Below are 461,373 nucleotides of genomic sequence, written 5' to 3' on the forward strand. Positions count from 1 at the left end.
CTTTACACCGCGGGCTTCGATGCATCGTGGGAAATCGACCTGTTCGGCGGCACGCGACGCGCGGTGGAGGCGGCGTCGGCGGAAGCGGATGCCGTGGACGCCGATCTCGCCGATACCCAGGTTTCGCTCGCCGCCGAAGTGGCCCAGGCGTACATCGATTTACGCGATGAACAGCATCGCCTGCAATTGGCGCAGCAAAGCGCCGATCTCGAACAGCAGATGCTCACGTTGACGCAACAACGCCGCGCAGGCGGAACGGCGGCCGACGTGGACGTGGAACGCCTGACCACGCAAGTCGAGAACACGCGCGCAACGCTCACGCCGCTCGATCAGCAGGTGACCGAGTCGCTCGATCAGCTCGCGGTGCTGACGGGCCAGGCGCCCGGCGCACTGGATAGCGCATTGTCAGCCTTGCGCGAGATGCCGGCGCTGCCCGCATCGGTTCAGGTCGGCGATCCGGGATCGATGCTGCAACAGCGGCCCGATGTACGCGCTGCCGAACGCAGGCTGGCGTCGAACAATGCGCAGATCGGCGAGCAGACCGCCAACTTTTTCCCGAAGGTAACCTTGCTCGGAGACATAGGTTTCAGCGCCGCCGATCCAGGACATCTGGTGCGCAAGAGCAACTTTAGCTGGCTCGGCGTACCGTATCTGCAATGGAACATTCTCGACTTCGGACGCACGCTGTCGAGCGTTCACAGCGCGCAGGCATCGCGCGATGAAGCCGATGCCAAATACACCAAAGCCGTGCTCGGCGCCCTGCAGGACGCGAATACATCGTTGTCACGTTACGGGCACCAGCGCGAGCATCTTGTCACGTTGCAGAAGGTGCAGGCTTCGGCGGACCGGTCAGCCACGCTGACGCGGCAGCGGTATCGTGCGGGGGCATCGAGCCTTATCGATCTGCTCGATACACAGCGCACCCAGTTCAGCGCCCAGCAGAATGTCGTCGCGGGGCAGGCGGAGTTGCTGAAGGATTTTGTATCGCTGCAGAAGAGCCTTGGGCTTGGCTGGCAGCTCAACGGCTGATCAACGGGGCTGCGATTTTTCCGTTGGTCGCGCATCTGCCGCCGACGCGCCGCCGGGCAACTGACGGCGCATGAAGATATCGATACGATCGTCGTCCTGTGACACAGGCGCGGTGAACGCCCGTATCAACACGATGCCAACAAACACCAGGACAACGATTACCGACGGAATCTCATACCAGATCGGGTTCATGACATCACCTCTTCCGAAGAGTGTGAATACGGCCTCAGGTCTTATCGCGCAACGTGATGACGTCCGCAGATTTCGCAATCGATGCGCGAGCAAAGGGCAGCTTCTTCACCACGCCCGTGGCCAACGCCGTGCCGATCAGGATGATCACGCACGCGCCCACCATTCCCGCCGAGACCTGCTCGCCAAGAAACATCGTGCCCCAGAGGATGCCAAAGACCGGGATCACGAAGGTCACGGTGATCGCGCGCGCCGGACCGACGACCGCGATCAGGTGGAAAAACAGCATATAAGCGACGCCCGTGCACGCAACGCCGAGCGCAATCACCGATCCCCACGCAACCGTTGAAACCGGCGCAACGGGCCACCAGAAGATCGCGAACGGAAGCAACACGATAGTCGCGCCCGTCATGGTCCCGGCCGCGACCGTCAGCGAATCGACGCCAGTAAGGCGCCGTTTCGTGTAGCTCGCCGCAATCCCATAAAGCAGCGTCGCTCCCAACGCAGCCAACGCGGCAAGCGCGGTCGTTGCCGGCGACATACCCGCTTCTTGCGGCGCCGCGATCTGATTCCAGACGAGCACGAGGACGCCGGCAAAACCTATCGCGAGGCCGGCGACGCGCAGCGTGCTCAGGCGGTCCTTCAACCACAGGAATGCAACGATGGCGCCCCACAGCGGCGTGGTCGCATTGATCACTGACGTCACTCCCGCCGACAGCGTGAGTTCCGCGAACGCAAACAGGCAGAACGGCGCGGCGGAGTTGAGGATGCCCACCACGAGCAACGATCCGGCGTGCTTGCGCATGGTGTTCACAGCTTCGCGCGCCGGCCGGCGCGCGAAGAGCAGCACCAGCAGGAACAGCGCGCCGATACCCACACGCAACGCCATCAGCGGCGCAACGCCGAAGTCGGTCACACCCACGCGAATGAACAGGAACGATCCACCCCAGAGGGCGGCGAGAACAAGCAATTGAACGATGTTGGTCGGGTTCATCAGATTTTGGCGAGGGGCGTCGCGTAGTTGGGCCGGAAGGCGAAGCCATCATATCGATGCTCGAACTCGTGACGTTTCACCCTGAAGCGAAATGTCACTGCTCGCCGGACCTGCGATTCATGCTGCCATCGTAGACGCGGGATTCAAGGGCTTCAAACGAGCAATTCTCACCGGTATGTGAGAAAAATTGCTATCGCTTCTTGCGGTGTCATTCACGCTGTTTTCATTCTCTTGCGTGATCGCTGCGCTGGGCATCACCGGTTATCGGCACGGACGTGCCAAATCTGAAGGCGCACATTTCCCGATGTCGCCAATACGCACATTCCGCAAGAATCGCGCTACGGGGCGCATTACGTGTGCAGTCAGCGCTTTCCGTTTATTTAATAAAACTAAACGATACCTGAGGAACCACGCGCGCGGCGCGTTCATCGCCATGTTCAATAACTTCACGATTCGCCGCGGTCTAACGATCACTATCGCCGGGTACACGCTCGCAATTGTCGCGGTGCTGCTCGCGGCTGCCGCGTGCCTGCGCCAGAGCAATCAGGCGCTCGAACAGATGGTCGCAACCGATACCGCCGCCATCACGCACCTGAAGACGAGTTCGCAACGGCTCCTGCAAGTGCGTCTCGCGCTCGGCAACTACGAGACGCTGTTCATGCTCGGCAAGGCGAGCGACGACATGCTGCCGAACGCGCGCAAGACGCTGAAGATCAGCGACGCCGAGTTCGACGCGTACCTCGCGAAGCCGCGCGATACGCAGGAAGAGCAACTCGCGCAAGCCGCCAAAACCGCACGCACGGCGTTGATTGCGAAGGCGCTGAATCTTGAATTCGATGCCCTCGCGCAAAACGATTTCAACACCTTCCGCACACTGCAGGTCCAGACCGCGGACGGTTTATACGCCACCTACGATCACGCGATGTCCGCGCTCGAAGCGTTGCAGATCGCGCGACAGCAAGCGCGTTATGAGCAAGCGCAGCAACAATTCCACGCGATGGCAACGGGCGCCGTGGTGATCGCCGCGCTTGCGCTGGTGCTTGGGTTCATCGCACGGGGTGCATTGAGCGCGGCCGTGATGAAGCCGATCGAATCAGCGATTCATCACTTCGAGCAAATTGCTGCGGGGGATCTGACGGCAACTATCGATGCATCCCGTGATAACGAAATGGGCCGCTTGTTCGCCGCGCTCAGGCGCATGCAGCAGGGGCTGGTCGGGACGGTTACGCAGGTGCGCGGCGGGACCGGCGCGATCTCACATGGCGCGCGGGAGATCGCGGCGGGCAACATCGACTTGTCGCAGCGCACGGAGGAACAGGCCGCTTCGTTGCAGCAGACGGCATCGAGCATGGAGCAGCTGACGGCGACCGTGCGGCAGAACGCCGACAACGCCCGGCAGGCGAGCGAGTTGGCCGTGGATGCATCGACCACGGCAGTGCGCGGCGGCGACGTGGTAGGCAAGTTCGTTCACACGATGGACGATATCGCCACGAGTTCCACGCGCATTGCGGACATCATCGGGGTGATCGAAGGGATTGCGTTCCAGACCAATATCCTGGCGCTGAATGCGGCGGTCGAAGCGGCGCGGGCGGGTGAAGAAGGACGCGGATTTGCCGTGGTCGCGGGCGAAGTGCGCAGCCTCGCGCAACGCAGCGCAGCTGCGGCGAAGGAGATCAAGGAACTGATCAGCGCATCGGCGGACAAGGTTCAGACGGGGAACGCGCTCGCCGGACAAGCCGGGCAGACGATGGGCGAGGTCGTCGCGGCGGTGAAGCGTGTTTCGGACATCATCGGCGAGATCAGCGCGGCTTCGTCGGAGCAGACAGGTGGCATCGAGTTGATCAATCGCGCCGTTGCACAGATGGATGAAGTCACGCAACAGAACGCCGCGCTGGTGGAGGAAGCGGCGGCAGCGGCGGCTTCGCTGGAGCAGCAGGCTGAGCGGCTGGATGTGGCGGTGGCGGTGTTTCGGGTTTGAGGAACGGGATTCCGGAAGCGCGGCCTTGCTTTCACGCTACATGCTGCTGCGCTTCGCATGCAGCGGCTCGACATCTTGTGCGGCGTTTCTTAGCGAAGCGCAGCCGCCACCGCCTCGTCGATCTGCAGCGCAAAGCGCGCCTCGACATTGGGCACCGCGTAGCCAATTGACAGTTCCAGATACGCGTCGCCGAGCACCAACTGAACGAATGTCGCTGCCCGCAATGCAGCAGTCGAATCGTCGAATCGCTTTCGCAGGATTTGTGCGGCGAAGGCTCGCACGACCTTTGCACCGTTCTCGTAAAACACCTGGCCGAGCTCCGGAAGACGCTCGGCCTCGGCAACGATGGCCCGGTACAGCCGGAGATAGTCCGGCGTGATAAGACTTCGCGCCAGCATCCATCCCAACTTGCGTAACTCCACCTCGGATGCGCCATCGGTTTGCTCGCCCTGAGCGCCGGCAAGCAGCACGCCCACCTGGGCGCACATCTCGCTGACCAGACCAACAAAGAGTGCCTCCTTCGACTTGAAATGGCGGTAGACGGTCTGTTTGCCGACGCAAGCAGCAGCGGCGACATCGTCCATCGTTGCCAAGCCGAACCCTTGGCTTAAAAAAACGGTTTTCGCGCCGTCGAGAATGGCGGACCGCTTACGGAGTTGCAACGGGCTCAAGTCGGGGAGAGAGGATGTGTTCATGCCAGATAAATAACAGATCATCGAATGGTTGACAAGACTGGTCAGTCTCGTTTAGATTTGTCGCAACGAGACTGACCAGTCTCGTTTGCATGTTTTGTCCCTTTACGGGCAATTATCGAGGAGAACGCTGTGGAACTATTCATTACAGGTGGTACGGGCTACATCGGGCAAGCGGTCGCACGCAAGGCGATCAGCTTCGGCCATCAGGTGACGGCGCTGGTGCGCGACGACAGGTCGGCGGCGGCGAGCGCGCTGGTAAGGCTCGGCGTGAAACTGCACGGCGGTGACTTGCGTGAGCCACAGTCATTCGCGGCGGCTGCCGGTGCCGCTGATGGTGTGATTCACACGGCGTCGACCAACGATGCTTCCGCCGCCGCAGCCGATGAGGCTGCCGTTGTAGCGATGCTTTCGCATTTGCACCCGGGCGCGGCATTTGTCTACACGTCGGGCACTTGGGTCTACGGCGATAAGGCAGGAGAGCCCGCGGCTGAAGCATCGGTGCTGAACCCGACGCCACTTGTCGCCTGGCGGCCCGCAGTGGAGCAGCAGGTGCTGGCGCTGGCAGCAAGCCGCTCGATTGCCGCAGTGATCCTCAGGCCGGCGATGGTGCACGGCCACGGCGGCGGCGTCTTCGGCATGATTGCCGGCATGGTCCGTCAGACCGGCACTGTGAGAATCGTCGGAGATGGCCGCAACCACTGGCCCGCGGTGCACGTCGATGATCTCGCCACTGCCTATCTGAGCGCGGTGGAGCGGGCGGCAAGCGGGGACAATCGAGTGACGGGACAGATCTTCAACGTGGTCGCGGAAAATGCCGTTGCCGTTGCCGGTATGGGCGAAGCGATTCGGGCCTCGGTCGGCGCCGAGCGTGTCGAATTATGGCCGCTCGACGATGCTCGCAAATCGCTTGGCCCGTTTGCTGACGCACTGGCGCTCGACCAGACGATAAGCGGCCAGCATGCCCGGCGCGTTCTTGCGTGGGAACCCCACGGCCCAAGCCTGATTGCGGACCTTTCCGCACAGACGCATTTTCAGCAAAGCACCGGAGCATGACGATGGCGTTGAATTTCCAGTCGATTCTCGCGACGATCGCAGCGGTTCTGTTCGCGGTTGCCGGGGTGGTCAATCTCGCGGGGCTCGGCGCGGTGAAGCGCGACTTCGCACGATGGGGTTACCCGGCATGGTTTCCGTTGCTGTGTGGCGCTCTCGAACTGCTCAGTGCAACACTTCTTCCTGGACGGCAAACCAGGGTTTTAGGCCTGACGCTGGCCGGTGCGATCATGATCGGTGCGCTCTTCACGTTGCTACGAAACCGGGAGCCGTTCCGGCATCTCGCCCCGGCGCTGGTCTTTTCGGCTCTCATTGTGGTCACTGCGGCGGTCCACGGTTGAGGCTCTCTCGCCACGAGGCGAACGTCCGGTTTCGGACATTCCACACCGCCCCACAGATCGTCGACAATCGAGATGGAAGTCACGTGACTTTTGACTACTTGAGATTCTGACAATCGCCTCATGCTAGAGATACATTCCCAGACTTTGGATGATGCAAAGGGATCAATGCGCGGGAACGACTACTACAATCCAAGCTCGGTCACGCTCGCCATCGAAACCGCTCAGCGCGACGCTTGCGCAAACAAGGCATATCAATTTCTGGTGAAATACCGCGGCGTAATCGTCGGTCGAGCTAACCTCTCCAGCGTCGCGCGGTCCTACTACAACAAAGCGTCGTTGGGGTATCGGATCGGCCAAGGGTTCGGTGGCAATGGACACGCGACAAAAGCAGCGGAGCTAGTATTGGCGAAAGCTCGCACCGAGTTAGATTTCTGGAGGATTGAGGCAACTGTACGGCTCGATAATCACGGATCCGCTCACGTGCTGCTAAACAATGACTTTTTGGCGTATGGCACGACGCAACGCAGCATGAAACTACATGGGGTGTGGTACGACTTGAGGCACTTCGAACGAAACTTAGCCAGTTGCGCGAGCGCTCGACGGTGCAGCCTTCACACCTGACAATCGATTGCTGCTGTATGGACGATTGGCACGTACACCGAGGACGCGAATGGGTATTCTCGCGATTATAGCGATGGCTGCTTCTATTCAATCAGGAATCCCATCGCAATTGGTGGGGACAAACATTGACGCGCCGGGTCCCACAGGGCCCTTGCAAGGCACGCTGCTATCGCCTGGAAAACAAGAGGTCCCAGTGGTCCTGATCGTCCCGGGATCGGGGCCGACCGACCGGGACGGTAACGGCCCGAACGGTCTTCGGGCGTCGACGTACCGGCTGCTCGCGGACGGACTTTTGAGTCGTGGCATTGCGTCCGTTCGAATTGACAAGAGGGGCATGTTCGGTAGTGCGTCGGCGATACCGGACGCAGATGACGTCACACTCGAGGACTACGCGGCAGATGTGCACTCGTGGGTGACGGCTATTCGAAAGCACACAGGTGTTTCCTGCGTATGGGTGTTGGGCCATAGCGAAGGCGGATTGGTCGCGCTGGTAGCGGCTCAAGGCACTGCCGACATTTGTGGTTTGATTCTGCTATCCACAGCAGGACGCCCGCTGGGAAGGGTGTTGAGAGATCAACTGAGATCTACCTCTGCGAACGCCCCTATCCTGAACAATGCGATGGCGGTTCTTGATGCTCTTGAAGCGGGCCAGACGGTGGATGCGACAAAGATCGATCGCCGCCTCATGCCGTTGTTCAGGCCGCAGGTGCAGCGCTTTCTCATGAGTGAATTGGCACTTGATCCAGCCACCCTTCTGGCCAATTACACAAATCCAGTGCTCATCATTCAGGGCTACGCGATCTTCAAGTTAGCACCCAGGACGCGCAACGGCTCAAGCAGGCATACCCCCAAGCCGAACTCGTGCTGGTCGCCAACGCAAATCACGTCCTCAAGCTCGTCCACTCGGCAGACCGAAAAAAAAACCTCGCCGCGTACTCGGATCCAGACCTGCCTCTGGCGGACTATGTCGCCGAGGCGATTTCAACGTTCGTGCACAGCCGAGCGGTGAGCCAACCATAGGCGAATCTATCGAATCACTCGTCGGTGCCAGGTCGACCGTGATACGGCCATCCAGCACCGATAAGCGTCCGCTCTCGAGTTAATTTTTAGACCGCTCCGGGTCGGGTACGGCCGATCGTCCGTAGGGCAGCGCTCGGCAAATAGCAGACGATAGCGCTTACGCCACGATCGTCGACAAATCGCCTTGATTGCAGGTACGTACGGCTACTTGCAAGCTTGCTGGCAAAGTGAGATCTATGACCCATATGGCTGCCCGCGAAGCGAATTTCAATTGCTGCTTTAACTCGGTTTGGGCCCGTGTCCCACCGCTGGCATTCCTGAGAGGCAACACTTATGGTCAGCTAATCGGCCTGCGTCCGTCCGACTGAAGTCATTAAAGAGGCACTGTCATCGGCAATTGCGTCGACAGCGTGAAAGCCGCCTGCTTCTACAACCGTGATAAAAACGGTCCATGCAGGAATCAATCCGTCGTCGATGTTTTGCTGTCGGGAACGGCGCAACGAGGTTCTCGTTACGCCAAGCGCAAGCGAAATTCAACGCGGTTCGCCGCGCGTTGCGTGCTACAGGTCTAAGTACGCTTAGCTTTACGCAACAAATCTGACGATGCCGCCGTCTACACGTAGCGCGGCACCGGTAGTGGCCGAAGCCTGCTCCGAACAGACGTACACAACCATATTTGCAACCTCTTCTGTTGTTGCGAATCGGTTGATGAGCGATGTGGGACGCGTTGTTTTCAGGAATTGCTGCTCAGCGGCTTCTTGGGTGATGCCTTGGCTCTCAGCCCCGGATTTCATCCAGTTCGACATGATTTCGGAGCGCGTCGGGCCTGGAAGAACTGAATTTACCGTTACACCTGTTCCGCCGACCGTTTCCGCAACCCCTCTGGAAATTGCAAGTTGCGCCGTCTTTGTCATACCGTAGTCGATCATTTCCTTCGGTATGGCCAGTGCGGACTCGCTGCTGATGAATACAACTCGCCCCCATCCCCGCTTCACCATTTTCGGCAGATAATGGCGAGTCATCCGTACACCGCTCAAGACGTTGATTTGGAACAGGTCGAGCCAATCATCATCGGTGAGCTCTTCAAAGGGCTTGGGCTTTGCCGTGCCCAGGTTGTTGATCAAAATGTCGGCCCCTTCCACTTGCTTGAAAAAAGATGCTGCGCCTTTCGCTGTGGCCAAGTCGGCGACGACGCCATCAATATCGGACTCGGGAAATAGCTGACGTATTTCCTGAACAGCTTTGCTAACCCGTTCTTCGCCTCGGCCGTTGACCACGACAGACGCTCCTGCGCGCGCCAGCCCCTCGACAATCGCTCGCCCGATACCGGCGGTAGAACCCGTTACGATTGCCTTCCGGCCTTTTAGATTGATGTTCATAGAATTTTCCTTAAGCAGATTAGTTGGCGTTGGAGACGCAAGTTGGCCTTTAGCGAAGCGCCTCGGCGAAGCGGATAAGACGGCAGTGCCTTATTGACCACTTCAAGATGACTCTAAGTACTGTTAATCGTTTTAGAAAGCTTTGAACCCAACACGCTTACTCGGAGGATGAAACGTAGAAGACGTTTTCTCTGTTCTTGACTAGAGGCCAATCGTATAAGCTATCTGCGCCAAAGATAATCCCCAACTCGTTCATAAGTTTCATTCCAATAAAGAATAGATCGGATACCTAAACTTTGGAATTGGTGCGGCAACCATGTCTGCCGGTTCATGCCGGTTAATTTTTAGCTTTCGACAGGTCACTTCGGGAAGCACAACAAGGAAAACACAGTACTCCACGCGATTTAGCGTCGGATCGTGTACGCGCGAATCATAGGTCCCACGAAGCATGTGGCATAAAAGCCCTGCAAGATGGCGAAAAGGGTTGAGGTTATCAACATGTCGTGGTGACGCGACCTGTTGATCTCCAGATGCGGCAACTTATGCGTTTCCGGTCGGCTCCGCGAGTCGTCGGCAGCAGTTACCCGATGCACCGCCCGCGCTGATCGCAATGCCTCCGCCCGTGCTGTCCTGCTTCGCCGCGCTCGTGCTCGTATCCTGAGTCGGTGCGATATTTAAATTCCCGCCCACATCCATTGATACCGACTTGCCATTCACATTCGCGCCGATCAGGTTGGTATCTCCGCCGCTAATAATGGTCGCGTTGTTCGCAGCGTTGATATGCGTGTTGTTGCTTGCAGTTGAATCCGAGTTTGCATTCCCATGCGCCTTGGACATCGACGCATCGACACCGATTCCACCCGTTCCCACCGATACCCCCACGCCCGTGCTCTTCGATTCATTCGTGCTGCGCGTGCTGTCGGTATCCGTGCTGTTCGTGAGATTCACCTGATTCGCCGCGCTCAGGATCACATTGCTGGCGTTCACATCGGAACCGGCGATATCGACGTTCCCGCCCGTGGCAACAAACGCCGCGGTGCCGCCAGCCTTCACCGTCGAACCGGTGGTGTTCGAGCTGTCCTGCGTGAACGTCGACTTACTGCTCGATGAACCCCAGCTCAGTTCGAGCTTCGCGTCAGGCATCTTGCCCGCAGCCAGATCTTGCGCCGCACCGTTCGCTGCGCCTGCTGCATCGTAAGCACCGCTTGCCGCCGCCATTACGTGCAAGGCACTCGCGCGATCATCTTGACTTCGTGCGCCTGAACTGGCTTGTCGAAGTGTGTTCTGCGCGGCATCGATCACCGGCGCACTGGCCGTGATCGAGAACCCGGTCGTCCTCGACTCGTGCGTTTCATCGTGATGACGGTTCGTCTGCGAGCCATCGATGACGACATTCGCCGCCACGCCCGTCACATCTTGCGCCGCAACGATATCCGACCCCGTCACGTGCAGCGTGCTCCCGGCCTGCATGTGCACGCTGCCATCGGTACTGCCGATCAGACTGCCTTGCTCACCCGCCACCGTATCGTGGCTCGTGTCTTTCTGGCTGCTCGTGCCAAACGATAAACCCCCGCCCGAACCGAAGCCCGATTTCTTCGTCTCCTTCGAGTGCGCATCGAGCGAAGAGGTGGCCGCTGTGGTGATCGTCAAGTTATTGCCGGCTGACAGATTCACGTCACCCGTGCCCGCAATCGTCGCCGCTTTCGCCGTCAGGTCGTGACCGGCTGCAACGCTTGGGCGTCGATACCTGGTGCATTGATCTGCGCGACTTGAGCCGCGCTATATCCCGTTGCACTCAGAAAAGCCAGTCCTGTAGCGATGGCAAACAACGTGCGGCGAGTCGCGCGAACTGGAATCATGGATTCAATGGTCGGAATTATTCCCGGCACAAGGCAACGTCCCTGAGCCCGTTGGGTACGAATGGAAACACTCTCAAATGGGGCGCAATATTAAGGTGTGGACTCCAGAATAACGGCTCAGTAATTTCCTAAAGTTCGTAGATTGATTGCTCCGGTTGATTTAGACGTCAAATTAGAGTAGGTGACTCCGCCCGTTCGTACCAAGCAAGTCGCCTACGCCAACGCGCTTCCCAAGCCCGAAAGCGGATCGACCTTTCTTTCATCGCCGATAACCAGGGGCTCTCGGGCTGTAACGATCTTCGTTGAGCTTTAAGGATGCAGGTCGCAATGCTGCGGAGCTCGACTTCACAGCGATTGCCACGCTATTTGATTTTTCGTGCCGATGGAATAAACGTGCGATCTCAGCGTTCTATGAGTACCGGCAGTACCGGCAATAACTCGCCGATATTGAAAACGGATCGACGATTCGCTGCTGACGTGCGCAGCGCATCCCGCCGCCGTCGAAGCGTTATGCCGATTTTCACAACCAAAAACCATAGGAAAGAAATCGCCATGCCGAGCGAAGAAGACCTTAATTCACATCACTGGCTGACGTTCGGCGCCGCGCCGCTCAGCCTTCTTGCGCAACGATCACTGATCTTCCGGCAATTGGGTGCATCGAACCTCGGAGGCCCTTGTATCGTGGCAGGCGGTCGCCATCTTGATGCTGTTGGGACGAACGGTGCCACCAACCTCGACGTGGCGCTTGAATACGAGTCTGGCACCGCGGTCTCCGCTCTGACGACGACACCCGGTGGCGACGGCACGACGTACTGGTATCCCTACGTTGAGACGGGTGTCGGCGAATGTGACGTCAGCTATGACGTGCCGTTGAATACCACGGCGCTGACGGCCGGCATGAATGGATGTTCCCTGCGAATCTACGTCAATCCGGCTAGAGGGCTCATCAAGTTCTGTCACGACAACAACGGACTATATGCCGACGATGCGGCCTACGCGGCCAAAGGTTTTCAGCACCTGCAAAGCATCAATGCCGATGCCCGCATGCGCGGCCTCCCGGCTCAAAACGTCAACGACTACTGGGAAGCTGCGATTCGCGGACCCGCATCGGGCATCTATTTTATTTGCATGAAGACCGCGGCCATGCAGTGGACGATCTATCAATCCGTAGCGATCGGTGGTCGTCGCGAAGAAAGAATCCCGGGTGTGTTTCGCGCATCGACACGGGTCGTTCATCCATTCACGGGCAGGCAGAGTTACAACAAGGTCGTCGTGGTAGTGGATATCCCGCCGCTGACAGGCGCCAGGCGGTCGAGTGCCGCCGGGACCGACGATCTGCCGGTCTAGCGCTTCCCAGAGATTTTACTTTGCATCCCTTACCGATCGCGATTCAATCGATCACTGCGCGAACATCGTTCTGTAATACTCGCGCCCTTGCTCCAGATGCACGCCAAACCCAAACCCGCGCATCAGCATATCGTTCATATCAGCGCGGGTGATCTTCATCACGTAGCTGGGTTCCGTCGTCACCAGCTTGCAGCTTCCGTGCGTCTCCGATGAATCGAACCACTTCCCCGGATCGGCATGTCCTGCCGGGTATGTGTGGCCATCGCGTTCGACTTGCCATCGGCCATCGAGCAAGATCCAGTACGCATCATCGCTTACCGCCGGCCCACACTCCGCCACGACCGTCCCTGCATACGCTTCCCATTCCTTCGAATGGTCGATGGTCCAGCGCAACTGCTCATGGGTCAGCGCCGTGAAAAACGGCGTCTTCCTGAGCAAATACAAATACGTCGTCGATGCCTTCATGGCCGTGTTACCTCCCTCATTCGCGTGGCCCTGCTGACCGCATGCAGCGGCGGTCAGCAAAAGAAGGCCAAGCCATGCGCCACGGGTAAAACGTCCGGTCTTAGTCACGTGTTCGGGTCCTCACGTTCGCTTCGCGGAGATCGCAAATGGCGACGCACGCTTCAATTGGGCCATTCAAACGCTCAGGCAAGACCACCATTGCCGCGCAGCACCTGTCCGTTGACCCAGCCCGAATCCGTCCCCGCAAGGAACGAGACAATCGATGCAATATCTTCCGGTTGCCCCAGGCGTTGCAGCGGCGGCATCTTGGCGAAGGTCTGGATCTGCTCTTCGGTTTTTCCATCGAGGAAAAGCGAGGTCGCAATCGGACCCGGCGCGACCGCGTTCACGCGGATATCGCGGCCGCGCAATTCCTTCGCGAACACATGCGTAAAGGCTTCGACAGCGGCTTTCGTCGCGTTGTAAATGGCGTAGCCGGGCATGTTCAGCGCAAGCGTGGTGCTCGAGAAGTTCACGATCCGGCCACCGTCGTTCATCCGCTTCGCCGCTTCCCGCAGGGTGTTGAACGTGCCGCGCACATTGATGCCGAAGGTCTGGTCGTAGAGCGCATCGGAGGTTTCGGCAAGCGGCAAGGTCTTCAGTACACCGGCGTTGTTCACCAGCACATCGATCTTGCCGAGCTGCTGTTCGGCGGCATCGAACATGGCGCGGACATCGTCTGCCTTCGATACATCCGCCTTGATCGCGATGGCCTTCGTACCCTTCGCCGTCAGTTCCGCTGCAAGCGCATCGGCTTCTTTCGAACTCGATGCGTAGTTGATGGCGACGGCAAACCCGTCATCGGCGAGACGCCGCGCCACTTCAGCACCGATACCCCGCGATGCGCCCGTGACAATGGCTACCTGGCTGTTCTTGATTGCATTCATGATTCGCTCCTTTCGTTGAGTTGCAAATGGGCAGTGCGTGATTGAAGTATCGATCATCGATGCAGATTGATAATCACCTCATATTTGGTAATATCGTTCCATTTACTTTAACAATAGAGTGTGTGAGCCATGGACCGGTTCCAGGAAATGCAGGTGTTCATTCGCATCGCGGAGCGCAGCAGCTTTACCCAGGCCGCCGATGACCTGCAGATACCGCGCGCCACGGTGACGAACCTCCTCAAGCGCATGGAAGAACGGCTCGGCACGCGCCTGCTGGAGCGCACCACGCGTACGGTGCGCCTCACGCACGACGGCGAGGCGTTCTACCGGCGCTGCGTACGCCTGATCGCCGATATGGAGGAAGCCGAGGGCTCGTTTCGCAACGTCGCGCCGAAGGGTCTGCTGCGTGTGAACGTGCAGGGAACCCTCGCGAAGAATTTTGTGGTGCCCGCGCTGCCGGGGTTTATCGCGATGTACCCGGATATCGAATTGCAGATCGGCGAGGACGACCGGCTGGTCGATCTGGTGCGCGAGGGAATCGATTGCGTGCTGCGGGCAGGCACGCTGCAGGATTCATCGATGGTCGGGCGCCGCGTCGCGCTGATGGAACAAGTGACGGTGGCAAGTCCCGCGTATCTCGCCCAATTCGGCGAGCCGCTGACGCTCGAAAGTCTGAGCGCACATCGGGCGGTGAATTATGTATCAAGCGGATCGGGACGCGTGTTCCCGCTGGAATTTACCGTCGATGACCGCGTGGTCGAAATGCAGTTGCCGGCGGTTTTATCGGTGACCGGGGCGGATTTGTATACGGGCGCCGCAGTGGCTGGACTCGGGATGGTCCAGGTGCCGCGGTATCGGGTAAAGGAGGAACTGTCGGAAGGAAAGCTCAAGATCGTGCTCGATGCGTTTGCGCCGCCGCCCATGCCGGTGAGTGTGCTTTATCCGCAAAACCGGCAGTTGTCGTCGAGGGTGAGGGTTTTTGCGCAATGGCTGAGGGATATCTTTGAAGCGGCTTTTTAAGCCGTTTTTTTACGCCAATCCGTGCCCTCAAACGGGGTATATTTGATCCGCGAGTTGCGGGTAAAACGAACGGCGTGGCGATTCCCTGGAGACATACCATGGCAAACTGGACACCGGATCCGAGCTTCTATCCTTCCCCACGCATGGCAATGAAGGCGCCGCCCGAGACGTTTGCTTACGTCGCCAGCTTCGACCCGACACGGCAGGTGCCGGATGCCATCGCGATCATCGATCTGGACCCCGCATCCCCGACATATTCGCAATTGCTCAACAACGTCAGCATGCCCAACACGGGCGACGAGTTGCATCATTTCGGCTGGAACGCGTGCAGTTCGTGCCTGTGTCCCAATGCGCCGCATCCGCATGCAGAACGCCGCTATCTTGTCGTGCCGGGTCTGCGGTCATCAAGAATCCATATCCTCGATACCAAGGCGGACCCGCGCAATCCGAAGATCGTGCGCGTGCTCGAGCCCGCGGAAGTCGCTGAGAAAGCCGGTTATACGAGGCCGCACACCATCCATTGCGGACCTGAAGGCATCTACGTGGCGGCGTTGGGCAACGCGCAAGGCGAAGCGCCTGGCGGCATCTTCCTGATGGATCACGAAACCTTCGACGTACGCGGTCAGTGGGAAATCGACCGCGGCCCACAACAACTCGCATACGACGCATGGTGGCATCTGGGACACGACACCATGGTCACGAGCGAATGGGGTCTGCCCGCCACGTTCGAGAACGGCCTGGTTCCAGAAATCCTGCTCGGTGGAAAGTACGGCCACAAGCTGCACTTCTGGGACCTGCATACACGCAAGCACAAGCAGGAAATCGATTTCGGCGAAGAGAACCAGCTCGTGTTCGAACTGCGTCCGGCACACGATCCGACCAAGGCTTATGGCTTCGTGAATTCGGTGATCAGCCTGAAGGATCTGTCGTCATCGATCTGGACGTGGTATCGCGATGGCGACAAGTGGGCGGTCAAAAAGATCATCAAGATTCCGGCCGAGCCGGCCGATCCCGATCTGCTGCCGCCCATGCTCAAGGGCTTTGGTGCGGTGCCGCCGCTCGTGACGGATATCGACTTGTCGATGGACGATCGTTTTCTCTACGTCGCATGTTGGGGTACGGGCGATCTGCGTCAGTACGATGTCTCCGATCCGTTCGCGCCCAAGCTCACGGGAACAGTACGCATTGGCGGGATCGTGTCGCGCGAATCGCATCCGAAAGCGGATGGGCGCAAGCTGAACGGTGGTCCGCAAATGGTTGAAGTCAGCCGCGATGGACGCCGCGTGTATTTCACCAATTCGCTGTATGGCGTGATCGATGACCAGTTTTATCCCGATGGCCTGAAGGGCTGGATGGTGAAGCTCGATGCCGCGCCCGATGGCGGTATTGAATTCGATCCGCGTTTTCTGGTGGAGTGGCCCTCGACGCACCGGCCGCATCAGGTGAGGCTGGAAGGCGGCGATTGTTCGTCGGACTCGTACTGTTATCCATGAGCGCCTGAACGTGGCATGGGAGTGGTTTGCGATCGCCGGGCTCGGGTTGTTTCATGGCATCAATCCGGCCATGGGATGGCTCTTTGCGGTGGCACTCGGGTTGCACAGGCGCAGCCGGCGCGCGGTGCTGTGGGCCCTTCCGCCCATGGCGCTCGGGCATGCGTTATCGATCGGCGTGGTGGCCGGTCTCGTGCTCGCCACGGGCTTTGTCTTTGACGGCCACGCAATCCGCATCGCCACCGGTGCCTTGCTGATTGCGTGGGCCGCCTATCACGTCAAGTACGGCCACCGGCACCGCGTGCGGGTTGGCATGACCACAGGGTTCGTCGGGCTCGTGGGCACGGGCGTATTGTTGATCGCGACCGCCTGACGCGGCAGTGCTCAGCCAGTGGGTTATATTGGCTCTCGCTTTTGAAGAACCAAAGTTCACGGAGTACCAATAAATGATCATCGAAGAAAACAATCAGCTCATGCTAAGGCCGCTCGAGCGCACCGACCTGCACTTCGTACACGGCCTGAATAACAACGCGAAGATCATGCGTTACTGGTTCGAAGAACCGTACGAAACTTTCTCCGAACTCTCGCAGCTTTACGACCGTCACGTGCACGACCTGCGCGAACGCCGCTTTGTTGCCGTCGATAAATCCGGCGAACCCATCGGCCTTGCGGAACTTATCGAACTCGACTATATCCACCGCCGTGGCGAGTTTCAGATCATCATCGCGCCAAGTGCGCAAGGGCGCGGATATGCAACGAGCGCAACGCTTCTTGCAACGGACTATGCGTTCTCCGTGCTCAACATGCGCAAGCTTTATCTGATCGTGGATGTATCGAATACGGCCGCCATTCACGTCTACGAGAAATGCGGATTCAAGCGGGAAGCAGAGCTGATTGAAGAGTTCTTTGGCAACGGCAGATATCACAACGCCTACCGCATGTGCATTTTCCAGCACGAATTTCTCAAGCATGCACAGGCCGGAACACGCGCCGCGAGATAGCCATTCGCGGTGGTTTGACGCACCACCGCGAAGAATCCGTGCACCGCAGATGTGAATATTAAGCATCCGCTCAAGTAACGGATCATCGAGGCCGATAAACCGCGTACAGGCGTGGCATTATTCGCGCGAGTTGCATCGCCCTTGATCCGATACGGCTGCACACCATGAAGCGGAACCTGTTCTTCCGGATGCTGGACCGCCTGCGAGTCGGCCGAAAACTCCTGCTCATCTACCTGCTCGACCTGAGCGCGGTGGTGTTCATCAGCGGCATCCTGATTCACGAGAAGTACATCGCCATCGATTTCTCCGACAAGGAAATCGTCGGCAACGCCTATCTTCAAACCGTGCGCGATGCGCTGACCGACGTCACGCTGATCGGCGCCCGCAAACACATGACGTCGGCCCGGCTCCGACAGGACGCCGAACGCCTTGCGATTGCCGAGCAGCTTTACGGCGCGAACATGGAAAGCGCCGCACTTAACGACCATGTGCGCGACACGCTGAAGCTGCTGGCGCAGGAAACGCAACCCGATGCCGCCTCGGTCACGGATGCACTCACCGCCTGCCGCGAACTCATCACGCGCGTGGGTAACCAGTCGAACCTGATCCTCGATCCGGACCTCGACAGCTATTACGCAATGTCCCTGTCCGTGCTGCGCTACCCCGCGCTGCTCGAATCCATCAACGGCATTGGCGCGCAATTGCGTGACACGCCTGTCACGCCGTCGAAAGCCGAGCAGATGCGCACGCATTACCTCGTGCTCGAAGGGCAGCTCGACGCCGTACTGCAAGGGTTCAGATCCGATTTCGCCGAAGCCACCGCCGCCAATCACAGCCTGACTGTGTCGCTCACGCCTTCGGTCAGCAAGATGCTGGAAGCGATCGAAACCTATCGAGAAGTCGCGCGGGCCACTGTCGATCTGGGCGCGGCGGCCGACCCGGCGCTCCTCAAGTCCGCCGATGAGGCACAACAGGCCGTGGTGGGGCTCGCGCGGGATTCGTGGCGCGACACAGCTAGCGAGCTCACCGGCCTGCTGCGAGCCCGCGTGAGCGGCCTGTTCTCGCGCATGTGGCTGCATCTCGGCACGGCGCTTTTCCTGCTGTGCGGCATCCTCGTGATGGTATTTTTCGTGGCGCAACAAATCTCGCGGCCGTTGCGCCAACTTGCACGCGTCATGGATACCGTCAGACGCACCGGCGATCATTCGTTGCGCGCGAGCTGGCCCAGCCAGGATGAAATCGGGCAGCTCGTGATCGGCTTCAACGAAATGCTCGAACAGCTCGATCACGAGCGCGATGTTCAAAAGGAACTTGCCGCGACCGCGCGTGCTTCGGAAGCGCAGCACGCGCTGGTGGAAGCCACACCGGTGCCCATGGTCGTCACGGCGATTCCCGGCCATGAGATCCTCCACGCCAACAAGCCCGCTCTCTTCTGGCTGAACCACAGCGTTGCCGACCCATGGGCGCGCGGCCTGGACTCCGCAGTACGGGCACGCTTTTTCCAGCAGTTATCGGATCGTGGCGCTGTCGATCAGTTCGAAGTCCGCTGGCGTGCAACTGATGAACCCACGTGGGCCATGCTGTCCGCGCGGCGTCTCGTCTTCCAGGGGCAGGACGCGGTGCTCACGGCGTTCACGCCCATCGACCAGATCAAGCTCATGGAGCAGCGCCTGGAACTGTGGGCGAAGGTATTCGAGGCATCGTCGGAGGCCATTCTCATACTCGACAGCGAATACTGTCTGCTTACCGCAAACCCCTCGTTTTATCGCGCGACGGGTTATGGCGCCGACGATGTATTGCGTAAGCAACCCGAGTTCATTTCGATTGGACTGCCCGGCAGCAACGAAGGAGCGAGCGTCGCCGCCGCGGTGGGACGCGCGAGCAACTGGCATGGCGAAGCGCAGGTCCGGCGCCCGCATGGCGGCGAATATCCGGCGTGGCTGATCGTGAGCGCGGTGCGCGACAAACGCGGCAACGTCTCGCATTACATCTGCACGCTGATCGATGTCACCGAGCGCAAACGCAGCGAAGCACGCATCCAGTTTCTCGCCGAGCATGACGTGCTCACCGAGCTTCCAAACCGCGCACTTTTCTCCAAGCGGCTCGACAACGAATTGCACAAGTCAGAACGCAGCGGCGGTTGCGCGGCGGTGCTGTTCATCGATTTGGACCGCTTCAAGAACATCAATGATTCGTTGGGCCATCATGTTGGCGACGGTTTGCTGCGCTCCGTATCGCGCCGCCTGCTGGCCGCAGTTCGCTCGGGCGATACGGTCAGCCGTCTTGGCGGGGACGAATTTACCGTTGCGCTCAGCGGGGTGTGCAACGCTGCGGAAGCGGCGCAGATCATCGATGAAAGGCTCATTCCGCTGTTGCGCGAACCGCATCAGATCGGCGGACTTACGCTGCAGGTATCGAGCAGCATAGGCGTGGCGATGTACCCCGCCGATGGCCAGGACATCAGCACGCTGATGCAGAACGCCGATGCCGCCATGTACCAGGCCAAGGCAGATGGTCGCAACCTCGTGCGGTTCTTTTCGCCCGACATGGCGGAGCGCACGCGGATGCGTTTATCGCTCGAAACGTGCCTGCGCTCGGCGATCGAGCGCAACGAATTACGGCTCGCGTACCAGCCGTGCCTGGATGCGCAAACCGGCGCACTCGCGGGCGTCGAAGGTCTGCTCCGGTGGACCAATCCCGAGCTTGGACCGGTCGGACCCGCGCAGTTCATTCACATCGCCGAAGAGACAGGCCTGATCATTTCCATTGGCGCGTGGGTGATCGACGAAGCATGCCGCCAGATTGCGCAATGGCGCGACGAAGACTCCATGACCGTGAAGGTATCGATCAACCTCTCCGCCATCCAGCTACGCGATACAAATATTGTCGAGACCTTGCGCAACGCACTCGCGGCCCATGAGGTAGACCCTGCCTTGCTCGAACTCGAAATCACGGAAACGGTGCTGATGGATAGCGCGGAGAACTACCTCGATGCCATTACCGGACTTCGTGCGCTCGGCGTGAAACTCTCGCTCGATGACTTCGGCACGGGCTATTCGAGCCTGAGTTACCTCAATCGTTTCCCGCTCGACCGCATCAAGATCGATCGCGCGTTCGTGCATGACATGCTCGATGCACCCGGCGACCTCGCCGTGATCAAATCGATCATCGGACTCGGACATGAGCTTGGATTGAAGGTCGTGGCCGAAGGTGTGGAGACCGAGCGCGAGGCGCGGATTCTGCGCGGTATCGGTTGCGACGAACTGCAAGGGTTTCTGTTTGCGCGCCCCATGGAACCCTCGCTGCTTTGGACATGGGCCGACGAACAAGCACTTGTTTGAACGTCGTCACACACGCTTGAAAGCGTTATGAAGCGCTTGCGAAATCGAATCCTACCCGTTGCAGGAGGCGTTGATTTCGCGGCGACACATTAATGAACGCGATCTGCTTGCCGACCTTCTCGTAGCGCCGGTTCAACGCTTCAAGCGCGGCTATTGCCGAGTGATCGGCAAGATGCAAATGACCGCAATCGATGACGATACGGCTTGGATCTTTCAGCGGATCGAACAGTTCGTGAAAGCGCGTTGTCGAAGCAAAGAACAACGTGCCGCGCGGGATGTAGATCTTGTCGCCGGACGTGCTGGCGGTGACATCGGCATGAATGTCACGTGCGTGCTGCCACGCGAAGTCCACCGCGGCGATTACGATCCCGCACAACACCGCAATGGCCAGGTCCGTGAATACCGTAATGACCGTGACCGCAATGATCACGACCGCGTCGCTGCGCGGCACCTTTCCCAGGACACGCAACGATCCCCATGCGAAGGTCTGCTGCGCCACGACGAGCATCACTCCTGCCAGAGCCGCGAGCGGAATGCGCTCGATCAACGGCGACAGGAACAGGATGAACAGCAGGATCATGACGCCGCTGACCACGCCCGAAAGACGTGTACGGCCGCCTGAACTGAAGTTGATCATGGTCTGGCCGATCATTGCGCATCCACCCATTCCGCCGAAGAGACCCGACACCACGTTCGCCGCGCCAAGCGCGAGACATTCGCGGTTGGGCTGACCTTGCGTACTGGTGATTTCATCGGTGAGATTCAGCGTAAGCAGGGTTTCCAGCAAGCCGACAATCGCCATCAGCACCGCATACGGCAACACGATGCCCAACGTTTCGAGCGTCATGGGCACGGCGGGAATCTGGAACACGGGCAAGCTGCCTGCAACATGGGCCATGTCGCCTAGCGTACGCGTGGGAATGTGCAAAAGCTGGCAAAGCACGCCGATACCGACAATCGCAGCCAGTGCCGGCGGTATCGCTTTCGTCAGCCGCGGCAGCAGATAGACAATTCCAATCGTCAACGCGACGAGGCCGCACATCACATACAGCTCGGTCCCTTGCAGCCATTGCACCCCTTCGGTCGTCACATGCTTGAAGTGCTCGAGCTGCGCCATGGCAATGATGATCGCCAGCCCATTCACAAACCCCAGCATGACCGGATGTGGAACCATGCGGATCAGCTTGCCGAGTTTGAGCAAGCCGAACGTTGCCATGATCAGGCCGCTCAGCACGACCGTGGCTAACAGATACTGCGCGCCGTGCTGAACAACCAGCGCAACGATGACCACGGCCATGGAGCCCGCCGCACCGGAGATCATGCCGGGCCGTCCGCCGAACAGCGCTGTGATCGTGCAGATCATGAAAGCACCGTACAGACCCAACAATGGGTTCACTTGTGCCACGAGCGCAAAGGCGATGCATTCAGGAACGAGCGCGAATGACGACGTAAGGCCTGCGAGGACGTTGCTTTTTATATCGTGGGCGAAGCGGCTTTGCCGCTGCAGAGAAGAGCCGGTTTTCATGTGGTGCGTGGATTGTGCTTGAAGCAATACAGGATCAGCGCCGGCAGATGGTGTGTGCGTTTTGACTACCGGGAGCCGTGATGACGTGTGGACAATGCCTGCGCAACTACATGGGTCTGATCAAGGGTGACGATGTGAAGAAGATGAGGACACAACAAGCAAGGCCAAATTTTACAACACTTGAGGCAAACGCTTAAAAACGGCCTTGAGCATTGCCTTTCAAAAAACATGCGCCCTGGATCGTTTTACGCGGTATGCGAAAACGAACACGGAGACGCCATGCCCAATCGCTATCCCATCATCTACATTCGCGGCTATGCAATGACGGTATCGGAGCGAAACGATACAGCTGCGGACCCGTTCTGCGGTTTCAACGTAGGGTCCACGCTGTATAGGGCTACCGGTGCTTCGGACAGGCAGCCCGCGAAGTTCGTGTTCGAGTCGCCGCTTGTCCGGCTTGCATCGGAATATCAGTACCAGCATGTGTATCAGGATGGATACGACATCGTGGACCCGGACTGGTCGCCACCACGAGATGACAATGGCAACTCGATTCCCGGAATACCCGCTTCATCGATCATCATCTACCGGTACTACGACGACGGCTCGGCACTTCTCGGCGACGGTAAATCCAGAAAGGTCGAAGTCTATGCGCAAGGCCTGAACGACCTGTTGAAGCGCGTCAAGGAATTCGTTTTGCAGCATCGGCCAGCCGACGGCAGCCCGCCGATGACCGACAAGGACTTCAAGTATTACCTCGTGGCGCATTCCATGGGAGGTCTTGTAGCGCGTGCGTTTCTTCACAACACGAGCGAAGACTTCAGACCGATGCGCGAAGCTGCCGACAAGTTCTTTACCTTCGCCACGCCCCACAATGGAATCGATGTGCTCGGCATCAACGTGCCGTCATGGCTCACCGCGGAACAGACCAACACGTTCAACCGTAGCGAGATGACCACGTACCTGAACCTCCTGCAGATCTCGCCGCAATTCAATGGCCGTGTCGATCTGATTCCACAAAGCGCGATGCCGTCAGACCGGATCTTTTGCATGGTCGGAACGAATCGCGGCGATTACGAAGTGCTGCAAGGTGTTGTTCGCGCGTTCGTAGGCAACGGCAGCGACGGACTGGTGCGCGTGGACAACGCGTCGCTCTGGGGCGTCGATGACAACATGGCAACCCGGCAAGTCGCCACCAACTACGCGTTCCGGTCGCATTCGGGCTACTTCGGCATCGTCAATTCGGAAGAGGCGTACCAAAACCTCGTGAGGTTTTTGTTCGGCGATGTACGCGTGGATATCTGGGCCGACATAGACAGCGTCACCTTGCCCGATGAACTGGTGCCACAGGCATCGAGGGTCACGGCGCTTTACCAGTTCGAGATGTGCGCCGCACCGAAAGGGAAACGCTGGTTCCTCACGCGGCGAAAGTCGGTGGAGGATTCACCCGCTGTTCGATCCCACCAGCAATTGACCGGCGCCGACGCCAACGCAAGAAAGATCTATCTGGGCAGCGTGTTTCTTTCCAAGAAGTCGCGCGTCGACCGAAGTTCGTCCACGCTTTCGTACGCAATGATTTTCGCGGCCAAGGTTCCTGACTATGAAATCGAAAAGCGCTTCTGGCCTGACGGACACTTTGAAGGCGCCGACCTGTTCCAGGGCAATGCGATCGTGCGAGTCACACCGCCGCCGGACAACGCGGCAGCAAGTCCATGGACAGTGGAATACGGATGGGCGAACGGCACGACGCAGATAACTGCCATCGACTTCACGAAGGGCGTCCCACCGGATGTGATCATTCCCTTCGACAGCGCAAGTACGCCAGGGATTAAGGGCGCGCTGCGCATGGTGGTGCGGCCGTGGTAATGACGTAAAAAAGGGCAGCGTTCGCTGCCCTTCTTCTTTCACAAATAGCGCTTGTCAATAAGCGTTCGAGTGTCGAAACCCCTTGAACACCGTTGCAGCAATGATCTTCATGTCGAGCCCGAATGACCAGTTGCCGAGGTAATACAGGTCATGCGCAACGCGCCCTTCCATCTTCTCGATCCGATCGGTCTCGCCGCGAAAGCCGTTGACCTGCGCCCAGCCGGTGATGCCCGGCTTGATCCGGTATCGATGGATATAGCCCGACACGACCTTCTGGTACAGGTCGTCATGTTCCAGCGCATGTGGGCGTGGGCCGACCACCGACATTTCGCCGCGCAGCACATTGATGAACTGCGGCAACTCGTCGAGGCTCGTGCGTCGAAGGAACGCACCTACCCGCGTGATGCGCGGATCGCCACGCGTGGCCTGCTCCACAACACCTGCTTTCTGCACATGCTGACGCATGGAGCGGAACTTGTAGATGTTGAAGACCTGACCATCGGCGCCCTTGCGGCGTTGCTTGAAGAACACAGGGCCTCGCGAACTGAGCTTCACGGCAATCGCGCACGCAATCATGATCGGCGACACAGCGAGCAAGGCACCGGCTGCGAAGATGCGGTCGAACACCTCTTTCTGCATCAGCGCATTCGGCGGCAGCGGCGATGCAGCAAGGTTGATCGTCGGCACGCCCAGCAGGCTCGTCACGCTGCCTTCGAATAGCGAAAGCGTGCGTACGTCCGGCATGAAACGGATGTTGATGAGGTCGTCGCGGAACTCATCGACCAGTTTCAGGATCGTGCGTTCTTCCGTCAGCGGCAACGCGAGCCAGACTTCAGCCACGTTCTGCGTGCGTACATAACTGGCGAACGCCGCATGGTCGTCGAACACCGGCACGCGGGTGTTCATTTTCGTGCCGGCCTGCACGTTGAATGCAGCCGTTGCACGAAAGCCCGCGGCAGGTGCTGTATCGATCTTGCGAACGATTGCATCGCAGTGATCGCCAATGCCTGCAATAGCGACCTGCGACAAGTTCAGCCCTGCATTGCGTACGCGCCCGAGCACCGTATGCGTCACCATGCGTCCCGCGATCATCGCGGCGCCCGAAATGCCGGTCCAGTACACGAACCAGAGGCGCGACACGAAGTCGATGCGATGCAGCGAAAACATCAACGCCATGGCGCAAGCCTGCACGATGAGCCAGCTCAGCGCGACTTGTCCGGCAAGCGCGCCTTTCGAGCGCCCCCGCCATGATTCGTACACGCCGAATGCCGGAAACACGGCAAGCGAAAACGCCGCGGCAAAGGCCACGAATGCCAGATAGAAACTCCGTTGCGATACATCGTCGAAACGAATCTGTGAAGCGATGAGCGCGCCGCCCACGATCATCGAAACGTCGAACAGCCTCGCTAGTAGCTTGCTTATTCCGCGCATGTTCTTCTCCCCGAACGATTGGCTACCTGCTTAGCTGCGGCCGTACTTGTCGTCGAACCTGACGATGTCGTCTTCGCCGAGGTACGTGCCCGACTGCACCTCGATGATCTCGAGCGGCACGCGGCCCGGATTTTCCAGCCGATGCTTCACGCCGAGCGGGATATAGACCGATTCGTTTTCGCTGAGAAGAATTTCTTCTTCGCCGCGCGTGACGAGCGCCGTTCCGGTGACCACGACCCAATGTTCCGCGCGATGGTGATGCATCTGCAGCGACAGGCGAGCGCCCGGATTCACCACGATGCGTTTGACCTGGAAACGCGGACCGTTGTCGATGGAATCGTAGAAGCCCCACGGACGGCGCACTTTTCTGTGCATGTCCGCTTCGGGCGACTTCGACAGCTTGATACGCGACACGAGGCCCTTGATGTCCTGCACGCGTGACCGGTCGGCCACGAGTACGGCGTCATCCGTCTCGACCACGATGATGTTGTTCGTGCCCACGCATGCAACCAGCCTGCCGCCTTCCGAACGCGCATAGCTCGCGGTCGCGCCTTCGAACAGCACACGGCCGCTTCCCACGTTGCCGTCTTCGTCCTTCTCCAGTGCATCGCATACGGCGTCCCACGAGCCGAGATCGGACCAGCCTGCTTCGAGCGGCACGACCACGCCCTTGAATGGCGAGCCGGGCTTGCCGAGGTGTTCCATCACCGCATAGTCGATGGAGTCGGACGGCGACGTTGCGAACGCCGCTGCGTTCGGGCGGAAGTATTCATCGGTGCGCGTGGCCTCCTTGAACGACGCCACGCATGCTGCGTGCATGTCCGGCTGAAGCTGTTCGAGCGCTGCAAGCCATACCGATGCGCGCACGATAAAGATGCCGCTGTTCCACCAGTAGTTGCCCGACGCAACATATTGGCCCGCGAGTTCGGCAGCGGGCTTTTCGACAAAGCGTTCGATCATGTGCGCGCCGTGATCGAGCGAATCGCCAAGACGGATGTAGCCGAAGCCGGTGTCGGGACGTGTCGGCGGAATCCCGAGCGTGGCGATCTCGCCGGCTTGCGCATGACGTGCTGCGATATCGATCGCGCCGTGAAGCGCAGCAAGGTCGGCAATGGCGTGATCCGCCGGCATTGCAACGAGGATTGCATCGTTGCCGTCGGCGCAAGCGGTCAATGCTGCAAGCGTGAGTGCCGGAGCGGTATCGCGGCGTGCAGGCTCAACGACAATACGCGCCGTCACGCCGCTCGCACGCACTTGCTCGCCGGTTGCAAAGCGATGATCCTCACCGCAGACAATGACCGGGTCGGCAGCCACGTCCCAGCCCGCCGGAAAACCTTTCATGCGCATCACGGTAGCCTGCAGCAAGGATTCGTTGCCGATCACGCCGATCAGTTGCTTGGGAAAATGTTCACGCGAGACGGGCCACAAACGCGTGCCGGAACCGCCCGCAAGGATCACTTGTACGAGGCGGCTGCAATCTGCTGCTGCGCCTTCCACAACTGTTGCACCTGCGGCATCTTCCGTACCCAACTTAAGCTTGTCCATTTTCAAATTCCTTGTACTTGAGCCCGTTGCCGGGCGTTTCTCTGCGCGCTCAATATTTCTGCGCGATGAAAACGCGTAAATAATTTGCCCTGCAATGTGTCGTAGATTCCATCGCGCGGACAATTCCCGTCCCGCATTGGAAAATGCGAATCAGCAGGTCATGCGTCTCCTGGCTTGATCGGCTTGGATCGTGCCGTTGTTGTCGGCTGAGCGCGCTCGCTTGATTACGTCAACGAGTGCCGTACGTGCGCGGGTCGGCGTGCTGGCAATCGCAACTGCGCCGGATGCGCCTGAAACTTTTTTTGGCAGCGCGGCTTGATCATCCAATGCCACGCTTAAGGTCTAAAGAATGAACCGGAGGTTCCTTCAAACATCCTGAGTCGACTTAGGTCCTGCATCTGAGATACGGATACACAGCAGCAAGCAACTGGCCTGAACAGCCCAAAGATGTTGTGCGACAAAGCTCTGCAGCGAAGAAGAAAACCCGGAACAACTGAAATTGCGAAGTAAGTTAGCGTTGAACGCGAAGCTTGCGAGGACCAGAAAGCAGTGACCCTCTCGCATCGGCTAGCCTAAAATAACGCGTGACGTTCCTGAGCCAACCAGGTTTCGAAAACGCGTGATCGATGACCGAATCATATGCAGAGTAAATTGCATTAGGGTTTTCCTGGCGTAAAGGGTTGAGGTTTTGGCGCGGGCCTGCGTGTCATCCTCGCGACCTTGGCCAGGGGAATTACTCGAGCACTGCCGCTATACGTCAGCATTGCTGATAATGTGACAGTGTGTAAATAAAATACGCTCTGATTTACCTGCATGAACCGCTATTAAGAAAACTGTATTTAAAGGCCTTACAGGTGAATACGCTTTCAAATCAACAACGTGATTACTGCAAGCATTTGCAAGATAAGCAAGAGCACTCGCGCACACATTGCTAGAGTGACCTTTCTTCAATCATCAGGTCGTTGTTCTACGCCAAAACATCTGTCTTAGACGCCGCGCTCTGCAGAAGAGTTGAACGTTCCTGCATTGTGGGTCTCGAACAGGTTCCGCTAAGACCCCACATTTAAATTGGCCGGTCCCACGGGTCACCCGGGACCGGTAAAATCCCGCGTGACTGCACGACGCATGCGTTGTGCGCTCCTCATATTAGTGGACCACCTTGACCTGACCTGCAGTACCGTACTGGCCGCATTGTGCCGGTCGTCAAAAGAACGGCCGTGCGCCGTCTCAACATAAGGACCCGCAATGGCTTACATAACGCTGCTGGCGTTATTTCTTACCGTCACCAATCTTGTGCCTCTCAGCGCGGTTGGCTTGCTGCCAATCTTCTTGTGCGGCTGGCGCTTCTTCGGCAGAAATTATCCGCGGTTCATCACTCCGCTTGTCGCGTTCGCTGCGCTCGCTGTGATCTCGACCTTGCTGTACGACCCGATCTCTCTCGTGACCTTCGAGTTTTACAGGCGCGATGGCAACTTCTTCATCTCCTATGCACCGATCCTTGCAGGCTGCCTCTACATTCATCGATGGGATCTGAACAAGGTCTTGCGCACGTTCTACACGTTTGCCATTGTGCTGAACGTTCCTTTGTATCTGTACTACATCACGCAAAGCGGCTTGCTGGGCATCTTCACCAATCCGGACCTGAGCTTCGGCAGCTACTTCATTGCCCGTAACGCAGCGGGCGGCTTCCTCGCCATGCTGTTCTGCCTCGGTCTCGCCTGTTATCTGCAGCAACGCAGCAAGCTGCTTCTTGGGATGCTCGGATTCAACTTGCTGATGCTCTTCTCAACCTATAGCCGGGGTTCGTTGCTGGGCGCAATGGCAGTCCTGCCTTACCTGTACCTTGGCCGCAAGCGCTGGTGCCTGGCTACGCTCATCGTCGTACTTCTCGCCGGTTCGATTGCGATGGCAATCCACAACACCGATCCCACAGTCAACTACATGGGCTACACCTTCACCATCGCGAACTCCGATGCGAAGGTCGCCAACCTCAATATCCGCTATGAATGGCTGTGGCCGCGCGCTCTCGCTTACTTCGAGCAGAGCCCGATCATCGGATTGGGTTTTGGTTCGTTCGATGACCAGATCCATACTGTCACCTCGTACTTCGGACTGGTCGGCATTCCCTCAGGGATCACCGTCGAACATAGCGATTCACATGCTCACAACTCGTATCTGAACTTCCTCGCGGAAACTGGCATAGTCGGACTGACGCTCATGCTCGCGTTCTACTGGAGGCTTATCCAGTGGGCCAAGGACGGCGCAGCGATTTCGGCCATCGCCGAGAAAGGTGTGAATTTCACTGCCTACAGATTCGTCGAGTTGTCGGCGATCTGCCTGCTCGTGATGGCGGCGACGGAGCACCGGCTGGTGTCGCCGTCGAACGTGCTGATTCTTTCGCTCGTGGTGTCGTTGTTACTGGCATGGCGTCCGCCGGCCCGCTATTCAATGTAAGCGACGGGCCGTCCCGGAAAGAGGCGGCCCATCAATACAAGGACATTTCATTCATATGTGGCCAGTGTTCACCAAGATTGGCGATGCAGCCATGACGTTGCCCGCAGCGTTCATCTGCACCGTCTGGATCGCGAGATCGGATGTGCGGCTGGCATTTCGCTGGGTGCTGGCGCTCGCGCTTGGCATGGCGCTCGTTGGCGTGACGAAGATCCTTTACGCCGGCTGGGACATCTCGTTTCCCGCATTTGATTTCCGCGTGATCAGCGGACACGCCATGTTGTCGACTTCCGTGTGGACCGTGGCGTTCACGCTGCTACTAAGGAGCTGGCGCCAGCCGCCTTACATTGGCGTAGTTGCCGGACTTTTGCTGGGTGCATTGACGGGACTCGCACGCGTGCATGACCATTCGCATTCGTTATCGGAAGTGGCGATTGGATGGGCTCTGGGTGTGCTGGTTGCGGCAGCAGTCTTGCGAAGCGCCTGGCGCGTGGCAACCGAGCGTTTTAGTCCCGTCGGCGTCACCGCAGCTCTGTTGTTTGTTTCGGTGCTGACCTACGGACACACCGCGCCGTTCGAACGGCTGATCGATGCCCATTCCGCCGGGCTTCACAATCGCTTTGCGGCGAATATCGCGCGATTCTTCTAGTCGGGTGACGCCTTTGTCTGGCGTCACCCGCAGCGTCATCTGCACATCTCAGCCGTAATCCACCAGCGAATGTTCTTCGGCCGGCTTGACGTCCTTTACCGGATAGAGGAACGGCACATCCGGGCGTGCGCGCGGCAGCTTTGCATCAATGAAGTCCACCAGCTTTGCCTTGAAGTTTTCCGCCGAAAAACGTTCGGCGTTTCTTCTGCATTGCCGCGGATCGAACAGGCTTGCGTTCGCTTCGAATTGAGTGACGGCGTCCAGTAGCGACTCCGTCGTCTGCTCACGGAAGAACACGCCGGTTGGCCGTTCACGCGGAAGTCCGATCACCGATTCAAGCGCTCCGCCCTTGCCATACGCAATGACAGGCGTCCCGCAAGCCTGCGCTTCCACAATCGAAATGCCGAAATCTTCTTCCGCGGCAAAGACAAACGCACGTGCGCGGCGCAAATGGTCGAGCAGAACTTCGAACGACTGATAGCCCAGGATGGTGACATTGTCCCCGGCAACCGCGCGGATACGTTTCATCTCGGGACCATCGCCAATCACAACGAGCTTGCGCTCGGGCGTCTGCGAGAACGCTTTTACGATCAGGTCAATGCGCTTGTACGGAACCATGCGCGACGCCGTCACATAGAAGTCGTCCTTCTCGGTGCACAAGGTCATGCCCTTGAAATCGACCGGCGGATAAAGCACCGTTGCATCGCGCTGATACGCCTTCTTGATGCGCCTTGCGATGAATTGCGAGTTCGCCAGGAGGTGGTCCACGCCGTTGGCCGAGCGCGCATCCCAACCGCGAATGTAGTGCAACAGAAGTCGCGCCATCACCGACTTCAAACCATTTGCCAAGCCTGATTCGCGTAGATATTGATGCTGCAGATCCCACGCGTAGCGAATCGGCGAATGCACATAGCTGACATGCATCTGATCAGGGCCTGTCAGAACCCCTTTGGCAACCGCGTGCGAACTCGAGATGACGAGATCGTAGCCGGACAAATCGAGTTGTTCGATGGCAAGCGGCATGAGCGGCAAATATCCGCGATACCGCTTCTTCGCAAACGGCAGCTTCTGGATAAACGATGTGTTGACCGACTTCCCTCTAAGGCATGCGCGATCTTCTAGGAAGTCGACGAGCGCGAACACATCGGCTTGCGGATAGCATTCTATGATCTGCTGGAGCACTTTTTCAGCGCCACCCGACACCACCAGCCAGTCGTGAACAATAGCAACTTTCACTTCTACCTCCTGTACGTTTAAGGCCGAAAGCGCCCTTGGATGCGCCGCTGTTTCTGGGTCATGCGAAGCGTGACGAAGACCGGCGCCTGGCGGAGCCTCACGCCGGGCTGAAATGCAAGACGCCCGGCGCTGGATTCGAAAATGTGGTTCATTCCTTGCCGCTGACTGGCGTGCGCGGACCGAAGGCAGTACGGAACATCGCAAGGGCCCGAGCCGAGCCGGGCAACAACCCCGTCATGTCGGAACGAACCATCAGGCCCATCAGCATGACGGAAAGCGTGGCTTCACCAATCACGCGCGCAAACGCCATACCGATCGCGCCATAACGCGGTGCGAGGTAAAGCGCGGCCGCAAGATTGGCGACGCCGGATGCGAGTCCTGCGATTGCAAGCAAGCGATCCTTCTTGCGCGGCACGAATACATAGAACGCGACGAACTGATTGAAGGCAGCGAAAGGGAACATGACGGCAAGGCATTGCAGCACATGGGCGCTTGGCGCGAATGCGGCGCCGAGAATCAGCGGCAGGATGAAAGGCGACAGCGTCAGCGCGCCACACATTGCAAGCAAGCCGTACCCCATCAGCAAGGTCGCACCGCGACGGCTGGTGATACGCGCACCCTCGTTATCGTTTTGTGCGAGCTGGCGCGAAATGGTCGGGATGAAAACTTGCGCTGCGGGACCCATCAGGCTCAGGCCGATCGTCGCAAAGCGTTCAGCCGCGCCAAAATATCCGACCTGAGGCGGCGTGGACAACAGCGTGAGCAGATATGTCGATGACGCCGTCAGCACCGCCGAACCCGTCGAATAGCAGAACAACATGGTCGAGCCGCGGATGAGCGGGACGATACCGTCAAGCTTGAACCGCGGGAATCCAATATGCGCAAACGTCAGGCCATATGAAATCGCGGCAGAGATCGCGCCGGCAATCAGCAAGCTTGCGACAACCCAGACTGAGTCGGCGGGACCTCGTACTATCGACAAGATCAGGACCAGGCTGAGCGCAAAGCCGACGACCTCAAGAATGATCGGCGTGCGAAAGCGCTGGCGTCCTTGAAACAACCAGCCAAGGTTCAATGCAGACACAATGCCAAGCGCGGTTGCGAGCAGGCCCATCGCGGGGCGTGCAGCCAGCGACGGCGAACAAAGCGTGGCGACGACGCCAACGGCAATGCCTATCGCGCAAGTAAAAACCCGCGCACTGGAATGCAGCGAGAAGACCGCGTTGTGATGACTTGCCTCGTGTGACTTGGCGACGTCGCGCATGCCAACAAACGTGAACCCGTAGCTCGACAGCATCCAGATCACATTCATGAGCGACATCGCGGCAAGCACGCGGCCGTATTCCGTTACGCCAAGCACACGTCCATAGAACGGAATGACGACGATGAGGTACAAATACCTCATCACGTATCCGCCATAAACGAACACCAGGATCTTGGCGTTTTCTTTCTTGTCCATTCCGCTTCCTCTTAAGCTACGTGGTGCACAGGTTGAATCAGCGTGCAGCCACGCGACGGCGGGCCAACGGGTTCGCGATGTAGCGAACCGCATAGTCCGACAACGGCGCATACGGCAATAGGCACAAGCTCGACAGCACGAGCGTGCCTACTTTCTTCTTAACGCCCCAAAAGGGGTTCGCCACAATCGAATGCAGGTAGCCATGCGATTCGCGCGTCATCCAGTGCCAGCGTGCAGCCAGCGGCGCGTTATAAACACCCGAACAAAAATGCGCTTTCTCGTGCGAGAAGTCGTGGAATGAAGCCGGCAATTCCACGTTCAGACGCGAGCGCGCAATTTGTTTGAGCGTCGCCCAACGCATGTTCAGCGCCTTGGGCGCCTTGGTCAGGCTTTCCGAATTCGCGAACGACACGCTGGGAGCGCTCGCGTTATGTACGCGGTAAGCGCCCAACGATTTGGAAATGGTCGCAACAGGGCCGAGCAGCGCCACGCCATAGATCGCATAGAAGTCGGCGCCGTAGCGGTTGACGCTGGATTGCGGCACGGGAAAAATTTCGCGCAGCGCACTGACGCGATATGCGTTGCCCGACGCCGGCGGTGACGGATACAGCCAGCCGCGTCTAAGCAAGCTGCCGCAGTCCGCCGGCGGCTCCGAATGCGGTACGTGCGTACCCGTCAACTCGCCTTCCGAACCGATCACGTCCAGCCGGAATTGCACCTTCGTGTAGTCGCCTGCGTTAAAGGCGCGCATGACTTCCGACACGGCCGTGGGGTAAAGCAGGTCATCGGAATCGAGCAGGATGGCGTAGTCGGTTTCGATGATCTCGACCGCAGTGTTGTAAGCGGAGACCTGTCCACCGTTCTCCTTGAACACCGACTTGATGCGCGATCCATAACTCGCGATGATCGAGCGCGACCCATCGGTCGAGCCGTCGTCGATGACCACCACGCGCGTTGCCGGATAGTCCTGGCCCAGCGCCGAATCGATCGCTTGTGTAATGAAGCGCTCATAGTTGTAATTGCAGATGACGATGGTCACGTCTTTCATAATGCCTCTGTACGGGCTATTGATTCTGATCGGCACAGTCACGCGACCTGCCGCGAACTGACGACGATATACGCCAGATGTACTGGCACTTCCGGCGCTTTCTTAGGCGCTCCATTTACGTTTTGCGGGACCTTGAAGCGGATGTTCAGGGCGTTCTGGTCCCAGGTCAGCGCAACGTCGCTCGCGGGTGCCGCCTGCCCTGTAAGCGCATCGATAAACCTCACCTCTGCACGGCTCGACACCGGCGCCTTGATGCCCGGCACCGAGATCGTCCGCCAGCCGCTTGGCGCTGCGACCTGGAACACGAGGTCTTTGTCCGAATACACCGCGCCGGCGGCAACATCTGGTCCTGGCTTCAATTGCGCCGGCACGCGTTGAAGCGCGCCCGGCACTGTCCTGTTCAACACGATCAACGCACGGCCCGAAACCGTGTACGTCCGCGGGTTTCCGCGTTGTGTGAGACGGAAGGGTTCGACTCCGTCCCAGTGGAAAACCATCGATACATACTTGTCCGGGTCATCCCAGTTCCGGTCGAGCGCCCACACCGCAAAGTCGAAGAAGTACCGCGAGATGTAGTGCGGATCTTCCATGTAGCGATCGCCAATCTCCGTCTGCCAGAGGCCGCGAGCGGGACCGTTGCGCACATAGCGCTGATACAGCGGGTCGAGCTCGGCGACCTTCATGTAGTGAATGTCGATGTAGTCGACCCAGTCGAGCATGCGTGCGTTGACAACCGGACTCCTGTATTCGAGCCACTTGATGTACGTCTCGACGCCGCCCTGGTCCGGCCAGCCGCCATACACGATGAAGCAACGGTACTTGCGTATGATCCGCGCCGCCGGTATATGGATGCGTTCCACGTAGTCCTGCATGGCGCGGTCATACACGCCGTCCTTGTCGCCGTCCGCGCTCGGACCGTGCCAGAACGTCGCCTGTTTCAGGCCTCCGGACAGACGCCCCGCCGCCTCGTTCCAGATCTGGAAGTAGCGCACGTTGTAAGGTGGCGCCGAATACTTGCGAACGACTGCATCAACGTACTGCGTCCACGCATCGACATCGACGGGCGCGGATTTCGAATCGTCGGCGATCGTGGCGTTCCAGCCCGGCGTGTAGGCCAGCAGCAAGAGCGAGCGAAAGCCATTGCGGTTGTTGCTGAGAAGCACCGGCGGCAGGTTGCTGTCGTACTGCGGACCCGTCCGGTCAACACGCATTGCGTCGTGCGCTGAATCAGGCTGTCCCGGACCCGCTACGTCGCGTCCCCAGGAAATGCCCATCTGCCGCCACATTGCGACGTCTTGCGGTGCACCTGCCCATCCATTGCTTCCGATCAACTGCGTCAGCCGGCGCGTGCCGGTGTTGCCTGGACCCGGCACCGCGACGGCCGTCGCAGCCATCGCGTGAAACGGCACCGTCGCCACCGCCGCGATCGTTTGCAGCGCCCGCCGCCGTCCGCGTTTGTACCGCTGCTCAAACATTGGGCCACCCCGAATACGGATTCATCGGGCTTAGCCTGCGGACGTGCGCGGCGTGAGGTTGTACGGGCGCTGACTGGGGTCGTCTTGCAGGATTCGAAGCAAGTCTCGCGCCGCACGGTCCCAGCGGAACTGCTGCGCGTGTTCCAGGCCGATCTCGCGATAATGGTCTCGCAACTCGCTGTCGCTCATCATCAACGCGATCTTCTCCGCAATGTCTTCGGCGGACGTCGCATCGCAATACATGGCGGCTTGCCCGCATGCTTCGGGTATCGAAGCATGCGTCGACGCGATGACTGGACAACCGCAATACATGGCTTCGAGCGGCGGCAGTCCGAACCCTTCATACAGCGAAGGGAAGATCAGGCACGCCGCGCTTTCATAGAGCGACTTCAGTTCGCCATCGGACACGAAGCCCGCCCAGATGACCCGCTTGTCTTCGGTCGCGGCATCCAGCGCGGCGCTGCTCGCTGCCTTGAACACGCGCGAGTTCTTGCCGCCGGCGATGACAAACTTCAGATCCGGCATATGCTCCAGCAGCTTGATGGCTTCGAGCGCACGCTGCAGGTTCTTGCGCGGATCGAGACTGCCTACGATCACGCAATACGAATCCTTGGAAAGCTTCAGACGATCGATGATCGCCGGCTCCGGAGCAATGCGGTCGAGGTGGTCCGCGCCGGGAGGGAGGACCACCACCCGCGACTTGTCGAGCTTCAGGTGATGACAGATACGCTCTTGCGAGAACGTCGAGATGGTCAGGATCAGCGGCTGAAGGCGCGGCAGTATCGAAAATCGCAGCTTGTACCAGAGCAGGAATTTCTTCGAGAACGCCTCGGGTACGTCGAACACGGCCATGTCGTGAACCATCACGATCTGCCTGCGTTTGAAGAGCGGATTCGTGTTGCACAGGTTGACGAGCGTTGTCCTTCTCGACGCGATCGGCAACGTAATCTGTTCCCACAGGTTCCCGCGAAACCACGGGAAGCGCCGCTGGCGCTTGAGCAACGTGCCGGGCGCCACGGCGTCCTGCGGCACGAAGACTTCGAGCTCCTTGCCCGGCATCGCGCGCATCTGCATTGCGCGCGTCAATTCGAATGCAACTCGCTGTACGCCGGTGATTCTCTGCGACGTGAACTTCCCGTTAATTGCTATGGCCATTGCACTTTCCCTTGAACGATGTAGCGCGCTCCCGGCGTGGGCGCGCTGTTGAGGCAGCGAATTCAGTGAACCGTCTCTACGTCACCGTGGTCGCTTGCATAGTTCGTGGCGTAGCCATAGCCGCGGTTGCTTCGTTTAAGCGGTATTCCGTTGAAAACCGCGCCCGCAATGCGGCCTTCTGCACGCGCGAGCTTCCTGACCGTATCGGAGATTTCTTCTTCGCTTTGCATGCCCGAGCGCAGCACGAGCAACGAAGAACCTGCTTCGCTCGCGATGATCGACGCATCGGTTACGGCGAGGAACGGAGGCGTATCGACAATGACGAGGTCGAACTGCTTGCTGAGCCGGTCGAGCAATTCCTTGAACCCGGCTTGCATGAGCAAGGCAGCCGGATTGGTCGGACGTACACCGCACGAAAGGAACGACACGCCTTCCACACCAACCTGGCGAATTGCGTTGCGCACCGGCAAACGGCCGGACAGCACTTCGGCCAGACCGCCGCGATTACGTTGTTTGAAGAATGACGCAAGATGGCCGCGACGCATGTCGGCGTCGATCAGGAGAACCCGCGATCCCGTCTCTGCGTGCAGCACGGCCAGGTTTGCCGCCACGAAACTCTTGCCCGCGGACGGCGTGGGGCCGGTAACCATCACGATATTGTTCGGTGCGTGAGCGAGGTCGCGTGTCAGCGCGGTGCGAACAGCGCGCAACGCTTCGACAGACGGATCATGCGGGAAGCGTGCGGCAAGCACCCTGCTGCCCAGGCCGTCCAGCGTTCCTGCGTCGCTGAAATCGCCTACGGGCTCTGCACGCGGGAACGGCAATCCTGCCTTCATTGCAGGCGGCAATGCCTTTTTCGGCACCCCGGCGCTGCTCGGATCGAGACGCATTTGTTGATGACTGAACAGGACTTCACCGAGGACCGGCACGCTAAGGCGACGCTCCACGTAGCGCGGATCGGTCACGCCGATCATCACGTGACGGCGCATGAATACGAGGAACACGCCCGTGAGCAGACCCAGCACGACACCGCCGCCAAGCACGGCCGGACGATTCGGCTTGACCGGACGATGCGGACGCACCGCGGAATCGACCACATGCGCGCCGCCTGACGTGCTCGCACGACGCACGGTCAGTTGTTCGGCCTTCTGGACCATGCCGAGGTAAATCGTTTCGGCAACCTTCTGCGCGCGGATCAGATCGACGCTCTGACGCTCGGACGAAGGCATGCTGCGAAAGCGTCCGTCGAATTCACCCTTCGCCTTGTTCAACTGGGCGAGTTGCGTATCGACGTTTTGCACCCAGCGGCTGTTCGGCGTAAAGCGCTCGAGCAGTTGCGTGCGTTGCAATTGCAGCGTGGCAATCTGCCGATCGAAGTCGATACCACCCTGAAGGAACGACTGCGCTTCAGCGGTCGGCTGCATCGAGTTCGAGGTCGACCGGTAGCTCTTCAACGCTTCTTCCGACTTGCGCAAGTCGGACAGCAAACGCGGCAATTCACCGTTGATGAACGCGAGCGTTTTCGTGTCGTTGGATTGACGGCTTGCGACAGCCGCTGCAAGGTACTGCGCAGCCAGCGCGTTGGTCACTTCAGTCGCTTTCGCGGGGCTCTTGTCAGCGTATTCGATTTCGATCAGGCCCGAGTCCTTGACCTTGTCGCTCACTTTTACGGTGTCGGCGAAACGCTTGACCGCATCGAGGTCATTCCAGCGGATCACTTCGAACGACGTACCCGGACGTGCAACGAGTTGCTTCATCGTGATGGACACACCGTTGGCGCTGGCGGGAACACCGACCATGCCGCTCACCAGCAATTCGTTCGATGGACCACGCAGTTCGTAGCGACCGCCATCGAGCGCAATGAGCTTCAGCTTTTCTTCTTCCAGGCTTTGCGGAACATCGAGGCTTCCGACCTGCACACGCTCGCCGCCCCAGGCAAACGACTTGAGGCCGAGCCAGGGCGCCGACGGTTCACCCGGCGTCGCGAATTTCTCCGCTATATCGCCCAGTAACGGGAACGTGCGCGGCGAGACCGAGACATCGAAGCGATACTTTTCGATCACTGGCTCGAGCACGGAACGGCTGCGCATCACGGCCATTTCAGCGCTGGGTGCGGGTGCAGGCGGCGGCAGCGTTTCCTGATTCTGCAGCGCGATCCCCAACTGGTTCTGCTCCGGCGGATCTACGCGGATGAGTACATCGGCGGAATAGATCGGGGGTGCAATGAAGATATAGGCCACCGCCAGCGCGACGACGACTACAGTCGCGACCAGGATCTCCCAGATGTGATCCCGCATCAGGTTGAGCATGTCCTTGGCGCTGAGTTGCCCGCGCTCATGGCCTGCAGAGGGATTTAGCGAATTTGAAGGGTAGTAATCCACCGGCGTATTCCTTCGATGTTCAAAGTATGTCGCGACCGTGCGGCGAAGGCGCCGCTGTCGGGTAAAGCCGCACAACCCGCGGCCCGCTAAAAGTGATGAAAAGGACGGCTCGCCGCGTTCAAGCGATCTGCCAGTCCATGACGAAGTAATCGCCTATGGAAATGCGGAGCGTGTTCTCCGCTGACTTACCTGAAAATTTTCGAGACATTTCATAGAGCTTTCCACGATCTGTACTCCAAAATGTTTAAGCATCTGACCTTTTTTGATGAATGTTTTGCAGTCGGTCCACGCAGTTCGGCCAAGTACCGAGCCCCCGTCACGCGACTTCCTCTCTTGCCGGCACGCGCGGCAACAGTCTGCTGAATTCCCGCGCCACGACCCCATAACACGCACACGCATGAGCTCGCAGCCCTTCGCGATCGCTTACGGCGATCGAACGCCGGCCGGTGTGAATCACGCCGGCGTCCTGCAACTTGCCCGCCGCCGCGCTGATGCCTTCGCGCCGGACACCCAGCATCTCGGCGATCAACTGGTGACTCACATGTAGTTCATGACCCGGCGCACGATCTGTTTCCAGCAACAGCCACCTGCACAACTGCTCGCTGACCGAGTGGTACCTGTTGCAGATTGCGGTCTGCGCAACCTGTACTAACAAAGCCTGCATGTAGAGCAGCAACAACCTCCTGAGTCCGTCCGAATTCGTGAACTGCTGCTGCAAGGCTGTAGCCTTCATCCGGTATGCGGTTCCTTCGAACTGCACCTGGACGCTCATCGGCATCGTCTTGCCGCCTGTGAGAACCGGTACGCCGATCATTCCTTCGGCACCGACCGCTGCAACCTGGTTGGACGATCCATCCGCCATCCTATAGATCAGTGACACGACCGCTGTTATCGGAAAGTAAACGTGATCAATGGCCTGTCCGCTCTCACACAGTACTTGTCCTTCCCGAAGCGAAACAGTTTCAAGGAACGGATGCAACGCTTGCCACTCACGAACGGGTAACGCGTCAAGCAGATGATTCGTGTGTCCTTCATCGTCGGCCATAAGCATTTAGAGTGCCCTGTTGGTATCCGTTAGAAACGCGTGGTTCGCAGTTGCCCCGACCATTGGCCTATCTGTTCGCGAGTTCCTGAAAGGTGCACATGCAAGCGTGACGTGCATAACAACTCACGCCTGGTGCAACCGCAGTTTCTGCGCCAACGCAACACGCCTGGCTCATTAAGGCATCGGGATCAATACGTCATACGCTGCGAGCGGTTGAACACCCGGATCGCGGACAACAGTTCCGATTTGATAAAAACGCAGACCCCGAACCCGCCAAAATTGCCGCAGATCAATCTGCAGTCTTCGACGTGTATCAGGTTGGATTCATGGATTCGCCGCGACGCACTTCATGCTGGAGGCTGATCCAGGCGCCGAAAGCGCTTTCAGAAAGAGCCGTGATCGAACACTCAAATCATCAGAGGAATGCGAACACAACTTCCCTTTCATGTTGCGTTGAAGCATAGACCGGGGAAATGGAATGAAATCGGTCAAGGCTTAAAATCTAGAACTATTGGCCGATTATGTTGAACCCTTTACGGGTTTCTTAGGGAAAGAAAGAATTGTTGCGATCTGCAATATGTGTAACAGAAATTGTATATCTAGAATCTTTTCGGTTTTTCTGGTCTTCTGCTACATGCGGCAGAGAGTTGTACAGATCATGTCCAGTAGGAACGAATCTGGCTAAAGCCTTGTTCTGTATAGAGTTCAACATAAGCTCGAACAACCTTCTTCGTGCCTTTTATCTTTATTATATTAATAATACGGATCGGAAATTCTTTCCGTGGCTCGTTAATATACAAGCAGCTCTTTCGATCAAGAGTAATTATTTCTTAATTAAGCCGCCGCATTCGCCATTCATTAGGACGGCTCCGCCAAACTGTCAGTCGGTTATTGCGCGGAGCTACGCTGTGTTGCACAAAGTCATGCTTGCAGCTTTGGAGGATTAAATAGTGGACACGTTGACGGACTTTTATCGGCCTAGCGACATACATCACCGGGATGAATCTAAAGTTAATAAACGGCACATCGGGCTGCTGGTCTCAAATGAATGCTCGGTAACGAACGCTGGAGCGATCGGCGAGGCATTCCGCCTGGCAAATGAATTTGAGCAGGCGGGTGGCGGCGAGCCCCCGTACCGGCTTTCAGTGCTGTCGGAATCGGGTGGCTTCATCACGAGTTCTTCGAGCATCTCGATCTGGACCCAGAAGCTTGAGACTTATGCGTTGATGGACTTTCATGCGTTCTTCGTCGCCTGCCGCGATACGGACGCAGCAGGCGGCCCTGACGATCGCCTCCTGTCATGGATGTCGCATCCGACCCGCGACGCGTCCCTGCGCAGTCAGCCGGGCGCGAATTCCGTCTTTGATCCAAAGAACCTGGCGCGGTCTCCTGTGCCGATCTTTTGGTTCAAGGACGCACCGGTCGCAGACTGGTCAACCACGACGACGCCCGCCGACATGGCCCTCGCGCAAATCGAACGAGACCTGAGCGCCGACACCGCGAGAAGAATCGCCCGCGTTCTGCAACCCCACGCTGTTCAGCGCACGAAGCCAGACCTCGACGATCTGAACGCACGCACGACAACCGAGAAGATTCACGAATCTGCCCGGTGGATCAAGGAAAACTACAGCAAGCCGATATCCGTTGCGCAAGCGGCAGAATCTGCAGCCATGAGCAAGCGCAACTATCTCCGGCGCTTCAAGTCCGAGTTCGGCGTGACCCCACTGGAATATCTGATCCGGACGCGCTTCGAAATCGTGTGCACCTTGTTGATGGATACCGACCTGCCTATCGACAAGATCGCACGGCGCTGTGGCATGGGCGACGGAAATCGATTGGGACGATTGTTCAGACAACGGTTTGGCGTGTCGCCCATGCACTTCCGGTCGCGCGGGCAGATTCGTGCGGGCGCGCAATCACTTAACGCGGCCGACGCAAAAGATGCAATGAGCAAGTCCTCTCAACAGGACGCCGCCTTGCTCGAACGAAGTCTGGCCGCGCTTACCACCACGGATGGAAAGCATGCGTAAAACCAAGACAGGGCAGTTCGGCGAGTGGAATACCGCGCCGAACGCGGGTAACTCTTCAGCGATTCCGCTGAAGGAGATCGTGGTCTCGAACCAGACGGCTTCGGCGACTGCGCCCGATGCGCCGCTGAAGAAGCCCGCCACGATGCAACCGACCGCTTCCTTGAGCAGAAAGATCAAGGAAGGCGCGAAGTCGATGCTGCCCGATGCACTGTTTCTCGCGCTGATGCATCGCAAGTTCATTGGCCGTTTCCCGAGGTTGCTGCATCCGGTTACGTTCAACGAGAAAATCTTGCAACGTAGCATCAAACCCGATTCTCGCTATGCCGACTTGACTGACAAGTTGACGGTTCGTGACTACGTGAGAACCAAGCTTGGCGAAGAGCATCTGGTCCCACTGATAGCAGCACCTGACAGCTTTACCCAGTCGGTCTTCGACGCCCTGCCGAACTCGTTCGTAATGAAGGCGAATCACGGCAGCAGTTTCGTGGAAGTGGTGAAGGACAAGACGCAAACCTCCTTTGAGAAGCTTCAGGTGCTCGCCGAGAGGTGGCTGGCGACCGATTTTTATCGGGTTGGACGGGAACGTCACTACACCAAGATCAAAAGACGGATCTTCTTCGAGAAACTTCTGCTCGATAAAAGCGGCCAGATCCCGGCTGACTACAAGCTGCACTGTTTCGGCGGGAACGCTGGACGGCCTACCATGTACATACTGGTGATCTCGGACCGGTTTGGGAACAACACGCATGGCGACGTCTACGACATCCATTGGAATCACCTGGATATCGCGATCGGCTATTACAAACGCAGCGATACGCCCGCTGCCGCGCCCCACAATCTCAAGGCGATATTGGATACCGCGGCCATTCTGGCGGAAGATTTCGACTACGTCCGGGTGGATTTGTACGCGCCTGATAGCGAAATTTATTTTGGCGAACTCACATTTACACCGGGCGCCGGCGTCCTCCCGTTCACACCGGATGGCATCGACTATGAGTGGGGACGACTTTTGATGTGAGACCGGTGTGATGGATATGCGACCCCTGTAAAAAATGAGGCAGAGTTGAAATTAATACAGGAAACCTAAATAAACCAACTGTTGTTCTTCACCGAGTTTCCCCCGCGTTATTTGTCGCCAAAAATCTTTCTGAAGCACTCCCTGCCTTTTCGCGTAAAAATCCCGCCCAGACTGAGCCACACTGCCGTTACGACGAGCAAAAAAATCATGACGATCATGCCGAAGAACGACTTGGCATCGACAAATTTGATCGGCTTCATCTGCGCGCTCATTGCGTGTGGAGTAGTGTCGGGTGGTGATGCGAGTGACGGTAGGGTGCACCGGAGTGGCGATCAGACTTAACTGAATCAGTTAGCAGTCTACAGCGCCGATACATGCGTTGCCAGTCTGGACGGAGCAAGAAACGGGCACGACTGTCTGATGGGGCACCGTCAAAATAGTTCGCTTCGCTCTCCATGCAAAGAGCCGGGATAGCGCGATGCCATTCCGGCTTTCATGGACCACAGAACAGAATCAACAACAACGTACGTCAGTGTCAAACGTCTGCGTGCGCTGCTGTAAATCCGGTGAACGCTGCGTAGGGAGCGCTCAGCGGCGCGCCGTTGATCATGATCCCGCACGTGCTGTTACCACTGTCGAGCACGTAATACATGACAGCCTGGATGTTGTGGCTCCTTCTTGCCGCATAGAATTCGCCCAGTTGAGTCGTGATGTAGTTCGCAATCGGTATCCTGATCATTATCCATACACACGTACGTAGATTGGCACGCGAGGCTCTGCAACGCACCACGCCCATTCACTCACTCCTCGGCCTTGATCCCCAGTTCCCCAGCCATCCTCTCGACTAGCACGCGCAAGCGCGCGACTTCCTCGGCCAAGCGCTTCTGCTCCGCTTTCAACAGGTCGAAGTCGTTATAGGAAATCGAGTCATCGACCATTGCACCCGTCGATACCTCGCTGATCGCGACCTCGCCGCACAACAAATGCGCCCAGCGGCTTTCGCGCTCGCCCGGTGTACGCGGCAACTTGACCACGCGGGGCGGCTCGTTTTCAGCGAGTTCGTCGAGGAACGCTTCTACCGACGAAATATCCGCAAAACTGTGCAGGCGCGCAGCATTCAGCCGCAACTCGGCAGGCGTCTGCGGGCCGCGCAAGATCAGCGTGGTCAACAACGCGGCAGCCTGGCTCGGCACGCCCAGCGAACGGGTGATGTTGTGTTCGAAGCGCGGCACGCGACTGCTGCTGCCCTCGAATACCAGGCTCAGGCGCTTGAGTTCATCAATAGCTGTCAGCACATCGGCCTCGGTAACGTTCATTACCGGTGAGCGCGCAGTCTTCTGATTGCAACCGAGCGTCAGTGCGTTCACCGACAGCGGATAAGCATCGGGCACCGTGTGCTGTTTCTCGACGAGCACGCCCAGTACGCGCGCCTCCAGAAGTGTCAGGGAACGCATTGCGGGACGTGCGGGGGCATCGGGAGTGGAGTTCATGCGTGACAGAGCCAGTGCTGCTACTTGAATTCTGGTCCGGTTCGAGCCGGGCGGAGAGTCGTCTTGTAAGAACGACGGCCCCTATGATATCCGCCCTGCCGCATCCCGAGAATACGGCGGCACTCTTCCGCGTTTTTCTCAGCCGTCGAGGCGCGCTTCAATGCGCGTAATCAAGCGGTCAATCCATGCGCGCAGCATTCGATCCGATGGCTCGAGCAATGTCGAAGCTGCAACGATCCTGTACACCTTGTTGCGACCGATCTTCGATATTTTCGCGGGATCGAGCCATTCGTCGTTATTGACGAGAAGTACCAGCGTTTCCAGGCCGATCAACACCGGCCACAGACACGAAAGCCTCAGGCGGACCGAGCGTGCTGGAATGGCGAACGTGTAGTCGACTGCCGCGCGGTAATGGTCCAGCGTCAGGCGCAACAGTTCGAACAACAGCGGTTGTGCACGGCGCGACGCGCCTGGTGTGAGCAGATCCTCCGGCGACAGACCGTATCGGTTAAGCATGGGCGACGGCAGATAACAACGCCCGATGCGCAAGTCCTTGCTGCAATCACGCAGCACGTTGGTCATTTGCAGCGCCTTTCCGAAACGAACGCCGTTCGACAACGTGATGCCGGGCTCGCCCTTCAACGTGCCCGGCATGTGCGCGTACGTCATCCGCGTCCAGAATTCGCCCACGCAACCGGCGACCAGATAGGTGTAGGTGTCGAGTTCTTCGAGCGTATTGAGCGCAGCAATGCGGCCCGACGATTCATCGGGGAACGTATGCAGGTCGAATTCCATGCCCTGCGTCAGGGTAGACACGATCCCGCGCACGGCTGTCCGGTCGGCGTCGCTCAATTGCGACAGCACCGTCAATGCGCCGCCGAGCGATTCGAGCAGCACCTTTTCATCGGAGAGACTTTGCTGGCCTGCAACCTCCTGCGCGAGGCGTTCAGTCAACGTACCGTCATCGGGCGCGCCGTTCACCAGGTTGCGCAGCGATAACAAGAGCTCCAGCCGCTGCGTCGGCGAAATCAGCGAAGTATCCGCGATCGTGTCCGCGGCGCGCGCCAGAAGGTAAGCCAGCCCGATCGGATCGCGCATCCCGACAGGCAGCACACGCAGGGTGAGGTAGAAGGACCGCGAGACGCCCTTCAGGAGCGGGCCAAGGAGTACGGCCCGGGATGGATTACGCATTGGATGGAATCTGGTCGGTGTTGGACGAATCAGGCGCTGCCGAATTGTATCTGCGTTCCGGCGGAGGTTCCTTTATTGCCCGCTTACCGCACCATCCACCCTGCAAACATCATTCGCCCAGCGCAGTCACCGTGATTTCAACCAGCAAGTCAGGCGCGGCGAGCTTCGATTCGACCGTTGCGCGTGTCGGTGCGCAACCCGGCGCGACCCATGCGTCCCACACTTCGTTCATGCCCGCGAAGTCGCGGGCAATATCGGCCAGCCAGATTTGCGCAGAGATCAGCCGCGTCTTGTCGATGCCAGCTTGCGCGAGGAATCCGTCGATCTTCGCAAGCACTTGCTGCGTTTGCAGTTTTACATCGGGCGTGCGGTCATTCGATGTCTGACCGCCGATGAACACCAGCCCCGCCGCTTTCACAACCCGGCTCATGCGTTGATTGGTTTCGATCCTGACGATATCGCTCATGGTCTTCCTTTGAAATGAAAGTGGCCGCACATTGCTTCAAGCGCGGTTCAAGTTGTTGCTGCAGGGGCGCTATTAAACCCGTTGAACCGGTCGATGGCAAACGCATCGAGCGGCAACGACGCCGCGCCGTCCAGAACCAGCTCGGACACCAGCTTGCCGCAGCCCGGTCCAAGCTGGAAACCGCTGCCGCAATATCCGAACGAGTACGTCAGGTTCGACGCACGTTTGCTGCGCGAGATCACCGGCAGTGAGTCGTCCGTGAACGCTTCCACGCCGGCCCACGCGCGGTTGATACCGAGATGGCGCAGATGCGGAAACAGATCGACCACGGTATTCGCGCTCTTGACCAGCCGCAGGAAATCGACTTCACCGTGACGTCCTGGCAGATCCGCAATGCCGATCAGCTTTCCGCCGATCACGACCGTGCCGTTATCGAATTGCTTGAACGACAACGGCCTGCCGGTTGCGCCCAGCGTCGCGCGACAGAATGGCGCCACGCGATGCGTGACCATCAGCATGAGCCCTTCCGGATGAACGGGAACCGGTTCGCCGACTTGCGCCGCGAGTTCGCCGGCCCATGCGCCGGCGGTCACAACGAGTTGCCCGGCAGAAAAATTCCCTTGCGGCGTATGCGCAATCCAGCGTTCGCCAATCTGTTCGATTCGCGTCACTGGCGTCCCTTCGTGGAACACCGCACCGTTGCGCTCCGCTGCCTTGCGAAACGCAGTCGTCGCGCGAAACGGCAACGCGTAGCCATCGCGTTCGACCCAGATACCGCCGGTGACTTGCGGCGTGATCGCCGGTTCAAGTTCGAGCAGGGTCTCGCGATCGATGATCTTTTCATGCGTGAAGCCGTGCGACTCGAGCAGCGCGACGCGTTCGCGGCATTCATCGAGTTCGGCGTCGGTTTCCGCGATCTTCAACTGCCCCGACGCGACGAAACCGGCGTCATCGCCGACTGTTTCCACGATGTTGTGCCAGATCTCGCGCGACATCAGCGACAACGGAATCTCGGGCACGGGTCGGCCGAGCGTGCGCACGCCGCCCGCATTCACGCCCGATGCATGCCGCCCGATGTAATCCGCCTCAAGCACGGTCACGCTCGCGCCACGCTGCGCAAGATGAAACGCGCTGCTCGACCCGTGCAAGCCGCCGCCGATCACCAGCACGTCCGACTCGTTGGCTGCGGGCTTAGTCACCGGCGAGTTCTCCGAGCGTGAGCGGCTTGATCGGTGGGCGAATGCGGTAATAGCCGACGGTTTCAGGCGTGACGCTGCGAGCATCGGCGATCACTTCGGTCACCGTGAGACCGCACATGCGTCCCTGGCACGGTCCCATGCCGCACCGGCCGAAAGACTTCGCCTGGTTCGGCCCGAGACAACCGAGTGCCACGAACTGGCGTAGTTGCCCCGCCGTCACTTCTTCACAGCGGCACACAATGACCTCGTCCTTCGGCACCCGGTTTTCATCGCGCGGACGATACAGGCTGTCGAGGAACGGCCGGATGCGCATCACCTCGGCCAGCCTGCGCATACGTGGCGCAGCGCTTTGATCGCGGGTTTTTTCATCGATGGCGCCAAGTTGCTGCGCGATCGCCAACGCCGTCACTTCGCCCTGCATCTCCGCCGCCTGCGCGCCGCCGATACCCCCGCCATCGCCCGCAACAAAGATGCCGGGGACATCGAGCTCACCCCATTTGTCGGTGGTGGGCGTGAAGCAGAGTTGTGCGTCGTCCCACTTATGCGACGCCCGCAACGATAAGGAAAACTGCGTATTCGGCACAACGCCCTGATGCAGCAGGATCACGTTTGCCTCGATCCGGTGCGACACGCCCCGCACCGAGAACGTCAGCGCATTCGCGCGCTCAGCGCCGTCTTCACCGATCACGCCTTCCACGCGCAGGTCGTCGGCGGCTTCGTGCATTGGCACGCCGGCGTCGCGCAACGTGCGCATCAGCTGCAGGCCTTTGCTCAAGTATGGCCACGCGCGCAACGCGGACACCATGTAGCGTTTCGCGCGCCAGCGGTCCTCGTGGCGGGTTGTATCGACGAGTGCGCGAATCGGAACGCCTGCCCGCACGTATTGCCAGCCGAGCAGGTACAAGAGCGGACCGCAACCGACGAGCACCGGCGGTTCGCTCGGCACTTCGCCCGCGCTCTTCAGCAGGATCTGCGCGGCGCCCGCGGTCAACACGCCGGGCAAGGTCCAGCCCGGGATCGGGAACGGCCGTTCCAGCGCGCCGGTCGCAAGCACCACACGCTTCGCCTCGAAGCTGCCGACCTTTCCGTCTTTCAAGTAATGCACCGTTTTCTCACGCGTGACTTGCCAGACGGACGCGTTCGGCACGTAACGCGCGCCGGAACGGGCGAAGGCCGTCGCGATCGCGCTGCCCGCCTGATAGTCGGGACCGAGAATCTCGCGGCGCTGCGCATCGCTGCGTTCTATCGCACGATAAATCTGTCCGCCAACCGACTCCTGTTCATCGAGCACGACAACGGACAGACCCGCACGCGCCGCTTGCGTGGCTGCCGCGAGCCCTGCGGGACCGGCGCCGATCACGGCGACGTCGATAGATTCAGCGGCCATGAATGCTCTCCTTGGTCGTGTACGACATTGGCGGAAGATCACTCGCGCCTTCTTGCGAGTGAATGCGCATGCCGTCGCGCACGGTGACAAGACAGCTTTGCCGGCTTGGAATGCCATCGATTTCGACCAGGCATTCGAAGCACGCGCCCATCATGCAATACGGTGCGCGCGGCGCGCCCGATACCGGCGTCGCGCGAAAACGCTGCACACCCGCCGCGAGCAATGCGGCGGCGACAGACCGGCCGCCCGGCACGTTGAGCGGCTGGCCGTTGAACCAGATCTGGACGATGTCGTCGGCCACGGCGGGCGCGACCGGTGCGAGCACCCTGAATAGCGGTTTGGAAGTCATATCGATGCAAAGTGTCGGTGAACGGGATTGGCTGTCATCACGCGGCTAATGCGCATTGGCCGCAACGTGGCCTGGTTCGAGAAACCGTCCGCCGCGAAACGCGGGAAGCTCCTCTGGGATCTCGCCGCCCGCGACCCACGGCGCGACGCGTTTCGCGTGCGCGGCGGCCAGCGTGACGCCGCTGTGGCAGGTCACGACAAACGCGCCGGGATACTGCAACGATTGCTCGTAGATTGGAAAACCATCGGGACTGTAGACACGCAACGCAGCCCATGTGCGTACCAGCCGCACGTTCTTGAGCATGGGAAAACTGCGCACGCCGCGACGCGCGATGGTCGACAGTACATCGGTGGTGGTGAAGTCGTTGTATCCGACCTCTTCCATGGAGTCCCCGAATTGCACCGAACCTTCGTCGGTCTGGCGCACGTTGATGGTCGGATAATGCAGAAACGGTGCGACGCGTTCGCTCACCAGAACCTGGCCGCGATTCGGCGCGACCGGTGCGTGCAAACCAACCTGCGTACTCAGCGCACGGTTACCAAGACCCGCCGACAACACCACACGCGGCGCGCGCCACACGGCGCTCTTGCCATGCACGGCGAACCCGCCTTTATCCGGAACGATCCGTCCGATTTCCTCGCCGCTCACGAGCTTCACGCCTCGCCGCTGCATCGCTTCGTGAAGCGCGCGCAGGAGCTTGAGCGGATTCACGTGGCCGTCCATGGGCGTGTAGCTCGCGCCGATCACTTCAGGACCGACCGCCGGCAGGCGTTCGCGCAACTCCTTTGCATCGAGCAACTGGAACGGATAATCGCCGCCCAGCTCGGCTTGCAACGTGGACAAGCGTTTCTCGCGCTCAGCGAGTTCATCGTCGGAAAAACAGAGGTGAAAACCGCCCGGCTGTTTCAGCGATACGTCGATCCCCGTCTCTTCGAGCAGCGACTTCGCAAGCCCCGGCCATAGTTGCGATGAACTGCGCGACCACCGTGCGTAAGGCGACAGGCCGTAGCCTTTGCCCTGCACCCAGACGAGCCCGAAATTGCCGCGGGATGCACGAAAGCCGCCATCGCCCTGATCCAGGACCGTCACTTTCATCCCCTCGCACGCGAGCCCGTAGGCCACCGCGGTCCCCACCAGCCCGCCGCCGACCACCAGCACGTCGGGACTGTCGACTGCATTGCCTTTCATCGTGTTTCTCCTATCAGGACGCGGTCCAGACCGACCATGCGGTCCAGCACGAGCATCAGGATGACCGTTCCAACGATCATCACGGTCGATACCGATGCGACCAGCGGATCGATCGTCTGCGCAATCTGGTTGTACATTGCAACCGGTAGCGTAGTCGTGCCGGGCGTTGCAACGAAGATGGTCATGGTGAGCTCATCGAAACTCTGGATGAACGACAGCACCCATCCGCCTGCAACGCCGGTGCGGATCATCGGCAGGACGACGCGGCGAAATGCGGTAAAGCGGCTTGCCCCGCACGACAACGCTGCGCGCTCGGCATCGCGGTCGAGCCCGATAGCCGACGACAACGCGAGCCGCAACGCATACGGCAACACGATGATCACGTGCGTCGCGCACAGCGCCCAGAACGAGCCGCCGAGCCCGAGCAGGCTCAGGAACCGCAGGAATGCGATACCGAGCACGACGGCCGGGATCATCATCGGCGAGAGAAAAAAGCCGGTGAGCGCGCCGCGTCCGGGAAAGCGATAACGCGCGATCGCGAGCGCCGCCGGGACGGCGAGCGCCACGCCAATGGTCGATGCAACCAGCGCCAGTTTCAACGAAAGCAGGAATGCATCGAGGATCTGATCGTTCTCGAGGATCGCCTTGAACCAGCGCAGCGACGCGCCATCGAAGGGCAGCGAGATGAAGCCTTTGTCGGTGAACGCAACCGCGATCACCACGACCAGCGGCGCCGCGATAAACGTCAGGAACAGCGCGTTGAACAGCAGACCGAGGAATCCGTTTTGTTTCATGACGTCTCCCGGTTCAATCGAAGATGTGTTTGAAGCGGCGCTCGGCGAGCCGGCTGCAGCCCATCACGATCGCCACGTTCGCAATCAGCAACAACACCGCGATGGTCGCGCCCAGCGGCCAGTTCAGCGTGCCGAGGAATTCGTCGTAGGCGGCGGTTGCGACCACTTTCAGCCGCCGTCCGCCGATCAGCGCAGGCGTTGCGAACGCGGACGCTGACAACGCGAACACGATGATCGAGCCCGACAAGATGCCGGGCAGGATCTGCGGCAACAGCACGCGGCGGAAGACGCGAAACGGCGACGCCCCCATGGAACGGCCGGCCCACTCCACTTGCGGGTCGAGTTTCTGCAGCGTGGCCCACACGGACATCACCATGAACGGCACGAGTACATGGGTGAGCGCGATGATGACGCCCGTCATGGTGAAGACGAGCCGGATCGGTTCGGACGTGATGTGCAGCGCCTGAAGCACGTTGTTCAATACGCCGTTGTTGCCGAGCAGGATTTGCCAGCCCAGGGTTCGAACGACCACCGATATCAGCAACGGTCCGAGCACGATCAAGAGGCAGATGGATTGCCACGGCCGTTTCATGCGCGCGAGCACGATGGTCTCCGGCACGCCCAGCACGATGCAGAAGAACGTCACCGCGAACGCGAGCGCCGCGGTGCGACCGAAGATCGCGGCGTAATACGGATCGGTGACTACCTCGAAGTAGTTTCGCCACGTGTACGTTGCGAGCGTGCCCGCTGTGTCGCTGAAGACGTGGAAGGACAACACGAACGTCAATAGCAGCGGCACCAGCAGCAGGCCGCAGAACAGAAGCAGTGCAGGTGCCGACAGCAACCACGGCGCGGCGCCGGCGCGATCGTCGTCAAGCGTGGCCATCGAGTGTCTCCTTTTGCAGCACGCGCAAGTCGTCGTCCGACCACATGAGGCCCACTTGCTCGCCTTCATTCGGCGGTGGCGCCCCGTTGTTCGGCTGCGCTACGCTGACCTGTCCAAGACCTGTATCGATGAGCAAGAGCCATTGGTTGCCGGTAAACACGCGCGTGGTGATGCGGCCCGTGGCGCGCATCTCTGCACCACCGACTGCCAGGTGCACCTTCTCCGGCCTTATGTACACATTCACCTTGCCCTGCACGTGGCGGCCTTCGTGCGGCACCTTGAGCGTGGTGCCGGCGACATCGACTTCCGCGCATCGGCCATTGCGGCGCAGGACTTCGCCTGGCAGCAAGTTGGTCTTGCCGAGGAACGCCGATGCAAACGGCGTCTCCGGGCGCTCGTACGCCTCGAACGGCGTGCTCAACTGGGCGATCGTCCCGCGATGCATCACCGCAATCCGGTCGCTCATGGTCATGGCTTCGACCTGATCGTGGGTGACGAGGATTGTCGTGATGCCGAGACGCTTCTGGATTCCCCTCAATTCGATATGCATTTCCTCGCGCAGCTTGGCGTCGAGGTTGGACATGGGTTCATCGAGGAGCAGTAGTTCAGGCCGCATGGCAAGGGCGCGCGCAATTGCCACGCGCTGCCGTTGTCCGCCTGAAAGCTCTTTCGGATAACGGCCGCCCAATCCGGTAAGACGCACGAGTTCCAGCGCTTCGGCCACGCGTTCGGCGCGCGCCGCGCGCTTCATGTTGCGCATCTCGAGACCGAAACCCACGTTGCCGTTCACCGTCATATGCGGGAACAACGCGTAGCTCTGGAAGACCACACCCATGCCGCGTTTTTCGGGGCGTTCGTGCGTGATGTCGCGGCCATCGAGCATGATGGTGCCGGTGGTCGGTGTGACGAAACCTGCGACCATCTGCAGAGTCGTGGTCTTGCCGCAACCGGAAGGACCGAGCAACGACAAGAACTCACCGCGTTCAACTTCGAGGTCGATCTGCTCGATTGCCGTGAAGTCGCCGTAGCGCTTCGAGATGCCTTTGAGTGTCAGAAAGCTCATGGGGGTTCTTGTCTGCTTATGGTTGATTTCAGCGTTCGACAGTGCGATTCCAGCGATCCGTCCATTCCGTTCGATGCTGGTTGATCGTCGTCCAGTCGACCGCGATCAGTCTGGCGATCTGTTCGGGTCCATAAGGCACGCGCGCCGCGACTTCAGGCGTCAACTGCACCGTCTTGTTGACCGGGCCGAGACCAATCGCCTGGGCCTGAATCGTCTGCACTTCCGGGCTCAGCAAATACTGGATGAATTGCTGCGACAAAGCAGGTTGCGCATTTTCCGCGACCGCGCATGCAGCGACTTGCAGCGCTACACCGCCTTCTTTCGGATAGAAGAACTTCAGCGGAAAGCCCGTGTTCTGCAACGCGACAGCACGACCGCTTCCATACGGCGCGAGGATCACATCGCCGCTTTGCATCAAGCCGTCCATCTCGCCGGGCGTGGGGGCCCACGAAAGCACATCGGGCGCGACCTGTTTTGTGATCGTGTTGAAACCCGGATCAATGTTCTTCTCGCCGCCGCCATTCATGCGCGCCAGCATCACGAGCGTGTGCAGCCCATAGGTATTCGTGATCGGAGGAACACCGAGCTTGCCCTTCAGGCGTTTATCGGTAAGGACGTTCCATGAGTCCGGTGCCGGCAGGCCCATCTTCTTGAAGGCGTCCGCGTTGTAACCGATGCCTGTTGCCACCATGCCCACGCCCACGGACGTCGGGCCAAGACGCGAAAGCGGGTACAGGTCCTTCATGACCGGCGCTTCATCGATCTTTCCGCACAGACCCGCCTGCATGGCCTGATACATCGGGCCGTCGTCCATCACGGCGACGTTGATCTGCTGATGACCCTTTTGCGCCTGCAGTTTGGCGAGCGTATCGCTGGAGTTGCCCGCCACGTAGACGATCTTCACGTCATGCGCTTTCTCGAACGGCGGAATGATTTTCTGCCGATACATGGTCTCGTTCGAGCCCCCGACGTTCGCGACATACAGGGTCGTCTCGGCCTGCGCGAGGAGCGGCGCGCCGAATGCGCCGATTGCGCCTGCAACGCCCAGTGCAAGTGCGCACTGTCGCAGAGAGGAACGGGAAGACGACGAGCGACGGACGTGCTGCAGTTCTTTCATGGTTTCTCCAGACGGTGCAGGGTCGGATGTTCAACGAATGTAGGGTGGACGAATTTATTTTGTTCGCCGCGGGGCATATCGTCCAATACGAATAAAATAGCTACCCATACAACAATGATATGGGTTGCCTGACATGAATCTGAAGCATATCGAGGCGTTCCGTGCCGTCATGCTCGCCGGTTCCATGACCGCCGCAGCCAAGGAGCTGTTCACTTCGCAGCCCAATATCAGCCGCCTGATCACGCAACTCGAACGTGAAACCGGGCTGCAGTTGTTCCTGCGCAGCGGTGTGCGTTTGATTCCGACGAGCGAAGGGAATTCGTTCTTCCGCGAAGTGGAGCGTGCGTACGTAGGCCTGCAAGGGCTGACAAATGCTGCAGCGCAAATCAAGAATCTCGGCACCGGCCGATTGCGCATTGCAGCAATGCCATCGGCGGGCATGACGCTCGTGCCGCATGCGATCCAGCGCTTCCAGGCGAAGTATCCGGAGGTGACCGTGTCGCTGCATGTGAATACGTCGGGGACGGTCAATCACTGGACCAGTTCGCAGTTCTGCGATCTTGGCGTTGCGATCTATTCGAGCGAGGCGTCGAATTGCGAGGTCGAGCTGTTGTCGAAGGTCGCGGCGGTGTGCGTGCTTCCGGCCGGACATCGGCTGGCCAAGAAGACGTCGCTCAAGCCGAAGGATTTCGAAGGCGAACCGTTCGTTTCGCTATGTCACGGCGACGGCACCCGTGCGCAGATGGACGAGGCGTTCACGCGTGCAGGCGTCGAACGCGTGCTTGCGATCGAGGCGCAATACGCCGCCATTTGCTGCGAGATGGTCCGGTGCGGAATGGGTGTAACGCTCGCGCATCCCCTCGTGGCGCAGGACTTCGCAGGGCCGGATATTGCGATCCGGCCATTCACGCCGTCCGTGATGTTCCCGATGTATCTGCTATTCCCGCCGCATCAGCCCAGGGCGCGCCTGACCATGGATTTCGTCGATATGCTCAGGGAAACGCATGATGAGCAGCTTGCGTCAATGGACAAGCCGCAGCGTTTGAAGCGGGCGTGATCGCCGTACGTTCGCCGTCCAACCATCCTTTAACGTAATAACTTATGCCACCTGTTCTCGAAACCAGCCGTCTCACTCTTCGTCCTCCGCAACACAGCGACTTCCACGATATCCACGCCATGTGGTCCGATATCGATGTCGTTCGCCATGTCACGGGCGTTCCATTTACCAAAGAAGAAGCATGGGCGCGGCTGCTCAGAAGCGCGGGGCATTGGTCACTGATGGGCTTCGGGTATTGGGTCGTCAGCGAAAAGCACAGCGGCGCGTTCCTGGGCGAAGTCGGCTTCGGGCAGTACAAGCGCGGTATCGATTCATCGTTCGACGCAAATCCCGAGGCAGGCTGGATGCTGACTGCAGCGGCCCAGGGAAAGGGCTATGGAACCGAAGCCGTGCAAGCCGCGTTGCAATGGTCGGATGCGCGCTGGCCGCAAGGAGAGACGGTGTGCATTATCTCGCCCGCGAATGAAGCGTCACTAGCACTTGCCGCCAAATGCGCTTTCAAGGAAGTTCGCAGCGATACCTATAAGGGCAAACCTACGCTCGTATTGCATCGGAAGGCGAATGCGATCGTAATCAGCGCGCAGTAACATCGATCAAAACAATGTCGGGGATAAAGATGCACGCTCGCTTCAGCAGGTTGGTACGTGGCCTGATCGTGATCGGTCTGGCAAGCAATCTAGTTGCGGCCGTGGCGCAAGAGGAAGCCGCAAGCGCCGTGCAGGGTGAAGAGCCTGCACAAGCGGCGACTCCCCGGCCTGCGTCGGGATCGACGGCAACCACGCTTCGTCCCGAACGCACACGCGCCGCCAAAGCGATACCGTCGAGCGACGTCAAACCCGACAACGCCATTCCCGTCCCGCCCGAAGCACAATCCGTCACGCAGCACTCCATCAAGCTCGACGGCAAGAAGATCGACTACACCGCCACGGCCGGCAATCTGCTCTTGCGCAACAACGCGGGTCAGGCCGAAGCCAGCATCTTTTATGTGGCGTACACGTCGGACCCAAAGCACGCCGCCACGCGCCCCATCACCTTTCTGTTCAACGGCGGACCCGGCGCCGGCACCATGTTCCTGCTGATGGGATCGTTCGGACCGAAACGCGCGCATACATCGAGTCCGGACATCACGCCGCCCGCGCCCTACGTGCTCGCGGATAACCCGGACAGTCTGATCGATACCACCGATCTGGTTTTCATCGATGCCCCCGGCGCGGGCTTTTCACGCATCGTGGGCCATGCAACCGGCAAGCAGTTCTGGGGCGTCGACGAAGACCTCGGCGCGTTCGAGCGTTTCATCGAGCGATACCTGAGCGTCAACCAGCGCTGGAACTCGCCGAAGTATTTGCTGGGCGAATCGTATGGCACGGCGCGCGCCGCGATGCTTGCGTACAAGTTGAGCCAGAGCAACATTGCGTTGAACGGCGTGGTGCTGATGTCGTCGGTGCTCAACTCGGCCACGCGCGCACCTGGCACCGACCTGGAAGCCGTGAGCTATTTGCCCACATACGCCGCCATCGCGTGGTATCACGACAAGCTCATGCCGAAGCCGCCCAACTTGCAGACGTATCTCGATGAAGTCCGCGCGTTCGCCGCCGGCCCCTATGCGCAAGCTTTAGCTCAAGGCGACGCCTTGCCCGATGCCGAGCGCGATGCAATCGCGGCGCGCGTCGCCGGCTATACGGGCCTCACCGTCGAATATGTGAAAGAGACGCGGCTCGAAATCTGGCCATCGCGGTTTCGCAAGCAACTGCTGCGCGGGGAATCACGCAGTCTCGGACGATACGACGCGCGCTTTGAAGGGATCGACTATGACGACGCCGCCGAGCGTCCCGACTACGACGCTTCGGTCACCAGCGTGTCGAGCGCGTTCGATGCCGCGATGCATCAGCATCTCGTGCAGGACCTGCATTTCGAGGCGCCGGATGCGTATCGCGTATTCAACGACAACGCGTTGTCGCAGTGGAACTGGAAGCATCGTGCGTCATGGGGCGAGCAGTTGTCGCAGCCTTACGCGGCAGGCGACCTTGCCGCAGCGATGCGGCAGAACCCGCGCCTTCGCGTGCTGTCGCTCAATGGCTATTTCGATCTCGCGACGCCGTTTTTCCAGACCGAATACGACCTGTCGCACATGGGACTGGACAAGTCCTTGCGGCCGAACATCCAGCGCGCGTATTACCCGACAGGCCACATGATCTATCTCGACGATGCATCGCTGCATGCGCTCAAGGGCGACCTGACGCGTTTTTATAAAGCGGACGGCGCGCCGAACCCCTAAAGCAACGGCAAGCCGGCATAACGCTTCACCTCGCGCAATGAAAGCATGGATTCAACCGCCGATACCCCCGGCAACACGCGCAGTACGTCGCGCATGAAGGTGCCGTAATCGTCGAGATCACGGGCCACGACTTGCAGCAGATAATCTGCAGTGCCTGAAACGTTGTGACACGCGACAATCCGCGGGATCGCCTGAATCTCGCGCTCGAACCGGTCCGACAACTTGCGGTCGTGCACGCTAAAACGCACTTGCACGAAGGCGACCAGCCCGAGTCCCAACGCCGAGCGCGACAGGACCGCGCGATACCCTTCTATGTACCCATCCGCTTCGAGCCGCTTGAGCCGCCGCGCGCAGGGCGTTTCGCTCAAGCCGACGCGCTCGGCGAGACTTGCGTTCGTCGCCCGGCCGTCGGCCTGCAACGCGATCAGAATCGCGCGGTCTATCTTGTCGAGATCCATCTGCCACCTATCCGCCAGAGAGGATTCGAATGGTAGTGCATTCCGGCAAAAATCGGGGTTATCTGAGCGGAATGCGGCCAACAAACGTCAGGCGGGGAAATCCGTGGACCGTGCGAGACTTTCCCAGGCCTGCAGTTCGCGTTCAACGAAGGCGTTCTTTTCCCGGATGCGCGCCACGGCGTCCGTGCCCATTTGCAACCTGAGCGGCGGCGTTTGTGCCTGGACGAGCGTCAGCATTGCAAGCGCGAGGCGCTTTGGATCGCCAGGCTGCTTGCCGTTGTAGGCCTTCGCGGTTGCGCGGACCTTCCCGGCGGTATCGGCGTAATCATCGATCACGTTCTTCGACTCCACCGCCGACGATGAATCCAGGAACTCCGTGCGGAAATACCCCGGCTCGACGACTGTGACGTGAATCCCCAGCGGCATGAGTTCTGCATGCAACGACTCGGACAAACCTTCTACGGCGAATTTCGTCGACCCGTATACGCCGAAGCCCGCGCCGACCTGGTAGCCGCCCAGCGACGAAATATTGATCACGTGGCCGTTGCGTTGGCCGCGCATGATCGGCAAGACGGCGCGTGTCACATTGAGCAAACCCATGACGTTGGTCTCGTAGATGCTGCGGACTTCCGCCGCGCTCGCTTCCTCCACCGCGCCGGCCAGGCCGTAGCCTGCGTTGTTCACGAGCACATCGATCCGCCCGAACCGCTCCGTCGCGAGCTTGACCGCTTCGTGCGCGGCGGCCTCGTTGGTGACGTCGAGATCGACCGGCAAGAGGGCCGCCTGTTCGCCCAACGTCTCGGAAATCGCCTTTGACTTGCGCGCAGTCGCCACAACGGCGTCGCCATTGGCGAGCGCCGCGGCGGCGATCTCCGCGCCAATTCCACGCGACGCACCCGTGATGAACCAAACGCGTTTATAGCTGGCTTGATCGGTCATCTCCCTGCCCCTCATTGAATTGGATGCCGTAGACCGGTTTCCATTAGCCAAATCGTACGCGCCGGATTGCCCGCGAAAAACGGGATCGCGGTACATTCGCCTTGAACCGCAAGTTCATAATGGAGGCAACGTGGACAAGGATCTTCTGGACGGCGTCACGATGTTTCTCGCCGTCGCCGAGCACAAGAGCTTCACGGTCGCGGGCGCGCGCCTGAAGGTGTCGGCGACCGCAGTCAGCAAATCGATCCGCGTGCTCGAACAGCGTCACGGCGTTTCGTTGTTCCAGCGCACGACCCGCCACGTGGCCCTTACCGAGGCGGGCGATGCGCTCTACAAGCGTCTGCGTCCGGCGGTGGAAGATATAGATGGCGCCTTCGAAGCGCTCAATGGCTTTCGCGACAATGCGTCCGGCACGTTGCGCGTGACCATGACGCGCTCGGCATGCACGCTGCTGATAGGACCGATGATCGAAAGGTTCCGGCTGACGCATCCCGACGTCCACCTCGATCTCACGCTCGATGAAGCCGCCGTCGATCTGGTGGAAAGCGGTTTCGACGCGGGCGTCCGTCTGGGCGAAGCGCTCGCCAGAGACATGGTCGCGCTCCGGCTGACGCCGGACATCACATGGTCGATAGTCGGCAGCCCCGCCTATTTCGCCAGGGCGGGACGGCCGCAAACGCCGCACGATCTCGTGGGCCACGAGGGGCTCCTATATCGCTTCGGCGGATCAGGCGCGCTACACAGATGGGATTTCCAGGTCGACGACCGAAAGGTCATCGTGGACATACCCAGCAAGCTGACCGTCAACGACCGCAGTACCCTGGGCGACTTCGCGCGCAAGGGTCTCGGGCTGGCTTACATGGGCGACTTCGAGGTGAGCCGCGAACTGGCGAGCGGCGAACTGGAACAAGTGCTTTTGCCCTTCACGCCGCCAAGCGACGGCCTCTACCTCTATTTTCCTGTTCGCACGCAGTCGCAGGCGAAACTCAGGGCGTTTATCGATGCATTGAGGCCAGCGGTTTGATCAATTGGCAGCTTCATACCCATCGGTGAGCGTGTTCAAGAACGCGACCACGTCCTTGATTTCGGCTTCGTTCATCGCGGGTGCATCGCCGGGCTTGCGATCGAACGGCGCTTCCGTATTGATGTTCGACCAGTAGCGTTTGGGCAAGTCGTCGAACTTCTGCACCTTGCCGTGGGCAATCGGATAGAACTTCTCCGGATTGGTATCGCGCTGGACATAGAAGCGCACGACTTCATCGAGCGAGTGATAAATGCCGTTGTGGAAAAACGCCTTGCGCGTCGCTACGTTGCGCAACGACGGCGTCCTGAAGATGCCGCAATATTCCGACTGACCCTTCAGGTCGTGGCGCTCCGGTCCGCACGCGCCTAGATCGAAGAATTTCGGGTCGCGGTTGATTGGCAACGCGCGATTGCGCGGCACGCCAACTGCAATCAGACCGAAGTCGCTGAACTGCGGCGGCGACCCGTCTTTCGCGCGCTGGCTGATGTGACACGCGGCGCAATTGCCTTTCTTTTCGTCGTTGAAGAGCTCCAGCCCGCGCAACTCCGCTTCGTTCAGTTTCGACTTGCCCGCAAGGAACGCATCGAATTTGCTCGTGTACGGATAGAACTTCTGCGGCGTCTGCTCGAAGGCTTCGAGGGAACGCAGGATGGCATCGAATGCCTTGTCGTCCTTGTCGAATACATTTGCGCCGAACGCCTCGCGGAACTCGCCTGCATAGGGCGCGGCTTTGACCGCCGCGACGACTTGCGCCGGCGTGCTGCCCATCTCAAACGATGACGTCAGCGGTATGCGCGCCTGGTCCGCACCGTGATCCACGCGCCCGTCCCACGTCAGCCCGCCGGTCGGACCCGCATCGACGCTTTCGTCGCCTTCGTCGTCCGAGTCGTGGAAATGCTGCGTGAATTGCGGCACGGACTGCAGGTATCGAAGCGACGGCACCGCGCGAAATCCCGGCCGGTGCATATCGCTGCCGCCCAGTTGCACGGACAACCCATTCGGCGGCCCGAATGCATGGCTCGGGCTATGGCACGACGCACACGCGAGCTTGCCAGATCCCGACAGTGAAGGATCCGTGAACATCTTCTCGCCCACCGATGTCATCAGCTTCACCTGTGCGAAGACCTGTGCGCGAGATTTCGCTTCGCTTGCACTGTAAGACCCGGCTTGCGGCGCCGCGGATGCTGCATGCGAATCGCAACCGGTGAGGACGATCGCGGAGACACACAAGGCGGCAAGAGACAGCGACAACGAAACGATGGATGGCATGTGAACAAGGCTTCAGAGAGAAACCGAAGCGTATGACGATCGCATGTCATTTGCGTGACATGACAAATGCCCTTCGTTATTTCCGCTGAAACCTGACACATTCTTACTTGATGAAAGCAATATTAAATGTTCCTGTCAAATCCAGTTGGGACACTGCGGCACCGGCAAACTTACACGTGCATTTCGCCGGTTCCCCAACGACCGAGACCTATCGATGAACAAGAAACTCGTCCTCGCCGTGCCCCTCACGGCGTCGATCGCAATCGGCCTGTACGCATGCGGCGGCAATGACGACAAGAAAGCCGACCTGACATCGGTGAAGAACATTGTCGTGATCTACGCGGAAAACCGCAGCTTCGACAACCTCTATGGCAGCTTCCCGGGCGCAAATGGCCTGCAAGGGGTAACCGCCGCGAGCGCGCAGCAACTCGATCGCGACGGCAGCGTGCTCCCGGTACTGCCGCCGATCTGGAATGGCCTGACCGCAACCGGCGTCACGCCCGCGGTCACGCAAGCCATGACGGCGAACTTGCCGAACGCGCCGTTTGCCATCGATGACCCCGCGGGTTTCAACACGCCGTTGTCGCTGACCACGCGCGACCTGTATCACCGTTTCTATGAAAACCAGATGCAGATCAACGGCGGCAAGAACGACAAGTTCGCCGCGTGGGCCGACTCGGGCGGGTTTGTCATGGGTCATTACAACACCAACGCCGACAAGCTGCCGCTCTACAAGATCGCGCAGCAATACACGCTCGCCGACAACTTCTTCATGGGCGCATTCGGCGGCTCGTTCCTGAACCACCAGTGGCTCGTCTGCGCGTGCACGCCGATCTATCCGAACGCGGACAAGAGCGTGGCGGCGGGGTCGATTTCATCGGTGAATGCAGATGGTGTGTCGTTGAAGGTGACGGCGGCTTCGCCGGCATCGGCGATCGCGGGCATTCCGAAGTTCGTGAACTCGGGCAACCTGACGCCCGACTTCTTCGCCATCAACACCATGCAGCCGCCGTATCAGCCAAGCGGCAACACGCCGCCAACCGGCGGCGATGCAACGCTCGCCGACCCGACGGTCGCGACCACGCTGCCGCCGCAAACGCAGACGCATATCGGCGATCTGTTGAACACGGCGAACGTATCGTGGGCGTGGTACGGCGGTTCGTGGGGCGCGGCGCTGGCCGATCGCACGAAGATCAGCGGCTCGACGAATTCGGTGCCGAACTTCCAGACGCACCATCAGCCGTTCAACTACTTCGCCGACCTAGCGCCGGGCACGGCCAACCGTACGCAGCATCTGCTCGATGGCGGCACGGACGGCACGGAGTTCATCAAGGCAATCGATACCGGCACGCTGCCATCCGTCGCGTTCTACAAGCCGCAAGGCAACTTGAACGAACACGCGGGTTATACGGACGTGGCGTCCGGCGACGCGCACATTGCGAACGTGATCCAGCATCTGCAGGCGAGCCCGCAGTGGAAGAACATGATCGTGGTCGTGACCTACGATGAAAACGGTGGCTTCTGGGATCACGTCTCGCCGCCGAAGGGTGACCGCTGGGGACCGGGCACGCGCATTCCGGCGCTCGTGATTTCGCCGTTCGCTAAAAAGGGTTTCGTCGATCATACGCAATACGATACGACGTCGATCCTGCGTCTGATAACGGCGCGTTATTCGTTGCCGAAGTTGCCGGGCCTCACGGCGCGCGATGCCGCGATGGTCGCGGCCGGCGGCAAACCGATGGGCGACCTGACGGCGGCATTGGACTTCTGACAGGCAGGCTCTAGGGGCGGCGTCTTGCTGCCCGGCAAATAAAAGCGCGATGGGACTTTCCAGATCCATCGCGCTTTCCGCTTTGCAACGTGCGAGCCGTTTCCGCCCTCGCCTACAGATTGATCTGGCCGCCCATCTCGACCACGCGGTTGGGCGGCAAGCTGTAGTACTCGGCGGCTTGCGCCGCGTTGCGTCCGAGGAACGCGAACAGCTTGTCGCGCCACAGCGCCATCGCCTTGCTTTCTCCCGTTGCGCGGATGGTGTCTCGCGCGAGGAAGAACGAGGTATCGGCGGCCTCGTAGGTCCAGTCCGGTATCTGCTTCTGGATCAGCAGCAACAACGCCGGAACATCGGGTATCTCCATGAAACCATGGCGCACGACAACTGCATAACATCCGTCGCCCAGATCCTCGACCATCGCCTTGTCCGCGTCCCTTACGTGCGGCACGTTATCGGTGGTGCCCGCAAGAAAGATGTTGGTCTTGTGAAGCACGCGGTTGTGCTTCAGGTTATGCATGAACGCTGTCGGTGTCATGCCCGCAACGCCGCCCGGGAATACAGCGGTCCCCTCCACGCGCGCCGGCGGATGGCTGCTGCGGCAAAGTGAAGGAATGATGTCCTTGAGCGGCAGGTTCTCGGCCTTCATCCGGTCGATAAGCGTCTGGCGGCCCTTGTGCCAGGTCGTCATCACGGTGAAAAGCCCAGCGCCCGCGAGCAGCGGAAACCAGCCGCCGTCGAGCACCTTGCTCACGTTACTCGATACGAACACCGCATCGACCAGCGCAAAGGGCCCGATGACAAGCGCGGTCGCAATCGGCTTCCAGTGCCAGAGACAGTGCGTGATGAAATACATCAGCAAGGTCGTGAGCAACATGGTCGATGCCACCGCAATGCCGTACGCGGACGCGAGGTTATCGGAGGATTTGAAGAACACGACCAGGAACACGACTGCCGCGAACAACGAGAGATTGATGAACGGCACGTAGACCTGGCCGATCTCGTGCGTCGATGTATGGACGATCGGAATGCGCGGCAGGAAGCCCAGTTGCACGGCTTGCTTGGTCATGGAAAATGCGCCCGAGATAACCGCTTGTGACGCGATGATCGTTGCCGCCGTCGCTAGAATCACCAACGGCACGAGCCCCCAACCGGGCGCGGATTCGAAGAACGGCTGCTTGAGCGTCGAGGGATGCATCAGCACGAGCGCACCCTGTCCGAAGTAATTCAGCACGAGACTTGGCCACACGACAAACACCCAGGCGAGCCGGATCGGCTTCTTGCCGAAGTGCCCCATGTCCGCGTAGAGCGCCTCACCGCCGGTAAGCGCCAGGAACACCGAGCCGAGCACCACGAACGCAGTTGTCGGGTTATGCAACACGAAGCCGATTGCGAACGTGGGTGAAGCCGCCTCGAGAATGACCGGGTACTGAACGATGTGCGACAGCCCCAGCGCGGCCAGCGTCAGGAACCAGACGACCATGATCGGTCCGAACACTTTCCCGACGGCGCTCGTGCCGTGCTTCTGGATCGCGAAGAGCGCCGTGAGAATCACGAGCGAGATCGGCACGATCCATTTGGTCAGATCGGCATCGACGAGTGTCACGCCCTCCACCGCCGATATCACCGAAATGGCGGGTGTGATCATCGAATCGCCGTAGAACATGGCCGCGCCGAATACGCCAAGCGTGAGCAAGACGTTACGCAATCGATGAGGCGCGACGCCCGATGCCAGCGCCGTAAGCGCAAGAATCCCACCCTCGCCGTCATTTCCTGCGCGCATGACGAAGCTGACATATTTCAACGTGACGACGATCAGAATGGACCAGAGAATCAGCGACACGATGCCAAACACGTTGGGCTGGGACGCGCCGCCGGCGGCTTTGAGACACTCGCGAAGCGTGTAAAGCGGGCTCGTGCCGATATCGCCGAACACGACGCCGATCGCGCCGAGCATGAGGGTGGGCGCCGCTTGAACGGTTTTCGCCGATGGCTCTGCGAGAGAAGCTGACATAGGCCTTTCTTCCAGGTGAGGGCACTAGGGCGGTTGAAAACCGTGTGTCTGGATCTATAAAGGATTACGACTGTTCGGACCTTGCACATCAAGTCTCGTCGATCTTTTAACACTAATAGCGACCGTGCGTGGCATCACTGTGGTCAATTGTGTCGAGAAAAGCACCGCATGGAATGTACCTACGGCCTTTGCATGTTGAAGCGCCAACGCCCTCTGCTGCAGCCCGGGAAGAGCAAAAAAAAACCGCAACTGGCTGGCCCAAAAACCGGACCGACCAATTGCGGTGATCTACAACAGCAGCGCCCAGCCTCCGGACGCCTGCAAACCTCAATGCGCGAGGAACGACCTCAGCTTCTCCGAACGGCTCGGATGCACGAGCTTGCGCATTGCCTTGCTTTCGATCTGGCGAATCCGCTCGCGCGTCACATCGAACTGCTTGCCGACTTCTTCCAGCGTATGGTCGGAAACCGTGTCGATGCCAAAACGCATTCTCAGCACCTTCGCCTCACGCGGCGACAGTGAGTCGAGTGCGTCCTTGATCGCGAGACGCATGTCGGCATGCATGGCGGCATCAGCTGGCGACTCGGTCGCCGAATCTTCCACCATGTCACCCAGCGTAGTGTCGCCGTCTTCGCCCAAAGGCGTTTCCAGCGAAACCGGCTGACGTGCAATCTTCAGGATGCTGCGAACCTTCTCCTCCGACAAGTCGAGACGCACGGCCAGCACCGACGGATGCGCTTCCTGACCCGTCTGCTGCAGGATTTCGCGCGATACACGGTTCAGCTTGTTGATAGTCTCGATCATGTGCACCGGCACACGGATGGTCCGGCCCTGGTCGGCGAGCGAGCGCGTCACAGCCTGGCGAACCCACCACGTGGCGTACGTCGAGAACTTCCAGCCGCGCCGGTATTCGAACTTGTCCACAGCTTTCATCAAGCCGATATTGCCTTCCTGGATCAAATCCAGGAAATGCATGCCGCGGTTCACGTATTTCTTTGCAATCGAGATCACCAGACGCAGATTCGCTTCGGTCATCTCGCGCTTTGCCTGACGCATCTTGTGCTCGGCGGACGTCATCTGCTTGTTCAACGCCTTCAGTTGCGAAAGCGGCAGCATCAATTGCGCTTCGATTTCGATCAGCTTTTGCTGTTCGGCCTGGATGGCCGGCAGCGCGCGCTCGAGCGCCTTGCCGTATGAAGTCGATGCCGCAGCATGACGCATGGTCCACTCGAGATCCGTCTCGTGACCCGGGAACACTTCGACAAACTTCTCGCGCGGCATGCCGGCGAGGTCGACCGCGATCTTCAGGATACGACGCTCGATGGCGCGAACATGCTCGACCTGCTCATGAACCTCAGCGCACAACCGGTCGATGGTCCGGGCGGTAAAACGCACGGTGGCCAGTTCGTTCTGGATGTGTTCCTGCACGGTTGGCCAGTCGCCCGTACGCGAATCGTCTGCGCTGTAAGCCGCGTGGAATGCGTCGAACTGATCGCGCACATTCACGAAAATCGGCAGGCAATCGCGCAGCAAGTGCTTGAGACGCGTGGCGTTCGCGCGCGTGGCTTGTTCGTCGTCGGTTTCGCCTTCTTCGTCGTCGCTTTCCGACGCGAGTTCGGCTTCATCGATTTCCGCGTCCGAGTCGTCGACGACTGCGTCGTCGAGCGTGCTCACGTCCTTGAAACCATCGACGAGTTCGTCGATGCGCAATTCACCCGCCACGACCTTGTCCACGGTCGTGAGCAACGTGACAACCGTCGACGGGCAAGCGAACGCCGCCTTGATCATTTCGCCAAGGCCGTCTTCAATGCGCTTCGCAATCTCGATCTCGCCCGCACGGGTCAGCAACTCGGTGCTGCCCATTTCGCGCATGTACATACGCACGGGGTCGGTGGTGCGGCCGAATTCCGAGTCCACGGTCGCGAGCGTGACTTCGGCTTCTTCGTCGGATTGTTCGTCCGATACAGCGGTCGGCGTGGAGTCGTTGAGCAGCAGCGTCTCGGAGTCCGGCGCTTCTTCATAGACGGCCACGCCCATGTCGCGGAACGTACTGACGATGGTTTCGATAGCCGACGTCTGCGCAAAGTTACCGGGCAAGTGGTCGTTGATCTCCGCGTGCGTCAGGTAGCCCTGCTGCTTGCCGAGCTGGATCAGCGCGCGCATCTGCTTCTGACGCTCATCGGCCTGCTCGGGCGAAACAGCGCTTTCGTCCATGGGACGCGACATCTTGTCCGCGGACCCACGGCGGGCCTTCGTTTTTTTGGCAGGAACGCCGTTTCCGGCGTTAGATTCGGTTGGATCAAAACTTGTCATACATTTCCTCGATAGCCTTGCTCTGAGAAAAGCAAACCGGTGCACAAGGCGGTCAGACACGCGCAATACCGTGAAGACCGACAGGATCGTCACCTCGGGTTGAACTAATCAAATGCGTTGATTCGAGCAAGCTGAATCAGTTTGGAGGCGGGGAGCGCTAACAAGCGCAGTATTCGCGCGGGTCGTACAGTCTATAGCAACTTGATTGCTGCAGGTGCGTCAAGAGGCAATTAACGAACGTTTGCGGCATCCATACGCTGCGAAACAACAACATTTTCCGGGTACGAACTCATTTGCGGACGAATTGAGCCGAATCAAGGCTGTAGCAGAGACTGCGGCGGGTTCGGGAAGCCTTGATCACGCCCCGTTTGTTTATGCGTAAGGCGGCGAATAGACGTCGAACTACCGACGTTAGATTCGCCCCGGCCAAAAAATTCCCTTCTTTTTCGTGCGCATCGTGCCGCAGTGCATCGGCGTGACGCTATTTTTGTATCGGCGAATACGCTTAGGATAATCGCAATGCGATTAAAGGCATTTCAATGCGATTTTTTTCTTCATATCCTGCTCTTCAGACGCGGCTTTTAGCTGATTCGAGCGACAGCCGGTGCCCTTCCCAAGGAACTGGAACATGAATGACGTCACGAGGTTGATCGCAGCCCTGAAAACCGAGATCGGAGCCGACGCGGTCCTGACCCAGGGCGCCGACCTCGCGCCCTTCACCGAAGACTGGCGTGGCCGGTACAAAGGACCGGCCACGGCGGTCGTGCAGCCGTCGAACACGGCGCAGGTCGCGGCAGTGGTCCGGCTTTGCGCCGCGCATGGCGTGCCGGTCCTGCCGCAAGGCGGCAATACGAGCCTCTGCGCCGGCGCCATTCCCCGAAACGAAGGCGTGGCGCCTGTCATCGTCAATCTCGCGCGGATGCGGCGCATCCGTCATATCGACGCCGCCAACGGTTCGATGGAAGTGGAAGCCGGTTGCGTGCTCAAAACCGTGCAGGACGCGGCGGCGGCGGAAAACCGGCTCTACGCGGTAAGCCTTGGAGCAGAAGGCTCGTGCCAGATCGGAGGGAATTTGTCGACGAACGCCGGCGGCACGGGTGTCGTGCGCTACGGCAACACGCGCGACAACGTGCTGGGCCTGGAAGTCGTCCTCGCCGACGGCACCATCTGGAACGGCCTGCGCGCCTTGCGCAAGGACAACACGGGCCTGGATCTGAAACACTTGTTTATCGGTACGGAAGGCACGCTCGGGATCATCACGGCCGCCACGCTCAAGCTGCATCCGCTACCCACGCAACATGCGCTCGCATGGTTTGCGCCGGTCGATCCCGCCGCCGCGCTGCAGATTCTCGGCATGTTCCAGGCCGCATGCGGATCGCGCCTGAGCGCGTTCGAGATGATCAACCGGCGCCAGTTGGAACTGGTTATCGAACATGTGCCGGGGCGGCGCAATCCTCTTAGCGAACTGCACGAGTGGCATGTGCTCGTCGAACTCGCCGATACCGGCGGCGGCGACGAAATGGCCGCCCTGCTCCAGCAAACGCTCGAACATGCTGCCGAACAGGGCCTGATCCACGACGCAATCCTCGCCAGTAACGAGACGCAGCGCGCGACGCTCTGGGAGATTCGCCACAGCGTGTCCGAGGCGAACAAGAAGGGCGGCGTGGGCCTCACGACGGATTGTGCGGTGCCGGTTTCGGCGGTACCGGTGTTTATAGAACGGGCGACGGCTGCAGTGCATCAAATCGTCCCGGCGCTCGACGTTCTCGTGGTCGCCCATCTCGGCGACGGCAACGCGCATTTCATTCCCTTCTTCACCTTCGATGCCTGGCGCGAACTGCCCGATCCCACGTCGATGGCCAACGCCATGCGCCGCTGCGTGAACGATGTCGCGCACGAACTGCACGGCACCTTCAGCGCCGAGCATGGCGTCGGGCAAACCGCATTGCCCGAGATGGCGCACTACAAGTCATCGGCGGAACTGGGTCTGATGCGCGCCGTGAAGACCGCGCTCGATCCGCAGAATCTTTTCAATCCGGGACGCTTGATTCCCTGAGCGACCCAACCTGATCCGGGCCGCCAACAAAGAAGCCCGGACATCCGCACCCCTGGCGTTTCTGTTTTTATCCACACTTGGAGCCGACATGAAAAAGCAGCCCGCACGCGATGAGATTCAAGCGATTCAAAATTCCGGCCGCCGCACGGTCATCAAGACTGCCGCCGCCGGTGCGGCTGCGGTCGCGTTCCCGTTCGTCTGGACGCCGTCGCGCGCGGCGAGCAAACGGATCGTGATTCGTGACGACGGCGGCATCTACACCAAAGCGTATGGCGCCGTTTTCTACAAGCCATTTACGGAAAAGACCGGCATTGAAGTCGTCGGCGTGCAGGCCAACGCTGAACCGACCGCGCAGATCAAGAGCATGGTCGAGACCGGCAGCTACACGTGGGACATGGCGAAGATCAGCCAGCCGGCAATCCTGTTGCTTACGGGCGGCGGCAAGGAATATCTGGAGAAGCACGGTCTGGAAGCGGACCCGATGATCGCCAAGATTCCCTCGCAATACATGTCGCCGTATGGGGTCGGCACGAACGTCTATACGACCGTGCTTGCGTATCGCACGGATGCGTTCAAGGGACGCAAGGCCCCGGCGTCCTGGGCCGACATGTGGAACGTGAAGGACTTTCCGGGCCGTCGCGGCCTGCGTAAATATCCGTTCGATACCTTCGAAGAAGCGCTGATGGGCGGCGGCGTGCCGGCATCGCAGGTGTATCCGGTCAATTTCGATAAGGGCATCGCGAGTCTCGACAGGATCTCCAAGCATGTGGACGTGTGGTGGACGACAGGCTCGCAAGTCGAACAGATGCTCGGTTCGGGTGAAGTCGACATGATCAGCACATGGGTATCGCGGGCGCAATCGGCCATTGCAAATGGCGCGCCCGTGGCGATCGTGTGGAACCAGAACATCTGGGGCTGCGACAACTGGTCGATCCTCAAGGGCACGCCGAACGCCGCAGCCTGCCGCGAGTTCATCAAGTTCGCGTCCGATCCGAAGCGCCAGGCCGCGCTCGTCGAGTACTTCCCTGCCGGTGTCACGCAGCCCGAAGCGTTCAACTTCATCAAGCCGGAGATCGCGAAGAATTGCCCGACGTTCCCGGAAAACATGAAGAACGGCCTGCATATCGATGCGAAATTCTGGCAGGAAAAGCAAAGCGTCGCGCTCGAAAAGTTCAATAGCTGGATCTTGACCTGAGCCTCGTTTCAGTCACCGCGTTTCATAGCAAGGGATGCCATCACCATGTCTGCCTCGAACCTTCAAATCACGGGACTCTGCAAGCGCTACGGTGACTTCGTGGCGCTCGCTCCCATCGATCTCGACGTCGCCCAGGGCGAATTTTTGACCCTGCTCGGACCGAGCGGTTCGGGCAAGACCACGTTGCTGAGTCTTATTGCCGGTTTGTCGCAACCGGACGATGGCCAGGTGCGCATCAACGGCGTCGATGTGACATATGGCGCGCCGTATGAACGGGACATCGGCATGGTGTTTCAGAACTACGCGCTGTTCCCGCACATGACGGTCGCGGAAAACGTCGCGTTCCCGTTGCAGATGCGCAAGACCGATGCAAAGGCCACGCGCGAGAAGGTCATGCAGGCGCTGGAGATGGTGCACCTGCCGCATGTCGCAGGAAGGTATCCGCGCGAATTGTCGGGCGGCCAGCAGCAGCGGATCGCGCTTGCGCGCTGCATGGTGTACAGGCCGTCGATCATCCTGATGGACGAACCGCTCGGCGCACTCGACAAGAAATTGCGCGACCAGATGCAACTTGAGATCAAGCGGATTCATCGCGATCTGGGAACGACGATTGTGTACGTCACGCACGACCAGGAAGAAGCGATGACCATGTCCGATCGCATCTGCCTGATGAACGCGGGATCGATCGCGCAACTTGGCTCGCCGGCGGATCTGTATTTCCGGCCGAAGAGCGTGTTCGTGGCGGACTTCCTGGGTGAATCGAATCTGCTCGATGCAGTCGTGACCGGCCGCACGGGCGACGAAGTCCGGATCAGCGTGCAAGGGGGCGCGAATGTGAACGCGATGGCGTACGACGCCGTGATCCGCGACGGCAAGTCCGTGAAGCTGATGCTCCGTCCGCAAAACCTGCAGATCCACGATGGACCGCCGGCAGGGTTCATCAACGGCGGCACCTTGTCGGCGAAACTCACCGACATCATGGTGACCGGCAGCATGACCAAGCTTTATCTGCAGTCGCATGTCACCGATGCACCGCCGCTCGTCGCCGCATTTCCGACCAACCGGCTCGGCAGCCAGTACGAAATCGGGCAGACGCTCGGGCTTTCGTGGCTGACTGCGGACGCTGTCGCGATAGCGGGGTAAAAAAATGAATCGCTCCGCCCTGATTGCCGAACAGGCCCGTCCCGACGCACTGCCGCAGCGTCCCGCACGATGGCGCGCATGGCTGCGCCCCGGTGCGATGAGTGCGCCGATCGTGATCCTGCTGCTCGTGATGCTGGTCTACCCCGTCGGGCAACTGCTGCTGTTGAGCGTGCATAACGGCACCGGTTTCACGCTCGTGGAATACAAGCGGCTGTTTGCATCGTCGGTCTATGTGGATGTGTTGCTGATCACGCTGAAGGTCTCCCTTTGGACGACGTTCTTTTCCGTGCTCACCGGATATCCGATCGCGTATCTGATTTCATCGCTGACGCGGGAGCGCAAGAACCGCCTTCTCTTCTGGGTCCTGCTTTCCTTCTGGACCAGCTTTCTCGTGCGCACATTTGCGTGGGTCGTGCTGCTCGGGCGCAATGGCGTGATCAATCAGGTGCTGATGGGACTGGGGATCATCGACCGGCCGTTGAATCTGCTTTACAACTTTTCCGCTGTGATCGTCGGTATGGTTCATGCGCTGATGCCGCTCGCGGTGCTGACCATGTTGTCGGTCATGGAGAACATCGACCGGCGTTTGCCGAGCGCCGCAGCCACACTCGGCGCTCGTCCGGGAACCGTGTTCTGGAAGGTGTATTTCCCGTTGTCGCTGCCGGGCGTTGCAGCGGGCGCGTTGATGGTTTTCGTGACCGCCATCGGCTTTTTCATTACGCCTACGCTGCTCGGCGGACGGCATCAGACGATGATCACGCAATTGATCATCGACCAGGTGATGCAGGCGTTGAACTGGGGGTTCGCGGGCGCGATCTCCGTGTTGCTGCTGGCGGTCGTGCTGATCGTGTTCCTCATCTACGACCGCATGGTCGGACTCTCGACAATGGCGGGCGGCTCCTCCGCACGCGGCCCGAAACACGGCAGCGGATTCGGCCGCAAGCTCGGCGATTTCATCCTGACGACGCTCGGCAACGCGACCGACTTTGTCATCGGCCTGCTTCCGAAACGCCGCAGACGCGCAACTGTTGGCGCAAGCCTCAGTCTGCGTGTAGTCGTGATCCTGCTGCTGGTGGTCCTGAGCGCGCCCGCGTTCCTGATGATCCCGCTTTCCTTCGATTCCGCTTCCGGTCTCGCATGGCCCCCGCATGGATTCTCGTTGCAGTGGTATCGGCAGATCGCGGATTCGCCGCTATGGATGCAGGCCATCACGCGTTCAATGCTCGTGGGTATCGGCACCGGCATTCTCTCGATGCTGATCGGCACGCCCGCCGCCTTCCTGCTCGTGCGCGGCGGCATGAAAGGCAAGGCCGCAATGCTTGCGTTCGTGCTCGCGCCCATCGTCGTGCCGCGCATGATCATCGCAGTCGGCGTGTTCTATTTCTTCGCGAAGATCGGGCTGATCGGTTCGGCGTATGGGCTCGTGCTGGCGCATACGGTCGTCGCCGTGCCTTATGTGGTGATCACCATGATGGCCGTGCTGCGCAACTACGACACCCGCCTCGACCTCGCTGCACAAAGCATGGGGGCGCGTCCGTGGGCCACGTTGCGCCGCGTCACCTTCCCGATCCTCGGCGCGGGCTTGATGTCGTCGTTCCTGTTCGCGTTCGCCACGTCCTTCGATGAACTCACCATCGCGCTGTTCTCGTCGGGCGGCTTGAGCACGACCTTGCCCAAGCAGTTCTGGGACGAAATCACCATGCAGATTTCGCCGGTCATCGCGTCGGTATCGACTTGTTTGTTTGCGTTCATTGCGGTGCTGATCTGGGTCGCTGACCGCTTGCGCCGACGCAGCCTTGCTTCTTGAAAACCATCGTTTTACAGGACTTACTCATGCTTTCAGCTCAACAACTGCGTGGCGTCTTCCCGGCCATTCCAACACCCGTCAATCCCGACGACACGATCAACGCCGATGCCGCCCGCGCCCTGATGCGCTATCTGCTGAAGCAAGGCGTGGATGGCGTGGTACCGCTCGGCGGCACCGGCGAATACGGCGCGCTTTCGCGTGCGGAACGCATATGCATGGCCGAGATCACGGCGAAGGAAGCAGCGGGCAAGATCCCGGTAATCGCGGGCGTGCTCGATCCTGGTTATCACGATGCCATACAAGCCGGCAAGGACTTCGCCGCGGCCGGCGCCGACGCTCTGCTCGTGCTGACGCCGTACTACACGAACCCGACACAAGGCGGCATCCGCGATTACTTCCTGCGATACGCCGACGAATCGCCGCTGCCCATCCTCATCTATGAGATCCCGTATCGCACGCGGATCTCGATTGCGCCCGAAGTGCTGCACGAGTTGTCGAAGCACGAGCGGATCATCGGCATGAAGGCGTGCAACACGGACATGTGGCACTTCCTGCGCACGGTCGCGGGCGTGGATGAATCGTTCGCTGTTCTGAGCGGCGAAGACACGCTGTTTCCGCTGCATGTGGCGGCCGGGGCGCGCGGTGGCATCGTGGTGACAGCGACGCTGTTGCCGACCGCATGGAAAAGGATCTATGACCTGGCTTGCGAAGGGAAGACCCACGATGCGCTCGCGCTGCATCGCTCGCTGATCCCGCTGATGAACCTGGCGTTCGCCGAGACCAACCCCGGTCCGATGAAGTCGGTGATGGATCTTATCGATGTCCACGCGCCCGACATGCTCGCGCCGCTGGTTCAGGCGGACCCGGCGTTGTCGGCGAATCTGCGCGCGGAACTCGAAAAGCAGCTCGATCTGTTCGAACGCAAGCTTTGAAGTGAACGCTCAGCGCTTGTAGCCGGAAAGCCGCGCCTTCGAAATGGAAGTCGCGGCGACCTGCACGTGCTGCGCGAGCTCGGCTTCAACGCGTTCGATAGACCAGCGCGACGTCGGCACCGAGATGTTGATGGCGGCGACCGCCATGCCGCCGTGATCGGTCACCGGCGCGGCCACGGAAATATCGCCGAGCACGGTTTCGTTTTCGATCACCGCATAACCGCGCCGCGCGACTTTACGCACGCGTTCCAGCAGCTTCTCGGGGTTGGTTTCGGTGTAATGCGTGATCGGATCGAGCCGGGTTTGCGAGAGGATCTCGCGCACGCGTTCATCGGAAAGGCGCGACAGGATTGCAATGCCCGACGCCGTGAACATGGCCGGCAAACGCGCGCCGACCACGATGTCGATGTTCACCAGATGCTGCCCCGGAAAGCGCGCCACAAACACGATCTCGTGGCCGTCGAGTTCCTGGAGGTTGGTGGTTTCGCCAAGCCGGCGGCTGATGTCCAGAAGATACGGCGAGGCTTTGTCGATGAGTTCGTTCGCACGCACGTAGTTGTACGAGAACTGCAGCACCTTGGTGGTCAGGCCGTAGTTACGCGTTTCCGGCACGCGATAAAGATAGCCGAGCACTTCGAGTGTGTGCACGAGGCGTTGCGTGGCGCTGCGATCCAGACCGGAGGCGCGTGCAATATCGACGAGCGTCATGTGGCGGCTCGGACCGTCGAACGCATGCAGGACCTGGAAGGCTTTTTCGGTCGATCCGACAAACAGCGACGAGCGCTGAGTCTCTTTCTCGGCTAACTCTTCTGGCTTGCCGGCAGCGCTTTTGACCATGCTTGTTGGGCTTCTGAAAGTATCGGATTGTGATTATCACGATTGTAGTGCAATCGAATCAGGGAGCTTGAATGGTTTCATCGGTAGCGGATTACCGGCTTGCTGCACGCCGGCGCTTGTCGCGCCTGGCGTTCGATTATCTGGATGGCGGTGCAGAAGACGGCGATGCCTTGAAGCGCAATACGGACGCCTACAAGCAGTGGCTTTTCAAGCCGCGCGTGTTGAAGGACGTGTCCATTTGTTCGGCGGCAACACAGTTTTTCGGGCGTGAAGCCGCCGCGCCGATGATCGTCGGGCCGACGGGTCTGAACGGCCTGTTCTGGCCGCGCGCCGATGAACTTCTCGCTCAGGCGGCGAGCCGCGCGGGTTTGCCGTTCGCGCTATCGACGGCTTCCACGTCGCTGCTCGAAGACGTGCGCGCCGCCGCGCCGCAAGGCGACTTGTGGATGCAGCTCTACGTGCAGCAGGATCGCGGCATTGCCGAAGACATCATGCGGCGTGCAAGTGCTGCAGGTTATTCGACGCTTCTTCTGACCGTCGATGTCCCCGTGCACGGCAAGCGCGACCACGACACGCGCAACGGATTCAAACTGCCGTTGAAGCTGACGCCGAAGCTCATTGCCGATTGCGTGATGCATCCGCACTGGTCGATGCAAATGGCGCGCTCCGGTTCGCCGCAACTCAAGAACATCGCGAAGAGCGTGGGTGAGCGCGCAGATTTATCGCGTCATTCGGCCATGCTGAGCCGGCAGATGGATCTGAACCTCGGATGGACCGACCTCGATTGGGTCCGCGCGCACTGGACTGGCAAGGTGATCGTCAAGGGCGTGATGAGCGCCGACGATGCAACGCTCGCCTTGAAGCATGGGGCAGATGGCATCGTTGTATCGAATCATGGCGGCCGGCAATTGAGCAGCACGTTTGCGCCTGTTGAGGTCTTACCGGGAATCGTGGACGCGGTCGGCGGCGACATGACCGTGCTGGTGGATGGCGGCGTGCGGCGCGGCAGCGATGCGTTGAAAGCGGTCGCGTTGGGCGCAAGCGGCGTGCTGCTTGGACGCGCGCCGTTGTATGGCGTCGCGGCGAACGGCTTGGCAGGCGCAGCCGGCGTCCTCGCGCTGATGATGGACGAAATGTTGATCGCGATGCGTTTGCTCGGGTGCCAGACACTTGCCGCCCTGGGTCCGCCGTTTATCGGCAATGCGAATGATGTGGTCAGTCATGGGTCGCATTGCAGAACATGAACCGGCTGAAGCGCCCTCTATAATCCCGCCTTTCGAAGCGATCCCGTTTGCATTCCAGAACGTGTTCGCATCGCTTCGACCGTTACGATTATTTGAGGAATCATGTCTACGCTCCCGCACTGCCCGCTCTGCTCGATGGAAAACACTTACGCCGACGCGGACCGCATCATTTGCGCTGACCGCGGCCACGAATGGTCCGCAACCGATACCGCGTCCACCAATGAAGACGAAACCTCCGTCGTCAAGGACGCCAACGGCAACGTGCTCGCCAACGGCGATTCCGTTGTGCTGATCAAGGACCTCAAGGTCAAGGGCTCATCGATCACGCTGAAGGTTGGCACGAAAGTGAAGAGCATCCGGCTGGTTGGCGGCGACCATGAAGTCGATTGCAAGATGGACGCCGGCAGTTTCATGCTCAAGGCCTGCTACCTGAAGAAGGTTTAAGCCTTCACGGGGTTGCCGTTTGCGTCGGTATCGAAAGTCTGCGACTGGAACGCGAAGAAAAACGCGCGCCACGTGTTGTTTGGATACGCGATCATCAGCGCGCCGTCCTGATACGCGCCGTTGTCGCTCGCGTACTGGCCGCCGTTGCCCTGGTTCATGTGGATATCGTGAACGCCGTTGCCGGGAACGAAGTTGAAGTACTGATCCGGTTTGTTTTGCTCCGGGCCCCAGCGCGATCCGAACGCATAAACAATCGATCCTTCCATGGCCATTGCGGTCACGACCGCATCTTCCAGTTTGTCCTTCAGATCGTTGTTCACGCCGGGCGCGTCGGCCGGAACGGGTTTCATCGATTTTGTATCGACAAGACCGCCGCGCACGTAGTCGATCGCAAGGCCGCCGGGCGTCGATGGCAAATTCGTGAAACCCGGGGTGAGCGCAGCCAGCTCGCTGATGAAAGCCGCAGGCAGCGTATCGAGTTCTTCGAACAGCACGATGGAAGGCGCGTGCGGCGCCGACGATTTCACATTCGATGCAATTCGAAAAACGGTCGTGCCGCCGTGGACGAGGATCTGGTAGTGGTCATCGTCGGCGTTGCGAAGGTGGCCCGTTACCGTGCCTTTGAGCACGCCATAGTTCACTGACATGTGTTCCTCCCTGGTTTAAGTTTTACATGCAGCAAAGTTTGCGCCGCTTTGCCGGCTTGAGCCGCGGCCGAAACAAAATTTGATTCGAATGTGCGGCTGACATCAAAACGTCAAGGAAACGTGCTTGCGGCGGCTTGGCATTTCCGCATCTTTATTGTTATGTGCGCCTGAAAACATTTCGCCCGTTAAAGCGAATGTAATGTCACTAACACGACTTTTTGATCCCATAGAGTTCTCCGTTCGAACACCGTAACCGCCATTGGCATTGCGCATTCATGAACGCACACAGTCTTACCGACCACCATGTCAGCGACAGCAGCGAAAATAGCGGCGGCCAGAGGCTGGGCCGCGCATTCGCTGCAAGGCTCGACATGACCATCAAGCGCTCGCGGCTGACGTCGCAGCGCGTGGCGAAATCGCTCGGGGTCACCGAAGGCGATGTCGCGTTGTGGCGGGCGGGAATTACGTTGCCGCGTAATGCGGATTGCCGGCGTTTGTCGGAATTGCTGCACGTAGATATGTCGTGGCTGAGCGGCGGGTCGTCGCCGGAAGATAAACGCTGATTTGCGCTGATATTCGCTGAGACTTGCGCGCCGCCAGGACCAAGACAAAGGCGCTAAGTCGCCAGGCTCCAGCGCGCTTTTCCCATGGCCTTGGCGACGTTCAGGGCTTTGTCGGCGGCGTTGAGTGCGGTCAATACGTCAGCGCCGTGGTCCGGCACGAGCGCCACGCCAATGCTCGCGCCCACGTTCACCGAGACATGCGATGTCAATGCAAACGACGACGACATTTCACTGATCAGCCGGTCGGCGAACGCTGCGGCGTCGTCGTGACCCGACGCGCTGATGGTCACCACAAACTCATCACCGCCGATACGAAACACCATGTCGTCGGGACCTTTCAGCGCATTCAGACGTCCGCCGATCATCACGAGCAACAGGTCGCCGGCTTCGTGGCCGTACTGGTCGTTGACGGGTTTGAAGCCATCCAGGTCGATGTAAAGCACCGCGGTCTTGTCACGACTTCCCGACGCCGCCTTGTACCGCGTCTGCGATGCGTGAATCAATCCCGCGCGATTCGGCAAGCTGGTCAGCGCGTCATGCCGCGCACGATGGTCATTTTCCCTTTCGGCTTTCATCGTTGAAACGAGCAGTCCGTTGAGACGGAATGCGGCGATGCTCATTGCAACCAGATAAAACGGAATCTGGATCAGCGTAAGCGTCAGGATGAGTTCCTTGGACATTGCCGCAGCAATGCAGCAAGGACCCAGCGACAACAAGATCATGATCGCGACGAGCCGCGGGGCGCCAAAATTCCTGAAGCAGATCCCGCCGACCATGGCGGCAGCGGACAAACAGGACAGCGTTGCCGCAATCCAGTCCGTACTCAGGATACTGATGAACGCACCGTAACCGACACTTGCTCCCCATAGCACGCCCAGCAGCAGATACACGTCCGTGTAGGTCGGTTGACCTCGCCGTGAGGCCCGGTGCGCCGCGACCAGCAGGACCAGGCGCGTACCGCACAACAGGACCTCCAACACCACCCATGCAATGAACGCAGGCGTGGGTTCACGCATCGTGATGGCGATGGAAACGGCAATGGTATTGAGAACGCCGCCGGCAAAAATCGGCAATGTGCCAAACAGGCTTCCGATCAACGCAACGCGTATATCGTCTGGTACGTCGGGCCCGGAATAGCACAACCACGTTGTGAACCGCCAGCGAGGCAAACTAAAAGGCGCTAATTTGGTATCCATGGATCTTTGCTTTTTTTTTGCGCGACTGCTTTTGCCACGTCGGCGTCGCACTTCCTGCCTGTCATGGACTCAATCGGTATATTCGAGATCTATCTAGAAACAAATAACGCCGGCGGTCTCTCTGAATCGCCAGGCTGCGGCGTTGACGTGTGCCTGGTATTTTCCCTAAGCGGGACGCCTGCACATGGGCGTATTCTAAGCCCGCTTACTAGCCGATAACCAGCCGCCCTGGCCTGATCAATGGTGAATCGCCTCTAAAGCGGCTTGTTGATTTGGCAAAACCGGGGCTTCCAAGGCAGGCGACGTGCAAGCCTGATTGCGCCTTAACTAGCTTGACAGCGCCAATGCGATAATCTTTAGCTTAAATAAACGCAGTATCCGGGAGAGCAATGCGCGGCCCAACCAAGAAACAACTGTCATTGATCGAATTGGTCGACCAGGGCTTGAGCGTCGAAGAAATCGCGACGCGCACGGGTAAGCTCGTAACCTCGGTTCATAAACAGTTGGGCCGGGTTCGTCGCAAGGTTCGCGAAGGTCGCTACACACCAACGCCGCTTCCTATCGAATTGGCCGCATCCACGCCGCGAATCTATCTCGCGGGTTTCGATGTCTTTCGAAACGACGCGCTTGCTCATGGCGAAACGCTCAAGGCGATGTGTCAGTCGCGTGGCGCGATCGGTCTGTACCCGCTCGATAGCGAAGTCCCGGACGAACTGGATCAGCTTGGCCAGGCGCAATGGATTTGCCGCGCGAACATGGAATTGATTCGCTCGGCGGATATCGTCATGGCAAATCTCAACGACTTTCGCGGCGCAGGTGAGCCGGATAGCGGCACCGCGTTCGAAGTCGGATTTGCCGCCGCGCTAAACAAGCCGATATGGGCTTACACGGGCGATAACCGGACATTGATCGAGCGTGTATCGGTTAGGAAAGAAGGCGGCGCTTCGTATTGCGCCAGTGGTTTTGTGGTCGAGGATTTCGGTTTGAGTCTGAACCTGATGCTTGCGTGTACGGCACGCCTTGTTGTGGGCGGCCCGGAAAAATGTCTGGATAGCATGGCCGCCGAAGGACTCATTTAACATACGGCCTAAGCACGCACGATTGTCACGCCCGATTTCTCCAGCGGTTTTGTCAGCGCCGGATCGGTCGCCATCTCGACAATGATCGTCTGGGCAAGCGCGAGCCCTCCAATCACGAATTGCGAAGCGGCGTTGATCTTGTCCGAAGACGCCAGCACCACCGTCTCGGCCGCACGCGCCGCGAGCGCCCGCTTTACATACGCCTCTTCGTAATCGCCTGTGCTCAATCCCGCCGTGGGATGCACGCCGGTGACGCCCATGAAATAGATATCGGCCTGAATATGCGACATGGCTTCGATCGCCGCGGCGCCGACCGTCACGATGGAATGCTTGAAGAGCCGCCCGCCGATCACAAGCACTTCTATCAGCGGATGATCGATCAGCCCGACAGCCACGCTCGGGCTGTGCGTCACGACCGTCGCTTGCAAGTCGCGCGGGATTTGCCGGATCAGTTCGGCGGACGTCGTGCCGCCATCGACGATCACGACCTGCCCTTTGCAGATCATAGCCGCCGCTGCACCCGCAATCGCGCGTTTGGCCGATGACTCGATCTGCCGCCGCTCAGCAAACGGCGCCACCGCGCTCGATGCCGGCAACGCGCCGCCATGCACGCGCTGCAATAGTCCCTCGCCGGCCAGTTCGCGCAGGTCGCGCCGCACGGTGTCCTCGGATACATCGAAGGTCTCGCTGAGTTGCTTCGCGAGCACCTGGCCGTCGCGCGCCAGCGCATCGAGGATCGCTTTCTTTCGTTGGGACGTCAGCATGGTTGAAAACTCATTTGCACGAAATATCTTGATATTGCACGAATTTGCACGATACCATGAATGCTCCTTTTTCGCGATACCGGAGCAAGACCGATGGTTACTACAAAAGACAGAGTCCGCATCATCGAAACGACCGTCCTCTCAAATGACTGGTACGTCCTGAAGAAAACCACCTTCGACTTCCTGCGCAGCGATGGCGTCTGGCAGCGTCAAAGTCGCGAGACCTATGACCGCGGCAACGGTGCGACCATTCTTCTCTTCAACCGCGAACGGCAGACAGTCGTGCTGACGCGGCAATTCCGCCTGCCGGCGTTCGTGAACGGGCACGACGGCATGATGATCGAAGCCGCCGCCGGTCTGCTCGATAACGCCTCGCCCGAAGAACGCATTCGCGCGGAAGCGGAAGAGGAAACGGGGTACCGCGTGCAGAACGTCGAGAAGGTATTCGAGGCGTATATGAGCCCCGGATCGGTGACTGAGAAGCTGCACTTTTTCATCGCTGAGTACGATGCGTCCTCGCGCGTCGGTCACGGCGGCGGTGTGGAGGCTGAAGGGGAGGATCTCGAGGTGATCGAATGGCCGCTTCAGGATGCGCTCGATGCGGTGCGGCGTGGTGAGATCGTCGATGCAAAGACGATCATGTTGCTGCAGTTCGTGGCGTTGAATCGCGTGTTGTAAATCTAGGCTCGGCAGCGCGTGTATCCGCTAACAGCTTGATGCGCCCGGATACTTACCGCGGCGTCCGGCATCCTCTTGAATGAGTCAGTAGTGGTAGCGGCACGAGACAATATTGATCTGCGAATCCGCGACCTCGTAAACCAGGCGATTGGTTTCGTCGATGCGTCGCGACCAAAACCCTGTCAAGTTAGCCTTCAGCGGTTCCGGTTTGCCAACACCTTCGAACGGCGTTCGCTGGGTGTCTTTAATAAGCTGGTTGATCCGTTTAAGGGTCTTCTTATCTTGCCCCTGCCAATAAATATAATCGTCCCACGCCTCGGCAGTCCACATGATGTTCAACGAACTCATGCGCCTGTTTCATCCAACTCGTGTGACTTGACCTTGCCCGTGCGCAACTGCTTGATAGACCGCTCGAGATGAGCAATATTCGCTGGTGATCGCAGGAGATAAACCGTCTCCATCAAGCTGTCGTAATGCTCCTGTGACATGACTATTGCATTGGGTGCATCGCGGCGAGTGATAAGCGTAACGTCGACGTCATCAACCACGTTATCAATCACCTGCTTAAGGTTAGCGCGAGCCTCGGTGAAAGGGATTGTGCGCATATTTCCTCCTTGTCTTTTCCTTCACTGACCAGAACACCAGTCTAGCATGCTGGACCGAATATGTACAACTACCTGTACATGAAGACGTTCGATTTGCGTTCTCGGCGCATGGCAGGCCCTCCGATTCTCCGATTCTCAGATTGGAGATTTTGAGCGTTTTCCGCTAATCACGATGGCAAACCGCCTGCACTTGGCAGGAAAACACCAGGCATTCAACGGCACCATAAAGGCTTCGGACACCGAGGTTGATCATGGTTTCGCTGCAACTATTAATGATGTTTGTCGGCGCGCTTGCGGTGGTGTATGCGTTGCCCGGACCCGATATGGCGATCGTCTTGCAGATCAGCGCATCACGCGGGCTGAGACACGGTCTATCGACGCTGCCGGCCTCGCAGTTGCGCGCACGCTTCACGTCACCTTGTCGGCGCTGGGCGTGGCCGCGTTGCTGCGCAGCGCGCCCTGGCTTTACGACGGCGTGCGTATAGTCGGAGCGATGTATCTTGCGTATATCGCGATCCAGATTTTCCGCTCGCCGGCTTTTGGTCTCGATACGAACAACGCAGCATCCGGCGCGGCTTATACGCTGCGCTCCGCATTCCTGAAAGGCATGATGAGCAGCTTGCTCAACCCCAAGGCCCTGCTGTTCTGCTCAGTATTATTGCCGCAATTCATACATCCCGATGCAGGCGCGGTGTGGGCGCAAGTCGTCGAGCTCGGCGTGGTGCTGGTCGCGATGGGCGCTGCCTTCGATACCACCCTGGCGTTCGGCGCCACGCGCATTTCAGGCTGGCTGCGCAGTCATCCGCGCGCACAGGTCGTGCAGCGCTGGACGTTTTCGGCGGCATTGCTGGCGTTCGCGCTGCGCTTGTCGTTTGAATAAAAGCCGCTTGGTTTGGGGAACCCCAAGCGCCGTTCCTCATCCCGTTACATCGCCAACCAGGATTGCGCCTTCATCTTTCAGCGCGCCGATGCGTGCATCGGAGAAACCGTATTCGCGCAGCACCTCCGCCGTATGCTGCCCTAACAGCGGCGCCGGGACGGGCGATTGCGTGCGGCCATCGGAGAAATGGATCGGCAAACCCAGGCCACGCATGCGGCCCGCGACCGGATGCGTCGTCTCCACGATCATTCCACGCGCCAATGCCTGCTCGTGTGCAACCGCTTGCGGCACCTCGAGCACCGGACCCGAGGGCAAACCGATTTCATCGAACATCGTGAGCCATTCATTGGTCGTGCGCTCCACCAGCCGGCTCGTGAGGATGTCCACCAGTACGCCGCGGTGCTTCATGCGCCCGGCGTTGCTCTTGAAGCGTTCATCGTCCGCCAGACCCGGGATGTCGAGCACGCCGACCAGACGCTCGTAGTTACTCTGGTTTGCTCCGCCAATGTTGACCCAGCCATCGCGCGTGCGGAATGCCTGATACGGCGCGCTCGTCGGATTCGCCGAGCCTGCTTTCGGCAGCACTGTGCCGTCGGCGAAATAGTTGGCAAAGGCCCAGTACATTTGCTGCAAGCCGGCTTCGAACAGCGATGTATCGACCATCTGACCCACGCCGGTTTTTTGCTTGGCCGAGTACGCCGCGCAAATGCCAAGCGCAGCGAGGATGCCGGCGTTGATATCCGTGACCGGCGAGCCGGCCTTGATCGGCGCCTGGCCCGGCTCACCCGTCATGCTCATCAAGCCGCTCATGCCCTGCGCGATGAGATCGAAGCCGCCCTTGTCGGCCATCGGACCGGTGCGCCCGAAACCCGATATCGCGCAATAGATCAGGCCGGGGTTTTCCGCCTTGAGCGCGTCGTAGCCCATGCCGAGTTTTTCCATCGTGCCGCGCCGGTAGTTCTCCGTCACGACATCGGCCGTTGCGAGCATCTTGCGCAGCACTTCACGGCCACCGTCTGTCTTCAGGTTGATACCGACGCCGCGCTTGTTGCGGTTCACGATCATGAACGACGCTGATTCGCCGCCCTCGAGAATAGGCGCGAAACGGCGGCAATCGTCGCCGCCGGGAATTTTCTCGACCTTGATGACGTCCGCGCCCATGTCGGCGAGCATCATGCCGCAGATGGGTCCGGACATGATGTGCGCGAGCTCGATCACGCGCATGCCGGAGAGCGGGCCTGAACTTTTACTATTGGATGTGTCGTGTTCGAACATGTCAACGTCCCTTGAATTCCGGTTTGACCTTGTCGAGGAAGGCCTGGTAACCCGTACGAAAGTCCTCCGTGCCGAAACACGCGAAACCTTCGTCGCGTTCGGCGTCGGTGAGCGGAGCGGGGTTCATCGCGCGCTTGACGAACTGCTTGTGCCAGCGCGCGACCAGCGGAGCGCCATCGGCAATTCGGCGAGCGGTGGTCAATGTCTCGGCCGTGACCTGATCATCGGGGACCACGCGCGTGACGAGGCCTTTGGTGAATGCCTCCCTTGCATCGAAAATCCGGCCTTCCAGCAGGATCTCCAGCGCGACTGCGGGTCCGGCGAGCTTCGCGAGCGCGTCGAGTTCCGCGTGCGCCATCACGAGGCCGAGGTTTTTGATCGGTACGCCGAAACGACTCGATTCACCGCAAATGCGCAGGTCGCACATTGCGGCAATCTCCAGACCGCCGCCCACGCAAATGCCGTGGATCATCGCGACAATCGGATGCCGGCACTGATCGAGTGCGCCCAACGTGCGATGCATGATCGCGCCATACGCACGGGCCTGCTCGACGTTGGATCGATCGGTGCGGAACTCCGCTATATCGTTGCCCGGCGAGAACGCCTTCTCGCCCGCGCCGCGCAGTATGATGCAGCGCAGGGTGTCATCGGCGGAAAGGGTGTCGATGGTTTCGCCAAGCGCTTGCCACAGCGGCTTGGTCATCGCATTGAGTTTCTCCGGACGATCGATGACAACCGTCGCGATGGTTTCGTCGCGTTCAACCCGGATAGAAGCTTCAGTCACATCGACTCCTGTTCTAAACGTATTTGCGAAGCGGCTCGGCGTTCTCCGCACCCGCGGGCACATCATCCAGAACGCGATCCGGCCGCATGGTGAAGGACAGCACAATGCCGACTGCCATGAGGATCATCGACACGGTGAAGGGCAGGTTCCAGTTCCCGGTGCGGTCGATCATGAAGCCACCGGCGACCGGGCTGATGATCGCCGCCAGCGCCGATCCCGAGTTCATGATGCCGCTCGCGGTCCCGGCGTGTTTGGGCGCGATGTCCATGGGGACGGCCCACATTGGCCCGATGGTCATTTCGTTGAAGAAGAAACCGCCGCTCAGGCACAACGCAGCCAGCGTGATCGACATGTTGGAAACAAGCATGATTGGCGCAAGCGAAAGCAGCGTCAGGAACATGCACACGCCGACCATCACGTTGCGTGCGAGACGAAGATTTTTACTACGCCGCAAGATGCGATCCGTGATAGACCCACCCAGCCAGTCGCCAAGCACGCCCGCGAAGAACACGCCCGACGCGAACAGCGCGGACTTGCCCAACTGCATGTGATAGTTGTGGAGAAAGTACTGCGGAATCCAGCCGAGGAACAGCCACAGCACCCAGCCGTAGCAGAAGTACACGGCGGTGACCGGCGCCATGCGGCCAAGCAACGCGCGCCACGGAACGGGCGTTCTCTGCTTCACGCCGGAAAACGATGAAAGCGTCTCGCATTCGGCTTCGGTAATGGCGTGATGCTCGCGGGGGTTATCGCGGAAATAGAAGATCCACACGATCGCCCACAGAAAGCTCACGACGCCCGTCACGATGAAAGCGCCGCGCCAGCTCGTCGCGATCATCAGCCACACGATCAACGGCGGCGCGACCGCATTGCCAATGCGCGACGCCGCGTGCGTGATGCCCTGGGCGAAGCCGCGTTTGTCCGCGGGCATCCAGTTCGACATGGCGCGCGTGGCCGTCGGGAACGTTGCACCTTCGCCCAGTCCCAGCAACAGGCGCGCAATGATGAGCGATACGAACCCGCCGGAAAGCCCTGTCATGACGGTGGCGCCCGCCCATATGACGGCGCACACGGCAAGCGTCCGACGCGGTCCGAACCTGTCGCCCACCCATCCGCCGATGATCTGGAACACGAGATACGGATAGGCGAATGCGGAAAATACGAAACCGATTTGCGTATGCGACAAGTGCAGTTCCGCGCCGAATTGCGAAGCGGCGGTACTGACGTTGACCCGGTCAACATACGTAATGAAATACATGGCGCACAGCAATAACAAAACGCGCGTCGTAGCTCGACGGAACATCATCGTCTCCTTGATTAGTGCGTGCTTCATCACGACGCCCAAGGACGCCTGAAGCGAACTGCATCCGGAACTTCGATAAAAGCCTTAATCGATTGGCGTTGCAGCAGTGCTGCGAATCCTGGGCTTGCGCGGTCGTGTCATGCTTGTCTCCAGTGCGCGAACTTTTGCGTGCGTCCGCTGTGGGTGTGATGCTTTAGACTTCTTTTAGTGCGGCCTCGAGAACGCGCGCAACGTGCATCGCCTTCGCGTTCGTTCCATCCGCTATCTGGTGACGGCAACTGGTGCCATCTGCGACGATCAATGCGTCTCGTGCTTTTCGTATGGCCGGCAAGAGCGACAGTTCTGCCATCGCTTTCGATGCTTCGTAGTGCTCGGCTTCATAGCCAAAACTGCCTGCCATGCCGCAGCAGGACGATTCGATCACCTGTACATCCAGCGACGGAATCCAGCCAAGCACGGCTTGAACCGGTCGAAAGACATCGAATGCTTTCTGATGGCAATGGCCGTGAACGAGCGCCTTCGGATGGGCGAGCGGTTTGAGTGAAAGCCTCAGACGTCCCGCCTGTTTTTCCTTCACCAGGAATTCTTCGAACAGGAACGATGTCTGCGCAAGCTTGCGCGCTTCGTCGCCATAACCGTAGTCGAGGAATTCGTCGCGGAAGGAAAGCAGGCACGAGGGTTCCAGACCCACTACAGGCACGCCGCGTTCAATGAACGGCCGCAGCGTATCAAGCGTGCGGCGCGCTTCGGCCTTTGCTTCATCGACCTTTCCCGCCGATAAAAACGTGCGCCCGCAGCAGAGCGGACGTTCACCGTCCTTCAGATTCAGATGGACCGTATAACCCGCGGCTTCCAGCACACGCTTCGCCGCACGCGCGTTTTCCGGTTCCATGTAGTTGTTGAAGGTATCGACGAAAAGCAGCACTTCCTTGCCATCGACCGACGGAGGCAGAGGCTGTTCGGCCGTCGATAAAAACGATGCAACGAACTTGGGAAACGCGCGTTCGGGCGCCAGGCCGAGACGCGACTTGACCCAGCTCGCCACGCGCGGCAACCGCTCCACCGACCCGAACAACGACGGCACGCGACTCGCATACGGCGCGTATCGCGGCATGAATCCCACCAGTCGATCGCGCAAGCGCAAGCCGTTCTTCGCGGTCCATGCGGCGCGCGCTTCGATCTTGATCTTCGCCATATCGACGCCTGTCGGGCAGTCTCGCTTGCAGCCCTTGCACGATACGCACAGATCGAGCACGTGCTTCACATCCTGGCTCGCGAGCCCTTCTTCACCCAGTTGCCCGCTGATCGCAAGCCGCAACGTATTGGCGCGGCCGCGCGTGACGTGTTGCTCGTCCTTCGTGATTCGATAACTCGGGCACATCGTGCCCGCGTCGAACTTGCGGCAGTGGCCGTTGTTGTTGCACATCTCGACCGCTTTCGCGAGACCGCCGGTACGGTCATCGCCGCTGCCGGCCGGTGTTTCTTCGCCGGTCAGCGGATCGCGTGTCACGTCCCATTGCGACCAGTCGAGCTGCGTCTTGAGCGCACGTTCGCGGTACGAAGGCGGAAAACGAAAGTGGGTCGCATCGTCCATTTTCGGCGGATTCACGATCCGGTCCGGACTCATGCGATTCTCTGGATCGAAGAGCGTCTTGATCTCCCGAAATGCTTGATTGATGCGGGGTCCGTATTGCCACGCGACCCATTCGCCACGACACAAACCGTCGCCATGTTCGCCCGAATATGCACCCTTGTATTCACGTACCAGCGCCGAGGCTTCTTCCGCAATGGCGCGCATCTTTTGCGCGCCATCCCGACGCATGTCCAGGATAGGCCGCACGTGCAGCGTGCCGACACTTGCATGCGCGTACCACGTGCCTTCGGTATGGTGCTTGTGGAACACTTCGGTAAGACGCGTGGTGTATTGCGCGAGATGTTCGAGCGGCACGGCGCAATCTTCAATGAACGAGACCGGCTTGCCGTCGCCCTTCATGCTCATCATGATGTTGAGCCCGGCCTTGCGCACTTCCCACAAGGCCTTTTGTTCCGAAGCGCCGGGCATCTCGACAACCGAATCGGGCAAGCCGAGATCGCCCATCAGTTCCACGAGTTGTGCGAGCTTCGCGAGTTGCACGGCCTTGTCGGCGCCTGCGAATTCGACGAGAAGCACAGCTTGCGGCTGACCGACCAGCGCCTTTTCGATGACCGGACGAAACGCCGGATTCGACATCGACAGGTCGATCATCGTGCGGTCCACGAGCTCCACCGCGACCGGACCGAGTTTGACGATGTGCTGCGTCATGTCCATTGCGTCGTAGAACGTCGGGAAGTTCACGACCCCCAGCGTCTTGTGCTCAGGCAGCGGCCAGAGCTTCAATCTCAGGCGCCGGCTGAACGCAAGCGTGCCTTCGGAGCCGACCAGCAATTGCGCGAGGTTCGGTTCGCCGTCGGCGCTGAAGGGCAAGGGGCTTTGGCAATCGAAGAGATCGATGTTGTAGCCCGCCACGCGCCGCAAGACCTTCGGCACTTGCTCGCGGATTTCATCGCGTTCACGTTGCGCGATCCGTTGCACGCCTTCGACCAAAGAACGCGTGCGTGCATCCAGGGACATTGCGCCCAACGCGCCGAACGTCGCCTGATGACCATCGGCGAGAACGGCGTCGATCGACCCGACGTTGTGCACCATGATCCCGTATTCCATGGAACGGGAACCGCACGAATTGTTGCCTGCCATGCCGCCGATCGTGCATTGCGCACTCGTCGATACATCCACCGGAAACCACAAGCCGTGCGGCTTCAGCCACGCGTTCAGGTGATCCAGCACCACGCCCGGTTCCACCGTCACCGTGCGTGTTTCGGCATCGAACTCAATGATGTTGTTGAGCCACTTGCTGGTATCGATAACCAGCGCTTCACCGATCGTCTGCCCGCACTGGCTCGTCCCCGCGCCGCGTGCGAGCACGGGCGCTTTGGCATCGCGTGCTATGTCCAGCGCGAGCAGCAAGTCGGCCTGGTCGCGCGGCACGACAACGCCCAGCGGCGTGATCTGATAGATCGAGGCATCGGTCGCGTAACGTCCACGGGCCGCGCGATCGAACAGCACGTCGCCTTTCATTTCGCTGCGAAGACGCGCGGCGAGCGGCGAGAGCGTGGCCCTTGCTGATGCCGGCATCAGATGGATCGGCTGGACGAGTGCTTCAGGGGATTTGGTCAGCATCGCTTGGACGTTCTCAGGCCGCCGCTTTCAAGGCAGGTGCTGCGACGTTGTTCGTCAGATAGTCCATGGCTGCGAGCACGCCGCTTCCCGCGAGCTTCACGCCCGCCAGCTTGAGGCCCATTTCGCAGCCGGTGAGCGTCGCCATCAACGTCAGGTCGTTGCAGTCGCCGAGATGCCCGATGCGGAACATGCGGCCCTTCAGCTTTCCGAGCCCCGTGCCCAGCGACATGTCGAACTTTTCGTAGATGAGTTTGCGCACCGCATCGGCATCAACGCCTTCAGGCGTCATCACGCCCGTGAGCACCGGCGAATACACGGCCGGGTCAGCGCATTGAATCTCGAGGCCCCATGCGCTGACCGCGGCACGGCACGCCGCCGCTAGCCGCTGATGCCGCGCGAAGACGTTGTCGAGCCCTTCGTCGCCGATCATTTCGAGCGCTTCCGACAGGCCGTACAGCAAGTTGGTGTTCGGCGTGTACGGCCAGTAGCCGCTCTTGTTCATCTCGATGATCTCGTCCCACGCCCAGAACGCACGCGGCAACTTCGCAGATTTGCTCGCCTCGATCGCCTTCTTCGATACTGCGTTGAAGCTGATCCCCGGCGGCAGCATCAGGCCTTTTTGCGAACCGGACACAGTGACGTCGACGCCCCAGTCGTCATGCCGGTAATCCGCCGACGCCAGACCGGAAATCGTATCGACGAGAAACAGCGCCGGATGTCCGGCTGCATCGATAGCCCGCCGCACCGCAGCGATGTCCGACGTGACGCCCGTGGATGTCTCGTTATGCACGACGCACACCGCCTTGATCTTGTGCTGCGTGTCCTCGCGCAAACGCGCTTCGATCATGTCCGCCTGGACGCCGCGCCGCCACCCTTCCGTGCCCGGCAAACTCAGGAATTCCGGCTTCAGGCCAAGGTTCTCGGCCATCTTTTTCCAGAGCGTCGCGAAGTGGCCGGTCTCGAACATCAGGACCGTATCGCCGGGACTGAGCGTGTTGCACAGCGCCGCTTCCCATGCGCCAGTGCCCGATGCCGGGTAGATCACGACGGGCTGCGCGGTCTTGAAGATCGACTTGATGCCTTCCAGCACCTTCAGCCCGAGCGCACCGAATTCCGGCCCGCGATGGTCGATAGTCGGATAACTCATCGCCCGCAAGATGCGGTCAGGTACGGGGCTCGGCCCGGGAATCTGCAGGAAATGGCGACCAGCGGGATGAAAATCGAGCTTCAGCATGATGCGTCCTTTGAATTTTGCATGCAAAATACTGTAGCGCACCGTAGCATTGACTGAAAGCGATAAATGCCTGTTTTGCTTAGGTGAAAACCCGTCCCACGGTTTTTTGGGTGCGGCGCGGTAAAATCGCGTCAACAGAATGGCCTGAGGTATTGCATGCAAAATGATCATGTTGCTGATCGCGAATTCACGCTTCCAAAAGTCGAGCGGCAAAGGCTGCACGACACGGTGGTGGACCACCTGCGTAATTTCATCGTCGAGGGGATGTTGGCGCCGGGCATGAAACTCAACGAACGCACGCTCTGCGAGACGCTCGGGATTTCACGCACGCCGTTGCGCGAGGCCTTGAAGGTGCTTGCTTCGGAAGGTTTGATCGATATCCTGCCGAACCGGGGTGCGTCGGTCTCGCGGATGAGCGACGCAGAGATCCGCGAGACGTTCGAACTCATGGGCGGACTCGAAGCGTTTTCGGGCGAACTCGCGTGCGAACGCATGACGCCCGCCGAACTAAGCGAGATCAAGGCGCTGCATTACGCCATGCTCGCCTGCCGCGAGCAAAACGACCTGTCCGGCTACTACAGCCGCAATCAAGCCATTCACGACAAGATCAACGACGCCGCTCGCAACTCCGCCTTGCGGCAAACGTATGTATCGGTGAACCGGCGGCTGCAGGCGTTGCGGTTCCGTTCGAACTTCCAGACCACGAAGTGGGACAGCGCGATCCGCGATCATGAAGCCATGATCGCCGCCCTCGAGTCACGCGATGGCAAACGCATGGCCGAAATCATGCGCGCGCATTTGATGGCGAAGCGCGACGCAGTGCTCGCCGAACGGACCATGACAACGGTCAAGCCGATTTCCGAAGGCGGGACGCTGCCGGGGTGATTGGCTGCGGCATGTAGCGTCGCTCACTGCATGACACCGGCGGAACCGCGCCTCAAAACACACCTCTCCCACCCTTTGCATAAACTCATTTGATGGGTTTATAACAATTCATAATTATTTTTATGGTTTTCGGTTTTGTACAGTCCGATGCACTCGCCAGACGCCATGAGTCAAAAACCGGCGCGACGAACATACATCACACGCCCATCGGACGATTCCCGGACAACCATGAAACTACTCAAGCTTGCTCCCCTTGCAATGCTCGGCGCGTTCACCGCCTCATCGTATGCGCAAAGCAGTGTCACTCTTTACGGCCTGATTTCAGGGGGTGTCGGCTTCGCGACGAATCAGGGCGGGCACAACGCTTACCAGGCGCTGAGCGGCACGAACCAGAACCCGCGCTGGGGCTTGAAGGGACGGGAAGACCTGGGCGGCGGACTGAGCGCGATCTTCCAGTTGGAAAACGGCTTCAACATCATGACGGGCACGGCTGCGCAAAGCGGCCGCGAATTCGGCCGCCTGGCCGCAGTCGGTCTCTCCGATAAAAAGTACGGCACGCTGACATTCGGCCGCCAGTACGACGCCATCCACGATTACATCGGACCGGTGATCATTGCGAGCAACGGCGTGAATATCGGCGACAACGACAACGGTTATAACGACATCCGCGTCCAGAATTCAGTGAAGTACGTGAGCCCGGATTATCGTGGCCTGAAGGCGACGGCCATCTACGGTTTCAGCAATGCGACCGGCTTCAGCGACAACAGCGCATACAGCTTCGGCATTGGTTACGAGCACGGTCCGTTGCGCTGGAGCGCGGTCTACGCGCAATACAACCACCCGTTCAGCAGCACGAATTCCGATGGCGCGATCTCGAACGATTATTCGTCGCCCATCCTGATCTTCGATAAAAGCGCGACCAACCCGTCGGTGTTCGCGAAGAAACAGCGCATTGCGGGCATGGGCGGTTTCTACACCATCGGCAAGGCGCAGTTCGCAGCGCTCTTCACCGATGTCCATTACGATTACCTCGACAATTCGCATCTGCACCTGCAGAACTTCGGCGTGAACGTGGTCTACACCATGACACCGTCGCTGTTCCTGGGCGCGGCGTACGGCTACACGGACGGCAAGTACGACGTCATCAACCAGAAACCCGCGTGGCACCAGGTCAACCTGCAGGCAGACTATTTCCTCTCGAAGCGCACCGACGTGGCGTTGACGGTCATCGGCCAGCAAGCCGCCGGCGACGCCCAGCACGCACAGATCTTCGCCTTCGCGCGCTCGACGACCACGCGCCAGCTCGTCGCCACCCTCGGCATGCGCCACGTATTCTGATCATGAGCCAGACTTCCGGTTTTCCTCGACGTACGTTTTTGAAGGCATCGGCGGCGCTGACCGCTTCGGCGTTGTTCAACCCGCTTGCGCACGCGGCCAATGAGCGCCGCACGGTGATCATTGATTGCGATCCCGGTCAGGACGACGCCATCGCCATCCTGTTCGCGCTGGGCGCGCATGATCGCCTCGATGTCCGCGCGCTGACGGCGGTGGCCGGCAATGTGCCGCTGAACCTGACAGAGCGCAACGCGCGCATCGTCCGCGACTGGGCCGGCGCCACCAAAACCCTGCCCGTGTATGCAGGATGCCCGCGTCCGCTCATGCGCGAGCTGATCACCGCTGCGAACGTGCACGGCAAGACCGGGCTGGAAGGCGTCGAACTGCACGAACCGCTGGCGCCGCTCGCCGCGCAGCACGCGGTGGCGTATCTCATCGATACCTTGAAAGCCGCGCCGCCGAAGAGCGTCACGATATGCGCACTCGGGCCGCTGACCAACATCGCAACGGCCTTGACCGAAGCGCCGGAAATCCGCGATGCCCTGCGCGAAATCGTGCTGATGGGCGGGGCGTTTTTCGAGCGCGGCAACATTACGCCGGCGGCCGAGTTCAACATCTATGTCGATCCGCAAGCGGCAAGCATCGTGTTTTCGAGCGGCGTTCCGATTGTCGTGCTGCCGCGCGATGTCGCAGTGAAAGCCCCGATCACGCCAGCGCGCATTGCGCCGATCCGCGCCATCGGCAACCGCTGCGGCGCGGTCGTCGCGGACATCATGGCGGCCGAAGTGAAGTACCAGAAGGGGCGTCGAGGCGTGGAAGAGGCGCCCATGTACGACCCGACCGCCGCCGGTTATCTCGTCGATCCGAGCCTTTTCAAAGGCAAGCTGGTCAACGTGGTGGTGGAAACGACCGGACAATTCACGCTGGGTGAGACCGTCGTCGACTGGTCGGGGCATAGCGGACGTGCGCCGAACGCGACCTGGATCACGGATGTCGATGCCGATGCGTTTTACGCCGCGCTGCGAGCCAGTATCGCGACGTTGCCTTGAAGCGCCCGAGGCTCAGATGTGCGCGGCAATATAGTCCCAGCACGCCTTCACGTGCGGCCCGCGATCGGCGCCCGCGAGCGAAATCAACGCGATGGCGCGCGTGACCCGGGGTTTGTCGAGTCGCAGCGCAATCAGTTCGGGATCGTGCAAATGCATGGTGTAAAGGCTCGGCATGACCGCGATCGCGAGGCCGTTGCGCGCGAGGGCGTAGAGCGGCTCGGTGTATTCCATGGTGTAGGTCACGGAGAGGCGCAGCTTTTCGTCACCGCCGGTCCTGTGCAGGGTATCGCTTACGCTACCGCGCACGAACACGGCGAGATCGCGGCCGACGAGCTTTTTCCACGGCACGGTCTTGAGCTTTGCAAGCGGATCATCGCGCCGAACCACGACCACGATCTCGTCCTCGAAGACATCCTTGAAACGCAGGGCTTCGTGGTTCGCTTCGGGCTCATGCACGCCAATGCCGATATCGGCAACGCCGTCGCGCACGGCATCGATCAATGCGGTGTTGGGCAAGTCGGTCAGCGTAAAACGAAGCGTGGGACGCTGTTCGCGAAACGCGTTGAGGACAGGAAGCAGGCGTCCCGCCACCGATGGAATCATCGCGATGCGCACCGTCTGCAGCCGTTCCAGGAACGTGCTCGCCATGTCGTCGAAGGTGCCGCGCGCGTGATTGAGCAGGCGTTCGGCGAGCGGCAGGATGCTCGCGCCGGCATCGGTCAATGTAAGCCGGTGCGCCGAACGCAGGAACAACGGACCGCCGAGCAGAAATTCGATCTGGCGGATCGCGGCGGTCAGCGCGGGCTGCGTCAACGAAAGCGATTGCGCGGCCTGGGTGAAGCTGCGTGCGTGGGCGAGCGCGACGAAGTACTGGACTTGCCGCAAGGTCAGCGCGGGCAATGGACCTGATCGATCGGACATGAAGCGCTACCAGTTGGACGGATGCGCCGCAGTATAAAACGCGTGCACGCCGAAAGTGCCCAAGGAAAAAATAGTGAACAAGGAATCTTCGATGGCTTCTTCCGATGCAACCCTACCCCGCAAATCAGGCGGATGGCTCGACCGGCGCTTTGCCTTGAGCGAGCGTAAAACCAGCGTGCGCACGGAAACGCTCGCGGGCATCACGTCGTTCCTGGCGGCAGCGTATCTGCTCGTCGTGATTCCGTCTTTGCTTGCAACCGGCGGCATGGATCGTGGCGCGGCGACGACATCGACCATCATCGTGTTCGTGTTGAGCACCGTCTTGATGGGGCTATATACAAATCTGCCGTTTATTGTCGGACCCGGAATCGGCGGGTCGGTGATCCTCGGCGTCACGCTGGCCGCGACCGAACATGTCGCGTGGCAAACCGGGCTGGGCATCGCGTTCATCTCGGGGTTGCTGTTTCTCATTCTCACCCTGGTCGGTGCGCGCAGTCTTGTGGTGCGCCTGATTCCGCAGCAGATCAAGCTGGGACTGGGGGCATCGATTGGATTGTTTATCGCGGTGCTCGGGTTTCGCAACGCTGGCATGATGATCGCGAATGCAAAGACCAACGCGTTCGCCCTCGGTGACTTTTCGCGGCCCGGGACAATCGTCGCGCTGATTGGGCTGGCTGCGGCCGTGGTGCTGCAAGGACGAAAAATCCCGGGCGCGATCCTTTGGGCAATCCTGATTGCAGCAGCCGCCGGCGTGCCGCTCGGCGTGACGCATATGCCTTCGTCGATGATCTCGTTTCCGCACGACATCATGCCCGTCGCGTTCAAGCTCGACATCCCGAGCGCGTTGACGGTCGCGGCGATTCCCTATTTGTTCGTCTTCTTCGCCGCCGAGTTTTTCTCGACGCTGGGCACCACGCTCGCGGTCGGCGCAAAAGCCAATCTCCTCGATGAAAACGCAAACCTGCCGAACATCAACCGGCCGTTCCTGGTCGATTCGATCGCGGCGACACTCGGTCCCGTATTCGGCATTCCAGCGCTGACCGCACTGGTCGAATCGGCAGCGGGTGTGGAAGCGGGCGGGCGCAGCGGACTGTCGTCGCTGGCGGCCGCCGCCATGTTCGCTCTCATGCTGCTGTTCGTGCCGGTCGCGCTCGCAATTCCGAAAGAAGCCACGGCGCCCGCGCTGATCCTGATCGGCCTGTCCATGTTCAGCACGATCCGCCACGCGCATTTCGATGATTTCACGGACGCCTTCCCGGTCCTTTCGATGGTCCTGCTCACGCTCATGTCCAACAGTTTCGGCACGGGCATTGCAGGCGGCCTGCTGTGCTTCGTGATCGTGAAGCTGCTCGCCGGACGCTTCAAGGAAGTGCCGTGGGGCCTCGTCGTGCTGGCAATTCCGCTGGGGTATTACTTCTGGACCGTGGTCAAGCACCATTAATTTCTGCACTACCGCAAGTACCGACAACCATGAAAGAGACATACGGCAACGTGCCCGCTTCGCGCACGGGAACAGACATCACGGCTGCGCACAAGGCATTCTTCAAGGCGATTCCAAAGGCCGAGCTGCATTGCCATTTGCTGGGCGCCGTGCGCCACGAGACGTTTATCGCGCTGGCTGAAAAGAGTAACGCGCCCATTGAACGCGCCGAGATCGATGCGTTTTATACGCGTGGCGAAAAGCCTGTCGGCGTGCTGCGCGTGCTGCGCGCCCTCGATGAACACCTTCTCACCGGCCCCGACGACCTGCGTCGGATCACATATGAGTATCTCGAGGATGCTGCCGCGCATAACGTCCGCCACGCCGAGTTTTTCTGGAATCCGACGGGGACGGTGCGTGTGTCCAAAATCGAATACGGCGATGCGCAAGCCGGCATCGTGCAAGCGATCCGCGACGCGGCACGCGACTTCGGAATGTCGGCGCGGTTGATTCCGAGCGTCGACCGGGAAGCCGATCCGGATGAAGCGGTCGTGCTGGTCGAATGGATGAAAGCGCATCGCGCCGAGGAAGTCGCGGGGATCGGCATTGATTATCGTGAGAACGACCGGCCTCCCGAACTGTTCTGGAAGGCGTACCGCAACGCACGCGAGGCGGGTTTCAAGACGACCGCGCATGCGGGCGAATTCGGCATGCCGTGGCGCAACGTGGAAACGGCAGTTGAATTATTGAAGGTCGACCGTCTGGATCACGGCTATACGATCGTCGACAACCCCGCGCTCGCCGCGAAGTACGCCGCGTCCGGCATCGTGTTCACGGTGGTGCCGACCAACTCGTACTACTTGCGCACGTTGCCGCCGGAGAAATGGGCCGAGCTTCATCCGATCCGCCGGATGCCCGAGATGGGTCTGCGGATCCATCCGAACACCGACGATCCCACGCTGCACAAGGTCAATCCCAGCGAGGCATGGGAACTGATGTTCAGTCACTTTGGCTTTAGCACGGATGATCTGCGCGGTTTCATGATCAACGGCATCGACGGCGCATGGATCGATGAAACCACGCGCGCAACCTGGCGAGCGCAATGGCTCCCGGAATTCGACAGCCTGGTCGAGCAATTACCTTGAGCGGTTCAATTTTTGATCGCACCGGTGGTGTCACGAAAACGCGCTTATCATCGCGCGTTGAAATCCGACACAGAAGTCACCGCGCATGCAATCAGCAGGCAATCAATCGATGCAATCTCCCGGCGCGAAGCCCGGGGGAATAGTCGTCGCGACGATCATAGGCAACGCGTTCGTTGCCTATGACTTCACGGTGTACAGCTTTTCGGCGCTGATCATCGGCCGGCTGTTCTTTCCGTCGGATAACCCGCTCTCCTCGTTCCTGCTTTCGTTGGGAACGTTCGGGGCGGGTTTTTTCATGCGTCCGCTCGGGGCAATGTTCATCGGTCATCTGGCGAGCACGCGTGGCCGCAAAACTGCCATGACGTGGTCCATCGCGCTGATGACGCTCGGCACGTGGATGATCGCGTTCTTGCCGACGGCGGCGTCCATCGGCGTGACGGCAGCGTGGCTGATGGTCCTCGCGCGGCTGATGCAAGGGTTCGCGGCGGGCGGAGAGATCGGCCCGGCGTCGGCGGTGCTGATGGAATCGGTGCCGTTCAACCGCCGCTGTTACCTGACAAGCTGGCGCGGGGCGAGTCAGGGTGCCGCGGCGTTTGCGGCTGCGCTCGTCGGCGCGACCCTGACCGCCCTGCTTTCATCCAAAGCGATGCACGACTGGGGCTGGCGGATTCCCTTCGTGCTGGGCGGATTTATTGGACCGGTTGGATGGTATTTGCGCCGACGCATGCCGTCCGTCCCAGTCAACGCGCCCGAGCGGCCGCGTTTCACCACGCTCTTCAGGCAGCATGCGCCCACGCTCGGCTACGGCACGCTGATGATGGCCGCGCCTTCGGTCGGCATTTATATCACCGTGTTTTATATGCCGAGCTATCTGGTGCGCACGCTGCATCGGCCGCCGGCCATAAGCCTTCTGATCGCGAGTCTTTCCGGGCTCGTGATCATGATTGTCAACCCGCTGGTTGCGCGCATTGCCGACCGGCAGGCGAGCCGGAAGCCGCTCCAGTACCTGATGCTCGTGATCTGCCTGGCGCTGACGTATCCCGCGTTCCTGGCGCTCAGGGCCGGCGTCAGCAATGTCGCCGCGACCGCAATCATTCTTGCGTATGTCACGCTGGCGCTGAACAACGCCGGTGCAAGCACGGTCTTGATGATGGAAGCGTTTGCGCCGCCGCATCGCGCTGCGGCGTTGTCGATCATGTACAGCTTTGGCGTGACCATCTTCGGCGGATTCTCGCCGCTGATCGTGACCTGGCTGATCGCCGTAACCGGCAATCCGATGATGCCCGCGTGGTATCTCATCGGCGCGATCTGCATCACGCTCTTCGCGCTTCAGCGGTTTCCCGCAGCCGCCTGACTTACTTGCCGCCCGGCCCGAACGGCGACAGCACGCCGGGTTTGCCCATGCGCTGCAACTCGAAGGCGGCGGCACGCGCGTCCTGCGGACTCATGCCGTAAGCGCGGCGAAACGCACGCGTGAAATCCGACGCGCTCTTGAACCCGAGCCCATAGGCAATATCGATGACCTGGATGTTCGGAAAGCGCACCAGCTCGCCGGCCGCTTCCCGCAGCCGCCGGTTGCGGATATATGCGCCGAGGCCGCCTTCATGCTCGAACCATCGATAGATCGTAGCGCGCTTCAGTTGCAGCGCATCGACCACGCCCGAAGGCGACAGCTCCGGATGATGCAGATTCGCCTCGATATACCGGCGCACCTGGCCCAGAACCGCTACCTGAACTGCCGCACGCGCTTCGCCGGTCAGCCGCGCCTGCTTGCGGAACGCGGCGATCAACAGTTGTATGGCGGCGTCCAGTTCGCCTTTCGCCTGCGCGACGTTCATGCGCGGCAAGTGACGGCTGAGCGCCGCGGCGTGATCGAAGACGAGCTGCGTCAGCGGCGAGCTTTGCTCCACGATGCGCCCGTGGATTGAATCCGCGCCGGGGAACGCGGTATCGACCACTGCCTTCGGCGCGAACAGGGTCAGCACGTGGCAAGCGGGACGCTCTACGCGAAACGGCTGGTCCAGATCGAACGCGATGAGACCGCACGTCGAATTCCTGGCGCTGCGCTTGGTCGGCGTCCCCGAAACATTACCCACGCCGCCTTCCGCGAACAGATGGAAAACGTAGTCGCGGCGGGTATCGGCGGAGACTCGCGCGACCGAGCGTTCAAGCGTGAGCGCGTCCGTGCGGGAATCAGTGAAGACGATGTCGCCGGCCACGTATTTGTCGATCTGGCCGTGAAAACCGTCGGCGAGCTGCGCCTTGACCGGCGGCACGTCGACCACGTGGCCCACCCGTTCGCGCCACGCCAGGAGCTGGCCCTTCGCGTCCACGCCATGCGTACTGAAGGTGGTGCGCACAACGCCAGCGTGAAGCTCGTCGTCGGGGTGAAAGAGCGATGACATGTGGGTTGGGTGCCTCACGGGACGTACGGAAAATTCGAAAACGGCTCCAGCCAACAGCGCAGCCGGTTTAATTTGCAAAACTGAGACGTAGGGTAAAGCCCAAGAAAAGTGGCGCGTTATCTTCAGGTCATTGATTCGCCATCGATCTCCCTTCGCCCGCGCCGACGCTCGTGTTTACGGCCGTGCAACCGGGAATCGTAGGCTCGCCAGAATCATTGCGCAGCGGGAATACGTATTCGCTTGGACCACAGCAACGCTTCACATTCCAATAAAACAACCATTGCGGCTCGCAACCGCTATAGGTCGACGAGGTATTAGTATGAACGCCCTAAAGAAACCGCCGCCAATCAAGGCGGAAAACCTGTTGCCGTCAAGACTGGCCGATCAGCAACTCGACCATCTGGAGCGGATGATCGGGTCGATCGTGAAAAACAACCCGGCGGCTCCCGTGCTTGGCTTGGACCCCGAATATTGGGAAAGCCGCGTCCGGGCGCTCGTGGAAGAAAACAACTTGCTGGTGGTTCAGCAGCAACGCGTGCAACGTCTTTTGATCAAGCTGCAGCAACGCGTAAAAAACAAGACGATGGACCCGACGGCAGCTTGAGTCTCCTCGCGCCACCGTCCGGCGCCTGCAACCACGCGTTCGATCAGTTGCCGATTTTCAGCAGTTCCACTTCAAACGTCAGCGTGCTGTTCGGCGGAATGGCGCCCACGCCCCGATCGCCATAAGCCGTTGCCGGCGGGCACACCAGCTTTGCCTTTTCGCCCACCTTCATCTTCTGCAGACCCTGCGTCCAGCAAGGAACGACACGTCCCAACGGGAACGATGCCGGCGTGCCGCGCTTGTACGACGAGTCGAACTCGGTGCCGTCCGCGAGCGTGCCGCGATAGTTGACCGTGACGGTGTCGGCAGCGGTCGGCTGCGCGCCCGTGCCGGCCTTCAGTTCGGTCACGGTAACGCCGGAAGGCAGCGTTTCAGTTGCGGCGGCGGCATAAGCCGATGAAGCGAGCAGAACCATCGAAAGCAAAAGCGATACTTTTTTCATAAAACGTCCGGATTATTTCGTGGGTGAAATGATGTACACGATTTCTTCGATCAACAGGAAATCGAGCCGCTTACCTTAGCACGAGCGTGCCCGCGCTCAGAGATGCCGCGATTCGGCGGGCGGCTCGCCCCAGTTGTCGTGACGGCCGTCGGCGACACGCACCGGCGCCTCTATGAGCTCGGTGGGCTCGGCGTTATCGAGTGAAGCCAACTGCACCGACACGTAATGGCCGCCGATCTCCTCGACATATCCACGGGCGAATGAACGCACGCCGCAGTGGCGGCAAAACAGGTGATGACCGACCTTGTGACCGAACTGATAATCGGTCGTGTCCTGCTCGCCGGAAAGCAGGCGAAAGGCGTCAGGTTTGATGATCGCGTTCCAGTTGCGCGTCTTGGTGCAGATCGAACAGTTGCATTTGTTGGTGCCGAGGCTCAGGTCGATGTCGGCTTCGAATCGAACCGCGCCGCAATGGCAACTGCCTGTATAAGTCTTCAGCATCGCATCCTCCCGGGAAATGGCGCACCGAAAGTGTACAGGCGTGCATGCCCGGAACGGCGTTGCCGGAACTGCAGTAGGATCGTTGACAATAAAAACCTCCAACGGTGCCATTCATGAACGTCACGCCCTTCCAGATAACGATCCCCGATACCGCCCTGCACGACCTTCACGAACGGTTGTCCCGTGTACGCTGGCCGCAGTGTGTCGCGGATCTGGGATGGCGCGAGGGCACGGACGAGGCGTTCCTGAAACGTCTTGTCGATTACTGGCAGAACGGCTTCGACTGGCGCACGCAGGAATCGCGGCTCAACGCGCTGCCGCAATTCACCACCAGGATAGACGATCGAACCATCCACTTCGTGCACGCGCGTGGAAAGGGGCCGGCGCCCCTGCCACTAATCCTGACGCATGGCTGGCCGGGATCGTTTATCGAAATGGAGGCGATCATTCCCTTGCTCGCCGATCCCGCCAGCCACGGCGGCGATCCACGCGACGCGTTCGACGTCGTGGTGCCGTCGCTGCCCGGATACGGGTTTTCGTCCGCACCGTCAACGCCCGGCACGGGACCGTCCGAAGTCGCGCGTGTGTGGGCGGCGCTCATGGAAGGTCTCGGCTATGGAAGATACGGCGTGCAGGGCGGCGACTGGGGCGCGGCTGTCTCCACATGGCTGGCGTTTCAGAATCCGGAAAACGTCGCGGGGCTTCATCTGAATTACATCCCGGGGTCGTACCGGCCGCCGCTCGACGGCGGCGAAGCTCCGCCCTCGCCGGAAGAGACGCAATTTCTCGATACAGCCAAAGCATGGGCCGACGCCGAAGGCGGTTACGCACATGTTCAGGGCACCAAACCGCAGACGCTTGCGTTCGGCCTGAACGATTCGCCGGCGGGTCTGGCGGCGTGGATCGCCGAAAAGTTCTACAGCTGGAGCGACAACGGCGGCGACCTCGAAAAAGCGATTCCGCTTGATGCACTGCTCACCAATATTTCGATCTACTGGTTCACCGGCACCATCGGTTCTTCGTTTCGCATGTATCTGGAAAGCCGGCGGCGGCCCGTGCATTTCACGAGCGGGCAACGCGTGCTGCCGCCGACGGGCATTGCAGCCTATCCGCGCGAATTGCCGTTGCCGCCGCGCTCGTGGATCGAGCGTGTCTACAACGTGCAGCGGTGGACCACCATGCCGCGAGGCGGCCATTTCGCCGCAATGGAAACGCCGCACGAGTTGGCGGAAGAACTGCGGACATTCTTCAGGCCGCTGCGTTGAGCGGATCGATGAACGCCCTAAAGCAGATCCTTCGCCGGACCCGGATCGGGCAGCGTGGAAACCGCGCCGGGACGTCGCAGCATCTTGTCGACTTCGCCCGCGTGCAGCTCCTCCACGTGGATCATCTGCCGCGCGTATTCCTCGAGCGCTATGGAGCGGCCTTCGACCTCGCGCAGCAGCGTCCTGTAATGCTCCAGCGCGAGCTTTTCGCTTTCGAGCGATTCGCGCAGGATCGAGCCTATGTCGAAGGTATGGGAATCCAGCAACGGCCCTATTTCAAGCGATGGATACGCGCCGAGCGTCGTGATCCATTCGCCGGCCTGCTGCGCGTGAAGCAGCGATTCGTCGGCTTGTTCACGCAGCCACGCGACAATCGGGATGCGGCCGAAGCCGAAAACGAGGAATGAGTAGTGGGTGTAACGGACCACGCCAGCGAGTTCTGACTCGAGAATCTGGTTGAGATTCTCGACGACGCGTTGCTGATTGATTTCCGGCATCTTCGCCTCCAGGTGCGCACACGGGTAACGCTCGGGACGAGCAGCGTTTTTCATGGTGCGCCTCAAGCGGCAAGCAGATCAAGCGCGTTGCTTGGCGCGCCGCAGCATTTGGCGGCTGATCAGAACTTTTCGATTTGCCGGTGCGCGCTCAGCGCAACGCCCAGCGGCACTGCAATTCCGACGAAAACGCCGAGCAGCGCACCGAACGCGTGTGCGAGTTCGGCAGGCGTCAACAGCGATACGTGCAAGCCGCACATTGCGAACCACGTCAGCACGGTTTCAAAGGTTTGTATCAGCATGCGCTGCCCCTTGGTTTATGCAGGTTTGACCGGTTTCTTGCGTTTGTCGGACGCGGGTTGCTTGAACATCGCCTTGCACTGTGGACTCAGCTTATTGAAGTTGGCCTTCATGCATGACGTGATTTTCTGCTCGTTCGGAATCTCCGATGCGCAAAAGCGGATGGCGTCGCCTTTGCAGGCCGCAGTTTGCTCGTCGCGGGTTGCGGCGAAGGCGGCGCTGGCTGACAGCATGACGAGGATCGATACAGAAGCGTATGCAGAGCGGAGCATGTTTACTTTAAAGAGCATAAGGTGCCCTTATTACCGCAAACATCACGCCCGCTACGCACACAAGGGTCGAGTTATTCTTCTAATGATTTTCGATCCTTGTGCTGTAAGGCTTTCAACGATTATTCGCAGCGCGAGCGTGGGTCAGATCGTCACGCGTCGCGCCAGGTTTAACGCGTCAGAACGTCGTCCACGCTGCGTCTTTTGCAAGTAACGGCGCCTGTCTGGTCATCTTTGCCGATACCACCGGTTTTTTCACTGCGAGCGTTGGCGCCGGCGCGAACGCATGGGCGCTCACATCAGACGCATCGATCGTGAAAATCGATACCAGTTCGCGCAACGTATTGGATTGCGCGGCCATCGACTGAGCCGCCGCCGATGCCTCTTCAACGAGCGCAGCGTTTTGCTGCGTGACTTCGTCCATCTGCATGACGGCCTGATTGACCTGTTCGATCCCCGTATGCTGCTCGCCCGATGCCGCGCTGATCTCACCCATCAGGTCCGTCACGCGCTTGACCGACTGCACGACTTCGGACATGGTGCGACCGGCTTCATCGACGAGTTGCGTGCCTGCATTGACGCGCTGAACGGAGGCGCTGATCAGGTCCTTGATCTCTTTCGCCGCCGACGCGCTGCGTTGCGCCAACGTCCGTACCTCGCCTGCGACCACCGCGAATCCGCGGCCTTGCTCGCCCGCCCGGGCCGCTTCGACCGCGGCGTTCAGCGCGAGAATGTTCGTCTGGAACGCAATGCCTTCTATCACCGTGATGATCTCGGCGACCTGTTTGGAACTGCTGGAGATTTCGCCCATCGTCTGGACGACACGGTTTACGACTTCACCGCCTCGCACCGCGGTCTCCGATGCATTTGCGGCAAGCGAATTGCCCTGCAGCGCGTTTTCGGCGTTCTGCTTCACGGTTGCGGTGAGCTCCTCCATGCTTGCCGCCGTTTCTTCCAGCGACGCCGCCTGTTCCTCCGTGCGCTGGCTCAGGTCGGTGTTGCCCGCTGCGATCTGCGCGGAACCCGTGGCAATGCTGTCGCTGCTGTTTCGCACGCGGCCGACCACGTCCACGAGCCGCTCGTTCATGTGGCGCATCGCGGCAAGCAACTGACTTGTTTCGTCCTTGCCGCTCACATCGATCACCGCAGTCAGGTCACCCCGCGCCACTGTTTCGGCAACCTTCACGGCACGCCCGATCGGCGCCGTGATCGAGCGCGTGATCAGTAAGCCGATCGTCACGCCCGCAACCAACGCGATGACAATCAGGACGCCTGTCGTGACCATCGCCGATTGATAGGTCGATGCCGCGCCCGCCACTTCCCTCTCAGCGCCAGCACGATTCAACTCGATGTCCTGTTCTATGAGTTTCAGCGTTCCGGTGAATTCCTTGCCCGCGTCGCCGCTCGAGATGGCGCGCGCTTCGGCTATGCCTGCGTCGCCTTTATCGGCGGCTTCGAGAAGCTTGGCGTCGGCGGCGATGTAACGGCCCCAACCGCTTTTGATGTCCTCGAAGAGCTGTCTTTCTTCCGGCGAAGAAATCAGTTTTTCATAGCCGGCGAATGCCCCTTGGACCTTTGTCGCGGCGGCGTCGTGCTCGGCCCGGTTGGTTTGCCTTTCGTTCGCGTCCGCGGCGAGCAGATAGCGCAGGCTCGTACGGCGCATGGTGTTTGCGTATGACTGGATGCGTCCGGCGGCCTGAACGCTTGGCAGCCAGTCGTTAGCGAGTTCAAGGGTGCCGTCGTAGATACGGGATGTCTGCCACAACGTCAAACCGCCGACGGCGCACAAGAGGATCAGGATTGCGGCGAAACCTGCGGCAAGCCGGGTTCCGATTTTGAAATTGCTGAGGGTCATGCTGATGCTCTCCGAGAGGTGTGTCGATGCACACGATTACGGAGAACTAGGGAAAATCTGAAATGACCTTTCAGATTTGGCGTGGAGTTTGTGTTTTGTAAGTTTGTGCGGTGCGGCGGACGGTCGTTGATTTGTATACGTAAATCCGTCGAGGGGTTTCGCGGTTTGCACAAAAACTAAACAGCCATTCTTATCTCTTTCTCGTAGACAGAGCTTTTAGAGTATAAAACACTCACATAGATGACTTATTTAAAATTATTTAACTTTATCTGCAATCGCGTTCTGATTAGCGTTTCCTTACAACGAACACTAAAAACGGTATTTGTCTGACTATTACAGAAATCATGTCTCATCATCGAGAAGCGTGCGGATCATGCGCCCAGGATTCGCCATGAAAGCGCGCATGACCTGGACGTGTTCGGTATCGTCGTAGTCGACGCGTGCAACGCCGTCAGCCGTGAACTGATAAATCCACGCATCCGGATAAGCCATGAGAATCGGCGAGTGCGTCGCAATGACAAATTGCGAGTCGTCGTTCGCCAGATCGTGGATGCGCGCGAGCGCGGCGAGCTGGCGTTGCGGTGAAAGCGCGGACTCCGGCTCGTCAAGCAGATAAAGGCCTTTGCCCCCAAAGCGGTTCATCAACAACGCGAGAAACGCTTCGCCGTGCGAGCGTTCGTGCAACGACTGGCCGCCGTAAGAGCCGATGACCGGCGGTCCAAAGCCGCCTTCGGCATCGAGATTTTCGATCTCTGTCGCGACATTGAAAAAACTTTCGGCACGCAGGAAAAAACCGTCCTTCGGCTTCTTGAAGCCCTTGGCGACACGAAGGTATTCATCGAGCGTGGAATGGGAAGAGCGGGTATCGAAGCGGAAATTTTTCGTGCCGCCTTCCGCGTTGAAGCCCATGGACACCGCGATGGCTTCGAGCAGCGTCGACTTCCCCGACCCGTTTTCACCGACAAAAAACGTCACCTTCGGATGCAGTTCGAGCGTGTCGAGCGAGCGGACGGCAGGCAGCGCAAAGGGATAGACATCGAAAGATTCGACTTTTTCCCGCTGCAATGTAATACGGCTGATGTACTGGCTGGAGATCATGCGTTCGTTGTAGCGCTGACGAAGCGCCATCTTAACGCGTCGCTGCGGGCCGGTCGTTCACACCTCCACGATCACTTCAAAACCGCCGTAGATCATGCGTTTGCCGTCGAAGGGCAGCGGATTTTTGTCCGGTTGAAGTCGCGGATCCGCCATGACCGCGTTCATGCCTTCGTCGCGAGCCTGGCGTGACGGCCAGACAATCCACGAGAACACAACCGCCTCGTCGTCCTTGCGTTTGACAGCCATGGTGAACGACGTCAGCGTGCCTTCGGGAACGTCGTCGCCCCAGCACTCGACCACCTTCAACGCGCCGTGCTCCCTGAAAACGCCCGCAGCCATTTGCGCGTGCTGCCGGAACGCTTCACGGTTGGCCGTGGGCACGGCCGCGAGAAACCCATCGATGTACGTCATGACGCATCTCCTGTTCAGTCGTTCGAGAAGAAGCGCGCACAACGACGTTGTGCGCCTCCTTGCTCAACGACGAACGACGCGGCCGGAAATCGACATCGGTTCAGCTTACGGGTGCAGGTTCGGGCACCGGCGCCGGGACATGCTGCGCAATCTGTTCGCGCAGCTTGATCAACGCAAGCACCGTGTCGATAGTCGGCGTTGCCTGCCCGACCAGCCGCCCCATTTCCTGCACGACGGTCAGCAACGGATCGATTTCCATTGGACGATGCGCTTCGAGGTCCTGAAGCATGGACGTTTTGTGCGCGCCGACGGCGCCCGCGCCATCGATACGTTTTTCCACATCCACCCGGAAATGCACCCCGAACCGTTCCGCGATGGATTTCGCTTCGAGCATCATGGTTCTCGATACATCGCGCGTCGCCGTGTTGCTCGTGATCACGTCGAGCGTTGCATGGGTCAGCGCGCTGATCGGATTGAAGCAGAGGTTGCCCCAGAGCTTGAGCCAGATTTCATCGCGGATATTGTCGCGAATGGGGGCATCCAGGTCCGCTGCAACCATGATCTCGTGCAGCTTTTGAACGCGTTCCGTGCGCTCGCCGCTCGGTTCCCCAATGGGAAACTTCTTGCCATACACGTGGCGTATCACGCCCGGTTCCGTGATTTCAGCCGCCGGGTAAACCACGCAGCCAATCGCGCGCTCAGGGCCGAGTTGCTTCCACTGCTTGCCGCCGGGGTCGATGCTGTCAAGCGTCGTGTTGGCGAACTCTCCGCCGTGCTTGTAGAAATACCAGTAAGGGATGCCGTTGACGGCGGTCACGATGGCGGTCTCGGGACCGAGCAATGGCTGCATTGCAGCGACCACGCCCGGCACCGAATGCGCCTTCAACGCGATGATGACGTAGTCCTGCACGCCGAGTTCGCGTGGATCGGATGAACACCGGACCTTGACGGTGCGCTCGCCGCCATCGATCTGGAGGCGCACGCCCTTCGATTGCATGGCCGCGAGATGCGGGCCGCGCGCAACGAAGCTGACGTCCGCACCGGCTGAAGCGAGTTGCGCGCCCAGGTACGCGCCGATTGCGCCGGCGCCATATACACAGATTTTCATCGGACTCTTCCTGTTTTAAATAACGAATTCTGTCGGGCCAGATGGAACCGTCAATCCGGCTTCAGGCGATGCGAATATCTCGGCGCGTCCTGCGAAGCCGCGGGTTCTGGTTCATGCCGTGCGATCGGCGACGGTCTCCACGTCGCGTGCCGGCATTCCTGATGAAGTGCCATGTTGCTGAACTCGAATGCCTCAGGCTGAAGCCATGATGGCAACGTTCATCCATTAACGAAAGTGAAAGTTTCTTATGCCTTTGATTAGGTAAACCTTATATATTCCGGATGCCTAATAAATTTTGGATGCGCGTGGTCAACGCGCTGTTCAAAGCGCGTGAGTGGAATGCAGCGCTTAGCTAAACCCTTGCCTTAGTTGACCGTTGCAATTCGTTCCCGTCTTTCGATCAGGCGGCGGACAGTTGACGCAGCAATGCGTCGACACTCGTCTTGGCATCGCCGAAAAGCATGCGCGTGTTGTCCTTGTAGAAGAGCGGGTTGTCCACGCCCGCGTAACCGGTCGCCATGCCGCGTTTGGAGACCACGACCGTGCGCGCCTTCCACACTTCGAGCACCGGCATGCCGGCAATCGGGCTGCCCGGATCTTCGAGTGCGCCCGGATTCACAATGTCGTTCGCGCCGATCACGAGCACGACGTCCGTCGTGTGAAAGTCCTCGTTGATCTCGTCCATTTCAAGCACGATGTCATACGGCACTTTCGCTTCGGCGAGCAGCACGTTCATGTGTCCCGGCAGGCGTCCCGCAACCGGATGAATGCCGAAGCGAACCCTCACGCCGAGTGCTTCGAGCTTGCGCGTGATATCGCTGATCGTGGTCTGCGCCTGCGCCACGGCCATGCCGTAACCCGGCACGATGATGACCTCGGATGCATCGCGCAGGATGGCGCAGACTTCGTCAATACTCGTTGCGATCACTTCGCCGCCAACGTCCGCTGTGCTCGTTCCGCTTGCTGCGCCAAAGCCGCCCAGGATCACCGACAAAAAGCTGCGGTTCATCGCGCGGCACATGATGTAGCTCAGGATTGCGCCGCTCGAACCGACCAGCGCGCCGGTCGTGATCAGCAAGTCGTTGCTCAGCATGAAGCCGGTCGCAGCGGCTGCCCATCCGGAATAGCTGTTGAGCATGGACACGACCACGGGCATGTCCGCCCCGCCGATCGCCATCACGAGATGCACGCCGAGCGCTGCCGCAAGCACGATCATGATGAGCAACGCGGTGATGCCGTCGGCGACCACGTTGGCCGTCATGAACCGGTAACCCAGCGCCACGCACGCGACCAGCACAGCGAGATTCAGCATATGCCGCGCGGGCAAGACGAGCGGCTTGCCGCTGATCGTGCCTTGCAGCTTCAGGAACGCGACAATGGAGCCCGTGAACGTGATCGTGCCGATGAACACCCCAAGGTAGATCTCGCAGAGATGAATGGTCAGCTCGGCGCCGGCGATATCGCCCATCGGCATGAGGTAGTTGGTGAAGCCGATCAATACCGCCGCAAGTCCGACGAAGCTGTGCAGCACCGCAACGAGCTGCGGCATTTGCGTCATCTCGACACGCCGCGCGAGCACAGCCCCAATCGCCGCGCCGATCACAGCCGCTGCCAGCACGACCGCAAGCCCTGCGCCTTGCGCGATCAGCAATGTCGCAACGACCGCGATCAGCATGCCCACTACACCATAGATGTTGCCCCGGCGCGCGGTGCTCGGATGACTCAACCCGCGCAAGCTCAAGATGAAAAGCACGGCGGCGCCCAGATACGCAATGTTGCCAATTCCGTTCAGCATTTTTTTTCTCCTTAATTGCGCTGAAACATCTTCAACATGCGATGGGTCACGAGGAACCCGCCTGCAATGTTGATCGTGGCAACCAGCAACGCGATACCGCCAAGCACCGTCACGAGCGTGTCGGATGTACCGAGTTGCAGCAACGCGCCGATCACGATGATCCCGCTGATGGCGTTGGTCACGCTCATGAGCGGCGTATGCAATGCGGGCGTCACGTTCCAGACCACCTGGTAACCGACGAACACCGCAAGCACGAACACAGTCAGATGCGCGACGAAAGCAGGCGGCGCGACCGCACCGAGCGCGAGCAGGGCTACTGCGGCAACGACCAGGATCACGATCGACATGAAGGCGCTGCGCGGTTCTTCCTTGATATCCGTTGCAACGAGTTTGGCGGCCGCAGGTTTATGCGGCGCGATGGCCGCCGTTTTTGGCGGCGGCGGCGGCCAGCTCACGACGCCGTCATGCACGACCGTTGCGCCGCGCATCACGTCGTCGTCCATGTTGATCTTCGCGATGCCATCCTTCTGCGGCGTGAGATCGGTCAGCAAATGACGGATGTTGGTGCCGTAAAGCTGGCTTGATTGCGTGGCCATGCGGCTTGCGAGATCGGTATAACCGACTATCGATACACCGTGGATCTGCGCCACTTCACCCGGCTGCGTGAGCTCGCAATTGCCGCCTTGCTCGGCCGCCATATCCACGATCACGCTGCCCGCGCGCATCATGCCGACCATCTCCGCGGTGATCAGCTTCGGCGCGGGTTTGCCCGGAATCAGGGCGGTCGTGATGATGATGTCCACTTCCTTTGCCTGTGCCGCGAACAGCGCCATCTCGGCTGCGATGAACTCCGCGCTCATCTGTTTCGCGTAGCCGCCACCGCCGCCGCCTTCTTCCTCGATATCGATCGTGAGGAACACAGCACCCATGCTTTCCACTTGCTGCTCGACCTCGGCGCGGGTGTCGAATGCACGCACGATCGCGCCCAGACTGCGCGCGGCGCCGATCGCCGCCAGGCCCGCAACGCCTGCGCCGATCACCAGCACTTTCGCCGGCGGCATCTTGCCTGCGGCAGTGATCTGCCCGGTGAACACGCGCCCGAAATGCTGCGCCGCTTCGATAACCGCGCGGTAACCCGCCATGTTCGCCATCGAGCTGAGCGCGTCGAGCTTTTGCGCGCGCGAGATTCGCGGTACGGAGTCCATGGCCATGATGTTGGTGCCGGCCGCTGCAAGTTGCGCGAGCAACGCGGCGTTTTGTGCCGGCCAGATGAAGCTGATCAGCGTCGCGCCTTTTTTCAGCAGCGCCGCTTCCTGTGGTTCGGGCGCGCGCACCTTGATCACGACGTCGGCGCCGGACCACAACGCGGTCGTGTCGCTCACAATCCGGGCGCCGGCTGCACGGTAGGCGTCGTCATCGAATGATGCGGCGAGGCCCGCCTGCGATTCCACATTCACCGCGAAGCCGAGTTTCAACAACTGGCCGACGGTTTCGGGTGTCGCGGCAACGCGGCGCTCGCCCGCGAGGATTTCGCGCGGTACAGCAATGGTCATGGCCATGTCAGGCTCCGCCCGCTAAAACGTTCGACAACACCCCGATCCCGCCAATAGACACTTCCACCGTCGCGCCATCCTTGATCGATCCGACGCCAATGGACGTGCCGCACGCGATCACATCGCCGGGTTCGAGGGTCATGTCTTGCGAGATCAGGCTCACTTGCTGCGCGGGCGAATAGATCATGTCGGAGAGCGGATAGTTCTGGCGCTCGACGCCATCGAGACGCGTGACGACATGCGCATTGCGCCAGTCGAAATCGCGCTGGATCGCGGGGCCGATGCAACTGAAGGTATCGAAGCCCTTCGATCTGCACCATTGCGCGAAGCTGGGATCTTCGTTGAGGAGTTCGGCGGCGGTGACGTCGTTGATGCAGCTATAGCCGAAGATATGGTCATCGGCTTCTTCCGCCGACACATTGCTGCAGCGCTTGCCGATCACGATTGCCAGTTCGCCTTCGTATGCGATCTTGCCGCTGTAAGCCTTCGGTCGCCGGATGGGTTCGCCGTGGCCGATCACGGAAGTCGGCGGCTTGATGAGAAACAGCGGATGGGAAGGCGCGGCCTTCCCCAGTTTCTCCGACAATGCGTGAAAGTTGTTCCAGAGCGCGACCACTTTTGTCGGTACGCACGGGCTCAGCAGCGTGACGTCTTCAAGGCTCAGCAAATTGGCGCCGGGAGTCGAAACCCCGAACATCTCACCGTCGTATTGCGTGATGCGATGGTTTTCCAGAACGCCGAATCCCGTCTGGCCATGCGCGTTCCGAAACCGTATCCACGTTTTCATCGTTTGTCTCCTGCAAGTTTTTATGGGGTGCGCTGACGCCGGCTGCATTTCAGCCGCGTCGCATCATCTTTTATTGCAAGCCGGCGTTTTAAATGGCGCCGACCGCTCGCAAATGCGCAATCTGTTCCGGCTGATAGCCGAGTTCGGCCATCACTTCGTCGGTGTGTTCACCGAGCAAGGGCGAGCGCGTGACTTCGGTGGGGCTATCCGACAACTTGATAGGATTCCCGACGGTCAGGTATTTGCCGCGCACCGGATGATCGACTTCGACAATGGTTCCGGTTTCGCGCAACGACGGCTCTTCCGCGATTTCTTTCATCGATAAAATCGGGCCGCACGGAATGTCGTATTTGTTCAGAATGTCCATGGCCTGGAATTTGGTCTTGGTCATGGTCCAGCGTTCGATCTCGGCGAAGATGTCCTTCAGATGCGGCAGTCGCGCGGCGGCGGTGGCGTAGTTCGGATCGGTGGCCCATTCTTCCTTGCCGATCACGTTGCAGATCTTCGCCCACACGGGCGCTTGCGTAATGAAATAGATGTACGCGTTCGGGTCCGTTTCCCATCCCTTGCATTTCAGGATCCAGCCGGGCTGACCACCGCCGGATGCGTTGCCTGCACGTGGCACGGCTTCACCGAACTCGCCATTGGGATACTGCGGATATTCCTTCATCACGCCTGTGCGTTCCAGGCGTTGCTGATCGCGCAGCTTCACGCGGCACAGATTGAGCACGCTGTCCTGCATCGCGGAGAGAACGTACTGGCCGCGACCCGTTGTGTGTCGTTGAAAAAGCGCTGTCACAATGCCGAGTGCGAGATGCAGGCCCGTTCCCGAGTCGCCAATTTGCGCACCGGTCACAACGGGCGGACCATCGTCGAAACCTGTCGTCGACGCGGCCCCGCCCACGCATTGCGCCACGTTCTCGTAGACCTTGCAGTCCTCATACGGACCGGGACCAAAACCTTTCACCGACGCCACGATCATCCGCGGGTTCAGTTCCTGGACGCGTTCCCATGTAAAGCCCATCCGGTCCAGCGCGCCGGGAGCGAAATTCTCGACCATCACGTCGCAGACCTGGATCAGCTCTTCGAGAACCTGCTTGCCTTCGGGATTCTTTGTATCGATCGTGACCGATCGCTTGTTGTGGTTCAGCATCGTGAAGTACAGGCTGTCCGCCTCGGGGATATCGCGGAGCTGGTCACGCGTGACATCGCCTACACCCGCCCGCTCCACCTTGATCACGTCCGCGCCGAACCACGCCAGCAACTGCGTGCAGGTCGGCCCCGACTGCACATGCGTGAAGTCGAGGATCTTCACGCCCTCCAATGCCTTGCCCATTTTGCGTCTCCCTAAATTGATCTTGTCTGCTTGGCGTGGCGCGTGGCTGGCTGCCGGACTTTGCCGGCTCGTACCGCGGATCGCTCACGGATCAGCGAAGGTCCGCACGCCGGGTGAACTGCCTTGGCTTGCCTCTTCTGATATATCGTATTTTGAACATCGTATTTCTGCAACCGCTTTTATGACTAATTTCGTGCGGTCGAACGCTTTTGTTTTATGCGTCTGCTGAGTCGGCCAATTGATTCCGATAATCCAGTTTGGTCATTCAGGATTACCAATCATTAAACGCACGCTTTATCGGGTTGCCGCGGTGCTCAACATTGCCATTGCTGCACGACGTGCACCCGCGATTGCCGCTGCTTCGCTCTCGAACACGGCTTCGTCGACCACGTGCTGATAGGGCAGCAAGCCTGATTGCGACTGCTGGTTTTCATCGACGGTGCGAATGGCGAGGTAGGCCGCCCAGCCGCCGTTGTGGATCAATTGCATGGCGGACAGTTCCAGTCTGTATTGCCCAAGGACTTCAACGTGCATTTGGAACCTCCTGATAGCGCTTCACGATGAAAAGACGAACGGGCGCCATCGGCACATTGGCGCGCAAAACTTCCGTGAGGGTGTCGATGGCTGCGGCGGTAGACTGATTTGTAATCAGTCAGGATTCCGCCCATTCTGGAAGGGTAATGATTCAGTTCAACGCGGCGCCCGCTTTGTGGCGCCGCATCGAGCGGGGTCTCGAAGAATGAGACCCCGGTGCTTCGACCGGCTTTTACGACGAATCCAGACGATCAGACCGCCTGGATTTCCTTCAGGTTGAAGATTTCCTGCGGGCTATAACCGAGGCTCGCCAAGACTTCTTCCGTATGCTCGCCCAACAGCGGCGATGCCGTCACTTCCGGCTTCAGGTCCGAGAACTTGATCGGACTGCCGACCGTGAGATACGAGCCGCGAACGCTGTGCGGCACTTCCACGATCGTGCCGCTTGCACGCAGCGACGGATCATTGGCGAGTTCTTTCATGGTCAGGACCGGTGCGCAAGGAATGTCGAACTTGCGCAGGATATCGACGGCTTCGAACTTGGTCTTGTCGGCGAGCCAGGTTTCGATGGTCGCGAAGATGTCGAAGATGTGCGGCTGCCGTGCCGAGGCGGTGTTGTACTTCGGATCGTCGATCCATTCCGGCTTGCCGATCGCCTTGCAGATCGGCGCCCACGCGTGGCCCTGGATCGTGAAGTAGATGTACGAGTTCGGGTCCGTTTCCCAGCCCTTGCACTTGAGCACCCAGCCCGGCTGACCGCCACCGCCGGCATTGCCGCCGCGCGGCACGACATCGCTGAATTCACCATGCGGGTATTGCGGATACTCTTCCAGATAGCCCAGGCGGTCGAGGCGCTGCTGATCGCGCAGCTTCACGCGGCACAGATTCAGCACGCTGTCCTGCATCGATACCGCCACCTTCTGACCCTTGCCGGTCTTATCCCGGCCAATCAACGCCGTCAAAATGCCGATGGCCAGGTGCATGCCCGTGTTGCTGTCGCCGAGCGCGGCTGCGCTGATGGTCGGAGGACCGTCCCAGAAGCCCGTCGTCGATGCTGCACCGCCCGCGCATTGCGCGACGTTTTCGTAGACCTTCAGGTCATCGTAATGATGGCCGTCGCTGAAGCCCTTGACCGACGCCACGATCATCTTCGGGTTCAGTTCGTTCAGCCGTTCCCACGAAAACCCCATCCGGTCCAGCGCGCCCGGGCCGAAGTTCTCGACCAGAACATCGGATTCGCGGATCAGCTTCTCCAGCACTTCCTTGCCTTCGGGCTTCTTGGTGTCGAGCGTCAGCGACTTCTTGTTGCTGTTCAGCATGGTGAAGTACAGCGCGTCGGCGTCTGGAATATCACGCAACTGGTTGCGGGTTACATCGCCTGAACCGGGACGTTCGACCTTGATAACGTCCGCGCCGAACCATGCCAGTAACTGCGTGCACGCAGGGCCTGCCTGGACGTGTGTGAAGTCGATGATCTTGATGCCTTCGAGTGGTTTGCTCATGTCATGTCTCCTTTAGCTTCGCTTTACTTTTTCATCGCCGCGCTTTGCGGGTTGAGGTTCGTCAGACGGCCGCTTTCGGTGCCCGCGGCTTCATCGATCACAGCGTTGATCAGCGTCGGCTTGCCAGACGCGATGCCTTCCTGCAGCGCCTTCGTCAATTCTTCCGGCGTGGTGGCATTGAAACCCACGCCACCGAATGCCTCGATCATCTTGTCGTAGCGTGCGCCCTTCACGAACACGGTCGGCGCAACGTCCTTGCCACCGGTCGGGTTCACGTCCGTGCCGCGATACACGCCGTTGTTGTTGAACACGATGGTGACCACCGGCAGGTCGTATCGGCAGATGGTTTCGAGTTCCATGCCGCTGAAGCCGAACGCACTGTCGCCTTCGATTGCGACCACCGGCTTGCCGCTCGTCACGGCCGCACCGATCGCGAATCCCATGCCGATGCCCATGATTCCCCACGTGCCGGAGTCGAAGCGTTTGCGCGGCTCATACATGTCGATGATGCTGCGCGCATAGTCCAGCGTGTTCGCGCCTTCGTTCACCACGTTGATGTCCGGGCGCGTCTTCAGCACATCGCGGATTGCGCGCAGGGCGCTGTGGAAGTTCATCGGCGACGGGTTCTGGTCGAGCGTCGCGGCCATCTTCGCGAGGTTCTTGCTCTTGCGTTCGGTGATCGCGCCGGTCCATTCGACGCTCGGCTTCGCAAAGCCGCCCGACTCAATTTCGTTCAGCAGCGCGGACACGCACGAACCGATGTCACCAATGACGGGCGCCGCGATCGCGACGTTGCTGTCGATTTCCGTCGGCGAGATGTCGATCTGAATGAACTTCTTCGGTACCGCGCCCCACGTCTTGCCCTTGCCGTGCGACAGCAGCCAGTTCAGCCGCGCGCCGATCAGTACCACGACATCGGCTTCCTGCAGCACGAACGAACGGGCAGCAGACGCCGATTGCTCGTGGGTATCGGGCAGAAGGCCCTTTGCCATGGACATCGGCAAATACGGAATGCCGCTCTTTTCGACAAATGCGCGGATTTCCGCATCGGCCTGCGCGTACGCCGCGCCCTTGCCGAGCAGGATCAGCGGACGCTTCGCGCCCTTCAGTACATCGATTGCGCGCTTCACGGAATCCGGGGCGGGAATCTGGCTCGGGGCGGCATCGACAACCTTGATCAGCGACTGCTGCGCCTTCACAGCGTCGATGGTTTGCGCGAGCAGCTTGGCCGGCAAGTCCAGATAGACGCCGCCAGGACGGCCAGACACAGCCGCGCGAATCGCACGTGCAATGCCCACGCCGATATCTTCTGCGTGCAGCACACGATACGCGGCCTTCGCGTAAGGCTTCGCTGCGTTCAACTGATCCATTTCCTCGTAGTCGCCCTGCTGCAAGTCCACGATCTCGCGTTCGCTCGAGCCGCTGATCAGGATCATCGGGAAGCAGTTCGTGGTCGCGTTGGCGAGTGCAGTCAGGCCGTTCAGGAAACCTGGCGCGGAAACCGTCAGGCATATGCCCGGCTTCTTCGTCATATAGCCGGCGATAGCGGCCGCGTTGCCCGCATGCTGCTCGTGACGGAAGCCGATGAAGCGCATGCCTTCGGCTTGCGCGAGGCGCGCGAGGTCGGTGATGGGAATACCCACCAGACCGAAAATGGTGTGAATGTCGTTCAGCTTGAGTGCATCGATGACCAGATGGAAACCATCCGTCGTTTCCGCCTTCTTTTCTACTTGCGTGTCGCTTGCAGTGGCGCTCTGCGGGTTACTTACTACTTCGGCCATGACGTCTCCTCCTTTGGCGGGGTGTTTGTGTAGTTCGTGATATACAATATTCCACACACAGTATTAGTCAAGCGTCTTTTTGTTTCGATGCTTGATTGTTGCGGTGCGGCAAATCAGATGAGCCATGTTCGACGCGGCTTTCGGAAAATGGGTGTGTGCATCGCACCAAGTTGACCGGACATCGCGATTTTGCGAGACACTGAAAATTCACGTTCTTGAAGGCCGAATGACTCGCCATTTATGAGTGCGCTTCGAAGATCAACGCTACTTGCGCAAACGGTTGCGCAAGACCTAACGGATGACTAATCAAATGGTGCGTCTTACATTCCGACGAACTGTAGAACGCGCGATTCAATCGAGAAAATCGCAGTTCGTCTCGACGAACAGCGCAAGCTCCACCGAATGCTGGCGGACGAGGCGCTCGACGCGCTCGGTGTCGCGCTGCTCCAGCGCTTCGATGATATGCATATGATCCACGATCGATCGCGATGCCCGGTCGCTCTGCGCGATCGTCATCCGCCGGATGGCGCGAACATGGACGAAGAGGTTCTTCATGGTGTCGAGGATCACCTGCGATTGCGACAAATCCAGGATCGCCTGATGGAACGCAAGATTCGCTTCCGAATACTCTTCTATATGGTCGGCCGGCGTGGCATCGCGGAAATCGTCGAACATGCGGCGCAGTCCTGCAATGTCCGCCTCCGACGCATGCAGCGTGGCCAGACGTGCTGCCATGCTTTCAAGCGCGGCCCACATATAGATCATGTCGACGATTTCGCGCTTGGTCTTGCGCTGTATATAGATGCCGCGTCTTGGCACCGTGCGCAGAAAACCTTCCTGCTCGAGCAGCGTCATCGCTTCGCGAACTGGCGTGCGGCTTACGCCCAGCGCTTCGGTCAGTTCTTTCTCATCGAGGCGGATCTCTTCACGCGATCGATAAATATCTGCATCGGCGATAGCCTGCTTCAGTCGTGCGTACGCCTGGTCGCGCAGCGAGGCCGATGCGCTGATCGGCACGAGCGCGAGTGTCAGTGGCGTCGGGCGGAGTCCAACATACGTATCAGCCATTGAGGTGGGTGTCTCCCTGTCGGTATCCGGCGCAGCATCGTTATTTAAATATATCCAATATGGTATATCAAGAACAAGCGCAGCATAACGCTGTTTGATGTGTTCATGTGACCTCGGGTTTTCCCGGTACCTATTGGCCCGACCGACTCCGCGCCTTCATCGCGCGACCGTATAATCTGGCGCGGCATCCGGCGCTATGGCGGACCCACCCACATCTACGTAAAAGTGATCATGACCATTTCCATCTACAACGCATCCGTCCCGGTCTTCAAGCAAATGCTGACGGCTTTGTCCGAGGTGCTCCGGAAAGCTGAAGTGCACGCAACCGAAAAGAACATTGAACCGAATGCGCTGTTGCAGGCGCGCCTGTTCCCCGACATGTTCCCGCTCGTGCGCCAGGTACAGATCGCGGTGGATTTTTCGAAAGGCGTGAGCTCGCGCCTCGCCGGCGCGGAAGTACCGTCATGGCCCGACACCGAAGTGACGTTTGCCGATTTGCAGGCGCTGATCGCGAAGGCGCTGGCTCACATTGCTTCCTTCGATGCCGCGCAATTCGAAGGCAGCGAAAACAAGGAAATCGTGCTGCGTCCGGGTACACCTAAAGAAAAGAAGCTTGCCGGCAGCGCGTACTTGCAGCACTACGGCTTGCCGCAATTCTTCTTTCACGTGACGACCGCGTACGCAATCCTGCGTCATAACGGCGTCGAGATCGGCAAGCGCGACTACATGGGCGCTTATTGATTGTTGGTCCCTGCGTATCGCTGCCGATCTTCTTGATGCGCAGCGATACGTACTAGGTGTTTCACCCGAGCGAACACGTTCCATAGGGGAAAACACAGGCCCGTACCAGCAGCGTAATAACCCGCTATTACCCGCTTTTGTGTCAACGTTGCATACTGAAGCGACGCTATGACACGAGGCGCGCATGACCAAATATCTCCATCTGATGATCCGCGTTGAAGCGCTGGATCGTTCTATCGCGTTCTATCAAGACGCATTCGGCATGCGCGAGTCGCATCGCCTCGATTTCGATACTTTCACGCTCGTCTATTTGCGCGACGCGGAGAGCGGCGCCGAGATCGAACTCACATTGAACAAGGGAACGACAACGCCCTATACGCACGGCACGGGCTATGGTCACGTGGCGTTTGCGGTCGATGACATCGAGGCGTTTCGCGACCGCTTGTCAAACCAGGGCATGCAGCCGGGCGATCTCAAATCGCTCACGCACGACGGCGCGATTGCCGCGCGCTTTTTCTTCATCACCGATCCCGACGGCTACAAGATCGAAGTGCTATCGAGGGAGGGTCACTACGTATGAACTGAAGCGACTGCCGGTCAAACTATAAAAGGAGACAATCATGCCCAAGGCAATCCCCATTGCCGTCATCGCTGCCGAAAGCCTGCACGGTTTCCCAGCCGCTGCACCGTCTGCGCGTGTCAGCCGCAGGCACTTCCTCAAAGGTTCGGTGATGCTGTCCGGCGTACTGGTCGCCGGCACGCCCATCGCGTTGCTTGCGCCGAGCCGCGCGTGGGCGGTCGAGCTGACGCATATCGACCAGGCTCAGGCCGACGCCATCATGACGCTCGCGCGCACGCTCTATCCGCACAAGACGCTGCCCGACGCGGTCTACGCGCTCGCGGCAAAAGATGTCGACGCAAAAGCCACCGATCAGAAAACGATGGACGTGATCAAGAACGGCGTGGCGAAACTGAACGATGCATCGCAAGGAAAATGGGCCGGCAACACCGCGCTCTCCGATGCACAACGTACGGCTATCGTCGAAGCGAACCAGACCGATCCGTTCGTGCTGCTCGTGCGCGCGCAATGCGTCACTTCGCTCTACAACAACGACATGTCGTTTGCGCACTTCGGCTATGAAGGCGAGGCATTCAGCAAGGGCGGTTACGTCGGCCGCGGATTCAACGACCTGACATGGTTGCCTAACCCGCCTGCGGCCGCGAGTCCGCCGGTCGCCTGAATCCGAACCTGAACGCGAAAATCTGCCGAGGAGGCAAGCATGGCTAAGTTCGACTACAACGACGACTCGGTCGTCGTGATCGTCGGTTCGGGCGCGGGCGGCGGGACGCTTGCAAACGAGTTGTGTCAGAAAGGCGTGAAAGTGGTGGTGCTGGAAGCAGGCAAACGGCAGTCATCGGCCACATTCATCAACGACGAATGGAAGTCCTTCGGGCAACTCGCGTGGACCGATAAACGCACGACGTCCGGTAATTGGCGCGTCGCAAAAGATTTCCCCGAATTGCCGGCGTGGATCTGCAAGACGGTCGGCGGTACGACGACGCATTGGGCGGGTGCATCGCTGCGTTTTCACGAGCACGAGTTCAAGGCGCGCACGACCTATGGTTCCATCGATCAAGCGAATCTGCTCGACTGGCCCATTACGCTTTCCGATCTTCAACCGTACTATGCGCGCGCCGAGAACAAGATGGGCGTGACGCGCACGAACGGCATTCCGGGTCTGCCGGGCAACAACAACTTCAAGATCATGTACGACGGCGCGACCAAGGTCGGCTACAAGAACTGCAATACCGGCCACATGGCAATCAACGGCCGTCCGCGTGCGGGACGCGGGCAATGCATGCAACTGGGATTCTGTTTCCAGGGCTGCAAGTCAGGCGCGAAGTGGTCGACGCTTTACACCGAGATTCCCGCCGGTGAAGCGACCGGACGGCTTGAAGTGCGTCCCGAGTCGCATGTCATGCGCATCGAAACGAATGCGGCCGGCAAGGCAAGCAGCGTGATCTATATGGATGCGGACGGCAAACCGCAACGTCAGCGCGCACGTGTGGTGTGCGTCGCAGGCAATTCGATAGAAACACCGCGCCTCTTGTTGTTATCGGAATCATCGAAGAATCCTGACGGACTCGCGAACAGCTCGGGCCAGGTCGGGCGCAACTATATGCGTCACACCACCGGTTCCGTGTACGGCGTGTTCAAGGAGCCGGTGCATTTTTATCGGGGAACGGTGATGGCCGGCATCATCACGGATGAAGCCGAGTTCAATCCAAAGCGCGGCTTCGCGGGTGGCTACGAGATGGAAACCATCTCGCTCGGGCTTCCTTTTGCGGCGGCCTTCTTCGACCCGGGCGCGTGGGGATCGGACTTTACTTACTATATGGATAACTACGCAAATACCGCAGGCATGTGGATAGTGGGTGAAGACATGCCGCGTGAGACGAACCGCATCACGCTGAATCACGACGTGAAGGATCAAGTCGGCTTGCCGGTCGCGAACGTTCACTACGACGACCATCCAAACGATATCGCCATGCGCGATCACGCGTTCAAGCAAGGCGAGGCGATCTACGCGGCAGCGGGCGCGGTGAAGACGTTGCGTACACCGCCCTACCCGTCCACGCACAATCTCGGCACGTGCAGGATGAGCGCGAAATCAAGCGATGGCGTCTGCAACAAACACGGCCAGACCTTCGATATCCCCAACCTCTTTATCTCGGATGGCAGCCAGTTCACGACCAGCGCCGCCGAAAACCCGACGCTCACGATTGTGTCGCTGGCGATCCGGCAATCGGATTACATCGCGGACCAGATGAAACGCCGGAGTATCTAGATGCCGGAACGGAGCCGCCATCCGGCGGCTCCGCCTTCGTGGCTTTTTGCAAGGAGCTCGTTCATGTGCAGGATCTACGCGCAAACCGATCCGATTCTCTACGAATGCCGAGCCCGCTCGGTACGCATCAGCGGCGTGACAACCACCATCCGCCTTGAAAACCTGTTCTGGCAAACACTTTCCGAACTTGCCGCGGATAACGACATGACCACCAATCAACTCATCGCCAAATTGCATGAGGAGATCACGCAGCATCTTGGTGAGACGACGAACTTTGCATCATTCCTTCGCGTCACCTGTCTTCGATATCAAGGGCTGAGGGCAAACGCATCGATGGACTTTCGCAGCCACGTGTCGAACAGCGCGGCAGACAAGGTGGTGGGCTAAACGATGAAGAGAGTGCTGATCGGGGTGATGTGTTCGGCGTTCGTGTCGACGGCAATCACGGCCCACGCGGCGCCGGACGGAGCAGCGGCTTTATCGATTGTGCAAAAGAACAACTGCCTTGGCTGTCACGCAGTGAAAACGCAGGTCGTCGGACCGGCATATCAGGCGGTCGCGAAGAAGTACAAGAACGACCCTTCAGCGCCCGACAAGTTGTTCACGAAAGTCCGCAACGGCGGCGCGGGTGTATGGGGCGAAATACCGATGCCTCCCAACCCCAATATCAGCGATGCCGATCTGCATACGGTCATTGCCTGGATACTTGCGGGTGCGAAGTCATAAAACACGGCGATTAGGTAAAACCCCTTATTTCGCATGCCCTCCTCACGCACTAACCTCGCATAACTCATAAACAGAACGGCGTTCTGTTAGATAGAACGATAAAGATGAGACACCCGTAGGAGGGTTCAATGGCAAGTCTGCCAATCGATGCGAACCGTGGATCGCACAAACCAAACGCCGACGCGAAGGAAACCGTGCCCGGCATCAATGCGCGCATCGACCGCTTGCCGGCTACGCGCTCGGTGTGGATGCTTGTTTTCCTGCTGTCCATTGGCGGATGGTTCGAATTCTACGACCTGTTTTTCACCGCCTACGTAGGCCCGGGTCTCGTGAAAAGCGGCTTGTATTCGACAACGACCGCCTCGTTCTTCGGCGTGTCGGGGTTGGGCGCGTTCGTGGCGGCATCGTTCGCGGGCTTGTTTATCGGCACGTTCTTTCTTGCTGGTATGGCCGATAAGTATGGCCGCAAAAGCATCTTCACCGTCTCGTTGCTCTGGTACTCCATCGCAACTCTCGTCATGGCATTCCAGACCACTGCACCCGCAATCAACCTGTGGCGTCTGATTGCGGGCATTGGCGTGGGCGTGGAACTCGTGACCATCGATACCTACGTCAGCGAGCTCGTGCCCAAACACTTGCGCGGGCGTGCGTTCGCATTCGTTCACCTTGTGCAATACACGGCGGTGCCGTCGGTCGCATTTTTCGCGTGGTGGCTCGTGCCGCAAAAGCCATTCGGGCTGGATGGCTGGCGGTGGGTCGTGATCATCGGGGCGCTGGGTGCGCTCGTGGTGTGGGCGATCCGTCAACGCGTGCCGGAAAGTCCGCGCTGGCTCGCGCAGCAAGGCCGTGCCGCGGAAGCAGAACACGTGCTCCATGCGCTTGAAACGAAGGTCGCCGCGCAATATGGACGTCCGCTGCCGGAGCCGGTTGCGACCGTTGAACCGGCGACCACGAAAGCGGCGTTCCGCGAAATCTGGCAGCCGCCGTATCGCAAGCGCGCAATCACCATGCTCGTTTTCAACTTTTTCCAGGCCATCGGTTTCTATGGATTTGCGTCCTGGGTGCCGACGCTGCTCGTCTCGAAAGGCGTCACGATCACGCACAGCTTGCTGTATTCGTTTGTTATCGCAATCTCGAATCCGTTCGGGCCGCTGATTGGCATGGCGATCGCAGACCGTATCGAACGCAAGACGCTGATTGTATTGTCCGCATTGGGTATTGCCGTGTTCGGCAGCTTGTTTGCAACGCAGACATCGCCCGTCATGCTGATGATTCTCGGCGTGTTGATCACGTTGTGCGGCACCTTGCTTTCGGTCGGTTACCACGCGTATCAAACCGAGCTTTTTCCGACGCGGCTGCGAGCGCGCGCCGTCGGTCTGGTTTATTCCATCTCGCGTCTTTCCGCCATGTTCTCGGGTTTCATGATTGCGTTCGCGCTGCGTCACTTCGAAGTGACGGGCGTGTTCGCGTTGATCAGCGCGTCGATGATCCTGGTGATGGGTGCCATCGGCATCTTTGGACCGCGTACGAACAATCGCAATCTGGACGAGATCTCGCATTGACGCCTCGCGGTCAGGTTGTATGGATTTTCGGCTTTAAACAAGAGGGTTTGACATGACGCTTCCGTTAGCTGGAGTGCGGGTGCTGGATTTATCGAATGTGCTGGCCGGGCCGTTTTGCGCCTATCAACTCGCGCTGCTTGGCGCCGAGGTCATCAAGGTCGAACATCCCGAAGGGGGCGATCTGGCGCGCAGGCTCGGCGCCGATAAAGAAGCATCGGCGCGTGACATGGGGGCATCGTTTGTTGCTGTGAATGCAGGCAAGCAATCGATCACGCTGAATCTGAAAGACGCACGCGGCAAGGAAATTCTTCGTTCGCTCGTCAAGACCGCGGACGTGCTGGTCGAGAATTTCCGGCCAGGCGTGATGACGCGGCTTGAACTCGGCTACGAAGCGCTCAGCGAGATCAATCCGAAACTTGTCTATTGCGCTATCTCCGGATTCGGTAAGGATGGCGAACTATCGAAACGCCCCGCTTACGACCAGATCATTCAAGGCATTTCGGGCGTGATGAGCGTCACCGGCGATTCCGAGAGCGCGCCGCTGCGCGTGGGTTATCCGGTGTCCGATACGGTTGGCGGACTCACCGCCGCGTTCGGCATTTGCGCCGCGCTGGTCGATTCACGCGCCAACGGCCGCGGCCGGATGCTGGATGTATCGATGCTCGAAGCCACGCTTTCGACCATGGGCTGGGTGGTATCGAATTATCTGAACGCGGGCGTCACGCCTTCGCCCATGGGCAACGAGAACTTCACGGCCGCGCCTTCGGGCACGTTCAGGACGGGCGACGGTTTGCTCAATATCGCCGCAAACGAAACCAAGCAGTTCGTGAGTTTGTGCCGCTTGATCGGCCGCCCGGAACTGGCCGATGACCCGCGTTTTTCCGAGCGCAACGCACGCAAGATCAATCGGGCGGCGTTGAAGCTGGAGATAGAAACCGCGTTGGCGTCGGACAGCGCAGTGAACTGGGACGCGAAATTCATCGAAGCCGGCGTGCCCGCCGGGCGAGTGATGTCGGTGCCGGAAATCCTCGCGCATCCGCATATGGTCTCGCGCGAGTTCGTGCATGAATTCAATGGCGATGACGCCGCAACCCGCCAACGCGTGACTCGCGCGGGGTTTCGTTTCGCCGATGCCGACACCGCGCCGACATCGCCCGCGCCCGAGCTGTCCGCGAACACGCGTGACCATCTTTCCACGCTCGGTTTCGATGCGGCGGAAATCGATCAACTACGCGCCGAAGGAGTGATCTGAAGATGACGCAAGATTTTGATGCTGCCACGCTTGCCGCGGATTACTGGAGCACATCGATCATCGATATCCATCCGGGTTCGATCAACGTGCGCGGCTTTCCAATCCAGGAACTGATTGGATCGATCAGTTTTCCGCAGATGATCTGGCTGATGCTGCGCGGCGAATTGCCCGATGAGAATCAGGCGAGGCTGTTCGAAGCGGCGCTGGTCGCGTCTGTCGATCACGGGCCGCACGCCCCTTCGATCGCGATATCGCGCATGGCCACGAGTTGCGGTTTGCCGCTTAACGGCGCGATGGCTTCGGCCATCAATGCACTCGACGACGTCCACGGCGGCGCCGGCCAGCAAGCGGTCGAGTTGTACGACTCGATCGTCGCTTTGGAAACCGCGGGCGCCACGTTGAACGATGCCGTCGCGCAAGGCGTCGATGCGTTTATCAGCGAACGCGGCAAATATCTGCCGGGCTTCGGACACAGGTTTCATCCCGTGGATCCACGCGCGGTCAGGCTGCTCGCGCTAGTCGATGCCAGCGTCGAACAAGGCGTGATCAGCGGAAAATATGCATTGGTGGCACGGGGTATCGCAGCGTTGTTGAAGGCGCGCAAGAACAAGCCGGTGCCGATGAACATCGACGGCGCGACTGCCGTGATTTATGCCGAGCTGGGTTTTGCGCCCGAACTTGCGCGCGGCGTGTTTTGTTTATCGCGGGCGGTCGGGATCTTGTCGCACGCGTGGGAGCAGCGCGGCCGCAAGGAACGCAACAAAGGTCCGATGCCGCGGCAAATGGCGTACAAGTACACGGGCAAGCCCGAGCGTCATTTGGCGTGAACTTCGGCGGCGCGACGTTGCGCCTCGCGCAGCGCGCGGGCGTCGCCGCCTAGCGCATCGGTGGCTCGCGCGGCGCAGTCGAACAGCGCGCCGAGATTCCGGTCCACGAAAGTCCGATCGATACGCGAGCTCGGACCCGCAAGCGTGATCACGCCGCGTAAGGTCTGGCGCACGCCGAAAACGGGCATCGATACTCCTGCGGTTTCGCGGTCGCGTTCGCCCATCGATACATAATAAAAGTCTTCGCGAATCTGCTCGAAGGCTTCGCCTTCCTTGCCGCCGAACGCCAGCAACGCCATCCCGCCCGAGCCGCTTTCCAGGGGCAGGACATCGCCTTCACGCACGTGATAACGCACGGCATGCGTCGAATCCACACGATGCAGACACACGCGCACCGCATCATCCCGAACATAGAACGACACGCTTTCGCCGCTGATCTCGGCGAGTTCGCGCATGAGCGGAACGAGGATATCGGCGAGATTCAGGCTGCGTTGATACACCGCGCCGAGCATGAAGGTGGACGGGCCTAGCTGATAGCGGCCATCGTCCAGACGCAGCAGCAAGCGATGCTGGATCAGCGCGCCGGCAAGCCGCAACAACGTGCTTTTATAGAGGCCTGTTCTGGCTGCGAGTTCGGCGAGCGTCAGGGCGTCGTCGTCGGGACGGAAAGCGAACAGGATCGCACACGCACGGTCGATGACAGCAACGCCTTCGCTTTCCTTTGGGCGCGGGTTATCGGCGGGCGTTGGCATGGTGACTTGGCGTGGTGGTATGGAAGGGGAAATTTTACGCGATGCGGGTTGCGCGAGGTGCGGTCGTTTTCGGAGCGAAGGCCCATCGCTTGGTCGCTGATTCTGGATGTTCTGTCTGCGTCGGGCCGTGATTGCTTGAAGGTGCGGCGCGGTCAGACAGTTAGTTGCATTTCCTATTCGACGGCTGGCTCGATGCCGCGCGCATGGACGCCGGTCGCGGCGCGGATCTCGTCATCGCACATTTTGACGGCCTAGTCCTTCGACAACAGTCGCAGAATTCGCCTGTCGTGGCTCACCCGAATCACCTCCGCGATCTCGAGACGAGCCGCGTCGGGATGCGCCGGATTCAGCAGGAAGTTGGTCGCGGGCAAGATGGCGCTTGGCACTTTCAACAACGCAGTCGCTCCGCCGGCAAGCCACTCGGTGCCGGCCGACTGTGTCCATTGCGCATCGGCGCGCCAGTTCTCGGGGGTATCGGCTTCACGCAATTCGGCGACTGCGATGTCGGCGGGGACTTCAACACGCAATAACTGATAGGAGTCCGGCACTCGTTCCGAATGGCTCAGATTCTGGTGAACGAGGATTTCGAGCAAGGCCGAGGCCGGGTGTTCCGCGAGATACACGACCGGCTGCCCCGCGAAATGCCAGCGGCCTGGCGCACGCAGCCCACCGATGCCTCTCAGATCTGCATAGTTGCTGATACGCCATAACTCCATCAGCCGAAGTACCCTTCGTCGAGTTGCACCAGTGCTTCTTCGACCAGGCGCGCGCCGTGTTCGGTGCTAGCCATGTCGAGCGCCGTCTTTCCGCCAAAGCGGCGTTGCGGGCTTCTCAGCCATTGCATCGACTTGTCCTGATTGTCAAAAACCGTGTCGGACTGCGCGACGAGTTTAGCTAGGCGGATGGCTTTGTCGGATTCATCGGTCGAGAGACGTTCCTGATTCTGCCGGCGATGCGTGAGCGTTCGCCGCGGAATGATGAAGCTCAGCTCGTCTGCTTTCAGGCCATGAGCCGACAACCGGTCGATAACGTCAACCGCAACCCGCTCGGCCGCGAGTTCCGCGAGATCCAGTCCGGAGTGGATCGATGCATCGAGCAACTCGGTGAGCAGCGCGAACTCGGCCCGCTTTGGATTGACGGACCCGGTGGGTTTGAAAACGACGGCGGTCATGGTGAAAGTCCTGTTTGGCAATTTGCTCATTCATTATAGGCATTTTGCCGAGGTAGTGCGAGACGTGTCTATATCGACTCGCCAGCGCCTTGGGACGACGCTCGCGCGCCCATGATTCGCGCGAGGTTGATCTCGATCCAGTCAGCCAACGAACTCACTTGCCGTGCGACCTCTTTGCCGAGCGGCGTCAGCCGATAGTCAACGTGTGGCGGCACCACGTCGTACGAAGTCCGCACGACAAATCCATCCGCAGCCAGCCACTGCAACGTCTGCGCGAGCATCTTTTCGCTCACACCGTCGACTTTGCGGCGCAAATCGCTGAAACGACACATTTGTTCATCCAGCAACACCATGAGCACAAGCACGCCCCATCGGCTGGTCACATGCTTGAGCACCTCGCGCGACGGACAGTCCGCCGAAAGCAACTCGCCCCGGCGAACCAGCTCGGACAGAGGCACTGCGTCCGCTGCCATTTCAATGTTGGAATTCATTGATACTTACCTCGGCGTACGTACTTACGAAAAGTTAGTTTATCCGATACCTTGCGGATTCGGTTGTTTCCCGCGCCGCTTTCAATCTCCGCTTTCCATCATTCAAGGAGTCGTCTCATGATCGCTGTCACCGGAGCTACCGGCCAACTCGGCCGTCTCGTTATCGAAGCATTGCTAAAAACCGTGCCTCCAGCGCAGATCGTCGCTGCAGTCCGCAGTACGGAAAAGGCCGCCGATCTTGCGGCTCGCGGGGTCCAGGTCAGGCGCGCGGATTACAACGAGTCCGCCACGCTCGACGACGCTTTCACCGGCGTGAAAAAGTTGCTGCTGATTTCATCGAATGAGCTAGGCAAGCGCGGCACTCAGCATCGTGCGGCTATTGATGCAGCGCGCCGTGCCGGTGTCGAACTGATCGCGTACACCAGCTTGCTTCACGCCGATACTTCGCCGCTCGGTCTCGCCGGCGAACATCGTGAAACCGAAGCGGCGTTGCGCGAATCGACGGTGCCGTTTGCTGTGCTGCGTAACGGCTGGTACACGGAAAACTACACGGGCAGCCTGGCGCCGGCGCTCGAACACGGCGCGATTCTCGGTGATTCGGGCGATGGCCGGATTTCATCGGCGGCGCGTGTTGACTATGCCGAGGCGGCTGCCGTGGTACTGACCAGCGATGCGCAATCAAGCGGCATCTACGAATTAGCCGGCGACACGGCTTATACCCTTGCCGAATTCGCGGCAGAAGTAGCAAAGCAGTCGGGCAAGCCCTTGGCCTATCGCGACATGTCCGAGGCCGAGTACAAGGCGGCGTTGATCGGCGTCGGTTTGCCCGAGCCCGTTGCCGCGCTGATCTCCGACTCCGGGACGGGCGCCGCGAAAGGCGCCCTCTTCGATGACAGCCGCCAATTGAGCAAACTCATCGGCCGTCCGACAACACCGCTGGCTTCGGTCGTTGCGGCGGCGCTGGCGAAGTAATCAGCTTTGAATGCGCGCAGCCCAGATATATGGGCGGCGCGACTTACATCGACACTGCGTTCTCCGAGTCGGCGTAGCGAAGGATACTTATCAGATGTGGCGTTTTTTGTTGTCAAACCAGCCCTACGCTGGTAGCCTCCCTTCAAGCTATTGAAACCAAAGCATAAATAACTCATGTTGGCTGCTCCGAACCCGCCATCCACACGCAACGCCGAAAGCCGTACGTCAATAAAGCGGCTCACGCGCGAGCATTTCGCGTTGTATCGCGGGTATCTGGACGGCGTATCGGTCGAGCAATTGCACGCTACCTATGGCGATGCCACCACCGACGTTCGCGTCACGCGGCGCCTTATCGGGCTTTTGCGCGACACGCTCTCCAGCGCAGCGCGCCGGACTCGGGACGTCGAGGCGACACACCTTCTACGCCTGCGTCCCGGCAGCATCCCGGAACGCATCGCCGAAAGCGTCACGCCGACGCTCGAGGCGTATCGCGAGGCCATCGATCCACACGGATTTCACAGCGAAGCTGAATTGCTCGAGCTTTATCGGGCGGAGTATTCGCAGGAAAACTTCCCGCTTGACCGGCGGGCGTCGCGCAACGCACGGCTGCGGCGCCGGCAGGCTGACGCGCTCGCCCGGATGGAAAGCAGTCTGGTGCAAGCTCCGCAGCCCAGTCATCCTGTATCGAGCTGGCTCGAACCCGCGATCGCCGACCGGTTGCAACGCGCACATATATATACGCTGGCTGATTTGCTGGGGTTTATCGAACGCCGGGGTCATCGCTGGCATACCGGCGTCGAGCGAGTCGGCCCCAAGGCGGCGCAGCGCATTACGGACTGGCTTTCGCTTCACACGGATTCGCTACGTCATACCCTTTCAAAGCGCGCCGTCACGCCCCGTCGACGCTTGCCCGGCAATGATCCGGCGCTTGCTAGGCCTCGCGTAACCGGCATCGTCCCGCTCGAAGCGCTTGAAGTCCCGCACGAACTGGACGGCTCGGCGGGCATTAATCGCGCTGACCAGACTCCCTCGGATGCCGGATTCCTCACCGATCTGCAGGCAATCGACGCGTGGCTCACAAGCGTTCAGCGCAGTGTGCACACGGTCCGAGCGTACCGGCGCGAAGCTGAACGGCTGCTTCTCTGGGCAATTCACACGAAAGAGAAGGCGCTCTCTTCACTCGATAGCCCCGATTGCGCGGAGTATATCGAGAGCTTTTTGACCGATCCACAGCCTGCCGCCCAATGGGTCGGCGGCGGGAAAATCGAGCGGACGCACCCTGATTGGCGCCCGTTTATTGGCGGCCTTTCGGAGCGCAGCCGCGAAACAGCTCGGGCGATTCTGCACGCAATGTGCGAATGGCTCGTGAATCAACGCTATCTGGCAAGCAATCCGTTCGTGTGCTGCGCACCGGTTACGACCGGGCCGCGGATCGACGTCGCCGGACGGTCTCTAAGCCACAGCCAGTGGCGCGCCATAGTCCAGGCGAGCACGCGCGTCCTGTATTCAGGCCAGGAATTGCGGGATTTTTTGGCCTTGAGCCTGGCTTACTCAACAGGATTGCGACGCGCGGAGCTGGCCGGCGCCAGCACCGGCCAGCTCACGCAGGCCACGTCACTTGAACCGGGCGGCGACCGTTGGCATCTGGTAATCATCGGAACACGCCGTTCGGATCGCCGGATCCCAATCCCGGATTCCGTCATGGCCTTGCTGATCGCCAGCCTGCAGGCTCGTGGTCTGCCAGGAAATCCGGCGAAATGTGCATCGGACACGCCGCTGCTCGCGAACTCCCGCACTGGACGCGCTCTTACGCCTGACGGAATCGGACAGATTTTTCGCCGTCTGATTCTGGGGCCGAAGCCGGGAATGGCGCACGCTCTCCTATCTGCAGATGCGAAGTCTCGCAATCCAAGTACACACTGGATCCGGCATACTCACTCACATCATGCGCTCGAACGAGGCGCGGATTGCCGGGAGATTCAAGCCCGCCTTGGCCATGCGCACCTCTCGACCACGCGGCTTTATCTCAGGGCCGCAGCCGTTGGAGCGAATCAAAGCCGGTAAATCGCGCCCTTTTTTGCCCGCGTTCGCCCCGGAAATCACTCATTTCGCCTTGATTCTGCAGATCTAAAGCGGCTTGCGATGCCCCCTTCCGCTCAAGTCGTTTCTCATCTTTTCCCCTCAATCCCATTGCCCGCGTGCCTTTCCGGCTGTCGAGGTGCGGCAAAGTTTACTTGCGTTTACTCCGTATACCTCTTAGTCTTCGGTTACCGTCGGTTCTACCTTTTAAGGGAGAATCCACGTTTTTGGTAGAACCAGCACCACCGGGAAGAAACACATGGATATCAACCTTTCGACGCCGCCTATAGAGGTGACGCCGGATGATCTCGTCAATTTAGCGGCCCGTTCCGCGAAAATGCTCGAGCGAATTCGCACGCAGATGCTTCAACCTTTTCCGCGGAAGGTTGCCCCGGTGTTTCCGAGCGGCAAGCTTCAGGAACTGTGCGGTATAGATAAAGCCCGCTTCTCCTATCTGATCAAGAAAGGTGAGCTTCCGCAAGGGACGCAAGAAAAGCCGGGCGCTGCACGGCAGTTCACGTTGGCCGAGACCATTGAATGGGTGCGGGCTGAACGCAAGCCAAGGCAACGTCCGGAGGGCAAAAAAGGCAAGGTTATCGCCATTGGCAATTTCAAGGGCGGTGTAACCAAGACCACGACATCCATGGTGCTTGCGCAGGGCCTGTCGTTACGGCACGGCCGTCGCGTGTTGCATATAGACATGGACCCGCAGGGCAGTGCGACCACGCTGTATGGAATCAATCCACACGCTGAGATCAATGGCGACCAGACCATTCTGCCCTTGATCGAAGCTTATGTGAGCGGCGAGAGCTTCAGCATGAAGGGCCTTCCAATGCAAACGTATTGGGAAAATCTCGACCTCATTCCGTCCTCCACTGACCTGTTCAATGCTGAATTCATGCTGCCGGCGCGCGTCCATGCGTCGCCGAGCGCCAAATTTTGGAACGTATTGAATGACGGTCTGGAAGAACTCAAGGATGAATACGACTACATCATCATCGATACTGCGCCGACGCTGAGCTATCTCACCATCAATGCGCTGTTTGCCGCTGATGGCGTGATCGTTCCGGTGATGCCAGACACGCTTTCGTTTGCATCGATGGTCCAGTTCTGGTCGCTTTTCTCCGACATGGTTTCCGGCATGAAGCAGTTCGGAGAGTCGGCCGACGAAGCCAAGGTGTTCGATTTCATCGACATCCTCGTGACTCGCATGCCCAACAAGGCTAACGCCTCGATCGTGCGTGACTGGGTTATCACCACGTACGGTGAGCGCGTCCTGCCGGTAGAGATTCCGGAAACGGACCTTGCACGCACGACCACGAACGACTTCTCCACTGTCTACGACTTCCCCAATTACGACGGCAACGCGGCGACGCTACGGCGCATTCGCGTGCCCTACGACCAGGTTGTGGATTTGATCGACAGCAAGGTTTGTTACCTCTGGGACAAGGAGTAAGCATGTCTACAGCAGCGAAACAAAAGGCAAAGGCCGCAGGCATCCGTCTCGACGACGACAGCATGGATACACCTTCAGAACCTCTTGCTCCGCGCACTGCGCCGGGACAACTGATCGGGCTGCAAGGTCGCGTGCACAGCCAGCAAGCCGAAATCGAAAAACTGAAACGGGCGCTCGAGCAGCGCGCGCCGGGCAAGCTTCCGCTCGAAAAGCTTCATGAAATCCCAGGTCGTCGACGCCGCCTGACAAGCGCGGAATACGCCGAGCTCAAAGCCAACTTGACGGCGTACCCGCTCGCCCAGCCGATCACGGTTCGTGAGCGGCCGGACGGCGAATACGACATCGTGGCCGGGCATAACCGCGCTGCAGTTTATCGTGAGCTGGGCCGAACGGAAATCGACGGCATCGTGCTCGACATCGACGATTCGATGGTCGAGTACGCCGCATTCTTCTCCAACCTTCTTTCGCCCACGCTATCGGACTTCGAGAAATTCTGGGGCTTTAAATCGCTCCAGGAATCCACCGGAATCACGAAAGAGGAACTGGCGAAAGCAGCGGGCATTAGCGATTCGCACGTCGGTCGGATCATGAAGTTCGACCTCCTGCCCAGCGAAAGCAAGGATTTGCTGGCGACGTGCCCGGAGCGCCTGGGTAGCAACGCTGCGGAACAAATGGCCAAGGCGGTTGCAGAGGGTCGCGAAGACAAGGTGAAAGCGGCAATCGAGCGGTTAGTTAGCGACAACACTTTCACGCAAGCACAGGCAGTTGCCGCAACGAAAGCGGATCGTGCCCCTCGGGATCGTCATGAACCCATGGTGATTCGACGCGGTGCCAGGAAGGTTTGCCAAATTTCCGCCCGCAACGGCGTTGTTGGCGTGTCCTTTTCCGGAAGCGCCGCAGATGAAGCCGATCAATGGGCAGAAAAGATTCGAGTGTTTATTGAAGCAGAACTCGGAAAGCAGTGATCCCTACTAGGGAACTGATTGAAATCAACGAGTTAGCCACAACGAGGGCGAATCCCTAGAGAGTCTGAGCGGGAACTCAGGTTCTCCCTACTAGGGAAGCCTTATTAATCATGGATTTAGCTTAACGATCGAGAGCAATGATGATCTGATCTGAGACACAAAAGACAAAAGCCTTCGGCGGGAACCGAAGGCTTTTGATTTAACCGGGCTTCGCTGTCGCTTGCCCACTGCTGCACTTCTCCGACGGGAATCGGATAAAGGCCCAACACCTCGAAGTGTAGCGGATAGCGATCGGCAGTCAAGCGTTTCTCTTCCATTTTCCAAGAAATGGACGTGTGACATGCTTATCGCGCAACATTCCGTTGCTGGCGAGGGGGTCGTGTGCCCTCTCCCACTTCACAACGATTCCGTCAGTACCGATCAAATCGCGCTGAATGAATTTCTAGCAGGTCAATCAAACCTTCCCTGGGTGGTGTTCCGGGCAGCGCATCGTGCGGCAAATTATCCGACGCTTCCAGCACGAGCACGAGCCGTATTGGCTGCGCTCGCGCGTACCGTCGATGCCAACGACCCCTACGCATCCATATTCGCTCGCCGAGAATTACTCACGGGTCGAGCCATGCAATCAATGCGGACGTTCTACCGGAGTCTGGACGATCTAGAGACAGCGGGCTTGATTGAACGCGCTCCCCAGAAACGCTATGGCACCGCTGGCTTGTTCGGCCGAGCCTATCTTCATTTGACCGAGCGCTCGGCAATGGTCCTGGGATACATCTCCGCGTCCGTTGAAACTGAGTCTGCTGAAGAGCCCGCTGAATCGCAGGATAGCCGTCCCGCTGTACTGGATTCAACGTTTGAGACCCCGTGTGTCAGCGTGGCAGACGGAGCTATATATAAGGATCTATTCCCTAAGAATCAAAAGAGACAACCAGGACGCCTCCCTGCCGACCTCGAACGCCTGCTGAGCTTGGGTTTTCGTCAATTTTTGATTTTCAAACTGATGCGCGAAGCGAAAACGCACGCCAAGTTGCTTTCCGATGTTGTTGAAGCAACCTGGGACCATCTGAAGCAAGCCAAGCGCCCCATAAGTTACTTGCGGGCACTGCTGCGCTCGCCTGTCGACTTCAGTCATCAGATCCGCGCAAAGCATGCGGCCGATGAACGCAAAACGCGCGAAGCCAAGCACGCCGCACAGGTCGAACTCAGCGTTAGTGAATCCGCCGGGAAGACGTTCATCGATAACGAGGAAAGCAAACTCATCGTAGTTTCGAGCGATGCACAATCGATCTCGGTTCACTACCATCGGGAAGTTTCGCCGCGTGTTGCAACCGGCCAGTGGGCCGAATCGTTCGTCGCAGCGATCAGGACGAACACGCTGAAAGAAGCGACCTTCGAGCAGATTAAAGATTTCCAGCGAAATCGGCCGAATGCCGTAATCCGACCCGTGGATGCGCAAACCGAAGCAACCGCAGAAGCGCAAGCGCGCACTCGAACCGCTGATATCGGCGACCGACTCAACGAAATGAAACGTACACTCAGGGCCGCGTGCGCCGGTGTCTCTCGTGCTGCCAAGGGCGGATTTCCCGACGACGATCGATCACTGAATCGCGCCGGTAAGCCGAAAGGGTATGGTGTTCAAGCGGTCGTTAGACCGACGCCGACACCAGTTTGAAATTGTCGACTTCAAGACTGCCGCCAGCGTGGATAGATTTAGGTCATCTCGCCATGAACCCCTCTCGGGGTCGATGGCATGGCTTAAAAACGAAAGTGAATCGATTAATGACGAACAGCCAAAAACAGAAGATTAGTAACTAAGGAACTCAACAAGGTTTCTCTTCCATGGATCCGCCAAAGAGCGCGAGAAGCACCTTTAGAAAGTCAACTGCACAAGAAAAGCCTCGTCGATCAATGACAGCCCCAACCAACGCCAACTTGACTGATTGTATGACAGTCATACAATGATCATTATTAGATAATGATGTTTCGAGTACTGGCGGTCATCACGTCAAACCGCCTGACCAGCAGAGGAGCGAAGCGATGGAGACGACGTGAATCGCCCGCAACGTATCGGGTTTATAGGACTGCGCATGATGGGCAGTCCCCTTGGCGAATGTTTATCGAAGGCGGGTTACGAGCTTTTCGTGGCCGACGCTGACGTGAACCGGGTCACTGGAATATCGGGCAGAAGTGGGATGATTTTTCTTACTTCGCTCGGACGGTGTTTCAACATTGGCTTTTTACACGGTTTTAAGGGATGAAGATCGAGTATGGTGCGCGATGAACTTTGTCAGACGGAAAGACAATAATGTCGGTCGATATAGGTTTGGTGCGACCGGAAACGTTGCGTCACCAGGTGGAAAACGTGATTCGACAGGCCATCGTGTCTGGGCGTTTTGCACCGGGCGCGCGGCTGATCGAACGCGAGTTGTGCGAAACGCTGGGCGTGAGTCGAACGTCAGTCCGGGAGGCGTTGCGACGGCTCGAAGCGGAGAAGCTTGTGCTCAGCGTGCCGCACAAAGGGCCTGTTGTCGCGATCATGTCGAAGCAGGAAGCGACGGAGCTTTACGCTATTCGCGGGTTGCTGGAAGGTTTTGCCGCGCGGGAATTTGCGCGCATTGCGGACGATGCCGCGATTGTTCGGTTTGGCGAGAAAGCCAAGGCGTTGCGCGTGCAGGCGCTGGCTCAGGACCGGGCCGGCGCGCTCAAGGCGAAGACCGAACTCTACGATGTGCTGCTGGACAATTGCGGCAATGGCCTCGTGAAGGAAATCCTCACGACTCTCTATTCGCGCGTGAATCTCTTGCGCGCAACATCACTGATGCACCCCGACCGTTTGCCGACCAGCCTGCGCGAAATCGATGAATTGTTCAAAGCTTTGAAAGCGCGCGATGCAAGCGCGGCGGAAGCTGCGGCGCGTTTGCATGTGTCGAATGCGGAAAAAGCTGCAATGCGCATGCTCGATGAGGCGGACGGCGAAGCCGAATAGCGTCCTGGCTGTATCAGAGAAAGGGGCCGTTTGCTCGAGAGCAAACGGCCCCTTGTCACGCGCGGACAACTGATACGGCTCAATGACCGAAGTAGATCGTGTGATTGCTGTCCGACGGGCCCGTCTGCGCGCGGATGCCAGATGCTGACGTGCCGCTCATGGACGGACCGTAAGACGTCGCTGCTACACCACGCTCGTCCTGTACGCGCTGCTCGGCGGCTTGCGTCTTGGCAGGATATGTCGTGCGGTCCTCGGCGGGGGTGTAACCCGCCTGTTCCATTTGCTGCAGATCGCTTTTTACGGCTGAGCGTGTGACTTGTGTGTTGTCCTGAGCAAATGCCAATGCCGGCGCAGCCAGCGCGGATGCAATTACAACTGCAGGAATGAGTGACTTGAACATGATCGACCTCCTTTAAATGTTGTTGTAGAGGTATATGCAAACAGCAGGCCAGCTCAGCACTCGCTTAAATGCCTTAAATGATTTAAGCAAAAAAGGGCAACATTTGCAGCCTGGCAAAGCCCTTTGGCGGGTCTCTGTTGCGGGTCTGGCAACGCTACGATCTGTCTGACAAACCCATTAGCGTCGCGAATTACACGCTCACTGCAAACCTTGGCAGCTTCCTGAGCTTCCCACGATATATCCATGCTCGACATCTTTATTTCGATAACTTGTTTTTGAAAATGGCTGCAAGCGCCTACGATGACTTCATGAACGCATCAATCCGATACTGTGAGCAGCTCACATCCGACGGTCATGATCCTCGACAATCCCAACACTCGCGCATCCATTCCGCTCGCTACGCCTGAATCCGCCACGCCCATCGCCCGCGGTGATGACGCGTACGAACGAATCCGCCGCGACGTGCTTTCCTGCAAGCTCATGCCTGGTTCGACGGTCACCGAGAGCCAGTTGATGAGTGAGTACGAGATCGGCAAGACGAGCTGCCGTATTGCCCTGGTGCGCCTTGCACATGAAGGATTCGTGCGCTCGCTGCCGCGGCAGGGATACCGCATCGCGCCGATCACCCTGAAAGATGTGGAAGAAGTGTTTGCGCTACGTGTTCAACTCGAGCCGCTGGCTGCGCGTCTCGCATGTGGCCGAGTGGATGTGGAACTGCTGAGACGCCTGGAAGCTGCGTGTCGCGTGCCACATCCGGAGCGTGCGCTGTCCGCGCAGATCGATGTGTTCCTCGACGCCAACCGCGAGTTTCATCTGGCCATCGCAGCGGCAAGCGGCAACGAACGCCTGCATCGGACGCTGGCAAGCCTGCTTGATGAAATGTCGCGTCTCGTGGCCTTGGGTTTTGGCGTTCAGGGTACGAAGCCCGAAATCAAACACGATCACAACGCGATGATCGACGCGTTTGTCGCCGGCGATGAACGCCGCGCCGAGACGATTGCGCGCCGTCACATCGAGACGTTCCAGAGCATGACAATGGAGAAGGTGTACGCAAGCCTCTCGAGCGCGGGCGCATCTCTGCCGCTCTACACGGTCGCGGAGTTACGCCGATGAGCGCTGCGATTTCCCTTCGCGGCGTAGGCAAGCATTTTGGTTCGCTGCAAGTACTGGATGGCGTTTCCTTCGATGTCGCCCGGAGCGAGATCGTCGCGTTGCTCGGCACGTCAGGTTGCGGCAAGAGTACGCTGCTCAACATCATTGCAGGATTGATAGAGCCGGGCGCGGGCGACTTACGAATAGACGGTAAGGAAACCGAAGGAACCAGGGATCGCCACGCGCTTTCCTACATGTTCCAGGAAGACCGCTTGTTGCCGTGGCGCACGGCACGCGCAAACGCTGAGTTCGGGCTGGAGGCCGCGGTCCCGGCCATCCCCGCGCACGAACGCCACGCGCGTGCGAGCGCGGTGCTCGATCTCGTCGGCCTGCAAGGTTTTGCCGACGCCCATCCGCATCAGCTATCGGGCGGCATGCGCAGTCGTGTCGCATTGGCCCGCAGTCTGGTCACCGGTCCGCGCATCCTGTTGATGGACGAACCGTTTTCCAAGCTCGATCCGCACATGCGCACGCAGATGCATGAAGAATTGCTGCGCATTCACGCGATGCAAAACATGACCGTGCTCTTCGTCACGCACGACGTGGAGGAAGCGATCGTCCTTGCGGACCGTGTAGTGGTGCTCGCGCCGCGTCCGGGACGCGTGCGCGAGATCGTCAGCGTCGACTTGCCGCGTCCGCGCAGCGCGACTGACCCCGCCGTCGCCGAAGCGATCCGCCAATTGCGTCTCTTGATCTGACCTATGTCCACTGTCCCACGGAGTTCGTTCGCCTCGACTGTTGTGCAACGCGTTGCGCTTGTCATGCTGCTGCTAGCCGCCTGGTGGCTCGCGTCGCTGCGCATGCCGCAATTCGTGCTGCCCGGGCCGCAGAGAGTCGCTCACGCGTTTGTTGCGCTCGTGCAAAGCGGTACTTTCTTCGATGACCTCGGCATTACGCTGTACCGGGTCGTCGGGGGATTCCTGCTGGCGGCGATCGTGGGCGCACCGCTTGGCATTGCGCTCGGATCGAATCCGCGCATCGCGCATTTTCTCGAGCCGCTGCTATCGATCGTGAATACGGTTTCATCGGCGATATGGGCCGTGTTCGCAATCATCTGGTTCGGCATCTCGAATGCGACCACCATCTTCGTTGTGTTCATGACCGCCATGCCGCTGATCCTGACCAATGTATGGCAAGGCGCGCTGACCGTGGATGGCAACCTCGTCGAACTGGCCCGCAGCTTTCGCATGTCGCAGACGCAGATCATGCGCAAGATCTTTCTGCCGACCATCCTGCCGCATTTCTTCGCCGGCGCGCGTCTTGCGTTTGGTTTTGGCTGGCGCGTGTCGCTGGTCGCAGAGACCATCGGGTCATCGAACGGGATTGGATATCGCTTGCGGCAAGCAGCGGATCTCGTGCAGACGGACCAGGTTTTCGCATGGACCGTGACGCTCGTTGTCTTGATGCTCGCACTCGAAGCCGGGGTGCTGAAGCCGCTCGAGCGCCGCCTGTTTCGATGGAAAAAGACCGACTGAACCAACGGGGATCGAGAAGATGAAATGTTTTGATTTATTCAGGAGAGCGGTGCTTTCCGCAGTCATCGCTGGAGGCACGACATTGGGTGCTGTGCAGGCGGCGCACGCGGAACCCATGCGCATAGGCTACTGGACGAGCGGCGTAAGCCTCGGTTTCGGCGCGGTCCTGGAAGCGCAGAAGTTCCTGCAGCAACGTGGTCTGGACGTGACATTCGTCCATTTCTCAGATGTCAACGCGCCCAATCGCGCACTGGCCGCGAATGCGATCGACTTTGCTTTCGCCGCGCCGGCATCGGCTGTCTTCAGCACCGCTGCTGAGGGCGTGCCGCTCAAGATCGTGCTCGCGACACAACCCGCCGACGTCGAATTCGTCGCGCCCGAAGATTCGCCCATCAAGTCGCTCGCCGACTTGCGCGGCAAGAAAGTCGGCATGTCGCCGCCGGGCAGTTCGGTTGCATCGATAGCAACCGCCGTCCTTCAGGGCAACAACGGCATCAAGCCGACTGATTTTTCGATCGTGCCTGGAAACGAAGGGCGCCTCGCGCAGTTCCTCGTGCAAAAACAAGTCGATGCCGCTGCGTTGCGCTCCGTGACCATCGCGCAATTGAAGGAGCTGAAGGTGAAGCGCCTGGGCAGTTTTGGGGGCGAATGGAAGAAGCTCACGAAGTCCGACGCGACACCGTATATCGGCGTTAGCGCGATCCGTGCGGACTATCTCAAACAGCATCCGCAGGACGTGGCAAAGCTGATTGCCGGCATGCGCACTGCGTTGCAATGGGGCGCGGCGCATCAGGGCGATGTCGCCGCGATCCTGCAGAAGAGCGCGAACTTGCCGGCCGAGGACGCACAAGCGTACGCGGCGCGCTGGTCGGACATCAATCGTGTGACCTTCGAGCCTATCGATCTGGAAACGCTCAAACGCGAGCATCAGATCTTCGTGGACGGTGGCGTGATCAAAGGCGCGCTGCCCGCCGATCTCTTCGACACCGCGCCCTACGCCGCATCGAAATCAATTCAGTAACGTGGAGAAGACACTGTGACAACTGCAATTCAATCGACCATGAAAGCGCTTGTGTTGAACGAGCATGGCGATCTCGATCAACTGCATGTCATCACCGACAAACCGGTGCCGAAAGCCACGCCCGGGCATGTGGTGATCCGCGTGCGCGCATCGTCGTTCAATTATCACGATGTATTCACCGTGAAGGGCATGCCCGGAATCAAGGTGCCGTTTCCGGTCGTGATCGGCCTGGATATGGCCGGCGACATTGCGGAAGTGGGCGAGGGCGTCGATGGCTGGAAGCCGGGGGATCGCGTGCTCGTGAACCCGTTGTATCCCGAGAAAGGCCTGATGGGCGAGATGCTCGATGGCGGCATGGCGCAATACTGCCTCGTGTCGGTCGGCCAGTTGATTGCGTTGCCCGACGCCGTCAGCTACGACGCCGCGTCTGCGTTGCCGGTCGCATATGGCACGGCGCACCGCATGCTGGTTACGCACAAGACCGTGAAAGCCGGCGACCGGGTGCTGATCCTCGGCGCGAGCGGCGGCGTGGGTACGGCCTGCATCCTGATCGCGAAGCAACTGGGCGCAGAAGTGATTGCGTGCGCGGGCAGCGACGAAAAATGCGAGCAGCTAAAAGCGCTCGGCGCCGATCAAACGGTGAACTACAAGACTACGGACTTCTCGAAGTGGGCCATCGGACAGTACGGCAAACCGCAGCGGCGGACCTATGACGGTGGTGTCGACGTAGTGGTGAACTTCACCGGCGGCGACACATGGGTGCCATCGCTCAAATGCCTGAAGCGCGGCGGCACGTTGCTCGTATGCGGTGCAACGGCCGGACATGCGCCGGCAGAAGACCTGCGATACATCTGGAGCTTCGAGCTGAAGATTATCGGCTCGAACAGTTTCTACGATGAAAACCTGCGCGCGCTACTCGACCAGATCGCCACGGGCGAGCTCGTGCCGGCCATTGACCGGATCTTGCCGCTGGAAGAAGCCGCCGAGGGCTTGCGGCTCATTCGCGACCGCGAAGTGTTGGGCAAGGTCGTCGTCAATCCGTGAACTTAAAGTTGAGTCGAGAGGACATCATGAGCGAAACAACATTGCCGAGTGCGCAGGAAATCGAGGCGCGCCTTCGGCGTGGCCCGTTCCACGAATGGCTTGGGCTGAAAGTGGTATCCGTCGGTGAAGGCGAGATCGAATTGACCGCCACATGGCGCGAAGAATGGGTCGTGAACCCCGACAAGGGTTATACGCACGGCGGCATTCTCGCGGCGCTCGTGGATCTGGCGGCGGACTGGGCGCTGGTGTCGAAGACAGGGCGCGGCGTGCCGACCATCGATTTGCGCGTGGACTATCACCGTGCCGCGTTCAAGGGCGATCTGACGGTGAAGGGCAAGGTGATCAAGTTTGGATCGCAAGTGTCTGTTGCCGAGGCGCAAGTCTTCGACAAGGACGGCAAGCTGGTCGCGAGCGGACGCGGGGCATATTCAACGGTGACGGCATCGCCGGCAACGTGATGCTTGCGCTCGATCACCTGGTCATCAACACGCGCTTCGATACCGACGCCGCTCAAACTGTCTTCGAGCAACTCGGCTTCACGGTCGCGCCGCGCGGATATCACACGCTCGGATCGATCAACCATGCGATCGTATTCGGCGATCACTATCTCGAACTGATCGGGTTGCCCGCCGACGGCAAGACCGTGCGCGAGGAAATCCTCAACAGTCCACTAGGCGCAGACGGTCTCGTGTTTCGTACGGATGATCCCGCCGCGACTTTCGCGAGCTTGCAACAGGCGGGCTTCGAGGCCACTGCGCCGCAGACGTTCTCAAGGCCGGTCGAGTGTCTTGGCGATGCACGATTTACTACGGTGCGCCTGAAGCCCGGCCAACTCGATGGCGGCCGCGTCTACTTTTGTCAGCACCTGACCCCCGAGTTCGTGTTTCGCGATGAATGGCAGCATCATCCGAACGGTGCAACGAGCCTGAGTGCACTGCATCTGACCGATGCAGCGCCCGAACCCTATGTGCAGCTTGGCGAAATCGCGGCGGGCTTCGAACTGGTGTACTGGACGCGCAAGACTTTCGACGAGCATTTCGGCGCAATGGCCTCGCACATCGGGTCGCGTGGGCCACATGGCCCACGTTATGCGGGGATCACCGTGCGTACGCCGACGTGGCAATCCTTGGAACAGAAAGCGAAAACGGCCGGGCTGCCCGTTCAGGTTGACGCGGACCGCGTGCTCGTTGCATTACCCCGCTTCGATACCTTGCTGGAATTCAAGCCATGACGTTCCCCACCAATCTTGGTGCCTTGATTGCCCATGACGATGAAAACAGGGACGCCGTCGCTATCATCGGCCTTGACGAAGCATTCAACGCGGATGAATACACGTTCGCGGAACTCGATGCCATCGCAGACGCCGTCGCGCATACGCTTCGCCGCCACTACGCGCGCGGCGAGCGCATTGCGGTCCTCGGGGCGAACTCTGCCGAATTTATCGCGACCATGCTCGGCATCATGCGCGCGGGTCTTGTCGCCGTGCCGGTCAACTACAAGTTTCCGCGGGCGTTGATCGCAGAAGTCATTGCCGACAGCGGCGCACGCCTTGTATTCAGTGATCCGAAACGTTTTTCTGAGGCACCAGAGTTGTTGCCGCGCGTCGTATTCAAACACCCGGATGATGCGCACGGTTTCGATGCGTTCATCGCTGAGGCAAAGACTCATGACGGTCCGTTCGAGCCGATTGTCCCGCACGAAAACGAAGCTGCGCTGTTCCTCTACACCTCGGGTTCGACAGGCAGGCCGAAGGGCGTTGTGCTTTCGCACGCAAGCCATCTCTGGGTCGTCGAGACGCGCCTGAAAGCACAACCCCTGAAGAACGAACGCGTATTGATCGCCGCGCCGCTTTATCACATGAACGCGCTTGCGCTCGCGTTTCTTGCGCTCGCCGCCCGCGCCACGACCGTGCTGATGCCGGCCTTCAACGCGCGCAATTACATTCGTGCTATCGATACGTATCGATGCACCTGGCTCACCTCCGTCCCGCCGATGATCGCGATGATGCTGCAGGAGCGCGATCTCCTTTCGCAGACGGATTTGTCGTCGGTGCGTTACGTGCGCATGGGTTCGGCGCCCGTCAGCGGCGCGCTGCTCGATCAGATCCATGCCTTGCTGCCGAACGCGAAAGTGATCAACGCATACGGTACGACTGAAGGTGGTCCGGTTGTATTCGGCCCGCATCCAAACGGTTTACCGACACCGCCGCTGGCCATAGGCGTGTCGCATCCGCTGGTGCAGCTTCGCTTGATCGATACAAACGGGCAGCCTGCCGACGAAGGCGAACTCGAGATGCGCAGCCCCGGACTCATGAACGGATATCACAATCGTGCAGACCTTGCGCCGCCGATCACACCGGATGGCTTTTATCGCACGGGCGACGTGTTTCGCCGCGATGAAAACGGCTTCTACACGTTCATCGGACGACGCGACGACATGTTCGTTTCGGGTGGCGAAAACATATTCCCCGGTGACGTCGAGAAGATGCTGGAGCGGCATCCGCTGATCCAGCAGGCGAGCGTGATTCCTGTTGAGGACGCCATCAAGGGCACCAAACCGGTTGCGTTTATCGTGCGCAAACCAGGTGCGCAATTGAGCGCCGAGGCGGTGAAGAAGTTTGCGCTCGAGCACGCGCCGGCGTACCAGCATCCGCGGCAAGTATGGTTCGTCGACGCGTTTCCGCTGGCCTCCACGAACAAGATCGACCGGGCGGCGCTCAAGCGCGACGCGGCGAAGCGGCTGGCGAAGGAACTCTAGGAAAGGGTCTATCAAATTATATCATTGACTTTGATATATTTAAAATTTGATGATATAGTTTGAAATATGAAACCCGATCAGTGGCACTTTTCTCGTCCCGAACTCGCAGCGGGTTATCTCGGCCTGTTTGGACTCGGGTTGTCCTCCGCACGGACCTTGTTTGCCCGCCGTCGGATGGGGAAGACGGAATTCCTGATCAAGGATCTGATTCCCGCGGCGAAGCAGGCGGGTTATCTGACTGCGTATGTGAACCTTTGGGACGACGACGAGGAACCGGCTGGCGCTTTGGTCGGCGCGCTGTATGGCGCTATCGAGCCGAACTGGTGGGCAAAGCTGGCGCGCAAGGCCAATAGTCCCGTCAGGAAGCTGAAGGCGAGTGGCAAGATTCCGGTGTTTGGAGAAGCGTCGGTCGAGGCTGAAATGACGGCTGACGACAAGAAGTTCGTCGGCTCGTTGCTATCTGATGCGCTGAAGGCGTTCGACTCCCAGACAAAGCCGCTGCTTCTGATCATCGATGAAGCTCAGGTTCTCGCCGCTGCGGCGCATTCGAACTTCGCGCATGCGTTGCGTGCGGGGCTCGACGTTCGCAAGGATCGGCTCAAGGTAATCTTTGCAGGCAGTTCGGAGTCGACGCTTCGAACCATGTTCGGTCGCTCATCCGAACCGTTTTTCAACTGGGCGCCGCTCGAGCCGTTTCCGTTGCTCGGACGTGATTTCATCCAGTTCATGGTGAAGAAGGTGAATACGATCACCAAGCATCAACTATCGATGAAACACGCGGTCGCGGCCTTCGACCAGCTCAATAACACGCCTGAATTTTTCCGCCGCTTTCTCGAGCGGCATCTGACGTATCCGTTTGATGGCCCCGAAGCTGCGCTGGAGTTCACGAAGGAACATGTGTTCAACAGCGATCAGTTCAGGCGTCAATGGACCGGTTTGCTGCCGGCCGACCGGGCGTTGCTCGGCATGATGGCGGATGGCAAGGTCTCTGATTTTCATGGTCAGGCGGCGCGCGAACAACTCGCCGCCTCGCTCGGACTGCCTGAAGCGCCGCCCGTCAACATGCCTGCGCATTCGCTGCGCCGGCTGCAGGCGGACAATATCGTGACCAAGCTGGCGCACGGTGAATATCGGTTCGAAGACGAGGCGTTTGCGCAGTGGATCCGCGAGCATGGCGCGCTAAATGGCGAGGGGTCGAGCTGACCCCCGCCGCATCCCTCAAAACGAGTGGTTAATCCCCACATAAACCCCGGACTGATTGCCACCCGGCGTGGGGTTATCGGAACTCGTCTGGCTGTTCGCTTCCAGCGAAAAATTCGCGCCGTTGCTGTTGCGCACGGTTGCTGCCGTTGTATACAGGAAGGTGCGCTTCGAAAAGTTGTACGTCGTGCCGATTTCGAACATGGTCGCGCGTCCGCCGCCCTGCAATGCATCGCCGTTGGTGTTGATATGGAACACGGCGGCGGTCGTCGCGAACACCGGTGTCCATTGATACGTGACACCGCCCCATTCGTGATCGCCCGAAGTCGGGGCGCCCGCAATGGTGGCGTCCGCATGCATGTGCGTGTAGGCGGCCTGCAGTTTGAACTTGCCTACATACGCGTTGATCATCGCGATGTATTCCCGCGAATACAGGAACAGGTCGGAGAACCGGCCATTCGCGTCGCGCATTTCGTCGAAGATGCCGCGGATCTGGAAGTACTGCCGCGTGTAGGTGAGCTGAATGCCGTCGGATCGGCCGTAGTCGGCAAAGGTGCCGTCGGCGTTCTTTTGTCCCTGATTGAAACTGGTGGTGTTGCCAAGCGAGTATTGGCCGAGAACGTCAATGCCATACCAGTTCGGCGATTGATACTGGATGTTGTTGCTGGTCTTGTTCCAGTTGCGGCTGCGTACGAGTGATGCCGACGACCATGCTTGCTGCACAAACGGATCGAAGTCCCACACGCCATTCGATATGGCGAGCATGCGGCCGAGTGTGAACGTGCCGTAGGTATCGTTGGCAATCCCTACGAACGCGTAACGTTGGTATAAGCGGCCGTTGGTGTCGCCGGCGGTGCCGTCGCTGGTATCGATGCCGGATTCCAGCTTGAAGATGGCCTTGTTGCCGCCGCCGAGGTCTTCCGATCCCTTCAGGCCGAACAGGCCCGTGCCCCATTCGCCGCTTGCAAGCCGCCAGCGGCTATGACCGCCGACGTTGCTCATGTACTCCACGCCGTTATCAATACGACCGTACAGCGTGACGCTCGATTGCGCTTGTGCGCCGCTAACACTGGCGCACCCGACAGCGGCTGCGATCCACAGTTTTTTCATCGTCTCCTCCGAAGTACGGAAGCGATCGCCTGCTATGAATCACTTTGTAGTGACCGCTTCAATTCGACGGAAGGATACACGCGCTCGCCGAAGCTTGCATTTTCGACCCCGCTGAATGCGCGGGATGCTTTCCCGGCGGCGCAAAAGGCTTATCGTAAGCTTCGGGCAGCTTGCCGTGGAGGAAATTACGCGCGGCGTCGAAACCAGCCTGTAAGGGATAACCTGTCGCGCGTCGCGGGCAATACTTCGTGCAGCATGTCAGCGGACAAGAACACCGCGATCCGGCCCGCGACGGGCACGATATCGCAGGTGCCCGAACCTTCCGGATGCAGCCGCAATGCGCCGCCGTGCTCGGGCAGCCAGTCCGCATTCAGATAGACCACGACCGATATGACACGGCTGTCGTCATCGCGGAAACGGTCGCGATGCGGCTTGTACGATGCACCCGGCGGGTAGAACGCGAAGTGGCTTTCGTATTCGTCGAGCCCGAGGAAGAACTCGCGATTCAGCGCGATGCGCAGCGTCTCCATGATCGCCAGATACTGGTCGCAGGCGTCGGACTGCCCCGCCTGCAGCCATCGGATCTGGTCGCCGCGGACATCGGGTTGGAGCGACTTTGCCGTGCCATGGCCCACACCCGCACGCGTCAGGGACCCCGCCGCCGCAAGCGCGGCGCATTCCTGCGCGAGTGCGACCGTGAGGTCCGGTGGCAAAAAGAAGTCCTGCTCTGACCAGCCATGTCGATGAACGGCATCGACGATATTTCGATGCAAGTCATCAACGGGCGCGTCAGAAAGCGCCGTGAAGTGCGATCGGGTCACTGCGTGTTCCTTCAAAACGAAGGTGCGGGAGGAAAGTCGGACGTCGTGTCCGGGGCGGGATGGGACTTGAATCCGGGCGAAGGATATTAACACCGCGGCCTTGGTTCCCAACAAGCAATGCCTGACCAGCCGCATCGAGATCATTACGGCGATCAAGCCGTAGCTCTATCACCCGGTCGTATTGGCGAAATGGCGCTGCAGATCGAGGAGATCCGCGGCGGCCGTTTGCGCTCAACCTGGTGAACGCGTGGAACCGGCCGGAACGGGCCAAGGCGGGCATCGGCTTCGCTGAACATGATGAGCGCTACGCCTACGGACACGAGTGGATCAGCGTGGTGGTGCGCTTTTGCGCGCTATCCTGAAGCAGAACAGCGATCCGAAAACGGTCATGCACCCGACCTTCAGCAAATTCGCGTTTGCGTGAGCTCACGGCCGATTAATAGAGGTCCGTTTTAAGGCGAGCGGGCAGGGCGCGGTCATAGGCATCGGCGTCGAAGGTGCTGTCGCTCACGTTCTTGAGCATCGCGCCGGCGCTCGGCAAACTCGCGCGGTCCACGTGCTTTTCCGCGTTCCACAAGTCGGACCGCACGACCGCCTTCGAGCAATGGAAATACACGGATTCCACGTGCACCAGGATTACCGTGCGCGGCGGTTTGCCGTTCACGCTGAATGACGCGAGCAGGTCGGTATCGTCCGCAATCGATGCCCGGCCGTTCACGCGCATCATTTCTCCCGCGCCCGGAACCAGGAACAGCAGCGCGATGCGCGGGTCTTGCACGAGGTTCCTGAGGGTATCGATGCGGTTATTGCCCGGGCGGTCGGGAATGGCGAGCGTGTGGGCGTCGAGAATGCGCACGAACCCCATGGCGTCGCCTTTGGGCGAACAATCGAGTCCGTCTTCTCCCGCCGACGCCAGCATCACAAAGGGCGACGCAAGAATGAACGCGGCGTAGTCCTCGCTGATGTACGAGATCTCCTTGCGCACCGACCGCTCGTTCGCTTTTCCGTAGACGCTTTCCAGTTCTTCGACGTTCGTCAGCATGGCCGTGTCCTTGAATGCTTACCCCGTAGAGTATCATCCGCGTGCGACATCAATGCGACGCCACCGGATCGAGCCCCGTCTGCTTCACGACAGGCAACGCGGCAGGCGATGCCAGATACTGCAGCAGCGCCCGGGCCTCCACCGGATGCTGTGAACCCGCCGGTATGCCGGCCGCGAAGCGCGTCACCGATTGCACCGAATCGGGAATCTTGCCGACGAACGTGACGCCCGGCACGGGCAACAACTCGCTCACTTGCTGGAAGCCAATTTCATAGTCGCCTGTCGCGACCACCGACGCCACCGGAATCTTCGGCACCATGGTCGCTTTCGGACGGACCTGATCCTCTATCCCAAGGCGCTTGAACAACTCGTTCTGTACGTACACGCCGCTTGCGCTATCGGAGTAGGCGACGGACTTTGCGTGCAGCAGCGTTGCCTTCAATGCGTCAATCGTGCCGATGTCGGGCTTCGGCGCACCCGCGCGCACGACCATGCCGATTGCCGAATCGGCGAGTTCGACGCGGGAACCGGGGATCACCTTGCCTTGCTTGATCAGATCGTCGAGCGCATAGCCGACCATGATGACGACATCGGCAGGTTCACCCCGGGCAAGGCGGTTAGGGATCGCTTCGGGGGCTTTGCCCATCGACGGGCCGAGCGCCGTGTCGAGTGTATTGCCGCTTGCCGCGCTGAATTGCGGGCCGAGGATCTTGTAGGCGGCGGTGAAGCCGCCCGAGCTCATCACATGCAGCTCGGCGGCCTGGACAACGGTCGCGGCCGTTGCAGCGGCGATGAATGTGTACGCGGACAGCTTCAGCAAGAACGATTTCATGGAAGTCATTGGCGGTTGAGAAGGCCGCGAAAGTTTAATCGCCACGAGCCGGCAGGTCGCTAGGGAACAGCCCGGAAGGGCCCGTATTGAACCAAGGCTTCAGCTCAGGCTGAGCTTTCGCACAAACTGTTAAATAGTGAAAACTCTGCATAAACAGAGACTGAACAGCGGTAGAGTGGTGCATCGAAAACAGCACTCGCACTTCAGGTTGCGTTTTCGGAGAACCGTTTAATCCAGTGTGTGGAAAACCACTCCACGGCGCGATCAAAACGTAAGCTCGAGGGCATCGGTGAAAAACAAAAATCTTTACCAGGGTAATCATGCGTCGAGCATTATCGATGCCGAAATAACGCATATACGGGCCGTGATGTTTCGCTGTGTCCGAGCGAATGCCGACGGCGCGATTTTTCACGCCAAATATTGGCAAAACCGCTTGATCACGTTACGGGATTCCGGCTTGAGCCGTTTGCAACGCGACGCGGTGCAATCGCTTTTAAGCGGTTTGAGGGAACAGATTTAACGAAGGGGTTTGAGAATATAAGGCCGGGGGGCTAGTCATGTTGAGTAAGTCCATTGGACGTCCAGTTGCATTGCAGTCGTCAATCCGGCCGGGGCAGGCCGCCAAGGGTTTGCGCCGGCTGACGCTGGACCCTGAGATGGACCGCCACGCGCGAGCGGCAATCGAGGCGTACGCGGACTCCTGCGCGGACGAAACGCCCTGGCTCGCAGATATCCTGCGCAAAAGACTCGACGCGTTGAGTCGTTCGGTGGAGCGCGTCGGAGATCAATTCGACAGAGTGCATGACGATCGGGACGGACCCATTCAGCTCACGCATTGCGAACCCACGGCACGGCGGCTGATAACGTTTGCACGCATGTGTGCAAACGCGCGAGAAGATTATTCCGCCGCCGCGTGGGACCACGTAATGAAAAGCATCGACAGAATGCTGATTCAAATGCGGTAGATAGCCATCGATAAGTATAATAAAAGCAAAAGCCCGCTAAATCGGGCGATTAAAAGATCACGCTTAATCAGCAAGAAAAAGCAAACGGTAAGCAAACAGACCGTCTGGATAATTCAACGGGGAATCAGGCAATGCGGATATGCGTGTTGGACGACGACCTGAGTCAGACGGCGTATGTGGCTCAGACGTTGAGCTCGGCGGGTCACGATTGCCAGGTATTCACAGACGGAAAGAGCCTGATCCATGAACTCAGGCGCCAGCCGTTCGACCTGCTGCTGCTCGACTGGAACATGCCGGAGATGCCGGGCGACATCGTGCTGAATTGGGTCCGGCAAAATCTGACTACGAATCTGCCGGTTCTGTTTCTGACAAGCCGCAGCGTGGAAGCGGACATTGTCCAGATGCTCAATGCGGGCGCGGACGACTACGTTTTGAAGCCCGTCTCGCCGCCGGTGCTGCTCGCGCGCGTGGAGGCGCTCCTGCGCCGGATCTATGCGCAGAAGCAAAAAGACGCGCCGCACGAGACCTACGGCATCTACAGGTTCGACATCGCCGCGCAACTTGCTGCGGTGAACGGCGAGCCTGTCACGCTGACGCAAAAGGAATTCGAACTGGCGCTGCTGCTTTTTCGCAACCTGTCGCGGCCATTGTCGCGCACGCATATTCGCGAGTCGGTGTGGCGGCAGGACGTCGACATTCCGTCGCGCACCATCGATACACACGTGTCGCAGATCCGCTCCAAGCTGGTGTTGCGGCCTCAAAACGGATACCGCATCACGCCGATCTATAGCTACGGCTATCGGCTTGAGAAAGTAGGGGAATGAATCGTCGTGAATGGGTTTAGTCAAACCGGGCGCGTGGCTCTGATCACGGCGATCGTCTTTTGCGTGCAGCCCGCGCACGCGAAACGCGTGCCGCCGCCCGACACCACGCCCTATGTGGTGAAGTCGGACGATTCGCTCTACACGCTCGCGTATCAGTACATGCAAAGCCCCGACGACTGGCGTCTCTTGCGCGAACTGAACCATGTTGCGAATCCGCGCCGTTTGCAGATCGACTCGCGTCTTGCCATGCCAACCGCGCGGCTCAAGCAGAAGTCGCTGACGGCGCGCGTGGTCGCGGTGGGTGGAGGCGTGGAGAAAAGCACGGCGCCGGGCTTGCCGTTCATTCCTGTCAACGCTGGCGCGTTGCTTCATGAAGGTGACGAAGTGCGCACGGGCCGCGATGCGTTTTTATCGATGACACTGCCCGATGGGTCACATATCGTGCTGCCCTCGAGCAGCAGGATCCAGATCGCGCGCTTGCGCACGACGCTCCTCACGGGCGCGGTCGAACGCCGTTTCGACCTCAAGCAAGGCGAAGTCACGAGCGACGTCACGCCGCTGACGAACCCGCGCGATTCGTTTCGGGTCACGTCGCCGTCCGTGGTTGCGGGTGTGCGCGGCACGCGGTTTCGCGTGAACTACCTGGAGGAGCAGGACGCGACGACGGTCGAAGTGCTCGCGGGAAAGATCGGCGTGGACAGTTCGCCTGATGGTTCGGCCGCGCCGCAGCCCGTCCCGGGCCATGCCGAGACGCTGGTGGCGGCCGGCTATGGCAATGTCACGCGTACGGGCGCGATTGCGGGAACACCCGTCGCGCTGCTGAGCGCGCCGGGGATCGTCGAGCCTGACAAATTGCAGCGCTTCGAGCAGGTCGAATTCGACCTGACACCCGTCAATGGCGCCATCGCTTATCGCACGGAAATCGCCACTGATGCCGGTTTCCTCGACCTCCTGCGCGACCAGCGTTCGAGCAGCCTGCGCGTCGCCTTCGACGACATCCCCGACGGCAATTACTTCGTGCGCGTGAGCGCGACAGACGGGCAGGGCATCGACGGCCTGCCGCAAGTGTTCACCTTCATCCGCCATGTCGACACCACCAACCCCAGCGCCGTTCCGACCGAAAGCGGCGGGTACGCGTTCCGCTGGCACGTGGACAGCGAGGTGCCTGGTATGCGGTATCGATTCATTTTGTCGAGGAACATCGACCTGAGCGCACCGCTCATCGACCTGCTCGATGTCACCGGCGGCGAAATGTCGGTCGCGCATCTCGCGCCGGGCAAGTACTACTGGACCATCGTGGTCGATGTCTTCCAGAACGGCCGGCTGCTTTCGGTGCCGGGCGAAATTCGCTCGTTCACGCAAACCCGGTAGGTGACGCATGCCGTGGCGGTTTCCTTTTAGCGAGCGACGGGACCGGGGTCCGTCGATAGGCAGGCGCTTCCTGTTCGAGTGGACGCTGATAGGCGCGATCGGGATTGCCGCCGTGGTGTATGGCGTCGTCGGTCCGCTGACAGAACGCGCAAGCTTCCTGGTCTACGATCAGCTGCGGCTGCATTCGACGCATCGGATGGCATCGGACATAGTGATCGTTGCCATCGACGACGAAAGCATTGCCGAACTCGGGCGCTGGCCATGGCCGCGCGACACACATGCGGCGTTGCTCGAGCAGATCGCCAAAGCGAAGCCGCGCGCTGTAGCGTACGACGTGCTGTTCACGGAGTCATCGCCGGGTGACACGGCCTTTGCCAATGCGATGAAAAGCGTGCCCACATATCTGCCGTTGCTGGTCGATCGCCAGCCGCTCAACCAGAATGCGCCTGCGGCCGTGGAGCCCGTTCCCGTTCTGCGCGATGCAGCCGCGGGCATAGGACATATCGATCTCGATGTGGACCGCGACGGCATCGCACGCAGTGTCTCGCTGTTCGAGGGCAACGGGCGCGACTGGTGGCCAGGATTGATGGTGCCGGTGTACCACGCGCTGCGCGGCCCGCATGCGCCATTACCCGGCACGCAAGGAAAAGACGCCGCATCCGCCGGCGACCTCCGGCGTGCACATCGAATGCTGATTCCGTTTTCGCGTGAGTCGGCAGAGTATCCGCGTGTATCGTTCGTATCCGCGATGCTCGGCCAGGTGCCGCCGGAATTTTTCACGGGCAAGGTCGTGCTCGTCGGCGCGACGGCCGCAGGATTGCGTGACCGTTTCGCCACACCGGTATCCGGCGCGCTCGGCGAGTTGCCCGGCGTCGATATCCACGCGACGATCCTCGACGCGCTGCTCGAAGGCCGCGCCGTCGTTCCCGTCGATAACCCGACGGGCGTCTGGACGAGTATCGTGCCTGTCCTCTTGCTGCTGGGCGGCTTGCTGGTGATGTCGCCGTTCCAGTCGCTGATCCTGACCGCAGGGCTTGCGGCTGCAAGTCTGATTGCGAGCGCCGCGCTGATGTATGTGCGCTCGCGTTGGCTATCGCCGGTTCCCGCGCTCGGCGGTCTCGCGCTGATCTATCTGCTATGGAGCTGGCGGCGGCTCGAAGTCGCCATGTCCTATCTCGGCCAGGAGCTGCGCCTCCTCGCCGCCGAACCCAACCTGCTGCCCGGCGCCGATAAAAAACCGCACCACGCAGCCGGCGATATGCTCGAACGGCTTATCGGACTCACGCGCGAAGCCGTGCAGCGTCAGCGCAACATGCGGCAATTTATCTGGGACAGCCTGAACAGTTTGCCGGAGCCCATCGTGGTTTGCGATCACGCCGGCCGCATCCTGATGGTCAACGATCCCGCGCGCCTTCAACTCGGCCCGATGCGTTTCACCGACATGTCCATCATGGATGTCTTCAGCACATTCCACTTCGTGCGCCTCGTCGATGAAACCACCCGCGACATTTCATGGCCCGCTGTTCTCGATCCACGCGTAGCCGCACATGCGGACGTGATGACACGCGGCATCGAGGTACGCGATCTCCACGGCCGTGACCACATGCTCCGTTACGCGCCTTGCACAACCAACACGGGCGACGCGCCGGGATGGATCGCGAGCTGGGTCGATATCACCGCGCTGCACGCGTCCGAGCGTCAGCGCGACGACATGCTGCATCTCCTGTCACACGACATGCGCTCGCCGCAGGCATCCATCCTGGCGCTGCTTGAAACCGAGCGGCCGCATCTCGATTCGCAGCGCGCGGTGGATCTGACGGAACGCGTTGAACGTTACGCGCGCCGGTCGCTCGCTCTCGCCGATGACTTCGTGCAACTCGCGCGCGCCGAGTCGCAGCATTACCAGCTCGAGCCTTTGAACCTTCATGAGCTTGCAATCGATGCCAGCGACGAAATCTGGCCGCAAGCCAGCGCAAAACAAATCGATGTCCGATGCGAGTCGCAAGGGGAGCACTTCTGGGTGCTGGCCGACCGTTCCTTGATGACGCGCGCGCTGATCAACCTGCTGAGCAACGCCGTCAAGTTCAGCCCGCCCGCGACGCGCGTGGATTGCATCATCAGCGCGACGGCGGATACGGTGGTCTGCGTGGTCCGCGATCAGGGGTATGGCATCGCGATCGAGCAACAGGCGCATCTCTTCGAGCGCTTTCGCCGCTTTCATGCCGATGGCCAGCCGGCAAGCGACGGGACCGGTCTCGGCATGGCGTTCGTCAAGACCGTGGTGAGCCGCCATGCCGGTGATATCGCGATCGAAAGCGCGCTGAACGTGGGAACCGCCGTAACGATCACGTTACGTGCGCACGCCGTCGAGCAATAAGAGAGGGATATGAAGTGAAACTACGATCAATGCGTGCCGCCGTGCTTCTTCTTGCACTGCTGAGTGCCTGCGCGAGTGAACAACCGGTTCGCATCAGCGCGTATCGCGATGGCGCGTTCTCGACGAGCGGCATCAGGACATACGCGCTCGATAAAACGCAAGCCGGCGTGGATGACGCAACCGCCCGACCGCTGCGTGAAGCGCTCACCGCACAGGGCCTGCAACCCGCGTTAGCAACTCAGGCGGACTACCTGATCAAGCTCGGCTACGCGACCCGCCCGCAGAACGTCCGCGTCCAGGCCACGTGTTCGACCGCGCCGGAAGAAGCGTGCGATGACTTCGCAGCATCGACGGGCTTCTTTGAACGAAAGCGCTATGTCCATGCGTTGACCGTCCAGTTCATCGGAAGCAAGACCGGCGCGACCGTGTATCAAGTGAGCGTCACGCACGCCGACCGCGATCCGGCCGGGAGCGCCGCATTACCCGCATTGATGAAATGCGCGTTCAATGGTTTTCCGCTGCAAAACGCCGAGCGGCGTGAACTTGCGGGCTGCGACTGACGGTGCCTACTCATCCAGCGCCTTGTGCGACGTTTCGTCCATGCATGCAACCGCTATCAGCCCGAGCGCGCCGCAGCCGATCACATACCACGCCGGCGCCAGCACGCTGCCGGTCACGATGATCAGCGACGTCACGAAGAACTGCGCGAAGCCGCCGAAGATCGCAACACCGACGCTATACACCACGGCGCCGCCGGTCGCGCGAACGGCGCGCGGAAAGAGCTCGCCGAGCATGGCTCCAACGCCGCCGATGTTGATCGCATGCACCGAAGAGAGCAGTGCCACCACGATGATCAGCGTGCTGGTCGCCGGCCACGTGTTCAATGCGACAAAAGCGGGATAGATTGCGAGCATCAGGATCACGCGCGTCACCTGTGCAAGCGGCTTGCGCCCGAAGCGGTCAGTCAGATAACCACCGACGGGCGCAAGCACGAAAATGATCGCGCCCGACAAACATCCCGACAGCATCGCGGTTGCCGGGGGCAGGCCGAGCGTCTTCACGCCGTAGATCGATAGATAAAAAACGATGATGAAATGCGCTGCCGTCCCGGCGATCGTCAGGCCGAGCCCGCTCAGCAGTGCGCGCCGATGATTGCCAATGACATCGATTAAAGGAAGTGTTGGCGCCTTCGGCATCGGCGTTCGAGGCGGTTCTTCTTCGAGCGTGCGACGCAGCCACCAGCCGACTGGCACGATCAACGTACCGATAACAAACGGCACGCGCCATCCCCAATTTTCAAGTTGCGCGGACGTGAGGCTCGCCGTCAGCGCGACGCCCGTCAGCGCGCCGGCGAGTGCGGCAAGTCCCTGGCTCGCGAACTGCCACGATGCATAGAAGCCGCGCCGGTTCGGCGGCGCCTGCTCGATCAGCAACGTAGTCGATGCCCCGACTTCACCGCCCGCCGAAAAGCCCTGGATCAGCCGTGCGATCACCAGGATCAACGGACCGGCAACGCCGGCTTGCGCATAGGTCGGCGCGACCGCGATCATCGCCGTGCCCAGGGCCATGAGCCCGAGCGTCAGGATCATCGCCTTCTTGCGGCCCGCGCGATCAGCATAAATGCCAATCAGCAATCCGCCGACCGGCCGCGTGAAGAAACCGACACCGAAGCTCGCGACCGCGAGAAGCAACTGTCCGACCGGGTCCTGCACTGGAAAGAAAAGCTTGCCAATCACGAGGGCGAAGAATCCGTAGACAGTGAAGTCGTAGAACTCCAGCGCATTGCCCACGGCCGCCGCAGCGACGAGTCGCGCACGGCTTTGCTTGCGCACCGGAACCATGCCCGTTGCCACGTTGATATCGCGTATTGAAGGGATGCCCATGATTTTTCTCGATGCGCGGTACTTGGGGAGTATTTGGAGGCGTTCAGTCACTCAATCAGCGAGATACGCTTCGGCCAGCCGCACCCAATAACTCGCGCCGAGCGCCAGGATGTCGTCGTTGAAGTCGTAGCCCGGGTTATGGACCATGCAACTGCCTTTGCCTTCGATTCCGTTGCCAATCCAGGCATACGAACCCGGCACGACTTGCAGCATGTAGGCGAAATCCTCGCTGCCCATCAACGGCCTTGCGTTCGTATCGACGCGTTGCGCGCCGAGCAGTTTCGTGGCGACATCGGCGGAAAATGCCGTGGGGTCCGCGTGATTGAAAAGCACCGGATAACCCCATTCGTAATCGATGTCCGCCTCGACTCCGAACGCTGCTCCCTGCGCGTGGATGAGCGTGGTAATGCGCTCGCGCAAGAGCGCGCGCACGGCGGGGTCGAGCGCGCGAATGGAAAGTTTCATCTCGGCGGTTTGCGGGATGACGTTGAAGGTATCGCCGGCCTTCACACTGCCCACCGAGATCACCGCGGACTTCTGCGAATCGACTTCCCGCGCAACGATGCTCTGCAAGGCCAGGATGATCGCGCCCACCGCCGGCATGGGATCGCGCGAAAGATGCGGAAGCGCGCCGTGTCCACCGAGGCCGCGCAACACGATAGTCGCCCGGTCCGCCGATGCCATCGCAGGTCCGGTGCAGAAACTCATGCAACCTGTTTCGAAGCCCGGCATGTTGTGCAGGCCGAAGATGGCATCGCAGGGAAAGCGCTCGAAAAGTCCGTCTTCCATCATCACGCGTGCGCCGCCGTAGCTTTCCTCGGCGGGCTGGAAAATCACCGTGAGCGTGCCCGACAACTGGCGGCTTTCCGCCAGGTAGCGCGCGGCGCACAACAGCATGGCGGTATGGCCGTCGTGGCCGCACGCGTGCATGGTTTTCGGCACGGCGCTCGTGTAGGGCAGCCCCGTCGCTTCCTCGATAGGCAATGCATCCATGTCCGCACGCAGGCCGATGCGCTTCGTGCCACCGCCATGCTTGAGCACGCCGACCACGCCCGTTTTGCCGACACCAGGCGTCACCTCATACCCCCACTGCTCGAGCAAACTGGCAACGAGATCCCCGGTCGCCCGTTCCTCGAATGCGAGTTCCGGATGCGCGTGAATTTTCCTGCGCACCGCGATGAACTCCGGCGCAATGGCGGCAATGCCGGGAACGACGGGATCGACTGACAGCATGACATGCTCCTTGAAGGCGGGTGACTAATGGCGGTCAAGCATATAAAGTCCGGGAGCAAAACAGAAGACAGCTAATTAAATTTGCGACTACTTTGGGTTGTCGGTAGAAACCCATATCTGTCGTTTGATATTTGAGACGGACGTCGATGAAATACCATCAATTGCGAGCATTCCTGACGGTCGCGGAACAGGGCAGCATTCGGGCGGCGGCGCGCAGCCTGCATCTCTCGCAAGCTGCATTGACCAAGGCGCTGAAGGAACTGGAGCAGGACCTCGGCGTGCCGCTGGTCTTGCGCACGGCGCGTGGCGTGCAACTCACGGCGTTCGGGCAGCAATTGAGGATTCGTGGGCAGATGGTGACGAGCGAAATGCGCCGCGCTGAAGACGATATCGCGCACATGAAAGGCGAGCTGTCCGGAAGCGTTGCCGCGGCCATTACGCCGAGCGCGGCGTTATCGATTCTGCCGAAAGCGTTTCGTGCTTTCCGCGAGAAGATGCCGGATGCGCGGGTGAGTTTTATCGAGGGATTTCCGGGCGTGGCGTTGCCGCGTTTGCGCGACGGTTCGCTGGATTTCGTCGTGGCCGTCGTCAACCCGGAACGGCTCGGGCCGGAGTTCGATTACATCGAGTTGTATGAGAGCCCATCGGTGATCGTCGCGCGCCAAGGTCATCCGCTCGCGCGGTGCACGACGCTTGCCGGACTCGTCGATGCCGAATGGCTGCTCAATCCATCGCCCGAAAGCTCGACGCGCGAGCTGCTGGATTATTTTGCCGGCAGTGGCTTGCCGGAGCCGAAGAGGGTGATCGAATGTCCGAGCTTTGTGATCGCGCACGGTTTGCTGCGCGGCTCGGACACCGTCGCGGCGTTGCCCGCACCGCTACTCGATCATCCGTGGGTCGGCGATGGACTTGCGGTGCTGCCCATATCGGATTTGCCGCCGGCTATTGCGATTGGGTTGGTGACGCGCCGCGATAGTCCGCTGACGCCGGCGGCGTCCCTGTTGGTTGAATGCCTGCTGGACGTGGTTGCGTCACGCCGCGCGCTTATTTGACAAGATGCAGCCCCTTCGCCAGCACGACCCCCTTCTCGCGATTGACCAGCCAGACCTCGCCGACATTCGCATGCAGCATCGCGGTGCGCGTGGTGATGTCGGTGGGTTCCTCGTTGGTCGGATCGCTATGCTCGACGGTCTCGGTCAGGTAAGGCGGCACCACGCGGCAGATCAGCACGAGCGCGAGATCGCCGTCGCCCGCCGCTTCGAACGCCGCTTCCGATAACCCGAACCGCCCGCGCACGCTGGTCTTGTTGTGTTTGCCCGTGGTGGTGTCGAGTTCGATCACGTCGACGTTCTGGATATACCCCTTCGCCTTCGCTTCCGCCGCAACGACCAGTTTCCGCCCGCGCGGTCCCATGATGGTCTTTTTCAGCACGATGGCGTCCGGATGATCGCTGTCGGAGAGGTCCACATCGACGGTCATGACGTGGATCTTCGAGCGATACCTGATGCCATACGGCGCCGGCACCACGAATGCGAGATCGCGGCTCAGCTTTGCATCGGTCACGTCGGGATCGTGGAGCGTCCTGGGCAGCGCCGTTCCGACCAGATCTTCCACCCGATGAGCGAACGTGCGCGCCTTTCCTGGCGTGAGCTTGCGCACAAGCGCGTCCCTGACGGCCACGGGATCGTCGCCGGCGAAGTTCGGCGTGATGTTGAGTGCCGCAGCCAGCGCGGGGGTGCCGCTAGCGGCTTGTTGAGCCCAAGCACCAGCCGATAAACACAAAAGCACGCATGCTGCGCAAAGGCTTGCGTGCCTGATTGGCTGAAGACGCATTGGCAGACTCCGATTGTTTGACCGCTCGAGGTGTAGAGTTTATTGGATTGATGCGCTTCCTCATGTACTTTGCGCCAAGGATAATCCGATATGAAATCGCTAGTCATTTACGTGCCGCTCCCGGAGCGCGGAATATGAGCGGACCGCTGAAGGGATTTCGCATTGTCGAGATGGTCGGGCTCGGTCCGTGTCCGTTCGCCGCAATGATGCTCGCCGACATGGGCGCTGAAGTGATCCGCATCGACCGCAAGCCCACGGACGGTCCGACGCCCTATCCCATGCAAGGCACCCGTTTCGACGTGATGGCGCGCGGACGCCGTTCCCTCGCGCTGGACCTGAAAGAGCCGGAGGCGCGCGACCTGGCGCTGCATCTCATCGACCAGGCCGATGGGTTGATAGAAGGCTTTCGTCCCGGCGTGATGGAGCGGCTCGGACTTGGGCCGGACGTCTGTCTCGCGCGCAATCCCAGGCTTGTTTATGGCCGCGTGACCGGCTGGGGCCAGGACGGACCGCTTGCGAACGCCGCCGGGCACGACCTGAACTACATTGCGATGAGCGGCATGCTGCACGAAATCGGCCACGGCGACGCGCCTCCGGTGCCGCCGCTCAATCTCGTGGGCGACTTTGGCGGCGGCGGCATGATGCTCGCGTTCGGTGTCGTGTGCGCGCTGCTGGAAGCGCGCGGCTCGGGCAAGGGGCAGGTGATCGATGCCGCCATGGTCGAAGGTTCGGCGCTCCTCGGGGCGATGATCTACGGCTACAAGGCGTTTGGCGCGTGGACGGGAGAACGCGGCTCGGCCATGCTCGCCGGCGGCGCGCATTTCTACAACACGTATGCGTGTGCGGACGGGAAGTTTGTATCGGTGGGATCGATCGAGCCGCAGTTTTACGCGTTGCTGCTCAAGCTGTGCAATATCCACGATCCCGCCTTCGACAACCACATGGACCGCAGCAGATGGCCGGAGCTGAAAACGAAGATCTCGGCCATCTTCGCAACGAAACCACGGCAAGCGTGGTGCGATCTGATGGAAGGGACCGATGTGTGTTTCGCGCCTGTCCTGGATATGGACGAAGCGCCGTCGCACGCGCATAACCGGGCGCGCGAGACATTCATAGAAGTCGATGGGGTGACGCAACCGGCACCGGCGCCGCGCTTCAGCCGGACCGCGCCGCAGGTGAACGCGGGGCCGGCGAGTGCCGGGCAGCACAGCGAAGAGATTCTTCGCGACTGGGGAGTGCAGGCGCAGACGATCGACGGGTTGCGGCGGAAGAACATCATCTAGTCGCCGCAAAGCTGCGCCTTACTCCACCACCGCCTCTTCAACCACCTTCCGCCGCCCCACGACCGACTCGAAGAACTGCTCATAGCGCCGGCGGCATGCGCGCCAGCCGAATTCATCGGTGGCGAGGGAGTTGGCCGAACTCGATGCTGCTGCCGGCCACGTCTCGCTGATCGAGCGCACGATGCCCGGAAGCTCGCTGATGTCATCGAAGAGATGAACGTTGTCGAACTTGCCGGCTGCCCATTTCATGAAGGGCGTCGAGCGCGAGATCACTAGCGGCACGCGTCCGATCGCTTCGAAAAACGCGCCGCTCACCAGCATGGAGTCGGCTGCGTGCGGCAGGATGATCACATCCGTATTCACCACGTTTTGCGCGAACTCGGCGTCCGAGAGGAACTTGGCATCGAGATTCACGGTGCCGCGCAGCGAACGCCGGTCAAGGATCTCGTTGAGCGTCGCGAGATACGCCTCGGTGCCCAGACCCGCGATCTGCAGATTGCATTCGCTTGGCCAGTTCTCCAGCACGGCGTCGATCTGTTTGTACGGGCGGATTACGCCAAGCAGCGAGAACAAGGGTTTGCCGCTTTCCTTCTTCGGCACGGTAGGCGGCTGACCCGGCGAATCCCAGTAGAGAGGATGGGGCAAGTACGTGGCCTTGTATTTGTCCTCGAAGTTCGGCGCGTGAACCACACGGAAATCGGCGAGACCGCGAATGAACGACATCACACGGCTGGCGAGGCGCCGGTTGAAGCCGGTTGTATCGTGGACTATATGGTCGTGCACGAAGTACACCGTCTTCGCTCTGGCAATTGTGATCAGCGCGCAATAGAAAGCGAAAAGCAGGCTGCCTGAAATACTGAACTGAGCACGGCCTTTCTCGCGCTTGAACGGCCGATACTCAAGCCAGTGAAACACCAGGACGTTCTCGGGTTTGAATAACTGAACGAATCCGCCCCGCAGCAAGCCCCTTACGGAAAGGGGCATGACGTCGTAACCCATCTCGGTGAATAGACTTTTCTGAATCTCGATATAGCGGTTGGTGTAATTCGTGAAAGGACACATTAGAATCTTTGTCCGCGACTCACCTGATGGCTTGCTTTCCTGGGTGCTGATCTCTGTCATGGGCACGTATCCGGCTGGACTGATTCAAAGGGAATTGTCGTGAGCAGATGCTGAACGGTAAGGCTCACCGCCCGGGCTGCAGACCGGTAAAACAATCTTCTTGGGAATGCGCAACGGCAACACAACGGTGTGTTCGGTTTAGCTTAACACCCGGAAAATCCGCGTGCTGTATCGATTTGTATGTCTGATTAATTCAGAGAATGAGTGGCCGATTATGGTGGCCGATTATGTTGAGTGATCCATTGAGGCCGTAATTCTGGATAAGGCGCTTCTGCTGAAGCGCCTTGCTAACATCGTGCTTCAGCCTGGCGCGAATCTCACCACGATCCGGCTATAAGGCACGTCCCGGTCGACCGTCACCGAGCCTATGCCCTTGCCGGCATATGTCGTCACAAGCCGCATGCCAAGCCCCGTGCCCTGCGGTTTCGGAAAGTCGTTTGGAAAACCGTCGCCTTCGTCTTCGACCGCGAGCAGCAGCGCGTCGTTTGCGCGCTCCAGCTTGACGCGCACCTTGCCGCGGCCGTACTTGAGCGCATTGGTTACGAGTTCTGCGGTGACAAGCCCAAGCGGGGCGAGCCGTGCGGCCGGCAGCACGATGGATTCGCCTTCCAGCGTAACCTCGCGCCCTGCAGCCAGGTCAGCCAGGTCCGAGGTGAGTCCGCGCAGGTAACTTGTTGCGTCCGTGGCTTCGGCCCCGTCGTCCTGATAAAGCCGGTGATGCACGGAGCCGACCGTGCGCACACGCGTGGCGGCGGCTTGCAAATGCACGGCGACGGATTTGTCGCCGGCTAGATTCGCCTGCAACGCGAGCAGCGTCTGCACGAGCTGCAGGCTGTTGCGCACGCGGTGATGCACTTCCTTCATCATCAGCGCGGAGTTGCCCAACTGGATTTCCTGGCTCGATACCAGCGCGGCAAGCTTCTCCTCGTTTTCGTGCCGCTCGGTCACGTCGCGCATGGTGAGCACGACGCGTTTGACCTGGTCGTCGGGGTCGCGAATCGGCGCCACCGATACATCCCACCAGCGCGCATCGCCGGCGCAGGTCGGACAGGGGCCTTCGAAGCGCGTGGGGTCTCCATTCACCGCCGTCTCCAGCGCGTGCAGGACCTTGGTCCGCTGATCCTCGGGCCACAAGTCGATGCAATGCATCCCGCCAATCTCAGCGAAGTCATCGATTTTCAGCGCGGTGAGTCCGTTGTCGTTCATGAACTCGATCCCGCCCTCGACCGACAACACCTGAATGCAATCGACGCTCGCGTTCAGTACGCTGGTGGAGAAGAGCTCGTTGGCGTCTGTCTGCGATTCCGCCATGAGGCGTTCGCGGCTCATCGAGATGACGTTCGCGATGCCTTCCAGGAAAACGATATCGGTTTCGCTGAAGTCTTCGTCGTCGGAACTGTCGGCTTCCAGCACGCCGTAGGTTTCCGGAATGCCGCGAATGGGCACGTTGATCGCGCGCTTGATGCCGTGGCGCGTCAGCAATTCGGGCGTGCGAAAACGGTGTTCGGCGCCGAGGTGATTCGACAACACCGGCCGTCCGCTCGTGAACGCGTGGCCTGCGGGGCTGGCGTCGTCGGCGCCGAGTTCTGTCGTGCCGATATCCGCCGGGTCCCAGCCCACGCCTGCTTCCAGCACGAAGGTCTGGCTTTCCGGCTGATAGCGCAGCACTTTGACAAAGCGAGAATGCAATCCCGCCGATACCGCCTTGCACGCTTCATCGAGCAACGCGTCGGCGTTGTGCACGCGCAGGACGGATGTCGCGAACTGCACGGCAAGTTCGTGCTGCAGGCGCAAGCGGCTTACCGACCGGTCGACGGCGCTGCGGATGGTTTCTTCTGGTGGCAATGCGTCCATCAAACTCTCCTCGGCGGCAGCGGCGGCATTGTCGATGTGCATCAACTTATGACAATTCCGGCTCAGTACGCGATTCTAACCGTGAGAACCGTATTGATGACTTTTGGCGGATTTCAGTGGGTTGCTGGCGCGCAATGCTGAATGTCTTTTCGCGGGCGTAGGCGTAATCCCCGATGTTACGATCGTAACAATAGAATGTTAGAATGCTCTATCGATTAACCGGAAAATGTTGTGCGTTGCACAACCGGCCCTACTCATGCTCGACGTCGCTTCTCAATCCGTTGTCCCCTTGCGCGGCAAACCGCCCGCCGTTCATGCCGAACGCAATCCCGGCGTGCCCCTGGATCTCTCGTGGATAGACGGCTTGCGCGTCAACCAGTCGGCCGTGGGCCGGCGAGTCGGCACGCTCGGCACGCGCCGCGCCGTGAAGAAGGATGCGCAGGCCGCGTGGCTTCTGAAAGCCGTCACCTGCATCGATCTGACCACGCTCAATGGCGACGATACCGCCTCACGCGTCGAACGGCTGTGTGCGAAAGCGCGCCGTCCGGTTCGCGATGACCTGCTCGAATCGCTCGGCATGCCGCCCGGTTCCATCAAGACCGGCGCGGTCTGCGTGTACCACCGTTTCGTTGCGACCGCTGTCGCGGCGCTTGCCGGCAGCGGCATTCCGGTCGCGGCGGTATCCACAGGTTTTCCTGCCGGGCTGATCCCGCATCCGCTGAAGCTGAAGGAAATCGAGGCGTCTGTGAAAGACGGCGCGGCGGAGATCGATATTGTCGTCACGCGCGAACATGTGCTGACCGGCAACTGGCAAGCGCTTTACGACGAAATGCGCGACTTCCGCGCGGCTTGCGGCCCGGCGCATATCAAGGCGATTCTCGCGACGGGCGATATCCGCACGCTGTCGAATATCGCCAAGGCGTCGATGGTCTGCATGATGGCCGGCGCCGATTTCATCAAGACATCGACGGGCAAGGAAGGCGTGAACGCCACGCTCGACGTTTCGCTCGTGATGGTCCGCATGATCCGCGAATACCTCGAACGCACGGGCGTGATGATCGGCTTCAAGCCTGCGGGCGGCGTGTCGACGGCCAAGTCGGTGCTCGAATACCAGATCCTGATGAAAGAGGAACTCGGCCGCGAATGGCTCGAACCGGAGTTGTTTCGCATTGGCGCGTCGAGTCTGCTCGCCGATATCGAACGGCAGCTCGAACATCACGTCACCGGTCGCTATTCCGCTTTTCATCGGCATCCTGTCGCCTGAATTTTTCGCATCACTCTCTTACACGAGCTCCCAATGAGCGTAGCCGACTATTTCTCCTCGATGGATTACGGACCTGCACCGGAAGACGACGGCGCCGCGCGCGCCTGGCTGGATCAACACACCAACGGTTTTGGTCATTTCATCGATGGCGCTTTTCGTGAGCCCTTGGCCGGCGAGCGGTTCGATTCTTCGGAGCCTGCTACCGGGCGGGTGCTTTCGAGCATTGCGCAAGGCGATCAGTCCGATGTGGACGCAGCAGTCGACGCCGCGCACCGGGCGTTGCCAGCGTGGCAAGCGCTTGGTGGCGCCGGCCGTGCGCGTCATTTGTATGCGCTGTCGCGAATGGTCCAGCGCAACGCGCGCCTTTTTTCCGTGCTCGAATCGCTCGATAACGGCAAGCCGATCCGCGAATCGCGCGACATCGACATACCGCTCGTAGCCCGCCATTTCCTGCATCACGCAGGCTGGGCGCAATTGCAGGATCGCGAGTTCGCCGACTGGGCGCCGCTGGGTGTGATCGGGCAGATCGTGCCGTGGAATTTCCCGCTGCTGATGCTCTCGTGGAAGATTGCACCGGCGCTCGCCCTCGGCAACTGCGTGGTGCTGAAGCCGGCCGAATACACGCCGCTGACCGCGTTGCTGTTCGCCGAACTGGCGGCGCGTGCGGGATTGCCTGCGGGCGTGCTGAACGTCGTCACCGGCGACGGACGAACCGGCGCCGCGCTGGTCGATCATCCGCGCATCGCGAAGATTGCCTTTACGGGTTCAACGGAAGTCGGCAAGCAGATTCGTGTGGCGACGGCAGGCTCGGGCAAGTCGTTGACGCTGGAACTGGGCGGCAAGTCGCCGTTCATCGTTTTCGATGACGCCGATCTCGACAGCGCAGTGGAAGGTGTCGTCGATGCAATCTGGTTCAACCAGGGACAAGTGTGCTGCGCGGGTTCGCGCTTGCTCGTGCAGGAAGGCGTGGAGAAGCGTTTTATCGACAAGCTGAAGCGGCGCATGGATACGCTGCGGGTCGGGCCGTCGCTCGACAAGGGCATCGACATGGGCGCGATCGTCGATACCGTGCAGCTCGAACGCATTCAGTCGCTCGTTGCGCGCGGCGTTGCAGAGGGCTGCGTGATTCATCAGCCCAAGGCGCTGCAGATGCCGGAGCAGGGCGCGTTTTATCCACCGACGCTGGTGACGAATGTCGCGCCCGCGTCCACGCTTGCGCAGGACGAGATCTTCGGGCCGGTGCTCGTGACCATGAGTTTCCGCACGCCCGATGAAGCCGTCGCGCTCGCGAACCATTCCCGCTATGGACTCGCTGCGAGTGTATGGAGCGAGACCATTGGCCGTGCGCTGGACATTGCGCCGCGCCTGGAATGCGGCGTGGTCTGGATCAACGCAACCAATCTATTCGATGCCGGCGTCGGCTTCGGCGGATATCGCGAATCGGGCTTCGGCCGCGAAGGCGGACGCGAGGGGATTTACGAGTACCTGAAGCCGCGTGCGTGGTCTAAGCTGGCCGTTCGTTCGTCGGCGTCTAGTGCGCCTGCAGCGTCCACTTCAGTGGCCGAATCCAATGTCAGCGCGCTGGATCGCACGGCGAAGATGTTCGTCGGCGGAAAGCAGGTTCGGCCGGACAGCGGTTACACGCGGCTCGTGTTTGCACCGTCGGGGAGCATCGTCGGCGAGGTGGGGGAAGGCAGCCGCAAGGACGTGCGCAACGCAGTTGCGGCAGCGCGCGGCGCCGCAAAATGGTCGCAGGCCAGCACGCATAATCGCGCGCAAGTGCTGTATTACCTCGCGGAAAATCTGTCGGCGCGTGCGGAGGAATTTGCACGGCAACTGGTTGCGCGAACCGGCATCTCTCCGGCCCAGGCCGAGCGCGAAGTCGAAGCATCGATCACGCGCTTGTTCACCTATGGCGCGTGGGCCGACAAGTTCGACGGCGCCGTGCATTCGCCGCCGCTCAAGGGCGTGGCGCTCGCCATGCACGAACCGCTCGGCGTGATCGGCGTGGTGTGTCCGGATGAAGCGCCGTTGCTGGGCCTCGTTTCGTTGATCGCACCGGCGCTCGCATTGGGCAATCGTGTGGTCGCGGTGCCGAGCGAAACCTGCCCGCTGATGGCCACGGACTTCTATCAGGTGGTCGAGACATCGGATGTGCCCGCTGGCGCGCTGAATATCATCACGGGCGAGCGCAAGCCGCTGGCGTCGACGCTTGCGAAACACGACGATGTCGATGCCGTCTGGTCCTTCGGCGGCGCGGATTTATCGGCGATGGTGGAGCGTGAATCCATCGGCAACCTGAAGCGCACGTTCGTGGATCACGGCCGCGTGTTCGACTGGTTCGATGCCGACGTTTCCGAAGGCTTGCCGTTCCTGAGACAAGCCGTGCAGGTGAAGAATATCTGGATTCCGTACGGGGATTGAAACGCAGCGGAAGCAGAAGAAATAGAATCTGAGCGCTTGACCCCGCACGACAGCGGGGCCGCTCAACTGAAGGAGACACAATGCTCAAGAACCTCGATCCGCTGCTGAACGCCGACATCCTGCATGCGCTGTGCGCCATGGGTCACGGCGATGAAGTCGTGATCTGCGATGCAAACTTCCCCGCCGATTCCGTCGCGCGCCAGACCGTCCTCGGCCACGTGCTGCGGCTCGATGGCGTGGATGCGCCGCGTGCGATCCGCGCGGTGCTGTCGGTGTTCCCGCTGGATAGTTTTGTCGATCATCCGGCCGAGCGCATGGAAGTTGTCGGCGATGCAAACGCGCTCCCCGCCGTTCAACGCGAAGCACAGACTGAAGTCGATGCCGCCGAAGGAAAGACGACGCCGTTTGCTTCAATCGAACGGTTTGCGTTTTATGAGCGCGCGAAACAAGCGTATTGCGTGATCGCGACCGGCGAAGGGCGCGGTTATGGTTGCTTCATCTTCAAGAAGGGCGTGAACCTTGCGCCCGATGCACCGTCGGGGAATGAGAAATGAGCCGCAGCGTCGTCATTCTCGGCATCTATGTGACGGACCTGACGTTTCGCGCCGCGCGCATGCCGCTCCTGGGCGAGACCATCGCCGGAACGGCATTCGCGATGGGGCCCGGCGGCAAGGGTTCCAATCAGGCGGTGGCGGCTGCACGCGCGGGCGCCGACGTGATCTTCTGCACCCGTCTCGGCGCGGATGCGTTCGGCGAAATCGCGCGCTCGACGTGGGCTGCGGAAGGCATCACGGCGCGCGCCACGTCGACGGATGGCGTGGCAACCGGCGCGGCGCATATCTTCGTGGATGACGTCACCGGCGGCAACGCTATCATCGTGGCGTCGGGCGCGGCTGGACATTTGTGCCCGGAAGACGTGGACGCTATCGAGGCCGATATTGCATCTGCCGCGGTCTTCGTCACGCAACTCGAACAACCTGTTGCGGCGGCGAAGCGCGGACTTGAAATCGCGCATCGTCATGGCGTGACGACCGTGTTCAATCCGGCGCCCGCGTTCACGCTCGATGACGACATCTTCCCGCTGTGCGACTACATCACGCCGAACGAAACCGAAGCGACAGCGCTGACCAGCGTTGAAATCGCCTCAGTCGACGATGCACGCAAAGCCGCCGACGTCCTGCTCGGCAAAGGCGTGAAAGCCGTGATCGTGACGTTGGGAGAAGCGGGCGCGTTGCTGCATACATCGAAGGAATCGGTGCTGGTGCCGGCGTTCAACTGCGGCCGTGTGGTCGAAACCGCGGGCGCCGGCGACGGCTTCACCGGCGGTTTTGCCGCGGCGCTCGCACGCGGCGAAAGCGCGCTCGACGCCGTACGTTTCGGCTGCGCGCTCGCAAGCCTGTCGGTCACGCGTGCGGGTACTGCACCGTCCATGCCGAAGCTCGCCGAGATCCACGCCGTACTCGGCGAACCAGCTCAACATTCCTGAACCGAGGAGCGTCTGGATGTTTGCATCGAAATTGCTCGCTGACCGGCAACTGAATTTCCTGGTCGCGGTGAACCTGCTGGTCGTGATCGTTGCGACGGTTTTATCGCACGGACAGTTCGTCGATATCGACAACCTCCAGTCGATGGGCAGCCAGTTGCCCGAGCTCGGCCTGCTCGCGCTCGGCATCATGCTTTCGATGGTATCGGGCAATGGCGGTATCGACTTGTCGGGCGTGGCGCTCGCCAATCTTTCGGGCATGGTCGCGGCGCTGTTGCTGCCCATGTTCATCTCCGCCGACAACTCGCCCGTGCTTTACACAGCCGTATTCTGCGCGATCACGGTGGCGCTCGGTTTGATCGGCGGATTGATGAACGGCGTGATCATCGCGCGCCTGAAACTCACGCCGATTCTTTGCACGCTGGGTACGTCGTTGTTGTTTACCGGAATTGCCGTCGTGCTCAGCAACGGCGCGTCGGTGCGCGTCGAATATCTCGATGCGCTTTCAGCGATCGGCAACGGCACCTTCCTGGAAGTACCCATATCGCTCTGGATCTTCGTGGCAACCGTTTTGTTGCTCGGCTGGTTGCTCAAGCGCACGCCGTTCGGCCTGCGTCTCTATCTGATGGGCACGAATCCGAAAGCTGCGTTCTACGCAGGCATTCCGCGTGACCGTATGCTGATTCTCACGTACGGCATGTGCGGCGTGCTGGCATCGCTTGCGGGATTGATCAGCGCGACGCATACCTCGAGCGCGAAATGGGATTACGGCAACTCGTACCTGCTGATCGCGATCCTGATTGCGGTGATGGGCGGCGTGAATCCGGCGGGCGGATATGGGCGCATCGTGTGCGTGTTCCTGGCCGCGACCGTGCTGCAGTTTTTATCGAGTCTCTTTAATTTGCTCGGCGTGTCGCAGTTCTTCGGCGATTGCGCCTGGGGTTTCCTGCTGCTGGCATCGCTGGCGCTCGCCGGCGGAGAACGCGTGCGCGCGATCTTCGGACTGGGCGGCGCGGCGCCCGTGATCAAAGTGCCGAAACCGCCCGCCGCCTGAATTTTCGATTCATCTCATGTGCTGTACATACAAACCATAACGGAGACAAACGCATGAAACTCAATCGCATTGCCATCGCACTCGCTGCTGTCACGCTGACTGGCGGCATCATTGCCGCGGCCCACGCCGCGACCAACGAAACCATCGTCACGGTGGTGAAGGTCACGGGTATCAACTGGTTCAACCGGATGGACGACGGCGTGAAGGAATTCGCCAAGGACAATCCCGGCGTGAACGCGTATCAGACCGGTCCGGGACGCGCGGACGCCGCGCAGCAACTGAAGATCATCGAAGACTTGATCGCGAAGAAGGTCACGGCGATCGCGGTCGTTCCCTACGACCCGCCGACGCTCGAACCGGCGCTGAAGAAGGCGATGGATCGCGGCATCAAGGTCGTCACGCATGAAGCCGACAACGCCAAGAACACGATGGTCGATATCGAAGCGTTCGACAACACCGCGTATGGCGCGGGCCTGAACGAACGTCTGGCGAAGTGCATGGGTTCGCAAGGCAAATGGGCGGTGCTGGTCGGTTCTCTCGGCAGCCGTTCGCAGGTCCAGTGGGCGGATGGCGGTATTGGCAATGCGAAGCAGAAGTACCCGAAGATGGACCTCGTCGAGCCGAAACTCGAAACCAATAACGACGGCGAACGTGCTTATCAGGTCGCGAAGGAAGTGCTGCGCAAGCACCCTGACCTGACCGGCTTCCAAGGGTCGTCGTCGCTGGATGTGATTGGCATTGGCCGTGCGGTGGAAGAGGCGGGCAAGGTCGGCAAGATCTGCGTGTACGGCACGGGCCTGCCGACCGAAGCCGGCAAGTTCCTTGAAAGCGGCGCGGTCAACGGCATTGCGTTCTGGGATCCGAAGCTTGCGGGTATCGCGATGAACAAGGTCGCGAAGATGCTCGTGGATGGCAAGACAGTCGAGAACGGCGCGGACCTGGGTATCGTCGGATACAACAAGGTCACCGTGAGCAAGGGTCCGGGCAAGGGCATCATCGTGCGGGGAACGGGCTGGGTTGATGTCGACAAGACCAACTACAAGCAGTATCCGTTCTGATCTTGGCTGGCAGGACGCAAGGCGTGCACGGTGTCCCGAAGGGCGCCATGCACGCTGTCATCAGGAAGCTTGAAAGGGTTGAAGGTTCAGTGATGAGTACAGTGCCGCTTCTTGAAGTCGTCGATATCCATAAGCGCTTTACCGGCGTGTATGCGCTGCGTGGCGTGAGCCTTTCTTTCGAGCGCGGGCAGATCTATCACCTGCTCGGCGAGAACGGCTGCGGCAAGAGCACGTTGATCAAGATCATCTCCGGTGCGCAACCGCCCGATCAGGGTGAGCTTGTCATCGAAGGCGCACGGCATGCGCGGCTCGCACCGCTCGCGGCGTTGTCGGCGGGTATCGAAACCGTGTATCAGGATCTTTCGCTGCTGCCGAACATGAGCGTGGCGGAGAACGTGGGCCTGACTTCGGAACTCGCGGCGCATGGCGGACGCCTTGCGCGGACGTTTGATCGCAAGGCACTGGCACGCACGGCGGCGCGTGCGCTGGAAGCAGTAGGCCTTCCCGGCGATGCCGATTTCCAGGCGACGTTGGTCGAACAATTGCCGTTGGCGACGCGGCAGCTCGTGGCTATTGCACGCGCGATCGCGAGCGAAGCGAAGTTCGTCATCATGGATGAACCCACGACATCGCTTACGCAAAAGGAAGTCGATAACCTGATCGCGGTGCTCGCAAAACTGCGCGCCGACGGCGTCGCGGTGCTGTTCGTGAGTCACAAGCTGGACGAGTGCTACGCAATCGGCGGCGAAGTGATCGTGTTGCGCGACGGCCAGAAGATGGCGCAGGGTCCTATCGAAAATTATACGAAGGCGCAGATTGGCGAGTTGATGACGGGCAAGCAGCTATCGAACGAGCGCTACAGGAAGGCCGAGGTCATGGACGGCCGTGAGATCGTGCTCGATGTAAAGAGCCTGTCGCGTTCGCGCCAGTTCGCCGATGTCACGTTCTCGCTGCATCGCGGAGAAATTCTCGGCGTGACCGGTCTGCTCGATTCCGGGCGCAACGAACTCGCGCGGGCGCTTGCGGGCGTCGCACCCGCGGACAGCGGGACGGTGACGCTGGATGGTTCCATCGTGCGGCTCAAAACGCCGTCCGATGCCAAGTGGCAACGCATAGGTTATGTGCCGGAAGACCGCCTGAACGAAGGGCTTTTCCTCGACAAGTCCATTCGCGACAACGTCATCACCGCGTTGATTTCGAGCTTGCGCGACCGCTTCGGACAAGTCGACAAAAAGCGCGCCCGTGAACTTGCCGAACGCACCGTGAAGGACTTGCAGATTGCAACGCCCGACGTGGACAAACCCGTGCAATCGCTTTCGGGCGGCAACCAGCAACGTGTATTGATCGGGCGATGGCTTGCCATCGATCCACGCGTTCTGATCCTGCATGGACCGACCGTTGGCGTGGACGTGGGATCGAAGGACATCATTTATCGCATCATGCAGCGGCTGGCGGAGCAGGGCATTGGCATCATTCTGATCAGCGACGACCTGCCCGAGTTGCTGCAGAATTCCGACCGGATCCTGATGATGAAGAAAGGGCGTGTATCGGACGAGTACAGAGCCGAAGACTTGACCGAGGCCGATCTTTATCACGCACTACTTTCAGAGGCAGCATGAGCGAGTCAATTCATCGCGTTGCTCAGACATCGCAGATCAAGCCGCCATTGGCCGAAGTCGCACCCCGAGTGCGGCAGTTGAGCTTTACCGCGCGGCTGGTGCGCAATCCGGAGTGGTTCACGCTCGGGCTGATCATCATCACGTGTCTTGTGGTCGGCACGCTGAACCCGCGCTTCTTCCAGTTCGCGACCATCTTCGATTTGCTGCACTCGGGCACGACCGTGTCGTTGTTTGCGCTGGGGACGCTCGTGGTGCTGGCGTCGGGCGGGATCGATGTGTCGTTCACCGCGATTGCCGCTTTCACGATGTACTCCATCACCAAGGCCGTGTTTGCGTGGTGGCCGGATGCGCCGTTTGCGCTGATTCTTTTATGTGGCGCGCTCGGCGGCGTGTTGCTGGGGTTGATCAACGGCGTGCTCGTGCATCGGCTGAAAGCGCCTTCGCTGATCGTGACGATCGGCACGCAGTACCTGTATCGCGGCCTGTTGCTGACGTTCGTGGGAACGCAGTTCTTCATGAACATCCCGCACAGCATGGATAGCTTCGGGCGTTTGCCGCTCTTTTTCTATCACACGAACGATGGCCTTCGCGCGGTGTTGCCGGTATCGGTGATTGCGTTGTTTGTGGCAGCGGTCGTGACGTGGTGGCTGCTGAATCGAACGATGATGGGACGCGGCGTGTACGCAATGGGCGGAAGCTTGCCGATCGCCGAGCGGCTCGGCTACAACCTGCGCTCAATTCATTTGTTCGTGTTCGGATACACGGGGATGCTGGCAGGGATCGCGGGGATTCTGCACGTATCGACCAATCGATTGGCGAATCCGTTTGATCTGGTGGGCACGGAGCTGGATGTGATCGCCGCGGTGATTCTAGGCGGGGCGAGGATTACCGGCGGGACGGGTACGGTTGTTGGCACGCTGTTGGGCGTGGTGCTCGTGACGCTTATCAACAGCGTGCTGATTCTGGTCGGCGTGCCGAGTACCTGGCAGAAGGTGATTATCGGCGCGTTTATTCTGGTCGCCGGGACGTTGTTTGCGTTGGGCAGGCGCGCAAGGTAAAACCGCGTACCCTTCATCACTCGAACTTGACCAGATCCTGAAAAATCAAGTGGGCCCACGTGCGGCCCCTTGCCTGGATGAGCAGGCCGCCTTCGCCGATCTTCCCGAGTTCGATCGGTGCAAACCCAAGCCGGTCTACCAGCTTCGCCACCGACGCGCTGGCCGCGTCGTCATCGCCTGCGACGAACACGACCCGCCGTCCGCCTTGAGGCGGCGTCGGTCCTTGCGCCAGCACACCCGCCGGCAAATGGTTGAACGCCTTCACCAGCTTCGCTCCCGGAAACGCCTTCGCAACAGCGGCGGTCGACGGCAGGCCGCCCAACTCTTCCGGTGGGACATCGTAGGCATTGGTTGCATCGATCACGATCTTTCCTTCCCAGCTTCCCGCCGTCCGTCCAATGTCCTGATGCGTACCGAAGGGCACGGCCAGGATAACCACGTCGGCCTTCACCGCGTCCTCGATTCGCTGCGCGACGAGCGACGGGCCGATTTTTGCAGCGAGCACGTCCAGCGGCCGCCTGCCTGCCACTGCTACTTCGATGCCCTGACGGGCAAAAGCCTGGGCGATGGCCGTGCCGATCTTGCCAAGCCCGATGATTGCGTAGTTCATTGATCTCTCCTTTGATAGTTGAACGGATCTCAGACCTGGCCGACGCCACCGTCGTCCATCAGGTCCGCACCGGTCATGTAGGAACTCTGAACGGAAGCGAGGAACAGCGCCGCACTGGCCATCTCATCGGCACGTGCAAGCCGGCCAAGCGGGATCATGTTCAGGTACATCCTCACCAGCGCTTCGCGCTCTTCGGGCGACTTCGCCTGGGAATCGAGAATCGGCGTGTCGGTGACGCCCGGGCTCAGCGTATTGACGCGAATGCCGCGATCCTTGAATTCGGCGGCCCACGTGCGGGCGTAGGATCGCAACGCCGCCTTGGTCGCCGCATACGCGGTGTGTCCGGGAATGCCCATGCCGTGCATCGCCGACGAAACCAGCACGATCGATCCGCCGCCCGTCATCAGGGGCAGCAGCTTCTGCACGAGGAAAACCGGGGCGCGGGCGTTGAGGTTGAAAGTCTTGTCGAAGTGTTCGGGCGTTAGGGTATCGATGGAAGCCTGCTCTGTTAAGCCCGCATTCGAAACGACGATATCGACGATGCCTTTTTCTTTCTTGACCAATGCAGCGACGCGGTCCAGGTCATCGACGTTCGTGACATCGGCCTGGATGGCGGTGACGTTGCGCCCAATGAGTTTGGCGGCTTCGTCGAGCTGTGCCTGCCGGCGGCCGAAGATGAAGACGTGCGCGCCTTCTGCGACAAACCGCTGGGCAATCGCTAATCCGATACCGGTCGTTCCGCCGCTGATCACGGCAATCTTGTCTGTAAGAGTGGACATGGAGACCTTCTGTTCTGTGCGTGATTGACAAAACCAGCATAATTCCCCTCGCGGCGAATGATAATCCGCATATTTTTCATAAGATCTATTCTCTGTTCGAATGGGTCAGTCGAAGGGAATGCAATGGACCGGTTTCACGAAGTGGATGCGTTTATCGCCGTGGTTGAAGCAGGCGGCTTTTCCGCGGCAGCCCGCAGGACCGGTGATTCGCAGTCGGCCGTCAGCAAGGCCGTTGGAGCGCTGGAGAAGCGTCTCGGCGTGATGCTGTTCAACCGCAGCACGCGCAGCGTCACGCTGACGGATCAAGGGCAGCGCTACTACGACCGGACGAAACCGCTGATTGAAGAGATGGATGAAGCCGACAGCGAGCTGAAAAGCAGCACGCTCAATGTCTCGGGAATGATCAGGATCGCGACGTCCTCGACCTTCGGACGCCTTCACATTCTTCCGCTCATACCTGAGTTGTTGGCGCTCAATCCCGGCCTTCAGGTCGATCTCGTTCTGTCGGACTTCGTGCGCGATATGGTGCAGGACCGGATCGACCTGGCGATCCGGGTAGGTCCCGTCGATGAACCTGATGCGGTTGTCCGGCGCGTGACCACGACGCCGCTCGTATGTGTCGGATCACGGCGCTACTTCGAGCAACGCGGGATACCGAAGACTCCTGCCGAACTCGTCGATCACAATTGCCTTTTATACGGCGGCCTGATCGAGTCGGCAAACTGGCCATTCGTCGGACCGGAAGGCCGGTTCAGCGTGGCCGTTCGCGGCAACCTTTCATCCAATAGTGTCGAAACGATCCGGTCCGGTGTGCTGGAAGGCGTTGGAATTGGCCTGTTCGCGAAAGTTTCTCTCGCCGATGAACTCGACCATCCGGACGTCATCACGATCCTGGAGGACTTCATTGGCGACGCCAGGGACGTCAGCCTCATCTGGCCAAAACGCCGGTTCGTACCGGCACGCGTGCGCCGCGCGACTGACTTTTTTGCGGCGGCGTTACTGCAGCGTATTTAATCCATGCCACTCACGCTTTCGGGCTCATTCCCTTCTCCGTGATCACGGAATCGAACTTGTCGAGTTGAGAGAACCGCAGTGCCTTGACTTTCCCCAGCTTGCTGGCATCGACGACAAGATGCCGTTCGACCGCGCTTTCCATCGCGGCCTGTTTGATCGCGACTTCATGGAAATTCCAGCACGTGACGCCACGCGTGTCGTCGACCCCACCCGCCGATATGAACGCCTTGTTGATTCCCATGCGTTTCAGCGTCTCGATGCTTTCATCGCTGGAAAATGAATCCGATGACGGCGCATACACGCCGCCCAGCAAGATCATCCGTACGTTGGCCTTGCGCCGCAAAATCTCGGCGACATTGAGCGAATAACACACGACCGTCAGATGCATGTCGGCGGGAATCAGCCGCGCGAGGGTGGTCAGCGTCGTCCCGCAATCGATGAAAACCGTCTCGCTGTCCACGAGCAAACGCGCGGCGACCGCAGACGCATCCGCCTTGGCCTGCGCGAAGTGATCCTTCTCTTCGTCGATGGTATAGCCTGATCCATTGGGCACGTCCGACGCGCGGACGATATAACCGCCGAGATAAGTGAATGTCCCCGGGCTCGACGAGATGTCGCGGCGAACCGTCATCTCCGATACATCGAGCAAGGTCGCGGCATCGCGAAGACGCATCACGCTCTGCTCGCGCAAAGCTTCGGCAAGGACACGCAGACGATCGTTTTTGGTCATTGAGAGAACGTGGGCGCGGTTGTGGTTGTTAGTTCTTGTTCTCCGGGTGAGACGATTATAACAAGCGCGCGTGTCGTGTCCGTTCACTTCAGTCTACGGCGCGCGCCTTGATCAGGGCCGCTGAGGTTGTCATCGGCCGCTGTTCGACAGCGACCTTTGCGATGCCCGGCAACGCTTCGTCGGCGAGTTGCGTGAGCGTGCGTCCCGGCGGCATCTCCACGAAAACTTGCGCGCCGAGTTCGCTCAGCACGACGGTCGAATCGTGCCATCGAACGGGGTAACGCAGGTTCGTCGCAAGGTCCAGGCGCACTGCATCGGCCTGACGCAACGGACGCGCTCCGCGATTGCCGATGTACGGAATCGACGGCGTCCTGAATTCGACCTTCGACGCAGCTTCGGTGAGTTCGCGGGCGGCATCGTCCAGAAGGACGCAGTGTGACGGCACGCTTACCGCGAGGCGCTCGGCTTTGCGCGCGCCTGCTTGCAGCGCTTGCTGCCGCACGAGGTCGAGATCGCCGTCGGCGCCGGCCACCACGATCTGCCGCGGCGCATTGAGATTCGCAATGAATGCCGCCTTTGCATTCGTACGGGCAATGACGGCGTCGACTTCGCGCTCGCTCAAGCCTGACACCGCGAGCATGCCGTAACCATGCGGATAAGCGCGTTCCATGAGTTGCGCGCGTAGTTGCAGGAGAAGCAGGGCGTCGTTGAAATCAATGGCGTCAGCCGCGACCGCCGCGCCATATGCGCCCACCGACAAGCCCGCGACCGCGTCGGGCACGATACCTTCTTCGCGCAACGCACGCGCGGTCGCCACGCCGGCGATAAACAAGCCGAGCTGCACGGCAACGGTGGATTTCAACGCGACTACGCTGTCGAGATCGAGAACGTTCATACGCAACACGTCCGACGCTTCTTCGAAAGTCGCGTCAATACGCGCGTGCGGCGAAGCACCGCCGAGCGTATGCAGGAAGCTCGTGAACTGCGAGCCCTGGCCGGGGAAAAGGAATGCGATCATGCGGCGCGACTCGTCTGCCACGGATCGGCGACGAGCCTCGGGCCATCGACGGATCGCAGCATCACGCGTGCGCCCGGATGAGCGAATTCGGCGAGCGAAAACACGCCATCGTGGGTTTCGATTTGAACGTCGATACGTATTGGTATTGCGAATTCGGAAGCGGCGGCCGACAGGTCGTCGAACAAGGTCTTTGCTGCGGAGCGATCGAGTGGGTCGGGCGCACGCATCAAAAGATCGAGATCGCTTTTGTCGGTCACTGTGGCGCAGTCGCTCGCCATCTCGAAGCCGACACTGCCCGTAGGTCCCCATGCAAGTCCGGACGACTCGCAGATCGGCGCTACGGCCTGGAGCAACTTGAACGCGGGTAAAGCGGCACGCGTTTCATGCGGCTTTCTTGATGTCAGCATTTCAGGCGTAAGCACGGCGTGAACATGTTGCATGTCCAGCCACGCGCCAAAACGTTCGCTGCGGACCGCGCCACGAATCCCGACCGCAACGCGTCCCTCCCGCTTTCGCGCACGACGAACTACCACGAACGGCGCGCGCTCGAGCGAAGCCGCGACCCACGCAGGCGCTTCCTTGAAAGCCGGTGCGTCCTGTCCAAGCCGCAACAAGTCGTGGGGATTCACGACGCGTTCCATTGCTCCGCCATGCGCTTGCGCACTTCTATCGACGCGGCGCGATTGCGTTTTGCGTCCGCCGACTGCAAGCGCGACGACAAATCGTTCGGACCTCGACGTGCATCGTCCACGGCGGCGACCAGCGAAGCCTTCACACGCTCGACGTCTTCACGCCCGGGCGTATCGGCATTGATCCCTTCGATGAGTTCATGCAACAGCCCGAGCTTCGCGTAGGAACTCATCTTGTAGGACATCGGCAACACGCGATCGCCGAGTTCATCGAGTCCTTCCACGCTGCGGCGCGTGACGCGGGCGGCCGCTTCCTTGCCCATTGCGTGCACGCTGATGCCGCTCGCGTCCAGCGCGACAATGCGGTTTGCCTGATAACCGTGCGCGAGAAACGCGCCGGACATGGCCGGGCCGACGATCAGCGCGATCACCGGATGCCCGGCGAGCCGGGCGCTTGCATAAGCGTCGACGCCTGCCGCGCACGCGAGATGCACGCCCAGCAGTTCTTCGCGACGTCCATACGCCTGGCTCTTGACGTCGACGATAGCAACGATCGGGCGCTTCACCTTTGCGTCGCGATCTGCGTCCAGCGCTTCGCGCACGGCACGCGCGAGCAACCATCCCTGTTCGAGTCCGACGACATTGTCCGTGGCGCGCGGAAAGCGGTTGGCAAGGTCCGGCACGACGGTGATGAAGCGCGCGGTTGTATCGCCGAGCGGGGCATCGGCGCTGCGGATCGGACCATCGTCATTCAGTTCACGCGATGTCAGCGCGTCGATCCAGATCTGTCCACGAGTAGCGCTCATCATGCGTCTCCTTGCCAAAGTGTCCGCAGAATGACGGGGTCGATCGACGATGGATCGATGCGCGAAAGCCGTTCGAGTTGTTTATCGACTTGCTCCGTCCGATGACTCTTCGGCACGCCGCGTTTGAACATGTCGAGTACGGCGGTCAGGACCTGATCCGTATCGTCTTCAACGAGTGTATCGACCAGGCCGACCGCTGCGCGTTCCTCGCCGCCGATCATCGACCAAATGAGCTTGCGGTCGCGTGAATCGAGCTCTTCAACGCCCGCTTCCTGTTCGATCACTTCCGGTCCGTTCATGCCGAGCCGCGCCTGGCGCGTCATCACGAGATAACTGCACAAGGCCGCAGCCAGGGACATTCCGCCGAAGCATCCCACCATCCCGCCAATCACGCCGACCACCGGCACGTATCGGCGTAACGCGATGATTGCGGCCTGGATCTCCGCGATCACGGCCAGCCCGAGATTTGCTTCCTGCAGCCTCACGCCACCCGTTTCAAACAGGATCACTGGACGTATCGTGCGACCTGCTTCGAACTCGCGCAGCGCAAATTCAAGCGATGCCGCGATCTTCGCGCCCGACACTTCCCCAATGCTCCCGCCTTGAAACGCAGGTTCGATCGCCGCGATCACAGCCGGCTCGCCGCCAAGCGTTCCGCGTGCGATCACCGCGCCATCGTCCGATTGGCAGACCACGTTTTGCATGGCGAGCCACGGCGACTCGAGCCGGTCGAAGGGTCCGAGCAACTCGCGGAACGTACCCGGATCGAGCAACGCGCGAGCGCGCTCACGCGCCGTCAATTCAATAAAACTATGCTGCGCGATAAAGCTGTCGTGAGCATTCATGACGCTTCTCCTTCGCTGGCTTCAACCGCCTCGGCGAGCCTTAACATCACGACGCCCGGCGTCGCGCCGAAGTCATTCAACTCGATTTTTGCGGCGCCGTCGTATCGCGAGAAAAACCGGTCGAGCACGCTTTTCCAGACGGTTTCGTATCCATCGACGCTCGTGCGGATCACCACTTCCGCGTGATCTGTCTCCGATGGCGACAGCAGTATTTCCAGATCTCCCGAGCCCACGACGCCCACATGTGCGCGTTGCGGCACGGGGCGTGTGGCGGGGTATTCGTAGCGCAGGTTTTCCATGGCGGATCTCTCAGCGTCAGCCGACGCAGGGCAGGGTATCGAGGAAGAGCGTCGCGGCGAGCAGGTCCGCTGCGCCTCCGGGCGACGCGTTCAATTCCATTAACTTTCGATCTAGACGCAAGAGGGCGGCAAACCCTTCGGATTGCGATGCGCCGCCTGCTTGCAATACTTCACGCGCGCCGGATTGTGCGGCTTCCAAAGCCACGCGGCCACCGCGATGCAGAAGACAGGTGTCATCGAGCGTGGCGATGATCGCAAGCAACGCGTCAAGGCGCGCCTCGTTTTCGGACGCCCCTCTTGCGCGAGCTTCACGCAACGCCGGCAAGCCGACTTCGAGCACGTGAGGAAAACCCTCGGCCGCCTGACCACGCGCACCGGCGACGCCGAACTTCTGGACGATGCGAGCGCCGTGTGTTTGTGCCACCGCTTGAGGTGCAAATCGATCCTCGAATCGCGAGATCGCGGCGGCTTGAGAACACACCGTTGTCAAAGCGCCGGACGGACTCATCGCAGCTCCGGCAAGCAGCAAGCCGACAATCCATATTGCACCCCGATGCGCATTGCTGCCGCCGGTCGCACGCATCATCGCAACTTCGCCTTCCCGGCCGATGCGCGCAAGCTGCTCGCGCAAGCGTTGCGAAGGTCGCGTGTTTGATGACGCACGAGCCAGAGCGAGAAATGTTGGCTGCAGTGCGCGTGCGGAACGCAGCATGATATCGAGGTCGAGATCGCGATGCGCACCGCTGCCGCGCCGATCCACCAAGGCAGGTTTCGGCGTGAGGCACGCTTCCTCGATCAACGCGTTCATCGCGCAATCGGCGAGCGCCAATGGATCGCAAACAAAGTCTTTGAGAACAGCCTGAGCGCAAGGCATGGCGCTTACCAGCCGCGAAATTTTGCGGGCGGTTGATACAAACCGCCGGACCACGCAACCAGGTCATCGATACTGCGCGCCGCAAGCAACGATCGCTTCGCTTCCCCGCGTCGAATGCCGAGGTCTTCCGGATACGCGACCACGCCGCGCCGGCGCAGTTCTGCGGTCTTCGCAGGATCGGCACGCATGCCGATAGGCGTCACGCCCGCGACCGCGCGCAACGCCGCGCGACGCTCTTCAACGCCCTCCGCCGCGTGCAGATACGCGATGCCCTCTTCGGTGACGACATGGCTGACGTCGTCGCCGTAGATCATCACCGGGGCGATCGGCATGTTGCTTTGCTTGCCGACGGCGATGGCATCGAGCGCATCGACGATGGTCGGCTCGCCGCCTTTCTTGAAAGTCTCGGCGGTTTGCACCACGAGTTTGTGGCCGCGGCTGATGGCGCTATTCGGCCCATCGTTTTTCATCAACGATAACCACGCTTCACTCGAATGGCGGCGTCCGCGCGGATCATGTCCCATGTTCGGCGCGCCACCAAAACCGGCGAGACGTCCGAGCGTCACCGTGGATGAATTTGCATCGGCGTCCATCTGCAACGTCGAGCCTATGAACAGGTCAACGCCATATTGGCCCGCGAGCTGGCAGAGCACGCGGTTGGAACGCAGGCTGCCGTCGCGTCCTGTGAAGAACACGTCCGAACGCGCTTCAATATAGTCTTCCATGCCCACTTCGCTGCCGAAGCAATGCACGCTTTCGACCCAGCCGCTTTCTATGGCCGGAATCAGCGTGGGATGCGGATTGAGCGCCCAGTGCGTGCAGATCTTGCCCTTGAGGCCATGCGCCGCGCCATACGTAGGCAAGAGCAGTTCGATGGCGGCGGTATCGAAGCCAATGCCGTGATTGAGCGCCCGCACGCCATAACGCTCGTAGATGCCGCGTATGGTCATCATCGCCATGAGGATCTGCAACTCGCCGATATGACGCGGATCGCGCGTGAACAGCGGCTCGACCGCGAATGGCCGGTCCGCCTGCACGACAACGTCGACCCATGAGCCGGGGATATCGACACGCGGGAGTTCGTCGACGATCTCGTTCACCTGCGCCACCACGATGCCATGACGGAACGCCGTCGCTTCAACGATGGTCGGCGTGTCCTCGGTATTCGGGCCCGTGTAGAGATTGCCGTGCCGGTCGGCTTGCACCGCGCAGACGAGCGCCACTTGCGGCGTCAGGTCGATGAACATCCGCGCATACAGTTCTATATAGGTATAGATCGCGCCGATCTCGAGCTGCCCGTCTTCGAGCAGTTGCGCCACACGCAGGCTCTGCGGTCCGGCGAACGAGAAGTCCACCTTGCGCGCAATCCCGCGTTCGAACAACGTCAGGTGTTCAGGCCGGCTGATACTCGATATCAGCAGATGCACGTCATGCACGCGCGAAGGATCGAGCTTCGCAAACGCACGCGAGAGAAAATCTGCCTGTTTCTGGTTGTTGCCTTCGAGCGCGACACGATCGCCGGATTGAATCAGCGTTTCCAGCGCATCGACAATGCGTTCGGACTTCAGCACGCCGTTGTCGAGCCAGCCTTCGATTGCTTTTAGTCGCCGCGCCTTTTCCAGCGCCCGCGTGTTCCATTGGCGCGGTGCCGGAGCGGTATCGGTATTGGTATCGGCTTGTGCGGGAGGATTCATGCGATGGCCTCGGTGTCTGTCTCTCGAAGATCGGCGCTTACGCGGACTTCGAAGCGGTGGAAGAGCGGCGGCGTTTCTTCGGTTGCGAGGCTTGTGCCTGCATTTGCGCGTCGTGGAGGAAACGATAAACCAGTTCGCCCGTTGCAAGCAGATGACGCGCGACAAGCGTTTGCGCCGCCTCGGTATCGTGGGCGTGCAGCGCCTGGAGAATGGCTTCATGCTCCGCGTCGGACTGGCCCTTGAACGTCGGCATGCCGAACTTGAGACGCAGATAACGCTCGCCGCGCCTATGCATGGTGCCGATCAGTTCCATCAAGTGCGGACGTTCGGCCGGCGCATACAAGCTCATATGAAACTGTTCGTTGCGCACTACATATAGCGCCGGATCACGCTCGTTCGCAGCAGCTTCAAGCAATTCGCGTGCTTCTGCAAGGGTTGCTTCCGTATGACGTTCAATCGCGATGCCAACGGCCAGGCTCTCCAGCGATGCACGAATCTCGTAGATCTCGCGCGCTTCGTCAGGAGATTGAAGGCTGACCGACGCCCCCCGGTTCTGTTCGATCGTTACCCAGCCTTCGCTGTCCAGTTGCCGGAACGCTTCGCGCACCGGGATGGCGCTCACCGAAAACTGCCTGGCGATGGCGTCCTGCCGCAGAGGTTCGCCCGGCAACAACGTACCTTCGACGATGGCCGAGCGCAACGCGTCCGCAATGTATCGCGACGTGCTTTGGCGCGGCTCGAACTGCGCCTCGCGAAATGCCGGGTTCAACTCGTTTTTCATACGCTTTATTCACCGAAGCTAGGTACAAGTGCGGAGTGGTTATCCGCGCAATTTCAAATATTATATATCAAATTGCACCTTTAAGGCTTTTGAGCAGGACCCGGTGCTTACCCGCAGACGCCCGATCATCCTTGCCGCGCGCGTCGCTTTTAACCAGGAAGACATTCATGCCACGCACGTTGGAACCAACGATAGCCGCCGGCCGGCGCACGCGCACGCCGCTCAACCGGACGCAGATAGTGGGCTTCTGGGGCGCATGGGCGGGCTGGACGCTCGACGGAATGGACTCGTTCATCTATGCGCTGGTGCTGGCGCCGGCGCTTACCGAACTGTTGCCCCGTTCCGGTTATGCGGCCACGCCAGCGAACGTGGGCCTTGCCGGGTCGATCCTGTTTGCGCTCTTTTTGGTTGGATGGGGGCTGTCGTTCATCTGGGGACCGCTCGCCGACCGGTTCGGGCGCACCAAGGTTTTGGCCGCGACCATCTTCACGTTTGCAATTTTCACCGGGCTTGCGGCGACATCGCATACGGTCTGGGAGTTGGGGATTTATCGATTCCTGGCGGGCGTGGGTATTGGCGGGGAGTGGGCGTTGGCCGGTACATATGTGGCCGAGGCGTGGCCCGAAGATCGCCGCAAGATGGGCGCCGGGTATCTGCAGACCGGGTACTACGCTGGATTCTTTATTGCGGCGGCGCTGAACTACACCATCGGGGCGACGTTTGGATGGCGCGCGATGTTCCTGGTCGGTGTGGTGCCGGTAGTTGTGTCGATCGTCGTGTTGCTGCGCGTGAAGGAAACGGACAAGTGGCAGAAGGTTGAAGCAACGGTTGTCAAGCAGGCCAGTTCGTTGCGGTCCATTTTCTCTGCGCAGTACAGACAGCGGACGATTGTTGCGACCGTGTTGCTGACGGTCGCGATCATCGGCTTGTGGGCGGGTGCGGTTTATGAACCTTCGGCCGTGATCCAGCTTGCGACGAAGGCCGGCATGACGAAGCCGGAAGCGTCGCGGATGGCATCGATTGCTACGGGCTTGTTGTCTATCGGTACGATTGTCGGGTGTCTTGCGTTGCCGCCGATGGCCGAGAAGATCGGGCGCAGGATGACGCTGGCGGTGTATTTCGTTGGCATGGCTGCGTCGATTGTGCTCGCGTTTGGCTGGGCGTTTTATCTCGAGAACGGGCTCGTGCCGTTTATTGCGTTGCTGGTCGTGCTGGGATTTTTTGGCGGGAACTTTGCGCTCTTCAGTCTTTGGTTGCCGGAGCAGTTTGAGACTCGCGTGCGTGCGACGGCGTTTGCGTTTTGTACATCGATAGGGCGGTTTTTTGGGGCAATCGTGAATTTTGGCATCGGCGCGATGGTGCTGCATATGAAGACTCTCGGCGTGCCGATTGCACTGACTGCCATTGCGTTTGTGGTCGGGTTGGCGGTGATTCCGTTTGCTCCTGAAACGAAGGGGCAGGATTTACCGCACTAGGGCGCTGGCGCTCGGGAAAGTGTTCGTTGCGGTCGGGGTTGATGCCGGGTTGTTGCTGTTTGAGCTTGCTCGCGTTCTGTTCTAGCTGACTTTTTTAGCACTATTAGCCACTGTCCGTGGCGGGACTTCATTTCTTTTTCTAACGGCGAAAAAGAAACGAAGCAAAGAAAACGCCTCCCAACCGAGGGCAAATAAGTGTCCCGAGCGTGCAGTGACAACTGTTTGGTACTTCAGAAGAACGCTCGACGCCATAACCACGAACACTTGAACCCCTCCCCCTCCGTCAACAGATACCCACACGCTTCGCCACTAGTAACTGTGGCAGTCAATACGGAAACCTGACCAACGCATAACAACTGGTTGAGCCGTAACGGCTCTACAGCATGCTCAACTTGCCCGAATTTCGCCAGTGGTCCTAGGCAAACACGGGGAAAACGGAACCAGAACAGCCAACTCTTACGTTCGGGCGCCAGCGCGCGCAGCGCGGAGGCCTAATTGACGGATTCCCACACTGGTGGCGAAGCGTGTGGGTATCGGTGTTCGGAGGGGGAGGGTTTCAACTGTTGGTGGTTATGGCGTCGAGCGTTCTTCTGAAGTACCAAACAGTTGTCAGTGCACGCTCGGGACACTTAAGAATTAGCGGTTGAGAGGCGTTTTCTTTGCTTCGTTTCTTTTTCGCCGTTGGAAAAAGAAATGAAGTGCCGCCACGCACAGTGGCTAATAGTGCAAAAGAAGTCAGCTAGAACAGAACGCGCGGTAGTTCAAACAGCAGCAACCCGGCATCAACCCTGACCGCAACGAACACTGTCCCGAGCGCCAGCGCACAACGCGTGAAATGGAGTGCCGCCACGCACAGTGGCTAATAGTGATAAAGAGAACAGCCAGAATATAACGCGCACAGGCCCAAATAGCAGCAACCCACCAACAACCCCGACCACAAAAAAACCGGCCGCCCAACCTCACCCAAACCTCCGCGCCAGCAAACAAAGAATCTCATACATGAGCGTAGCGGCAACAAGTGCCGTGTTACCGCTCGGGTCGTAGGGTGGCGAAACCTCCACCACATCCCCGCCGATCCAGTTAAGCCCGTCCAGCCCGCGCAGCAGCCCCAACGTTTCCCGCGTCGTCAGACCGCCAATCTCCGGTGTACCCGTCCCTGGCGTATAGACCGGATCAAGACCATCGACATCGAGTGAAAGATACGCCGGACCATCGCCTATCACCTTGCGCGCTTCCCCGATGATCGCATTCACCCCACGTTCGTCGAACTCTTCAATAAACACCACCCGCATCCCGCTTTCCAGCGAATACCGCCAGCCTTCATCGGAATTCTGCGCGCCGCGAATGCCGATCTGGATCGTACGTTTCGGATCCAGCAGGCCCGCTTCGACCGCGCGGCGAAACGGCGCACCGTGCGTGAATTTCGATCCCTTGAAGCTGTCCCACGTGTCGGTATGGGCATCGATATGCACCATGCCGATAGGCGCCTTCGGCGCCATGGCCTGGAAGATCGGATACGTGATCGAGTGATCGCCGCCTGCGCTCAACGCAATCTTGCCAGCGGCGAACACAGGCTCGAAAAAGCGCCGGATGTCTTCATGCGAGCGTTCAAGATGAAACAGATCGGTGAACGGCACATCGCCGATATCGCCAACGCGGCAAACATCGAAGGGATTGAAACGCGATACATGATGGATCGCACGCGTCATGCTCGACATGTTGCGGATCTCGCGCGGACCGAAACGCGCGCCCGGACGGGCTGTGACGCCACCGTCGAACGGAATGCCGGCGAGCACGATATCGAGTTCATCGATATTCGTGCAATACGGCACCCGCATGAACGTTGGAATGCCGCTGAAACGCGGAAGCGCCATCTGGCTTCGATCGGTGCCGGGCATGAATGTCTCGTCAGAAAGTAGGCGGTGTATTGGTCCACAGCACGCGTGTCACCGTCTTGCCCGGATTGCGGTAGCTATGCGGCACGGTGCTGGGAAAGTAGAAGGTGTCACCTGCGTGCAGCACATGACATTCGTCGCCAAGTGTCAGTTCGAACTCGCCCTCGATGACATAACCGAGCTCTTCGCCCGCGTGGCTGATCTGTTCGTCGCTGCTTGCAAGCGGTTCGATCACGTGTATATCGCTTTGCAACAACTGTCCGGCAGCGGGCACGATCACGCGTTCAAGCATGATCGAAAGCCGCTTGCCGGCCGACGGAAACTCGGTCGTCGGCCGCTCGTTCGCGCGCTGTACGGGCGACGTGTTGATGTCGGGCCCCGATACAAGCGCGCCCACATTGGTCGACAAGGCCAGCGCAATCTTGTGCAGCGTCGCGAGCGATGGCTGCGCGTGACCGCCTTCCAGTTTGGACAACATGCTTTCCGAGCAGCCGGCCTGCTCCGCGAGCGCTTTCAGGGTCAGTTGCTTGACCATCCGTGCGTGTTTGAGACGCACGCCGAGTGCCGCCGCCGGATCGGGCTGAACCTCGACAGGCTTGCTTGCGCGCGGGTGTGCGCTGGCCGATTTTCGTGCTGCGGGGATTTTTGTGGCCACCAGGAAGGCTCTTCTAAAAGTTTGAGGGTCTACGTCAGCACCGTGAATTCGACTTCCAGCGGATTGAGCGCGTTGATGGGAATAATATCCTGCGGACACGCCGACATCACCACGACGCAATCCATCACTGCCTTGATGTCCACATGGTCGCCTGCCTTCGATACCGGCGCCAGCCACTCAATGGAATAGTCCGGCTTGATCGGAATGTTCATCCACAGGTTGAACGGTTGCGGTACTTCTCGCGCGCGCAGTCCGATGGCTTTCAACGCCATGCGCATGTTGTCGGCGCAGTTGTCGTGATAGCCATGCACGCCGAGATTCTTGTATCGATACAAATCGCAGGCCGCCATCAGCGTGTCGTGAACACCGGGCGATGTGTCGGCGACGAGCTCTGCAATCGGCCGGCGATGGTTGGTCATCAGCGGATCGCCGGCTTGCGGAATGACTTTATCAAGCGATGCGCGCGCGTGTTCGAACGAAAGGAATTCGTCGAGGTGATTCGCGTTGAAGATCCACGTATCGCAGACCTGCGCGCCGTGCGTGTTGGTGATGCGAATCGTCTGACCCGCCTTCACGCGAACCGCGCGGCCATTGCGCGCCGGCACGGTATAGGTCTTGCCGATCTCCGGCATGCCATCGGCGGAAATGGGTTCGCGCAGCGTGGCGTTCTCGCCGAGTTCGTGGCTGTTGTCGTGATGATGTTCAACGTGCGGCGTGCTCATGGTGACTCCTTAAGTCGTATCAGTTTCAGGGTGCTTCGTTGCAGAGCTGGACCAGGCAGTGCGCGAGCGCGCGCGTGCCCAGAACGAGGTGATCGTCGTCGGTGGCTTCGAGCGGGTTATGGCTGATGCCGCCGCGACTTGGGACGAAGAGCATCGCGGTCGGGCAATGCTTCTCCAGATACATGGCGTCGTGGAACGCGCCGGATGTGATGTTCATCGGCGGTGATGAGAGTGCGTTGCATGCCTCTGCGACGCGACGGATGACCGAGGGCGCAAACACGACCGGTGGATGCGTGAACAACGCTTCGCGCGTAGCGCCATGACGTTCGATGCAGGCGCTCAGCCGGGTATCGAACGCATCGAGCACGGACGCGTCTGGATGACGGAAGTCCACCGTGAACGTGACGTCCGATGCAATCGTGTTGATGGAGTTGGGCAACACGGTCCATCGGCCGAAGGTGATGCGGGTATCGACGCCGCCGAGCTGGTGTGCAAGCGCCGATATCTCCGCGCGCACGGCGACCGCGAGCGTCATGGCGTCATGGCGCGCGTGCATGGGTGTGGTGCCGGCGTGCGCAGCCGCGCCCTTGCAGTGCACCGCGTACCAGCGCACGCCCTGGATGCCGGTGACTACACCAAGAGGAATATCGGCGAGTTCGAGCAGCGGGCCTTGTTCGATGTGCAGTTCAACGAACGCATGCGCATTCTCTTGCACGGCACGTGTTTCGATCGCAGGAAACGCGTCACGATGCGCCGCGAGCGCAGCAGCGAGCGTGATGCCGTTGCCGTCTTTCGCTTGTCCGTAGTGTTGGAGCAAGGCTGGATCGACGAACGCACTCGACCCCATCGCGCCGGGTTGGAACCGCGTGCCTTCTTCGTTGGTCCATGCAACGACTTCGAACGGGCGGCGCGTCCGGATGTTGGCATCGTTCAATGCAGCAAGACATTCGAAGCCTGCGAGCACGCCATAACATCCGTCGAGTTTGCCGCCGGTGGGTTGAGTATCGATATGGCTGCCCGTCATGACCGGCGGCAGATCTTGCAGACCTTCGCGACGGAAAAAGAGGTTTGCGCAGGCATCGGTGCGCACGGTGCAGCCGAGTGCGATTGCACGCTCGACCAGGTGGCGGCGCGCTTCAATGTCGATTGTCGAAAGCGCCGGCCTGTCCACACCTCCATCATCACGCGCGCCGAAGCGCGCAAGTGTCTGGATGGATTCAAGAAGGCGCGTTGCGTTGATGCTGCATGCGGTTTTGAGCGCGTCGTCCTGAATCATTCAAGCCCCGCGACGGAAGTCAGGCTGCGATCGAACCAGGGCTTCAGGAACTGCTGCAAGCGCGGTGTGCGCGTGTTGCCGAAGAGTTGCTCGGGCGGCCCCGCTTCCACGATCTTTCCGGCCTCCATGAACACCACTTGATCCGAAATCTTTGCGGCGAAGCTCATCTCGTGGGTGACCATCACCATCGTCATGCCGTCTTGCGCAAGAGAGCGGATGACGCTCAGCACTTCTTCCACGAGTTCGGGGTCGAGTGCGGACGTGGGTTCATCGAGCAACATGACTTCGGGTTCGATGGCCAACGCACGCGCAATTCCCACGCGTTGTTGCTGTCCGCCGCTCAACGACGCCGGATACGCATGCGCCTTTTCGACCAGACCGACGCGCTTGAGCGCTGCAAGCGCCTGCTTGTACGCATCGCCCTTATCTGCCTTTTTCGATAACACCAGTGGCGCAGCCACGTTGCCGAGCACGGTCATATGCGGCCACAGGTTGAACTGCTGAAATACCATCGAAACTGGCCGTCGCACGTCCGCAATGCTCTTCTCGCTATCGCGGTCACGTTCGGCACGGCCTGCTGATCGATAACCAAGCAACTGGCCTTTGATCCAGACCTCGCCTTCATCGTAGGCTTCGAGGAAGTTCATGCAGCGCAACGCCGTCGTCTTGCCGGAACCCGACGGTCCAATGAGCGAAACGATCTCTCCACGCTGCACGGTCAGATCGATGCCCTTGAGCACGCGATTGGCGCCATACGATTTACCCACAGCGCGAAGTTCGAGAATGGGAAGTGAGCTCATGACGTTTTACGCGATGGAGCGATGAGCACCGACGCCCATTTGAAGGCAACGGCGACGCATTGCGTGAGAAGCCAGTAGCAGATGATCAACATCGCGTATGGACCGATGTACGTATAGGTGGACGAGACAATGTCGCTTGCAGTCATGGTCAACTCGGGCACCGTGATGATCGATGCAACCGCGCTTTCCTTGATGACGAGATTGGTCTGGTTCGCAAGCAACGGCATGACGAACGCAATGGCTTGAGGCAGTTCGATGCTTCGAAACACTGACCATCGGTCGATGCCAAATGCGCGCGCCGCTTCCATATGCCCACTTGGAATGCTGGCCCAGCCTGCTCGAAAAATCTCCGCGAAATAGGCGGCGGAATAAATCGCAAGCGAGACGATGGTCGCCTGCACGGCGGTCATCGTGACGCCTATGACGGGCAGCCCAAAGTAGACGATCACCAGTTGCGAAAGGTACGGCGTCCCGCGAACGAGCCATATATAGATGCGATACAGCGCGCCGAGCAACCGCGGAAATCGAAGGCGCAACGCGTTCAGGACAAAGCCGCCCAAAGCACCAATGAAGGCCGCGACTACGCTGACTTCGAGCGTAACGAGGATGGCATCGGCAAAGCGAGGGATGAGAAAGAGAAAACTGTTCATGTCGGTCACGCCCGCCGCGCCATGCGCCGTTCGATACCTCGTCCAGCGAGGGAAAGCATCGACGTGATCGCAAGATAAAAGCACGCAGCGAGCGTGTAGACCTCGAGCGGCCGATAACTGAACGAAGACAGTTGCTGCCCGACGCGCATCAGGTCGGTCACGGCAATCACCGACACCACTGCGGACGCCTTGACGATATCGATCATCTCCGAGACCAGCGCCGGCAGGGTCAACGCAACCACTTGCGGGATCTCGATGTGCCACAGGGTCTGGCACCGCGTGAGGTTGAACGTCTTTGCGGCCTCGATCTGCCCGCGTGGAATCGCGGTAAATCCCGTGCCGAGAATCTGCGATTGATAAGCCGCCGTGTTCATCGATAACCCGATAGCCGCCGCGACCACCCCTGGAATCGCCCAACCGAGACCGGAGGGCAGGTAATAGAACACCAGCAGTTGTGCGAGGACGGGCGTACCGCGAAAGACGCTGACATACACGCGTGCAGCCGTTGACAAGGTCCGGCTTTCGCTCGCCGACATCATGTAGATGAAGATGCCCGCGAAGAAGCCGCACGCCACTGCAATGGCCGAAAGCCACAACGTGGTGATCGCGCCGTCCAGTAATTGCGGCAGATAACTTGCGCAACGCGCAAGGAGATCGGGAGGGTTCATATAGATGAACGTTGCTTACATCGACGGTTCGGGAACGGCGTCCGAAGGAACATCCATAGTCGTGCCGAACCACTTCATCTGCAGCGCTTTCATGGTGCCGTCCTTGTTCGCACGCGCGATCCCATCACTGAAAAGCTTCAGCAGTGCGGCGCTGTCTGCGTCCTTGCGCGCGACCCACGCAAAGTAGCTCTTCGGTCCAATGCTCTGCGGCAGCACCGTGAACACGCCCGGACGTGACTTCAACAAGGGCCCGAGGTTCGCGACCGACTGCGCGACCGCATCGAGACGGCCGACGGCCAGGTCCGCATATGCTTCATCGAACGCGACGTATTGCTTGATCTGCTTGATGCCGGGACCGCCAGCGGCTTTCAGGTTTTTGTCGAGCGCCATGAGTGCCTGCAACTGGGCCGAACCCGTCTGCGAGCCGACGATCTTCCCGTTCAGGTCGTTCGGCGATTTGATGGACGCTTCGTTCGAACGCACGAGCACGCCGGCGGTGGCATCGGCGACAGGTAACGTGAAAGCAAAGTGACTCGCACGGTCCTTGTTCACGGTGACGGCGGTGATGACCATGTCGAAGCGCTTGGCGTCGAGGCCGGGCAACAGGCCCTGGAAGGGCAGGTCGAGTTGCTTGAGTTTTACATCGGGCAGCGACTTTAATACGTATTGCAGTAGGTCGGCGTCGTAGCCCACGATCTTGCCGTTTTCAATGGATTCGAACGGCGCGTAGCGCGCTTCCGTGCCGACCGTGATCTCCTTGTTTGCCTTTACGCGGGCGAGCAGATCGCTGCCCTGTGCAAAACCGGGTACTGATGCAATCAGCGCAAATGCGCCGGTCATCGACAGGACAAACGTTCGAAATGGCTTATGCATGATGCTCCCGTGCGGCCGCGCCGCAATGATAGGTTAGTGAATTTTGTTCAAGTAACTTGAATGAAATTCACTATGCATGAAGCATGCCATGACATGGACGCTGGATTGGCCGTACACGAGAGTTGCAACCTTGCACCGAAGTGGGATGCAAACGCGTTGACGGCACCGATACAGTGCTTGCTATGCACAACGCGGTCTTCAGGGCACAAGTTCGCTTGAAACCGGTCTGTGCTATTGCGCACAACTTTTTGTGGACGATGCCCAACAAGCACCTTCGCCGCTACCTTCCTGCCTAATCACTCTCCCGGGCAATTTGAACTGTCTGAACTATTCAAACTGACTGCGACCGGTAGTTACTTAAGACAAAACGCCGAGCTTTTCCAGATAAGGCTTAAGCAGCCATCAAGCTGTCGTTTTCCGCCATCGCTGATCGCGCTTGTTGCTTGCTTCGGTCTTTGCGACCCTTAATTTTAATTAATGTGATGAATAAGCTTGTAATCTAGATCTCACAAAATGTCACACTCTTGCGTTCGAGTAATCAATTCGATACGTTTAGAATCCCGGCGCAAAGGGGTTATATCGGCTTGTTAATCCGGATGGGCTATCACGGTGCACTTGGAAAGCTATTGCTGTCATTGCCGAATCTTATATGGCCTCGGAAACTGCATGATTGGATAGTGCGCAATAGCTGATCTGATTCGTGCATATCATGCAATGAATCGTGATATCGATCTGATTGAGCAATATTTACGGTCGATTGAATGTAACGAAATATGTTTTTCATTGTTTGAACAAACACTTATGGTTTAGTAGCGTATCGAGGACTATCAGTTTCCAAGTTGATCACTCTGTTCATGCGGGCGTGAGTTCAGTTGAATTTGAATTGAATTTTGACCACTTATTGCGTGGAGGTAGAGCCTATGCCGAAGTTAACCGTCTTTGAGACGACACATCAATACAGCCGCCCGCTTTGGTTTAATTCATCTGACAAATAAGTTGAATTGCAGATTAACACTGTTTGATTGCGTTAATCGCGTTTACCGCTGTCCGCAGCATGCAAGTGTTCGTTTCCGCGGAAATCACGCTTCTTCTGAAGACGTCAAGCCTCATCGACTTTTTTCGTGAGGTTTCTAATCTTTTCCGCAACTCATAAAAAATGATAAAACTCAATAAGGCATTGTTAATCTGTTTCGCATCGAGCGCTGTGTTGAGCGCTTGCGGCGGTGGCGATAGTTCCGATACCGCAGCAGCAACAAGCAGTACTGCAGCAGCGGCCGTAGCCAGCGCAACGCCCGATTCGGCGAGTACCGCAACCGTCAATGACAGCAGCGTCGCTGCCGCTGCGCGCAGGCGCAAACCCTCGACTTCCGTGCCAGCGACGTCCACGACAGCGCCGGCCACGACGACCGCGACCACGCCTCCGGCGACCACGACGCCCACGACTCCCGTCGCAGGTGCGGTGGTCATGCCGTTGGAGGTGATGGGCGCGGGCAGCGGCGTTGTTGTGACGACCACCCTCGCCGTTCCGGCGGGCGCGTCAGCGAATACGCTGACCATGCAGGTCAACAATCTCTCCTACGACGCCAAGGGTTCGGTCCAGATCAACGGCGGCAAGTGGATCGATCTGACGAATGCAAACGTGACTGTGCTGGGCAACGCGAAATTGTATGGCGGCATTGGCGGCGGTTACGACACCATCAAGATGAACGTACCCGTGACGGGCGCAATCAACGGAAACAACACGATCAGTTTCCGCTTCAATACCACCGATGGCGTGAGCTCGGGTTATCGCGTGTTGTCGTTCAATTTGCTCGATGCGTCGGGCAATGCGCTGATTGCCAGCAGCAATTTCACGCAAGACGATCCGACTAAATGGACTGCGCCGCTTGCGAACACAGCCGATATCTCCGCGGGTCAGAAGTTGTGGCAAACCGCGACGCTGATCGATTCGCCGGTCAATTCGGGTCACCAGCTCAAGGCGCATTGCATGGACTGCCACAGCGCGAGCGGCAACGATTTGTTCAAGTTCAATTACTCGAACAACTCGATCGTGGTTCGAAGCGAATATCACGGCTTGTCGCAGAACCAGGGTATGCAGATTGCCAGTTATATCCGTAGTCTTGCGAGCACGAATCCCACGCCGGGTCCGAAGTGCCGTCCATGGAATCCGCCGTATCAGCCGGGTCCCGGTCTGGATAGCGCGCCGGTAAGCGACTGGACATGCGGCGCCGGTATTGATGCTGTATCGGAAAATGATCTGGATACGCTTGCCGCGATTTTCCCGAGCGGCGTCAATAAAGCAGCGATATCGACGAAGGGGCATATCAATATCCGCGAAATTCCAATCGGCTTCCAACTGCCCGACTGGAATCACTGGGTGCCCCGCATTCATCCGAAGGACGCGTGGGGTGATTACTTCACGAACAGCAATCTGAACAAGGAATACGCGGGCGAAGGCACGGGCACGGCGACCTACAATATGCGAGCCCAGCTTGCCAATGGCGGCACTAGCTACGCGCAGGGAAAGACCGGCGATATCTTCGGCAACCTTTATTACTGGGGTGTGGAATTCGGCGAACGGTTTACGCCGCCCAACGAAGGCGTGAACGGCAGCTACACGATTGCGCAGCAGAAGAACCTGTACGGTACGGCGCAGTGGCAACTGATGAAGTCGTGGGAACTTGCCCAGGACTTTTCGCTGGAAACCAACTGTCCGGCGGCATGGGTCAACACACAGAACGCGCCCAAGGCCGAGACGCGCGGCTGGTGCGGATACTGGCGCTTCGTCTTCAACGTGTCGCCGCATATCCAGGGTTTCCCAGCCGACAACAGCATGTTCGGCAGCCCCGTCGCGCATTACGTGAAGGCCAACCAGTGGTATTACCTGCAGATCCTGTTGAACCCGGGCTCGGGCGCGCATAACGTCCACATGCCGACCGACTGGCAATATGCATACGGACTGCTCAACAACCTGTATCAGGCCAGTGGCAGACCGGAGCCGATCCGCAACTTCCTCTACGTGCTGAAGGGCGCGCAGGAAATGGATAACGGTGTGGGCGTGACCGATGTCCAACGCGGCTGGACCATTCGCGACAGCAGTCCGCTGGACGTCTGGAACGGCGGGCAGACCGGCGTCTGGAAAGGCACGAGTCCTGCGACGGAGCAGGCGGTCGTGAACGCGTTCCTGTCGAACTGGATGGACACCACGACCAGCTTCAACATCAATTCGTGGCAGCGTGAAGGTCAGGCCAATGCGGTATCCGGCGAGACCACCTGCTTCTGGAGCATGCGAAGCCTGTGCGCGATCGACTATGTTCACGGGACGGTGTCGGGCGGAACCGTCGAGAACTTCCCGACGTGGACGTGGAACCAGATTCCGCAGATGCAGGCTGACGGGATCGACAAGACCCAGGTGAATCGTTTGTCGACGTGGTTGAACACTGCTTATCCGAGCGGCAACTATCTGAGCCTGATCAAGTAAGCGGCAAGTAGTAATCAAGTGCATGAGAGAACGCGAGGCCTCGGAATATCCGGGGCCTCGTGTTTTTTTATTCCCGTGAACCTTTGGATGAACGCCTGTTCAAGCCGTAGCCGCGCTTGCCGGCACTGTCTGAAGCCGCTTCAGCGCTTCGCCGTTTTCGCGGAACAGATGCGTGTGACGCAGGTTGAAACCGGCATCGATGGGTTGGCCGTCAACCGCGGTCGATTCCCCCGAGCCTTTCACCTGGATCAGGACATCGCCGTCGAGGTTCACATGCAGCAAGGTTTCGCCGCCAAGGTGCTCGACCACCATCACCGTGCCGGACAACTTCCCTTCTGCGCCGCTCGCAGCCGTTTCCATCAGATGCTCGGGACGGATGCCGAAGCTCAGCGTATCGCCGGCCGTCACCTCATCGGCGACGAACGGCAACGTGATGGACGCTCCTCCCGGCAAGCCGATCGTTACGCCGGCCGTGTCCGCGCGCTGAACCTTGGCGGGCAGGAAATTCATCTTCGGCGATCCGATAAACCCGGCAACGAAATGGTTCACCGGCGTCCTGTAAAGCTCGAGCGGCGAGCCGATCTGCTCGACCTTCCCATGATTCAACACCACGATCCGGTCCGCCATTGTCATGGCCTCGGTCTGGTCATGCGTCACGTAGATCATCGTTGCATTGAGCTGCTTGTGCAGCTTGATCAGCTCAAGCCGCATCTGCACGCGTAGCGCCGCGTCGAGGTTGGACAACGGTTCATCGAAGAGAAACACCTTCGGTTCGCGCACGATCGATCGTCCGATCGCAACGCGCTGACGTTGGCCGCCTGATAACGCCCGAGGCTTGCGTTCGAGCAATTGTTCGATCTGCAGGATTTGTGCGGCGCGTTGCACGCGTTCCTTGATCTGAGCTTCGGGCAACTTGATCATCCGCAGTCCAAACGCAATGTTCTCGTACACCGACATATGCGGATACAGCGCGTACGACTGGAACACCATGGCCACGCCGCGTTGCGAGGGTTCGAGGTCGGTGACGTCTTCGCCACCAATCAGTACTTGCCCTGAGTCACTGCGTTCAAGGCCTGCTATGGTGCGCAGCAACGTGGATTTGCCGCACCCGGAAGGGCCGACGAACACCATGAACTCGCGATCGGTGACGGCAATGTCGACGCTCTTCAATACTTCCGTTCCGGCAAACGCCTTGCGGATCTGATGCAATTGAACTGCACTCATGCGTGTCTCCTGCAGATGCCCCGCGCCACGGATCAGCGCCTGAGCAAAGTAAGTTGCTTTGCACGCGGTATGCCCTGCAACGCAGCAAGCGGTGCTTTTCGAATTTGTTCTTGACAACCTGTTCGCGTCCAAATATACAATTGTAAAACTGAAATTACAAGTGAAACGGCAGCAAGAGCAGGATTACAAGCAGGATCACAAGTCGGACATTCAGCACGCGCGAACAGCTCAACCGGCCTCGACCGCTTTGGGCATTTTAAAAAGAACTACCCAGGAGACAGGCATGAAGAAGCATTGCACGCAGGCCGCGGCGTTCGCGCTGCTGGGCGTTACGGCATCCTTGATATCGGTGTCGAACGCGTCCGCATGGACGTTGAAGGAAGCAGCGGAGCCTTATTCCGGCACGACCATCAAGGCTGTCTTTCTTGACCGGCCGGGATACAAGGCGGCATCGAAACTGATACCCCAGTTCGAGAAAGAAACCGGCATCAAGGTGCGTACTGAGGTTATCCCTTACGAGAACACCCGCGAAAAGCAGGTGCTTAATTTCGTCGGCGGCGGCGACCAGGACGTGGTGCTCGTGGACGTGGTCTGGATTGGCGAGTTCGCGAGCAACAAGTGGCTCGTGCCCATCAAGACCTTTACCGACAACCCCAAGCTCGCCGATCCCAAGCTGAACCTGCCGGGATTCTTCCCGATCCTGCTGGACTCCTTCGGCACCTGGGACAAGACCACCTACGGTCTTCCGTTCGATAACTACTCGGGCCTGATGTTCTACAACAAGTGCATGTTGAAGGACGCGGGTTTCAACGAACCGCCGAAGACGTGGGACGAACTGCTGAACGTCTACGCGCCGAAGCTGACGAAACCCGACAAGAACCAGTTTGCATTCGCGCTGCAGTCGCGTCGCGGCGAAACGCAATCGGCCGACAGCTTCATGCGCATGTTGTGGCCCAACGGCGGGTCGTTGCTCGACGCAAAGTTCAAATCGAACCTGATGTCGCCGCAATCGCAGGCGGGTCTCGAGTACCGGCAGAAGCTGATGAAGTACATGCCGCCGGGCATTGTCGATTACGACCATGCGGAGGCCGTGAATGCGCTCGCGCAAGGGCAGGTCGCGATGATCACGGAATGGTCGGCGTTCTATCCCACGCTCACTGATCCGAGCAAGTCGAAGATCGGCGATTGCCTGGCGATCACGACCGAACCCAAAGGTCCCGCCGGACTCAAGCCTGCGCTGGGTGGTTTCTCGCTGGCTGTGAACGCGAAGTCGAATGCGAAGAAGCAGGCAGCGTCGTGGCTATTCATCCAGTGGATCACTTCCGAGGAAATGGCCAAGCCGTATCTGGAAGCGGGCGGTGTCAGCGGCCGCACGGCGGTCTACAAGGAAGCCGATGTTCAAAGCAAGTATCCGTTCGTGAAGCCGATGGTCGAATCGTGGCAAGGCGGCGTGCCTGACTACCGGCCGCGTTTCCCGGAATGGCCGGCCGTGTCGGAAGTGATCGGCGAGTGGGGCAGCAAGATCATGCTCGGCCAGGTATCGGTGAAAGACGGTGCACAGACGATCGGCACGAAGACAGAAGACATCCTGAAGAAAGCGGGTTACTACGACGGCAAGAAGCCTTTGCTCAAGTAAAGCCGATGAGAGGGGCATTGCGTGCGCAATGCCTCTTGCTCACGTTGAGCCAACCTGCGGAGAGGTTTCATGCTCAAGACCACGGTTCCACCAGCGACCGGCGCAATGCGTCCGCGACCGCGCGCGCGTTTTCGGTTCATGCCGCGATCGCCCGCGTTCTGGTTTTTGTTTCCCGCCGTCGCGGCGCTGGCGATCATCGGCATTTATCCGCTGCTGCTCGCGGTCTACAACTCGTTTCATCAATACAAGCTTGCGGACCTGGCTTCAGGGACGCCTTTTGTCGGTATCGATAATTACGTCGCTACGCTCACCGATCCGTCATTCTGGGGCGCCCTGGGCCGCACGGTCATGTTCCTTTGCCTGACCTTGCCTGTCGAGCTCGCATTCGGCCTGTTCGCTGCGTTGATGCTGCACAGGACGGCGCTGCCTTGGCTGCGTGTGGCGGCGCGCGTGGGTCTCGTGATTCCGATGGCAACCACCTACGCCGTGGTGGGATTGATCGGCCGCCTGATCTTCAATCGGCAGTTCGGCGTAGTCAACTATCTGCTGAGCTTCTTTGGCATCCCGCCCCTCGACTGGCTCGCTGACCCCACGCTTGCGTTCGTCTCCGTGATGATCATGGACATCTGGCAATGGACGCCGTTCTGCGCATTGATCCTGCTTGCGGGTCTTGCGATGGTTCCGAAGGAAGCCGAGGAAGCCGCGCGTCTCGAGACGCCGAAGTGGAGCAAGATCCTATGGCACCTGCAACGGCCGTATCTGTTGCCGGGTCTCACCGCCATCCTGATCCTGCGTTCCGCCGACATGCTCAAGATGTTCGATGCCGTGTTCACCATGACCCGCGGCGGTCCGGGCACGGCGACCGAATTCATCAGCATCTACATCCAGCGCGTCGCGTTCCGTCTCTTCGATCAAGGCATGGCTTCCGCTCAGGCGGTCTTGCTGCTGATCCTTACGATCGTGCTGTCGCGGCTCTATATTCGTTTTGTTTATCGGGAGGCTGTGTGAGCACATCAACTGCTGACAATGTGACCGTCACACCGCTTTCGTCGCGGGCACGCCGGGCGAAAAACGCGCGTCGCCGTGCGACGGTCTGGCACGTGATCGGTTTGCTGATCGTGTTCCTCACGTCGGTGTTTCCGTTCTACTGGATGGTCACGACGAGCCTCAAGAGCCAGGCCGATGCGCTCGCCGTGCCCCCCGTGTGGCTTTTCACGCCAACGCTTGCGCACTACACCGACGCACTCTTCGAACACGATGTTGCTGCGAGCTTGCTCAACTCGCTGATCGTGGCGAGCAGCGCAACCTTCCTGTCGATCCTGCTCGGGGCGCCCGCTGCATATGCGCTTGCGCGCTTCGAGTTTCGCGGCAAGGAGGACTTGTGGTTCTGGTTTATCTCGAACCGCATGGTGAGCCCTGTAGTACTCGCGGTGCCATTCTTCCTGATCGCAACCAAGCTCGGTCTCGTCGATACCCACATCGTGCTGATCCTGCTGTATCTGACCTTCTCGCTGCCCATTGTCGTATGGATCTGCACGGATCAGTTTCGCAACATCCCGGTTGAACTCGATGAAGCCGCGCGTCTCGACGGCGCTTCCCCGTGGCGCATTTTCTGGCGCATCAACCTCCCGCTGGCGATGCCGGGCATTGTGGTGTCTGCCATCTTCGCGTTCATCTTTTCGTGGAACGATTTGCTGTATGCGCTGGTTCTCACTCGCACCGACGCCATCACGTCACCTGTTGCCGCAACGAGTTACATGAGCGGCTATGAATTGCCGTGGGGCGAAATCATGGCGACGGGGACGCTGATCGTGTTGCCAATGGTCGTGTTCGCGCTGGCCGTGTCGGGCAGGCTGGTGCAGGGGCTCACCATGGGCGCGGTGAAATGAAAGGTGACGCAAGGGTGGGTGCATTACCATCGCGCCGTCCCTATCGAAACCCATCACGCTCATGAACAAGCCCGCACCGCCCGCCGTCGCCGTGTCAGCCGAGCCCTTTGTCGATACCGAAGAGGAGCTGCAGGCGCGCGTAGCGTGGCATTACTACGTCGGCAACCTCACGCAGCAGGAGATCGCGCAGCGCATTGGCAGCAACCGTGTGCGCGTAAACCGGCTGCTTGCTGCGAGCCGCGAATCCGGCATGGTGCAGATCACCATCAACAGCCGGCTCGCGCCATGCGTCGCGTTGGAGGAAGCGCTGACCAAACGTTTCGGCCTGGAGGCGGCGGTCGTCGTGCCGACCGGCGCGAATAACGAAGCGAACATGGCCGCGATCGGTATTGGCGGCGCGACTTACCTGGCGCGTCAGATCGAGGCGGGGCAGACCATCGGGCTTGGCTGGGGCCGCACGATTCGAGCGGTGCTTCGGGCATTGCCGCAGCGCGCGTACGGGCCGGTATCGGCGGTGTCGCTGCAAGGCGGCCTGTCGCATTGCCCGAGCATCAATACGTTCGACATTGTTTCGGACTTCGCGAACCTCTGTCAGGCCGATGGTTTTTTGTTCGCGGCGCCCATTTACGTAAGCAGCCAGAACGTTCGCGACATGCTGCTGCATGAGGGCGCCGTGCGCGAGACGTATGAGCGCGCGCGTCATTCCGATCTTGCGTTGCTGACGTGCGGCGACCTGACGGAATCGCTCGTGGTGACTTACGGCATCAACGACCCCGAGCAGGTCCGAACGCTCGAGAAAGCCGGCGCGGTCGGCGACATGCTCGGTCACTTCATGGACGCCGATGGCGAGGCGATCGATCACCCGCTGAATCGCCGCACGGTCGCGATCACGCTCGGCGATCTGCGCAAGATCAAGCGCGTCGTGCTGGTGAGCGGCGGCGCGAAGAAGTTCGCGGTGACGCGCGCTGCGTTGCGTGGGCGTTATCCATCAGTGCTGGTAACAGACGAAGAGACCGCGCGCCGTCTCTGCGATGAACCTTGAAAGGACAATGAACGTGGACCGGAATCGCGAGTTCGAAGGCAAGACGGTGCTGATCACCGGGGCAGGGAAGGGCATTGGCTACGCGACTGCGTTACTGATGGCCGAGCGCGGCGCACACGTGGTTGCGCTGAGCCGTTCTCAGGCTGACCTGAATGCGCTCGCCGCGCTGATCGATTGCAAGACCATAGCGGTCGATCTCGCGGATGCAGCCGCCACGTTGAAGGCTGCGCAAGAAGCGCAGCCGGTTGACTTGCTCGTGAACTGCGCGGGCATTGCCGAGCTCGGCGCTTTCCTCGATGCAACCATCGACGCTTTTGATCTTACGATGGCCGTGAACGTTCGCGCCGCAATGATCGTCGCGCAGGAATGCGCGCGCAGCATGATTGCGAGGGGCAACGGTGGCGCGATCGTCAATGTGTCGAGTATCGCGGCTCAGGTCGGAACGCCTTTGCACGCGTCGTATTGCGCATCGAAGGCCGCGCTGGACGCATTGAGCCGCGTCATGGCCGTCGAACTCGGCGTTTATGGCATACGCGTGAACACGGTCAATCCGGTCATCACGCTCACGCCCATGGCGGAAAAAGTCTGGAGCGAGCCGGCAAAGTCCGATCCCATGCTGGCTCGCATCCCCTTGCGTCGATTCGTGCAGCCCGAAGAGGCGGCCCGCACGATTGCGTACCTTCTCGGCGAAGATTCAAGCATGGTCAACGGCGTAAGCCTGGCTTTGGACGGCGGCTTTCAGGCCGGCTGATTTTTATCCACGTTACCCCTTTGCAGAGGGCTTCAATCATGGAAGCACTGGTTCTTGAAGAAGCGCGTCGCATCAGCTTGCGTCCGTTCACATTGCCGCAGGTCGTGGGCCCCCGCGACGTGCGCATCCGCATCAACACGGTTGGCATTTGTGGCAGCGATATCCACTATTATCAGCATGGGCGCATCGGGCCGTTTGTCGTGAACGAACCGATGGTGCTCGGTCACGAAGCCGCAGGCACGGTGATCCAGATCGGTGACGAAGTCACGCATCTGAAAGTGGGGGACCGCGTTTGCATGGAACCGGGCGTGCCCGATATGGAGTCACGTGCATCGCGCGAAGGTCTGTACAACCTCGATCCAAGCGTGCGTTTCTGGGCAACGCCGCCGGTTCATGGATGCCTGACGCCATTCGTCGTGCACCCGGCCGCGTTCACGTTCAAGCTGCCGGACAACGTGACGTTCGGCGAAGGCGCGATCGTCGAGCCGCTGGCTATCGGCATGCAGGCCGCGACAAAGGCGAAGATCAAGCCAGGGGACGTGGCTGTCATTCTCGGCGCTGGAACCATCGGCATGATGTGTGCGCTGGCCGCGCTTGCGGGCGGTTGCAGCCGCGCGATCGTGTGTGATCTCGTGCCGGAAAAGCTCGAGTTGATCGGCGGCGTGCAAGGCGTGACGGCCGTGAACATCCGGGAGCGCAAGGTGAAGGACGTTGTCGCCGAACTCACCGATGGCTGGGGCGCAAACATCGTCTTCGAAGCAAGCGGCAACGAGAAGGCGTTCGATGGCATTGTCGACCTGCTGTGTCCGGGCGGTTGCATCGTGCTGGTCGGCATGCCGCAGCATCCGGTGCCCATCGACATTGTCGCAGGACAGATCAAGGAAGTACGGATGGAATCGGTCTTCCGTTACGCCAACATGTTCCCGCGCGCGATCCAGTTGATCGCGTCGGGCCGGCTGGATGTGAAGCCGTTCATCTCGCGCTCGTTTGCATTTGCCGACGGCATCAAGGCCTTCGAGGAAGCGGCGAGCGGCAATCCAACCGACGTCAAGGTTCAGATCGTGATGGAATGACGTTCAGGTCCATTCCTGGGGTAACGGACCTTTGCGCCCGGCGACAGGATCGCTGCGCGGAAACGGCAACGCTTCCATTGCAGCGATCTCTTCCTTCAATAAAGCATCGCGCCGGATATCCCATTGCTGCCCTTCTGGATACGCGCCGACAACCTGGAAGCGTCCTTCCGTCGATTGCAGACAATGTCCCGTGCCAGCCGGAAGCAGCACGACATCGCCGGCTGCGATAGAAACAACTTCGCCTCCCGGCCCGCCGATGATCACCTCGGCCTTGCCAGAAATCACTGCAAGCGCTTCATGCGCCGTCGAATGAAAGTGGTGGTAATCGAAGATGCTGTCGCGCCATCGCGGCAGCCATTCGTTGCCCGCGAGCAGCGCTTCGAAAGTCTTGCCGAGATCCTTTGTTGACGGATCGACCGCTCGTCGATAAATCAAAACGGGCAAGCGGCTATTGTTGGGAACCCACGCATGCGGTGCGAGCTTGAGCGTCTCAAATGCGATATCCGCCGGATGAAATGCCGAGTCGAATTCGTGTTTCATGATCAGGACCTCCTTGCTTTAACTGCCTTCACGTAACGTGCTATGAATGTCCGTGTCTCGCCGTCAGGAAACAAAACGGCGACGCGATCACCGCTCATCATTTCCACGTGGCCATTTCCGTATTTACGGACCTGGACCGCATCCCCGGGATTCCATACTTTGGCGGCCCGCTTCGGCGTGGAAGCGGGCTGCTGCAATTCGCGCGGGCTCGGTACGACCGTTGGCGGGGAAACGCAGTTGTCGCACTTGCAGCAGACGCCGCCATCGAGTTCGTCGGGCATGCTCAATACAGCTTCATGCAAACGAGCCGCATCCAGATGCGCGTGAAAATAATCGAGCAGGATGCGCCAGCGGCACTGGCCGCTTTGCGCGTAACCGATCATCCGTTCAAGCACTTCGCGATCGTGTGCTGCCCTCTGCGTGAACCGTTGCGCGGCTTCCTGCATATCGTGCGGGGCGTCGGTGTCGAGCACGGTCACGCTGCCTTTGCGTGTGCGTCGAATCATCCGCATGTCCTGCAACACGGATAGCACCGTCCGTAATTTGTTCAAGCCAATCTCAGGCAGCGCTTCGTGCAGCGAGTCGATGGGTGTATCGATCAGCTTGCGTTCATTCCCGCTCGCGAGCTTTCGCAGGGCATCGGCACAACGCGTAAGCGTTTCGACACTCGGATAACGGCCGCTCAGGAAAAATTGTTGGACCTGCTTGTCCTTCAATTCGAACAGCAGGATGCAGTGCGCTTCGGCTCCATCGCGTCCCGCGCGGCCGGCTTCCTGGTAGTAGGCTTCGAGGCTTCCCGGCATCTGGTGGTGAATGACAAAACGGATATCCGGTTTGTCGATACCCATGCCGAAAGCGTTTGTCGCGACCATCACACGGCATCGATTCTCCATGAACGCGTCTTGCGCCGCCGTGCGTTCTGATGCGGACATCTTGCCGTTGTACCGTTGAGCTTCTATTCCCGCTTCCATCAATTCCGCGTGGACCGCATTGCATTCGGCAACCGTCGAACAATAGACAATGCCAGTCCCTTCTAGCGCCTGAATCCGTTCAAGCAAACGCGTGCGTTTCTCTTTCGGATTGGTCAGTTGTTCGACCGCAAACACCAGGTTGTCCCGATACACCCCTGTATTGATGACCTGTGCGTCCTTCATATCGAGCTCGCGCAGGATGTCTTCTACAACTGCAGGCGTTGCCGTTGCAGTCAGCGCCAGAACGGGCGGCCTGCCAAGCGCCTTGATGGACTGCAGCATCTCCACGAAAGCCGGCCGGAAGTCGTGACCCCACTGCGAGATGCAATGCGCTTCATCGATCACGATCAACTGAGTCCCGGGCTTGCCACGCTCGTTGAGCATTTCGACAAAATCCGGCTTTGCCAGCCGCTCGGGGGTAAGGAACAAAAAGCGGCTCTCGCCTGAATGGATGTCGCGGATCGCCTGCCGTTCATCCGCCGCCGAAAGCCCGCTGTGCAGCGCAACCGCCGCGATACCGGATTCCCGCAGCTTGTCCGACTGATCTTTCATCAGCGATATCAGCGGCGAGACCACGAGCGTCAGGCCGCCGAGCTGCAACGCCGGAAGTTGATAGCACAGCGACTTGCCCGCGCCCGTGGGCATGACGGCGAGCGTGTCGTGGCCGTCAAGGACGCTGCGGATCACTTCCTCTTGCCCGGGTCGCAGTGCATCGATGCCAAAGACATCATGCAAGGACGCCTTGAGCCGCTTCTTCAGCGTGCCCTGAAGCAGCTCCTTGATGGGTTTGCCCAGCTTGGATTCGGTCGTCACATGCGTGCCTGTACTGATAAAGGGGAATGTCCTTGTCTCGCTACTGCACTGAGCAAACGCGGTGCCGCGTTCTGCCAGACTTCCAAAACCAATACCGATAACTGTCATATTGCTTTCATACATGAAACTTACACTTCGCCTTCATTGCGCGCCGGTCACTACTTAAGCCGGACGCAACCTACCCACAAACCCGGACAAGAAGACATGCAAGAGCAGCCCGATTTTTCCCGCCGCAAGACCCTGAAACTGCTGGTCGGCGCACCCATGCTGCCTTTGGGCGCTTTCTCCGTTTCGACGCTTTTGTCCGGTTGTGGCGGTGGCGACGACGCTGTTGCGGGCACGTCGGCATCGTTCAAATCGGCGGCGTTTTCGTCGATGGCTGCGCCTTCTCTCGCCAACCCCGCAGCCATGGCAACGACCACGGTCGCGTCGACGCTCACCGTAACCATGAGCGACGGCAGCACGCAGGACTACAAGCTCGCGTACCAACCTTTCTTCGTGACCGGCGACATGGTTCCGAACGGCAACGGCGGCACGATCCTGAGCGGCGGATATTTCGATATCAACAACCAGCCGATCATCGACCGTTCGGTGCCGGGGAAGGAGCGCCAGTTCTTTTCGGATTGCCCGGATGGAAGCTCGCTGCTCTCCCTCGATAAACCCACCGTCCCCGGCATCAAGGGCCGTGCCGTGTTCGCCGTGGTCCAGTTCGAATACGCAACGCGCGACCAGAGCCTCGTGTCGGCGTATGGACAACTGCCGTCGCCGATCGCGGTATTGACGCTCGATCAGGACCAGACCACGGGCAAGCTCACGCTCGTGAAGTATCACAACGTGGATACGTCGAAGGCGAACGGTTTGTGGATCACATGCGGGGCGAGTCTTTCGCCGTGGAACACGCATTTGTCGAGCGAGGAGTACGAGCCGGACGCAACGACCATATCAAGCAACGCGCAGTTCAAGGCCTACAGCACGAGCCTCTACGGCGATGCAACCCGCGCCAATCCCTATAACTATGGCCACTTGCCCGAAGTGACCGTGAATCCGGACGGCACCGGCACGATCAAGAAGCACTATTGCCTCGGCCGCATCTCGCATGAGCTGGTCCAGGTGATGCCGGACAAGCGCACGGTGATGATGGGCGACGACGCGACCAACGGCGGCCTGTTCATGTTCATCGCGGATCGTGCGGAGGATCTGTCGTCCGGGACGCTGTATGTGGCGAAGTGGGCGCAGACGTCATCGGCTGGAGCGGGGTCGGCGAACCTCACATGGATCAAAATTGGCAGCGCCACGAGCGCCGAGATCGAAGCGATGGCCTCGCGCCTGAAGGCATCGGACATCATGGATGTGGCGACCAAGGATCCGCTCGATACCAGCTTCAAGAAGATCAATTACAACGGCACGTTCAACTGGATCCGCATCAAGCCGGGCATGGAGAAGGCGGCTGCATATCTCGAGACGCATCGCTACGCGGCATTCATTGGCGGGAGTCTGGGATTTACGAAGCTCGAAGGCACGACCGTCAACGCTAAGGACAAGGTCGTCTACACGGCGATGTCGCGCGTCGAGAAGTCGATGGTGAAGGGCAACTCCGCCTCGACCGATGTCGCCGTGGACGCCGCCATCAGCGCCGGCGCGGTCTATGCGCTGAACCTTAAATCAGCGCAGAAGGACACGAGCGGCGCCGCGATCAACAGCGAATGGGTTCCCGTCGATATGGCCGCGCCGACCGCCCTCGTGGGCGAAGACCTCGCGACGCCGGATGCCCTGGGCAACACGGCGAGCGCCGCGAAGATCGCGAATCCGGACAACGTAAAGTTCTCGGAGAAGTTGCGCACGCTCTTCATTGGCGAAGATTCCAGCATGCACGTGAACAACTTCCTGTGGGCTTATAACGTCGATACAAAGACCTTGTCGCGTGTGCTCTCGTGTCCGGCCGGCGCAGAATCCACGGGCCTTCATGCCGTCGATGAAATCAACGGCTGGACCTACGTCATGACGAACTTCCAGCACGCGGGCGACTGGGAAAGCCCGGTTCACGACAAGGTGAAGGCCACGCTGGACCCGCTCGTGCGGGCCAACTACAAAGACCGCTTCGGCGCCACCGTGGGTTACCTCACCGCCGACACGACCAGCATCAAGCTTGGCAAAAGCTAGGACCCTTTGCGGTAGCCGTCGTCAAGTGTCTTCAGGAACGCGATGATGTCCTTCATTTCCTGGGCCGTCATCGCGGGCTTGTCGCCGAACTTGCGATCGAAGGGTGCATCGGCTACGTCGATGTTCGCGTGCAGTTGGGCGGGAAGATCGTCGTATTTGTTGACCTTGCCATCCGCGCCCTTCGGATAGAACTTTTCGGGGGCGGTGTTGCGCTCGTTGTAGAACGCCATGACGTCATCGAGCGAATGATAGACGCCGTTATGGAAGAAGACCTGGCGCGTGGCGGCGTTGCGCAATGTGGGCGTGAGGAACATGCCGCAGTATTGCGTCTGGTCCTTGATGTCACTGCGGAAGGGACCGCATACGCCCATGTCGAAGAACTTGGGATCGTTGTTGATCGCAAGCTTGGTATTGCGCGGCACGCCCAGTGCTTCGTACTGGTAGTCGGTGAACATCGGCGGCGTGCCGTCGGAAGCGGGCTTCGACAAGTGGCAGCCGGCGCAGTTCGCTTTGTCGGGATCGTTGAAAAGACGCAGGCCGTGCAGCTCCGCTTGCGTCAGGCGCGCCTTGCCTTCGAGCCAGTAATCGTACTTGCTCGAATACGGATGAAACGCCTGCTCTTCGATCTGATAACGCGCGACCGCGAACATGGCCTCGGACGTTGCCAGCTCCGTGCTCTTGAAGATGTTCGGGCCGAACAACTGCTTGAAGTCGCCCATGTAAGCCGTGCGCTGCAGTTTGGCCGAGACATCCTCGAGACTCGTGTTCGCCATTTCAACGGCATTGAGCATCGGGCCCGATGCCTGCGCCTGAAGGGTGTCGGCGCGGCCGTCCCAGAAAAAACCGCCTTGCGGGACCATGGCAGGCGCGGCGGGTGCAGTACCCGCGTTCTTTTGCGCCCGGGCGGTGCCGGCGGCTTGCGAGGCCAGGGCAGCAAAATCGGGCGGCGCTTCGGCTTCGCCGGCATCGGGGCCAATGCTGAAATTAGGCTGCAAATACAGGTACATCAGCGAAGGCGGCGGACGATACCCCTGCAACGTCATGTGCGGTCCGCCGAGTTGCACGGACAGGTTGTTCGGCGGTCCGAACGCATGGTCGGGACTGTGGCACGACGCGCACGATTGCGTGCCGGACGCGGACAGGGATTTATCGAAGAATATCTTTTGGCCGAGCAACGCGACGGCGCTCAGCGGCGCGACTGGCGGACGGCTCAGCATGACGGGATTCGGATTGGCGCCTGTCAGGTCTTCCACGATGTCGCCAACACGAGCGGGCACGGTCGCCGGATAAAGCACGGCCCAGATGCAGAACACGAACGCGGCAGCGAACGCCGCGGCGATGCACCAGAGCAGGACGATTTTCGGGCGCGGCAGGCGTGGTTTCTGCCCGGCATTCGGCGACATGGAAGGTGTGGCGGTATGCGACATGGGACCTGAGAGGATACAAAAAGCAGTAGTGAAAAAGTCGCCGCCCATTGCGGGACGGCGACAAGGTACAAAGCTCGGCTTCGCGTCAGCGTGCAACGCACGGCTTGTAAAATCAGATTGCCGGAACCGATGCGACCGGCGTACCGAGGTTCTGATCGATGAACACCTTCGGGTTGCTGCCCGCGCCGCTGAAGTTGAACAAACTCATGATGCTGCCAGCAGTTGCGTCGAACGAACCACCGCCGAGGCGATTGCCATTGAGCCAGTTGTCTTCAATGAAGCGCGTGACCGATGCCTGGCTGATCTGCGTATGATCGACATAGTTCACCTTCGCCCACGGCGAGATCACGATGAACGGCGTACGCGTGCCGGGACCGCAACGGCCATTGACCGGTGCGCCCTTCACACCCAGCGGAGCCGTGCCCGTGCCGCACTTGCCGGCGCCGTTCACCTGATCCGCGATCGCGTCGAAGGAAGCGGACGTCGGCGTCGCATAGGCATGGTCGTACCAGCCGTCCGAGTCATCCCACGCCACGATCACAGCGGTGCTCGCCCAATCCGGCTGCTGCTGCAGGAAGTTGACGACCTTCGAGGTGAAGGCCTGTTCGTCGAGCGGGTCCGAGTAGCCAGCGTGGCCGTCCTGGAACGCCGGCGCCTTGATGAAGCTGACCGACGGATAGTTACCGGCCTTCACCGATGCAAAGAAGTCATCCGTGTCGTACTGGTGGTTAGCCGGTTCCGGCGTCTTGCCATCGGCTTCGAGCGACAAGCCGATAGCAGCCTGCGAGCTCGGACGTGCGTGCGTCGGGTTCGCCGTCGACGCGAAATACTGGAACCAGTTGTGGTGCGGCACGTAGTCGGCCGTTGCCTGACCCACCACCGGCGACAACGTGCTGCGCTTGCAGGCCGTCGTGCCGTTGCTGTTCACGGTCGCCAGGTTGAAGCCGCCCATGAAGCCGCCCCACGAGATGTTGGCCGCGTTCAGCAGGTCGCCGATGTTCTTGCCGGCCATCAACGCGGTATCCGTCGTGCTCGAGCACGTGTCGTTAGCCGGGTCGACGTCGTTGATCATCGTGAAGCCGCCCTGGCCGTCATTGACGTAGTAGCTGCCCGTGTTCGTCGCGCTGACCGGACCCTGGCTCGCTTTCACGACCTGCATGCCGTTGGTCTGGCCCGACACCACTTCGAGCGCGCCAGGCGTCGACGGACCGTAGGTGTCCGTGTAGGCGTTGTCGCTCATCGCAAAGTGTTGCGCGTAGTTCCACAGCGCGCCGACCGTGTTGCCGTCGTAGTAACCCATGACCTGGCCGGCTGTGCCGAACGAACCAGCGCCGCCCGCCGTGCCTTTACCCGTGAACTTCGGGAAGAGGTCGGCCGCGCCGTTGTCATAAGCCTGTTGTTCCGCACGATAAGCATGGTTCTGGTCGGCCGATGCAGCTTGCGTACGGTCGAGACGGAACGGGTTCGCAGCCGCTGCGCCATTCAGCGTGTTCGTGAAGTTCGGGTTCGCCGTCAGCAGCGCCCCGCTCAGCCCGTTCACCGCCGGCGTGCCCGCGGCGGCCGTGAACACCGGCTCGCCGGCCGGGTTCGCTGCGTTCGGGTAGGTCGCGAAGTAATGATCGAACGAGACGTTCTCGTTATAGATCACGACGACGTGCTTGATCGGCGTGGCCGTCGCGAGACGGTTCTGGATCGACTGTGACGAGTCGGGGTTGCTGTCGTTGCCGCCGCCGCATGCATAGAGGCCGATGGCCATTGCTGCAGTGGGTACGCCAACCAGTAAGGCTCGACGAAACATGTGTGAAGCTCCGATGTCGTTTGTTGTGTGTAAAGCGGGTGGCCGCGTGGCCTGTGGGGACGAGTCCGGACTTGATGGCCATTTTTCGTTTCCGCCCGCATTGGAACACCTGCACATGAAGCGCAAAAGGCGCTGCGCTTTCGCCACGGTTACTTCCACATAACAAGCAGAAAGAGTTGGTAAGGACGGGTTCCAAAAAGATGACGCTCAGGCTCACAGGCAGTCATGCCAGCGTCACACGGCGCTCAGATAATCCGTCCCGCTGTAACCGTTTTCATCTCTTTCCCGACTGGCCCATGCACTCCACCATCAGAGACGTTGCCGCACATTCCGGCGTCTCCATTGCCACCGTATCGCGTGCGCTCAACACGCCGGAGCTGCTCAACGCCGAGACGCTCGCAAAGGTGCGCGAGTCCATCGAAGCGCTGGATTTCATGCCCAGCGCGCGCGGCCGGCAGCTTCGTGGGGTGCGCACGCGGCTCGTCGGCGTGGTCGTGCCGACGCTCGCCAATCCGGTGTTTGCAGAGTCGCTGCAAGGTATCGATGAAGCTGCGTCCGCCAGCGGCTATCGGCTGATGCTGATGACCACCGCCTACGACAGTGCGCGCGAACGCCGCGCCATCGAAACCTTGCGCGAGCAGCGCGTGGACGGCCTGATTGCGACCGTGGCCGACGCCGAATCCAATCCGCTGCTCAATGAACTCGATCGCATCGGGTTGCCGTATGTGCTCGCGCATAACGACACCGCGTGCCGTGCGGCGGTATCGGTGGATAACAGGCGGGCCGCGCGCGATGGCGTGCGCGCACTCCTGCAGCGCGGCCACAAACGCATCCTGATGCTTGCCGGGTCGTTTGCCGAATCGGATCGCGCCCGGCTGCGGTATCGCGGATATGAAAATGCGATGCTCGACGCCGGCCTCACGCCCTACGCGCCGCTCGAGATGGACTTCAACGCGGAAGAGTTGCCGGCCAGCTTGCTCGCGCATCTCTCGGACCCGTTGCGCCGGCCGACTGCGCTTTTCTGCAGCAACGACCGCCTCGCGATGATCGTGATCCGCGGCCTGCGTCATGCGGGTCTGCTGGTTCCCGGCGATATCTCCGTGCTCGGCTTCGATGGCATTCCACTCGGCGAGTGGTTATCGACCGCGCTTTCGAGTGTCGCCACGCCGAATCGCGAGATCGGCCGGCACGCATGGCGTCATCTGGCGAAGCAGCTCGGTTTGCCCGACAGCAAAGCCATCGACGAAGCCGCGAACGAAGCTAATGAGCCCATTCCCTTCAAGTTGCCTCATAACGTGCGAACCGGCGCGACTATCGCGTCATACATCGAACCTGCGGCCCGGATGGCCGCTCTCGAACCGGAGAATCCTGCATGAAAATCCGTCAACTCCTCGCCACGCTGCTTGCCGCGACGGCCACCTTTTGCGCGGCTGGCGCCGCGTATGCCGACGGCACCGCGATCTGCTACAACTGCCCGCCGGAATGGGCTGACTGGGCGAGCCAGATCGAAGCCATCCAGAAGCAGACGGGCATTCGTGTTCCCTTCGACAACAAGAACTCCGGCCAGGCCATCGCGCAGATGATGGCCGAGCAGAAGAGCCCGATTGCCGACGTGGTGTATCTCGGCGTGTCGTCGGCGTTCCAGGCGAAGGACAAGGATCTCGTGCAGCCGTACAAGCCGGCGCACTGGAACGATATCCCGGCCGGCATGAAGGACCCGAACGGTTACTGGTTCGCAATCCACTCCGGTACGCTGGGCTTTTTCGTGAACAAGGACGCGCTCGATGGCAAACCCGTGCCGCGTTCATGGGCTGATTTGTTGAAGCCGGAATACAAGGGCATGGTCGGGTATCTGGATCCATCGTCCGCGTTCGTGGGGTACGCCGGCGCGGTTGCGGTGAACCAGGCGCTGGGCGGTACGCTCGATAACTTCAAGCCCGGCCTCGACTGGTTTGCGAAGATGAAATCCAACGCGCCGATCGTGCCGAAGCAGACTGCGTACGCGCGTGTGATGTCCGGTGAGATTCCAATCCTGCTCGACTATGACTTCGATGCTTATCGAGCGAAATACAAGGATCACGCGAACGTGGAGTTCGTGATTCCGAAGGAAGGGACCATCGTCGTGCCGTATGTGATGAGTCTTGTCAAAGGCGCACCGCATCAGGCGAATGGCGAGAAGGTGCTTGATTTCGTACTGTCCGACGCAGGACAGCGCTTGTGGGCCAATGCGTTCCTGCGTCCGGTGCGTGGCGGTACGCTGCCGCCCGATGTCGCCGCCAAATTCCTGCCGGCATCCGACTATGCGCGTGCGAAGGATGTCGATTTCGCGAAGATGGCTGCGAAGCAAAGTGCGTTCGGCGAAGAGTATCTTCGTGTGATGCACTGATTTTCAGTCATGCAAGATTCCACCTTCTCCACGCGCGCACGGATTGCGTTGCTCGCGCCGGCGCTCGCGGTGTTCATCGCGTTCTGGTTGCTGCCGCTCGTTGCGCTGCTGCAGGCGAGCGCCGTGCCCAATGCGTTGAGCGCGTATCGCGAGGTGCTGACCAACGCGCGCTATCTGCACAGCCTCGTCGCGACGATCGCGTTGTCACTGGCGGTGACAGCGGCGACGCTGGTATTGTCGACAGTGGCGGGCTTGTTCCTCGCTCGCCGGGATGTGCCGGCGAAGCGCCTGCTGGTCGCGTTGCTGACGTTCCCGCTCGCGTTTCCGGGCGTGGTGGTGGGATTCATGGTGATCATGCTGGCCGGACGCCAGGGTTTGATCGGCGCCATCTCCACGCGGCTCACCGGCGATCGCTGGGTGTTTGCGTACTCGCTCAGCGGTTTGTTCCTCGGCTATCTCTACTTCTCCATACCGCGCGTGATCGTCACCGTCATGGCGGCTGCGACCAAGCTCGATGCGTCGCTCGAAGAGGCGGCGCGTTCGCTGGGTGCATCGCCGTGGCGGATCTTCGCCGATGTTGTCCTGCCCGCCCTGATGCCCGCGTTGATCGCGGCGGGAGCCGTCTGTTTCGCGACCGCGATGGGCGCATTCGGCATGGCGTTCACGCTCGCCACCGACCTCGACGTCTTGCCTATGACCATCTACACCGAGTTCACGCTCAACGCGAACCTGGCAACGGCGGCGGCCTTGTCGATTGTGCTGGGTCTTGTCACGTGGGCGGTGCTGGCGGTTGCGCGCAGTCTGACCGGCGCGACCGTCGCGGCCACTGCATGAGGTCAACCGATGCCTGAATTCATGAAGCCGCGCGGTCTGCTCGTTGCTGCACAAACGGTCGTCACACTCGCGCTCGTCGCGTTCATGGTCGTGCCCGTCGTGATGTCGGTGATGGCCGGCCTGACCGTCAATTACTTTCGCGGCATATCGAGCGGACTCACGCTCAAATGGCTCGGACAAGTATGGGCGATGTACCAGGGCTCCGTCTGGTTATCGATAGAAATCGCGCTCGCCACGCTCGCCATCACGCTCGCGATAGGCGTGCCCGCAGCCTACGCGCTCGCGCGCAGCAACAGCCGCTCGGCGAGGTGGATCGAAGAGCTGCTCGTATTGCCGATTGCCTTGCCCGGACTTGCCACGGCGCTCGCGCTGCTTTCCGTGTATGGCGGCTGGAGCGCGTTTCGCTCCAGCATGTGGTTCATCGTGGCAGGGCACGTCGTGTTCACGCTGCCGTTCATGGTGCGCTCGGTCGCGGCCGTTTGCGCTGGAACGGATCTGCGCACCATGGAAGAAGGTGCAGCGAGTCTTGGTGCGTCGTTCACGCAGCGGTTTTTTACCATCGTGCTGCCCAACGCGCGGCCCGGCATTGTTGCCGGCGCGCTTGCGGTGCTGACGTTGTCCATCGGCGAATTCAACCTGACGTGGATGCTGCATACGCCCGATACGAAAACGCTTCCCGTCGGACTCGCCGATGCCTACGCGTCGATGCGCCTTGAAATCGGCAGCGCGTACACGATACTTTTCCTGTTGATGACGCTGCCATTGTTGATCGCGATGCAGTGGCTCGGCGTCGATCCCGCCGGCGCACAAAGCGCTCGCGCGGCGGCAAAACGCAAACGTGCATTGCGACGTGTCCCCGACGCGTTGCCCGTTCAAACCCCAACCGTAAAGACCGCACGATGAGACTCGAAGCCGTCCCAGTCACCCTCAGCCGATGCGCGAAAACGTTCCGCGGACAACGCGTGCTCGAACCCGTCGATTTATCGATAGAACCCGGCGAAACGCTTGTATTGCTTGGGCCATCGGGTTGCGGCAAGACGACTACGTTGCGTTTGATCGCCGGGCTCGAAAAACCCGACGCGGGTGGCCATGTCCGCTTTGGCGCCGACGATGTCACCGCACTGCCTATTGAACGTCGTCAGGTCGGCATGGTATTCCAGAACTATGCGCTGTTCCCGAACCTCACGGTGCGCGGCAACGTGGGTTATGGTCTGCGCATTCAGAAGGTGGAGGCATCGGCGGCGCGTCGCCGGGTCGATGAATTGCTGGCGATGACCGAACTCACCGCGCACGCCGACAAGCCGATCACCGAGCTGTCCGGCGGGCAGCGGCAACGCGTTGCACTCGCACGCGCATTGGCGCCGAGACCGCGTGTATTGTTGCTCGATGAACCCCTGACCGCGCTCGATGCACGTCTGCGCGAAACCCTCCGCGCCGAAATGAACGCACTGCTGCGCGAGCTTCGCGTGACGAGCATTTACGTCACGCACGATCAGTCGGAGGCGATGGCCCTTGCTGACCGCATTGTGGTGATGAGTGCAGGGCGGATTGAACAATGCGGCACGCCGCGCGAAATCTATTACCAGCCCGCGACGCGCGCGGTCGCGCAGTTCATCGGCACGTTGAATCGTGTCGCCGGTGAGTGCCGCGATGATGCGTTCATTGCATCCGGCGGCGCGATCAACGTGAAGGGACTTGTCGCGCAGTTGCGTGTTCAGGATGGCGCACGGTCAGAAGTATTTTTCCGTCCGGAGGACGCCGAACTCGTCAATCCCGAGTCCGCGCAATTACGCGGCGCGGTGGAGTCGGCCATGTTCCTTGGCGAACGCACGCGCCTCAGGATCAAGGATGCTGCCGCCGATGCGTTGACTGTCGATGTCCCTGGACGTGTGGAACTTGCGCAAGGGACTATCGTAGGGATATCGGTACGCGACGAGGGCTGGGTCGCGCTGCACTAATCTGGAGAAAGACCGTTATGCTGTTAGCTCAAATTTCCGACCTGCATATCAAGGTTCCTGGTGCGCTGGCTTATCGAAAAGTCGATACCGCCGCTTGTCTGCGCCGTTGTGTGGAGCGTCTCAACACGATGAGTCCGCGACCCGATGCGGTCCTGGTGACGGGGGACCTGACAGACTTCGGGACAGTGGAAGAGTACCGGCATGTGGCCGATTGCCTGAAGCCGCTGACGATGCCGGTGTATGTAATGGTCGGCAATCACGACGACCGCGCCACGCTGCGCGAAGTATTCGATGCCGATTATTTGCGGAAAGCGGGTGCAGGTGGCGACTTCGTGCAATTCGCGTTCGATCTTGGCGAGTTACGGGTCATCGCGCTGGATTCGCAAATTCCTCATGCAAGTCCCGGCACTTTGTGTGACGCGCGCTTGCAGTGGCTCGGACAGCAGTTGGACGAAGCACGTGAGCGGCCGGTTATCGTCGCGTTGCATCATCCGCCGTTTGCAACCGTTATCGGACATATGGACGACATGGCGCTCGACGCCGAAACTGCCGGCAAGCTCGAGGCGCTGATTGCGAAGCATCCGAACGTGGAACGTGTGTTGTGCGGGCATGTGCATCGGCCGGTGCATCGACGTTTTGGCGGGACGATCGCGTCGATAGCGCCATCGACTGCGCATCAGGTCGTGCTTGATCTTCATGCCGATGCGCCATCGCGTTTTGTGCTTGAACCCGGCGCGTTCGCGCTGCATTACTGGAACGCGGGCGTCGGGATGGTTTCACATCACGCGTATGTCGAGCAGTTTGACGGGCCGTATCCTTTTTTTGATGTGGATGGGGCGTTGGTAGACTAGCGTTCGTCCTGTGTCGTGAGGTGCGCTTTTCCATCGGGTGCGAAATGCGTACCAAAACGCACGAGTCCGGTTTGATGCAAATGACACGTCATCGTGAAGCTGAGCAGCATGTTGTCGTGCTTGTCGGCTGGTTCGATTTCGATGGCCTTCAGTCGTGGCTCATACTTGAGCAGCGTACTTTCGATCTCACGCCGCAGCGTATGCGCGGACGCAGGCATGTGCCGATAGACCTTTGATAAATCACCCAGACCATAATCAGGCAGATGGGCAAGGCTGTCGCGGCGGCTGTTCAAGATCCGCTGGATGTTGTCGCGCACCGACAAGAACGTTTGCTGGTTGCGATTATGGAGGTCTATCGGATCGCCGTTGGCGAAGTGACCCGTCAGTGCTTCGAACAAACCGGGGCCGCCGTGCGTCACGACGTAACGTCATCCGCAAACACTTCGAACTCAACGCCGATTCCGCCTTCATCCGAATATGAGAGTCTGATCGCCGGGGCCTTCGTGTCTTGCGCCGCCCGGATGAGCAACTCGCGCGACAACACAGGCAGGATTTGCTGATCGAGCAAACTGTCGATATTGCGTGCGCCCGAGTCGGGCAATTGGCAAGCGCGTACGAGTTCGTCAATGAGCGCGTCGTCGCAAATGAGGGGCAAGCCGAACTTGCGCTCGACGCGCTGCGCCACCTTATCCAGTTTCATGCGCACGATGGTTGCCATTGCCTCAACCGAAAGCGGTCGATACACAACCGTCTGGAAACGCGCAAGCAACGCCGGCTGGAAGTGATCGATCAACTGAGGCCTGATGGCTTGCATCAACATGCTCGTGGTTACATCGCCACCAGCTTCCTGCACGGCATCGTATGCAGCCATGATCTGATCGCTGCCCAGATTCGATGTCATCACAATCACCGTATTGCGGAAATCGATGACACGCCCCTCGCCATCGCGCATGAATCCTCGATCAAAGACCTGGTAGAAGACGTTGAGCACATCGCGATGCGCCTTCTCGACCTCGTCCAGAAGAATCACGCTATACGGCCGGCGGCGCACGGCTTCGGTCAGCACACCACCTTGCCCATAACCGACGTATCCCGGCGGCGAGCCCTTGAGCTGTGAAACGGTGTGCGCTTCCTGATATTCGGAAAGATTTATGGTCACAAGCGCCGGCTCGCCGCCGAACATCAAGTCGGCTAACGCTCGCGCCGTTTCCGTTTTACCGACGCCCGACGGTCCCGCCAACAGGAACACGCCAAGCGGCGCATCTTGGGATTTCAATCCGGCTTTGGCGGCGCGAAGGCTTTTGCTCAAAGCCTGCAGCGCGTCATCCTGACCGATGACAATTTGTCCAAGCCGGCTCTCGAGCTCAAGCAGCGTCGTCAGTTCGTCGGATAAGAGGCTTCCCACCGGCACCCCCGTCCAGTCCGCAATCACGCGCGCGATCGCCGCTTCATCGACTTCGGCATAGACCAATGCATCGTTGCCGTGCTGCGCAAGTTGATCGTGTGCGTGCTTGATTGCAGCTTGCAGATCCCTACGCTGACTTTCATCGATTGCGTCGTGCCATCTGCTACGAAGTTCGAACAACGTGTGGATCGCATCCTTCTGCTGCGCCAACTCCACTTCCAGTCGCATCAGTTCGCGAGTGAGCGTTTCGAGCCGTGCATCGATTGCCGCAAGCCGTTCGCCGTATTCCTGCGATGTAGCGCCTTCATCGTGTGTCAACGCGGTCCGTTCGACTTCGAGTGCGGCATGTTCCGCGCGACGGGTCGAGATAGCGATGGGCGTTGCATCAAGGCTCATGCGCACGCGTGCGGCAGCCGTGTCCAACAAGTCGACGGCCTTGTCCGGCAACTGACGGCCGGTAAGATATCGGCGCGACAAACGCACTGCTGCGCCCACGGCCGCGTCCGTGATGTGAACTTCGTGGTGCTGCGCGTAGCGTTCTTTCAGGCCGCGCAGCATGAGACACGCGTTGTCGTCGCTCGGTTCGTCCACTTTGACCATCTGAAAGCGGCGTTCCAGAGCGGCATCGCGTTCAAAGTATTGTTTGTATTCCGACCACGTTGTCGCCGCGATCGTGCGCAATTCACCGCGTGCGAGCGCCGGTTTGAGCAGGTTTGCCGCATCGGCGCCGCCCGCCGTGTTGCCGGCACCAATCAATGTGTGTGCTTCATCGATGAACAACAGGATCTGCGTGGGCGACGCCTGAACCGCTTCTATCACGTTCTTCAATCGCTGCTCAAACTCGCCTTTTACGCCGGCGCCCGCCTGCAGCAAACCAAGATCGAGCGTCAGGATCGAAACATGGCGGACGGTCGCGGGTACATCGCCTTCAACGATTTTCAGCGCAAGCCCTTCGACCAGCGCCGTTTTACCAACACCGGCTTCACCCACCAGGATCGGATTGTTCTTGCGTCGGCGCGCGAGGATATCGACCATTTGCCGAATCTCGATATCGCGTCCGAATACCGGGTCGATCTTGCCGTCCCGCGCCTTTCGCGTGATATCGATGGTGAAGCGATCGAGTGCATCGGAAGCGGGTTTCGCCGCTGGCGTCAAATCGTGAGTCGGACCAAGAGCCGGTACCTCACCGTTGATCGACGCATCTTTCGTCGCTTCGACCGACACACGATTCAACTCCGGCATCAACCGCTCGATCTGCACCGCCGATACGCTCAGCAATTGCCATGCATCCGGCGCGCGCAGCAAGTGTGGTGTGTCGGCCAGCGCCGCCAACAGATGCGCCGAACGGATCATGGACTGACCCGCATCAAGCGACGCGCGCAACCATGCCGCTTCCAGTAATTGCCCCAGTCGTTGTGACAACCCCGGCTTCCCACGCAACTCATGTGGCAACCGGTCGATGCTTTTCAGCAATCCGTTCCAGATCCCGTCCATGTCCAATTCGTAGCGTCGGCCGATAGCAACAAGATCACCGTCGCCGAGTTCGAGCAGCTTGATGATCCAATGCTCGATTTCGATCTCCCGATGCGCACGCGTCTCGCACAGGCTTGCAGCGTCGGAAAGCGCGCGGGCGCAGTGTTCGTTCAGGCGGCGCAGGAAGGGCGAGAGGTCGCGAGCAGTCATGGATGATCCCGAAAAAATATGAAAAACGCACGAACTCGCGTGTTTGCAAATTCGTGCGCTCAAGGCTTGAGACGCGCGATTAGCGCGCCACTCGCCGCTCGAACGCGCACTCGGTTACGAGCGTTCGTTCCAGCTATCGGCGTGGATGATGTTGCCATCCTTGTACGCCCACGTGATCTTCTCGTAGCGCAACTCGATCGTTTCCAGATGGTTGTGTTTCTCGAAAGCCGGGTTCTTGATGTCGAGCATTTGCGGCTTGACGCTCACGACCTTGACGTTATCGAGTTGCGTGTTGAAGTACTCTTTTTCCTTGCCCGCGTCGTCGATCTTGTACCACTTGATCTCGACCGACTTGAGCGTCTGGCCGCTCGTCACGGCTTTGTACAGATATGGTGTCGATGCGTCCGTTTCCTTCGTGAACGTGACCGCGCTGTGCACGCGCGTGCCGGTCAGCTTGCCGGTGTTGCCATCGGTCGGGATATGAATGCCGTGGTCGAACGCGACCACTTCTACGCTGCCTTCGCGGCCCGTGACGGTAACCGAACCCTTGACGTCTGCGCCGCCATCGTCCTTGATCCACATGTATGACGGGATTGCCATGTTTATTTCCTCTCTTTAATTAAATGAACAGGCCACATTGCCCTCATGACCCTCGGGGGATACCCCGTTTTTACGATCGTCACGACAGTCGGGAACGAGCGTAATTTCCACGCGACGGTTCGCAGCGCGCCCCGCCTCGGTTTCGTTGCTGGCTTTGGGACGGGTGTCGCCGTAGCCCTGGATGGCGAACCTTGTTGGCGAGATCCCGGACGCGTCGGCGAGCCAGTCGCGCACCGATCCTGCGCGGGCTTCGGAGAGCGCCTGGTTACTTGACGCATTGCCGACGTTATCGGTGTGTCCGGCGATCAGAACGCGCTTCGATGTGTTTGCCTTGATCAACTCGACCGCGCGCACGAGCATGCGGTTCGAGCCGGGATTGAGCACGGATGAGCCGCTCTTGAAGAGCGAGAGGCTGTCGAGTTCGATCATCGATGGCGGTGGCGCCGGCGGCTGATAGCTTCCGATCAGTGCGTTGGCGAGTGGCAGCAACGGCGATCCGCGATAAAAGCCCAAACCGAGCCGCGGCGGCACGCCGTTGTTTGCGTAGGTGCTCAGTTCATCGCGATCACGCTTGACGATGCGAAGCGCATCCACGCGCGCCGCGTCCATGCTCGGCGCAATTGCGCCAAAACGCGTCATGTCCGCGCGGACGCGCTCGACGAGATTGCGGTTCTGCCAGGCCGATGACGCAGCAGCGGCGCAAAATAATGCGATCAACGCGATGAAGCCGTGTGCAAACGCGCGCGGCATCGGCCGATGCATTTGCTGGGCCGCGATACCCCGGACGAGTGGCTCCGGTAGTGCGTACCGTGCGTCTGCTTGAGACTCGCTGGGATCAGCATCAGGCAGCGCGAGTTTTGACAGTCCGGTGGCGTAGCGCGCCAGCAATGAGTTCTTCGCCGGATGTCCATCAACGGCAGTAACGCCAAATGCCAGGACGCGGACAGGACGTGTGGTGCGCTGCTCGTCGAGCAAGATTGGCAGCACCGTTGCAGTGGTCCAGCGCGTCAATACGTCGAGCCGCGCCGCGCGTCTCGCGCGCGCCTCCCTGTCTTCGGGAATTGCCCTGCCCGCATACACTGCGAGGCGTGTTGCAATCTGGCCGGATAACTGTGAAGTATCAATCTGACCCGTACCGGAAACGCCAAACCATGGACATTCGTCTGCAGTCGGCCGCAGTTCGTTCGCGTACGTTGCGACGCATACTGGCAATGGATAACCTACTGCACGGCTTGCCTCGCTGATCGCTGCGCGCCAGCGGCGCAGGCCGCCCACCAGTGTCGCCTGATCGTTGGCCGCGTCGGCGTCGATCAGGTAAGCGATCGCGTCAGGTCCTTGTCCATCACGCCAGCGTTTGAGCGCGTCCGCAAAGTGTGCGAGACGCGTTGGATCGCTTACGCGTACCCAGATTGCGGCATCGGTAACGCGCACGGCGTTTGTGGCGAATGCACCCGCGAGCGGTGCGTCGGTGGACGCGACGACGATCACGAGTGGTGTGTTGCGTTTGATATCAGCGGGTAAGCCACTGAGCGCTGCGTCGATCTTCCGCAGTACCTGCTGCGCCGCCTGAGTTCGAGCAAACGCGCGCCGCGTCGCGATCACAATACCCGCCGCCGCGCACAGCAAAACAAGTGCGCCGCCGCCGATATTCCACCCGATCGACCACGGCGAGCACAGCGTCAGCCAAGCGATCGCAAGCGCCGCGGTCCAGACGAACATCGATCGATACGGGTAACCGGCGGGCATGATCATGACGGTGCGCTCAACCTTGGAGACGCGCGATCGACGCAGCGAGCCACTGATCCAATGCCAGATACACGAGCGCCGCTGCAACAATGCTCGCGATCACCCATCCAAGCGGCGACATGTTCATGCGCCAGCGCAAAGGCTCGGTGTTCGTAAGCAGCACGGTGCCCGACGTATCGTGAGACTGACCAATGCGCTGATCAAGTGTGCGCATCAATTCGATCCGTGCGTTCGCGCCGTTGAGCGCGAACTTGCCGGTGAAACCAAGGCCGAGCACGGCATTGAAGATGCTCAACAGTACGAGCTTGGGCGTTGGTTCCTGCAACCGCCGATGAATCTTGGCGATCAACTCGTCGCCCGCATCGTTCGTGTTGAATTCCCGGACCTGAAGCGGCTCGCGTTCCCACGCATCGCGCTCATGGTCTTTCAGGTGGATCAGGGCGGCTTCGTCGAGCAACGCGCATTGCGCATAAGTCGCGTCTGCCACAACATCTGACGGATGACCCGCGGCCGTAAGTTCGCGACGCAGCGCAACGACTTGCGCCACACAATCTTTCCGGAAGTCATCGAACGTGGTTGAAGTCGCGTTGTCGGCGAGTGTAGCCACCGTGAGCGCGGTATCGCGAAACGCGTTCGGAAGGAGCACGGCCGGGTTGTTGTTCATGTCGGGAGCACCGCGTAGAGCTCAAGCGCGACATCAGGAATCGATGACGGCACGTAGAACTGGCATGCACGCGCATCGATCATTCGCTTGAACGCAGGGTGTGCGCTATCGAGTGCAAAGTAGTGGCTCTCGATACGAACCGGGATGGCCGCAGGCAACCTCGACATTGCACGCAATGGAATACCCGGCAGGGCCGAGTTCACGATTTGCTCGACATCGTCCGGCGCGCCCGCCTTGCACAAGCGCGGCAACTGTTCGAGCAGTGCGTGCGCGGGCAGCGACGATTGCACGGACAGGTAGTACTCGGCGCCGTCCGCGAGACGTTCGTCGTTGATTTTGCCGGCCCAGACGGTATGCCTCGGGCGATCAAGCACAATCGGAACGACACGCGATGGAATCACGGTGTCGAGCAGTACGCGAATCAGCGATTCGAGTTCCGCGAACACCGGCTCCGGCGCCCGATGATCGTAGGCGGGAATGGCCTGGAGGGTCTCGGTCGTGGAGAAGGTGAGCAGTGATCCAGCAAGACGGGCGAGCACGCCATAAAGACGTTCCGGATGCTGCCGGGGAGCGGCACACAGGCGCGCAAGATCCGGCCACGTGCTGTTGACGCTATGCAGCAGCCAGAAGAGCGAGACATCGGACACCGCATAATCGGCGATCTGGTCCGAGCGCTCGCGACGGCGCACCGCAAGACTCGCGCTTTTGGCGCTCAAGATATCGGACAGCCGGTTCATGCGCTCGACAAGCCGTCCATTCGCCGATAAAAACAGGCACGGTGGCACGAACGCCGAATCGAATTCGAACTGACCCTGCGTATTGCGAACGAGACGCCCGATTGCACAGGTTACGTAGTCGCCCGGTTCTTCAAAGTCGAACAGCAATGCGAGCGCATGGCGCTCGACGCTGATCTCCTCAATCCCTTCGCCGTTGATATCGGCGACGTTCATATACTCGCGCACATACCGACGGGGGCGCGCGTGACGCTCGCCTTCCTCAATGCAATTGCCGCCTTGCGCGTCGATCAATGCCAGTCCAATCGATACAACCACACTATCGATTCGAGGCGGGATATCGCTCAATTGCCGCGGCGTCGGCAAACGGTCGGCGGTTTCGGAATCAATAAACGTGCCGTCCGGCAGACGCACATCGATTGCATTGAGTTGCAAACGGTTGATTCCCAGCGCTTGCTGATCGAACACGACGCGACACAAGCCCCACGAGTCAGGGCCTGTCATGCGCGCGAGTCGTTCGGCGACAAACTGATTCCACATCGCCTGTTGCTGAAAATGCTGCGGCGTCATGAAAACACCCTTGGCCCACAGCGGTCTTGTTATCTTCATTCGTTTGGTTTGTGCGCAATGGGACACGCTGCACAGCGGGTTGCCGTGCAGCGGTACGAGCTTTTACGTTGATTAGAGTGTCGAGCTTTCCTAGCTCTTTGCCTTCGGCATTTGCGAGACGAGCGACAGATTCAGATCCATGCCCTCGATCTGAAAATGCGGCACGATAAAGAGCTTCACGCGGAAAAATCCCGGATTGTCTTCGATATCCTCGACCGTTACTTGCGCTTCACGTAACGGGTGCGATGCCTGCAGCGAATCTCCTGGATCGGTCATCTCTGTCACGAGTGTCTTGATCCAGGTATTCAATTCGAGTTCCAGAACACGCCGGTCTTTGGTGGTTCCAATGTTCTCGCGCTGGATCAGCTTCAGATAATGCGCGATACGCGACAGCAAAAAGATATACGGGAGGCGTGCGTTGACACGGCTATTCGCTGTTGCGTCTTTCGTGTCATAGATCGCAGGCTTTTGTGCGGAATGAGCCGAGAAGAAGCACGCGTGATCGTGATTCTTATAATAAGACAGCGGGATAAAACCGAGATTCGCAAATTCGAATTCCCGCGTTTCCGGAATCAGTACTTCGGTAGGGATTTTCGCTTGATTACCCGTGCCGAGGTCGTACAGGTGAATTGGCAGGTCTTGCACGAGACCACCGGCTTGCGGACCGCGAATCTGCACGCACCAGCCGTTCTTGATAAAGCTATTCACCATGTTCGCGGCGAACGCGAATGATGCGTTTGCCCAAAGATATCGATCGTGGTCCGGACCCTTGACCGCTTCCGTGTAATTGAACGCGCGCACCGGGACCGTCTCTGGACCATACGGCAGACGCGCGAGGAAGCGCGGCAACGTCAAGCCGATATAACGTGCGTCATCCGACTCGCGGAAGCTCTTCCACTTCAGGTACTCGGCGCGATCAAAGTAATTACCGATATCGCGAATGCTCGCGACGTCTTCCATGGATTCCTTGCCGAAGAACTTCGGCGCAACCGACCCAATGAACGGCATATGCGCCGCGGCAGACACCTTCGAGATATTGCGCAACAGCGCGATGTCTTGTGGGCTGCGATCGAACTCATAGTTAGAGATCACGGAACCGATCGGCTCGCCGCCTGGCGTGTCGTATTCCTGGACGTAAGTGTGAAGATACAAGCCGCTTTGAATGATCTCGGGCGTGTCTTCGAAGTCCAGCCGCAACGCATCCTTCGATACATCAAGCACCTCGATTTTGACGTTCTTGCGAAAGTCCGTGCCGTCAACGAGGAACTTCAACCCGCGCCATGCTGATTCGATTTGCTGGAACGTCTCGTTATGCATGATCGCGTCGAGTTGCGCGCTGATGCGCTGGTCGATGCTGGCCATGTGATGATCGATCAGGCTCTTGTCGAGGCGCTCAACCGTTTGCGACGAAGCCGCGATCATATCCAGGAATACGCGCAACGCTTGAGTCACACGTTCGTCTGGGGACGATTCCGAGAGCGAGTCCGGATTGTGAAAGGCGTCGACGGGGCGCGCCGAGGCGACTGGCGCCAAATCGATTTTATCGAAGAGATTCGCGTAGACGCCGTCTTTTTCAACAGCGGCCGTAGTGGAAGCAGGTTCTTCCAGGACGAGCGTTTCCGCCGCAGCCTCGTGGATGCGTGATTCATTCTTTGCCATGGTGTGACTTCTCGATAAAGCGGTTATTGGACTGACAGCGATTCAGCTACAACACGTTCTTCACGCTGAAGGCGCAGCCTGCGTGATGCCTTGCGATGGCAAGCTGCAGCCAACATTCCGGCAGCCATCGAGCAAATGAAACTGCTCGCCGATGCACGGCAATCGCCGGTCATCGCACTCATGAAATCGCTCGATTACCAAGGCAATGCAGGCGTGCATCGGGCGTCGCTCTCGGACACGCTGGTCGCGAAAGCGCAAAACATTTTCGGCAAGAAGGATGATCCGCAAGCCGCCGAAACTGCAAAGGACACGGGACCTTTATCGGCGTCCTTTGGACCTGTGCTTCGTCTTGTCGGCCATCCATCGATCGAAAAGACGGTCGGTACGCGCAAGTTGCTCTCGATGCTTGGTCTCGCCGGCCAGCGCACGCGTACGGCCGAGGGACTCGCGGGCGTGCTGCAACACGCCGTACCCGATGCAAGGATCACCGTCGCGGAATTCCATCCGGTCTGGATTCATCTGACCGAATTCGAGCCGACCGCATTAGGCGAGAACTGCGTGCTCGGACGCGGTTTCTACGATCGCGGCAATTGCGTGCGCGTGGTCATCACACCCATAACGTGTGAGTCGGTGTTAGGCCTTACGCCTGGCCGCCAACTTCACGGTGAAATCATGGCGCTGCTGCGGTTTTACCTCGGGTACGAAGCAAATGCACATCTGGAGATGCACGTCTCTCCAGAGTTGATGCCGAGGGCGGATATCGCTTCAGACCAGGTTCGTCTTGGATACACAAGCCAGTTGGAGCAACTCGAGCGCCCGTACAAAACAGGCGTCATCACGCGTGTGCAACTCGGCACATGGAATGGCCAAAGCGAAAACACGGAACACCGCAATGAGCAATAAAATCAACCGCTGCGCGATCTTGTCTGCCGCGCTGTGCACCAGCCTGCTCGTCACCAGCTGCGGCATCGCCCAGTCTGTGAAAACCGGGACCGTGGACGCAGCGAAGTGGGCATTCACCACCCAGGTCAAGGCGATGAACCTCGACCTCATAAGCCGGTCGTCGTTGAATACGAACGGCGCGGGACAATCATTGTCTACAGTGCTCCGCGTCTATCAGTTGAAGACGCCACAGGCGTTTGAGCAACTCGATTATGCGCAGCTACAAAGCAATGATCTGGACGCTCTGAAACCCGACCTCTTGACCACAACGGACGTCGTGCTTCGGCCGAATGCAAACGCGAGCATCAGCGAACCGATGAGTGACGATACGGAGTATGTTGCGATCGTGGCGTTCTTCCGGGAGGACAATCAACGAGCAACTTGGCGGATGGTGCTGCCACGTAAGCAGTGGAAGCAGAGTGATCCTGTTCGCATCGAGGTGAAGGACAGTTCGATGGCGCTTATCGGCAAGGGGCCGCAGGCGGTCAAGCAACAGGCGACGGTGCGCAGTACACCTCGTCCAGCGCTCGACCCGCAGCCGACTAAAACGGTCGTGACGGCACAAGGCACGGTACCGAAGCTAGCAGGAAAGCTTACCTCTTCACTTGACGACTGGACGCGGCCAGTCGACTAGCATCTCACGAGCCGAATCAAGACGGCGTTCTCAGCGCCGTCCAGCCGCTCAAAAAATCAAAAATAATGGCAGACGTAATCTAGCGTCTCGATCACTTCAATATCGAAACTGGTATTAGCCGGCACCGCGATCGATTCACCCGGACCGTACTCGCGCCATTGTTCCTCGCCGGGATTTCGCACGCGGCAGCGGCCTGCGGTGACATCGATTTGCTCGGCGGCTTGTGTCGAGAACGTCAGCGATGCGGGGAATATGACCCCTAGCGTCTTGCGCGTTCCGTTGCCAAGCAGGACGGTATGCGATACACATTTTCCATCGAAGTAAATGTTCGCGCGCTTGATGATCGACGCGTTGTCGAATTGCGTATTGGTCGTGTCCGATGCCATTCGTGAAGTCCCTTGTTCCGGTTGATGTATCCGCGGCATTTTAACCGGGCTGCGTGGCCACGCCATTCAAACGGGAAAACTCGTCGTCGACAAGATCTCCTTGAGCACCATGAAACTGCGCACCTGCCGCACACCCGGCAGATAAAGCAATTGCTCGGCATGCAGCTTGTTGAAGCTCTCGCTGTCGCGCGTACGGATAAGCATGAAGTAATCGAACTCGCCTGTCACGACATGACATTCCATGCAACCCGACACTTTTTGCGCGGCCTTTTCGAAGGCGGCGAAGGACTCGGGCGTCGATCGATCCAGCACCACGCCAATCATTACCAGCATGCCGGCGTTGAGTTTCTTTGGCGCAAGCAATGCAACGATCCCGCTGATAAATCCCGCCTGCTTCAATCTCTCGACGCGACGCAAGCACGCCGGCGCACTGAGATTGACCTTCGCGGCAAGCGCCACGTTGGAGATGGAAGCATCGCGCTGCAATTGCCGAAGGATAGCGCGGTCAACGCGATCGACCTCGGCGCCTTGAGAATCAGGCGTCTTGACGCTTCCCCGCGATATAGCACGAACTTTTGTTGCGTTCATCGGCGACTACCCACACGTTAATTAGGCCAAGAGCTAGATTAACCCTCGCTAATAACGATAAGTCATTTTTCTTTGCAATACGGCTCGCAGCGAATTTTTTTACCATATTCGTATCGACGCAAATGGTTGCGGCGACCTGGCTGATCACCGGAGCGAGACATGAATCTGAAGAAATTTCCGCGGCATGCACTGACGTTTGGCCCCACGCCAATCCAGCCGCTCAAGCGTTTATCGGAACATCTGGGCGGGAAAGTCGAACTGTATGCGAAGCGCGAGGACTGCAACAGCGGACTGGCATTCGGCGGCAATAAAACCCGCAAGCTCGAATATCTGATTCCCGAGGCGATTGCGCAGGGCTGCGATACGCTGGTGTCCATCGGCGGAATTCAGTCGAACCAGACGCGCCAGGTCGCCGCCGTCGCCGCGCATCTGGGCATGAAATGCGTGCTCGTGCAGGAGAACTGGGTCAACTATTCGGACGCGGTGTATGACCGTGTCGGTAATATCCAGATGTCGCGCATCATGGGCGCCGATGTCAGGCTCGTGGCGGATGGCTTTGATATCGGTTTCCGCAAGAGCTGGGAGGACGCGCTGGAAAGCGTCAGGCAGGCAGGCGGCAAACCTTACGCGATTCCTGCGGGCTGCTCGGATCATCCGCTTGGCGGGCTGGGATTCGTTGGCTTTGCGGAGGAAGTGCGGCGGCAGGAAGCGGAACTTGGCTTCAAGTTCGATTACATCGTGGTGTGCTCGGTGACGGGCAGCACGCAAGCGGGCATGGTGGTGGGGTTTGCAGCGGATGGACGCGCGGATCGGGTGATCGGTATCGATGCATCGGCGAAACCTGAGAAAACCCGCGAGCAGATCCACCGGATTGCGCGGCAAACGGCGGAGCAGGTTGAACTCGGGCAGGACATCAAAGCGAGCGATATCGTGCTGGACGAGCGTTACGGCGGCCCCGAATATGGTCTGCCAAATGAAGGCACGCTCGATGCAATCCGCCTTTGCGCAAAGCTGGAAGGCGTGCTGACCGATCCGGTCTACGAAGGCAAGTCGATGCACGGCATGATGGACAAGGTAAAACGCGGGGAATTTCCGGCGGGATCGAAGGTGCTTTATGCGCATTTAGGCGGCGTACCGGCGCTTAACGCTTACAGCTTCATCTTTCGCGAGGGATAAAGAAAAGGGCAAGGGAATAAGCCTGCCGCTCCATTCGTTGAATAATCAGCGCTTAGCCGCCGACAGGGTCCTTACAGGGACTTTTCGGCGGCTAAGCGCTTTGATCTACCGATGGAATAGATCTGAACCTTGAGGTGTTGTATCGAAAGCAGCCAGGAGAAACCAGACGGTAACGGCCGCAACCACTCCACACTTACGGGCTCCACCCATGTTCAACTTGCTCATTTCCCTCCGTCGTCTTGTTGCATCCGGGACCCCGGTGCCTGCCGGCGCGGCTTTGTCGAAGCATTCAAGCGGGGATGTCATGTCAATTCTGTCCAGTCGTTCCATTCGTACAGCCGCGTTGTTTGTGTCAGCGATCGCGACGTGTTCTAGCGCATTCGCCGCGGCATCCATCGACCCGCCGCAAGCGGAACAGGTCATGTCCACGACCGCTTCCGGCGTACAGGTCTATTCATGCGAATACGATGCGCAGCATCACCTGGCGTGGGTATTCAAGAGTCCGCTTGCAACGCTTTACGATATCAGCGGGCAAGCCGTGATCAAGCATGCGGCCGGACCGTCATGGCAAGCGGACGATGGCAGCCGTATAGTCGGCCACGTGCTTGCGCAAACGCCCAGCGCAACCGCTGAAAGCATCCCGCAGTTGCTGCTGGAAACACACAGCGCGGGCGCGAGCGGTACGCTGTCCAATATCCGCTATGTTCAACGCATCAATACCGTCGGCGGTCTGATGCCCGCGGCCGCGTGTACAGCGGAACACCAGACGGGCAGTTCTCCGTATATCGCGAACTACGCTTTCTACAAATAGCATGACAAGGACGACCATGATGCAGTCCAGATTCTTATCGAGCTTTCACACAATTCGCGCGGGACTGCTGGTGGCGGGATTGATCTCGTTGTCCGCTTGCACGGCGCTCAGCGTGGTGACGCATTCCGTGTCGCCGAATGAAACCAGCGTTCCAGCGGGGCGCTACAAGCTCGACGAGCATCACTGGAACGTCAGCTTCGACGTGGACCACTTCAAGTATTCGCGCTTTGTGATGCGCTTCGATAAAGCCGATGCGCAACTGAACTGGAACGCGGGCGGTATGGAACAAAGCACGGTGGAGGCGACTATCGATGCAAACAGCCTGGACACAAATGTCCCCATTCTCAACAAGATGATCAAGGGCAATGACGTGCTGAACGTGGATACGTACCCGACCATGCATTTCGTCAGTACGCAGTTCAAGCGCACGGGGGATCAAAAGGGCGAGCTGACCGGCGACCTCACCATTCGTGGCACGACGCGGCCAGTGACGCTGGCGGTCACGTTCAACGGTCATGCCAAAGACCCGCTGACGAAAAAGGAAACCCTCGGTTTCTCCGCCGATGGTCACTTCAGTCGCGCTCAATTCGGGTTATCGACATGGTATCCGGCTGTGGGCGACGACGTACATGTCGCGATTCAGGCGGAGTTCGATGCGGACGGGCAGTAAGCAGCGCCTCAATGAGCAGATTGCGGTCATCTAAAGTGCGCGTGATTTTGAAGCGCGCTTTTTTTTGCATCAATTGGTTAGGTATCCGATGTTCATTGCCAATTGCCAAAGCTGTTTGATACCGCATCGCGCGTAAATACCTGCTTTGACCTCCGGCAGGAACCTCTGTTTCATTCAGAAACATTTTCGATGTGCGGCCTGCAAAAACAATTCGGAATAAACCACGCTTCAAGATGTTTTGTTAGTTAAGAGACGCGTTGATCGACGTCTGAATGAGTTACTTAACCGAGCTGTTCTGAAGTTCCGACATGACACCTGAATTCATCACGCATATCGAGTGGGCTGCTTGGCTCGAAGACGTCTCCACAGAACTCGCATGCGGCGCCGATCTTGAATACGACCCCTCGTTCCGGTTGCTGGAAGAAGCGGTCAACGGAAAGCCTGAAGCGGAGTATGGCAAGACCGTGGTCGCGGCCGTGCCGCCCGACTGGAGTGCAGCAAATACGTTGTGCGTCGAGTTGATGTCGCGCAGCCGCGACTTGAGAGTCGTCGCGTTCTTGTCGCGGGCGTGTCTCGCCATTGAAGGCGTCGCTGGATTGACCGATGGACTCGCGCTCGCGGATGGCCTGCTGGAACGTCATTGGAATGACGTACATCCGCAACTCGACACGAACGACGGCAGCGACCCGACGGCACGCATCAATGCGCTCGCCGCTTTTGTGGATACATCGGGCGTGCTTGGACAACTACTCGATACGCCATTGTTGCCGCAGCTTCCATCGCAAACGTTGCCGCTCACGTTGCGCGAATGGTTCTATGCCAATGGCGATATGCCCCTGCCAGCCGCCCGCGCCGTGATGAGCCTCGCGGAAATCGAAGCGGCGATAGCAGCCTCGGTCGATCGCGCGGTATCGCTGAAAGCTGCATTCAGCGCGGCGTTGGCGTACGCGGAACGGATTGAGGTCGTGCTGACGGAACGCGTCGGCATGGCGCAAGCGCTGGACCTCGCTGCGTTGAAGACGCCGTTGCGAAGAGGTGAAACGCTCATTGGCGATTGCCTGAAAAAACTGGGCGTCGGCAAAACGCCGGAACCGGACGCGCACACAACCGCGCAAGCGTCGGTCACGACCAATATCCCTGCGCCGGGAACAAACCAGCTTGCCACTCGCGCGGATGTCATCGCGACCCTAGACCGGCTTTGCGACTACTACGCACGCCACGAACCCTCGAGTCCAGTGCCGCTGTTGTTGCATCGTGCACGTGGACTTGTCGACAAGTCCTTCGTCGACTTGCTGAAAGACCTTGCACCCGAAGGGCTGGCTCAACTGATCAGCGTAGTTGGAACGGCCGGCATGTCGGCACCCGAATAGCTCGTTCGATTCATTCACCGGAGAACAGGAAGATGGCCAAGGAAAGCAGTCAGAAATTCATCGCACGCAATCGTGCGCCGCGCGTGCAGATCGAGTACGACGTCGAGGTTTACGGCTCGGAAAAGAAGGTGAATCTGCCCTTCGTCATGGGCGTGTTATCGGATCTCTCGGGAACGCCTGAAGAATCGCTGCAGCCGGTGGCGGATCGCAAGTTCCTCGAAATCGACATCGATAACTTCGACGAACGCCTGCGCTCCATGAAGCCACGCGTTGCCATGCAGGTCGAGAACACGCTGACGGGCAACGGCAAGATGGGCGTGGACATGACGTTTGAAAGCATGGACGACTTCTCCCCGGCGGCGATTGCACGCAAGGTCGAGCCGCTAGCGAAATTGCTCGAAGCACGCAGCCAGTTGCAGAACCTGTTGACCTACATGGACGGCAAGACCGACGCGGAGAAGCTGGTCGGCAAGCTGCTGGAAGATCCAGCCCTGCTGAGCGCGCTGGCTTCCGCACCCAAGCCGCAAGCGTGATCCTGCACGCCTGAATCCCTATCAACCAGCAAGCCAAGAGGACCAATCATGGCAGATGCCAGCGACAACATGCAGCAGCAAACGACCAGCACGCATGAAACTCCGACCACCGAGGCGGATGCATCCGGCGAGTTCGGACGTCTCTTGCAAAAGGCGTTCAAGCCACGCACCGACAAAGCCAAGGAAGCCGTGGAAAGCGCGGTACGCACGCTCGCGGAACAGGTGCTGCAAGACACGCATCTCGTCTCCGAAGACGCGCTTGCGACCATTGAATCGCTGATTGCGAAGATCGATGAAAAGCTCAGCGCTCAAGTGAACGTGATCCTGCACACCGAGCAATTCCAGCAACTCGAAAGCGCGTGGCGCGGCCTGCATTATCTCGTGACCAACACGGAAAGCGATGAGACGCTGAAGCTGCGCGTGCTCAATATCTCGAAGAACGATTTGCATCGCTCGTTGCGTAAATACAAGGGCGTCGCGTGGGATCAAAGCCCGCTCTTCAAGAAGCTCTATGAAGAAGAATACGGCCAGTTCGGCGGCGAACCTTACGGCGCACTGGTTGCGGACTACTACTTCGACAACAGTGGTCCGGACGTCGATTTCCTGACGCAGATGGGCAAGATTTCAGCGGCCGCGCACGCGCCGTTTATCGCAGGCGCCGATCCTGCCGTGATGCTGATGGACTCGTGGCAGGAGCTTGCCAACCCACGCGACCTGACCAAGATTTTCCAGACGCCGGAACACGCCGCATGGCGTTCGCTGCGTGACTCGGATGATTCGCGCTACATCGGTCTCGCGATGCCGCGCTTCCTTGCGCGCACGCCTTATGGCGCGAAGACGAGCCCAGTCGAGGAGTTCGACTTCGAAGAAGACACGGCCGGCGCGGATGCATCGAAATACGCATGGGCAAACGCGGCCTACGCAATGGCGGTGAACATCAACCGCTCGTTCAAGACGTATGGCTGGTGCTCGCGAATCCGCGGTATCGAGTCGGGCGGCGCGGTGGAGAACCTGCCGGTTCATGCATTTCCCACCGATGACGGCGGCGTCGACATGAAATGCCCGACGGAGATCGCGATCAGCGATCGTCGTGAGGCGGAACTAGCGAAGAACGGTTTCATGCCGCTCGTGCACAAGAAGAACTCGGATTTTGCTGCGTTCATTGGAGCGCAATCGCTGAACAAGCCGGTCGAATACGAAGATCCGGATGCAACCGCCAACGCGAATCTCGCAGCGCGCTTGCCGTACCTGTTCGCTTGCAGCCGCTTTGCGCATTACCTGAAATGTATTGCCCGCGACAAGGTGGGCAGCTTCAAGGAGAAGGACGATATGCAGCGCTGGCTGCAGGACTGGATCCTTCAATACGTGGATGGAGACCCCGAGAATTCGTCGGAGCTGACGAAGGCACGCAGGCCGCTCGCTGCAGCCGAAGTGGTAGTGGAAGAAGTCGAAGGCAACCCGGGCTACTACACATCGAAGTTCTTCCTGCGTCCGCACTACCAACTCGAAGGTCTGACGGTTTCGTTGCGTCTGGTGTCGAAGCTGCCTTCAGCAAAAGCCGCGTAACTCTTTTTAGTCACCGGGCTTGGTCCGAACGTTTGTTTAATCGCAATCCTCTATTTAGGATAACAAATCATGGCAGTCGATATTTTCTTGGATCTCGGTACAGTCAAGGGCGAATCGCTGGATTCAGTGCATAAGGACGAGATCGATATTCTCTCGTGGAGCTGGGGCCTGAGCCAGTCCGGGACCATGCACCTCGGTACCGGCGGTGGCGGCGGCAAGGTCGCGGTCCACGACCTGTCGGTCACCAAATATACCGACCGCTCGACGCCTTCCATTGTCACCGCTTGCACGACCGGCAAGCACTATCCGACCGGCAAGCTGACCGTGCGCAAGGCCGGCGGAACCAAGCCGCTCGAGTACTACATCATCGAACTGGAAAAAGTGCTCGTCACCAACTATTCAACGGGTGGCTCGGACGGCGAAGACCGGTTCACCGAGACCGTCACGCTCAACTTCGAAAAATTCCACGTGAGCTACCAGCAGCAAGATCCGACGTCCGGCTCGGCACTCGGCGGCGTAGTCGAAAGCAAGTGGAACATCCCCGCTAACGCGGAAGCGTGATCGTGACGAAGCCGCCGACGATCGCGCGCAACGCAGGGCGCATCCAGCCCTCGCTGCTCGAACGCCTGACCGATCACGACCGCGATGCGACCCGCGAGGTACGTGAGCAACGCGCGAGTTCTGCGCGGGCGTTGCGGCAGAGCGTGATGCGCGATCTCGGATGGCTCCTGAATGCGCAAGGGCTTTCTGCGTCGCAGGACATTGAACGGTTTCCGCATGTCGCGGATTCAGTGCTCAATTTCGGATTCTCCGACCTTGCGGGAAAGAGTGCGTCGAATGTGGACATTGTGCAGATCGAGCGTCTGATGGCCGACACCATCCGTGCGTTCGAACCGCGAATTCTCCCCGGCACGCTGCGCGTGCGTGCCGTGCAGTCAGGTGAGACGACCGGCGAGCATAACGCCATGGCGTTCATCGTGGAGGGGGATCTGCATGCGCACCCTGTCCCGGAACGTCTCTATTTGCGCACCGAACTCGACCTGGAAGCAGGGACGGTCAACTTATCCGAGCAAGCCGGTGCGAACTGAACCGCGTCATAACCGACCCCGACCATGAATCCAAAACTGATCGAGTATTACAGCCAGGAACTTCAGCACGTCCGCGAGATGGGCGGGGAATTCGCGAAGGAATTTCCGAAGGTCGCGGGACGCCTCGGGCTTGAAAGTTTCGAATGCGCAGATCCATATGTTGAGCGCTTGCTGGAAGGCTTCAGCTTCCTCTCGGCGCGCGTGCAGATGAAGATCGACGCCGAGTTTCCACGCTTCACGCAGCATCTTGCAGAGCTTGTCTATCCGCACTATCTCGCGCCGACGCCGGCGATGACGATCGTGGAAGTGCAGCCTGACATGACACATCCGTCACTCGCCGATGGCGTTCAGGTCCCTCGCGGAACGGCCTTGCACGGGCGGCTCGATGGCGAAAGTTCCACGCGCTGTGAATTCCGTACCTCGCATGCAATGACGATGTGGCCCATCGAATTGATTGAAGCGCGTTTGTTCACGCATACAGGCACGCTCGCGGGCGTTGACGTAGCGTTGCCGCGCGGCGTGAAAGCGGGATTGCGCCTGCGTTTGCGTGCGCTGAACAATCAAAAAATCAGCGATATTTCGCTCGATAACCTGCCGCTTTATTTGCGCGGCGGAGAGGGTTTGCCAGCGCGTTTATATGAGTTGTTGCTTGGGTCAACGCTTGGCGTAGTTGTTGAAGGCAAGCTGTTTCCTGTATCGTCCATTCGACCGCTCGGCTTCTCCGACGACGAAGCCTTGCTTCCAGTGAGCGGCCGGTCGTTTCCCGGGTATCGCTTGCTGCAAGAGTATTTCGCGTTTTCACCGCGCTTCATGTTTGTTTCCGTCGATGGACTCAAACCTAGCATGGCCCGTTGCGACAGTGACGAAATCGAATTGATCGTGTTGCTCTCGCGAGTGGATCAGGCGCTCGAACAACTCATCGATGCATCGCACTTTGCCCTGCACTGCACGCCGTGCATCAACCTGTTTCCGCGGCGCACCGACCGCATTGCGGTGACCGGCGAACAGTTCGAGCATCACGTTGTGGTGGATCGCACGCGGCCGATGGACTTCGAGGTGTATCAGATTCAAGGCGTGACCGGATATCGCGCGGGCGGCGGCGCTGAATTGCCGTTCCAGCCGTTTTATCGTGTGCGCGACATGGGTATTCACGACTCGGGCGATGGTGCGTTTTACCAGGTGCGCCGTGAGAAACGACTGCCTTCATCGCGACAAACCGAACGCGGCGTGCGCTCGAATTACCTTGGCAGCGAGACGTTCATCGCTTTGGTCGATACATCCGACGCGCCATACCCGGGCGAACTCCATCAACTTGGGCTAAGCGTCTTGTGCACCAATCGCGACCTGACGCTGACCATGCCGCTCGGCGATACGGCGACCGATTTCACCGTCGACCTGGAAGTGCCTGTGCTCAGCGCGCGTTGCATCGGCGGCCCTAGCCGGCCTTTGCCGTCATATGCAGAGGGTCCGGTTGCATGGCGGCTTCTGAGCCACTTGTCCTTGAACTATGCGTCGCTTGTGGACAGCAACGACGGTCAGGGTGCGCAAGCCATGCGCGATCTGCTCGGCCTCTATGCGCCCGCTGGCGACGGCGCGGCGGCGAGACAGGTCGACGGTCTTCGTTCCATCGATACACAGCCTGTGACGCGTCGCTTGCCGTCGCGCGGACCGATCGTATTCGGCCGAGGCCTGGAGATCAACCTGCTGATCGATGAAACCGGCTTCGAAGGCGCAAGCGCGTTTCTCTTTGGCGCGGTGCTCGCGCGCTTCTTCACTCAATATGTATCGCTGAATTCGTTCACCGAGACGGTGGTCACGAGCGCAACGCGCGGCGAAATCATGCGCTGGGCGCCGGGGAGTGGGTTATGCAAAACGCTGTGACCATCCTCGACCGGCTTTCCGCCGATGCAAAAAGCTTCGACTTTTTCCAGGCCGTACGCTTGCTCGAATGCGCGTATCCCGGCTTGCCGCGAGTGGGTTCATCGTTGCGGCCGCGTGACGATGCCGTGCGATTCGGTCAGGAACCGGACCTCATCTTCTTTCCGACCACGTTGCGCAGTTTCAGCTTGAACGGTGAGGATAAGAAAGCGCCGAAGCTGGTCGTGAATTTCTTCGGCCTGCTGGGACCGAATGGCCCGATGCCCACGCACCTCACCGAATACATCCGTGACCGCACGCGTAACGCCAACGACCCGACCTTTGCGCGGTTTCTCGATGTGTTCCATCACCGCATGACGTCGCTGTTTTATCGATCATGGGCGGTGGCGCAGCCGACAGTGAGCCTTGACCGCAACAACGGTGATCGTTTTTCCGCATATGTCGGCAGCACCTTCGGGCTCGGCGAACCGGCGCTGCGCAATCGCGACAGCATTCCTGACTTCGCAAAGCTTCACTTTGCCGGCGTACTCAGCGGTCCGACCCGTCACGCCGCCGGATTGCGTCTTGTGTTGATGCGCTTCTTCAACGTCCCGGTGAAAGTGAAGGAGAACGTCGGTCACTGGATCGACTTGCCGGCGCGTTCGCTGAGCCGTTTGGGCGCCGCCGATGAAAGCGGCCGCCTCGGCCTCGGCACCATGCTTGGGGGCCGAGCGTGGGACCGGCAGCACAAGTTCCGCGTTGCGCTGGGTCCGCTTTCGATGACCGACTATCAGCGATTCCTGCCCGGCGGCGCGAGCCTCGTGCGTCTTGCGGACTGGATCCGCAACTACGTGCGCGATCCGCTCGAATGGGATTTGAACCTGCAATTGCAGCGCGCAGAAGTACCCCGTCTTGCTCTCGGGCGGCTACAGCGTCTTGGTTACACAACATGGTTGTTAACACGTCCGGCTGCGTCCGACGCCACGCAACTCCTACTCAAACCGCTCGGCCGAAACGGCCGCGTCAAGACTCTCGCACAGGAATAACCATGGCAGAAATCAGCCGCGCCGTGATGTTCGGCAAACTCGACACACTCAGCTATCGCGCGATGGAAAGTGCCACGACGTTCTGTCGTTTGCGGGGCAATCCTTATGTGGAGCTGACTCACTGGCTGCATCAGCTACTCAACTTGCCCGACTCGGATCTGCACCGGATCATCAAGCATTTTGGCGTGGAGCCTTCGGCGCTCGCGCGTGATTTGACAGAAGCGCTGGATCGTTTGCCGCGCGGGTCTACATCGATCACGGACATCTCTTCGCAACTTGAAGAAGCTGTCGAGCGCGGCTGGGTGTATGGGTCCTTGTTGTTCGATGCAGCGAAAGTGCGCAGCGCGCATCTGATTGTCGGCGCGTTGAAGACGCCGGCCTTACGCAACGCGTTGCGCGGGATTTCGCGCGAGTTCGATCGAGTGAAACTCGATGACCTCGTGAATGACTTCGACGTTTTGCTAGCGGATTCGCCGGAGAATGCGCAAGCCTCGAATGCGCTGTCAGCGGCAGTCACCATGCCTGCGACCAATCAGGACGCATTGCAGCGCTTCACCGTCGACCTCACGGAACAAGCACGCTCAGGCAGGCTCGATGCAATCGTCGGTCGCGACGATGAGATTCGTCAGGTCATCGACATCCTGATGCGGCGCCGCCAGAACAATCCGCTTCTGACGGGCGAGGCGGGTGTAGGGAAAACGGCCGTGGTCGAGGGACTGGCACAACGAATCGTGGCCGGCGATGTTCCCCCCATGCTGCGCGATGTCACGCTGCGCACGCTCGACGTAGCGTTGCTCCAGGCAGGTGCCGGCGTCAAGGGCGAGTTCGAAACGCGCCTGCGCCAGGTGCTTGAGGAGGTGCAGTCGGCGGAGCGCCCGGTGATTCTTTTCATCGATGAAGCGCATACGCTCGTGGGCGCAGGCGGCGCAGCCGGAACCGGCGATGCCGCCAATCTGCTGAAACCTGCACTTGCCCGCGGCACCGTGCGCACGATCGCGGCGACGACGTGGTCGGAGTATCGGCGGTACATCGAAAAAGATCCGGCGTTGACGCGGCGTTTCCAGGTCGTGCAAGTGCGCGAGCCGGACGAAGCACGCGCAATCACCATGATGCGCGGCATTGCCGGTGCGCTGGAAAAGCATCACGGCGTGCAAGTGCTCGACGAAGCCATAGAAGCGGCCGTGCGCCTGTCGCATCGATACATTCCGGCGCGTCAGTTGCCCGACAAGTCCGTAAGCCTGCTCGATACCGCATGTGCCCGCGTTGCAGTGAGTCAGCACGCTACGCCGCCGGCAGTGGACGACGCGCAGAAACGCATCGCCGCGTTGAAGACGGAACTCGAGGTCATCACGCGCGAAAGCCTGATCGGCATCGATACAGCCGCGCGTCACAAGGTGGCATCGAAGGCGCTGGAAGAAGAAACGCAGCGACTCGCGGAGCTCGATACGCGTTGGAACGTGGAACGCGAACTCGTAAAAGACATCCTCGCGCGCCGTTCGCAACTACGCGATGGCGCTGCCGGTGCAGACCTTGCCGCGCTGAGATCGCAACAGGCGTTGCTCGCCGAGCATCAAGGCGATGCGCCATTGATCCTGCCAGGCGTGGATCGGCAAGCGGTCGCAGCGGTGGTTCAGGACTGGACCGGCGTGCCCATCCTCAAGATGGTCAAGAACGATATCGACAACGTGCTGCGTCTTGGTGAGCTGTTGGACCGGCGAATCATCGGTCAGGGTCACGCAACCGAGATGATCGCACGGCGCATTCGCACGTCGCGTGCGGGACTCGACAATCCGGACAAACCGGTCGGCGTGTTCATGCTCGCGGGAACATCGGGCGTGGGCAAGACGGAGACCGCGCTTGCGCTCGCCGAACTGCTCTATGGCGGGGAGCAAAACCTCATCACCATCAACATGAGCGAATACCAGGAAGCACATACGGTCTCGCTGCTGAAAGGCGCGCCTCCCGGTTATGTCGGTTTCGGGGAAGGTGGCGTGCTGACCGAAGCCGTGCGTAGAAGGCCGCATAGCGTCGTGCTGCTCGACGAAGTGGAGAAGGCGCATCCCGATGTTCACGAACTCTTCTTCCAGGTATTCGACAAGGGCTGGATAGAAGACAGCGAGGGCCGCTCCATCGACTTTCGCAACACGCTGATCCTGCTCACCACGAACGCGGGAACGGAATGCATTGCGCATCTGTGCTGCGATCCAGAGAACATGCCGGCGATGGAAACCATCGAAGAACAGTTGCATGCGGAACTCCTGCACACGTTTCCGCCGGCGTTGCTGGGCCGCATGGTGACGATCCCCTATTACCCGCTCAGCGACGCGATGCTGCGCTCCATCATCCGCTTGCAACTCGGACGGGTGGCGAAACGTGTGACGCGTACACATCAGGTGCCGTTCACTTTCGACGAAGACGTGGTCGGTCAGATCGCCGTGCGTTGCACGCGGCTCGAAAGCGGCGGACGCATGATCGACGCGATCCTCACCAACAGTCTGTTGCCGCGGATCAGCACGGAATTCCTGACGCGCGTGATCGATGGAAAACCGCTTGCACGCGTACATGTGGGCGTTGAAGCAGAGGAGTTCACCTATGCCTTCGACTAGTACTCGCCACGTCCGCATGGAATGCGCCGCGCTTGGGGACACGGCGGTCTTCATGCGCATGTCGACAATCGAAGCGCTCGGCCGCATGAATGAATTCCAGCTTGCATTCTTGAGCCCACGCAACGATATCGATCCCGGCGACGTGCTTGGCCAGAACCTGTCCGTCACGCTCGATTATCCGGCGGCCGGCGAGCGCCAGTTCAATGGCATCGTCACTACGTTGCGGCTCATTGTCCCCGGCGACACCACGCATAACCGCATGGCGCGTTACGAAGCCATCGTGCATCCGCGCTTGTGGCTGCTGACGCAATCGTCGCATCGGCGATTCTTTTATCAAAAGACGGTTCCGCAGATCGTAAGCGCGGTGTTCGAACCGTTCGATATCGATTTCCGCAATGCATGCAGCGCAGCTTATCCGCCGCTCGAAAATTGCGTGCAGTATCGCGAGACCGATTTCGACTTCGTAAGCCGTCTGCTCGAGCGCGAAGGCATTCATTATTTTTTCGAGTACACGGGCGGCAAACATACGTTAGTGCTGACCGACTCGAATAGCGAACATCGTCCCATTCCGCATTACGAGACCATTCCGTACCAGGCTTGGGACACGCCCGAGCAGGATGAAGAGTGCGTGTACCGGTGGGTGTCGGGCGCGACGTTGCAGACTGGACGATACGAAGTCAACGAGTACGACTTCGAGAAGGCATCGGTGAGCAATAGCCACGGTCTCGTCGCGCGGGCAACCCGCGCAGCGCCCTTCGATCCCGCGCGTTACGTGATGCAGGAACACCTGACGGGTCACGTCAAGGCCGCGGATGGCGATCGTCTCGCACGCGTGAACATCGAGATTCATCAAACGCAGAACGATTCCATCAGTGCACGCAGCACGTCGCGTGGTCTCATCCCGGGCGGGCTGATCCGTTTGCGCGATCATCCGGCGACCGCACAGGATCGCCAATACCTGATTACGGAGACACGTGCGGAGATCGTCTCCGACGCGTATGTATCGACGAGCGACAGCACGTTGCCGATCTTCGATTGCAGCTTTACCGCGATCCGCGCGGATAACACGTTCCGTACGGCACGAACCACGCCGGAGCCGCGCGTAGGCGGTCCGCAAACGGCGGTAGTCGTCGGCCCCGATGGCGATGAAATCCTCACCGATCAATACGGCCGCGTAAAGGTCCAGTTCCACTGGGAACAACTCGCGCAGTCGTCGGGCGCGCAAAAGCTCGACCGATGCTGGGTGCGTGTATCGCAAGGCTGGGCCAATAAACGCTGGGGATCCATGCAGCTTCCGCGCATCGGGCAGGAGGTGCTGGTCGAATTCATCGAAGGCGATCCGGACCGTCCGGTGATCACGAATGGCGCGATGGCGCTTTCATCCTGGTCGATGCAGGCAGCAATCCCACGTTGCTGAACGACCAGATACTGGACGGATCACGCGAGGCGCAGCTTCATGATGGCGATCGTCTGCGGGTCGGTCCGTATGCGCTGGATGTGTCCATCGAGCACGAGTTGGAGAACATGACCATGATGACGCGCCCGGATGTGTCCATACCATCGGCGCCGTTGCCGGAGAAACCGGACTGGGACGTGAAGCCGGCCGCGCCGCTGATTCCGGATGACTGGAATGCGCCGCATGCAGCATCGAAGGATAGTCGCGCCGATACTCCATTCACGCCCGATCCGCTCGCGGCCACGCCGCTATTGCGTGAGCCTGCGCGTTTTGGGGTGAATGCGAATCAGGAGCTTATCGATGCCCTCGGCGCCGGCGACAGCCCGCTTGGGATCGGTCCGGCGAAACACGAAGTGTCGCCGTTTTCGGTGTCGGGGTCGAGCAGGGGTTTCGAACACATATCGCCGGAACGCGCGATGAACGCAGTGCCGACGTTGCCGGTTTTGGACGGACCGGCGACGCCTATCATTCCCGAGGACTTCGACCCGTTTATCCCGCCGGTCGAGATGCACGACGAGCTTGCGCCGGTGATTCCAGCGACGGAGTTTCTGGCGCTGCCGGAACCAGCGCCTGCACCAACGCCTCAGCCAAAGCACCCGGAACCGGTCGCTGCAACGCCCTCCACCGGCGATGACGCCACGCTGACAGCCCTGCTGGAAGGTCTCGGCATAGACGCCGGCACTGTCCGTCACATCGCCGCAGATGACCTCGCGCGTCTTGTAGGCGGCATGCTGCGCGTCGCGACGCAGGGCACGATGACCGCGTTGCGCTCACGGTCCATGGCAAAGCGCGAGACGCGTATCGCCATGACGCTGATCGAAGAGCGCGACAACAATCCGCTCAAGTTTTTCCCCGACGTCGACATGGCGCTCACGCAGATGCTCGGCGCACGCGGCGCGGGATATCTCGCGCCTGAAGACGCGTTGCAGGAAGCCTTCCACGATATCCAGACGCACGAACTCGCCGTCGTCGCCGGCATGCGCGCGGCACTCGAACACGCAATGTCGCGCATCGATCCAGTGACGATCGACCGGTCGGTGCAACCGGCAAAGGGCATCGATGCGCTGCTCGGCAATCGCCGCGCGCGCCTCTGGCAGCGTTTCGTCGATACCTGGGAGGACGTGGCGCGTGACGCCGGCGACGACTTCCAGCGTACCTTCGGCGAGCCCTTCAGCCGCGCGTACCAGGCGCAACTCGACGCACTCACACGTTCAACTCCAAGCGAATAACGCCATGTACTGGAATAGCAAGGTCATCTGGTCGGAAGGCATGTTCCTGCAGCCGCAGCATCTGCAGCAGCACGACCGGCACGTGCAGACGCAGCTCGAAGCGCGCGTTGACAGCCTGCGTGCTTACGGTTGGGGATTCACATCGGTGGAAATCGATGAAGCGCTGTTGAAGCTCGGCAAGTTCGCGCTGCGCTCGGCTGCGGGCGTCCTGCCTGATGGCACGCCGTTCAACCTTCCCGCCGATGACGACCTCCCGGAGCCGCTCGACATTCCCGAGGGCACGGCGAGCCTGCTCGTGGTGCTCGCACTGCCGGTTCGCCGGCCGGGCGCGACCGAGTCGGGCGGACCTGAGCGTGCGGACAACCTCGCGCGTTATCGGACGGAAGAGTTCGAAGTCCACGACAGCAACGATCCCGACGCCGTCAGCACGCTGTTGCAGGTTGGCAAGCTGCGGTTGAAACTTGCGCTCGAACCGGACGTCGTGCATGCGCATGCGTATGTGGGCGTTGCGCGTGTGATCGAACGCCTGAGCGATTCGCGTGTGGTGCTGGACGAAGAGTATTGCGCGCCGTGTCTGGACTTCACTGTCGCGGGCAAGCTCGCGCGCTTCTCGACCGAGCTCAACGGTCTGCTCCAGCAACGCGGCGAGGCGCTGGCGGCCCGGTTGTCGCAGCCGGAAGCCGCGGGCATGGCGGAGATCTCCGACTTCCTGCTGCTGCAGATCGTCAATCGCGCGCAGCCCTTGGTTGCGCATTTTGGCTCGATGACCGGACTGCATCCCGAAGCGCTTTTCCAGGCCACTGTGCAGCTCGCGGGAGAACTGGCGACCTTCAGTCAGCGTGATCGGCGGCCGCCGGCGTTCCCCGTGTATCGGCATGACCGGTTGAAGCAAACGTTCACGCCGGTGATCGAAGCGTTGCGTCTTGCTTTGAGTCGCGTCGCTGATCCGGGCGTGGTCTCCATACCGCTGGAGGAGCGCAAGTACGGCCTGCGCGTCGCCCTGGTCGCGGATCGCTCGCTCTTCACGAATGCGACTTTTGTGCTCGCCGTGCGCGCCCAGGTATCCACCGAAACGCTGCTGTCCGCGTTCGGCAGCCAGGTGAAGATCGGGGCGGTCGAAAAAATTCGCGACCTCGTCAACCTGCAATTGCCGGGCATCGGTTTGCGCGCGTTGCCGGTCGCGCCGCGCCAGCTTCCGTTCCATGCGGGCTTCACTTACTTCGAACTCGACGACAAGAACGAAGGCTGGCAAGCACTCAACGCGTCGGCTGGAATGGCGCTGCACGTCGCCGGCGAGTTCCCTGGCCTGACGATGGAATGCTGGGCCATCCGTCGATGAACAAGGACACTGCAATGACTAACGACACGGACCCGACTATCGACGACTCGGGTTTCCTCGACGCCGCGCGCACGATCATGATGCCGACGCCCGGCCTCAAGCGCGAGCGCCCGGCTACGGCAAAAACCGCGGCGGCAGCGCCAGCTTTGGCGCCGCTCGACGCCACGCTCGCCGGCCGCAACCCGCTGTTGCGCGCCGCGAACCCGCTGCTTGAACTCGCATTGCCGTTGCGGCGCCTGACGAGCCATCCGGATCTCGAGGCGCTGCGTACGCAACTGATCCAGATGGTGCGCACATTCGAAACCAACGGCCGCGCATTCGGCGTACCCGATGCGCAGCTTGGCCCGGCACGCTATTGCCTGTGCACGTTCATCGATGAATCGATTGCCGCCACGCCGTGGGGTGCCGGCGTGTGGGGCCGCCGCAGTTTGCTGGTGACGTTCCACAACGAAGCTTCGGGCGGCGAGCGTCTTTTCGTAATCCTGCAGCGTCTTGCGCAAAGCCCTGCTATCGATGTCGATCTGCTCGAGCTGATCTACGTGATGCTCGCGCTGGGTTTCGACGGACGATACCGCCTGATGGAAGGCGGCAAGACGCAGCTCGACGTGATACGCGAACGGCTCGAACAGATGGTCCGTGCGCAGCGCCCGCCGGTTGAACGCGCGTTGTCGCCGCATTGGCAACCCGCGCCGCGCGAACGCAAGCGTTTGCTGCAGTTCGTGCCGCTGTGGGTCGCGCTTGCACTTGCCGCGTTCGTGCTCGTGACCGCCAGCCTCGTGTTGAGCTTTCGAATCAACGACTTTTCGGACCCGGTGTTCGCCTCGATGCGGTCGATACGCGTGGCGCCCGCGCCTGTACTCGCATCGAAGGTCGATGCAGCACCCAAGCTTGCCGCCACGCTGGCCGGTTTCCTCGCGCCCGAGATTGCGCAAGGGCTGGTGACGGTCGGCGATTCGGCAGACCGCACGACAGTCACCATCAACAACACGGCGACGGGCACGCAATTGTTTGCATCGGGCAGCGCCGACCTCGATCCACATTTTGCTCCGCTGATGCAGCGCATCGCCGACGCATTGCAGGACAAACCGGGCAACGTGGTCGTGGTCGGCCACACCGACAACCAGCGCATCATCTCGGCGCGGTTTCCGTCGAACGTGGCGCTTTCGCAGGCGCGCGCCGATACCGTGCGCGCGATCATCGCGGCGCGCATCGATTCGCCCTCGCGCCTGAGCGCGGAAGGACGCGGCGACACCGAGCCGATTGCACCAAACGATACCCCCGCGGGCCGCGCGAAAAATCGTCGCGTTGCCATTGTGATTCTTTCGCCAGGAGCCGCGTCATGAGGTGGTCGAACGGATTCAGAAAGCCGGTGGTCATGTCGTTTTTCGGCATGTTGGCGCTGGCGTTCATTGTGTGGTTCGAAGGACCCTTGCTCGCGTTCAACGGCAGCGAGCCGCTAGGAAGTGCGACCAGCCGATGGATCGCGATCGCGCTGCTGTTCGCGTGCTGGGCGGTGTACTTCGGCGCGCGTGCCGTGAAGGCGCGGCTTGCGAGTTCCAACTTCGTGCGCAGTCTTATCGCGGATTCGGTGAACCCGGCCGATCGCAAACCGAGCGAAGCACGCAAGGCCGCCGATGCGGATCTCGCCATCCTGCGCACGCGCTTCGAGGAAGCATTGAAGACGCTTCGAACCACCGCGACGGGCAAAGACGGCAAGGGCTGGAAATCGTGGTTCAGTGCGCGCCGCCAGACCATTTACGACTTGCCGTGGTACATGTTCGTTGGCGCGCCGGGTGCAGGCAAAACGACGGCGCTGGTTCATTCAGGGTTGCGATTTCCGCTGGCCGACCGCCTCGGCGCGCAGGCGATTGGCGGCGTTGGCGGCACGCGTCATTGCGACTGGTGGTTCACCGACGACGCCGTTCTCCTCGACACCGCCGGCCGCTTCACCACGCAAGACAGTCACGCCGAAGCGGATCGCGGCGCATGGTTCGGATTTCTCGCAATGCTGCGCAAATACCGTCCGCGTCGTCCGCTCAACGGCGTGATGGTCGTCGTATCGGCAGCGGACTTGTTGCAGCAGACCGATGCCCAACGTGCAGCGCACGCGGCGTCGGTGCGTGAACGCCTGAGCGAGTTGAACAAGCAGCTCGGCATGCGTTTCCCGGTGTACGTGGTAGTCACGAAGAGCGACATGCTCTCCGGCTTCTCCGAATTCTTCGATGACCTCGGCCGCGACGAACGCGAGCAAGTGTGGGGCGTGACGTTCCCGCATTCGCCTGAAGACGGCGCGGAAAATTCAGGACAACCGCTGCAACGTTTCCCGGATGAATTCCGGTTGCTGCATCGGCAGCTCCAGGAGCGCGTGCTGCAACGCATGCAGCAGGAAACCGATGTGCGCCGTCGCGCGCTGATCTATTCGTTCCCGCAGCAGTTCGCGGGTATCGAAGGATCGCTGCAGCGTTTCCTGGATGACGCCTTCAGCGAATCGCGCTTTGATCGCGCCGCGTTGTTGCGCGGCGTGTATTTCACAAGCGGCACGCAAAGCGGTCGTCCGCTCGACCGCATGATGAGTTCCATGGCCGCAGCGCTCGGGTTGCAACGGGAAGTGCTGCTCGCCGATACATCGAGTGGCCGCGCATACTTCGTGAAGCGTTTGCTGCGCGATGTGATCTTCGAGGAAGCGGGCCTTGCTGGCAGCAACTTGCGCGTCGAGCGGCGGCGTGCGTGGTTTCAGCAGATTGCTATTGGCGCGGTGGGCGCCGTGTTGATCGCAGGGTTGATCGGACTTTTTGTCAGCGACCGGGCGAACCGCCGCTTCGTTGACGAAAGCCGTCAGCAGATTGCAGCACTTCAGCAGCGGGTGCAACAGACCACGCTCGGCGATGATCCGCTCGCAGTTCTCCCCGTACTCGATGCCGCCCGGGACTTGCCCGGCGGCGAAGCCGAACGCGAAAGCCGCGGTGATGTGTGGTGGGCGAAGCTCGGTCTCGATCAACGCGAGAAAATCGGCGCCGAAGCGCAACGGGTGTATCAGCGGTTGTTGCGCCAGACGTTGTTGCCCATTGTTGTGCAGCGCATGGAAGAAGAGTTGCGTCGCGGCGATGCGAACAATGCCGCGCTTCAATATGAAGTACTGCGTGCGTACCTGATGCTTGGCGACCCGACGCACTACGATCCCGACGCATTGAGAAGCTGGGCCATGCGCGACTGGCAACGCGGTCCGCTGCAAACCGCAAGCGATGCTCAACGCGCGAGTATCGATCAGCATCTTGAGGCGATCTTTCGCCGTGGACAGTTCGATTCAAACCTGCCGCTCGATCAGAACCTGATTGCCCAGGCACGCGCAACATTGAGCCGCGTGCCGCTTGCGCAGCGTCTGAACAGCCGCATCCAGCAGCAGCTTACGCAGCTTCATCTGGCGGATTTTTCGATCGCCAAGGCGGCGGGGCCAAGTGGTCTGCTGGTGTTCGTGCGCAAGAGCGGGATGCCGTTGACGCAGGGTATCGATGGTGCTTACACGCAAGCTGGTTTTACCGCTTTCCTGCGCTTGCGCGAGATGACGCTCGCCAACATTGCGAAGGACGACTGGGTGCTGGGGCGCGCCGAGACGAAGCCGGATGCAGCAGGTATCGATGAACTTCGCACGGCATTGACGCGTTTGTACTGCGAGGAAAGCATCCGGCAGTGGGACGGACTGCTCGGCGATGTCGGTGTCGTATCGTTTTCCGCACCCGACCAGGGCGCGCGCGTTGCGAACCTGATGGGCTCGCAGAACTCACCGCTGCGTGCATTGATCACGGCGGCGGCGCTCGAGACGACGTTTGTCGCGCCGGCAGCAAGTACTGACGCTGCCGCAGGCAAGTTCGATGCATTGCGCAAGAGCCTCGGCGGCGCAGAAGGTCAAACGCAACCCGCTGCAAGTGCCGACAGCGCCGCGCTCGTCAACACGCATTTCCAGGCGCTGCATGATCTTGCGGGCAAGCCGGGGGCAACCTCGGGTGCGCCTGTCGACGATTCCATCAGTGCATTGAAGGAAGCGGCCGCAACGCTGCAAGCGGTCGATTCCGCGCGCAAGCAATCACTGCCCTTGCCGCCGACGAGTTCACTCGATCGCTTGAAACTGCTCGCGCAAGGCGCACCCGCGCCGCTCGGTGCGGTGCTGCAAGGTGTCGCGGATAACGCCGATACCGTTCAGGTCCAAAGCCAGCGTGCGCAGCTTCGGGCGCTGTGGGCATCAACGGTCGCGCCGGCTTGCCGGCAAGCGCTGGATGGCCGCTATCCGCTCGTGCGCACCTCGACGCGGGATGCCGCGCCTGATGACTTCGGGCGGATTCTCGGGCCGGGCGGCCTGATCGATGATTTCTTCCAGAAGAACTTGCAGAACCGCGTGGATACGTCGGGCGCTGTATGGCGCTGGCGCCCGGAAGCGCGCTCGCTTGGCATACCCGACGACGTCCTTGCGCAGTTCCAGAATGCTGCGCAGATCCGCGATGCGTTGTTTCGCGATGGCGGGCATGATATATCGGTTCGATTCTCGGCGAAGCTTGCTTCCATCGATCCATCCGTCAAACGTTTTGTACTCGATGTAGACGGCGTGCAACTGGTTGCAACCGACAGCACGCCAGGCGCGACCGCTGCCTTCCAGTGGCCGAGCGGCAAGGGCACGGGGCAGGCGCATGTGGAGCTCGATCCGGCAGCGACGACTGCGCCGCATGCGGACGGACCGTGGGCGTTGTTCCATCTGCTCGATACCGCGCGCATCACGCCCGCGGGTCAGCCCGACCGCTTCAAGGCGACCTTCGACAACGGCCTGGTATCAGTCGACCTCACGGCGAGCAGCGTGGTCAATCCGTTTCGTGCCGGTGTGCTCGACCGCTTTCGATGCCCGGCGCAACTATGATGACGCCTGAAGAAGCCGGCACGGGCTTCTACGGAAAAGTGCGCACGCATGGCGACTTTGTGGGACGCGGTTTGTCGCGCGAATTTGTCGTGCAGTGGGATACGTGGTTGCAGCGCGGATTGCTCAAGGCTCAGGAACAGCTTGGCGACGCCTGGTTGCAAGACTTCCTCGGCATGCCGCTATGGTGTTTCGCGATGAAACCCGGGGTGATGGATGATACGGCGTATGCGGGCGTGATGATGCCGGGTATCGACGCGGTCGGGCGGTATTTTCCTTTCGTCGTGGCTCGACCAATGGCTCAAGCTTTCTTCGATGACTGGCTGCACAGCAGTTCGGTGTGGTACGAGCATGCGGCGGGTTTGGCCTTATCGACGTTGAAGGCGAAGTTCTCGCTGGCAGAGTTCGAGACCGAGCTGGAGCAACTTGATAGCGGTGCTGAAACGCTGGTCTGGCGCGATAAGTTCAGGCGGTTTTTGAGCGAGGGCGATGTTGCGAGCGTTTGGTGGACGAGCGCTCAAGCGCTGCACAGGCACGAGGGCGCGCCGGATACGGCGTTGTTCTTGCGATTGCTGGGAGGTTAATCCGGTGCGATGCCAAGATCCCGCCGCAACGCATCGCGGTCATCCGGTTCCTGCACGGCATCGATCAGACGTTCGTAAAACGTATCCGTATTAGGCACGTTCGCGGCGGCGCGCGCCACGATGACCCGCGCTATCGGCCCAACATATGCAGCGAGCTTGAGCGTGGCGTCCTGCAAGACCTCAGGCGCAATGCTCACCTGAAGCACCGGCTCGTTCCTGGGCATCGAAGTCCGCTTCATACCCGAAGCAATCCGTGACCCATCCCCCGGCGTCTCAAGCCGCATCAGCAGCGAGTTGAAATCGCGCCGCGCGGCATCGGTTGGAAAATGCGCCGCGAGCCGCTCCCGCAACGCGTTGAAGTCCGAGGACTTCGCCGTCGCACGACGCAGCAAGATCGTCGCAACCGGTCCCACGTGACTTGCGAGCCGCTCCTCCAGTTGCGCTATCAGTTCAGGCGGCCAGTCCATTGAAGGTTCGCTGAGCTCTGGCGCTTCGAGTAACGCAATCGGCTTTGCAAATGCAATCACCGTCTGGTCGCTGTCCTCGGATTGCGCCGCGCCGAGCGCGCCCATCAGCACATCGCGCCATTCACGCGCGGAGGCGTAACGGTCTTCGGGCCGCTTCGAAAGCGCCTTCATCAACATCGCATCGATATAACCGGCCAAGCCCGGCACGCGTTCCGATGGCAGCATAGGCGTGTCGCTCAACACTTGCCGCATGACCACGGTCGGCGTGCCCGCGAACGGACACACGCCGGTCAGCATTTCGTAGAGCACGACCGCAGCGGAGAAAAGGTCGGCGCGCGCATCGATGGTCTCGCCCGTGAACTGTTCCGGCGACATGTAGCTGGGCGTGCCGATCACCGTGCCCAGTTGCGTGAGATGCGACGCTTCGATCCGCGCAATGCCGAAGTCCGTGATCTTGCATTCGCCGCGTTGCGTGATCAGCAGGTTGGCAGGCTTGATGTCACGATGAATCACGCCTTCCTGATGCGCGTAATCAAGTGCATCGAGGAGTTGCAAAAAGCAACCTAAGGCACGCGCCGGTTCTATTCGGGTTTGCGTTCGGGCATGCTGAGCGAGACGCGCGGCGAGGCTCTCGCCACGCACGTATTCCATCGTGATGTATGCCGTGTCGCCCGCTTCGCCATAGTCATACACCGACACGATATTCGGATGCGCAAGGCGGCCGGCCGCACGCGCTTCGTTCAGGAAACGCGCGGTGAGGTCGTGCATCGAACCGCCTTCGGAACCTGCCGGCAACAATTCGTTGCGGATGGTCTTAAGCGCGACATGGCGCTCGATCTGCGGATCGAACGCCAGATACACAACACCCATTGCGCCGCGTCCGAGCACGCGCTCGATGCGGTATCGGCCGAGTTCGGATGGGGTGTCGGCGGATGCCGTCATGATCAGTGCGCCCCTTCATCGAGGATCTTGAATGCTTCGATCAGGCTCGTCCTCATGCGTCCGAACGATACCGCCAGCGACGCAATCTCATCCGATCCACCCGTTGGCAAAGGTGTTTCGGCAAGCTTGCCGAGACTCATTTCATCGGCGGCGCGCGAGAGCGACTGGATGGGTCGCGTGATCAGCATGTTCACCATCACGTTCATCACGATCAGCACCACCGCGAACACCGCCGTCAGCGACAGCATGAACGTGCGCCAGACAGCGCGGCCACGTTCGATGGGTTGCGTCATCGGCACCGACACGAACTCTGCGCCAATCACATCGTTCATGGTCCAGCCGAACCCGTTCGCCGAGCCGTATTTGTCGATCATGGTCGCGGGCGCTGCGCTCGGGGTGCTGTGGCATTGCATGCACGCGACGTCCGTGATGCGGCTTGGCCGCGCAAGGAACAGCGTGGGATTGCCCGACGAAATGCGTTGACCTGTCATCTGTTTCAGGTCGGGATGATCGTGCAGATGCGTGATCACGTCGGTCTCCCAATCCGTTGGCCGGTCGCGCGGATTGGTCGGATTGAGCATGGTCGACTTGTACGAGAAGTTCGGGAAATCCTTTTGCAACAGGTTCAGCATTTCGATGGCCGAGAACGCCGGAATGGATTCGGGCACGAACTGATATTTGATCTGCGTGGCGAGCAGCGGCGTGACGTGGGTTGCGGTGTAGCTTTGCATCGATGCTGCCGCGCTGATCAGCACGTTGGCGTCGTGTACGGTTTCATCGAGTGCCTGCTTTTGCAACAGACGATCCGCGACCACGCCCGCCGCACTCAGGCCGATTGCAAAGACAAGCAGGAAGACGAGATTGAACTTGGCGCTAAGAGAGAGTTTGCGTTTCATGGATGTGCATACAGTGAGTTCGCGGGCGGCGCGGAAGTGTTGACGCGAACGGCTTGCAACGCGCGTTGGCGCGCATCGGGTCGAGGGGGCGGCGGGTAGAGCAGCACGCGCCACTCAGGCAAGGCCTTGAGGTTTTGATCGATGGCATGGCGAAACGCCTGGTCCGTGAGGCGCGAGCGGAAACGCGCGGGGAAGCGCTTGCGCGCCGGCAAGTCGCTTGCGAGCCAAGCGGACACATCGTCGTAGGTCGCCGCGCGCAGCGGTTTTACAGGGCTGTCGTGTGCGGCCGGTGTGAAGGGCAGACGCTGCAATGCGTCGCGGAAAACAACAGGCATGTCGGTGAGGAATGCGCTCGATGGACGCTGCGCAATCTGCGGCGGCGCGCTTGCGGTCACATAAGCGAAACTCCCCGGCGTGATGGCGTTTTTACGCGCGGAACCAGCCAACGTTTGCGTGCCGCTTTCGCTGAATACGGCGATTGTCGGCTCGTCCTGATTCGTGCCGGGGAGCGCCGCAACGACCGCCGCCGCGTTCCCGCCAAGCTCGACCGAACCCCGTTCAGTATCGACGACAGGCGCCTTGCACGGCGGCGTTGCGCATGTATGGGCGATCTTCAGCCAGCCATCGAGCAGCGATACGCGCGGCCCCGCCTGCAGCAGCAACCGTGTCTGTGCCCCGAGTGCGAGCAGGTTGCCTGCATCGTCCTGAAGCTGGACCACGCTGCGCGGCGCGGATTCAACCAGGTCGTCGTCACGCAGCGCTTCGCCCGCGCCCAATTGATAGACGTTCGTCGCGCGAATGACCGTGGCGGGTGCGTCGGCGCTTGCGATCGTCCAGCCGGCATGCGCTTGCGAGGCCGCACACAGCAACGCGAACGCAGACAAGCCGCACAACGCGCGTTTGACCGGCCGACGGGAGTGCAACAGAAACAGGAAGTATTCGAGGCGATAGCTCATGCGTTCCGCTGTGCGTTAATGCGCCGCGAGCCAGGAAATGGCCGGCGCATTAAACACAACAGCGAAGCGATGAAATTATTCCGCGCCTGTCAGAAAATGGGGCGGGTACTCAGGGGGATTTTCGCCGATGCCAACAGCGAGGCGCTTGACGCACGTGACTCGTCGCGGCTGAAAAGCGGCGCGACCTGGCTGCTGGAGATCTGCTTGCCAAGCGCGGTCAGGTCGACGCCTTGCGGCTGCCCGATCAGCGCATAGCCGAGTTCAGCCTGACGCCAGGTGACGACAGTCATCGATGCAACCGTTTGATCCGCTACCGCCGCATCCGGCTTGACCTCTTTCATCACGCATAGTGCGATGGGCGCGCCTTCCTTGGGCAAATACACGATCTGCACGAGCGGCTTGTTGTTGAAGCGCAGACGTTGCACGCGCTTGAACGTGAGCCCTGCCGCGCTCAAATCGGGAATGCGCAGCGCGAGGCCATCGTCCTGGCGGATTTCGTCGACGGTCTTGATGGACAGGTCGGTGTCGCTGTTGACGTTCGCAAGCGTCTCGCGCGAATAGAGTTGCTGGTAACTTGCTGCAGCCATGATCCAGGGCGAGACACCGGTCCCCACGGATGCAATCGATGCACCCACGTTCGATGCCGGCCCTGCGCCTGGCCCGAGGCGCAGCACGAGTCCGCACGCGAACGCGCCTCCGAGAAACGCCACGGCAAGCCAAGCGGGGGCAATGCGCAGCCGCGAACGAATGGTCGACGACGCAGGACTTCCGGGCGCATGTTCCACCACGGGATCATTCACGCTGACATCAGTCCTGGCCTTGGCCGATCGGGCCATTTCCTCGATCTTCGCCGTCAGGCTGGCGGGAACCGGTGGCAGCTTCTGTCCGGCAAATGCATCGCGATAAGGCAACCGCGAAGCCTGCAAGAGCGCGACGCGCTCAGCCACGTCGGGAGAAGTGCGCAGTTCGCGCTCCACTTCCTCGCGTTCGTGTGACGGCAGTTCGCCATCCACGTAGGCCATCAGCAGGGTATCGTCCGATTTCATAAGACTTAAGCAGTTCGCTTTCGCTGATGATTCATGTTTTTGTTTCTCTCGTGCCCTTTATTGCATTTTCCCAATGAAAAAAACACACTCATTTGGAATTGCAATCGACCTTCGAGGACTTTACTGTTTCTTCACAGTTTCTAAGGGCTTATTTATATCCAAGCCGGGTCACCCATACAACCAGCATAACCACCCGTTGCGGCCCCGGCGACGCCCGGCGAGGGGCTTGACAGGGATATTCGATTACATGGTTCACAGAAGAACCGCCACTTCACACGAATGCGGCAACCCAACAACGGCCTCAAGTTATACCCGTACTAAAAGAAGAACACCCAAGGTTGCGCCGAAATTCCATGCGCGCAAAATTAAATCGATGATCCCAAAACACGCTTTTCGAGCTCCGGCGGGACTTGTAACAAGTGTAACTGCGATTTGGTGCGGACGCTTAAACGTTGTTTCGTGCAAACCACACGTTCGATGGTCATACCAGAGAAAACGCGCGAACTTGGATGACCACGACATGTTGACTGCGGAAATTCAGCCAGCCAATGAGCCCGGAAGCACCACGGACGTCGAATCGCTGAAAAGCTGCTCCACCTCGCGGTTCGAGATCTGTTTGCCGAGCGCATTCAGGTCCACGCCGTCGGGTTTGCCGATCAGCGCGTAGCTCAGTTCGGCCTGACGCCAGGTCACCACCTGCATGGAATCGACGTCCTGACCCGCCACCGCCTGATCCGGTTTCACGTCCTTCATCACGCAAAGCGCGACGGGTTCACCCTTCTCGGGTTGATACACGATCTGAACGAGCGGCTTGTTGTTGAAACGCAGGCGCTGCACGGTCTTGAACGTCAGGCCGGCGCTGTGCAAATCCGGGATGCGCAATGCAAGACCGTCTTCGCGACGGATGTCATCGACCGTTTTCGACGATGTTTCCGGCGTCTCGCTGACATAGGCCAGCGTGTCGCGGGTATAGAGCTTCTGGTAACCCGTGGCGGCCTGAACCCACGGCGAAAGATTGCTTGCGGCCATCGAACCGGATGGGCCGTGGTCCAAAAGAGGACCGAGTCGCAGGAACAAGCCGCCGCAGAACGCGCCTGCTACACAGGCAGCAGCAAGCCACGCGGGAACGGAGCGCATACGCGAGCGAACGGGCCCGCCGGCTGACGAGGGAACGGCGTTGTCATTGACTGCGGGCGCGGCATGCGCGCGTGCCATCGCTTCAATCTTCTGCGTCAGCGAATCCGGTACGGGCGGCAACTTTTGTGCGGCGAACGCGCCCCGATAATCCACGCGCGACGCCTTCAGCAACTCGACCAGCTCTGCCGCCTCGGCTGACGCGCGAATGTGTTCCTCGACTTCATGGCGCTGGTCGGGCGGCAGTTCACCGTCGACATACGCCATCAACATTACTTCATCGGTTTTCATGCGATTGAGTCCTTTCGCGTCGCCGAGGCTTTTGGCTTCGGTTCGTGCGTGCCGAACTGCGCGCCGACTGCTTGCCGTGCGCGCGATAAGCGGCTCATGACGGTTCCGATAGGAACCTCGAGTACATCTGCAGCTTCCTGGTAACTCAGCCCTTCGACTGCGACCAGCAGCATCACCACGCGCTGCGCTTCGGGCAGGCGTTCCACGGCGCTGATGATCTGGCCGTGCATGAGCTGCGTTTCCGGGCCTTTATCCACGGGGTCGGCGATGTTCTCCAGGAAGTCGTCGTCCCAGTCCATGCTCGAACGTTTGCGCACGCTTCGCGCCCGCAATTCGTTGATCCAGGTGGAATGAACAATCGAAAACATCCAGCTCAACGGGGCCGTATCGGGCTGCAATTGATGCGCCCGTTCGAGCGCGCGCAGGCACGCACGCTGGACGAGATCCTCGGCGTCGTGCCGGTCGCCCGATATGCGCAGCGCAAAGGCCCACAAACGCGGCAGCATTTCGGGAAGCATGCTTGGTAAGTCTGCACCGTTCATCGAACGAATATCTCCTGGTACCAGTGTCTTGTCCGGATGCTGCCAGCAGCATGCACGCGAGAGCTGCGTGAAACGAACTGGGTAGTTTAACTTGCAATCGGGCATTTCGCCGCATACCCGTCCGGCTTGCCGCACGGTCTAGCGGCGTGAGTTTCCCGCTTGCGCCGCCTGCGCTTCTTCTTGTGTACGGCGGTTGAAAGAAACCGAATATGCCGATGAGCGCGCGGCCAGCAGCGGATCGTCCGACGGTCCGATTCCAGCCGGCAAGATCAGCGGATCGAAGTTGATATCGCGGCAGGCTCCATCGATTTGCGACTCCGCCCTGTCGATCACCACCACACCCGCATCCACGCGATGCAGCTCCCGCTCTTGCGGCCAGACGCGGGTGGCGTCGTTCGTCGGATCGCCGGGCGCGGCCGGCGTGATCATCAGATGCCAGCGCACGGGACCGCGCTCGAGGCGCTTGCTCAGGTCGTGCGCGAGGAAGTCCGGATCGCGCGCATCGGTTGTGCTGACGGGCTGGTATGCCGCGTCGGGCACGACGCTCCATCGAACGAAATGCGTGTTGCCTTGGGCGTTGGTGAACCTGAACGCGTCGATGCTGAAATAACTGGCGTTGGAAAAATTCGATGACGCCGGGTGACTTGCCAGCCATTCGTGAAAAGCCCTTGTTTCAGGGTGTTTTTCCAGAAACATCTTCATCTTCGCGGGGTCGACGCGGCCGCTCGCGGCGTCCGGCCGCAACGCGGCCAACTGCTCATACAGCGCTTCCGGTGTGCTGACGGCGAAGATCGGCACGGAGTTCATCGCGGTGCGCCATTGCTCGCCGTGGCTCAAGGTGAAGCGCAGGGCGAAGCTGCGGACCATCGCGGTATCGTCTTCTTGCGTCGGGTCGAAACCCGGCGCCGACAAGCGCCCGACCACCGGAACCGTGCCCCGCTCGAACACGCTCGCTCGAGAAAGCTGCGCGCCGTTGCCGTTACTTTCGAAGCGACCGCTCACGCATACACCCTTCGCATGATTGCGGCGGAAGCCGGGGTGTGGGCTTGTAACGGATTCGAAGGCATCGATCAACCGGGCCGATGTAAGCGTCTGCTGATCATGTGGCCAATGAATCCATCCGCCGGTCCACGCAAACAATCCCGCGATACCGCCAATCGTTGCAGCAATCAGGGCGTAGTGGGATATCAGGCTGGGACGGCGGCGCTTTTCAGTCATGGCAAAACTTTGGCTTCGTTGCTGCCGTGTGGCATCGGCCCAAGGCCAGCGATGCGGGCAAGCCAGGAAGTCAGAAAGGCCGCAAGTATAGTCGGACAAAAAGTTGTCTGTTGACCTTCTGTCAAACATTTGGCGGGGGTTTAACCGCCGTTTGCCTGGAACTGCTCGGGCGGGTGAATGTTTTCAGCGTTTTCCGGTAGCTCGTCTGACGAGGCAAGCGCCGCCTCACCAGCCGTAAAACCGGTCCCACACTTCGATCTCGTCCGCGCCCAAACGCGCGTGATAAGCCGGGTATTGCGCGCCGGTCGCGCAGGCGTGGTTCGGCAGGATCAAAAGCCGCGTGCCGACCGACAAGTGCGCGGTGATGTCTCCGTCCGGATGACCCGTGTTCGCCAGGATCCCATGTTCCTGGTTTGCGCCGGTCAATGTGTAGCCTTCGAGCGGCGAGCCGTCGAGCGTACATGGCTGGCCGTAGCCGTAGTCATGCGTCTGCTTCGCCGTGCCGCGGTCGCGGCTCATCGCCATCCAGCCGGCATCGAGAATGGCCCAGCCTTTATCCGCCTGATGACCGATGACCGTGGTCAGCACGCTCAGCGCCAGATCGGCCGTATTGCATACGCCCACGTTGCGCATCACGAGATCGAAGAAGACATACACGCCCGCGCGAACTTCGGTCACGCCTTCAAGGTGACGCGCGGCGAGGGCGGTCGGCGTAGAGCCGACGCTGACAACATCGCATGGCAAACCCGCTTCGCGCAGGCGCTCGGCGGCCTGCACACAACCGGCGCGCTCCTGCTCGGCGAGCGCGGCGAGTGATTCGGCCGTGTTCAGTTCGTAGCTCGATCCCGCGTGCGTCAGCACGCCGCCCAGGCGCGCGCCGTCCTGATGCAAGGCGCGGCCGATATCGATCAAGCGCGCCTCGCCGGGCTTGACGCCGGAGCGATGGCCGTCGGTATCGATTTCGATCCACACCTCAAAGGTCACGCCGTGCAAACGGCCGAACTCCGCGACGCCTCGCGCCGATTCGAGGTTATCGACGATCAGTTTCAAATCGCAACCAGATTGCTTCAACGCCAATGCACGCGGCAGCTTCGATGCAACCATGCCCACCGCATACAGGATGTCGCTGAAGCCGGCCGCGAAGAATTGCTCGGCTTCCTTGAGCGTGGACACCGTGATGCCGCGCGCGCCGGCATCGCGCTGGGCGCGCACCACGTCCACGCACTTCGAGGTCTTCACATGCGGCCTGAACGCCACGCCGAGCGTATCCATATGCGCTTGCATGCGTTCGATATTGCGCATCATGCGCCGCCGGTCGATCAGCGCGGCGGGCGTTTCGATCTGGTCGAGTTTCATTGTGCGGAGTCTTCCTTCAATGCCTTCGATGAACCGAATTGGCGCAGCCACGGCAGCAACGCATCGAACGTGGGCGCTTCGATTTCGGGTGGCTGTGCGCCATCGACGAGATCGAGGCCCACGCGGTTGTGCCAGTAGGTACGCAAGCCGAGCTTCGCGGTGCCGAACATGTCGTAGCTCGAACCGGCGACGAAAGCGGCGTCGTCGGCGTTCATGTTCAGGCGATCCAGCGCCCGTTGATAAGGACGCGGATCGGGCTTATAGAAACCGGCGTTTTCGGCCGTCACGATCACGTCCCAGTCGATATCGAACAGGTCGGCGGCTTGCCGGCCCAGCCGATCGGAACAGTTCGTGACGATTCCCAGCTTGCAGTGCGGCGCGAGCTTGCGCAATGAATCGCGCGCACCGCTCCACGGCGCGAGTTGCAGCCACTGGGCTTCGAGCGTGCGTGCTGCCGACTCGTCCAGGCCGGTTTGCAACGCGGCCTGACGCACGAGTTCTTCGTAGGGCACATACGCGCCGCGGTTGTAGGTCAGGCGCAGATATTCCGCGCGCCACGTGCGTCCCGCGGCCTCGCTGCCGGCTGCACGGTTCCACAAGGTCCATGAATCCAAGAGAGCGGTGAGCAGGTCGAAGAGCACCGCTTTCGGGTATGTCGAGGCAGATTGGTTTGGCATGATGGACGCAACTTTACTGATAAAACATTAAGCTATGGTTAAATTCACACACATCTATCCTTAAGAAAAACTGAACGATGGAACTGGCGGATCTCAGGCTCGTCACTACGCTCGCGCGATCGGAATCGCTCAGTGCGGCGGCGCGCGTGCTCAACGTGACGACATCGGCACTTTCCATGCGGCTCAAGAAGCTGGAGGAAACGCTCGGCGTAACGCTCGCCACGCGGGATGCACGAAACATGTCGCTGACCGCCGACGGTGCGCGCCTCGCGCGGGAAGCGCAGGGTCTTCTCACCGCCATTGAAGCGCTTCCGGATACGTTCCGCGATGAAACCGCGCGTCTCGCCGGCCACATTCGCATTGCAGCCCCTTTCGGCTTCGGCCGCGTGCATGTGGCGCCGTTGCTCGCGCGATTTGCGCGGGAGAATCCGGAGATCCGGCTGCAACTCGATCTGCTGGAAACGCCCTGGCCGCATAGTCACGACGCCGACGTCGTGATCCAGATCGGCACGGTGCGCGACACGTCGTGGACTGCGCGGTCGCTGCTCGCCAACGAACGATGGTTATGCGCGAGTCCGGGTTATATCGCGGCCCGGGGTTATCCGCGTGAACCGCGCGAGATCCTCGATCACGATTGCATCTGCATCCGCGAGAATGATGAAGACGTGACGCTCTGGCGGGTGCGCCGGCGGCGCGCGCAGACCGGCGCCAAGCATTCCGCACCGCTCGCACTGCGTGTCACCGCTGCATTCAGTACCAACGACGGCAGTGTTGCGCGTCGTTGGGCCGAAGATGGCTTGGGGCTCGTGCTGCGTTCGCAATGGGACGTGGCGGACGCGGTTGCATCGGGCAAGCTCGTGCGGCTTCTGGGCGAGTGGGACTTTGGCAGCGCGCCGGTCATCGCACTGGTTCCATCGCGCAAGGGCCGCTCTTCGCGTGTCCAGGCGTTGCTGGCTTATCTCGCGACGAATCTGGGCGCGGCCACGACAAACAGCCGATAGACCGCCGCTATAATCAAACGATTCACGCTTCAAGGGAGTGGCCGCATGAAGTATTCGAATCTCGTCGAGCGTCTGCAAGGCAAGCGCACGGCCGCGTGGGAAATTCATCACGCAGCGCAGCAAGCCTTCAACAAGGGCGAAGACGTCATTATTCTGAGCGTCGGCGACCCGGACTTCGCGACGCCCGAAGTGATCGTCGATCGCGCGGTCAGTGCATTGCGCGAAGGCGATACGCATTACGCGGATGTGGTGGGACGTGCGCCGCTTCGTGCGGCGATCGCGCGGGATCACGTGCAGCAGACCGGCAATCAGGGTATCGATGAAAACAACGTGATCGTCGTCGCGGGCGCGCAGAACGGACTCTTTGCGACATCGTTATGCTTGTGCGAAGCAGGCGATGAAATCGTCGTGCCCGAGCCGATGTACCTGACTTACGAGGCCAGCGTGCGTGTCACCGGCGCGACGCTCGTACCCGTGGCCGTAGACCCGGCGAAGGCGTTTCATCTCGATTGCGACGCGCTCGAAGCCGCCATCACGCCGCGCACCAAAGCCATTTTCTTCGCCACGCCGTGCAACCCGACGGGTGTGGTGATGCCGCGTCCGGATCTTGAACGCATTGCGGCGCTGGCGAAAAAACACGATCTGTGGATCGTCTCGGACGAGGTCTACGCGGACCTCACATTCGATCGCGAGCATGTCAGCATTGCCTCGCTCGACGACATGGCCGAGCGCACCGTGACGATCGGCAGCTTGTCGAAATCCCATGCAATGCCGGGATGGCGCGTGGGCTGGGTGATCGGTCCGAAGACGCTTGTAGAACACCTTGGACGCCTGGCGCTTTGCATGCTCTACGGTTTGCCGGGCTTCATCCAGCAAGCCGCAATGACCGCGCTCGAAAACCGCCCGCAGATCGTCGCGGACATGCGCGAGATCTACAGACGTCGCCGCGACATTGTGTTCGATCGTCTGCGCGATGTGGCAGGCTTGCATTGCCTGTTGCCGGAGGCGGGCATGTTCATGATGGTCGACGTAACCGGCACGGGCTTGAGCGCCTACGATTTCAGTTGGCAGTTGTTTCGGGCGCAGGGTGTGTCGGTGCTCGATGCCAGTGCGTTCGGAGAAACCGCGGCGGGTTTCGTGCGACTGGGCTTCGTGCTCGATGAAGCGCGTCTCGCCGAAGCATGCGACCGCATCGCGACCTTTGTAGCGAGTATCAGGCGTTAAGCTGATTCCTCTGGATCATCCAGGGGAATCTTCGTCTCGAACTTCGAGCAGTTCATCGCGAAGTTGCTCTTGAAGTTGCGCACATTGTTGTTCGATGAAAAGAGCCTTCGCGTGAACGCGTGATACGTCTCCATCGAGGCGGAATTCACGATCAGCAAAAAATCGAATTCCCCCGATACCTCGTAGCACGCCATCACATCACCTTCGCTCATCATGCGGCGCTCGAAAGCGCGCAGCAGCGAATCGTTCTGCTTGTCCAGTTCCACCGATACAAAAATGGTCAGCGGCCGGCCCACGCGCATCCGGTCGACAATCGCGACTTCCTTGAGCAGCACGCCGTCCGCCTTGAGTTGCGCGATCCGGCGCTGGCATGTCGCGACCGATGCGTTGGCTTCGGTTGCGATCACGCGCAACGGCGTGGCCGCGTTTTCTTGCAGCAAGTTGAGGATGCGGACGTCGAGCCGATCGAGTGCCATATGCGGGTCCTGTTTGATCGATGCAGTGTTCTTTGAGTCTAAACGCCGGAAATAGAATCGAATTATCGGCGATAGGCGTATTCGCGGGATTTTTTCTCATGCCGGGTTCTTATACTGGAGTCCATACACGGCATCGGAGACCCGAGATGGATTTCGAGCAGCAATTGACGCAGTGGCGGCACTGGTTTCATCGTGTGCCGGAGACCGGGTTCGAGGAACACGAGACGAGTGTGTTCGCGGCCGGCGTGCTCGAAGGTCTTGGGCTGGAGGTGACGCGGGGTATCGGCGGGACCGGGTTTGTCGCGAACCTTGTTTGCGGCGACGGGCCCGGCGTGATCGGCCTGCGTGCCGAGATGGATGCGCTGAATATCCACGAGCAGGCGCCTGAGCGCGCCCATGCATCGGTTCATGCGGGGAAGTCGCATGCATGCGGTCACGACGGCCATATGAGCATGGTTCTCGGCGCCGCGAAGTTGCTGTGCGAGCGGCGCGACTTCGACGGCACGGTGCGCTTTATCTTCCAGCCGGCGGAAGAACACGGGAAGGGCGCGAAGGCGATGATCGCCGACAAGCTTTTCGAACGTTTTCCCGTCGATGAAATCTACGGCGTTCATAACATTCCAGGGCTTCGCGCAGGCACCATATCGACGCGCGCCGGTGGAATCATGGCGAGCGAAGACAACTTCGTAATCCGCGTCAACGGGCGTGGCGGCCACGCGGCACGACCGCATATGACGATCGACCCGATTGTGATTGCGGCGGAAATCGTGCTGGCGTTGCAGACGGTCGTATCGAGAAGCGTGGAGCCGGGCGTGCCTGCGGTCGTTTCCTGCACCGAGCTTTTCACCGATGGCATCCGCAACGCGATTCCCGGCGAGGTGGTGATCAAGGGCGATACGCGCAGCTATACGCCCGAGGTTCAAAGGCTGCTGGAGCAGCGCATGCGTAGCGTGTGCGAAGGCATCTGTGCTGCGCACGGCGCGCAATGCACGTTCGAATACACGCATGAGTTCGTGCCGACCGTCAACACGCCTTCATGCGTTGCGACCGCGATTGCAGCGGCCACGGCTATTGTGGGTGCAGACAAGGTAGACAGCAACGTCGCACCGTTGATGATCTCCGAAGACTTCGGCGCGTTCCTCGAAGTGGTGCCGGGCAACTTTGCGTTTATCGGTAATGGTGCCGGAGGCGAAGCCGGTGCGACTCCGCTACACAACGCACGATACGACTTCAACGACGCCATCCTGTCCACCGGCGCGCGCTATTTTGCGGAGATCGTGCGTTTGAAATTACCCGTTGAAAACGTCCAGAGGACAGTCTGATGCTTCAAATCAACGCCAATGCGCGCCGCAATGACTACGACGATTCGCTTCGCCAGATTCTCAACATCCATGCCGCCGATGAAAGCCGCGCGTGGTTATCGGCATGGGACGGGTTGAACGCGGGACCGACGCCTCTTTGGGACTTGCCGGATCTTGCCTCAAGGCTGGGAGTGGGATCGATTCGCGTGAAGGACGAAGGGCATCGATCGCCGTTGGGGAGTTTCAAGGCGCTTGGTGCGCCGATCGCATTGATGCGGCTGATTAAAAGGCTCTTCCAGGGCCACGATCTTGACGCTGCAAAACTGATCGATAGACACTATACGACGCTGCTGCGCAACCTCACCGTGATCAGCGCAACCGATGGCAACCATGGCCGCGCATTGGCCGCGGCGGCGCGCAGTATCGGTTGCCGATGTGTGATCGTGTTGCACAAGCACGTGAACGATGAACGGCGGCTGGCAATCGCAGCACTCGGCGCGGAGATCGTGCAGATCGAGGGCAACTATGACGAGTCGGTGAAGGAAGCCGCGCGGCTTGCGAAGAAAAATGCCTGGCACGTCGTGTCCGATACCTCGTACGACGGTTACGAAACGATTCCGCGCGACGTGATGCAGGGTTATGGAACCATCGCTGCGGAAGCAATCGAACAAAACGATGGCCGGCCCTATACGCATGTGTTCATTCAAGGCGGGGTGGGTGGATTGGCTGCCGGGGTGACCAGCTATTTTGCAGAGCGCGACGGTGAGCAACGGCCGCGTTTCATCATCGTGGAGCCCGATCAGGCCGAGTGTCTTTATCAAAGCGTGCTTCGAGGACATGCAGCCCATGCAACGGGTTCCGTGGATTCGGTCATGGCCGGACTCGCATGCGGAGAAACGTCGCCGCTGGCGTGGCGCTTTCTGAGCGTTCTCGCCGACGCGTTCATGACCGTGTCAGACGAAACCGCCATCGAAGCCATGCGCATTCTTGCTGCCGGTTCAACGCGGGATATTCCCGTCGTGGCGGGAGAGTCCGGAGCGGCTGGACTTGCGGGATTGATTCAAGCAACTGGCAACGCAAAAGAGCGCGTTGCGCTTGCACTCGATGAGCATTCGCACGTGCTCTTGCTGAATACTGAAGGCGCAACCGCGCCAGCGTTGTATCGGCAATTGACGTCGTTGCGCGCAGAGGACGTGCTCCACGCGCAACGACAATGGCAAGGTGCTCAAGCTACGACGGTGACATTCGGATCGGCGGCATCGAACGCGGCTGTTCTATCCGCTGCCGGCGGATAAATCCACTCGGTACAGATCTGGCGCTTGAGCGCTTTCGCTTCGTTGCCAACGAGCTTGATCTGCCTGTCCCATCCTTCCGTGAAGACCGCGCCCCACGACCCGAGATCGAGACACGTCACATAAACCGGTTGACGATAAGGTAGAGGCTCGCTGCCAAGCATGTCGGCCGCCACGTTATGTCCCGCGAACCGGCCCATGTTCATTGCATGCTGGCATGACATGAGCGCGTGATTGCCGAGGTCGTCGGTGGTGGCAAAAGCGACGTCGCCGGCGGCGAATACATCGTCCACTCCCAGCACGCGCAAGTTCGCATCCACGTGTAGACGCCCGAGCGGATCGCGCTCGGCGTTGAGTTGTTTCGTCAGCGAATTGGCGCGCATGCCTGCTGTCCAGATCACCGTCTTCGCCTCGATACGCTCGCCGTCCGACGTAACGATGCCATCAGTATCGATACTGCTCACCGCAACGTTCAGATGCACCTCGATGCCGAGTCCGGTCAACGCCTGCTCAATAGCCGGCCGCGGCCCGGCGCCCAGGTCCGGACCCACCGCGCCCGCTTGCTCGATCACGATCACCCTGACTGCAGTGTTCGCGCCCAGGAACGAACGCAAGCGTTCGGGCAATTCCGTCGCGATTTCGATCCCGGTGAAACCCGCGCCTACGACAACAACCGTATTTCGCGCGGACGAATCAGGCTGATTGGCGAGGCCACGCAGATGCTCTTCCAGACGCGCGGCGTCGCTGATCTGATCGATGCTGAACGCGGCCGTGTCCAGGCCAGGAACGCGCGGACGAAACAGCGCGCTGCCGCTGGCGAGCACCAGCCTGTCGTAGTGCACGGTGAATGTGCTGCCGTCCGCATTCACTGCTTCGACAGTGTGATCCGCGGCCTTGATATCGCGCACGCTGCCTTGGATGAAGCGGACGCCGGTTGCATCGAAGAGCGGCAACAGCGGCGCTTTCAGACCAAGCGGGTTGGTTTCATGAAGGCGCGGGCGAACATGCAACTGGGGTTCGGGCGCAATCAAGGCAACTTCGATGGGCTCGCCGTTCGTATTCGCGGCATCGATCAAACGAGCTGCGCCAAGCGCGCTCCACATGCCGGCGAAGCCGGCGCCTATCACCAGAATTCTCTTGGGACTATCAGTCATTTTTCGCTTTCAATTCGTTAATCGGGTCGCCGTAATTTCCTGCGATATCTACGACTGTACAAGTCGTAGATAGATCTTGCAAGTGCGATGATGTCGCACATCGATCCGAATATTGCATGTTGCTATATGGAGAGATAGCCATCAGGAATATGCAGAATGACGCGATTTTCATCGCTGAGAAGACGAGCATTGCCTCCCGCCTCCGGATGGAATAGAATGCCTAAACTAGGATTTGATGAGTCGGAGATGGAATGAGTCACATCAGTTCAGGCGTCGAGTACGCGCTGCATTGCCTGCTGTATCTGACCGACGCGCCGGCTGGTGTCAGCGAGGCGAGCGTGCGGGATCTGGCGGAACTGCAGGGATTGTCGGTGGATTACGTGGCGAAGCTTTTCACCAAGCTTCATAAGGCCGGCTTGACGGTCGCTACCGAAGGCGCACGTGGAGGATTTACGCTCGCGCGTCCTGCCGAACGCATCACAGTGCTTGACGTGGTGCAAGCCATCGACGGACCCAAGCCGCTTTTCGATTGCCGCGAGATTCGCGCGCGCTGCGCGATTTTCGGCGATACCGCTCCCAAGTGGGCCACAAGCGGCACATGTTCCATTCATGCGGTCATGATCGAGGCGGAGAAGAGCATGCAAGAGGTGCTCGAAGCGCAGACACTCGCGGGACTCGCGGCGCGCACCGTGGCGAAAGCGCCGCGCACGTATCACGCCGAGATCGTCAATTGGATCGACAAACGCGCCGCAAGCTAAAGCGCTGGTCTTCAAACACCGACGCTAGTCCGAAAATCCATCCTCGAACGTCTTGCGCAAATACGATACAAACGCCGTCACCGCGCGTGGCACGTGGGAAGCATACGGACGTACCACATAAAGCTGCTCTGCAAAAACGCCGGTAGGTTGCCAATCGGGCAACAGGCGCACGAGTTGACCGGCGCGTAGCGCGGCTTGGGCGCTGAAGTCAGGGACCAGTGCAACGCCGAGATCATCGAGGGCGGCGTCGCGCAGGGTCTCGCTGTTATTCGCCGAGAAAGGTCCGTTGATAGGCACCGTGACGCGTCCCGTAGCGGACTTGCGCCCGGTCGTGCGTTCGAAGGTCCACGCGGGGGCCTCTTGCGCGCGCGGGTAAAAGAGGCAATCGTGCGCGGCCAGTTCCTGCGGCGTCGAAGGCGTGCCACGACGCTTCAAATACGCGCGTGTCGCCACGATCACCGAACGCGTCTTGCACAGCGTCCAGGCAACATGTGTTTCGGGTGCGACGGCGCTGTGTCGAATCGCGAGATCGAAACCCTCGCTCGCGAGCGAGCTGATCCTGTCCGATACTTCCAGTTGCACGCGCACTTCAGGGTTTGCCCTTAGAAACGCCGATAAATGCGGCACGAGTTGCTGCCGCGCAAAGGCAACCGGAGCAGTCACACGCAGCTCTCCACGTGCAATTCCTGCCGAATCGCGTACGCCCGCAAAGCTCTGCGCAATGCCTTCGTACTGCCCGCGCGTTTGATCGACAAGACGTTGTCCTGCCTCCGTCAGCCGCACACTGCGCGTGGTGCGCTGCACCAACGACACACCTGCGGCGCGCTCCAGTTCGACTATTCTTTGACTCATGGCCGCCTTGCTCACGCCAAGCCGTGTGGCTGCGCGCGTATAGCTGCCTTGCTGCGCGAGGATTGTCAGCCAGTAGAGATGCGTCCAGAGAGACTCGACTCGTTGCGTTTCCATATACCCATTGTTCACCATAGAAAACAATCATTTCAATCATAACGTCTTTGCAGACGTGTTCCGGGTTCTTACACTCGACAGACTTCCACCAAACCAATCAGGTGCCTCATCATGCAAAGCTTCAGCGATCGCGCGGACGTCGGCCATTTCATTCAAGGCCGTCGTGTACCCGGCACGGGAATGCGCACCCAGCCGATCTTCAACCCGGCAACGGGCGCCGAAGCGCGCACGCTGCACCTGGGTGATGTTGCGGATGTCGACGCAGCCGTCGCGAGCGCGAAGAAAGCGTTTGCCGGCTGGAGCGAAACCCCGCCGATTCGCCGCGCACGCGTGATGCTGCGTTTCCTCGAGTTGATGAACAAGCATCGCGACGATCTTGCCGCGATCATCACGGCCGAACACGGCAAGGTTTTCAGCGACGCGCAGGGTGAGGTGTCGCGCGGTATCGATGTGATCGAGTTTGCTTGCGGTATTCCCCAACTCCTGAAGGGCGATTTCACGGAGCAGGTGTCGACAGGTATCGATAACTGGACCACGCGTCAGGCGCTGGGCGTCGTTGCCGGAATCACGCCGTTCAACTTCCCTTGCATGGTGCCGTGCTGGATGTTCCCGGTCGCGATTGCAGCGGGCAATTGCTTCATCTTGAAGCCGAGCGAACGCGATCCGTCGGCATCGTTATTCATGGCGGGGTTGTTAAAGGAAGCCGGTTTGCCCGATGGCGTGTTCAGCGTCGTGCAGGGTGACAAGGTCGTGGTCGATGCGCTGCTCGTGCATCCCGATGTGAAGGCCATCAGCTTCGTGGGTTCCACGCCGATTGCGAACTACATCTATCAGACCGGTGCGCAGCACGGCAAGCGCGTGCAGGCGCTGGGCGGCGCGAAGAATCACATGGTCGTGATGCCGGATGCCGATCTGGATCAGGCTATCGATGCACTGGTCGGCGCGGGTTATGGATCAGCCGGCGAGCGTTGCATGGCGATTTCGGTTGCGGTGCTCGTGGGCGATGTCGCTGACAAGTTGATTCCGCGGCTTGCCGAGCGGGCGCGTTCGCTGATCGTGAAGAACGGCATGGAAGCCGATGCCGAGATGGGCCCGATCGTGACCCGTCAGGCGCTGGAACGCATTGAAGGGTATATCGCGCTGGGTGTGGAGGAGGGCGCTTCACTGGTCGTCGACGGACGTGGTTTCAAGGTGCCGGGGCACGAGGAAGGCTTCTTTACCGGCGGCACGCTGTTCGATAACGTGACACCCGAGATGCGCATCTATAAGGAAGAGATTTTTGGTCCGGTGCTGGCCTGCGTGCGGGTCAAGGACTTTACCGAAGCTGTCGATCTGATCAACGCCCACGAGTTTGGGAATGGCGTGGCCTGCTATACACGTGATGGCCACGTTGCACGTGAGTTCGGTCGGCGTATTGAAGTCGGGATGGTGGGGATCAATGTGCCTATTCCTGTGCCGATGGCCTGGCACGGGTTCGGTGGCTGGAAGCGCAGCCTTTTCGGCGATATGCACGCTTACGGCGAGGAAGGGGTGCGGTTCTACACGCGGCAGAAATCGATCATGCAACGGTGGCCGGAGAGCACCGAGAAGGGCGCCGAGTTTGCGATGCCTACGAGTAAGTAAGGGGGTTGGTTTGTAGCCCGGGGCCGGCTCTGATGGTTGGGGGCGGTGCCGGGTTGCTGCAATTTAGGCTTTCGCGCGGTCGTTGTTAGTTGCATGTCCTCCGCCAACCCCAAGCACCCCTCATCCGTTTTGGCTAAACTCAAAAATCGCCGCACACGTGCGGCAGCCACTTCCCGAGTCTTACGCCATCCATGAACACGCCCACCGTTTATCCCGTCGTATCGTGGCATGCCCACGTCTACTTCAACGCTTCGACCCGCGACGCCGCCTGGCAACTTCGCGAGGAAATCACTAGCCGCTTGGGCGACATCCTCCAGCTCGGACGCTTTCACGAGAAACCTGTCGGTCCGCATCCGCAGTGGTCGTATCAGCTCGCGTTCGAGCCCGGCCAGTTCGCCGTTATCGTGGAATGGCTCACGCTGAATCACGGTTCACTCGATGTCTTCATCCATCCCAATACCGGCAACGCACTTCGTGATCATCGCGATGCCGCCGTCTGGATCGGACACTCGCACGAACTGGTGCTCGGCAGCCTGATGTAATCGCCTAGCCACCCGCTCGCGCTTGCCGGTATGCGCCCGGGCCCACACCATATGTATCCTTGAATTTCTTGCTGAACGCCGATTCGGATTGATACCCCACGTCGTCGGCTATCTCCGCGATGCTCTTCGCCGTTCGCGTCAACAACATTCCCGCGAGCTGCATGCGGATGCGTGTGAGCAAGGTCATCGGCGAGTCTTCGGTCAACGCACCGAACGCTCGCGCGTAAGTCGCGCGTGACATCGCCGATTGCTGTGCCAGCATTTCGATCGTCCACTTCTCCGCAGGCCGCTCCAGCATCGCAATGACCGATGATCCAAGACGCGGATGCGCAAGCAACGCGAGGACGTCCGCTTTCGACGGCTGTTGCGCCAGATGCGCGCGCAGCAGCATCGTGAAAAGCGCAGTGGAAAACGCCGATATGATCGAGTGCGCCCCCGGCCCCGCCTCGCTCGACTCGCGCCGCATCATGCCGACCATGCGCGTCAGATCGGGAACGTCACCGCGCTCGAACGACATTTTCACGATGTCAGGCAGCACATCGATCAGCAACGCATTCGCCGCGTAGTTGAATTTCCCGCATAGCAGATCGAGACTCGCCGCATTCGGCCCGCAGTTCGTGCGCACGGTCACCGCGCCGTTGTAGTGACTCTCCATCTCGCGTGGCACGCTTTGATCCGACGATTCCTCGCCCTGCAGCACATGCGCATCGCCGCGCGGCAACATCACGATATCGCCGGTTTCCAGCCTTACATCCGCCTGTCCGCGAAACTTGAGCAGACAGCTTCCGGCAAGCACGACGTGATACACGGCCTCGCTCGGCGGCGCTGGCGGATGGTCGAGTGTCCATTCGCCGCTCAGGAGGCAGCGCAGATCGAGCGCGCCTTGCAGGCGGGATAACTGGATCAGCCGGTCGAGCGCTTCCATGTAATTACCAGGTAGAAAGGGATGGCGTAGCGATCTTACCAGCGCGTGTTTCAGCGCCATGAGACGCGCGAGCAGTGATTTGAGCCGACTCGACATGGGCTTTCCATGCTGCGAGGTCTACATTTCAGTCACAGCACGGGCGTGGCCCGCGACCAAATTCAAAGGAGCTGAAATGTCTACAGTCGAAAAGTTCGAATACGTATTCCTGGGCGGCGGAAAAGGCGGCAAGACGCTCGCCATGGAACTCGCCAAATCCGGCAAGCGCGTTGCCGTGGTGGAGGAAGGCATGATCGGCGGGTCGTGTATCAACATTGCGTGTATCCCGAGTAAAGCGCTCATTCAAAGCGCACGGATCATGCATGCCGTTCAATCTGCCGACATCCTGCAAGGCGGCGCGCATGACAACAAGGTCGATATGGCGAAGGTGCATCGGTATGTGCGTGACGTTGTGGACGGCATGGTCGATATCAACGCGAAAGCGTTCGCTGCGTCAGGCTTCGATCTGATTCTCGGTACAGGACGTTTCGTGGCGCCCCGCCGCATTCAGGTCGCCATGAACGATGGCAACGAACGTGTGGTGGAAGGCGAACATGTGTTCATCAACACGGGTACATATGCAGCGGTTCCCGACGTCCCCGGTCTGCGCGATGCCAATCCGATGACCCACGTGGAAGCGCTCGCGCTCGACGCCTTGCCGGAACATCTGATCGTGATCGGCGGCGGTTATATCGGGCTGGAAATGGCGCAGGCGTTTCGCCGGCTTGGCAGCAGGGTGACCGTCTTGCAAGAGGCGCCGCGCGTTGCAATGCGCGAGGATGCCGACGTAACCGATGCAATCGAATCCGCGTTCGCGAAAGAAGGAATCGATGTCCGCGTCTCGGTGAAGGCGCTGCGTGTAAGTGGTCGTTCGGGCGATTCGGTGACGGTGGACCTCGCCGATGGTTCGAGCCTCCAAGGTTCGCATATCCTCGTAGCGACGGGACGTGTGCCGCGCACGGCGAACATCGGTCTGGAGGTCGCGGGCGTCGAACTCGATACACGCGGCTTCATCAGGGTCGACGAGCGCCTTGCTACCTCCGCGCCGAACACCTGGGCGATCGGCGAAGTGGCCGGCACGCCGATGTTCACGCACGCATCGTTCGATGACTACCGCGTACTGAAGTCACAACTTGCAGGCGGCACGCTGACCACGCGCGATCGCGAAATTCCGTACGCGTTGTTCATTGAACCGGAACTGGCGCGCGTGGGCTTGAATGAAAGTGATGCGCAACGCCAGGGGATCGCGGTGCGCGTCGCCAAATTGCCGATGGCCGGCATCCCGCGCGCCCGCACGACGGGCGACACGCAGGGCTTCATGAAAGCTGTCGTAGCGGCGGATTCGGACCGCATCCTGGGTTTCACTATGTTCGGTTCGAATGCGGGCGAAGTCGTGGCCGTGGTGCAAATGGCGATGCTCGGCAAGCTTCCGTACACCGCGTTGAGGGACGCGATCCTCGCGCATCCGACTATCGCAGAAGGGCTGAATCTGTTGTTCGCGAAGGTGCCGGAACGGGCGTAAAAAGCTACCTGCGTACGGGTCCCGTCGATGCGCGTTGCACCAGCACAGGTTGGGGCGCAACGCGCATCGGCGCGTCCTGGTCGCGGCCGCCGCTTTCTATCAGCGCTTCGAGCAATTCGACGGCCATTGCGGCGGCGGCATCGGTGGGAACGGCTATGGTCGACAAACCCGGCCGCGATTCCCGTGCGAGCTGAATATCGGTGATGCCGATCACCGACAGGTCCTGCGGAATCCGCATGCCGCGATCGGCGGCGGCGTGCATCGCACCGAGCGCGGGCAGGTCGTTGGTCGCGAAGAGGGCGGTGAGGTCCGGCTGTGCGCTCAGCAAATCGCAAGCGGCATCGTAGCCATGTTGCACTTCATCGCGCGTAAAACGCACGTCCTCTTCCAAGTGCGCAACGCCGGCCTCGTGCAACGTGTGGCAAAACCCTTCGTAGCGCGCGGCCTGCACACCGTCACGCTGGCTTGCGACGATTGCGCCTATGCGTGTGTGCCCCAGGTCCAGCAAGTGTTGCGCGGCGAGCGTTCCCGCTGCAAAAAAATCGACCGCCACACAAGGCACTCCCGGCGATACATTCGGCCGTTCCCACATGCACAACACAATCGGCGTGCCGCGCGCGAGGGTCTTCTCGAGGTCCTCGAAGTCGAGTTTCGCGTTCATCACCAGCACGCCTTCCGACAACGTCCCCGCAATCTGATCGAGATACGCACGCGCAATCACCGGATCTTCGTTGGTGTTGCACACAATCAGAAAGCGGCCGTTCTTGCGCGCCGCGCGTTCGGCGGCGAGCGCGAATTCCGGATAAAACGGATTCGCGATGCTCGACACCATCAGCGCGAGCGTCGGCGCGCTGCCTTCGGCAAGTGCGCGCGCAGTCAGATGCGGCCGATACCCCAATGCATCCACTGCATCGAGCACACGTTGCCGCGTCGCCTCGCCGACCTTGCCGCGCTTGCGCAGTACGTTCGATACGGTAGCGGGCGTGACGCCTGCGCGCGCGGCAACTTCGGCCAAAGTGGTCATCGAATCTCTAGGGGAAGGGTTAACGCGAGTCAGAACGTCGCCTAAGTTCCGCGAACGCACGGTTATGTGCAAGCATCGTCGCCATGTCTCATATTTTGGGATGGCTTCCCGGCATTTGTATAATTCCGGGGAGACGGCTAGATTTGCGTCCAAGGCAGTTCAAAAACACAAAGACGGAGACAGCCAGACAAGGCGATCCTGTACAGGGATCGTTTTTCACCGGCGGAAGGTTAAGCGCTTAACCTTCTTTTGTCTCCTCGGTAAAACACGGAGACGTCGGCATGGCGAGCATCTCTTTACGGTCAGTTCAGAAAGCGTACGGCGATCACGCGCCGGTGATCCGCGATGTGGATCTGGAAATCGGCGCGCATGAGTTCTGCGTGTTCCTGGGTCCTTCGGGATGCGGGAAATCGACGCTGCTGCGCATGATCGCCGGTCTCGAGGACATCACGGACGGCGATCTTTATATAGATGGAAAACTGGTCAACGAGGTGCCTGCCGCGCAACGCGGCGTAGCGATGGTGTTCCAGAGCTACGCGCTCTTTCCGCACATGACGGTCTACCAGAACATGGCGTTCGGGTTGACGCTCGCGAAGACGCCGAAAGACGTCATCGACAAGAAGGTGAGGGAAGCTGCTCGCGTACTGCAACTCGACGCCTTGCTCGAAAGACGGCCCAAAGAGTTATCGGGCGGACAACGTCAGCGCGTGGCGATCGGCCGCGCGATCGTGCGCAGCCCGAGCGTGTTTCTCTTCGACGAACCCCTTTCCAATCTCGACGCCACGCTTCGCGGACAAACGCGCGTGGAGATCGCGCGGCTGCATAAACAGTTCGATAAAGCCAGCGTCGTCTACGTGACGCACGATCAGATCGAAGCCATGACGCTGGCCGACAAGATCGTGTTGCTGCACGCCGGCGCCGATACCGCGAAGTACGGCAGCATCGCGCAAGTGGGGGCGCCGCTCGAGTTGTATCACCGGCCGAAGAGCCGCTTCGTGGCTGGGTTTATTGGCTCGCCGCGAATGAATTTCCTGCCCGCGCGCGTGGTCTCGGGCAATGCGGAAAGCGTGTTGATCGCGCTCGACGGCACCAGCGAACAACTCGAAGTCCAGGCAAACGGCGATGCGTTGACGCCGGGCCAGACCATCACGCTCGGCATTCGTCCGGAGCATCTTGAACCGATCGCAAGCAACGCGTCAAAACAGCAGATCACGCGCACGGTGTCGCTCGTCGAACAGCTTGGCGAGCACAGCTATCTGCATCTGGAGCAAGCCGGCGGCGTGGTTCTGATTGCCAAGGCGCCAGGCGACAGGACGCCGAAACAAGGCGAGAACGTCGCGTTCAATGTGCCGGCCGCCTGCTGTCATCTTTTCACCGAGGACGGCTTCGCCGTCACGTCGGCCGTCATTCCCCACTTTGCGTAGGAGCGCTTCGCATGCGTCTTGGAGTCTGTTATTACCCGGAACACTGGTCCGTATCGATGTGGAAAGACGATGCGGCGCGCATGAAGGCGCTGGGCATCGACCGTGTCCGGATCGCCGAATTCGCGTGGAGCCGGATCGAACCGTCGCCGGGTGAATATCAATGGGACTGGCTTGATCAGGCGATCGATACGCTCGCCGATGCAGGCCTGAAAGTCGTCATGTGCACGCCGACCGCAACGCCGCCGAAGTGGCTGATCGACCGTCATCCGGACATCTTGCCCATAGGCGCCGATGGCCGTCCGCGTGCATTCGGCTCGCGCCGTCATTACGATTTTTCGTCGCCTTCGTACTTCGAGGCATCGCAGAAAATCTGCACGGCGGTTGCCAAGCGATACGGCAAGCATCCAGCCGTCGCGTTCTGGCAAACGGATAACGAGTACGGCTGCCACAACACGGTGGTCAGTTATTCGCCGGCTGCACTGCAGCGCTTCCGGGCGTGGCTCAAGCAACGCTACGCAACCATCGACGCGCTCAACACCGCGTGGGGCACGGTCTTCTGGAGCATGGAATACCGCAACTTCGACGAGATCGATCTGCCGGTCGCGACCGTGACGGAAGCGCATCCGTCTCACCGGCTGGATTTCCGCCGCTTCTCCTCCGATGAAGTCGTGCGTTTCAACCGCATGCAAACTGACATCATCCGTGCGCATTCGCCGGAGCGTCCGGTCGCGCACAACTTCATGCAGCTCTTTACGGAATTCGATCACTACAAGGTGGCCGCGGACCTGGACATCGCGACGTGGGACAGCTATCCGCTGGGTGCGCTCGAAGAGCAGTGGTTCGACCCGTCGATCAAGGCAAAGTGGCTGCGTACCGGGCATCCGGATTTCGCATCGTTTAATCACGATGTGTATCGCGGGATGTCGAAGCTGCCGTTCTGGGTGATGGAGCAACAGCCCGGACCGGTGAACTGGGCGCACTGGAATCCGGCGCCGCTGCCGGGCATGGTGAAGCTGTGGAGCTGGGAAGCGTTCGCGCATGGCGCGGGATGCGTTTCGTATTTCCGCTGGCGGCAGGCGCCGTTCGCGCAGGAGCAAATGCATGCGGGTTTGAATACGCCCGATAACCAGCTGGATCTGGGTGGCGAGGAGGCGTCGCTGGTCGCGAAGGAGATAGATCGTGTCGTGACAGAAGACGGCGAGCTGCCGGTCGACGCGAAGGTCGCACTGGTCTGGGACTACGAAGCGAAGTGGCTGTTCGAGATTCATCCGCAAGGCGTCGATTTCCACTATCCGCGATTCGCGTTCGAGTACTACAGCGCGTTGCGAAGCCTGGGACTGGACGTCGATATCGTGCCGGCCGACGCGCCCCTGGACAAGTACAAGCTGATCGTGGTGCCGCCGCTGCCGGTCGTGCCTGACGACTTTGCCGCGAGGCTTGCCGCAAGCGGTGCGCAAGTCGTGCTGGGACCACGCACGGGATCGAAGACGCAGAATCTCACCATTCCCGATGCGTTGCCGCCCGGCGCAGAACTCGCCCAGTTGATTCCAATGCGCGTCTGGCGCGTTGAATCGATGCGTCCCAACGTGACCGAGAAGGTCGGGCAACGCGGCGAAAGCCGTCACTGGCGTGACCTGATTGAAGCGGGCGAAGGCGTGCAGATCGAGAGCAACTTCGCCGATGGTCATCCCGCGATCCTGCGTCATGGATCGATCCGTTACCTTGCGAGTCTCTTCGACGACGCCCTGACGCAATCGATCTTCCAGGATGCGGCGAAAGCAGCGGGACTCGATGCAGAACCGCTGCCCGAAGGCATTCGCATTAGCCGGCGCGGGCCGCTTACGTATCTCTTCAATTACAACTCAACGGCTCACAGAATCACTGATGCAGCCAGCTTCATAGTCGGGCAGGAGGAAGTAGAACCGCAAGGCGTCGCGATTTACAAAGCAAACAACACTCATCAATGAGGAGACACGCATGAAAATTTTCACTGGTAATGGAATGCGCAACGGATTGACCGGCGTCGCTCTGGCCGTTGCGCTGGCTACAGCGAGCATTGCGCAAGCAGGAACGCTCACCGTGAACATCGCGTTCAAGGGGGCAAGCCAGCGCACGGTCTGGCAACAGACCTTCGATGCCTTCAAGAAGGCGCATCCGGATATCGACGTGAAGGTGTCCTTCGTCGATGAAGAAGCGTACAAGGTCCAGCTTCCCGGCTGGCTCTCGACTGTCGCGCCGGATATCGTGAACTGGCACAACGGCGAACGCATGGCGTATTACGCGAAGCGCGGGCTGTTTGAAGACCTGACGCCGGACTGGAAGAAGAACAACTGGGACGCCATGTATGCGTCGACGAAAGAATCGTCCACGTATAACGGCAAGCAGTACTCTGCGCCGACCGTGTACTACTCGTGGGGCATGTTCTACAGGAAGGACTTGTTCCAGAAGGCCGGCATCGCCGCCGAGCCGAAAACCTGGCCCGAATTCCTCGACGCCTGCAAGAAACTCCAGGCCGCGGGCATTGCGCCGGTCGCGGTCGCCGGCCGCGATGCATGGACGCTTGCGGGCTGGTTCGATTACCTCGACTTGCGCATCAACGGCAACGCGTTCCATCAGAAGCTGATGGCAGGCGACGTGCCTTATACCGACCCGCGCGTGAAGAAGGTCTATACCGCATGGAAGGAGCTGATCGACAACAAGGTCTTTATCGACAACTCGCTCTCTTACGATCTTGACGCCGTGCAGCCGTTCCTGTTCCAGGGCAAGGCCGCGATGATGCTGATGGGCACGTTCATCACCGCCGGCTTCCCGCAGAACATCAAGCCGCAGATGGGCTACTTCCAGTTCCCGATCATCGACAGCAATGTGCCGACCGCCGAAGATGGTCCGGTGGAGTCGCTGCACATTCCGTCGAAGGCGAAGAACAAGGCGGACGCCCATACGTTCCTGGCTTTTGTGGAGACACCCGAGATCAGCGCGCAGCTCGCAAAGGGTCTTGGCTCCCTGCCGGCGAACAGCAAGGCGCCGGAACCGGACGATCCCATTTCGAAGATCGGTTTCCAGATCTTGTCGCAGACGAAGGGCGGCATCGCGCAATTCTATGACCGCGACATGACCAAGGAAATGGCCGATGAAGGCATGAAGGGCATGCAGCAGTTCGTCTCCGATCCGACGAAACTCGATGCAATCCTGGCGCAGCTCGAAACCACGCGTAAGCGCATTTACAAGAAGTGATGCGGGACGGCGGCCCGCGTGCGACGGGCCGCCTTTTTGAAGGACAGGGAGCACTGTATGTCTGAAACCCTCAGCGTTGCGGCGGCCAAACCGAAGCGTCGCAAGCGGATGTCGGCAACTGCGCGGCAGCAGCGGCTGGCCGCGTTCCTGTTCCTGGCGCCGGCGTGCATCATGGTCGCGATCTACGTGATCTGGCCGATCATTTCCAGTGTCACACTCAGTTTCTACAACTGGGACGGGATGACGGAGAAGACCTTCGCGGGCTTCGATAACTACATCGAATTGTTCCATGCTCCGACGTTCTATACGGCGCTCAAGAACAATGTGCTGTGGCTGATCCTGTTCCTGCTCGCGCCGCCGATGGGTCTTGCCGTCGCGTTGTATCTGAACCAGGCGGTGCGCGGCATTCGCGTGGTGAAGTCGCTGTTTTTCGCGCCGTTCGTGTTGTCGGGCGTTGTGGTCGGCCTGATGTTCAGCTGGTTCTACGACCCGACCTTCGGCTTGCTGAAGGTCATTCTCGGGCATGGCGTGCCCGTACTCGGCGACGCACGATACGTCACCTTCGGCATCATCTTCGCGGCGCTCTGGCCGCAGACCGCGTATTGCATGATCCTGTACCTGACCGGCCTCACATCGCTCAACTCCGAGCAGATCGAGGCGGCGCGCATGGAAGGCGCGAAGGGCTGGACCATGTTGTGGCACGTGATCCTGCCGCAACTCCGGCCGACCACGTTCATGGCGATCGTGGTAACGATCATCGGCGCGTTGCGCAGTTTCGATCTGATCTCCGTCATGAGCGGCGGTGGTCCGTACGAGAGCTCGACCGTGCTCGCCTATTACATGTACGACCAGGCGATCAAGTATTACCGCATTGGTTATTCGGCCGCGATTGCCGTCGTGCTGTTCGCCATCATGATGGTGTACATCGTTTATCACTTGCGCAGAATGCTGCGGACCGAACGTTAAGAAGTCAGGAGCGCACTATGTTTCCAATGCCCGTCGCCAAATGGAAGCCCGTCAACCGGGCGCTTTACAAGCTGTCGTTGCCGGTTGCGCTCGTGATCTGGCTGTTGCCGCTGATCGCGGTGATGGTCACCTCCATTCGTTCCTCCGATGAACTCGTCGAAGGCAACTACTGGGGCTGGCCACGGCACTTTTCCCTGATAGCCAATTACAGCGATGCACTGACGACATCGCCCATGCTCCACTACTTGTGGAACAGCGTGCTGATCACGGTGCCGTCGGTGATCGGGTCGATCGTACTTGCATCGATGGCCGGCTTTGCGCTGGCCATCTACAACTTTCGCGGCAACACGGCGTTGTTTGCGACCTTCGTCGCGGGCAACTTCGTGCCTATCCAGATCCTGATGATTCCCGTGCGCGATTTGTCGTTGCAGCTTGGCATCTTCAACACGGTCGGCGCGCTGATCCTCTTTCATATCTCGTTCCAGACCGGATTTTGCGCGCTGTTCCTGCGCAACTTCATCAAGCAATTGCCGTTCGAACTGGTCGAGGCGGCGCGCATTGAAGGCGCGAACGAGTGGACGGTTTTCTTTCGAATCGTGCTGCCGTTGATTCGACCGGCTTTGGCGGCGCTCGCCATTCTTGTCTTCACGTTCGTCTGGAACGATTACTTCTGGGCGTTGTGTCTCACGCAGGGCGACGAGGCTGCGCCAATCACGGTCGGCGTGGCCGCGCTCAAGGGGCAATGGGTGACGGCGTGGAACCTGGTGTCGGCGGGGTCGATCCTGGCCGCGTTGCCGTCGGTCATCATGTTCTTCGCGATGCAACGGCATTTCGTGGCCGGACTGACATTCGGTGCGACCAAGGGCTAAGAAGACTTATCTCGACGCCGACGGGTCCGCCGGCGGTTCTGCATACGAATTGATCTATCTGTTTTCATAAATTTTTACAATGGAAAGATACATTGACGATCGCGTTAAATCGCGTCAGAATATTTCCACTGTAAAGATTAAGCGGTTTCATTTCGGATTTCACGCGGCCGACGGCTGCGATCAAGGAGAGGCTCATGTCTATCGAAGCGATTTTGCACGGCACACCGGTTTGGGTCTGGATTCTATTGGCCTATCTGCTTTCACGCGGTTTCAAGGCGATGAAAGGCGGCACCGCGCCGCTCACTAAACTGGCGATCGTGCCCGTCATTTTCACCGGCTGGGGTTTGCTGAACCTGTTCAAGGAACCGGCTGCAGGATGGAATACCGGACTCGCCTGGGTTCTCGGCGCGGTGTTCGGAATCGGGATTGGCGTCGTGCTGGCTCGCCGCTCCGGAATGACGGTGGATCGTGCGCTGAAGACGGTCACGCTGCCGGGGTCGGTGCTGCCGCTAGTGCTGATGCTGCTGACGTTCGTATCGAAGTTCTGGCTGGGTGTCGAGTTGGCGGTCATGCACGCCGGGCCGGATTCGATGTATGTGGTGCTCGGGGGTCTGGTGTCCGGGCTGGTCGCCGGGATCTTTGCGGGGCGTTTCTTGATGTATTGCCTCGCGTTCCGGCCGGTATCGGCAGCGACGATGGGAGAGCGCGCCTGAGCTGAAGCCAAGGCGACTGTTTTCAATCGGCTTTGCGCCGCACCGGATTGGGAAGCCCAAGCTTTGATGGCACGCTCGCACCCGTGCCAGTGAATATCGCCTGGGCCGCGGATGCGCGGTTCAGTTCATCCGATGCCGAATTCGGCAACGCAATCGTGATGAAAAAGACAGCCAGCATGGCAATGAGTATGGATGCCAGCCATGTGGTGACGTGAATCATGGAGTTTCTCCAGGGTCAGGTTCGAGCGCTCGGGATGACAAGAGCAATGAGCGCGCCACGAACGGTCATCTTCAGAATAGACGAGCGCGGCGCTTGGCGCAGCCCTACTTACGCAGGGTGCCGCGAAGCGGAGTCCTGACTCGGCAAATGCGCAAATCCCTGTGAAATCGACCATGCGCGGCCTATAACTCAAGATGCAGGGCGCACCGACCGCTTCACTTGACTCCACTTCACGCCTGTCTGCCCTGCGACAATTTGGCGAAGCACATACAGAAAAGTGGCGAGCTGCTCAGGAAAGCTCCCGGGTGACGCGCCTGGTTTCGAGGAGCATCGAAATGAAAACCCGTTTGTTTTTTCTAAGCAGCGCACTGCTGATTGCAATGTCGGGAAGCGCTGTCGCACAGGACAGTCAGCAGGACATCCAGCAATATTCCCAGCCCCAGGTTCGCCCGAGCGGCCAGGCTGGCGTCCTGCACGACGCGAACACCTCGGCGCAGGCCACGTCCGACACATCGTATGGCGGCATGCCCGATACACGCAGCGCCACGAGCAGCATGTCGCGCCCGCGCCAATGCGTGGGCGGTTCAGTGCAATGCGATGTTTTCTTTGGTCACTGACCGGATACCTTGCTGAAGTCGGTGTCGAGCCGGGCAAGCGAACTTGAAATATGCGCGCGGTTGTCCTTGATCCACGTGTCCTCATAGGCCACGCGCGCATTCGCTTCTTTCAGCATCCGCGCCATTTCGACGGGCTGCGGCCCGCCCGTGGTCGCGCGGTCGTTCACGATCGCCACCGGGTTGAGCGTCGAGCGGAACTCCGCTTCGCTCATTGGCAGATCGCCGGCATAGGGTGTGCCCGCGACCGTCTGCGTGTAGATGCGCTGTGCATCGGCGTAAGGGAAGTCGAGCGGCTTGATGTCCTTTTGCCGCGCGTATTCCACCACGTTCGACGCGAAATGATGGCCGACGCGGAACGGCAATTTGTACTTGCGCATGAGTATATCGGCAACTTCCTGCGATGCGGTCCAGTCGCTGTTGAGTTCTTCGAGCGCGCGCTCCGGGTTGATCACGAGCGAATTCATCACTTCGTTCCAGCCCTTGAGCGCGTCGATACCGCTTTCGATCATCTCCGTATTCGCCTTCACGTCCTTCGCATCGCTCATGCCGGGCGGCAGGTTATGCGCCTGCATGACAACGCCCTCGGCCTGCGATATTGCCGTCGATGCATCCGTGCGCGTGCGGATCAGCAGTCCCGGATTGCGCTTTTGCGGCATCGCGCTCGAGACATACGTGTTCGCGCCGCCTTCCTGCAACAGGATCCACGGACGCGATTCGGCGTATTGCGTCATCACGTCCTGGATGAAACTGCCGGTATGCAGCGCCACGCTCGTGACGATCGCGCCGGCTTCGACGGGTTCATCGACGGAAGAAATCTGCGACGCGTCGTAGGCGTTATCGACGATTGCATTGAAGCCGAGATACTTCGCCATGCGCTCGCGGTCCAGCGGCCAGCTTGTGCCGTTCAGGACGGTCGTGCCCATCGATGAACGGTCCACACGTTTGTACGCTTCGCGGATTCGCTGTGCATCGCGGTCGAGGCCTGCAACAAAGCCGAGCAGATAGTGGCCGTAGCTGTTGGGCTGGGCGGCCACGCCGTTCGTGTAGTTCGGCACGACGGTGGCCTTGTACTTATCGGCGAGACGCACGATGGTCGCGGTCGTCGTGTTGAGCTGGTCGGCAAGGTTGAGCAGGTCGTCGCGCAGGATGGCCGAGCGGTAGGTGGCGTGCATGTCCTGGCTCGAACGTCCGGCGTGCAGCAGCGTGATGTCCTCGCCCGCGGCCTTGATGAGGAGCGGCTCGAACGTGATCACCGTCTTCGGGCGCTTGGCGCCGGGCTGGTTTCCATCCGCGATCACCTTGGCCACGCCCGCGGCGAGACGCGGGGCCATGGATTTGTCGAGCAGGCCTTCGTCCGTGTTGATGACAACGGTCGCCTTGTTGATTTCGCCAAGCCAGAAGAATTCGTCGTGTGGCGGGATCTGTTGTGCAAATGCCGGCGAAGCGCAAAGCAGAACGGCTGCGGGGAATGCCCAGCCATGCAGTCTCATGATAGGAATGGTCGCGGGTTGGGAAGCCGCGATTATAAAAGCGCCGTTATCTTCACCTACTGGTGACGAGTTTCAATCCCGGCGGCAACGATTCGCCGAACACGCGGCCTTCGTCGGCGTTATCGAGTTCCACGACTTCACTGACCATTTCGCCCCAGCTTTTTGGCGCGCCCGCATTGTCCAGCCGATGAACCACGCGCACCCGGAGGTCTTCAGGCAGATCGCGCGAACGGTCGCCGGTCAAACGCGCGATCTGCGCCGCGGCGAACGCGGCCGGTTCGACCTTCTTCCAGTCGAGCGCGACAATTCGTTCAAGCCACTGCGCCGCGATATCCGGCGGCACCACGCCATGTGCGCTGCCATAGAACGGCCGGCGCGCGCCGATGCGCCCGATCGCCCACCATCCCTGATGGTTCCCGGATGGCTTGTCGAGCCGCGCGAACAGCTTTTGCGCGGCGTCGATCTTTCGCGCGACCGGCACGCGTTCAAGCGATGCCGCAAGGCGCACCATATCGGCGTAACCGGTTTTCGATGCATCGAAGGGCGCCTTGGTTTTCGTTCGCGACGCGGCGATGGACTGCACGTAGTCGACGGCATCGAGCACGGCGACTTGTTCGGCCTCGCCCAAGCCGCCCGCCGCGCGGCGCCACAAGGTCCACCATTCGGACCAGACCTGGGCGTCGTTCAGGTACTGGATGCCGTCATCGAAAAGGGACCAGAGTTGCTCGACGCGCCATTCATCGAGCGGATAACCGAAACCCGGGCGCAGGCAATAACCGGCGAGGTTCAGCCACAGGCGCTCGTGATCGGCGGAACGCCGCCGCCGCCGGGCGCGTTCCCACAGCGCGCCGAACAGTTCGCGAAGGAGCGCGCTGTCCCATGTATCGCGCGGACCGAGCAGATGTTCGAGTTGCGCGCGCAGGCGCTTGACTTCCTTCGGGTCGACATTGTGGGCACGGTCGCCGAATGCGCGGTCGATCTGCTCGATGGCTTTTTCATACGCTGGATGGAGGACTTCTCCCACCGTGGTGCCGGCTGAAGCTTCGCGGCGTAGCTGGAATTCGAGCTGCCAGCGCTTTGACGGGTCCGCCTCGTCGATGCAATGCACCTCCAGCGTCCCGACCTCCGTCAGCGACGCCGAAAGCTGCACCGGCGTCTCGCGCGGACCTTTGGCCGAGCGCGGCTGGACCACGGTGGCTATGGGCGGAAGGCGGACGAAGTCGCTTTGGGAAAGATCGACGAGCTCGCCAGGCTGATAGGCCCTGTCTCCGGTCGATGAAACCAGATGAAACCGCACCGGATGTCCAAGCAGCAGCGTGAATACACGATCCTGTAAAAATACTTCACGGCCTTCTTCCGTGCCGCGCGGCAAGAGGCAGATGCCTTGCTGGTTTTTGCGCTCGCCGCCGCTTTCATCTTCGAGCACGAGGAAATAGCTGCGCGCCGCGCCGCCGCCGATGCGAGGTCCGATTCCACCCCGCGCAAGTCCATATGCCACGGCGCCGCGTGCGACGGCGACATCGGGGTTGTCGTTGTGCAGCGCATGCAGCGGTTTGCCGCGCCATGAGCCGAGGGTATCGGCAAGACGCTCGACGAGCGCATGCGCGCGGAACACGCCGCCGTTGAGCAGCAGCGTATCGGGGACGGGCAGCGTTTCAGTATCCGCTTCGGCTCCGGCTTCGGCTACGGGCGAACCCAGCGCATCGCGCGATTGCGCCGCGTGCTGATTCAGGAACGCCGCGATATGCCGCGTGATTCCGGCATCGCTTGCATAGGGCAGTCCGAATTCGACGATCGCGCTGCGCAAACGCCGCGGCCGCTCGCTCGATGCAACCAGCGGGAAAAATCCATCGACGATGATCTGCCCGGCTTCCCGCCGCGTCACTTCCACCGAACGCGCGCCACCGATCATCCGCGAGCCCGCGCCAAGCAGCGTGATCGACAGGGTCTCGGGCGCATTCGCACCCAGAAGCTGCTCCTTGGCGGCGCGGCACCGCTCGACCAGTTGCGACAGACTCACCGCAGACAAACGGGCAGGCGCGGTCACCATCCGCGTTTCGACGAGATGCGCGAGCGCGAGATCCATGTTGTCGCCGCCGAGCATCAGATGATTGCCGACCCCGATCCGCGTCAGCTCCGGCTCGCCGTCCTTCAGCTCGACCTTGATCAGCGTGAGGTCGGTCGTGCCGCCGCCGACATCGCAAATGAGGACGAGACGGGTGTGGGCCAACTCGGTATCGAGCGTGGCGCGATGCTGGAACAGCCAGTCGTAGAACGCCGCTTGCGGTTCTTCGAGCAGGCGCAATCCCGGCAGACCGGCTATTCGGGCCGCTTCCAGAGTGAGGGCGCGGGCGCCGTCGTCGAAGGAAGCGGGCACGGTCAGCACCACGTCCTGGTCTTCGAGGCGCGCGTGCGGGAAATGTGCATTCCACGCGGCGCGCACGTGCGCCAAGTAACTCGCACTCGCCGTAACAGGCGAGATCCTGCCTGTGTCATCCGGCGCGCCCCACGGCAGGATCGGCGCAACGCGATCCACCGATGCATGCGACAACCAGCTTTTGGCGCTCGCCACGAGCCGTCCCGGCACTTGCGCACCGAGCGTACGCGCAAGCCGGCCAATCACCGCTTGCGGACCTTCGGCCGGGTTGGCGTCGCCCCAAGGTAGTCGAAGGTCGCCGGGATCGAGCTCGCCCGGCGCCGGGTGGTATCGCGCGGATGGCAGCAGCGGCCGTGCCGCGACTTCGCCGGGACTCACGAGCTGGTCGATATCGAAGACGCGGATCGCCTTCGCCCCGTCCTTGGCCGAGGCGTCCGCATACGCCACGACCGTATTGCTCGTGCCGAGATCGATCCCGACGATGTATTGCTTCATTGACGTCGCTTCATTGGCGCATATCGGCACTTATCGGCACTTAGCCGTTTGCGTTCGCGCGTACATCGAACTCGACTTTCCAGCGCTCGCCCGAATCACGCGGCAAGGCTTCCAGTTCGAGCGTGCCGGCTTCGGTGATCCGTGCGTGCAGCTTGACGGGTACGACTTCGCCAGCAGTGCGCCCTTCGGTCGGCAGGGTCGCCTGGATTTCTTCGAGTTCCTGCAATTCCTCAGGCCCCCAGAAATCGAGCAACGTGCCGACCTGATCCTGCCTGCGCACCGATGAACCGAAGAACCGGAAATGCACCGGCTCGCCGACAACGAGGCCGAATTCCTGCGGCGGCAACGCGGCCTCGGTCCCTTCTTCCATGCCGAAGGGTGCGAGACACAACGCCTGCACGGGCGGTTCGATGCCGGGCACGGCGGGCATCGCGGATTCGATTGCGACGTAGTACGAACGCGCCGTGCCGCCGCGAATCCGTACGCCCTTGCCGCGACGGACGTAGCCGTAATACGCCGCGCCACGCGCGACCGCGCGGTCGAGGTCGCCACCGGCGAGCAAACGGGCCGGCGGCGCGCCTTCGGCCGTCAGCCAGCCGTTGACGGTATCGAGAATGCGGCCGGCCAGCAGGTCCGACTTGAACACGCCGCCGTTGAACAGCACGGCGGTCGGATGCAGGAAACTGGCGCCTTCGGCAAGCGTGTTCTGCAGGCCTTCGATCTCGTTGAGCGCGTTGACCTGACGGCCCAGGAATGCGGCGAGATGGCGCGGGATGGCGGCGTCCTGCGCATACGGCAGACCGAGTTGCGTAAGGCCCACTCGCGCACGGCTTACCGGCCGGTCGGCGCGGTCGGCTTGCGGGAAGAAGCCGTCCAGAATGGTCTGCGTGAGTTCCGCGCGCGTGAGTTCCGTGCGGATCGAACCGCCGATCAGCTTCGATCCGCGGCTTGGCACGACGAGCGGCACGGTGTCCGTGGCGGGATCGGTGAGCAGCGTTTCCTTGGCCGACCGGCACGCGTAAGTGAGCGCGCGAAGTTGCCATGCGTCGGGCTGCGTGCCTTGCGTCGCGAGCTTGCGCGCGACCACGTAGGCGAGCGCGAGGTCCATGTTGTCGCCGCCGAGCAGGATGTGCTCGCCCACTGCGATCCGGTGCAACTCGAGATTCCCCTCACGTTCGATCACCGCGATCAGCGAGAAGTCGGTGGTGCCGCCGCCGACATCGACGACAAGGATTACGTCGCCGACCCGGACTTGCTTGCGCCACTGTCCTTGGCTCATCTCGATCCAGCTATAAAGCGCGGCTTGCGGTTCTTCAAGCAGGGTCATGCGGCCAAAACCCGCTGCCTCCGCCGCCTCGGCGGTCAGGTCGCGTGCGGCGGGATCGAAGGAGGCGGGAATCGTGATGGTGATTTCCTGCTCGCTGAACGGCGCATCGGGATGGGCGTGGTTCCACGCTTCGCGCAGATGCGTCAGATAGCGCACCGAGCTTTCGAGCGGCGAGACGCGCGTGACTTCGGGCGGCGCGTCGTTCGGCAGAATGGCCGCGCGCCGGTCGACGCCCGGATGGCACAGCCAGCTTTTTGCACTCGATACCAGCCGGATCGGCGTCGCCGCGCCGCGATTTCGCGCCAGTTCGCCGACAGCGAAATCACGCTCGGCGGTCCACGGCAGGTTCAGGTCGCCGGGAGCCAATTCGCTCGGATGCGGCAGATACAGAAACGACGGCAGCAACTCGAGTTCTTCGATCGCCCCTGGCCCGGTGAGTTGCGTGATCGGCAACACGCTTTGCGTGGTCTTCTCGCCTTCGCTCGCGGTGAGATCGACATACGACAGCGCGCAATGCGTCGTGCCCAGATCGATGCCGATCGAATATCGTGCGTCGCTCATAACTCCACCTCGGCCGGCGCGATCACCGATGCGTCGTGGCTTTCCGTCAGCTTCGGCAGGCGCACCTGATCGACTTTCCAGCCGCGATGGCTCAGGTTGCCGCTGAACGGCGCTTGTCCGACCACGTTGCCGGTGAGACGCACGGCGGTGGCATCGAAGCCGTCCTGCAGCGTCACGCGGCTGCCTTCGGCCTCCGTGCGCACCGGGCGAATGCTGAAATGTTCGCGCAGGGTCGTGCGGCAGCCATCGTGCACGAGGCGCGCGGCCGCGCCGATCTCGGCATCGGAATAGGCGGCCACGTCTTCCTCGATGAAATCGATAAAACGCGCATCGCGTTGCAGCAGGCCGAGAAGCTGGAGGGCGGCGTCAGGGGTGGCTTCTTTTATGGTCCGGACGACGGGGGCGGGCGCTGGTGCCGGCGTTGGCGCTGCGGTGGGCGCCGGCGCTACGGTTTCGCCGTTGCGCACGCGGCGCACGCCGGCTGCGACTTCGCGGTCGCCCAAAATGGCGAAGAACGTTCCCACGGCGAGAGAAAACCTGCTGAGGAACAACGCATTCAAATCACTCATAAACGACTCCTGATGTGCTCTTCGACGAACGCGCCGGGACTGGCTGTCCGCGGCTGTCCTTTTACGCCGGCGGGGACAAAGGCCCTGGGTCTGGCGGCGTTTTCCGGTTCGGTAATGCGATTGCAAGCTGCGCGCCACCGGCAGATTGCCGGGGCGCGTTATGGCCGCGAAACCCGTATTTTGCCCTGAGGCGGGCATCGGCCGTTCGATGAGCGTAATTTGGGCGACCAAGCCGTCGCCCAGTACCGCAGCTTTCTGGTGTGTTTCCAGGCGCCAATCGCCCGGATTTTAGCGTTGCGACGATTCGGGCAGATCTTCAATGTTCCGCGCCCACGCAAGCGCCGAGCTGCACCAACCTTGCTTTAGCCCGGGGATGCGGGCGCGCTGCGCGATCGCGCCGAGGCGGAGATTGAACTGGGTGGGGTTATCGGCGGCCGAGGCATAGATCGGTGTGCCGCAATCGGCGCAAAAGGCCTGGGCGCGTCGTGAACCGGATTCGGCCGTCTTGATGTAGATCTTCGGCTGGCCGCGCAAGATTCGGAAGTCTTCGGCCGCAGCGGGAACGCTCGCCCGAAAGGGCGCGCCGGAGAGCGTCTGGCAATCGGTGCAATGGCAAACGCCGGCCTTTTGTGGATCGATGATGGCCTCGTAAGCGATTGCACCGCAATGGCAACTACCTTGGACTTTCATCTTTTCTCCCTGGCTCAAAGGTTTTGATCGCATCGGATTGGGGTTTATCAGGCGCTTCATAAAGGGCTTCATAAAGCGCTTCAGACCGCCGATGCGCTGCTTCAGAGAAGTAGTATGCCGAAGTCGAACGCTCGATTGATTCGAGAGGGGCATTGATGACCCACGATAGAATCGTCCGGCGCCGTGTCTGCATGGGCGGCGTTCGTTGTCAAACATTGCGTGACTTATCCAAGACCGGGGGAAACATCCGTGGCGCCAAGCTCTCTTCGTGTATTGAATAAAACTGCCCTTTTGCAGGAGCCGAGGCGGGCAAGGCACACCACGGAACGAAGATTCACTTCTTGTCCCAGATGACCAGATTCTTGTCCTTTGTATCGGCGACGAAGATGGCCAGCAATTTTGCCGGCGCGGAAGCGCTCACATTTTCGCTGACGGTGTGATGAACGCCGGGCGCTTCAGTCCAATGCTCGCCGGCGTTATAGACACGGGACGCGCCATTGCCCAACTGGCTGCGAATCTGGCCCTGGAGTACGTAGCCGACAACAAAGGCCTGCCCATGACGGTGTGGAATGGACTTGGCGCCGGGCGGGTAATCGACGACGATCGCGGAGATGGTCTTGCCGGGCACGTTGGGAAGCGCATCCGCGAACGCAGGCGTGATGGTTTCGCGCACGAGGTCCTCATTCTGCGCGACCGCAGCGGCAGGGATGATTGCCATCGACGCCGCCAACGCCGCGGCCGATACAAGTGTATTGATCGTCATTTGGCGACCTCCAGGTTTTAGGTAAGTTGCGATGCAACAAGGCGAGCCAATGGCGACTTTCAGTCGGCGCGATATCCTTCGTTAACCTAAATAGTGAAACAGTACGAATTGATGCGGATTTCGTCAGCGATTCAATGCCGGTGTCACGGAACAAGCACGATTTTCCCCGGCGCATGCTTGCGGCCCTCAAGCATCTCATGAGCTACCCGAGCCTCCGGCAACGGCAGAACTTCACCAACACGTGTTTTGAGCGCTCCCGTTTCCAGCAACTCGGAAAGCGCGATAAGCGTTGCAGTGTTGACCCTGACCAACATGAAGTTCGCGCTTACTTCAGCCGCCGCTGCCCGCTCGGCATTGGGTTCAGCGACAGCCGATACCACCTTGCCCCCAGGTTTGACAGTTTCAAAGGAACGGTCAAGCGTCTCCCCGCCGATCAAGTCAATCACGACATCGACGGAATGCCGGTATTCATCGAATGATTGTTCGCGGGTATCAAACACCTGATCTGCGCCAAGCGACATCACACGGTCCGCATCCCGGTGCGATGCACTGGCTATAACGAAGGCGCCTGCACGGCGGGCCAGTTGAACGGCATACGCGCCGACGTTGCCGGCGCCGCCCAATACGAGAACCCGGTCGCCTTTCTTCAGTCGTGCCTGTTCGAAAAGCATCTGCCACGCCGTGACTGCTATGACGGGCACGGACGCCGCTTCCTCGAAGCTCAGCGTGGAAGGTTTGCGCGCGATCATGCCCGCATCCGCAAGCGCGTATTCGGCATATGCACCCGTGAATCTTGGATTGGTCACGCCGAAGACATCGTCTCCTGCCGATAATCCGCTTACCCCTTCTCCTGTGGTCACGACGGTTCCGGCAATGTCCGAACCCAATGTCAGAGGAAGCGGTTGGGGCAAGACGCTGTTGCCCGAGCGGATCCACGCGTCCCATGGTCCGACTCCGGCAGCCGCGACACGCAGCAGAACCTGACCTGCCGCAGGGCGTTCGAGCGGGACGTTCCGGTATTGCATTGAACCGATACCGCCGAAACTATCGATCTGGACAGCCTTGAACGCTGCGGGCAATGCCGATGTCAACGGATCCATGATTCAAAGCTCCAGGCAGAGGGTTCGAAAATCGCGGGAAAGTTGTGCGTTTTAGCCGGTTACGTTCTTGGAATTAGTATAGGTCGCATACTGGACGACGAATCGGCATCCTTGCGCCAAGAATCGGTTTGATTAGAGCCGCCTTTGACGCGCCTTGGCTGCGAACGCCATCCAGCACGCCAAGGCCCGGGAATTGCTGCGTTCGAAAGCTTGGGTGGCAGTATCGATCAGCCGGTGTGGTTCCACCGTCGGCTCCCGGCGATCGCCCCCGGCCCCGCCAAGCCCCGAGCCGCCCGACATCGGTTCTTCGACGTTACGGCCGGCAGACATCACCCCACGACGTAATCCCTAACTTGAGGGAACAAGCATGCACTTCGTCATCAACGGCAACGAGCTAGAGCTGGAGTTCGACCCGAGGACATCGCTCCTCGATTTGCTGCGTGAGCAGCGTCACCTGTTCGGCGCAAAAAAGGGTTGCAATCAGGGCGCGTGCGGCGCGTGCACCGTGCTCGTCAACGGGACACGTATCAACAGTTGCCTCGCGTTGGCGGTGCAGTATTCAGATTGCGAAATCACCACGATTGAAGGACTGGGCGAACCGGGCAAGCTTCACCCGCTGCAGGCCGCCTTCGTCGAACACGATGGTTTCCAGTGCGGCTACTGTACCCCCGGGCAGATCTGCTCGGCGATCGGCATGGTCGATGAGTTGAAGCGCGGCGTGCCGAGCTATGTCAGCGACGACGTGGCTGCGGAGGGCTTTGAACTCACTGACACCGAGCTGCGCGAACGAATGAGCGGCAACCTGTGCCGCTGCGGCGCTTATAACGGTATCGTCGATGCGATCCAGGAAACGTTCGGTGCCGACAAGGCCGAGCCCAGCACGCGCGAGGCCGCCTGATGAATCCCTTTACCTATGAACGTGCTTCGGACTCGCAAGCGGCGCTGGCGCTTGGCGCTCAATCGGGCGCCAAATACCTGGGCGGAGGAACCAATCTCGTTGACCTGATGCGCGAGACTATCGAGCATCCGGCGGTACTCGTCGACATAACCGGACTCTCGTGTGCAACAGAAGCTGTCGGCAACGGCGGCCTGCGGATCGGCGCCGGGGTCAGGAACACGGCAGCGGCGGCTGACCGGATCGTGCGCGAGCGTTATCCGCTGTTGTCCGAGGCCATTCTGGCAGGTGCTTCGGCCCAGATCCGCAACATGGCCACAGTCGGCGGCAACCTCCTGCAGCGCACTCGCTGCGGTTACTTCTATGACGACGCGGCGCACTGCAATAAACGTTCGCCCGGAACGGGCTGCGACGCCATGGAGGGCTTCAACCGCATGCACGCCATCCTTGGCGCCTCCGATGCCTGCGTCGCCACCTATCCGTCGGACATGGCCGTGGCGCTGGCTGCACTGGATGCGGTAGTAACCGTCGAAGGTCCCGGCGGCGCACGCGACATTCCGCTGGTCGACTTCCACGTACTGCCCGGTGATACGCCACAGATCGAAACGGTGCTGGAGCCCGGCGAGTTGATCACCGCCGTAACCTTGCCGCCCGCTTTGCCGGGGCGTTCCAGCTACCGGAAGGTGCGTGATCGCGCGTCTTATGCCTTTGCGCTCGTCTCGGTGGCTGCGGTCCTGGAAGTGCAGGATGGCGTTGTGAAGGAAGTGCGTATCGCGCTGGGTGGCGTTGCGCACAAACCGTGGCGCGCGAATGCAGCCGAGGCGGCCCTCAAGGGCGCCCCAGCGACAGAGGCGGCATTCCGCGCGGCGGCGCAGGCGGAGCTTGCTCCCGCTCGCGGTCTTCGCGATAACGCCTTCAAGATCGAACTGGCTCAGCGCGTGATCACCGACACGCTGGTCAAACTGACAGCCCTTCAGGAGATCCGCTAATGCCTATTCTCAAAGATGCCATGCAAGCGGTGATGAAAAAGGCCATCGCACTCGCCCCTGACAGCTTCATTCCCGGCGGCAAGCCAGATCCGCTGATTCGACACAAGCACGGCCTGATCGGTGCATCGATAAGCCGGATCGATGGGCCATTGAAGGTGTCCGGCCGCGCGACCTTCGCTGCCGAGTTTCCGCTTGAAGGAATGACCTACGCGGCGCTGAAGTATTCGTCCATCGCGCGTGGGCGCATTGTCGATATCGATACCGCCGCCGCGGAAGCTTCACCGGGTGTCGTACTGGTGATGACCTACCGGAACGCACCTCGCCTCCAGCCCATGCCAGCCTTCATGACCAAGCAAAAGGCCGCGGGCGGCGATGACGTGCCGATCATGCAGGACGACCAGGTTCACTGGAATGGCCAGCCGGTCGCGCTGGTGCTGGCCGAGACCCAGGAGCAGGCGGACCACGCGCAGTACCTGATCCGCGTAACCTATGAAGCGGGAAGCGATGGCGTAACGTCTCTCGATGCAGCAAAGGCGAATGGTTCGGAGCCCGGCCTTTTCCAGGGCGAGCCGCTCAAGCTCGAGATCAAGGATGCCGAGGCCATGCTGGCCGCAGCACCGCACAAGATCGACGTGCGCTACACGACCCCTCGGCACAACCACAACCCTATAGAACTGCATGCAGCGACGCTCGTGTGGAAGGGCGATGAGCTGCGCATCCACGACACCGTGCAGGCAGTCGCGCACGAAGCGTGGACCATCGCGCAGGTGTTCGGTGTGGACGAGAAGAATGTCCACGTCACTTCGCCATACGTTGGGGGGGGCTTTGGATCGAAAACGGTGTGGCAACATCAGGTGCTGGCAGCGGCCGCTGCGAAACTGGCACAGCGGCCCGTGCGGATCATGGTGTCCCGGGAGGGCGTGTTCCGCATTGTCGGCGGCCGTACGCTCACTGAACAGCGCGTGGCGCTCGGGGCTCAGGCCGATGGCACCCTGGACGCCCTGATTCACACCGGCACGGTCGCGATGACTCCGCACAACAATATGCCGGAGCCCTTCATCTTGCCGGCCAAGAGCGCCTATGCTTCCCGAAGCTTTCTGCTCGACGTCGAGACCGTCAAAATGAACATGACGGCCAATACCTTCATGCGGGCGCCTGGCGAGGCTGTCGGCACCTTCGGGCTTGAATCCGGCATCGATGAGCTCGCTCACGCCATGAACATGGACCCCATCGAATTGCGGATCAGGAATGAGCCGGAAAAGGATCCGACGACGGGGCTGCCCTTTTCTCAACGGGGGATCGTCGAGGCCTGGAAGACCGGCCGCGAGCGATTCGGCTGGGACGCGCGCCGGGAGCCGGGCGCAAGGCGCGAGGGCGACTGGCTTGTCGGCATGGGCTGCGCCACGGGCACGTATCCGTATTACCGGATGCCCGGCGGCGCGGCACGCATCACGTTGACCCAGGCGGGGCGCGCTACTGTCAGCATCGCCGCGCACGAGATGGGCATGGGTACATCGACCGCTCAGACGCAGGTGGCCGCCGACCGCCTTGGGTTGACCATGGACGACATCGACTTTGAATATGCCGACTCCAGGTTGCCGGGCGTGGTGCTGGCAGGCGGTTCGCAGCAGACGGCAGCGATCGGGGCCGCGGTGATTGCGGCGCATCACAAGCTCGTCAGGGAACTGCTCCGGTTCGCCGGCAACAGTTCGCCGCTCTCCGGCCTGTTACCCGACGAGGTGGGCGGTCGCGACGGCGGTCTCTGTGCGCTGGAAGATGAAAGCCGGTTCGAGAGCTACGGTGCCATACTGGCTCGCGCGAAGCTCGACGAAGTCAGTGTCGAGGCAGAGGCGCCGATGCCGTTTGAACTGCAGCACTGGTCCATGCATAGCCACAGCGCGCTCTTCTGCGAGGTACGGGTCAATGCAATTACCGGCGAGACCCGGGTGAGCCGCTTCCTCGGTTCGTTCGATTGCGGACGGATCATCAACGCCAAGACCGCCGCCAGTCAGTTTCGCGGCGGCATCATCATGGGCCTCGGACTTGCCCTGATGGAGGAAACCGAGTTCGACGAGAGAACCGGCCGGGTGATGAATCCATCGCTTGCCGACTATCACGTGCCGGTTCATCTCGACGTGCCGGAGATCGACATCATCTGGAGCGAGGAAGCCGATCCTCACACGCCAATGGGCGCCCGCGGCGTTGGCGAGATCGGCATAACGGGGGTGGGCGCGGCCGTCGCGAACGCGGTCTTCAATGCAACCGGCAAGCGCATTCGCGATCTTCCGATCACGCTGGACAAGGTGATGGGTTAGGTGGCGAGCGGGGCTAGAACTTCTGGCGGATTCCGGGCGCGTCATTGCTTTACGCGCCCGGTATCTGCTCGATCAGATCGATCCCGGCGCGTCTTTGCGCCACCAACCTAACGACCCCCGAGAAACGCAAGAAGCTCCGCCGTGACTTCTCCCGGACACTCCTCCGGAAGAAGATGACCCGCGCGAAGTGCCTTGCCGCTGACATTGCTTGCCCAGCGCCGCCAGATGTCGAGCGGTGAGTGTTCCCCGCCGAACGAATCGGGCCACAAGGCAAGGACCGGACAGTTCAGCATGGTTCCGGCTGCACGATCGGCGGTGTCGTGCGCGAGATCCTCATGCGCTGCAGCGCGATAGTCTTCGCACATCGCACGTCGCACCGACGGGTTTCGAAAGGCCCGTCTGTAGGCCCTGAGGGCAACCGTATCGATATGATCGATTCCGCCTGCCATCCTGGCTAGAGCAGCATCGATAAACGCATCGGGATCAGCCGACAGCAGCCGCTCCGGCAGATCGAACGGTTGCGCCAGCAGGAACCAGTGAAAATTGGCCAGCCCGAAGCGCATGTCGGCGGCGTCCCATGCATCGAGCGTCGGAACCACGGCGAGCGACGCATAGTGAGTCACATGATCCCGATGATCCAGCGCCAGCCGGTATCCGGCCCGCGCCCCTCTGTCGTGGCCGACGACGGCAAACTCTGCGTGGCCGAGCTGTTTCATCATCGAGGTAAGTGCTTCGGCGACCCGGCGTTTGGTCCAGCGTGGAGTATCGGCGCCCGTCTTGCTGTCGCCATACCCGGGCAGATCCGGCGCAACGACAGTGAATGAACGCGCCAGTTGCGGAGCAATGTACCGCCATGCCAGATGCGTTTGCGGATACCCGTGCAGCAGAAGCACTGCCGGTCCCGAGCCGCCGGTCACGCCGCTGAACGACACACCTCCCGCGTCGACTTGCAGACCGGACAATCCCGGGAAAGACTCAAGCGAATGGTGAGGGGGAAGTTCGTATGCCATATGTTCCTCACGTTTGCGGTGTCGAGTCAGTGACGCGCGACGGTATCGACGAAAGCGGCCAGATCACGGTTGAACCTATCCGGCTCTTCGATAAAAGGCGCATGTCCCGAATTCGCGTACAACTTGATTTGAACCTGCGGATCGAGTTCCTTTGCCCGTGCAATCGCGCCTTTCGTATTCACCAGCGCGTCGCGTTCGCCATACAGCAGCAGGACGGGCACCGTGGTTTTGCTCAAACCGCCGGACGCATCGACCGTCATGGACTGGACTGCGCTCTGCATGGTCCACGACGCCATCGCCGCGTTGGCGAGCAGGCGCTCGGTTGTGGACCTGTCGGGCTGCGTGTGAAAACACAGGCTGAGGAAGGTGCGCTCGCCATCCAGATGGGTCTTCAAATCATGAGAAGTCATGTCGCGATAAACCTCCGGATGAGACACGATCTGGTCCGCTTTCAACTCGATCACACCATCGACATAAACCGCTCCGGCAATCTGGCTGTCGCCATATGCCGCCAGGTAATTCGATACGACCGCGCCACCCAGCGACCATCCGACGAGCACGGGACGGCTTGCATGCGACGCTTTGATCACTGTTGCAAGGTCGTCCGCCCAAAGGCGTCCGTTGGAATACGCCTCGGCTTCAGTCGGCTTCCCGGACAGGCCGTGACCGCGCAAATCGTACGTGATGATGCGATACCGCTGGAGGTCGGCGCTGTCGACTTGTCCATTCCAGTTCAGGCGGCTGCCCAGCAAGCCGTGGATCAGCACGACAGGCGGCCCGGCCGGATCGCCGGACTCCTGGACGGCAAGGGTGACGCCGTCCGGCGCGGTGACCGAATAGTTTTTTGTATCTGCGATAGCGGCGGATGACATCGCAAGCGCGGCGACTGCTGCCAGCAGGGCGGAAAGCGTGTGACTAAAGAAGTTGCGCGACATTCGGGTTGCTCCATGATCGTTGACATGGGAGCACCTTGAACCCTTACACTGATGTGAGGGTCAAGCGAAAAGTGCTATGCTTTTTCATGATCCAATCCATCGAACACGATCTGCTGACCATTGGCGAACTCGCTCGCGAGACTGGCGCAAGCGTGCGCTCGATCCGCCATTACGACGAACATGGCCTCCTGACATCGGTTCGCGCCAGCAACGGCTACAGGGCGTTCCCGCTTGCAGCCGTCACCCAGGTCAGGCAAATCCAGCGCATGATCGCGACGGGCTTCAGCCTCGCTGATATCCGCTCGTTTCCCGATTGCATGCGCATGATCGAAGGCGCGGGCTCATGCCCCGAGACCTCCGATGCCCAGCGCAAGCGACTGGCCTCGATCGAGCGCCAGATAGAAGACCTCGAACGACGTCGTACACGCCTGCTCAAGACACTGGCTGAAGGGGCCGTTCCACCTTTGGACTGATTTTCCCGAAGCGGAGGTGCAGCTCACAGTACGCTTCCGAGCGTCGACCAATTTCAACCTTCCAAGAAAACGACGCGATGGGTTACGTACTTGTTCTGCTCGTCGGCGTTGCTGCCGGCATGCTCAGCGGCATTATCGGCACCGGGTCGTCGATGATGCTCATGCCGGTTCTCGTCCTGTTCTTCGGGCCGCAGCAGGCCGTGCCGATCATGGCGATCGGAGCGGTGATGGGCAATCTCGGCAAGGTAGTCGCATGGTGGCGTGAGATCGACTGGAAGGCCTGCGCGGCTTATTGCACAACCGCAATCCCCGGCGCGGCGTTGGGCGTTCACACGCTGCTGGCGCTCCCTGCGCGCATTGTCGATATTGCGCTCGGCGTTTTCTTCGTTGCGATGATTCCGACGCGGCGCTGGCTCGCGCGCCGCTCCATCAAGTTCACCCTGTGGGATCTGGCATTGATCGGAGGCCCCGTCGGCTTTTTGACAGGGATTGTCGTGTCGACGGGTCCGATCACCGTTCCGGTGTTCACGTCGTACGGCCTCGAAAAAGGCGCCTTTCTCGCGACGGAAGCGACCGGATCGCTGGGGGTTTATGCGGCAAAGATCGCGGCGTTCAAGGAGTTCGGCGCGCTGCCGGTCGGAATCGTTGTAAAGGGTCTGGTGGCGGGCGCTGCACTGATGACAGGATCGTTTTTCGCCAAGTCTGTCGTGGTCCGGATGCAACCGTCCACGTTCAGGCTTCTGGTCGATGGACTGATGCTGTCATCAGGCATTTCGTTGCTCTGGGCGGCGGTCGGCCAATAGTTTTGACCGCACTTCGCATTCGGATTCAGCGCCGCGCCGATTCGGCCTTCGTAGCGTTATTGAATGCCAGACCGTGATCGGTCATGCGTTCGCTGGGCCCGTCCTTGACGAATGCGTCCTCGAATACCTGCCCGATGAGTCCGTCATAGTCGGCCGGGTGAGCATTCGCTACGGCGCGGAGCATTTGTATAAGCGCGTTGCCGTCCTCGAGATGAGACACGATCACTTTCGCGGTTCGTAACGAGATAGTTTCTTCCGACGGCGCATGACTCCCACCTTCTTCCAGCTTGAACGTGAACCGGTGGATTTCTTCATGCCCATCGGGCAATTGGTAGTGGTCACAAATGGTAGCTTTCATGATGCTTATGCGGAGTGGGCCTGCCTTGGACCAACAAAAATCGTTCCCGCTAGCTTCTCATTTCTTCCTCGTCAATCAACCCTCGTACCGTTTCGCAGTTTTGCTTTTAGCTACTCTCGAGATGACATGCTCTTTTAGCCATCTCCGAAAGTTCCGATCATCCGGTCGACGAAACAACGCAGTTTCGGCGTCATGCGCCGGTCCGCTGCATAGAGCAGATGCATGGGGCGGGATGGCCCTTCGAAATCGGGCAACACCCGAATCAGCCGGCCTGCCGCCAGATCCTCTGCCACGGCATGCTCAGACCCGAGCACGATACCGAAACCGTCTCGGGCAGCGCTGTGAATGGCGCCCCAATCGTTGATACTCAAGCGGCTCCCAACGGTCGCCTCGACTTCGCGGCCGCCCTGCTGGAAGCGCCACCGATGGTTGAGGTCCGTTGGCCATGGAGCGAATAACACGCACTCATGGCGATCCAAATCCGCGGGTTCCAGCGGCGTTCCATGTTCGCTCAGATAGGCCGGCGATGCGCAAGCGACCAAACGATATGGCTTTAGCGGACGCGCCACCATCGGCAGGTTTTCATCGATTGGCCCGATTCGCACGATGGCCTCGTAGCCTTCTTCGACAGGGTCCACCAGTCGGTCCGATAGCGTCAGTTCAAGTTCCACCTCCGGGAAATCTCGCAGGAACTGCGTCACCGCCGGTATCAGGCCATGACGACCGAAGGTCACCGGCGCACTGATGCGCAAGCGGCCTTGAGGCTTGACCTGAACGGCTTGGGCCAGGGCATCGGCTGCGTCCACTTCCGCCAGCACGGTCTGGCACCGCTCCAGATAGGCGCGGCCGAACTCCGTCAGGCTCTGTTTGCGGGTCGTCCTATTCAGCAAGCGGGTCGCAAGATGCTGTTCCAGGGCAGCGATATGCTTGGCGACCATTTGCGGCGACATGCCAAGCTTGTCGGCTGCAGCGGCGAATGACCCCGTCTGGGTTGCCTGTACGAAGACCGCCATGCTGGTGAGTCGATCGAGCACTGACAACTCCCAGTTGCGAAATCGGAAACTGTACGCCTATTTATCATCCGTCAATAGTCAATTAAGGTGGATAGACTTACCCCGGATCTCCGGTTCGGGCGGACGGTCCACATTCCAAGGGGCTTTCGATATGCCGATATACATCGTTCGAATGGAACATCCCGACGGCGACCGCTGGAACCAGCATGTTCTCGAACACGCTCTTTATCTCAAGGACTTGATCGCGCAGGGCCGGCTGCTGGCTTCCGGACCGCTCAAGGCAACGCCGTTGCGTGCAGGCTTTCTGATCATGCGGGCTGAGAATCGCGAGGAAGTGGAAGCGATGGTCAAGGGCGATCCGTTTTCCCGCGAAGACCTGATCTGCGGGCTTACGATCGAAGAGTGGGATCCGCTCTTCGGCATGCTGGTCGATCAATCCAGCAAGCAGCCGCCGCCCGAGTTGGCATCGCTGTTCTGACTCGCCGGCCTGCGCGCAGGCCTTACCGCGGCGCGGCAGCCGCCTAGTCAAGGAAGACATCATGCTTTATGAACTGATTACACTCTCCAGCCCACCGATGGAGCAAGACGCGGTCTCTGCCGGCGCGCACAACTGGGTTCTGGATGGAGAAGGCCAGCTCTTGGGCGCGTGGCGCACGGAGATCGGTGAACTCTTCCAGATCAAGCTGCTGCGTGGCTTCGAGACCGCGGAGGCGCTCGAACGGGAACGGTTGCGCGCGCTGATGAGCGCCCGTCCATTCGGTGTCGACGATCCATCGAGCCGGTTGATCACGGAGCAGTACGCGCGTTTCCCGTTTCTGCCCGACGTCGAGCGTTCCTCATTCGGGCGATTCTATGAATTCCGGACTTACCATCTGAAGCCGGGTGGTCTGCCGCCAACCTTGGCGGGTTGGGAGCAGGCAATCGGTCCGGCTCACGACTACACACGGCATCTGGTGATCAATATGTATGCGCTGGATGGCTCGCCCCGGATCACACATATTTGGGGATTCTCCAGCCTGGAGGAACGCGCTGCGCTGCGTGCACGCCATTACGCCGAAGGCCTGTGGCCACCGAAAGGCGGTCCGCAACAGATTGCAAGGGCGACATCGACGATCTGCATTCCGGAAGCGTACTCGCCGCTTGGCTGAGGCCGCCCGTACTGCTTTTTACTTGGTACGGTGCGCGAATCAGAGCCGATCTGAAGCGTGCCGAAGGATCGGCGAAGGGGACATTCAGTGCTTCATGCAAACGGGAGGGGGCGATTCGCGACATGCGGGGCCACGAGCTTTAATAGCCGTGGCCCGCGCAAAACAGCATCTCCGTATCAGGCGACTCGAGGCTCGTTCATGCGAGCCCGGAGCCGCCCTCTCAAAGTTGCATCAAACTTTTTCGACGGAAGCCTGATAGATCTCGTCGATGGCAGTCGCGAGCGTCTCGTCGAATTCACTGTCGCTCATTTGTTCCTTGAGCTCGTTGATCAAAGCCCGCGAGAAGCTGGCGATCATTCCATGATTCGAAGCGAGCCGTTCGCACGCATCGCTTCGCGCATAGCCTCCGGAAAGCGCAACCACCCGGGCGACGCGCGGGTGCTCGATCAGCGGACGATAAAAGTCCGCCACGTCCGGAATTGTCAGCTTGAGCATGACTTGACGATTTTCCGGCAACGCATCGAGGCCCTTGGTCAGTTCCGCGAGGAGGGTGGCTTCCGCTCCAGCCTTGTCCGGACTCTTGATCGAAATCTCGGGCTCCAGGATCGGAATGAGGCCGTGTGCGGAGATTTGCTCTCCCACCGCAAATTGTTGCCTGGCGATCGCAGCAATACCCGCTTGCGAGTTCAGCTTGATGACTGAACGCATCTTGGTGCCGCAGATACCGAGCTTCGCGGCGCGGGCGAGCAGCTCGTCGAGCCCGGGAATCGGCTTCATGAGTTGCACGCCGTCGGCTTCGTTTTCCAGGCCCTTGTCCACCTTCAGGAAGGGCACGACGCCACGCTCTTCCCACAAGAAGGTTGGAACGGGTTTGCCGAGCGCCTGTCCGTCCATGGTTGCTTCGAACAGGATGGCCCCGATGACCTTGTCCCCTGTAAAGGCGGGCGCAGTGATGATGCGCACCCGCATCTCGTGTATCAGTTTGAACATCTCGGCGTCACTGCTGTATGCAGTCTCCGGGATGCCGTATAGCTTCAGGGCGCCGGGTGTGGACCCGCCGCTCTGGTCCAGGGCCGCGAAAAAGCCCTGCTTTTCACGTACTTGAGCCAACATTTTTTCATTTGCCACGATCGCCTTCCTCTCTAGACAACGGAATATCGAAACCAGCACGTCTGGTCGGGACACATTGCATTTAACACGTTCAGGTATCGATGTTAATGCATATGCCGGAACAACGAAAAGCGGTCGGCGCCGTTGCTTCACGCCGATCCGACGAAGTCAGGCCGATTACGCCAGCATTTAGCAACTTCGATCAATGTCATCGGAGCAAGTGCTGGGCCGTAAGCGGCCACCGCCCTTACAACGGATTCTCGATCGACTTCTGGACATGGGCGACGAAATTGTCCACGACCGGATCGCTACGCATGGTGTTCCACGCAAGTCCGACTTGCCATCTGGTCTGGCTGTCATGCAAGGCAATGATGGTCGCGTCGCGCAATAGATATTGCGCACCTGAGGGCAGGAATGCCGCGCCCACACCTGCTGCAACGGCTGCAAGAACAGACTGGATGTCATCGGCCCGCTGGATCACGCGCGGAATGAAATTGCGACTTGCGCACCATTGTTCGATTTGCGCGGCGAGTCCGGGACCAATACCGCGTGAAAGGGCGACGATGCCCAGCGCATTGAGCTTGTTCAGGTCCGCCGGCAAGCGCTTCCACCTCGCGTGCTCCGGAACGGCGAGGATCAGCGATTCGGCCAGCACCGGCACGAATGCCAATCCGCGGTCAGCCGGCAGTCGCAAGAACCCGACATCGAGTTGGCCCGAAAGCAGTGCCCGTGTCTGATCAAACGACGACAAGTCTTTCACCGTCACGCCGACACCTGGATTCATGGACCGGAAGCTCGCGAGCCATTGCGGCGCCACCGTAAGCACCGATAACCCTAGGCCGACCCGTAACTGTCCCCGCTGGCCGCTGCTTGCTTCGCGCGCGCGAATCAGCAGGTCATCGGCTTCGCCGATCAATGACAACGCACCTGGCCGGAAAGATTCTCCGAATGCCGTCAGGTCGGCGCCGTGACGGCCGCGTTCGAACAGGCGGCCGCCGAGCACCGTCTCCAGCGCCGCGATCTGCTTGCTGAGCGCCGGCTGGCTGACATGCAGTGCGTCTGCAGCGCGACCAAAATGGCGCAATTCAGTGACCGTCAAAAACGCACGGAGCAGTTTGAGTTCCATTCCGCAGAGTAATGATATCGATCAAAACATTCATTTTACGGATCACGGCGGCAGCGGTCCAATGGGTTCTTCGCAGGAAGGACGATATGACCTAAATCCACCCAAAGACGAGACTCGCTCAAAGCGATGCTGCGATTTCTTTTGCGATGGTTCGGCGTGAGGCGATTGCAACGGGTGGCCGCGATGCTTCGAATAGAACACACCAGCCTCACCGAACCGGCGCAATTGCCATGAGCTTTGCGCAGGCCAGGCGCGAACGTTGAAGAATGTCTCTTGTGGACTAAGGTTTGGCGGCGCGTCAGTGGCAGAGGATTGCCCTATGGCGAACACTGACGGCGAGAAACGTCTTGCGCGGGTACGCTGCATTGCTCCGCCGTGCTTCGACTGGCAAGGTCTTCATTGTTTCCGGGTAGGCCGAACGTTCTTCCTTCGCCGACTGACGAACGCACCACATCCGATCGCGATGAGTATTGCGGCCATCACGCCACTGCTCATGCCTCCACTTATGCCGATTCCGTTGCGGGATTCGCTTGCATCTGACGCGGCGGATGCCGCCACAGGCGCAGAGGTCTGACTCGCAACCGGCTGAGGCAACGCAACGCCTGCGGCGCTTCCCCGCTGCACCACGGACGAGTCCGATGTTGCAACTGCTGCGGACGCAGGGGATGGTACGGCATCGGGGTCCGGTCCAACGGGCGCCGACGCACTCGCGGATGCAATCTCGGGAGCCACTGCAGCGCTGGGGGTAGAAGCAATCGCCCGCACCGTGGTGTTCCACTGCGCAAATACCGTATCGATACAGTGGACGTCAGTACAGGCGTTGCGTGACTGTCTCCACTGGGATAGCTGGCCAGGCGAAAGCTTCCCGGCGCTCAGCATGGTTTGCTGTTGCGAAACGATATCTTCGTATTCGTTGTTCAGAATGGCGTGGTCGCAGATGACACGCTCGGCGGGTTGCTGCGTGGTCGCGCACGAAATGTCGCTCGCCCGGGCGTCAACTACGCTCAGCGCAGCCAGTGCCAATAACAATAACAATGTCGAATGCCGCATCAGATGCACAAGTTCTCCTGAATCATTTATTGCCGCTACTGGCGGTTGAGGATGGGACGACAATGAACCCTCCTGCACTGTCGCCATAGACGTCGACCCATCCCTCGAGCAGGAAATTCGCTGTCAGCGCGCACAGCGCCGCATCGACTTCATCGATGTTTCTCAGCGGCCGGGTTTCAACGCCCGCCCTTTCGAGGGTCTCCCGGCGCTGAATGTTCTTCGCCTTCGCCGATGTGGCTTCCCGGCCGCGAAGGGCGCACGTGATGGCGTGGGGGAACGTCTCGAAGCAAACCCGGTTCCCGATCGCGAACACGTCATTCAAAAGAGGAAAGCGCTCGACGAAGACCTTGTACACGGACTCCCCGTTGAACATCCAATCGTAGAACCGGCTTTGGCTCGCTCGTTCGCGTGTCGGCGTAACAAAACAGGAGATGCGCATTCTGGCCAGCATCTTTTCGGCCTGTCTTCCAGTCTCTTCGATTCTCCACTGGCAAGGCGCATCGATACCCACGGCAGCAACATCGAACTCGATGCATTTTTCGAGCATCTGCTCCGGCGTTTCTCGGCCGGGGTTGTTCCACACGATCCGGGTGCCCTGCATGATGACCAGATGATTGCCCTTAGCCTCTCCGCCTATATCGATTCCGGCAACAGTTTTTTGTGACTTCATGGTTCCCGCATGTGGAGGCGCTGATTCGACAGTTCGGACAGCGATGTCCGGAATGTTCGGAATCACAGCCCATTTATCTCCAATGATATGCGCCTTAGCATGAGTCCTGTCGCCGGCACGCTGTGCACCCGGCTTGAAAGAACTTGGCGCTGGCCGCAAACGCCACGTTATCGATGAATAACTGGAGAACGAATATGTCCGAGCATCCTGTTGTACTGATCACCGGCGCGCTGACGGGTATCGGCCGGGCCGCCGCTTTTGCCTTTGCGCATGAGCATGCGCGCGTCGTGGTGTCCGGGCGCCGCGCGGAAGAAGGCGAGCAACTTGCGGCCGAGCTGCGCGCGCTCGGATCGGAGGCCGAGTTTGTTCAGGCCGATGTCCGCCTCGAAGACTCGGTGCGCGAACTCGTCGATCGGACCGTCGCACGCTTCGGAAGGCTGGACGTGGCCGTGAACTCGGCGGGCACGGAGGGCGAATCGGGACCCGTGACGGAGCTGACGCCCGAGCGCTATGCAGCCGTCTTCGATACCAACGTGCTGGGCACCGTACTCAGCATGAAACACGAGATGCGCGTGATGCTGGCGCAACGCAGTGGCAGTATCGTCAATATCTCCTCGACGATGGGATCGCGCGGCGCGCCCAACGTGTCGCTCTATGTGGCCAGCAAGCACGCAGTGGAAGGCCTGACCAGATCGGCGGCGATCGAGGGGGCCGCGTCGGGCGTGCGCGTCAACGCTGTTGCGCCCGGTCCGGTAGAGACTGCCATGCTGCAGAGACTGACCGGCAACGAAGAACGCAAAGCTGTTTTCCTCGCGAGCGTGCCGCTCAAACGAGCGGGGACGCCCGAAGAAATCGCGGACGCGATCGTGTTCGTCGCGTCCGGGAAAGCAAGCTTCTTTACCGGCGAGATCCTGAGAGTGAACGGCGGGAAAACGGCGTCTTGATGGACCGTCATCCCAGCTCGTCCTGTGCGCAGGGGTGTGCCGCCGTACCCCTGCGCCCACCCAACAATTACCTCCGACGCTAATAACTGAAGCTCGCGTTGAAAAACACGCCCTTCGCACGGTCATCGCCGACAATCTTCGATCGATACTGCAGCGAGAAATCCACGAACGAGCGCGGCGCATGATACGCGTCCTCACGGAACCAGTAGCGCAGGTTCACGCCCACGCCTGCGCCCATCGATGCACGGTTGTTGATCTGCGTGTTGTAGTCGCCGCCAAGCACCGCGTACGGAAACGCGACGAGATGCGGATCGATCGCATCGAGCCGGTAGCTTCGGCCGAGTTCGCCGCTAAAGGTCGCGTAGTTGTCCGGATGGGTGATGTAATGTCCTGCTTCCGCGTAAAGCTGCCCCGTCCACCAACTCGGCGTGTCCACGCGCAAATCCGTGCCGAACCCGTTCGAATACGCGATACGTCCAAGCCAGTCCGGCTGCACCGCGCTGCCAAGCGGCACGATGCGCTCGAATGCGAACACGAGGTTCTGGCTTGCGAACGGTTTCGCGCGCACACCCAGCGCCCCTTCGAGGCTCGGCGTGCCTGTAGTGTTGCCCGCCTTCGAATAAAGCGTCTCGTAGGCGCGTGCGTAGAGTTCGATGGTGTGTCCATCGAGATAACCGAAAGGGCGCCAATAGGCTTCGGCGCCGGCTTGCACGCTTTTATCGGCGGTGCTTCCGGGACTGGCCACGAACGTCGTCTGGTCGCCTGTAGGACGATATCCCACCGACGCATTCACGCCCCAGGTCCGGTCGAGCTCGGACATCGTGCGGCGGGTCTCGAAGGCTTGTTGCGGTTGCAGCGAGATATCGCCGTTGTTGTCCGCATCGATTCCGCGCCTGAAATAACTGGCTGCGACGGGCGCCGCACCCGCATTCAGGTTTGCGTAGCCCGCATCGAGCAGGCTGGATGGCGGCAGCTCGTCGTTGCGAACGGCCTCGTTGTAGTAGCGCGCGGCAAGCGCCGGCTGTTCCGCATTCGATGCGAAATACGCGGCGTTCATGCTCGGCAAGGTATCGATCATGCCGATCTCGATCAGGTTCGCGGCTTCCTGTTTCGATTCGGCCTGATCGCCATTCGATGCGAGCGCCTGGATCAGCAGCAAGCGATGCACGGGATCATCGGGCGCAATGCGCACCGCCTCGCGCGCCTGCGCCACCGCAAGCGGGTAGTCGTGCTGGTCGTAGGCGCGCGCCGCCGCGGCGTATTGCGCGTAGGCAGGATCGAACGGATGCAGCGTGCACAGGATGCCCGAATCGATGCGCGTGCAATCGAGCTGCGGCATCGGCAGATCGGCGGTGTTGGCCGCAACGGACGATGTCAGCGCACGCCGCGCTTTTTGGCGACGCACGGCGATCATCAGGTCGGTCGCGTCGCCGTCGGGATCGAGACCGTTCAGGGCATCGAGCGCGCGTTGCGGAGCGCCGGTTGCAAGCGCCATGTCCGCAATCACGATCCGGCCGTTACGTTGTTCTTGCTGCGTGGCGTCTTGAAGCTGCATCGCGTGCGCGAAATCCGCAAGCGACGCATCACGCTGACCGAGGCGTTCGCGGATCGCGCCGCGCTGCAACCACGGTGCGAGTGCGGAGGGGTTGGCTGATATGGCATCGGTCGCGGCCTGGTCGGCTTCATCGAAACGATTGGCTTGGATCAAGGCATCGATCAGCAAATCCCGTGCGCCTGGGACATTGGGCGCATAACCGATAGCGGCCCGCGCGCGTGAGATCGCAATGTCCGTATCGCCGCGCCTGAGCGCGTCGTAAGCTTCCGATGCCGCGACAGGTCCGAGCCGTGCGCCGATGAACCGGCGCCGTGCGCGCAGCCCAGGGTTATCGCCGCCACGCTGCGTTGCTGCGATGACCGCGTTGTACGCATCCAGGTCGCGCCCTTGCGCGGTCAGTGCGTCGATCACGAGGAGATAGAGCGGCATGACGTCGGGCCGCGCGGCCAGCACCTCGTTTGCCGCTGCGATCGCGTCGTCATAGTCATGCTTCGCATACGCCCTGTAAGCACGCTGCGCCGTCTTCGCCATGTTGCCGGTCAGCGCGTTCGGATCGGACGGACTGTTCGCGCCGCTCGCAATGATCGCAAGCAGCGCACTGCGGCGAGCGCGCAACGCGGGTTCGGGACCGAGGGCCTTGATGGCATCGTCTATTGCACGCACTGCCGCTCGCCTGTCGCCTTGCGCTTCGAGCGCGCTGGCGAGCAGCAGGCGCAGCGACATCACATCGGGTCGTTGACGGATCGCTTCGCGCGCATAGCCAACGCTCGCCTGGTAGCGATGGCTGTCGTAGCTTCCGTACGCCTGCCGGGCGACCCTGTAGGCGCTGCCGGTCAGCGGCAACGGCAGCGTTTGGTCGGCCTGGGACATGCCGGGGACGGACCACAAAATCGCGATGCCGAATGCGGACGCTTGCATGCGTCTGGAAAGAACATGGTGAGCCAGAGACTGAATGATATTCACTGCAGGAGACTGTCCACGAGTTGAGGCGGCACGTAGTGAGGGCCATCGAAAAGGTACGTGCGATAACCGCGATAGGCATCGAGTTGGAGCTTGAGTTCCTGCGCCGTGGCCGAGCGAAATGCTGACCCGGGCGCCACGCGGAAAGCTTCTGCGATGACCCGCACGCGCTCACGTCCGAACTTGGCGCTGAGGGCATCGGCATAGGTCCGGGCAATGCGCGGTTCGCGCGCATAGACACCCACGCCGTCCTGCAGCAACACGCCCACGTCACTCGGGAGCCAGCTCGAAAGCCATTGCGCCAGCGCCGCGCCGCCGATGTTGCCGCGGTCATAGACGCTGATCCACAAGGGCCGCGGCAGGCGTGCGAGCAATGGCGCGATTGAACGGGCGTCCTGCCAGCTTGGATCGACTTCGACAGGAAAATACCAGCCTTCGATATTCAGGTGCGGCGCCGCGCGCACCAGTTCCAGAGATTGCTCGACCAGCAGCTCGGCGTTGGCGCGTGCATCAGCTTCGTTGAAGCGGCCGGCCAGGCCCACGAGCACGCGCTGCGCCCAGGGTTCCAGCGCGATGCGGTTCCAGTCGGGCAAGCGCGGCGCCACGGGGATCTGCGTGCCGGCGACATATGCGGTGTTGTCGACGGCGGTCCATTGCAGGAGCAAGTCGGTCACCCCCAGCCGGTTCCAGTCGCCGTGAGCATTGGCATGCGTATTGTCGAGTTGCCATGCAACGCCCTGGACGAGCGGCGGGGACTGGCAACCCGCGAGCCCGAGCGCCAGCACGCCGGCGGCGCTGCCGCGCAAGAACGCGCGGCGGCTCATGCCGAACGCACAACGGCCGTCACGACTGCCGCTCACGTATGCTGTCCTGCTTCGCGTGCGCGGATCTGGGTCTGCACAGCGTCGCTCAGCGCGCGCGCCGAGATCGCGCCATAGGCGACCATGAATTCGCCGATGCGGCCATCGCGTTCAGGCCTGTACACCTTGAGCGCTTCATTGAAACTATCGCGCGTGATGTAGCCCATCTGGATCAGCAGATCGCCGAGAAGCGGGACGTTCGTCTCGTTCGGTTCAAGCGCGTTGCCGGCGCCGCGCAAGAACCGGAAGCCGGTTGCGATTTCGCTCTCGCGTACGATCCGCTGCGTGACGGGTCCGCCCGAGACGCGCTCGATTTCCTTGAGCGCTTCGTCCTCGAGCGGGCTTGCCGCCAGCACGATCCGGCGGCCCGCATGGTCGGTGCCTTGCGGCAGGATGCGGTATCGGATGGCATGTTCGAGCGGCACGTGCGTCTGGCCTTCATCGAGCAGGGAAGGGTCAAGCGCGGCCCGCTGCAGCTCGGATTGAAACGACAGCGCTTCGGCAAGCGTCTCCTCGTCGAGCCAGCCACGTGCCAGCAACACGCGGCCAAGGGGCGCTTCGCTTGCCAGCTCGTCTTCCATTGCGGTCTTGAGCTGGTCCTCGTTGATTGCCTGCCAGGAGACGAGCAACTCGCCCAGCCGTTGACGGCGCTTTTCGGAAAGCCCCGCCGCCGATGGAAAATCGTGCATCGTCTTGTCCCATGCAAGCCGCTTGCCCGTGACCAGATGCGACGAAAACAGGCGCCATGCGCGCGATACCGCCAGGAAGTTGATGAAGTTGGCGACGATCATGCGCGGGATGGAGACGATGCCCTGTTCCCAGCCGTAGAGCCGGGAGACGAAATACACCCGTTGCACGACCCGTAGCGCAACTGCAATCGTGTTCAGCAAAAGCACGGTATTCATCCACGCAGAATCGACAAACGGCGAGGGCAGCAAGTCGCTCGTCAGTCCGAACGACGCCGCGCACATGAACGCAATGAACTGCAGCACGAGCACATAAGCCAGCATGCCGACAAACGATGTCACCACACCCTTGCGGTCACGAAACAGCAAATAGCGATTGGCGAGCGAGCCGCTCCAGCCGGTCTGCTGCCACCCCTGCATGCCGATGCCGAGCACCCAGCGCGCACGTTGCCTATAGGCGGTGCGAATCGTGTCGGGGAAAAATTCGCGCACGGAAAGCGGCACCGTCACGGTCACTTCGCGATCTTCGCTGAGACCAAACATGCTCTTGCGACGCGTGAGGTACTGCACCGGAAATACCGCAAAGATCGATTCCATGCCGAGCATCAGCAAGCGCGTGCCGACGTCGTAGTCCTCGGTCAGCGAATCGGTATTGAACGGCTGGTTCTTCGTGGTATCGATAAGCGCAAGCATCGCGCGCCGCGAAAAGCACGAGCCCACGCCTGCCGACGGCACGCTGCCCGTCATGCTCTCGCGGACCACGAGATCCTTTGCATGCCACTCGGCAAATTCATCCATGTACGTGCCCGCAACGAGCTCGTACCAGTGCCGCTCGAGCGAGGCCACCGGCAACTGGATCATGTCCTTGCGCGGCAGGAGGAAGTTGAAGAACTTCAGTTCGAGCGAATGCAGCACGTCTTCGCTGTCGTGCAGCACGAAGCCCGCGAATTCAAGGTCCGCGTTACGTTCATGCTGCAACGCTGCCTGCACCACCCAGTTCAGGCAATCGGCCTTGCAGGTCGGGCCATCGTGCGGCACTTCAACGCGATGCAACTGCTTGTAGCGCATCCGCATGCGCTCGACTTCCGCGCTGGTTGCGGCATCGTTCACATACGTGCCCACGAAGATCACGTAGTTCCGGTAGTCGAGCACGCGCACGGCGTCTTCGAGCATTGCCGCGATCACGTCGTATTCCTGCCACGCGGGAATCATGATGGCGATGGGCTGCTCCGCGCGCTCCTGCAACTGCGCGGCTTTCAGCGGCGTGTATTCACGCTTGACCGTAAGCGCCCGGTACGCCCGCCGGACCCAGTAATACAGGTCGATGAACAGATCGTCCGCGCTGGATATCAAAATGATCACGGCAATGATGCCCGCGCAATATTGCAGCCCGTAGTAATACTGTTGTGCGTAGTAACCGGGATACAGGTCCATGGCGTGTCCTCATTTCGACGACGGGTTTCCAGCCTGCTTTTCGGCCAGCTTTTCAGCCTGCTGCTTGCGGCTGCGCACCAGCGCGGCGAACATCAGCAGCAGGATGAACATGCCGACCAGCAACGCCGGCACTGTCCACGACAACCATCGCTCCGACCAGGGCGCGCCTGCTTCATTGCCGGTATCGATACGGATCATGCCGGCCGGATCGCGGGTATCGATCTCTTTCAGGACGCCCGTGCCGTCCAGCACGGCCACGTCGGCTTGCGCCAGTTGCAGGCTCACCGGCACGATCGGTGCGCGTGCTCCGACGCTGCGCCAGATCACGCCGCGCGTGTTGCCGGCGTGAGCGACATCGAGTACCCCGACGCCTTGCTGGCTGACATCGTAGAGCGTCTCGTCGTCGTTGCCGGTGATGGCGAGGCGCGCGTCCGCGACCCGCACGTGCGACTTCTGGTCCGCGAGCGCCACGTCGAATGCCAGGAACGGTCCCGCCGGCGTGACTGCAGCATTGCCCGATGTCACCGTGAGCGTCGCGCGTTGCGGATCCACCCCGGTCGCGTCGGCAAGACGCGCCACGCGGGGAAGGGTGGTCGTGGAATCGGCGAGATACGCGCTCGGCACCAGCACGCTCGCGCTCGTCGCAAAGCGCGCGACCATGCCGGTGAAGTTGTCGTCGGCGTCGGCCTTCACGAGCGTGAGATGACTGGTCGGCAGGACCGCTGCCGGATACCCTTCGTCGCTCGCGCAACCGGAGTCGGACTGGCGCGTGAAGGTGACGCGCAGGAGGTTGCGCGAGCTGAGCGCGGTTCGCGGAATATGCGATGTCACCCGTTGGGCGCGGCCATTGGCATCGAGCAGTTTCGAGCCGATCAGCGTGTCGTTGAAGAACACCGACGCCACCACGCCCGAATTGTGGCCATTGGGCGAACCGGCGAGATCGAGCACCACGTCATCCGGCAGGCGTCCTGCGCCGGCGACCGCACCCAGGTCGAAATCCGCCGTCCACGATGCCTGGCGCAGCACGTTCACCGTGCGCGGCACGCCGCCGAGCGCCGCGAGCGGCACGACGTCATGGCGGCCGTTGGCTGCGCTGTCGATCTGATGCACGACCAGTTGATTCGATCCGTCCACGGCGCGCCAGACCTGCGCGAGCGCGCCGACCGAACGCGTGTCGCCGACCACGATCGCAGCCTGCCCGGCCACGTGCACGAGCCGCGCTTCGCCGGGCGCGAGCGGCGTGACAAGCGGGGCGACGACGCGCGCGCGCCAGTCATCGAAGGCGCTTGCAGCTTCCGGCGATACCACCGCCGCCTGCACGCGCAGCGCGTCGAGCGAGGCGTTCACGTTGGTGCGCCACGCATTGTCGGCGACGATGAGATCCGCCGGCAAAGCCGTCGGGGCCGAGATGGCCAAAAGCGCGCCGGCTTCGGCGGCGTTCGCCAGCCGGTGTTCGCCACCGGCCGCGAGTGCCGCGAACGCGGGCATGGCGCGCAACGCGGCCGGTACATCGGGCGTGCCGAGGTTCACGGTGTCGCCTACGGCGGGCCAGCCGCTTACCGACGGCTCGCGGCCATCGCGCTGCATGATCGCGGCGGCGCGCCAGGCGGTATCGTAGGCGGCGGTGCCGACCCGTTTCGACGATATGGCGATCGCCGGCGTCTGCGACAGCGCACTCCACGCGGTCCGCAGATCGCGGATGTCCCCGCTGTTGTAGCGATAGTTCAGGCGCGTGGCGGGCGCGAGCCGCAGCACGTTGCCGATTGCTGTCTGATCGGCGCACACGGCGTCGTTGATCACCGACGCATATTCGAACCCCACGCGCACGTATCCGTTGGCGCGCGGCGAGCCGTCCACGCCGATGGTCGCCGCCGCGTTGCCTTGCGGCTGCGTGAGTGCGCGCGCCAGGACCGGCGAGCCGTCGAGAGACACGAGCATGGTGGTGCGGCCGCCATCGCCGCGCAGATAGCTCGCATCGACTTGCAAGGCGGCGTCGGTGATCGGAACGCCGGCCGGCACCGGAAAGTAATATTCGCGGCGGCTGTCAGGCGCGCCGAGCGCCACCGTGTCGCGCACGCCAAGCCGTTTCAGCTCGACGGTGCGCGTGATGGGCGCGTGGCTGGCGGTATCGAAGGCGTCGGCGAAATCCGGGGCTTGTGACGAAGTCTGGGCTGCGGCTGCGTTCAATGACCCCGCAGCCAGGGCAATACACGGAAGCACGCGGACAAGGGTCGGCAGGTGCCATGAAAAACGTCGATTGTGACGATGATGCGATGGGTTGGCTCGGGTCACGGTCGGTAGCGCAATGAGTTTATTTTAAGTAACGACGACCCGATGCAGCGCGCGTGAATAAGGCGCGACGCTGCGATTGGATGCCGCAAGAAAGTGCAAGCCGGGCGTGATGGCGCGGTGAGTCAGCCGCCCGAGACCCGCCGTGTGCGTGCGAGCGTCGGCGCATCGATCACCGGCGTTGAAGCACCGAACTCCGTGAAATGGCGGCCTGCGAGGGCGGCCACGATTCGTTCGGACGCGCGGCCATCGCCATAGGGGTTGGCGAGGCGGGAAGGATTTCTTGCCGGGCGCTTGGTCAACGACGTCAATGACCCGAGTACCGCCGATACCGCCGATCCGATCGCCACGCGGCTCGTGCCGACCAGGCGCACCGTGCCGGCTTCGACTGCCTCCGGCCGCTCGGTGATATTGCGCATGACAAGCACCGGCTTGCCGAGCGCCGGCGCTTCTTCCTGCACGCCGCCCGAGTCGGTCAGCACGATCGCCGCTCGTTGCATCAGCCGCACGAACCCCAGGTAATCGAGCGGCTCGATCAAATGCACATTCGGCTCGCCTCGCAACATGGCCAGCACGGGTTCGCGGACATTCGGATTGAGGTGAACCGGATAGACGATCTGCACCGCGTCGCGTCGCGCGATGTCCTGCAGCGCGAGACAGATTTGATGAAAGCCATCGCCGAAATTTTCTCTCCGATGCCCCGTGACCAGCAGGATCGGCTTGCCATCGCTGGCAAACGGCAGGGCCGCGTCCAGACGCTTGCGCAGATGTGCGTCGGCATCGATGCGCGCGGCCGTCATCATGAGCGCGTCGATCACTGTGTTGCCCGTGACCACCACGCGGCCCTGCAGGTTCTCAGCTTCGAGATTCGCCTTCGCTCCCGCGGTCGGCGCGAACAACAGGTCGCAAACGATGTCCGCAACACGCCGGTTCATCTCTTCGGGCCAGGGTTGCGACAGATCACCCGTACGCAGGCCGGCTTCTACATGTGCAACCGGGATTCGCCGATGAAACGCCGCGATAGCAGCAAACGAAGCCGTAGTCGTGTCGCCGTGAACCAGCACACGATCGGGCTTGGCAATATCGAATACGCCGTTAAGCGAATCCAGCACGCGCGCTGCAAGTCCGTTGAGTGTCTGGTTTTCCCTCATCACGCTCAGGCGATGATCGGGCGTGATATCGAACTGGTCCAGGACCTGTTGCAGCATCGACTCGTGTTGCCCCGTCACGCACACGATGGATTCCAGGTCCGGGTCCGCTTCGATCCACTTCACCAGCGGCGCCATTTTGATGGCTTCGGGCCGGGTCCCGAAGATAGACAATACCTTTTTCAATGCCATTGATTTTCGGGTTGTCGTTTTCGTAATGGAAAGTCTAAGAGAAATGCGTTAATCAACTGAAGTTTCAGCTTAAATAATTCGTAAAACATGGTAATGAGTGTAATTGATAGTAACTGCAATGATCGACGAAAAATGGACATTCCTATTAGCGGCGGAAAATCGATAATTATTTCCTGACGATTTGATAACCGTATTGTATGACGGTTAAATCCGCATGTTGGAGCTGAGGGGAGCGTTGGAATGGGGGGCAGGGTAAATGGGGTGATGTCCGGCAGTTAATCGCGCATCGACGTCCGGAATTTATAAGAGTTCCAAAAAAAGCATTTAAAATAGTTGTTTTTATTCATATAAAAATCATGCGCGAGATTGCTGAGCGATTCAATAGTTTTATTTATAAGATTATTAACGAGCGCCAGCGAGCCGCAAAGACGACTGGTTCGGTAAATGCTTCTCGTGTCTTAAGGCATGGATACTCTAGCGCCTGTTTTTTTCACCCGGCTTCCGCTCAACCGGGAGCGATTTGCGGGCAATCCGTCGCATACCAGATATTGACCTGACGCTGTGCTGCCTGAAGATCAGCTGGGTAGTAAGGATCAAAAAACCACCCTGGGTGATAGCCCGCCTTCTCCAGGGCCGCAAGTTCACTCATGTTGCGCTCGTGGGTAACCGGTGCCTTGTTCCTGATCTCCGTCAAGGCACGGCATTCTGTGGGGCTAAGGTGCGTCCCCGTGCCTGCCTGCATGCCTCCTGTGGCACATGCAGCGAGCAACAGCGTTAATGCCGGGAGCAGCGGCCAGGCCTTGGTTGCGTTCGTCATTTTGCGTGTCTCTCCATTGATGCAAGGTCTACCGCGCATGGCTCATTCCTGGGCGCAGGCTTGGACGTCGAGCCGGCGCTTTTTCCATATCCCGGCCTTCGCCAGCCAGTGATGTTCGATATCGAACAATCGAAGCGGCGACAATGCTCCGGTAGACTTCAATTCCCCCGCCCTGTTGGGATCGTATGGATACCCAACTTTTCGTTATCTGCGGACTTACATTTGTAATTCACGTCATGCAACGCGGGCTTACGCCTTGTGCGCACAGCTGATGCTCGTGCCAGCCGCGCTGATTATCGTTCATGTAGCGGAGCTGATTTGAAGCCAACAGAGAGAGGAGCGATGACGTTCACAAGCATCCGCAGGGCAACCGCCACGGACGTGCCCACGCCTACGCAGATCCGGAACGACGCACACGAGAAAAAGGTCGCCCACTGCGACTATGCGTGGGGTAAGGAGGGAGACGGATTTAGCGAAACCTGGGTATTAGACAGCCTCTCTCGAAGAGACGTCTACGTCGTCGAGCAGGACGGCACGCCCGTTGGAACGTTCTCGCTCGACTGGAATGACGAAGCGCATTGGGGGCCGCAAGAGCCTGACGCCGGATATGTGCATGGGATCTGCGTCAGGAAGGGCTTCAATGGCCGCGGGCTTGGCAGCGTCGCAATAGACTGGTGCGCCGGCAAGGTGAGCGCCTTCAACCGCCGTTTTGTTCGGCTTGACTGCGACGTGGGAAATGCAAAGCTATGCGCCTACTACGAGTCGCTCGGTTTCAACCGGGTAGGGCTCAAGCCGACGCCGGACTCTGGCGCCAATATCTGGTCACTTTATGAAAAATCAGTCCTTCAGCTCTCGAGCCGACGACCATGAAGATCGAAGTCACCGACGCGGAATCGACTTTTTGAGGAGGCGCCTTGTTTCGGCCATTCGAGAGTCAGCCCATACAACTGACTGGACTGAGCTCCCCGCCGTTCAATGACGATCCCGCAAAACCCGCCGGCCTTTGGCGCCGCGAGCAAATTACTTGGTAACGATCGCCGCAGTCAGGCCCGCGTTGATTGCCGGGAGGAACAGATTCAGCACCCGGTTCGCACGGACGAGGCCGCTGTTATCGACATAGACAATGTCCTTCGACTCAAGCGGGAACTGGTTCGCAAGCAGCATGGAAACCGGCGAGCGAGCGTCCAGGCGATAAATCACCGGCGTTTCGCCTCCTGTCGAGCGCAGCACGAAAAGCTGCTTCGGATTCGACGTTTCCTGGTTCAACTGACCCGCTTGTGCAAGTGCTTCCGCAAGCGTGAGCGTGCCGTCGCGCAGCGGCGGTACAGGTGACGGCTTGTTGACTTCGCCCATCACATACACGGTGTTGTCTTCGCGCGCGTCCACATGAAGCATGTCGCCCGGCTGCAGCATGATGTCAGCGGGGTTCTTGCCCTGCTTCATCATCTGCGCGACGTTCACGGGGTAGGCCTTACCGTTACGCGTGATCGTCACGCGGCTCTGGTCGGCAGTCGGTGCGAAACCGCCGGCGCGATTCACCGCTTCGGTCAGTGTCATCGGAATGTCATTGACCGTCTGTGCACCCGGTGCACGCACATCACCATCCACATACACCTGCGATGACCGGAAGGACGCCACGCGAACCGTGACCTGCGGCTTTACGAACACCTTGCTCAGCTCGGTGTTGATCTCGCGCTGGACTTGCTGGGCAGTCTTGCCCGATGCGTGGATTGAACGGTCCACGTAGGGAAACTGCAGGTTGCCATCGCTATCCACCACGAAGCCGGCCGCAGCATCTGACGGCTTTGTGTTCTGTGCCGGCTGGCCGACTGCAGCCGCGAGTTCAGGGTGATCCCATACTGTGATCTGCAATACGTCGCCCGGTCCAAGCTTGTATCCGGTCGACTTGGCGAAGAGACCGAGCTGACTTGCCGTCTTGTCCACGTTTTTTTGGTCCGCGCGGATCTGGCGGATCAGCGTCAGGTCGATCTGTTTGATCGGAATCTGGATGTCGCTCGTCACGTCGCCGTTGTCGGCGCTCGTAACAGGCAATGCAGCCGGTTCGATCATGTGCTGCCCAGGCGCCAGCGAACATGCTGAAAGCATTGCAGCGATCGCGAGGGACAGGGCCGCACGCGCTCCAGGCATGACATGGCTGTTTCTGTTCGGCGCTGCGGTGTCCAATAATTCCCGGTTATTCATGTTGTCGTTCCCTTGCTTTTGTAAGCATTGGTGCAGTGCAAAACCCGCAGTTTAACAACGACACATCCGGCACGGTCCCACAGATTTGTTTTCAAACGTTACCGTTTCGCCGCTATCGCGCCTGTATTGCACTGGCGCGGGATCTACATTCGCGCTCTCTCAAGCCGAGGTCACGTCGGAATCAGTGGCTGTGCCGGTGATGAATGTCCGGGAAGTGGGGATGCTTGTGAGTGACGGGTCGATGCTGATGGGGATGAGAATGAGGTTTCGCTGGATCCCACTCGAAATCATGCGTGTGCTGATGATGCTCGTCGTGCCGATGCCGATGGTTATGCCCCAGGAATTCATGCGTATGGGGATGCTCATGCCGCTCGCGAATATGAAGCCACACGCCGAAAGCCATCAGCGTGGCGGCAATCCAGAAAAGAGTCGAAGGCAGTTCCGGCCAGAACGCGAGCGATAAAGCGACGCCGAAGATCGGTGCAACCGAGAAATATGCGCCCGTGCGAGCAGTACCGAGGTTGCGTAGCGCAACCACGAAAAGCACCAGACTTACGCCGTAGCCCGCAAAGCCGGTCAGCATCGCTGAGGCGGTGTCGAATAAGCCCGGGAGTCGCCCTCCAAGCAGGAACGCTAGACCCAGGTTGACCGACCCCGCCACCAGCCCTTTCAGGCAGGCGATCATCATTGCGTCGTTGGTCGCGACTTTGCGCGTCAGATTGTTGTCGATGGCCCAGCAAACGCAGGCCGCGACCACCAGCAACGCACCCAGGGACACGCCAGCTGAGGCCGGCTGCCAGGAAAGCGCGACGCCGCCCGCAACGATCGCGACCATCCCGAGAAAAACCTGCAGGTCCACGTTTTCCCGAAACAAGACCCAGGCCAATATTGCCGTGAACACGCCTTCGAGGTTAAGCAAGAGTGAACTGGCAGCGGCAGGTGTCGTGTTCAATCCGCACATCAGGAGCGCGGGCCCTGCAACGCCGCCCGCGGCAATTGCGCCGAACAGCCACGGCACCTCGGCCAGCCGGATGTGACTTTGATCCTTTTGCTCACGAGCGGTCCGGAATAGACGCTGGAAGACAATTCCAATCCCAAGTCCGATTTCGATACCGAGGTAAAAAAGACCCGCGACCATGAAAGGCGACAAAGCGCCAAGCAGCATCTTGGCCAGCGGCGTGGTCGCTCCGAACAGGGCGGCTGCCAGAAGCGCGGTGTACGCCGCGTTATGACGTGTCGACATTTTTCAGAGAAAGGAACGATCCGTCAAAGCTCAACTGCTCAAAACCGAAGCGCCTTTAGCAACATACGCCTGCAATAGATGATGGGCGATTGCAAACGGCTGGGGCGCTGACAGCTCGAGCGCATGAGTGCCCGCGAGCATTTCCGCAGCCTCCTTGCGTGAGAACCAGCGAGCGTCTTCGAGTTCATCCGTATCGACGACGATGATTGTGTCGCTCGCCTGCGCAAAGCAGCCGATCATCAGCGATGAAGGGAAGGGCCATGGCTGAGACGCGAAGTAGACAACGCCTTCACAGTTCACACCGGCTTCCTCCATGACTTCGCGGCGAACGGCGCTTTCCGCAGTCTCACCCGGTTCTACGAAGCCGGCGAGGGCTGAGTACATTCCAGGAGCAAACTGACGCTGACGTCCGAGCAGACACCGTTCGCCGTCGATCACCAGCATGATCACGACCGGATCGACTCGTGGAAAGTGGTGCGCGCTGCAAACATCGCAAATTCGTTGCCAGCCGGCCGCCGCGATGCGGCTTGCGGAGCCGCAGTTCGCGCAGAAGGAGTGGCGGCGATGCCAGTCGAGCATCGACTTCGCCTCGCCCAGTATGCCAAGTGTGCCGGGCGCAACGAGACCCTGCATTGCGATCGAGCGCAGGTCGATGCGGTCGTGGATCGGGTCTGCCGATGAATCCTCCGGTACGAGCGTGAAGCCGAGAGCGAAGCGTCCAGTTCCATCGCTTTCCTCCCCGAGGAAGACGCTTTGAATGGGTTCGCCGAAAGCCGTTGTTTCGCTCGCCAGGAACCACGGATCGCGTTCGCTGCCTTGCTTGAGCAAGGGGATGTCGCCATTGAAGACGAGAAAGCGGGAACCCGGGTCGTTGCGCAGACGTTCGATAAAGGCGTGGTCGTTCCGCTTGTCGGAGCGGCGGTCAAGGGGGTTGGTATCAAAGCCGATGGACGCGGGGATTGCAGTCATCACGATCGTTCAGGTAGGAGCGGGGAGGGTACGCAAGTATGGCACGGCCTTTGGTCACGCCGCTGCACCGGAATCCACGCGCGCCAGTCGAAGGAGCGTCTCGTCCGAGTTGACCGAGCTCGGTCTTTCGCTGCGGCAAATGATGCGCGGAGCGTGGCACTATTGCCGCTGGCAACTTCAGTCTTGAATCGAACCATGCATATACGTACAGCTTTGCTCACCGATGCAGAATCCATCAGTGCTGTTGCCGTTCAGACATTCGCGCTGGCTTGTCCGGAAGGAACTGCGCAGGTAGAACTTCAAAGGTATATCGACGAGAACCTGACGCGTTCATGTTTCGAATCGGCCTTGGCGGATGGCAACGTCGATATTCGTGTACTAGACGATGCCGGAACGATCATCGGGTTCAGTCTGGTCAATCACGCTCCTGGAACCTTGAACCTGCCATTGGCCGATGGCATTCCGGAGTTGACCCGGTGCTACGTGCTACCGGCGCATCACGGAACCGGATCTGCGCAAAGGCTGCTTTCTGCAACCGTTGCGAGCCTGCCTGGACGTGTCCGGTTGACGGTGAACGATCAGAATGCAAAGGCGATACGTTTCTACGCGCGAAACGGCTTTGCTACCATCGGCGACACGTCGTTCCAATGCGGTGACGATATACATCGGGATCTGGTGATGGTGCGCCCCGCCGTTTGACAGGCCGCGCGGATTTCAAATACGGGTTTTCACCGGCTCGAATCGCTGTCGATTTGCAGTTGCATCGCGCGTCGTGTGGATGAAAGCCTAATTAACATCTGGCTTCGAAGCCACCTCACTTGCAGCGCCAACGAGGAAATTGATGACCAAGATAAAAGTTGCCGGGTTTAGTGTCTCGCTTGATGGCTTTGCCGCAGGAACCGCTCAAAGCCTAGATCACCCTCTCGGTCTGCGAGGCGAAGAAATCTTCCAATGGTTTTTCCCGACGCAGACCTTTCGTCAGATGCTGGGCAAGGAAGGTGGTGAAACCGGCCTCGACGACACATTCGCCCGACGCGCAATGGAAGGTTTCGGTGCCTTCATTATCGGACGCAACATGTTCGGCCCGATTCGTGGGGAATGGCCGGACGATCAATGGAAAGGCTGGTGGGGTGACAATCCCCCGTATCACGCGCCAACCTTTGTGCTCACCCATCATCCGCGACCGTCGATTGAGATGCTGGGCGGCACGACATTTCATTTTGTTTCCGGCGGCATCGAGAAAGCGCTGGAGCAGGCGCGCGAGGCGGCGGGCGCGCACGACGTCAAGATTGGCGGCGGTGTCGAGACCGTGAAGCAATACATTCAAGCCGGCTATGTGGATGAGATTCACCTTGCCTTTGCTCCAGTTGCGCTTGGCCAGGGGGAATCGCTCTTTGGCGGTCTGGATCTTCGTACCCTGGGATATCGGACAGTCGAGCATGTAGCAACGGAGCGCGCCACGCACATCGTCCTGGCGAAGTAAGCTTGATGGGCAAGGCTGATTGTTCATTTTCGCACCGCGCTCGAAAGCTCGCGCATTCAAGGTTGCGATCAAAATCGGTCGAAGAAATAAATCCTGCATCCGCCAAACGTTGATTCGCTCCGCCGTTAGCGATAATCTTGAATCGTTCGAGATCGCCGCAAGCCAGACAACCGGGAGATAACCGTATCATGAAGCGAGCATGGGCTTTCTCTTGCATCCTCGCTCTGAGCGCTGTCATCAATGGATGCGGCAAAGACGGATCACGAAACACCACTCAGGAATCGGGCGCATCCGCAAGTCAGGCTTCGGCCCCGCTTGGGCAGGGTGCGAGCGACACGCTCGCTGCGTCGGCCGCACAGGGGCGGAGTGCGCCGGCCACCGTCGCCACGGCGCAGTTGCCGGCGGAAACAGCCGAAACGCTACGTCTGATCAAAGCGGGTGGCCCGTACCCTTTTTCCGAGGATGGTGTTCTGTTCCGCAATAGCGCATCGTTACTGCCGCAGCATCCGCGGGGCTATTACCACGCATACACGGTTCGCACGCCTGGCTCTGCGGACCGCGGGCAGCGCCGGATCGTATGTGGTGGATCGCGCCGGCAGATCGGCGACTGCTTCTACACCGACGATTACTACGTCAGTTTCAAACGCATCGCACCGTAACTGGATTTGCGGTCGGTGTTCGAACAGCAAGACATCTCTAGGACCCGGCTTTCATCCAGGCGTGACCGCTGATTTGGTGTGCCGTACAGGCGCTGCAATTCATTTCGCGGCTGCGGCTCGCCGCCGGCCGCGATGCGGGCACGACGCCGAGTTGCACACCGGTGCTCAAAGGCACGCGAGCGCTGTTACAAGGCCACTTCGCCGTCTTCCTCGCCGTCCCAGTAATGAAGACGCTTCGCCGTTACCTTGATCAGCACGACGCCGGGCGTGTTGAAACCTTCCTCGAACCAGCGGTCAATCTCCTTCGACCAATGCGCCTTGATTGCCGGCTTCTCGCGGATCAGCTCCGCGCGCCCTTCTATTGCAAGGAATACGCCGGGCTTGCCAAGCAAGTGTTTTGCGCCCGTGAAGGTCAGTCCAACAACGGGGTCGCGCTGGATGTCGGCGACTGTATGGGTTTCTTCCGAGGTGAAGAAATAACTGTCGCCATCGTATTCGACGTCGCCATTGTTGCTCATCGGACGACTTGAAATCTCGCCATTTGCGGAACGGGTCGAGAGCATGGCGAAATCGATTTTCGCCATTGTTTTTGATACGTCAGCCAGAGTCATGGCAGCCATGTTTGCTCCATCAAGGTCGGGTCAACCGTGTACGCAAGCGCTGTTCCTTACGTCCGTACGCGGCAATGAAGTCCGGACCGACAGCCGGAAAAGCCGTTGCCCAATCTCACGCCGGCGGCTTTCGTCAAGCCAGCAGACGCGAAGACTCCAATTGCTGGTAACCCGGCCTGACTTCGATCCTGCCCGTAACGGCCGTCTCCTTGAACATCAGCGTACCTCTTGCGCCTTATCGTTCGACGCGTCGAGTGCAAGAGAGACGCTTTCATGGTGTATGAGTGTTTTCCTTGAGAGAGCGAGCTGCCTGCGCTCTACGAATACTTGAACGGTCCAGGAAGCGATTACAAACGGCGCAGTCAGCAGTGGTATTCCGATCATCGAGCCGACCCAGGCAAACGCGCAAGTCAAACCCATCGCAGCAACCGCTGGTCCGGTACCAAGGCGATAAGTGGCCATTGCGGCAAGCGCCGAGTTTAAACCGCATGCGCCGCTGACCATTGCATATTCCGGCGCGCCGGCGATGGCGGATAAACAAAGCCCTAGCGTGCTGCCTATCAGCGCCCAGAAGGCCGCGGCTGGGCGGGTAAGCACCAGCCCGACGAGAATAATGCTGCCAGCAAGCAAGCCCGTGGCAAAGACAATCGGCGCAAGCCCGGCTACCACGTGAGACGTGAACGAGATGAAAAGTGCTGGCGCGTCGACGTGCGGTCCGTTGAAGAAAGCACCTGCTGCGCCGACGTTCCAGGCATCTGTTTCCGCCGGTCCGCCAGAGTGGATTATTGGAACAAACGGCAGCCACGCCCATGTGACGATGATTGCCGGGCCGGAATAAGTCGGTAAGTTGTGCACGTGCAGCGCACGAGTCATTGCCGCCGACAGTGCGCTCGCGGCGATAGCAGCCAGGATGGCGACAGCTCCGGAAAACGAATCGTTGTCGATGAAAGTGAACGCCGCCAACGCTGCCAGTGCTCCATTGAAACCGTGCAGATCGCTTCGGGATGCCGTTGAATTCAGGTCGGCAAAGATATGGCCGACGAGGTTTCCTGTACTCGCGCCGATCAGCAGCGCGCATCCAAGCCGCGGGCTGACGCTGAAGACAGCAATCAGGATGGCCACGCCCATTCCCGCATTTCGTTGCAGGAAAATCTGGCCGATGCTTCGCGCGAACAGCAGGGGTGACGCCCCCGGTGAGGGTAACGCCATGTTTTGTTCGTTTTGCATGGTGAGGATTGAAGCGTTAAACCATTGGCTGCCTTTCGGCGCGACGGACGTGCTTTTCTTCCCGGTTCAATGTGTATCCGGTCACCGCTTGCCTGGCCGCAGGAAAGATACAGGTACCGCGGCGAAAGTGTTCGGCCGAATCAAATAGTGGGTATTACGCGCGGATGGCAGTGGCATCCGCTTCGCCGCGGCCTCGCGAAAACAGTGGACGCGTTCTACGCACACTTCGAGCGGCATGCTGTTCGGGTCTGCCGGTTGACCGGGCATCCGTGTCGATGCCGTAAGAGCCCGGAGCAAACATAGGGATAAGGGCAACCTGCAGTGTCGCCATGTCCCTCTCATGTCCCTCTCGCGTCTGAAGAATGATGCAGGAAGAACTCGTGCCGTCTCAGCTTGGTGCAACTGCCCTTGGCAACGGATAATAGCGACCACGACATCGTCAGCGCTATTTTTAGGATTCCCCCATGGAAATTAAAGTCAACTTTCTCGATAAGCTGCGTCTCGAAGCAAAATTCGATGACTTCACGGTAGTAGCTGACCAGCCTATTCGCTATAAGGGCGACGGCTCGGCGCCTGGTCCCTTCGACTATTTCCTGGCCTCGTCGGCCCTGTGTGCAGCTTATTTCGTAAAGTTGTACTGCGTGACTCGCAATATTCCTACCGAAAATATCCGCCTGTCGCAAAATAATATTGTTGATCCGGAGAACCGGTACCAGCAGATTTTCAAGATTCAGGTCGAGCTGCCGGCGGACATCTCTGCGAAAGATCGCCAGGGCATTTTGCGCTCCATCGACCGATGTACCGTGAAGAAAGTGGTCCAGGCCGGACCCGAGTTTGTTATCGAAGAGGTCGAGAACCTGGATGCCGATGCCCAGGCGTTGCTGACGCTGAAGCCAGCGGCTGACGCCAGTACCTACATTGCGGGCAAGGATCTGCCGTTGGAGGAGACCATTGCCAATATGTCTGGCGTCCTGGCGGCCTTGGGCATCAAGATTGAAATCGCTTCGTGGCGCAATCTTGTTCCCAATGTGTGGTCACTGCATATCCGTGATGCGCACTCGCCGATGTGTTTTACCAATGGCAAGGGCTCAACCAAGGAAAGCGCGCTGGCGTCGGCGTTGGGGGAATATATCGAGCGGCTTAATTGCAACCATTTCTACGCCGGCGCGTTCTGGGGCGAAGACATTGCCGATGCGGCGTTTGTCCATTATCCGAACGAACGCTGGTTCAAGCCTGGCCGCAAGGATGCGCTGCCGGCTGAAGTCCTGGATGAGTACTGTCTGGAAATCTACAATCCCGACGGCGAGCTACGTGGCTCGCATCTGATCGACACCAACTCCGGCAATACACGGCGCGGTATCTGTTCGCTGCCGTTTGTGCGGCATTCGGACGGCAAGGTGGTGTATTTCCCGTCGAACCTGGTAGAAAATTTGTATGTCAGCAATGGCATGAGTGCCGGGAACACGCTGGCCGAAGCGCAGGTGCAATGTCTGTCGGAAATTTTCGAGCGGGCGGTAAAGCGCGAAATCCTGGAAGGTGAAGTCGCATTGCCTGACGTGCCGCAGGAGGTGCTGGCGAAATACCCCGGCATTCTGGCCGGCATTCAGGGCTTGGAAGAGCAGGGCTTTCCGGTGCTGGTGAAGGATGCGTCGCTGGGAGGGGTGTATCCGGTAATGTGCGTCACTTTGATGAACCCGCGGACGGGCGGTGTTTTCGCGTCCTTCGGCGCGCATCCAAGCCTGGAGGTTGCGCTGGAGCGTAGTCTGACGGAGTTGCTGCAGGGCCGCAGTTTTGAAGGCCTGAACGAACTACCACGACCCACTTTTGCCAGTGAAGCCGTGACTGAGCCGAATAACTTTGTCGAGCACTTCATCGATTCCAGTGGCATCGTGTCATGGCGCTTTTTCAGCGCCAAAGCGGATTTCGAGTTTGTCGAGTGGGATTTTTCCGGTTACGGTGAAAACTCCAATGCTGAGGAAGCCGCAGCGTTGTTCAGCATTCTCGAAGACATGGGCAAAGAGACGTATACGGCGGTGTATGACCAACTGGGCGCCGTAGCCTGCCGGATTTTGGTGCCCGGGTATTCGGAAATTTATCCAGTAGAGGATCTGGTCTGGGACAACACGAACAAGGGACTGTTGTTCCGCGCCGATGTCTTGAACTTGCATCGCCTGGACGATGCCGGCCTGGCAGCATTGCTTGACCGGTTGGAAAACAACGAGCTGGATGAGCACTCGGATATCGCCACTTTGATCGGTATCGAATTTGACGAGAATACGGACTGGGGACAGTTGACCGTTCTCGAGTTGAAGCTGCTGATTCATCTCGCCCTACAGCAATTCGAGGAGGCCCAGGAGCTGGTAGGTGCCTTCCTGCAGTACAACGACAACACGGTCGAGCGCGGATTGTTTTACCAGGCTTTGAACGTGGTGCTGGAGGTGCTGCTCGATGATGGCCTGGAACTGGACGACTACGTGGTCAACTTCCGTCGAATGTTTGGCAACGCCCGGATGGACGCTGTAATGGGATCGGTAGACGGCAGCGTGCGGTTCTACGGTTTAACGCCGACGAGTTTGAATCTTGAGGGTCTCGACAGGCACCACCGCCTGATCGACAGCTACAAGAAATTGCATAAGGCGCGCGCCAGTGCGGCGGCTTTGGCGCGTTAGGGTTTTGACAATCGACTGGGAATGGGGTGGGAGTACAGGGCGCCAGTCGGTGATTTACCAGCCGTTGCGCCTTACGGCAACCATCCCAGTCCGTTTAAATGAGTCCATTTAGTTAGTCCTAGATTTAAACCATGCAGTACTTTCGGGTGTCAGCAAGAATAACCCGGCGACAGTTTCCGCGGCGATGATTATAAAATTTAAGACGTTACTCTGCTCGTAGGATAGTCCGGATGCGAACAGACGGTAGAGAGTTGTAGTGATGACGAATGCCGTCAAAAGAAGCGCAATGTTTCTCGCCCAAAGCTTCCCAGCCGAAAGCCGCATGATGACAAACGCATGGAAGATCAAAATGGCAGAGAACAGCCCAAAAACCGTGATCGCCCCTTCTACTTCAGGGCGAGTCAGGAAAGGCGGAGCGCCTGTTCCATGAACGATGCGGAAAAAGAAGGCTGCAAACCCAATCCAATAGACCGCAACTGCGGCTCGAACGAAGTTGGGGGTATTGTTGCCCGGGAAGAAGATAAATTTAGTTTCCGCTCTCAAAAGAACCTCCATAAATTTATTACCGCCGTCCAGTTGCCGATTATAGTCCGGTTCAAATTGCGGATCACCGATTTATTGGAGCTAATCGGCGATCAAGAAGGTCGGCCCCAAGTTAGAGATATCGGCCTTAATCTCAGAGGCTCATTTTTGTTTTATGAAGATGTGCGCACGGCCCCGGACAAGGTATTCGAGTTGGCTTGCGCCTACATGGGCGCAAGTCCGTTTTTTTCTCTCAGGTTCCGGCGTGATAGACGTGCCGTTAATTGGAAGAGTACATAGGTAGCTATTACCCAGTCAAATAGTTTTATAAGGTAAATAATACCTAAAAATGAAGTAATTATCCTGAATGCGTTACTGGATAAGAGATTCGCGGACTCACGCAATCTTGCAAGGTGTGACAAAAACAAGACAAAATTATTCGGGGTCTAAACCCGCACACTGCGGAGGCCGGCGGCGATCCGATTTCTGGAATGCAGCCTCCGACATGCGACAAAACCCGAACACGGTTCTACATGCTAAACGACAGAATCCCATGAGACCGCAGCGCGGCGCAAACCTGGGCTAGAGAAAATCCATATCACGCCACAAGAACCGCGGGACCCAACTCCGCAATTGCAAACTCGCGGACATGAGCGACGAATGGCTTCAGCAACAACGGAGCCGGCCGTTGGGATGGCGTGAGCAACGCGAAATCCGTCACGAGCGAAGGCTCAAACGGCTTGAACACAACGCCTGAGCCCCGATACCCCCATGCACTGATCGCGTCGATTACAGAAACACCTGCGCCAGCCTCAATGAACGCGCAAATCGCATGACCCAACTGGCATTCCATCTGCGCCTCATCTCTACGCCATGCGCTGCAAACAGCGCGTCCATCCGCAATCTGGACTCCACACTGCGTGGATGCGCTACAAAACGCTCACCGGCCAGATCAGTCGGCGTAATGGTATCGAGTGCGCATAGGCGGTGCCCCGCCGGCAATGCACACACCATCCGCACGGAGATCAGCCGCTCGCCATGCGCGGACGCGTGGTTCATGGAAAGGATTGCGAAGCCGACATCGCAGCGCTGACCGATCACCCTGTCCACGACCGAGCGTGAGGAGTGGACCGCCAGCGCAATATGGGCCTCCGGGCGCGTCTTCAAGTAATCCGAAATGGCGTGCGGCAAAAACGAGAGCGCAATCGCGGGCGCGGCCGCAACCTGCAATGTCCCGTGCCGCATGTCCCTGATTTCATCCGCTACCCGCGCGATGCGATCGACTCCCGCGAGCGAGCGTTGTACTTCCTCGTAAAGCGTTTGCGCTTCTACCGTTGGAATAAGGCGTCCCTTGACGCGGTCGAACAGCTTGAACCTCAACGAGCTTTCCAGATCGGCGAGAAGACGTGTCGTGGCCGGTTGCGATATGTGAAGCATCTCGCTGGCAAGCGTCACTGTCTGATACAGCATGACCGCCCGGAAAGCCTCGAGTTGTCGAATTTTCACTGAGACGTCCTATAACAAAACATTATCGTATTCGCAAAATAAAGCATTTCCCAACCGTTTTTTGCCTCCCTATTCTGCATTCATTCCAGCTTTTTATCGGGCAAAGTTCGTGAGCGACGGCCGGCATTCCGGCTTCCAACCCACGACGGGTCCCGCTGAAGATGAAGCGATTGGCGGCCATCACACTGCCGATACGATTCGAACAATCGACGAGGCTCATTCACGTATGAATCAAAACGCCGACTATCAACAGGAGCAGTTCATGGCGGGTATGAACCAGCAAGGCGAGCCTCCCGCTGACCTGCGCATTCACGCGCGACCGAAGAAATCGGACTGGCTCTGGTATGGACTGTTCGCTATTGCGATGGTCCTTTTCTATCAACTGGTTATAGATAACCCCCGCTGGCAGTGGGATGTCGTTGCGCACTACCTGTTCAATAAACGCGTGCTTGGCGGGCTGGCGAATACGCTGGTCCTGACGGCGCTGGCGAGCGTGCTCGGCCTGATCCTGGGCGCTGTCATTGCTGCGTGCCGCATGGCGGACAATCCCGTGTTGCGCGCTGCGGGCTATTTTTATATCTGGATCATCCGGGCTACGCCGACGCTTGCCATGCTGCTGTTCCTGTTCTTCCTGTCGGCTCTCGTTCCGCGCCTGTATCTCCCCATACCGTTCCTGCACGCGACTCTGTTCGATATCGACACGAATACTGTGATCTCGCGTTTCAGCGCGGCGATCATTGGCCTGGCGATGTATCTCGGCGGACATAGCGCTGAGATTTTTCGCGGAGGCCTTGCATCTGTCGACAAAGGTCAGCGTGAAGCGTGCAAGGCGATGGGCATGAGCGACTTTCGCATGATGTTTCACGTGGTCGTGCCGCAAGCCGTGCGCATCATCATTCCGCCGCTTGCGAACGAACTCATCACCATGTTCAAGAATACGTCGCTCGCCTCGGTGATCGGCTACGTGGAACTGCTCACAACAGTGCAACTGATTTATTCGACCAACTTCGAGACGATTCCATTGCTTACCGTTGCATGCCTCTGGTACCTGGCGCTCACCAGTCTCGCCATGTGCGGACAAAGTCTTCTTGAACGCCGTTTTGGAAAGGGAGTCTAGTCATGGACGCCTCCAGCATTGCCAGGAATGCAACCGGGTCGGGCAACCCACTGCTCCAGATCCAGACGGCCACCAAGCAGTTTGGTGCGTTCACCGCGCTTGACGCGATCGATTTCTCACTGGACAAAGGGGAAGTGGTCGCCATCATCGGCCCATCGGGTTCGGGCAAGAGCACGCTCCTTCGCTGTATCAACATGCTCGAACTGATCGACTCGGGCACGGTGACCTTCAAGGGCGAAGTGCTTGGCACCGAAATGCGCGGCAATCGCCGCATCCGTTTGCCCAAGAAAGAACTCGACCGGCAACGACGCTATTTCGGCATGGTGTTCCAGGGCTTTCACCTGTTTCCCCATTACTCTGCGCTTGACAATGTCATCGCTGGACCTCGCATTGTCGGCCGAGAAGCAAGAAAGGACGTGATCGAGCGGGGACGCGCGCTACTCGCGCGGGTGGGCCTGGCCGACAAGATGAAGCACTACCCCGCGCAACTTTCGGGCGGACAGAAGCAGCGAGTGGCAATCGCACGGGCGCTCGCCATGGAGCCGGAGGTCATGCTCTTTGACGAGCCGACCAGCGCGCTCGATCCCGAGCTCGTGAACGAAGTACTCGACGTCATGAAAGGGCTGGCGATTTCCGGCACCACCATGATCGTCGTGACGCATGAAATGGAATTTGCCCGCAAGGTATCGAACCGCGTGGTCTTCATGGACGGCGGACGGATCGTCGACCAGGGCTCGCCCGCGCATATTTTCAACGGCGGCGGCACCGAACGCACCCGGCGCTTCATTTCGAATATGCCCGTTTGAGATGGGCGGCAACGGGTTGTCGAATCAACCCCAGACATGACTGGAGATGTGATGGAACAAGACAAAATGATGCGGATTGGCCTGTCGATGCGTTACCTCGGCTATCACATGGCTGCCTGGCGGCACCCTGATGTGCCTGCAGGCGGTGCGATCGATTTCAAATATTTCCTCGATAGCGCCCGCAAGGCTGAAGCAGCGAAGCTCGACATGATTTTCTTCGCCGACGGCATTGGTGTTCGCGCCTCCGATACACCAAAGGGTTCGCTGACCCGCGACTCGAAGAACGCAGAGCTCGAACCGCTCACCCTGCTCGCGGCCATCGGCGCCCACACATCGAATATCGGACTGGTGGCGACGGCCTCCACTACGTACAACGAACCGTTTCATATTGCCCGAAAATATGCATCCCTCGACCATATCAGTGGCGGCCGGGCCGGATGGAACGTGGTTACCTCCTGGTCCCAGCAGGAAGCGTGGAATTTCAGCCGCGATGAACACTTGGGCTATGAGGAGCGCTACGAGCGGGCCGATGAATTCGTCGATGTTGTCAAGAAGCTATGGGATAGCTGGGAAGACGATGCATTCATTCGCAACAAGGAAACAGGTATCTTCTATGAGGAGTCGAAGCTGCATGTTGCGAATCACAAGGGCAAGCACTTCAGCGTCCGGGGACCGTTGAATTCGGCTCGCACGCCTCAGGGCCGGCCTATAGTCGTTCAAGCGGGTGCGGCCGAAGCGGGACGCGAGCTTGCAGCCAAAAATGCCGACGTCGTATACAGCGCCTCTTTCGATATATCGTCGGCACAGAAATACTATGCAGACCTAAAGAGCCGTCTGGGAAAATACGGGAGGACGGCCGACCAGATGCTGATCATGCCAGGCCTTACAACCTATGTCGGGAAGACAAGACAGGAGGCGCAGGACAAGTACGATCAGTTGCAGGAGCTCATCGATCCGTTGAGCGGCCTCGCAATCCTGCACAGCACGCTCGGCGACCTTTCCGGGTATGACCTGGATGGACCCGTTCCAGATATCGGTTCGGGCGCGGTCAGCAGCATTGGGGGCGGACTTATCGAAATGGCCCGGCGCGAAAACATGACAATTCGCCAGTTGTACAAGCATAGAGCTTCGGGTGGTCGGCAGCTCATTGGAACAGCGGCGGATATCGTGGACGACATGGAGACTTGGTTCAAGGAAGGCGCGGCCGACGGCTTCAACCTTTGCCCGGCTATTTTGCCGAACGGCCTGGAAGACTTTGTTGAATTCATCCTCCCTGAGCTGCGCAAACGTGGCCTGTTCCGGACCGAGTATGCGTCGAGTACGCTGCGCGGAAACCTCGGACTCAAGCCGCTCCAGTTCGGCGACTAAGCGCCGCGCTTTATGAAGCCCAACATCACGATCAATTTTGAGTAAGAGCCATGCCCATATCGACCAATGTGAACGCTGACGCGTTCCGCCACGCAATGACGTGCTTTGCCAGCGGTGTCACGGCCATAACCACGCGAGAGGCCGGCTTGCCGTCGGGCATGCTCGCGACCTCGGTATGCAGCCTGTCCGTAGATCCCGCGACCATGCTGGTCTGCATCAACAAGTCAGCGTCCGCGCATGATGTCATTTTACGAACCAAGAAGTTTGCCGTGAACTTGCTGTCCGCAGATCAGACGGCGGTCGCGAAACGCTTCACATCGTCGCGCGGCGCGGAGCGTTTCGAACCGGGACAGTGGCAAGACGGCAGCACCGGTTCGCCCATCCTGATCGGGGCGGTCGTCGTATTCGATTGCAACCTGATCGCCGTACATGACGGTTTCACACATAGCATCATGGTGGGTCAGTTGGCGGATGCAACGGTCAATGAGGACATGGCGACGGATTGCCTTTTATGGCACAGGCGCGATTTCGCGCAGAGCACACTAAGAGCGGCGTAACAGGGTCTGCGCCGATTGCAGTTCACTGGTTGCAAGCTACGTTCACTCAGCGAGGTTTGACTGGAATGAATCCTTACCCTCTGACCGGCACAGGATGCACGTCCCGGACCATCGTCCGGGCGGCGGCGTGTGTCTTCGCCTCGCTGTTTCTCGCTCAAGTTGCCCGGGGCGAGGACCCATCCAAGGTTCCGAACGTCAAGGCCGATGCCGCGCTCGCGGCGGCCGTGCCGAAGTTTTATCGTGATCGCGGAACGTTGCTCGCAGGAGTCAATCCTGATGTCGTGCCGATCAAGTTCGTAGATGACGATGGCAATATCGCCGGCTTTACACCAGACCTCTTGTCTGCTGCCGCCGCCGTGCTGAACCTGAAGCTCGAGCTCGTTCAGTCGTCTTTCGACGCGCTGATCCCCGGGCTGAATGCAAATCGCTTTGACGTGTTGCTGTCGCTTTCCGATTTCACGTCCCGGCACACGGTCGTTACGTTCGTCGATTACCTGAACATGGGCGACACCATCGTCGCGTCGCCGGCGAGGAATGTGTCAATGAAGTCGCTCGATGACCTGTGTGGCCTCCAGGTTGCGCTACCGCGTGGCTCGGCTTCGGGACAGGCAAGTGCCAAGATCAGCGACGCATGTATCAAAGCAGGAAAAAAGCCGCTTACGGTCGCGACCTATCCCGACTCCAATATGACACTGCTTTCGCTATCAACGGGCGTCAGCGAGGTGGCGTGGGTGGACTCGCCAGTGGGCTATTACAACGCCAGCAAAACGCCCGCAAAATACAAGGTCGTCTATTTCAATCCGCTGGCGCCATATGGCATCGGCTTTGGCGTCGATGAAAAGGGAAAGCAACTGGCGTCATCGGTTCAACAAGCGCTTTTGAAACTGCAGAAAGACGGTGTCTACGACGCGCTGCTTAAAAAGTGGGGATTGTCTTCCAGAGACGGAAAGCCGCTTTTTCCAATCAACGGTGGAAAGCTGTAGCCGTCAAGGTTGCAGGGTCCGGGCGAAGCTGCGTGGACCGTTGAAGGAAGTTCGCGCGAAAGAAACGAGCACGCGTGCTGACCAAGCAATTCGTGGCTGGCAAGATGCCACCACCTTAATCGACAACCTCAGTGAGCTTGTGGCTGGCACACGTACACACGCCAGCCTCCATCCCGTATTTGCGCCCGGGCTTCTGCTTCCGCAACGAGAGAGCATGCCGGCGCACTTCCGCAGCATTCAGAGGGCCGCCATGGCCCATATGAAAGCGTTGCATACCCGCGTCCACCATTCCTATCAATTCACCGCTGACAGCTTGCGGGTCATCTTCGAAGGGGGGGCGCATGGCGTGTCCCTTGCGTACCAATCCCCCAAGAAAGACTCCAGATGCGACGAGGTCGCCGACCAACGCGTCTCCACTGCCCAGTTCGACCGACACGGAGCCGGCCGTGTGGCCTGGGGTGTGCCTTGCCACGCCGTCGATTCCGTAAGGGCTCAGATCAAAGCTGGCATCGTCCTGCAGCAGGATGTCAGGCGTGAACGGCAAGTACGGTTCGCGGGGTAAGCCAGAGCGCAAGAAGAGCGGGCCCCACCAGTGCGCGACGCAGTATGTCATCTCCTTGCGCCGCTCGTAATAGTCCAGATCTCCGGCATGAGCCAGGATTGGTGCGCCCGTCAGTTCACGCAATCGTGCAGCCGAACCGGCATGATCCGTGTGCGCATGAGTGACCACGATCAGCGTCACATCTCGGAATCCGCGACCGTGCTCCATCAGAGCGCGGCCAATCTTTTCCTCCGAGCCTGGCGTGCCGGTATCGACGAGGACGCAGCCCCTTGCACCGACGATCAGGTGGCAGTGGACCATGCCGAACGGGAGGATCGGAATCGCAGCGATGGAAGGTTTGTTCATGATGTAGTCCTTATGGCTGGTTACGGCGTCATATCCTGCAGGGCCAACACGACGGACTCGCCCTCAATCGCAGCGACGAATCGCGCAATGAGTTGCGCCACCTCGGCGGGCGCCTCCAGCGGCGACAAGTGCCCCGTTCCAGGCAGGACGTGCATCGCCGCGTGCGGGATGCGAGGCAACAATTGCGCCTGCAGTGTTGCGACGGGATCGACCTGGTCAAGCTCGCCTGAGATGACCATGGTCGGCGCGTCGATTGACGCCATCGCTGCTGTAATGTCTTCGCGCATGGCCACGTTTGGCCAGGCTGCCTTTGCCTGCGGTGCGCCCCTCAGGCTGTCCTCGATGACTTGCTCACGGCGAGCGGCGTCGAGCGATCGTGCGGTCAGGACGTGATCGATCACGAATTCAACCGATTCGCGCGATTGATACGCGCCGGCCAACGTCGCACGTTGCTCGTCGGAAAGGAGCATCGGCGACGGAGGCGATGGCGAGACGAGTACAAGGCCTTCGAGCCCGCTCGGCCGACGCGATGCGATAAGTTGAGCAACCTTCCCGCCCATCGAATGGCCGACCAGAACGTAGCGCTGCAGCCCCAGTGCTTCGATGACGCCTTCGGCGTCGGCGGCAAGGTCGGCGATGCCGTAGCCGTCGGCGGGCGCCTCGGAATCGCCCCAGCCGCGGTGATCGGTGGCGACGGTTCTATAGCGGTCGGACAATTCACTTGCTACCCAGTCCCATGTGCGCGACGAGCCGCCGTAGTAATGCAGGAACACCAGCGTCAACTCGCCGCTGCCGCGCTGCGTGACGTGGATTCGCGTACCGTTCGACTTGATTTCCATTTCCGTGCCCTGGTTTGTTAGCTGATGGCGAAATGTTAGATTCAAGTCTTCAATTTGATAATTGGCTGATTGGTGTTTTCAGTCGATAATCCTGTTATCGAATTGGAAAAGGAAGGGAGGGGAGGTGGATCGACTCACGAGCCTTGGCGTTTTCGTCGCCGCCGTCGAGGAAGGCAGTTTTGCGGCGGCCGCGCGCCGCTTTGGCCTATCGGCGGCAATGGCCGGCAAACACGTAAGCGCCCTTGAGTCCGAGCTGAATGCGCGGTTGCTCCAGCGCACCACACGGCGCTTGAGTCTGACCGACACCGGCCAGACTTATTACGAACGCTGCAAGCGGATTCTCGAAGCCTTCGACGAAGCAAGGCGTGAAGCAAGCGATTCGCAAGGCACGGCACGCGGTCTGCTGCGCGTCGCGGCGCCGGTCACGTTCGGCGCGATGCATCTGGGCGAGGTCGTGGCGCGCTATCTGGACGATCACCCGCACGTCAACGTGGAAGTGCTGCTTGGAGACCGCTATGTCGATCTGATCGATGCAGGCGTCGACGTCGCAATCCGGATCGGACGGCTGGAAGACCCTGGACTTGTTACGCGCCGGCTTGCGCCGTGCCGCATGGTCGTGTGTGCGTCTCCCGCCTACCTGAAGCGCCATGGAACGCCGCGCAAGCCTGCCGACTTGATGCGTGCGCAACGACTTGCTTTCAGTGAAGCTGTATCGGCCGGCGACTGGACATTGTTCGATGCAAAAAACCGCGCGCACGTCATCGACGGACCAAGCCGGATGACAGCCAACAACACGCAAATGCTTCTCGCTGCTGCCCTCGCCGGCGCCGGTATTGCGTACGGTCCGACATTCGTGTTCGGCGAGCACCTCCGGCGCGGCGAACTCGTCGCGCTGCTGCCGGCGTATCGCACGGCCAATCTGACGATCCAGGCGGTTTATCCCAGCGCGCAGCGCATACCGCTCAAGGTGCGCCGCTTTGTGGATTACCTGGCCGAAACGTTCGGCGAGGAGCCGCCTTGGGATCGCACGGCGAAGCCTCTCGAGAGCGACGGTTCCGCGCTGGTTGAGAGCGGCCGTTGAGGCGAGCCGGGCAAGAGCGGGCGCTGCAACGGTGTCACGGATTGGTTTGCCGAGTGCGCCCGCACGAAAACCAGCGGCGCGGAGCCGTCGACACGTGCGCAACGTCAGCAACATCTCGCCACCACCGCTCACCGTGATGCGGCGTCGTCAGGTCCAGCCGCTCTCCCATGCGGGGCGTCGCGAGAGGAATGCCACGCGCGGCGGCAAGTGCGACCGCGCGCTCGTAGGGTTCCTGCCAGCGATGCATCGCCAGATCGAACGTGCCGTTATGAACCGGCACGAGCCATCGTCCTTGCAGATCGACGTGCGCCTGTACGGTTTCTTCAGGCTGCATGTGGACATACGGCCATTGGGCGTCGTAAGCGCCCGTTTCGAGCATGGTTACGTCAAACGGACCGAGTCGTTCGCCAATGGTCTTGAACCCGTCGAAGTAGCCGGTATCGCCGCTGAAGAACAGACGCAAACCGTCATCGACGATGACCCACGAGGCCCACAAGGTGCTGTTGCCGTCGAACAGACTGCGGCCCGAAAAATGTTGCGCCGGTGTGGCCGTAAATTGCAAGCCTTCGATCTCGGTACCTTGCCACCAGTCGAACTGGCGTACTTTCGATGCGTCGATACCCCATTCGACCAGGCGATCACCCACGCCCAGCGGCGTCAGAAACACCGCGGTCTTGGCCGCGAGCGCCAGTACCGTTTCGCGGTCCAGGTGGTCGTAGTGGTCATGCGACAGGATCACACCGCGAAGCGCAGGCAGATCTTCGAGCGAGATGGGTGGCGCATGAAAGCGCTTCGGGCCGAACCGCCTGAAGGGCGACGCACGATCTGCGAAGACGGGGTCGGTCAACCAGAACTGACCACGAAGCTTGAGCAGCATGGTCGAATGTCCCAGCCGATACAAACTCCGATCGGGCGCTGCGTCGAGCTGCTCGCGCGACAGCGCATCGACGGGAAGTCTGTGTGCCGGTCGCGTACCGTCCGGTTTGTGAAAGATGATGTTCCAGATGATGCTTGCGGTCTTGCGGATTCCCTCGACCGGACGCGGCTTGACGTTGCGAAAGCGGGTCCCGTCGTGCTGGGTAGAGGCGCTGAACAGACCACGCCCGCGTTGCGCCGCTGTCAGGCCCAGGGTGCGGCGAATTGAACCGGTGAACGATGCCATCTATGCGCCTCGATATGCGAAGTAGACTGCCCAGTGTAGTTTGTTTTCAAGAAAAGTAAACTACCTGGTGTAAAATTTGCCAATGAATATCGTCGATACCTCCTTACGTCTTACCGACCGCAAGCGTGCCGCGATCATCGACGCGGCAATCCAGGAATTTCTGGCGGCGGGCTTCGATGCGACCAGCATGGATCGCGTTGCGGCGCGTGCGTGCGTCTCCAAGCGTACGGTCTACAACCATTTCCCAAGCAAGGAAGCGTTGTTCGCGGCGATCCTGCGGCAGTTGTGGGAGTCAAGTGACACAGATCAAGCGCCCGTGTATTCCTCCGGGCATCCATTACGCGGGCAACTTCTGCAGCTTCTTCTGAAGAAGCTGAGCCTTTTGAATGATGAGGCGTTCTTGTCCCTCGCCCGCGTTGCGATCGCGGCGGGCATTCATTCGCCGGAACGCGCGCGCGATATGGTGGCGCGCATGGGTGAGCGCGAGGAAGACCTGACGTGCTGGATTCGCGCGGCTGCTGAGGATGGCCGCCTGAACACGCCGGACCCGGCTTTCGCTTCACAGCAGTTGCAGGGTCTCGTAAAGGCGTTTGCGTTCTGGCCCCAGGTGACGATGGGGCAACCGCCGCTCAGCGTGGATGAGCAAAGGCGGGTAGCGGAGTCTGCCGCCGACATGTTTCTTGCGAGCTATGCGTGACTCAGCTATGCGTGACTCGTCTGCGAGGTGAAAGCATTCCCGTTGGCCGCAATGCCGGAGTGTCTACTTGCTTTGTCCGGCAGCGATGCCGATGGGCGGCGTTTCAGCCGGATTGACCAGCTTCCACGTGAGCCACGTTGCCACTGCCATGAACGCTGCCGCACACAGAAACAGCGCCTGATAACCCCCTGCGAAGCTGTTGACGGCCAACGTGTGCAACGTCGCTGCGTCGATTCCCGGCAGTGCCACGCTGGCCAGGCGACCAGCAGTGATGTCCTGTACGAGACGCAGGCGCGCGGCCGCATCGATCGACGGCAACGCCTGGGCGACAATGCCATGAATACGAGCGTAAAGCACAACGCCGAGTGCGGCGATGCCGATCACAAGTCCGGTGAAGCGTGTCGTGCCCGATACACCCGACGCCATCCCGGAACGCTCCTTCGGGATCACCGTCATGCCGACTTTGGTCGTTTCGCCATTGAGCAAGCCTGCGCCCGTCCCGACGACCAGCATGCCGGCAACAAGCGGCCAGTACTCAACCATTGTCGCTACTGCCGCGAAAAAGCACAGTCCGATGCAAACCAGCAGCAAGCCGAGCGTGAGCAACGCGCGCCCCGACAGACGATGCGCCAGATGGCGCGACACGACACGCGGTACGACGAACAGAGGTACGACCATGGGCAACATCATCAGTCCGGCGGTGGCCGAGCTTTCCCCTAGACCGCTTTGCAGAAAGATCGGCACGAAGGTCAGCATTGTGAGCAAGCCCACGGAGAACGCGAACTGCGCGAGCGTTGCGCCTAGATAAGTCGGTTTGCGGAAGTACGACAGATCGAGCATCGGCCGCGCCTGACGCCGTTCGACAATGATGAAGAGCGCAAACAGGATGAGTGCGCCAACGAGTTCGCTGGCGATCCAGCGGTCGCTCCATCCACGCCTGTTCCCTTCTATCAACGCAAGCGTTATCAGAAAAAGCGCGCTGGAAAAGCAGGCTACGCCCGGCAGATCGAGCCGCATTGCGTTCGGATCGTGAGATGACTGGATCACACGCAGGATCAGGAAAAGAAGCGCGGCGCCGATCGGCACATTCACATAGAAAGCCCACTCCCAGCCGAATGCTTGCGTGATGATCCCGCCCACCACCGGGCCGCTCGCGATTCCAATGCCGACGACCGTACCCCAGAACGCAAACGCACGTGCGCGCGCTTCGCCGTGGAAAGCGTGCGATAGCGTCGCGAGTGCGGCACTGAGTTGCATCGCCGCTCCGGCGCCTTGCAATGCGCGTGCGGCAATCAAAACGGGCAAGCTCCAAGCCAGTCCGCACAGCAATGAGGCAAGCGTGAACAGACTCAGGCCGATCACCAGCAACCGTTTGCGGCCGAAGCGGTCCGCAAGCGCGCCCGCGGGCATCAGCAACGATGCGAAGCTCAGCATGTAGGCAGTGATCACCCATTCGATGCCATCAAAATTCGCGTTCAAGGAACGTGCGATCGACGGCAACGATACCGACACGATGTTGGCGTCCAACTGCAGCATGAACGACGGCGCGGAGGTACAGATCAGCACCAGCCATTCATGACGCTTGGTCGAAACTTCGGATGCGGCAAGAACCGGGCGATTCATGTGGTTGCATCCTGGCCCGCGGCGTACGTTGTGACTACGAAGCGATTCGTACAACTGGCAAGCCACATAACGCGTCTCCAGGAACGGGCGGTCCAGTCTTCATTATCTGCATATGCTTGCATTTCGTCAATTGCCTGCATATGCTGACATTTCAGAGCGAGCTTTGCGGGATTGGTACAGATGAGAACGATGGCTACAAAAGTGGCAGGAAAGAAGGCAAAGAAGGCCGGTTGCAATTGCACGGTACTGCGCAAGGCGACGCGTCGGGTTTCACAGCTCTACGACGTGGCGCTCGCGCCATGCGGTCTGAAGACGACTCAGCGCGCAATCCTCGCGCAGATAGGGCGCTCCGAGCCCGCCAATGTCGGGGCGCTCGCGAATGCATTGGTAATGGACCCGGGCGCGCTCGCGCATACGCTGCGGCCACTCGAGCGCGATGGTTTCATTGAGGTGGAGGTGGATGCTGATGACCGGCGGCATCGGCTGATCAGCCTCACGTTGCACGGGCGCACCAAGCTCGCCGAATCCGATGCCTTGTGGCGCAAAGCTCAAACCGGATTCAGCAAGGCTTTCGGACAACCCGAATCCGAAGCCTTGCGTAACATGCTGGAGCTGTTGCTGTCTGATGATTTCGCCGCCAGCTTCGAGAAGAGCATCGGTGCTTAACCGAGCTTGCTCGAAGGCCTCTTTCTCGCGATGAGCCCGGAATCTCGCCGTAAGGATTGGACTGGATTCCTGTCAGCGAAAATCTATTCGGGGAAATCGGCGCTGAGCGTGGTGGCTTCCCATGCGGCGATCTCGGCGCGCAGAGCGTCCAGCTTGATCTTTACGCGCTCCAGACCGTTGCTGCCGAGGATCAAGTGGCCCGGAGGGTTCGGCGATTCCACGGCAGCGATGATTGCCAGTGCCGCACGCGCCGGGTCGCCCGGCTGCTTGCCACTCGCGGCCGAGATGGCGCTGCGGCGCTTGCCGGCGCCGGCCTCATAGGCCTCGATCGGATTCTTTGCTTGCTTCAGCGAACGTCCTGCCCAGTCGGTGCGAAACGGGCCAGGCTCGACGGCTGTCACCTTGATCCCCAGATCGGCCGTCTCGGCGGCCAACGCTTCGCTCAGGCCTTCCACCGCGAACTTGGTGGCGGCGTAATAACCGCTTCCCGGATTGCCGATCAGGCCGCCCACCGAGGTGATGTTGACGATGTGTCCAGCGCGCTGTTCGCGCATTGTGGGTAACACGGCCTTGATGGTGTCGGCGAGACCGAAAAAGTTTACTTCGAACATGTCGCGCACATCCTGATCGTCGCCTTCCTCGATTGCGCTCAGGTAGCCGTAACCAGCATTGTTGACGAGCACGTCGATACAGCCAAATTGCTGAAGCGTCTTTTCTACCGCGTGTTTGATCTGACCGGCCTGCGTGACGTCGAGTTCGAGCACCAGCGCGCGATCGCCGTAGCGCTCCTCGAATTCCGCCAGCGAGCTCGGTTGACGCGCTGTCACGACAGCACGCCAGCCTTTATCCAGTACGGCAAGTGCGAGCTCCCGGCCAAATCCGGTGGAACAGCCGGTAATGAACCAGACGGGCGCGGACGAGGAAGTTTGAACGGATGACATGAGGTTCCTTTCAACGAGAGCCGCGTGGCAGCGAGACCACTCGGTAGGGTAGCGGGGTAAAAAGTATCGCACGCGGGAGCGCGGACCGCACGGACGTAGATGTGGACGATGTAATCGAGAGTCGCTGGTTTCGGGCTTTCGACCATTGGCGACGACAAGCCGGCCGGCAACGTTGTCGGCCGGCCACGAAGCAGGATGCTGATGCTGGCTATTCGCGTATTTGATCTCAGTTGCGCCGATGCGTAAGTTGGATCCTGAGTTGGATCCTGAGTTGGATCCTGACCGCAACTTATTGACCGAGATTATTTCGATGCGTTCGCGTCAACACAGTGAATACCTGCTCGATTACAGGCGCTCGTGGCAAACCTGAAGCGCTTCAGGTGATTTGCTCGGTGATGCTGATGAAGATATATCGGCCTTTAATCTGCAAGCCATGCGCAGTGGCTTGCGTCGAGAACTTACAGAGCGGACTCGCCGCCACCTTGCGACGCCATCATCAAACCCGGCCGCGCCACGCGACGAACGCGACGCCTGCAATCGCCATCAATCCACCGGCGACAGTACTCAACCCGGGGCGCTCGCCCGTCAGACACATCGACAACCCGGTCGCGATTGCAGGTACCAGATACAAGAAGTTGGACGCACGTGCCGCGCCGAAATGGCCTAAGCCGATGGTCCATGTCGCGTATCCGAGCGCGGCAGGAAATACGCCGAGAACCACCACGGCGCCCAACGTCGCCGCTGATGCGGAAGGTGCGGCAAGCGCGGCCATGGCGCCAGGCAGCCAGGGCGATAACAGCAACGCACCCGCGAGCAATGTATAGGCGGTACTTGCGAGCGGACCGTAAGTTGGGATCAGGCGTCTTTGCAGCACGAAGTATGCGGAGGATGCCAGGGCGGCGAGCAAGATGAGCGTGGCACCACTACCGGGCGCGAGACCACCGGGTTGTCCGCACGCGATCAGCCCAATGCCTGCAAAGCTGAACAGCGAGCCGAGCCAACCCCATAGGTTGATCTTTTCACGAAGGAAAACGGCCGCCAGGAGGGCGGTAAAGATGGGCGACGTGCTCATGATGAAGGCCGCTGCGCCCGGCGCAACCGTCAGCTCCGCAGTATTCAGGAGCGCGTTATAGCTTGCGATGCCAAGAAAACCGGACAGGGCGAAGAGCATCGAATCGCGCAGCGAAGGTCTTTTCGGCCGCCGATAAACAAGCCAGCCCACGACCAGGACCGCCGCTGTTGCGAAGCGCGCGGCTGCCAGTTGCATTGGCGAAAGTCCATGCAAACCGAGCCGGATGAAAGGAAACGCCGCAGCCCACGAAAGGACCGTAAAAGCGACTGCGCCTGTTGCCCGAAGCGAGGCGGACGTGCCGGACATGCTCAATGAAGCGGATGTGTTCACGATGGTCCTCCGTAATGAAACTCGAATGAATTTCGGTCATCGAATTGTCTTGGAGGACGTCGCACGTGATAAGCAGGCGCGGTGGCGATACAGAATCCGCCATTTACGGACAATGGGATTTGGCCGTCGGCATTGTCCGCAAAACACGGATTCTGTCTTGCCGCTTTGCCCTCTTCCAGCATGCCGTGTGATTGCGCACAATCGCTTCGACGGTCAACCGGCCGAGCCAAAGATCGCATCAGCGGAGCAAGGAGCAGACATGCAAACACAATCGATCGAACGAGCCTGGGTCGATCTCGATGCATCGCCGCGAGGCACATGCGAGATCACACATCTGACGCATGCTGCAGACGCGCAATGGGTAGGTGTGGTCGACCTCGCCCCCTTTGCGACATATACGCTGGATGCCGGCCAGCGCCATGATCTATACGTACTTCAAGGCGATGCCGAAACCGACGACCATTCGCTCCACACCTATGATTTCCTGATCCTGTGCAATGCGACTGTCGTACGCGCAGGCGAGAGCGGTGCACGCTTGCTTGTATATCGCCAGGCATGTGCTTCGGTGTGTCATCCGCTGCTTCGCACGGCGCGAGAGCGGGCTTGGCGTGAGGGAGTCAATCCGCGGATGCGTGTTGTTGCGCTCGCAAGCGGCGTTCAGCATATCAGCCTCGTCGCCTGGGAACCGGGCGCGCAGACCCGCGATCACACGCATCCGAGCGGCGAAGAGCTATTCATTCTAAGCGGGGAAATAAGGAATGCTGAGGAACGCTATCCTGCTGGAACGTGGTTGCGTCTGCATCCGGGTGCCACGCACGCACCGTATGCCGAAGTGCCGACAGTCATCCTGCTCCGTCATGGTCATCTGGCTGGCGCAGCATGAATGGCACGCAATGGCGTAGCGCACAGGTGTGCAGCCGGCCATCGTCATGCAACGCCGCGATCGGCCTTGAGCATATCGATGAACACCCGGGTTTTCGGCGCCGTATGCTTGCCCGGCGGAATCAACGCATGGATCGCCGTGGATGTCGTCGACCAGTCGGGGTACACGCGAACCAGCCGACCCGTGGCCAGATCTGCAAGCACCGAGAAATCGGGCAATAGCGCAATGCCGGCGCCTTCGGCTGCAGCCGCACGGCATGCGTAGACGGTGTCGGCCAGCACGCTGGCAGAGAAATTGATCTCGCGCGTTGCTCCATCCGCGCGATGCGCCTTGAAACGCGCGGGATGGGGCAGGACTGAGAGCCCGACGAAGGCGAGGGTGGCTGCGTCGTCGATCTGTTCCGGAAGCGGGTTACGCAAGACAAAGTCGGGACTGGCGACCAGCCACTTCGAATATTCGCCAATGCGCACTGCGTGATGACTAGAGTCAGCAAGTTCGGTAAGACGGATCGCCACATCGACGCCGTCCGTTATCAAATCGATCAGGCGGTCGGCAGATACCATCTCGATGCGCAGCGCCGGATGTGCTCTTTGTATCCGGGCCAGGACCGGAGCGAGGACGACCGCGCTGTACTCGACCGATGACGCAACCCGCAATGTTCCACGCAGCTCGTCTTGCGATGGGCTGACGACGGACATGGCTTCGTCGGCGAGACGCACGATTTCACGACATGTCTCAAAGAATGAAGCGCCTGCCTCCGTCACGCTGATCCGCCGTGTGGTTCGGACGATGAGGCTCGCACCCAGTTGCAGTTCCAGCCGCTGGATGCTGTCGCTGACTGTCGTCTTGCCAATGCCGCGCCGCTGCGCTGCGCGCGTGAACGAACCTGTTTCGACGACGGCTATGTAGTTGAGCAGATGTTCAAACGTCAGGTTGCGCAGGTCGGACATGGGAGGTATAGGTGGTTTCAGATTCTTCGTTCGTACGAGACACTAACGCATCCGGCCAAATAGCGGAGACGCCAGGCTTGCAGCCGCGAGTTCGGTTGCAGCCGATACAAGTGCAGGGCCAAGTGTTGTCATACGCTTTTCCGTCAGCCGGACAGCGGGGCCTGCAATGCTGATCACCCCGATCGCAGGATAGCCCCGTCGTTGAACCGGAGCGGCCATCGCCGTCATCCCCGGCGCGAACACTTCGTAAATCGTAGCGTAGCCACGGGCGCGGGCCGCATCGACGAACGCCAGGAGCGCCTTCACGGTAGTCGGCGCTCTCGGCCCGTATTGCTTTGGTTGCCCGAACCCCTGGCGCGTCACCAGTTCGAGCGCACGCTCATCGGTCATTGTCATCATCCAGGCGTGCCCCGTCGCGCTGCACGAGAGAACGGTGTCCATGCCCATGTCCGGGTCATACCGCAGCCCCTTTAGCGCACCCTGCGCCTTGGCGACCCACGTCAGCCTGTCTCCGTCGACGATAGCGAGCCGTACAAGCTCGCCGGATGTTTCCGCGAGCCGGTCGAGCAGCGTTTGCGCAATGTCGATGATGCCGGAGGTCGCCAGATAACTGAGGCCCAGTCCTGCGAGCTTCGTGGTCAGCACATAGTCGCCATGCTCGCGTAACTGACGGACATAGCCGCATTGCTTGAGATCGACGAGCAGGCGATGGCACGCGCTGCGAGGAATCTCGAGTTGGTCCGAGATCAACGCAAGCGGCGTCCCTTCCATTTGAGTCGCGAGAAATTCCAGCACCGACAGAGTTCTTTCGGTCACGCCCGGCATGAAGACTCCCTTCCACTCGACAGAGTACCCATGATTGCACGATACGGAATGACATTCCACCCTGGAATACCGTCCCGGCCACGCTGGTAGTCTGTGCCGTATGCAGCCCGGCCGGATGCTTTTCCACAGCGGTATCACGGGACGCATGACAAAAAACACGGACCACGCGCGACTAAAAACCAGGTTCGCGACGCGGCGCCAACACCGGTTTGGAAACGGAGACAACATGAATCAGCAATCGCACTTACCCGCGCAACAGGCGATGCGCACGCGCGCAGTGACCGCCGCCGCTGTCGGGACGGCACTCGAATGGTTTGACTTCACGTTATACGGCGCACTGGCCGCTACCGTCTTGCCCAAGCTGTTTTTCCCTTCGATGGATTCGACGTCCGCATTGCTGGCTTCGCTTGCAACGTTCGGCGTCGGACTCGCGGCGCGACCGCTGGGCGCCATCATTTGCGGTTATCTCGGCGACAAGATGGGACGACGCAACCTGATGCTCGGTACTGTCACCATCATGGGTGTGTGCTCGATGCTGATGGGCCTGCTGCCGACCTACGCAAGCATCGGTGTATGGGCGCCGTTACTGCTCGTAGTGCTGCGCATCCTGCAGGGTTTTGCGCTGGGCGGTGAATCGACGGGCGCGCAGTTGATGGCGATCGAACACGCAAGTTCCGATCGGCGCGGCAAATACTCCGGCCTTCTCGGGTTGTGCTCGCCGCTCAGCCAGATCATGGCCAACGGCGTCCTGCTCGCGCTGTCATCGGTGATGTCGGCGCAAGCGTTCGATGCATACGGCTGGCGCATCCCGTTCCTCCTGAGCTTCATTCTCGTGATCGTCGGAATCTACATCCGGCTGCGAGTCGGCGAGACCCCTGCATTCGTCGCGCTTCGAAAAACCGAAGTCGTGCGCGTGGGTAGTCCGCTGCGCGATGCGCTGCGCCTTCACTGGCGCACAGTGCTTCGGTGGATGCTGTTCTTTTGCGGCCCCGCTGCGATCTTTTATCTGATCGTCGTGTTCTCGCTGAGTTACGTCACGAAAACGCTGGGCGTGCCGAAGCAGACTGGCTTTCTGCTCTTGATGGGGGCCAACGTGTGTGCGATCGTCGGCGCGCTGGCCGGCGGCATGCTGAGCGACCGGATCGGCCGCAAGAAAGCGCTGGCGATAGGTTCGATCGCCACCTTGCTGATGTTGTTCGTGTACTTCCAGATCCTGGATACCAAGAGTTTCGTGCCCATGCTTGCGGCAATGGGCTTCTTTCTCGGCTTCACTCAGTTTCAAAGCGGCATCCAGCCGGTTGCATTCGCCGAAGCGTTCCCGACCAATGTGCGCTACTCAGGCTCGGCGCTGGCGTACACCGGCGCCAACCTGATTGCAGGCGGTCCCATGCCCGTTGTTGCGGTGTGGCTCTTCGCCCTTTGTAACGGCTCGCCGTGGGGTGTCGTCGCCGTGTGCGTCACATTCAACGTCATTTCCCTGGCCGCGATTCTGACCGCGCCCGAAACGCTGGGTATCGACTTGAACCGGGTCGACTCTGCAAGGGAAGTAATCGGATCATCGGTGCATGCATCTACGCAATCTCCCTCTCACTGAAATGCAGGCAACGCAAATGAAGCCACTTGTTTATGTGCTGAACGGATCCAACCTGAACATGCTGGGCAAGCGCGAGCCGCACCTGTACGGCACGACGACTCTTGCCCAGGTAAAAGAACGTACTGAAGCGCTCGCGAGCGAACTCGGCCTCGAATGCGAGTTTCGCCAGACGAATCACGAAGGCGTGATGGTCGACTGGCTGCAGGAAGCCTTTGAAAAGGATGCGGCCGTTGTCATCAACCCGGCGGGGTTCTCGTTTGCGTCGATACCGGTGCTCGACGCAGTCAAGCTGATTCGCCAGCCGGTGATCGAGGTGCATATCACCAACATCCATCAGCGCGACGAGCAGTATCGGCATTCACTGATCTCACTGGCGGCGCGCGGTGTGATCTGCGGGCTGGGTGTCGATGGATACCTGCTTGCTGTTCGTGCGGTTGCGGGAGCGATCCAGCGGGCATGAGTAGGGTGACGCGCATGGAAACGCGGTCTGGAACGCAAACGGCTTATGTTTGCGAAACGCTGCGCGTGAAATCGATGTCTTTCGTCTCGATGACTTCACCCGATCGGCCAGGCGCCTTCTGGTTGCTCCAGTACAGATTGGTGTGCCGGATCACGGCGGCCGGCGAGGGTGCGCCCCTTTGCGTCCTGTCTTCGGTCGTATGGGCATCGCCGACGAGCGTTGCGTCATAGCTGCGCACGAGTGCCCCATGCAGCGTCGAGCGAATGCACATATCGGTCTGTGCGCCCGCAACGATGAGCTTGCCAACGCCAAGCGCCGCCAGCACCTGTTCCAGATCGGTGCCTTCGAACGCATCGCGATAACTTTTTTCGATGATCGCTTCCCCTGATGCCGGAGCAAGTTCAGAAACGATCTGCCACGCTTCGCTGCCCGCGTGCAGCTCCTCGTCGGCATGGCGAACCCAGACAACCGGGGCCCGGGCGCTGCGCGCCTTTTCAATAAGTATCCGGACTGAGTCGAGCACTTGATGCCGTCGGTATGCGTTTGCAACGACTTCATTCTGAAGATCGATGACGACAAGCGCGGTGTTGGGGCGATTGGCTAACGTAGTCATGGACAGATGCATTTAAGAGGAAGAATGTATCTTAGCGGGATATGCTGACCGTGACGCAAGTGACCATTTCAAGACATTGGAAAGCAATCGCAATGAACCAGCCTATGACTACTGAGTTAAACATGATGGGGACGTGATGGTTGGACGGCGCAAGAGAGCGAAGTGATGGCCGATCACCGGTGGTCGGGCCGGGAAGAACTGGCCAGCACGACTGAGACTGTCTATCCGGAAGGGCTGGTCGACATGCTCGATGAAGCAGGCGTTTTCGGGCCATAAGTAATTGGCTTCGAAGCAAACCAAGGGGCGGCTTTGGATCGTCTTCTGCCCGACGCGGCTCGACCAATGGCGGCCCAATCCGCCCGTTTAGCATCAAACGCGCTTGGCCGCCAGCAGCTTGATACCGAGGGCGAAAAACACCAGTCCGCTGCTGCGTTTTACTGCGTCCAGCCAGCGACTCGTCCCAAGTCCGTCGTGAAAGCGACGGACGCTCACCGAGTAGATCGTGTGGACAAGCACCACGATTGCAGCGACGGTCAAATACATGACGATGAACTGCCCGGGCAACGGACGATCATGGGTGACGAACTGTGGCATGAAAGCCGACAGGAAAATAAGCGTTTTGGGATTGCTGCCTGAAACCAGAACCGCTTCCCGGAATAACTTCCCTTTGTTCAACACGTGTGCAAACTGAGCGTTGGCAGCAGGCGTCGCCTTAGGCGCCTGGCTTCTTAACTGCTTCACGCCGAGGTACATGAGATAGAGAGCACCGATCACTTTCATGCCGACGAATAGCGGGGGCATCGCAGTCAGCACGGCGCCCACGCCCAGCGCAACGAGGATGACCACCACCAGTTGAGCCAGCAGGTTCCCGGCGATCGTGGAAGCGGTTCCCCGACTTCCGTACCTGACCGTGTTACGGATCACGAGTAGAACGTTGGGACCGGGTGAAATCGTGGTGACGAGATACGCCGTCGCGAAAAGAAACCAGGTATGAAGGGACATTCGTGATTTGTTGAGTGGTTGGATGGTTCCGAAGGCAGCTTGATTCTGCCACGATTGCCGGGCGAAGCGGGTTCGAAGTCTCTGCCTGGACAGATGCGGAGACAGGGGATTGAACGATTGCTGTCGGAAACGGCGGCCGGTCGCAGTGAGTTGCGACAGACGTTCAGTTCACGACCGCGACCATGCCCGGATTGACAGTTTGCGCTGTTGCACGGCAGGAAAATCCTGGCGAGCCGATGGGTGATTGGCGCTTCTGCATGTCTTGCTTCAAAAAACGCCCGCTTGGCCTTTCTTTTTTTCGCAAGACGAAAAACCTCTACCATGAGCGTCTGGTCCAGCACTGTGCCGGTGCTCTTTCTGCGGCGCCGGAGGCCCTTAACGACAGCGAAACGAAAGGGCATCGGCAGCGTGTGCAAAGGGTCAATATAATCGCCTTGTACCCAGCCGTCATCGAGCTTCTTGCCACGACACCGAGGGCGGCGTTTTTGCGAGGCAACATTGATGATCGATGCAACGGCTGTCATCCATCCGACTGCGGTTATTGAAGACGGCGCTGTAATAGGCGCCGGCGTGCGTATTGGTCCCTACTGCATCATTGGCAGCGATGCCGCGATCGGCGCGGGAACGATCCTCAAGTCCCATGTGGTTGTAAGTGGACATACGCGGATGGGTCGAGACAACACCATCTACCCCTTCGCTACGATCGGCGAGGACAATCAGGATTTGAAATACGCCGGGGAACCGACGCAAGTAGAAATAGGCGACCGTAACAAGATCCGCGAGAGCGTCACGATACATCGAGGCACGGTCCAGGGCGGCGGCATCACCAGGATCGGCAGCGACAACCTGCTGATGGTCAATGCGCACGTGGCGCACGATTGCATTGTCGGCAATCATTGCATTCTGGCAAATAACGCAACGCTGGGCGGACACGTGATTGTGGATGACTACGTGATCATCGGCGGGATGTGCGCGGTCCACCAATTTTGTGTCATCGGAGCGCACGTCATGGTGGGCGGCTGTTCCGGCGTGGCTCAAGACGTGCCGCCGTTCATCATTGCCCAGGGCAATCACGCTTCACCGAACGGGGTGAACACTACGGGCCTGCAGCGCCGCGGCTTCAGCAAGGAAGCGATCCACGCCATCCGGAACGCCTACAAGGTGCTCTACCGAAGCGGCAAGACGCTCGAGGAAGCGAAGCCGGAGATCGCCGAGATTGCAAGCGTCCACGCCGAAGTCAAACCGTTCCATGAATTTCTCGTCCGGTCCACTCGCGGTTTGATTCGATAAGTCGTCCGGATTCGGAAGCATCGCGCGGCTGCGAATGTTCGCTAGCGAAAAAAAATTCAGCCGGCGCATGTCGATCTCGATGGCCTTCCTTCGTCGTCTCAATGGCGGTATGCGGCTTAACCCATCGCGTTATACACAAGTGTCGTCGCCGTCGGCTTCGCGTAATAGGCGCAGTGTTTTTGCGGCAATATGAACTTCCCTGAGTCCGAGCCAGATCGTTTTCGCGCCGGGTTCGCCGTCGCTTTTGCGTCCGAGGAATCCCCCCAGGCGTGCGATCAGGCGCAATACTTCATTGAGCTTGGGCTGGGTCGGACGGGGTACTTTCGTGAACAGGTAGGCACTGCGAATTTCGTCTGGATCAAAGAAAAGATGCGCGTCCAGATCGGGGCAAGTGCGTCCCAGCCGCATCAGATAGGCCACGCGCCAAGCCACTACCAGGAACAGCGCCAATGCGCGCTCGAGCTGTTCGATCGAGCCGAGCTGAAGCGCCTCGACGCGGCAAGCATTCTTCAAGATGTTGAACAACATCTCAATTTCCCAGCGCGTTCGATACCAGTCGATCAATTCGATCGCCTCTTCCGAGGTCGTCGCCACGCGGTTGGTCAGCAAGCGCCATTCGATCGGCTTGACTCCCGCGGGCGCATCAAACTCGCGCGCGACCAGACAGGTGGCCGCCACGCACTTGCCTCGGCCTGTGGGCAACTCTACGCGCTGCATCCACAGGTGCTGGCGCACCGTGCGTGCCTTGACACCATGACGCGAGGCCATTGTGAAGCTGATCTGCCCGATGGATTCGCCACGGGTCGCGCGGTCCCACAGCTTGTCTCCCTCCGGCAAGCAGCGGTTATGCGTGGCACGTACCAGCCAGTCGGCCGGCGTACCCAGTGCTTGGGCGCGCTCCATGAGCGCCATCAGGTCCGCTTCGCGGTCCGCCACGTACACCAGGCGCGTGGATGGCAGGCTCGGTGCCATCTCGGCAATGCGTTCATACCCCTCGATCCAACGCAGACTTTCCTTCAGCCCGCCGCGCTTGCCCGATTCGTCCTTCTTCTCGCGCGCCCACATCCACGCGTCCAAAATACCCAAGGGCTCGCGCTGCGGCGTGACCGCGTAGGTCGGATGCAGATACATGCCGCGCTGGGCCTCATAGCTCAGTGGTCCGAGTCCGAACGTGCCTTGACCGTTAAAGTCCAGCTCCGTGGTGTCTTGCAGGCACAGCACCACACGATGCGCTTCCATCCGCTTTTGCGTGTGCTGCCAATGGGGCTCGAGAATCGCGTGCCAGTCGACGTTCTCGTTGTCGAAGAAGCGGTACGCCGCCATCGTCTCGCCCCAACCCTGGCATGCCTTGGGGACACTGGCCATCGGGTCGGCCGCCAATCGTTGCATCAAAAGCCTCGCTCGCTTGTTCAGGCGCGCATCGCCGAGCTCGAGTTGCTCGAATTCCGTCTGGGTCCAGGGCGTCGTTTCGGTGACCAATACGTTCACTCAAAAAGCGAAAGTAAACGCGATTTGCCGAAAGTTTACAAGCCCCCACTCCATGTCATTGAAAGTAAACATGTTTCTCTGCGCTCAGCGACCACCGATCAGAGATGTGTATAACGCAATGGGCTTAACCACGCATTCAGTCAACACTGACAGGAGATTGCAATGTCGATTCAAAAAATCACGCCGTTTCTTTGGTACTCGAACGAAGCAGAGGAAGCCGCCGCATTCTATGCAGGTATTTTCCCGGACTCGCACGTCGTCCGGAAAACCGCGGTGACAAGCGCCGGTTCAACGAAGGTCGTCGAGTTCGTCCTCTTCGGGCAGCCGTTTATCGCCATGAGTTCGGGCGGAGGCGACCCGTTCAATCACTCGGTATCGTTCATGGTCAATTGTGATGATCAGGAAGAACTCGACCGTTACTGGAACGCGCTGCTCGAAGGCGGCGGCGCGCCCGAGGCGTGCGGATGGCTGAAAGACCGCTTTGGCGTCTCGTGGCAAATCATTCCTGGCGATCTCATCGAAATGATGGCCGACTCCGAACACACAAAGGCCACGCGTGTTGCCGAAGCCATGATGAAAATGGTGAAGTTCGATGTCGCGGCGCTGAGAGCCGCGTATTCGGGAACGGCGGGATAACACATCTTCGCGCTCAGTGTCTCCGCTCGGTATTGTCCATAAGCGGTCATAATTCAGTCCGTAGTGAAGGACCCTTGAACCCATGACTGCCTCAATCCCGTAACGGAAACATCACATGACAGACCGCGAAGTGATCGTCCCTTCGGCGATGCAAAATATCGTCGCCCGTGCAGGATATGCGCCGGCCGTAAAGGTCGGCGCCATCGTTTTCTGCGCTGGCCAAGTTGGGCGCACGGCTGACCTGGAAGTGATCGCCGATCCCGAGGCGCAGTTCCTGGCATGCTGGATAAATCTGCGCACGGTGTTGCAAGCGGCCGGTTGCACGTTCGAAGACGTTGTCGATATGACGACGTACCACGTGCAGATGAGCACACATATGCCGGTATTCCGGGAGGTGAAGAACCGCGTCTTTCCACGCGGCACATGCGCGTGGACCTCGATCGGCGTATCCGAGCTCGCGCATCCGGGCTTGCTGGTCGAGATCAAATGCGTGGCGGTGAAGCGGGACTCGAGTGCGGCATGCTGATGCCTGGCCGACGCGACATGACAGAAGGGGGCGCACGGTGGACCGAATGACTGGAATGGAGACGTTCGTATCCGTGGTCGAATCCGGATCGTTTTCGGCAGCCGCGAGGCTTCTCGATGTCGGGCAGCCGGCGGTATCGAAAGCGATCGCTCAGCTTGAGGATCGCCTGGGCGTTCGCCTGTTGCTCCGGTCCACCCGCGGCCTCACGCCAACGGAGGCGGGTCAGGCCTACTACGAGCACGCAAGACGCGCGATCCTGCAGGCCGATGAAGCCGATTTCGCGGCCAAGGGCGCCGCCAGCAGGTTGGCCGGGCGCCTCAGGGTATCAGCGGCCGTGACCTTTGCGCGGCTTCACATCGTTCCCAGGCTGCCGGTTTTTCTGGAGGCCAATCCGGAGCTGAGCATCGACATCATTCTGGACGATGAAAACGTCGACCTGCTCGAACGTGGCGTCGATGTCGCCTTGCGAATGGGCGCGCTGAACGATTCGACCATGACCGCGCGCAAGCTTGGCACGAGCCCGCGCAAGGTAGTCGGAACGCCTGCGTACTTCGAGAAAGCGGGCACACCGCTGACGCCGGCGGATCTGTCCATGCATCAGGCCGTCATCTACGAGCAGGGCGGCGGTGGATCGGCGTGGTCGTTCGCACGCGGCGCGGCCGAGACGTCTGTTGTGGTTTCGGGACGCGTCCGGGTCACGGCCGCGGAGGGCGTCCGGGCGGCGGTGCTCGCCGGCATGGGCCTGGCGGTCGTCTCCGAGTGGATGCTGGCGCCCGAACTTGCAAGTGGGGAAGTCGTATCCGTGCTCGACGACTGGGGCCTTCCCGGCGTCGATCTCTGGGCGCTTTTCCCGACTGGACGCATGGCGAGCGCGAAAGCGAGGGCGTTTGTGGCGTTCGTTGAAGAAACCCTGGCCGGTGTGGACTCGCACGTCGGATGACGTATTGCGATGGCCAGGGCGACGTCACATCCTGGTGCGCTGGTCGGACTCGCCCGCCGTGACTCCATGCTGGCGAAGCACGGGAAGCATGTCGTCAGGTTCCGGCCGATACGTGTAGTCCGGGTTCACCTCCGAATACAGGATCGTGCCGTCCTGTCCAATCACATATCGCGCCGGCATCGGTAAAGTCCAGCTAGCGTCGCTATTGAAAGCTGGCAGGTCGTTCTTCAAAGATTGATAGAGATCGACCAGATAGTCCGGAAGTGCGAAACGGATTCCGAATGCCGCGGCCACATCGTTATGTGTATCGATCAGAATCGGGAAGCTCAGATTGTTTGTTCGAATCGACTTGCGGCTATTCACTGCATTCTGCGGCGAAATGGCGACCAGACTGGCGCCGTGTTCCTTGAAAGCGGCAAGCGACGTTTCGAGCGCCTGAAGTTCGAGGTTGCAATAAGGGCACCACACGCCGCGATAAAAGCTGACCACGAGCGGCCCTTTCGCAAGCAACGCGGCCGATGAAACCCGTTCGCCGTCCGAATCGTTCAGTGTGAATTCCGGTGCAATATCGCCGGCTTTCAATGCGTGGCGTGCCTGACCCGATGCGATGAGTTCCGCAGTCGCCCGCTCCATTACCGGATGAATTTCCGGCGGTGCGAAGTATGGTGCTTTTCCGCCCTTGAAGTCCGCCTTCAAGGCGTCGAGTTTTTCCTGAAGTGCCATGTGTACCCCTTGCTGTGCGAGTGGATGATCCGCGTCCGACGGATCAGATCATCTTCCGCGGCCCTACGATCCGGAAGGCATGTCGTACGCATAACATTCATTCCCAGAGGGCATGGAGCGCGGTGAGTTGCATTTATTCCCGCGCGGAATTCGCGTTATTCGAAAGCGCCCGTAGCCGTTCCCAGATGAACTCGATAACTTTGCCACGGGGTCGGGCAAGACCGCCCGACACGCATACAACGTTCTAAATGGGAATCATCATGTCCAGGTTACAAGGCAAAGTCGCGGTCATCACGGGTGGCAGCAGTGGTATCGGTTTCGCGACAGCAAAGCGGTTTGCTGAAGAGGGCGCGCACGTCTTTATCACCGGGCGGCGGCAGGCGGAACTCGATAAAGCTGTCGAAGCAATCGGCCGGAATGTCACAGCGGTTCAGGGTGACGTTACCCATCCGGACGATCTCGATCGGCTGTACGCCAAGGTCAGGGAAACCAGGGGTGTGATCGACGTGTTGTTCGCGAATTCGGGGTTTATCGAGTTGCAGGGCATTGATCAGATCAGCCCGGAGCATTTCGATAAAATCTTCGGTATCAACACAAAGGGCCTGCTGTTCACGGTGCAAAAGGCGTTGCCCTTGATGCGCCAAGGCGGGTCGATCATCCTCGTGTCCTCCATTGCCAATGTGAAGGCTTTCCAGTCTTACGGCGCGTACAGCGCGTCCAAGGCGGCGGTCCGTTCGTTTGCACGGACCTGGACGCTCGAACTCAAGGATCGCGGCATTCGCGTGAATACGCTGAGTCCGGGACCAGTGGATACGCCGATCATCGACTCGCAGTTCGAGACGAAGGAAGAATCGGACAAGCTGCGCGAGTCCTTCGCGCAAGTCATTCCTCTTGGCCGCATGGGACGCCCGGAGGAGCTTGCGGCTGCCGCGTTGTTCCTGGCATCGGACGAAAGCAGCTTTGTCGCGGGGATCGATCTTCCCGTCGATGGCGGCATGGCACAGGTTTGAGCAGCGAACCCACAGGCTGGCGAGTCGATCACGACGAACGATAAAAATGGACGCAGATGCCAGGATGCTTGCGCTAAGCGCCATATCGCACGAGTCGCGACTGGCCATTTTCAGGGTGCTCGCCGGCACGGGGCCGCGCGGATTGTCTGCCGGCGAGATCTCCGGAAAGCTGGGAATTGTTCCGTCCAGCCTGTCTTTCCATTTGAAGGACATGCGCCGCGCGAAGCTTGTGATCGCGCGCCGCGAGCGGACGTTCATTTACTACTCGGCAAGCGTGGACGTCATTCAGGAAGTCATCGATTTCCTGAGTGAAACCTGTCTCGCCGGTTCGGGAGGCAGTTCTCCCGGCACGTAGGAGGGCCGTACTCCGGTCAATCAGGCCTCAGCATTCTCCGGCAACTTCGCGATCACCTTGATCTCGAACTGAAAGCCATAGAGCCAGGTCACGCCGACCGCAGTCAGTGTCGGATGCGGCGCGTCGCCCCAGTACTCGGATACGACCTTCCAGATTGTCTCGAACTTCGATTCCGGGTCGACCATGAAGACCGTGACGTCGACCGCGTCGTCGAATGTGCATCCGGCCGCCGCCAGAATCGCGTTGAGATTGTCGAACGCGAGCCGGACCTGCGTCTCGAGATCCGGCTCGGGCGAACTGTCTTCACGGCTGCCGACTTGCCCCATTCGTGATTACAGCGAACGCTCGATCGCTTTGCCGAGCAGGTCAAGGCCAAGATCGATTTCATCTTCGTGAACGGTCAGCGGCGGCGCGATCCGGAATACGCCGCCCATGCCGGGCAACTGCACGATGTTCATGCTGAGCCCGAGATTCATGCACTCGCGCGTGATCTTGGCGCCGAGCCCATCGGCGGGTTCTTTCGTGCGGCGATCCTTGACGATCTCCATGCCGAGAAGCAGGCCACGCCCGCGAATATCGCCGATGCAATCGAAACGTTCCATCAGACCCGAAAGGCCCCGTCTAAGCCGATCGCCCATCACGTTCGCACGCGCAACCAGCCCCTCGCGCTCGACTACGTCCAGCACACGCAAGCCGATGGCCGCGGGAAGCGGATCGGACACGTGGGTCGTATAGAACAGGTAACCGAGCTCGTGCGCGCGCTCCTCGATCGCGGCGGACGTGACGACGGCTGCGAGCGGCAAACCGGCGCCCAGCGTCTTCGATAACGTCAGGATGTCGGGCGTGACGCCATCGCGCTCGCAGGCGAACATGGTGCCCGTTCGGCCGATGCCGGTCTGCGCTTCATCGAGGATCAGCAGCATGCCGCGCTCCTCGCATTTGCGTTTCAGCGCTGCCATATAGCCAACCGGCAATTCGATGATCCCGCCGGAACTGAGAATCGGCTCAGCGATGAACGCCGCGAGATTCCCGCTGGACTGCCGGTCGATCAGATCGAAAGCATAGTCCAGCTCCGCCAGGTAATCGTATTCGCCATTGCGCTCGAAACGCGGCCGGTACAGGAACGGCGCGGGAATCGCGTACGAGCCGACGGCCGCCGGGCCGACGCCCTTGCGACCGGCGCTGTAGGTCGCGGATGCCGCGTTGCCCGTCATGCCGTGCCAGGACTGCGCAAACCCTACGATTTCGTACTTGCCCGTGACCAGCTTCGCCATGCGGATCGCGGCTTCGTTCGATTCCGCGCCCGTGCTCAGCAACAGTGCGCGGTCGAGTCCTTCGGGCGTGATGTCGGCGAGGCGGGTCGCGAGATCGACCACTGGCCGGGACAGCATGCCGCTGAAGAGGTGGTCGAGCTTGCCGGCGTATTCGTTGATGACCGACACGATCTCAGGATGGCTGTGCCCGAGCACCGCGCTCATTTGCCCCGATGTGAAGTCCAGGATCGCGCGGCCGTCTGCGTCGTAGACGAAGCTGCCTTTGGCACGCTCGATGATCAACGGCTCGAAGGTGCCGCCGTAGCGGATGAGGTGATGTCTGGCGTTATGCCAGAAGGTTTCATCGTCGTTTCGGGACACGTTGCTGCTCCTTGGCGAATGGCAGGAATAAAACCTAGACAAGCGGAATAGGCGGAATAGCTTGCAGTCTAGTTCGCTCTCTGGTTTCATAGAATCGAATAGTTTTAATGGAAGATAGAAGCGAGTCTTATACCTTGAGCCTTTCACTCGAAATCGACCTGCTGCGTTCGTTCACCGTCGTGGCCGAAGTCCGGACGCTCAGCCACGCGGCCAGCCGGATTGGCCGGACCCAGTCCGCGCTGAGCCAGCAGATGAAGCGTCTTGAAGAGATCGTCGATCAGCCGCTGTTTCAGCGCACAGGTCGCGGCGTGGTATTGACCAACCCCGGCGAACGCCTGCTGATCCACGCCCAACGCATTTTGCGCATGCACGACGAAGCAATGGCCGATCTGTCCGGCAAAGGCTTGTCGGGAACGATTCGCTTTGGATGTCCGGACGACTACGCCACGGTTTTCCTGCCGCATTTGCTGCGGCAGTTTTCGAGCCGGCACCCGGATGCGCTGGTGGAGGTCGTATGCGCGCCCACGCCTCGATTGCTCGAACAACTGGACATGCATGCGCTGGACCTGGCGATGATTTCGCTACCGGAGAGTGCCCCGAACGACGACATCATCCGCCGTGAGCCGCTGGTCTGGGTGGGTTATCCGGGACTGGACGCCGCGCACTTCGACCCGTTGCCGCTGGCGCTTTCCGATCCGGACACGCTCGATCACGTCGCGGCCTGCGAAGCGTTGCAGCGCGCGGGCAGGGCGTATCGCATCGCTTATGCGAGCAGCAGTCTTGCCGGTCTTACGGCCCTGGTCCGCTCGGGGCAGGCCGTGGCCGTCATCACGCAGACGGCCGTCGCGCCGGATCTCTGCATTCTCAATGGCGATCCCGGACTTCCCGCGTTGCCCGGCATCGGCATTACGCTGAAGTTCGAGCGGGCACGCCCGTCGCATCTGATCAAGGTGTTCGCCGAGCATATCCGGCTCACGCTGCCCTTGATATGAAACACCGGGCGCAGCGGATCAGATGATCATGCCGCCCGATACCTCGATGCGCTGCGCGTTGACCCAGCGGTTATCGTCGGAGAGAAGCGCCGCGATCATCGGGCCGATATCGTCGGGATGACCCACGCGGCCAAGCGATGTCATGCCGGCAATCAGCTTGTTCAGGTCCGGATTGTCGCGGACCATGCCGCCGCTGAAATCCGTCGCGATCGCGCCGGGCGCCACCGTGTTGACGGTAATGCGGCGCTCGCCGAGTTCTTTCGCGAGATAACGCGTGAGCACCTCGACCGCGCCCTTCATGCACGCATACGCACTGCTTCCGGGAAACGAAAACCGCGCGAGACCCGAAGAGATATTCACGATGCGGCCGCCATCGTTGATGAGCGGCAGCAGCTTTTGCGTGAGGAAAAACACGCCCTTGAAATGGACCGCGTAGACGGCGTCCAGTTCGGCTTCGGTGGTCTCGTGAAACGCTTTGTGCAACGACGTGCCCGCGTTGTTGACAAGAAAATCGAAACGCTCTGCGCCCAGCTTTGAGAGCGCGTCACGAACGTTTTGCGTGAAGGTATCGAAGGAGGCGGTGTTGGCGGTATCGAGTTGAATGGCGATCGCGTTGCGTCCTGCGTTGCGTCCTGCTTCGCGCACTGCTGCAACGACCTGATCGGCTTCGGCGCGATTCGAGTGATACGTGAAGATCGAATCGATACCGCGCTTCGCCAGGTTCAGTACCGTGTTGCGGCCGAGGCCGCGGCTGCCGCCCGTGACGATTGCGATCTTCGGGGTGTTTTGATCAGGCATTGATGGACTCCGTTGTGTTTCACTGGGTTCGTGTCCGACCAACGATACGCGCGCCAGGCAAAGATCAGAATGCCCGAACCTGGACACTTCTTGCCTGATCCTGTCGCGCGTTTTCTTCTCGAAACGCCTATATGATCGTGGTTCCAGCGCCCAAAGATTTCCGCCCATGTCCAACGATGCCCTGCTTGAAGCCGTCACCCGTTACACCGACGCCCAGCCCGGTGACGGCCCCTACCTGACGCCCGTGAAGGGCGTGATGATCCTGCGCTCGAATCGCGAAAAGCAGCCGTCGCACCTCATTTTCAAGCCGGCGTTGTGCATCGTCGTGCAGGGCACGAAATGGACGATCTTCGGCAATCAGCGGTTCCATTATCATGCCGGTCAGGCGCTGGTCGTCAGCGTCGAGATGCCAGCGGTCGGGCGCGTGGTCGAAGCGAGCAGAACGGAGCCGTTTCTTGGCATCGTGGTCGAATTCGACCTGGCCGTGATGCGCGATGTGTTCGAAGGGCTGGCCACGACCGAAGGCGCGATCCATCCGGAGGCCGGTGCGAACGGCGAATCGGCGCACGGCGTCTTTGTCACCGACTTCGACGGGCCGCTCGCTGATTGCGCATTGCGTCTGATGCGCCTGATCGGCACGCCGCAAGCCATCCCGATGCTTTATCCATCGATCATGCGTGAAATCTGTTACTGGCTGCTCACGGGCCCGCGTGCCGCCGATGTCGCGGCGATCGTGCTCGGCAGCAGTCACGCACACCGTGTCATCAGCGTGATCCACTCGTTGCGCAACCGTTTTGCTGAAGCGGTGCGCATCAAGGAGCTCGCGCTGCAGGCGCAGATGAGTCCGTCGTCGTTTCATCGGCAATTCAAGACGCTGACATCGATGACGCCCCTGCAGTACCAGAAGCAGTTGCGCCTGCTCGAAGCGCGGCGGCTTATGCTGACGGACGCGGCCAATGCAGAGACGGCTGCGTTCCAGGTCGGCTACGAAAGCGCATCGCAATTCAGCCGCGAATATGCGCGCATGTTTGGCGCACCGCCGCGGCGTGACGTGGTCACGCTGAGGGCGGCGGCGGGTTGATCGGCTTCGCCATCCCGGAAAGTATGGCGAATGTCATGACGGGGTAATACCGCTCGCAATAATGGATTCAGTTGTCGGCCCATAAAATCCCCGGAGCGAGACCCTGACATGCCGAACAAGACCAGAACCGATCCCGTTGCCACCGTATCGAGACGCAACTTCCTCAAGCTTGCCGGCGCGTCGTCGCTGGCGAGCGCCGCGACCACCATGACCGGCGCAGCGCGTGCCGCCGATACCGCGCCCGATGGCACACCCGAGCAGATTCATTTGACCTGGGGCGACGATCCATCGAAGGAAGTGGTCGTGAGCTGGGCATCGCTCGCGCCGGCCGCCAATCCGCGCGTTCGCGTGAGCACGGCGGGCAATGGTCACGCGAGGGTCGTGCACGGCGTGCAGCGCACTTATACCGACGGCTTGAACGGCGAGATTGTCTGCACCTACCACGCGGTAATTCACGGCCTGGAGCCGCATACCGAATACCAGTACGAAGTCACCGCCGATAACGACAGCAACACCGGGCAGCCGTTCAGCGCCTCGTTCCGGACCGCGCCGCGCGGCCGTGCGCCGTTTCGCTTCACGAGCTACGGCGACCTCGCGACGCCCAATACCGGCTGGGTGCTGTCATCGCCGCAAAGCCGTTTTGCCGTGCAAGCCGTCGAGCGCTTCCAGCCGTTGTTTCATCTGCTCAACGGCGATCTTTGCTACGCCAACCTCAACCCGGCGCATCAACCGGAAGTGTGGCGAGATTTCGGCAACAACGCGCAGACGTCGGCGGCCAATCGGCCGTGGATGCCATGTCCGGGCAACCATGAGGTCGAGTTCCACAACGGCGAGCAGGGCTTCGATTCGTATCTCACACGTTACACACTGCCCGACAACGGCACGCGTTTTCGCGGCCGCTGGTACAGCTTTCGTGTGAGTTCGATCCTGTTTGTATCGCTGGATGCAGACGATGTCGTCTATCAGGACGCCGCGGCTTTCGTGGCCGGGCCCAATCCGCTGGTGCCGGCCGCGAGCACCGGCAATCCGCCAGTCGAACCCGGCACCTCGTTCTACATACGCGGCTACAGCAAGGGTGAGCAGACGCGCTGGCTCGAAAAGACCTTGCGCCATGCGGCCGATGACGACGACATCGACTGGATCATCGTGCAGATGCATCAGGATGCGCTGAGTTCATCGAAGACGGGCAACGGGTCGGACAAAGGCATCCGGGAAGCATGGCTGCCGCTCTTCGATCAATACGGCGTCGACCTCGTGCTGTGCGGCCACGATCACGACTACGAGCGCAGCCATCCGGTGCGCGGTTGCAATCACCATGCAGGATTCGATGCGGTCACCGGCGAGCGCGTCGATACGCTGCAGCCGAAACCCGTCGCGACGGCTCGCCGCGCGAACGAACCTATCGATACATCGCACGGTACTGTTCACCTGATTCTCGGTGGCGGCGGCACGAGCGCGCCGCTCGATGTCTACGGGCTCGATGCCGGCACGGGCAACCCGCAGGCGCAAATCTTCACCAAGCCGAATCGCCCCATACCCGGCACGTCGGCCGATACGTTCTTGCGCCGCCCGGCCGATGCACTGGAAGACGCAATCTGGTCGGCTCAGCGCGATACGGGAACGGGCTACGGCATCGCGGTATTCGATCACGATCCCGGCACACGGCATGGCAATACGACGATCACGATGAACTACTATCACGCGCCCGGCGCCGACCAGACGCCGACCGCGGACTATGAGCTCTTCGAGACCATCGTGTTGTCGAAGAAACGGCGTAGTTAAACCGCAAGCGCGGAGGCGTGTGGCGTCGTTTACTCGATGCCAAACAAACCATCACGCCCGAAGGCGAGCTTTGCAAACCGTTCGCCCATGCGCCGATGCGTGCGGCCATCCGGATGCAGTTGATCCGGCAGCGGCAGCTCGGCGAAATCGGCTTGACCGTAGAGCGCGAGTCCATCGAGATAATGAAGATGGGGGTCATTGGCGGCGCGCTGCTCTGCGATGCGCCGCAGTTCATCGCGGATGACGGTCAGCGTCAGTTTCCCGGACGTGCGCTCGGCAGGGTCGCCCGTCGCGCGATACGAAACCTTGCCGCCTGCAAGCGCGGTGAGATCGAACGCGCCAGGGCCGGGCGTGTCCTCGTGTATCGGGCAGTGGATCGGCGAGATGATCAGCAGCGGCGTGGCCGGATGACCATCGCGGATCGTATCGATAAAGCCGTGCACCGCCGGCGTGAACGCGCGCAGGCGCATCAGGTCGGTGTTGACCAGGTTGATGCCGATTTTCAGGCTGATCAGATCGGCGGGTGTGTCGCGCATCGCTCGCGCGGTGAACGGGTCGAGTAATGCGCTGCCGCTGAAGCCAAGATTGATCAGCTCCACGCCGCCGAGGGAGGCGGCGAGCGCAGGCCATGTCGAGGTGGGGCTGTCGCCGTTCGAACCATGGCTGATCGAGCTTCCATGATGGAGCCAGACCTTTCGTCCAATATTGGCGGTGTGGTGGATTTTCGCGTCGGTACGCAGCGAGATCAGCTCAGTGATTTCGTTGTACGGCAGCCAGATTGCGATTGTCTTGTCGTGAGCAGGGAGGTCGTTGAACCGGAGAGTGGCGACCGGACCCGATTGCTTCGATGCCGTGCCAGTCGCCATGTCGATCTTCACGATGTCGCCACCGAATGCGCTGCTTTGGCGCAGGAGCTTGCCATCGACAAGCAGGTCGTACACGCCCGCCGGCCGTGGCGGGGCGCCGGCGTACAAATAACGGGTAGGCAGGACATCGAGTTCGATATTCGTCGCGTGCGTGCGGAATATCAGCCGTACGCCCGAGGGCTGCGCTTCGGCCATCGTCAGTTGAGGATCGGCGCATTGAACACGCGCACGCTCAGGCAGGCGATGCGGCATCACGCCCCGTCCGGTGTGTTCGTATTCGAGAGCGCCGCGTAACAGCGCCGGGGTGATGGGCGTGGTGACCATGTTGTTCAAATGGCAAAAAGAGCCGCCATCTTAGCAAGCTGGGGTGTCATCGCGCCTTCCCTTCAGGCGCTCTGCTTGCGCGACATCCCGCCTGCGTTCCATTGAGCCGCTCACGCTAGCAACTTGCAGCAAATCTATTGCGTCTTTTGTTCGTTATATATTCCTTAAGGAACGCCTACGATAGTCCGTTGGTTTTGCAAGGAGAGCACGTGAGCAGCTCACAACAACACGTTACGAAAAACATCCGGGCTATCTTGCTCAAGCGCATTGTCACTTCCATGCTGCTTGCGGGCGCCTTCTTTGGCGCATTGAACGCCCACGCGCTCGATGCCGTCACCGTCGGTCTCGCGATCCCGCCAGCCGTACACGACGGCGCACCATATGCCGCAGCCGACAAGCTCGGGCTCTTCAAGGAAGAAGGGCTCGATGTCAAACTCATCATTTTCCAGGGTGCGGGCGCGCTGATTCCGCAAGTGGCGAGCAAGCGCATCACATTCGGTTATCCGACGGCGGAGCCAGTTCTATCGAGTTATCTGAACGGCGGCACGCCTGTGCCCGTGCGCTATTTCTATAACGGCGTGCCGGCCAACACGATGGAGTTCGCGGTGCTTGCATCGTCGCCGGTGAAGACCCTTGGCGATCTGAAGGACAAGAAGATCGGCGTCGGCGCGCTGAGCTGGGGCACGATTCCAGGCAGCCGCGCGGCGTTGCGCGAAGCGGGACTCAAGCCTGGAACGAACGTCGAGTATGTGGCGGTGGGCGCGCTCGGCGCGGGCTTTCATGCGCTGAAAACAGGCGCCGTCGATGCCCTCAATTTCAACAGCAGTTGGGACGACATGCTCGAACTTTCGGGCACGCCAATCCGCCGCATCCGCTACCCGTCCGTGTTCGATGAAACCGCGGGCAACGGTTTTATCGCGCATCGGGATACCTTTAACGAACATCCGGATCTCATTGTGCGATTCGGGCGTGCCTATACGAAGGCGCAGATCGTGTGCCAGGCGAACCCGGCGTTTTGCGTCAATGCGTTCTGGGCCGAGCATCCGGAATCGAAACCGCAAGGCGATGAAACGAAGAACCTGCGTGAAGCGGTCGAACTGGTCAAGCGCAGGCTCGACCGTGTCCTGCTGACATCCGACGGCAAGCCGCGGCAAGCGGGCGCGTACAACCTGCCAGCCGTGCGTGCGAATCTGGCGGAGATGCAGAAAGTCGGGGAATTTCCAAAGGGCGATGTTCCCATCGATCAAATCTTCTCGAACCAGTTCGTGCCCGAGTTCAGCCGCTTCGATGAAGCCGCGCTTCGCGAACGCGCGAGGCAACAATGAGCGCGCGTATTGATGTAACGCCGCAGACGGCGTTGATCGATGTCGCGAGAGACATTGTGTTGTCGGGCTTCACGCCGAACGCGGAGGTCGATGCTATCGCGCGGCAAATACAGCACGACGGCAGCGAATGGGAGAGCATCAACCGCTTTATCGCCGATGAAACCGGATGCATCGATCTGCGCACCGCGGTGCCGGTCTCGGGGGATTACGCCGGGAGTGGCGCGCAGGCAATGGGTATCGTGTGGTCGATGCGTTGCGTGAAGGAAGTACCCGGCGTTGATAGTATCGAGCCGCTGCAGGTCGAGATCGAAGCCCGCGATACGCGTGGCGCTACGGCGCATGCCTCGTTCACCCAACAATTCCTCGCCGATGGCGTGACCCGCCGGGAGGTTCGCGAGCAGGGCATCGTGGGTACGTTGTTTATTCCGGGAACGCCTGGCCCGCATCCGGCCGTGATCGTGCTGAACGGTTCGGGTGGCGGCATCAATGAGCCGCGAGCGGCGCTGTACGCGGCGCATGGCATCGCGGCCTTCGCGCTCGGCTACTTCAAGGCGCCGGGTTTACCGCCGGCCATTTCGCGCACGCCGCTCGAATATTTTGCGCGTGCGCTCGGCTGGCTGCGGCAGGCCGTGCAGCCCAGGAACGGCTTCGTGGCGATTGCCGGGCAGTCGCGCGGCGGCGAGCTCGCGTTGTTGCTTGGCGCGACATATCCGGACCTTGTCTCGGCGGTGATTGGCTATGTGCCGAGCGCGGTGTTGCACGGCACGTTGCGTGCGGGCGCCGTGGGCGAAGCGCCTGATTCGGTTGCATGGACGCTCGGCGGCAAAGCGCTGCCGCACGTCTGGGACGACAACCGCTACGCCGACTGGAGTGCGTTCAGGCATCCGCCCGCGCCCGGCGAACCGATCCGTCAGGCGCCCGCGTTCGTATCGGCTCTTGAGGACGCGGATGCGGTCGCGCGATCGCGTATCGAAGTCGAGCGCATTGCCGGGCCGATCCTTCTCATCTCGGGTACGGATGACGGCTTCTGGCCATCGAGCCGATACGCCGACATGATCGTCGATGATCTAAAGCAGCGCGGTTTCGCGCATTCTGTCGAGCATCTGCGGTATGAGGGCGCCGGTCATTCGATCCTGTTTCCGCACGTGCCGGCTACGCTCGTCGCGCGGCCGCATCCGGTCGCCGGCGTACGCATCACCGCGGGTGGATCGGCCTCGGCCAATGCTCACGCAAACGAAGCTTCATGGCCGCGAGTGTTGCGGTTTATCGAAACGAGGTGTTTGACGAGCCATCCGGAATGAGCGCGACCGCCGCGTTCACCGCAGAACGGATCTCGGTTCGATATCAGACACGCAGCGGCGTAATCGATGCATTGCGCGACATCGATTTGCGCATTGAAGAAGGCGAGTTCGTGGCGCTGCTCGGGCCATCCGGCTGCGGGAAGTCCACGTTGCTCAAGGTCGCTGCGGGCTTGATCTCGCCGACGGAAGGCCGCGCGAGCATCGGTGGAAAACAGCTCGACCGGCCCGGGCGCGATGTGGGCGTCGCGTTCCAGAAGCCGAACCTGCTGCCGTGGAAAACAGTCCTCAGTAACGTCATGCTGCCCGCGCAGACGCTGCGTTTGCCGAAAGCGCCCGCATTGACCCGCGCGCGGGATCTGCTCGAACTCGTCGGGCTTGCCGCGTTCGCGGACAACTATCCATCGGAGTTGTCGGGCGGGATGCAGCAGCGCGTCGGCCTCGCGCGAATGCTGTTGCACGATCCCGAACTGCTGCTGATGGACGAGCCGTTCGCCGCACTCGATGCAATGACACGCGAATCGCTCACGCTTGAATTGCAGCGCATCTGGCTTGCGCAACGCAAGTCGGTGCTGTTCATCACGCATAGCATTCCAGAAGCGGTTTTCCTGGCCGACCGCGTGGTCGTGATGTCTGCGCGGCCGGGCCGCATCATCGATGACTTTGCAGTTCCGCTCGATCGCCCGCGCACCGCCGACACAATGGCGAGCGCCGCGTTCGTGGATGCCTGCCGTTACCTGAGGGGACATTTCCAATGACCACCCGACGCGCAAACTGGACGGTACCGGCCTTTGTTTATCCGCTGGTGAGCCTGATCGTGGTGATCGCCGCGTGGCAGGCGGCGGTCAGGCTCCTGGCCATTCCCGACTACGTGCTGCCCGCGCCGATGCAGGTCTTCAATGCGCTCGCCGGCGGTTTCGCCGATGGCACGTTGTGGCCGCACATCGGCGCGACCTTGTTCGAAACACTGGCGGGTTATGCGATTGGCTCGGTGCTCGCGGTGCTGCTCGGCGCGATGCTCGCCGAGTCGCGTTTGTTCGAGCGTTTCGTGTTTCCGCTTCTGGCCGGCCTGCAGGCGATGCCCAAGGTCGCACTCGGCCCGATCATCCTGGTCTGGTGCGGATACGGGAGTGCATCGAAGATCGTGCTGGTGGTGCTGGTGTGCTTTTTCCCGTTGTTCATCAACACGGTCAACGGGTTGCGGCGCGCGGATCCGGATCTGCTCGATGCCTGCCGCGCGTTTTCTGCATCACGCGCGTATCTGTTCCTGCACGTGAAGTTGCCTTCGGCGGCATCGGAGATATTCAGCGGCTTGCAGATCGGGATTTCGCTTGCGTTGATTGGCGCGGTCGTCGGCGAGTTTCTTTCGTCGCAACGCGGGCTGGGTTATCTGATCAGCTCGGCGTCGGTGAACATGAGCGTGGCGACGATGTTCGCGGGCGTCGTGTTGCTTGCCGTGATCGGTGTGTGCGGCGCACAGGTCGTGCGCGTGGTGCAGCGGCGCGTGGTGTTCTGGGAGCAGCAGGTCACGCGAACGGTCGCCGATGTGGGCGGGAGTTGAATCCTTGAAGGCAGCCGGCGATGTCGGCCAAGCCGGGCGGCGACTTGCCCGGCTCGAAACTGACATGACGCTTCAGCGCCCGGACAAACCCTTCAGCCCATCGCTCTCGGCCAGCAAATCCCGCAGTGTCGTCCATCGCATTGATGCATAACGCACATTGTCCAGATGGAGCATCTTCGCTCGCCCGCTGAACATGTTGTGCATGTACTGCATCTGCTGGAAAACCGGGAAGACCTCGTTCTCGCTTTCCGGATCGGCGGCACGTGCGTCGCGGATCCTCCGTGCCAGTTCGTCCGCCGTTCCAAGCCGGAACAGGCTGAATTCAACACCCGATATCTCCGTGGCAAATGCCGCCATGTCGCGGGCGCTGACTACGTCTCCAGCGATCCTCAATGCACGCGGCGCCGACGGATCCAGCGCGGCCAGCGCGGTGTAATGAGCGACATTGTCCATCGTGGTGAAGTCCATCGCCTGGTCCGGTGATTCCCAGTATTGAACTCGCCGGTTGGCGATATCGAAGAAAGGTCCGTGTCCTGACAGCAGCATGTCGGCAAAGCCGCCATTGAAGATCGATGTTCCGGCTACCGGTGCTTTGTCGAGCCGCTGGTTGAATTCGCGCCGCAGATCGAAGTTGCGGTTTTCCCCGTCGTCAAGACGCGTGAAGTCGCACGCAAAGTCAGACGCAATAAAACGCGGCACCTTGGCTGCGACCGCTGCATCCAGCAGTTTCGATTGCATATCGACGATAACGTCGCGCAAGCCGGACAGCGTCGACACCACGCCCTCCGATCCCTCCAGCGACGCAGCAAGTACTGCGGCGTTGTTCATGTCGACCGGGACGATTTGCGCGCCGAGCCGTTCGAGTTCGGTGCGCGCTTCGGCTTTCGTCGATTCCCGAACAAGCGTCCGCACGGTTGCTCCCTGACCTGCAAGCGCGCGCACCAGACGCGTGCCGATGTTCCCGGTCGCCCCCGCTACCGTAATGATCTTGCCCATGATGTTTTGCCTGTTGTCCGTGAATGAACATTCACGATACGCGTTGCACAAACGCTTCCATAGCGGCATGATCGGAACGTATCGTTCCCAAAATGGAACAGTCTAATGATGGAACTTGCTGATCTACGTGTTTTCCTGCGCATTGCCGAACTGAAAAGCATCTCGGCGACAGCCCGATCACTGGAGCAGCCCAAGTCGTCGATCAGCCGCGCGCTTGCACGGCTCGAAGGCGAAGTCGGCGCGTTGTTGATCGATCGCGGCATGCGTTACATACGGCTGACCGATGCCGGAACAACCCTGTATCCGCACGCAAAATTGCTGTTGGCGTCCGCAGAAGAAGCGCAGGCGGCGGTGGACGGCTTCGGCGAGGTGCCGCGCGGGAAATTGAAGGTCAACGCGCCTTACACGTTCGCGGTGGGGCTGCTTGCTCCCATGCTGGCGGCGTTCACGCGGCGCTATCCGGAGGTCCAGTTGGTGCTCGATATCGATAACAAGGTCATCGATGTCGCGGCCGAGGAGGTCGACGTGGCGATCCGCATCGGCGCGCTGCCTGATTCGGATCTCGTAGCTCAACGTCTCACGACGATTGCACTGTGGACCTGCGCAAGCCCGGCTTACCTTGAAAAGCATGGCGTGCCGCGTTTGGTCAAGGACCTTGCCGGACACACTTTGTTGAGCCGTGAGAACCGGATTTCCCGCTGGCGATATAGGACGGAAAGCGGCGAAGAGCAGGATCTCGAAGTGTTGCCCGGGACGGTGATTCCCGAGCCGACCGTCCTGCAGTCCGTCGTGATCGATGGAGGTGGCGTCGGCCGGCTTCCGGACTTTCTTGCAGCGCCGGCCGTTGCTTGCGGCGAGCTTGTCCGGCTACTGCCCAGGCTCGTCTCGGACGCGGTCGATGTGCACGTGGTCTACACGAGCCGGCGTAGTCTTTCCGCCAAGAGCCGCGTGTTCATCGAATCGTTGCGCGAGCATCTGTCGCAACGTCCGGCAAGCGGCTCCTGACCTAGAGTCAAGCTATTGCTTGCGCGCGAAATACTCGGGCAAGCGGAAGCCATCGTAGAAATGGTTGTTCACGATCGCTTGCTGAAATGATGGCGACTGGTACGCACTGACAATCGCCTGCGTCACCGGAGCAGTCTTGTTCGCGGCCTTGACCACGACCTGATTGATGTACGGCGGCGTCATCTGTTCGAGCGCAAGGGCATCGGTCAGCTTGTAGCCGCTGAAGATCGCGAAATTCCCCTGGATCGCGGCAAAATCCACATCGTCCAGAGCGCGTGGTGCCTGCGCCGATTCCAGCGGCACGATCTTGATTCCCGCCGGATTGGCGATCACATCGCGCTCGGTGACATCCACCGGATTGGCGTTCGGCTTGATCTTGATCCAGCCGATCTGCTGGAGGATCTTCAGCGAGCGTTCCAGATTGACCGGGTCGTTCGGGACCGCGACGGTCGTGCCCGCTTTCACTTCGGTCAGCGCGTGATGCTTCTTGGAATACAGGCCCATGGGCGGCGTCGGGACTTGCACGACGCCGACCAGATCCGTTCCATTGCGATCGTTGTATGACTTCAGGTAGACCTCGTGCTGCATGACATCGGCGGCGATCTCTCCACGATACACCGCCTGATTCGCCTCCAGTCCCGTGCTGAATTCCACGTACTTGATCGAATAGCCTTTCTGGCGCAAGACCGGTTCAACGCCGAGTTTGAATTCATCGGAATAGGGACCGGGCACGAAGCCGATGCGCAACTCGTTCGTCTCCGCGGCATGGCTCGCCGGCGACGCAAGCGTCACGCTGAGCGCGATGGCAGCAGCGAGGAATGTCCAATCAGGCATGGTTCGGAATCAAGAAAAAAGGGAGGAAAGGGACGCGACACGCCGATCAACTTAAACCTTTGAAAGGCGCTTGAGAACCAAGCAAATTCGATATCGATATGTCGATCCGGCACGAATGAATAAGCATTGCGCTTCTTGTTGGTTTGCCCGCTGGATAGCCGACCGTATGCTTGCGATGCGTCGGCAACCGCCCGCGTCGATCCCGCAACCGTCTCCACAGATCCGTGAATCGTTTCCATTCTTCAAGCCGCCGTCGTTTCGTAGCAAGTGGTCTCACGCTTGCAGCCTCATGCGCGTTGCCGCTTGCTCATGCGCAAGGCAATACCGCGCAAACCACGAGGTCGTTACGGATTGGTTATCAGAAGGGATTGCTCAGCATCCTCAAAGGCCGTGGCACGCTTGAACACCGGCTGACGCCGCTGGGCGTGCGCGTCGAATGGACCGAGTTTCCGTCCGGGCCGCCGCAACTCGAAGCGCTGAACGTGGGTTCTATCGATTTCGGCGATGTGGGGGAAGCGCCGCCCGTTTTTGCGCAAGCTGCAGGGGCGCCGTTCGTCTACTACGGTCAGACTGCGCAGCGGCCGGCAAGCGAGGCGCTCGTGGTGCAGCAGGACTCGCCGGTAAAGTCGGTTGCGCAGTTGAAGGGCAAGCGCATTGCGTTGACCAAGGGATCGAACGCGCATTTCCTGCTGTTGCGATTGCTGGAGAATGCGAACATCGACTACGCCGATATCACGCCGGTCTTTCTTTCTCCCGCCGATGCCCGCGCGGCCTTCGAGCAAAAAGCAGTCGATGCATGGGTGATATGGGACCCGTTCCTCGCGGTCGTGCAGTCGACCAGCAAGGCGCGGATCGTGGCGGACGGCAGCGGTGTGGTCCAGAACCGCGCGTTCTATTTCACGTCGCGTACATATGTGCAGAAGAACGACGACGTGCTGCGCGCCGTGGTCGAAGAGATTGGTGGCATCGACCACTGGATATCGGAGAATCGCGAACCGGCGGCGGAGTTTTCGCGTTTGTGGGGCATCCCGCAACCCATCGTCATCACGGCGCTCACGCGGCTCAAATATGGGACCGAGCCCATTTCCCGCGATGCGCTGGCGAATCAGCAGCGCATTGCGGACGCGTTCTACAAGCTCAAGCTGTTGCCATCGCAAATCGACGTGACGGCGGCGGCTCCGCGAACGCTCGCCTGAGCGTTTGGCGCCGTCGGCCGCTCATGTCGGTCATAGTGACTTATACCTGCATGCGCCGAACCTGAACTACGCAAACGCCATGAGAATATGAGCGCGTGCTTCAGGCGACGGTCATCGATGCAACTTCCGCCCCCGGCAGCGCCGCGAGGACGGCGGGCGGCAGCACCAGCTTCGCTGTGCGGATACCGGCGCCCATCACGATCTGCGCACGCGCCATGACAGCGGACTCGATCAGCACGCGCCAGCCGGCGGGCAGCCCGAACGCGGTGATGCCGCCGAATTCCATTGCGCTGTGCTCGACGGCCGCTTCGCGCGGCGCGAACGAGACCTTTTTCGCACCGAGCGTTTGCCGCACGGCGCCGTTGACATCCAGCCGATGCGAACCGAGCGTCACGACCGCCGCGAAATGCTCTTCGCCGTCCTTTTTGTATCGAAGCACGATGGTGTTCGCGCAATCCTCCAGCGGAATGCCATAGCGCGCGCTGCAATCGGCCGTGTCCGATGCGTCGTCGGCGACGGCGAACACGACCACGTCCCGGCCTTCTATGGCAGCCGCCACATGCGCCGGAAGGTGCTGGTCAAGTTGATCGGCGGGGATGACGTCGGTTGTGGCGTTGATCTCGTACAGGTTCATTTGCGTGGCGAAAGTCGCGTGATGGAAGGAGCCTTATTCGGCCGCAAGCGTAGCGCAAACCGCGGCGGCGTGCTCGGCGGCCGGCTCGCGAGGCCGGCCTTCCATCAGTAAAACCCGTTGCGAGTTACTTGTTGTTCGCTAGCGAACCGGCGCTGTTCGTGCCGCCAAACAGCGCGGTGAGGTAGCTGGCGTTCATCTGCGAATTCGCCATCAGTGTGTTGAGCGACGTGAACTGATCGTTGTATGCGGTCGTGAGCTGCGCGGTGAGTGCGTCGAGCGCCGTTTGCTTGGTGACCAGCTTCTTGAGGTCGGCGGTGAGCGCGCTGGAGCGTGTTTCCACGATACCGCCCGTCGACAGGAACGACGTCAGGTTGTCGTTCATCTGCGTGCCGACGCCATCGGTGGAATTGAAAAGCTGCGATACCTTCGTCGGATCGCTCTTCAACGCGGCGTTCAGCGCGTCGGCATCGGTCTTGAGCGTGCCGTCCGGCTTGAGCGTGATGCCGATGGACCCAAGGTTGATCGACGATGCCCCTTTGCCGACGCCGCTGCTCAACACGCCGGCAAGCGTATTGCGAATGGTGTTCATCATGGCGTCGCCGAGAAGCGTGCCGCCTTGCGATCCCTTCGGCTGGCTCGAATCGAACGAGGTCAGCGTCTTCACCGTGCCGATGTAGTTGTTGTACGCCGTAACGAAGGCGTTGATGGCGGTTGCCTGGCCCGTCGTATCCTGCGCGACGGTCAGCGTTTGCGTAGTGCCGACCGAGGCTGAATCGAGCGTCATGGATACGCCGCTCAGCGCAGTCGTGATCGTGTTGCTCGCGCTCGTGCCGGCGGTGCCCGCAATCATGAAGTTCGCATCCTGGCCCGCGACGCTTTGCGACCACTTGCCGGTCGCGACACTTGTGGCCGAGCCCGTGTAATTGCCGGCCGTTTCCGCGCTGTTTGCCGGCGCGGACACGGTGCCCGAGGTCATGGCCAGATCGTTCAGCGCATCGTCCGGGCCGGCGCCCGCGATCGAAATATTGATCCCGTTGGACACCCCCGTCGACGATGACCGCAGCACCAGGTGCGCGCCGTCCGTGCCATTGACGATCGCCGCGGTGATCCCCGGATTGCCTTTGCCCGAATTGATGGCCGAGGCAATGCCGGCGAGCGTGTTGTTGTTCGAATCCACGTTGATGGACATGCTCTTGCCGCCGACCGACAGTGTCATCGTGCCGGCACCGAGCGTGCTGCCCGCCTTGAACGCGCCCGACGTAACCGATTGCGACGTCGCGATATTCGATACCTGGACGGAATACGATCCTGCCACGGCGCCTTTCGTGCCTTTGGCGGTGATGCCCTTCCCGTCGCCGATTGCGGTGAATGCGGACATGGTCGTGCCGTCGGAAAGCGAGGCGATCGAGCTTTGCAAAAGCGACATTACCGACTTCAACTGACCAAGCGCCGTAAGCTGGGTGTTGTCCGACTTGGTCTTGTTGGTCAGCGCTGCCGTCTGACCCGCCACCTTCGCATTGACGAGAGCAGTGACGAGCGCGTTCACGTCGGTCTTGCTTCCGGTCGAGCCGCTGATGATCGATTGCGCCGCCTGCTGGACGGCGCTGTTCGGATTCACGCTGGATGAAGAGATCGTGCTCATGCATTGCTCCGTTATTTTTGTCGCGCCGCGATTCAGGCAGGAGCCATGCGTTGGTGGCCTTGCCTGATATGACGAACGTGTGAAATTCGACAGACGGACGCATAAAACAGCTGGCATTCACTCTTTCTGGCCGCGTCAAACATCGTGTAACGGATTGTAATTCAGCTTACAGTTTACTTGCTAGTTTATTCATATAATTAACGTTCAAAGGCATGCGCTCGATTGATTCGATGCTAAGCCAGTCATGGAAATAGCGATCGACGATCATATACATCGGGAAGTACCAGTTTTCCCGCATGAAAGCGTTGTCGCCGGCCTGTTTTCGCGTCAATTCATCCTGCGTCGTAATTCCGGCAACACCGCTCTCCATTTTCTCCTTGGCTTTCGCGAATCCCGATCCTTTCGAGGCCGCGGTCGGCCCCGTCATCTGAATGGTGCTTTTGCGGACATCGTTGAAATAGAGATCGCGCCGCGCCGTGTCGCTCTTGAGCGATTTGAAATTGCTCTGGATCATGGCTTTGTAGGTCTTCATCCCCTTGCACCTCGGGTGAGAGGCAATGACCGAATTGCTGATTGCCGGCGTCTGGCCGCCGACCTTGCGCGCCCACCATGCGTCCGATTCCCAGTCGCTTTGGCTGACGCCGTCCTTCCAGGCGTAATTGACGGCCGAGAATCGTGGATACGACTCGTGACAAACGATCGATCCAAGCTTACTTGCGCAGGAGACGTCGGTATCGACATAGACGCCCCCGTACTGCATCAGGATCTCGATTCTCAGGATGTCGCTCGCCGCGCCGAAGTTGCCGCCGCGTTCGACCAGCTCCCGGCGGTAGATCGGCGCGGTCTTGCCCATGTTCAGGTCGCGCTCCACCTCCCGCAGCTTGATGCGATTGCTGTTGCAGAAGGCCATGATCGAATTGACCTTCTGCACGCGCATGCCCTGCAATGCTTCACCACGGTAGTTGAGGAATTCCTGCAGGTATTTCATCGTGGCACGATCGTCGCCGTCTTTTCCCACGTGCTCGGCGACCGTTTTCCACTGGTCCGCGCTCACGCCCGCGCCGTTGTTCTGCGCCGTGTAGTGCGCGGTCGCAGCGCGGCGCCGTTCGCCTGTCAGCAACTGTTTTGCATCGATCCAGAGATTGACTTCCCAGTCAGGATTTTTAGCCGGAAAACTTGCGATGCAGTCACGATTGCGTTGCGGGATGTCGTTACCGATCCAGATGATATGCAGCTTCTTAGGTATGGCTTTCACGTCGGATTCCTGAAGTCTGTCGTTCAGGAGAAACACTCAAGCCCCTTGGCATATTCCATTACGCTGGCACCGCAAAAAATGAATTGGAATGAAAATTCCATGTTTAATTCAGGTGAAATTTTCGTTGCACTGGCGTGAACGCTCTTCTATGCTTGTCCGTACCAGCGGCCGAAGCGCCGTGGTGAAAAAACAAGGAGACAGCCGTGAACAGCATGCAGGCCGATGCCATGACCCCTGACGGCGTGGTCGAAGCACTTTTGCACGGTCCCGGCGCGGTGCGCATTCGAGGGGCGTTCAGCGCAGCGCAGGTCGCGGAGGCGCGCCGTGTCGTGATGGCGCATTCCGACGATCGCGCGCAGACCGTCACGCATTTCCAGGGGCAGGCGGTACAAGAGCAGCGGCTGCATTTGCAGCGGCGTGTCTGGAATCTGCTGGCTAAAGGCAGTGTATTTTCAGAGATGGCCGAGCATCCTGTGATCGTCGCAGCAATGCGGCTTTTTCTCGGCGATGACTTCATCATGGGATCGATTGCCGCCAACCGGATTCTGCCGGACGGGCCGGGACAGGAACCGCATATCGATTATCCATACTGGGATTTTCATGCACCTGGCACGTTTCCGGTCGGCATCAACACCAGCTTTCCGCTCAACGCACAAGTCACCATTCCACTCGATCCATTCACGCCGCTGACCGGCGCGACCGCGTTCGTGCCTCACACGCAGCACGAACTGCGATATCCCGGCGATGGCGATGCCTTTTTCGAACGCTGCGAACGGATGGAAGCGGACCCGGGCGACGCGATCGTGTTTTTCGGCGCGACGTGGCATTGCGCGATGCCGAATCACAGCACGCAGGACCGCAGCGCCGTGCTGATCCAGTACCTGCCGAAGTTCGTCAAGCCGATGGAAGACCTGCGCGCGATGGCCGGCGAGGCGTTTGTGAAAAACGCCAGTCCGACGATGCGCCAGTTGCTCGGCCTGAATTTTCCATATCCGCAGAATCTCGACGCCGTCGCTGTCGCGACGAACGCAGAGGGGCGCACGAACGCACGGCGTTAGGGCGCGGGTTTATCGATTTACCCTTCGGAAAACCGCAGCGCCCGTTCCAAAGCGCCGGCGCTGATCGGTTTGTGGAGATATCCGTCGAACGGTTCGAGGTCATCGTCGCGCAGATCGGTGCGCCCGGTCACCGCGATCACGCACGCGTCACGCGATGCACCGTCTTCGCGCACCTTCCTGCAAAGTTCGCGGCCGTCGGCGTCCGGCAGTTCGATGTCGAAGAAAACCACGTCGAAGCTCTGCGCTTGCGTCAGCTCCAGCGCGGCGCGGCCGTCATACGCCACCTGCACTTTGTGTCCCAGGCCCGAGGCTATTTCGCCAAATGCATCGGCTGAATCTTTATGGTCGTCGATAAAAAGGATATGCACGATTCCCTCGGTATTAAGCGGTTTTTCTGCTCGGAGTTTTCGTCCTGCTGGCAGGTGGGATGAACGAGATCGCGCGTTCACAGACAAGCTATGCAACGACAATGCCAGGTGACGCCGGCGCAGCCGTGGCGCACGTCCGGCGTATTTGTCTGCGGCGTGCGGGTCATTGTTACAAGCGCGAGAAAAGCAGTTGACAATCGCAGCGCACGCCGCGAGCATGTTTCCGTTGGAAAGTTTTTAGAGCCCCTCTCATCTCCTTGTCCGTGATTCCCTATGAACGAAAGCCGAAAACCCGCAGCGGTTTCCCGGTCGAAGAAAACGCAGTCCGCTGATGTAACGTCCGAGCAAAAGCCCTATCACCACGGTTCGCTCCCCAACGCGCTGCTGGCGGCGGCTGAAACCGTGCTTCGCCATGACGGCATCGGCGGGCTGAGCCTGCGATCCATCGCGCGCGAAGCCGGCGTGTCGCACACGGCGCCCCAACATCATTTCGGCGATACCGCCGGCGTCCTGAGCGAACTCGCAGCGAGCGGCCATCTTCGTCTCACCGAAACCATGGCGAAACACGCGCATGGCCTGCAGCCCGGGCCGCAACGGCGCCGTGCCATTGCGCGCGGCTACGTGAGTTTCGCGGTGACGAACCCGGATTTGTTCCGGCTCATGTCGCGAGCGGAAATGCTCGACAACACGCGTCCATCGCTGGTCGAGGCGCGGCGTGCGTCGGCGCTGGCTTTATCCGATGTCACCGATGACACCCCGGAAGCGACGCAGCCACCGCCAAAACTCGATGCCACCCGCGCCGTCGCCATGACCGCCGCCTGGGCTTATGTGCACGGCCTCGCCACCTTGCTTATAGATGGACGCCTGAACGGCCTCGCGCTCGCAGCCGACGGCGTGGAAAGCGCTGACGCGCTGGTCGATGCGACCATCGAACAAATGCGGATTGGGTAGCGCCGCACCGGCTGATCGACCAGTTCGTCCGTAAAACCCCCTACGGACGAACTCGAATGATAGCGTTACCATCCGCTCACGATACAACCCGGCCTGGAGAAAAGCTTGGCCCCAAAACGTAAAACCCCAGAAGAACTTCGAAGCTTCCGATGGTATGGCGTGAACGACTTGCGCTCGTTCGGACATCGGTCGCGTACCGCGCAAATGGGCTATCACCCGTCCGATTACATGGGCAAACCCGTCATTGCGGTAGTGAACACGTGGAGCGAAATCAACTCGTGCCACACGCACTTCAAGCAGCGCGTGGAAGAGGTCAAGCGCGGCGTCTGGCAAGCCGGCGGCTTCCCGGTCGAAATGCCGGTCATGACGCTTGCCGAGCCGTTCCAGAAACCGACCACCATGCTTTACCGCAACTTCCTCGCGATGGAAACCGAGGAACTGCTGAAGTCGTATCAGTTCGACGGCTGTGTCCTGATGGGCGGTTGCGACAAGACCACGCCCGGCTTGCTGATGGGTGCCATCAGCATGAACTTGCCGACCATCTTCTTGCCCGCCGGCCCAATGCTGCGCGGCAACTGGAACGGCCGGACGCTCGGCAGCGGGTCCGATACCTGGAAATACTGGGCCGAACTTCGCGCCGGGAAAATCACGGAAGAGGAATGGAAGGGCATCGAAAGTGGTATCGCACGCTCGCCGGGCCATTGCATGACCATGGGCACGGCATCGACCATGACCACCGCCACCGAGGCGCTCGGCCTGATCCTGCCAGGGTTTTCATCGATACCCGCTGTCGACTCGCGCCACGCGCAGTTCGCTTCGCTCACCGGCCAGCGGATCGTGGAGATGGTCTGGACGGACCAGAAGCCATCGGACATCCTGACCGCCAAATCCTTCGATAACGCCGTCACCACCGTGCTGTCCATGTCGGGATCGACCAACGCGATCGTCCATCTGGTGGCGGTGGCGCGCCGCGCGGGCATCGACCTGACGACGGCGCGCTTCGATGAACTCGCGCGCATCACCCCCGTGCTCGCCAACCTGCGCCCGGCGGGCAAGTACCTGATGGAAGACTTCTTCTACGCAGGCGGTTTGCGCGCGCTGCTCGTGGAGCTGGGAAAGCTGATCGACGGTTCGCAAATGACGGTGAGCGGCACGACGCTCGCGGAGAACATAGAAGGCGCGGAGATCTTCGATACCGACGTCATCCGCAAGCGCGACAACCCGGTCGTGGAACGCGATGGCCTCGCGGTGCTGACCGGCAATCTCGCCCCCGATGGCGCCGTGATCAAACCCGCCGCAATGGAACAGCATCTGCTGAAAGCGCGTGGCCCGGCCGTGGTATTCAAGGATTACGCGGACATGGCGGCGCGCATCGACAACGAAGACCTCGACATCACTGCCGCGTCCGTGATCGTGCTGCAGCACGCAGGACCCGTCGGCGCACCGGGCATGCCGGAGTGGGGCCAGTTGCCGATACCGCAAAAGCTCCTGAAACAAGGCGTGCGCGACATGGTTCGCATCTCCGACGCACGCATGAGCGGCACGAGTTACGGCGCGTGCGTGCTGCATGTGGCGCCTGAATCGTTCGTAGGCGGTCCGCTTGCGTTGGTGCGGGACGGCGACATGATTGAACTCGATGTCCCCGGCCGGCGCCTTCATCTCAATGTCAGCGACGAAGAACTCGCCGCGCGCAAGGCTGCATGGAAAGCGCCGAAGCGACCATTCGAACGCGGGTTCGGCGTGATGCACCAGCTTCATGTCACGCAGGCGAACAAGGGTTGCGACTTCGATTTCCTCGAAGAACCGCTGACGGCATCCACGACGTCCACCGCCTCCACGAACGCCGATCGCGACGAACCCGAGATTCATTAATTTTATTCCGAGTACTGACTAAATGACTTCCTCCGGTACCGCCGTCAGCGCCGAAGCGCTGGAGTTGTTGCGCCATGTCAGCACGGCGACGCTCACCACGCAGTTGTTCAAGCGCGGCTTGCGCAATGTCTTCCTGCAAGGCGTCGCTCCGCTCGTGAAGCCGGAGCCGGGCGCGCCGAATCTTGTCGGCCCTGCGTTCACGCTGCGCAATATTCCGGCGCGTGAGGACATCGATCACGTGGGGGTGTTCCAGGACCCGGACCATCCACAACGCAAGGCGGTCGAGAGCGCGCCGCCGGGTAGCGTGCTCGTGCAGGACTGCCGCGGCGACCGGTCGGTGGCGTCGGTGGGATCGATTCTCGCGCTGCGGCTTGCGAAGCGCGGCGTCGCAGGCATGGTCTCCGACGGCGCCGTGCGCGACAGCGGCACGATCTCCGGCCTCGGCTTGCCGCTGTGGTGCGCGGGCGCGAGCGCACCGCTCAATCTGGCCAGGCATCACGCGGTCGATATGAACGTGCCGATCGCGTGCGGCGGCGTGGCGGTTTATCCGGGAGACATCGTGGTCGCGGATGTGGATGGCGTCGTGATCGTGCCGCACGAAATGGCGGAAGATGTCGCACGCGATGCAACCGAACAGGAGCAACTGGAAATTTTTATCTCGCAGCGAATCGATGAGGGCAGGCCCTTGCGCGGCACGTATCCGCCGAACGAAGAAACGCTTGCTGCCTACGCACAATGGCGTGCGCAAAAATGATGGATACCGCCCAGCCCTCTATCGATGAAACGCCGCTGATCAACCGCATCGCACTCAGGCTGATGCCGCTCCTCGGTTTGCTCTACCTCATTGCGTATATCGACCGGTCGAATATCAGCTTCGCCAAGTTGCAGATGCTCGGCAGTCTCGGCTTGAGCGAAGTGGCGTACGGGCTGGGTGCATCGCTGTTTTTTATCGGCTATCTGATTTTCGAAGTGCCAAGCAATTTGCTGCTGCACAAGTTCGGCGCGCCGCGATGGATCGCGCGCATCATGCTGACGTGGGGCATCGTGACCGTGCTGCTCGCGTTCACGAAGAACGCGACTTCGTTCTATGTGCTGCGTTTCCTGCTGGGCGCTTCGGAAGCGGGGCTTTATCCGGGCGTGATTTATTACCTGACGCTATGGTTTCCATCGCGGCATCGCGTGCGGATGTTGGGTTACTTCACGATCGGCAGCAGCCTCGGCAACATGGTGGGTGCGCCAATCTGCGGCTGGCTGCTCGACAAGGGCGGCTTGCTCGGTCTGCAAGGCTGGCAGTTGGTGTTCATCATCACCGGCATTCCATCGATCCTGCTTACTGCGGTCGTATTGCTGTACCTGCCCGAGTCTCCGCTCAAAGCGAAATTCATTACCGATGCCGAAAAGAAATGGCTCGCCGGTACGCTCGAGAAAGAACGCGCACTTGCCGCGCAATCGGAGTCCGGAAAGAGCAGTTTCCTGAGCGTCGTGACGGAACCGCGCGTGATCGGCATGGCGTTGTACTACATGATGCTTTCGATGTCCGTCTACGGCGTGAGCTACTGGCTGCCAACGCTCGTCAAAGGCTTTGGCGTGAGCAACACGGTCAACGGCCTGATCAACATCATTCCGTGGCTGCTCGCAACGCTCGTGCTGATATGGCTGCCGTCGAAACTGCGTGCGGCGAACCGCACGATGGCCGCCATGTTGTGCGCAGCGGTGCTCGGCGTGATCTTTTTTCTCGGTAGCGTCTTCCTGCCGACCAACACGCTGCGCTTCATTGCGTTGAGTCTCGGCGCGCCCTGCATGTATTTGCTGCTGCCGTGCTTCTGGACGCTGCCGCCCAGGTTCCTGACCGGCGCGCGTGCAGCAGCGGGCATCGCGGCGATCAATTCGCTGGGGAACGTGGGTGGTTTCATTGCGCAGAATCTCGTGCCCTGGGTCAGGCAGGCGAGCGGCAGCACCAAGGCGCCCATGCTGATTCCAGCAGCGTGTCTCTTCACATTCGGTATCGTCACGTTGATCCTGATGCGGCGTGAGCGTCATGCCCAGGGGGATGTCGCCCGCGAGCGGCGCGTGGAAGCGGCTTGAGTTGCCTGGCACCGGCTGCCAACTACAATAGCGGCGTTTAACCTTTCCACGCTCCAAGCGAATCATGCCGAACGACAAGCCCGCTGCGTTTTCCATCGATGACCCAACTAGTGGCGCCACGCGCGTGAAGCGAACGCGCGGCGGCCCGAAGGGCTTGCGGATCACCGACGTCGCCACGGCCGCAGGCGTCTCGCCCATCACGGTTTCGCGCGTATTCAACAGTCCCGAAACCGTCGCGCCCGAAACGCTCGAGCGCGTGCGGCGGGTCGTCCAGAAGCTTGGCTATGTGCCGAACCGGCTGGCAGGGGGATTGTCTTCGTCGAGGTCACGGTTGATCGCGGCCATTGTGCCGACCATCGCGCATTCGTTGTTCTCGGAAACCATTCAAGTCTTTAGCGAAACGATGTCGAAGGCCGGGTATCAGGTGCTGCTCGCGCTCAGCGGCTACAGCGACACGAGCGAAGAAACCCTGCTCGACGCGGTGCTGAGCCGGCGTCCCGAAGGTGTGCTGCTGACCGGCGTCGCGCATACGGATTCGTTGCGTGAGCGGCTGCGCAACGTCGGTATTCCGATTGTAGAAACGTGGGACATGACGGACACGCCTATCGATATGCTCGTGGGTTTTTCGCATTATCAAGTGGGCGTTGCGGTGGCCGAGCGCTTCATTGCGCGGGGCGTGCGTTATCCGGGGCTCGTTTCCGCCAACGATGACCGCGCGATCGCGCGCATCACCGGCTTTCGAGCGCGTTTCGCCCATGAAGGAATCTGCAACATTGCCGACGTGATCGTGTCGCCGCCGAGTTCGGTATCGGTGGGCAAAGCCGCGCTGCCGGAATTGCTCGCCCGCATGCCGCAACTGGACGCCGTGTTTTGCGGCTCGGATCTGCTTGCCATCGGCGTGCTTGGCGAAGCGAAACGGCGCGGTATTGACGTGCCGTCGCAGTTGTCCATCTGCGGATTCGGCGACCTTGAATTTGCATCGGAAACAAGCCCCACCCTCACCACTGTGCGCGTGGACGGCACGCATATCGGCCTCAACGCAGCGCAGTGTCTGCTCGCACGCCTGAGAGGCGAGCAGCATGCGAGCATCAGCGACGTAGGCTTTCACATCGTCGAGCGCGAGACGGTCTGAAGTCAAACGCATCCCTCCTTCCGACGGGCTCCTTCAGCCCCTTCTCATGCATGGTTTCGGCAAGTCCGTTTGCCGACGACACTACATTCATCGATCGATAACAATCACTCCCGGATCAACCGGGCCGATCGATGTGGTGGGCTTGATTGATCGAAGCACGTAGTAAAAGATTACGACAAGAAGGGTGCACGGTTGAGCTGGGCCATGCCTGAGTCGGCGTTACATGGCATATAAGAAACTTACTAATCGTGTGTAACACCGGCGATTAAATTTTTATCACACCGGGGAAATACCCTGCGTATCTGGCTCTCAGTCGCAGGACACAACTTCTGGAGGTAACTATGAAATCGTCGATCTATGCGGTCCTTGTTGTTTCGGTTCTGGCCGCGCCGATCACCTCATTTGCTCAGCAGGGAAACGGGCCAATCACTCGTGAGCAAGTGAATAATGAACTCGTGCAGCTTCGCGAAGCCGGATACACCGGCAGCGCCAGCGACACGACTTACCCTGCTGAACTGCAAGCCGCGCTCGCCCGCGTGGCCGAAAAGAACCAGGCGCAGGCGCAGATGCAGATGCCGCAAAACAGCGAGTACGGGACGTCGTCCAGCGGTTCATCGCAGGCGGGACGCCCACAAGCCGCGGTCGATACACAAGCGGTCTACAAGGGACAGTAAGGTAGTGCGTGGGGCATTGGGCGGCTTGTCGTGCCCGATGCCCCACAACGTGTTCGCCTTGTCGTCAGATCCATGTCTTGACGGTCGGGAAATAGTTCGCAAGTGTCGAAGGAACATAAGGACCAGGGGTGCCTGCCGGGTCTCCAAGCACTGATGTTCCCGCAAGACGATCACGAATCGAGTGATAGGCGCAAAGCGGAAGGAACTTCGAGAAGTCGCGCGGTCCATGCGGAAGATCGACGAACACGCCGCTCGCCCACGGTCGATGCGCTACCCCAAGGGCGCTTGGCGACATCGGCAGGTAAGGATTCTGGAAAATGATGCCGTTGTCGATCTCGGCCAGACTGCTTGTCATCCATGCGAGCGCACAATCGGACAAACCACTTTCGTTGTCCGTAGAAGGGTAACCTCCGCCGACATCCGAATGCGCGCCGGGGAAAAGCACTTGCGTGACGTTCGCGCGTTCGTCCCACAGCGTCGGCGTAAAGTCGCCCCGCTCTTCGTCCAGGCTGATCGCATGAAAACCGTACTGCACAGCGGGGCTCAAGGATGTATCGGCAAAGCGGAACACGTCCACGCGTGCATCGTTGGATTCCACATAGAGCGGAATGCCCATGGCGCCGACCGTATCCCACACTCCGATTGCCTGGATTTTTACGTTTGGAACGAGATCCTTGGGGTCGATGGGCGGATTCAGTGTCAGGAAGCTCGTTACATCCCTGAACAATGAAACAATGGAAGTGTTCCACGTCTTCGATATGGCCGTCACCCGGTTCGAACGATGCGCGCGCCATGCAGCAACCCCGTTGCGATAACCGACTATCGGGTCGGCCAGATCGAGCGTCTTTGCATTGAGCAAACCCTGATCGACGATCAGTCCGCCAAGCGCGCGGGCGGTGTAGGACCCGCGACTGAAGCCGATGATGAAGATGCGGTCGCCCTCTTCGTAATTGCGCGAGATGAACGTGTAACCGCGGACGATCCGCGCGATCAATCCCCACCCGAAAACGCCGCCGAGCATCTTGATGATGGCGTTGTCTGAGTCGCCCACGCCGTGCAGATACTTGGCCACTTGCAGGCATGTCCCATCCGCAGTCAGCGACGATTCTTGTTCGGTTGCATAGACCACGGCGCCCGAATGCGGATCGCTGGCAAGGTTCAGGAACAGCTTCCATACGTTGGTGGTCTTGGGCGTGTCGTCATCTTCGCCGGAGTTGGGGCCGTTCCAGGTGCCGTCGGCACAGAACACAATATTCTTTGGCATGACTCTCCTTTTTGTTGGATTGCGTTGCGGCGAATCAGGGGTGAGCGTCCCCCGTGGAATACCCCGACTTGAACGCTTCGCCCGCCATGTCTTCCGATGTTGCCACGCCATCGGTCTTCGGCTGCGCTTCGGTCGTCTTGAAGCCAATGTAGGTTGCACCGCTGATACCCAGCAGCAAGAGCGTGTTGATATCGAACCGGGGCATCGTGCAGGTGGTAAAGACCTGATTGAGGAACATCAGGCCGACCACGATCGTAAAGATGAGCATCTGCACCCGGTGGACGGCGACGCCGCTTTCGTCGCTTGTGAGGTCCTTGAAAAAATGCGGTGTCGTCGGTGGGAATTGCGTGCGCCTCGACAGGTCCACCCCGCGCGCCGTGACGCCGAGGACGCTGTACAAACCGATCAGGACGAGCGGCTGCGCGGATAGCGGCGGCACCCCACCGAGCGCGAGCCATTCGAACACATAAGACACTACGATAATCGCTGTCCACCAAGCCATCTGCGTGCGCGCGAGGCTGAACGTGCGGTCCTGAAAGGGAACGGTGGTCTCGGCGCCCACGTCCCGCAGCATGGCCGTTTTCGCCCCGAGACAGACGAAGAGCGCCACCGTCGCGATGGCTATGACGACGGCTACCGCAATACGCCACGCGCGCGACCAAGTGAACAAAAGCGTGGTGCCCGGGCCGGCGACCGACTTGCCGTCGGCGCCGGCGACGCTTGCCGAGAGCTCGCGCGCAAGCGCGGAACCGTTGCCTTGCCACGGAAAGCCGGTCATCCGATGCCATGCCGCCGCGTTCTCCGGCGGTACCGCACCGCTTGTCCCGTCCAGCAGGAACGATACGGCGTGCGGGTCGCCCCCGCAACCTTGCGCCGGGATGCCGGTGTTGTTGCCATCGACGATCAGCGTGTATTGCCGGACAACGGACTGCGCCGGGCAGTCGGCAGTTATCGGAACGCGGATGACGTCTCCAAGTGAGCCTTGTATGACTTCAGGCTCGGCGTGCGAGGCGGTGCAGAGCAGCAGCGACGCGAGCAATGTCAGTGCAGCGCGGCAAAACAATTTCATATGCCCTCCCGAATCAGTCTGCGTGCTCGGCAACGGCATTAAGCGGCAACGAAACCCGCTCGAGGAACAAGCTGCGCTCCGCATTCCTGCGTTTTAGCAGGCCCGGCAACGCCTGCCCGTTTGCGTGACACCAGCGAAGAAACTGGTCTGCGGCGCCCGTGAAATTCCCGGCGTTGAGCAGGGTCAGCAGCGTGGACGATCGAAGATTTGCGATGCCGAGGTTGAACGCGAAGCTGGTCAGCGCGCCGTACTGGTTGTCATTGAGCGCAATGGTCACCAATGCCAGCACGCCGGCCCCCGCCTGCATGAGATCGCCTTGCAGCAGCGTTTCTGCTTGCGCGACAGTAATGCCCGCGGGGTACAGCGCCTTGACCTGGGCGAGCGAGGCGTTGCCGCGCAGGAAGTGGCCTCCGCTTGAGATGGCGTGTCCCCAGCCAATGGTCCAGATACCTACCGGATCGAGATAAGGTCGGATGGTCCCCGTGCCATCGCCGAATCCCGGGATGCCTTCATATTGCTTCACCAGGTTGACAGCGGCATTGCATACGGGGCGAGGGGTCATGACGTTCTCCTTGGACGCTTGCCAAATGGCCTTGCGCGGGGCATGCAGGCGCCTTGACGCGCCATACGAAGAACGAACGAGTGAACTTGTTTTGGAAACGAACCTGCGTGGGCCGGACCACACAACGTGTTGCATTTACAGCCTGCGTCTTAAATCGCAGACCGTTTAAATCGTCTTCTGGATGCACCTTAAAACAATCGAGGTAATCGATGGCGCCATCGGACCAGAACAACCATCACCATCCCGGCACATTCGACGAACTCATCTTCCGCCGCGAACTGAACGAAGTGCACCTGCTGCTCGACTTCATATCGGGCCGGCCGAACGCGCACATTTGGGACCTCGACGGCAAGGTTCCACTACCACCCTCGGGCGCCAGGAGCGCCACGGACGTCGCGCCCCCAACGGAAGAGAAACCCGCCTGTTGCGGAAAGCATGACACCACGCTCGATGCGTTCGAAACCATCAAGTGGGTGTGCAAGCTGCGCTATCCGCCGACACCGCCTTCAACCGACAAGGCTTACGACGCCACCTTGCTGTTTTACGTGAAAGACCGGTTGAACAGTCTTGCGTATCCGGCGACGGGGTTGAGCATCGCCTACACCTATATCTTCGTTGAAGAGCAACGCCCCATTCAGGGTGCGCACGATCCCGACCGGGAAGCGCAGACCCGTGCGTCGGTGGCGCGCGAGGCTTATCCGGGGCTAATCGGCAGCGCACGCCGGTTCCGATGGATCCACAAGTCCAACACGGTCATTGGCGTATGCGTGACGATCTTCGCCGCCGTGCTCTTATGGCTTGTCACGTACGGCGTGCAGATCACCGCGCGTTTTGAAACAGACGGAAGGGCTGCAACCGATATTACGCAGAAAATCTATGCAGAAGTCGACAAGGAAAACGCGGCCAGCCCCGCCGATCAAAGAGTCATCGCGAACCGCAAGACTGTGCCCGAGCGATGTGATGCGTCGAGCATCGAAGACCAGACGAATACGGTTCGCCTGCTATGCAACGAGTGGTCGTATATGCAGGCGCGCTACGACATGTCGATCGCCGACGCGGCGACTTTCGCCAACAGCTTTCCTTCCAGGGTCCTCATGTGGATGTTTCCGACCGCGTTCGGACGGGGCGAATGGACGACCGGAACACGCACGGGCGCGTTGCGCGACGAAGAACCAAAAGCGCCGCAGGAGGCCATCCAGTCGATCACGCTGGTGTTGTCCGCGTACGCGAGTTATGTCCTTCCAATCCTCTTTGCTTTGGTCGGCACCATTGCTTCGCTGCTGCGCGATATTGGCAACAAGATCACCGGTAACCTCCTTGCTCCAAGGGACGAAACACTTGCGCTGATGCGCGTACCGTTGGGTTTGATGGCGGGCGTTGCGGTCGGATTGTTCTTCAGTCCGTCATCGGTTGCGACGCAGGTGAGCGCGGGTGCGGGCGTGTTGACGCTGACCGCATCGGGCCTCGCGTTCCTTGCCGGCTACGCCGCCGATGGTTTCTTCCGTATGCTCGACACGCTGACAAGCCGCGTCTTTAGTGTGAGCAATCACGACAGACGAGGGCCATCGAACTAACTTATTTAAATGTGTTCTGTTGAGTGACAGTGCGCCGGCGCAGGTGTTCCGAAACGGAGCAATGGAACTATGCCGGATTTAGACTTGCTCTTTGCCGGTCGGGCATGCGGAAGTTGGCACGCATCTCGCGTGCAGTTTTCCACCGGTCACGGGAATGTTCGCCGTGACGGTCACACTCACCGACATGCGAGGAGCACGCACATGAATCACGCTGAGATGCAGTTCCTGAACACCGACTTCCCGTACAAAAAGCAGTATGGCAACTTCATCGGTGGACAATGGGTCAAGCCCGTAGGCGGTGAATACTTCGACAACATCTCGCCGATCACAGGCGAAGCGTTCACGTCCATTCCGCGCTCGCGCGAAGCCGACATTGAACTCGCGCTTGATGCAGCGCACAAGGCCAAGACTGCGTGGGGCAAGACTTCGCCCACCGAGCGCGCGAACATCCTGAACAAGATCGCCGACCGTATGGAAGCGAATCTGACGCGCATCGCGGTGGCCGAAACAATCGACAACGGCAAGCCGCTACGCGAAACCATGGCCGCGGATATCCCGCTTGCAATCGATCACTTACGCTATTTCGCCGGCGCAGTGCGTGCGCAGGAAGGCTCGATTTCTCAAATCGATAACGACACGGTTGCCTATCACTTCCACGAACCCCTAGGTGTGGTCGGGCAAATCATTCCGTGGAATTTCCCGATCCTGATGGCGGTATGGAAGCTTGCGCCCGCGCTTGCCGCCGGCAATTGCGTGGTCCTGAAACCGGCAGAACAAACGCCGGCATCGATCCTCGTGTTCCTCGAACTGATCGAAGACTTGCTGCCGGCCGGCGTGCTGAACGTGGTCAACGGCTTCGGGCTCGAAGCGGGCAAGCCGCTGGCATCGAACAAACGCATTTCGAAAATCGCATTCACCGGCGAAACCACGACCGGCCGCCTGATCATGCAGTACGCGAGCCAGAACCTGATTCCAGTGACGCTCGAACTCGGTGGCAAGAGCCCGAACATCTTCTTCGCCGACGTGATGAACGCGGACGACAGCTTCTTCGACAAGGCGCTCGAAGGCTTCGCCATGTTCGCGCTGAATCAGGGCGAAGTGTGTACGTGTCCGTCGCGTGTGCTGATTGAAGAGAGCATCTACGACAAGTTCATCGAACGTGCGCTCAAGCGCGTGGCCGCAATCAGCCAGGGCCATCCGCTCAATGCCAGCACGATGATCGGCGCGCAAGCCTCGCAAGAGCAACTGGAAAAGATTCTGTCGTATATCGATCTGGGCAAGCAGGAAGGCGCGGAATGCCTGATCGGTGGCGAGCGCAATACGCTGGATGGCGAATTGAAGAACGGTTATTACATCAAGCCGACCGTGTTCAAAGGCCACAACAAGATGCGCATCTTCCAGGAGGAAATCTTCGGACCCGTGGTGTCGGTCACGACTTTCAAGGATGAAGCGCAAGCGCTCGAAATTGCCAACGACACGCTCTATGGTCTTGGTGCAGGCGTGTGGACACGCGATGGTACGCGGGCTTACCGATTCGGCCGTGACATCCAGGCCGGCCGCGTATGGACGAATTGCTATCACGCATACCCGGCGCACGCGGCGTTCGGTGGTTACAAGCAATCTGGCATTGGCCGGGAAAATCACAAGATGATGCTCGACCACTATCAGCAGACGAAAAACCTGCTGGTAAGTTACAGCGACAAACCGCTCGGCTTCTTCTAAAGCGGGTAGCCTGAATGGCGGGCCGCACATGCAAACGCAATGCGGCCCGCTCCCCGACACTTTAAGTGGAAACCCTGATGAGCCAAGACGAAGTTTCGCGCGTGACAGTCACGCCCGCGGCAATCGAGTTAATCGAAAAGCTGAAGGCGGAACACGGGCAAATACTGTTTCACCAATCTGGCGGATGTTGTGACGGAAGCGCGCCCATGTGCTTTCCGGTTGCTGAATTCATGGTCGGTTCGTCCGACGTCAAACTTGGCGAGATTGCCGGCGTGCCTTTCTACATGAGCGATTCGCAATTCGAATACTGGCAGCATACGCAACTGATCATCGATTGCGTGCCGGGTAACGGCGGCATGTTTTCGCTGGAACGCCCGAGCGGTCTGCGTTTTCTCACCCGTTCGCGCCTATTCGACGACAAAGAATCTGCATGGCTCGACGAACATCCGGTCGAGCATGTAACAGGTTGAAGCTGAAAAGACGCCGTTTCTAGTGGTACATTGTCTCGATCGACCACGCGACGGCCGGAGCTTAGCATCGACTCCATCCGCGAATGCTGGCGGAGGAGACAATGGTTATGACCCCGGTTTCTCTAGGCCGTGCCGGTACGCTTGCGAGCGATCAAGCCGGCCGCATGGAAGTACTCGACATCGTCCGGCAATCTCACGAAAGGTCCCGCGGTTACGGGCTCTCGGAAACGATGCGTCCCGATTACAGCGTGCTCGGTGAACCCGACCTGCTGCTCAAGCGCGAACAGAACCGCACGCTGTGCACACACGCGCTGCCGGTCATCGAAACGCTTTACGGGCAAATTGCGAATACGCACAGCATGGTCGTGCTGACCGATTCGCAGGGGCTGATTCTCCATTCCCTCGGCGACGACGATTTCCTTGCGCGCGCGGATCGCGTTGCATTGCGGGCCGGCGCATTGTGGAGCGAACAGCAGCAGGGCACCAACGCAGTGGGCACCACCATCGCCTCCGGCGACGCCACCATGATCCTGGGCGACCAGCATTACCTGCGCGCCAATCAGTTCCTCGCCTGTTCCAGCGTGCCGATACTCGACCCCTTCGGCGAGTTGCTCGGCGTACTCGATGTCTCCGGCGATTGCCGCGGTCACAGCCGTCACACCATGGCGCTCGCCAAGATGTCGGCGCAGATGATCGAAAACCACTTGTTCACCAGTGCATTCCCCGAAGCCATGCGCGTCCATTTTCACGGGCGTCCCGAGTTTATCGGCACGTTGATGGAGGGCATTGCCGCCTTTCGCGCCGATGGACGTTTTCTCTCAGCGAATCGCAGCGCGCAGTTTCAATTCGGTTTGCCGCTCGCATCGCTGAAGGCGCATAGCCTGTCGTCGTTGCTCAACGTGTCGTGTGGCGAGTTGATCGATCTGATGCGCACCGGCGTGTCGGCACCGGGCGATCGGCTGCTGTCGTTGCGCCTGCCAAGCGGCGTGAATGTGTTTGCAAGCGTGGACTTCAGGCGATCCACGTCAGTGGCATTCACAACCGACGCCACTGACATCACCGATGTCGCCGCTCGCAAACGCACACCCGAGCCTCAGGCGAAGCTCTCCGGCCTGCGCTACCTGATGACCGGCGACCCGCAGGTCGCCGCGCTGGTCGAGCGCGTGCGCAAGGTTATCGGCAAGAACATTCCGATCCTGATCGGCGGCGAAACAGGGACGGGGAAAGAGGTTCTCGCGAGCGCGGTGCATCGCGATTCGCCGCAATGCGACGGACCGTTCGTCGCGGTGGATTGTGCGTCCATCCCCGATACGCTGATCGAGTCGGAATTGTTCGGCTACGAGGAGGGCGCGTTCACGGGCGCATCGAAACGCGGCGCGTGCGGCAAGATCCTGCAAGCCGACGGCGGCACGCTGTTCCTCGATGAAATCGGCGACATGCCGCTCGCGTTGCAAAGCCGTTTGCTGCGCGTACTGCAGGAACGCACGGTGACACCGCTGGGCAGTTCGCGCTCGGTGCCGGTCGACTTCGCATTGATTTGCGCGACCAATCGAAATTTGCGCGAGCGCGTGAACAGCGGCGAGTTTCGTGAGGACCTGTATTACCGGATCAACGGCTTGCTGGTGACGTTGCCGCCGCTGCGACTGCGCACGGATCTCGCGGTGACAGTCGAAAAGATCCTTCGGGCAGAACGTCCGGGCGGCCCCGTCACCAGGGTTTCACCGGAGGTGCTTGAAGCATTCACGCAGCATGCGTGGCCGGGCAATTTCCGTCAGTTGGCGAACGTGCTCAGGACCGCCTGCGCAATGCTCGATGACGACGAAACCACTATCCTTCGCGACCATCTCCCGGAAGATTTCTTCGAGCGGGAAGGCGCGGCGTCGCAGGCGCATTCTAAAGAGAGCGGCCGTCTGGATGACCTGGCGCTTTCCGCTGTCTTTGCTGCGCTCGATACCCATGGCGGCAACGTCTCGGCGGCCGCGCGCATGCTGGGCATTTCGCGCAATACGCTGTACCGGAAGATGGCGGCTCTCGGGGAATTGCGCAGACGTTGAATCATGACGATTGAGACAAACGTCTCATTCTCGATGATGGTGCACTGCGGTGTGATCTCGCGGAACACGCATGTTAAAACGTCATCATGCGTTGATGTTCCAGTGAACGTTCGAGCACAGCCGAAGCCGCCGGAGATCCTTCATGCCGTATGTATCGCCGACCAGACATATCGACCGCGTGCGCAGCGTGATCGAAGGGCGCGTGCTCAATGCCGGCACGGACGCCGATTCGCTCAGGCTGGCGTCGTCGTATAGAAGGTCTCTGGAGCAATATCATCTCGATCCCGGCGCGACCGTCGGGCCGCGCATCCTGACCGTACCCGAATTGCGCGATGTTCAGCAGCGCGAGGAAACCGTATTGCGTGCATCGGGGCAATGTCTGTCGCGTCTGCACGAGACCGTTCGCGAAGCCGACTATTGCGTGATGCTGACCGATGCGCAAGGCGTGACCATCGATTACCGGGTCGATCGCGACCGGCGTCACGAGTTCAAGCGCGCAGGGTTGTATCTCGGCTCATGCTGGTCCGAACGCGAAGAAGGCACGTGCGGCGTTGCATCGGTGCTGCTGGATGCCGAAGCGATCACCGTCCACAAGACCGATCACTTTCGCGCGGCGTTCACCACTCTTACGTGCAGCGCGTCGCCTATCTTTGGCGTGCAGGGCGAATTGATCGGCGTGCTGGATGCCTCGGCCGTGCGTTCGCCGGAAGAGCGCGAGAGCCAGCGGCTCGTGAACCATATCGTGCGCCAAAGCGCGTTGCTGATCGAAGACGGTTTTTTCCTCAACGCAACCACGCAATGCTGGGTGTTGCTCGCGCATCGAAACCGCCATTACGTCGAGGCGCAGCCGGAAATTCTTATTGCGTTCGATGCACGCGGTTTCGCAATCGCCGCTAACCGGCGCGCGAAGGAGTGCGTGCCGGGACTGAATCAAATGCCGTGTCACGTCTCTGAACTCTTCGATATCCGCGCAGAACGTCTGCTCGATGCAAGACCGGGACGCGACCTCATTTCATGCAGATTGATCGGCTCCGGCGCGCCCTTGCATGCGCGCGTGAGGCCACCTGTTGCGCGCGCAGCGAGAAACGCGCCGAAGCTGCAGACCAAGGAAGCGCCGCAGCCTTCGTTGTCGGAGGATGAAGCGGTCGAGTGCACCCGCATCATTGCTGCGATGACCGACGCCAAGTGGCGCCCGGTTCTCGCGGCGCAAACTCTAGGCATTTCACGGGCGACGCTTTACCGACGTATCGCGAAGCTGGGAATTCTGGCGCCTCACCGGCGTTAGCGTAAGCAGCATCTTTTCCAGCGGGCAAAGAACCCGCGTGACTTAACCGATGTTTAGTGATCCGTATCTCATGGAGGAGCGACCATGCCTGAAAGCAATCCGAACCAGACCATCTCCCAGTTGCTGGAGTCGTTCGAAGCCGCATTGAGAAGCGGCGATTCCACAGCCGCCGCCGCGCTGTTCCAGCCTGAGGGCTACTGGCGCGATCTCGTTGCGTTCACCTGGAACATCAAGACAATGGAGGGCCGCGAACAGATCGCAGCGATGCTCGATTCGCAACTGAATGCGGTCAAGCCCTCGAAGCTCCGGATTGCGGAAAACGAAACGGCGACCGAATCCGATGGCGTGACGCAATCTTGGATCACGTTCGAGACGGGCGTCGCGCGGGGAACGGGCTTCATCCGCGTGAAGGACGGACTGATCTGGACGCTGCTCACCACGATGACCGAACTCAAGGGTCATGAGGAACCCAAGGGCCAGAGGCGCCCGATGGGCGCCGAGCACGGCGCGCGCATCGACCGCACGAGCTGGACCGAAAAACGCGCGGCGGAACAAGAGACGCTGGGTTACGAGAAGCAGCCGTATTGCCTGATCGTGGGCGGCGGGCAGGGCGGCATTGCGCTCGGCGCGCGGATGCGGCAGCTTGGTGTGCCGACCATCATTGTGGACAAGAACGAGAAACCCGGTGACGCATGGCGTGCCCGCTACAAATCACTGTGCCTGCATGATCCTGTCTGGTACGACCACATGCCGTACCTGCCGTTTCCCGACAACTGGCCGGTGTTTTCGCCGAAGGACAAAGTCGGCGACTGGTTGGAGATGTACACGAAGGTGATGGAGCTGAACTACTGGGGCTCGACGATGTGCAAGTCCGCGCGTTACGACGAGGCCGCAGGCGAGTGGATCGTGGAAGTCGAACGCAACGGCGAGGCGGTGACGCTGCGGCCAAAACAACTCGTGCTTGCCACAGGCATGTCTGGCAAGGCGAACGTGCCCAAATTCAAGGGCATGGACGTGTTCAAGGGCGAGCAGCATCATTCGTCGCAACATCCCGGGCCTGATGCGTACACGGGGAAGAAGGTGGTTGTGATCGGCGCGAACAATTCTTCGCACGATATCTGCGCGGCGTTGTGGGAAGCCGGCGTTGACGTGACCATGGTGCAGCGTTCGTCCACGCATATAGTGAAGTCCGCTTCGCTGATGGATCTCGCGCTTGGCGATCTCTACTCCGAGCGTGCGGTGGCATCCGGCATGACGACGATGAAAGCCGACCTGACCTTTGCATCGATCCCGTACAAGATCCTGCATGAGTTCCAGATCCCGGTCTACGACGCCATCAAGAAGCGCGATGCCGAATTCTACGACCGCCTGGAAAAGCGCGGTTTCATGCTCGATTTCGGCGACGACGAGTCGGGGCTCTTCATGAAGTATCTGCGGCGCGGATCGGGTTATTACATTGATGTGGGTGCGTCGGACCTGGTCGCGGACGGCAAGATCAAGCTGAAGAGCGGCGTTGATGTGGTCGAGTTGAAAGAGCATTCGGTCGTGCTGAGCGACGGCAGCGAGCTCGAGGCGGATCTCATTGTCTACGCAACCGGCTATGGCTCGATGAACGGCTGGGCCGCGGACCTGATCTCGCGCGAAGTGGCGGACAAGGTCGGCAAGGTATGGGGATTGGGATCGAACACGACCAAGGACCCCGGACCGTGGGAAGGCGAGCAGCGCAACATGTGGAAGCCCACGCAGCAGCATGCGCTGTGGTTCCATGGCGGCAACCTGCATCAGTCGCGGCATTACTCGCAATATTTATCGCTGCAATTGAAGGCGCGGATGGAAGGCATTGAAACGCCGGTCTACGGCTTGCAGGAAGTGCATCACTTGTCTTGATGAAGGTAAGCGCGCGATGCCGGAGGATTCGCAGTGCGCGCTTCAACCGTTCAAACCGCTTGCCGATACATCACGAAGCCGGGTTTGTCCGCAATCTTGTCGTAGAGCTTCATTGCCGTGAAGTTGGTCTCGTGCGTATGCCAATACACGCGCTCGGAGCCTGCGCTTTTCGCGCTCGCATAGACACCGTTGATCAGCTTGCGGCCCACGCCATGTCCCCGCGCATCTTCTGCCGTGAACAAATCTTGCAGATAACAAATGGAACCGAGCAGGGTCGTGCTGCGGTGATAGATGAAATGCACGAGGCCGATCAGCTTGTCGTCGCGTTCGGCGACCAACGCGTGAACGGGTTCGTCGGCATCGAAAAATCGCGCCCATGTCGCGTCCGTGATGTCCTGCGGCAACGCGGTTTCCCGGGCTCGGCCATAGAACGCGTTGTAGCCGTCCCATAGCGGTTTCCATGCGGTGTAATCGGCTTGCTCTATTGGTCGTATGCAGACTGTGTCGGTCATTTAGCGCTCTGCGGCGTTGAAAGGCGTTCGATTTGGGCGCCATCGGCATCGAAATTCTTTGGGTCGAGCCAGCGTTCGTAGCGAGTCTTCAACGCCGGCCATTCCGGGTCGATGATCGAAAACCACGCGGTGTCGCGGCTGCGTCCCTTGTAGGTTGTCGCTTGCCGGAAGATGCCTTCGAACGTGAAGCCGAAGCGCTTGGCCGCAGCGCGCGATGGTTCGTTCAGAGAGTCGCACTTCCATTCGAAGCGCCGATAGCCCAGATCGTCGAAGACATGACGCATCAGCAGGAAAATCGCTTCGGTTGCAATGCGCGTCTTCTTCAGCAACGGCGAGAACGCAATGAATCCGACCTCGATCACACCATTCACCGCGTCGATGCGCATCAGCGCGAGCGTACCGAGCGCCTTGCCGCTGGCGGCATCAATCACCGTAAAGTGCAGCGGGTCCGAACTGGATGCGAGTTTTTCCAGATGCTCCTGATAAGCCTCGAGCGTGCTGAATGGCCCTGTTGCGAGATACGTCCAGTCGCGGCCATCGGCAGCCGAGTCGTAAGCCTCGGCCAGATCGTTCAGATGCGCGGCCGGATCGACGGGAACCAGACGGCAATAGCGTCCTTCGAGCGTGACGCGTGACGGCGGCTTTGCGCCTTTCCAGTTCGCGAGCGGTGCGCCAATGGGCTGTGCGAATTCATTTTGGAACGTGCTCAATCGATTCTCCGTCCAGGTAAATGGTTTTGCGATGCGGGTTCGTGTGGTTCCAGCTTCTGGTATAAGAATAAAATGCCGATGGCGCCAATGATAGACCCAATAACTCCGATTTATTTAGAGCCACACATTTCTGACGATCCACCATTTCATGGACCTCGCTTTACTTTTTTCGTCGTTCTCACACCGACTGAATGGCCGGAAGATCACGCAGCAGCGTTTGCTTTACGAAGCGTTGCGCGATGCCATTCTAGATGGCCTGCTTCCCGCAAGCACGCGCTTGCCGGCCACGCGGGTGCTTGCGAACGAACTTCGCATTGCGCGCAACTCGGCCATGTTCGCCTACGAGCAACTCGCCGAAGAAGGTTTCCTGCACGTCACCCGGCGAGGTTCGGTCGTGGCCTCCGTCAGGGCTCAGACGCAATTGAACCCCGCGGCGAAGAAACCTCAGCCGGCGCAACTTTCGCGACGTATCGATGGATTGAGGCGCGAGCCGCAGACAAGCCCTATTGCGGTATCGTTTCGTCCGGGCTTGCCGGCCCTCGATGAATTCCCGATGACGCAATGGCGCGCGGCCATCGCCCGCGCATGGCGAAAGCTCGAAGCAACAGACCTGGGTTATGCGAACAGCGCCGGCGCACCCGAGCTCCGGCAGGCGCTGGTCGATTACCTCAAGGTTTCGCGGGGCGTGCGCTGTGATATCGATCAGGTTTTCATCACCGATGGCACGCAGACGAGCCTCGATCTTTGCGCGCGCATCCTGGCGGATGCCGGCGAGCGCGTGTGGGTCGAGGATCCTGGGTACGCCGGTGCGCGTGCGGCGTTCAAGGGGGCGAACTTGTCGCTCGTATCCATACCTGTCGATGCCGATGGCATCGCGCCCACGCCTTTACACTGGGCGCAGTCACCGCCCAAACTGATCTACGTGACTCCGTCGCATCAATATCCGCTTGGAAGCGTGCTCAGCATTGAACGTCGCATGAAGATCATCGAGGACGCTCGCGCCCACGGAGCGTGGGTGATCGAGGACGACTACGACAGCGAGTTCCGTCACACCGGCTCACCGTTCGCGGCCATGCAGGGACTCGCCGGCGATACCCTGTGATCTACCTCGGCACGTTCAGCAAGACGATGTTTCCCGCGCTGCGAATCGGCTTCATGGTCGTGCCGCCCGGACTATCCCGCGAGTTCGAACGCACGCTCGGTGAAATATCACGGCAAGGCCGCGCCGCCGATCAACTCGCGCTTGCGGACTTCATGCGAAGCGGCGCGTACACGCGGCATTTGCGGCGCATGCGTGGACTGTATTCGCGCAGGCGCGTTGCGCTGCAGGTCGCGCTCGAACAGCACTTCGGGGATTTGCTTACAGTATCGGGCGGAGCAGGCGGCATGCACCTGACGGCTCGACTGAACTCGCCCTTGCGCGATGTGGACGTCTGTCGCGCAGCACGATCCGAAGGGTTATGGGCGGTCCCGGTCAGCGAATTCTGTGTTGCCGATACAAACATCGCAGCGTACAACGGTCTCGTGCTGGGATACGCAAGCGTGCCGCCGACCGAGGCCTATGCCGCCGTCGAAAAACTCGCACGGATCGTAAGATCGATGCTGCCTTGACGTTTATCAGCGCGTTTATCAGCGCGTTCATCACCGCGTTTATTACCGACCATCCATGTCCGAACCGCTGATTCCCGCAACCGTTGCATTCCGCCCGAACGGCTCGCCTTATTCGCCGCTTTATGGCGACATTTATCATAGCGTCGTGGGCAGCGTTGCGCAGGCGCAATACGTTTTCTTGCAAGGCAACGGCCTTCCCGAACGATGGCAGGGCTGCCCCGATTTCACCGTGCTGGAAACCGGCTTCGGCATGGGCATCAATTTCCTGTCGACGTGGGCTGCATGGCGCGCGGATCCACTGCGTGGCGGCCGTCTGCACTTCGTATCCGTGGAAAAGCATCCGTTCTCCGCCAGTGACCTCCGTCTCACGCACCCAGCCACCATAGACGATGCACCCGTCGCAGCGCTCGCACAAACGCTTGCCGACGCATGGCCGGACTTGACGCCCGGCACGCACACGCTCGCCTTCGATAACGACATCACCCTGACACTGATATTCGACGACGCGGTCACTGTCTTGCCTACGCTGCAATTTCGCGCCGATGCGTTTTATCTCGATGGTTTTGCGCCCGCCAAAAACCCGGAGCTATGGACGCCATCGGTGTTCGAGTCGCTCGGGGCGCTAGCGAACGAAGGCGCAACGTTCTCGACCTACACGAGCGCCGGCGATGTCAAACGCGCGCTGTTGCATGCCGGTTTCCAATACAAAAAAATACCGGGCTTCGGCTGGAAACGCGCGATGCTGGCTGGGAAATATTTACCGCTTTAATCGTTGCTTAAGAACCATATATTGCCGATTTTCCGGCTATTGCTCTGAATGAAATTTACCTGAAAGGCGCATCGCTTTCCATCGCCGACAGCGCGTTGCAGAAAATGTATGATCTGCGCCAGCAGGCGCGGCGGCCTGGTTCCGGAAGGCGCCGCGCATCCATTACACCGGCAGAACCGCGCCCCCGATGCGCTCAATTCAATAACAGGGATATCGCAATGCCCGATCGTATTGCTGTCGATCAGAACAGCTTTCGCCGCATCATCCGACGCAACATCGCCTTGCCGCTTGGCGCGGGAATCGCCACTGCGGCCGTGTTCGTGGGCCTGCTGTTCTATCTGCTCTCGGCCATGAACTGGCTCGAACATTCGGAGCGGGTGATCGGTGATGGCAACGACCTGATCAAGCTTGCGGTCGATCGTGAATCCGGCCAGCGCGGTTTCCTGCTCACGGGCGACGACAGCTTTCTTGCCCCTTACCAGCTTGGCAAGGCGAGCTTCAACGCAAAGCTCTCGACGCTCATGGACCTGGTCAGCGATAACCCGCCGCAGGTCGAACGCCTGAAGCGCATCGAAGCGTTGCAAACGCAATGGGAACGCTTTGCCGAACAGACCATCGCCATGCGGCGGGCAAATCAGGACGTCGTCGGGATCTTGCGCACCGGGCGCGGCAAGCTTGAATTCGACGAGACCCGCCGCGAGTTCAAGGACTTCATGGACGTGGAGCTGAATCTGCGCTGGGAGCGCGCCGCGACCGCGAAGCAGGTCACGATCACGGCTGTCGCCATCTTCCTTGCGATCAGTTTGTCCTTGAGCGCGATGCTTGCCATCTTCGGGCGTCGCGAGTTGATGAAGCTGTCCGAGACCTACGATAACGCGCTGCAGGCACAGGCCGAACACAACGAGGTCCTGCATCAGCAGGCGTGGCTGCGAACCGGGCAGAGCCAGCTCGCAGAGAGTCTGGTCGGCCAGCAGACATTGCCGCGCCTCGGCCGCGCGATGCTCGAGTTCCTTTCGCAGTATCTTGGCGTGGTGGTCGCAGCGCTTTACGTGCGCGATGAAAGCGGCAAGCTGCGCCGCGTTGCCGCGTATGGCTTCAGCCGCGAGAACGAGGCGCGCGAACAATCCTTCGAGAACGCCGAGACACTTGTCGGGCAAGTGGCCGAGAGCCGCCGGCTGATGGAACTCGACGATATCCCCGACAACTATCTCAAGGTCACGTCGGGACTTGGAACCAGCCCGCCTAAAAGCGTGGTGATGACGCCCATCGACAACGACGGCGCCGTGAACGGTGTGATCGAACTCGGCTTCATGCAGACACCGTCGAAGCGCGATGTCGAGTTGCTCAAGCTGATATCGGCGAACGTAGGCGCTTCGGTGGAAGCGGCGTTGTATCGTGAACGTCTGCAGGATGTGCTCGCCGAAACGCAGCAACTTAACGAAGAGTTGCAGGTCCAGCAAGAAGAATTACGCTCCGCAAACGAAGAACTGGAAGAGCAGACCGCCGCACTCGAAGAGTCGCAATCCAACCTGAACAATCAGAAGGCCGAACTCGAAACCATCAATGAGCAGCTCACGTTCCAGGCGCTGACGCTCGATGAGAAAAACGAAGCGCTCAACAAGGCGCAGACCGAACTCGAGGCGCGCGCTGAAGACTTGCAGCGGGCGAGCCGCTACAAGTCCGAATTCCTCGCGAACATGTCGCACGAGTTGCGCACGCCGCTGAACAGTTCGCTGATCCTCGCAAAGCTGCTGTCCGAAAACCACAATGGCAATCTCAGCGACGAACAGGTCAAGTTCGCAAACACGATCTATTCGGCAGGCAACGACCTGCTCAACCTCATCAACGATATTCTCGATATCTCCAAGGTCGAGGCGGGCAAGCTCGAACTCGCGCCGGAAGAAGTATCGCTCGCGCGCCTGACGGAATCGTTGCAGCGGACCTTCGAACCGCTCGCGGGTCAGAAGCGGTTGACGTTCACGGTCGGTAATGAATCCGGCACGCCGTCTTCAATCTTCACCGACTCGCGGCGGCTCGAACAGATCCTGAAGAACCTGATATCGAATGCGCTGAAGTTCACCGATACCGGCGCCATCTCACTGACGTTGGGCCGCACGGGCGACGATCGTGTGCGCTTCGCGGTGAAGGATTCGGGTATCGGCATTGCGCCGGAAAACCAGGAGACGATCTTCGAAGCCTTCCGTCAGGCGGACGGCACCACGAGCCGTCGATACGGGGGCACCGGACTCGGCCTTTCCATCTCGCGCGATCTCGCGAAACTGCTGGGCGGCACTATCCACGTGACGAGCGCGCTGGGCGCGGGCAGCACCTTCGAACTCATTTTGCCGGCGCGCTGGACGGATATCAGTGAAGTGGCGGAGAGCGCACCTGTCGTGGCGCCGCCGCGTGCGGTCCCCGTACCCGTCGTCCGTGTCGAGGCGCCGCTCGTGGAGACTGCGACCGTCGCCGTCGCCGCGTATGACGACGACCGGCACGAAGCCAATCCGGGAAAACGCTCGGTGCTGGTGATCGAAGACGACCTGGCATTCGCGAGCATCCTGTACAACCTCGCGCACGAAATGCGTTATCGCTGTCTGGTGGCGCAAACCGCGGCCGAAGCCATGCAACTCGTCGCGCAGCATCTGCCCGACGCAATCCTGCTCGATATCGGCTTGCCCGATCGTTCGGGGCTCATGGTCCTGCAACAACTTAAGGACGGGCCGCAGACCCGTCATATCCCCGTGCACGTGGTCTCCGCCAACGACAGCGGCGAGGCGGCGCTGCATCTTGGCGCTATTGGCTATGCAGTCAAGCCGACCACGCGCGACCAGCTCAAGGACATCTTCCGCAAGCTGGAAGACAAGTTCACGCAGAAGGTCAAGCGCGTATTGCTGGTCGAAGACGATGCCCGCCAGCGCGAAAGTATCGTGCAGCTTATCGGCGATGATGACATCGACATCACCGCCGTCGAGTTCGGTGAGGAAGCGCTCGCGCTGCTGCGCACGACGATTTTCGATTGCATGATCATCGACCTGAAACTGCCGGACATGCAAGGAGGCGAGCTGCTCCAGCGCATGTCGGGCGAGAACATGTATTCGTTCCCGCCGGTGATCGTCTATACCGGACGTAACCTGACGCACGCGGAAGAAGCCGATCTGCTCAAGTACTCGCGCTCGATCATCATCAAGGGCGCGCGTTCGCCCGAGCGCTTGCTGGATGAAGTCACGTTGTTCCTGCACAAGGTGGAGACCGATCTGTCCACCGAGCGGCAAACCATGCTGAAAACCGTGCGCGGCCGTGATCGCGTGTTCGAGGGCCGCCGCATTCTTCTCGTCGATGACGACATCCGCAACATCTTTTCGCTGAGCAGCGCGCTCGAACACAAGGGCATGACGGTCGATATCGCGCGCAACGGTTTTGAAGCCATCGACAAGCTCAACGAGGTGACGGATATCGACCTGGTGCTGATGGACGTGATGATGCCCGCAATGGACGGGCTCGAAGCCACGCGCCGCATTCGTACCGATGCCCGCTTCAAGACCCTGCCGATCATCGCGATTACAGCGAAGGCGATGAAAGACGATCAGGAACAGGCGCGCGCGGCCGGGATGACGGATTATCTGGCGAAGCCAATCGATCTGGACCGGCTCTATTCCCTGTTGCGTGTCTGGTTGCCGGGGCTGGAAAGAATCCGGGCTTGACGGGTCTTGAAGGAACTCTGCAGGGCCCCTGACCGTTCTTTCAATCGAACTCCTGGTATTGCGGTAATGAATCAGTGATCGTGTACCACGGCGCTTTCGATCCAACAAAAATATGCGCCGTGGGACGGATGGAGGGGCTATCCATCAGCGTGCCCATCGTCACATGAGCGAACGCGCCTTCACGCACGACGGAGTACATGAGCGAGCCGCAATGCCTGCAATGGACGTCGTGCGCGGCGCGTGGATCGCCGTGGATCAGCAGCGCGTTTTCACCTTGCACAAGCGTGAGCTTGTGCCGTTCGATGCCCGCAAACGGCTTGAAAGCCGAGCCTGTTGCGCGCCGGCAATTCGAGCAATGGCAATTCAACGCATAGACGAATTCGTCCTTCACCGCGTAGCGGACCGCGCCGCACAGGCACTTTCCGGCAAGCAAGGCACGGGCGTGAACCTCGTTCGATGAATTCATGATCGGTGGATGAAAGAGCCTCGTATGCCGCAAGTTTAGGCGTGGCGCGCGTGTCTGCGCTATCCCGTCGAGCGAATATCCTCAGCAGGGTTCATACTTACGGCTGGCCGCCTTGCTGCGACCGTTTCACGCGTCGCGGCGGCAACGACCCCGCGCCGTCTCCACGTTCCCCATTACAACAACTTCATGCCCCGCAACCAGCAGACGTCGCGTCCGTTAGTCATTGCATCGGTGATGGCATCAATGGCAATGGTCGCCATTGAAGCCACCATTGTTTCCACCGCCATGCCGCAGATCGTCGCGCAACTCGGCGACCTGCATTTGTACAGTTGGGTCTTCTCGTCGTTCCTCCTGACGCAGACCGCAATGACTGTCATCTTCGGCAAGCTCGCGGACCTTTACGGCCGCAAGCCGATTGCGCTCATCGGCATTGCGATTTTCCTGATCGGGTCGGTGCTCGCCGGCTTCGCGTGGTCCATGCCCGCCATGATCGTGTTCCGCCTGATCCAGGGCGTAGGCGCAGGCGCGATCCAGCCGGTCACGCTGACCATCGTCGCGGATCTTTATCCGGCGCGCGAACGCGGCAAGGTGCAGGGGTATCTCGCCAGCGTCTGGGCTATTTCAGCGGTGGTCGGACCCATGGTCGGCGGGTTGATCATCCACGACTTCTCGTGGGCGTGGATCTTCTGGATGAACGTACCGATCGGACTTTTATCGGCGGCGGGTTTCATCATGTTCCTGCGCGAATCGGAACGGCATGCAAAACCGTCCATCGACTTCGCGGGCGCGGGGCTGTTCATGGTCACCATTGCTTCGTTGATGATGGCGCTGACCTACGCAGGTGACGACGATATCGCCAAGGCATCCATGGCCGGCGGCGCGTTCGTGGTGTGCCTGTTGTTCTTCCTGATGCAGGAAAAACGCGCGGCCGAACCGATGATTTCATTCGCGCTCTGGAGCCGCCGCCCGATTGCCGCGTGCAATGGCTCGACGGTACTGTCCGGCATGATCCTGATGGGATCGACGACGTTCCTGCCCATGTACGTGCAGGGCGTGTTGCACCGTTCGCCGGTGATTGCAGGCCTCGCGCTCACCATGATGATGGTCGGCTGGCCCGCCGGCGCGACCTTTGCCGCGAAGTCGCTGCATCGCTTTGGCTTGCGGCCCATCCTGGTCGGAGGCAGCGCATTCATTCCGATCGGCGCCGTGTTCCTGCTGACATTGTCGCCGGGAAGTTCGCCGTTGATTGCCGCGTTCGGGTCGTTGATCATGGGCTTCGGCATGGGGACGTCCAGCGTCAGTTCGCTCATGCTGATCCAGGAGATCGTGGACGTCGCGCAGCGCGGCAGCGCGACGGCATCGAACCTGTTCTCGCGCAATCTGGGAAGCACGCTCGGGGCGACCTTGTTCGGCGCGGTCCTGAACTTCGGGTTGAGCCATTCAAAGGACGTGGCCGCGGTGACATCGGATCAATTGAAAGCGTTGCTGCAGAACCAGGCGGGGAGCATGGGCAGCGGGGACGCGATACGTCAGGTGCTGCACGACTCGCTGCACCTGACGTTCGTCTCGATCTTCGTGATTGCACTATTCGCGGTGGGATTCTTGTTGTTCGTGCCGAAGGTCGACATTGGCGGCGAGCGGAAGATGCCGGTGGAAGCGCTCGCGCCGTTGGAGGACTGAAGCCTCATTGCGTCTTTCGGTTGACCACGTCGAGCGGCAGCTCGACATGGATGCGAAAGCCGTCGGACGGCGCGCTTTCAAAAGCAATCCGTCCTTGCAATTCATGCACGCGTTCCTGCATGCCGAGAAGTCCGAAGCTGTCCTTGCTGCGGTTCCGGTCGATCGTCGTGCCCTTGCCGTTATCCTCAATATCGAGCTGCAGGTGATCATGCGTGAGGCGCATTTCGATGCGAACCCACGTGGCTTGCGCATGACGCGTGACGTTGTTCAGCGCTTCCTGCACAAGGCGGAAAACGGCTGTCGCCGCCGTCGCTGATAAATCCAGCGGACCCGCCAGATTGTTCACCGAGATGACCAGTTGATAGCGGCCGCGAAACTCGCCTGCAAGCCATTCGATCGCGGCTTCGAGTCCCAGGTCATCGAGCATGGACGGCCGTAACCCGCCGGCTAGGCGCCGCGTGGACGCAATGATGGAATCGATCTTGTCCTGCACGAGATGCGTGCGCGATTTTGATAGGCGCGAGTCGTCAGTGCCATGCGATAAAACCCGATCCAGCATCGCAACATCCATTTTCAGTGCGATCAGTTGCTGGCCGAGGTCGTCATGCAGTTCACGCGCGATCCGTGCCCGTTCCTCCTCCCGGGCGCTCTGCACATGCGCGGACAATGCGCGGGTGTGCTGCAAATCGATCAGCCGGAGACGGTCGGTCATGTCGCGCGTGACTTTCGCGAAGCCTTGAAGCGCGCCATCGGGCGCGCGTATTGCCGTGATCGTGACGTTTGCCCAGAATTGCGACCCGTCCTGGCGCACGCGCCAGCCTTCGTCTTCTATGCGGTCCTCGGCCTCCGCAAGCGCCAGTTCGGTCTCGGGCTTGCGGATCGCGATGTCCTCGGGCGTATAGAACACGGAGAAGTGCTGCCCCACGATCTCGCCGGCCGTATAACCCTTGATACTTTGCGCGCCGCGATTCCAGCTCACCACATGCCCGAGCCGATCGAGCATGAAGATCGCATAGTCCTGGACCGCATCGACGAGCATGCGAAAGTGAACGTCGCTTATTTCAAACGGGAACGCATTGCTTGATGAGGCGTCGTTTGCCCGTCGCGAGGAAGATGGATCGTCTGGTTGGTCGACCGGCACGTGATTCTCCCGCTCGGATTGCTCGCAAAACCGTCATCACTCCCGCGCGCCGCTGGCCGCGGGAGATCAGACGGTCACTTCTTCAGGCCATCCATCAACTGAACGGTCTCGTAGTTCTGGACGAGTTTTTCCAGGCCGCGCACCACATCGGCTTCCATTTCAAGCAGCGCCTTGTCACCCTGGAATCTCGCGCGAACGGCCGGATGAAAGCGCGTATTGATGAAGTCGCTGATTTCCTCGATATGCTCGAGGGTCCCCGAATCCGGATAAAGAACCGTTTTTGGGGACGCGGCATCGTAGAAAAGATTGTGCTTCCACTTGGGCACGAAGTTCTCGGGCTTCGTATCTGTCACCAGGAACGAGCCGATCAACTGGAGCTTGCCCTTCATTGTCTTTGGGGTCAGAAACGTCCAGACCTTGCGGGGGAGACGTTCCTTCATCCCCTCCAGCTTGTCGCCGTTTGAACCCAATGTCCCGATGCGCCCTTCCTTGATGTCCGACGCATAATCTTTCCAGTAATAGAAAATATCCAAAGCTTGTGACCCGTTGTTCCTGTAGTTGCTGGTATGCACCAGTCGCAGCCGAGACTCTGCCTACGCCCGGCTGGGCATGACTGGGGCGCTTATTTGTCGTTCAAAAATCGATCACGATGGCTTTCGAGCGTCGCTCGTATTTCCCGATCATATCGCGCCGGACGAACATTCTCGAAACAGCGCTTCGTGGACGGGGTATTGCCCGATTTTAATTTCATACGTCAAAGAGCTGGCGTGCGGCAAATCCTATGCTGAATCGGTCGGAATGCCCGCTGCATGAATCGACGCTAGAATCAGGTTTCGAATCACGTGCAGCCATCGGAATATGCCAGATAGCGTCGCCTACCATCGTAGCAACTTGACTCCCGGTCTTGTGCTTGGCGAGGCGCGTTTTTCGGATTTTCGCTTCGAGCGTCATTATCATCTGGATTACCACGTGGGCATGGTGACCGAGGGAGTCCAGCGGCAGCGGCATCGTGGCAATACGGAATTTCTCGCGCCCGGACGGATCTCGCTCATGCCGCCGGGCGAGATACACGATGGCGATCGGTATGGCGACGGCGCATATGTGCTCAAGACTTTTCGTTTATCGCCCGAGCTTCTTGGCGCCGTGGCCGAAGAAATCTCGGGCTCGAATGCCGAACCGACCCCTGCCGGCGCGCTCCTCGAAAACGCCGGACTGGCGGCGCGTCTGATCAACCTGCACAGCACGATGCAGGCAAGTGCCATAGCGTCGCCGCTGGCGTTGCAATCGGAATGGTTGACGTTGTTCGACCGCTTGTTCACGCAATCGCGCGTGGTCGCGCCGCAGTCGGTCAAGGGTAGGTTGCGCGCCGAGGACTGGCATCGCGTGAAAGATTATTGCCACGCGCATCTGGCGCACAAGATCACGCTGGATGAACTCGCTGCGCTTTGTGGGTTAGAGCGATTTCATTTCCTCAAGCTGTTCAGGCAGACCGTTGGCATGACGCCGCACGCGTGGCTCGTGCGGTTGCGGCTTGAACAGGCCGCATCTATTTTGCATTCAACGTCGCGAAGCATTGCCGATGTCGCGCAGGACGTCGGTTTCTACGATCAGAGCCATTTCAACCGCGCGTTCCGGCGTGCATTCGGCGTGGCGCCATCGCGCTATTGATACGCTTCATGCGGTTTTAACCGGCAAGCCGCGCGACGTTGGCGATCAGGTTATCGACGTCTTCAGTGGTCGTCGCGAACGACGTCACGAAGCGCACCACGCCCGGTTCCCATCGGTCGTGGTAGAACACGAACCCCGCTGCCAGAAGCCCTTCAATGACCGCTGCCGGCAAGCGGCAGAAGAGAATGTTCGCTTGCGGCGCGCCGAAGATCTCCACGCCCTCCAGGTCCTTGATGCCGTCCTGAAGGCGCCGGGCGGTGTCGTTTGCCTGGCGTGCGTTGCGCAGCCATAGATCATCGGTCAGATACGCGTCCATCTGTGCTGAAAGAAAGCGCATCTTGGAGAACAGATGGCCGGCGCGCTTGCGCCGGTAACCCATCTCGGCGGCCAGTTTTTTATCGAACAAAACGATGGCTTCAGCGCATGGAACACCATTTTTTGTTGCGCCAAAAGACAGCGCGTCGACGCCTGCTTTCCATGTCATTTCAGCGGGCGTGCAATCGAGCGAGACGAGTGCATTCGCAAAGCGCGAACCGTCCATGTGCAGGCCGATCGAGGATGCGCGGCAGAGGTCGCCCAGTTCGCGGATTTCATCGAGGCTGTAGATGCTGCCCACTTCCGTAGCTTGCGTGATGCTGACGCACGAAGGCTGCGTCACGTGGACGTCGCCGACCTTGACGTTCGCGGCCTTGCGCAGGTTCACGGGGTCGATCTTCGCGGACGGCCCGTCGACAGAAATCAACTTCGCGCCGTTCGTATAAAACTCGGGCGCGCCGCATTCGTCATTGTTGACGTGACTTGACGGGTGGCAAAAGACGCTGCCCCAGGGCGGCGTCATGGCCGCGAGGCACAACGCGTTTGCCGTCGTTCCAGTAGGCACGAGGAACACATCCACGTCGCGCTCGAACAGTTCGGCAAGCTTGCGTTCGACGCGCGCCGTGAGCGCATCGCCGCCGTAAGGCGCTGACTGGCCCGTGTTGCAGTCCACCATGGCTTCGAGGACTTCCGGCGAAGCTCCGGCGATGTTGTCGCTCGAGAAGCCGAGGGCGGGTTCTTTGTGTGTCGATACAGCTTGCTGATTCACGAGTCGGTCCTTTCTGCGGCGGCAAGGGGTGCGCTTCAAACTCGTGAGCTTAGTGAAAACCTGATCTGTACGCTTGTATAAAATTGATCGGCGTGACCGCCGTAAATCAGTGCGGCTTTTTACGGCAGCGCGCCAGACCGTTCACGAATCGCCGCTGCGCCGTGCCGCCAGGAACGCCGCCTTCCTTTCTTCTCTTTCCGCCGCAAAGGCAGGGCTGATGGTCGCGTGGGTATCGTCAAAAGAAAATGGCTTGCTGCCTGGAGTCGGCCGCCACGATGCATCGACAACCTTCTTGCTGCGCTTATGCACCAGATGCACCGCCGGTTCCGCCTTGCCTTGCGGGTCGTCCCACTTCATTTGCCACGCACGAAGCAGGAGCAGGACTTCATCGAGATCCTTGCCTTTGGCCGTTGCGTGATACTCGTATCGCGGCGGCCGTTCGTTATACAGGCGCCGCTCGATCACGCCGTCCTTCTCGAGGCGCTTCAGTCGTGTCGACAACAAAAACGACGACATGCCCGTCTGCGCCTGGATTTCCTCGAAGCGCCGCGAGCCCATGCTCAGTTCGCGCAGAATGAGCAGGGTCCAGCGGTCACCCACCACGCTCAACGAGCGCGCGATGGGGCAGACACTTTCGCAAACCTCGTCCCAACTCATCCTTCCTCTCCGCTATCAAACAATCGGGTTCACGCAACATGCACTGGCAGCTTCGATAACAACTCGTCAGTCGTCAATATAGCGTGCGCGAACATGGGGGCGTTGGTTTGCGCCGCGACCATTCCCGCATGGCTGAATGCAGCGGTCGCGTCTTTTACGAGCGTCACATGATAGCCGAGCTCCATGCCGAAACGGCCCGTGGACTTAATACAGCTATTCGCGATCAGGCCGACAAGGATGATCTTCTGGATGCCATGCTGCTTGAGTTGCAGGTCGAGATCCGTATTGGCGAAGCCGCTTTGCGCCCAGTGTTCCTTGATGACGACATCGCCTGGTTGCGGACCGAATTCCGGATTGAACTCGCCGCCCCACGTGCCGACTTCGAACGCCTTGGTCGGCAGTCCCGCCTGCTGGAACATGTTGATGTGCTGCCAATGATCGAAGTCGCCGGGATGCGAGCGGTGATGCGGAACGATAAAAACCTGAATGCCTGCTGCCCGCACCGTGGGGATGATCTGGCGGAGATTGTCGAACATGTGCGACGCGTCCGCGGTCTCCTTGATCGCGTTGAAGAGCTTGCCGCCCTCGGTCATGAAGTCGTTGTACGGATCGACGATCAACAGCGCGGTGTTGTGTTGCTCATAGTTCGATGCAGACATGGCGGCTCCCGGAAAAGTGGAAATGGATGAATCAGGCAACGGTGACCGAATGTTACTTCAAAAAATGAAGGCACAACAAAAAAGATGCCGTTCCATTGGCGGCGCTTGGTCGCCCGTGGCACGGCATCTAAATGTTCATTAAGAACTTAAGACTTTTAGAACGCTTGAGAAACTCAGGTCCGAAGCAGCCGCGTCGACATCGGGCTTGCAGCTTTTTGATTGAACAGCGTTGCTCTGACCCGCGCCGGATCGAGACCAAACGTCTCGCCGGCCGCCGCTGCAATCAACGAGTCGAGCCCGAGCGTCGGCCGCAAATCGCGCCCCTGGTAAAGCGCCGACGGCGCAAGCCCCGGCCAGTCCGCAAGAATCCTGCCGCCTTGCACGCCGCCGCCCAGCAGCATTGCCGCCGATGCCGTCCCGTGGTCCGTCCCGCCCGTCCCGTTCGCCGCGGCCATGCGTCCGAATTCTGTGGCGACCAGCACCGTCGTGTTGGCCCAATGGTCGCCGAGTTCGTCGCGCATCGCGGCCATCATGGTGTCGAGCGCCTTTAGTTGCGCGCCGAGCCGCTGGTTCTGCGCGGTATGCGTGTCCCATCCGCCAGTTTCGATCATCGCTATGCGCGGTCCGTCGGGACGTCCCAGGAAGCTCGCGGCGAGCTTGCCGAGGCTCGCGGGGTCCTGGCGTGCGCCGGCATCGGCGGCGAGGCCGCGTGCGTCCATGGCGGAGGTCCAGAGCGCGTGAAGCTGTGCATCGCCGGAATAGAGCTGCGTGACGCGTACAAGCAGATCGTCGGGCGCTTGCGGAAGTCCGGACGGCGCGTATGAAGTCACGTCGGCGCGGCCGCGCAGCGCCAGCGGAACCGTGGGCGCAAGCGCAATGGCGTTTGCCTTCGCTGCCGGCAGCATCGAAACAAGCCGGTTCAGCCAGCCGTCTTTCATCTGGTACGGGGCGGTCCCGCCGGTTTCGAGCACATTCTGGCCGTCGAAGTGCGAGCGGTCCCGGTACGGCGATGCCACCGCGTGCACGAACAACGCCTGCTGCGCGGCGTACATCTTCGCGGTTTCGACCAGCGATGGATGCAGCGCGAACGTGCCATCGAGTTTCGTCGCGGACGACGGATCGATTGCCAGCGCGCCGCGCAGCTTCGCGTAAGCAGGATCGGCATAAGGCACGACGATGTTGAGTCCATCGGCGGCGCCGCGCTGGATCACGAACACAAACCGCCGGTCCGATTCCACCGATGCAAACGCCATGCGCGATCCGACCAGCATCGAGCCGACGCCGGCACCTGCGCACCACAAGAAATTTCGACGCGAGATCATGGCGTCATCTCCTTTGAAAATCGGGGGAAACCAGCAGGAGTGCAAGCGCGGTCGGCGCGCTTTCGGCGCGGGATAGTTCGGATGCCGTAGCATCGCTGAGCGATCCAGCAAGCAACTGATTGCCGAGTGTACGGGCATCGAGCGTATCGCCCACGCGCGCGGCGAAGCGCTGGGCCATTTCTACGCGGCGCACGAGCGCATCGGGGGCGGCCCAACTCGCGGCGATATCGTCGTAGCCGGCAGGGGAGCCCGGGCGCCACACCGGCTGGCCGAGCTGCGTGAGCAAAGGCGCGATCTGCAAGGCGCCGATATCGTCATGACCCAAGCCTCGCATGGAAGAGACGGTCCAGTCCCACGGCGTCTTGAACTTGGCATCGACGGGCGACCACGCTTCCGGCGAATCGACCAGCACTTGATACACGCTCGGCAGGTCACCGTTCGTGGCGCTGAATACACCGGCGAGGCGTTCGACGAGCGATGGCGGCGGGTTATCGGCGACAAAATGCCGTGCGAGTTTGCCGGCGATATGCTGCGCCGTTGCGGGCGAAGCCGCAAGATCATGCAGCACGGCAAGCGCCTGTTGCTCGCCGGGCTGATCGTACTGGCGAGCCATGACCGTGCGCGCACCCGGTTCGTGTTGCGGTTCGCGAAACACGAACTGGCCGGGCGCGGCGTCGTTACGACGCGGACCCCCTCCCATCCCGCCGATACTCCACCCCGTAAGCGCCCGCGCGAATTCCGTGACGTCTTCCTGCGCGTAGCCGCTGCGCACGCCGAGCGTATGCAACTCCATGATCTCGCGCGCGAGATTTTCGTTGAGCCCGGGCCTGTTCTCCGGATGCCGCGCGGCGGCGCGTTCTGCTGCAGGACTATCCGGGCCGACCGAGCGCGCCTGATCGAGGAAAATCTGCATGGCCGGATGACGTTCGGCTGCGACCAGCATGTCCTCGAAACGGCCAAGCACGTGCGGACGAATGGCCTCGGTTTCAAATGATCCGGCGAGCATGCCGACTGCCGGTTTCTCCACGGATACCGCAAAGTGATTCGCCCAGAACGCCACCAGCCTTTCGATAAACGGCGCCTGCGTCTGCAACGCACTGGTGAAGCGTGCGTTCACGGCCGCGCGATACGTATCGCGCAGTTTTTCGTTGTAGGCTTTGCGCACGCCTTTTTTATCGTCGGCGCCGGCAGCACGGATCGCAACCTGACGTTCGGCAAACTCCGCGGCGAGTACGCTGCTCGATGGCTGATTTTCAAGCGCGGGCGGCACGGGCTGATAGGTTGCGCCTGTGAGCTGCGCGGCGAGCCATTGCTTCGGATCGGCGGGCGCCGTTTCTCCCGCGCGGGCGCCGAGTCCGAAGCGGTTCATCGCGATCGCAGCGGGTGTGACGTCGGTCATGTGCTCCCCACGTTTGAAATTGTCATGCTGCTTAAACGTGGAGGCAACGTGAATCCGTCGCGTTCCTGGCGGTTATTTTTTCGGTGCGGGGCCGACATGCAGCGGTCCGTGACGTTGCAACGCATCGACGAGTTTCAGCCGTTCGTCGGCGGTGAGCGTCGTGGCAAAATCCGCCACCGTGCCTTCCACGCGCGAACGCACGGCAATGTCGGCATCACGCGTGCGGGCGAGGGCGGCATCGAGCGTCGCGCGGTCGAACTGCGGCGCCTGCAGCGCCTGCACGACATCGATACGTCCCGCTCGCGCGCTCAGCACGAGCGGCAGGCTGTCACGGCGCGTCTGCCTGAGCGCATCGCGCAGTTGATCGCGGCGTTCCTGCGGCAATTCCGCGGCGGCAAAACGCAAGCCGCGCTGCTGCGCGATGGCATCGGCCTTCTGCTTTTCGATCCACCGGTACGTGCCGCCGCCGATCGTGCCGAGCAGAAAAATATTGAGCACCACCGATACCACCAGCAGCGTCTTGAGCCTCTTTGCCGGCATGGTCATTGATCGCTCCAGTCGGACGCACTGCTGTTGAACACGGTGCTTTCACCGGTTTGATCGAAGAGGCTCGGCGGGCCGCCCGCCGTTCCCGAAAGAGACGTCGTCAGCGAAATGACCAGCACGCCGGCCGCGATACCCGCCACGCCGACACCGACAAACCCAGCGCCCGAAAGCCACCACTCCGGCTTTTTCCAGGCAGGTTTTCTCGTCGATGCCCACGCCGGCGACGCTTCCACGATGCGCCGTATCAAATCGTTCCCGGGCGCGGCAACCGTATGTGCCGAGAGCAGCAGATCGAGCGAACCGGCATCGGCGAGCGCAGCAAGCGCTTCCGGATCCCGCCCGGCGACCAGCGCCTGCGCGTCGGCGCGTTCGGCTTGCGGCCAATGCTCGGGCATCGCGCCATAGGCCTCGGTGAGGCGGCGAAAACGTTCGGGGGTCATCGGCGTTCCTTTCCAGAGACATGCGCGCCGCCGTCGTCGCGCTCGGCGACAAGACGGCTGCGCAACGTGCGGCGCGCCCGCGAGAGCAGGCTTTCCAGCGCGTCCACGCTGATGCCCATCACGGCGGCGGCTTCCATATTCGATAGTTCCTGGTAGTACTGCAGCACCAGCGCCTCGCGCTGGCGCGCGGGAAGCGCCGCGAGCGCAGCGGCGATACGCGCGCTGCGGGCGGTATCGTCGAGTTGATCTTCGGGGAGCGGCGCGTGGTCGGCCGGCTCCGGCATGCCGTCGTCGAGCGGCACTTCATGACGGCGGCGCAAGCGGTCATAACAAAGATTCAGCGCCACGCGATGCAGCCACGTATCGAAGCGCGCCTGCCCGCTCTGCCAGCGCGACGCCTGCTTCCAGATGCGGATGAACACTTCCTGCGCCACGTCGCTTGCCTCGTCACGGTCGCCCAGCATGCGGGTTGCGAGCGCGAGCAGACGGGGCAGCTTGCGCGCGACCATCTCGCGGACTGCGCCCGGTTCCTGTTCGTCTATGCGGGCCAGGAGGCCCGCGTCCGGATCTTCTTCGTTCAATGTGCTGGGTCTCGTCCTGAGTCTCGTCCTGGGTCTCGTCCTGGGTCTCGCTGTATTGCCCGCCCTGCTTGTTGAACAGCCGGCGCTGGCCGGTCGGGCGACCCGGCGGTGACTTTGGCCGACGTCTCAGTCAATGGCGGCCAGCGTCCGCCGAACGAGCAGCCGTGGCTCAACGAGCCCAATGCCCTTCGATCCACCGCCAGTTCGGACCGCGCTGTACCCAGTGGCCCGGCACCCAATGCGCGCCGACGCGAACCGGCCGCCAGTGGCCGGGCACCCATTCATAGCCGCGGCCGGCCCAGCGCCAGTGCCCTGCGTCCCACACGTATCCGGGACGCACGGCGGGTACGACTTCCACGCGCGGCGGCGGAGGGGCGGAGGGCGCGACAATAATTGTCTGCGCGGACGCCGAAACGCTCGCGAGCGCTGCAACGGCCGAAATCAGGACGATTGCTGCCCGGGTCTTCAATAGATTCATAACGGTTCCTCTGGCCTGTGTGACGCGCAACGTGCACGTCATCCCGGATCGTTAAACGGCGCACCGCCGAAAATCCGTCGCACAAAATTTCACCTGTGGGGTGGCCGAAAGTTGATCGCAGGTGTTGGCAAGGATCGCACACGCCTGATAAAATCAGGACTCGGTTGACCCCGACTTCAATCCTTCACCGCAGTTCATCTCTCAAAGGGAGGCACCATATGTACGCAATGGCTATCGCTCTCCCTTGTGCTGTCTTTTCCCCGACGTCGCGACGCATTTGAGCCGCCGTCCGCGCAGGCACTAAAGCCCGCGCCAATTCCAGACAGTCCCTGATCAGTTCGCCTTTTCCATAAGGCGCGCTCCGGCTGTCGCTCTATTTTCTTTTTGACTGGATAGCTTCGCGGCGTTTCGCGCCACGAGCTTTGGCAAATGGCCAATACAAAAAAACTCGATTTCGGCGGCCGGGCGTTCAAGGATGTTCTCGGTTTCACGGTGGTTCACTGGGGCAAACAGCCCTGGCGGATCGTTGCAATCGTCGCGCTGGCATTGCTCGCCGCGCTGGCCGACGTGCTGACGCCGCTTTTCGCGGGACGTCTTGTCGATGCACTCGCCGCGGGTGCGAGCGGCAAGGCGCTCGCGTGGGAGGCAGCCGTGACCGCGTTCTGCGCGCTGGCCGCGCTGGGCTTGAGCGCCACGCTCCTGCGCCAGCTCGTGTTCATGAACATCATCGCGTTGACGTTGCGAATGATGAGTGAAATCGCCGCCGACGCGTTTCATCGTGTGCAGCGGTTTTCCACCGACTGGCACGGCAACAGCTTTGCTGGATCGACCGTGCGCAAGATCACGCGCGGCATGTGGGCGCTCGACCTGCTCAATGACACGTTGCTGATCGCGCTGTTGCCGTCGGTGGTCATGCTGGTTGGCGCAACCGCGCTGCTCGGCGCCCACTGGACCGTGATGGGCGTGGTGGTAGGTATCGGATCGCTGGTGTATATCGGCGTGACCGTGGCGTTGTCGCTGGGATTTGTCGCGCCTGCCGCGCGGCTCGGCAACGCGTGGGATACGCGCATGGGCGGCGCTCTGGCTGACGCGGTGAGCTGCAATACCGTGGTGAAGGCGTTCGGCGCGGAAACGCGTGAAGAAGCGCGGCTTGCGCGGGTGATCGGCAAGTGGCGGCATCGCACGAAACGCACATGGGCGCGCGGCACGATCAACGGCGGCGTGCAGGGCGGCATGCTCGTGCTCATGCAGGTGGCAATCCTGGGCGCGGCGCTGCTGCTCTGGAACGCCGATAAAGCCAGCGTCGGCGACATCACGTTCACGCTCACCATGTTCTTCATGCTGCAGGGTTATTTGCGCGAAATTGGCATGCATGTGCGCAATCTGCAGCGTTCGGTCAACGACATGGAAGAACTCGTGTCGCTCGAGGCGCAGCCGCTGGGTATCGAAGACAAGCCGGGTGCCGGACACATTGCCATCAGCAAGGGCGGGATTCGTTTCGACCACGTGACGTTTTGCTATGACGGTCACACCACGCCGCTTTACGACGATTTCTCGGTCCACATCAAGTCGGGAGAACGCGTTGGGCTGGTTGGGCATTCGGGATCGGGCAAGACCACGCTGATCAAGCTTATTCAGCGTCTTTACGATGTTTCGGACGGGAAGATCACCATCGACGGGCAGAACATTGCCAATGTAAAGCAGGCATCGCTGCGAGGCCAGATTGCGATCGTCCAGCAGGAGCCGGTGTTGTTTCACCGGTCGCTTGCGGAGAACATCGCGTATGCGAAGCCGGGCGCGACGCGGGCGGAAATCGAGCGTGCGGCCAGGCTTGCGAGCGCGCATGATTTCATCGACAGGTTGCCGCAGGGTTATGACACGCTGGTGGGCGAGCGCGGCATCAAGTTGTCGGGCGGCGAGCGTCAACGCGTGGCGATTGCGCGTGCGTTCCTTGCGGATGCGCCGGTGCTGATACTCGATGAAGCGACGTCGAGCCTCGACAGCGAAAGCGAAGTGCTGATCCAGCAGGCAATGGAACGGCTGATGGTCGGCCGGACCACGCTGGTGGTGGCGCATCGGTTATCGACGGTGCGCTCGCTCGACCGGCTGCTCGTGCTCGACAAAGGCCGGATTGCCGAAGAGGGCAGCCACGACAAATTGATCGAACTCGATAACGGCTTGTATCGCCGGTTGTATGAGCGGCAGGCGCTCGGCTTGATGAAGGAATTCGATCAGCCCGTGCTGTCGAAGCAAAAGGCAACTGGTTACATCGGCATCGGCGATCCGACCTTGGCGTCGGGCACGTGATGTGAAGCCATAAAAAGCGTGAAGCAAATGAAAACGGTCCTGGAAAAACCAGGACCGTTTTTTTATCACCAAACGAGCCTTACATTGCTTACTGGCCCATGCCGATCAACGACTTGCCTTGCGAAAGAATCTTGTCGCAAACCTGCTTGGTGACCTGTTCTTTCAGGCCGCCGCCGCTCAGGTCCACCTGCTTGCCGTTGCTGCTTTTCAGCAGACCGTTTGCGCCGTCGGTATAACCGCTGTCCTGCGATGCCGCCGACGTGCCGCCCAGCTTGCTCATCAACGAATCCTTCACCGTCGACGCGCTGCTGGCATTCACATAGTTGTTCTTGATACAGAACTGCAGCACGCCCGCGACGTTGCTGGTGCTGCCCGATGACACCGATTGCCCGGTCAGCGCGCTGCCCATGCTGCCAAGGCTGCTGAGTCCGCTCGATGACCCGTCGGAACTTCCACCTCCCTTCAGCAGGTTGCCAAGTTGCGCGTGTGCGGCGGACATGGACAAAAACGGCAATGACAGCGCAATGGCGACGCCTGCAATGGTGGTTCGAACTGAGTTTTGCGTGTTGCGGACTTTCATGCGGTACTCCTTCAGATAACAAAATCAAGCTTCTAATATAGTGCCTTTCGCGCGAAGCCGGATCAGAACGCGGCTTGTTTGCGGCCATGCAGGGTTCAGAGGACGTAATCGACGAATTGGTTCCGCGTAACGCGTCAGGACATACAAAAGTTACAGAGTCCGAAGTAACGGCGCGCGCCGTTGCTAACGCCGAACCAGTTCCAGCCGGTGCACGGTTTCACCGGGCATGAAGGATGTTGCATCGCCGCGAACCCAGGCCTCATGTCCCGCCATGAAATACGGTGACAGCGGATTTCCCGACTGGCCGCCTGGCATTTCGAAGATGCCGTCCTGCTCGCGTCCAGGGGACACGATCATGCGCTCCGATGCACCGAATGAAGGCGTTTGCACGCGCGGCATGTTGAAGTCGCCCGGAAGCGCATCGTGCGGTGCGCCAAGCCAGCCGCGCACCCATGGCAGCCACGATGGCACAAGCCGCGCAAACGGATGTTCTATAACTGCACGATTGCGTGCGCCCCAGCTTGCATCGGCGAGTGTTGTGTCTGGTGGCAATTGCGCGATCGCATGATCGATTCGGTCGAGCATGAAGGCGCGCCAGTCGGCAACGCCATCCGGCACCCACGCACGATGCGCGGCGAGCGTTTCCATCACCGCTTCATAGCGCGAATTTGCGGCGCGAAAACTGAGCTGCGGACCGGCTGCGGCGAGTTCTGCATCGAGCCGTCCGAACCAGGCATCGTAGAGAGAGAAATAGAACGCGCGCACGAGGCGGTAACCGGTGGCATCGGCATCCGCGCGGCCGTTCCATGTTTCGATCAGCCGTCGGAATTCCGCGCGTTGCGGGTGATCTTTAAGCGCGCTGGCGTCTAGCGCCGAGAGGGCGATGCCGCGCCAGTTCTCGATCCAGCGCGCGCGGTCGTCGGTCTGGATCGCGAGCATGTCGCGCTCCGTGGCGTGCGGCAGCGCGAACAGGTCGTCGCGAATCTGCGCTGCACGCGCGCCGAGGTCGGTGCCGGCATCGCCTGCGATTGCGGCCTGATCGAGCGGCAAGGTGCGATTGTTCGCGCTCCAGAGCCGCCCGAGCGGCGGGCTGATGCGCGAAGGGTAGGCAGCGGGTGCGAGATAAGCTTGCCATCCGCGATACATCGTCGAATCGAACGGCAGCTCGCTGAGTGGTCCCGTGGACGGGTCAGTGGCGGCGTTGCGTTTGGGCAGCGGCCCGGCAAGCGTCCAGCCGATTTCGCCACGCGAATCCGCGACCATGAAATTCTGCGTGGGAATGCCGCTGATTTGCGCGGCGTGGATCGCGTCCGCGACGTTCGTGGCATCTTCCAGTTGCTGTAGGTTCAGGTTGACGGCCTCGGGATCGTGCGCGGTCCAGCGCAAGGCATAGGCGGTCTTGTCTGGACCGGCGATGATTTGCGGACCCCATTGTGTATCGATGACCGGCAAGTCCACGGGCGCGCCGCCCTTCACCAGGATGCGCTCATGAACGACGGTCGCACGCGCCCACTTGCCGCCTGCAACGCGATATTCCAGCGGATAGGCGGGATTGCGCTGCAACACAATCAGATCGATGAAACGGCCATAGCTGTTCGTAAAGCCCCACGCGATCCGTTCGTTGCTGCCCGCGATCACGAGCGGTGCGCCGGGCAGGGTGACGCCTGTGATGCGGCGCGGCTGGCCATCGGCTGCGGGCCACGTCAGCGACATCCTGTACCAGATGTTCGGCAGCGAAAGACCCAGGTGCATGTCGCTCGCGAGGATCGCGCCGCCGTGCGCGCTGTGGGCGGCATCGACTGCCCAGCCGTTGCTGCCGATCATCGAATCCGTGATGGCAGTGCTGCTGTGCTTCGTGTCTTTCGATGCCCGCAGCCAGTCCGGGCGGGTTGCGGGCGGCGAAGGCTGTTGTTCGGTGGAAGGCGTTGCAGTATCGAAGGGTGCGTCCCAATGGCTCGTTGCGGGCAGCAGGAATTCATACAAGTCCGCCGGCACCCGTTCGCGCAACGCAGCGCGCGACAGAATGTGGCGGACTTCATCGGACTGCAGGTCGAAGTACATTGCGTAGACGGCCAGCAGCGTGTCTTCCGGACGCCAGGGCGCCGGTGGCGTACGCAGCACCCAGTATTCGAACGGACGCGAAGCCAGCGCCGCGAGCCCGTCATTGACGCCGGCCGTGTAGCGTTCAATCAACCCCTGCTGGGTTGCCGGCAGCGCGTCGAATGCCTTGCGCGCCCGTTCGCGAAATCGATGCGGCCGGTTGCGTCGATCCAGTTCGAGCGCTGCGGGGCCGATCAGCTCGGACATCTCGCCGGCGGCGACGCGGCGCAGCAGATCCATCTGGAAGTAGCGATCTTGCGCTTGCGCGAAGCCGGTGCCGAACGCGACGTCACCGCGCGTGCTGCCCTTGATGGTCGGCGCGCCGAGGTTATCGCGTTCTATGCTGACCGGCGCATGCAACGCCGAAGTCGCCGCCGATGCATGCATGCCGTCGAGTTGCGCAAGGCTGCCGCGCAAGGTGATCCAGCCCGCGATTCCCGCCACCAGGATCATCAGCATCAGGAGGCACAGGATTGCGACCAGCGAGACGAAACAGCGCCTCTTTGTCAGTGGGCTCGGACGGTTCATTGCGCGCGGTATGGGCAGACGGCAAAGAACATAGCACGGCTGTGGCTGCAGCAGTGTGAAGCGGGGAGCGCCGGATCGACAGCAGTATTGCCGATTACACGGAGCGCGCGCCTCTTAAACCGTTATCGTTCGCCCGCTGTCAGCCAGTCGAGGCAGTTGGTCCACAAGCGCGCGTTGCCCTCCCACGCGGAGAACGCAGGCGGCAACCAGTGACTCGACATGTCGCTGGTCCACGCGAGGGTACGGCCTCGTCCATATGTTCCCGCGACCAGCAACGGATGGCCCGTTTCGGGAACCGATGCAATCAACGTTGCGTCGGGCTTGACCTGCACTTCGTTGTAACCGAGCAAGTGCGGCCATTGCGTTCCGAGGCCTTCGACTATCGGATGCGAAGCGACGACGTCCGCGTTGAATCCTTCGGGAACCTCGACGCGGTCATCGTAGGGAAGGCAGGTTACCGGCAGCACTTCTTCCACCGGCGTGTTGCGAAACCGCGCGCTGCCGTTGATACCCTGGAAGCTCAAATACCCGCCGATCATCATCAGCCCGCGCCCCGCCGCAACATAGTCGCGCAACAGCTTGAGGCGGTTCGGCGTGCGCTCGCTCTTGATCCACGTGTCGGGATGCAGCAGCAATGTATTTGCTCCGATATCCGAAAGAATGATCGCGTCGTAGGCAAGCAGGCCAATTAGCGTGGAGGGGAACATCTCCTGCGCTTCGTGGCTCGGCATGTGCGTGATCTCGAAGTCGCTGTTCTTGAAGATATCGAGGAAGATCGTCGCGCCGTTGTGATAGGTCGCAGTCGGGAACTGGTCAAAGCCCTTGACGTGCATCGACATGCTCGCCCAGCTCTCGCCGGCAAGCAGAACAGACTTGGTCATGCGTGTGCTCCTTGAACGCGCGGCTTGCCGTGTCGGCGGCTTGCGGCGCAGGTGGAACCGGTCCACATCGTATGGTTACAGGTTATCGATCAACTGCCTGAGAAAACCCGCGTCGGGTTGGTGATCATCATGGTTTCGATCTGCTCGTTCGAGACGCCGTGGCGCCGCAAGCGCGGCACGAAATACTTGAGGATGTAGCCATAGCCATGGCCGCCAAAACGCGTGAGCATGATCTTCATGAACACGTCCTGCGACATCAGGATCCGGTCGATGAACCCCGCATCGATCAACGCCTTGATTGCGCGTGCGTTCTCTTCGTCGGATGGCGATTGCGCATTTTCATCGGCGTAGAAATACTCCATGCCGATCATGTCGTATTCGAGCCATGCGCCGCGTCTGGCTAGCGCGTGCTGATATTCGACGTCCATGTGACTCGGGTTCATGTGACACAGGACCGTGTGATTCAGGTCCGCGCCTTCTTCCTCCACGATGTCCAGCACGCGGTGCCCGTGCCGCACCCATCCAGGAAGATGCACGGACAAGGGCACGTGCGTCGCGGCGCTCGCACGCGCGGCGGCGCGCAGCGACTTTTCCTCGTTGGCGGTAAACGCCGCCGATACACCAATCTCGCCGATCATGCCGGCGAGCACATCGGGCTTTTCATCTGCGCCGCCGACATCGAAGATCAGTTGTGCGGCGAGTTCATCGATGGACTTGTGCTTCACATAATCCGGATGCGAAGGCTCGAGATAAAACCCCGTCGACATCACGATGTTCAACCCCGTGCGCCGTGCGATCCGTTGCAGCGCGGCGGGGTCTCGCCCCAGTCCGAGATTGGTCGGGTCGATCACCGTCTCGCCGCCCAGCTCGCGAAAGCGCATGAGTTCTTCGACGGCGACATCGGCATCGAAGAGCTGGCAGTTGTCGCGGTTCATCAGCGGGTTCATGCGCAGCGCGCCCAGAATGCCGATGTGCACTTTCTGCTCACCGATGAACCTGTCGCCGCAACAAGCCGGCGGCACCCATTTGCCCGATGCATCCAGCAAGATGTGCTCATGCATGAGCGTCACGCCCATCTGCGAAACGGGGATGGGGCCAAGCACCGTCATCACCTGAGCGCTGCGTGTGCCTATCTTCAACGATGCATCGTGGCGAAAGATCGAACTCATCGCTTAAGCCTTCTTGCGCCGCTGCGGCGAGAAAATCCGCGTATTGAGCCAGATGGCGAGCAGCATGATCGCGCCTTGAATGATCTGCGTATAGAACGGCGACACGTTGATGAGGATCAGTCCGTTGCCGAGCACCGCAATGGTCAGCGCGCCGAGCACCGTGCCGAGGATCGTGCCTCGACCGCCGAAGAGATCGGTGCTTCCAAGCACGACGGCGGCGATCACCGCGAGCTCGAACCCTACGCCCTGGTTCGATGAACCGCTTCCCAGCCGCGCCGTGGTGATGAGGCCGGCAAGACCCGCCGCCGCGCCGCTCAACACGTAGACCTTCATGGTGACGCTGCGCACGTTGACGCCTGCGCGCCGCACACCTTCGGCATTCGTGCCAATGCCCGTCACATACCGTCCGAAGCGCGTATGCCGGAGCGTGACGAAGCCTGCAAGCAAGGTCACGATAGCGATCACCGCCGGTGTTGGCATGCCGAGGATCCGGCCGCGTCCGAGTTCGACGAACCAGCCGTCGTTTTCGATCGGTATGGAAAAGCCCTGGGTGATGAGCAATGCAATGCCGCGTACTACAGACAACGTTCCCAGCGTCACGATAAACGCGGGCATCCCTGCGAACGCAATGAAATAACCGTTGATTGCGCCGATGATCGCGCCGAGCGAAAGACCGCCGATCAGCACGACGATTCCCGGCACGCCCGCGCGCAACGCAATCGCCGAGACTGCGCCGACCAGCGCAAGCGTGGACCCTATCGACAAATCGATGCCGCCCGTCGTGATGACGAGTGTCATTGTCGTGGCGACGATCAGCAGCGGTGCGCTTTGACGGAGCACGTTGAGCAGGTTGCCGGTCGTGAGAAAGGTGCTCGTGGTGAACGTGAAGGCGAGGGCGCAGACAATGAAAAACGCGGCGATACTCGCCACGCCCGCGTTGCGGCCGAGCATATGTTTGAGCGGCAGGCGCGGCGCCTTGGACTTGTCGTGCATGGCGAGTTCCATGTCAATTCTCCGCAAGCGCACGAGCCGAGCGCGCACTGAACTTGTGGCCGACGATCAGATCGACGATCTCTTCCAGATTCGTTTCGCCGATCTTCCGGTCCGCCACGTTCTGCCCTTCGTACATCACGCTGATGCGGTCGCACACCAGAAACAGATCCTGCAAGCGATGGCTGATCAGGATCACGCTCACGCCGCGCTCGCTGATCGTGCGCACGAGGTCGAGCACCGCTTCCACTTCGGCGACCGCGAGCGCGGCGGTGGGTTCGTCCATGATCAGCACTTTCGGATCGAACGATACCGCCCGCGAAATCGCGATGGCCTGGCGCTGGCCGCCGGACAGGTTCTCGACGTCGAGCTTCGTGCTGGGAATGCGGATGCCGAGGTTGTTCAGCATGTCGCGCGCTTCGCGATGCATCTTGCGATGATCGAGCACGGAGACGCCGCAGACGCGTCGCATGGGTTCGCGGCCGAGAAAGAGATTGCCGGCGACATCGACGGTATTGCACAGCGACAGGTCCTGGTAAACCATTTCGATGTGATGCGCGCGGGCGTCGCCGGGATCGGTGAAATGAACCGGCTTGCCGTCGATCTCGATGCTGCCGCCGTCCGGAACCACCGCGCCCGACAACACCTTCGACACCGTCGACTTGCCCGCGCCGTTGTCGCCCACGAGGCCGAGCACTTCGCCCGGCATGACGTGGAGGTTCACGCCGCGCAACGACTGCACGGCGCCGTAGCTCTTGATGATGTTTTCCATGCGTACGCGTGGAATGGCGGCATCGTTTTGCATCGGCTTCTCCTTACTTGAAAACGGCCCGGTACTTGCCGACGTTTGCCTTCGTCACGATCGTCACCGGCACCGAGATGTTCTTCTCGACCGGCTGCTTGGCGATGAGCTTGAGCGCAGAGTTCACGGCTACGCGGCCTTCGCTTTCCGGGTCCTGCTGCACGACCGCCGCCACGAAGCCTGCATCGATGCCCTTGATGGCCTGCGCGCTCAGATCCCATCCGACAATCTTCACGCGGCCCGTTGCATCTTGCGCCGAAGTTGCCGCGACGAGTCCGATCAAGGCGGGTTCACCGGTTGCATAGACGATCTGCAGATTCGGGTTGGCGGAGATGAGGTTTTCTGCTGCGGTCTGGGCTTGGTCCTGCACGTTCTGCCCATCGACGGTGGAGACGATCTTTGCGCCCGGTACCGTCGCGATACCCGCCTTGAAGCCATCCAGCCGCACGTTCTGAATGAAGGAATTCAGGGCGCCCACCACGCCGATGCTCGCCTTCCCGCCAAGATTCGTCTTGATGTAATTCGCCGTGTACTTACCGATGTCCTCGCCGACCTTCTTGTTGTCGACACCCACTTGCACCGCGTTATCGCCATCGACGATTGCGTCGATGGTTACCACCGGAATGCCCGCTTTCTTGGCTTCGGTGATCGCGGGCTTGATCCCGTTCACGTCGATGGCGACGACCAGGATCGCATCGACCTTTTGCTGGATATACGTTTCGATGGCGCTGTTCTGCGCGCTCGGGTCGTTGTTCGAATTGAAGATGGCGAGCTCGACGCCCGCGGCTTTCGCGGCGGCTTGCGCGCCCTGGTCCATCTGCGTAAAAAAGAGCGCCTCCTGATTGATCTGCACCATGGCGATCTTCTTGCCCGCGGCCAGTGCCGCGCCCGCGAAAGCGAGCAGGGACGCGCCAAGCAACACGGCGGTCATGCGGCGGAAATGCAATGCAGCGCTCATCGGAATCCCTTTCCTGGTTGGTCCGGCCGTTTTGTACGGTCATTGAAAGCCGCGCGGCCGGTAAATTGAAGGAAGACTTCGTGGGCGCAACCGACATTGCGCCACCCGCTTGTAAACCGGTTTATAAAAATTAAACCGCGAGTATTGGGCTGTCAATCTTTTCAAAAAAAGATAGGGGAAAGTACGAGGGAGTGCAGGGAGAGAAGTAAAGCTTAGTGCTCGAGCCGCTGGGGCGCAGTTGGCCCCAGCCGGCTCATATGCGCGGAGGAAGGTTATCCGCCCATTGTTGCCATCATCTGGGAATTGAAGCCGTTGACGAAATCGTGCTCGCCCGGTCCGGGGTTCGCGCGCATCGGCCTGGCTGCTGCCACCAGAATCTCGTCCGCCCCGCTACCGAGCGCCTTGATCGTCTCATCGATAAACTGATCGAGCGGCATCGCCATCTCGGCTTCCTGGCTGTTCATGAGCTCGGTGCGCACCCACGGCGGCGCGATTTCGAGAACGCGGACCGTCGTGTCCTTCAGCATGAAACGTTGTGACAGTACATACGAGTGCAGCGCCGCCTTGGTCGACGAGTAGACCGCCGTAAGCGCCAACGGCACGAACGCGAGCACCGAGCTGGTGTACGCGACAATTGCGTCGTTGCGGGTCTTCAGGTGTTCGACCAGCGCGGAGGTCATCCGGATCGGACCGATCAGATTGGTCGTGACGATGGACACCATCTGGGCGTCGTCGATCTTGCCGGCGACTGCATCGGCCTGCATGATGCCCGCGTTGTTGATCAGCACATTGAGCTCGGGGTGATCGACGATCAGCTTTGCTGCCACGTGTTCGATGCTCGCTGGATCGGAGATGTCGAGCTCAACGGCCTTCATGCCGGGATTGGCTGCGATCACGGCGTCGAGATGGTTGCGTCGCCGGCCTGCAATGATTACCTGGTTGCCGAGTTTGTGCAGCGCTTCAGCGAGGCCCCGGCCGATGCCCGAACCGCCGCCGGTGATGAAGATCGTATTGCCTGTGAGTTTCATGATGCGTCCTTTATGGAATGACTGAACGACAACTCGACCCTTTTGCCTGAACGATCCGATTCCTTGATCTGTTCCATCAACTCATGCATCCGGATTGCGTCCGCGAATGAAGGTGCGAGCGTCGAACCGGTCTTGACATCGCGAGCGTGGGCCGCATAGAGGCTCGCCAGCTCCACGACACTGCCGCCCAGTTCGCCCTCTTCCAGCCATTCGTATTCGGACGGAACCGTAAGCACGGTCATTGGCTGGCTGTCGCCTCGTGCGATTTCGATACGGTTGAACGTGTCGCCGAAGCTCGACGTGTTCGTGATCTTCAGGTCGCCCTTGCTGCCCGTAATGTCGAGCTGAACGCCGTAGTTGTTGCGTTTGCCTGCCTCCAGATGAACGCTCAGCACGGCGCCGTTCGCGAACGTTCCCGCGAGAACGACCTGGTCTGCATTTGTATGCGGCAATGTTTCGCCCGTTTCCAACAGCGTGACTTCCTTGAACTGATTGACTGTGAGCGCGGACAGGCTTTGCGGGAAACCGGTCATCGTCGTGAAGAGGGCGTCCAGGAAATGACCGCCATAGATTGAGAGGAGGCTCGAAAAGTTTTCTCGGGGATGGTGTAGTAAAGCGAAGCAGGGCGTTCACGCTGGAAATATTCCACGCTGACATGCAGGCGCACGGAACGGATATCGCCTATATCGCCGTGGTCCAGCAAATCGCCCACGTAGCGATATCCCGGATTCAACCGCCGCTGCAGGCCGACGATCGTGCGCACGCCCGCTTTGTCGGCCAGTGCAAGCAGCTCCTTCGACAAAGCCGTGTCGGGCGTCAACGGCCACTCGCAGTACACGTCCTTGCCTGCCGCGATCGCGGCGCGAATACCTTCTTCGTGCTGGAACGCCGGCGTCAGCACGAGCACCAGATCGACTTCCGGATTCGATACCAGCTCCTGCACCGACGATGCCGCGTATTTGAAGCCGTGCCGTTCCACGAGGCTCGATGCCTTGTCGGCGCTGCGGCTGTACACGGCCGTCAGTTCGTAATCGGGCAACCGCTTGAGCGACGGCAAATGCCCGTATTCCGACCAATGGCCAAGGCCGATGACACCGACGCCAATCTTTTTATCGTTCACGAGAAACTCCTGCGTTAGGCTGCGCAGACGACTGCGCGGCGACAGGAGGCATCGTAGGAGTGACGGGATTAAAGATAAACGGGCTGCGATTCCGAACATTGCGGACATCGATGTCCGAAACGTATTGAGCGCACTAGATCTTCAGGTTCTGACTGATGTAGTCGATGAACACGCGCAGCTTGGGCGACGCATAGCGGCTCGCCGGCCAGAGAATCCAGAAGGTTACGGTCTGGTTGATGTAGTCGTCGAGCACGACTTGCAGTGCGCCGCTGGCAAGCGCATCGCGAACGAGGAAGGTTGGCAGGAACGCCAGACCTTTGTCCTGCAGCGCAAGAAACCCCAGGACTTCGATCGTGTTGCTGACGAAAGTTTGCGGCAGCTCTGGATCCGCCTCCGATGCCGCAAGCTGGAACGGCCAGCGTTCGAGCCTGCCTGTAGCCGGGAATTTGTGCAGCAGGCAAGCGTGATGAACGAGTTCCGACGGATGTGAAGGCGTGCCCCGTTCCCGGAGATAACCGGGCGAGGCGACCAGTACCTGCCCGCAGGAACCGAGACGGCGCGATACCAGCCGCGAGTCATGTTGTGCGCCCGTGCGAATCACGGTGTCGAAGCCTTCTTCAACCACATCGACCATTCGATCGGACAAGTCCACATCGATTTCGATGTCCGGGTACTGCGCCATGAAGCCATCGAGCGCCGGCATGATGAGCCCGGACAACTGCGGCGTGCTGATCCGCAGGCGGCCGCGCGGGCTGCCGGCGGCGTCGGACAGTTCGGCTTCAGCGGCTTCCACCTCGCCGAGAATACGCCGGCATCGCTCGAGGAACAGCGTGCCTTCGGCGGTCAGCGTGATGCTGCGCGTGCTGCGATGAAAAAGCCGCACGCCCAGGCGTTCTTCCATTCGCGCGATGCTCTTGCCAACCGCCGACGACGATAAACCGAGCTGCCGCCCCGTTTCCGTGAAGCTGCGGGTGTCTGCGACCTGTACGAACATCGAAATGCCGCCAAGGCTGTCCATGATTGTGTCCCGGGAGAAGTTCGCAGATTTTCCGTCCGCCACGCGGCGCATTTGCGCCTGGCCGGTCACGACCGTGCAAATGCGATTAAGGACTTTTCTGTCCAATATATTCGGAACCTTAGCCCATTTTTCTTCTTTTGAATCGTTCCTACACTCTCATCCAAGGTCGAAGCACCCGCTGCCGGTCAATATCGGCAGCCCACCAAATCTGGAGAGAGTCATGTCTAAACTTCATTCCGCCGTCAAAGTGGGTCCCCTGGAATTTTCGCATCGTGTCGTGCTTGCGCCGCTTACCCGCATGCGTGCCGAGGAAGGCGCAAGACCCGGTCCGTTGATGGCCGAGTACTACACCCAGCGCGCCTCGAAGGGCGGTTTCCTGATCAGCGAAGCTACCATTGCCGCGCCCAACGGCAACGGTTATCTGGGCGCGCCCGGTCTGTACGACGACAGCCAGATCGCCGGCTGGAAGCACATCACCGATGCCGTGCATGCCAAAGGCGCCCACATGTTCCTGCAGCTCTATCACGCGGGACGGCAGTCGAACAGCCAGTTGCAGCCGGATGGCGCCCAGCCGGTCGCACCTTCCGAGGTGCTGCACGGCGGCGTGGCTTATACCGAAGCTGGCTGGATTCCGAATACCCCGAGCCGTGCGCTGACGGTGCCCGAAATCGCCGGGCTGGTCGAGAGCTTCCGTACCGCCGCTTTGCGCGGCAAAGAGGCGGGTTTCGATGGCGTCGAGTTGCACGCGGCGAACGGCTATCTGTTCGATCAGTTCTTGCAGGACGGCAGTAACAAGCGCACGGACATCTATGGCGGTTCGTTCGAAAACCGCGCCCGCTTCCTGATGGAAGTCACGCGTGCGGTCATCTCGGTCTGGGGCAGCGACCGCGTGGCCGTGCGCCTTGGACCGAGCGGCACATGGGGCGATATGTCCGACAGCAACCCGGAAGGCCTCTTTACTTACGTTGCAGAGGAACTGGCCAAGCTGGACCTCGCTTATATCCATCTGATCGAGCCGCGTGTGCTTGGCAATGTCGATGACGACAGCAAGGACCCGAACCCCGTCGCTGCACAGCTTATCCGCAAGCACTACAAGGGCGTGATCATCGCGGCAGGCGGCTTCAAGGCCGGAACAGCGGAAGCCGTGATTCAGGCGGGCGACGCGGACCTCGTGGCGTTTGGCCGTGATTTCATCGCGAATCCGGATCTGCCCGAACGCCTGCGTCTTGAGTTGCCGCTCAATCCATATGATCGTCCCACGTTCTTTGGCGGCACGGAGGTCGGTTATACCGACTATCCGTTCCATAGCGGCGAAGCCGTGGCCGCATGACCGGGAGCCGAACGTGAACTCTTCATCCTCGTCTTCCCCGTCCCTTGCGCCGCTCTACTGGCTCGCGCTGGGTACGTTTGCAGTCGGCACCGAGAGCTTCATGATCGCCGGGCTGTTGCCCGACATGGCTGCCGACCTGCACACGAGCATCGTTGCGACGGGGCAGCTTGTCACGGTGTTTGCGCTTGCCTACGCGTTCAGTTCGCCCGTGCTGACGGCGCTGACCGGCGCGTTTCATCGGCGCACGCTGATGATTGCGGCGCTCTCTGCATTCGCTGTGGCGAACGTCCTCGCCTGGGGCGCGCAGAATTACTGGGAGCTGATGGCGGCGCGCATCGTGCTCGCAACCGCCGCGGGCCTGTACGTGCCCGGCGCCAACGCGCTGGCGGGCGCGATCGCCGGACCGGATCGGCGCGGCACGGCGCTCGCAATCGTGAATGGCGGAATCACGATTGCCGTGGCGTTCGGCGTGCCGTTGGGCGCGGTGATTGGTGACCGGCTCGGCTGGCGCATGACGTTCGCGGGCGTCGCGGCGCTTTCCGCTGCCGCGAGCGCCGGGCTGTTGTTCGGACTGCCGCGTTCAATCGGCGCAGGATTGCCGACGGCTACCTTGCGTGAACGTATCGATACCGCGCGCCAACCCGTGGTCCTGATGACCTTGCTCGTCACCACGCTGTGGGCCACGGGCGCCTATACGATCTATACGTATCTCGCGCTCTTTATTGCCAGGACGACGCAGCTGCATGGCGCGCAGATCGGGTACGTGCTCTTCACATGGGGCGTCGCGGCGGCGGTAGGGGTGTTTATCGGCGGGAAGGCGGTGGATCGGCTCGGCTCGCGGCGCGTGATCATTCCTTGTCTGACGGTATCGATTTTCGCTTTCGCGCTGATGTCGGCGAGTGCGCACTGGTTGCCCGCTTCGCTTGCGCTGGTTCCCGTGCTCGTGGGTGTGGTGGCGTGGGGAATCGCGCACTGGTGCTTCTATCCGGCGCAGCAGGCGGGACTGATTGGCATCGCCGGATTGCGCGGCACGCCGATCGCACTGTCGCTGAATGCTTCGTTCATGTACCTTGGTTTCTCGCTTGGCGCTGCGCTCGGTTCACTCACCTTGAGTGTCGCGTCCGTGAGCGACCTTGGCTGGGTCGCCGCGTTATGCGAGGTAGGGGCGCTGGTGCTGACCGTGAGTATCGGCCGGCATGTGGTCAAAGTCCGGTGCGCATCGACCGCCTGCCCCGCATGACCATTCTTCGCTCGACGTTCAGGATTGGTGGCGAAACCGACATCCGGCGACTCGGTTTCGGCGCCATGCGCATTACCGGTCCGGGCGTCTGGGGCATGCCCGCCGATCACGCTGAAGCTATCCGCGTATTGCAGCGTCTGCCGGAACTCGGGGTGGATTTCATCGATACTGCCGATTCATACGGGCCCGGTATTTCAGAGGAACTGATCCGCGAAGCGCTGCATCCGTATGACGCCCGGTTGCTCGTCGCGACGAAGGCCGGTCTCGTGCGCTCGGGACCCGGCCGATGGGAATCGCATGGCCGCCCCGAGTATCTGATCGAGCAGGCTCATGGCAGCTTGCGGAGATTGGGTGTCGAACAGATTGGTTTATGGCAGTTGCATCGGATCGATCCCGCCGTGCCGCGCGATGAACAGTTTGGGGCGGTAAAGCACCTCATCGATACCGGCGTGATCCGCCACGCAGGCCTGAGCGAAGTCTGCGTGCCTGACATCAAGGCCGCGTCCAAATACTTCAAGGTGGCTACGGTGCAGAACCGCTTCAACCTGGGCGATCGCAGGAGTGAAGACGTGCTGGATTACTGCACGGCGCATGGCATCGGCTTCATTCCGTGGTACCCGTTGGCGGCCGGGGAACTGACCCGGCCGGGATCGTTGCTCGATATCATCGCCCGTCGTCATGACGCTCGCGTCGGCCAGATTGCGCTTGCATGGCTACTGCAGCGCAGTCCGGTCATGCTGCCGATACCGGGAACCTCCAGGCTCGCACATCTCGTCGAGAATGTGGCCTCCAGCGCGATCACGCTTTCCGATCACGAGTTCTGCGAACTTGATCGCGCAACCGCGGGACGCGGGCACGAGTCATGACCCGGCGCGCGGCGGCGCAACCGACGCGCGTTCGATCAGGCGCACCGGCAGGCGATGTATGGCAGGGTCGGACGTCACGTTGCCCGTGAGCATCGATACCAGCAGCGCCACGCTCGTTCGCCCGAGTTCGGCGGCCGACTGGCGCACCGTGGTGATGGCGGGCATGAGGAGGTTGGCGAACTCCATGTCGTCGAATCCGACTATCGACATGTAGTCCGGCACGCTCAGCGCGCGTTCGCGCAGCGCATCGAGCACGCCGACCGCAATGTAGTCGCTGGTCGCGAACAGCGCGGTCGGTGGCTTTGCGCTCGTGACGAGTTTCGTGCCGATTTCGCGCCCGAAGGCGCGATCGTACGAGCCGAAGTGGACGAGCTTCGGATCGAAGCGGACCTGTGCTTCGGCGAGTGCGCGCTTGTAACCCGCGAGCCGTTCCTGCACCGTGAAGAGCGCTTCGGGACCGGTCACGTGCGCGATCCGCTTGTGGCCGGCATCGAGCAGATGGCGGGTGGCCTGATAACCGCCCTCGATGTTATCGACGAAAACACGCGGCACGTCCGCGCCCGGCACGTCCTCGTCCACCAGCACGATGTTAGCGCGCTCGCCCATGAGCTTTCGCAATGACCCATCGTCCGGTCGGTTCGTCGCGAAGATCAGGCCGTCGAGATGACGCGTGTCGAGCCAGCTCAAATAAAGCGCCTCGCGTTCGAGCTTGTTGCGCGTGATGCAGAGCGCGAGGCCATAACCGCTGGCTGAGGCGGCTTCCTCGACGGCGTCGGCAAGTTCGGCGAAGAATGGATTGGCGACTTCCGGCATGGCGAGGCCGATGGTCTCGCTGCTTCCAAGGCTGAGCCGCCGGGCGAGACTGTTCTGGCGATAGTTGAGCGCGAGCACGGCGTCATCGACGCGTTTGGCCGTGTCAGGCGGCAGCACGAGGCTGCCGTTCAGGTAGCGCGAGACGGTCGCTTTCGACACATCCGCCAGTTCGGCAACATCGCGAATGGTAGAGACTTTTGCCACTTGGGGTTTCCACGCAGGTTGGGCGCCGGGTTCGGGCGTAGTGTAACGCGGGGATTTGCATGAGCGTTCGCTGGTTGGTAATGGCCGGGCACTTCGGCGGTGCGAGCGTGCATCGCGCGGGTGCGGTGTGCACGCCGGCATCGCTTGTCAGCGACGTTCGGGCCTTATAAAATCATTGGCATAAAATTCGCTTAGAAACATTGCAGAGTAGAAGCGGCTAGTGTCTGGTGTATTCGCAGTAACCAGCATGGGGCATTGCTCTTGGGGCGCATCGCGCGCCCACGTCGACCAGCGTCGGCGTTTGAACGGGATCGTCCGATCTCGCTCAACGAGGAGCGTGCGTGTAGTTGCCCCACCATCTCCCTTGTTGTGCGTATCGGCAATCCGGAACACGTTCAGGCGTTGTAGCTGGCTCCCCACGTTCACTCGCGGAGTCAAAAAACATGCGTGTTCTACGTCGCTTCTTTCATCTTTCAGTGCTTGTTTTAAGCGTTAAGTGTGCGGAGTAAACGAATTTCAGAATGGCGAGTCTGACAGGCAATCCCATCCTGATTACCTGCCTGCCGATGAAATGTGCTGTTGAACTGACCGAAGCGGAGACGAAGACCTTGCAACAACTCTCGCGCAAGCATCCTCATCAAGACTTTCGAACCCGAGGGCTGGGTCTGCTGGAGCTTGGCAGCGGCCGACGGGTTCATGAGATCGCCGTCGAGCTCGATGTGAGCGACAAGTCGGTGTACAACTGGGTGCATTCCTGGAACGACAGGGGCCTGTGTGGTTTGCTGACCGGGCATAAAGGCGGGCGGCCTCGCGCGTTGTCTGATGCCTTGATCGCCACTGCCATCGAAGCGGCCCGCACCGAATCGATGACGCTCAAGCAGATCGCGCTGCGCATTGAGGAGGTGCATGGCCAGCCTTTGCCATGCCGCCTGGAAACGCTGTCGGTGGCGCTCAAGCGCGCGGGGTTTTCCTACAAACGTGGCCGCTACTCGCTCAAAAAAAGCGCGACGAACTGGAGTTCGCCGTGAAAGCAGGCACGCTCTCAAAGTTGCAGCAGGCCGCTCGTGATGGGGCGTGCCGCCTGGTCTACTTTGACCAATCAGGGTTCTGCGCTTCACCGCCGGTGCAACGCGGCTGGTCGCCCATCGGCGAGCCACACCGTGTTGTTCCTCGGCCGCATTGCAGACGCTCGGTCCTCGGCGCATTTGATTTCGGCGCCAACCTTCTGAAGCATGAAGTCAGCAAGGCGACCATCAAACGCCCCGCCGTCGTTGAGTTTCTTGACCAGATCGCGAAGGACGGCTCGCCCGGTCTGATGACGGTGGTCGTCCTCGACAACGCCTCGATTCATCACAACATCGAGCAGGAAACGATCGACCGGTGGTTTCTCGAGCATCGCATGGTGCTCTTCCATCTGCCGCCCTACAGTCCCGAGCTGAACCTGATCGAAATCGTTTGGAAGCATGCAAAGTATCACTGGCGACGTTTCGTTACCTGGACCAAGGAAACCATCGATGCTGAGATCGGCAAACTGCTCGCCGCCTACGGCTCAGAATTTGAAATCCGTTTCGCCTGAACACTTATTCTTGTTTCCCCTGTTCACGCCGCCGATTCCGTCACCGTGCTCACAAGCTGGTACGCGCAAGCCGAGCACGGCGGTTTTTATCAGGCGCTGGCTACCGGGCTTTACAAACAGGCCGGCCTCGATGTCACGATCAAGATGGGCGGTCCGCAAGTGAACGGCATGCAATTGCTCGTTGGCGGACAGGCGGATTTCATCCTTGGCTATGACTTCCAGGTCCTGTCCAGCGTGGAGGCGGGGATTCCAGTCACGACCGTGGCGGCATCGTTTCAATTCGATCCGCAGGGCATGCTCGTTCACGATGATGTGAAGAACCTCGCCGATCTGAAGGGCAAGACGATCCTGGTCGCGGGCGCGGGCAGGACAAGCTGGTGGCCGTGGCTCAAGTCCAGATACGGATATACCGACAGCCAGACGCGCCCTTACACGTTCAACCTGCAACCGTTCTTTGTAGATCCGAATGTCGCGATGCAGGCGTATCCGTCATCGGAGACATTCCAGGCGGATCAGGCGCACGTGAAGACCCACTTCTTCCTCTTTGCCGACGACGGTTATCCGCCCTACAACACGACCATCGTCGGCTTGCGCAAGACGCTCGCCGACCGGCCCGACGTGACTGCGCGTTTCGTGAAGGCGTCGATGGAAGGCTGGAAAAGTTACCTGGCCAATCCGGCTCCGGGCAACGCGCTGATCAAGAAGGACAACCCCGAGATGACCGATGCGCAACTCGCGTTCGGCGTGGCGCAACTGAAGAAACTCAAGCTCGTGACAGGGGGCGACGCAGGCACGCTCGGCATAGGCGCGATGACCGATGCCCGCTGGAAGAAGACCTACGACTACATGGTCGGCGCGAAGCTTCTCAAGGCCAGTACCGACTACAAGAGCGCCTACACGCTGCAGTACATCCAGACCGCCAAGGTCATGCCGTAAGCGGCGCTGATAAAAAGGAATCGAATCATGCTGGTTACACGTCAAAAAGTCCTGCGCCGCTTCTGGTACGCAATCATGCCCGTGTCGGATCTCGACGATGGCCCCAAGCCGTTCACGCTGCTGGGCGTCGGCATCGTGCTGTGGAAGGGCGCGGGCGGCAAACCTCACGCGTTGCGCGACCGGTGCTGTCATAGAACCGCCAAGCTCTCGAAAGGCTTCGTTGACGCCGATGGCAACATCGCGTGCGGTTATCACGGATGGACCTACGACTGCACGGGGCAATGCGTGAAGATCCCGCAGAACGCGGGCGGCGAGATTCCGTCGCGGGCGATCGTGGAGTCGTTCAGGTGCGAGGAGCGTTACGGTTACGCGTGGGTTGCGCTCGAAGAGCCGCTGCAACCCATTCCCGAGTTTCCGGAGGAGTTCACGCCGGGCTACAGACGCATCATGCAATTCTACGAGCAGTGGAACACGAGCCCGCTGCGCATGATGGAAAACTCTTTCGACAATTCGCATTTCAGCTTCGTGCATAAATCGAACTTCGGTCTTTTCAATAGTCCGCAACCGTCGAAGTATGAATTTCGACCCAACGAATGGGGCTTCGAAGCGGAAACGCATGTGCCCATTCGCAATCCGCAGGCGAGTTTCCGCATCACGGGCACGACCGACGACGTCACCGAACGCCACCTCGTGAACCGGTGGTTCATGCCGTTTTCGCGGCGCTTCGGCTGCATGTATCCGGCAAGCGGCGTGCATCACATCATCTACAACTGCGCGACGCCTATCGACGATAAAACCATGATGCTCGTGCAATGGCTCTACCGCAACGACAGCGAGGAGGCGTGCTCGACACAGGAGCTGATCGACTGGGATCGTCCCATCACCGACGAAGACCGCGAGATTCTCGAGGCAACTGACTATGACGCGTGTATCGACATACGTCGTCAACAGGAGTGCCACATGGCGTCGGATCAACCTGGTCTGCTGATGCGCCGGATGTTGCTTAAGCTGCTCGAAGAGCACGGCGAGCGCGAAGTGTTTCGCATTGCAACGGAGGAGTGAAGCATGAACGCCAATTCCCCTGATGCCGCCGCTGCGCTTTCGGTGCAGCGCGTCGACAAGATCTATGCAAACGGCACGGTTGCACTGGAAGATGCGCGGCTGACGATTCCTCAAGGCGATTTCGTCTCGCTGCTCGGGCCGTCGGGCTGCGGCAAAAGCACGTTGCTGAAGATGTTCGCGGGTATCGAGACGCCGACGCACGGACACATGCGCTGGTGGGGCCAGCCTTTCGATACGGTCGGCTCAGCCGGTCGCCGCATGTCGATGGTCTTCCAGGAAGCGACATTGATGCCGTGGGCGAGCATTGCGGATAACGTGCGTTTGCCGCTGGATCTTGCGGGCGTTCCAAGGCGTGACGCCGATGCGCGTGTTGCCGACGCACTCGCGAACGTCGGCCTGGAAAATTTCGGCAAGGTGCGGCCGCGCGAGTTGTCCGGCGGCATGCAGATGCGTGCTTCGCTCGCGCGTGCGCTTGTGACCGAACCCGATTTGCTGCTCCTCGATGAACCCTTCGGCGCGCTCGATGAATTTACGCGCAACAAGCTCGACAGCGATCTGCGTACGTTGTGGAAAAAGCGCGGCATGACGGTCGTGTTCGTCACGCACAGCATTTACGAGTCGGTGTATTTGTCGGAGCGCGTGGTCGTGATGCAGGCGCGGCCGGGGAGGGTGATTGCGGAGGTGGCGATCGACGGGGCCGCGGAGCGCGACGATGCGTATCGCGTGTCCGCGCCTTTCATGCAGCATTGCAAGACGCTCTCCGATCTCATCAGCGATGCACATCACACCTCTCTAGGGGCGCACTGATGACCAGCCCGACACTTACGTCCCGCACGTCCGCCATGAAACGGTTATCGAAGGTCGAGAGGCGGCCGCTCTTGCATCGTCCCGGGGCAATGAAAGCCGCAGCGCCCTGGTTCGTCGGCATTGTGATGTTGCTGTTATGGGAAGGCTGGTGCGCGTTGTTCAAAGTGCCGGTTTATCTCGTACCCGCGCCGCACGACATTGCAATCCAGTTGCTGAAAGACGGCCCGATGCTGCTCGCGGCGCTGGCTGCAACGCTCAAGATCACGTTGCTCGCGTTCGCGCTTGCAACCGTGATTGGCGTGACGATTGCGTTGCTGTTCGTGCAGAGTCCATTGATCGAAGCGAGTTTTTTCCCGTACGCGATTCTTTTGCAAGTCACGCCGATCGTCGCGATTGCGCCGCTCATCATCATCTGGGTGAAGGACACCACCTTCGCACTCGTGATCTGCGCTACGCTCGTGGCCCTGTTCCCGATCATCTCGAACACGGCGCTCGGGTTGCGTAGCGTGAACCCGGGGCTGATCAACCTGTTTCGCATCAATCGCGCGACACGTTGGCAGACGCTCGTGCGCCTGCGCATTCCGAGTGCGCTGCCGTATTTCTTCGGTGGCTTGCGCATATCGAGCGGGTTGTCGCTGATCGGCGCGGTGGTGGCCGAGTTCGTGGCCGGCACGGGCGGCAGCGGCGCGGGGCTTGCTTATCAGATCCTGCAAGCGGGTTTTCAGTTGAACATTCCGCGGCTCTTTGCTGCGTTGTTCCTGATTACGGTAACAGGCGTGGTGCTGTTTGGCATCACCGCATGGGTGTCGCGCATCGGTTTGCGCGGCTGGCACGAAAGCGAACTGTGAGCGCGATTACATGAGTATCCTGATTCGAAATGCAGCGGCCATCATGACCGGTGGCGCAGGCAGCCCCGACGATCCGTCGCGTGCGGCAGGCCCCGATATCCGCATTGAAGGCGAGACTATCCAGGCAATCGGCGCGCTCGTGCCGCATGCCAGTGAGACGGTGATCGACGCTACCGATTGCGTGGTTTATCCGGCATGGGTCAACACCCATCATCATCTGTTTCAGTCCTTGCTCAAGGGTGATACGGCCGGGCTCAACGCATCGCTGACCCCGTGGCTTGCAGCAACGCCGTATCGCTTCCGTGCATCGTTCGACGAAAAACGGTTCCGTCTCGCGGCGCGCATCGGGATGATCGAGTTGATGCGCTCGGGCTGCACGACGGTCGCCGATCACAACTACGTGTATTACCCGGGCATGCCGTTCGACAGTTCCGCCATTCTCTTCGATGAAGCCGAAAAGCTCGGCTTGCGTTTCGTGCTGCTGCGCGGCGGCGCGACAAAAACGCGGCAACTGGAAGCCGAGTTGCCGAGCGCGTTGCGGCCTGAATCCATCGATTCGTATATTGCGGATATCGAGCGGCTTGCGGCGACTTATCACGATGCATCGCCGCGGGCGATGCGCCGCGTCGTGATGGCGCCGACCACGGTTTTGTATTCCATCTCCCCGGCCGAGATGCGGCAGACCGCGGCGGTTGCCCGGCGGCTCGGGTTGCGTTTGCACAGTCATCTATCGGAGACCGTGTCGTATCAGGACAGCGCGCATGCCATGCACGCATGTTCGCCGGTTGCGTTTTGCGGCGAGCACGATTGGCTTGGCAGCGATGTCTGGTACGCACATCTCGTGAAGCTCGATGCCGATGAAATCGCGATGCTCGCGCAAACGCGCACGGGCGTGGCGCATTGTCCGCAATCGAATGGACGTCTGGGCAGCGGCATCGCGCCGATCCGCGAGATGGCGGATGCAGGCGTGCCGGTGTCCATCGGCGTGGACGGTGCGGCATCGAATGAAGCTGCCGATATGATTTCAGAGGTCCACATGGCGTGGCTCGCGCAACGGGCGCGGCGCGGGATGGCGGCGCAGGCGGTTTATCGGGGTGGGAGTTTTGAGGGTGGCGCCGATGCCGCGACGGTGGATGAAGTGGTGCACTGGGGCACGGCGGGTGGAGCGAACGTGCTGGGTTTGCCGGAGGTCGGTCGGATTGCAGTGGGATTTTCGGCGGATGTGGCGGTGTATCGGCTGGACGATCCGCGTTACTTCGGCCTGCACGATCCGGCGATAGGGCCGGTTGCATCGGGCGGACGGCCGTCGTTGGCGGCGTTGTTTTCGGCGGGTATGCAGGTCGTTAGAGATGATGTTATCGAAGGCGTCGACTTGCAGGAATTGCGGCGGGAATCGATGAGCGCGGTCAAGGCGATGTTGGCGGAGGTGGGGTAAAGAGTTCATGAAAAGGGTTTAATGAAAATCCCGGCTAACACTGGCCAGCCCGCCCAGCATATGCGACATATCCACCAGCCGCTGTGCAACAAGGTGCTTCACCTCGCCTTCACATTGCCAGGTGCCATACACCGCAAGCAGCGTCGCGCCCAGCGCCTCGCGCCGCTGCCTTTCCAGCAAACTCGGCCACACGATCACATTCACATTTCCCGTTTCGTCTTCCAGCGTGACGAACATCACACCCTTCGCGGTCCCCGGCCGCTGCCTCACGGTCACCAAACCGCAACCACGCGCGAGCTTGCCATTGCGATAACTGTGCAACGTCGCCGCCGGCATCAATCGATGCGCAAGCAATTCCGCCCGCAGCAATTCAAGCGGATGGCGTCCAAGCGATAAACCGACCGTCTTGTAGTCGCTGATGATATCGTCGGCTTCCGATGGAGCGCCCAGCACAGGCGTTGCGTCTTCCATGCGTGCATCGTTCAGCATGTCCTTGTCGGGTACGGCGGCGACCGATTGCCAAAGCGCTTCCCGCCGGTTCCCCGCCAGCGATGTCAGCGCATTCGCTGCAGCCAGCACCTGCAGATCGTGCCGGTCGAGCTGCGCCCGTTGCGCGAGGTCCCCCACGCTCGTGAACTGACGCACCGAACGCGCCGTTTCGATGCGCTCCGCTGAGCCATCGCGCATTCCCTTGAGCAGCGATAAACCCATCCGCACCGCGGTCTTGTTTCCATCGGCATCACGCTCGAGCACCGCATCCCAGCCGCTGATGGTGACATCGACGGGAAGCACGACAACGCCATGACGCCGCGCATCTTGCACGAGCTGCGAAGGCGAATAAAAACCCATTGGCTGCGAGTTGAGCATGGCGGCAAGAAACGCCGCAGGCTCATGGCACTTCAACCAGCTGCTGACATACACGAGCAATGCAAAACTCGCCGCGTGGCTTTCAGGAAAACCGTATTCACCGAAGCCCTTGATCTGCTCGAATATGCCTTCTGCAAAGACTCTTTCATAACCGCGCTCGGTCATGCCGTTCACGATCCGGTCGTAGTATTTCCCGAGACCGCCTTTGCGTTTCCAGGCGGCCATCGCGCGACGCAAGGCATCGGCTTCGCCGGCTGTGAAACCGGCCGCGATCATCGCGATCTGCATCACTTGTTCCTGGAAGATCGGCACGCCGAGGGTTCTTTCGAGCGCGACCTTCAGGGCATCGTTGGGAAAAGTCACCGGCTCAAATCCCTGGCGCCGGCGCAAATAGGGATGCACGGCACCGCCTTGAATCGGACCCGGACGCACGATCGCAACCTCGATCACGAGATCATAAAATTTTTGCGGCTTGAGCCGCGGCAACATCGACATTTGCGCACGCGATTCGATCTGGAACACGCCGACGGTATCCGCCCGCGAGATCATCTCGTAAGTCGTTTTATCCTCACGTGGAATGTCCTGCATCTCAAAGTGCTCGCCGCGTTTCTCCGAAATGATATCGAGCGTGCGCCTGATTGCGGACAGCATGCCGAGCGCAAGCACATCGACTTTCAAAAGGCCGAGCGCTTCCAGATCGTCCTTGTCCCACTGAATGACGCTACGATCGGCCATCGCCGCGTTTTCGATGGGAACCAGCCGCGTGAGCTTGTCCCGGCTGATCACAAACCCGCCGGAATGCTGCGACAAATGCCGTGGAAAATTCAGTAATTGCGCCGCAAGCGATGCCCACGACTGAATCAGCGGATTCTCCGGATCGAGTCCGGATTCTATGAAGCGTTGCAGCAAGTCCTGACTGGTATCGAACCATTGATGCGACTTCGCGACGCGATCCACGATCTGCGGATCGACACCCAGCGCCTTGCCCGTCTCACGCAATGCGCCGCGCGGCCGGTATGTCGATACCGCCGCCGCAATCGCCGTCCGGTCCCGCCCATATTTCCTGTAGATGTACTGGATCACTTCTTCGCGCCGCTGATGCTCGAAGTCGACATCGATATCCGGCGGCTCACCGCGCTCCTTGCTGATGAAGCGCTCGAACAGCATGCTGCTGCTTGCGGGATCCACTTCGGTCACACCGAGGCAATAGCAGACGGCGGAATTCGCGGCCGATCCACGTCCCTGGCACAGAATGTTTTCACTGCGCGCAAAGCGCACGAGATCGTACACGGTAAGAAAATACGGCTCGTATTCCAGATCCACGATCAGATCGAGTTCGTGTTCTATCTGCGCCTGGACTTCATGCGGCACGCCTGAAGGAAAGCGGCGCTGCGCGCCAATATACGTTTCCTGCCTTAGATAGGAAGCCGATGTATAGCCTTTGGGCACGAGTTCATCGGGGTATTCATATTTGAGTTCTTGCAGTGAAAAAGTGCAGCGCGAAAGTACGGTGAGCGTTTCCCGCAGGGTTTGCTCAGGGTAAAGATTAGCAAGCCGCAGCCGTGACCGCAGATGCTGCTCGGCGTTCGGCGCGAGCTCGTAACCGCACTGGGACACAGGCTTGCCAATGCGGATCGCCGTCATGGTGTCCTGCAGCGGCTTGCGCGAACGCACGTGCATCACCACGTTGCCAGTTGCGACCACGGGTACTTTATAAAGCGATGCAATGTGTTCGACCGTCCCTCTGTGCATATCGTCGAGTGCACGCTGATGCAGCGTCAAGCCGACCCACGCGCGTTGAGCAAACGTGGTGTCGAGCCATTCGACCTGGGCATCGAGCGCGGCTTCTTTCGCTGGGAAATCGGGCACGAGGATCGCGAGGCAATCCGGCATGCCGCGCAGATGGGCGAATTCTTTATCCGGGCGCGCGAGATCGTTCGGCGTGAGCAGGTATTCGCCCTTTTTCGAGCGCATCCGCGCGATGGTGATCAACTCCGACAAATTGCCGTAACCCTCGCGGTTCTGCGCCAGCAAGACGAGCCCGAACGCCGGCGACCGGTCCGCATTGACGAGCCTGAAATACGAGCCGATCACAAGCGGAAAGTCGAGATGCTTCGCCTCCACATGCGCGCGCACGACGCCCGCAAGCGAGCATTCGTCGGTGATCGCGAGACCGGCGTATCCAAGCTGAGCCGCGCGCGCGACCAGCTCTTCTCCACGCGACGCACCGTGGAGAAATGTGAAATTGGAAAACGCAAATAGCTCCGCATACGCGGGCAGCGTGGAGAAGGTCGTATCCACGGCGCGTCATCCAAAGAGGCCGTGGAGAAACCAGCGTGGGTCGTCGGCCTCCGCGCTGCCCGGCCGCTCACGATAAATCCAGTAGCAGCTTTGATCGTTCGCCTGCGCGACGAAATAATCGCGGCTGGTCAGGTTGTTATCGAACCATCCGGCTTCTATGCGTTCCGCCGGTGACACCGTTTTCAGCGGCGAGCCATAAAACGGCCGATGGTTTTTCATCATCAACTGCAGTGGTTTTTCGAGCAGCCATGCGGGACGCGGCAGATCTGACGGCATGCCTTCGGGCTTGGCGGGAAGAGAGGTATCGGTGACGGAAATCCAGCGGTTCGCGCATTCCGGCCGATGATCCGACGACGGCGCCGCCCGCAGCACATTCTCGGCGCCAAGCCTTGCAACCAGCAATTCCAGCAGCCGGTTATGGTCCTCGGGCGAGCCGCCGGGTTCGGGGAAAAGCGTCTCGGTGGGCGGCTCGGCCGCCTGAATTTTTGCAGCGCTCAACCGCATGGCAATGACCGCCGCGACGAGTTCCGTGCGCCCGAGCCGCTCCTTGAACAGGCGCACGAGATGCTGTTCGTGCCAGGTCGGTTCGGCAAGCGCGATCTGGATGATCGTCGGGTCGATGGCGCTGCGCCCGCGCTCATGTTCCAGCGTGAGCGTGGCGTGCGTGAGCGCGAGTTGCTGCGTGCTCAGCCAGCCGCACATTTGCACGATCAGCCGGCGCGCGGAAAACAGCATGGCTTCCGCATTTTCGATGCGATCCGGCAACTCGATACGCGCACTGAACGCCGGCGGCACGGCCAGCCACTCGTACAACTCGGGCGCGATGCCGTAAGCGCGATCCAGTGAGTCGAGCAGCGCGACGCCGCAGCGTTTTTTCAGGCCTGCGCGCGGCAGGCGCCGGATGTCGTTCAGCGTCTTGCAGCCGAGCCCCGAAAACCAGTCGGCGAACGCGCGCACTTCCTGTACGGACTGAAACGGCAGCGCGCCGAGCTTGCGTTCGAGCGACGCCATTTTCAGCACGCGCCGCCTGATGTGGGCACGGCCCGCGCTTTTGGCAAGCAGCCAGGCGCCCTGACCCGTCGGCGATGTACTCACGCGCGCACTGAGACCGATTGCATCGACGATATCCCGCATCTGCTGGCACAACTTCACGATACCGCCAAACAGCCGCAAGCTCGCCGTTACATCCACAACGATGGTTTCCTCGTCGCACAACGCGACCATGGGCGAGAACTTCATCAACGAAAAAGCGGCCTCGCGCATCACGTCCTGTTCCTTGACCAGGTCGCGCTCGAACATCAGCGTGTCGGGCGCCAACGTGAGCACGCCGCCGCGCTTCATGCCGAGGCACACGCCGGCCTCGCGAGCACCCGGGTCCGCGATCAGGACCTTGTCGTGGTCGAGGACGACGCAGCCGTGTTCAGGCCTACGCGACCAGCGTGGACGGAACACTTCCAGCGACAACCGCGGTAGATGGATGCCGACGTACACGGGCATGGGGGCTCAACAAAATGGGAGAGGGTTGCAGGGTGACTGACAGTCTTTCGGTGCGGATCGGGCCTTTGCGCTTGATGACATCGACAACAATGCCGCTGCCCGCCGGACGCACCGCCAGCCGCAACGTAGCCGGCGACGAATCCGGCGCGCACGCAAGCGGGCGCACCACCATGAACAGTGTTTCTGACGACTGCGCGGCCAGGTGCAGACGCCGCAGCGACTCGGTGCGCATATGTTGCTGCCAGAAAACGAGTGCGCCGCAACTGCCGGCCTTGAGAATTTGCTCGGCTGACCAGAGGGCATCGGCCATTTTTGCCGCACGCAACCGGAGCAGTTTGTCGAGCGGCACGCCTAGGTAGGCGAACGCAAGCGAGTTCGGAATATGGGGCGGCTGCACGAGCGCGATCGGGCGTTTGCTCACGGCGGCGAGCGCCGGGCGCAGCAGCCTGACTTCGCCCACGCCCGGCTGCTGCACCAGCAACTCGATCAGCGTGCCCAGGGGCCAGCCGCCGCCGGGCAATTCAGCGGAAAGCACGGCATAGCCCGTGTCGACCGTCTGTCCGTGCGAGCGGGCAAGCTGCGACCCGCGCCACAAGGCGATTCCCCCCAAACCGGGATGCGTGGTCGAGTCGATCAGGGCGTCGAGACGGCACGACGCCTTGCTGGACTGCGGGAGTTTCTCTGGATTGCCGAAGGCGGAGTTCACGGGGGACCTCTTGCTGAGTACTGTACAAATATACAGTAATTCTAGCGCAGGAATTCTCCACCCGGGAAACCAATAGGACAGTTCTTAAGCGCGTGTGTCACGCCGGCAGACAGGTGAAAACTCCTGCTTGCGCTCTGTTTTTGCTCAACGTATATTGAATGTCACCCAACAACTATTGCGATGCGATAAAAAATGACTGAAGACATTTTGGTATCCCGCCATGAACGTGTAGCGATCATCACGCTCAATCGTCCGGAAAAACTCAATGCGTGGACCACGCCGATGCGCAACGCGATCATCGACGCACTGGAACGCTTCGACGCTGACGACAATGTCACGGCGATCATCATGACGGGCGCCGGCAACCGCGCCTTTTCTGCCGGGCAGGATCTCTCGGAGGCCCATGACTTCGACGGCGAACGTGCGGTCGCCTGGGTCAAGGAATGGCAGCGTTACTACGCTGCGCTGCGCGGCCTCAAGAAGCCGCTGGTGATGGCGCTGAACGGCACGGCAGCGGGCTCGGCGTTCCAGGTGGCGCTGCTTGGCGACATCCGCGTCGGTCATCCGGGCGTGCGCATGGGCCAGCCGGAAATCAACGCGGGTATCGCGAGCACGACCGGTCCGTGGATCATGAACTCCATGCTCGGCATGTCGCGCACGATCGAACTGACGCTCACGGGCCGCCTGATGGACGCCGATGAATGCAAGCAGATCGGCCTGATTCACCACATCGTGGCCGAAGAAAAAGTACTGGAAAAAGCGCTCGAGATCGCGACCGACCTGGGCAACAAACCGCCGGTTGCAATGCGTCTGGATAAACAGCGATTCCGCGAAATGACCGAGCCGGGTTTTCAGGACTGCATAGAAGCGGGCGCTCGCATTCAGCGCGAAGCCTACGATTCGGGCGAACCCGCCCGCATGATGGAAGAGTTCTTCCGCAAGCGCGCCAAGTGAGCCGGTCGCGTTTCATCTACTGAACCATCGAGCGGGAGACCATGGCAATGACGCAACACTTCAACGAAAAGCGGCGCCGGCTGTTGCAGGGTGCAGGCGCACTTGCGCTCGCGGGTGCAATGCCGGTGCTGGTCCGCGCGGATGACAAGCAGATTGTCGTGTCGGACCCGGGCGGCCCTTATACGCTCGCGTATCGTCAGGCGTTCTACGATCCGTTCGAAAAAGCGACGGGCATCAAGGTGGTAAGCGTCGCACGCGAGTCGCAGCCGGTCGCGCAGTTCGAAGCGATGGTGAAGACGAAAAACTATGTGTGGGACGTGACCACACTCACGCTCTCCGCCGACATTCCATACCTCGAAGCGAAGGGCCTGATGGAGCCGATCGGCCTCAAGCCGTCCGACTTCCCGGATGTGATGCCCGAAGCGATCACGCCCAACTGGCTGGGCGTGGACGTCTATTCCACGGTGCTCGCGTACCGCACCGACAAATTCCAGGCGAACGGCCCGAAATCGTGGACAGACTTCTGGGACGTCAAGCGTTTTCCGGGCCGCCGCTGCCTGCGGCGCAGTCCGCTCGACACGCTGGAGCAAGCGTTGCTCGCCGACGGCGTGCCGCTCGACAAGCTCTATCCGCTCGACGTCGACCGCGCATTCAAGAGTCTCGACAAGATCAAACCGCATATTGCGATCTGGTGGACTTCGGGTGCGCAGTCCATGCAGGCAATCCAGAGTGGCGACGTCGACATGATTTCACTATGGAACGGCCGCGCGCAGTCCGCGATCGACGGCGGTGCGCCGGTCAGGATCGTCTGGAATCAGGGCCTGTATTCCATCGAAGGATGGGGTATTCCCAAAGGCACGCCGCGCGCCGAGATGGCGAAGCAGTTCGTGCGCTTCTGCGCGGACGCAAAGCGTCAGGCGCTCCTCACGCAGACACTTGCTTACGGACCCACCAACCGCAAGTCGTTCGAAACCATCCCGCCGCAGCGCGTTCCCTTGTTGCCGACTGCGCCGGACAACATCCGCGACATGAAGCTGCCAAGTCCGCAGTGGTGGCAGGAGAATCGCCAGAAGGTCACTGAACGCTTCAATTCGTGGATCATTTCGTAAAGGTGCAACGATGAGCGCAAAACTGGAAGCGATCGGACTGACCAAGCGTTACGGCGATACCGTCGCGCTGGAGCCGACCAGCATGACCGTGCAGGCCGGCGAATTCCTGACGCTGCTCGGTCCTTCCGGGTCGGGCAAGACCACGCTGCTCCAGATGATTTCGGGGCTGGTCGCGCCCAGCGCCGGGCGCATCGAGATAGACGGACGAGATGTGACGCACGTCGAACCGGGCAAGCGCGGCATCGGCATGGTGTTCCAAAGCTATGCGCTGTTTCCGCACATGAGCGTGTGGGACAACGTCGCTTACGGCTTGCGAATGCGCCGCAAGTCGCGCGAGGACGTGCGCGAGGCAGTGGAAGGCGCGCTCGAAATGGTGCGCATGAGCGAATACAAAGGGCGGTTTCCAAAGGAGCTGTCCGGCGGGCAGCAGCAGCGCATCGCACTCGCGCGCTGCTTCGCCTACCGTCCGTCGGTGATCCTGCTCGACGAGCCGCTCGGCGCACTCGATAAAAAGCTGCGTGAGCACATGCAGGCGGAAATACGCCGTCTCCACAAGGAGCTCGGTGCGACCTTCGTCTATGTGACGCACGATCAGGACGAAGCACTCACGCTTTCGGACCGCATCTGCCTGATGAACGATGCGCGCATCGAGCAGATCGGCACGCCCGCCGATTTGTACGATCGGCCCGCGACGCGCTTCGCGGCTGGTTTCATCGGCCATTCGAATCTGCTCGAAGGCGCGCTCGCGGACACGCCTGATGCAAGCGGCGAGCCCATCCTGCTCGTGGCCGGCGGCCGCATTCCGCTGCCGCGCACCGCGAAGCCCGGTCAAGCCGCACGCCATACCTTGCTGCTGCGGCCCGAGGCGCTGGAGTTCGTCGAGCCGAAGCGCGGTTTTGTCGATGGCCGTATCGACGACATTGTGTTCTTCGGCAGCGACACGCACGTGCAACTGTCGCTGCCCGATGGCAGCGAACTCACGGCGCGTTGCGCACGCACGCTCAGTCCGCGCATTGGAGACACGGTGGGCCTGACATGGGACCCATACCGCACCACGCTGCTTCATGCGTGACGCTTAGCGCCGCAAAGGAATTTTCATGACTCTCGCCATACGTGTGCCGCGTTCCACCGACACTGCGCGGCGGCGAAGCGCCTGGCTCGCCGCTTCGTTGCGCTTCGCACCGGTTGTGCCGACCTTGCTGTTCCTGCTGGTGTTCTTCATCTTGCCCGTGGGCGAGATCCTGCAAGGCGGCCTCGTCAACCGCGACGGCACGTACGGCTTCGGGCAGTTCGCCCGTATCGCCCGCACGCCTGTCTATGCCAAGGTGCTGTGGACCACATTCTCGATCTCACTGCTCACGGCGGCATTCTCGGTCGTGCTTGGATACCCGGTCGCTTATTTGCTGAGCCGCGTCTCGGACCGTGTGCGCGAGCGCTGGCTGCTGTGGATCATGCTGCCCTTCTGGACCAGCTATCTGGTCAAGACTTATGCGTGGATGCTGCTGCTGTCGAAGACCGGCGTTCTTTCCTCGATAGCACTTGCACTCGGCCTCGTTCATGAGACGACCGGCACGATTCCGTCGCTGACGGGCGTGCTGATCGGCATGGTGCATTCAATGCTGCCGCTGGCCGTCATGACGATGCTGCCAGTGATGCGCGGCATCGACGAGCGCCTTTCGCAGGCCGCCGAAACGCTCGGCGCCGAGCGCAGCACGAGCTTCTTCACGATGTTCCTGCCGCTCTCGTCACCGGGTGTGGCCGCGGCCGGACTGCTCGTGTTTGTCTCCAGTATCGGCTTTTTTATCGTGCCCGCGCTGCTCGGTTCGCCACGCGAGACGATGATCGCGCAACTGGTGATCTCGTCGGTACTCGAACTGTTCGACATGCATTTTGCCGGCGCGCTTTCGACGGTGCTGTTGATATGCTCGATTGCGATTTTCTTCCTGTATGACCGCATGGTCGGCCTGACGTCGCTGACGGGCGAGGTGCGCGAACGCCAGCGCACGTCACGCGCGCAAGGGCTCAAGCTCGCGCTGCTGATCTGGGTGGGACGTATCTGCGCGCCGCTCGCAAGGCGGCGCGAGACTTTCCGGCAAGGTGACGGTGTCCGTCTCGTCAGTCCGCTCGGCCTCTTCACTATCGCGGTCATGATCGTGCTGGTCGTGCCGGTGCTGTCGGTGATTCCGTATGCGTTCACGCGCGGCGACTTTATCGCCTTTCCCCCGAAGCTTTTCAGTGTGCGCTGGTTCGGCACTTTCCTCGGGTCGCCGGTCTGGCAGAGCGCGGTGATCCGCTCGTTCGTGGTGGGGTTTGGAACAGCGGTGCTGTCGGTCGTGCTCGGATTCGGCGCGACCCTCGCGATGACGCGCATGCCGCAGCGTGCCGTCAAACCCGTTTTCGCGTTGATGGTCGCGCCGTTGATCGTGCCGCGCATCGTCGTTGCGGTCGGGCTCCTGTATTTGCTGAGCCGGTTCGGGCTGACGGGAACCAATACCGGCCTGATCATCGGCCATACGGTGCTGGCGATTCCGTATGTGGTCGTGACGCTCGCGGCCGGTTTCCAGCGCTTCGACTGGCGTCTGGACGATGCGGCACGCGTCATGGGCGCGTCTTCATTCCAGCGAATCCGCACCGTGGTGCTGCCGCTTCTGATGGCGAGCGTGAGCGCCGCGTTCCTGTTCGCTTTCCTCGTGTCGTTCGATGATCTGACGATCGCCATCTTTGTGAGCGGTGGAATCAACACGACCCTGCCCAAGCAAATGTGGGACGACATTCAACTGGCGATCACGCCGACACTGGCTGCGGTTTCAACGACCCTTGTCGTACTGATTGCGCTGGTGATTTCCGTTTCTTCCTGGCTCAAGCGCCGCACGCGCTGACATTGCACAATCGACGACTTAAAAGACATGCATTGCTATTCCGATTATTTTCCACATCGTCATCCGCAAGACGAACTCGATTGCGTTGCGCTTCTGGCGGCGGGCCTCTTTGCAGACCCTGCGCGTATCTTCCTGCATTATGAAAACCGCACCATCCGCTGCGACGAAGCGGTGAGACATATCGGACAGCTGCAGGTGTGGTTCAAGCACACCGGAATCGAACAGGGCGACCGCGTCGCGGTGATGCTCGGAAACAGCCCGGAGCACATCTATCTGATCTATGCGCTGATCCTGAGCGGGGTCGTATGGGTGCCGGTCAATACCCGGCTGCGGGGAACGGGCCTTGAGTATCTGCTTCAGCATGCCGAGCCGAAGCTCTTCGTATTCGATCAGGAATTCGATGCCGTCACCGCGCAGATCGATTGCGGCGAAGCGCGGCGCGAGCGCTTGCCGGATGTCGCTGCACACGCCGCGACTGCCACACTGTACACGCCGGACATTGGCGTGCACGATCCGCTTTGCATCATCTACACGTCCGGCACGACGGGTGCGCCGAAGGGCGTCCTGTTCACGCACAGGATGATGCGTATCGCCAGCGAAGCCGCGTTGAAGGTCGCCGACGTGCGCGCCGGCGACCGTCTTTTCATGTGGGAGCCGCTGTGCCATATCGGCGGCGCACAGATGCTGCTGCTGCCGTTTCTCGCGTCCGTCACGTTGCATGTGGTGCCGCGCTTCTCCGCCTCGCAGTTCTGGCCACAGGTGACACGCGCGGGCGCGACGCAGTTGCATTACCTGGGCGGCATACTCGACATCCTGATGCAGTTGCCCCGCGATGCACAGCCGCGCGATCATGCACTGCGCGTGGCATGGGGCGCGGGTGTCGGCGCCGCCGCGTGGCACGCCACAGAAGAGCGCCTGGGCGTCCGGCTGCGGGAATGCTACGGCATGACCGAATGCTCGAGCTTTGCGACGCTCAATGCAACGGGCAAAGCGGGTTCGATCGGAAAGGCGCTGCCGTGGTTCGACCTCGAACTTCTGGACGAGCAGGGCCGCCCGGTTGCGAACGGCGAGCCCGGCGAAATCGTGCTGACAAGTAAAGTGGAGGGGGCGTTGTTGCCCGCGTATCTGAAGAACGACGAAGCAACCCGCGCCGCGTTGCGCGATGGCAAGCTGCACACCGGCGACCACGCGCGGCGCGACGCGGACGGCGATCTGTTTTTCATTGGACGGCGAACCGACAGCATGCGGGTGCGCGGCGAGAACGTTTCGGCGTGGGAGATCGAGCGGGTGTTTGCCGGGCATCCGGCGGTCAAGGCGAGCGCCGCAATTGGCGTGGCGACATTGGTGGGGGAGCAGGACATCCTTCTGGATGTGCAGTTCAAGGACGCAGCCATAGACTGGGAAGCGCTCCATGCATGGGCTTCCGAGCGCCTCGCAAGCTTTCAGCTGCCGCGATATTACCGGGCTGTCGAGCAGTTCGAACTCACCGCGAGCGAACGGATCCGCAAGCATCTGCTTTCGCGGGACGTGGGTAACGCATGGGACAGGCTGCGCCGCTGAAGCTCTATCAGAGCGGAGCAAGGCGCAGTCAGCCAGTTATCTCATTCTGATACCTGTACAGCGACATGCGATAATGCGAGCCCGTGCCTGACCGATGCTGAGAACAAGAACGTGAGATCCGCCCCGCCCACCAGCCGCCGCAAGTCCAATGCGCCACTCGCCGTTTCCGGCGAGGAAAAGGCGAGCGATCCGACGGAGTCATCGCTCTTCGTGCAATCGGTTGAAAAGGCCATGCGCGTGCTGACCGCGTTCGACGGCAGCAAGCGGCAATTATCGCTTTCCGAAATCTCCGCACTGACCGGTTTCGACACAAGCGCCACGCAACGCTTCACGTTCACGCTGTCGGCGCTTGGCTACCTGTTCAAGGACCCGGACAGCCGCAAGTACGAACTGTCGCCCAAGCTGCTCGATTTCACTTATCACTATCTGACTTCCAACGAGCTGGTAAGCCGGGCCACGCCGTATCTTCAGCAACTCGGCTCAGAGACGGAAGAGGCCACTAATCTGACCGTGCTCGACGACGTCGACATCGTGTTTGTGCTGCGGATTGTCAGTCGCAACGTGTTCAATGCGCACGTGATCACAGGCTCGCGGTTGCCGGCGTATTGCACGGCGCCCGGTCTCGCAATCCTTGCCACGCTGCCGGATGGAGAGGTCGACGATATCCTGGCGCGCACCAACCTTGTCCAATACACCGCATCCACCGTGCATCAGCCGCGCAAGATCAAGGAGCGCCTTGTGCAGATCCGCAAGCAGGGCTATGCGCATACGGAAGACGAATATTTCGTCGCCGATATCTCGACTGCCGCGGCCATCACCAACGCGCATGGCCGAGGCATCGGCGCGGTGAACATTGCCGTCGCGCGCTCACGCTGGCACGCCGATCGCGACGAACAGCGCTTTGCGGACCTGGTGGTGTCGACTGCATCCGCTATTTCGGCCCGTCGGCGCGCGGACTGACCGTCTCGTCACGTTTTCACCCAGGGGCCTGCTTTGGGTTCCACGTCCCGAGGCCGCCGCGAACGCGCTGATCAGACGAACCGCGCTTGGTTCAGATCCTCGATAAGCGTCGGCCCCGTCGGAATCCAGCCCAATCGAGCTTGCGTGAGGGCGCTGGATGCCGGCATATCGAGGCCGACGAACATTCCCATCCATCCGAAATGTGCCGCTGCTTCCTCCGCGGTGATCGAAGCGACCGGCAGATTCAGGCCCCGGCCGAGGGATTCTGCGATAGCCCGGCTCGTGATGCCTTCTTCGCCCACTGCGTGATAACGCGCCCCCTGATTGCCTGCCTCCACTGCGAGCCGGTAGAGACGTGCAACATCGGAAAGGTGACCGGCTGGCCAGCGGTTGAGGCCGTCGCCCACATAGGCCGAGACGCCTTTCTCGCGTGCGACTGCGACGAGCGGCGAAATCAGTCCCTGCTTGAATGGATTGTGGACCTGGGGCAGCCGCACGACGGACACATTGATGCCCGTCTCGAGAAGCGCATTCCCGGCTAGTTCCGACGCAATACGTGGATTGGGATGACTGGTATTGAAGACGTCTTCGAGCGCCGGTTCGCCGTGCTGACCGCTGCCCATTCCCGTTCCCGAGGTGATGACGAGGGGCCGGTCGGAGCCTGCGAGTGCGGAGCCAAGGGCGGCGATGGCGCACTTGTCCTTTTCACAGTTTTCGACGAATTTGGTGAAGTCGTGGTCGAACGCAGTATGAATGACCGCATCCGCTTGCGCTGCGCCGCTGCGCAGGCTTTCGGGATCCTCCAGCGTGCCGCGATGCACCCCGGCGCCGGCGGCTTCGAGTGCGCGCGCTCCATCGTCCGAACGGGTCATGCCGATAACATGATGACCTGCTTGAATGAGTTCCGGAACGAGAGCCGATCCGATGAATCCTGTCGCGCCCGTAAGAAAAATACGCATGGTCGTTGCCTCGCTGGATAGTAAGGAGCCTACTATCCGGCGATTTTCTATTCCTTTAAAGTAGTGAGATCATCATATTAAGATGACTAACAGGGTCCTCATGCCGATCAGCACGCCCAGTTCCTTAGGAGTCTTTCTACGCAACCGCCGAACGCGGCTGGACCCGGCCGCGTTCGGGTTTTCGGGACCCAGGCGCACGCCGGGGTTGCGCAGGGAAGAGGTTGCATTGCGGGCGCATATCAGCCCGACCTGGTACACGTGGCTGGAACAGGGACGTGGCGGCGCGCCATCGTCAGACGTATTGGACCGGATCGCCGGCGCGTTGATGCTGACGGAGCCGGAGCGCGAATATCTTTTCGTATTGGGGCTGGGACGGCCGCCGGAAGTCCGCTATACGTCTGTAGACGGTGTCAGTCCCCGGCTGCAGCGCCTGCTCGATTCGCTCGATGGAAGTCCCGCTCTGATCAAGACCGCTACCTGGGACGTCGTTGCGTGGAACCGTGCCGCGGCCATCGTGCTGACCGACTATGGCGCACTGCCGGCAGATCAGCGCAACATCTTGCGCTTCCTGTTTTGCAATCCCGCTATTCGCGCCAAGCAGCATGACTGGCAAAACATCGCCCGGTTTGTTGTCGGTGCGTTCAGGGCGGATGCCGCGCGGGCGGGCGCCGTGTCTGAGGTCAATGAACTCGTGGACGAGCTTTGCAGGGCCAGTCCGGAGTTCGAAGTCCTGTGGCGGGAGAACGAGGTGCACGGTCACGGAGACGGAACGAAGGAACTGATGCACCCGGAGCTCGGGACTGTTGAACTGGAATACTCATCGTTTTCAGTCGATGGCCGGCCGGATCTCGGATTGATCGTCTACACACCGGTCGATGCCGCGATCGCGGACCGCATCCGGAAGATGTCCGCGGCTGCGCAACCTGTCGAGAGCACGACTTGATGCTTAATCGGGTTTCGATGGCATCGTCGAAGCGACGCCCATTGATGCGTCATCGCTTCCGGATCACGTGTCGTCGGTGACGACCTGTTCCTCGCGCGCATATTGCGACGGCGGCCGCCCGACGTGCCGCGTGAAGGCGACGCTGAAAGTGCTCGCGGAGCTGTAGCCCACGCGCTGTGCGATCTCGGCGACACGGCCTTCACTTCGGCGCAGCAGGTCTTTCGCAAGCGCCATGCGCCAGGTGAGCAGATATTCCATTGGCGCCACGCCGACCGCCCGGTTGAAGCGTTCGAAGAAGGTCGATCGCGACAGCGCGGCCTCTTTTGCGAGCTCGGCAACCGTCCATGCTCGCGTCGGCTGTGCGTGCATACCGCGGATCGCGGCCGCAAGGCGCGCATCGGACAGTCCCCGCACCAAACCCGGCGATGCCGTCGTCTCAGCCGTGGACCGCAACGCCTCGATAAGCAGCACCTCGAGCAACCGCGACAGCACGACCTCGCGAGCGGGCCGCTGTCCGCGTGATTCATCTCTTACCAGTTGCACGAGAGTGGCAAGCCGCTGTTCGCCGCGGACATGCACGATTTGCGGCAGCAACGCGACCAGCAGGGACGCGTCCGGTGAACCGAAGCTGCAGTGACCCGCCATCAACCGCGTATCGATGGGGCTGTCAGCGTCCCCGATCCTGAATTCATTGTTGCCGAGCGCGGTGGGCGCCAGCGTCTCGACGCCCGGGGGTGGCGGCACGAGGCTGGACATTGCAACGCCATACGCGGCGGGAATCAGCATGAAGTCGCCGGAGATGAGCTCGATTGGCTCGTGTCCGTCAATCGCAACCCGGCACCCGCCCTCGAGCACCACGCAATAGGACGGCTGGCCGGCATCGGAGCGGTTCACGCGCCAGGGACTGGCGCCAAAAACCAGTTTGGAAAACCGGGCGCTCGGCTGCAGCAGCAGCACGACTTCGGCCAAAGGGTCGATCACAGCCGGACTCCTGCAGATGAAATTCGGACTTTTGATTGTAGCAAGTACTGGTTCGGCGGTCTATCGTGGGAGCCATACGCACACCACCCCAACAAAGGAGTTCACATGAAAACCGTACTGATCACGGGTTGCTCTTCCGGATTCGGCCTTGAAACAGCCCGCTATTTCCTGGCCCGCGACTGGCAAGTCATCGCCACGATGCGCACGCCCCGCGCCGATGTACTGCCGCCTTCAGAGCGGCTGCGCGTGCTGGCGCTCGACGTCACGGATCCGGAAAGCATCCGCAAGGCTATTGAGGCGGCCGGGCCTATCGACGTCCTTGTCAACAACGCGGGCATCGGTGCGGCATCTCCGGCGGAGTTCACCCCGATTGCGACCGTGCGCGGCATCTTCGAGACCAACACGTTTGGCACGATCGCGGTGACGCAGGCGGTGCTGCCGCAGTTCCGGGAACGCAAGGCCGGCGTCGTGGTAAATGTGACGTCGAGCGTCACGCTGAGGGCAATGCCTTTGATCTCCGCTTACCGCGCAAGCAAGGCGGCGGTAAACGCCTTCACCGAGGCAATGGCGCTGGAACTCGAGCCCTTCGGCGTGCGGGCGCGCCTGGTGCTGCCGGGCCGTGCGCCCGATACCCGGTTCGCCGACAACGCCCACGCGCACATGCATGGTCTCGACCACGAGGCTTACGCCGGTGTGGTCAAGCAAGTCTTCGCGCAGTTCCAGGACACGTCTGCACCGACCACCCGGTCACAGGACGTTGCCGAAGCCGTCTGGCGCGCGGCAACCGATCCGTCGTCTCCGATGCGCATCCCGGCCGGCGCCGACGCCGAAGCATGGGCGGCCGAGGTTGGCTGAGCGCCCGGAGCAAACACGAAAATCGCTTCTATGCGCTACGGCGCAACATGACAAGGAGATTGCCATGCATGACAAACGCGTTGCTCTTGTGACCGGGGCCAATCAGGGAATCGGTCTTCAGATCGCGAAGGAACTCGTGGCGCGCGGTCTGACGGTGCTGGTCGGATCGCGCAACCCTGAACGCGGTGAGGCGGCGGCCAGCGAAGTGGGTGCCGGCGCTGTCGCGCTACAACTCGACGTGACGGATCATGCTTCGATCGCATCCGCTGCCGAGCGGGTTCGGAATGAATTTGGCCGCCTCGATCTGCTCATCCAGAATGCGGCCGTTTCGAACACGAAGAAGCAGCCCGGGCAGACCGTCGAGGAGTATTCGAGCACGACACGACCGAGCAATGTATCTCTCGATGAAATGCGCGCAGTGTGGGACACCAATGTCTTCGGTGTGCTTGCCGTGTATCAGGCCATGCTGCCAATTTTGCGCAAGACGCCGGGTGCCCGCATCATCAACGTATCGAGCGGCGTCGGGTCGTTGACGACGAATCTGGACCCGGCTTTCCCGTATCGCGGGATCTTTGGGCCCGTCTACCCCGCGTCCAAGACGGCGCTCAATGCCTTGACGGTCGCCATGGCTATCGAACTGGAGCAGGAGGGCATCAAGGTCCACGCCGTTTCTCCAGGTTTTACCAAGACGAACCTGAACGGCTATGCGGGCACCGATACTGTCGAGGAAGGGGCGCGCGAGGTGGTCCGCGTTGCAATGCTGGATGCGGACAGCCCGACAGGAACGTTCACACGATGGAACGATGTGACGATCCCGTGGTGATTCATCGGGCGATAGCCCCTGGTTCGGGGAAGTACCTCGACTGAAAGTGGATCGAGATAAGCGGTTCAAGACAAACCACCCCGGACTCGCGTGCGGTAAATTGCTTTCCTGGCGGGTATGCACTCGCCACACGGAGAGAACCCGCATGCGATCTTCGGCCCGAAACCACCGTAACCTTGCGCCGGTCCTTGTGGTCCGGTTCTTTGTCGTTCTTTCGATCGTCACACACGCGGCATATGCCGTTGCGCAATCCAGCCGCGATCTCATCGGCGCTGCGCGTCTCGGGTCAGGTTATTCGCAAATCCTGAACTTGACCGCATCCCCGGACATCAGCTCCGCACACCTCGACATCTCGAATGGTGTCGCTCCCCATTCATTCACCATCACGCGAATTCCCTATGAGGGTAGTCTGCTTACCTTCTCCGATCAAAACAGTATTGGCTGGCGGGTTTCCGGCGGTTACTTTCGCGAAAAGGACGAACTCGCGATTGGCGGCCTGGACGGCGCGCCGGGCAGTGTCGCGAGCAAGTGGTCGGCCTTCAGCGCAACGGGCGGTCTGTTCCTGAAAAGCAAACTCGGATATGGATTCACATTCGAGCCCGGCCTGGACCTGAGCATGGCCAGGTTGCTCAATGACGCTTCGTATAAGGGTGCGGCCGCCGGCCTTAAACCTCTCACCGACGGGCCGTTGTTCAACTGGCACGAGAATGCGTGGCTGGTCACGCCGAACGCCGCGCTCGAATGGACGACGAACATAGCGTCAGCACAGACGCTGACGATTCGCGGGCATATTGCGTGGTCGTGGATCTCCAGCTTTGACGAGTCGGATCCCTTGTTGCGATTCAGGGAAACGGCCGGTTCATGGTCGATCCAGTCGGCTTACACAGGACCGACCGGCGCTCAGCTATTTGCCCGCCCGCTGAATTATGTCGTCAATGCGGGATACGGCGGATTCTTCGGGGCCAATCACAGCGCGCTCGGGTTTTCGACGTTGGCGAACATCGGCGGTGGATTCGACCTTCCCATCTCAAGAGACGACGCTCAGGCCAAACACGTGCGCGTGGGCGGGGCGTATCTGTTTGGTCCCCACGTCAGCGGCTGGACGGTGAGTCTCGGCCTGACTTATTGAATGGTGGAGCGGGCGGACACGCTACGCACGCTAATCGAAGCCGTTCCCTCCAGACCGAAGTGCTTGCCTTCGAGTTTTCCACAGACCAACTTGCCAATTGATACTGTATGGATGTACAGTATATTATTTGTATTCTGATTCCATCGGAAACAATTGGTGTTGGCGCCAACGCCAATATGCGATCAACAAATTAAAGAGGACACGTGCGGTGAGCATCCTGGTCGGCACGGC

At 60.3% G+C, this 461,373-nt stretch carries 419 protein-coding genes and 7 pseudogenes (2 of these 426 cut by a window edge); 213 read left to right on the forward strand and 213 right to left on the reverse strand.

Annotation, left to right across the window (positions count from 1 at the left end):
• On the forward strand, positions 1–1,029 hold the 3' portion of the coding sequence (locus AX768_RS16130) for an efflux transporter outer membrane subunit (RefSeq protein ID WP_062002265.1). 429 nt of this gene lie to the left of the window's left edge; 1,029 of the gene's 1,458 nt are visible here — the last part of the coding sequence; its start codon lies beyond the left edge, outside the window; it ends in the stop codon at positions 1,027–1,029.
• Here AX768_RS16130 and AX768_RS16135 read toward each other — a convergent pair whose 3' ends face one another.
• Positions 1,030–1,221 carry a hypothetical protein gene (locus AX768_RS16135; protein ID WP_062001160.1) on the reverse strand — a complete coding sequence of 64 codons (192 nt, stop codon included), beginning with the start codon at positions 1,219–1,221 and terminating at the stop codon, positions 1,030–1,032.
• A 34-nt stretch (positions 1,222–1,255) separates the two neighbouring features.
• Positions 1,256–2,212 carry a DMT family transporter gene (locus AX768_RS16140; protein WP_062001161.1) on the reverse strand — a complete coding sequence of 319 codons (957 nt, stop codon included), beginning with the start codon at positions 2,210–2,212 and terminating at the stop codon, positions 1,256–1,258.
• A gap of 433 nt (positions 2,213–2,645) precedes the next feature.
• On the opposite strand from AX768_RS16140, the gene AX768_RS16145 reads away from it, so the two are divergent.
• Positions 2,646–4,190 carry a methyl-accepting chemotaxis protein gene (locus AX768_RS16145; RefSeq protein ID WP_062002266.1) on the forward strand — a complete coding sequence of 515 codons (1,545 nt, stop codon included), beginning with the start codon at positions 2,646–2,648 and terminating at the stop codon, positions 4,188–4,190.
• An 89-nt stretch (positions 4,191–4,279) separates the two neighbouring features.
• Here AX768_RS16145 and AX768_RS16150 read toward each other — a convergent pair whose 3' ends face one another.
• Positions 4,280–4,885: a TetR/AcrR family transcriptional regulator gene (locus AX768_RS16150; protein WP_062001162.1), complete on the reverse strand. Its 606-nt coding sequence runs from the start codon at positions 4,883–4,885 to the stop codon at positions 4,280–4,282.
• Positions 4,886–5,014: 129 nt separating this feature from the next.
• Between AX768_RS16150 and AX768_RS16155 the strand changes: the two genes are divergently transcribed.
• The 4 genes from AX768_RS16155 to AX768_RS16170 all read left to right on the forward strand — a co-directional run bounded on the left by AX768_RS16155 (position 5,015) and on the right by AX768_RS16170 (position 7,906).
• Entirely contained in the window at positions 5,015–5,938 is a 924-nt protein-coding gene (locus tag AX768_RS16155; protein WP_062001163.1) for an NAD-dependent epimerase/dehydratase family protein, read from the forward strand.
• 2 nt (positions 5,939–5,940) lie between these two features.
• Positions 5,941–6,276, forward strand: coding sequence for a DoxX family protein (locus AX768_RS16160; protein ID WP_231941484.1), 336 nt, complete (start codon positions 5,941–5,943; stop codon positions 6,274–6,276).
• Positions 6,277–6,441: 165 nt separating this feature from the next.
• A complete protein-coding gene (locus tag AX768_RS34465; protein WP_172811979.1) occupies positions 6,442–6,897 on the forward strand; it encodes a GNAT family N-acetyltransferase in 456 nt (151 codons plus the stop codon).
• A 193-nt stretch (positions 6,898–7,090) separates the two neighbouring features.
• Entirely contained in the window at positions 7,091–7,906 is an 816-nt protein-coding gene (locus AX768_RS16170; RefSeq protein ID WP_231941485.1) for an alpha/beta hydrolase, read from the forward strand.
• A gap of 595 nt (positions 7,907–8,501) precedes the next feature.
• Here AX768_RS16170 and AX768_RS16175 read toward each other — a convergent pair.
• The 3 genes from AX768_RS16175 to AX768_RS32815 all read right to left on the reverse strand — a co-directional run bounded on the left by AX768_RS16175 (position 8,502) and on the right by AX768_RS32815 (position 11,185).
• A complete protein-coding gene (locus AX768_RS16175; protein ID WP_062001166.1) occupies positions 8,502–9,296 on the reverse strand; it encodes an SDR family NAD(P)-dependent oxidoreductase in 795 nt (264 codons plus the stop codon).
• A gap of 540 nt (positions 9,297–9,836) precedes the next feature.
• On the reverse strand, positions 9,837–10,970 hold the full coding sequence (locus tag AX768_RS16180; protein ID WP_062001167.1) for a hemagglutinin repeat-containing protein: 1,134 nt from the start codon (positions 10,968–10,970) through the stop codon (positions 9,837–9,839).
• A 35-nt stretch (positions 10,971–11,005) separates the two neighbouring features.
• Complete coding sequence (locus AX768_RS32815; RefSeq protein ID WP_231941487.1) at positions 11,006–11,185, reverse strand: hypothetical protein; 180 nt, start codon at positions 11,183–11,185, stop codon at positions 11,006–11,008.
• Between the two features lie 381 nt (positions 11,186–11,566).
• On the opposite strand from AX768_RS32815, the gene AX768_RS16185 reads away from it, so the two are divergent.
• On the forward strand, positions 11,567–12,502 hold the full coding sequence (locus tag AX768_RS16185; RefSeq protein WP_155524265.1) for a hypothetical protein: 936 nt from the start codon (positions 11,567–11,569) through the stop codon (positions 12,500–12,502).
• Between the two features lie 51 nt (positions 12,503–12,553).
• Here AX768_RS16185 and AX768_RS16190 read toward each other — a convergent pair whose 3' ends face one another.
• Positions 12,554–13,075: a hypothetical protein gene (locus AX768_RS16190; RefSeq protein ID WP_062001169.1), complete on the reverse strand. Its 522-nt coding sequence runs from the start codon at positions 13,073–13,075 to the stop codon at positions 12,554–12,556.
• 74 nt (positions 13,076–13,149) lie between these two features.
• Positions 13,150–13,893, reverse strand: a complete 744-nt coding sequence (locus AX768_RS16195; RefSeq protein WP_062001170.1) for an SDR family oxidoreductase — start codon at positions 13,891–13,893, stop codon at positions 13,150–13,152.
• A 129-nt stretch (positions 13,894–14,022) separates the two neighbouring features.
• Between AX768_RS16195 and AX768_RS16200 the strand changes: the two genes are divergently transcribed.
• The 5 genes from AX768_RS16200 (at position 14,023) to AX768_RS16220 (ending at position 20,745) form a co-directional block, all read left to right on the forward strand.
• A complete protein-coding gene (locus AX768_RS16200; RefSeq protein ID WP_062001171.1) occupies positions 14,023–14,913 on the forward strand; it encodes a LysR family transcriptional regulator in 891 nt (296 codons plus the stop codon).
• Between the two features lie 98 nt (positions 14,914–15,011).
• Entirely contained in the window at positions 15,012–16,406 is a 1,395-nt protein-coding gene (locus AX768_RS16205) for a selenium-binding family protein (RefSeq protein ID WP_062001172.1), read from the forward strand.
• Between the two features lie 10 nt (positions 16,407–16,416).
• Positions 16,417–16,776, forward strand: a complete 360-nt coding sequence (locus AX768_RS16210) for a hypothetical protein (protein WP_062001173.1) — start codon at positions 16,417–16,419, stop codon at positions 16,774–16,776.
• Between the two features lie 73 nt (positions 16,777–16,849).
• Positions 16,850–17,404 carry a spermidine N1-acetyltransferase gene (gene speG, locus AX768_RS16215; protein ID WP_062001174.1) on the forward strand — a complete coding sequence of 185 codons (555 nt, stop codon included), beginning with the start codon at positions 16,850–16,852 and terminating at the stop codon, positions 17,402–17,404.
• 164 nt (positions 17,405–17,568) lie between these two features.
• Positions 17,569–20,745, forward strand: coding sequence for a bifunctional diguanylate cyclase/phosphodiesterase (locus AX768_RS16220; protein ID WP_062001175.1), 3,177 nt, complete (start codon positions 17,569–17,571; stop codon positions 20,743–20,745).
• A 25-nt stretch (positions 20,746–20,770) separates the two neighbouring features.
• Here AX768_RS16220 and AX768_RS16225 read toward each other — a convergent pair whose 3' ends face one another.
• Positions 20,771–22,270, reverse strand: coding sequence for a SulP family inorganic anion transporter (locus AX768_RS16225; RefSeq protein WP_062001176.1), 1,500 nt, complete (start codon positions 22,268–22,270; stop codon positions 20,771–20,773).
• Positions 22,271–22,549: 279 nt separating this feature from the next.
• Between AX768_RS16225 and AX768_RS16230 the strand changes: the two genes are divergently transcribed.
• Complete coding sequence (locus AX768_RS16230; RefSeq protein ID WP_062002267.1) at positions 22,550–24,136, forward strand: esterase/lipase family protein; 1,587 nt, start codon at positions 22,550–22,552, stop codon at positions 24,134–24,136.
• 54 nt (positions 24,137–24,190) lie between these two features.
• Here the strand turns inward: AX768_RS16230 and AX768_RS16235 are convergent, their stop codons facing one another.
• Complete coding sequence (locus AX768_RS16235; RefSeq protein WP_062001177.1) at positions 24,191–25,567, reverse strand: undecaprenyl-phosphate glucose phosphotransferase; 1,377 nt, start codon at positions 25,565–25,567, stop codon at positions 24,191–24,193.
• A 30-nt stretch (positions 25,568–25,597) separates the two neighbouring features.
• Positions 25,598–27,112, reverse strand: a complete 1,515-nt coding sequence (locus tag AX768_RS16240) for a mannose-1-phosphate guanylyltransferase/mannose-6-phosphate isomerase (RefSeq protein WP_062001178.1) — start codon at positions 27,110–27,112, stop codon at positions 25,598–25,600.
• A gap of 1,245 nt (positions 27,113–28,357) precedes the next feature.
• On the opposite strand from AX768_RS16240, the gene AX768_RS16250 reads away from it, so the two are divergent.
• Together AX768_RS16250 and AX768_RS16255 are read left to right on the forward strand one after the other, a co-directional pair.
• Positions 28,358–29,566, forward strand: coding sequence for an O-antigen ligase family protein (locus tag AX768_RS16250; protein WP_062001180.1), 1,209 nt, complete (start codon positions 28,358–28,360; stop codon positions 29,564–29,566).
• Between the two features lie 55 nt (positions 29,567–29,621).
• Complete coding sequence (locus tag AX768_RS16255; RefSeq protein ID WP_062001181.1) at positions 29,622–30,212, forward strand: phosphatase PAP2 family protein; 591 nt, start codon at positions 29,622–29,624, stop codon at positions 30,210–30,212.
• A gap of 48 nt (positions 30,213–30,260) precedes the next feature.
• On the opposite strand, the gene AX768_RS16260 is transcribed toward AX768_RS16255, so the two are convergent.
• The 7 genes from AX768_RS16260 to AX768_RS16290 form a co-directional block, all read right to left on the reverse strand.
• Positions 30,261–31,448 carry a glycosyltransferase family 4 protein gene (locus AX768_RS16260; RefSeq protein ID WP_062001182.1) on the reverse strand — a complete coding sequence of 396 codons (1,188 nt, stop codon included), beginning with the start codon at positions 31,446–31,448 and terminating at the stop codon, positions 30,261–30,263.
• A gap of 148 nt (positions 31,449–31,596) precedes the next feature.
• Entirely contained in the window at positions 31,597–32,907 is a 1,311-nt protein-coding gene (locus tag AX768_RS16265; protein WP_062001183.1) for a lipopolysaccharide biosynthesis protein, read from the reverse strand.
• A 37-nt stretch (positions 32,908–32,944) separates the two neighbouring features.
• Positions 32,945–33,955 (reverse strand): glycosyltransferase family 2 protein, encoded by a 1,011-nt coding sequence (locus AX768_RS16270; RefSeq protein ID WP_062001184.1) that lies wholly within the window; start codon positions 33,953–33,955, stop codon positions 32,945–32,947.
• 38 nt (positions 33,956–33,993) lie between these two features.
• On the reverse strand, positions 33,994–35,430 hold the full coding sequence (locus tag AX768_RS16275; RefSeq protein ID WP_062001185.1) for a hypothetical protein: 1,437 nt from the start codon (positions 35,428–35,430) through the stop codon (positions 33,994–33,996).
• A 30-nt stretch (positions 35,431–35,460) separates the two neighbouring features.
• A complete protein-coding gene (locus AX768_RS16280) occupies positions 35,461–36,585 on the reverse strand; it encodes a glycosyltransferase family 4 protein (protein ID WP_062001186.1) in 1,125 nt (374 codons plus the stop codon).
• A 62-nt stretch (positions 36,586–36,647) separates the two neighbouring features.
• Complete coding sequence (locus AX768_RS16285; protein ID WP_231941489.1) at positions 36,648–38,966, reverse strand: polysaccharide biosynthesis tyrosine autokinase; 2,319 nt, start codon at positions 38,964–38,966, stop codon at positions 36,648–36,650.
• Between the two features lie 316 nt (positions 38,967–39,282).
• A complete protein-coding gene (locus tag AX768_RS16290) occupies positions 39,283–40,017 on the reverse strand; it encodes a Crp/Fnr family transcriptional regulator (protein ID WP_062001187.1) in 735 nt (244 codons plus the stop codon).
• A gap of 944 nt (positions 40,018–40,961) precedes the next feature.
• On the opposite strand from AX768_RS16290, the gene AX768_RS16295 reads away from it, so the two are divergent.
• Both AX768_RS16295 and AX768_RS16300 read left to right on the forward strand, forming a co-directional pair.
• Positions 40,962–42,041 carry a helix-turn-helix domain-containing protein gene (locus tag AX768_RS16295; protein WP_231941490.1) on the forward strand — a complete coding sequence of 360 codons (1,080 nt, stop codon included), beginning with the start codon at positions 40,962–40,964 and terminating at the stop codon, positions 42,039–42,041.
• A gap of 142 nt (positions 42,042–42,183) precedes the next feature.
• Complete coding sequence (locus AX768_RS16300) at positions 42,184–43,059, forward strand: ATP-grasp fold amidoligase family protein (RefSeq protein WP_231941533.1); 876 nt, start codon at positions 42,184–42,186, stop codon at positions 43,057–43,059.
• Between the two features lie 107 nt (positions 43,060–43,166).
• Here the strand turns inward: AX768_RS16300 and AX768_RS32820 are convergent, their stop codons facing one another.
• The 13 genes and pseudogenes from AX768_RS32820 to AX768_RS16360 form a co-directional block, all read right to left on the reverse strand.
• Entirely contained in the window at positions 43,167–43,319 is a 153-nt protein-coding gene (locus AX768_RS32820; protein WP_155524266.1) for a hypothetical protein, read from the reverse strand.
• A gap of 275 nt (positions 43,320–43,594) precedes the next feature.
• Positions 43,595–43,780, reverse strand: a pseudogene (locus AX768_RS16305) (hypothetical protein); the annotation flags it as partial.
• 79 nt (positions 43,781–43,859) lie between these two features.
• On the reverse strand, positions 43,860–44,549 hold the full coding sequence (locus AX768_RS16310; protein ID WP_062001189.1) for a YceH family protein: 690 nt from the start codon (positions 44,547–44,549) through the stop codon (positions 43,860–43,862).
• A gap of 138 nt (positions 44,550–44,687) precedes the next feature.
• Positions 44,688–45,740, reverse strand: a complete 1,053-nt coding sequence (locus AX768_RS16315; RefSeq protein WP_062001190.1) for a phytoene/squalene synthase family protein — start codon at positions 45,738–45,740, stop codon at positions 44,688–44,690.
• A 109-nt stretch (positions 45,741–45,849) separates the two neighbouring features.
• A complete protein-coding gene (locus AX768_RS16320) occupies positions 45,850–46,206 on the reverse strand; it encodes a RidA family protein (RefSeq protein ID WP_056360302.1) in 357 nt (118 codons plus the stop codon).
• Positions 46,207–46,253: 47 nt separating this feature from the next.
• Entirely contained in the window at positions 46,254–47,405 is a 1,152-nt protein-coding gene (locus tag AX768_RS16325) for an NAD(P)/FAD-dependent oxidoreductase (RefSeq protein ID WP_062001191.1), read from the reverse strand.
• Positions 47,398–48,792: an FAD/NAD(P)-dependent oxidoreductase gene (locus tag AX768_RS16330; RefSeq protein WP_062001192.1), complete on the reverse strand. Its 1,395-nt coding sequence runs from the start codon at positions 48,790–48,792 to the stop codon at positions 47,398–47,400. The genes AX768_RS16325 and AX768_RS16330 overlap by 8 nt, the downstream gene beginning before the upstream one ends.
• Positions 48,782–49,141, reverse strand: a complete 360-nt coding sequence (locus AX768_RS16335) for a (2Fe-2S)-binding protein (protein ID WP_062001193.1) — start codon at positions 49,139–49,141, stop codon at positions 48,782–48,784. The genes AX768_RS16330 and AX768_RS16335 overlap by 11 nt, the downstream gene beginning before the upstream one ends.
• Before the next feature lie 45 nt (positions 49,142–49,186).
• Positions 49,187–50,329 carry an NAD(P)/FAD-dependent oxidoreductase gene (locus AX768_RS16340; protein WP_062001194.1) on the reverse strand — a complete coding sequence of 381 codons (1,143 nt, stop codon included), beginning with the start codon at positions 50,327–50,329 and terminating at the stop codon, positions 49,187–49,189.
• Positions 50,326–51,123, reverse strand: a complete 798-nt coding sequence (locus AX768_RS16345; RefSeq protein ID WP_062001195.1) for an ABC transporter permease — start codon at positions 51,121–51,123, stop codon at positions 50,326–50,328. The genes AX768_RS16340 and AX768_RS16345 overlap by 4 nt, the downstream gene beginning before the upstream one ends.
• Positions 51,124–51,136: 13 nt before the next feature.
• Positions 51,137–52,009: an ABC transporter permease gene (locus tag AX768_RS16350; RefSeq protein ID WP_062001196.1), complete on the reverse strand. Its 873-nt coding sequence runs from the start codon at positions 52,007–52,009 to the stop codon at positions 51,137–51,139.
• The gene (locus tag AX768_RS16355) at positions 51,996–53,072 is read right to left on the reverse strand and encodes an ABC transporter ATP-binding protein (protein WP_062001197.1); all 1,077 of its coding nucleotides are present in this window, start codon (positions 53,070–53,072) and stop codon (positions 51,996–51,998) included. The genes AX768_RS16350 and AX768_RS16355 overlap by 14 nt, the downstream gene beginning before the upstream one ends.
• A 28-nt stretch (positions 53,073–53,100) precedes the next feature.
• Positions 53,101–54,189 (reverse strand): ABC transporter substrate-binding protein, encoded by a 1,089-nt coding sequence (locus AX768_RS16360; RefSeq protein WP_062001198.1) that lies wholly within the window; start codon positions 54,187–54,189, stop codon positions 53,101–53,103.
• A gap of 133 nt (positions 54,190–54,322) precedes the next feature.
• Between AX768_RS16360 and AX768_RS16365 the strand changes: the two genes are divergently transcribed.
• The 3 genes from AX768_RS16365 to AX768_RS16375 are packed head-to-tail and all read left to right on the forward strand — an operon-like array spanning position 54,323 to position 57,521.
• On the forward strand, positions 54,323–55,246 hold the full coding sequence (locus AX768_RS16365; RefSeq protein ID WP_062001199.1) for a LysR substrate-binding domain-containing protein: 924 nt from the start codon (positions 54,323–54,325) through the stop codon (positions 55,244–55,246).
• A 44-nt stretch (positions 55,247–55,290) separates the two neighbouring features.
• Positions 55,291–55,833 carry a GNAT family N-acetyltransferase gene (locus tag AX768_RS16370; RefSeq protein ID WP_062001200.1) on the forward strand — a complete coding sequence of 181 codons (543 nt, stop codon included), beginning with the start codon at positions 55,291–55,293 and terminating at the stop codon, positions 55,831–55,833.
• 29 nt (positions 55,834–55,862) lie between these two features.
• Positions 55,863–57,521: a S10 family peptidase gene (locus tag AX768_RS16375; RefSeq protein ID WP_062001201.1), complete on the forward strand. Its 1,659-nt coding sequence runs from the start codon at positions 55,863–55,865 to the stop codon at positions 57,519–57,521.
• On the opposite strand, the gene AX768_RS16380 is transcribed toward AX768_RS16375, so the two are convergent.
• Positions 57,518–57,979, reverse strand: a complete 462-nt coding sequence (locus tag AX768_RS16380; protein WP_062001202.1) for an Lrp/AsnC family transcriptional regulator — start codon at positions 57,977–57,979, stop codon at positions 57,518–57,520. The genes AX768_RS16375 and AX768_RS16380 overlap by 4 nt on opposite strands.
• Before the next feature lie 87 nt (positions 57,980–58,066).
• Positions 58,067–58,918, reverse strand: coding sequence for an oxidoreductase (locus AX768_RS16385; protein WP_062001203.1), 852 nt, complete (start codon positions 58,916–58,918; stop codon positions 58,067–58,069).
• Between the two features lie 130 nt (positions 58,919–59,048).
• Here AX768_RS16385 and AX768_RS16390 point away from each other — a divergent pair, with 130 nt between their 5' ends.
• Complete coding sequence (locus tag AX768_RS16390) at positions 59,049–59,942, forward strand: LysR family transcriptional regulator (RefSeq protein WP_062001204.1); 894 nt, start codon at positions 59,049–59,051, stop codon at positions 59,940–59,942.
• Here AX768_RS16390 and AX768_RS16395 read toward each other — a convergent pair whose 3' ends face one another.
• The gene (locus AX768_RS16395; RefSeq protein ID WP_062001205.1) at positions 59,943–61,211 is read right to left on the reverse strand and encodes a cytochrome-c peroxidase; all 1,269 of its coding nucleotides are present in this window, start codon (positions 61,209–61,211) and stop codon (positions 59,943–59,945) included.
• Between the two features lie 214 nt (positions 61,212–61,425).
• Here AX768_RS16395 and AX768_RS16400 point away from each other — a divergent pair, with 214 nt between their 5' ends.
• Positions 61,426–62,982, forward strand: a complete 1,557-nt coding sequence (locus AX768_RS16400) for an acid phosphatase (protein WP_062001206.1) — start codon at positions 61,426–61,428, stop codon at positions 62,980–62,982.
• 112 nt (positions 62,983–63,094) lie between these two features.
• Here the strand turns inward: AX768_RS16400 and AX768_RS16405 are convergent, their stop codons facing one another.
• Positions 63,095–64,993 carry a potassium transporter Kup gene (locus AX768_RS16405; protein WP_062001207.1) on the reverse strand — a complete coding sequence of 633 codons (1,899 nt, stop codon included), beginning with the start codon at positions 64,991–64,993 and terminating at the stop codon, positions 63,095–63,097.
• 327 nt (positions 64,994–65,320) lie between these two features.
• Positions 65,321–67,207: an RNA polymerase sigma factor RpoD gene (rpoD, locus tag AX768_RS16410; protein ID WP_086382208.1), complete on the reverse strand. Its 1,887-nt coding sequence runs from the start codon at positions 67,205–67,207 to the stop codon at positions 65,321–65,323.
• A 727-nt stretch (positions 67,208–67,934) separates the two neighbouring features.
• Here rpoD and AX768_RS16415 point away from each other — a divergent pair.
• The 5 genes from AX768_RS16415 to dapA all read left to right on the forward strand — a co-directional run bounded on the left by AX768_RS16415 (position 67,935) and on the right by dapA (position 74,439).
• Positions 67,935–69,362, forward strand: a complete 1,428-nt coding sequence (locus tag AX768_RS16415; RefSeq protein WP_062001209.1) for an FAD-binding oxidoreductase — start codon at positions 67,935–67,937, stop codon at positions 69,360–69,362.
• An 88-nt stretch (positions 69,363–69,450) separates the two neighbouring features.
• Positions 69,451–70,557, forward strand: coding sequence for an ABC transporter substrate-binding protein (locus AX768_RS16420; protein WP_062001210.1), 1,107 nt, complete (start codon positions 69,451–69,453; stop codon positions 70,555–70,557).
• Between the two features lie 45 nt (positions 70,558–70,602).
• Positions 70,603–71,700, forward strand: a complete 1,098-nt coding sequence (locus AX768_RS16425; protein ID WP_062001211.1) for an ABC transporter ATP-binding protein — start codon at positions 70,603–70,605, stop codon at positions 71,698–71,700.
• 97 nt (positions 71,701–71,797) lie between these two features.
• Positions 71,798–73,507, forward strand: a complete 1,710-nt coding sequence (locus AX768_RS16430) for an ABC transporter permease subunit (RefSeq protein WP_082779006.1) — start codon at positions 71,798–71,800, stop codon at positions 73,505–73,507.
• Between the two features lie 26 nt (positions 73,508–73,533).
• Positions 73,534–74,439 (forward strand): 4-hydroxy-tetrahydrodipicolinate synthase, encoded by a 906-nt coding sequence (gene dapA, locus AX768_RS16435; RefSeq protein ID WP_062001213.1) that lies wholly within the window; start codon positions 73,534–73,536, stop codon positions 74,437–74,439.
• A gap of 9 nt (positions 74,440–74,448) precedes the next feature.
• On the opposite strand, the gene AX768_RS16440 is transcribed toward dapA, so the two are convergent.
• Positions 74,449–75,276, reverse strand: a complete 828-nt coding sequence (locus AX768_RS16440; RefSeq protein WP_062001214.1) for an IclR family transcriptional regulator — start codon at positions 75,274–75,276, stop codon at positions 74,449–74,451.
• Positions 75,277–75,347: 71 nt separating this feature from the next.
• Between AX768_RS16440 and AX768_RS16445 the strand changes: the two genes are divergently transcribed.
• Both AX768_RS16445 and AX768_RS16450 read left to right on the forward strand, forming a co-directional pair.
• Positions 75,348–76,520, forward strand: a complete 1,173-nt coding sequence (locus AX768_RS16445; RefSeq protein ID WP_062001215.1) for an alpha-hydroxy acid oxidase — start codon at positions 75,348–75,350, stop codon at positions 76,518–76,520.
• Positions 76,521–76,622: 102 nt separating this feature from the next.
• Positions 76,623–76,964, forward strand: coding sequence for a zinc ribbon domain-containing protein YjdM (locus AX768_RS16450; protein WP_062001216.1), 342 nt, complete (start codon positions 76,623–76,625; stop codon positions 76,962–76,964).
• On the opposite strand, the gene AX768_RS16455 is transcribed toward AX768_RS16450, so the two are convergent.
• Positions 76,961–77,611, reverse strand: a complete 651-nt coding sequence (locus AX768_RS16455; protein WP_062001217.1) for a YukJ family protein — start codon at positions 77,609–77,611, stop codon at positions 76,961–76,963. The two genes, AX768_RS16450 and AX768_RS16455, sit on opposite strands and share 4 nt — an antisense overlap.
• Before the next feature lie 275 nt (positions 77,612–77,886).
• Between AX768_RS16455 and AX768_RS16460 the strand changes: the two genes are divergently transcribed.
• Positions 77,887–78,174 carry a hypothetical protein gene (locus tag AX768_RS16460; RefSeq protein WP_062001218.1) on the forward strand — a complete coding sequence of 96 codons (288 nt, stop codon included), beginning with the start codon at positions 77,887–77,889 and terminating at the stop codon, positions 78,172–78,174.
• 53 nt (positions 78,175–78,227) lie between these two features.
• Here AX768_RS16460 and AX768_RS16465 read toward each other — a convergent pair whose 3' ends face one another.
• Positions 78,228–79,370: a GGDEF domain-containing protein gene (locus tag AX768_RS16465; RefSeq protein WP_062001219.1), complete on the reverse strand. Its 1,143-nt coding sequence runs from the start codon at positions 79,368–79,370 to the stop codon at positions 78,228–78,230.
• Positions 79,371–79,759: 389 nt separating this feature from the next.
• On the opposite strand from AX768_RS16465, the gene AX768_RS16470 reads away from it, so the two are divergent.
• Positions 79,760–80,449: a nucleoside 2-deoxyribosyltransferase gene (locus tag AX768_RS16470; RefSeq protein ID WP_082778902.1), complete on the forward strand. Its 690-nt coding sequence runs from the start codon at positions 79,760–79,762 to the stop codon at positions 80,447–80,449.
• An 8-nt stretch (positions 80,450–80,457) separates the two neighbouring features.
• Here the strand turns inward: AX768_RS16470 and AX768_RS16475 are convergent, their stop codons facing one another.
• Complete coding sequence (locus tag AX768_RS16475) at positions 80,458–81,213, reverse strand: DeoR/GlpR family DNA-binding transcription regulator (RefSeq protein WP_062001220.1); 756 nt, start codon at positions 81,211–81,213, stop codon at positions 80,458–80,460.
• A 93-nt stretch (positions 81,214–81,306) separates the two neighbouring features.
• Here AX768_RS16475 and AX768_RS16480 point away from each other — a divergent pair, with 93 nt between their 5' ends.
• A complete protein-coding gene (locus tag AX768_RS16480; RefSeq protein ID WP_062001221.1) occupies positions 81,307–81,891 on the forward strand; it encodes an NUDIX domain-containing protein in 585 nt (194 codons plus the stop codon).
• Between the two features lie 84 nt (positions 81,892–81,975).
• On the opposite strand, the gene AX768_RS16485 is transcribed toward AX768_RS16480, so the two are convergent.
• A complete protein-coding gene (locus tag AX768_RS16485; protein WP_062001222.1) occupies positions 81,976–82,239 on the reverse strand; it encodes a Txe/YoeB family addiction module toxin in 264 nt (87 codons plus the stop codon).
• Complete coding sequence (locus AX768_RS16490) at positions 82,236–82,496, reverse strand: type II toxin-antitoxin system Phd/YefM family antitoxin (RefSeq protein ID WP_062001223.1); 261 nt, start codon at positions 82,494–82,496, stop codon at positions 82,236–82,238. Before AX768_RS16490 ends, AX768_RS16485 begins: the two co-directional genes overlap by 4 nt.
• 251 nt (positions 82,497–82,747) lie before the next feature.
• On the opposite strand from AX768_RS16490, the pseudogene AX768_RS16495 reads away from it, so the two are divergent.
• Positions 82,748–83,376 (forward strand): annotated as a pseudogene (locus AX768_RS16495) (LysE family translocator).
• Between the two features lie 36 nt (positions 83,377–83,412).
• Here the strand turns inward: AX768_RS16495 and AX768_RS16500 are convergent.
• The 5 genes from AX768_RS16500 to AX768_RS16520 form a co-directional block, all read right to left on the reverse strand.
• Positions 83,413–84,651 (reverse strand): CaiB/BaiF CoA transferase family protein, encoded by a 1,239-nt coding sequence (locus AX768_RS16500; RefSeq protein WP_231941492.1) that lies wholly within the window; start codon positions 84,649–84,651, stop codon positions 83,413–83,415.
• A 1-nt stretch (position 84,652) separates the two neighbouring features.
• Entirely contained in the window at positions 84,653–85,435 is a 783-nt protein-coding gene (locus AX768_RS16505) for an enoyl-CoA hydratase/isomerase family protein (RefSeq protein WP_231941493.1), read from the reverse strand.
• A gap of 13 nt (positions 85,436–85,448) precedes the next feature.
• Positions 85,449–86,741 (reverse strand): MFS transporter, encoded by a 1,293-nt coding sequence (locus AX768_RS16510; protein ID WP_062002272.1) that lies wholly within the window; start codon positions 86,739–86,741, stop codon positions 85,449–85,451.
• Between the two features lie 190 nt (positions 86,742–86,931).
• Complete coding sequence (locus tag AX768_RS16515; RefSeq protein ID WP_062001225.1) at positions 86,932–89,955, reverse strand: FAD-binding and (Fe-S)-binding domain-containing protein; 3,024 nt, start codon at positions 89,953–89,955, stop codon at positions 86,932–86,934.
• 13 nt (positions 89,956–89,968) lie between these two features.
• Complete coding sequence (locus AX768_RS16520) at positions 89,969–91,189, reverse strand: pyridoxal-phosphate-dependent aminotransferase family protein (RefSeq protein ID WP_062002273.1); 1,221 nt, start codon at positions 91,187–91,189, stop codon at positions 89,969–89,971.
• 156 nt (positions 91,190–91,345) lie between these two features.
• Between AX768_RS16520 and AX768_RS16525 the strand changes: the two genes are divergently transcribed.
• From AX768_RS16525 to AX768_RS16535, 3 genes are all read left to right on the forward strand, one after another.
• Positions 91,346–92,074, forward strand: coding sequence for a GntR family transcriptional regulator (locus tag AX768_RS16525; protein WP_062001226.1), 729 nt, complete (start codon positions 91,346–91,348; stop codon positions 92,072–92,074).
• Positions 92,075–92,302: 228 nt separating this feature from the next.
• Entirely contained in the window at positions 92,303–93,412 is a 1,110-nt protein-coding gene (locus AX768_RS16530) for a porin (RefSeq protein ID WP_062001227.1), read from the forward strand.
• Positions 93,413–93,414: 2 nt separating this feature from the next.
• Positions 93,415–94,458, forward strand: a complete 1,044-nt coding sequence (locus AX768_RS16535; RefSeq protein WP_062001228.1) for a nucleoside hydrolase — start codon at positions 93,415–93,417, stop codon at positions 94,456–94,458.
• Positions 94,459–94,470: 12 nt separating this feature from the next.
• Here AX768_RS16535 and AX768_RS16540 read toward each other — a convergent pair whose 3' ends face one another.
• Positions 94,471–95,379, reverse strand: coding sequence for a LysR family transcriptional regulator (locus tag AX768_RS16540; protein ID WP_062001229.1), 909 nt, complete (start codon positions 95,377–95,379; stop codon positions 94,471–94,473).
• Between the two features lie 91 nt (positions 95,380–95,470).
• Between AX768_RS16540 and AX768_RS16545 the strand changes: the two genes are divergently transcribed.
• The 3 genes from AX768_RS16545 (at position 95,471) to AX768_RS16555 (ending at position 99,298) form a co-directional block, all read left to right on the forward strand.
• Positions 95,471–96,820: an NCS2 family permease gene (locus AX768_RS16545; RefSeq protein ID WP_062001230.1), complete on the forward strand. Its 1,350-nt coding sequence runs from the start codon at positions 95,471–95,473 to the stop codon at positions 96,818–96,820.
• A 29-nt stretch (positions 96,821–96,849) separates the two neighbouring features.
• Positions 96,850–97,944 carry an adenosine deaminase gene (add, locus tag AX768_RS16550; protein WP_062001231.1) on the forward strand — a complete coding sequence of 365 codons (1,095 nt, stop codon included), beginning with the start codon at positions 96,850–96,852 and terminating at the stop codon, positions 97,942–97,944.
• Between the two features lie 85 nt (positions 97,945–98,029).
• On the forward strand, positions 98,030–99,298 hold the full coding sequence (locus AX768_RS16555) for an MFS transporter (protein ID WP_062001232.1): 1,269 nt from the start codon (positions 98,030–98,032) through the stop codon (positions 99,296–99,298).
• Position 99,299: 1 nt separating this feature from the next.
• Here the strand turns inward: AX768_RS16555 and AX768_RS16560 are convergent, their stop codons facing one another.
• Positions 99,300–100,349: an AraC family transcriptional regulator gene (locus AX768_RS16560; RefSeq protein ID WP_062001233.1), complete on the reverse strand. Its 1,050-nt coding sequence runs from the start codon at positions 100,347–100,349 to the stop codon at positions 99,300–99,302.
• A 319-nt stretch (positions 100,350–100,668) separates the two neighbouring features.
• Between AX768_RS16560 and AX768_RS16565 the strand changes: the two genes are divergently transcribed.
• A complete protein-coding gene (locus AX768_RS16565) occupies positions 100,669–100,953 on the forward strand; it encodes a hypothetical protein (RefSeq protein WP_062001234.1) in 285 nt (94 codons plus the stop codon).
• A gap of 43 nt (positions 100,954–100,996) precedes the next feature.
• Here AX768_RS16565 and AX768_RS16570 read toward each other — a convergent pair whose 3' ends face one another.
• Both AX768_RS16570 and AX768_RS16575 read right to left on the reverse strand, forming a co-directional pair.
• Positions 100,997–101,395: an FKBP-type peptidyl-prolyl cis-trans isomerase gene (locus tag AX768_RS16570; RefSeq protein ID WP_056360399.1), complete on the reverse strand. Its 399-nt coding sequence runs from the start codon at positions 101,393–101,395 to the stop codon at positions 100,997–100,999.
• A gap of 96 nt (positions 101,396–101,491) precedes the next feature.
• The gene (locus AX768_RS16575) at positions 101,492–101,896 is read right to left on the reverse strand and encodes a GFA family protein (RefSeq protein WP_062001235.1); all 405 of its coding nucleotides are present in this window, start codon (positions 101,894–101,896) and stop codon (positions 101,492–101,494) included.
• A 113-nt stretch (positions 101,897–102,009) separates the two neighbouring features.
• On the opposite strand from AX768_RS16575, the gene AX768_RS16580 reads away from it, so the two are divergent.
• Positions 102,010–103,161 carry an epoxide hydrolase family protein gene (locus AX768_RS16580; RefSeq protein ID WP_062001236.1) on the forward strand — a complete coding sequence of 384 codons (1,152 nt, stop codon included), beginning with the start codon at positions 102,010–102,012 and terminating at the stop codon, positions 103,159–103,161.
• A 17-nt stretch (positions 103,162–103,178) separates the two neighbouring features.
• Here AX768_RS16580 and AX768_RS16585 read toward each other — a convergent pair whose 3' ends face one another.
• The 15 genes from AX768_RS16585 to AX768_RS16655 all read right to left on the reverse strand — a co-directional run bounded on the left by AX768_RS16585 (position 103,179) and on the right by AX768_RS16655 (position 119,052).
• A complete protein-coding gene (locus AX768_RS16585; RefSeq protein WP_062002274.1) occupies positions 103,179–103,658 on the reverse strand; it encodes a ferritin-like domain-containing protein in 480 nt (159 codons plus the stop codon).
• Between the two features lie 119 nt (positions 103,659–103,777).
• Positions 103,778–103,957, reverse strand: a complete 180-nt coding sequence (locus AX768_RS16590) for a hypothetical protein (protein ID WP_062001237.1) — start codon at positions 103,955–103,957, stop codon at positions 103,778–103,780.
• A gap of 15 nt (positions 103,958–103,972) precedes the next feature.
• Positions 103,973–104,188: a hypothetical protein gene (locus AX768_RS16595; protein ID WP_231941494.1), complete on the reverse strand. Its 216-nt coding sequence runs from the start codon at positions 104,186–104,188 to the stop codon at positions 103,973–103,975.
• Between the two features lie 214 nt (positions 104,189–104,402).
• Complete coding sequence (locus AX768_RS16600) at positions 104,403–106,079, reverse strand: methyl-accepting chemotaxis protein (protein ID WP_062001239.1); 1,677 nt, start codon at positions 106,077–106,079, stop codon at positions 104,403–104,405.
• A gap of 342 nt (positions 106,080–106,421) precedes the next feature.
• Complete coding sequence (locus tag AX768_RS16605; RefSeq protein ID WP_062002275.1) at positions 106,422–107,177, reverse strand: AAA family ATPase; 756 nt, start codon at positions 107,175–107,177, stop codon at positions 106,422–106,424.
• Between the two features lie 57 nt (positions 107,178–107,234).
• Positions 107,235–107,588: a DUF1428 domain-containing protein gene (locus AX768_RS16610; RefSeq protein ID WP_062001240.1), complete on the reverse strand. Its 354-nt coding sequence runs from the start codon at positions 107,586–107,588 to the stop codon at positions 107,235–107,237.
• Between the two features lie 100 nt (positions 107,589–107,688).
• On the reverse strand, positions 107,689–108,696 hold the full coding sequence (locus tag AX768_RS16615; protein ID WP_062001241.1) for a 2-dehydropantoate 2-reductase: 1,008 nt from the start codon (positions 108,694–108,696) through the stop codon (positions 107,689–107,691).
• Positions 108,697–109,096: 400 nt separating this feature from the next.
• Positions 109,097–110,491, reverse strand: a complete 1,395-nt coding sequence (pntB, locus tag AX768_RS16620) for a Re/Si-specific NAD(P)(+) transhydrogenase subunit beta (protein ID WP_062001242.1) — start codon at positions 110,489–110,491, stop codon at positions 109,097–109,099.
• 11 nt (positions 110,492–110,502) lie between these two features.
• Positions 110,503–112,050, reverse strand: coding sequence for a Re/Si-specific NAD(P)(+) transhydrogenase subunit alpha (locus AX768_RS16625; RefSeq protein ID WP_062001243.1), 1,548 nt, complete (start codon positions 112,048–112,050; stop codon positions 110,503–110,505).
• 1 nt (position 112,051) lies between these two features.
• Positions 112,052–112,831, reverse strand: a complete 780-nt coding sequence (locus AX768_RS16630; protein ID WP_062001244.1) for a fumarylacetoacetate hydrolase family protein — start codon at positions 112,829–112,831, stop codon at positions 112,052–112,054.
• 88 nt (positions 112,832–112,919) lie between these two features.
• On the reverse strand, positions 112,920–114,167 hold the full coding sequence (gene frc / locus AX768_RS16635; protein WP_062001245.1) for a formyl-CoA transferase: 1,248 nt from the start codon (positions 114,165–114,167) through the stop codon (positions 112,920–112,922).
• A 294-nt stretch (positions 114,168–114,461) separates the two neighbouring features.
• Positions 114,462–114,701, reverse strand: coding sequence for a hypothetical protein (locus tag AX768_RS16640; protein ID WP_062001246.1), 240 nt, complete (start codon positions 114,699–114,701; stop codon positions 114,462–114,464).
• Between the two features lie 251 nt (positions 114,702–114,952).
• Positions 114,953–116,203, reverse strand: coding sequence for a formyl-CoA transferase (gene frc, locus AX768_RS16645; RefSeq protein WP_062001247.1), 1,251 nt, complete (start codon positions 116,201–116,203; stop codon positions 114,953–114,955).
• 23 nt (positions 116,204–116,226) lie between these two features.
• Positions 116,227–117,984: an oxalyl-CoA decarboxylase gene (oxc, locus tag AX768_RS16650; protein WP_062001248.1), complete on the reverse strand. Its 1,758-nt coding sequence runs from the start codon at positions 117,982–117,984 to the stop codon at positions 116,227–116,229.
• A gap of 351 nt (positions 117,985–118,335) precedes the next feature.
• Positions 118,336–119,052 carry a GntR family transcriptional regulator gene (locus tag AX768_RS16655; protein ID WP_062001249.1) on the reverse strand — a complete coding sequence of 239 codons (717 nt, stop codon included), beginning with the start codon at positions 119,050–119,052 and terminating at the stop codon, positions 118,336–118,338.
• A gap of 231 nt (positions 119,053–119,283) precedes the next feature.
• Here AX768_RS16655 and AX768_RS16660 point away from each other — a divergent pair, with 231 nt between their 5' ends.
• From AX768_RS16660 to AX768_RS16700, 9 genes are all read left to right on the forward strand, one after another.
• On the forward strand, positions 119,284–119,793 hold the full coding sequence (locus AX768_RS16660; RefSeq protein ID WP_062001250.1) for a DUF1993 domain-containing protein: 510 nt from the start codon (positions 119,284–119,286) through the stop codon (positions 119,791–119,793).
• Positions 119,794–119,977: 184 nt separating this feature from the next.
• Positions 119,978–120,373, forward strand: coding sequence for a VOC family protein (locus AX768_RS16665; RefSeq protein ID WP_062001251.1), 396 nt, complete (start codon positions 119,978–119,980; stop codon positions 120,371–120,373).
• A gap of 40 nt (positions 120,374–120,413) precedes the next feature.
• Positions 120,414–121,034 carry a twin-arginine translocation signal domain-containing protein gene (locus tag AX768_RS16670; protein WP_062001252.1) on the forward strand — a complete coding sequence of 207 codons (621 nt, stop codon included), beginning with the start codon at positions 120,414–120,416 and terminating at the stop codon, positions 121,032–121,034.
• A 39-nt stretch (positions 121,035–121,073) separates the two neighbouring features.
• Positions 121,074–122,642 (forward strand): GMC family oxidoreductase, encoded by a 1,569-nt coding sequence (locus AX768_RS16675; RefSeq protein WP_062001253.1) that lies wholly within the window; start codon positions 121,074–121,076, stop codon positions 122,640–122,642.
• 63 nt (positions 122,643–122,705) lie between these two features.
• The gene (locus AX768_RS16680; protein WP_062002276.1) at positions 122,706–123,029 is read left to right on the forward strand and encodes a ribbon-helix-helix domain-containing protein; all 324 of its coding nucleotides are present in this window, start codon (positions 122,706–122,708) and stop codon (positions 123,027–123,029) included.
• A 3-nt stretch (positions 123,030–123,032) separates the two neighbouring features.
• A complete protein-coding gene (locus AX768_RS16685) occupies positions 123,033–123,368 on the forward strand; it encodes a c-type cytochrome (RefSeq protein WP_062001254.1) in 336 nt (111 codons plus the stop codon).
• A 128-nt stretch (positions 123,369–123,496) separates the two neighbouring features.
• Positions 123,497–124,930 (forward strand): MFS transporter, encoded by a 1,434-nt coding sequence (locus AX768_RS16690; protein WP_062001255.1) that lies wholly within the window; start codon positions 123,497–123,499, stop codon positions 124,928–124,930.
• A gap of 52 nt (positions 124,931–124,982) precedes the next feature.
• Positions 124,983–126,182 carry a CaiB/BaiF CoA transferase family protein gene (locus tag AX768_RS16695; RefSeq protein WP_062001256.1) on the forward strand — a complete coding sequence of 400 codons (1,200 nt, stop codon included), beginning with the start codon at positions 124,983–124,985 and terminating at the stop codon, positions 126,180–126,182.
• Positions 126,183–126,184: 2 nt separating this feature from the next.
• Positions 126,185–127,009 (forward strand): citryl-CoA lyase, encoded by an 825-nt coding sequence (locus tag AX768_RS16700; protein ID WP_062001257.1) that lies wholly within the window; start codon positions 126,185–126,187, stop codon positions 127,007–127,009.
• Here the strand turns inward: AX768_RS16700 and AX768_RS16705 are convergent.
• From AX768_RS16705 to AX768_RS16725, 4 genes are all read right to left on the reverse strand, one after another.
• Entirely contained in the window at positions 126,997–127,761 is a 765-nt protein-coding gene (locus tag AX768_RS16705) for an IclR family transcriptional regulator (protein ID WP_062001258.1), read from the reverse strand. The two genes, AX768_RS16700 and AX768_RS16705, sit on opposite strands and share 13 nt — an antisense overlap.
• A 251-nt stretch (positions 127,762–128,012) precedes the next feature.
• Positions 128,013–128,480, reverse strand: coding sequence for an RES family NAD+ phosphorylase (locus AX768_RS16715; protein WP_086386678.1), 468 nt, complete (start codon positions 128,478–128,480; stop codon positions 128,013–128,015).
• Positions 128,477–128,932 (reverse strand): type II RES/Xre toxin-antitoxin system antitoxin, encoded by a 456-nt coding sequence (gene parS / locus AX768_RS16720; protein WP_062001261.1) that lies wholly within the window; start codon positions 128,930–128,932, stop codon positions 128,477–128,479. Before parS ends, AX768_RS16715 begins: the two co-directional genes overlap by 4 nt.
• A 68-nt stretch (positions 128,933–129,000) precedes the next feature.
• Positions 129,001–129,423: a winged helix-turn-helix transcriptional regulator gene (locus AX768_RS16725; RefSeq protein WP_062001262.1), complete on the reverse strand. Its 423-nt coding sequence runs from the start codon at positions 129,421–129,423 to the stop codon at positions 129,001–129,003.
• A 117-nt stretch (positions 129,424–129,540) separates the two neighbouring features.
• Here AX768_RS16725 and AX768_RS16730 point away from each other — a divergent pair, with 117 nt between their 5' ends.
• The 7 genes from AX768_RS16730 to AX768_RS16755 all read left to right on the forward strand — a co-directional run bounded on the left by AX768_RS16730 (position 129,541) and on the right by AX768_RS16755 (position 137,881).
• The gene (locus AX768_RS16730) at positions 129,541–130,395 is read left to right on the forward strand and encodes an SDR family oxidoreductase (RefSeq protein WP_062001263.1); all 855 of its coding nucleotides are present in this window, start codon (positions 129,541–129,543) and stop codon (positions 130,393–130,395) included.
• Between the two features lie 174 nt (positions 130,396–130,569).
• Positions 130,570–132,459 carry a phage integrase family protein gene (locus AX768_RS16735; RefSeq protein ID WP_062001264.1) on the forward strand — a complete coding sequence of 630 codons (1,890 nt, stop codon included), beginning with the start codon at positions 130,570–130,572 and terminating at the stop codon, positions 132,457–132,459.
• Between the two features lie 274 nt (positions 132,460–132,733).
• Entirely contained in the window at positions 132,734–133,930 is a 1,197-nt protein-coding gene (locus tag AX768_RS16740; protein WP_062001265.1) for a ParA family protein, read from the forward strand.
• Between the two features lie 2 nt (positions 133,931–133,932).
• Positions 133,933–134,895 (forward strand): ParB/RepB/Spo0J family partition protein, encoded by a 963-nt coding sequence (locus AX768_RS16745; protein ID WP_062001266.1) that lies wholly within the window; start codon positions 133,933–133,935, stop codon positions 134,893–134,895.
• 340 nt (positions 134,896–135,235) lie between these two features.
• Positions 135,236–136,567 carry a replication protein O gene (locus tag AX768_RS32045; protein WP_197672670.1) on the forward strand — a complete coding sequence of 444 codons (1,332 nt, stop codon included), beginning with the start codon at positions 135,236–135,238 and terminating at the stop codon, positions 136,565–136,567.
• Positions 136,568–136,985: 418 nt separating this feature from the next.
• Entirely contained in the window at positions 136,986–137,153 is a 168-nt protein-coding gene (locus AX768_RS34470) for a hypothetical protein (RefSeq protein WP_442857265.1), read from the forward strand.
• Between the two features lie 47 nt (positions 137,154–137,200).
• Positions 137,201–137,881, forward strand: coding sequence for a GntR family transcriptional regulator (locus AX768_RS16755; RefSeq protein WP_062001268.1), 681 nt, complete (start codon positions 137,201–137,203; stop codon positions 137,879–137,881).
• A gap of 79 nt (positions 137,882–137,960) precedes the next feature.
• On the opposite strand, the gene AX768_RS16760 is transcribed toward AX768_RS16755, so the two are convergent.
• On the reverse strand, positions 137,961–138,281 hold the full coding sequence (locus AX768_RS16760) for a DUF4148 domain-containing protein (protein WP_062001269.1): 321 nt from the start codon (positions 138,279–138,281) through the stop codon (positions 137,961–137,963).
• A gap of 330 nt (positions 138,282–138,611) precedes the next feature.
• Here AX768_RS16760 and AX768_RS16765 point away from each other — a divergent pair, with 330 nt between their 5' ends.
• The 9 genes from AX768_RS16765 to AX768_RS16805 all read left to right on the forward strand — a co-directional run bounded on the left by AX768_RS16765 (position 138,612) and on the right by AX768_RS16805 (position 146,933).
• A complete protein-coding gene (locus AX768_RS16765; protein WP_236862060.1) occupies positions 138,612–139,394 on the forward strand; it encodes a GntR family transcriptional regulator in 783 nt (260 codons plus the stop codon).
• Positions 139,391–140,131 (forward strand): ABC transporter ATP-binding protein, encoded by a 741-nt coding sequence (locus tag AX768_RS16770; protein ID WP_062001270.1) that lies wholly within the window; start codon positions 139,391–139,393, stop codon positions 140,129–140,131. The genes AX768_RS16765 and AX768_RS16770 overlap by 4 nt, the downstream gene beginning before the upstream one ends.
• A 3-nt stretch (positions 140,132–140,134) precedes the next feature.
• The gene (locus AX768_RS16775; RefSeq protein ID WP_062001271.1) at positions 140,135–140,908 is read left to right on the forward strand and encodes an ABC transporter permease; all 774 of its coding nucleotides are present in this window, start codon (positions 140,135–140,137) and stop codon (positions 140,906–140,908) included.
• 49 nt (positions 140,909–140,957) lie between these two features.
• The gene (locus AX768_RS16780) at positions 140,958–141,929 is read left to right on the forward strand and encodes an ABC transporter substrate-binding protein (RefSeq protein WP_231941495.1); all 972 of its coding nucleotides are present in this window, start codon (positions 140,958–140,960) and stop codon (positions 141,927–141,929) included.
• Positions 141,930–141,968: 39 nt separating this feature from the next.
• Positions 141,969–142,973, forward strand: a complete 1,005-nt coding sequence (locus AX768_RS16785; protein WP_172812005.1) for a quinone oxidoreductase family protein — start codon at positions 141,969–141,971, stop codon at positions 142,971–142,973.
• Between the two features lie 26 nt (positions 142,974–142,999).
• The gene (locus AX768_RS16790) at positions 143,000–143,431 is read left to right on the forward strand and encodes a PaaI family thioesterase (protein ID WP_062001273.1); all 432 of its coding nucleotides are present in this window, start codon (positions 143,000–143,002) and stop codon (positions 143,429–143,431) included.
• A complete protein-coding gene (locus AX768_RS16795) occupies positions 143,431–144,204 on the forward strand; it encodes a VOC family protein (protein ID WP_062001274.1) in 774 nt (257 codons plus the stop codon). The genes AX768_RS16790 and AX768_RS16795 overlap by 1 nt, the downstream gene beginning before the upstream one ends.
• Positions 144,201–145,730, forward strand: coding sequence for a class I adenylate-forming enzyme family protein (locus tag AX768_RS16800; RefSeq protein ID WP_062001275.1), 1,530 nt, complete (start codon positions 144,201–144,203; stop codon positions 145,728–145,730). Before AX768_RS16795 ends, AX768_RS16800 begins: the two co-directional genes overlap by 4 nt.
• Positions 145,731–145,796: 66 nt before the next feature.
• Positions 145,797–146,933, forward strand: a complete 1,137-nt coding sequence (locus AX768_RS16805; RefSeq protein WP_062001276.1) for a hypothetical protein — start codon at positions 145,797–145,799, stop codon at positions 146,931–146,933.
• Between the two features lie 15 nt (positions 146,934–146,948).
• Here the strand turns inward: AX768_RS16805 and AX768_RS16810 are convergent, their stop codons facing one another.
• The gene (locus AX768_RS16810) at positions 146,949–148,040 is read right to left on the reverse strand and encodes a porin (RefSeq protein ID WP_062001277.1); all 1,092 of its coding nucleotides are present in this window, start codon (positions 148,038–148,040) and stop codon (positions 146,949–146,951) included.
• 185 nt (positions 148,041–148,225) lie between these two features.
• Positions 148,226–148,861 (reverse strand): 2OG-Fe(II) oxygenase, encoded by a 636-nt coding sequence (locus tag AX768_RS16815; RefSeq protein WP_062001278.1) that lies wholly within the window; start codon positions 148,859–148,861, stop codon positions 148,226–148,228.
• 121 nt (positions 148,862–148,982) lie between these two features.
• On the opposite strand from AX768_RS16815, the pseudogene AX768_RS33705 reads away from it, so the two are divergent.
• Positions 148,983–149,199 (forward strand): annotated as a pseudogene (locus tag AX768_RS33705) (LLM class flavin-dependent oxidoreductase); the annotation flags it as partial.
• A 98-nt stretch (positions 149,200–149,297) separates the two neighbouring features.
• Here AX768_RS33705 and AX768_RS16820 read toward each other — a convergent pair.
• Positions 149,298–149,903, reverse strand: a complete 606-nt coding sequence (locus AX768_RS16820) for a pyridoxamine 5'-phosphate oxidase family protein (protein ID WP_062001279.1) — start codon at positions 149,901–149,903, stop codon at positions 149,298–149,300.
• Positions 149,904–149,952: 49 nt separating this feature from the next.
• A complete protein-coding gene (locus AX768_RS16825) occupies positions 149,953–150,735 on the reverse strand; it encodes a substrate-binding domain-containing protein (protein ID WP_062001280.1) in 783 nt (260 codons plus the stop codon).
• Between the two features lie 557 nt (positions 150,736–151,292).
• Between AX768_RS16825 and AX768_RS16835 the strand changes: the two genes are divergently transcribed.
• The 5 genes from AX768_RS16835 (at position 151,293) to AX768_RS16855 (ending at position 156,832) form a co-directional block, all read left to right on the forward strand.
• Positions 151,293–151,700, forward strand: a complete 408-nt coding sequence (locus AX768_RS16835) for a hypothetical protein (protein ID WP_062001282.1) — start codon at positions 151,293–151,295, stop codon at positions 151,698–151,700.
• 131 nt (positions 151,701–151,831) lie between these two features.
• Positions 151,832–152,524 carry a response regulator transcription factor gene (locus tag AX768_RS16840; protein WP_062001283.1) on the forward strand — a complete coding sequence of 231 codons (693 nt, stop codon included), beginning with the start codon at positions 151,832–151,834 and terminating at the stop codon, positions 152,522–152,524.
• A 6-nt stretch (positions 152,525–152,530) separates the two neighbouring features.
• A complete protein-coding gene (locus tag AX768_RS16845) occupies positions 152,531–153,895 on the forward strand; it encodes a FecR domain-containing protein (RefSeq protein ID WP_082778904.1) in 1,365 nt (454 codons plus the stop codon).
• A gap of 7 nt (positions 153,896–153,902) precedes the next feature.
• A complete protein-coding gene (locus AX768_RS16850; RefSeq protein ID WP_062001285.1) occupies positions 153,903–156,272 on the forward strand; it encodes a CHASE2 domain-containing protein in 2,370 nt (789 codons plus the stop codon).
• Between the two features lie 14 nt (positions 156,273–156,286).
• On the forward strand, positions 156,287–156,832 hold the full coding sequence (locus AX768_RS16855) for a DUF4136 domain-containing protein (RefSeq protein WP_143325582.1): 546 nt from the start codon (positions 156,287–156,289) through the stop codon (positions 156,830–156,832).
• A 6-nt stretch (positions 156,833–156,838) separates the two neighbouring features.
• Here AX768_RS16855 and AX768_RS16860 read toward each other — a convergent pair whose 3' ends face one another.
• The gene (locus AX768_RS16860; RefSeq protein ID WP_062002279.1) at positions 156,839–158,113 is read right to left on the reverse strand and encodes an MFS transporter; all 1,275 of its coding nucleotides are present in this window, start codon (positions 158,111–158,113) and stop codon (positions 156,839–156,841) included.
• Between the two features lie 93 nt (positions 158,114–158,206).
• On the reverse strand, positions 158,207–159,388 hold the full coding sequence (locus AX768_RS16865; RefSeq protein WP_062001287.1) for a M20 aminoacylase family protein: 1,182 nt from the start codon (positions 159,386–159,388) through the stop codon (positions 158,207–158,209).
• A 146-nt stretch (positions 159,389–159,534) separates the two neighbouring features.
• Between AX768_RS16865 and AX768_RS16870 the strand changes: the two genes are divergently transcribed.
• Positions 159,535–160,440 carry a LysR substrate-binding domain-containing protein gene (locus AX768_RS16870; RefSeq protein WP_062001288.1) on the forward strand — a complete coding sequence of 302 codons (906 nt, stop codon included), beginning with the start codon at positions 159,535–159,537 and terminating at the stop codon, positions 160,438–160,440.
• Here the strand turns inward: AX768_RS16870 and AX768_RS16875 are convergent.
• Positions 160,433–161,221: a hypothetical protein gene (locus AX768_RS16875; RefSeq protein WP_062001289.1), complete on the reverse strand. Its 789-nt coding sequence runs from the start codon at positions 161,219–161,221 to the stop codon at positions 160,433–160,435. The genes AX768_RS16870 and AX768_RS16875 overlap by 8 nt on opposite strands.
• A gap of 134 nt (positions 161,222–161,355) precedes the next feature.
• Between AX768_RS16875 and AX768_RS16880 the strand changes: the two genes are divergently transcribed.
• A complete protein-coding gene (locus AX768_RS16880) occupies positions 161,356–162,504 on the forward strand; it encodes a CaiB/BaiF CoA transferase family protein (protein WP_062001290.1) in 1,149 nt (382 codons plus the stop codon).
• Between the two features lie 18 nt (positions 162,505–162,522).
• Here the strand turns inward: AX768_RS16880 and AX768_RS16885 are convergent, their stop codons facing one another.
• Both AX768_RS16885 and AX768_RS16890 read right to left on the reverse strand, forming a co-directional pair.
• Positions 162,523–163,626: a glycosyltransferase gene (locus tag AX768_RS16885; RefSeq protein ID WP_062001291.1), complete on the reverse strand. Its 1,104-nt coding sequence runs from the start codon at positions 163,624–163,626 to the stop codon at positions 162,523–162,525.
• A gap of 300 nt (positions 163,627–163,926) precedes the next feature.
• Positions 163,927–165,522 carry a sensor histidine kinase gene (locus tag AX768_RS16890; protein ID WP_231941496.1) on the reverse strand — a complete coding sequence of 532 codons (1,596 nt, stop codon included), beginning with the start codon at positions 165,520–165,522 and terminating at the stop codon, positions 163,927–163,929.
• Positions 165,523–165,736: 214 nt separating this feature from the next.
• Between AX768_RS16890 and deoC the strand changes: the two genes are divergently transcribed.
• The 8 genes from deoC to AX768_RS16930 all read left to right on the forward strand — a co-directional run bounded on the left by deoC (position 165,737) and on the right by AX768_RS16930 (position 175,440).
• On the forward strand, positions 165,737–166,744 hold the full coding sequence (gene deoC / locus AX768_RS16895; RefSeq protein ID WP_062002281.1) for a deoxyribose-phosphate aldolase: 1,008 nt from the start codon (positions 165,737–165,739) through the stop codon (positions 166,742–166,744).
• A gap of 33 nt (positions 166,745–166,777) precedes the next feature.
• Positions 166,778–169,168 (forward strand): aldehyde dehydrogenase family protein, encoded by a 2,391-nt coding sequence (locus tag AX768_RS16900; protein WP_062001292.1) that lies wholly within the window; start codon positions 166,778–166,780, stop codon positions 169,166–169,168.
• A gap of 80 nt (positions 169,169–169,248) precedes the next feature.
• A complete protein-coding gene (locus AX768_RS16905) occupies positions 169,249–169,722 on the forward strand; it encodes an RbsD/FucU family protein (RefSeq protein WP_062001293.1) in 474 nt (157 codons plus the stop codon).
• Complete coding sequence (gene rbsK / locus AX768_RS16910; RefSeq protein ID WP_062001294.1) at positions 169,719–170,654, forward strand: ribokinase; 936 nt, start codon at positions 169,719–169,721, stop codon at positions 170,652–170,654. Before AX768_RS16905 ends, rbsK begins: the two co-directional genes overlap by 4 nt.
• 16 nt (positions 170,655–170,670) lie before the next feature.
• Positions 170,671–171,705, forward strand: coding sequence for an ABC transporter permease (locus tag AX768_RS16915; protein ID WP_062001295.1), 1,035 nt, complete (start codon positions 170,671–170,673; stop codon positions 171,703–171,705).
• A gap of 53 nt (positions 171,706–171,758) precedes the next feature.
• Entirely contained in the window at positions 171,759–172,763 is a 1,005-nt protein-coding gene (locus AX768_RS16920) for an autoinducer 2 ABC transporter substrate-binding protein (protein WP_062001296.1), read from the forward strand.
• Between the two features lie 92 nt (positions 172,764–172,855).
• Positions 172,856–174,382 (forward strand): sugar ABC transporter ATP-binding protein, encoded by a 1,527-nt coding sequence (locus tag AX768_RS16925; protein WP_062002282.1) that lies wholly within the window; start codon positions 172,856–172,858, stop codon positions 174,380–174,382.
• On the forward strand, positions 174,379–175,440 hold the full coding sequence (locus AX768_RS16930; RefSeq protein WP_062001297.1) for an ABC transporter permease: 1,062 nt from the start codon (positions 174,379–174,381) through the stop codon (positions 175,438–175,440). Before AX768_RS16925 ends, AX768_RS16930 begins: the two co-directional genes overlap by 4 nt.
• Before the next feature lie 16 nt (positions 175,441–175,456).
• On the opposite strand, the gene AX768_RS16935 is transcribed toward AX768_RS16930, so the two are convergent.
• Positions 175,457–176,050 carry an NADPH-dependent F420 reductase gene (locus tag AX768_RS16935; RefSeq protein ID WP_062001298.1) on the reverse strand — a complete coding sequence of 198 codons (594 nt, stop codon included), beginning with the start codon at positions 176,048–176,050 and terminating at the stop codon, positions 175,457–175,459.
• 29 nt (positions 176,051–176,079) lie between these two features.
• Complete coding sequence (locus AX768_RS16940) at positions 176,080–176,829, reverse strand: SDR family NAD(P)-dependent oxidoreductase (RefSeq protein WP_062001299.1); 750 nt, start codon at positions 176,827–176,829, stop codon at positions 176,080–176,082.
• Between the two features lie 123 nt (positions 176,830–176,952).
• Between AX768_RS16940 and AX768_RS16945 the strand changes: the two genes are divergently transcribed.
• On the forward strand, positions 176,953–177,843 hold the full coding sequence (locus AX768_RS16945) for a LysR family transcriptional regulator (protein ID WP_062001300.1): 891 nt from the start codon (positions 176,953–176,955) through the stop codon (positions 177,841–177,843).
• Between the two features lie 10 nt (positions 177,844–177,853).
• Here the strand turns inward: AX768_RS16945 and AX768_RS16950 are convergent, their stop codons facing one another.
• The 9 genes from AX768_RS16950 to AX768_RS16990 form a co-directional block, all read right to left on the reverse strand.
• Positions 177,854–178,573 (reverse strand): DeoR family transcriptional regulator, encoded by a 720-nt coding sequence (locus AX768_RS16950; RefSeq protein WP_062001301.1) that lies wholly within the window; start codon positions 178,571–178,573, stop codon positions 177,854–177,856.
• An 88-nt stretch (positions 178,574–178,661) separates the two neighbouring features.
• Entirely contained in the window at positions 178,662–179,591 is a 930-nt protein-coding gene (gene mdcH / locus AX768_RS16955) for a malonate decarboxylase subunit epsilon (RefSeq protein ID WP_062002283.1), read from the reverse strand.
• Positions 179,588–180,220: a malonate decarboxylase holo-ACP synthase gene (locus AX768_RS16960; protein ID WP_231941498.1), complete on the reverse strand. Its 633-nt coding sequence runs from the start codon at positions 180,218–180,220 to the stop codon at positions 179,588–179,590. The genes mdcH and AX768_RS16960 overlap by 4 nt, the downstream gene beginning before the upstream one ends.
• Positions 180,217–181,029 carry a biotin-independent malonate decarboxylase subunit gamma gene (gene mdcE / locus AX768_RS16965; protein WP_086382145.1) on the reverse strand — a complete coding sequence of 271 codons (813 nt, stop codon included), beginning with the start codon at positions 181,027–181,029 and terminating at the stop codon, positions 180,217–180,219. The genes AX768_RS16960 and mdcE overlap by 4 nt, the downstream gene beginning before the upstream one ends.
• Entirely contained in the window at positions 181,026–181,871 is an 846-nt protein-coding gene (locus AX768_RS16970) for a biotin-independent malonate decarboxylase subunit beta (protein ID WP_062001303.1), read from the reverse strand. The genes mdcE and AX768_RS16970 overlap by 4 nt, the downstream gene beginning before the upstream one ends.
• Complete coding sequence (locus AX768_RS16975; protein WP_062001304.1) at positions 181,868–182,170, reverse strand: malonate decarboxylase subunit delta; 303 nt, start codon at positions 182,168–182,170, stop codon at positions 181,868–181,870. The genes AX768_RS16970 and AX768_RS16975 overlap by 4 nt, the downstream gene beginning before the upstream one ends.
• A gap of 16 nt (positions 182,171–182,186) precedes the next feature.
• Positions 182,187–183,044 (reverse strand): triphosphoribosyl-dephospho-CoA synthase, encoded by an 858-nt coding sequence (locus tag AX768_RS16980; RefSeq protein WP_062001305.1) that lies wholly within the window; start codon positions 183,042–183,044, stop codon positions 182,187–182,189.
• 5 nt (positions 183,045–183,049) lie between these two features.
• On the reverse strand, positions 183,050–184,738 hold the full coding sequence (gene mdcA / locus AX768_RS16985; protein ID WP_062001306.1) for a malonate decarboxylase subunit alpha: 1,689 nt from the start codon (positions 184,736–184,738) through the stop codon (positions 183,050–183,052).
• 37 nt (positions 184,739–184,775) lie between these two features.
• Positions 184,776–185,519, reverse strand: coding sequence for a GntR family transcriptional regulator (locus AX768_RS16990; protein ID WP_062001307.1), 744 nt, complete (start codon positions 185,517–185,519; stop codon positions 184,776–184,778).
• A gap of 167 nt (positions 185,520–185,686) precedes the next feature.
• On the opposite strand from AX768_RS16990, the gene AX768_RS16995 reads away from it, so the two are divergent.
• Entirely contained in the window at positions 185,687–186,994 is a 1,308-nt protein-coding gene (locus AX768_RS16995; RefSeq protein ID WP_062001308.1) for an MFS transporter, read from the forward strand.
• Positions 186,995–187,953: 959 nt separating this feature from the next.
• On the opposite strand, the gene speB is transcribed toward AX768_RS16995, so the two are convergent.
• From speB to AX768_RS17040, 9 genes are all read right to left on the reverse strand, one after another.
• Entirely contained in the window at positions 187,954–188,892 is a 939-nt protein-coding gene (gene speB / locus AX768_RS17000) for an agmatinase (protein ID WP_062001309.1), read from the reverse strand.
• Between the two features lie 10 nt (positions 188,893–188,902).
• Positions 188,903–189,424 carry a helix-turn-helix domain-containing protein gene (locus tag AX768_RS17005; RefSeq protein ID WP_062002285.1) on the reverse strand — a complete coding sequence of 174 codons (522 nt, stop codon included), beginning with the start codon at positions 189,422–189,424 and terminating at the stop codon, positions 188,903–188,905.
• A gap of 149 nt (positions 189,425–189,573) precedes the next feature.
• Positions 189,574–190,266, reverse strand: a complete 693-nt coding sequence (locus AX768_RS17010) for a DUF1989 domain-containing protein (protein WP_062001310.1) — start codon at positions 190,264–190,266, stop codon at positions 189,574–189,576.
• A gap of 25 nt (positions 190,267–190,291) precedes the next feature.
• Positions 190,292–191,542, reverse strand: a complete 1,251-nt coding sequence (locus AX768_RS17015) for a M20 family metallo-hydrolase (protein WP_062001311.1) — start codon at positions 191,540–191,542, stop codon at positions 190,292–190,294.
• Positions 191,539–192,342, reverse strand: coding sequence for an amino acid ABC transporter ATP-binding protein (locus AX768_RS17020; RefSeq protein ID WP_062001312.1), 804 nt, complete (start codon positions 192,340–192,342; stop codon positions 191,539–191,541). Before AX768_RS17020 ends, AX768_RS17015 begins: the two co-directional genes overlap by 4 nt.
• On the reverse strand, positions 192,339–192,992 hold the full coding sequence (locus AX768_RS17025; RefSeq protein WP_062002286.1) for an amino acid ABC transporter permease: 654 nt from the start codon (positions 192,990–192,992) through the stop codon (positions 192,339–192,341). The genes AX768_RS17020 and AX768_RS17025 overlap by 4 nt, the downstream gene beginning before the upstream one ends.
• 5 nt (positions 192,993–192,997) lie before the next feature.
• Positions 192,998–193,660 carry an amino acid ABC transporter permease gene (locus tag AX768_RS17030; protein ID WP_062001313.1) on the reverse strand — a complete coding sequence of 221 codons (663 nt, stop codon included), beginning with the start codon at positions 193,658–193,660 and terminating at the stop codon, positions 192,998–193,000.
• Positions 193,661–193,675: 15 nt separating this feature from the next.
• A complete protein-coding gene (locus AX768_RS17035) occupies positions 193,676–194,533 on the reverse strand; it encodes a transporter substrate-binding domain-containing protein (RefSeq protein WP_062001314.1) in 858 nt (285 codons plus the stop codon).
• A 1,008-nt stretch (positions 194,534–195,541) separates the two neighbouring features.
• Complete coding sequence (locus AX768_RS17040) at positions 195,542–196,000, reverse strand: hypothetical protein (protein WP_155524268.1); 459 nt, start codon at positions 195,998–196,000, stop codon at positions 195,542–195,544.
• Here AX768_RS17040 and AX768_RS17045 point away from each other — a divergent pair.
• The gene (locus tag AX768_RS17045; protein WP_155524269.1) at positions 195,999–198,014 is read left to right on the forward strand and encodes a hypothetical protein; all 2,016 of its coding nucleotides are present in this window, start codon (positions 195,999–196,001) and stop codon (positions 198,012–198,014) included. The two genes, AX768_RS17040 and AX768_RS17045, sit on opposite strands and share 2 nt — an antisense overlap.
• Before the next feature lie 99 nt (positions 198,015–198,113).
• On the opposite strand, the gene AX768_RS17050 is transcribed toward AX768_RS17045, so the two are convergent.
• Positions 198,114–199,238 (reverse strand): ABC transporter ATP-binding protein, encoded by a 1,125-nt coding sequence (locus AX768_RS17050; RefSeq protein ID WP_062002287.1) that lies wholly within the window; start codon positions 199,236–199,238, stop codon positions 198,114–198,116.
• Positions 199,239–199,521: 283 nt separating this feature from the next.
• Between AX768_RS17050 and AX768_RS17055 the strand changes: the two genes are divergently transcribed.
• The 6 genes from AX768_RS17055 (at position 199,522) to AX768_RS17080 (ending at position 205,629) form a co-directional block, all read left to right on the forward strand.
• Positions 199,522–200,874: an ABC transporter substrate-binding protein gene (locus AX768_RS17055; protein ID WP_062001317.1), complete on the forward strand. Its 1,353-nt coding sequence runs from the start codon at positions 199,522–199,524 to the stop codon at positions 200,872–200,874.
• Between the two features lie 69 nt (positions 200,875–200,943).
• The gene (locus AX768_RS17060) at positions 200,944–201,882 is read left to right on the forward strand and encodes a carbohydrate ABC transporter permease (protein ID WP_062001318.1); all 939 of its coding nucleotides are present in this window, start codon (positions 200,944–200,946) and stop codon (positions 201,880–201,882) included.
• Positions 201,879–202,763, forward strand: coding sequence for a carbohydrate ABC transporter permease (locus AX768_RS17065; RefSeq protein WP_062001319.1), 885 nt, complete (start codon positions 201,879–201,881; stop codon positions 202,761–202,763). Before AX768_RS17060 ends, AX768_RS17065 begins: the two co-directional genes overlap by 4 nt.
• Before the next feature lie 61 nt (positions 202,764–202,824).
• Positions 202,825–203,805 carry a sugar-binding transcriptional regulator gene (locus AX768_RS17070; protein WP_062001320.1) on the forward strand — a complete coding sequence of 327 codons (981 nt, stop codon included), beginning with the start codon at positions 202,825–202,827 and terminating at the stop codon, positions 203,803–203,805.
• A gap of 7 nt (positions 203,806–203,812) precedes the next feature.
• Positions 203,813–204,556, forward strand: a complete 744-nt coding sequence (locus AX768_RS17075; protein WP_062001321.1) for an SDR family oxidoreductase — start codon at positions 203,813–203,815, stop codon at positions 204,554–204,556.
• A 38-nt stretch (positions 204,557–204,594) separates the two neighbouring features.
• Complete coding sequence (locus tag AX768_RS17080) at positions 204,595–205,629, forward strand: NAD(P)-dependent alcohol dehydrogenase (RefSeq protein WP_062001322.1); 1,035 nt, start codon at positions 204,595–204,597, stop codon at positions 205,627–205,629.
• Positions 205,630–205,632: 3 nt separating this feature from the next.
• On the opposite strand, the gene AX768_RS17085 is transcribed toward AX768_RS17080, so the two are convergent.
• Positions 205,633–206,169 carry a cupin domain-containing protein gene (locus AX768_RS17085; RefSeq protein WP_062001323.1) on the reverse strand — a complete coding sequence of 179 codons (537 nt, stop codon included), beginning with the start codon at positions 206,167–206,169 and terminating at the stop codon, positions 205,633–205,635.
• Between the two features lie 2 nt (positions 206,170–206,171).
• Positions 206,172–207,953, reverse strand: coding sequence for a RecQ family ATP-dependent DNA helicase (locus tag AX768_RS17090; protein ID WP_231941499.1), 1,782 nt, complete (start codon positions 207,951–207,953; stop codon positions 206,172–206,174).
• 204 nt (positions 207,954–208,157) lie between these two features.
• Between AX768_RS17090 and AX768_RS17095 the strand changes: the two genes are divergently transcribed.
• On the forward strand, positions 208,158–210,113 hold the full coding sequence (locus AX768_RS17095; protein WP_062001324.1) for a PhoX family protein: 1,956 nt from the start codon (positions 208,158–208,160) through the stop codon (positions 210,111–210,113).
• On the opposite strand, the gene AX768_RS17100 is transcribed toward AX768_RS17095, so the two are convergent.
• Both AX768_RS17100 and AX768_RS17105 read right to left on the reverse strand, forming a co-directional pair.
• A complete protein-coding gene (locus AX768_RS17100; protein WP_062001325.1) occupies positions 210,110–211,540 on the reverse strand; it encodes a cytochrome-c peroxidase in 1,431 nt (476 codons plus the stop codon). The two genes, AX768_RS17095 and AX768_RS17100, sit on opposite strands and share 4 nt — an antisense overlap.
• A 112-nt stretch (positions 211,541–211,652) precedes the next feature.
• Positions 211,653–213,338: a phospholipase C gene (locus AX768_RS17105; RefSeq protein ID WP_062001326.1), complete on the reverse strand. Its 1,686-nt coding sequence runs from the start codon at positions 213,336–213,338 to the stop codon at positions 211,653–211,655.
• 296 nt (positions 213,339–213,634) lie between these two features.
• On the opposite strand from AX768_RS17105, the gene AX768_RS17110 reads away from it, so the two are divergent.
• The 6 genes and pseudogenes from AX768_RS17110 to AX768_RS17135 all read left to right on the forward strand — a co-directional run bounded on the left by AX768_RS17110 (position 213,635) and on the right by AX768_RS17135 (position 219,367).
• Positions 213,635–214,714 (forward strand): substrate-binding domain-containing protein, encoded by a 1,080-nt coding sequence (locus AX768_RS17110; RefSeq protein ID WP_062001327.1) that lies wholly within the window; start codon positions 213,635–213,637, stop codon positions 214,712–214,714.
• Complete coding sequence (locus tag AX768_RS17115; RefSeq protein WP_062001328.1) at positions 214,711–215,724, forward strand: ABC transporter substrate-binding protein; 1,014 nt, start codon at positions 214,711–214,713, stop codon at positions 215,722–215,724. Before AX768_RS17110 ends, AX768_RS17115 begins: the two co-directional genes overlap by 4 nt.
• A gap of 9 nt (positions 215,725–215,733) precedes the next feature.
• Positions 215,734–216,558, forward strand: a complete 825-nt coding sequence (locus AX768_RS17120) for an ABC transporter permease (protein ID WP_062001329.1) — start codon at positions 215,734–215,736, stop codon at positions 216,556–216,558.
• Positions 216,559–216,585: 27 nt separating this feature from the next.
• Positions 216,586–217,461: pseudogene (locus AX768_RS17125) on the forward strand (ABC transporter permease); the annotation flags it as partial.
• On the forward strand, positions 217,458–218,516 hold the full coding sequence (locus AX768_RS17130) for an ABC transporter ATP-binding protein (RefSeq protein ID WP_062001330.1): 1,059 nt from the start codon (positions 217,458–217,460) through the stop codon (positions 218,514–218,516). The pseudogene AX768_RS17125 and the gene AX768_RS17130, both read left to right, overlap by 4 nt.
• A 17-nt stretch (positions 218,517–218,533) precedes the next feature.
• Positions 218,534–219,367: a phosphodiesterase gene (locus AX768_RS17135; RefSeq protein WP_062001331.1), complete on the forward strand. Its 834-nt coding sequence runs from the start codon at positions 218,534–218,536 to the stop codon at positions 219,365–219,367.
• On the opposite strand, the gene tssE (AX768_RS17140) is transcribed toward AX768_RS17135, so the two are convergent.
• The 7 genes from tssE (AX768_RS17140) to tssC (AX768_RS17170) form a co-directional block, all read right to left on the reverse strand.
• A complete protein-coding gene (tssE, locus tag AX768_RS17140) occupies positions 219,364–219,786 on the reverse strand; it encodes a type VI secretion system baseplate subunit TssE (RefSeq protein WP_062001332.1) in 423 nt (140 codons plus the stop codon). The two genes, AX768_RS17135 and tssE (AX768_RS17140), sit on opposite strands and share 4 nt — an antisense overlap.
• Entirely contained in the window at positions 219,783–222,455 is a 2,673-nt protein-coding gene (tssH, locus tag AX768_RS17145; RefSeq protein ID WP_062001333.1) for a type VI secretion system ATPase TssH, read from the reverse strand. Before tssH (AX768_RS17145) ends, tssE (AX768_RS17140) begins: the two co-directional genes overlap by 4 nt.
• 114 nt (positions 222,456–222,569) lie before the next feature.
• Positions 222,570–223,055, reverse strand: a complete 486-nt coding sequence (locus AX768_RS17150; RefSeq protein ID WP_062001334.1) for an Hcp family type VI secretion system effector — start codon at positions 223,053–223,055, stop codon at positions 222,570–222,572.
• Positions 223,056–223,070: 15 nt separating this feature from the next.
• The gene (locus AX768_RS17155; RefSeq protein ID WP_155524270.1) at positions 223,071–224,807 is read right to left on the reverse strand and encodes an OmpA family protein; all 1,737 of its coding nucleotides are present in this window, start codon (positions 224,805–224,807) and stop codon (positions 223,071–223,073) included.
• A gap of 10 nt (positions 224,808–224,817) precedes the next feature.
• The gene (locus AX768_RS17160) at positions 224,818–225,465 is read right to left on the reverse strand and encodes a DotU/TssL family secretion system protein (RefSeq protein ID WP_062001335.1); all 648 of its coding nucleotides are present in this window, start codon (positions 225,463–225,465) and stop codon (positions 224,818–224,820) included.
• On the reverse strand, positions 225,462–226,808 hold the full coding sequence (gene tssK / locus AX768_RS17165) for a type VI secretion system baseplate subunit TssK (protein WP_082778907.1): 1,347 nt from the start codon (positions 226,806–226,808) through the stop codon (positions 225,462–225,464). Before tssK (AX768_RS17165) ends, AX768_RS17160 begins: the two co-directional genes overlap by 4 nt.
• Before the next feature lie 90 nt (positions 226,809–226,898).
• On the reverse strand, positions 226,899–228,467 hold the full coding sequence (gene tssC, locus AX768_RS17170; RefSeq protein WP_062001336.1) for a type VI secretion system contractile sheath large subunit: 1,569 nt from the start codon (positions 228,465–228,467) through the stop codon (positions 226,899–226,901).
• A gap of 135 nt (positions 228,468–228,602) precedes the next feature.
• Between tssC (AX768_RS17170) and AX768_RS17175 the strand changes: the two genes are divergently transcribed.
• Together AX768_RS17175 and tssJ are read left to right on the forward strand one after the other, a co-directional pair.
• Positions 228,603–229,370, forward strand: coding sequence for a type VI secretion system baseplate subunit TssG (locus tag AX768_RS17175; RefSeq protein ID WP_082779010.1), 768 nt, complete (start codon positions 228,603–228,605; stop codon positions 229,368–229,370).
• Positions 229,360–230,043, forward strand: coding sequence for a type VI secretion system lipoprotein TssJ (tssJ, locus tag AX768_RS17180; RefSeq protein ID WP_082779009.1), 684 nt, complete (start codon positions 229,360–229,362; stop codon positions 230,041–230,043). The genes AX768_RS17175 and tssJ overlap by 11 nt, the downstream gene beginning before the upstream one ends.
• A gap of 56 nt (positions 230,044–230,099) precedes the next feature.
• Here tssJ and ppnP read toward each other — a convergent pair whose 3' ends face one another.
• Complete coding sequence (ppnP, locus tag AX768_RS17185) at positions 230,100–230,429, reverse strand: pyrimidine/purine nucleoside phosphorylase (protein ID WP_062001337.1); 330 nt, start codon at positions 230,427–230,429, stop codon at positions 230,100–230,102.
• Positions 230,430–230,495: 66 nt separating this feature from the next.
• On the reverse strand, positions 230,496–231,017 hold the full coding sequence (locus AX768_RS17190; RefSeq protein WP_062001338.1) for an Lrp/AsnC family transcriptional regulator: 522 nt from the start codon (positions 231,015–231,017) through the stop codon (positions 230,496–230,498).
• A 159-nt stretch (positions 231,018–231,176) separates the two neighbouring features.
• Between AX768_RS17190 and AX768_RS17195 the strand changes: the two genes are divergently transcribed.
• From AX768_RS17195 to tagF, 17 genes are all read left to right on the forward strand, one after another.
• Complete coding sequence (locus tag AX768_RS17195; RefSeq protein WP_062001339.1) at positions 231,177–232,193, forward strand: 1-aminocyclopropane-1-carboxylate deaminase; 1,017 nt, start codon at positions 231,177–231,179, stop codon at positions 232,191–232,193.
• Positions 232,194–232,542: 349 nt separating this feature from the next.
• Entirely contained in the window at positions 232,543–233,004 is a 462-nt protein-coding gene (locus AX768_RS17200) for a DUF3455 domain-containing protein (protein WP_442857266.1), read from the forward strand.
• A gap of 16 nt (positions 233,005–233,020) precedes the next feature.
• Positions 233,021–233,674: a YceI family protein gene (locus AX768_RS17205; protein ID WP_062002291.1), complete on the forward strand. Its 654-nt coding sequence runs from the start codon at positions 233,021–233,023 to the stop codon at positions 233,672–233,674.
• A 308-nt stretch (positions 233,675–233,982) separates the two neighbouring features.
• Positions 233,983–235,044, forward strand: a complete 1,062-nt coding sequence (gene tssA, locus AX768_RS17210) for a type VI secretion system protein TssA (RefSeq protein ID WP_062001341.1) — start codon at positions 233,983–233,985, stop codon at positions 235,042–235,044.
• 32 nt (positions 235,045–235,076) lie between these two features.
• The gene (gene tssB / locus AX768_RS17215) at positions 235,077–235,577 is read left to right on the forward strand and encodes a type VI secretion system contractile sheath small subunit (RefSeq protein ID WP_062001342.1); all 501 of its coding nucleotides are present in this window, start codon (positions 235,077–235,079) and stop codon (positions 235,575–235,577) included.
• A 69-nt stretch (positions 235,578–235,646) separates the two neighbouring features.
• Entirely contained in the window at positions 235,647–237,143 is a 1,497-nt protein-coding gene (gene tssC, locus AX768_RS17220) for a type VI secretion system contractile sheath large subunit (protein ID WP_062002292.1), read from the forward strand.
• Between the two features lie 69 nt (positions 237,144–237,212).
• Positions 237,213–237,704: an Hcp family type VI secretion system effector gene (locus AX768_RS17225; protein ID WP_062001343.1), complete on the forward strand. Its 492-nt coding sequence runs from the start codon at positions 237,213–237,215 to the stop codon at positions 237,702–237,704.
• Positions 237,705–237,706: 2 nt separating this feature from the next.
• A complete protein-coding gene (tssE, locus tag AX768_RS17230; protein WP_082779011.1) occupies positions 237,707–238,231 on the forward strand; it encodes a type VI secretion system baseplate subunit TssE in 525 nt (174 codons plus the stop codon).
• A gap of 24 nt (positions 238,232–238,255) precedes the next feature.
• Complete coding sequence (tssF, locus tag AX768_RS17235; protein ID WP_062001344.1) at positions 238,256–240,112, forward strand: type VI secretion system baseplate subunit TssF; 1,857 nt, start codon at positions 238,256–238,258, stop codon at positions 240,110–240,112.
• Complete coding sequence (gene tssG, locus AX768_RS17240) at positions 240,097–241,134, forward strand: type VI secretion system baseplate subunit TssG (protein WP_062001345.1); 1,038 nt, start codon at positions 240,097–240,099, stop codon at positions 241,132–241,134. Before tssF ends, tssG begins: the two co-directional genes overlap by 16 nt.
• A 2-nt stretch (positions 241,135–241,136) precedes the next feature.
• Positions 241,137–243,740 carry a type VI secretion system ATPase TssH gene (tssH, locus tag AX768_RS17245; RefSeq protein ID WP_062001346.1) on the forward strand — a complete coding sequence of 868 codons (2,604 nt, stop codon included), beginning with the start codon at positions 241,137–241,139 and terminating at the stop codon, positions 243,738–243,740.
• Positions 243,727–245,157, forward strand: coding sequence for a type VI secretion system Vgr family protein (locus tag AX768_RS17250; protein WP_082778909.1), 1,431 nt, complete (start codon positions 243,727–243,729; stop codon positions 245,155–245,157). The genes tssH (AX768_RS17245) and AX768_RS17250 overlap by 14 nt, the downstream gene beginning before the upstream one ends.
• Positions 245,151–246,425, forward strand: a complete 1,275-nt coding sequence (gene tagH, locus AX768_RS17255; RefSeq protein ID WP_062001347.1) for a type VI secretion system-associated FHA domain protein TagH — start codon at positions 245,151–245,153, stop codon at positions 246,423–246,425. The genes AX768_RS17250 and tagH overlap by 7 nt, the downstream gene beginning before the upstream one ends.
• A 4-nt stretch (positions 246,426–246,429) precedes the next feature.
• The gene (gene tssK, locus AX768_RS17260) at positions 246,430–247,764 is read left to right on the forward strand and encodes a type VI secretion system baseplate subunit TssK (RefSeq protein ID WP_062001348.1); all 1,335 of its coding nucleotides are present in this window, start codon (positions 246,430–246,432) and stop codon (positions 247,762–247,764) included.
• Positions 247,765–247,778: 14 nt separating this feature from the next.
• Positions 247,779–249,107 (forward strand): type VI secretion system protein TssL, long form, encoded by a 1,329-nt coding sequence (gene tssL / locus AX768_RS17265; protein ID WP_062002294.1) that lies wholly within the window; start codon positions 247,779–247,781, stop codon positions 249,105–249,107.
• Positions 249,104–252,667 (forward strand): type VI secretion system membrane subunit TssM, encoded by a 3,564-nt coding sequence (gene tssM, locus AX768_RS17270; RefSeq protein WP_062001349.1) that lies wholly within the window; start codon positions 249,104–249,106, stop codon positions 252,665–252,667. The genes tssL and tssM overlap by 4 nt, the downstream gene beginning before the upstream one ends.
• Positions 252,664–253,248 carry a type VI secretion system-associated protein TagF gene (gene tagF, locus AX768_RS17275; RefSeq protein WP_062001350.1) on the forward strand — a complete coding sequence of 195 codons (585 nt, stop codon included), beginning with the start codon at positions 252,664–252,666 and terminating at the stop codon, positions 253,246–253,248. The genes tssM and tagF overlap by 4 nt, the downstream gene beginning before the upstream one ends.
• Here tagF and AX768_RS17280 read toward each other — a convergent pair.
• The 9 genes from AX768_RS17280 to AX768_RS17320 form a co-directional block, all read right to left on the reverse strand.
• Positions 253,245–254,657 (reverse strand): serine/threonine-protein kinase, encoded by a 1,413-nt coding sequence (locus AX768_RS17280; RefSeq protein ID WP_062001351.1) that lies wholly within the window; start codon positions 254,655–254,657, stop codon positions 253,245–253,247. The two genes, tagF and AX768_RS17280, sit on opposite strands and share 4 nt — an antisense overlap.
• 2 nt (positions 254,658–254,659) lie before the next feature.
• The gene (locus AX768_RS17285; RefSeq protein WP_062001352.1) at positions 254,660–255,553 is read right to left on the reverse strand and encodes a c-type heme family protein; all 894 of its coding nucleotides are present in this window, start codon (positions 255,551–255,553) and stop codon (positions 254,660–254,662) included.
• Complete coding sequence (locus AX768_RS17290) at positions 255,550–256,509, reverse strand: hypothetical protein (RefSeq protein ID WP_062001353.1); 960 nt, start codon at positions 256,507–256,509, stop codon at positions 255,550–255,552. The genes AX768_RS17285 and AX768_RS17290 overlap by 4 nt, the downstream gene beginning before the upstream one ends.
• Before the next feature lie 89 nt (positions 256,510–256,598).
• Positions 256,599–257,555, reverse strand: a complete 957-nt coding sequence (locus tag AX768_RS17295; RefSeq protein ID WP_082778912.1) for an anti-sigma factor family protein — start codon at positions 257,553–257,555, stop codon at positions 256,599–256,601.
• A gap of 537 nt (positions 257,556–258,092) precedes the next feature.
• Positions 258,093–258,980 (reverse strand): anti-sigma factor family protein, encoded by an 888-nt coding sequence (locus tag AX768_RS17300; RefSeq protein WP_062001354.1) that lies wholly within the window; start codon positions 258,978–258,980, stop codon positions 258,093–258,095.
• Positions 258,977–259,522 carry an RNA polymerase sigma factor gene (locus AX768_RS17305; protein ID WP_062001355.1) on the reverse strand — a complete coding sequence of 182 codons (546 nt, stop codon included), beginning with the start codon at positions 259,520–259,522 and terminating at the stop codon, positions 258,977–258,979. The genes AX768_RS17300 and AX768_RS17305 overlap by 4 nt, the downstream gene beginning before the upstream one ends.
• A 138-nt stretch (positions 259,523–259,660) precedes the next feature.
• Positions 259,661–260,740 (reverse strand): catalase family peroxidase, encoded by a 1,080-nt coding sequence (locus AX768_RS17310; protein WP_062001356.1) that lies wholly within the window; start codon positions 260,738–260,740, stop codon positions 259,661–259,663.
• A gap of 225 nt (positions 260,741–260,965) precedes the next feature.
• Positions 260,966–262,096 carry a DSD1 family PLP-dependent enzyme gene (locus tag AX768_RS17315; protein ID WP_062001357.1) on the reverse strand — a complete coding sequence of 377 codons (1,131 nt, stop codon included), beginning with the start codon at positions 262,094–262,096 and terminating at the stop codon, positions 260,966–260,968.
• Positions 262,093–262,773, reverse strand: a complete 681-nt coding sequence (locus AX768_RS17320) for an HAD-IA family hydrolase (RefSeq protein WP_062001358.1) — start codon at positions 262,771–262,773, stop codon at positions 262,093–262,095. The genes AX768_RS17315 and AX768_RS17320 overlap by 4 nt, the downstream gene beginning before the upstream one ends.
• 77 nt (positions 262,774–262,850) lie before the next feature.
• On the opposite strand from AX768_RS17320, the gene AX768_RS17325 reads away from it, so the two are divergent.
• Positions 262,851–263,774: a LysR family transcriptional regulator gene (locus tag AX768_RS17325; protein WP_062001359.1), complete on the forward strand. Its 924-nt coding sequence runs from the start codon at positions 262,851–262,853 to the stop codon at positions 263,772–263,774.
• 45 nt (positions 263,775–263,819) lie between these two features.
• On the forward strand, positions 263,820–264,998 hold the full coding sequence (locus AX768_RS17330) for a pyridoxal phosphate-dependent aminotransferase (protein WP_062001360.1): 1,179 nt from the start codon (positions 263,820–263,822) through the stop codon (positions 264,996–264,998).
• On the opposite strand, the gene AX768_RS17335 is transcribed toward AX768_RS17330, so the two are convergent.
• Positions 264,995–265,474: an Lrp/AsnC family transcriptional regulator gene (locus tag AX768_RS17335; protein WP_062001361.1), complete on the reverse strand. Its 480-nt coding sequence runs from the start codon at positions 265,472–265,474 to the stop codon at positions 264,995–264,997. The two genes, AX768_RS17330 and AX768_RS17335, sit on opposite strands and share 4 nt — an antisense overlap.
• Positions 265,475–265,620: 146 nt before the next feature.
• On the opposite strand from AX768_RS17335, the gene AX768_RS17340 reads away from it, so the two are divergent.
• Positions 265,621–266,796 carry a M20 aminoacylase family protein gene (locus AX768_RS17340; RefSeq protein WP_062001362.1) on the forward strand — a complete coding sequence of 392 codons (1,176 nt, stop codon included), beginning with the start codon at positions 265,621–265,623 and terminating at the stop codon, positions 266,794–266,796.
• Positions 266,796–268,070, forward strand: coding sequence for a diaminopropionate ammonia-lyase (locus AX768_RS17345; RefSeq protein WP_082778913.1), 1,275 nt, complete (start codon positions 266,796–266,798; stop codon positions 268,068–268,070). Before AX768_RS17340 ends, AX768_RS17345 begins: the two co-directional genes overlap by 1 nt.
• On the opposite strand, the gene AX768_RS17350 is transcribed toward AX768_RS17345, so the two are convergent.
• Positions 268,001–269,221, reverse strand: a complete 1,221-nt coding sequence (locus AX768_RS17350) for an NAD(P)/FAD-dependent oxidoreductase (protein WP_062001363.1) — start codon at positions 269,219–269,221, stop codon at positions 268,001–268,003. The genes AX768_RS17345 and AX768_RS17350 overlap by 70 nt on opposite strands.
• 251 nt (positions 269,222–269,472) lie before the next feature.
• On the opposite strand from AX768_RS17350, the gene AX768_RS17355 reads away from it, so the two are divergent.
• On the forward strand, positions 269,473–269,979 hold the full coding sequence (locus AX768_RS17355) for an RrF2 family transcriptional regulator (protein WP_062001364.1): 507 nt from the start codon (positions 269,473–269,475) through the stop codon (positions 269,977–269,979).
• A 24-nt stretch (positions 269,980–270,003) separates the two neighbouring features.
• Here the strand turns inward: AX768_RS17355 and AX768_RS17360 are convergent, their stop codons facing one another.
• Positions 270,004–270,945, reverse strand: a complete 942-nt coding sequence (locus AX768_RS17360) for a LysR family transcriptional regulator (protein WP_062002295.1) — start codon at positions 270,943–270,945, stop codon at positions 270,004–270,006.
• Between the two features lie 111 nt (positions 270,946–271,056).
• Here AX768_RS17360 and AX768_RS17365 point away from each other — a divergent pair, with 111 nt between their 5' ends.
• On the forward strand, positions 271,057–272,568 hold the full coding sequence (locus AX768_RS17365) for a CoA-acylating methylmalonate-semialdehyde dehydrogenase (RefSeq protein ID WP_062001365.1): 1,512 nt from the start codon (positions 271,057–271,059) through the stop codon (positions 272,566–272,568).
• A 191-nt stretch (positions 272,569–272,759) separates the two neighbouring features.
• Positions 272,760–273,110 (forward strand): DOPA 4,5-dioxygenase family protein, encoded by a 351-nt coding sequence (locus tag AX768_RS17370; protein ID WP_062001366.1) that lies wholly within the window; start codon positions 272,760–272,762, stop codon positions 273,108–273,110.
• Positions 273,111–273,114: 4 nt separating this feature from the next.
• Here the strand turns inward: AX768_RS17370 and AX768_RS17375 are convergent, their stop codons facing one another.
• Entirely contained in the window at positions 273,115–274,131 is a 1,017-nt protein-coding gene (locus AX768_RS17375; RefSeq protein WP_231941500.1) for an AraC family transcriptional regulator, read from the reverse strand.
• A gap of 76 nt (positions 274,132–274,207) precedes the next feature.
• On the opposite strand from AX768_RS17375, the gene AX768_RS17380 reads away from it, so the two are divergent.
• Positions 274,208–275,593 carry a dihydrolipoyl dehydrogenase family protein gene (locus AX768_RS17380; protein ID WP_062001368.1) on the forward strand — a complete coding sequence of 462 codons (1,386 nt, stop codon included), beginning with the start codon at positions 274,208–274,210 and terminating at the stop codon, positions 275,591–275,593.
• 4 nt (positions 275,594–275,597) lie between these two features.
• On the opposite strand, the gene AX768_RS17385 is transcribed toward AX768_RS17380, so the two are convergent.
• The gene (locus AX768_RS17385) at positions 275,598–276,617 is read right to left on the reverse strand and encodes a LacI family DNA-binding transcriptional regulator (RefSeq protein WP_062001369.1); all 1,020 of its coding nucleotides are present in this window, start codon (positions 276,615–276,617) and stop codon (positions 275,598–275,600) included.
• 281 nt (positions 276,618–276,898) lie between these two features.
• Between AX768_RS17385 and AX768_RS17390 the strand changes: the two genes are divergently transcribed.
• The 6 genes from AX768_RS17390 to AX768_RS17415 all read left to right on the forward strand — a co-directional run bounded on the left by AX768_RS17390 (position 276,899) and on the right by AX768_RS17415 (position 283,823).
• Positions 276,899–278,041, forward strand: coding sequence for an ABC transporter ATP-binding protein (locus AX768_RS17390; protein ID WP_062001370.1), 1,143 nt, complete (start codon positions 276,899–276,901; stop codon positions 278,039–278,041).
• An 11-nt stretch (positions 278,042–278,052) separates the two neighbouring features.
• Complete coding sequence (locus AX768_RS17395) at positions 278,053–280,008, forward strand: beta-galactosidase (protein WP_062001371.1); 1,956 nt, start codon at positions 278,053–278,055, stop codon at positions 280,006–280,008.
• 34 nt (positions 280,009–280,042) lie between these two features.
• Positions 280,043–281,275, forward strand: coding sequence for an ABC transporter substrate-binding protein (locus AX768_RS17400; RefSeq protein ID WP_086381577.1), 1,233 nt, complete (start codon positions 280,043–280,045; stop codon positions 281,273–281,275).
• A gap of 57 nt (positions 281,276–281,332) precedes the next feature.
• Positions 281,333–282,241 carry a carbohydrate ABC transporter permease gene (locus AX768_RS17405; RefSeq protein ID WP_062001373.1) on the forward strand — a complete coding sequence of 303 codons (909 nt, stop codon included), beginning with the start codon at positions 281,333–281,335 and terminating at the stop codon, positions 282,239–282,241.
• Between the two features lie 17 nt (positions 282,242–282,258).
• Positions 282,259–283,110 (forward strand): carbohydrate ABC transporter permease, encoded by an 852-nt coding sequence (locus AX768_RS17410; RefSeq protein WP_062001374.1) that lies wholly within the window; start codon positions 282,259–282,261, stop codon positions 283,108–283,110.
• A 194-nt stretch (positions 283,111–283,304) separates the two neighbouring features.
• The gene (locus AX768_RS17415; protein ID WP_062001375.1) at positions 283,305–283,823 is read left to right on the forward strand and encodes a DUF6622 family protein; all 519 of its coding nucleotides are present in this window, start codon (positions 283,305–283,307) and stop codon (positions 283,821–283,823) included.
• 22 nt (positions 283,824–283,845) lie between these two features.
• Here the strand turns inward: AX768_RS17415 and AX768_RS17420 are convergent, their stop codons facing one another.
• Positions 283,846–284,043: a hypothetical protein gene (locus AX768_RS17420; protein WP_062001376.1), complete on the reverse strand. Its 198-nt coding sequence runs from the start codon at positions 284,041–284,043 to the stop codon at positions 283,846–283,848.
• A 335-nt stretch (positions 284,044–284,378) separates the two neighbouring features.
• On the opposite strand from AX768_RS17420, the gene AX768_RS17425 reads away from it, so the two are divergent.
• A complete protein-coding gene (locus AX768_RS17425) occupies positions 284,379–284,660 on the forward strand; it encodes a hypothetical protein (protein ID WP_062001377.1) in 282 nt (93 codons plus the stop codon).
• On the opposite strand, the gene AX768_RS17430 is transcribed toward AX768_RS17425, so the two are convergent.
• From AX768_RS17430 to AX768_RS17460, 7 genes are all read right to left on the reverse strand, one after another.
• Positions 284,654–286,150 carry an argininosuccinate lyase gene (locus tag AX768_RS17430; protein WP_062001378.1) on the reverse strand — a complete coding sequence of 499 codons (1,497 nt, stop codon included), beginning with the start codon at positions 286,148–286,150 and terminating at the stop codon, positions 284,654–284,656. The two genes, AX768_RS17425 and AX768_RS17430, sit on opposite strands and share 7 nt — an antisense overlap.
• A gap of 52 nt (positions 286,151–286,202) precedes the next feature.
• On the reverse strand, positions 286,203–289,022 hold the full coding sequence (locus AX768_RS17435; RefSeq protein ID WP_062001379.1) for an Hsp70 family protein: 2,820 nt from the start codon (positions 289,020–289,022) through the stop codon (positions 286,203–286,205).
• A gap of 40 nt (positions 289,023–289,062) precedes the next feature.
• On the reverse strand, positions 289,063–290,910 hold the full coding sequence (locus AX768_RS17440; protein WP_062001380.1) for an Hsp70 family protein: 1,848 nt from the start codon (positions 290,908–290,910) through the stop codon (positions 289,063–289,065).
• On the reverse strand, positions 290,907–291,479 hold the full coding sequence (locus AX768_RS17445; protein ID WP_062001381.1) for a DUF2760 domain-containing protein: 573 nt from the start codon (positions 291,477–291,479) through the stop codon (positions 290,907–290,909). Before AX768_RS17445 ends, AX768_RS17440 begins: the two co-directional genes overlap by 4 nt.
• A gap of 288 nt (positions 291,480–291,767) precedes the next feature.
• Positions 291,768–292,322, reverse strand: a complete 555-nt coding sequence (locus AX768_RS17450; protein ID WP_231941501.1) for a GFA family protein — start codon at positions 292,320–292,322, stop codon at positions 291,768–291,770.
• Between the two features lie 181 nt (positions 292,323–292,503).
• Entirely contained in the window at positions 292,504–292,932 is a 429-nt protein-coding gene (locus AX768_RS17455; protein WP_062001383.1) for a cupin domain-containing protein, read from the reverse strand.
• 143 nt (positions 292,933–293,075) lie between these two features.
• Positions 293,076–294,032 (reverse strand): NADP-dependent oxidoreductase, encoded by a 957-nt coding sequence (locus tag AX768_RS17460; RefSeq protein WP_062001384.1) that lies wholly within the window; start codon positions 294,030–294,032, stop codon positions 293,076–293,078.
• A 367-nt stretch (positions 294,033–294,399) separates the two neighbouring features.
• Here AX768_RS17460 and AX768_RS17465 point away from each other — a divergent pair, with 367 nt between their 5' ends.
• From AX768_RS17465 to AX768_RS17475, 3 genes are read left to right on the forward strand one after another with little or no spacing between them, the layout of a single operon-like run.
• Entirely contained in the window at positions 294,400–294,930 is a 531-nt protein-coding gene (locus AX768_RS17465; protein ID WP_082778914.1) for a 2Fe-2S iron-sulfur cluster-binding protein, read from the forward strand.
• Positions 294,930–295,916, forward strand: coding sequence for an FAD binding domain-containing protein (locus AX768_RS17470; RefSeq protein ID WP_062001385.1), 987 nt, complete (start codon positions 294,930–294,932; stop codon positions 295,914–295,916). Before AX768_RS17465 ends, AX768_RS17470 begins: the two co-directional genes overlap by 1 nt.
• Complete coding sequence (locus AX768_RS17475; RefSeq protein WP_062001386.1) at positions 295,916–298,231, forward strand: xanthine dehydrogenase family protein molybdopterin-binding subunit; 2,316 nt, start codon at positions 295,916–295,918, stop codon at positions 298,229–298,231. Before AX768_RS17470 ends, AX768_RS17475 begins: the two co-directional genes overlap by 1 nt.
• Before the next feature lie 107 nt (positions 298,232–298,338).
• On the opposite strand, the gene AX768_RS17480 is transcribed toward AX768_RS17475, so the two are convergent.
• Together AX768_RS17480 and AX768_RS17485 are read right to left on the reverse strand one after the other, a co-directional pair.
• Positions 298,339–299,241, reverse strand: a complete 903-nt coding sequence (locus AX768_RS17480; protein WP_062001387.1) for an alpha/beta fold hydrolase — start codon at positions 299,239–299,241, stop codon at positions 298,339–298,341.
• 26 nt (positions 299,242–299,267) lie between these two features.
• Positions 299,268–300,176: an alpha/beta fold hydrolase gene (locus tag AX768_RS17485; protein ID WP_062001388.1), complete on the reverse strand. Its 909-nt coding sequence runs from the start codon at positions 300,174–300,176 to the stop codon at positions 299,268–299,270.
• Positions 300,177–300,262: 86 nt separating this feature from the next.
• Here AX768_RS17485 and AX768_RS17490 point away from each other — a divergent pair, with 86 nt between their 5' ends.
• On the forward strand, positions 300,263–300,649 hold the full coding sequence (locus tag AX768_RS17490) for a MerR family transcriptional regulator (RefSeq protein WP_062001389.1): 387 nt from the start codon (positions 300,263–300,265) through the stop codon (positions 300,647–300,649).
• Positions 300,650–300,726: 77 nt separating this feature from the next.
• Positions 300,727–301,452: a sulfite exporter TauE/SafE family protein gene (locus tag AX768_RS17495; protein WP_062001390.1), complete on the forward strand. Its 726-nt coding sequence runs from the start codon at positions 300,727–300,729 to the stop codon at positions 301,450–301,452.
• A gap of 25 nt (positions 301,453–301,477) precedes the next feature.
• Here the strand turns inward: AX768_RS17495 and AX768_RS17500 are convergent, their stop codons facing one another.
• Together AX768_RS17500 and AX768_RS17505 are read right to left on the reverse strand one after the other, a co-directional pair.
• A complete protein-coding gene (locus AX768_RS17500; protein WP_062001391.1) occupies positions 301,478–301,810 on the reverse strand; it encodes a hypothetical protein in 333 nt (110 codons plus the stop codon).
• A 134-nt stretch (positions 301,811–301,944) separates the two neighbouring features.
• Complete coding sequence (locus AX768_RS17505) at positions 301,945–302,844, reverse strand: LysR family transcriptional regulator (RefSeq protein ID WP_172811981.1); 900 nt, start codon at positions 302,842–302,844, stop codon at positions 301,945–301,947.
• Positions 302,845–302,974: 130 nt separating this feature from the next.
• On the opposite strand from AX768_RS17505, the gene AX768_RS17510 reads away from it, so the two are divergent.
• On the forward strand, positions 302,975–303,301 hold the full coding sequence (locus AX768_RS17510; RefSeq protein WP_062001393.1) for a YciI family protein: 327 nt from the start codon (positions 302,975–302,977) through the stop codon (positions 303,299–303,301).
• A gap of 61 nt (positions 303,302–303,362) precedes the next feature.
• Positions 303,363–303,971: an NIPSNAP family protein gene (locus AX768_RS17515; protein WP_062001394.1), complete on the forward strand. Its 609-nt coding sequence runs from the start codon at positions 303,363–303,365 to the stop codon at positions 303,969–303,971.
• Between the two features lie 231 nt (positions 303,972–304,202).
• Here AX768_RS17515 and AX768_RS17520 read toward each other — a convergent pair whose 3' ends face one another.
• The 4 genes from AX768_RS17520 to AX768_RS17535 all read right to left on the reverse strand — a co-directional run bounded on the left by AX768_RS17520 (position 304,203) and on the right by AX768_RS17535 (position 307,927).
• Positions 304,203–305,099, reverse strand: a complete 897-nt coding sequence (locus AX768_RS17520) for a fructose bisphosphate aldolase (RefSeq protein ID WP_062001395.1) — start codon at positions 305,097–305,099, stop codon at positions 304,203–304,205.
• A gap of 229 nt (positions 305,100–305,328) precedes the next feature.
• Positions 305,329–306,207, reverse strand: coding sequence for a LysR family transcriptional regulator (locus tag AX768_RS17525; RefSeq protein WP_062001396.1), 879 nt, complete (start codon positions 306,205–306,207; stop codon positions 305,329–305,331).
• Positions 306,208–306,603: 396 nt separating this feature from the next.
• Positions 306,604–307,257, reverse strand: coding sequence for a hypothetical protein (locus AX768_RS32060; RefSeq protein WP_075358107.1), 654 nt, complete (start codon positions 307,255–307,257; stop codon positions 306,604–306,606).
• Positions 307,258–307,279: 22 nt separating this feature from the next.
• The gene (locus AX768_RS17535) at positions 307,280–307,927 is read right to left on the reverse strand and encodes a DUF429 domain-containing protein (RefSeq protein ID WP_062001398.1); all 648 of its coding nucleotides are present in this window, start codon (positions 307,925–307,927) and stop codon (positions 307,280–307,282) included.
• 194 nt (positions 307,928–308,121) lie between these two features.
• On the opposite strand from AX768_RS17535, the gene AX768_RS17540 reads away from it, so the two are divergent.
• On the forward strand, positions 308,122–308,871 hold the full coding sequence (locus AX768_RS17540) for an SDR family NAD(P)-dependent oxidoreductase (RefSeq protein ID WP_062001399.1): 750 nt from the start codon (positions 308,122–308,124) through the stop codon (positions 308,869–308,871).
• 79 nt (positions 308,872–308,950) lie between these two features.
• Here AX768_RS17540 and AX768_RS17545 read toward each other — a convergent pair whose 3' ends face one another.
• The 6 genes from AX768_RS17545 to AX768_RS17570 all read right to left on the reverse strand — a co-directional run bounded on the left by AX768_RS17545 (position 308,951) and on the right by AX768_RS17570 (position 318,812).
• The gene (locus tag AX768_RS17545) at positions 308,951–311,344 is read right to left on the reverse strand and encodes an NfrA family protein (protein WP_062001400.1); all 2,394 of its coding nucleotides are present in this window, start codon (positions 311,342–311,344) and stop codon (positions 308,951–308,953) included.
• A 41-nt stretch (positions 311,345–311,385) separates the two neighbouring features.
• Positions 311,386–312,246 (reverse strand): twin-arginine translocation signal domain-containing protein, encoded by an 861-nt coding sequence (locus tag AX768_RS17550; protein WP_231941502.1) that lies wholly within the window; start codon positions 312,244–312,246, stop codon positions 311,386–311,388.
• Positions 312,243–314,366 (reverse strand): glycosyl transferase family protein, encoded by a 2,124-nt coding sequence (locus AX768_RS17555; RefSeq protein WP_062001402.1) that lies wholly within the window; start codon positions 314,364–314,366, stop codon positions 312,243–312,245. Before AX768_RS17555 ends, AX768_RS17550 begins: the two co-directional genes overlap by 4 nt.
• A gap of 9 nt (positions 314,367–314,375) precedes the next feature.
• The gene (locus tag AX768_RS17560) at positions 314,376–316,553 is read right to left on the reverse strand and encodes a cellulose synthase (protein ID WP_155524272.1); all 2,178 of its coding nucleotides are present in this window, start codon (positions 316,551–316,553) and stop codon (positions 314,376–314,378) included.
• A gap of 227 nt (positions 316,554–316,780) precedes the next feature.
• Positions 316,781–317,995, reverse strand: a complete 1,215-nt coding sequence (wecB, locus tag AX768_RS17565) for a non-hydrolyzing UDP-N-acetylglucosamine 2-epimerase (protein ID WP_062001403.1) — start codon at positions 317,993–317,995, stop codon at positions 316,781–316,783.
• 505 nt (positions 317,996–318,500) lie between these two features.
• Complete coding sequence (locus AX768_RS17570; protein WP_062001404.1) at positions 318,501–318,812, reverse strand: DUF4148 domain-containing protein; 312 nt, start codon at positions 318,810–318,812, stop codon at positions 318,501–318,503.
• 342 nt (positions 318,813–319,154) lie between these two features.
• On the opposite strand from AX768_RS17570, the gene AX768_RS17575 reads away from it, so the two are divergent.
• Positions 319,155–319,682, forward strand: coding sequence for a GNAT family N-acetyltransferase (locus AX768_RS17575; protein WP_062001405.1), 528 nt, complete (start codon positions 319,155–319,157; stop codon positions 319,680–319,682).
• A 150-nt stretch (positions 319,683–319,832) separates the two neighbouring features.
• Here AX768_RS17575 and AX768_RS17580 read toward each other — a convergent pair whose 3' ends face one another.
• The 3 genes from AX768_RS17580 to nudC form a co-directional block, all read right to left on the reverse strand.
• Entirely contained in the window at positions 319,833–321,014 is a 1,182-nt protein-coding gene (locus AX768_RS17580) for a polysaccharide biosynthesis/export family protein (RefSeq protein ID WP_082778915.1), read from the reverse strand.
• A gap of 181 nt (positions 321,015–321,195) precedes the next feature.
• The gene (locus AX768_RS17585) at positions 321,196–322,257 is read right to left on the reverse strand and encodes a DMT family transporter (protein ID WP_062001407.1); all 1,062 of its coding nucleotides are present in this window, start codon (positions 322,255–322,257) and stop codon (positions 321,196–321,198) included.
• 30 nt (positions 322,258–322,287) lie between these two features.
• Positions 322,288–323,226, reverse strand: a complete 939-nt coding sequence (nudC, locus tag AX768_RS17590; protein WP_062001408.1) for an NAD(+) diphosphatase — start codon at positions 323,224–323,226, stop codon at positions 322,288–322,290.
• A gap of 195 nt (positions 323,227–323,421) precedes the next feature.
• On the opposite strand from nudC, the gene AX768_RS17595 reads away from it, so the two are divergent.
• From AX768_RS17595 to AX768_RS17605, 3 genes are all read left to right on the forward strand, one after another.
• On the forward strand, positions 323,422–323,925 hold the full coding sequence (locus AX768_RS17595; protein ID WP_062001409.1) for a GNAT family N-acetyltransferase: 504 nt from the start codon (positions 323,422–323,424) through the stop codon (positions 323,923–323,925).
• A gap of 142 nt (positions 323,926–324,067) precedes the next feature.
• On the forward strand, positions 324,068–324,709 hold the full coding sequence (locus tag AX768_RS17600; protein WP_062001410.1) for a dihydrofolate reductase family protein: 642 nt from the start codon (positions 324,068–324,070) through the stop codon (positions 324,707–324,709).
• Positions 324,710–324,897: 188 nt separating this feature from the next.
• A complete protein-coding gene (locus AX768_RS17605; protein ID WP_062001411.1) occupies positions 324,898–325,368 on the forward strand; it encodes a ribonuclease in 471 nt (156 codons plus the stop codon).
• A gap of 185 nt (positions 325,369–325,553) precedes the next feature.
• Here AX768_RS17605 and AX768_RS17610 read toward each other — a convergent pair whose 3' ends face one another.
• Both AX768_RS17610 and AX768_RS17615 read right to left on the reverse strand, forming a co-directional pair.
• Entirely contained in the window at positions 325,554–325,988 is a 435-nt protein-coding gene (locus AX768_RS17610) for a pyridoxamine 5'-phosphate oxidase family protein (protein WP_062001412.1), read from the reverse strand.
• Between the two features lie 207 nt (positions 325,989–326,195).
• Complete coding sequence (locus AX768_RS17615) at positions 326,196–327,206, reverse strand: urea transporter (RefSeq protein ID WP_062001413.1); 1,011 nt, start codon at positions 327,204–327,206, stop codon at positions 326,196–326,198.
• A 464-nt stretch (positions 327,207–327,670) separates the two neighbouring features.
• Here AX768_RS17615 and AX768_RS17620 point away from each other — a divergent pair, with 464 nt between their 5' ends.
• Complete coding sequence (locus AX768_RS17620; protein WP_062001414.1) at positions 327,671–329,875, forward strand: OsmC domain/YcaO domain-containing protein; 2,205 nt, start codon at positions 327,671–327,673, stop codon at positions 329,873–329,875.
• Positions 329,876–330,211: 336 nt separating this feature from the next.
• Positions 330,212–330,697 carry a hypothetical protein gene (locus tag AX768_RS32830; protein ID WP_155524273.1) on the forward strand — a complete coding sequence of 162 codons (486 nt, stop codon included), beginning with the start codon at positions 330,212–330,214 and terminating at the stop codon, positions 330,695–330,697.
• Positions 330,698–331,186: 489 nt separating this feature from the next.
• Here AX768_RS32830 and AX768_RS17630 read toward each other — a convergent pair whose 3' ends face one another.
• Positions 331,187–331,903: a LysR substrate-binding domain-containing protein gene (locus AX768_RS17630; RefSeq protein WP_231941503.1), complete on the reverse strand. Its 717-nt coding sequence runs from the start codon at positions 331,901–331,903 to the stop codon at positions 331,187–331,189.
• A gap of 226 nt (positions 331,904–332,129) precedes the next feature.
• Between AX768_RS17630 and AX768_RS17635 the strand changes: the two genes are divergently transcribed.
• From AX768_RS17635 to AX768_RS17655, 5 genes are all read left to right on the forward strand, one after another.
• Positions 332,130–333,020 carry an amino acid ABC transporter permease gene (locus AX768_RS17635; protein WP_062002297.1) on the forward strand — a complete coding sequence of 297 codons (891 nt, stop codon included), beginning with the start codon at positions 332,130–332,132 and terminating at the stop codon, positions 333,018–333,020.
• A gap of 2 nt (positions 333,021–333,022) precedes the next feature.
• The gene (locus AX768_RS17640) at positions 333,023–333,826 is read left to right on the forward strand and encodes an amino acid ABC transporter ATP-binding protein (RefSeq protein ID WP_062001416.1); all 804 of its coding nucleotides are present in this window, start codon (positions 333,023–333,025) and stop codon (positions 333,824–333,826) included.
• Between the two features lie 51 nt (positions 333,827–333,877).
• Entirely contained in the window at positions 333,878–335,194 is a 1,317-nt protein-coding gene (locus tag AX768_RS17645) for an LLM class flavin-dependent oxidoreductase (RefSeq protein WP_062001417.1), read from the forward strand.
• A gap of 50 nt (positions 335,195–335,244) precedes the next feature.
• Entirely contained in the window at positions 335,245–335,751 is a 507-nt protein-coding gene (locus tag AX768_RS17650) for a flavin reductase family protein (RefSeq protein ID WP_075358095.1), read from the forward strand.
• Positions 335,752–335,816: 65 nt separating this feature from the next.
• Positions 335,817–336,734, forward strand: a complete 918-nt coding sequence (locus AX768_RS17655; RefSeq protein WP_062001418.1) for an ABC transporter substrate-binding protein — start codon at positions 335,817–335,819, stop codon at positions 336,732–336,734.
• Between the two features lie 115 nt (positions 336,735–336,849).
• Here AX768_RS17655 and AX768_RS17660 read toward each other — a convergent pair whose 3' ends face one another.
• Together AX768_RS17660 and AX768_RS17665 are read right to left on the reverse strand one after the other, a co-directional pair.
• Positions 336,850–337,641, reverse strand: coding sequence for an MBL fold metallo-hydrolase (locus tag AX768_RS17660; RefSeq protein WP_062001419.1), 792 nt, complete (start codon positions 337,639–337,641; stop codon positions 336,850–336,852).
• Positions 337,642–337,661: 20 nt separating this feature from the next.
• Positions 337,662–338,480, reverse strand: a complete 819-nt coding sequence (locus AX768_RS17665; RefSeq protein WP_062001420.1) for an alpha/beta fold hydrolase — start codon at positions 338,478–338,480, stop codon at positions 337,662–337,664.
• 124 nt (positions 338,481–338,604) lie between these two features.
• Here AX768_RS17665 and AX768_RS17670 point away from each other — a divergent pair, with 124 nt between their 5' ends.
• A complete protein-coding gene (locus tag AX768_RS17670) occupies positions 338,605–339,561 on the forward strand; it encodes a LysR family transcriptional regulator (protein ID WP_062001421.1) in 957 nt (318 codons plus the stop codon).
• Positions 339,562–339,595: 34 nt separating this feature from the next.
• Here AX768_RS17670 and AX768_RS17675 read toward each other — a convergent pair whose 3' ends face one another.
• The gene (locus tag AX768_RS17675; protein ID WP_062001422.1) at positions 339,596–340,723 is read right to left on the reverse strand and encodes an MBL fold metallo-hydrolase; all 1,128 of its coding nucleotides are present in this window, start codon (positions 340,721–340,723) and stop codon (positions 339,596–339,598) included.
• Positions 340,724–340,805: 82 nt separating this feature from the next.
• Between AX768_RS17675 and AX768_RS17680 the strand changes: the two genes are divergently transcribed.
• Complete coding sequence (locus AX768_RS17680) at positions 340,806–341,420, forward strand: TetR/AcrR family transcriptional regulator (RefSeq protein WP_062001423.1); 615 nt, start codon at positions 340,806–340,808, stop codon at positions 341,418–341,420.
• A gap of 63 nt (positions 341,421–341,483) precedes the next feature.
• On the opposite strand, the gene AX768_RS17685 is transcribed toward AX768_RS17680, so the two are convergent.
• Positions 341,484–343,043 (reverse strand): MFS transporter, encoded by a 1,560-nt coding sequence (locus AX768_RS17685; RefSeq protein WP_062001424.1) that lies wholly within the window; start codon positions 343,041–343,043, stop codon positions 341,484–341,486.
• A 189-nt stretch (positions 343,044–343,232) separates the two neighbouring features.
• On the opposite strand from AX768_RS17685, the gene AX768_RS17690 reads away from it, so the two are divergent.
• Complete coding sequence (locus tag AX768_RS17690; protein ID WP_062001425.1) at positions 343,233–343,709, forward strand: MarR family winged helix-turn-helix transcriptional regulator; 477 nt, start codon at positions 343,233–343,235, stop codon at positions 343,707–343,709.
• 83 nt (positions 343,710–343,792) lie between these two features.
• On the opposite strand, the gene AX768_RS17695 is transcribed toward AX768_RS17690, so the two are convergent.
• Positions 343,793–344,650, reverse strand: coding sequence for an oxidoreductase (locus AX768_RS17695; RefSeq protein WP_062001426.1), 858 nt, complete (start codon positions 344,648–344,650; stop codon positions 343,793–343,795).
• Positions 344,651–345,146: 496 nt separating this feature from the next.
• On the reverse strand, positions 345,147–346,028 hold the full coding sequence (locus AX768_RS17700) for a DMT family transporter (RefSeq protein WP_075358090.1): 882 nt from the start codon (positions 346,026–346,028) through the stop codon (positions 345,147–345,149).
• Between the two features lie 283 nt (positions 346,029–346,311).
• Between AX768_RS17700 and AX768_RS17705 the strand changes: the two genes are divergently transcribed.
• Positions 346,312–346,935 (forward strand): cupin domain-containing protein, encoded by a 624-nt coding sequence (locus AX768_RS17705; protein ID WP_062002299.1) that lies wholly within the window; start codon positions 346,312–346,314, stop codon positions 346,933–346,935.
• A 44-nt stretch (positions 346,936–346,979) separates the two neighbouring features.
• Here AX768_RS17705 and AX768_RS17710 read toward each other — a convergent pair whose 3' ends face one another.
• Both AX768_RS17710 and AX768_RS17715 read right to left on the reverse strand, forming a co-directional pair.
• Positions 346,980–347,885: a LysR family transcriptional regulator gene (locus tag AX768_RS17710; RefSeq protein WP_062001428.1), complete on the reverse strand. Its 906-nt coding sequence runs from the start codon at positions 347,883–347,885 to the stop codon at positions 346,980–346,982.
• A 42-nt stretch (positions 347,886–347,927) separates the two neighbouring features.
• Positions 347,928–348,710: an IclR family transcriptional regulator gene (locus AX768_RS17715; protein WP_062001429.1), complete on the reverse strand. Its 783-nt coding sequence runs from the start codon at positions 348,708–348,710 to the stop codon at positions 347,928–347,930.
• Positions 348,711–348,936: 226 nt separating this feature from the next.
• On the opposite strand from AX768_RS17715, the gene AX768_RS17720 reads away from it, so the two are divergent.
• Both AX768_RS17720 and AX768_RS17725 read left to right on the forward strand, forming a co-directional pair.
• Positions 348,937–350,304, forward strand: coding sequence for an MFS transporter (locus AX768_RS17720; protein WP_062001430.1), 1,368 nt, complete (start codon positions 348,937–348,939; stop codon positions 350,302–350,304).
• Between the two features lie 16 nt (positions 350,305–350,320).
• On the forward strand, positions 350,321–350,764 hold the full coding sequence (locus AX768_RS17725; protein WP_062002300.1) for a type II 3-dehydroquinate dehydratase: 444 nt from the start codon (positions 350,321–350,323) through the stop codon (positions 350,762–350,764).
• 43 nt (positions 350,765–350,807) lie between these two features.
• On the opposite strand, the gene AX768_RS17730 is transcribed toward AX768_RS17725, so the two are convergent.
• Positions 350,808–351,377 (reverse strand): cysteine hydrolase family protein, encoded by a 570-nt coding sequence (locus AX768_RS17730; protein ID WP_062002301.1) that lies wholly within the window; start codon positions 351,375–351,377, stop codon positions 350,808–350,810.
• A gap of 369 nt (positions 351,378–351,746) precedes the next feature.
• Positions 351,747–352,379, reverse strand: coding sequence for a LysE family translocator (locus tag AX768_RS17735; RefSeq protein WP_062001431.1), 633 nt, complete (start codon positions 352,377–352,379; stop codon positions 351,747–351,749).
• Between the two features lie 182 nt (positions 352,380–352,561).
• Between AX768_RS17735 and AX768_RS32840 the strand changes: the two genes are divergently transcribed.
• On the forward strand, positions 352,562–352,924 hold the full coding sequence (locus AX768_RS32840; protein ID WP_155524274.1) for a hypothetical protein: 363 nt from the start codon (positions 352,562–352,564) through the stop codon (positions 352,922–352,924).
• Positions 352,881–353,669 (forward strand): acyl-ACP--UDP-N-acetylglucosamine O-acyltransferase, encoded by a 789-nt coding sequence (gene lpxA / locus AX768_RS17740; protein WP_062001432.1) that lies wholly within the window; start codon positions 352,881–352,883, stop codon positions 353,667–353,669. Before AX768_RS32840 ends, lpxA begins: the two co-directional genes overlap by 44 nt.
• A 129-nt stretch (positions 353,670–353,798) precedes the next feature.
• Here lpxA and AX768_RS17745 read toward each other — a convergent pair whose 3' ends face one another.
• On the reverse strand, positions 353,799–355,148 hold the full coding sequence (locus AX768_RS17745; RefSeq protein ID WP_062000780.1) for an IS4 family transposase: 1,350 nt from the start codon (positions 355,146–355,148) through the stop codon (positions 353,799–353,801).
• Positions 355,149–355,319: 171 nt separating this feature from the next.
• On the opposite strand from AX768_RS17745, the gene AX768_RS17750 reads away from it, so the two are divergent.
• The 3 genes from AX768_RS17750 to AX768_RS17760 all read left to right on the forward strand — a co-directional run bounded on the left by AX768_RS17750 (position 355,320) and on the right by AX768_RS17760 (position 357,259).
• Entirely contained in the window at positions 355,320–355,793 is a 474-nt protein-coding gene (locus tag AX768_RS17750; RefSeq protein WP_062001433.1) for a VOC family protein, read from the forward strand.
• A 115-nt stretch (positions 355,794–355,908) separates the two neighbouring features.
• The gene (locus AX768_RS17755) at positions 355,909–356,319 is read left to right on the forward strand and encodes a RidA family protein (protein WP_062001434.1); all 411 of its coding nucleotides are present in this window, start codon (positions 355,909–355,911) and stop codon (positions 356,317–356,319) included.
• A 37-nt stretch (positions 356,320–356,356) separates the two neighbouring features.
• Positions 356,357–357,259 carry a LysR family transcriptional regulator gene (locus tag AX768_RS17760; protein WP_062002302.1) on the forward strand — a complete coding sequence of 301 codons (903 nt, stop codon included), beginning with the start codon at positions 356,357–356,359 and terminating at the stop codon, positions 357,257–357,259.
• Positions 357,260–357,283: 24 nt separating this feature from the next.
• Here AX768_RS17760 and AX768_RS17765 read toward each other — a convergent pair whose 3' ends face one another.
• Entirely contained in the window at positions 357,284–357,982 is a 699-nt protein-coding gene (locus tag AX768_RS17765; RefSeq protein WP_062001435.1) for a peroxiredoxin-like family protein, read from the reverse strand.
• Positions 357,983–358,242: 260 nt separating this feature from the next.
• Here AX768_RS17765 and AX768_RS17770 point away from each other — a divergent pair, with 260 nt between their 5' ends.
• Both AX768_RS17770 and AX768_RS17775 read left to right on the forward strand, forming a co-directional pair.
• Positions 358,243–358,992, forward strand: coding sequence for an SDR family NAD(P)-dependent oxidoreductase (locus AX768_RS17770; RefSeq protein ID WP_062002303.1), 750 nt, complete (start codon positions 358,243–358,245; stop codon positions 358,990–358,992).
• Positions 358,993–359,038: 46 nt separating this feature from the next.
• Positions 359,039–359,347: an ArsR/SmtB family transcription factor gene (locus AX768_RS17775; protein ID WP_062001436.1), complete on the forward strand. Its 309-nt coding sequence runs from the start codon at positions 359,039–359,041 to the stop codon at positions 359,345–359,347.
• 20 nt (positions 359,348–359,367) lie between these two features.
• Here the strand turns inward: AX768_RS17775 and AX768_RS17780 are convergent.
• Positions 359,368–359,670, reverse strand: a pseudogene (locus AX768_RS17780) (RidA family protein); the annotation flags it as partial.
• A 9-nt stretch (positions 359,671–359,679) separates the two neighbouring features.
• Positions 359,680–360,981, reverse strand: coding sequence for an aspartate aminotransferase family protein (locus AX768_RS17785; protein ID WP_062001437.1), 1,302 nt, complete (start codon positions 360,979–360,981; stop codon positions 359,680–359,682).
• 107 nt (positions 360,982–361,088) lie between these two features.
• Between AX768_RS17785 and AX768_RS17790 the strand changes: the two genes are divergently transcribed.
• Complete coding sequence (locus AX768_RS17790) at positions 361,089–361,973, forward strand: LysR family transcriptional regulator (RefSeq protein ID WP_062001438.1); 885 nt, start codon at positions 361,089–361,091, stop codon at positions 361,971–361,973.
• An 18-nt stretch (positions 361,974–361,991) separates the two neighbouring features.
• On the opposite strand, the gene AX768_RS17795 is transcribed toward AX768_RS17790, so the two are convergent.
• Positions 361,992–362,771: an SDR family NAD(P)-dependent oxidoreductase gene (locus AX768_RS17795; RefSeq protein ID WP_062001439.1), complete on the reverse strand. Its 780-nt coding sequence runs from the start codon at positions 362,769–362,771 to the stop codon at positions 361,992–361,994.
• A 166-nt stretch (positions 362,772–362,937) separates the two neighbouring features.
• On the opposite strand from AX768_RS17795, the gene AX768_RS17800 reads away from it, so the two are divergent.
• Both AX768_RS17800 and AX768_RS17805 read left to right on the forward strand, forming a co-directional pair.
• On the forward strand, positions 362,938–363,852 hold the full coding sequence (locus AX768_RS17800; RefSeq protein WP_062001440.1) for an AraC family transcriptional regulator: 915 nt from the start codon (positions 362,938–362,940) through the stop codon (positions 363,850–363,852).
• Between the two features lie 108 nt (positions 363,853–363,960).
• Complete coding sequence (locus AX768_RS17805) at positions 363,961–365,634, forward strand: purple acid phosphatase family protein (protein ID WP_062001441.1); 1,674 nt, start codon at positions 363,961–363,963, stop codon at positions 365,632–365,634.
• Positions 365,635–365,663: 29 nt separating this feature from the next.
• Here the strand turns inward: AX768_RS17805 and AX768_RS17810 are convergent, their stop codons facing one another.
• Positions 365,664–366,824 carry a GDSL-type esterase/lipase family protein gene (locus AX768_RS17810; RefSeq protein WP_062001442.1) on the reverse strand — a complete coding sequence of 387 codons (1,161 nt, stop codon included), beginning with the start codon at positions 366,822–366,824 and terminating at the stop codon, positions 365,664–365,666.
• Between the two features lie 209 nt (positions 366,825–367,033).
• Between AX768_RS17810 and AX768_RS17815 the strand changes: the two genes are divergently transcribed.
• The 4 genes from AX768_RS17815 to AX768_RS17830 are packed head-to-tail and all read left to right on the forward strand — an operon-like array spanning position 367,034 to position 371,008.
• Positions 367,034–368,149 (forward strand): ABC transporter substrate-binding protein, encoded by a 1,116-nt coding sequence (locus AX768_RS17815; protein ID WP_231941505.1) that lies wholly within the window; start codon positions 367,034–367,036, stop codon positions 368,147–368,149.
• Positions 368,146–369,450 carry an acyl-CoA thioester hydrolase/BAAT C-terminal domain-containing protein gene (locus AX768_RS17820; RefSeq protein ID WP_062001444.1) on the forward strand — a complete coding sequence of 435 codons (1,305 nt, stop codon included), beginning with the start codon at positions 368,146–368,148 and terminating at the stop codon, positions 369,448–369,450. The genes AX768_RS17815 and AX768_RS17820 overlap by 4 nt, the downstream gene beginning before the upstream one ends.
• Positions 369,447–370,205, forward strand: coding sequence for an ABC transporter ATP-binding protein (locus tag AX768_RS17825; protein WP_062001445.1), 759 nt, complete (start codon positions 369,447–369,449; stop codon positions 370,203–370,205). Before AX768_RS17820 ends, AX768_RS17825 begins: the two co-directional genes overlap by 4 nt.
• A complete protein-coding gene (locus AX768_RS17830) occupies positions 370,202–371,008 on the forward strand; it encodes an ABC transporter permease (protein WP_062001446.1) in 807 nt (268 codons plus the stop codon). Before AX768_RS17825 ends, AX768_RS17830 begins: the two co-directional genes overlap by 4 nt.
• Before the next feature lie 72 nt (positions 371,009–371,080).
• Here AX768_RS17830 and AX768_RS17835 read toward each other — a convergent pair whose 3' ends face one another.
• The gene (locus AX768_RS17835) at positions 371,081–372,004 is read right to left on the reverse strand and encodes an NmrA family NAD(P)-binding protein (protein ID WP_062002304.1); all 924 of its coding nucleotides are present in this window, start codon (positions 372,002–372,004) and stop codon (positions 371,081–371,083) included.
• Between the two features lie 105 nt (positions 372,005–372,109).
• Between AX768_RS17835 and AX768_RS17840 the strand changes: the two genes are divergently transcribed.
• Positions 372,110–373,009: a LysR family transcriptional regulator gene (locus tag AX768_RS17840; protein ID WP_062001447.1), complete on the forward strand. Its 900-nt coding sequence runs from the start codon at positions 372,110–372,112 to the stop codon at positions 373,007–373,009.
• Between the two features lie 12 nt (positions 373,010–373,021).
• On the opposite strand, the gene AX768_RS17845 is transcribed toward AX768_RS17840, so the two are convergent.
• Both AX768_RS17845 and AX768_RS33270 read right to left on the reverse strand, forming a co-directional pair.
• Positions 373,022–373,843, reverse strand: coding sequence for a MetQ/NlpA family ABC transporter substrate-binding protein (locus tag AX768_RS17845; protein WP_062001448.1), 822 nt, complete (start codon positions 373,841–373,843; stop codon positions 373,022–373,024).
• Positions 373,798–374,082 (reverse strand): hypothetical protein, encoded by a 285-nt coding sequence (locus AX768_RS33270; RefSeq protein WP_062001449.1) that lies wholly within the window; start codon positions 374,080–374,082, stop codon positions 373,798–373,800. Before AX768_RS33270 ends, AX768_RS17845 begins: the two co-directional genes overlap by 46 nt.
• On the opposite strand from AX768_RS33270, the gene AX768_RS17855 reads away from it, so the two are divergent.
• Positions 374,068–375,039 (forward strand): sulfonate ABC transporter substrate-binding protein, encoded by a 972-nt coding sequence (locus AX768_RS17855; protein WP_062001450.1) that lies wholly within the window; start codon positions 374,068–374,070, stop codon positions 375,037–375,039. The genes AX768_RS33270 and AX768_RS17855 overlap by 15 nt on opposite strands.
• Before the next feature lie 100 nt (positions 375,040–375,139).
• On the opposite strand, the gene AX768_RS17860 is transcribed toward AX768_RS17855, so the two are convergent.
• The 3 genes from AX768_RS17860 to AX768_RS17870 form a co-directional block, all read right to left on the reverse strand.
• The gene (locus AX768_RS17860) at positions 375,140–375,673 is read right to left on the reverse strand and encodes a YbaK/EbsC family protein (RefSeq protein WP_062001451.1); all 534 of its coding nucleotides are present in this window, start codon (positions 375,671–375,673) and stop codon (positions 375,140–375,142) included.
• 124 nt (positions 375,674–375,797) lie between these two features.
• The gene (fliD, locus tag AX768_RS17865) at positions 375,798–377,315 is read right to left on the reverse strand and encodes a flagellar filament capping protein FliD (RefSeq protein ID WP_062001452.1); all 1,518 of its coding nucleotides are present in this window, start codon (positions 377,313–377,315) and stop codon (positions 375,798–375,800) included.
• A gap of 166 nt (positions 377,316–377,481) precedes the next feature.
• The gene (locus AX768_RS17870; RefSeq protein ID WP_231941507.1) at positions 377,482–378,606 is read right to left on the reverse strand and encodes a TcdA/TcdB catalytic glycosyltransferase domain-containing protein; all 1,125 of its coding nucleotides are present in this window, start codon (positions 378,604–378,606) and stop codon (positions 377,482–377,484) included.
• Positions 378,607–378,782: 176 nt separating this feature from the next.
• On the opposite strand from AX768_RS17870, the gene AX768_RS17875 reads away from it, so the two are divergent.
• Positions 378,783–379,628, forward strand: a complete 846-nt coding sequence (locus tag AX768_RS17875; protein ID WP_062001453.1) for a phytanoyl-CoA dioxygenase family protein — start codon at positions 378,783–378,785, stop codon at positions 379,626–379,628.
• Between the two features lie 17 nt (positions 379,629–379,645).
• Here AX768_RS17875 and AX768_RS33715 read toward each other — a convergent pair whose 3' ends face one another.
• The gene (locus tag AX768_RS33715) at positions 379,646–380,215 is read right to left on the reverse strand and encodes a response regulator (protein WP_231941508.1); all 570 of its coding nucleotides are present in this window, start codon (positions 380,213–380,215) and stop codon (positions 379,646–379,648) included.
• A 54-nt stretch (positions 380,216–380,269) separates the two neighbouring features.
• On the opposite strand from AX768_RS33715, the gene AX768_RS17885 reads away from it, so the two are divergent.
• The 6 genes from AX768_RS17885 to AX768_RS17910 all read left to right on the forward strand — a co-directional run bounded on the left by AX768_RS17885 (position 380,270) and on the right by AX768_RS17910 (position 386,710).
• A complete protein-coding gene (locus AX768_RS17885; RefSeq protein ID WP_062001455.1) occupies positions 380,270–380,947 on the forward strand; it encodes a TetR/AcrR family transcriptional regulator in 678 nt (225 codons plus the stop codon).
• 105 nt (positions 380,948–381,052) lie between these two features.
• Positions 381,053–382,819 (forward strand): L-arabinonate dehydratase, encoded by a 1,767-nt coding sequence (gene araD, locus AX768_RS17890; RefSeq protein ID WP_086386608.1) that lies wholly within the window; start codon positions 381,053–381,055, stop codon positions 382,817–382,819.
• A 22-nt stretch (positions 382,820–382,841) separates the two neighbouring features.
• Positions 382,842–383,573 (forward strand): ribonuclease activity regulator RraA, encoded by a 732-nt coding sequence (locus AX768_RS17895; protein ID WP_062001457.1) that lies wholly within the window; start codon positions 382,842–382,844, stop codon positions 383,571–383,573.
• Positions 383,573–384,904: an MFS transporter gene (locus AX768_RS17900; protein ID WP_062001458.1), complete on the forward strand. Its 1,332-nt coding sequence runs from the start codon at positions 383,573–383,575 to the stop codon at positions 384,902–384,904. The genes AX768_RS17895 and AX768_RS17900 overlap by 1 nt, the downstream gene beginning before the upstream one ends.
• A gap of 64 nt (positions 384,905–384,968) precedes the next feature.
• Complete coding sequence (locus tag AX768_RS17905) at positions 384,969–386,036, forward strand: LacI family DNA-binding transcriptional regulator (RefSeq protein ID WP_062001459.1); 1,068 nt, start codon at positions 384,969–384,971, stop codon at positions 386,034–386,036.
• Positions 386,037–386,377: 341 nt separating this feature from the next.
• A complete protein-coding gene (locus tag AX768_RS17910) occupies positions 386,378–386,710 on the forward strand; it encodes a DUF4148 domain-containing protein (protein WP_062001460.1) in 333 nt (110 codons plus the stop codon).
• Between the two features lie 64 nt (positions 386,711–386,774).
• On the opposite strand, the gene AX768_RS17915 is transcribed toward AX768_RS17910, so the two are convergent.
• From AX768_RS17915 to AX768_RS17925, 3 genes are read right to left on the reverse strand one after another with little or no spacing between them, the layout of a single operon-like run.
• Positions 386,775–387,974 carry a DUF2235 domain-containing protein gene (locus tag AX768_RS17915; protein WP_062001461.1) on the reverse strand — a complete coding sequence of 400 codons (1,200 nt, stop codon included), beginning with the start codon at positions 387,972–387,974 and terminating at the stop codon, positions 386,775–386,777.
• Between the two features lie 34 nt (positions 387,975–388,008).
• On the reverse strand, positions 388,009–389,043 hold the full coding sequence (locus tag AX768_RS17920; protein ID WP_155524276.1) for a hypothetical protein: 1,035 nt from the start codon (positions 389,041–389,043) through the stop codon (positions 388,009–388,011).
• Between the two features lie 13 nt (positions 389,044–389,056).
• The gene (locus AX768_RS17925) at positions 389,057–389,605 is read right to left on the reverse strand and encodes a lysozyme (protein WP_075358173.1); all 549 of its coding nucleotides are present in this window, start codon (positions 389,603–389,605) and stop codon (positions 389,057–389,059) included.
• A 209-nt stretch (positions 389,606–389,814) separates the two neighbouring features.
• On the opposite strand from AX768_RS17925, the gene AX768_RS17930 reads away from it, so the two are divergent.
• The 6 genes from AX768_RS17930 to AX768_RS17955 all read left to right on the forward strand — a co-directional run bounded on the left by AX768_RS17930 (position 389,815) and on the right by AX768_RS17955 (position 398,597).
• On the forward strand, positions 389,815–391,179 hold the full coding sequence (locus tag AX768_RS17930) for a hypothetical protein (protein ID WP_062001464.1): 1,365 nt from the start codon (positions 389,815–389,817) through the stop codon (positions 391,177–391,179).
• Between the two features lie 201 nt (positions 391,180–391,380).
• Positions 391,381–392,901 (forward strand): aldehyde dehydrogenase, encoded by a 1,521-nt coding sequence (gene adh / locus AX768_RS17935; protein WP_062001465.1) that lies wholly within the window; start codon positions 391,381–391,383, stop codon positions 392,899–392,901.
• A gap of 77 nt (positions 392,902–392,978) precedes the next feature.
• A complete protein-coding gene (locus tag AX768_RS17940) occupies positions 392,979–393,371 on the forward strand; it encodes a DUF779 domain-containing protein (protein ID WP_062001466.1) in 393 nt (130 codons plus the stop codon).
• 164 nt (positions 393,372–393,535) lie between these two features.
• Complete coding sequence (locus AX768_RS17945) at positions 393,536–395,425, forward strand: sigma-54-dependent Fis family transcriptional regulator (protein ID WP_155524308.1); 1,890 nt, start codon at positions 393,536–393,538, stop codon at positions 395,423–395,425.
• Between the two features lie 142 nt (positions 395,426–395,567).
• A complete protein-coding gene (locus tag AX768_RS17950; protein WP_062001467.1) occupies positions 395,568–396,710 on the forward strand; it encodes a GAF domain-containing protein in 1,143 nt (380 codons plus the stop codon).
• 84 nt (positions 396,711–396,794) lie between these two features.
• Complete coding sequence (locus AX768_RS17955; RefSeq protein WP_062001468.1) at positions 396,795–398,597, forward strand: NAD(P)/FAD-dependent oxidoreductase; 1,803 nt, start codon at positions 396,795–396,797, stop codon at positions 398,595–398,597.
• Between the two features lie 50 nt (positions 398,598–398,647).
• On the opposite strand, the gene AX768_RS17960 is transcribed toward AX768_RS17955, so the two are convergent.
• A complete protein-coding gene (locus AX768_RS17960) occupies positions 398,648–399,109 on the reverse strand; it encodes a GNAT family N-acetyltransferase (protein WP_062001469.1) in 462 nt (153 codons plus the stop codon).
• Positions 399,106–399,819 carry a GNAT family N-acetyltransferase gene (locus AX768_RS17965; protein WP_062001470.1) on the reverse strand — a complete coding sequence of 238 codons (714 nt, stop codon included), beginning with the start codon at positions 399,817–399,819 and terminating at the stop codon, positions 399,106–399,108. The genes AX768_RS17960 and AX768_RS17965 overlap by 4 nt, the downstream gene beginning before the upstream one ends.
• 148 nt (positions 399,820–399,967) lie before the next feature.
• Between AX768_RS17965 and pdxR the strand changes: the two are divergent.
• The 3 genes and pseudogenes from pdxR (at position 399,968) to AX768_RS17980 (ending at position 405,900) form a co-directional block, all read left to right on the forward strand.
• A pseudogene (gene pdxR / locus AX768_RS17970) lies at positions 399,968–401,430 on the forward strand (MocR-like pyridoxine biosynthesis transcription factor PdxR).
• Between the two features lie 55 nt (positions 401,431–401,485).
• Positions 401,486–402,193: pseudogene (gene mnmD, locus AX768_RS17975) on the forward strand (tRNA (5-methylaminomethyl-2-thiouridine)(34)-methyltransferase MnmD); the annotation flags it as partial.
• A 224-nt stretch (positions 402,194–402,417) separates the two neighbouring features.
• Entirely contained in the window at positions 402,418–405,900 is a 3,483-nt protein-coding gene (locus AX768_RS17980) for a response regulator (RefSeq protein WP_062001472.1), read from the forward strand.
• A 40-nt stretch (positions 405,901–405,940) separates the two neighbouring features.
• On the opposite strand, the gene AX768_RS17985 is transcribed toward AX768_RS17980, so the two are convergent.
• A complete protein-coding gene (locus AX768_RS17985; protein ID WP_062001473.1) occupies positions 405,941–406,366 on the reverse strand; it encodes a GFA family protein in 426 nt (141 codons plus the stop codon).
• Between the two features lie 186 nt (positions 406,367–406,552).
• On the opposite strand from AX768_RS17985, the gene AX768_RS17990 reads away from it, so the two are divergent.
• Positions 406,553–408,046: an MDR family MFS transporter gene (locus AX768_RS17990; RefSeq protein WP_062001474.1), complete on the forward strand. Its 1,494-nt coding sequence runs from the start codon at positions 406,553–406,555 to the stop codon at positions 408,044–408,046.
• A gap of 4 nt (positions 408,047–408,050) precedes the next feature.
• Here the strand turns inward: AX768_RS17990 and AX768_RS17995 are convergent, their stop codons facing one another.
• Positions 408,051–409,085 (reverse strand): PAS domain-containing sensor histidine kinase, encoded by a 1,035-nt coding sequence (locus AX768_RS17995; RefSeq protein ID WP_082778917.1) that lies wholly within the window; start codon positions 409,083–409,085, stop codon positions 408,051–408,053.
• A 176-nt stretch (positions 409,086–409,261) separates the two neighbouring features.
• On the reverse strand, positions 409,262–409,759 hold the full coding sequence (locus AX768_RS18000; RefSeq protein ID WP_231941511.1) for a hypothetical protein: 498 nt from the start codon (positions 409,757–409,759) through the stop codon (positions 409,262–409,264).
• A 286-nt stretch (positions 409,760–410,045) separates the two neighbouring features.
• Here AX768_RS18000 and AX768_RS18005 point away from each other — a divergent pair, with 286 nt between their 5' ends.
• On the forward strand, positions 410,046–410,855 hold the full coding sequence (locus tag AX768_RS18005) for a helix-turn-helix transcriptional regulator (protein WP_062001477.1): 810 nt from the start codon (positions 410,046–410,048) through the stop codon (positions 410,853–410,855).
• A gap of 16 nt (positions 410,856–410,871) precedes the next feature.
• Here AX768_RS18005 and AX768_RS18010 read toward each other — a convergent pair whose 3' ends face one another.
• The 9 genes from AX768_RS18010 to AX768_RS18050 form a co-directional block, all read right to left on the reverse strand.
• A complete protein-coding gene (locus AX768_RS18010) occupies positions 410,872–411,939 on the reverse strand; it encodes a threonine aldolase family protein (RefSeq protein WP_062001478.1) in 1,068 nt (355 codons plus the stop codon).
• Positions 411,940–412,080: 141 nt separating this feature from the next.
• The gene (locus AX768_RS18015; protein ID WP_062001479.1) at positions 412,081–412,596 is read right to left on the reverse strand and encodes a winged helix-turn-helix transcriptional regulator; all 516 of its coding nucleotides are present in this window, start codon (positions 412,594–412,596) and stop codon (positions 412,081–412,083) included.
• A 29-nt stretch (positions 412,597–412,625) separates the two neighbouring features.
• The gene (locus AX768_RS18020) at positions 412,626–413,255 is read right to left on the reverse strand and encodes a cysteine hydrolase (RefSeq protein WP_062001480.1); all 630 of its coding nucleotides are present in this window, start codon (positions 413,253–413,255) and stop codon (positions 412,626–412,628) included.
• Between the two features lie 173 nt (positions 413,256–413,428).
• A complete protein-coding gene (locus tag AX768_RS18025) occupies positions 413,429–414,577 on the reverse strand; it encodes a DUF1501 domain-containing protein (protein ID WP_062001481.1) in 1,149 nt (382 codons plus the stop codon).
• A gap of 4 nt (positions 414,578–414,581) precedes the next feature.
• Complete coding sequence (locus tag AX768_RS18030; protein ID WP_062001482.1) at positions 414,582–415,976, reverse strand: DUF1800 domain-containing protein; 1,395 nt, start codon at positions 415,974–415,976, stop codon at positions 414,582–414,584.
• A gap of 72 nt (positions 415,977–416,048) precedes the next feature.
• The gene (locus AX768_RS18035; RefSeq protein WP_062001483.1) at positions 416,049–416,522 is read right to left on the reverse strand and encodes a periplasmic heavy metal sensor; all 474 of its coding nucleotides are present in this window, start codon (positions 416,520–416,522) and stop codon (positions 416,049–416,051) included.
• The gene (locus tag AX768_RS18040; RefSeq protein WP_062001484.1) at positions 416,519–416,962 is read right to left on the reverse strand and encodes a hypothetical protein; all 444 of its coding nucleotides are present in this window, start codon (positions 416,960–416,962) and stop codon (positions 416,519–416,521) included. The genes AX768_RS18035 and AX768_RS18040 overlap by 4 nt, the downstream gene beginning before the upstream one ends.
• Entirely contained in the window at positions 416,959–417,543 is a 585-nt protein-coding gene (locus AX768_RS18045) for an RNA polymerase sigma factor (RefSeq protein WP_062001485.1), read from the reverse strand. Before AX768_RS18045 ends, AX768_RS18040 begins: the two co-directional genes overlap by 4 nt.
• 169 nt (positions 417,544–417,712) lie before the next feature.
• The gene (locus tag AX768_RS18050; protein WP_231941512.1) at positions 417,713–418,021 is read right to left on the reverse strand and encodes a YXWGXW repeat-containing protein; all 309 of its coding nucleotides are present in this window, start codon (positions 418,019–418,021) and stop codon (positions 417,713–417,715) included.
• 429 nt (positions 418,022–418,450) lie between these two features.
• Between AX768_RS18050 and AX768_RS18055 the strand changes: the two genes are divergently transcribed.
• Positions 418,451–420,328, forward strand: a complete 1,878-nt coding sequence (locus tag AX768_RS18055) for an ABC transporter ATP-binding protein (protein WP_062001487.1) — start codon at positions 418,451–418,453, stop codon at positions 420,326–420,328.
• Between the two features lie 88 nt (positions 420,329–420,416).
• Here AX768_RS18055 and AX768_RS18060 read toward each other — a convergent pair whose 3' ends face one another.
• The 11 genes from AX768_RS18060 to AX768_RS18105 all read right to left on the reverse strand — a co-directional run bounded on the left by AX768_RS18060 (position 420,417) and on the right by AX768_RS18105 (position 431,502).
• Positions 420,417–420,908, reverse strand: a complete 492-nt coding sequence (locus AX768_RS18060) for a DUF2501 domain-containing protein (protein WP_062001488.1) — start codon at positions 420,906–420,908, stop codon at positions 420,417–420,419.
• A 183-nt stretch (positions 420,909–421,091) separates the two neighbouring features.
• Positions 421,092–423,536 carry a penicillin acylase family protein gene (locus tag AX768_RS18065; RefSeq protein ID WP_062001489.1) on the reverse strand — a complete coding sequence of 815 codons (2,445 nt, stop codon included), beginning with the start codon at positions 423,534–423,536 and terminating at the stop codon, positions 421,092–421,094.
• Positions 423,537–423,658: 122 nt separating this feature from the next.
• Entirely contained in the window at positions 423,659–424,417 is a 759-nt protein-coding gene (locus tag AX768_RS18070; RefSeq protein WP_062001490.1) for a glutamine amidotransferase, read from the reverse strand.
• Between the two features lie 89 nt (positions 424,418–424,506).
• The gene (locus AX768_RS18075; protein WP_062001491.1) at positions 424,507–425,586 is read right to left on the reverse strand and encodes a phosphotriesterase family protein; all 1,080 of its coding nucleotides are present in this window, start codon (positions 425,584–425,586) and stop codon (positions 424,507–424,509) included.
• Positions 425,587–425,589: 3 nt separating this feature from the next.
• On the reverse strand, positions 425,590–426,591 hold the full coding sequence (locus AX768_RS18080; RefSeq protein ID WP_062001492.1) for an ABC transporter permease: 1,002 nt from the start codon (positions 426,589–426,591) through the stop codon (positions 425,590–425,592).
• Between the two features lies 1 nt (position 426,592).
• Positions 426,593–427,381 (reverse strand): ATP-binding cassette domain-containing protein, encoded by a 789-nt coding sequence (locus AX768_RS18085; protein ID WP_062001493.1) that lies wholly within the window; start codon positions 427,379–427,381, stop codon positions 426,593–426,595.
• Between the two features lie 10 nt (positions 427,382–427,391).
• On the reverse strand, positions 427,392–428,336 hold the full coding sequence (locus AX768_RS18090) for a substrate-binding domain-containing protein (protein ID WP_062001494.1): 945 nt from the start codon (positions 428,334–428,336) through the stop codon (positions 427,392–427,394).
• 272 nt (positions 428,337–428,608) lie between these two features.
• The gene (locus AX768_RS18095) at positions 428,609–429,364 is read right to left on the reverse strand and encodes an SDR family oxidoreductase (RefSeq protein WP_062001495.1); all 756 of its coding nucleotides are present in this window, start codon (positions 429,362–429,364) and stop codon (positions 428,609–428,611) included.
• On the reverse strand, positions 429,361–429,936 hold the full coding sequence (locus tag AX768_RS33725) for a Gfo/Idh/MocA family oxidoreductase (protein ID WP_442857267.1): 576 nt from the start codon (positions 429,934–429,936) through the stop codon (positions 429,361–429,363). The genes AX768_RS18095 and AX768_RS33725 overlap by 4 nt, the downstream gene beginning before the upstream one ends.
• Positions 429,894–430,484, reverse strand: coding sequence for a Gfo/Idh/MocA family protein (locus tag AX768_RS33730; protein WP_231941514.1), 591 nt, complete (start codon positions 430,482–430,484; stop codon positions 429,894–429,896). Before AX768_RS33730 ends, AX768_RS33725 begins: the two co-directional genes overlap by 43 nt.
• 133 nt (positions 430,485–430,617) lie before the next feature.
• Complete coding sequence (locus tag AX768_RS18105) at positions 430,618–431,502, reverse strand: LysR substrate-binding domain-containing protein (protein WP_062002306.1); 885 nt, start codon at positions 431,500–431,502, stop codon at positions 430,618–430,620.
• Positions 431,503–431,722: 220 nt separating this feature from the next.
• On the opposite strand from AX768_RS18105, the gene AX768_RS18110 reads away from it, so the two are divergent.
• Genes AX768_RS18110 through AX768_RS18120 form a run of 3 tightly spaced genes read left to right on the forward strand, consistent with a single transcriptional unit; the run spans position 431,723 to position 434,938 of the window.
• Positions 431,723–432,832 carry an alkene reductase gene (locus AX768_RS18110; RefSeq protein WP_062001496.1) on the forward strand — a complete coding sequence of 370 codons (1,110 nt, stop codon included), beginning with the start codon at positions 431,723–431,725 and terminating at the stop codon, positions 432,830–432,832.
• Positions 432,833–432,845: 13 nt separating this feature from the next.
• Positions 432,846–434,072: an MFS transporter gene (locus tag AX768_RS18115; RefSeq protein WP_062001497.1), complete on the forward strand. Its 1,227-nt coding sequence runs from the start codon at positions 432,846–432,848 to the stop codon at positions 434,070–434,072.
• Positions 434,069–434,938: an aldo/keto reductase gene (locus AX768_RS18120; protein WP_062001498.1), complete on the forward strand. Its 870-nt coding sequence runs from the start codon at positions 434,069–434,071 to the stop codon at positions 434,936–434,938. Before AX768_RS18115 ends, AX768_RS18120 begins: the two co-directional genes overlap by 4 nt.
• Here the strand turns inward: AX768_RS18120 and AX768_RS18125 are convergent.
• On the reverse strand, positions 434,933–435,955 hold the full coding sequence (locus AX768_RS18125; protein WP_062001499.1) for a LacI family DNA-binding transcriptional regulator: 1,023 nt from the start codon (positions 435,953–435,955) through the stop codon (positions 434,933–434,935). The two genes, AX768_RS18120 and AX768_RS18125, sit on opposite strands and share 6 nt — an antisense overlap.
• Before the next feature lie 521 nt (positions 435,956–436,476).
• On the opposite strand from AX768_RS18125, the gene AX768_RS18130 reads away from it, so the two are divergent.
• The 7 genes from AX768_RS18130 to AX768_RS18160 are packed head-to-tail and all read left to right on the forward strand — an operon-like array spanning position 436,477 to position 442,619.
• Complete coding sequence (locus AX768_RS18130; RefSeq protein WP_231941265.1) at positions 436,477–436,983, forward strand: helix-turn-helix domain-containing protein; 507 nt, start codon at positions 436,477–436,479, stop codon at positions 436,981–436,983.
• The gene (locus tag AX768_RS18135) at positions 436,980–437,531 is read left to right on the forward strand and encodes an IS630 family transposase (RefSeq protein WP_197672636.1); all 552 of its coding nucleotides are present in this window, start codon (positions 436,980–436,982) and stop codon (positions 437,529–437,531) included. The genes AX768_RS18130 and AX768_RS18135 overlap by 4 nt, the downstream gene beginning before the upstream one ends.
• 6 nt (positions 437,532–437,537) lie before the next feature.
• Complete coding sequence (locus AX768_RS18140) at positions 437,538–438,467, forward strand: ABC transporter substrate-binding protein (RefSeq protein WP_062001500.1); 930 nt, start codon at positions 437,538–437,540, stop codon at positions 438,465–438,467.
• A gap of 27 nt (positions 438,468–438,494) precedes the next feature.
• Positions 438,495–439,529, forward strand: a complete 1,035-nt coding sequence (locus tag AX768_RS18145) for an aromatic ring-hydroxylating oxygenase subunit alpha (RefSeq protein WP_062001501.1) — start codon at positions 438,495–438,497, stop codon at positions 439,527–439,529.
• 3 nt (positions 439,530–439,532) lie between these two features.
• On the forward strand, positions 439,533–440,336 hold the full coding sequence (locus AX768_RS18150; protein WP_062001502.1) for an ABC transporter ATP-binding protein: 804 nt from the start codon (positions 439,533–439,535) through the stop codon (positions 440,334–440,336).
• Positions 440,337–440,371: 35 nt separating this feature from the next.
• Positions 440,372–441,184, forward strand: coding sequence for an ABC transporter permease (locus AX768_RS18155; RefSeq protein WP_062002307.1), 813 nt, complete (start codon positions 440,372–440,374; stop codon positions 441,182–441,184).
• A gap of 10 nt (positions 441,185–441,194) precedes the next feature.
• The gene (locus tag AX768_RS18160) at positions 441,195–442,619 is read left to right on the forward strand and encodes an amidohydrolase family protein (RefSeq protein WP_062001503.1); all 1,425 of its coding nucleotides are present in this window, start codon (positions 441,195–441,197) and stop codon (positions 442,617–442,619) included.
• 18 nt (positions 442,620–442,637) lie between these two features.
• On the opposite strand, the gene AX768_RS18165 is transcribed toward AX768_RS18160, so the two are convergent.
• From AX768_RS18165 to imuA, 3 genes are read right to left on the reverse strand one after another with little or no spacing between them, the layout of a single operon-like run.
• Positions 442,638–445,787, reverse strand: coding sequence for an error-prone DNA polymerase (locus AX768_RS18165; protein ID WP_062001504.1), 3,150 nt, complete (start codon positions 445,785–445,787; stop codon positions 442,638–442,640).
• A gap of 6 nt (positions 445,788–445,793) precedes the next feature.
• On the reverse strand, positions 445,794–447,284 hold the full coding sequence (locus AX768_RS18170; protein ID WP_062001505.1) for a Y-family DNA polymerase: 1,491 nt from the start codon (positions 447,282–447,284) through the stop codon (positions 445,794–445,796).
• A complete protein-coding gene (gene imuA, locus AX768_RS18175; protein ID WP_119024866.1) occupies positions 447,214–447,921 on the reverse strand; it encodes a translesion DNA synthesis-associated protein ImuA in 708 nt (235 codons plus the stop codon). The genes AX768_RS18170 and imuA overlap by 71 nt, the downstream gene beginning before the upstream one ends.
• A gap of 261 nt (positions 447,922–448,182) precedes the next feature.
• On the opposite strand from imuA, the gene AX768_RS18180 reads away from it, so the two are divergent.
• The 6 genes from AX768_RS18180 (at position 448,183) to AX768_RS18210 (ending at position 455,452) form a co-directional block, all read left to right on the forward strand.
• Positions 448,183–448,944 (forward strand): enoyl-CoA hydratase/isomerase family protein, encoded by a 762-nt coding sequence (locus tag AX768_RS18180; protein ID WP_062001506.1) that lies wholly within the window; start codon positions 448,183–448,185, stop codon positions 448,942–448,944.
• Between the two features lie 47 nt (positions 448,945–448,991).
• A complete protein-coding gene (locus AX768_RS18185; RefSeq protein ID WP_062002309.1) occupies positions 448,992–450,053 on the forward strand; it encodes an ABC transporter substrate-binding protein in 1,062 nt (353 codons plus the stop codon).
• 10 nt (positions 450,054–450,063) lie between these two features.
• On the forward strand, positions 450,064–451,125 hold the full coding sequence (locus tag AX768_RS18190; protein ID WP_062001507.1) for an ABC transporter ATP-binding protein: 1,062 nt from the start codon (positions 450,064–450,066) through the stop codon (positions 451,123–451,125).
• A gap of 25 nt (positions 451,126–451,150) precedes the next feature.
• On the forward strand, positions 451,151–452,932 hold the full coding sequence (locus AX768_RS18195) for an ABC transporter permease subunit (protein WP_062001508.1): 1,782 nt from the start codon (positions 451,151–451,153) through the stop codon (positions 452,930–452,932).
• 27 nt (positions 452,933–452,959) lie between these two features.
• A complete protein-coding gene (locus AX768_RS18200) occupies positions 452,960–454,492 on the forward strand; it encodes an AMP-binding protein (protein ID WP_062001509.1) in 1,533 nt (510 codons plus the stop codon).
• Between the two features lie 111 nt (positions 454,493–454,603).
• A complete protein-coding gene (locus tag AX768_RS18210) occupies positions 454,604–455,452 on the forward strand; it encodes an IclR family transcriptional regulator (RefSeq protein ID WP_231941515.1) in 849 nt (282 codons plus the stop codon).
• Between the two features lie 71 nt (positions 455,453–455,523).
• On the opposite strand, the gene AX768_RS18215 is transcribed toward AX768_RS18210, so the two are convergent.
• Positions 455,524–456,411, reverse strand: a complete 888-nt coding sequence (locus AX768_RS18215; protein ID WP_062001512.1) for an SDR family oxidoreductase — start codon at positions 456,409–456,411, stop codon at positions 455,524–455,526.
• Between the two features lie 100 nt (positions 456,412–456,511).
• Here AX768_RS18215 and AX768_RS18220 point away from each other — a divergent pair, with 100 nt between their 5' ends.
• Positions 456,512–457,354 (forward strand): helix-turn-helix transcriptional regulator, encoded by an 843-nt coding sequence (locus tag AX768_RS18220; RefSeq protein WP_062001513.1) that lies wholly within the window; start codon positions 456,512–456,514, stop codon positions 457,352–457,354.
• 63 nt (positions 457,355–457,417) lie between these two features.
• On the opposite strand, the gene AX768_RS18225 is transcribed toward AX768_RS18220, so the two are convergent.
• Complete coding sequence (locus AX768_RS18225) at positions 457,418–458,335, reverse strand: AraC family transcriptional regulator (protein WP_062001514.1); 918 nt, start codon at positions 458,333–458,335, stop codon at positions 457,418–457,420.
• Between the two features lie 105 nt (positions 458,336–458,440).
• Between AX768_RS18225 and AX768_RS18230 the strand changes: the two genes are divergently transcribed.
• From AX768_RS18230 to AX768_RS18245, 4 genes are all read left to right on the forward strand, one after another.
• Entirely contained in the window at positions 458,441–459,190 is a 750-nt protein-coding gene (locus AX768_RS18230) for an SDR family oxidoreductase (protein WP_062001515.1), read from the forward strand.
• 64 nt (positions 459,191–459,254) lie between these two features.
• Entirely contained in the window at positions 459,255–460,013 is a 759-nt protein-coding gene (locus AX768_RS18235; RefSeq protein ID WP_062001516.1) for an SDR family NAD(P)-dependent oxidoreductase, read from the forward strand.
• Positions 460,014–460,158: 145 nt separating this feature from the next.
• A complete protein-coding gene (locus AX768_RS18240; protein ID WP_155524277.1) occupies positions 460,159–461,142 on the forward strand; it encodes a hypothetical protein in 984 nt (327 codons plus the stop codon).
• 208 nt (positions 461,143–461,350) lie between these two features.
• Positions 461,351–461,373, forward strand: the 5' end (the start) of a protein-coding gene (locus AX768_RS18245) for a DUF72 domain-containing protein (protein ID WP_062001518.1). The gene runs 883 nt beyond the window's last position; only the first 23 of its 906 coding nucleotides appear in the window; the start codon lies at positions 461,351–461,353; the stop codon falls past the right edge of the window.

The organism is Burkholderia sp. PAMC 28687 (assembly GCF_001577465.1).
In the GTDB taxonomy this organism is placed as follows: Bacteria; Pseudomonadota; Gammaproteobacteria; order Burkholderiales; family Burkholderiaceae; genus Caballeronia.

Coding starts and splice junctions, on each gene's coding strand:
- AX768_RS16915 (WP_062001295.1), top strand. CDS start 170,671: ATGTTTGCATCGAAATTGCTCGCTGACCGGCAACTGAATTTCCTGGTC.
- AX768_RS17315 (WP_062001357.1), bottom strand. CDS start 262,096: ATGAAACTCGACCAGATCGAAACGCCCGCCGCGCTGATCGACCGGCGG.
- AX768_RS17010 (WP_062001310.1), bottom strand. CDS start 190,266: ATGAGCACGCCGCACGTTGAACATCATCACGACAACAGCCACGAACTC.
- AX768_RS17325 (WP_062001359.1), top strand. CDS start 262,851: ATGGAACTGGCGGATCTCAGGCTCGTCACTACGCTCGCGCGATCGGAA.
- tssK (WP_082778907.1), bottom strand. CDS start 226,808: ATGAAGATAACAAGACCGCTGTGGGCCAAGGGTGTTTTCATGACGCCG.
- AX768_RS17380 (WP_062001368.1), top strand. CDS start 274,208: ATGTCTACAGTCGAAAAGTTCGAATACGTATTCCTGGGCGGCGGAAAA.
- AX768_RS16445 (WP_062001215.1), top strand. CDS start 75,348: ATGGTTTCATCGGTAGCGGATTACCGGCTTGCTGCACGCCGGCGCTTG.
- oxc (WP_062001248.1), bottom strand. CDS start 117,984: ATGGCCGAAGTAGTAAGTAACCCGCAGAGCGCCACTGCAAGCGACACG.
- AX768_RS17285 (WP_062001352.1), bottom strand. CDS start 255,553: ATGAAACGCAAACTCTCTCTTAGCGCCAAGTTCAATCTCGTCTTCCTG.
- AX768_RS16690 (WP_062001255.1), top strand. CDS start 123,497: ATGGCAAGTCTGCCAATCGATGCGAACCGTGGATCGCACAAACCAAAC.
- AX768_RS17370 (WP_062001366.1), top strand. CDS start 272,760: ATGAACACGCCCACCGTTTATCCCGTCGTATCGTGGCATGCCCACGTC.
- frc (WP_062001247.1), bottom strand. CDS start 116,203: ATGAGCAAACCACTCGAAGGCATCAAGATCATCGACTTCACACACGTC.
- AX768_RS17190 (WP_062001338.1), bottom strand. CDS start 231,017: ATGAACGCAACAAAAGTTCGTGCTATATCGCGGGGAAGCGTCAAGACG.
- AX768_RS16625 (WP_062001243.1), bottom strand. CDS start 112,050: ATGGCCATGACCATTGCTGTACCGCGCGAAATCCTCGCGGGCGAGCGC.
- AX768_RS16470 (WP_082778902.1), top strand. CDS start 79,760: ATGCGCGGCCCAACCAAGAAACAACTGTCATTGATCGAATTGGTCGAC.
- AX768_RS17015 (WP_062001311.1), bottom strand. CDS start 191,542: ATGATTCAGGACGACGCGCTCAAAACCGCATGCAGCATCAACGCAACG.
- AX768_RS16860 (WP_062002279.1), bottom strand. CDS start 158,113: ATGGTTCCGGTGCGCAAGCAAAGCCGTGCGCGACTCGTCGCTGCGGCG.
- AX768_RS16925 (WP_062002282.1), top strand. CDS start 172,856: ATGAGTACAGTGCCGCTTCTTGAAGTCGTCGATATCCATAAGCGCTTT.
- AX768_RS17340 (WP_062001362.1), top strand. CDS start 265,621: ATGGATTTCGAGCAGCAATTGACGCAGTGGCGGCACTGGTTTCATCGT.
- AX768_RS17045 (WP_155524269.1), top strand. CDS start 195,999: ATGCCGTTGGAGGTGATGGGCGCGGGCAGCGGCGTTGTTGTGACGACC.
- AX768_RS16205 (WP_062001172.1), top strand. CDS start 15,012: ATGGCAAACTGGACACCGGATCCGAGCTTCTATCCTTCCCCACGCATG.
- AX768_RS16790 (WP_062001273.1), top strand. CDS start 143,000: ATGAGCGAAACAACATTGCCGAGTGCGCAGGAAATCGAGGCGCGCCTT.
- AX768_RS17735 (WP_062001431.1), bottom strand. CDS start 352,379: ATGTCCCTTCATACCTGGTTTCTTTTCGCGACGGCGTATCTCGTCACC.
- AX768_RS17655 (WP_062001418.1), top strand. CDS start 335,817: ATGAATCCTTACCCTCTGACCGGCACAGGATGCACGTCCCGGACCATC.
- AX768_RS17155 (WP_155524270.1), bottom strand. CDS start 224,807: ATGATCATGCCCGCCGGTTACCCGTATCGATCGATGTTCGTCTGGACC.
- AX768_RS17025 (WP_062002286.1), bottom strand. CDS start 192,992: ATGAACAGTTTTCTCTTTCTCATCCCTCGCTTTGCCGATGCCATCCTC.
- AX768_RS17330 (WP_062001360.1), top strand. CDS start 263,820: ATGAAGTATTCGAATCTCGTCGAGCGTCTGCAAGGCAAGCGCACGGCC.
- AX768_RS17405 (WP_062001373.1), top strand. CDS start 281,333: ATGTCTGAAACCCTCAGCGTTGCGGCGGCCAAACCGAAGCGTCGCAAG.
- AX768_RS16200 (WP_062001171.1), top strand. CDS start 14,023: ATGGACCGGTTCCAGGAAATGCAGGTGTTCATTCGCATCGCGGAGCGC.
- AX768_RS16905 (WP_062001293.1), top strand. CDS start 169,249: ATGCTCAAGAACCTCGATCCGCTGCTGAACGCCGACATCCTGCATGCG.
- AX768_RS18240 (WP_155524277.1), top strand. CDS start 460,159: ATGCGATCTTCGGCCCGAAACCACCGTAACCTTGCGCCGGTCCTTGTG.
- AX768_RS17050 (WP_062002287.1), bottom strand. CDS start 199,238: ATGAGTGCAGTTCAATTGCATCAGATCCGCAAGGCGTTTGCCGGAACG.
- AX768_RS17610 (WP_062001412.1), bottom strand. CDS start 325,988: ATGGCTGCCATGACTCTGGCTGACGTATCAAAAACAATGGCGAAAATC.
- AX768_RS16340 (WP_062001194.1), bottom strand. CDS start 50,329: ATGAAAGGCAATGCAGTCGACAGTCCCGACGTGCTGGTGGTCGGCGGC.
- AX768_RS17205 (WP_062002291.1), top strand. CDS start 233,021: ATGATGCAGTCCAGATTCTTATCGAGCTTTCACACAATTCGCGCGGGA.
- tssJ (WP_082779009.1), top strand. CDS start 229,360: ATGAGCAATAAAATCAACCGCTGCGCGATCTTGTCTGCCGCGCTGTGC.
- AX768_RS17105 (WP_062001326.1), bottom strand. CDS start 213,338: ATGTTTCGTCGAGCCTTACTGGTTGGCGTACCCACTGCAGCAATGGCC.
- AX768_RS17085 (WP_062001323.1), bottom strand. CDS start 206,169: ATGAAACACGAATTCGACTCGGCATTTCATCCGGCGGATATCGCATTT.
- AX768_RS17825 (WP_062001445.1), top strand. CDS start 369,447: ATGAGCGCGACCGCCGCGTTCACCGCAGAACGGATCTCGGTTCGATAT.
- AX768_RS16970 (WP_062001303.1), bottom strand. CDS start 181,871: ATGAATGCTCACGACAGCTTTATCGCGCAGCATAGTTTTATTGAATTG.
- AX768_RS17460 (WP_062001384.1), bottom strand. CDS start 294,032: ATGGATCCGTTGACATCGGCATTGCCCGCAGCGTTCAAGGCTGTCCAG.
- AX768_RS16460 (WP_062001218.1), top strand. CDS start 77,887: ATGAACGCACACAGTCTTACCGACCACCATGTCAGCGACAGCAGCGAA.
- AX768_RS16355 (WP_062001197.1), bottom strand. CDS start 53,072: ATGAGCTTTCTGACACTCAAAGGCATCTCGAAGCGCTACGGCGACTTC.
- tssH (WP_062001346.1), top strand. CDS start 241,137: ATGGCAGAAATCAGCCGCGCCGTGATGTTCGGCAAACTCGACACACTC.
- AX768_RS16940 (WP_062001299.1), bottom strand. CDS start 176,829: ATGTCCACTCTTACAGACAAGATTGCCGTGATCAGCGGCGGAACGACC.
- AX768_RS17420 (WP_062001376.1), bottom strand. CDS start 284,043: ATGATTCACGTCACCACATGGCTGGCATCCATACTCATTGCCATGCTG.
- AX768_RS17475 (WP_062001386.1), top strand. CDS start 295,916: ATGCCTATTCTCAAAGATGCCATGCAAGCGGTGATGAAAAAGGCCATC.
- AX768_RS16660 (WP_062001250.1), top strand. CDS start 119,284: ATGACCATTTCCATCTACAACGCATCCGTCCCGGTCTTCAAGCAAATG.
- AX768_RS16900 (WP_062001292.1), top strand. CDS start 166,778: ATGAGCGTAGCCGACTATTTCTCCTCGATGGATTACGGACCTGCACCG.
- AX768_RS32060 (WP_075358107.1), bottom strand. CDS start 307,257: ATGCGGCATTCGACATTGTTATTGTTATTGGCACTGGCTGCGCTGAGC.
- AX768_RS17955 (WP_062001468.1), top strand. CDS start 396,795: ATGCCTGAAAGCAATCCGAACCAGACCATCTCCCAGTTGCTGGAGTCG.
- AX768_RS16805 (WP_062001276.1), top strand. CDS start 145,797: ATGAAACCCGATCAGTGGCACTTTTCTCGTCCCGAACTCGCAGCGGGT.
- AX768_RS16255 (WP_062001181.1), top strand. CDS start 29,622: ATGTGGCCAGTGTTCACCAAGATTGGCGATGCAGCCATGACGTTGCCC.
- AX768_RS17810 (WP_062001442.1), bottom strand. CDS start 366,824: ATGGTCACCACGCCCATCACCCCGGCGCTGTTACGCGGCGCTCTCGAA.
- AX768_RS17075 (WP_062001321.1), top strand. CDS start 203,813: ATGAACGTGGACCGGAATCGCGAGTTCGAAGGCAAGACGGTGCTGATC.
- AX768_RS17910 (WP_062001460.1), top strand. CDS start 386,378: ATGAAATCGTCGATCTATGCGGTCCTTGTTGTTTCGGTTCTGGCCGCG.
- AX768_RS17095 (WP_062001324.1), top strand. CDS start 208,158: ATGCAAGAGCAGCCCGATTTTTCCCGCCGCAAGACCCTGAAACTGCTG.
- AX768_RS16145 (WP_062002266.1), top strand. CDS start 2,646: ATGTTCAATAACTTCACGATTCGCCGCGGTCTAACGATCACTATCGCC.
- AX768_RS18055 (WP_062001487.1), top strand. CDS start 418,451: ATGGCCAATACAAAAAAACTCGATTTCGGCGGCCGGGCGTTCAAGGAT.
- adh (WP_062001465.1), top strand. CDS start 391,381: ATGAATCACGCTGAGATGCAGTTCCTGAACACCGACTTCCCGTACAAA.
- AX768_RS16270 (WP_062001184.1), bottom strand. CDS start 33,955: ATGAAAGACGTGACCATCGTCATCTGCAATTACAACTATGAGCGCTTC.
- AX768_RS16605 (WP_062002275.1), bottom strand. CDS start 107,177: ATGATCTCCAGCCAGTACATCAGCCGTATTACATTGCAGCGGGAAAAA.
- AX768_RS18200 (WP_062001509.1), top strand. CDS start 452,960: ATGCATTGCTATTCCGATTATTTTCCACATCGTCATCCGCAAGACGAA.
- AX768_RS16585 (WP_062002274.1), bottom strand. CDS start 103,658: ATGCCGGAAATCAATCAGCAACGCGTCGTCGAGAATCTCAACCAGATT.
- AX768_RS16880 (WP_062001290.1), top strand. CDS start 161,356: ATGAGCGGACCGCTGAAGGGATTTCGCATTGTCGAGATGGTCGGGCTC.
- AX768_RS17415 (WP_062001375.1), top strand. CDS start 283,305: ATGTCTATCGAAGCGATTTTGCACGGCACACCGGTTTGGGTCTGGATT.
- AX768_RS18160 (WP_062001503.1), top strand. CDS start 441,195: ATGAGTATCCTGATTCGAAATGCAGCGGCCATCATGACCGGTGGCGCA.
- AX768_RS17525 (WP_062001396.1), bottom strand. CDS start 306,207: ATGGAACTCAAACTGCTCCGTGCGTTTTTGACGGTCACTGAATTGCGC.
- wecB (WP_062001403.1), bottom strand. CDS start 317,995: ATGGCATTGAAAAAGGTATTGTCTATCTTCGGGACCCGGCCCGAAGCC.
- pntB (WP_062001242.1), bottom strand. CDS start 110,491: ATGCTGAACGGAATTGGCAACATTGCGTATCTGGGCGCCGCCGTGCTT.
- AX768_RS16290 (WP_062001187.1), bottom strand. CDS start 40,017: ATGCTTATGGCCGACGATGAAGGACACACGAATCATCTGCTTGACGCG.
- AX768_RS17905 (WP_062001459.1), top strand. CDS start 384,969: ATGCCGAACGACAAGCCCGCTGCGTTTTCCATCGATGACCCAACTAGT.
- AX768_RS17320 (WP_062001358.1), bottom strand. CDS start 262,773: ATGCCAAACCAATCTGCCTCGACATACCCGAAAGCGGTGCTCTTCGAC.
- AX768_RS17690 (WP_062001425.1), top strand. CDS start 343,233: ATGGCTACAAAAGTGGCAGGAAAGAAGGCAAAGAAGGCCGGTTGCAAT.
- AX768_RS16370 (WP_062001200.1), top strand. CDS start 55,291: ATGCCACCTGTTCTCGAAACCAGCCGTCTCACTCTTCGTCCTCCGCAA.
- AX768_RS16980 (WP_062001305.1), bottom strand. CDS start 183,044: ATGCCTTGCGCTCAGGCTGTTCTCAAAGACTTTGTTTGCGATCCATTG.
- AX768_RS17585 (WP_062001407.1), bottom strand. CDS start 322,257: ATGTCGACACGTCATAACGCGGCGTACACCGCGCTTCTGGCAGCCGCC.
- AX768_RS18130 (WP_231941265.1), top strand. CDS start 436,477: ATGGCGAGTCTGACAGGCAATCCCATCCTGATTACCTGCCTGCCGATG.
- AX768_RS17360 (WP_062002295.1), bottom strand. CDS start 270,945: ATGGAAACGCAACGAGTCGAGTCTCTCTGGACGCATCTCTACTGGCTG.
- AX768_RS18005 (WP_062001477.1), top strand. CDS start 410,046: ATGCCAGATAGCGTCGCCTACCATCGTAGCAACTTGACTCCCGGTCTT.
- AX768_RS17645 (WP_062001417.1), top strand. CDS start 333,878: ATGGAACAAGACAAAATGATGCGGATTGGCCTGTCGATGCGTTACCTC.
- AX768_RS17430 (WP_062001378.1), bottom strand. CDS start 286,150: ATGAGACTGCATGGCTGGGCATTCCCCGCAGCCGTTCTGCTTTGCGCT.
- AX768_RS17070 (WP_062001320.1), top strand. CDS start 202,825: ATGAACAAGCCCGCACCGCCCGCCGTCGCCGTGTCAGCCGAGCCCTTT.
- AX768_RS17900 (WP_062001458.1), top strand. CDS start 383,573: ATGGATACCGCCCAGCCCTCTATCGATGAAACGCCGCTGATCAACCGC.
- AX768_RS16395 (WP_062001205.1), bottom strand. CDS start 61,211: ATGCCATCCATCGTTTCGTTGTCGCTGTCTCTTGCCGCCTTGTGTGTC.
- AX768_RS16440 (WP_062001214.1), bottom strand. CDS start 75,276: ATGGTCAAAAGCGCTGCCGGCAAGCCAGAAGAGTTAGCCGAGAAAGAG.
- AX768_RS16920 (WP_062001296.1), top strand. CDS start 171,759: ATGAAACTCAATCGCATTGCCATCGCACTCGCTGCTGTCACGCTGACT.
- AX768_RS16485 (WP_062001222.1), bottom strand. CDS start 82,239: ATGAGTTCGTTGAACATCATGTGGACTGCCGAGGCGTGGGACGATTAT.
- parS (WP_062001261.1), bottom strand. CDS start 128,932: ATGACCGCCGTCGTTTTCAAACCCACCGGGTCCGTCAATCCAAAGCGG.
- AX768_RS18170 (WP_062001505.1), bottom strand. CDS start 447,284: ATGCCCGTGTACGTCGGCATCCATCTACCGCGGTTGTCGCTGGAAGTG.
- AX768_RS18085 (WP_062001493.1), bottom strand. CDS start 427,381: ATGCAAAACGATGCCGCCATTCCACGCGTACGCATGGAAAACATCATC.
- AX768_RS18025 (WP_062001481.1), bottom strand. CDS start 414,577: ATGATCTCGCGTCGAAATTTCTTGTGGTGCGCAGGTGCCGGCGTCGGC.
- AX768_RS16685 (WP_062001254.1), top strand. CDS start 123,033: ATGAAGAGAGTGCTGATCGGGGTGATGTGTTCGGCGTTCGTGTCGACG.
- AX768_RS18110 (WP_062001496.1), top strand. CDS start 431,723: ATGTCTAAACTTCATTCCGCCGTCAAAGTGGGTCCCCTGGAATTTTCG.
- AX768_RS17440 (WP_062001380.1), bottom strand. CDS start 290,910: ATGAGCGACGCACGATATTCGATCGGCATCGATCTGGGCACGACGCAT.
- AX768_RS17860 (WP_062001451.1), bottom strand. CDS start 375,673: ATGAACCTGTACGAGATCAACGCCACAACCGACGTCATCCCCGCCGAT.
- AX768_RS16545 (WP_062001230.1), top strand. CDS start 95,471: ATGGCTTCTTCCGATGCAACCCTACCCCGCAAATCAGGCGGATGGCTC.
- AX768_RS16140 (WP_062001161.1), bottom strand. CDS start 2,212: ATGAACCCGACCAACATCGTTCAATTGCTTGTTCTCGCCGCCCTCTGG.
- AX768_RS16825 (WP_062001280.1), bottom strand. CDS start 150,735: ATGAAATCGTTCTTGCTGAAGCTGTCCGCGTACACATTCATCGCCGCT.
- AX768_RS16230 (WP_062002267.1), top strand. CDS start 22,550: ATGCCCAATCGCTATCCCATCATCTACATTCGCGGCTATGCAATGACG.
- AX768_RS16990 (WP_062001307.1), bottom strand. CDS start 185,519: ATGAAAAACGAGTTGAACCCGGCATTTCGCGAGGCGCAGTTCGAGCCG.
- tssK (WP_062001348.1), top strand. CDS start 246,430: ATGTACTGGAATAGCAAGGTCATCTGGTCGGAAGGCATGTTCCTGCAG.
- AX768_RS18070 (WP_062001490.1), bottom strand. CDS start 424,417: ATGACCAAGTCTGTTCTGCTTGCCGGCGAGAGCTGGGCGAGCATGTCG.
- AX768_RS17555 (WP_062001402.1), bottom strand. CDS start 314,366: ATGGACCTGTATCCCGGTTACTACGCACAACAGTATTACTACGGGCTG.
- AX768_RS18155 (WP_062002307.1), top strand. CDS start 440,372: ATGAAACGGTTATCGAAGGTCGAGAGGCGGCCGCTCTTGCATCGTCCC.
- AX768_RS17280 (WP_062001351.1), bottom strand. CDS start 254,657: ATGACGGCATCCGCCGACACCCCATCCGAACTCGGCCGATACCGCATC.
- AX768_RS17665 (WP_062001420.1), bottom strand. CDS start 338,480: ATGGAAATCAAGTCGAACGGTACGCGAATCCACGTCACGCAGCGCGGC.
- AX768_RS16730 (WP_062001263.1), top strand. CDS start 129,541: ATGATCGCTGTCACCGGAGCTACCGGCCAACTCGGCCGTCTCGTTATC.
- dapA (WP_062001213.1), top strand. CDS start 73,534: ATGCTTTCAGCTCAACAACTGCGTGGCGTCTTCCCGGCCATTCCAACA.
- AX768_RS17835 (WP_062002304.1), bottom strand. CDS start 372,004: ATGGGCAAGATCATTACGGTAGCGGGGGCGACCGGGAACATCGGCACG.
- AX768_RS16890 (WP_231941496.1), bottom strand. CDS start 165,522: ATGCACATCGACAATGCCGCCGCTGCCGCCGAGGAGAGTTTGATGGAC.
- AX768_RS34470 (WP_442857265.1), top strand. CDS start 136,986: ATGGGCAGTCCCCTTGGCGAATGTTTATCGAAGGCGGGTTACGAGCTT.
- AX768_RS16280 (WP_062001186.1), bottom strand. CDS start 36,585: ATGGCCATAGCAATTAACGGGAAGTTCACGTCGCAGAGAATCACCGGC.
- AX768_RS17485 (WP_062001388.1), bottom strand. CDS start 300,176: ATGTCGCGCAACTTCTTTAGTCACACGCTTTCCGCCCTGCTGGCAGCA.
- AX768_RS16930 (WP_062001297.1), top strand. CDS start 174,379: ATGAGCGAGTCAATTCATCGCGTTGCTCAGACATCGCAGATCAAGCCG.
- AX768_RS17660 (WP_062001419.1), bottom strand. CDS start 337,641: ATGAACAAACCTTCCATCGCTGCGATTCCGATCCTCCCGTTCGGCATG.
- AX768_RS16450 (WP_062001216.1), top strand. CDS start 76,623: ATGTCTACGCTCCCGCACTGCCCGCTCTGCTCGATGGAAAACACTTAC.
- AX768_RS17335 (WP_062001361.1), bottom strand. CDS start 265,474: ATGGCACTCGATCGGCTCGACGTCCGCATCCTCAACTTGCTGCAAGAA.
- AX768_RS17930 (WP_062001464.1), top strand. CDS start 389,815: ATGGCGCCATCGGACCAGAACAACCATCACCATCCCGGCACATTCGAC.
- AX768_RS17345 (WP_082778913.1), top strand. CDS start 266,796: ATGCTTCAAATCAACGCCAATGCGCGCCGCAATGACTACGACGATTCG.
- AX768_RS16705 (WP_062001258.1), bottom strand. CDS start 127,761: ATGCCAACGCCCGCCGATAACCCGCGCCCAAAGGAAAGCGAAGGCGTT.
- AX768_RS17990 (WP_062001474.1), top strand. CDS start 406,553: ATGCCCCGCAACCAGCAGACGTCGCGTCCGTTAGTCATTGCATCGGTG.
- AX768_RS16315 (WP_062001190.1), bottom strand. CDS start 45,740: ATGCGTAATCCATCCCGGGCCGTACTCCTTGGCCCGCTCCTGAAGGGC.
- AX768_RS16935 (WP_062001298.1), bottom strand. CDS start 176,050: ATGAACTACGCAATCATCGGGCTTGGCAAGATCGGCACGGCCATCGCC.
- AX768_RS17390 (WP_062001370.1), top strand. CDS start 276,899: ATGGCGAGCATCTCTTTACGGTCAGTTCAGAAAGCGTACGGCGATCAC.
- AX768_RS17365 (WP_062001365.1), top strand. CDS start 271,057: ATGCAAAGCTTCAGCGATCGCGCGGACGTCGGCCATTTCATTCAAGGC.
- AX768_RS17580 (WP_082778915.1), bottom strand. CDS start 321,014: ATGAATAACCGGGAATTATTGGACACCGCAGCGCCGAACAGAAACAGC.
- AX768_RS16510 (WP_062002272.1), bottom strand. CDS start 86,741: ATGATGTTCCGTCGAGCTACGACGCGCGTTTTGTTATTGCTGTGCGCC.
- tssL (WP_062002294.1), top strand. CDS start 247,779: ATGACTAACGACACGGACCCGACTATCGACGACTCGGGTTTCCTCGAC.
- AX768_RS17650 (WP_075358095.1), top strand. CDS start 335,245: ATGCCCATATCGACCAATGTGAACGCTGACGCGTTCCGCCACGCAATG.
- AX768_RS16385 (WP_062001203.1), bottom strand. CDS start 58,918: ATGACCGATCAAGCCAGCTATAAACGCGTTTGGTTCATCACGGGTGCG.
- AX768_RS16590 (WP_062001237.1), bottom strand. CDS start 103,957: ATGCTGATACAAACCTTTGAAACCGTGCTGACGTGGTTCGCAATGTGC.
- AX768_RS16350 (WP_062001196.1), bottom strand. CDS start 52,009: ATGGCCACGCTTGACGACGATCGCGCCGGCGCCGCGCCGTGGTTGCTG.
- AX768_RS17635 (WP_062002297.1), top strand. CDS start 332,130: ATGAATCAAAACGCCGACTATCAACAGGAGCAGTTCATGGCGGGTATG.
- AX768_RS17755 (WP_062001434.1), top strand. CDS start 355,909: ATGACAGACCGCGAAGTGATCGTCCCTTCGGCGATGCAAAATATCGTC.
- AX768_RS16520 (WP_062002273.1), bottom strand. CDS start 91,189: ATGCTGAAGCTCGATTTTCATCCCGCTGGTCGCCATTTCCTGCAGATT.
- AX768_RS17705 (WP_062002299.1), top strand. CDS start 346,312: ATGCAAACACAATCGATCGAACGAGCCTGGGTCGATCTCGATGCATCG.
- AX768_RS17595 (WP_062001409.1), top strand. CDS start 323,422: ATGCATATACGTACAGCTTTGCTCACCGATGCAGAATCCATCAGTGCT.
- AX768_RS16150 (WP_062001162.1), bottom strand. CDS start 4,885: ATGAACACATCCTCTCTCCCCGACTTGAGCCCGTTGCAACTCCGTAAG.
- AX768_RS18230 (WP_062001515.1), top strand. CDS start 458,441: ATGAAAACCGTACTGATCACGGGTTGCTCTTCCGGATTCGGCCTTGAA.
- AX768_RS17120 (WP_062001329.1), top strand. CDS start 215,734: ATGCAAGATTCCACCTTCTCCACGCGCGCACGGATTGCGTTGCTCGCG.
- AX768_RS17445 (WP_062001381.1), bottom strand. CDS start 291,479: ATGAGTGATTTGAATGCGTTGTTCCTCAGCAGGTTTTCTCTCGCCGTG.
- AX768_RS17675 (WP_062001422.1), bottom strand. CDS start 340,723: ATGGCATCGTTCACCGGTTCAATTCGCCGCACCCTGGGCCTGACAGCG.
- AX768_RS18030 (WP_062001482.1), bottom strand. CDS start 415,976: ATGACCGACGTCACACCCGCTGCGATCGCGATGAACCGCTTCGGACTC.
- AX768_RS17175 (WP_082779010.1), top strand. CDS start 228,603: ATGAAACTGCTCGCCGATGCACGGCAATCGCCGGTCATCGCACTCATG.
- AX768_RS17750 (WP_062001433.1), top strand. CDS start 355,320: ATGTCGATTCAAAAAATCACGCCGTTTCTTTGGTACTCGAACGAAGCA.
- AX768_RS18080 (WP_062001492.1), bottom strand. CDS start 426,591: ATGGAACTCGCCATGCACGACAAGTCCAAGGCGCCGCGCCTGCCGCTC.
- AX768_RS18105 (WP_062002306.1), bottom strand. CDS start 431,502: ATGGACAGCCTTGGCGGCATTTCGATGTTCGTACAGGTCGCAGACACC.
- AX768_RS17355 (WP_062001364.1), top strand. CDS start 269,473: ATGAGTCACATCAGTTCAGGCGTCGAGTACGCGCTGCATTGCCTGCTG.
- AX768_RS17765 (WP_062001435.1), bottom strand. CDS start 357,982: ATGGCACTTCAGGAAAAACTCGACGCCTTGAAGGCGGACTTCAAGGGC.
- AX768_RS17195 (WP_062001339.1), top strand. CDS start 231,177: ATGAATCTGAAGAAATTTCCGCGGCATGCACTGACGTTTGGCCCCACG.
- AX768_RS16695 (WP_062001256.1), top strand. CDS start 124,983: ATGACGCTTCCGTTAGCTGGAGTGCGGGTGCTGGATTTATCGAATGTG.
- AX768_RS17685 (WP_062001424.1), bottom strand. CDS start 343,043: ATGAATCGCCCGGTTCTTGCCGCATCCGAAGTTTCGACCAAGCGTCAT.
- AX768_RS18150 (WP_062001502.1), top strand. CDS start 439,533: ATGAACGCCAATTCCCCTGATGCCGCCGCTGCGCTTTCGGTGCAGCGC.
- AX768_RS16745 (WP_062001266.1), top strand. CDS start 133,933: ATGTCTACAGCAGCGAAACAAAAGGCAAAGGCCGCAGGCATCCGTCTC.
- AX768_RS17800 (WP_062001440.1), top strand. CDS start 362,938: ATGTCCAACGATGCCCTGCTTGAAGCCGTCACCCGTTACACCGACGCC.
- AX768_RS17055 (WP_062001317.1), top strand. CDS start 199,522: ATGAAGAAGCATTGCACGCAGGCCGCGGCGTTCGCGCTGCTGGGCGTT.
- AX768_RS17490 (WP_062001389.1), top strand. CDS start 300,263: ATGATCCAATCCATCGAACACGATCTGCTGACCATTGGCGAACTCGCT.
- AX768_RS16800 (WP_062001275.1), top strand. CDS start 144,201: ATGACGTTCCCCACCAATCTTGGTGCCTTGATTGCCCATGACGATGAA.
- AX768_RS16665 (WP_062001251.1), top strand. CDS start 119,978: ATGACCAAATATCTCCATCTGATGATCCGCGTTGAAGCGCTGGATCGT.
- AX768_RS18075 (WP_062001491.1), bottom strand. CDS start 425,586: ATGAGTTCGATCTTTCGCCACGATGCATCGTTGAAGATAGGCACACGC.
- AX768_RS16185 (WP_155524265.1), top strand. CDS start 11,567: ATGAGTACCGGCAGTACCGGCAATAACTCGCCGATATTGAAAACGGAT.
- AX768_RS16565 (WP_062001234.1), top strand. CDS start 100,669: ATGAACGCCCTAAAGAAACCGCCGCCAATCAAGGCGGAAAACCTGTTG.
- AX768_RS17730 (WP_062002301.1), bottom strand. CDS start 351,377: ATGACTACGTTAGCCAATCGCCCCAACACCGCGCTTGTCGTCATCGAT.
- AX768_RS16810 (WP_062001277.1), bottom strand. CDS start 148,040: ATGAAAAAACTGTGGATCGCAGCCGCTGTCGGGTGCGCCAGTGTTAGC.
- AX768_RS16775 (WP_062001271.1), top strand. CDS start 140,135: ATGTCCACTGTCCCACGGAGTTCGTTCGCCTCGACTGTTGTGCAACGC.
- AX768_RS17715 (WP_062001429.1), bottom strand. CDS start 348,710: ATGCCGGGCGTGACCGAAAGAACTCTGTCGGTGCTGGAATTTCTCGCG.
- mdcH (WP_062002283.1), bottom strand. CDS start 179,591: ATGATCGCATTCCTTTTCCCCGGCCAGGGCTCGCAGTTCACGAGCTTC.
- AX768_RS16535 (WP_062001228.1), top strand. CDS start 93,415: ATGAGCCAGACTTCCGGTTTTCCTCGACGTACGTTTTTGAAGGCATCG.
- AX768_RS16405 (WP_062001207.1), bottom strand. CDS start 64,993: ATGTCAGCTTCTCTCGCAGAGCCATCGGCGAAAACCGTTCAAGCGGCG.
- AX768_RS16430 (WP_082779006.1), top strand. CDS start 71,798: ATGAGTGCGCCGATCGTGATCCTGCTGCTCGTGATGCTGGTCTACCCC.
- AX768_RS16265 (WP_062001183.1), bottom strand. CDS start 32,907: ATGGACAAGAAAGAAAACGCCAAGATCCTGGTGTTCGTTTATGGCGGA.
- AX768_RS16835 (WP_062001282.1), top strand. CDS start 151,293: ATGTTGAGTAAGTCCATTGGACGTCCAGTTGCATTGCAGTCGTCAATC.
- AX768_RS16175 (WP_062001166.1), bottom strand. CDS start 9,296: ATGAACATCAATCTAAAAGGCCGGAAGGCAATCGTAACGGGTTCTACC.
- AX768_RS16995 (WP_062001308.1), top strand. CDS start 185,687: ATGCCACGCACGTTGGAACCAACGATAGCCGCCGGCCGGCGCACGCGC.
- AX768_RS18035 (WP_062001483.1), bottom strand. CDS start 416,522: ATGACCATGCCGGCAAAGAGGCTCAAGACGCTGCTGGTGGTATCGGTG.
- AX768_RS17435 (WP_062001379.1), bottom strand. CDS start 289,022: ATGAAGCAATACATCGTCGGGATCGATCTCGGCACGAGCAATACGGTC.
- AX768_RS17300 (WP_062001354.1), bottom strand. CDS start 258,980: ATGAAAACCGATGAAGTAATGTTGATGGCGTATGTCGACGGTGAACTG.
- AX768_RS18190 (WP_062001507.1), top strand. CDS start 450,064: ATGAGCGCAAAACTGGAAGCGATCGGACTGACCAAGCGTTACGGCGAT.
- AX768_RS16300 (WP_231941533.1), top strand. CDS start 42,184: ATGCAACCGACCGCTTCCTTGAGCAGAAAGATCAAGGAAGGCGCGAAG.
- AX768_RS16420 (WP_062001210.1), top strand. CDS start 69,451: ATGAAAAAGCAGCCCGCACGCGATGAGATTCAAGCGATTCAAAATTCC.
- fliD (WP_062001452.1), bottom strand. CDS start 377,315: ATGAGCACGATCTCTTCATCCAGCGTGAATCCGAACAGCGCCGTCCAG.
- AX768_RS17620 (WP_062001414.1), top strand. CDS start 327,671: ATGGAAATTAAAGTCAACTTTCTCGATAAGCTGCGTCTCGAAGCAAAA.
- AX768_RS18040 (WP_062001484.1), bottom strand. CDS start 416,962: ATGACCCCCGAACGTTTTCGCCGCCTCACCGAGGCCTATGGCGCGATG.
- AX768_RS17515 (WP_062001394.1), top strand. CDS start 303,363: ATGCTTTATGAACTGATTACACTCTCCAGCCCACCGATGGAGCAAGAC.
- rbsK (WP_062001294.1), top strand. CDS start 169,719: ATGAGCCGCAGCGTCGTCATTCTCGGCATCTATGTGACGGACCTGACG.
- AX768_RS16700 (WP_062001257.1), top strand. CDS start 126,185: ATGACGCAAGATTTTGATGCTGCCACGCTTGCCGCGGATTACTGGAGC.
- AX768_RS17350 (WP_062001363.1), bottom strand. CDS start 269,221: ATGACTGATAGTCCCAAGAGAATTCTGGTGATAGGCGCCGGCTTCGCC.
- AX768_RS16515 (WP_062001225.1), bottom strand. CDS start 89,955: ATGCTGACCAAATCCCCTGAAGCACTCGTCCAGCCGATCCATCTGATG.
- AX768_RS16975 (WP_062001304.1), bottom strand. CDS start 182,170: ATGGAAAACCTGCGCTACGAATACCCCGCCACACGCCCCGTGCCGCAA.
- AX768_RS16770 (WP_062001270.1), top strand. CDS start 139,391: ATGAGCGCTGCGATTTCCCTTCGCGGCGTAGGCAAGCATTTTGGTTCG.
- AX768_RS17845 (WP_062001448.1), bottom strand. CDS start 373,843: ATGCCTGATTGGACATTCCTCGCTGCTGCCATCGCGCTCAGCGTGACG.
- AX768_RS17035 (WP_062001314.1), bottom strand. CDS start 194,533: ATGCATAAGCCATTTCGAACGTTTGTCCTGTCGATGACCGGCGCATTT.
- AX768_RS16755 (WP_062001268.1), top strand. CDS start 137,201: ATGTCGGTCGATATAGGTTTGGTGCGACCGGAAACGTTGCGTCACCAG.
- AX768_RS16365 (WP_062001199.1), top strand. CDS start 54,323: ATGAATCTGAAGCATATCGAGGCGTTCCGTGCCGTCATGCTCGCCGGT.
- AX768_RS18015 (WP_062001479.1), bottom strand. CDS start 412,596: ATGAGTTGGGACGAGGTTTGCGAAAGTGTCTGCCCCATCGCGCGCTCG.
- AX768_RS16490 (WP_062001223.1), bottom strand. CDS start 82,496: ATGCGCACAATCCCTTTCACCGAGGCTCGCGCTAACCTTAAGCAGGTG.
- AX768_RS17040 (WP_155524268.1), bottom strand. CDS start 196,000: ATGACCACCGCACCTGCGACGGGAGTCGTGGGCGTCGTGGTCGCCGGA.
- AX768_RS17775 (WP_062001436.1), top strand. CDS start 359,039: ATGGACGCAGATGCCAGGATGCTTGCGCTAAGCGCCATATCGCACGAG.
- AX768_RS32840 (WP_155524274.1), top strand. CDS start 352,562: ATGCCCGGATTGACAGTTTGCGCTGTTGCACGGCAGGAAAATCCTGGC.
- AX768_RS16525 (WP_062001226.1), top strand. CDS start 91,346: ATGCAAAATGATCATGTTGCTGATCGCGAATTCACGCTTCCAAAAGTC.
- AX768_RS16725 (WP_062001262.1), bottom strand. CDS start 129,423: ATGAATTCCAACATTGAAATGGCAGCGGACGCAGTGCCTCTGTCCGAG.
- AX768_RS17950 (WP_062001467.1), top strand. CDS start 395,568: ATGCCGTATGTATCGCCGACCAGACATATCGACCGCGTGCGCAGCGTG.
- AX768_RS17500 (WP_062001391.1), bottom strand. CDS start 301,810: ATGAAAGCTACCATTTGTGACCACTACCAATTGCCCGATGGGCATGAA.
- AX768_RS16865 (WP_062001287.1), bottom strand. CDS start 159,388: ATGCTGTCAGTCGATCCCGTCGTTCCCGGCATTGCCGCCATTGCGCCG.
- AX768_RS17795 (WP_062001439.1), bottom strand. CDS start 362,771: ATGCCTGATCAAAACACCCCGAAGATCGCAATCGTCACGGGCGGCAGC.
- tagF (WP_062001350.1), top strand. CDS start 252,664: ATGATGACGCCTGAAGAAGCCGGCACGGGCTTCTACGGAAAAGTGCGC.
- AX768_RS16560 (WP_062001233.1), bottom strand. CDS start 100,349: ATGTCATCGCTCTTTCACCCCGACGACGAGCTTCACGCTGGCGTTGTG.
- AX768_RS16595 (WP_231941494.1), bottom strand. CDS start 104,188: ATGCTGTCAGCCAGCGCCGCCTTCGCCGCAACCCGCGACGAGCAAACT.
- AX768_RS17570 (WP_062001404.1), bottom strand. CDS start 318,812: ATGACGAACGCAACCAAGGCCTGGCCGCTGCTCCCGGCATTAACGCTG.
- AX768_RS17710 (WP_062001428.1), bottom strand. CDS start 347,885: ATGTCCGACCTGCGCAACCTGACGTTTGAACATCTGCTCAACTACATA.
- AX768_RS16375 (WP_062001201.1), top strand. CDS start 55,863: ATGCACGCTCGCTTCAGCAGGTTGGTACGTGGCCTGATCGTGATCGGT.
- AX768_RS17060 (WP_062001318.1), top strand. CDS start 200,944: ATGCTCAAGACCACGGTTCCACCAGCGACCGGCGCAATGCGTCCGCGA.
- AX768_RS17915 (WP_062001461.1), bottom strand. CDS start 387,974: ATGCCAAAGAATATTGTGTTCTGTGCCGACGGCACCTGGAACGGCCCC.
- AX768_RS16400 (WP_062001206.1), top strand. CDS start 61,426: ATGAACAAGAAACTCGTCCTCGCCGTGCCCCTCACGGCGTCGATCGCA.
- AX768_RS16220 (WP_062001175.1), top strand. CDS start 17,569: ATGAAGCGGAACCTGTTCTTCCGGATGCTGGACCGCCTGCGAGTCGGC.
- AX768_RS17985 (WP_062001473.1), bottom strand. CDS start 406,366: ATGAATTCATCGAACGAGGTTCACGCCCGTGCCTTGCTTGCCGGAAAG.
- AX768_RS17375 (WP_231941500.1), bottom strand. CDS start 274,131: ATGTCGAGTCGGCTCAAATCACTGCTCGCGCGTCTCATGGCGCTGAAA.
- AX768_RS17545 (WP_062001400.1), bottom strand. CDS start 311,344: ATGCAAGCGTCCGCATTCGGCATCGCGATTTTGTGGTCCGTCCCCGGC.
- AX768_RS17980 (WP_062001472.1), top strand. CDS start 402,418: ATGCCCGATCGTATTGCTGTCGATCAGAACAGCTTTCGCCGCATCATC.
- AX768_RS18090 (WP_062001494.1), bottom strand. CDS start 428,336: ATGAGCGCTGCATTGCATTTCCGCCGCATGACCGCCGTGTTGCTTGGC.
- AX768_RS18060 (WP_062001488.1), bottom strand. CDS start 420,908: ATGAAAGTCCGCAACACGCAAAACTCAGTTCGAACCACCATTGCAGGC.
- AX768_RS16480 (WP_062001221.1), top strand. CDS start 81,307: ATGGTTACTACAAAAGACAGAGTCCGCATCATCGAAACGACCGTCCTC.
- AX768_RS18180 (WP_062001506.1), top strand. CDS start 448,183: ATGACTGAAGACATTTTGGTATCCCGCCATGAACGTGTAGCGATCATC.
- frc (WP_062001245.1), bottom strand. CDS start 114,167: ATGGGCAAGGCATTGGAGGGCGTGAAGATCCTCGACTTCACGCATGTG.
- AX768_RS17130 (WP_062001330.1), top strand. CDS start 217,458: ATGAGACTCGAAGCCGTCCCAGTCACCCTCAGCCGATGCGCGAAAACG.
- AX768_RS17080 (WP_062001322.1), top strand. CDS start 204,595: ATGGAAGCACTGGTTCTTGAAGAAGCGCGTCGCATCAGCTTGCGTCCG.
- AX768_RS17945 (WP_155524308.1), top strand. CDS start 393,536: ATGGAAGTACTCGACATCGTCCGGCAATCTCACGAAAGGTCCCGCGGT.
- AX768_RS16455 (WP_062001217.1), bottom strand. CDS start 77,611: ATGTCAGTGAACTATGGCGTGCTCAAAGGCACGGTAACGGGCCACCTT.
- AX768_RS17465 (WP_082778914.1), top strand. CDS start 294,400: ATGCACTTCGTCATCAACGGCAACGAGCTAGAGCTGGAGTTCGACCCG.
- AX768_RS16345 (WP_062001195.1), bottom strand. CDS start 51,123: ATGAAACAAAACGGATTCCTCGGTCTGCTGTTCAACGCGCTGTTCCTG.
- AX768_RS16655 (WP_062001249.1), bottom strand. CDS start 119,052: ATGGCTGATACGTATGTTGGACTCCGCCCGACGCCACTGACACTCGCG.
- AX768_RS17680 (WP_062001423.1), top strand. CDS start 340,806: ATGAATATCGTCGATACCTCCTTACGTCTTACCGACCGCAAGCGTGCC.
- AX768_RS16675 (WP_062001253.1), top strand. CDS start 121,074: ATGGCTAAGTTCGACTACAACGACGACTCGGTCGTCGTGATCGTCGGT.
- AX768_RS16250 (WP_062001180.1), top strand. CDS start 28,358: ATGGCTTACATAACGCTGCTGGCGTTATTTCTTACCGTCACCAATCTT.
- tssA (WP_062001341.1), top strand. CDS start 233,983: ATGACACCTGAATTCATCACGCATATCGAGTGGGCTGCTTGGCTCGAA.
- mdcE (WP_086382145.1), bottom strand. CDS start 181,029: ATGATGAGCGCTACTCGTGGACAGATCTGGATCGACGCGCTGACATCG.
- AX768_RS17005 (WP_062002285.1), bottom strand. CDS start 189,424: ATGGTCAAGCAACTGACCCTGAAAGCGCTCGCGGAGCAGGCCGGCTGC.
- tssF (WP_062001344.1), top strand. CDS start 238,256: ATGAATCCAAAACTGATCGAGTATTACAGCCAGGAACTTCAGCACGTC.
- AX768_RS17480 (WP_062001387.1), bottom strand. CDS start 299,241: ATGGCATACGAACTTCCCCCTCACCATTCGCTTGAGTCTTTCCCGGGA.
- AX768_RS17410 (WP_062001374.1), top strand. CDS start 282,259: ATGTTTCCAATGCCCGTCGCCAAATGGAAGCCCGTCAACCGGGCGCTT.
- AX768_RS33715 (WP_231941508.1), bottom strand. CDS start 380,215: ATGCTCGCGGCGTGCGCTGCGATTGTCAACTGCTTTTCTCGCGCTTGT.
- AX768_RS17250 (WP_082778909.1), top strand. CDS start 243,727: ATGCCTTCGACTAGTACTCGCCACGTCCGCATGGAATGCGCCGCGCTT.
- AX768_RS16575 (WP_062001235.1), bottom strand. CDS start 101,896: ATGCTGAAGACTTATACAGGCAGTTGCCATTGCGGCGCGGTTCGATTC.
- AX768_RS34465 (WP_172811979.1), top strand. CDS start 6,442: ATGCGCGGGAACGACTACTACAATCCAAGCTCGGTCACGCTCGCCATC.
- AX768_RS17495 (WP_062001390.1), top strand. CDS start 300,727: ATGGGTTACGTACTTGTTCTGCTCGTCGGCGTTGCTGCCGGCATGCTC.
- AX768_RS17290 (WP_062001353.1), bottom strand. CDS start 256,509: ATGAGCTATCGCCTCGAATACTTCCTGTTTCTGTTGCACTCCCGTCGG.
- AX768_RS17575 (WP_062001405.1), top strand. CDS start 319,155: ATGACGTTCACAAGCATCCGCAGGGCAACCGCCACGGACGTGCCCACG.
- AX768_RS16415 (WP_062001209.1), top strand. CDS start 67,935: ATGAATGACGTCACGAGGTTGATCGCAGCCCTGAAAACCGAGATCGGA.
- AX768_RS17540 (WP_062001399.1), top strand. CDS start 308,122: ATGTCCGAGCATCCTGTTGTACTGATCACCGGCGCGCTGACGGGTATC.
- AX768_RS17885 (WP_062001455.1), top strand. CDS start 380,270: ATGAACGAAAGCCGAAAACCCGCAGCGGTTTCCCGGTCGAAGAAAACG.
- AX768_RS16950 (WP_062001301.1), bottom strand. CDS start 178,573: ATGACCAAAAACGATCGTCTGCGTGTCCTTGCCGAAGCTTTGCGCGAG.
- AX768_RS17615 (WP_062001413.1), bottom strand. CDS start 327,206: ATGCAAAACGAACAAAACATGGCGTTACCCTCACCGGGGGCGTCACCC.
- tssH (WP_062001333.1), bottom strand. CDS start 222,455: ATGACTGCTCGCGACCTCTCGCCCTTCCTGCGCCGCCTGAACGAACAC.
- AX768_RS16195 (WP_062001170.1), bottom strand. CDS start 13,893: ATGAATGCAATCAAGAACAGCCAGGTAGCCATTGTCACGGGCGCATCG.
- AX768_RS18195 (WP_062001508.1), top strand. CDS start 451,151: ATGACTCTCGCCATACGTGTGCCGCGTTCCACCGACACTGCGCGGCGG.
- AX768_RS16310 (WP_062001189.1), bottom strand. CDS start 44,549: ATGAACTCCACTCCCGATGCCCCCGCACGTCCCGCAATGCGTTCCCTG.
- AX768_RS16795 (WP_062001274.1), top strand. CDS start 143,431: ATGCTTGCGCTCGATCACCTGGTCATCAACACGCGCTTCGATACCGAC.
- AX768_RS16555 (WP_062001232.1), top strand. CDS start 98,030: ATGCAATCAGCAGGCAATCAATCGATGCAATCTCCCGGCGCGAAGCCC.
- AX768_RS18095 (WP_062001495.1), bottom strand. CDS start 429,364: ATGAAACTCACAGGCAATACGATCTTCATCACCGGCGGCGGTTCGGGC.
- AX768_RS17770 (WP_062002303.1), top strand. CDS start 358,243: ATGTCCAGGTTACAAGGCAAAGTCGCGGTCATCACGGGTGGCAGCAGT.
- AX768_RS16335 (WP_062001193.1), bottom strand. CDS start 49,141: ATGACTTCCAAACCGCTATTCAGGGTGCTCGCACCGGTCGCGCCCGCC.
- AX768_RS17020 (WP_062001312.1), bottom strand. CDS start 192,342: ATGAGCTCACTTCCCATTCTCGAACTTCGCGCTGTGGGTAAATCGTAT.
- AX768_RS17895 (WP_062001457.1), top strand. CDS start 382,842: ATGACTTCCTCCGGTACCGCCGTCAGCGCCGAAGCGCTGGAGTTGTTG.
- tssG (WP_062001345.1), top strand. CDS start 240,097: ATGCAAAACGCTGTGACCATCCTCGACCGGCTTTCCGCCGATGCAAAA.
- tssM (WP_062001349.1), top strand. CDS start 249,104: ATGAGGTGGTCGAACGGATTCAGAAAGCCGGTGGTCATGTCGTTTTTC.
- AX768_RS16615 (WP_062001241.1), bottom strand. CDS start 108,696: ATGAAAATCTGTGTATATGGCGCCGGCGCAATCGGCGCGTACCTGGGC.
- AX768_RS33270 (WP_062001449.1), bottom strand. CDS start 374,082: ATGGAAACGATTCACGGATCTGTGGAGACGGTTGCGGGATCGACGCGG.
- lpxA (WP_062001432.1), top strand. CDS start 352,881: ATGATCGATGCAACGGCTGTCATCCATCCGACTGCGGTTATTGAAGAC.
- AX768_RS32830 (WP_155524273.1), top strand. CDS start 330,212: ATGGAAGATCAAAATGGCAGAGAACAGCCCAAAAACCGTGATCGCCCC.
- AX768_RS16640 (WP_062001246.1), bottom strand. CDS start 114,701: ATGCACGTTGAAGTCCTTGGGCAATACAGACTGGAACTGTCCGCCATG.
- AX768_RS16580 (WP_062001236.1), top strand. CDS start 102,010: ATGAACGTCACGCCCTTCCAGATAACGATCCCCGATACCGCCCTGCAC.
- AX768_RS16360 (WP_062001198.1), bottom strand. CDS start 54,189: ATGAAAGAACTGCAGCACGTCCGTCGCTCGTCGTCTTCCCGTTCCTCT.
- AX768_RS17790 (WP_062001438.1), top strand. CDS start 361,089: ATGGAAGATAGAAGCGAGTCTTATACCTTGAGCCTTTCACTCGAAATC.
- AX768_RS17305 (WP_062001355.1), bottom strand. CDS start 259,522: ATGAACGGTGCAGACTTACCAAGCATGCTTCCCGAAATGCTGCCGCGT.
- AX768_RS17925 (WP_075358173.1), bottom strand. CDS start 389,605: ATGACCCCTCGCCCCGTATGCAATGCCGCTGTCAACCTGGTGAAGCAA.
- AX768_RS16570 (WP_056360399.1), bottom strand. CDS start 101,395: ATGAAAAAAGTATCGCTTTTGCTTTCGATGGTTCTGCTCGCTTCATCG.
- AX768_RS17830 (WP_062001446.1), top strand. CDS start 370,202: ATGACCACCCGACGCGCAAACTGGACGGTACCGGCCTTTGTTTATCCG.
- AX768_RS17100 (WP_062001325.1), bottom strand. CDS start 211,540: ATGTCGCATACCGCCACACCTTCCATGTCGCCGAATGCCGGGCAGAAA.
- AX768_RS17295 (WP_082778912.1), bottom strand. CDS start 257,555: ATGAAATCGGACGATACCCTGCTGATGGCCTACGTGGATGGCGAACTG.
- AX768_RS16530 (WP_062001227.1), top strand. CDS start 92,303: ATGAAACTACTCAAGCTTGCTCCCCTTGCAATGCTCGGCGCGTTCACC.
- AX768_RS17995 (WP_082778917.1), bottom strand. CDS start 409,085: ATGCTCGTCGATGCGGTCCAGGACTATGCGATCTTCATGCTCGATCGG.
- AX768_RS17425 (WP_062001377.1), top strand. CDS start 284,379: ATGAAAACCCGTTTGTTTTTTCTAAGCAGCGCACTGCTGATTGCAATG.
- tssC (WP_062001336.1), bottom strand. CDS start 228,467: ATGGCAAAGAATGAATCACGCATCCACGAGGCTGCGGCGGAAACGCTC.
- AX768_RS17700 (WP_075358090.1), bottom strand. CDS start 346,028: ATGTCCGGCACGTCCGCCTCGCTTCGGGCAACAGGCGCAGTCGCTTTT.
- AX768_RS17400 (WP_086381577.1), top strand. CDS start 280,043: ATGCGCAACGGATTGACCGGCGTCGCTCTGGCCGTTGCGCTGGCTACA.
- AX768_RS16330 (WP_062001192.1), bottom strand. CDS start 48,792: ATGGCCGCTGAATCTATCGACGTCGCCGTGATCGGCGCCGGTCCCGCA.
- AX768_RS17160 (WP_062001335.1), bottom strand. CDS start 225,465: ATGAACAACAACCCGGCCGTGCTCCTTCCGAACGCGTTTCGCGATACC.
- AX768_RS17110 (WP_062001327.1), top strand. CDS start 213,635: ATGCACTCCACCATCAGAGACGTTGCCGCACATTCCGGCGTCTCCATT.
- AX768_RS17940 (WP_062001466.1), top strand. CDS start 392,979: ATGAGCCAAGACGAAGTTTCGCGCGTGACAGTCACGCCCGCGGCAATC.
- speB (WP_062001309.1), bottom strand. CDS start 188,892: ATGCCCGGCACCGATCGAAGCCAGATGGCGCTTCCGCGTTTCAGCGGC.
- AX768_RS17875 (WP_062001453.1), top strand. CDS start 378,783: ATGCAGGCCGATGCCATGACCCCTGACGGCGTGGTCGAAGCACTTTTG.
- speG (WP_062001174.1), top strand. CDS start 16,850: ATGATCATCGAAGAAAACAATCAGCTCATGCTAAGGCCGCTCGAGCGC.
- AX768_RS16240 (WP_062001178.1), bottom strand. CDS start 27,112: ATGGACAAGCTTAAGTTGGGTACGGAAGATGCCGCAGGTGCAACAGTT.
- AX768_RS16160 (WP_231941484.1), top strand. CDS start 5,941: ATGGCGTTGAATTTCCAGTCGATTCTCGCGACGATCGCAGCGGTTCTG.
- AX768_RS16225 (WP_062001176.1), bottom strand. CDS start 22,270: ATGAAAACCGGCTCTTCTCTGCAGCGGCAAAGCCGCTTCGCCCACGAT.
- AX768_RS16840 (WP_062001283.1), top strand. CDS start 151,832: ATGCGGATATGCGTGTTGGACGACGACCTGAGTCAGACGGCGTATGTG.
- AX768_RS17600 (WP_062001410.1), top strand. CDS start 324,068: ATGACCAAGATAAAAGTTGCCGGGTTTAGTGTCTCGCTTGATGGCTTT.
- AX768_RS16740 (WP_062001265.1), top strand. CDS start 132,734: ATGGATATCAACCTTTCGACGCCGCCTATAGAGGTGACGCCGGATGAT.
- AX768_RS16540 (WP_062001229.1), bottom strand. CDS start 95,379: ATGTCCGATCGATCAGGTCCATTGCCCGCGCTGACCTTGCGGCAAGTC.
- AX768_RS32820 (WP_155524266.1), bottom strand. CDS start 43,319: ATGAAGCCGATCAAATTTGTCGATGCCAAGTCGTTCTTCGGCATGATC.
- AX768_RS17150 (WP_062001334.1), bottom strand. CDS start 223,055: ATGGCAATCCCGTCATACATGTGGATCAAGGACGATGGCGGCGCAGAC.
- AX768_RS17115 (WP_062001328.1), top strand. CDS start 214,711: ATGAAAATCCGTCAACTCCTCGCCACGCTGCTTGCCGCGACGGCCACC.
- AX768_RS17725 (WP_062002300.1), top strand. CDS start 350,321: ATGAAGCCACTTGTTTATGTGCTGAACGGATCCAACCTGAACATGCTG.
- AX768_RS32045 (WP_197672670.1), top strand. CDS start 135,236: ATGCTTATCGCGCAACATTCCGTTGCTGGCGAGGGGGTCGTGTGCCCT.
- ppnP (WP_062001337.1), bottom strand. CDS start 230,429: ATGGCATCGGACACGACCAATACGCAATTCGACAACGCGTCGATCATC.
- AX768_RS17470 (WP_062001385.1), top strand. CDS start 294,930: ATGAATCCCTTTACCTATGAACGTGCTTCGGACTCGCAAGCGGCGCTG.
- AX768_RS17805 (WP_062001441.1), top strand. CDS start 363,961: ATGCCGAACAAGACCAGAACCGATCCCGTTGCCACCGTATCGAGACGC.
- AX768_RS18120 (WP_062001498.1), top strand. CDS start 434,069: ATGACCATTCTTCGCTCGACGTTCAGGATTGGTGGCGAAACCGACATC.
- AX768_RS17695 (WP_062001426.1), bottom strand. CDS start 344,650: ATGTCATCCGTTCAAACTTCCTCGTCCGCGCCCGTCTGGTTCATTACC.
- AX768_RS17135 (WP_062001331.1), top strand. CDS start 218,534: ATGCTGTTAGCTCAAATTTCCGACCTGCATATCAAGGTTCCTGGTGCG.
- AX768_RS16680 (WP_062002276.1), top strand. CDS start 122,706: ATGTGCAGGATCTACGCGCAAACCGATCCGATTCTCTACGAATGCCGA.
- AX768_RS16870 (WP_062001288.1), top strand. CDS start 159,535: ATGAAATACCATCAATTGCGAGCATTCCTGACGGTCGCGGAACAGGGC.
- add (WP_062001231.1), top strand. CDS start 96,850: ATGAAAGAGACATACGGCAACGTGCCCGCTTCGCGCACGGGAACAGAC.
- AX768_RS17920 (WP_155524276.1), bottom strand. CDS start 389,043: ATGAAATTGTTTTGCCGCGCTGCACTGACATTGCTCGCGTCGCTGCTG.
- AX768_RS17225 (WP_062001343.1), top strand. CDS start 237,213: ATGGCAGTCGATATTTTCTTGGATCTCGGTACAGTCAAGGGCGAATCG.
- AX768_RS17605 (WP_062001411.1), top strand. CDS start 324,898: ATGAAGCGAGCATGGGCTTTCTCTTGCATCCTCGCTCTGAGCGCTGTC.
- AX768_RS16380 (WP_062001202.1), bottom strand. CDS start 57,979: ATGGATCTCGACAAGATAGACCGCGCGATTCTGATCGCGTTGCAGGCC.
- AX768_RS16235 (WP_062001177.1), bottom strand. CDS start 25,567: ATGCGCGGAATAAGCAAGCTACTAGCGAGGCTGTTCGACGTTTCGATG.
- AX768_RS16135 (WP_062001160.1), bottom strand. CDS start 1,221: ATGAACCCGATCTGGTATGAGATTCCGTCGGTAATCGTTGTCCTGGTG.
- AX768_RS17820 (WP_062001444.1), top strand. CDS start 368,146: ATGAGCGCGCGTATTGATGTAACGCCGCAGACGGCGTTGATCGATGTC.
- AX768_RS16610 (WP_062001240.1), bottom strand. CDS start 107,588: ATGACGTACATCGATGGGTTTCTCGCGGCCGTGCCCACGGCCAACCGT.
- AX768_RS17535 (WP_062001398.1), bottom strand. CDS start 307,927: ATGAAGTCACAAAAAACTGTTGCCGGAATCGATATAGGCGGAGAGGCT.
- AX768_RS16760 (WP_062001269.1), bottom strand. CDS start 138,281: ATGTTCAAGTCACTCATTCCTGCAGTTGTAATTGCATCCGCGCTGGCT.
- AX768_RS18145 (WP_062001501.1), top strand. CDS start 438,495: ATGCTGGTTACACGTCAAAAAGTCCTGCGCCGCTTCTGGTACGCAATC.
- deoC (WP_062002281.1), top strand. CDS start 165,737: ATGCTCGACGTCGCTTCTCAATCCGTTGTCCCCTTGCGCGGCAAACCG.
- tssC (WP_062002292.1), top strand. CDS start 235,647: ATGCAGCAGCAAACGACCAGCACGCATGAAACTCCGACCACCGAGGCG.
- AX768_RS18065 (WP_062001489.1), bottom strand. CDS start 423,536: ATGAACCGTCCGAGCCCACTGACAAAGAGGCGCTGTTTCGTCTCGCTG.
- AX768_RS18020 (WP_062001480.1), bottom strand. CDS start 413,255: ATGTCTGCATCGAACTATGAGCAACACAACACCGCGCTGTTGATCGTC.
- AX768_RS16850 (WP_062001285.1), top strand. CDS start 153,903: ATGCCGTGGCGGTTTCCTTTTAGCGAGCGACGGGACCGGGGTCCGTCG.
- AX768_RS16425 (WP_062001211.1), top strand. CDS start 70,603: ATGTCTGCCTCGAACCTTCAAATCACGGGACTCTGCAAGCGCTACGGT.
- AX768_RS17450 (WP_231941501.1), bottom strand. CDS start 292,322: ATGCCCCTCTCGAATCAATCGAGCGTTCGACTTCGGCATACTACTTCT.
- AX768_RS16885 (WP_062001291.1), bottom strand. CDS start 163,626: ATGACAGAGATCAGCACCCAGGAAAGCAAGCCATCAGGTGAGTCGCGG.
- AX768_RS16500 (WP_231941492.1), bottom strand. CDS start 84,651: ATGTTCGAACACGACACATCCAATAGTAAAAGTTCAGGCCCGCTCTCC.
- AX768_RS18220 (WP_062001513.1), top strand. CDS start 456,512: ATGCCGATCAGCACGCCCAGTTCCTTAGGAGTCTTTCTACGCAACCGC.
- AX768_RS16785 (WP_172812005.1), top strand. CDS start 141,969: ATGAAAGCGCTTGTGTTGAACGAGCATGGCGATCTCGATCAACTGCAT.
- nudC (WP_062001408.1), bottom strand. CDS start 323,226: ATGACTGCAATCCCCGCGTCCATCGGCTTTGATACCAACCCCCTTGAC.
- AX768_RS16275 (WP_062001185.1), bottom strand. CDS start 35,430: ATGTTTGAGCAGCGGTACAAACGCGGACGGCGGCGGGCGCTGCAAACG.
- AX768_RS18050 (WP_231941512.1), bottom strand. CDS start 418,021: ATGAATCTATTGAAGACCCGGGCAGCAATCGTCCTGATTTCGGCCGTT.
- AX768_RS17960 (WP_062001469.1), bottom strand. CDS start 399,109: ATGACCGACACAGTCTGCATACGACCAATAGAGCAAGCCGATTACACC.
- AX768_RS16600 (WP_062001239.1), bottom strand. CDS start 106,079: ATGACCCTCAGCAATTTCAAAATCGGAACCCGGCTTGCCGCAGGTTTC.
- tssB (WP_062001342.1), top strand. CDS start 235,077: ATGGCCAAGGAAAGCAGTCAGAAATTCATCGCACGCAATCGTGCGCCG.
- AX768_RS16475 (WP_062001220.1), bottom strand. CDS start 81,213: ATGCTGACGTCCCAACGAAAGAAAGCGATCCTCGATGCGCTGGCGCGC.
- AX768_RS17720 (WP_062001430.1), top strand. CDS start 348,937: ATGAATCAGCAATCGCACTTACCCGCGCAACAGGCGATGCGCACGCGC.
- AX768_RS17395 (WP_062001371.1), top strand. CDS start 278,053: ATGCGTCTTGGAGTCTGTTATTACCCGGAACACTGGTCCGTATCGATG.
- AX768_RS16465 (WP_062001219.1), bottom strand. CDS start 79,370: ATGGATACCAAATTAGCGCCTTTTAGTTTGCCTCGCTGGCGGTTCACA.
- AX768_RS17510 (WP_062001393.1), top strand. CDS start 302,975: ATGCCGATATACATCGTTCGAATGGAACATCCCGACGGCGACCGCTGG.
- AX768_RS16320 (WP_056360302.1), bottom strand. CDS start 46,206: ATGAGCGATATCGTCAGGATCGAAACCAATCAACGCATGAGCCGGGTT.
- AX768_RS16670 (WP_062001252.1), top strand. CDS start 120,414: ATGCCCAAGGCAATCCCCATTGCCGTCATCGCTGCCGAAAGCCTGCAC.
- AX768_RS17385 (WP_062001369.1), bottom strand. CDS start 276,617: ATGACCACTTTGGCCGAAGTTGCCGCGCGCGCAGGCGTCACGCCCGCT.
- AX768_RS17640 (WP_062001416.1), top strand. CDS start 333,023: ATGGACGCCTCCAGCATTGCCAGGAATGCAACCGGGTCGGGCAACCCA.
- AX768_RS17840 (WP_062001447.1), top strand. CDS start 372,110: ATGATGGAACTTGCTGATCTACGTGTTTTCCTGCGCATTGCCGAACTG.
- AX768_RS18235 (WP_062001516.1), top strand. CDS start 459,255: ATGCATGACAAACGCGTTGCTCTTGTGACCGGGGCCAATCAGGGAATC.
- AX768_RS18185 (WP_062002309.1), top strand. CDS start 448,992: ATGACGCAACACTTCAACGAAAAGCGGCGCCGGCTGTTGCAGGGTGCA.
- AX768_RS17030 (WP_062001313.1), bottom strand. CDS start 193,660: ATGAACCCTCCCGATCTCCTTGCGCGTTGCGCAAGTTATCTGCCGCAA.
- AX768_RS16820 (WP_062001279.1), bottom strand. CDS start 149,903: ATGCTGACGAACGTCGAAGAACTGGAAAGCGTCTACGGAAAAGCGAAC.
- AX768_RS17455 (WP_062001383.1), bottom strand. CDS start 292,932: ATGACGATCAATACACTTGTATCGGCCGCGGCGTTGGCGGCGTCGATG.
- AX768_RS16945 (WP_062001300.1), top strand. CDS start 176,953: ATGGACCGGTTTCACGAAGTGGATGCGTTTATCGCCGTGGTTGAAGCA.
- mdcA (WP_062001306.1), bottom strand. CDS start 184,738: ATGAATCCTCCCGCACAAGCCGATACCAATACCGATACCGCTCCGGCA.
- AX768_RS16735 (WP_062001264.1), top strand. CDS start 130,570: ATGTTGGCTGCTCCGAACCCGCCATCCACACGCAACGCCGAAAGCCGT.
- AX768_RS17310 (WP_062001356.1), bottom strand. CDS start 260,740: ATGACTGAAAAGCGCCGCCGTCCCAGCCTGATATCCCACTACGCCCTG.
- AX768_RS16875 (WP_062001289.1), bottom strand. CDS start 161,221: ATGCGTCTTCAGCCAATCAGGCACGCAAGCCTTTGCGCAGCATGCGTG.
- rpoD (WP_086382208.1), bottom strand. CDS start 67,207: ATGGACGAAAGCGCTGTTTCGCCCGAGCAGGCCGATGAGCGTCAGAAG.
- AX768_RS16630 (WP_062001244.1), bottom strand. CDS start 112,831: ATGAAAACGTGGATACGGTTTCGGAACGCGCATGGCCAGACGGGATTC.
- AX768_RS18215 (WP_062001512.1), bottom strand. CDS start 456,411: ATGCGTATTTTTCTTACGGGCGCGACAGGATTCATCGGATCGGCTCTC.